Source organism: Haloarcula sp. R1-2 (genome assembly GCF_011627385.1).
In the GTDB taxonomy this organism is placed as follows: Archaea; Halobacteriota; Halobacteria; order Halobacteriales; family Haloarculaceae; genus Haloarcula; species Haloarcula marismortui.
Window position 1 is genome coordinate 1 of the sequence record NZ_JAANTG010000003.1, and the last position, 432232, is coordinate 432232.

General features: G+C 59.6%; 377 protein-coding genes, 1 rRNA gene and 1 pseudogene. 183 read left to right on the forward strand and 196 right to left on the reverse strand.

Annotated elements, in window-relative coordinates; all coding sequences use genetic code 11:
• From G9C82_RS14185 to G9C82_RS14230, 10 genes are all read right to left on the reverse strand, one after another.
• Window positions 1-792, reverse strand: a 792-nt coding sequence (locus G9C82_RS14185) for an ABC transporter substrate-binding protein (protein WP_127014450.1), incomplete at its 3' end; no start/stop codon positions are given.
• Window positions 793-917: 125 nt separating this feature from the next.
• Complete coding sequence (locus G9C82_RS14190; RefSeq protein ID WP_007190604.1) at window positions 918-1850, reverse strand: ABC transporter ATP-binding protein; 933 nt, start codon at window positions 1848-1850, stop codon at window positions 918-920.
• Entirely contained in the window at window positions 1850-2965 is a 1116-nt protein-coding gene (locus tag G9C82_RS14195) for an iron ABC transporter permease (protein ID WP_127014451.1), read from the reverse strand. Before G9C82_RS14195 ends, G9C82_RS14190 begins: the two co-directional genes overlap by 1 nt.
• Window positions 2965-3945, reverse strand: a complete 981-nt coding sequence (locus G9C82_RS14200; protein WP_127014452.1) for an NAD(P)/FAD-dependent oxidoreductase — start codon at window positions 3943-3945, stop codon at window positions 2965-2967. Before G9C82_RS14200 ends, G9C82_RS14195 begins: the two co-directional genes overlap by 1 nt.
• 236 nt (window positions 3946-4181) lie before the next feature.
• Window positions 4182-5642, reverse strand: coding sequence for a carotenoid oxygenase family protein (locus tag G9C82_RS14205; protein ID WP_127014453.1), 1461 nt, complete (start codon window positions 5640-5642; stop codon window positions 4182-4184).
• Window positions 5643-5695: 53 nt separating this feature from the next.
• On the reverse strand, window positions 5696-6685 hold the full coding sequence (locus tag G9C82_RS14210) for a DMT family transporter (RefSeq protein ID WP_007190607.1): 990 nt from the start codon (window positions 6683-6685) through the stop codon (window positions 5696-5698).
• Between the two features lie 306 nt (window positions 6686-6991).
• Entirely contained in the window at window positions 6992-7261 is a 270-nt protein-coding gene (locus G9C82_RS14215; RefSeq protein ID WP_004965433.1) for a hypothetical protein, read from the reverse strand.
• Window positions 7262-7386: 125 nt separating this feature from the next.
• On the reverse strand, window positions 7387-8004 hold the full coding sequence (locus tag G9C82_RS14220; protein WP_127014454.1) for a class I SAM-dependent methyltransferase: 618 nt from the start codon (window positions 8002-8004) through the stop codon (window positions 7387-7389).
• Between the two features lie 146 nt (window positions 8005-8150).
• Window positions 8151-8363 (reverse strand): SHOCT domain-containing protein, encoded by a 213-nt coding sequence (locus G9C82_RS14225; protein WP_007190608.1) that lies wholly within the window; start codon window positions 8361-8363, stop codon window positions 8151-8153.
• Window positions 8364-8583: 220 nt separating this feature from the next.
• Window positions 8584-9018 carry a pyridoxamine 5'-phosphate oxidase family protein gene (locus tag G9C82_RS14230; RefSeq protein ID WP_127014661.1) on the reverse strand — a complete coding sequence of 145 codons (435 nt, stop codon included), beginning with the start codon at window positions 9016-9018 and terminating at the stop codon, window positions 8584-8586.
• A 102-nt stretch (window positions 9019-9120) separates the two neighbouring features.
• Here G9C82_RS14230 and G9C82_RS14235 point away from each other — a divergent pair, with 102 nt between their 5' ends.
• The gene (locus G9C82_RS14235) at window positions 9121-10956 is read left to right on the forward strand and encodes a bacteriohemerythrin (protein ID WP_127014455.1); all 1836 of its coding nucleotides are present in this window, start codon (window positions 9121-9123) and stop codon (window positions 10954-10956) included.
• Between the two features lie 68 nt (window positions 10957-11024).
• On the opposite strand, the gene G9C82_RS14240 is transcribed toward G9C82_RS14235, so the two are convergent.
• Entirely contained in the window at window positions 11025-11498 is a 474-nt protein-coding gene (locus tag G9C82_RS14240) for a hypothetical protein (protein ID WP_004965445.1), read from the reverse strand.
• A gap of 106 nt (window positions 11499-11604) precedes the next feature.
• Here G9C82_RS14240 and G9C82_RS14245 point away from each other — a divergent pair, with 106 nt between their 5' ends.
• Window positions 11605-12375, forward strand: coding sequence for a hypothetical protein (locus G9C82_RS14245; protein WP_007190612.1), 771 nt, complete (start codon window positions 11605-11607; stop codon window positions 12373-12375).
• A 209-nt stretch (window positions 12376-12584) separates the two neighbouring features.
• Here the strand turns inward: G9C82_RS14245 and G9C82_RS14250 are convergent, their stop codons facing one another.
• The 3 genes from G9C82_RS14250 to G9C82_RS14260 form a co-directional block, all read right to left on the reverse strand.
• Window positions 12585-13433, reverse strand: a complete 849-nt coding sequence (locus G9C82_RS14250; protein ID WP_127014456.1) for a hypothetical protein — start codon at window positions 13431-13433, stop codon at window positions 12585-12587.
• Window positions 13434-13520: 87 nt separating this feature from the next.
• Entirely contained in the window at window positions 13521-14447 is a 927-nt protein-coding gene (locus G9C82_RS14255; RefSeq protein ID WP_007190613.1) for a hypothetical protein, read from the reverse strand.
• Between the two features lie 307 nt (window positions 14448-14754).
• Window positions 14755-16053, reverse strand: a complete 1299-nt coding sequence (locus G9C82_RS14260) for an amidohydrolase family protein (RefSeq protein WP_127014457.1) — start codon at window positions 16051-16053, stop codon at window positions 14755-14757.
• Between the two features lie 142 nt (window positions 16054-16195).
• On the opposite strand from G9C82_RS14260, the gene G9C82_RS14265 reads away from it, so the two are divergent.
• From G9C82_RS14265 to G9C82_RS14275, 3 genes are all read left to right on the forward strand, one after another.
• Window positions 16196-17539: a dihydroorotase family protein gene (locus G9C82_RS14265; protein WP_127014458.1), complete on the forward strand. Its 1344-nt coding sequence runs from the start codon at window positions 16196-16198 to the stop codon at window positions 17537-17539.
• 159 nt (window positions 17540-17698) lie between these two features.
• Window positions 17699-18958, forward strand: coding sequence for a threonine synthase (thrC, locus tag G9C82_RS14270; RefSeq protein WP_127014459.1), 1260 nt, complete (start codon window positions 17699-17701; stop codon window positions 18956-18958).
• Between the two features lie 231 nt (window positions 18959-19189).
• Window positions 19190-20596: a uracil-xanthine permease family protein gene (locus G9C82_RS14275; protein ID WP_007190617.1), complete on the forward strand. Its 1407-nt coding sequence runs from the start codon at window positions 19190-19192 to the stop codon at window positions 20594-20596.
• A 109-nt stretch (window positions 20597-20705) separates the two neighbouring features.
• On the opposite strand, the gene G9C82_RS14280 is transcribed toward G9C82_RS14275, so the two are convergent.
• The 4 genes from G9C82_RS14280 to G9C82_RS14295 all read right to left on the reverse strand — a co-directional run bounded on the left by G9C82_RS14280 (window position 20706) and on the right by G9C82_RS14295 (window position 25590).
• Window positions 20706-21740, reverse strand: coding sequence for an LLM class flavin-dependent oxidoreductase (locus G9C82_RS14280; protein ID WP_127014460.1), 1035 nt, complete (start codon window positions 21738-21740; stop codon window positions 20706-20708).
• 99 nt (window positions 21741-21839) lie between these two features.
• Window positions 21840-22832, reverse strand: a complete 993-nt coding sequence (locus G9C82_RS14285; RefSeq protein WP_127014461.1) for an ABC transporter permease — start codon at window positions 22830-22832, stop codon at window positions 21840-21842.
• Window positions 22832-23932, reverse strand: coding sequence for an ABC transporter permease (locus tag G9C82_RS14290; protein WP_127014462.1), 1101 nt, complete (start codon window positions 23930-23932; stop codon window positions 22832-22834). Before G9C82_RS14290 ends, G9C82_RS14285 begins: the two co-directional genes overlap by 1 nt.
• Entirely contained in the window at window positions 23932-25590 is a 1659-nt protein-coding gene (locus G9C82_RS14295) for an ABC transporter ATP-binding protein (protein WP_127014463.1), read from the reverse strand. Before G9C82_RS14295 ends, G9C82_RS14290 begins: the two co-directional genes overlap by 1 nt.
• A 308-nt stretch (window positions 25591-25898) precedes the next feature.
• Between G9C82_RS14295 and G9C82_RS14300 the strand changes: the two genes are divergently transcribed.
• Both G9C82_RS14300 and G9C82_RS14305 read left to right on the forward strand, forming a co-directional pair.
• Window positions 25899-27041: a BMP family ABC transporter substrate-binding protein gene (locus G9C82_RS14300; RefSeq protein WP_004965470.1), complete on the forward strand. Its 1143-nt coding sequence runs from the start codon at window positions 25899-25901 to the stop codon at window positions 27039-27041.
• Between the two features lie 195 nt (window positions 27042-27236).
• A complete protein-coding gene (locus G9C82_RS14305) occupies window positions 27237-28355 on the forward strand; it encodes a BMP family ABC transporter substrate-binding protein (protein WP_127014464.1) in 1119 nt (372 codons plus the stop codon).
• A 108-nt stretch (window positions 28356-28463) separates the two neighbouring features.
• Here G9C82_RS14305 and G9C82_RS14310 read toward each other — a convergent pair whose 3' ends face one another.
• Window positions 28464-30179, reverse strand: coding sequence for an amidohydrolase family protein (locus G9C82_RS14310; RefSeq protein WP_127014465.1), 1716 nt, complete (start codon window positions 30177-30179; stop codon window positions 28464-28466).
• 149 nt (window positions 30180-30328) lie between these two features.
• Between G9C82_RS14310 and G9C82_RS14315 the strand changes: the two genes are divergently transcribed.
• The 9 genes from G9C82_RS14315 to yqeB all read left to right on the forward strand — a co-directional run bounded on the left by G9C82_RS14315 (window position 30329) and on the right by yqeB (window position 40607).
• Window positions 30329-31561 (forward strand): Zn-dependent hydrolase, encoded by a 1233-nt coding sequence (locus tag G9C82_RS14315; RefSeq protein ID WP_127014466.1) that lies wholly within the window; start codon window positions 30329-30331, stop codon window positions 31559-31561.
• Between the two features lie 203 nt (window positions 31562-31764).
• The gene (locus G9C82_RS14320; RefSeq protein ID WP_004965479.1) at window positions 31765-32343 is read left to right on the forward strand and encodes a (2Fe-2S)-binding protein; all 579 of its coding nucleotides are present in this window, start codon (window positions 31765-31767) and stop codon (window positions 32341-32343) included.
• On the forward strand, window positions 32336-34786 hold the full coding sequence (locus tag G9C82_RS14325; protein WP_127014467.1) for a xanthine dehydrogenase family protein molybdopterin-binding subunit: 2451 nt from the start codon (window positions 32336-32338) through the stop codon (window positions 34784-34786). Before G9C82_RS14320 ends, G9C82_RS14325 begins: the two co-directional genes overlap by 8 nt.
• Before the next feature lie 126 nt (window positions 34787-34912).
• Window positions 34913-35482, forward strand: coding sequence for a (2Fe-2S)-binding protein (locus G9C82_RS14330; RefSeq protein WP_127014468.1), 570 nt, complete (start codon window positions 34913-34915; stop codon window positions 35480-35482).
• On the forward strand, window positions 35479-37959 hold the full coding sequence (locus G9C82_RS14335; RefSeq protein ID WP_127014469.1) for a xanthine dehydrogenase family protein molybdopterin-binding subunit: 2481 nt from the start codon (window positions 35479-35481) through the stop codon (window positions 37957-37959). Before G9C82_RS14330 ends, G9C82_RS14335 begins: the two co-directional genes overlap by 4 nt.
• 101 nt (window positions 37960-38060) lie before the next feature.
• Complete coding sequence (locus G9C82_RS14340) at window positions 38061-38432, forward strand: DsrE/DsrF/TusD sulfur relay family protein (RefSeq protein WP_007190628.1); 372 nt, start codon at window positions 38061-38063, stop codon at window positions 38430-38432.
• Entirely contained in the window at window positions 38429-38782 is a 354-nt protein-coding gene (locus tag G9C82_RS14345) for a DsrE family protein (protein WP_127014470.1), read from the forward strand. The genes G9C82_RS14340 and G9C82_RS14345 overlap by 4 nt, the downstream gene beginning before the upstream one ends.
• Before the next feature lie 2 nt (window positions 38783-38784).
• Window positions 38785-39030, forward strand: a complete 246-nt coding sequence (locus tag G9C82_RS14350) for a hypothetical protein (RefSeq protein ID WP_004965490.1) — start codon at window positions 38785-38787, stop codon at window positions 39028-39030.
• Complete coding sequence (yqeB, locus tag G9C82_RS14355) at window positions 39027-40607, forward strand: selenium-dependent molybdenum cofactor biosynthesis protein YqeB (RefSeq protein WP_127014471.1); 1581 nt, start codon at window positions 39027-39029, stop codon at window positions 40605-40607. Before G9C82_RS14350 ends, yqeB begins: the two co-directional genes overlap by 4 nt.
• Before the next feature lie 17 nt (window positions 40608-40624).
• On the opposite strand, the gene selD is transcribed toward yqeB, so the two are convergent.
• Window positions 40625-41665 carry a selenide, water dikinase SelD gene (gene selD, locus G9C82_RS14360; RefSeq protein WP_127014472.1) on the reverse strand — a complete coding sequence of 347 codons (1041 nt, stop codon included), beginning with the start codon at window positions 41663-41665 and terminating at the stop codon, window positions 40625-40627.
• A gap of 2 nt (window positions 41666-41667) precedes the next feature.
• Window positions 41668-41916 carry a sulfurtransferase TusA family protein gene (locus tag G9C82_RS14365; protein WP_011222658.1) on the reverse strand — a complete coding sequence of 83 codons (249 nt, stop codon included), beginning with the start codon at window positions 41914-41916 and terminating at the stop codon, window positions 41668-41670.
• 94 nt (window positions 41917-42010) lie between these two features.
• On the opposite strand from G9C82_RS14365, the gene yqeC reads away from it, so the two are divergent.
• From yqeC to phnE, 6 genes are all read left to right on the forward strand, one after another.
• On the forward strand, window positions 42011-42793 hold the full coding sequence (gene yqeC / locus G9C82_RS14370) for a selenium cofactor biosynthesis protein YqeC (protein WP_127014473.1): 783 nt from the start codon (window positions 42011-42013) through the stop codon (window positions 42791-42793).
• A gap of 46 nt (window positions 42794-42839) precedes the next feature.
• Window positions 42840-43457, forward strand: a complete 618-nt coding sequence (locus G9C82_RS14375; RefSeq protein WP_127014474.1) for a nucleotidyltransferase family protein — start codon at window positions 42840-42842, stop codon at window positions 43455-43457.
• A 32-nt stretch (window positions 43458-43489) separates the two neighbouring features.
• On the forward strand, window positions 43490-43870 hold the full coding sequence (locus tag G9C82_RS14380; protein ID WP_004965502.1) for a Rid family detoxifying hydrolase: 381 nt from the start codon (window positions 43490-43492) through the stop codon (window positions 43868-43870).
• An 89-nt stretch (window positions 43871-43959) separates the two neighbouring features.
• Window positions 43960-44835, forward strand: a complete 876-nt coding sequence (gene phnD / locus G9C82_RS14385) for a phosphate/phosphite/phosphonate ABC transporter substrate-binding protein (RefSeq protein ID WP_127014475.1) — start codon at window positions 43960-43962, stop codon at window positions 44833-44835.
• On the forward strand, window positions 44832-45653 hold the full coding sequence (locus G9C82_RS14390) for a phosphonate ABC transporter ATP-binding protein (protein ID WP_127014476.1): 822 nt from the start codon (window positions 44832-44834) through the stop codon (window positions 45651-45653). Before phnD ends, G9C82_RS14390 begins: the two co-directional genes overlap by 4 nt.
• Entirely contained in the window at window positions 45646-46524 is an 879-nt protein-coding gene (gene phnE, locus G9C82_RS14395) for a phosphonate ABC transporter, permease protein PhnE (RefSeq protein ID WP_127014477.1), read from the forward strand. The genes G9C82_RS14390 and phnE overlap by 8 nt, the downstream gene beginning before the upstream one ends.
• Window positions 46525-46552: 28 nt before the next feature.
• Here phnE and G9C82_RS14400 read toward each other — a convergent pair whose 3' ends face one another.
• The 6 genes from G9C82_RS14400 to rdfA (G9C82_RS14425) all read right to left on the reverse strand — a co-directional run bounded on the left by G9C82_RS14400 (window position 46553) and on the right by rdfA (G9C82_RS14425) (window position 53027).
• On the reverse strand, window positions 46553-47887 hold the full coding sequence (locus tag G9C82_RS14400; RefSeq protein WP_127014478.1) for a 5'-deoxyadenosine deaminase: 1335 nt from the start codon (window positions 47885-47887) through the stop codon (window positions 46553-46555).
• A 119-nt stretch (window positions 47888-48006) separates the two neighbouring features.
• Window positions 48007-48204, reverse strand: a complete 198-nt coding sequence (locus tag G9C82_RS21035) for a 30S ribosomal protein S17e (protein ID WP_004965512.1) — start codon at window positions 48202-48204, stop codon at window positions 48007-48009.
• Window positions 48205-48348: 144 nt separating this feature from the next.
• Complete coding sequence (nadE, locus tag G9C82_RS14410) at window positions 48349-49197, reverse strand: NAD(+) synthase (RefSeq protein ID WP_007190639.1); 849 nt, start codon at window positions 49195-49197, stop codon at window positions 48349-48351.
• A gap of 414 nt (window positions 49198-49611) precedes the next feature.
• Window positions 49612-50436: a hypothetical protein gene (locus tag G9C82_RS14415; protein ID WP_127014479.1), complete on the reverse strand. Its 825-nt coding sequence runs from the start codon at window positions 50434-50436 to the stop codon at window positions 49612-49614.
• Window positions 50437-50592: 156 nt separating this feature from the next.
• Window positions 50593-52383 (reverse strand): archaea-specific SMC-related protein, encoded by a 1791-nt coding sequence (locus G9C82_RS14420; RefSeq protein ID WP_127014480.1) that lies wholly within the window; start codon window positions 52381-52383, stop codon window positions 50593-50595.
• Window positions 52380-53027: a rod-determining factor RdfA gene (gene rdfA, locus G9C82_RS14425; protein WP_007190641.1), complete on the reverse strand. Its 648-nt coding sequence runs from the start codon at window positions 53025-53027 to the stop codon at window positions 52380-52382. Before rdfA (G9C82_RS14425) ends, G9C82_RS14420 begins: the two co-directional genes overlap by 4 nt.
• A 547-nt stretch (window positions 53028-53574) precedes the next feature.
• Here rdfA (G9C82_RS14425) and G9C82_RS14430 point away from each other — a divergent pair.
• The 6 genes from G9C82_RS14430 (at window position 53575) to G9C82_RS14455 (ending at window position 62402) form a co-directional block, all read left to right on the forward strand.
• Window positions 53575-56739 carry a GAF domain-containing protein gene (locus tag G9C82_RS14430; protein WP_127014481.1) on the forward strand — a complete coding sequence of 1055 codons (3165 nt, stop codon included), beginning with the start codon at window positions 53575-53577 and terminating at the stop codon, window positions 56737-56739.
• Between the two features lie 69 nt (window positions 56740-56808).
• Complete coding sequence (locus G9C82_RS14435) at window positions 56809-57072, forward strand: HalOD1 output domain-containing protein (protein ID WP_004965521.1); 264 nt, start codon at window positions 56809-56811, stop codon at window positions 57070-57072.
• Window positions 57073-57843: 771 nt separating this feature from the next.
• Window positions 57844-58386 carry a hypothetical protein gene (locus G9C82_RS14440; protein ID WP_127014482.1) on the forward strand — a complete coding sequence of 181 codons (543 nt, stop codon included), beginning with the start codon at window positions 57844-57846 and terminating at the stop codon, window positions 58384-58386.
• A gap of 1380 nt (window positions 58387-59766) precedes the next feature.
• Complete coding sequence (locus G9C82_RS14445) at window positions 59767-59967, forward strand: hypothetical protein (protein WP_004965526.1); 201 nt, start codon at window positions 59767-59769, stop codon at window positions 59965-59967.
• Window positions 59968-60070: 103 nt separating this feature from the next.
• Window positions 60071-60823 carry a UTP--glucose-1-phosphate uridylyltransferase AglF gene (gene aglF / locus G9C82_RS14450; RefSeq protein ID WP_127014483.1) on the forward strand — a complete coding sequence of 251 codons (753 nt, stop codon included), beginning with the start codon at window positions 60071-60073 and terminating at the stop codon, window positions 60821-60823.
• Window positions 60824-61595: 772 nt separating this feature from the next.
• Window positions 61596-62402, forward strand: coding sequence for a glycosyltransferase family 2 protein (locus G9C82_RS14455; protein ID WP_004965533.1), 807 nt, complete (start codon window positions 61596-61598; stop codon window positions 62400-62402).
• A 99-nt stretch (window positions 62403-62501) separates the two neighbouring features.
• Here the strand turns inward: G9C82_RS14455 and G9C82_RS14460 are convergent, their stop codons facing one another.
• On the reverse strand, window positions 62502-62675 hold the full coding sequence (locus tag G9C82_RS14460) for a hypothetical protein (protein ID WP_007190648.1): 174 nt from the start codon (window positions 62673-62675) through the stop codon (window positions 62502-62504).
• Window positions 62676-63203: 528 nt separating this feature from the next.
• Here G9C82_RS14460 and G9C82_RS14465 point away from each other — a divergent pair.
• The 6 genes from G9C82_RS14465 (at window position 63204) to G9C82_RS14490 (ending at window position 71452) form a co-directional block, all read left to right on the forward strand.
• Window positions 63204-64340, forward strand: a complete 1137-nt coding sequence (locus G9C82_RS14465) for a Gfo/Idh/MocA family protein (RefSeq protein WP_127014484.1) — start codon at window positions 63204-63206, stop codon at window positions 64338-64340.
• Between the two features lie 237 nt (window positions 64341-64577).
• Window positions 64578-66083 carry a lipopolysaccharide biosynthesis protein gene (locus tag G9C82_RS14470; RefSeq protein WP_127014485.1) on the forward strand — a complete coding sequence of 502 codons (1506 nt, stop codon included), beginning with the start codon at window positions 64578-64580 and terminating at the stop codon, window positions 66081-66083.
• A gap of 58 nt (window positions 66084-66141) precedes the next feature.
• A complete protein-coding gene (locus G9C82_RS14475) occupies window positions 66142-66642 on the forward strand; it encodes a hypothetical protein (RefSeq protein ID WP_127014486.1) in 501 nt (166 codons plus the stop codon).
• Window positions 66643-66807: 165 nt separating this feature from the next.
• Complete coding sequence (locus tag G9C82_RS14480; RefSeq protein ID WP_004965544.1) at window positions 66808-67722, forward strand: hypothetical protein; 915 nt, start codon at window positions 66808-66810, stop codon at window positions 67720-67722.
• Between the two features lie 315 nt (window positions 67723-68037).
• Window positions 68038-70188, forward strand: coding sequence for a carbohydrate-binding domain-containing protein (locus G9C82_RS14485; protein WP_127014487.1), 2151 nt, complete (start codon window positions 68038-68040; stop codon window positions 70186-70188).
• A 4-nt stretch (window positions 70189-70192) separates the two neighbouring features.
• Window positions 70193-71452, forward strand: a complete 1260-nt coding sequence (locus tag G9C82_RS14490; RefSeq protein WP_004965548.1) for a hypothetical protein — start codon at window positions 70193-70195, stop codon at window positions 71450-71452.
• Window positions 71453-71478: 26 nt separating this feature from the next.
• On the opposite strand, the gene G9C82_RS14495 is transcribed toward G9C82_RS14490, so the two are convergent.
• The 4 genes from G9C82_RS14495 to G9C82_RS14510 all read right to left on the reverse strand — a co-directional run bounded on the left by G9C82_RS14495 (window position 71479) and on the right by G9C82_RS14510 (window position 76700).
• Window positions 71479-72747 (reverse strand): hypothetical protein, encoded by a 1269-nt coding sequence (locus G9C82_RS14495; RefSeq protein ID WP_127014488.1) that lies wholly within the window; start codon window positions 72745-72747, stop codon window positions 71479-71481.
• A gap of 63 nt (window positions 72748-72810) precedes the next feature.
• Complete coding sequence (locus G9C82_RS14500; protein WP_007190654.1) at window positions 72811-74007, reverse strand: sulfatase-like hydrolase/transferase; 1197 nt, start codon at window positions 74005-74007, stop codon at window positions 72811-72813.
• 136 nt (window positions 74008-74143) lie between these two features.
• A complete protein-coding gene (locus tag G9C82_RS14505; RefSeq protein ID WP_004965554.1) occupies window positions 74144-75100 on the reverse strand; it encodes a glycosyltransferase family 2 protein in 957 nt (318 codons plus the stop codon).
• Between the two features lie 118 nt (window positions 75101-75218).
• Entirely contained in the window at window positions 75219-76700 is a 1482-nt protein-coding gene (locus G9C82_RS14510) for a sulfatase-like hydrolase/transferase (protein WP_127014489.1), read from the reverse strand.
• Window positions 76701-76899: 199 nt separating this feature from the next.
• Between G9C82_RS14510 and G9C82_RS14515 the strand changes: the two genes are divergently transcribed.
• Window positions 76900-78315: a sulfatase gene (locus G9C82_RS14515; RefSeq protein ID WP_127014490.1), complete on the forward strand. Its 1416-nt coding sequence runs from the start codon at window positions 76900-76902 to the stop codon at window positions 78313-78315.
• Between the two features lie 31 nt (window positions 78316-78346).
• Here G9C82_RS14515 and G9C82_RS14520 read toward each other — a convergent pair whose 3' ends face one another.
• The 3 genes from G9C82_RS14520 to G9C82_RS14530 form a co-directional block, all read right to left on the reverse strand.
• Entirely contained in the window at window positions 78347-80155 is a 1809-nt protein-coding gene (locus tag G9C82_RS14520) for a hypothetical protein (protein ID WP_127014491.1), read from the reverse strand.
• A 171-nt stretch (window positions 80156-80326) separates the two neighbouring features.
• Window positions 80327-81568, reverse strand: a complete 1242-nt coding sequence (locus G9C82_RS14525; protein WP_127014492.1) for a glycosyltransferase — start codon at window positions 81566-81568, stop codon at window positions 80327-80329.
• Window positions 81565-82767: a glycosyltransferase family 4 protein gene (locus G9C82_RS14530; protein ID WP_011222632.1), complete on the reverse strand. Its 1203-nt coding sequence runs from the start codon at window positions 82765-82767 to the stop codon at window positions 81565-81567. Before G9C82_RS14530 ends, G9C82_RS14525 begins: the two co-directional genes overlap by 4 nt.
• A 243-nt stretch (window positions 82768-83010) precedes the next feature.
• Between G9C82_RS14530 and G9C82_RS14535 the strand changes: the two genes are divergently transcribed.
• On the forward strand, window positions 83011-84156 hold the full coding sequence (locus G9C82_RS14535) for a glycosyltransferase (RefSeq protein WP_127014493.1): 1146 nt from the start codon (window positions 83011-83013) through the stop codon (window positions 84154-84156).
• Between the two features lie 33 nt (window positions 84157-84189).
• Here the strand turns inward: G9C82_RS14535 and G9C82_RS14540 are convergent, their stop codons facing one another.
• From G9C82_RS14540 to G9C82_RS14555, 4 genes are all read right to left on the reverse strand, one after another.
• A complete protein-coding gene (locus G9C82_RS14540) occupies window positions 84190-85116 on the reverse strand; it encodes a DUF1616 domain-containing protein (RefSeq protein ID WP_127014494.1) in 927 nt (308 codons plus the stop codon).
• 72 nt (window positions 85117-85188) lie between these two features.
• Entirely contained in the window at window positions 85189-86019 is an 831-nt protein-coding gene (locus tag G9C82_RS14545) for a glycosyltransferase family 2 protein (RefSeq protein ID WP_007190662.1), read from the reverse strand.
• 335 nt (window positions 86020-86354) lie between these two features.
• Window positions 86355-88100 (reverse strand): hypothetical protein, encoded by a 1746-nt coding sequence (locus tag G9C82_RS14550; RefSeq protein WP_127014495.1) that lies wholly within the window; start codon window positions 88098-88100, stop codon window positions 86355-86357.
• A 493-nt stretch (window positions 88101-88593) separates the two neighbouring features.
• A complete protein-coding gene (locus tag G9C82_RS14555) occupies window positions 88594-88875 on the reverse strand; it encodes a winged helix-turn-helix domain-containing protein (RefSeq protein WP_004515801.1) in 282 nt (93 codons plus the stop codon).
• 780 nt (window positions 88876-89655) lie between these two features.
• Between G9C82_RS14555 and G9C82_RS14560 the strand changes: the two genes are divergently transcribed.
• Window positions 89656-90291, forward strand: a complete 636-nt coding sequence (locus tag G9C82_RS14560; protein WP_127014496.1) for a hypothetical protein — start codon at window positions 89656-89658, stop codon at window positions 90289-90291.
• Window positions 90292-90350: 59 nt separating this feature from the next.
• Here G9C82_RS14560 and G9C82_RS14565 read toward each other — a convergent pair whose 3' ends face one another.
• Window positions 90351-91496, reverse strand: a complete 1146-nt coding sequence (locus tag G9C82_RS14565; RefSeq protein WP_127014497.1) for an alpha-D-ribose 1-methylphosphonate 5-triphosphate diphosphatase — start codon at window positions 91494-91496, stop codon at window positions 90351-90353.
• Between the two features lie 731 nt (window positions 91497-92227).
• Here G9C82_RS14565 and gfo6 point away from each other — a divergent pair.
• Window positions 92228-93298 carry a D-xylose 1-dehydrogenase Gfo6 gene (gene gfo6, locus G9C82_RS14570; RefSeq protein ID WP_004965580.1) on the forward strand — a complete coding sequence of 357 codons (1071 nt, stop codon included), beginning with the start codon at window positions 92228-92230 and terminating at the stop codon, window positions 93296-93298.
• Between the two features lie 1029 nt (window positions 93299-94327).
• On the forward strand, window positions 94328-95542 hold the full coding sequence (locus tag G9C82_RS14575; protein ID WP_127014498.1) for an ABC transporter substrate-binding protein: 1215 nt from the start codon (window positions 94328-94330) through the stop codon (window positions 95540-95542).
• A 24-nt stretch (window positions 95543-95566) separates the two neighbouring features.
• Here the strand turns inward: G9C82_RS14575 and G9C82_RS14580 are convergent, their stop codons facing one another.
• Window positions 95567-96253 (reverse strand): NADH-quinone oxidoreductase subunit B, encoded by a 687-nt coding sequence (locus G9C82_RS14580; RefSeq protein ID WP_127014499.1) that lies wholly within the window; start codon window positions 96251-96253, stop codon window positions 95567-95569.
• 152 nt (window positions 96254-96405) lie between these two features.
• On the opposite strand from G9C82_RS14580, the gene G9C82_RS14585 reads away from it, so the two are divergent.
• Both G9C82_RS14585 and G9C82_RS14590 read left to right on the forward strand, forming a co-directional pair.
• A complete protein-coding gene (locus G9C82_RS14585; protein ID WP_127014500.1) occupies window positions 96406-96999 on the forward strand; it encodes a helix-turn-helix domain-containing protein in 594 nt (197 codons plus the stop codon).
• Between the two features lie 1106 nt (window positions 97000-98105).
• The gene (locus G9C82_RS14590) at window positions 98106-99350 is read left to right on the forward strand and encodes a Cdc6/Cdc18 family protein (protein ID WP_004965595.1); all 1245 of its coding nucleotides are present in this window, start codon (window positions 98106-98108) and stop codon (window positions 99348-99350) included.
• Window positions 99351-99886: 536 nt separating this feature from the next.
• Here the strand turns inward: G9C82_RS14590 and G9C82_RS14595 are convergent.
• On the reverse strand, window positions 99887-100249 hold the full coding sequence (locus G9C82_RS14595) for a HalOD1 output domain-containing protein (RefSeq protein ID WP_127014501.1): 363 nt from the start codon (window positions 100247-100249) through the stop codon (window positions 99887-99889).
• 548 nt (window positions 100250-100797) lie between these two features.
• On the opposite strand from G9C82_RS14595, the gene G9C82_RS14600 reads away from it, so the two are divergent.
• A complete protein-coding gene (locus G9C82_RS14600) occupies window positions 100798-101214 on the forward strand; it encodes a hypothetical protein (RefSeq protein ID WP_229380486.1) in 417 nt (138 codons plus the stop codon).
• Between the two features lie 28 nt (window positions 101215-101242).
• On the opposite strand, the gene G9C82_RS14605 is transcribed toward G9C82_RS14600, so the two are convergent.
• The gene (locus G9C82_RS14605; protein WP_127014502.1) at window positions 101243-101842 is read right to left on the reverse strand and encodes a TetR/AcrR family transcriptional regulator; all 600 of its coding nucleotides are present in this window, start codon (window positions 101840-101842) and stop codon (window positions 101243-101245) included.
• Window positions 101843-102338: 496 nt separating this feature from the next.
• Between G9C82_RS14605 and G9C82_RS14610 the strand changes: the two genes are divergently transcribed.
• The 3 genes from G9C82_RS14610 to G9C82_RS14620 all read left to right on the forward strand — a co-directional run bounded on the left by G9C82_RS14610 (window position 102339) and on the right by G9C82_RS14620 (window position 107535).
• Complete coding sequence (locus G9C82_RS14610) at window positions 102339-104273, forward strand: COG1361 S-layer family protein (RefSeq protein ID WP_127014503.1); 1935 nt, start codon at window positions 102339-102341, stop codon at window positions 104271-104273.
• A gap of 27 nt (window positions 104274-104300) precedes the next feature.
• Entirely contained in the window at window positions 104301-106793 is a 2493-nt protein-coding gene (locus tag G9C82_RS14615; protein ID WP_127014504.1) for an RND family transporter, read from the forward strand.
• A gap of 145 nt (window positions 106794-106938) precedes the next feature.
• Complete coding sequence (locus G9C82_RS14620; RefSeq protein ID WP_011222618.1) at window positions 106939-107535, forward strand: TetR/AcrR family transcriptional regulator; 597 nt, start codon at window positions 106939-106941, stop codon at window positions 107533-107535.
• 191 nt (window positions 107536-107726) lie between these two features.
• Here G9C82_RS14620 and G9C82_RS14625 read toward each other — a convergent pair whose 3' ends face one another.
• Window positions 107727-108383, reverse strand: a complete 657-nt coding sequence (locus G9C82_RS14625) for a lactate utilization protein (protein ID WP_004965611.1) — start codon at window positions 108381-108383, stop codon at window positions 107727-107729.
• Window positions 108384-108934: 551 nt separating this feature from the next.
• Complete coding sequence (locus G9C82_RS14630; RefSeq protein WP_127014662.1) at window positions 108935-109891, reverse strand: bile acid:sodium symporter family protein; 957 nt, start codon at window positions 109889-109891, stop codon at window positions 108935-108937.
• 526 nt (window positions 109892-110417) lie between these two features.
• Here G9C82_RS14630 and G9C82_RS14635 point away from each other — a divergent pair.
• From G9C82_RS14635 to G9C82_RS14650, 4 genes are all read left to right on the forward strand, one after another.
• Window positions 110418-110855, forward strand: a complete 438-nt coding sequence (locus G9C82_RS14635; protein WP_241244111.1) for a hypothetical protein — start codon at window positions 110418-110420, stop codon at window positions 110853-110855.
• A gap of 1067 nt (window positions 110856-111922) precedes the next feature.
• A complete protein-coding gene (locus tag G9C82_RS14640; RefSeq protein ID WP_127014505.1) occupies window positions 111923-113158 on the forward strand; it encodes a tyrosine-type recombinase/integrase in 1236 nt (411 codons plus the stop codon).
• A 101-nt stretch (window positions 113159-113259) separates the two neighbouring features.
• Window positions 113260-114105 (forward strand): ParA family protein, encoded by an 846-nt coding sequence (locus G9C82_RS14645; RefSeq protein ID WP_004965622.1) that lies wholly within the window; start codon window positions 113260-113262, stop codon window positions 114103-114105.
• The gene (locus G9C82_RS14650; RefSeq protein WP_004965623.1) at window positions 114102-114482 is read left to right on the forward strand and encodes a hypothetical protein; all 381 of its coding nucleotides are present in this window, start codon (window positions 114102-114104) and stop codon (window positions 114480-114482) included. Before G9C82_RS14645 ends, G9C82_RS14650 begins: the two co-directional genes overlap by 4 nt.
• 530 nt (window positions 114483-115012) lie before the next feature.
• Here G9C82_RS14650 and G9C82_RS14655 read toward each other — a convergent pair.
• Both G9C82_RS14655 and G9C82_RS14660 read right to left on the reverse strand, forming a co-directional pair.
• Window positions 115013-116083 carry an NAD(P)/FAD-dependent oxidoreductase gene (locus tag G9C82_RS14655; protein ID WP_127014506.1) on the reverse strand — a complete coding sequence of 357 codons (1071 nt, stop codon included), beginning with the start codon at window positions 116081-116083 and terminating at the stop codon, window positions 115013-115015.
• A 1174-nt stretch (window positions 116084-117257) separates the two neighbouring features.
• On the reverse strand, window positions 117258-118052 hold the full coding sequence (locus tag G9C82_RS14660) for an IclR family transcriptional regulator (RefSeq protein ID WP_174790004.1): 795 nt from the start codon (window positions 118050-118052) through the stop codon (window positions 117258-117260).
• A gap of 369 nt (window positions 118053-118421) precedes the next feature.
• Between G9C82_RS14660 and nhaC the strand changes: the two genes are divergently transcribed.
• The gene (gene nhaC / locus G9C82_RS14665) at window positions 118422-119888 is read left to right on the forward strand and encodes a Na+/H+ antiporter NhaC (protein WP_004965630.1); all 1467 of its coding nucleotides are present in this window, start codon (window positions 118422-118424) and stop codon (window positions 119886-119888) included.
• A gap of 760 nt (window positions 119889-120648) precedes the next feature.
• Here nhaC and G9C82_RS14670 read toward each other — a convergent pair.
• Window positions 120649-121053: a DUF4864 domain-containing protein gene (locus tag G9C82_RS14670; RefSeq protein ID WP_007190236.1), complete on the reverse strand. Its 405-nt coding sequence runs from the start codon at window positions 121051-121053 to the stop codon at window positions 120649-120651.
• Between the two features lie 129 nt (window positions 121054-121182).
• Between G9C82_RS14670 and G9C82_RS14675 the strand changes: the two genes are divergently transcribed.
• On the forward strand, window positions 121183-121743 hold the full coding sequence (locus tag G9C82_RS14675; RefSeq protein ID WP_127014508.1) for a PAS domain-containing protein: 561 nt from the start codon (window positions 121183-121185) through the stop codon (window positions 121741-121743).
• Window positions 121744-121788: 45 nt separating this feature from the next.
• Here G9C82_RS14675 and G9C82_RS14680 read toward each other — a convergent pair whose 3' ends face one another.
• The 5 genes from G9C82_RS14680 to G9C82_RS14700 all read right to left on the reverse strand — a co-directional run bounded on the left by G9C82_RS14680 (window position 121789) and on the right by G9C82_RS14700 (window position 128439).
• Window positions 121789-122781, reverse strand: a complete 993-nt coding sequence (locus tag G9C82_RS14680; protein WP_127014509.1) for a DUF3592 domain-containing protein — start codon at window positions 122779-122781, stop codon at window positions 121789-121791.
• Window positions 122782-122883: 102 nt separating this feature from the next.
• Entirely contained in the window at window positions 122884-124512 is a 1629-nt protein-coding gene (locus G9C82_RS14685; protein ID WP_127014510.1) for a hydantoinase B/oxoprolinase family protein, read from the reverse strand.
• Window positions 124509-126503 carry a hydantoinase/oxoprolinase family protein gene (locus G9C82_RS14690; protein WP_127014511.1) on the reverse strand — a complete coding sequence of 665 codons (1995 nt, stop codon included), beginning with the start codon at window positions 126501-126503 and terminating at the stop codon, window positions 124509-124511. Before G9C82_RS14690 ends, G9C82_RS14685 begins: the two co-directional genes overlap by 4 nt.
• Window positions 126504-127712: an Nramp family divalent metal transporter gene (locus G9C82_RS14695; RefSeq protein ID WP_004965643.1), complete on the reverse strand. Its 1209-nt coding sequence runs from the start codon at window positions 127710-127712 to the stop codon at window positions 126504-126506.
• A gap of 181 nt (window positions 127713-127893) precedes the next feature.
• Entirely contained in the window at window positions 127894-128439 is a 546-nt protein-coding gene (locus tag G9C82_RS14700) for a ribbon-helix-helix protein, CopG family (RefSeq protein ID WP_004965646.1), read from the reverse strand.
• 340 nt (window positions 128440-128779) lie between these two features.
• Between G9C82_RS14700 and G9C82_RS14705 the strand changes: the two genes are divergently transcribed.
• The 3 genes from G9C82_RS14705 (at window position 128780) to gdhB (ending at window position 133214) form a co-directional block, all read left to right on the forward strand.
• The gene (locus tag G9C82_RS14705; RefSeq protein WP_127014512.1) at window positions 128780-131647 is read left to right on the forward strand and encodes a bacterio-opsin activator domain-containing protein; all 2868 of its coding nucleotides are present in this window, start codon (window positions 128780-128782) and stop codon (window positions 131645-131647) included.
• Window positions 131648-131772: 125 nt separating this feature from the next.
• Entirely contained in the window at window positions 131773-131916 is a 144-nt protein-coding gene (locus tag G9C82_RS14710) for a rubrerythrin-like domain-containing protein (protein ID WP_007190230.1), read from the forward strand.
• Window positions 131917-131918: 2 nt separating this feature from the next.
• Window positions 131919-133214: a glutamate dehydrogenase GdhB gene (gene gdhB / locus G9C82_RS14715; RefSeq protein WP_121304356.1), complete on the forward strand. Its 1296-nt coding sequence runs from the start codon at window positions 131919-131921 to the stop codon at window positions 133212-133214.
• A gap of 72 nt (window positions 133215-133286) precedes the next feature.
• Here the strand turns inward: gdhB and G9C82_RS14720 are convergent, their stop codons facing one another.
• Window positions 133287-137186 carry a PAS domain S-box protein gene (locus G9C82_RS14720; protein WP_127014513.1) on the reverse strand — a complete coding sequence of 1300 codons (3900 nt, stop codon included), beginning with the start codon at window positions 137184-137186 and terminating at the stop codon, window positions 133287-133289.
• A gap of 234 nt (window positions 137187-137420) precedes the next feature.
• Here G9C82_RS14720 and G9C82_RS14725 point away from each other — a divergent pair, with 234 nt between their 5' ends.
• Complete coding sequence (locus G9C82_RS14725) at window positions 137421-139367, forward strand: response regulator (RefSeq protein ID WP_127014514.1); 1947 nt, start codon at window positions 137421-137423, stop codon at window positions 139365-139367.
• A 1152-nt stretch (window positions 139368-140519) separates the two neighbouring features.
• The gene (locus tag G9C82_RS14730; RefSeq protein ID WP_127014515.1) at window positions 140520-141629 is read left to right on the forward strand and encodes a guanosine monophosphate reductase; all 1110 of its coding nucleotides are present in this window, start codon (window positions 140520-140522) and stop codon (window positions 141627-141629) included.
• Between the two features lie 60 nt (window positions 141630-141689).
• Here the strand turns inward: G9C82_RS14730 and G9C82_RS14735 are convergent, their stop codons facing one another.
• Complete coding sequence (locus tag G9C82_RS14735; RefSeq protein WP_049919378.1) at window positions 141690-141968, reverse strand: hypothetical protein; 279 nt, start codon at window positions 141966-141968, stop codon at window positions 141690-141692.
• A gap of 332 nt (window positions 141969-142300) precedes the next feature.
• The gene (gene fdhF / locus G9C82_RS14740) at window positions 142301-144370 is read right to left on the reverse strand and encodes a formate dehydrogenase subunit alpha (RefSeq protein WP_127014516.1); all 2070 of its coding nucleotides are present in this window, start codon (window positions 144368-144370) and stop codon (window positions 142301-142303) included.
• Window positions 144371-144575: 205 nt separating this feature from the next.
• On the opposite strand from fdhF (G9C82_RS14740), the gene G9C82_RS14745 reads away from it, so the two are divergent.
• Genes G9C82_RS14745 through G9C82_RS14755 form a run of 3 tightly spaced genes read left to right on the forward strand, consistent with a single transcriptional unit; the run spans window position 144576 to window position 148020 of the window.
• Window positions 144576-146489 carry a NosD domain-containing protein gene (locus tag G9C82_RS14745; RefSeq protein WP_127014517.1) on the forward strand — a complete coding sequence of 638 codons (1914 nt, stop codon included), beginning with the start codon at window positions 144576-144578 and terminating at the stop codon, window positions 146487-146489.
• Window positions 146486-147211: an ABC transporter ATP-binding protein gene (locus G9C82_RS14750; protein WP_004965665.1), complete on the forward strand. Its 726-nt coding sequence runs from the start codon at window positions 146486-146488 to the stop codon at window positions 147209-147211. The genes G9C82_RS14745 and G9C82_RS14750 overlap by 4 nt, the downstream gene beginning before the upstream one ends.
• Window positions 147208-148020 (forward strand): ABC transporter permease, encoded by an 813-nt coding sequence (locus tag G9C82_RS14755; protein ID WP_127014518.1) that lies wholly within the window; start codon window positions 147208-147210, stop codon window positions 148018-148020. Before G9C82_RS14750 ends, G9C82_RS14755 begins: the two co-directional genes overlap by 4 nt.
• A gap of 74 nt (window positions 148021-148094) precedes the next feature.
• On the opposite strand, the gene G9C82_RS14760 is transcribed toward G9C82_RS14755, so the two are convergent.
• The 5 genes from G9C82_RS14760 to G9C82_RS14780 form a co-directional block, all read right to left on the reverse strand.
• On the reverse strand, window positions 148095-148622 hold the full coding sequence (locus tag G9C82_RS14760) for a helix-turn-helix domain-containing protein (protein WP_127014519.1): 528 nt from the start codon (window positions 148620-148622) through the stop codon (window positions 148095-148097).
• Between the two features lie 70 nt (window positions 148623-148692).
• Window positions 148693-149259 carry a nitrous oxide reductase accessory protein NosL gene (locus tag G9C82_RS14765; protein WP_049919381.1) on the reverse strand — a complete coding sequence of 189 codons (567 nt, stop codon included), beginning with the start codon at window positions 149257-149259 and terminating at the stop codon, window positions 148693-148695.
• A 57-nt stretch (window positions 149260-149316) separates the two neighbouring features.
• A complete protein-coding gene (locus G9C82_RS14770; RefSeq protein ID WP_004965673.1) occupies window positions 149317-149637 on the reverse strand; it encodes a hypothetical protein in 321 nt (106 codons plus the stop codon).
• A 138-nt stretch (window positions 149638-149775) separates the two neighbouring features.
• Window positions 149776-150198, reverse strand: a complete 423-nt coding sequence (locus tag G9C82_RS14775) for a universal stress protein (protein WP_007188444.1) — start codon at window positions 150196-150198, stop codon at window positions 149776-149778.
• A gap of 168 nt (window positions 150199-150366) precedes the next feature.
• A complete protein-coding gene (locus G9C82_RS14780) occupies window positions 150367-150846 on the reverse strand; it encodes a pyridoxamine 5'-phosphate oxidase family protein (RefSeq protein ID WP_127014520.1) in 480 nt (159 codons plus the stop codon).
• Between the two features lie 214 nt (window positions 150847-151060).
• On the opposite strand from G9C82_RS14780, the gene G9C82_RS14785 reads away from it, so the two are divergent.
• The 4 genes from G9C82_RS14785 to G9C82_RS14800 all read left to right on the forward strand — a co-directional run bounded on the left by G9C82_RS14785 (window position 151061) and on the right by G9C82_RS14800 (window position 156033).
• On the forward strand, window positions 151061-151510 hold the full coding sequence (locus G9C82_RS14785) for a DUF2267 domain-containing protein (RefSeq protein WP_004965680.1): 450 nt from the start codon (window positions 151061-151063) through the stop codon (window positions 151508-151510).
• A 253-nt stretch (window positions 151511-151763) separates the two neighbouring features.
• Entirely contained in the window at window positions 151764-152666 is a 903-nt protein-coding gene (locus tag G9C82_RS14790; protein WP_007188446.1) for a universal stress protein, read from the forward strand.
• A gap of 125 nt (window positions 152667-152791) precedes the next feature.
• Window positions 152792-153226 carry a pyridoxamine 5'-phosphate oxidase family protein gene (locus G9C82_RS14795; protein ID WP_004965685.1) on the forward strand — a complete coding sequence of 145 codons (435 nt, stop codon included), beginning with the start codon at window positions 152792-152794 and terminating at the stop codon, window positions 153224-153226.
• Window positions 153227-153447: 221 nt separating this feature from the next.
• Window positions 153448-156033, forward strand: a complete 2586-nt coding sequence (locus G9C82_RS14800; protein ID WP_127014521.1) for a calcium-translocating P-type ATPase, PMCA-type — start codon at window positions 153448-153450, stop codon at window positions 156031-156033.
• 15 nt (window positions 156034-156048) lie between these two features.
• Here the strand turns inward: G9C82_RS14800 and G9C82_RS14805 are convergent, their stop codons facing one another.
• The 3 genes from G9C82_RS14805 to G9C82_RS14815 all read right to left on the reverse strand — a co-directional run bounded on the left by G9C82_RS14805 (window position 156049) and on the right by G9C82_RS14815 (window position 158611).
• Window positions 156049-157473: an FAD-dependent oxidoreductase gene (locus G9C82_RS14805; RefSeq protein WP_127014522.1), complete on the reverse strand. Its 1425-nt coding sequence runs from the start codon at window positions 157471-157473 to the stop codon at window positions 156049-156051.
• Window positions 157474-157685: 212 nt separating this feature from the next.
• A complete protein-coding gene (gene trxA / locus G9C82_RS14810) occupies window positions 157686-158045 on the reverse strand; it encodes a thioredoxin (protein WP_004965691.1) in 360 nt (119 codons plus the stop codon).
• Window positions 158046-158206: 161 nt separating this feature from the next.
• On the reverse strand, window positions 158207-158611 hold the full coding sequence (locus G9C82_RS14815) for a helix-turn-helix domain-containing protein (RefSeq protein ID WP_127014523.1): 405 nt from the start codon (window positions 158609-158611) through the stop codon (window positions 158207-158209).
• Between the two features lie 241 nt (window positions 158612-158852).
• Between G9C82_RS14815 and G9C82_RS21040 the strand changes: the two genes are divergently transcribed.
• The 3 genes from G9C82_RS21040 to G9C82_RS14830 all read left to right on the forward strand — a co-directional run bounded on the left by G9C82_RS21040 (window position 158853) and on the right by G9C82_RS14830 (window position 161034).
• Complete coding sequence (locus tag G9C82_RS21040) at window positions 158853-159440, forward strand: hypothetical protein (protein WP_011222591.1); 588 nt, start codon at window positions 158853-158855, stop codon at window positions 159438-159440.
• 593 nt (window positions 159441-160033) lie between these two features.
• Window positions 160034-160474 carry a DUF302 domain-containing protein gene (locus tag G9C82_RS14825; protein ID WP_127014524.1) on the forward strand — a complete coding sequence of 147 codons (441 nt, stop codon included), beginning with the start codon at window positions 160034-160036 and terminating at the stop codon, window positions 160472-160474.
• Window positions 160474-161034, forward strand: coding sequence for a class I SAM-dependent methyltransferase (locus G9C82_RS14830; RefSeq protein ID WP_011222590.1), 561 nt, complete (start codon window positions 160474-160476; stop codon window positions 161032-161034). The genes G9C82_RS14825 and G9C82_RS14830 overlap by 1 nt, the downstream gene beginning before the upstream one ends.
• Window positions 161035-161132: 98 nt before the next feature.
• Here the strand turns inward: G9C82_RS14830 and G9C82_RS14835 are convergent, their stop codons facing one another.
• From G9C82_RS14835 to G9C82_RS14865, 7 genes are read right to left on the reverse strand one after another with little or no spacing between them, the layout of a single operon-like run.
• Window positions 161133-161822, reverse strand: a complete 690-nt coding sequence (locus tag G9C82_RS14835; protein WP_127014525.1) for an urease accessory protein UreF — start codon at window positions 161820-161822, stop codon at window positions 161133-161135.
• Window positions 161819-162400 (reverse strand): urease accessory protein UreE, encoded by a 582-nt coding sequence (locus G9C82_RS14840; protein ID WP_127014526.1) that lies wholly within the window; start codon window positions 162398-162400, stop codon window positions 161819-161821. Before G9C82_RS14840 ends, G9C82_RS14835 begins: the two co-directional genes overlap by 4 nt.
• Complete coding sequence (gene ureD / locus G9C82_RS14845) at window positions 162400-163299, reverse strand: urease accessory protein UreD (RefSeq protein ID WP_127014527.1); 900 nt, start codon at window positions 163297-163299, stop codon at window positions 162400-162402. The genes G9C82_RS14840 and ureD overlap by 1 nt, the downstream gene beginning before the upstream one ends.
• A complete protein-coding gene (ureG, locus tag G9C82_RS14850) occupies window positions 163299-163922 on the reverse strand; it encodes an urease accessory protein UreG (protein WP_004965716.1) in 624 nt (207 codons plus the stop codon). The genes ureD and ureG overlap by 1 nt, the downstream gene beginning before the upstream one ends.
• On the reverse strand, window positions 163919-164305 hold the full coding sequence (locus G9C82_RS14855) for an urease subunit gamma (RefSeq protein WP_127014528.1): 387 nt from the start codon (window positions 164303-164305) through the stop codon (window positions 163919-163921). The genes ureG and G9C82_RS14855 overlap by 4 nt, the downstream gene beginning before the upstream one ends.
• Window positions 164302-166008 (reverse strand): urease subunit alpha, encoded by a 1707-nt coding sequence (ureC, locus tag G9C82_RS14860; RefSeq protein WP_127014529.1) that lies wholly within the window; start codon window positions 166006-166008, stop codon window positions 164302-164304. The genes G9C82_RS14855 and ureC overlap by 4 nt, the downstream gene beginning before the upstream one ends.
• Complete coding sequence (locus G9C82_RS14865; RefSeq protein WP_004965721.1) at window positions 166005-166421, reverse strand: urease subunit beta; 417 nt, start codon at window positions 166419-166421, stop codon at window positions 166005-166007. The genes ureC and G9C82_RS14865 overlap by 4 nt, the downstream gene beginning before the upstream one ends.
• A gap of 632 nt (window positions 166422-167053) precedes the next feature.
• Here G9C82_RS14865 and G9C82_RS14870 point away from each other — a divergent pair.
• The 6 genes from G9C82_RS14870 to G9C82_RS14895 all read left to right on the forward strand — a co-directional run bounded on the left by G9C82_RS14870 (window position 167054) and on the right by G9C82_RS14895 (window position 173554).
• A complete protein-coding gene (locus G9C82_RS14870) occupies window positions 167054-168361 on the forward strand; it encodes an urea ABC transporter substrate-binding protein (RefSeq protein WP_004965723.1) in 1308 nt (435 codons plus the stop codon).
• Window positions 168362-168363: 2 nt separating this feature from the next.
• Entirely contained in the window at window positions 168364-169302 is a 939-nt protein-coding gene (urtB, locus tag G9C82_RS14875; protein WP_127014530.1) for an urea ABC transporter, permease protein UrtB, read from the forward strand.
• Window positions 169303-170457: an urea ABC transporter, permease protein UrtC gene (gene urtC / locus G9C82_RS14880; RefSeq protein WP_127014531.1), complete on the forward strand. Its 1155-nt coding sequence runs from the start codon at window positions 169303-169305 to the stop codon at window positions 170455-170457. It abuts the gene before it with no gap.
• The gene (locus G9C82_RS14885) at window positions 170457-171263 is read left to right on the forward strand and encodes an ABC transporter ATP-binding protein (protein ID WP_004965728.1); all 807 of its coding nucleotides are present in this window, start codon (window positions 170457-170459) and stop codon (window positions 171261-171263) included. Before urtC ends, G9C82_RS14885 begins: the two co-directional genes overlap by 1 nt.
• Window positions 171263-171961, forward strand: coding sequence for an ABC transporter ATP-binding protein (locus G9C82_RS14890; RefSeq protein ID WP_049919390.1), 699 nt, complete (start codon window positions 171263-171265; stop codon window positions 171959-171961). Before G9C82_RS14885 ends, G9C82_RS14890 begins: the two co-directional genes overlap by 1 nt.
• A 177-nt stretch (window positions 171962-172138) precedes the next feature.
• Window positions 172139-173554, forward strand: a complete 1416-nt coding sequence (locus G9C82_RS14895; RefSeq protein WP_127014532.1) for a sodium-dependent transporter — start codon at window positions 172139-172141, stop codon at window positions 173552-173554.
• 214 nt (window positions 173555-173768) lie between these two features.
• On the opposite strand, the gene nth is transcribed toward G9C82_RS14895, so the two are convergent.
• Window positions 173769-174470, reverse strand: coding sequence for an endonuclease III (gene nth, locus G9C82_RS14900; protein ID WP_004965732.1), 702 nt, complete (start codon window positions 174468-174470; stop codon window positions 173769-173771).
• A gap of 308 nt (window positions 174471-174778) precedes the next feature.
• Between nth and G9C82_RS14905 the strand changes: the two genes are divergently transcribed.
• A complete protein-coding gene (locus G9C82_RS14905) occupies window positions 174779-175543 on the forward strand; it encodes a hypothetical protein (RefSeq protein ID WP_127014533.1) in 765 nt (254 codons plus the stop codon).
• A gap of 68 nt (window positions 175544-175611) precedes the next feature.
• On the opposite strand, the gene G9C82_RS14910 is transcribed toward G9C82_RS14905, so the two are convergent.
• Window positions 175612-176301 (reverse strand): hypothetical protein, encoded by a 690-nt coding sequence (locus G9C82_RS14910; protein WP_011222581.1) that lies wholly within the window; start codon window positions 176299-176301, stop codon window positions 175612-175614.
• A gap of 81 nt (window positions 176302-176382) precedes the next feature.
• On the opposite strand from G9C82_RS14910, the gene G9C82_RS14915 reads away from it, so the two are divergent.
• Window positions 176383-176856, forward strand: a complete 474-nt coding sequence (locus G9C82_RS14915; protein WP_127014534.1) for a hypothetical protein — start codon at window positions 176383-176385, stop codon at window positions 176854-176856.
• Between the two features lie 90 nt (window positions 176857-176946).
• On the opposite strand, the gene G9C82_RS14920 is transcribed toward G9C82_RS14915, so the two are convergent.
• The 3 genes from G9C82_RS14920 to G9C82_RS14930 form a co-directional block, all read right to left on the reverse strand.
• On the reverse strand, window positions 176947-177975 hold the full coding sequence (locus tag G9C82_RS14920) for a hypothetical protein (protein ID WP_004965739.1): 1029 nt from the start codon (window positions 177973-177975) through the stop codon (window positions 176947-176949).
• A gap of 166 nt (window positions 177976-178141) precedes the next feature.
• Window positions 178142-179050 carry a hypothetical protein gene (locus tag G9C82_RS14925; RefSeq protein ID WP_004965740.1) on the reverse strand — a complete coding sequence of 303 codons (909 nt, stop codon included), beginning with the start codon at window positions 179048-179050 and terminating at the stop codon, window positions 178142-178144.
• Window positions 179051-179362: 312 nt separating this feature from the next.
• Window positions 179363-179713 (reverse strand): hypothetical protein, encoded by a 351-nt coding sequence (locus G9C82_RS14930; RefSeq protein WP_127014535.1) that lies wholly within the window; start codon window positions 179711-179713, stop codon window positions 179363-179365.
• Window positions 179714-179837: 124 nt separating this feature from the next.
• Between G9C82_RS14930 and G9C82_RS14935 the strand changes: the two genes are divergently transcribed.
• Window positions 179838-180053, forward strand: a complete 216-nt coding sequence (locus tag G9C82_RS14935; RefSeq protein WP_127014536.1) for a hypothetical protein — start codon at window positions 179838-179840, stop codon at window positions 180051-180053.
• Between the two features lie 255 nt (window positions 180054-180308).
• Window positions 180309-180752: a MaoC family dehydratase gene (locus G9C82_RS14940; protein ID WP_007188468.1), complete on the forward strand. Its 444-nt coding sequence runs from the start codon at window positions 180309-180311 to the stop codon at window positions 180750-180752.
• Between the two features lie 98 nt (window positions 180753-180850).
• Here the strand turns inward: G9C82_RS14940 and G9C82_RS14945 are convergent, their stop codons facing one another.
• The 5 genes from G9C82_RS14945 to G9C82_RS14965 form a co-directional block, all read right to left on the reverse strand.
• Window positions 180851-181747 carry a hypothetical protein gene (locus G9C82_RS14945; RefSeq protein ID WP_004965747.1) on the reverse strand — a complete coding sequence of 299 codons (897 nt, stop codon included), beginning with the start codon at window positions 181745-181747 and terminating at the stop codon, window positions 180851-180853.
• The gene (locus G9C82_RS14950) at window positions 181744-182811 is read right to left on the reverse strand and encodes a glycosyltransferase family 4 protein (protein ID WP_127014537.1); all 1068 of its coding nucleotides are present in this window, start codon (window positions 182809-182811) and stop codon (window positions 181744-181746) included. Before G9C82_RS14950 ends, G9C82_RS14945 begins: the two co-directional genes overlap by 4 nt.
• Window positions 182808-183185, reverse strand: coding sequence for a 6-carboxytetrahydropterin synthase (locus tag G9C82_RS14955; RefSeq protein WP_127014538.1), 378 nt, complete (start codon window positions 183183-183185; stop codon window positions 182808-182810). The genes G9C82_RS14950 and G9C82_RS14955 overlap by 4 nt, the downstream gene beginning before the upstream one ends.
• A 30-nt stretch (window positions 183186-183215) precedes the next feature.
• Window positions 183216-184205: an oxidoreductase gene (locus G9C82_RS14960; RefSeq protein WP_127014539.1), complete on the reverse strand. Its 990-nt coding sequence runs from the start codon at window positions 184203-184205 to the stop codon at window positions 183216-183218.
• A 132-nt stretch (window positions 184206-184337) separates the two neighbouring features.
• On the reverse strand, window positions 184338-185207 hold the full coding sequence (locus G9C82_RS14965; RefSeq protein WP_127014663.1) for a hypothetical protein: 870 nt from the start codon (window positions 185205-185207) through the stop codon (window positions 184338-184340).
• 89 nt (window positions 185208-185296) lie between these two features.
• On the opposite strand from G9C82_RS14965, the gene G9C82_RS14970 reads away from it, so the two are divergent.
• The 4 genes from G9C82_RS14970 to G9C82_RS14985 are packed head-to-tail and all read left to right on the forward strand — an operon-like array spanning window position 185297 to window position 189024.
• Window positions 185297-187267 carry an aldo/keto reductase gene (locus G9C82_RS14970; RefSeq protein WP_127014540.1) on the forward strand — a complete coding sequence of 657 codons (1971 nt, stop codon included), beginning with the start codon at window positions 185297-185299 and terminating at the stop codon, window positions 187265-187267.
• Between the two features lie 49 nt (window positions 187268-187316).
• Window positions 187317-187700 carry a hypothetical protein gene (locus G9C82_RS14975; RefSeq protein ID WP_007188475.1) on the forward strand — a complete coding sequence of 128 codons (384 nt, stop codon included), beginning with the start codon at window positions 187317-187319 and terminating at the stop codon, window positions 187698-187700.
• A 45-nt stretch (window positions 187701-187745) separates the two neighbouring features.
• A complete protein-coding gene (locus tag G9C82_RS14980; RefSeq protein ID WP_127014541.1) occupies window positions 187746-188519 on the forward strand; it encodes a CDP-alcohol phosphatidyltransferase family protein in 774 nt (257 codons plus the stop codon).
• Window positions 188520-188544: 25 nt separating this feature from the next.
• Window positions 188545-189024, forward strand: a complete 480-nt coding sequence (locus G9C82_RS14985; protein WP_007188477.1) for a hypothetical protein — start codon at window positions 188545-188547, stop codon at window positions 189022-189024.
• A gap of 191 nt (window positions 189025-189215) precedes the next feature.
• Here the strand turns inward: G9C82_RS14985 and G9C82_RS14990 are convergent, their stop codons facing one another.
• Window positions 189216-189974: a creatininase family protein gene (locus G9C82_RS14990; protein ID WP_049919394.1), complete on the reverse strand. Its 759-nt coding sequence runs from the start codon at window positions 189972-189974 to the stop codon at window positions 189216-189218.
• A gap of 478 nt (window positions 189975-190452) precedes the next feature.
• The gene (locus G9C82_RS14995) at window positions 190453-190905 is read right to left on the reverse strand and encodes a pyridoxamine 5'-phosphate oxidase family protein (RefSeq protein ID WP_007188479.1); all 453 of its coding nucleotides are present in this window, start codon (window positions 190903-190905) and stop codon (window positions 190453-190455) included.
• A 193-nt stretch (window positions 190906-191098) separates the two neighbouring features.
• Between G9C82_RS14995 and G9C82_RS15000 the strand changes: the two genes are divergently transcribed.
• Window positions 191099-191323 (forward strand): hypothetical protein, encoded by a 225-nt coding sequence (locus tag G9C82_RS15000; protein WP_004965767.1) that lies wholly within the window; start codon window positions 191099-191101, stop codon window positions 191321-191323.
• Window positions 191324-191394: 71 nt separating this feature from the next.
• On the opposite strand, the gene G9C82_RS15005 is transcribed toward G9C82_RS15000, so the two are convergent.
• Entirely contained in the window at window positions 191395-191826 is a 432-nt protein-coding gene (locus tag G9C82_RS15005) for a DCC1-like thiol-disulfide oxidoreductase family protein (RefSeq protein WP_004965769.1), read from the reverse strand.
• Window positions 191827-191979: 153 nt separating this feature from the next.
• Here G9C82_RS15005 and G9C82_RS15010 point away from each other — a divergent pair, with 153 nt between their 5' ends.
• On the forward strand, window positions 191980-193278 hold the full coding sequence (locus tag G9C82_RS15010; RefSeq protein WP_127014542.1) for a DUF6498-containing protein: 1299 nt from the start codon (window positions 191980-191982) through the stop codon (window positions 193276-193278).
• A 28-nt stretch (window positions 193279-193306) separates the two neighbouring features.
• Here G9C82_RS15010 and G9C82_RS15015 read toward each other — a convergent pair whose 3' ends face one another.
• Both G9C82_RS15015 and G9C82_RS15020 read right to left on the reverse strand, forming a co-directional pair.
• Window positions 193307-193684, reverse strand: coding sequence for a hypothetical protein (locus G9C82_RS15015; RefSeq protein WP_127014543.1), 378 nt, complete (start codon window positions 193682-193684; stop codon window positions 193307-193309).
• Window positions 193685-193933: 249 nt separating this feature from the next.
• Entirely contained in the window at window positions 193934-195124 is a 1191-nt protein-coding gene (locus tag G9C82_RS15020; RefSeq protein ID WP_127014664.1) for a PQQ-binding-like beta-propeller repeat protein, read from the reverse strand.
• A gap of 228 nt (window positions 195125-195352) precedes the next feature.
• Between G9C82_RS15020 and G9C82_RS15025 the strand changes: the two genes are divergently transcribed.
• Together G9C82_RS15025 and G9C82_RS15030 are read left to right on the forward strand one after the other, a co-directional pair.
• Window positions 195353-195565 carry a hypothetical protein gene (locus G9C82_RS15025; protein ID WP_004965776.1) on the forward strand — a complete coding sequence of 71 codons (213 nt, stop codon included), beginning with the start codon at window positions 195353-195355 and terminating at the stop codon, window positions 195563-195565.
• Between the two features lie 63 nt (window positions 195566-195628).
• Window positions 195629-195892 carry an MTH865 family protein gene (locus G9C82_RS15030; protein WP_127014544.1) on the forward strand — a complete coding sequence of 88 codons (264 nt, stop codon included), beginning with the start codon at window positions 195629-195631 and terminating at the stop codon, window positions 195890-195892.
• 108 nt (window positions 195893-196000) lie between these two features.
• On the opposite strand, the gene G9C82_RS15035 is transcribed toward G9C82_RS15030, so the two are convergent.
• Window positions 196001-196198 carry a heavy-metal-associated domain-containing protein gene (locus G9C82_RS15035; RefSeq protein WP_004965780.1) on the reverse strand — a complete coding sequence of 66 codons (198 nt, stop codon included), beginning with the start codon at window positions 196196-196198 and terminating at the stop codon, window positions 196001-196003.
• Window positions 196199-196899: 701 nt separating this feature from the next.
• On the opposite strand from G9C82_RS15035, the gene G9C82_RS15040 reads away from it, so the two are divergent.
• Window positions 196900-198813 (forward strand): methyl-accepting chemotaxis protein, encoded by a 1914-nt coding sequence (locus G9C82_RS15040; protein WP_127014545.1) that lies wholly within the window; start codon window positions 196900-196902, stop codon window positions 198811-198813.
• Between the two features lie 71 nt (window positions 198814-198884).
• Here G9C82_RS15040 and G9C82_RS15045 read toward each other — a convergent pair whose 3' ends face one another.
• Window positions 198885-199319 carry a universal stress protein gene (locus G9C82_RS15045; RefSeq protein WP_007188487.1) on the reverse strand — a complete coding sequence of 145 codons (435 nt, stop codon included), beginning with the start codon at window positions 199317-199319 and terminating at the stop codon, window positions 198885-198887.
• A gap of 120 nt (window positions 199320-199439) precedes the next feature.
• Window positions 199440-200795, reverse strand: coding sequence for a sulfatase (locus G9C82_RS15050; RefSeq protein ID WP_127014546.1), 1356 nt, complete (start codon window positions 200793-200795; stop codon window positions 199440-199442).
• Window positions 200796-201256: 461 nt separating this feature from the next.
• On the opposite strand from G9C82_RS15050, the gene G9C82_RS15055 reads away from it, so the two are divergent.
• Complete coding sequence (locus tag G9C82_RS15055; RefSeq protein WP_004965786.1) at window positions 201257-201655, forward strand: hypothetical protein; 399 nt, start codon at window positions 201257-201259, stop codon at window positions 201653-201655.
• A 62-nt stretch (window positions 201656-201717) separates the two neighbouring features.
• Here G9C82_RS15055 and G9C82_RS15060 read toward each other — a convergent pair whose 3' ends face one another.
• Window positions 201718-202788: an NAD(P)/FAD-dependent oxidoreductase gene (locus G9C82_RS15060; protein ID WP_127014547.1), complete on the reverse strand. Its 1071-nt coding sequence runs from the start codon at window positions 202786-202788 to the stop codon at window positions 201718-201720.
• A gap of 121 nt (window positions 202789-202909) precedes the next feature.
• Window positions 202910-203584, reverse strand: a complete 675-nt coding sequence (locus G9C82_RS15065) for a ribonuclease HI family protein (RefSeq protein WP_007188489.1) — start codon at window positions 203582-203584, stop codon at window positions 202910-202912.
• A gap of 85 nt (window positions 203585-203669) precedes the next feature.
• On the opposite strand from G9C82_RS15065, the gene G9C82_RS15070 reads away from it, so the two are divergent.
• The 5 genes from G9C82_RS15070 (at window position 203670) to G9C82_RS15090 (ending at window position 207333) form a co-directional block, all read left to right on the forward strand.
• Complete coding sequence (locus G9C82_RS15070) at window positions 203670-204776, forward strand: hypothetical protein (protein WP_127014548.1); 1107 nt, start codon at window positions 203670-203672, stop codon at window positions 204774-204776.
• 117 nt (window positions 204777-204893) lie between these two features.
• Window positions 204894-205229, forward strand: coding sequence for a hypothetical protein (locus G9C82_RS15075; RefSeq protein ID WP_127014549.1), 336 nt, complete (start codon window positions 204894-204896; stop codon window positions 205227-205229).
• 107 nt (window positions 205230-205336) lie between these two features.
• Window positions 205337-205666, forward strand: a complete 330-nt coding sequence (locus G9C82_RS15080) for a hypothetical protein (RefSeq protein ID WP_004965794.1) — start codon at window positions 205337-205339, stop codon at window positions 205664-205666.
• 73 nt (window positions 205667-205739) lie between these two features.
• The gene (locus G9C82_RS15085) at window positions 205740-206948 is read left to right on the forward strand and encodes a PQQ-dependent sugar dehydrogenase (protein WP_127014550.1); all 1209 of its coding nucleotides are present in this window, start codon (window positions 205740-205742) and stop codon (window positions 206946-206948) included.
• A gap of 211 nt (window positions 206949-207159) precedes the next feature.
• Complete coding sequence (locus G9C82_RS15090) at window positions 207160-207333, forward strand: hypothetical protein (RefSeq protein ID WP_004965797.1); 174 nt, start codon at window positions 207160-207162, stop codon at window positions 207331-207333.
• Window positions 207334-207438: 105 nt separating this feature from the next.
• On the opposite strand, the gene G9C82_RS15095 is transcribed toward G9C82_RS15090, so the two are convergent.
• Window positions 207439-208137: an SDR family NAD(P)-dependent oxidoreductase gene (locus tag G9C82_RS15095; RefSeq protein WP_277601737.1), complete on the reverse strand. Its 699-nt coding sequence runs from the start codon at window positions 208135-208137 to the stop codon at window positions 207439-207441.
• Between the two features lie 223 nt (window positions 208138-208360).
• Between G9C82_RS15095 and G9C82_RS15100 the strand changes: the two genes are divergently transcribed.
• Window positions 208361-209290 (forward strand): SDR family NAD(P)-dependent oxidoreductase, encoded by a 930-nt coding sequence (locus tag G9C82_RS15100; RefSeq protein ID WP_011222553.1) that lies wholly within the window; start codon window positions 208361-208363, stop codon window positions 209288-209290.
• Window positions 209291-209374: 84 nt separating this feature from the next.
• Here the strand turns inward: G9C82_RS15100 and G9C82_RS15105 are convergent, their stop codons facing one another.
• The 4 genes from G9C82_RS15105 to G9C82_RS15120 form a co-directional block, all read right to left on the reverse strand.
• Window positions 209375-209782, reverse strand: coding sequence for a hypothetical protein (locus G9C82_RS15105; protein WP_004965802.1), 408 nt, complete (start codon window positions 209780-209782; stop codon window positions 209375-209377).
• 199 nt (window positions 209783-209981) lie between these two features.
• Window positions 209982-210590, reverse strand: coding sequence for a class I SAM-dependent methyltransferase (locus tag G9C82_RS15110; RefSeq protein ID WP_007188495.1), 609 nt, complete (start codon window positions 210588-210590; stop codon window positions 209982-209984).
• A 221-nt stretch (window positions 210591-210811) separates the two neighbouring features.
• Complete coding sequence (locus G9C82_RS15115; RefSeq protein WP_007188496.1) at window positions 210812-211918, reverse strand: agmatinase family protein; 1107 nt, start codon at window positions 211916-211918, stop codon at window positions 210812-210814.
• 187 nt (window positions 211919-212105) lie between these two features.
• Window positions 212106-213122 carry a phosphate uptake regulator PhoU gene (locus G9C82_RS15120; protein ID WP_007188497.1) on the reverse strand — a complete coding sequence of 339 codons (1017 nt, stop codon included), beginning with the start codon at window positions 213120-213122 and terminating at the stop codon, window positions 212106-212108.
• A gap of 420 nt (window positions 213123-213542) precedes the next feature.
• Between G9C82_RS15120 and G9C82_RS15125 the strand changes: the two genes are divergently transcribed.
• Entirely contained in the window at window positions 213543-215105 is a 1563-nt protein-coding gene (locus G9C82_RS15125; RefSeq protein ID WP_049938531.1) for a sodium:solute symporter family protein, read from the forward strand.
• Between the two features lie 79 nt (window positions 215106-215184).
• Here G9C82_RS15125 and G9C82_RS15130 read toward each other — a convergent pair whose 3' ends face one another.
• Window positions 215185-215661, reverse strand: coding sequence for a Mov34/MPN/PAD-1 family protein (locus G9C82_RS15130; RefSeq protein ID WP_127014552.1), 477 nt, complete (start codon window positions 215659-215661; stop codon window positions 215185-215187).
• A 217-nt stretch (window positions 215662-215878) separates the two neighbouring features.
• Between G9C82_RS15130 and G9C82_RS15135 the strand changes: the two genes are divergently transcribed.
• Entirely contained in the window at window positions 215879-217309 is a 1431-nt protein-coding gene (locus G9C82_RS15135) for an APC family permease (protein ID WP_004965814.1), read from the forward strand.
• 2 nt (window positions 217310-217311) lie between these two features.
• Window positions 217312-218046 carry a universal stress protein gene (locus G9C82_RS15140; protein WP_007188501.1) on the forward strand — a complete coding sequence of 245 codons (735 nt, stop codon included), beginning with the start codon at window positions 217312-217314 and terminating at the stop codon, window positions 218044-218046.
• Between the two features lie 55 nt (window positions 218047-218101).
• Here the strand turns inward: G9C82_RS15140 and G9C82_RS15145 are convergent, their stop codons facing one another.
• Window positions 218102-219718, reverse strand: coding sequence for a TCP-1/cpn60 chaperonin family protein (locus G9C82_RS15145; RefSeq protein WP_127014553.1), 1617 nt, complete (start codon window positions 219716-219718; stop codon window positions 218102-218104).
• A gap of 34 nt (window positions 219719-219752) precedes the next feature.
• Window positions 219753-221024, reverse strand: coding sequence for a formamidase (gene fmdA / locus G9C82_RS15150; protein ID WP_127014554.1), 1272 nt, complete (start codon window positions 221022-221024; stop codon window positions 219753-219755).
• A gap of 535 nt (window positions 221025-221559) precedes the next feature.
• Between fmdA and G9C82_RS15155 the strand changes: the two genes are divergently transcribed.
• The 4 genes from G9C82_RS15155 (at window position 221560) to G9C82_RS15170 (ending at window position 224596) form a co-directional block, all read left to right on the forward strand.
• Window positions 221560-222237, forward strand: a complete 678-nt coding sequence (locus G9C82_RS15155) for an SCO family protein (protein ID WP_007188504.1) — start codon at window positions 221560-221562, stop codon at window positions 222235-222237.
• Window positions 222234-222761, forward strand: a complete 528-nt coding sequence (locus tag G9C82_RS15160) for a TlpA disulfide reductase family protein (protein ID WP_004965823.1) — start codon at window positions 222234-222236, stop codon at window positions 222759-222761. The genes G9C82_RS15155 and G9C82_RS15160 overlap by 4 nt, the downstream gene beginning before the upstream one ends.
• A gap of 1 nt (window position 222762) precedes the next feature.
• Window positions 222763-223422 (forward strand): cytochrome c biogenesis protein CcdA, encoded by a 660-nt coding sequence (locus G9C82_RS15165; RefSeq protein ID WP_127014555.1) that lies wholly within the window; start codon window positions 222763-222765, stop codon window positions 223420-223422.
• A gap of 163 nt (window positions 223423-223585) precedes the next feature.
• The gene (locus tag G9C82_RS15170) at window positions 223586-224596 is read left to right on the forward strand and encodes a hypothetical protein (protein ID WP_127014556.1); all 1011 of its coding nucleotides are present in this window, start codon (window positions 223586-223588) and stop codon (window positions 224594-224596) included.
• 51 nt (window positions 224597-224647) lie between these two features.
• On the opposite strand, the gene G9C82_RS15175 is transcribed toward G9C82_RS15170, so the two are convergent.
• From G9C82_RS15175 to G9C82_RS15190, 4 genes are all read right to left on the reverse strand, one after another.
• Window positions 224648-225457 (reverse strand): hypothetical protein, encoded by an 810-nt coding sequence (locus G9C82_RS15175; protein ID WP_007188508.1) that lies wholly within the window; start codon window positions 225455-225457, stop codon window positions 224648-224650.
• Between the two features lie 296 nt (window positions 225458-225753).
• Window positions 225754-225876, reverse strand: a 5S ribosomal RNA gene (gene rrf / locus G9C82_RS15180).
• Window positions 225877-226096: 220 nt separating this feature from the next.
• Window positions 226097-226714: a nitroreductase family protein gene (locus G9C82_RS15185; RefSeq protein ID WP_127014557.1), complete on the reverse strand. Its 618-nt coding sequence runs from the start codon at window positions 226712-226714 to the stop codon at window positions 226097-226099.
• Between the two features lie 241 nt (window positions 226715-226955).
• Window positions 226956-228281 carry a hypothetical protein gene (locus G9C82_RS15190; RefSeq protein WP_127014558.1) on the reverse strand — a complete coding sequence of 442 codons (1326 nt, stop codon included), beginning with the start codon at window positions 228279-228281 and terminating at the stop codon, window positions 226956-226958.
• Window positions 228282-228729: 448 nt separating this feature from the next.
• On the opposite strand from G9C82_RS15190, the gene G9C82_RS15195 reads away from it, so the two are divergent.
• The 4 genes from G9C82_RS15195 to G9C82_RS15210 all read left to right on the forward strand — a co-directional run bounded on the left by G9C82_RS15195 (window position 228730) and on the right by G9C82_RS15210 (window position 232661).
• Window positions 228730-229479: an ABC transporter ATP-binding protein gene (locus G9C82_RS15195; RefSeq protein WP_127014559.1), complete on the forward strand. Its 750-nt coding sequence runs from the start codon at window positions 228730-228732 to the stop codon at window positions 229477-229479.
• On the forward strand, window positions 229472-230905 hold the full coding sequence (locus G9C82_RS15200; RefSeq protein ID WP_127014560.1) for a hypothetical protein: 1434 nt from the start codon (window positions 229472-229474) through the stop codon (window positions 230903-230905). The genes G9C82_RS15195 and G9C82_RS15200 overlap by 8 nt, the downstream gene beginning before the upstream one ends.
• 165 nt (window positions 230906-231070) lie before the next feature.
• A complete protein-coding gene (locus tag G9C82_RS15205; RefSeq protein ID WP_127014561.1) occupies window positions 231071-231970 on the forward strand; it encodes a hypothetical protein in 900 nt (299 codons plus the stop codon).
• 139 nt (window positions 231971-232109) lie between these two features.
• Window positions 232110-232661 carry a hypothetical protein gene (locus G9C82_RS15210; protein ID WP_007188514.1) on the forward strand — a complete coding sequence of 184 codons (552 nt, stop codon included), beginning with the start codon at window positions 232110-232112 and terminating at the stop codon, window positions 232659-232661.
• An 8-nt stretch (window positions 232662-232669) separates the two neighbouring features.
• Here G9C82_RS15210 and G9C82_RS15215 read toward each other — a convergent pair whose 3' ends face one another.
• Window positions 232670-233173 carry a GbsR/MarR family transcriptional regulator gene (locus G9C82_RS15215; protein WP_127014562.1) on the reverse strand — a complete coding sequence of 168 codons (504 nt, stop codon included), beginning with the start codon at window positions 233171-233173 and terminating at the stop codon, window positions 232670-232672.
• 146 nt (window positions 233174-233319) lie between these two features.
• Between G9C82_RS15215 and G9C82_RS15220 the strand changes: the two genes are divergently transcribed.
• On the forward strand, window positions 233320-233673 hold the full coding sequence (locus tag G9C82_RS15220; protein WP_127014563.1) for a transcriptional regulator: 354 nt from the start codon (window positions 233320-233322) through the stop codon (window positions 233671-233673).
• A gap of 120 nt (window positions 233674-233793) precedes the next feature.
• The gene (locus G9C82_RS15225) at window positions 233794-234669 is read left to right on the forward strand and encodes a fructosamine kinase family protein (RefSeq protein WP_127014564.1); all 876 of its coding nucleotides are present in this window, start codon (window positions 233794-233796) and stop codon (window positions 234667-234669) included.
• 44 nt (window positions 234670-234713) lie between these two features.
• Here the strand turns inward: G9C82_RS15225 and G9C82_RS15230 are convergent, their stop codons facing one another.
• The 4 genes from G9C82_RS15230 to G9C82_RS15245 all read right to left on the reverse strand — a co-directional run bounded on the left by G9C82_RS15230 (window position 234714) and on the right by G9C82_RS15245 (window position 239833).
• Entirely contained in the window at window positions 234714-236093 is a 1380-nt protein-coding gene (locus G9C82_RS15230) for a sugar porter family MFS transporter (protein WP_004965853.1), read from the reverse strand.
• Window positions 236094-236202: 109 nt separating this feature from the next.
• On the reverse strand, window positions 236203-237408 hold the full coding sequence (locus tag G9C82_RS15235) for an ABC transporter substrate-binding protein (protein WP_127014565.1): 1206 nt from the start codon (window positions 237406-237408) through the stop codon (window positions 236203-236205).
• A complete protein-coding gene (locus G9C82_RS15240; protein ID WP_127014566.1) occupies window positions 237405-238586 on the reverse strand; it encodes an ABC transporter substrate-binding protein in 1182 nt (393 codons plus the stop codon). Before G9C82_RS15240 ends, G9C82_RS15235 begins: the two co-directional genes overlap by 4 nt.
• Window positions 238583-239833, reverse strand: coding sequence for an ABC transporter substrate-binding protein (locus tag G9C82_RS15245; protein WP_394343585.1), 1251 nt, complete (start codon window positions 239831-239833; stop codon window positions 238583-238585). The genes G9C82_RS15240 and G9C82_RS15245 overlap by 4 nt, the downstream gene beginning before the upstream one ends.
• Window positions 239834-240111: 278 nt before the next feature.
• Here G9C82_RS15245 and G9C82_RS15250 point away from each other — a divergent pair, with 278 nt between their 5' ends.
• The 3 genes from G9C82_RS15250 (at window position 240112) to G9C82_RS15260 (ending at window position 244909) form a co-directional block, all read left to right on the forward strand.
• Window positions 240112-240585, forward strand: coding sequence for an Lrp/AsnC family transcriptional regulator (locus G9C82_RS15250; protein ID WP_127014567.1), 474 nt, complete (start codon window positions 240112-240114; stop codon window positions 240583-240585).
• Between the two features lie 441 nt (window positions 240586-241026).
• Entirely contained in the window at window positions 241027-242514 is a 1488-nt protein-coding gene (locus G9C82_RS15255) for a proton-conducting transporter membrane subunit (protein ID WP_127014568.1), read from the forward strand.
• Entirely contained in the window at window positions 242504-244909 is a 2406-nt protein-coding gene (locus tag G9C82_RS15260) for a DUF2309 domain-containing protein (RefSeq protein WP_127014569.1), read from the forward strand. The genes G9C82_RS15255 and G9C82_RS15260 overlap by 11 nt, the downstream gene beginning before the upstream one ends.
• Before the next feature lie 275 nt (window positions 244910-245184).
• On the opposite strand, the gene G9C82_RS15265 is transcribed toward G9C82_RS15260, so the two are convergent.
• From G9C82_RS15265 to dgoD, 3 genes are all read right to left on the reverse strand, one after another.
• Window positions 245185-246213, reverse strand: coding sequence for an LLM class flavin-dependent oxidoreductase (locus tag G9C82_RS15265; RefSeq protein WP_004965867.1), 1029 nt, complete (start codon window positions 246211-246213; stop codon window positions 245185-245187).
• 430 nt (window positions 246214-246643) lie between these two features.
• A complete protein-coding gene (locus G9C82_RS15270; protein ID WP_127014570.1) occupies window positions 246644-247675 on the reverse strand; it encodes an NAD(P)-dependent alcohol dehydrogenase in 1032 nt (343 codons plus the stop codon).
• 67 nt (window positions 247676-247742) lie between these two features.
• Window positions 247743-248894, reverse strand: coding sequence for a galactonate dehydratase (gene dgoD, locus G9C82_RS15275; RefSeq protein WP_127014571.1), 1152 nt, complete (start codon window positions 248892-248894; stop codon window positions 247743-247745).
• 119 nt (window positions 248895-249013) lie between these two features.
• On the opposite strand from dgoD, the gene G9C82_RS15280 reads away from it, so the two are divergent.
• Window positions 249014-249787, forward strand: coding sequence for an SDR family NAD(P)-dependent oxidoreductase (locus G9C82_RS15280; RefSeq protein WP_049938523.1), 774 nt, complete (start codon window positions 249014-249016; stop codon window positions 249785-249787).
• 5 nt (window positions 249788-249792) lie between these two features.
• On the opposite strand, the gene G9C82_RS15285 is transcribed toward G9C82_RS15280, so the two are convergent.
• From G9C82_RS15285 to G9C82_RS15310, 6 genes are all read right to left on the reverse strand, one after another.
• A complete protein-coding gene (locus G9C82_RS15285; protein ID WP_127014572.1) occupies window positions 249793-251268 on the reverse strand; it encodes a rhamnulokinase family protein in 1476 nt (491 codons plus the stop codon).
• A 26-nt stretch (window positions 251269-251294) separates the two neighbouring features.
• The gene (locus G9C82_RS15290) at window positions 251295-251948 is read right to left on the reverse strand and encodes a class II aldolase/adducin family protein (protein WP_127014573.1); all 654 of its coding nucleotides are present in this window, start codon (window positions 251946-251948) and stop codon (window positions 251295-251297) included.
• Between the two features lie 57 nt (window positions 251949-252005).
• Window positions 252006-253166 carry an ABC transporter ATP-binding protein gene (locus G9C82_RS15295; RefSeq protein WP_127014574.1) on the reverse strand — a complete coding sequence of 387 codons (1161 nt, stop codon included), beginning with the start codon at window positions 253164-253166 and terminating at the stop codon, window positions 252006-252008.
• A 91-nt stretch (window positions 253167-253257) separates the two neighbouring features.
• A complete protein-coding gene (locus G9C82_RS15300) occupies window positions 253258-254136 on the reverse strand; it encodes a carbohydrate ABC transporter permease (RefSeq protein ID WP_127014575.1) in 879 nt (292 codons plus the stop codon).
• Complete coding sequence (locus tag G9C82_RS15305; RefSeq protein ID WP_007190034.1) at window positions 254136-255068, reverse strand: carbohydrate ABC transporter permease; 933 nt, start codon at window positions 255066-255068, stop codon at window positions 254136-254138. Before G9C82_RS15305 ends, G9C82_RS15300 begins: the two co-directional genes overlap by 1 nt.
• Before the next feature lie 36 nt (window positions 255069-255104).
• Window positions 255105-256541 carry an extracellular solute-binding protein gene (locus G9C82_RS15310; RefSeq protein WP_127014576.1) on the reverse strand — a complete coding sequence of 479 codons (1437 nt, stop codon included), beginning with the start codon at window positions 256539-256541 and terminating at the stop codon, window positions 255105-255107.
• A gap of 342 nt (window positions 256542-256883) precedes the next feature.
• Here G9C82_RS15310 and G9C82_RS15315 point away from each other — a divergent pair, with 342 nt between their 5' ends.
• The 3 genes from G9C82_RS15315 to G9C82_RS15330 all read left to right on the forward strand — a co-directional run bounded on the left by G9C82_RS15315 (window position 256884) and on the right by G9C82_RS15330 (window position 259118).
• Window positions 256884-257918, forward strand: a complete 1035-nt coding sequence (locus G9C82_RS15315) for a galactitol-1-phosphate 5-dehydrogenase (protein ID WP_127014577.1) — start codon at window positions 256884-256886, stop codon at window positions 257916-257918.
• Window positions 257915-258139 (forward strand): hypothetical protein, encoded by a 225-nt coding sequence (locus G9C82_RS20610; RefSeq protein ID WP_004965887.1) that lies wholly within the window; start codon window positions 257915-257917, stop codon window positions 258137-258139. Before G9C82_RS15315 ends, G9C82_RS20610 begins: the two co-directional genes overlap by 4 nt.
• 211 nt (window positions 258140-258350) lie before the next feature.
• The gene (locus G9C82_RS15330) at window positions 258351-259118 is read left to right on the forward strand and encodes an IclR family transcriptional regulator (protein WP_127014578.1); all 768 of its coding nucleotides are present in this window, start codon (window positions 258351-258353) and stop codon (window positions 259116-259118) included.
• 603 nt (window positions 259119-259721) lie between these two features.
• Here G9C82_RS15330 and G9C82_RS15335 read toward each other — a convergent pair.
• On the reverse strand, window positions 259722-260726 hold the full coding sequence (locus G9C82_RS15335) for a HEAT repeat domain-containing protein (RefSeq protein ID WP_127014579.1): 1005 nt from the start codon (window positions 260724-260726) through the stop codon (window positions 259722-259724).
• Window positions 260727-261052: 326 nt separating this feature from the next.
• Between G9C82_RS15335 and G9C82_RS15340 the strand changes: the two genes are divergently transcribed.
• Both G9C82_RS15340 and G9C82_RS15345 read left to right on the forward strand, forming a co-directional pair.
• The gene (locus G9C82_RS15340) at window positions 261053-261574 is read left to right on the forward strand and encodes an LUD domain-containing protein (RefSeq protein WP_127014580.1); all 522 of its coding nucleotides are present in this window, start codon (window positions 261053-261055) and stop codon (window positions 261572-261574) included.
• 2 nt (window positions 261575-261576) lie between these two features.
• Entirely contained in the window at window positions 261577-263757 is a 2181-nt protein-coding gene (locus tag G9C82_RS15345; protein WP_127014581.1) for an LUD domain-containing protein, read from the forward strand.
• 224 nt (window positions 263758-263981) lie between these two features.
• Here the strand turns inward: G9C82_RS15345 and G9C82_RS15350 are convergent, their stop codons facing one another.
• The 3 genes from G9C82_RS15350 to G9C82_RS15360 all read right to left on the reverse strand — a co-directional run bounded on the left by G9C82_RS15350 (window position 263982) and on the right by G9C82_RS15360 (window position 268302).
• A complete protein-coding gene (locus tag G9C82_RS15350; protein ID WP_127014582.1) occupies window positions 263982-265331 on the reverse strand; it encodes a DUF362 domain-containing protein in 1350 nt (449 codons plus the stop codon).
• A gap of 126 nt (window positions 265332-265457) precedes the next feature.
• Entirely contained in the window at window positions 265458-266792 is a 1335-nt protein-coding gene (locus tag G9C82_RS15355) for a glycerate kinase (RefSeq protein WP_127014583.1), read from the reverse strand.
• 580 nt (window positions 266793-267372) lie between these two features.
• Window positions 267373-268302, reverse strand: a complete 930-nt coding sequence (locus G9C82_RS15360) for an NAD-dependent epimerase/dehydratase family protein (protein ID WP_127014584.1) — start codon at window positions 268300-268302, stop codon at window positions 267373-267375.
• Between the two features lie 350 nt (window positions 268303-268652).
• On the opposite strand from G9C82_RS15360, the gene G9C82_RS15365 reads away from it, so the two are divergent.
• From G9C82_RS15365 to G9C82_RS15385, 5 genes are all read left to right on the forward strand, one after another.
• Window positions 268653-269972, forward strand: a complete 1320-nt coding sequence (locus G9C82_RS15365) for a glycosyltransferase family 2 protein (protein ID WP_127014585.1) — start codon at window positions 268653-268655, stop codon at window positions 269970-269972.
• Window positions 269973-270189: 217 nt separating this feature from the next.
• A complete protein-coding gene (locus tag G9C82_RS15370; RefSeq protein WP_127014586.1) occupies window positions 270190-271470 on the forward strand; it encodes a nucleotide sugar dehydrogenase in 1281 nt (426 codons plus the stop codon).
• A 152-nt stretch (window positions 271471-271622) separates the two neighbouring features.
• Window positions 271623-272738: a non-hydrolyzing UDP-N-acetylglucosamine 2-epimerase gene (gene wecB / locus G9C82_RS15375; RefSeq protein ID WP_127014587.1), complete on the forward strand. Its 1116-nt coding sequence runs from the start codon at window positions 271623-271625 to the stop codon at window positions 272736-272738.
• A 105-nt stretch (window positions 272739-272843) separates the two neighbouring features.
• Window positions 272844-273818, forward strand: a complete 975-nt coding sequence (locus G9C82_RS15380; protein ID WP_127014588.1) for a DUF1616 domain-containing protein — start codon at window positions 272844-272846, stop codon at window positions 273816-273818.
• Between the two features lie 189 nt (window positions 273819-274007).
• Complete coding sequence (locus tag G9C82_RS15385; RefSeq protein WP_127014589.1) at window positions 274008-274676, forward strand: class I SAM-dependent methyltransferase; 669 nt, start codon at window positions 274008-274010, stop codon at window positions 274674-274676.
• Between the two features lie 50 nt (window positions 274677-274726).
• Here the strand turns inward: G9C82_RS15385 and G9C82_RS15390 are convergent, their stop codons facing one another.
• A complete protein-coding gene (locus G9C82_RS15390) occupies window positions 274727-275002 on the reverse strand; it encodes a hypothetical protein (protein ID WP_241244125.1) in 276 nt (91 codons plus the stop codon).
• A 282-nt stretch (window positions 275003-275284) separates the two neighbouring features.
• Here G9C82_RS15390 and G9C82_RS15395 point away from each other — a divergent pair, with 282 nt between their 5' ends.
• Both G9C82_RS15395 and G9C82_RS15400 read left to right on the forward strand, forming a co-directional pair.
• Window positions 275285-276250 (forward strand): glycosyltransferase family 2 protein, encoded by a 966-nt coding sequence (locus G9C82_RS15395; RefSeq protein ID WP_127014591.1) that lies wholly within the window; start codon window positions 275285-275287, stop codon window positions 276248-276250.
• Between the two features lie 223 nt (window positions 276251-276473).
• Complete coding sequence (locus G9C82_RS15400) at window positions 276474-277694, forward strand: glycosyltransferase (RefSeq protein WP_127014592.1); 1221 nt, start codon at window positions 276474-276476, stop codon at window positions 277692-277694.
• Here G9C82_RS15400 and G9C82_RS15405 read toward each other — a convergent pair.
• On the reverse strand, window positions 277691-278908 hold the full coding sequence (locus tag G9C82_RS15405) for a glycosyltransferase family 4 protein (RefSeq protein ID WP_127014593.1): 1218 nt from the start codon (window positions 278906-278908) through the stop codon (window positions 277691-277693). The genes G9C82_RS15400 and G9C82_RS15405 overlap by 4 nt on opposite strands.
• 221 nt (window positions 278909-279129) lie before the next feature.
• Here G9C82_RS15405 and G9C82_RS15410 point away from each other — a divergent pair, with 221 nt between their 5' ends.
• The 3 genes from G9C82_RS15410 (at window position 279130) to G9C82_RS15420 (ending at window position 285461) form a co-directional block, all read left to right on the forward strand.
• Entirely contained in the window at window positions 279130-280122 is a 993-nt protein-coding gene (locus G9C82_RS15410) for a hypothetical protein (RefSeq protein WP_127014594.1), read from the forward strand.
• A 408-nt stretch (window positions 280123-280530) separates the two neighbouring features.
• On the forward strand, window positions 280531-283398 hold the full coding sequence (locus G9C82_RS15415) for an Ig-like domain-containing protein (RefSeq protein ID WP_127014595.1): 2868 nt from the start codon (window positions 280531-280533) through the stop codon (window positions 283396-283398).
• 257 nt (window positions 283399-283655) lie between these two features.
• Complete coding sequence (locus G9C82_RS15420; protein WP_127014596.1) at window positions 283656-285461, forward strand: hypothetical protein; 1806 nt, start codon at window positions 283656-283658, stop codon at window positions 285459-285461.
• A 209-nt stretch (window positions 285462-285670) separates the two neighbouring features.
• On the opposite strand, the gene G9C82_RS15425 is transcribed toward G9C82_RS15420, so the two are convergent.
• Window positions 285671-287182, reverse strand: coding sequence for a chitin-binding protein (locus tag G9C82_RS15425; protein WP_127014597.1), 1512 nt, complete (start codon window positions 287180-287182; stop codon window positions 285671-285673).
• A 392-nt stretch (window positions 287183-287574) separates the two neighbouring features.
• Window positions 287575-287793 (reverse strand): hypothetical protein, encoded by a 219-nt coding sequence (locus G9C82_RS15430; RefSeq protein ID WP_127014598.1) that lies wholly within the window; start codon window positions 287791-287793, stop codon window positions 287575-287577.
• A 465-nt stretch (window positions 287794-288258) separates the two neighbouring features.
• Between G9C82_RS15430 and G9C82_RS15435 the strand changes: the two genes are divergently transcribed.
• Both G9C82_RS15435 and G9C82_RS15440 read left to right on the forward strand, forming a co-directional pair.
• Window positions 288259-289509 (forward strand): glycosyltransferase family 4 protein, encoded by a 1251-nt coding sequence (locus G9C82_RS15435; protein ID WP_127014599.1) that lies wholly within the window; start codon window positions 288259-288261, stop codon window positions 289507-289509.
• Entirely contained in the window at window positions 289502-291373 is a 1872-nt protein-coding gene (locus G9C82_RS15440) for a heparinase II/III family protein (protein ID WP_127014600.1), read from the forward strand. Before G9C82_RS15435 ends, G9C82_RS15440 begins: the two co-directional genes overlap by 8 nt.
• 98 nt (window positions 291374-291471) lie before the next feature.
• On the opposite strand, the gene G9C82_RS15445 is transcribed toward G9C82_RS15440, so the two are convergent.
• The 5 genes from G9C82_RS15445 to G9C82_RS15465 are packed head-to-tail and all read right to left on the reverse strand — an operon-like array spanning window position 291472 to window position 295501.
• On the reverse strand, window positions 291472-291903 hold the full coding sequence (locus G9C82_RS15445) for a PTS fructose transporter subunit IIB (protein WP_127014601.1): 432 nt from the start codon (window positions 291901-291903) through the stop codon (window positions 291472-291474).
• Window positions 291900-293582, reverse strand: a complete 1683-nt coding sequence (gene ptsP, locus G9C82_RS15450) for a phosphoenolpyruvate--protein phosphotransferase (protein ID WP_127014602.1) — start codon at window positions 293580-293582, stop codon at window positions 291900-291902. Before ptsP ends, G9C82_RS15445 begins: the two co-directional genes overlap by 4 nt.
• Window positions 293575-293862 (reverse strand): HPr family phosphocarrier protein, encoded by a 288-nt coding sequence (locus G9C82_RS15455; RefSeq protein WP_011222763.1) that lies wholly within the window; start codon window positions 293860-293862, stop codon window positions 293575-293577. The genes ptsP and G9C82_RS15455 overlap by 8 nt, the downstream gene beginning before the upstream one ends.
• Window positions 293859-294335, reverse strand: coding sequence for a PTS sugar transporter subunit IIA (locus tag G9C82_RS15460; RefSeq protein ID WP_011222762.1), 477 nt, complete (start codon window positions 294333-294335; stop codon window positions 293859-293861). The genes G9C82_RS15455 and G9C82_RS15460 overlap by 4 nt, the downstream gene beginning before the upstream one ends.
• Before the next feature lie 14 nt (window positions 294336-294349).
• A complete protein-coding gene (locus G9C82_RS15465; RefSeq protein WP_127014603.1) occupies window positions 294350-295501 on the reverse strand; it encodes a PTS fructose transporter subunit IIC in 1152 nt (383 codons plus the stop codon).
• Window positions 295502-295733: 232 nt separating this feature from the next.
• Between G9C82_RS15465 and G9C82_RS15470 the strand changes: the two genes are divergently transcribed.
• A complete protein-coding gene (locus tag G9C82_RS15470) occupies window positions 295734-297692 on the forward strand; it encodes an archaea-specific SMC-related protein (RefSeq protein ID WP_127014604.1) in 1959 nt (652 codons plus the stop codon).
• A gap of 41 nt (window positions 297693-297733) precedes the next feature.
• On the opposite strand, the gene rdfA (G9C82_RS15475) is transcribed toward G9C82_RS15470, so the two are convergent.
• The gene (gene rdfA / locus G9C82_RS15475; RefSeq protein WP_011222760.1) at window positions 297734-298330 is read right to left on the reverse strand and encodes a rod-determining factor RdfA; all 597 of its coding nucleotides are present in this window, start codon (window positions 298328-298330) and stop codon (window positions 297734-297736) included.
• A 298-nt stretch (window positions 298331-298628) separates the two neighbouring features.
• On the opposite strand from rdfA (G9C82_RS15475), the gene G9C82_RS15480 reads away from it, so the two are divergent.
• From G9C82_RS15480 to G9C82_RS15495, 4 genes are all read left to right on the forward strand, one after another.
• Window positions 298629-299327 (forward strand): hypothetical protein, encoded by a 699-nt coding sequence (locus G9C82_RS15480; protein ID WP_241244119.1) that lies wholly within the window; start codon window positions 298629-298631, stop codon window positions 299325-299327.
• Window positions 299324-300634 carry a hypothetical protein gene (locus G9C82_RS15485; RefSeq protein ID WP_174790009.1) on the forward strand — a complete coding sequence of 437 codons (1311 nt, stop codon included), beginning with the start codon at window positions 299324-299326 and terminating at the stop codon, window positions 300632-300634. The genes G9C82_RS15480 and G9C82_RS15485 overlap by 4 nt, the downstream gene beginning before the upstream one ends.
• Window positions 300635-300849: 215 nt before the next feature.
• Entirely contained in the window at window positions 300850-301482 is a 633-nt protein-coding gene (gene folE / locus G9C82_RS15490; RefSeq protein WP_127014605.1) for a GTP cyclohydrolase I FolE, read from the forward strand.
• 304 nt (window positions 301483-301786) lie between these two features.
• A complete protein-coding gene (locus tag G9C82_RS15495; protein WP_004965921.1) occupies window positions 301787-302380 on the forward strand; it encodes a cyclodeaminase/cyclohydrolase family protein in 594 nt (197 codons plus the stop codon).
• A gap of 84 nt (window positions 302381-302464) precedes the next feature.
• Here G9C82_RS15495 and G9C82_RS15500 read toward each other — a convergent pair whose 3' ends face one another.
• Window positions 302465-304210, reverse strand: a complete 1746-nt coding sequence (locus G9C82_RS15500; RefSeq protein ID WP_127014606.1) for a formate--tetrahydrofolate ligase — start codon at window positions 304208-304210, stop codon at window positions 302465-302467.
• Window positions 304211-304526: 316 nt separating this feature from the next.
• On the opposite strand from G9C82_RS15500, the gene folP reads away from it, so the two are divergent.
• Entirely contained in the window at window positions 304527-306926 is a 2400-nt protein-coding gene (folP, locus tag G9C82_RS15505; protein WP_127014607.1) for a dihydropteroate synthase, read from the forward strand.
• Between the two features lie 25 nt (window positions 306927-306951).
• The gene (locus G9C82_RS15510) at window positions 306952-307185 is read left to right on the forward strand and encodes a hypothetical protein (protein ID WP_004965927.1); all 234 of its coding nucleotides are present in this window, start codon (window positions 306952-306954) and stop codon (window positions 307183-307185) included.
• A gap of 110 nt (window positions 307186-307295) precedes the next feature.
• On the opposite strand, the gene G9C82_RS15515 is transcribed toward G9C82_RS15510, so the two are convergent.
• A complete protein-coding gene (locus G9C82_RS15515) occupies window positions 307296-307727 on the reverse strand; it encodes a hypothetical protein (RefSeq protein ID WP_229380491.1) in 432 nt (143 codons plus the stop codon).
• Window positions 307728-307832: 105 nt separating this feature from the next.
• Here G9C82_RS15515 and G9C82_RS15520 point away from each other — a divergent pair, with 105 nt between their 5' ends.
• Window positions 307833-308441, forward strand: a complete 609-nt coding sequence (locus tag G9C82_RS15520) for a hypothetical protein (RefSeq protein ID WP_127014608.1) — start codon at window positions 307833-307835, stop codon at window positions 308439-308441.
• A 79-nt stretch (window positions 308442-308520) separates the two neighbouring features.
• Here G9C82_RS15520 and G9C82_RS15525 read toward each other — a convergent pair whose 3' ends face one another.
• Window positions 308521-310281: a BCCT family transporter gene (locus G9C82_RS15525; RefSeq protein WP_007190528.1), complete on the reverse strand. Its 1761-nt coding sequence runs from the start codon at window positions 310279-310281 to the stop codon at window positions 308521-308523.
• A 415-nt stretch (window positions 310282-310696) separates the two neighbouring features.
• Here G9C82_RS15525 and G9C82_RS15530 point away from each other — a divergent pair, with 415 nt between their 5' ends.
• Complete coding sequence (locus G9C82_RS15530; RefSeq protein WP_160164325.1) at window positions 310697-310858, forward strand: hypothetical protein; 162 nt, start codon at window positions 310697-310699, stop codon at window positions 310856-310858.
• Window positions 310859-310863: 5 nt separating this feature from the next.
• Here G9C82_RS15530 and G9C82_RS15535 read toward each other — a convergent pair whose 3' ends face one another.
• From G9C82_RS15535 to G9C82_RS15560, 6 genes are all read right to left on the reverse strand, one after another.
• A complete protein-coding gene (locus G9C82_RS15535) occupies window positions 310864-311307 on the reverse strand; it encodes a universal stress protein (RefSeq protein WP_004965936.1) in 444 nt (147 codons plus the stop codon).
• Between the two features lie 91 nt (window positions 311308-311398).
• Window positions 311399-312661 (reverse strand): threonine ammonia-lyase, encoded by a 1263-nt coding sequence (gene ilvA, locus G9C82_RS15540; RefSeq protein WP_004965938.1) that lies wholly within the window; start codon window positions 312659-312661, stop codon window positions 311399-311401.
• A gap of 56 nt (window positions 312662-312717) precedes the next feature.
• Window positions 312718-315270, reverse strand: a complete 2553-nt coding sequence (locus tag G9C82_RS15545; RefSeq protein ID WP_127014609.1) for an FAD-dependent oxidoreductase — start codon at window positions 315268-315270, stop codon at window positions 312718-312720.
• A gap of 302 nt (window positions 315271-315572) precedes the next feature.
• A complete protein-coding gene (locus tag G9C82_RS15550) occupies window positions 315573-315944 on the reverse strand; it encodes a hypothetical protein (RefSeq protein WP_127014610.1) in 372 nt (123 codons plus the stop codon).
• Between the two features lie 5 nt (window positions 315945-315949).
• Window positions 315950-317089: an aromatic ring-hydroxylating dioxygenase subunit alpha gene (locus tag G9C82_RS15555; protein WP_127014611.1), complete on the reverse strand. Its 1140-nt coding sequence runs from the start codon at window positions 317087-317089 to the stop codon at window positions 315950-315952.
• 145 nt (window positions 317090-317234) lie between these two features.
• Window positions 317235-319808, reverse strand: a complete 2574-nt coding sequence (locus G9C82_RS15560; protein WP_127014612.1) for an FAD-dependent oxidoreductase — start codon at window positions 319806-319808, stop codon at window positions 317235-317237.
• A gap of 369 nt (window positions 319809-320177) precedes the next feature.
• On the opposite strand from G9C82_RS15560, the gene G9C82_RS15565 reads away from it, so the two are divergent.
• From G9C82_RS15565 to G9C82_RS15575, 3 genes are all read left to right on the forward strand, one after another.
• Window positions 320178-321134 carry a succinylglutamate desuccinylase/aspartoacylase family protein gene (locus tag G9C82_RS15565; RefSeq protein WP_004965947.1) on the forward strand — a complete coding sequence of 319 codons (957 nt, stop codon included), beginning with the start codon at window positions 320178-320180 and terminating at the stop codon, window positions 321132-321134.
• A 141-nt stretch (window positions 321135-321275) separates the two neighbouring features.
• Window positions 321276-322475 (forward strand): hypothetical protein, encoded by a 1200-nt coding sequence (locus G9C82_RS15570; RefSeq protein ID WP_127014613.1) that lies wholly within the window; start codon window positions 321276-321278, stop codon window positions 322473-322475.
• A 78-nt stretch (window positions 322476-322553) separates the two neighbouring features.
• Window positions 322554-323414: a methylenetetrahydrofolate reductase gene (locus G9C82_RS15575; protein ID WP_127014614.1), complete on the forward strand. Its 861-nt coding sequence runs from the start codon at window positions 322554-322556 to the stop codon at window positions 323412-323414.
• Here G9C82_RS15575 and G9C82_RS15580 read toward each other — a convergent pair.
• From G9C82_RS15580 to G9C82_RS15590, 3 genes are all read right to left on the reverse strand, one after another.
• Window positions 323411-323566 carry a twin-arginine translocation signal domain-containing protein gene (locus tag G9C82_RS15580; protein WP_004965951.1) on the reverse strand — a complete coding sequence of 52 codons (156 nt, stop codon included), beginning with the start codon at window positions 323564-323566 and terminating at the stop codon, window positions 323411-323413. The genes G9C82_RS15575 and G9C82_RS15580 overlap by 4 nt on opposite strands.
• Window positions 323567-323773: 207 nt before the next feature.
• A complete protein-coding gene (locus G9C82_RS15585) occupies window positions 323774-325150 on the reverse strand; it encodes an aminomethyl transferase family protein (RefSeq protein ID WP_127014615.1) in 1377 nt (458 codons plus the stop codon).
• A 239-nt stretch (window positions 325151-325389) separates the two neighbouring features.
• Window positions 325390-325887 (reverse strand): dihydrofolate reductase, encoded by a 498-nt coding sequence (locus G9C82_RS15590; protein ID WP_004965955.1) that lies wholly within the window; start codon window positions 325885-325887, stop codon window positions 325390-325392.
• A 128-nt stretch (window positions 325888-326015) separates the two neighbouring features.
• Between G9C82_RS15590 and G9C82_RS21045 the strand changes: the two genes are divergently transcribed.
• Window positions 326016-326291, forward strand: coding sequence for a hypothetical protein (locus G9C82_RS21045; RefSeq protein WP_004965956.1), 276 nt, complete (start codon window positions 326016-326018; stop codon window positions 326289-326291).
• A gap of 173 nt (window positions 326292-326464) precedes the next feature.
• On the opposite strand, the gene G9C82_RS15600 is transcribed toward G9C82_RS21045, so the two are convergent.
• Window positions 326465-327118 carry a helix-turn-helix domain-containing protein gene (locus tag G9C82_RS15600; RefSeq protein ID WP_007190544.1) on the reverse strand — a complete coding sequence of 218 codons (654 nt, stop codon included), beginning with the start codon at window positions 327116-327118 and terminating at the stop codon, window positions 326465-326467.
• A 405-nt stretch (window positions 327119-327523) separates the two neighbouring features.
• Here G9C82_RS15600 and G9C82_RS15605 point away from each other — a divergent pair, with 405 nt between their 5' ends.
• Entirely contained in the window at window positions 327524-327691 is a 168-nt protein-coding gene (locus G9C82_RS15605) for a hypothetical protein (protein ID WP_164734767.1), read from the forward strand.
• A 52-nt stretch (window positions 327692-327743) separates the two neighbouring features.
• Here G9C82_RS15605 and G9C82_RS15610 read toward each other — a convergent pair whose 3' ends face one another.
• From G9C82_RS15610 to G9C82_RS15655, 10 genes are all read right to left on the reverse strand, one after another.
• Complete coding sequence (locus tag G9C82_RS15610; RefSeq protein ID WP_127014616.1) at window positions 327744-328844, reverse strand: carbon-nitrogen hydrolase family protein; 1101 nt, start codon at window positions 328842-328844, stop codon at window positions 327744-327746.
• Between the two features lie 102 nt (window positions 328845-328946).
• Window positions 328947-330185 carry an MFS transporter gene (locus tag G9C82_RS15615; protein ID WP_127014617.1) on the reverse strand — a complete coding sequence of 413 codons (1239 nt, stop codon included), beginning with the start codon at window positions 330183-330185 and terminating at the stop codon, window positions 328947-328949.
• 596 nt (window positions 330186-330781) lie between these two features.
• The gene (locus G9C82_RS15620) at window positions 330782-332293 is read right to left on the reverse strand and encodes an aldehyde dehydrogenase (RefSeq protein ID WP_127014618.1); all 1512 of its coding nucleotides are present in this window, start codon (window positions 332291-332293) and stop codon (window positions 330782-330784) included.
• A gap of 3 nt (window positions 332294-332296) precedes the next feature.
• Window positions 332297-333361 (reverse strand): zinc-dependent alcohol dehydrogenase family protein, encoded by a 1065-nt coding sequence (locus tag G9C82_RS15625; RefSeq protein ID WP_127014619.1) that lies wholly within the window; start codon window positions 333359-333361, stop codon window positions 332297-332299.
• Between the two features lie 195 nt (window positions 333362-333556).
• Entirely contained in the window at window positions 333557-334366 is an 810-nt protein-coding gene (locus tag G9C82_RS15630; RefSeq protein ID WP_011222735.1) for an ABC transporter permease, read from the reverse strand.
• Complete coding sequence (locus tag G9C82_RS15635) at window positions 334356-335276, reverse strand: ABC transporter permease (protein WP_127014620.1); 921 nt, start codon at window positions 335274-335276, stop codon at window positions 334356-334358. The genes G9C82_RS15630 and G9C82_RS15635 overlap by 11 nt, the downstream gene beginning before the upstream one ends.
• Window positions 335273-336406 (reverse strand): ABC transporter ATP-binding protein, encoded by a 1134-nt coding sequence (locus G9C82_RS15640; RefSeq protein ID WP_127014621.1) that lies wholly within the window; start codon window positions 336404-336406, stop codon window positions 335273-335275. Before G9C82_RS15640 ends, G9C82_RS15635 begins: the two co-directional genes overlap by 4 nt.
• Window positions 336407-336470: 64 nt before the next feature.
• Entirely contained in the window at window positions 336471-337664 is a 1194-nt protein-coding gene (locus G9C82_RS15645; RefSeq protein ID WP_127014622.1) for a PotD/PotF family extracellular solute-binding protein, read from the reverse strand.
• A gap of 189 nt (window positions 337665-337853) precedes the next feature.
• On the reverse strand, window positions 337854-338636 hold the full coding sequence (locus tag G9C82_RS15650; protein ID WP_049938604.1) for an IclR family transcriptional regulator: 783 nt from the start codon (window positions 338634-338636) through the stop codon (window positions 337854-337856).
• Window positions 338637-339065: 429 nt separating this feature from the next.
• Complete coding sequence (locus G9C82_RS15655; RefSeq protein ID WP_127014623.1) at window positions 339066-339848, reverse strand: IclR family transcriptional regulator; 783 nt, start codon at window positions 339846-339848, stop codon at window positions 339066-339068.
• 528 nt (window positions 339849-340376) lie between these two features.
• On the opposite strand from G9C82_RS15655, the gene G9C82_RS15660 reads away from it, so the two are divergent.
• The 12 genes from G9C82_RS15660 (at window position 340377) to G9C82_RS15715 (ending at window position 352671) form a co-directional block, all read left to right on the forward strand.
• Entirely contained in the window at window positions 340377-341474 is a 1098-nt protein-coding gene (locus tag G9C82_RS15660) for an ABC transporter ATP-binding protein (RefSeq protein WP_127014624.1), read from the forward strand.
• Between the two features lies 1 nt (window position 341475).
• Entirely contained in the window at window positions 341476-342276 is an 801-nt protein-coding gene (locus tag G9C82_RS15665; protein ID WP_007190555.1) for a creatininase family protein, read from the forward strand.
• Between the two features lie 55 nt (window positions 342277-342331).
• Entirely contained in the window at window positions 342332-343690 is a 1359-nt protein-coding gene (locus G9C82_RS15670; RefSeq protein WP_127014625.1) for a sugar ABC transporter substrate-binding protein, read from the forward strand.
• A gap of 9 nt (window positions 343691-343699) precedes the next feature.
• On the forward strand, window positions 343700-344638 hold the full coding sequence (locus tag G9C82_RS15675) for a carbohydrate ABC transporter permease (protein WP_127014626.1): 939 nt from the start codon (window positions 343700-343702) through the stop codon (window positions 344636-344638).
• On the forward strand, window positions 344635-345480 hold the full coding sequence (locus tag G9C82_RS15680) for a carbohydrate ABC transporter permease (RefSeq protein WP_127014627.1): 846 nt from the start codon (window positions 344635-344637) through the stop codon (window positions 345478-345480). Before G9C82_RS15675 ends, G9C82_RS15680 begins: the two co-directional genes overlap by 4 nt.
• 40 nt (window positions 345481-345520) lie before the next feature.
• The gene (locus G9C82_RS15685; protein WP_127014628.1) at window positions 345521-346669 is read left to right on the forward strand and encodes a hypothetical protein; all 1149 of its coding nucleotides are present in this window, start codon (window positions 345521-345523) and stop codon (window positions 346667-346669) included.
• Between the two features lie 47 nt (window positions 346670-346716).
• Window positions 346717-347886, forward strand: a complete 1170-nt coding sequence (locus G9C82_RS15690; RefSeq protein ID WP_127014629.1) for a mandelate racemase/muconate lactonizing enzyme family protein — start codon at window positions 346717-346719, stop codon at window positions 347884-347886.
• A gap of 49 nt (window positions 347887-347935) precedes the next feature.
• Entirely contained in the window at window positions 347936-348778 is an 843-nt protein-coding gene (locus G9C82_RS15695; protein ID WP_127014630.1) for an SDR family NAD(P)-dependent oxidoreductase, read from the forward strand.
• A 10-nt stretch (window positions 348779-348788) separates the two neighbouring features.
• Window positions 348789-349163, forward strand: a complete 375-nt coding sequence (locus G9C82_RS15700) for a Rid family detoxifying hydrolase (RefSeq protein ID WP_127014631.1) — start codon at window positions 348789-348791, stop codon at window positions 349161-349163.
• Between the two features lies 1 nt (window position 349164).
• Window positions 349165-349803, forward strand: a complete 639-nt coding sequence (locus G9C82_RS15705) for an HAD family phosphatase (RefSeq protein ID WP_127014632.1) — start codon at window positions 349165-349167, stop codon at window positions 349801-349803.
• 327 nt (window positions 349804-350130) lie between these two features.
• Window positions 350131-351063, forward strand: coding sequence for a DMT family transporter (locus G9C82_RS15710; protein ID WP_011222723.1), 933 nt, complete (start codon window positions 350131-350133; stop codon window positions 351061-351063).
• 303 nt (window positions 351064-351366) lie between these two features.
• Window positions 351367-352671: a dicarboxylate/amino acid:cation symporter gene (locus G9C82_RS15715; RefSeq protein ID WP_127014633.1), complete on the forward strand. Its 1305-nt coding sequence runs from the start codon at window positions 351367-351369 to the stop codon at window positions 352669-352671.
• A 204-nt stretch (window positions 352672-352875) separates the two neighbouring features.
• Here the strand turns inward: G9C82_RS15715 and epsC are convergent, their stop codons facing one another.
• Window positions 352876-353739: a serine O-acetyltransferase EpsC gene (gene epsC / locus G9C82_RS15720; protein WP_004965993.1), complete on the reverse strand. Its 864-nt coding sequence runs from the start codon at window positions 353737-353739 to the stop codon at window positions 352876-352878.
• 151 nt (window positions 353740-353890) lie between these two features.
• Here epsC and G9C82_RS15725 point away from each other — a divergent pair, with 151 nt between their 5' ends.
• On the forward strand, window positions 353891-354091 hold the full coding sequence (locus G9C82_RS15725; RefSeq protein WP_004965994.1) for a hypothetical protein: 201 nt from the start codon (window positions 353891-353893) through the stop codon (window positions 354089-354091).
• A gap of 31 nt (window positions 354092-354122) precedes the next feature.
• On the opposite strand, the gene G9C82_RS15730 is transcribed toward G9C82_RS15725, so the two are convergent.
• Window positions 354123-355016, reverse strand: coding sequence for a bifunctional methylenetetrahydrofolate dehydrogenase/methenyltetrahydrofolate cyclohydrolase (locus tag G9C82_RS15730; RefSeq protein WP_004965995.1), 894 nt, complete (start codon window positions 355014-355016; stop codon window positions 354123-354125).
• Window positions 355017-355331: 315 nt separating this feature from the next.
• Between G9C82_RS15730 and G9C82_RS15735 the strand changes: the two genes are divergently transcribed.
• Both G9C82_RS15735 and G9C82_RS15740 read left to right on the forward strand, forming a co-directional pair.
• Window positions 355332-356843 (forward strand): anthranilate synthase component I family protein, encoded by a 1512-nt coding sequence (locus G9C82_RS15735; RefSeq protein ID WP_127014634.1) that lies wholly within the window; start codon window positions 355332-355334, stop codon window positions 356841-356843.
• Entirely contained in the window at window positions 356840-357412 is a 573-nt protein-coding gene (locus G9C82_RS15740; protein WP_007190565.1) for an aminodeoxychorismate/anthranilate synthase component II, read from the forward strand. Before G9C82_RS15735 ends, G9C82_RS15740 begins: the two co-directional genes overlap by 4 nt.
• 20 nt (window positions 357413-357432) lie before the next feature.
• Here G9C82_RS15740 and G9C82_RS15745 read toward each other — a convergent pair whose 3' ends face one another.
• Both G9C82_RS15745 and G9C82_RS15750 read right to left on the reverse strand, forming a co-directional pair.
• Window positions 357433-359289: a BCCT family transporter gene (locus G9C82_RS15745; protein ID WP_127014635.1), complete on the reverse strand. Its 1857-nt coding sequence runs from the start codon at window positions 359287-359289 to the stop codon at window positions 357433-357435.
• Between the two features lie 89 nt (window positions 359290-359378).
• Window positions 359379-360626, reverse strand: a complete 1248-nt coding sequence (locus G9C82_RS15750; RefSeq protein ID WP_127014636.1) for an NAD-binding protein — start codon at window positions 360624-360626, stop codon at window positions 359379-359381.
• A gap of 172 nt (window positions 360627-360798) precedes the next feature.
• On the opposite strand from G9C82_RS15750, the gene G9C82_RS15755 reads away from it, so the two are divergent.
• Both G9C82_RS15755 and G9C82_RS15760 read left to right on the forward strand, forming a co-directional pair.
• On the forward strand, window positions 360799-361209 hold the full coding sequence (locus tag G9C82_RS15755) for an EamA family transporter (RefSeq protein WP_004966000.1): 411 nt from the start codon (window positions 360799-360801) through the stop codon (window positions 361207-361209).
• Window positions 361210-361299: 90 nt separating this feature from the next.
• Window positions 361300-361680: a Rid family detoxifying hydrolase gene (locus tag G9C82_RS15760; RefSeq protein ID WP_127014637.1), complete on the forward strand. Its 381-nt coding sequence runs from the start codon at window positions 361300-361302 to the stop codon at window positions 361678-361680.
• Window positions 361681-361701: 21 nt separating this feature from the next.
• On the opposite strand, the gene G9C82_RS15765 is transcribed toward G9C82_RS15760, so the two are convergent.
• Window positions 361702-361971 (reverse strand): hypothetical protein, encoded by a 270-nt coding sequence (locus G9C82_RS15765; RefSeq protein ID WP_011222717.1) that lies wholly within the window; start codon window positions 361969-361971, stop codon window positions 361702-361704.
• Window positions 361972-362148: 177 nt separating this feature from the next.
• On the opposite strand from G9C82_RS15765, the gene G9C82_RS15770 reads away from it, so the two are divergent.
• Together G9C82_RS15770 and fdhF (G9C82_RS15775) are read left to right on the forward strand one after the other, a co-directional pair.
• Entirely contained in the window at window positions 362149-363672 is a 1524-nt protein-coding gene (locus tag G9C82_RS15770; RefSeq protein WP_127014638.1) for an NADH-ubiquinone oxidoreductase-F iron-sulfur binding region domain-containing protein, read from the forward strand.
• Window positions 363669-366980, forward strand: coding sequence for a formate dehydrogenase subunit alpha (fdhF, locus tag G9C82_RS15775; protein ID WP_127014639.1), 3312 nt, complete (start codon window positions 363669-363671; stop codon window positions 366978-366980). Before G9C82_RS15770 ends, fdhF (G9C82_RS15775) begins: the two co-directional genes overlap by 4 nt.
• Window positions 366981-367222: 242 nt before the next feature.
• On the opposite strand, the gene G9C82_RS15780 is transcribed toward fdhF (G9C82_RS15775), so the two are convergent.
• Window positions 367223-367954 carry a creatininase family protein gene (locus G9C82_RS15780; RefSeq protein ID WP_127014640.1) on the reverse strand — a complete coding sequence of 244 codons (732 nt, stop codon included), beginning with the start codon at window positions 367952-367954 and terminating at the stop codon, window positions 367223-367225.
• A 130-nt stretch (window positions 367955-368084) separates the two neighbouring features.
• Here G9C82_RS15780 and G9C82_RS15785 point away from each other — a divergent pair, with 130 nt between their 5' ends.
• Window positions 368085-369203, forward strand: a complete 1119-nt coding sequence (locus G9C82_RS15785) for a GTP-binding protein (protein WP_206508216.1) — start codon at window positions 368085-368087, stop codon at window positions 369201-369203.
• Window position 369204: 1 nt separating this feature from the next.
• Here the strand turns inward: G9C82_RS15785 and G9C82_RS15790 are convergent, their stop codons facing one another.
• From G9C82_RS15790 to G9C82_RS15800, 3 genes are all read right to left on the reverse strand, one after another.
• Complete coding sequence (locus tag G9C82_RS15790; protein ID WP_004966007.1) at window positions 369205-369366, reverse strand: hypothetical protein; 162 nt, start codon at window positions 369364-369366, stop codon at window positions 369205-369207.
• 63 nt (window positions 369367-369429) lie between these two features.
• Window positions 369430-370587, reverse strand: coding sequence for a glutathione-independent formaldehyde dehydrogenase (locus G9C82_RS15795; RefSeq protein WP_007190574.1), 1158 nt, complete (start codon window positions 370585-370587; stop codon window positions 369430-369432).
• 165 nt (window positions 370588-370752) lie between these two features.
• A complete protein-coding gene (locus tag G9C82_RS15800) occupies window positions 370753-371604 on the reverse strand; it encodes a type II CAAX prenyl endopeptidase Rce1 family protein (RefSeq protein ID WP_127014641.1) in 852 nt (283 codons plus the stop codon).
• A 1428-nt stretch (window positions 371605-373032) separates the two neighbouring features.
• Between G9C82_RS15800 and G9C82_RS21095 the strand changes: the two genes are divergently transcribed.
• Window positions 373033-373455 carry a S8 family serine peptidase gene (locus G9C82_RS21095; RefSeq protein WP_394343586.1) on the forward strand — a complete coding sequence of 141 codons (423 nt, stop codon included), beginning with the start codon at window positions 373033-373035 and terminating at the stop codon, window positions 373453-373455.
• Window positions 373456-373519: 64 nt separating this feature from the next.
• Entirely contained in the window at window positions 373520-374131 is a 612-nt protein-coding gene (locus tag G9C82_RS15810; protein ID WP_127014643.1) for a helix-turn-helix domain-containing protein, read from the forward strand.
• Between the two features lie 194 nt (window positions 374132-374325).
• On the opposite strand, the gene G9C82_RS15815 is transcribed toward G9C82_RS15810, so the two are convergent.
• Window positions 374326-375684 carry a BGTF surface domain-containing protein gene (locus G9C82_RS15815; protein ID WP_004966012.1) on the reverse strand — a complete coding sequence of 453 codons (1359 nt, stop codon included), beginning with the start codon at window positions 375682-375684 and terminating at the stop codon, window positions 374326-374328.
• A gap of 349 nt (window positions 375685-376033) precedes the next feature.
• Between G9C82_RS15815 and G9C82_RS15820 the strand changes: the two genes are divergently transcribed.
• Window positions 376034-376312 carry a PRC-barrel domain-containing protein gene (locus G9C82_RS15820; protein ID WP_004966013.1) on the forward strand — a complete coding sequence of 93 codons (279 nt, stop codon included), beginning with the start codon at window positions 376034-376036 and terminating at the stop codon, window positions 376310-376312.
• A 110-nt stretch (window positions 376313-376422) separates the two neighbouring features.
• Complete coding sequence (locus tag G9C82_RS15825) at window positions 376423-376629, forward strand: hypothetical protein (RefSeq protein ID WP_127014644.1); 207 nt, start codon at window positions 376423-376425, stop codon at window positions 376627-376629.
• Window positions 376630-376714: 85 nt separating this feature from the next.
• Here G9C82_RS15825 and G9C82_RS15830 read toward each other — a convergent pair whose 3' ends face one another.
• On the reverse strand, window positions 376715-377305 hold the full coding sequence (locus tag G9C82_RS15830) for a TetR family transcriptional regulator C-terminal domain-containing protein (RefSeq protein WP_004966015.1): 591 nt from the start codon (window positions 377303-377305) through the stop codon (window positions 376715-376717).
• 178 nt (window positions 377306-377483) lie between these two features.
• On the opposite strand from G9C82_RS15830, the gene G9C82_RS15835 reads away from it, so the two are divergent.
• The 3 genes from G9C82_RS15835 (at window position 377484) to G9C82_RS15845 (ending at window position 380297) form a co-directional block, all read left to right on the forward strand.
• Window positions 377484-378083: a TetR/AcrR family transcriptional regulator gene (locus G9C82_RS15835; protein ID WP_127014645.1), complete on the forward strand. Its 600-nt coding sequence runs from the start codon at window positions 377484-377486 to the stop codon at window positions 378081-378083.
• On the forward strand, window positions 378083-379552 hold the full coding sequence (locus G9C82_RS15840) for an MATE family efflux transporter (RefSeq protein ID WP_127014646.1): 1470 nt from the start codon (window positions 378083-378085) through the stop codon (window positions 379550-379552). The genes G9C82_RS15835 and G9C82_RS15840 overlap by 1 nt, the downstream gene beginning before the upstream one ends.
• Window positions 379553-379628: 76 nt before the next feature.
• Complete coding sequence (locus G9C82_RS15845; protein WP_206508217.1) at window positions 379629-380297, forward strand: class I SAM-dependent methyltransferase; 669 nt, start codon at window positions 379629-379631, stop codon at window positions 380295-380297.
• Between the two features lie 11 nt (window positions 380298-380308).
• On the opposite strand, the gene G9C82_RS15850 is transcribed toward G9C82_RS15845, so the two are convergent.
• The 3 genes from G9C82_RS15850 to G9C82_RS15860 all read right to left on the reverse strand — a co-directional run bounded on the left by G9C82_RS15850 (window position 380309) and on the right by G9C82_RS15860 (window position 384350).
• Window positions 380309-380980 (reverse strand): AIM24 family protein, encoded by a 672-nt coding sequence (locus G9C82_RS15850; protein WP_004966019.1) that lies wholly within the window; start codon window positions 380978-380980, stop codon window positions 380309-380311.
• A 141-nt stretch (window positions 380981-381121) separates the two neighbouring features.
• Window positions 381122-383635 (reverse strand): polyphosphate kinase 1, encoded by a 2514-nt coding sequence (gene ppk1, locus G9C82_RS15855; protein ID WP_127014647.1) that lies wholly within the window; start codon window positions 383633-383635, stop codon window positions 381122-381124.
• Window positions 383636-383639: 4 nt separating this feature from the next.
• Entirely contained in the window at window positions 383640-384350 is a 711-nt protein-coding gene (locus G9C82_RS15860; RefSeq protein WP_007190584.1) for a metallophosphoesterase family protein, read from the reverse strand.
• 192 nt (window positions 384351-384542) lie between these two features.
• Here G9C82_RS15860 and G9C82_RS15865 point away from each other — a divergent pair, with 192 nt between their 5' ends.
• Complete coding sequence (locus G9C82_RS15865) at window positions 384543-385181, forward strand: DUF3267 domain-containing protein (protein WP_127014648.1); 639 nt, start codon at window positions 384543-384545, stop codon at window positions 385179-385181.
• 114 nt (window positions 385182-385295) lie between these two features.
• Here G9C82_RS15865 and G9C82_RS15870 read toward each other — a convergent pair whose 3' ends face one another.
• Window positions 385296-385541, reverse strand: coding sequence for a hypothetical protein (locus tag G9C82_RS15870; RefSeq protein WP_011222700.1), 246 nt, complete (start codon window positions 385539-385541; stop codon window positions 385296-385298).
• A 107-nt stretch (window positions 385542-385648) separates the two neighbouring features.
• On the reverse strand, window positions 385649-386494 hold the full coding sequence (locus tag G9C82_RS15875) for a DUF726 domain-containing protein (RefSeq protein WP_127014649.1): 846 nt from the start codon (window positions 386492-386494) through the stop codon (window positions 385649-385651).
• A 134-nt stretch (window positions 386495-386628) separates the two neighbouring features.
• Here G9C82_RS15875 and G9C82_RS15880 point away from each other — a divergent pair, with 134 nt between their 5' ends.
• Window positions 386629-387231 (forward strand): bifunctional 2-polyprenyl-6-hydroxyphenol methylase/3-demethylubiquinol 3-O-methyltransferase UbiG, encoded by a 603-nt coding sequence (locus G9C82_RS15880; protein WP_049938589.1) that lies wholly within the window; start codon window positions 386629-386631, stop codon window positions 387229-387231.
• Between the two features lie 42 nt (window positions 387232-387273).
• Here G9C82_RS15880 and G9C82_RS15885 read toward each other — a convergent pair whose 3' ends face one another.
• The 5 genes from G9C82_RS15885 to G9C82_RS15905 form a co-directional block, all read right to left on the reverse strand.
• Window positions 387274-388197 carry an LLM class oxidoreductase gene (locus G9C82_RS15885; RefSeq protein ID WP_127014650.1) on the reverse strand — a complete coding sequence of 308 codons (924 nt, stop codon included), beginning with the start codon at window positions 388195-388197 and terminating at the stop codon, window positions 387274-387276.
• Between the two features lie 49 nt (window positions 388198-388246).
• Window positions 388247-388993, reverse strand: a complete 747-nt coding sequence (locus G9C82_RS15890) for an NAD(P)-binding oxidoreductase (RefSeq protein ID WP_127014651.1) — start codon at window positions 388991-388993, stop codon at window positions 388247-388249.
• A 114-nt stretch (window positions 388994-389107) separates the two neighbouring features.
• On the reverse strand, window positions 389108-390103 hold the full coding sequence (locus tag G9C82_RS15895; RefSeq protein WP_004965387.1) for a DMT family transporter: 996 nt from the start codon (window positions 390101-390103) through the stop codon (window positions 389108-389110).
• Between the two features lie 145 nt (window positions 390104-390248).
• Window positions 390249-391040 carry an aldo/keto reductase gene (locus G9C82_RS15900; protein ID WP_127014670.1) on the reverse strand — a complete coding sequence of 264 codons (792 nt, stop codon included), beginning with the start codon at window positions 391038-391040 and terminating at the stop codon, window positions 390249-390251.
• A 156-nt stretch (window positions 391041-391196) separates the two neighbouring features.
• A complete protein-coding gene (locus G9C82_RS15905; RefSeq protein ID WP_174790012.1) occupies window positions 391197-391817 on the reverse strand; it encodes a hypothetical protein in 621 nt (206 codons plus the stop codon).
• Between the two features lie 99 nt (window positions 391818-391916).
• On the opposite strand from G9C82_RS15905, the gene G9C82_RS15910 reads away from it, so the two are divergent.
• From G9C82_RS15910 to G9C82_RS15940, 7 genes are all read left to right on the forward strand, one after another.
• Window positions 391917-392591 (forward strand): class I SAM-dependent methyltransferase, encoded by a 675-nt coding sequence (locus G9C82_RS15910; protein WP_127014652.1) that lies wholly within the window; start codon window positions 391917-391919, stop codon window positions 392589-392591.
• A gap of 83 nt (window positions 392592-392674) precedes the next feature.
• A complete protein-coding gene (locus G9C82_RS15915; RefSeq protein ID WP_127014653.1) occupies window positions 392675-393499 on the forward strand; it encodes a M48 family metallopeptidase in 825 nt (274 codons plus the stop codon).
• A 115-nt stretch (window positions 393500-393614) separates the two neighbouring features.
• Window positions 393615-394619: an alcohol dehydrogenase gene (locus G9C82_RS15920; protein ID WP_004965398.1), complete on the forward strand. Its 1005-nt coding sequence runs from the start codon at window positions 393615-393617 to the stop codon at window positions 394617-394619.
• A gap of 124 nt (window positions 394620-394743) precedes the next feature.
• Window positions 394744-396090 (forward strand): metallophosphoesterase, encoded by a 1347-nt coding sequence (locus G9C82_RS15925; protein WP_127014654.1) that lies wholly within the window; start codon window positions 394744-394746, stop codon window positions 396088-396090.
• 202 nt (window positions 396091-396292) lie between these two features.
• Window positions 396293-396865, forward strand: a complete 573-nt coding sequence (locus G9C82_RS15930) for a helix-turn-helix transcriptional regulator (RefSeq protein WP_004965402.1) — start codon at window positions 396293-396295, stop codon at window positions 396863-396865.
• Window positions 396866-396873: 8 nt separating this feature from the next.
• Window positions 396874-398628 (forward strand): Nramp family divalent metal transporter, encoded by a 1755-nt coding sequence (locus G9C82_RS15935; protein WP_127014655.1) that lies wholly within the window; start codon window positions 396874-396876, stop codon window positions 398626-398628.
• Complete coding sequence (locus G9C82_RS15940; RefSeq protein ID WP_127014656.1) at window positions 398616-399062, forward strand: hypothetical protein; 447 nt, start codon at window positions 398616-398618, stop codon at window positions 399060-399062. Before G9C82_RS15935 ends, G9C82_RS15940 begins: the two co-directional genes overlap by 13 nt.
• 31 nt (window positions 399063-399093) lie before the next feature.
• On the opposite strand, the gene G9C82_RS15945 is transcribed toward G9C82_RS15940, so the two are convergent.
• Both G9C82_RS15945 and G9C82_RS15950 read right to left on the reverse strand, forming a co-directional pair.
• Window positions 399094-402138, reverse strand: a complete 3045-nt coding sequence (locus tag G9C82_RS15945; RefSeq protein ID WP_127014657.1) for an FAD-binding and (Fe-S)-binding domain-containing protein — start codon at window positions 402136-402138, stop codon at window positions 399094-399096.
• A 42-nt stretch (window positions 402139-402180) separates the two neighbouring features.
• A complete protein-coding gene (locus G9C82_RS15950; RefSeq protein ID WP_004965411.1) occupies window positions 402181-403959 on the reverse strand; it encodes an L-lactate permease in 1779 nt (592 codons plus the stop codon).
• Window positions 403960-404632: 673 nt separating this feature from the next.
• Here G9C82_RS15950 and G9C82_RS15955 point away from each other — a divergent pair.
• On the forward strand, window positions 404633-405373 hold the full coding sequence (locus G9C82_RS15955) for a ThuA domain-containing protein (RefSeq protein WP_049944782.1): 741 nt from the start codon (window positions 404633-404635) through the stop codon (window positions 405371-405373).
• A gap of 92 nt (window positions 405374-405465) precedes the next feature.
• Here G9C82_RS15955 and G9C82_RS15960 read toward each other — a convergent pair whose 3' ends face one another.
• A complete protein-coding gene (locus tag G9C82_RS15960; RefSeq protein WP_241244124.1) occupies window positions 405466-406014 on the reverse strand; it encodes a hypothetical protein in 549 nt (182 codons plus the stop codon).
• 225 nt (window positions 406015-406239) lie between these two features.
• Entirely contained in the window at window positions 406240-406818 is a 579-nt protein-coding gene (locus G9C82_RS15965) for an NAD(P)/FAD-dependent oxidoreductase (RefSeq protein WP_049944775.1), read from the reverse strand.
• Between the two features lie 112 nt (window positions 406819-406930).
• Here G9C82_RS15965 and G9C82_RS15970 point away from each other — a divergent pair, with 112 nt between their 5' ends.
• Window positions 406931-407971: a zinc-dependent alcohol dehydrogenase family protein gene (locus G9C82_RS15970; RefSeq protein ID WP_127014658.1), complete on the forward strand. Its 1041-nt coding sequence runs from the start codon at window positions 406931-406933 to the stop codon at window positions 407969-407971.
• 444 nt (window positions 407972-408415) lie between these two features.
• Here the strand turns inward: G9C82_RS15970 and G9C82_RS15975 are convergent, their stop codons facing one another.
• The 10 genes from G9C82_RS15975 to G9C82_RS16020 all read right to left on the reverse strand — a co-directional run bounded on the left by G9C82_RS15975 (window position 408416) and on the right by G9C82_RS16020 (window position 417847).
• Window positions 408416-409621, reverse strand: coding sequence for an ABC transporter substrate-binding protein (locus G9C82_RS15975; RefSeq protein WP_127014659.1), 1206 nt, complete (start codon window positions 409619-409621; stop codon window positions 408416-408418).
• 125 nt (window positions 409622-409746) lie between these two features.
• Entirely contained in the window at window positions 409747-410679 is a 933-nt protein-coding gene (locus G9C82_RS15980; protein WP_007190604.1) for an ABC transporter ATP-binding protein, read from the reverse strand.
• Window positions 410679-411794 (reverse strand): iron ABC transporter permease, encoded by a 1116-nt coding sequence (locus tag G9C82_RS15985; protein ID WP_127014451.1) that lies wholly within the window; start codon window positions 411792-411794, stop codon window positions 410679-410681. Before G9C82_RS15985 ends, G9C82_RS15980 begins: the two co-directional genes overlap by 1 nt.
• Window positions 411794-412774, reverse strand: a complete 981-nt coding sequence (locus G9C82_RS15990) for an NAD(P)/FAD-dependent oxidoreductase (protein WP_127014452.1) — start codon at window positions 412772-412774, stop codon at window positions 411794-411796. The genes G9C82_RS15985 and G9C82_RS15990 overlap by 1 nt, the downstream gene beginning before the upstream one ends.
• Before the next feature lie 236 nt (window positions 412775-413010).
• On the reverse strand, window positions 413011-414471 hold the full coding sequence (locus G9C82_RS15995; RefSeq protein ID WP_127014453.1) for a carotenoid oxygenase family protein: 1461 nt from the start codon (window positions 414469-414471) through the stop codon (window positions 413011-413013).
• A gap of 53 nt (window positions 414472-414524) precedes the next feature.
• A complete protein-coding gene (locus tag G9C82_RS16000) occupies window positions 414525-415514 on the reverse strand; it encodes a DMT family transporter (protein WP_007190607.1) in 990 nt (329 codons plus the stop codon).
• 306 nt (window positions 415515-415820) lie between these two features.
• A complete protein-coding gene (locus tag G9C82_RS16005; protein ID WP_004965433.1) occupies window positions 415821-416090 on the reverse strand; it encodes a hypothetical protein in 270 nt (89 codons plus the stop codon).
• Window positions 416091-416215: 125 nt separating this feature from the next.
• Window positions 416216-416833 carry a class I SAM-dependent methyltransferase gene (locus G9C82_RS16010; protein WP_127014454.1) on the reverse strand — a complete coding sequence of 206 codons (618 nt, stop codon included), beginning with the start codon at window positions 416831-416833 and terminating at the stop codon, window positions 416216-416218.
• A gap of 146 nt (window positions 416834-416979) precedes the next feature.
• A complete protein-coding gene (locus G9C82_RS16015) occupies window positions 416980-417192 on the reverse strand; it encodes an SHOCT domain-containing protein (RefSeq protein ID WP_007190608.1) in 213 nt (70 codons plus the stop codon).
• 220 nt (window positions 417193-417412) lie between these two features.
• Entirely contained in the window at window positions 417413-417847 is a 435-nt protein-coding gene (locus tag G9C82_RS16020) for a pyridoxamine 5'-phosphate oxidase family protein (protein ID WP_127014661.1), read from the reverse strand.
• Between the two features lie 102 nt (window positions 417848-417949).
• Here G9C82_RS16020 and G9C82_RS16025 point away from each other — a divergent pair, with 102 nt between their 5' ends.
• A complete protein-coding gene (locus G9C82_RS16025) occupies window positions 417950-419785 on the forward strand; it encodes a bacteriohemerythrin (RefSeq protein WP_127014455.1) in 1836 nt (611 codons plus the stop codon).
• A 68-nt stretch (window positions 419786-419853) separates the two neighbouring features.
• On the opposite strand, the gene G9C82_RS16030 is transcribed toward G9C82_RS16025, so the two are convergent.
• Entirely contained in the window at window positions 419854-420327 is a 474-nt protein-coding gene (locus G9C82_RS16030) for a hypothetical protein (protein ID WP_004965445.1), read from the reverse strand.
• A 106-nt stretch (window positions 420328-420433) separates the two neighbouring features.
• Between G9C82_RS16030 and G9C82_RS16035 the strand changes: the two genes are divergently transcribed.
• The gene (locus tag G9C82_RS16035) at window positions 420434-421204 is read left to right on the forward strand and encodes a hypothetical protein (protein WP_007190612.1); all 771 of its coding nucleotides are present in this window, start codon (window positions 420434-420436) and stop codon (window positions 421202-421204) included.
• 209 nt (window positions 421205-421413) lie between these two features.
• On the opposite strand, the gene G9C82_RS16040 is transcribed toward G9C82_RS16035, so the two are convergent.
• From G9C82_RS16040 to G9C82_RS16050, 3 genes are all read right to left on the reverse strand, one after another.
• The gene (locus G9C82_RS16040; protein ID WP_127014456.1) at window positions 421414-422262 is read right to left on the reverse strand and encodes a hypothetical protein; all 849 of its coding nucleotides are present in this window, start codon (window positions 422260-422262) and stop codon (window positions 421414-421416) included.
• 87 nt (window positions 422263-422349) lie between these two features.
• The gene (locus tag G9C82_RS16045) at window positions 422350-423276 is read right to left on the reverse strand and encodes a hypothetical protein (RefSeq protein WP_007190613.1); all 927 of its coding nucleotides are present in this window, start codon (window positions 423274-423276) and stop codon (window positions 422350-422352) included.
• A gap of 307 nt (window positions 423277-423583) precedes the next feature.
• Window positions 423584-424882, reverse strand: a complete 1299-nt coding sequence (locus tag G9C82_RS16050; RefSeq protein ID WP_127014457.1) for an amidohydrolase family protein — start codon at window positions 424880-424882, stop codon at window positions 423584-423586.
• A gap of 142 nt (window positions 424883-425024) precedes the next feature.
• Here G9C82_RS16050 and G9C82_RS16055 point away from each other — a divergent pair, with 142 nt between their 5' ends.
• From G9C82_RS16055 to G9C82_RS16065, 3 genes are all read left to right on the forward strand, one after another.
• Window positions 425025-426368 (forward strand): dihydroorotase family protein, encoded by a 1344-nt coding sequence (locus G9C82_RS16055; RefSeq protein ID WP_127014458.1) that lies wholly within the window; start codon window positions 425025-425027, stop codon window positions 426366-426368.
• Between the two features lie 159 nt (window positions 426369-426527).
• A complete protein-coding gene (thrC, locus tag G9C82_RS16060) occupies window positions 426528-427787 on the forward strand; it encodes a threonine synthase (protein ID WP_127014459.1) in 1260 nt (419 codons plus the stop codon).
• 231 nt (window positions 427788-428018) lie between these two features.
• Entirely contained in the window at window positions 428019-429425 is a 1407-nt protein-coding gene (locus tag G9C82_RS16065) for a uracil-xanthine permease family protein (RefSeq protein ID WP_007190617.1), read from the forward strand.
• Window positions 429426-429534: 109 nt separating this feature from the next.
• On the opposite strand, the gene G9C82_RS16070 is transcribed toward G9C82_RS16065, so the two are convergent.
• From G9C82_RS16070 to G9C82_RS16080, 3 genes and pseudogenes are all read right to left on the reverse strand, one after another.
• The gene (locus G9C82_RS16070) at window positions 429535-430569 is read right to left on the reverse strand and encodes an LLM class flavin-dependent oxidoreductase (protein WP_127014460.1); all 1035 of its coding nucleotides are present in this window, start codon (window positions 430567-430569) and stop codon (window positions 429535-429537) included.
• Between the two features lie 99 nt (window positions 430570-430668).
• Complete coding sequence (locus G9C82_RS16075; protein ID WP_127014461.1) at window positions 430669-431661, reverse strand: ABC transporter permease; 993 nt, start codon at window positions 431659-431661, stop codon at window positions 430669-430671.
• A pseudogene (locus G9C82_RS16080) lies at window positions 431661-432232 on the reverse strand (ABC transporter permease); the annotation flags it as partial. The pseudogene G9C82_RS16080 and the gene G9C82_RS16075, both read right to left, overlap by 1 nt.

Here is a 432232-nt window from a genome sequence, read left to right on the forward strand (position 1 = left end):
CCCGGGGTTGTCAAGCGTGTACGCGTATATCTCGTCAAGGTCAGCCGCGGCGAGCATCACTGCCGACGGGCGTTCCGACTCAGGTGGCAAGTTCGCGTCGATGGTCGAGCGCATTTCGTCGTGGATGGCCGCGAGCGCCTCGTAGCGGGCCTGTTCCTGAAACGCCTCAGCCACGAGTTCGAACTGCTCCCAGAGGGTGTAGTACTCGTAGTCCCCCCATCCAGACGGGGGTTCGGCGTGTCGGTCACTCAGCGAGTTGCCGAACCAGGGTGAGATGTTGGTGGCGATCTCCTCGAAATCCTTCTGGTCCCAGTTGTCCTGTTTGGCGATCCAGGCCGGGTCTGCCAGATGGATGTCACTATCCAGTTCGTACAGTTTCTCCTTGCTCGGTTCCCACGAGGAGTACAGCCCGGTCCAGTCGAGCGACACTCCCGGCAGCCGTTCGACGAACTGGTTCCAGAGCCCGCTGTAATAGTCCGGTGCGTGCATTGCCGTGACGGTATCTCCACGCCCCAGCGCGAATGCCATGTCGGCGTGGTGTGTGAGCCGTGTAAAGACGGTCTCCGGTGGCGAGTCGAAGGTCACCGCTCCCGTCGGGGACATCGACACGGAGTACGAGCCGTTCCCAGTGGGTGTGTCCGTCTCCGCCTCTGACTCCGTCCGTGTCGTCCCGACTCCCTGCTCGGCGTCACTGGTGCATCCCGCAAGCAATCCAGCGCTGAGAACCGTTCCCCCGTATTTCACGTACTCTCTCCGCGTCGGTGTCTCGGTGTCTGTGGTGTCGTCAGCCATTGTTTTAGGCTAGCCTAAAAATTATATAGTTGTTCCGGTTCACCGAGCCAGAACAATCCGGTTTCAAACGCGGACTCCAGCGTCCGCGTCAAGAATCCATCGGGCAGGGCCCAATTTCGTGGCTCCTATTCGGCAACGACTTCTTCGGCGCGGTCCGACTCAGCAGTATCGCCACCACCAGTGTGGTCGTCACCATCGTGGCGGGCCCGGATTGGATTCACGCGCGGTCCGCGTGGCGTGGCCGAGACCTCTGCCTCGATTTCGAAAACATCCGCGAGTAGTTGCTCCGTGACCACATCTTCGGGTCGTCCCCGAGCCTGTATCTCGCCGTCTTTGAGTGCGACCATCCGGTCAGCGAGGCGGGCCGCCTGCTCGAGGTCGTGCAGGACGACCACGATGGTGATATCGCTCTCATCGCGGAGCGTTTCGATTATTTCCATCACCTCAAGCTGGTGGTGCAGGTCGAGGAACGTCGTCGGCTCGTCGAGCAACAGCACGTCGGTGTCCTGTGCAAGAACCATCGCGATCCAGGCGAGTTGCTTCTGACCGCCACTGAGGCTACCGACTTCGCGCTCACGGATGTGTCCACAGCCGGCCAGATCAATCGCCCGCTCGACGGCGGCCTCGTCTTCTTCGGTGACACTGTCGAAGAACCCGCGGTGAGGGTAGCGACCGTGATACACCAGATCCTCGACCGAGATGCTGTTTGGCGACGTACTCTCCTGAGAGAGCAGGCCGAGCTTTCGGGCGATCGCTTTAGTCTCCAGCGTCTGGATGTCTTGCCCGTCCAGCAGTACCGATCCCGCGTCCGGTTCGAGCTGGTTGGCGAGGCCTTTCAGCAGCGTGCTCTTGCCCGACCCGTTCGGGCCGACGAGCGCAGTCACGGCCCCGGGTTCGGCGGTGATCGATTCACCGTCGATGACCGGTTCATCCGTCCCCGAGTACGAAAGCACCACATCGTCGCCGACCAGCGGCCGGTCCCGGCGACCGGACTGGGACCCAGCAGCGATGTCGTTGGCCGTGGCGATACCATCCGAGTTAGTGTTGTTCTGTGACATTAGATCTCACCCATCTGTTCCTGTCGCCGCATCAAGTAGAGGAAGTACGGGCCGCCGACGACGCCAGTGACGACGCCGACCGGAACCTGTGCGGGATTCAGGGCCAGCCGTGCACCAACGTCCGCAACGACCATCAACGCCGGCCCGACGAACACGCAGCCGATGAGGAGTCGGCGGTAGTCACTCCCGACGATGAGTCGGACGATGTGTGGAACCACGAGGCCGAAGAACCCGATGATCCCCGCAACGGAGATTGCCGTACTGGCCGCCAGAATGGCGACCGCGGACAGCATGAACCGGACCCGCTCGACACTCATCCCGAGCGAACTCGCGGTCTCCTCGCCGAGCAGGAGGAGGTTCAGTTGCCGTGCGCCGGCCAGCGCAAGTAGCGTCGCGGCCAGCGTCGGGATGACAGCGATACGGAACTCCTCCCAGCCGACGCCCGTGAGCGAACCGGTAATCCAGGCCAGTGCTGACTGGACAACGCCCAGATCGTCAGCGAAGAAGAACAGCCCCCGCTGGAGGGACGTAAACACCATGTTGACGATGACACCGGCCAGAACCAGTCTAACCGGACTCGTTCCGCCCTTCCACGCGATCATGTACACGAGTAAGAACGCGATGGAGCCACCGACCGCAGCAAACAGCGGGAGAAGCGGGGCGAGACTGCTGAACAGAACGAGAGTCAGCAGTACGGTGAGTCCCGCCCCGGAACTCACGCCTAGCACGAACGGACTTGCCAGTTCGTTACGTGTCACGGCCTGGAATATCGCCCCGGAGACGGCGAGGCACATCCCCGCAAGCACGGCGACGATTACCCGCGGCATCCGAATGTTCCAGACGATGAGCGTCCGTTTCGGCAGTTCGGGAAGCTCTGCCCCGAAGAAAAACGACTGCCATGCCTGAACGCTGAACCACACCTTCGGGTCGAACACGGCTTGCCACGCCTGAAGGATCGTCATCGAGTACGCTCCGAAACTCACCTGCAGGAGACCAGCCCCGAAGGCGACGGCAACGCTCGCAACACACAACCCGAACAGGGACCCGTCGAGAGTGTCGAGCCAGGCTCTGGCTTGCGACCATACATCGGTGGCTCCGCGTGTCTCGCTGGCCATTACTCGCTCACCTCCGCGCATCCGTCGCTCGCGCCGAGGTAGTTCCGGATCGTTTTGTCATCCATCGCATCGAGAACAGCGGTCTGGTCGAGCCCCGAAACGACCGCCGCGGGGTCCAGATAGCCTGCCAGTGCTTCTTGCCCTGTTTCTGTGCGATCAGCTATCTCGTCGGATGTTATATACGACGAGCGCCGTTCATCAAGAGCCGCCTCACGGACCCGCTGGAACCGATCCGAATCGGGCTCGACCGGAGCATCCTCGGCGTACCGGTCGTCGAAATATTCGACCCAGGTTGCTCGTTCTGTCCATTCGTCGTCTAGTTCAGCTTCGCGTCGGACCCAGTCCACACCGTCAGCGACAGCCTCCCACCAGCCGTCGTCAAGTCTCGTCTCCGCGATCACCCGACGTGCGACCCGTCCGCCTCGACCGGCCGCAATGATAGCCTGCATATCAGCGGCTTCGGACGGTGATGCAACGTAGAGACCCGGAACCGGTGTTGTTCCGTCCGCGTCAGCATACCCGCGGTCGAAGGTTTCCCGTTCCTCGCCGTCGTGTTCGTACGTCTCAAATATTGCCGCATCGTCGTCCAGACCACGCATATACTCGCCATCGTAGCGGGTCGCCGCAATGACGCGACGGGTCGTGGCCGTCTCTCCGTCCTGCGTCTCGACGACAAACCCCTCCCCATCATCGGTTCTGTCGAGCGAGTCGACCAGATCGGAGACGATGGTACAGCCGGCGGTTTCGGCGTGGTCCTGAATGCGGTCATACAGCGTCTCAATGTCGATACCGGCCGGGAAACCGAGGTAGTTTTCGAGGTAGGCACAGCGCTTGAGCGACGACCGGCCGCGGTCGTAGATGACCGTATCGAGGCCCGCTCTGGCCGTGAACACCCCCGCCGAACAACCGGCTGGACCGCCCCCGACGATGATGACATCGTGGTCGAACGTCGTCTCCGTCAGGGTCCCCGTTGTCGCCATGTTCACGACGCTCCGTCCGGCGTCGGTGGCACTGACAGCCGGTGTGTCGGTTCCGAAGTGTCGATCGATTCGTTCAACATACTGTTTAGGCCAGCCTAAATGGATAAAGCGTTTTCGAAGTTTAGGCAGACCGAACATCATGTAAAAAATCTGCTGTTCCGGTCAGAGCGACACTGTCTGGGTGGGCAAATCTGAGAAGTGATGAAGTCGTATTAAGAAGGGGTCCCCCCGACGACTCAGTCGCCAGCCGCCACCCGGAGCTCGGGGAAGTATCGGCCGTGGAAATCAAACGGGGCTGCGTGGGGGAGCGATGCGCTGGCGCGCTCCTCGAACGTCTGACCGTCGAGGACGAGCAGCCAGGACCGATCGGCGTCTGCATCCAGCGCAACGACTAGCACCACGCCGTCATCCTCGGTGTCGCCGTCGGGTGCAGGGACAAACACCGGCTCGCCGAAGTAGTCCCCTCCGTCGTCGAACGTCTCGACAGCGCCCGTGTCCGTGTCGAGTTTCAGCACGCGCCGGGCCCACTCGGTGACTGGAGTATCCATCCCCATCGCGTACACGTACCGGTGCGGACGACACCAGCGAGCCGGTGAGACGGTCGGCAGCGCACTGCCGTCAGGGTACAACATCTCGCGTGACACCGCCGCGTCGACGTCGCCGTAGCGAGGGGCACCGCTTCCGGTACCGAGGTCCACAGTGAACCGCTCGATGCGGCCGACGATAGCGCCCATCTCGCCTGCACGAAGGTTGTCCAGATATAGCGAGTCGATGGTCGTCGCGTCGGGTACTGTTTCGAGGTCGAACACCAGTTCCCTGCCCCCATCTCGCTCGAACGCGTTGACGTGGTGAAAGCCGAACACGGCGTCGATGACCGGCTCAGCGACGACGGTTCCCGTAGTCCGGTCCATGACGATGATTCGGGTTCCGCGGTCTGGTGCCCACTCGAACTGCTCGATAAACGGTGCCTGCCGGCCGGGCTTGAGAAACCGTCGCGGGTCGAGTCGGAGTGGGAACTCCGTCAGCACAACGTACCGCGGCGTGAGCGCGAAACTGTGCATATATGCCGGCTGGTCGGTGTCGACACTCCCAACGTGTCGCCGGGCCCCATCGGGTGACATGGCAGTGACGTGGTACTGGCTGGTCCGTCCGAACGCCGTGTCGACGTTCACGAGGACGCCGCTCGTCGGGTCGCGTTTGAGGTGGGCACAGGAGAGTTGCCCAGTCGGGACGCCGTCGTCGTGTTCAACGTGACCCATCGTTTCGAGCGTATTCGGGTCGAAGCGCACTTTCCGGGGCGATTCGGTCAAGGCGACGTACTCACCACCGAACCGCTCGGCGATAATGTTCGTGTTGTCGTACGGGTCAGTCAGGAACGTCGCCAGCCGCGAGCGGAGCGTCGTCTCGCCGGTCGCAAAGCCGCCTTCGAACTCGCCGCTCGTCGCCGCCTCGTACGCGTCCGTCCGGAGGAAGCGGTTCCGATAGTGCACGGCGTCACTGTCGGGGTCAAAGGTGAACCGGTACAGCATCGCGAACCCGTCGAACCAGTGGTCGACACTGCTACCGTTTGGGAGGGAGAACGCGCCGGGTCCGTTCCGGATGAGACTGCCACGGAGCCAGTCCGGGAGGTCACCGGTCACGGAGATGGATGCCGCCGTCTCGTCGTGTAGCGAGTGGAACCCAGGGTGGGAAGTCATACCGTTACAATGGGTGACAGCGGCTAAGGCCTGACGCCCATGCTATCAGGGCATCACTCTCGTGTCGTGTACGCGTTCCCGCTGACGACGACACAGTCGTCCTGTGGCCCGTACGGTCGGTACGACGGCGAGTCTGTCCGGCGGCGGCGTAGCGACCGGAGCACGTCGGCTTTCACCCACGCGAAGCCGACCACGATGACAGCGAAGCCGGCGACGGTCACCGGACCGAGTGTTTCACCGAGCAGGAGCCAGCCGCTGATAGCCGTCACTGCTGGCACCACGTACGAAACCAGACTGGTTTCAGCGGCACCAACTGTGCTTATCAGGCGGAAGTAGAGGAGGAACCCGATTGCGCTGGCGACGATACCGAGATACGCGATCGCAGCTAGCTGTTCAAGCCCAACGGTGACGGTTCCGAGTTGCTCCGAGGGCAGCCCTACGCTGACGGCGTGCAGGATGGCAGCACCGAGCAGCGTCATCCAGGCCTGCAGGCTCACGAGCGGGAGCGAACTGGTGTAGCGTTCGGTCAGGACTGCACCGACAGCGAAGGCGACAGCGGAACTGATGAGGAGGGCGACGCCGAGCAGGCGGCCGCCGACCGCTCCCGGTGTGGGGTTCGCAATAATAACCACGCCGATAAACCCACAGACGGTGCCGATGAGTTCGTGCGGTCGAGCCCTGTAGCTCGGAATCAGTGTCGATGCGAACGCCGGCGTCACAACCGGCGTGAGACTGAGCAGGATTGCGCCGAAGGAACTCGGGACGTACTGCTGTCCAAGGAACAGAAGCGCGAAGTGTGCGCCGATGAGGACAGTCCCGCCGATGAGAATCAGCGACCAGTCATCGCGGGTCTGTGGGCGCAGTGACCGGCCTCGCCAGAGGGCATAGCCAAGCAGGACGACTGCAGCGATGTCGTGTCGGACAGCTGCCAGCAGCACCGGCGGGACGCTTTCGAGACCAGTCTTGATCGCCACAAAGGAGAGTCCCCAGATGAGTGCAAGCGCAGCAAACAGCAAGCCGATATATCGTGTCGAGTGTGTCATTCCAGTAGAGACCAATCGTATGTGCTGGAGGAGTATGAAGCTTCTATCGCCACTGTGACGCACACACACGGCCTCTACGGCCCGGACTGCTGTTCAGAAGTTCTCGAAAACAGTGTGTATCCGCAGTGCTTTCGAAGCCAGTTGTACCGAGACGTATTGTTCTACTCTGGTCCGTAACACGGAGTTCTCATTCGGCCACCGAACAGTCTCTCGGTCCACTGTTAGTAATCTCAAAAACGAGGGTGATGCCCACGTCGGCAGTTCCGAGCGGATGCTCCGAGTCAGCATCCAGGTGTATGGCCCGAGTCAGGTCGACACCGTGTCGAAATGCCAGCCCGGGTCGGTCCCGGTTTCGTCAATGTGCTCCGACCGGCACGCCGGACAGCAGTCAGGGACAGCAGTTTCAGACCGGGGAACGTACACCGCGCCGTCACATTCCACACAGGCGTCCGCGACGACTGTCACGCAGTCTGCACAGAGATTGAAGTCGTCGACTGTGAGGTCTCGCAGGGGTTCGAGTTGTTTGTCCAAGAGGTACTCGTCGATAGCCGCCTGACAGTTTTGGCACAGTTGCATAGCGATCCAATTTGATGCATGATACCGTGACACAAATAGTTGCTGCCCGGTTATCGATTGTGAATGTCCCGACGGGTAGCTGTTCGATTATGGAGTCGCCCAGAAGTGACAGATACCAATGCGGGCTACGGCGCACGGAACACGCGAATAGTGTCCCGAGAGGTGGGTTCTCGAATTAGTTGTGCGAACCCGAGCTCTGAGAACACCTGCTTCCAGTTGCGGTGATACAGCGGGAAATCGTCATCGACGTAGCTCACGTCAGTGTCTGCGCGTCCACGTTCGGGGCTGTTGCCTTCGTTTTCGGCGATTACGAGGAGGTCGCCGGCAATACGGGCGATTTCTTCGAACACCCATGCGTCGTCCGGGTGGATGTGCTGGAGCGTCTCAACCGAATAGGCGACATCGAAGGCATCGTCCTCGAACTCAGTAACAATGTCTTCGAGGGCACCGGTGTGGAACGTCCCCGAATCCGCGAGCTGCGGGTAGTGCTCAGCCATCACGTCAAAGGATTCGTCGTTGATGTCGATACCAGTGAGATTCCCGTATCCGCTGGTCTGCAGGTGTGCCAGATGGCGGCCCGAGCCACAGCCCAGTTCGATGATTCGGGCGTCGTCGTGGACGTAGTGGTCGAGCACGTTGACCAGTGTCTCACTCACCTCATTCGGTCCGAGTTCGGCGTAGTACGCCGGCGAGAACTTCCCGGAACGGGAGGCCCAGTCGTCTCGAACGTCGTCCGGGTCCATACCCACCGTACACCGTTGTAGAATAAATGTACCACGAAGTGCGTGTCAGGCAGTCGTGGGCGCAAGCAGGGTGACACAGTTTACGCTGCTACGGGTGACGCTCCTTCCGCCAACTAACAGCGGCTGAAAACTGCCAGTGTCGTGGCCTATGACTCGTGCTGGAGCAAGCGGTCAGCCCGCGTTTCAAGTTCGTTCTCGTCAATCTCACCGGATGCGTACTGCTGTTTAAGCGTTTCCAGTGAATCCGGCTCAACCGTCGCCTCGCGCTGTAGCTGCACGTACAGCAGGCCCCCTATCGCCACAACAGCGATGATGAACGCTGCGAGCACCAGCCACCAACCGACCGGAGTCGTGCCCATACCCATTCCCCCACCGTGGGGCCCCATCGGTCCGTGCTGGAGTAGCGCAGTTGTTGGCGGTAGCATCTGGAACACCTCTGTTTGTATATACGGGCCTCACAACATAATTACGTGCGCTGGTTCCCGAGAAGTGAGAACGCAAGCCGCGACGCGGAGCAGCGAATACAGCGCTCCAGAGGAGTTCGATACCCGCTGCTGTTAGTGGATTGCAACACCGGTTTCACCCGACTCGGAATTCACGTCCATACCAGTCGTCGATTCGAAGTTCGTACGGCGTCGTCGTCGATGTGTCGTCCCAGCTGACTGGGTTCGGGGCGAACTGTGTGTTGCTGGCCAGCGAGGCAAGGGCCGGTTCTACCTCGCCGTACGTCGTCTCTACTAGCTCACCCGTGACCACGACGCTTCGCCAGACCGATTTGGGCTCGGTTTCCTCGTACACCATGAACCCGACGGTGGCGTCCGCGGTCAGATACCGGTGTTTCTGGCTATCGTCGCTCTCTGACAGGTGAAACGCAAGGCTATCCGTCGCCGGTTCGTACCCGAACGCGACCGGGAACGGATACGGGGCCGCCCCCGTCGGGCCGGACAGCGCCAGCACGCCGATTCCGTTGTCAGTGAGGACATCAACGACCGCTTCGTCACGTAATTCTCGCATCCCGGATGCAACGTTATCTGGCAACTACTTGGAGAGCAGACCGCATTTTCATTCGGTGAGAACGTGAGAGTTGCTTTTCAAATAATGGGTAACAGAACAGGTATGGGCACAGATTCGACAGGGGAGTTCGCCGAGTGGGATGACGAACGGTACAGCACGAATATCGAGCGGTTCGATGAACAGCACAAGCGCCTGTTCGGGCTGCTGAACGACCTCCACACGGCGATGAACGAGGGCCATTCCGAGGAGGAGGTCGGTGACATTCTCCGGGAACTCGAACGCTACACGGAGTACCATTTCGGTGACGAGGAAGAGTTCATGCAGAACTGTGGCTACGCCATGGACTGCAGCGACTGTTTCTACAACCACCGTGAAATGCACGAGGAGTTCGCCGACAAAGTGCGAGAACTCCGCGAGAAACACGAAAACGGGGAGTACGTCACGATGGAGGTCCTGACAGTTGCCCGGGACTGGCTCGATGCGCACATCGCCGCCGGCGACGAGGACCAGAACTACGCTGACTACTTCCAGACAGAGGTCAGCGACGACTACGAGTACGAACCCGGGCAGCTCTATCATGACCGGACGGCATCAGAAGACCCCGTCCCAGTTGATCGCCAGAGCGAGGACGCCGGCGTGCGCCTCGACAGCGACATCTACGACAGAGCCTCGCTTTCGGTCCCGGACGGGTCAGTAGCGGCCTGGTTCGAAGACATCGTTTCGGACCACGGGGACCGGACCGCGGCGCTCGTCCGAGATGACGGCGAGTTCGTCGAACGGAGTTTCGAAGAGCTGGCCGAGCGGGCGAAGGCAGTTGCGGGCGGCCTCCTCTCGACGGAACTGCGCCCCGGGGACCGACTGGCAATCAGAGCACAGTCCCAATACGAGTGGTCCGTACTCGACCTGGCCTGTCACTTCGCCGGGCTGGTCCCGGTTGCACTCTACCCGTCCGCGAGCGACGACCGGGCAGCCCAGATTATCGAGCGGACCGGCGCAACCGGACTCGTGGCAGCGGGAGACGTGGCCGACGACCTCGCGATGGCCGTCGAAACCGTGCTCGATTTCGAGGACTTACCGACTGCTGAGGCGAGAGTGCTGCCCGGTCTGCAGACGGACGGTGACGAGGTTGCGACAGTCGCGTTCGACGTGGCTTCCCCCGCAGAGAAGGCCGGCTGTGCGCTGACACATCGAAATCTTCTGGCGGCAGCAGAGAGCCTCCGCGAGGCGCTTCCTACTGGTCCCGGAGCGACCGGGACCTGTTCGCTTCCGCTGGCACACATCTATCAGCGTGTTTCGACATACTACCTCTGGGCGACCGGGAGTGCCGTCGCATACCTCGGGGCCGAGGAGTTTATCGACCAACTCGCGGCTGTTGAGCCGGAGGTGCTCGTCGGTGTCCCAAAGATGTACCAGCAGCTCTACGGGACGATACAGGACCGTCTGGGTGACATGGGCTGGATGAAACGGAAGGTCGGCGGTCGAGTGGCGTCCTACGGGGAGGGTATCGTCGAAGGCCAGGGAACGCCGCTGAAATACAGAGCCGCCAACCGGCTCGTGTACAAGCCGCTGCGGCAAGAAGCGGGGTTATCAAACCTCACCTACGCTCTCTCCGGGACTGGCCGACTCGACGACCATCTGCTGTACTTCTTCCGGGGGCTTGGCGTTCCGGTATGCGAGCTATACGGTTCGGTCGGAACAACCGGTGTCGGCGCACTGAACCCGGCAGAATCCTTCGTCCAGGGGTCGATTGGCGACCCAATGCCGGGCGTTGAAATCGCTGTCTCCGAAAACAGAGAACTACTGATCCGTGGGCCAACCGTCCTCGGTGGGTTCCTCGACGACGGCCAGACTGGCTCACAAACGCTTCGGGACGACTGGTATCACACCGGCGAAGTCGGTGAGGTGGGGCCGGACGGCACGCTGTCGGTCGGCGAGTGAGCGCCGTCAGGCGGGCAGTAAACACCCCGGTTACCGTTCAGCCAAAGAGGATTGCGCTTCAACTCAGGTCAGACGATCCGAGACCCGAGTGCGACGAGTGGCACGAGGACGAGTAGATACGCAGCCGCCGAAATCGCCCAGTCCCGTCGGATGTCCGCCATCCGAGCCGACGGCAGTCGGGAACGTGGGAGCACGACAAAGACAAAGAAGCCAACCATCAGCGAATAGAGGACCGCAGCAGCGACTACTGTCGCGAGTATTGACTGGCCACCGAGAAGGCCTTCGCTGGTGAGAAGCATCCAGACGAACAACGGCCCAGTCAACCAGCCAGCGATGTAATGGACGACGTTCGCAAGCCGACCCGGCGCGTCGGCTGGGACACTGTTTGTTAACACACCGGAGGCAATGAACGGCGGTGTTTCGCCTTCCGGCAGTCTGGCCATTACCAGATCCATCACAACCGTCGCGGCGACAGCGGCAACCACCCCGATAACAAACCGAAATGACACCGTAAGCGCCGTAACAAGAGGTACCGACTCCATGTACCACTGAGAGGGCGGGGCTGTATTCTGTCTGACGGTTCAGGCCGACTGTGATACCGATTTGTTGGGTGCGAAAGCCTGTGAGGGCGTACCCCGTAAGGGCTTCATGCGCACACAGGATGCAGGACACCGAGCGGCAGCAGTCGCTGCTATCGCTGACCGCGATTATCGGCGGGCTGGAGATGAATACACGCGGGCTGGGTGGCGAGTTCTCTCGGACCCGCGAGAAGGCATTGAGCCGTTCGGTGCTGACGAGAAGGGCTGGGTCGGTGACGGGCTTCAGTACCTCGCAACAAGCGCGGTCTGTTACCGTGTCGCCGGAAACGACACACGCGCCACCCGTCGTGGCGTCGAGGGCGTCGCCGTGGCCAAGGATTTGACCAACGGGCTCGAGCATCCGGTTCAGCACGCTTGTCTCGATGAGTTCGTCGCGGATTTCCGAACCGTTGCAGGGCTCGACGGTGTCGAGGCGGCGTACCGCGAGGCGGAATCAGCCTACAAAGACGCTGGAAGTGCTATTGACAACCCGCAGGCGTGGGGGACGACGCCGCTGTTCGAGTCCGCTGCAACGCTCATCCAGCAGGTCGCCCGTGGCCCCGCCAACGGCGAAATCGCTCTTCCCTGGGAAGACCTCCATGGCACAGACCCGGGCGACCCCGGCAGGTTCCTCGCACAGCGAGCTGTCGTCAAACGCCAGCGGTTCCCAAGTCTTATTCAGCAGGTCATTAACGACGGCTTCCTTGCGACCCCTCGGGGGACGACGGAGTACGACACCGACCACCACCGCTGCCCACACTGTGGCTCGACAGATGTGAACTGGGTCGCAGAGAGCGTTGTGTGCCTTCGATGTTCCCGTCCAACAGACGAGACCAGCTAATACGCAGTGTCTGTTTTCAAAGTAGGGCAAGATGTTAGCACTGTGGGACTATATTTCGACAATACGGCTACAAATATGACTTGTAGAAGGCTATCTTGGCTATTTCTCTCTTGTTTTAATATCACTTCGTCTATCTTAGTCGTGTGTGAGCTTACTCAGACTGTGAAGAACTGAAGTCGAAAGATATCTATGCAGACCAATTGCGCTGGTCACGTTGTCGGTTCAGTCGACTCGGGTAGTGACTCCGAGTCGGTACGGGCTTGGATTAGAAGTCGCCGATTAACAATGTGATCGACAACGGTAGTGCTATCGAGAATTTCCGTCTCACTGTCGTGGGTTTCTGGGTCGCCGGTGTACCGTCGTATCTTGAACGAATCCATTGCGTTTCGGTTCTCTGAGACTGGTTCGATAACTTCGAGGTACTCACCGGTGGTGGTGTTGCGATAGGTTTCGCCCGTGGCAAAGCCGACAACGGGGACATCCGCAGGCCACTGCCATGAGAACTGCCGAAGATACTGGTCGAACTGCCAGACGAGATGTGCCGGGTCAAGATCGTCATCAAGCGCTCCCACAGCGGCGGAATCGAGTGTCCGGTCCCAGTAGTCCACGACACACTTCTTGAGGTCGTCTTGCAGACAGTCCTCAACCAGTTTCTGCTCGATCGGATAACCGATTTCGATGGCAACGATAGCGTGTCGGTCAAGATGGGTGAGACAACGCTGGCATTCGATCTCGAACACGGACAGGCCAAGTGGGTTATCCGCAGTCAAGTGCGCCAGTTCGTTTCCGCAATTGGGACACCAGAGAAACAACACCCCGTTGTCTGCACCGGACAGTTCACCGAGCACAGTCAGGTCATCAAACGCAGTGTCAGGTTCGTTCGTCCGAGACTCGGATATCGACTCCGGAGCGGCCTCTGCGGCATCATCCGCGTATTTGGCCAACTTTCGGTCTTTCAGTAGTGACTTGATAACCGAATCGTGCGAGGAGTGCGACTCCGTGTCACGTATCTTCTCTATCTGTTCTTTTGTCCAATCACGTACGCGGATAGTTGCCATTTGCCACACATTCAAACCAAACTGCAAAAACAGTTTCCTTTTATAATGATGGTTAACCTTCGCGCACAATCACCACGTAGAGGGCCGTTAATGACTGGCAGCAGAGATACGCCGCTTGATTTCGGCGTTCGAGACACGTATCTGGTTGGCTGCCAGTCGATGAGTGACGAGGTCGAGGAGGTCCAGTTCTGACAGTAGTCTCCGTGCATGTGTCTGGCTCAGATCGAGACGCTGGGTCACCTCGTCCAGAGAGTTGGACTGGGTAACAGTCTGAGCGAGCTGGGCCACGGTCACGTCCTGAGAGATACCGAGTCCATCCGCAACAAGGTTGTCGTCGCTGTCCTGCGAGTCAGCCTCGGCAAGCAGGTCAGCGACAGATCTGGCACCCAGTCCGTCCGGTTCTTCGGGTTGACTGTTGTCGCTCACCCTGTCGTCAGAAGGGTCTGACCCGGCATCGGGACCTGCATCGGTGTCAGTATCGGACTCTGCCTGCACGTCTGCAAGACTGAGTCCGCCTGCCTGTGGCGTCGTGTCCGTCGGGTCGTGGATATCGTACTCCACCATATACCGGCGCACAGTTTCGGAAGTCACGTCGGCATCAAGCGCCTCGGTCATCTCCGGGAACGTATCGCAGGCATCGTATGCTGCCTGGAGTGCCTCAGGGTCCTTGTACGCTGGCACGGAATCCGACTGCGAGAGGGTTTCCGCCAGTTCGTTGGACGTGTCCCCCTGATCGCCTGATGGGACCGGTATGTTGGTTCCAACAGGGACGGTAACCGTCACGTCAATCTCGATCCGTTTATCAATCACATCAAACTCCTCAGCGTCGACGGAGACGTCATCATGTATCGATACGCCACCGAATACCGGCGTCGCGAGCGTCAGGTCGGCACTGATCTCGTCGTTATCCGCGGTTGTCTGGCCCCTGACTGAAACCGATTTGACCTCAGTGTCAGACGAATCTAGGCATTCGAGTACCTGCGTGAACGTCTCAAAGGCGTCACTAACTACCATATGTCATCCACGCTCACAGTCCCACTATTACATACGGGAAGAGGAGAAATTTGCCACAATAGACGAAAGAGACAGATTTGGTCCCTCAACCACGCTACAGTCAAAATACCGTGTGTACAGAATGTGCACATTGACTGCGATAGCGAAATATTGCCTGTCATTTTACACCCTTAGAGTGTAAATAAAATTGCGTTCATAGACTGTACTTTCCAGAATGTACCAGCAGATTATATTTACACCCTTAGGGTGTATATCAGTAGGACCCCCAGTAACAGCGAATTGAAACCATCTCCGTTTGGTGACCGCCCTACAGTCGTTCCCAGAGTTCGGCACTGGCATCGCCGACAGCAGTCATGTCCGAATCATCGACGCCAGTGACGCCTGATTGCTGGTCGTAGACAGACTCTCCGTCGATTATCGTCCGGGTAACGTCCGCACGGCTTGCAGCGCTGACGACGTAGTAGGGTGCACTCCCGTCCAGCACCGGGTTCGGCCCCAGATCCAGCGTGACAAAATCACCGCGTTTGCCGACCTCGATACTGCCGACAGCGTCATCCATCCCCAGCACCGCCGCACTGCCGATTGTCGCCCATTCGAGGGCGGTGGCCATGTCGAAGCCGCTCGGGTTGCGCTGCTTGAGTTTGTGGATACCGACGGCTGAACGCATGGTCTCGAACATATCCGGATCCCACCCGTCGTCACCGAGCCCGATTGTCATTTCGTGGGCTTGCATCGTTTCGACATCGGCGATACCGACGGCGTTGTTGATATTGGAATAGGGGTTGTGAGCGACGTTAACGTCGTTTTCTGCAAGTACTTCGATTTCGGACTCGGTGGAATGGACGCAGTGGGCAGCGATGACCTCAGCATCGAAAAAGCCCATGTCTTCGAGCGCGAACACCGGTCGTTCCCCGTAGTCGGTGATGGATTCGTGAACGTCGACCAGTCCCTCTTCAAGATGGATCTGGATGGGACGGTTGTCATCGGTAGCCCGGTCGACACACTCCGCGACGATGTCTTCGGTGTTGGTAAACAGCGTGTGGAGGCAGTAGTGGCCGGACACGGTGTCGTACTGGTCCTCCGCTTCGTCGATGAACCGCTGATTCTCCGCGATTCCATCTCTGGCCTGGGCTTCGGAGTTTCGGGCTGTCGTCTCGAACGTAATCATCCCGCGGATCGGTGTCTGTGCGACACCCTCTGCGACGGCGTCGAGACCGCCCGGCAGCGTGTTTGGCCCGGAGTAGTTGTCACAGAAGGTGGTGACGCCGCTCTGGAGCATCTCGACAGAGGAACCCAGTGCGGACAGGCGAGCGTCACGTTCGGTAAACGCCTCGTCGACGTTCCACCAGATGTCGACGAGCGCTTCGTAGAAACTCTCAGGTGACGCAGCGAGCGGCGCGCCGCGAATCGGGAGTGCGTACATGTGGGTATGACAGTTCACCAACCCCGGGATGACGACTTCCTCGGTGGCGTCAACAACCTCGTCGCCCGAGGCGTACCCGTCCTCGATAGCGACGATTTCACCGTCCTCGACAACGACATGTACCTCTGACCGGACCGTGCGCTCATCGTCCATCGTGATGAGCGTCCCTGCGTTCAGTATCACAGGTTGGGGGATATCAGCAACTGACTAAAAGCTACTCCGCCCCAGAACAGCCTTAGCAGCCACTCTCTCACAACCACCGTGTGCGACGGATGTGGCGTCTCACACACCAACTGTTTTCGTCATTCGCCCGGGCTGTTCTATCATGACAGACATTCACATTAAAGACGCACAGGTGGTGAGGGCATCGGGTGTCCAGCACGGTGAAATCACGATGTCCGACGGAACGATAGACGCTGCTGGTCCGGCGTCGGCGGTCCCAACCCCCAGTAATCCGGACACCGTCATCGACGCGGACGGCATGGTCGCGCTCCCGGGCGCTACCGACGTGCACACACACATGCACGACGACGAACTGTTTCCTGATGGTATCGATTTCGCGTCCCAGACCGCGAGTGCGGTTGCCGGTGGAGTGACGACAGTCATCGAGCTACCGACCCAGACACCCGTCACGACGCCGGAGGCAATACAGAGGAAAGCGGAGACGTGTTCGACGCTGGCCCACATCGATTTCGGCCTCGTTGCGGGCAATATTCAGGACCCCGATATCGACGTGTCTGGCATCATGAGCGCCGGAGTAGCGGATTTCAAAACGTTTACCGCTGACCCGTATCTGGCGAGTGACGCGTCCATCGCAGCACTCATGCGGCACGTCGGCGATGCCGGCGGAACAGTTCGCGTCCACTGCGAGACGCAGGGACTCCTTGACGACGCGCGGTCGACTATCGTCAGCGATGACCCTGAGGTGTACATGGATTCACGACCGCTCGAAGCCGAACTTGACGCGATCTCTCGGGCGGGCTATTTCGCGGAATACGCCGACTGCCCGCTGCACGTCGTCCACATCTCAAGCGGGAGCGGCGCGTGCGAGGCCGGTCGTTTCAAATCCCGAGCAAACGTTCCAGTCACGCTCGAAACCTGTCCGCAGTATCTGGCCTTCTCGAAGGAGGACGTTGCCGACAAGGGACCGTTCCTGAAGGTCAATCCAAGCCTCAAGTCCGATGCCGAGCGGGAGCGGCTCTGGGATGCGGTTCAGGACGGGACGATCGACCTCATCGGCACGGACCACTTCCCGACGTACCGCGAGACTCGGGATGTCGGCTGGGATGACATCTGGGAGCCATACGCCGGCCTCCCGGGCGTCGAAACAATGGTCGAGTTCCTCGTCAGTGAGGGCGTCCACAAGAGTCGGCTTTCGTGGCCACGGCTCTGTGAGCTCGTATGCGCGGCTCCGGCCCGAAGTGCTGGCATCTACCCCCGAAAAGGTTCACTGCAGCAGGGCACAGATGCGGACGTGATTCTCATCCGGGACGAGGAGTACGAAGTTACCGCCGACGACCACACGTTCGTCGGTGGCTGGACGCCATACGAGGGACAGCACTGGAGCGCGCGCGTGGACACAGTCATCGCTGGCGGTGAGATTGTCGCAAAGGACCACAGGGTTCGGTCAACGGCGGGCCGCGGCCAGTTCCTGAACCGCCCGTTGTAGCGTTTTGCCGTCCATTGACCTGATAGCCAGTTCACAAATAGATGTGTGGCGTGTGCGACCAGTGTGTGAAGGTGTGTCAGCCACAACAGAGGGGGATCGCCTGACAATCGGGCTGAAGCCACAGTACGGTTTTATACCCAGTTGTACTGAGGAAGTAGTATGGGCATGACGCAAGTCACAACCCTCGAGTGTACACTCTGTGGGGCGGAGTACGACCCGAACCGGATCATCTACACCTGTCCCGAACACGAGGGCGTGAAGGGAATTCTCGAGGTAACGTACGACTACGATGCTATCGATGATGCGTTTGACGGCGACCTCGGCGGGCCGATCGCAAGTCAATGGAAGTACGAGGCGTTTCTGCCAGTCGCAGCGGACGCCGATATCGTGACGCTCAACGAGGGCGGGACGGACCTCTTCGACGCGCCGAATCTCAGCGCTGCGCTTGGCGTCGAGACACTGGTCAAAGACGACGGACGGAACCCGACCGGCTGCTTCAAGGACCGCGCCAGCGCTATCGCGGTCACGAAAGCCAAACACGCCGGGCGCGATATCATCACCTGCGCCTCCACCGGGAACGCCGCCGCGTCACTGTCGGGCTACGCCGCCCGCGGGGGGATGGACTGCCGTATTTTCGTCCCCGGTGACGCCCCGACGGGGAAACTCGCACAGCCGCTCGTCTACGGCGCGGATGTCCTTGCTGTCAACGGCAACTACGACGAAGCCTACGACCTCAGCGTCGAGGTCACCGAGAAGTACGGCTGGTACAACCGCAACGCGGCGATCAATCCGTTCCAGGTCGAGGGCAAGCGCACCGTCGGCCACGAGCTCGCAGACCAGTCTATCGCCCGCGGACACGTCCCGGACTGGGTCGTGTTTTCGATGGGCGACGGCTGTACGATTGCCGGGGCCTGGAAGGGGTTCAAGGAGTTTTACGACCTCGGCTACGTCGACGACCACCCTAAAATGCTAGGGGTTCAGGCTGAAGGGGCGTCGGCGATCCACGACGCCTTCCACAACCACGAGGATATCGACGACATCGCCGAAACGCTGGCCGATTCAATCGCAGTCGGACGGCCGCGGAACACGATTAAGGCTTGCCGCGCGCTGGAACAGAGCGGTGGCACCAGCGTGCTGGTCTCCGATGAAGAGATTCTGAAAGCCGAAACGCTACTTGGCAGCACCGAAGGAATCTACTCCGAGCCGGCGGGAGCAGCGCCTATCGCGGGCGTTCAGACGGCGCTCGACCGGGGAATCATCGAACAGGACGAAACGGTCGTCGTGGTGTCCACCGGCTTCGGCCTGAAGGACACGAAAAGCGCCGAGAAGGCGACCGGCGGGGTGGATCGAATCGACCCCGAAATCGCAGAGGTCGAAGGTCTGTACGGCACGGCCGAAGAAGCCGCGGCCGACGACTGACGACCGGACAGTTGCCCCGACACGGGCCCGCACACTGCCATTTTGCGATCAGTTTCAATACACTTCCGAGTCGATGGAGTTGCAGTTGCAAAGTATAGCAAGTCGCATATCCAACGAGTATCACAAATTAGTGAGACATTCGAATAGGTATCTCGGACAGAGTTAAACACATATATTGATATAAGGATTCTAGTAGGTGGATTGAAAAGATAGGGGGCTGGATGGCGTCCCATGAGCGGTCCAGAGGCAGAACAGCAGTCAGTCGTACTGTACGATATCGAAGACAAACCGCCGCTGGGGAAGGCGATTCCACTCGGCATCCAGCACGTGCTCGCGATGTTTCTGGGCAACGTCGCGCCCCCGCTCATCCTTGCCGGGGCTGTCGGCTCCGTCACAGGGGAGACGACGTTTCTCGTCCAGATGGCACTCATCGTCGCCGGCATTGCGACCATCGTTCAGGCGTACCCGGTCGGCCCCGTCGGCGCGCGGCTCCCGGTCGTCATGGGGACCAGTTTCGCGTTTCTCGGGCCGCTTATCGGCATCGGCAACCAGTTCGGTATCGCCGCCGTCTTCGGCGCGTCACTGCTTGCCGCGCCGGTCGAGGTCATCATGGGCGTCTCGTTCGACCGGTTCCGGCGGTTCTTCCCCCCGCTGGTCACCGGTATCGTCGTAATGCTCATCGGATTGACGCTCATCCCCACGGGCATGAACTACGCCGCGGGGGCCTCGGCCGGCCCATCAGCGGAGGGATACGGCTCCTTCGTGAATCTCGGCCTCGCGGGGCTCGTGCTGATAGTCACGGTCGGGCTGAACCAGTTCTTCGAGGGCTTTCTCCGCGTCATCAGCGTATTCGTGGGCATCATCGTCGGCTACCTCGCCGCGCTTGCGCTAGGTGTGGTTGACCTCTCGGCAGTCGCCGCTGCCGGCTGGGTGACGGTTCCCGTTCCGCTCAAGTACGGCCTCGCCTTCGAGCCAAGCGCCGTCGTCACCGTGGCCTTCCTCTACATCATTACCGGCATGGAGACTATCGGGGACATCTCGGGGACGGTATCCGCAACCGGTCGGAACGCCACGCGCGAGGAAATCCGTGGCGGCCTCGTCGCTGACGGCGTCATGAGCGTTTTCGGTGCGGTGTTCAACGCGCTCCCGAACACGTCGTTCTCGCAGAACGTCGGCCTCGTGAACTTCACCGGCGTCGCCAGCCGGTACGTCGCCGGCATCGGGGGCGTCGTGCTGCTTGCACTCGGATTTGTCCCAAAAGTCGGCGCAGTCGTCTCGGCGATGCCCGACGCCGTGCTGGGCGGCGGCGCGCTCATCCTGTTCGCGATGATATTCTCCTCGGGCGCACGCCTCATCACGCAAAACGTCGAGTTAGACCACCGCAATTCGACCATCCTCGCGATGTCGATGGCGCTCGGCCTCGGCGTCGCGTTCCGCCCTGAAATCCTCCAGAACTTCCCGTCTGAGGTACAGACGCTGTTCGGGTCCGCACTTGTCACCGGTGGGATGGCCGCCCTCATTCTCAATATTGTGTTCCCCGGCGGGAGTGTCGGAACCGGGCCAACTGAGTACACCGCAGGACTGGAACCCGATCCTGTCGAGACGGGAGCGGGCGCGCCGCCGGTCGACGACGACTGATACTGTCGGCAGTACGTCTGCGCCACCACGAGGGAACGAGTATCCCGTCTCAACCACAATTAACAACAGGAAGGGGGGTCTGTGCCGCGTGGCTGCGCGCCGTCCCTGGTTACAGGTAGCCGTCCGCAAACTCGTCGATCATCAGCCGCCGGTCGTCGCCAAGCGGATAGAGAATCGGGCACTGACAGCCCGTCTCTGCGTACTCCCGGACTTTCTCCCGACACTGTTCGGGCGTGCCGCTGGCGGTGAGTTTGTGCACCACGTCGTCCGGAATGAGGTGCATGCCCTCTTTGATGTCGTCCTTGTCGGCCGGCCACCCGCCGATGGTCTCACCCACCTCGTCGATGAGGTCCTGGCTGACGCCGCTGGCTTTCATGATGTGTGGCTGTTGCCCGAGGTACTGCGTGATGAGTTCGCGGGCGTTGTCCAGGGCTTTCTCTTCGTCGTGGTCCATCGAGCAGACGACGAGCTGGGGCCGGTCGATGTCGTCAAGAGAGCGACCACCACGCTCCGCCCCGGTCTCCAGTGCGTCAAGGGCCTTCTCGTTGTACTCCGGGCTGACAAGGTAGTTCAACAGGGCCCCATCGGCGAAGTGGCCGGTGAGTTCCAGCATCTTGAAGCCGGTCCCGCCAACGTAGACGGGGACGGTTCGCGGCCCGTCATCGCCGTGGACCACGTCCAGTTCCACGTCGCGCATCTGGACGAACTCCCCGTCATAGGTGACGTTTTCCATGTCCAGCAGGTCCTGTGTCACCTCGACACATTCGCGCATCGCCCGGAGCGCGCCGCTACGGTCAATACCGACCTTCTCGGCCAGCGGGTCCCACCAGGCCCCGATACCACACATGATGCGGTCCGGGCCGGCGAGTTCCTCGAGCGTGCTCATCGACTGTGCGATCAGCGCCGCGTTGCGCGTCCAGTTGTTGATGACGCCCGTCCCGAGTTTGATGTCATCGGTGACCGCGGCGTACGCGCCGAGCGGGGAGACGGCGTCGCGTGCGAGTCGCGATTCAGCCTGCCATATCTCGTCGATACCCTGCTCTTCCGCGTACTGCACGAGTTCGACGTTCTCTTCTAGCGAGTGTTTGTCCTGCAAGTAGATACCGACACGGTCGCCTCTCTCGAAGACCTGATTGGCGCTCATGAGACATGCTGGATTCTCCGAATACCGATAAATAGATTTGGCCACACACACGGTCTGTGGGAGGTGTGGCCGCCGGTATTGGCCCGCGTCGCGGACCGCTCAGTCCGTCTCGCGACTGTAGGACTGCAACAGCGCCGAGGGGACGGCAAGCTGGTCGCTCTTGGTCCGGATGACGGCGTACGCCAGCACGATAATCGTCGCCAGATACGGGTACGTCCCCATGATCTGTGGCGTCATGAGAAACTCGACGATGGGATTGATGACGCCCGCGAGGGGCGCATCGGGGCCAAGCGTCAACGAGATCGACTGGGAGCGAATGCGGAGCGCGTCGAGCAGCCCGAACAGATACGCCCCCACGAGCATCCGGCGGGGCCGCCACTGCGCGAAGATAACCAGCGCGACAGCGATCCAGCCCCGGCCCGCGGTCATGCCGGGGACCCAGAGCTGTGAGAAGGCCAGCGAGAGGTGAGCGCCGGCCGCGCCAGCGAACCCGCCGCCGATGAGCACCGCGAGGTACCGCAACCTGAACACGGACACCCCCATCGTATCCGCCATCTCTGGGTCCTCACCGACGGCTATCATCTCTAGCCCGAGGTTCGAGTGGTACAGGAAGTACCAGACCACGACCAGCAAACCGAGCGCGAGGTAGTCCGTTGCCGTGCTCCGGAAGAGGGCCTCGCCGATGACCGGGATACCGACAAGGTACTGACCGACGAGCGGGAACGTTATCTGCGGGAAGCCGCTGATCGATTCTTCGACCCAGCCGGAGCCGAAAAAGGTTGTCAGCCCGGTCCCAAGCAGTGTCAGCATGACGCCGCTGATGACCTGGTTCGACTTCAGCGTGATACAGAGGAACGCGTGGACCAGCGCCAGCACCATCCCGAGGAGGATGCCGACGCCGAATCCGAGCCAGTGGCTCCCCGTGAGGACGGTCGTGATGAATCCCCCGAGTGCGCCGACGAGCATCATGCCCTCGACGCCGAGATTGAGGACGCCCGCTCGCTCGCTGATGAGTTCGCCCATCCCAGCGAGGAGAAGCACCGTCGCCGCCTGAACAGTCGCATCGAGCAGGCCGGCGATGAAGCTCACCATCAGTCGTCACCCCGCTGTGGCTGGGCTGGCGTCTCCGCTGGCCCGCGTTTTAGGTCGATACCGACACGGTAGCTCTTGAAAAACTCCGCCGTGATCAGGAAGAGAATGACCAGCGCCTGGATGATCTCGACCAGCGCCGCGGGCACACCGAATGCCACTTCCATGCTTGACCCGCCGACGAACAGCACGGCGAAAAACAGGCCAGCGAGCATCACCTTGAACGCGCTGTTGCGACCGAGCAGCGCGATGGGAATGGCTGTAAAGCCGTATCCGGGTTCGAACCCGGCACGGTATCGACCCTGTGCGCCGGCGATCTCGCTGATGCCGCCCATGGCCGCGAACGCGCCCCCGACGACAAACACGAGCAGATACACGTAGAACTTGCTCATCCCGGCCTGCTGGGCGGCCTCGTCGTTCGAGCCGACGAACGTGATTTCGAACCCGAGTCGCGTTCTCGTCATCAGGACATACGTCACGACGACCATGCAGAGGGCGGCGAGCAGCCCAGCGTGGACACCGCCGAACAGTTCCGGAATCGTCGCGGCCTCGGAAAACCGGTCTGATTGCGGGAAGTTCCCGGTCCCGCCCTGCATCGGTCCCCGGAGCAGGTAGCTCTGGATTTCGAGCGCGACGAACGTCAGCAGTAGCGACGTGATGATCTCGTTGACGTCCCACTTCGCACGCAGGTACGCCGGAATACCAGCCCAGATACCGCCGGCTACGGCTGCAGCGACGAACATCAGCGGAATCAGTGCGAGGCTCGGGAGCGAGACGTTCAGCCCGATCCACGTCCCTGCAAGCGCGCCGGCGACGAGCTGGCCCTCTGCCCCAATGTTGAACAGGCCCGCCTTCAGCGGGAGATACACCGCCAGGCCCGTGAGAATCAGCGGAACCGCCTTTATCAGCGTCTCACTGAGACCGAACTCGGTCACGAGCGTGTCAACGAACATCGTCGTGTACGCCGCGACAGGGTTCACGTCGAGGACGACCAGCGCGATAGCGCTCACCGCCAGTGCAGCCAGCACGGTGAACACGGGCGTCCCGTAGGAGAGCCAGGCCGGAATGTCCTCGCGCGCATCGACGGTTACTGCGACGTTCATCAGCTCTCACTCTCCTGTGTGGCTCCGTGCTGGGGCGGCACAACCGTCTTACCGTCGTCTCCACCACCACCGGTCATCTCCAGACCGATCCGTTCCCGGTCGGCTTCGGCCGGTGTCGTCTCGTAGACGAACTCACCCTCGTACACGACGAGAATCCTGTCGCTCAGGTCGAATATCTCGTCTAAGTCCTCCGAGAGGAGGATGATACCCGTTCCTGCCTTGCGCTGTTCGAGCAGCGTCTCCCTGATGAACTCGATTGCCCCGACGTCGACGCCGCGGGTCGGTTGGTTCGCAATGAGGAGGTCCGGGTCGCGGTAGATTTCCCGCGCCAGAATGAGTTTCTGGAGGTTCCCCCCGGAAAGGTCGCCGGCCTGTGTCTCAGTCACGTCGCTGACGCCGCGGACATCGAACTCATCGACCAGTGTTTCGGCGTAGTCGCGGAGTTCCCCGTAGTCCAGAAACGGCCGGTCGCCGAACCGGCTGTCCCTGAAGTCTTTCATCGTGGCGTTGTGCATCACCGAGAGGTCCTCGGCACAGCCGTACTGGAGCCGGTCCTCGGGGACAAACGAGACGCCGCTGTCGACGAACGTCTTCGGTTTCGCGCCGGTAATGTCTTCACCGTTGACCACTAGCTCGCCGGCCGTTACGTCCCGAATGCCGGCCATGACCTCCGCGAGCTCCTTCTGGCCGTTACCGCTGACGCCCGCAATCCCGACGATTTCGCCCTGCCGAACCGTCAGGTCAATACCCGAGAGCGCTTCGATATCTCGATTGTCGGTGGCTTCGACCCCGCGTGCGCGCAAAACTGGGTCGCCCAAGTCGATCGCTTCCCTGTCTATTTCGAACAGTACTTCGCGACCGACCATCATCTCCGCGAGGTCCGCCCGGGAGACTGACGACACCTCGGCGGTGCCAACGTTTTCTCCTTCCCGGAGCACCGTCACCCGGTCGACGATGGCGTCGACCTCAGTGAGCTTGTGCGTAATGAAGATTATCGAGAGTCCTTCGTCAGTCAGCCGTTCGAGCGAGTCGAAGAGCCGCTCAGCCTCGGTCGGCGTGAGGACTGCCGTGGGTTCGTCGAGAATCAGGAGGTCGACATCCCGGTACAGCGCCTTGAGTATCTCGACGCGCTGTTGCTGGCCGACATCAAGCTCCCAGATCTTCGCGCTCACGTCGATGTCGAACCCGTACTGGTCGGCTAAATCCTGAATCCGTTGCTCGGGCACATCGAGACCTAGCGAAAACTGTCCGGCGAGCGATTGGACGAGACTGTTGTTCCGGACTGCCGCCGGGAGCCAGCTGTCCTCCGCATCGCCGCGGAACGCTGTGGCCGGCTCACGTTCACCGAGCACGACGTTCTCGGCGACTGTGAGGCGTGAAATCAGCATGAAGTGCTGGTGGACCATCCCGATGCCGGCGTCGATGGCGTCCTGTGGGGACCCCAGATCGAGTCGCTCGCCGTCGAGATAGATATCGCCGGCGTCCTGCGAGTAAAGCCCGTACAGAATCTTCATCAGCGTACTCTTTCCCGCGCCGTTTTCGCCGAGGAGGCCGTGGATTTCCCCGCGCTCGACGGAGAGGTTGACGTGGTCGTTGGCGACGACCCCAGGGAACTCCTTCAGAATCCCCTCCATCCTGAGCGTGGTGTGTTCGGACATGCTCTGTGGTCTTGGCCGGGTATCAACAATGTAGTGGCATAATTGTTTCCAAAGGTAGCCATATTCGCCGTCCAGCACGGGAAATGCCGGACATTTGCCAAGTATCAGTTGTTGTGTGCTGGTGTCCATTGTTAACGGTCACTCAGTCTGTCGCGATACCCAGTACGATGAACATATGCTTTATATTGTATTCAATTACCATTTGATAGGGGTACTTTTGTGGCACATATTTGGAAAATAGGAGAGAGAAAGCTGCGTGAACGGAACAATTTAAGTGATTGTTTCCGAAATGGCTATTCGGTTAGTTAATGGTTGACAAGAAACATACCAGATCGAGACGGGAGTTACTGACAGCACTTGGCGCGGCAGGGATAACCGGGTTAGCCGGTTGTAGCGGTGGTGGTGACGGGGGCGATGGCGAAGCAACCACCGACACCGGCGACGGCGGGGCTGGTGACGGTACTGCGACCAGCAGTGACGGCATGGATTCGATTACCGCCGCATGGGTGTACAACTCGGAGGTCGGTGACCTCGGCTGGTCGTGGGCCCACAACGAAGGGCGGAAGGCAGTCGCAGAAGAGTACGACTGGCTAGAGACCGAGTACACCGAGGCTGTCGCCCCAGCCGATTCCGAGCGGGTGTTCGAACAGTACGCACAGGGTGATGCCGATATCATCTTCGGCTGTACGTTCGAGTATCAGGACCCGATGGCGTCCGTGGCGGAGCAGTACTCCGACACGTACTTCGAGCACAACACGGGCTACCTGACGATGGAGAACATGGGGCGGTACATGGGCCGGATCTACCAGCCCCGGTATCTCGCCGGGCAGGCGGCCGGGACCGTGACGGAGACAGACACGCTGGGATACGTGGCGGCGTTCCCGATTCCGGAGGTCATCCGCGGTATCAACGCCTACGCGCTCGGAGCCGCGTCTGTCAACGACAGCGCGACGCTGAAGGTCAGATGGACGAACTCCTGGTTCGACCCCCCGACCGAGAGCGAGGCGGCAAACGCCTTGCTGGACGAGGATGTCGACGTGATGGCCCAGCACCAGGACTCCCCCGCTGCACTCCGTGCAGCCTCCGATGCGGGTATCTGGGCGACCGGCTACGACGCCCCGATGGGCGACATCGCCGGTGAGAACTATCTCACGTCCCCGATCTGGCACTGGGAGGAGTTCTACGGTCCAACCATAGAATCTGTCAGGGACGGCAGCTGGGAATCCGATGCATACTGGGAAGGCATCGAGTCGGGTATCTGTAGTCTAGACGACTGGGGGCCAGAGGTGCCACAGGAAGCGAAAGACACCGTTTCGGAGTCGCGGTCGGCGATACTCGACGGAGAACTGGATGTCTGGGCCGGTTCGGCGTTCGAGGGCGAGAATGACGAGTTCCTCTTCCAGGAGATGAGTAGCTACGTCGACGCCGTCGAGGGCGAGGTCCCGAACTGACCCCGCCACCGGTCTCCGACGACAGTAATCGCCTGGGTGTTGCTGTGGCTCTCGGGCGAATATAACAACGTTCGTAACATTATTCAAGCGTGAATGGGATTTTCGGTCAATTTTTTCCGGATATGTTCGTTCGCTGTACGGTCAAGAATGGTATCGCTTAAGTAGGAGTTTCCGCTACCTCTACCCAGTTCAGTAATGGTGAATACCAACCGAACGATATCGCGGCGGGAGATGCTGGGTGCCCTCGGGGCGACAGGAGTAACCGCACTAGCCGGCTGTAGTGGTGGAAGCGACGACACAGACACGGCTGACGGCACGACGACCAGCGGCGATGGGGACTCCGGGTCGGACTCCGTCACCGCTGCCTGGGTGTACATCTCAGAGGTGGGCGACCTCGGATGGTCCTGGGCTCACGACGAGGGGCGAAAGACGGTCGACGAGGAGTACGACTGGCTAGAAACCGAGTACACGGAAGCTGTCGCGCCAGAGGACTCGGAACGCGTTTTCGAGCAGTACGCGCAGGGTGATGCTGACATCGTCTTCGGGACGACATTTGGCTACCAGGACCCGATGTTCAACATTGCGGAACAGTACCCCGACACGTACTTCGAACACGCGACCGGCTATCGCACCCGGGAGAACATGGGACGGTACATGGGCCGGATCTACCAGCCCCGGTATCTCGCCGGGCAGGCGGCCGGGATGGTAACCGAGAACAACACCATCGGCTACGTCGCCGCGTTCCCGATCCCCGAAGTCATTCGCTCCATCAACGCGATGGCGCTCGGCGCGCGATCGGTGAACCCGGACGCGACATTCAAAATCCGGTGGGTCAACGCGTGGTTCGACCCCCAGACCTCAAAGCAGGCGGCCAACTCGCTTATCGATGAAGGGTGTGACGTCATCTCGCAAGAGCAGGACTCCCCTGCACCGGTCAGGGCCGCAAACGAGGCGGATGTGTGGGCCTCCGGCTACAACGCGCCGATGGGCGAGTTCGGCGGCGACAACTACCTCATCTCACCAGTGTGGAACTGGGAAGAGGTGTACGGCCCGGCCGTCTCCGCAGTCCGGGACGGAACCTGGGAAGCCGATGCCTTCTGGGGCGGCATGGAGACGAACCTGCCCACGCTCGACGAGTGGGGACCGGAGGTCCCCCAAGAGGTCAAAGACACCGTCGCCGAGACGGAAGAACAAATCGTCAACGGCGAACTCGATGTCTGGGCCGGTTCGCCGTTCGAGGGCGAGAGCGACGAGTTCCTGTTCCAGGAGATGAACAGTTTCGTCGACGCTGTCGAAGGCGAAGTACCGGAGTAAGGAAGCCCCGGTTCGACGATTCCGGTTCCCTCAACACCGTCCTGCCGGTAGCAAGCGGTCGGATTGGCAAGTCGCTATACGGTCGGTCAGAGCCGTCAGCCCGATCAATCAGTCATCAGCAGCGCGGTCAAGTTCGGGGCGAGTCGCACCACCCCATTCCTCATAGGAGCGGAGCACGTCGCCGTTTCGCTCGCCGGTCAGTTCGCCGTCCCGGACGGCAATCTCGCCGCCGACGAGGACGTACTCCATCCCGTCGGAGAACTGGAACGGGTTCTCGTAGGTCGCGTTCGCCGACACCGAGTCGAGATCAAAAGCCATGAGGTCCGCGATGTACCCCTCACGGACGTAGCCGCGGTCCCTGAGGCCGAGGATATCAGCCGGGTTGCCTGCGGCTTTGTACGCCAGCAGTTCCGGCGAGAGCACGTTCCGTTCACGGACGTACCGTTCGAGGATGCGGCTGAACGCCCCGATAGCCCGCGGGTGGGGCTTTCCGCCGAAGATGCCGTCCGTGCAGAACGTACCACGGTCGTCCGCGAGAAACCGCTCGATATCAGTTTCGGCCATCACGAAGTCGGCCATCGTCACATCCAACTCCTCCGCGACGAGTAGTTCACACATCGCGTCGACCGGCTCGCGGCCCATCTCGGCGGCGATGTCCGCGATGGTATCACCCTGATAGCGGCCGCTCCCGGTCCGCGTGATGAGGATATTGTCCCACGACCCGGCAGCGTACGCGAGATTCTCCCAGTCACCCGGCTGGGAAATATCAGCGGCGATGCGGTCGCGAACAGCCGCGGAGTTGAGGCGGTGCCGGATGGCCTCTGAATCGCCCTGCCGTGCCCACGGCGGCAACAGCGCGGTAAGCATCGTCGACCCGGCGGTGTACGGATACTGGTCGAAGGTGACCCGCTGACCACGGTCGACGGCGTCGTCGAACAGGTCGAGCACAGCCTCGGAGTCCCCCCAGTTCTGCTGGCCGCCGACCTTGAGATGTGAGACGTGGGCGTGACAGCCGCCGCGGCGACAGATATCGAGATACCGGTCGATAGATTCGACCACACAGTCCGTCTCGTTCCAGACGTGAGAGATCATAAACGAGTCACGCTTGGCGAGGGTATCCGCAAGCGCCACCAGTTCGTCGTCGCGGGCGTACGAACTCGGGGGGTATATCATCCCTTTGGACATGCCGAACGCGCCTTCTTCAAGCGCTACTTCGAGTTCCTGTCGAATCGCATCGAGCTCACCGGGGGCTGTGTCGTGGTCTGACTTCGGTCTGTCCAGCCGTTGACCGGTGACTGGTCCGGCGGCGACGACGTGTTCACCGCTGAGTGGGCGGTCCTCGAATCCGGCCAGCATCGACCTGATGTTGCCATGTGGGGCGTAGTACGCACAGTTGACAGCAGGCTCGACGGATTCGAGCGCTTCGAGATAGCCAGAGACGGTGTGCCAGGGCCACGTTTCGCCGAGCGTGCCGTCGAGTGATTTGACCCGTTCCGCCCACTCGTCGGTGAGGTTCGGCGGCACCGGAGCGACGCTGACCCCGTCCTGTCCGAGGACTTCCGTCGTGATACCCTGCGTCAGTTTCTCCCTGGCACCGGGATTCTCGAAAAGCCGCAGCTCAGAATGTGCGTGCATATCGATGAACCCCGGTGCGAGATACGACCCGTCGAGGTCGACAACGCGGTCGGCCGCAAGCGGGGCTTCGCTGATAGCGTCGATTCGGCCGTCGGCGACACGCACGCTCGCAGTGAACGGAGGGCGACCGCTCCCGTCCAGCACCCGCGCGTCTCTGAACGCGATGGACGCGGCACTCAGCTCGGTCATGTCTGCTGACTCGTGGAACGGTCGTTTGGCTCTTTCGGTGGTCTCAACCGTGTGTGACAGGGGGCGAGCGCGTGCCACACCGTGTCTGTCGATCTGTGTGGGGCCACCCCGACACAATCTTCAAGACGACACCGCGGAACAGCTACCCAATGCCATCCGTCAGTCTCGATAGCGAGCGGTTCAGACGGCGCTTCGATACGTTCAACAAGATCGGCGCGACAGAACGGGGCGGCGTGAACAGACCGAGCCTGTCCGACGAGAACAAGGCGGCCCGCGACACACTGGTCGAGTGGTTCCGGGAGGCCGGGCTGGAGGTCCGTATCGATACGATGGGCAACATCTTCGGTCAGCTAGACGGAACTGACAGCGACGCCGCGCCGGTTCTGTTCGGGTCACACATCGACAGCCAGTACAACGGCGGGCGGTACGACGGCGTTATCGGCGTCCTCGGTGGATTGGAAGTCATCGAGGCGTTCAACGACGCCAGCGTGACGACCGAACGTCCACTGGAGGTCGTTGCCTGGAGCAACGAGGAGGGCGTCCGTTTTCAGCCGGATATGCTCGGCAGCGGTGTCTACTGTGATATCTTCGACCTCGACTACGCGTACGAGCGCGAGGACAAGGAGAGCAGGCGGTTCGGCGATGAACTCGAACGCATTGGTTACAAGGGCGAAACATCCTGTGAAGCGGATGACATCCACTGCTACTTCGAGATGCACGTCGAGCAGGGGCCGTTTCTCGAGCAGCAGGACATCCCAGTCGCCGCTGTCGAAGGCGTGTTCGGCTTTTCCTGGCTGAACGTCACTTTCGAGGGCCAAGCGAACCACGCCGGGCCGACACCGATGGATATGCGCCACGACGCGTTCGTGGCGACGGCGGACGTAACCCGCGCAGTCCGGCGGATCACAGCGACTGAAGGAACGGACCTCGTCGGGACAGTTGGCAGCGTCGACGTGTGGCCAAACGCTATCAACGTCATCCCCGAGACGGTGGAATTCACGCTCGATTTCCGCTCGTACGACGATGCCGTGGTCGACGCGGCCGTCGAACAGATCAGGGAAGAGGTTGCCCACGCGGCCGAGCGCGAAGGCCTTGAATACGAGATAGAGGAAATAATGCGGGTCGACGCGGACCCGTTCGATCAGGGCTGCATTGACACAGTCGTCGAGGCCGCCGAGACGGTCGGCTGTGAGTACACGCGACTGGTCAGCGGCGCAGGCCACGATGCGAACTACCTCAACAAGATAGCTCCGACGAGCATGATTTTCGTTCCAAGCGTCGACGGAATCAGCCATCGCGAGAGCGAATTCACCGAATGGGATGACATCGTCACCGGGACTGAGGTACTGCTGAACGCTGTGCAGACGAAGGCCGCCGAGTGAGCCGTTCCGTTCCAAGCGTGTGAATATCACACATCTGGCACACGTCACACAGCGACTGTCTTGTCTGTCGCAGCTGTGTCAGCCTGTTGTCTGCTGGTGACCCGCGGCTTCGTCTGGCAACACTGCGATCAAACACCTGTGAACCATACATATATGAGATGGTGTTGCACACCTGTTCACTAACAGGCGTGTATCCGTAATGCATGCCGAAAACTGGAGGGTACTCTGTGGATATTGAACTCACAATCAACGGCGAGCGGACGATAGTCGAAGCCGGGTCAGGGGACGACCTGGCGACGGTTTTGAGACAGCGCGGCTACATCGACGTAAAATGTGGCTGCGACGGCGGGACCTGCGGTGCATCGAAGGTATTCGTCGATGGGGACGTGCGAATGGCCTGCGGGATGGAGGCGACAGACGCCGACGGGAGTGAGATACAGACCGTCGCGGCGCTCGGGACACAGGCCGACCTGCACCCGGTCCAGCAGGCGTTCGTCGACAACTTCGCCGTCCAGTGCGGATTCTGTATTCCGGGCATGGTGATCGAGGCGGTCGCGCTGCTGGATTCGAATCCCGACCCAACCGAGCGGGAGGTTCGGGAGGCCTTAGACGACAACGTCTGTCGCTGCACTGGCTATCAGAAACCGGTCGAAGCCGTGCTGGACGCAGCACAGCGAATGCAGGGGGAGCAGTCTGTCGCCGCAGACGGCGGCCACCCGGTCACTGTGGCACAGCATAGAGACGAGTCGACCAGTTGCTGTGGAGGTGGCTGCGATGAGTAACGACGACGAGACAGCCAAGGCCGACGGCGGAACGGCCTCACAGTCAGAGACTGTCAAAGACGAACGGTTTGAGGAGCACCCACTCGAATGGGACGAACCCGAGAACAATGATAAGGCCCCCGGCGAGCGCGACAGCGTCTCCCACCGGACGGAGAAGTACGACGACCGAAAGCTCGTCACTGGACAGGCGAAGTACACCGCCGACTACGAGGAGCGGTATCCCGACCTCGCGTACGCAGCGGTCGTCCGAAGCGAAATTCCACACGGCCGGGTGACTGGCATCGACACGAGTGCGGCCGAGGCGATGGACGGTGTCGAGGCGGTCTTGACACCCGAATCCGACACAGTGCCGGACGCCAAATACACCAGTGCTGGACAGTCCTACCCCGAGCCGAGCCCATGGGACATGGGCGTGCTGAACGAGCACGTCCGTTACATCGGCGACCCGATTGCCGCTGTCGCGGCAGAAGACCGGGCGACCGCGACTGCCGCCGTCGAGGCTATCGAGGTGTCGTACGAGGAGTACGACTACGTCACCGATCCGGAGGACGCCTTCAACGAAGACGCGCCACAGTTGTTCGAGGACGGCGAGGTCGAAAACGAGATCGTCGGCCACGACTACGACCGAAACCGAATGGCTCACATCGGGGGCGAACTGGGCGACGTGGACGGGGCGCTCGACGACGACACCCACGTCCACGAAACCGAGTGGGAGACGATCCGCCAGTCCCACGCGAACGTCGAGAAACACACCTCGTTGGCGTACACAGACGAAGACGACCGCCACGTCCTCATCACCAGTACGCAGGTGCCAAACCACACCCGGAGACAGCTCGCCCACCTATTCGACATCCCGATCCGTGACATCCGGGTGACGAAGCCGCGGGTCGGCGGCGGGTTCGGCGGGAAACAGGCGATGGTCGTCGAACCGATTCCGCTGGCGCTATCGCTCGCCACCGACCGCCCGGTCCTGTACGAGGCCAGTCGCGAGGAGGAGTTCTACGCGATGCGCTCCCGGCACCCAATGAAAGTCAAAGCGAAGACGGCCGTGACCGACGACGGCGATATCGAAGCTATCGACATCTACGCCCTGTCGAACACCGGCGCGTACGGCAGCCACGGGATGACCGTCGCGGGCAACGTCGGAAGCAAGCCGATGCCGCTGTACTCGAAGGTCCCGAACGCCCGGTTCGAGGCCGATATCGTCCACACGAACACGCCACAGACCGGCGCAATGCGTGGCTACGGCGCACCACAGGGCACGCTTGCCTTGGAAGGCCATCTCGACGAGGTTGCTCGCGACCTCGGTCTCGACCCCATCGAATTCCGGCGGCGACACCACATGGAAGTCGGCGACCTCGACGAGATCGCAGGGATGATGGGCGGAGAGGGAGCGAACCGCCGTATCCGCTCGTGTGGCCTCGACGAGTGTATCGAGCGCGGAAAAGACGCTATCGGCTACGACGACCTCGAACAGCCCGACGCGGACCATCTGCATCGCGGCATCGGGATGGCGCTGTCGGCGCAGGGGACCGGCGTCGCCGGCGACGAGCTCGGGGCCGCTCAGATAATGATGAACGAGGACGGGAGCTTCCACCTGCAGGTCGGCGGCGTCGACATCGGGACGGGCGCTGACACAGCGTTCCTCCAGATTGCCGCAGAAGTACTGGGCTGTGACGAGGACAATATTATCGTCAAATCGTCCGATACAGACGTGACGCCGTTCGACTACGGCGCGTACGCCTCCTCGACGACGTACATCAGTGGGATGGCCGTCAAGAAGGCCGCCGAGGACGCAAAAGAAAGGATTCTCGACTGGGGGGCGAAACTGCTTGAGGAGCCAGTCGATGTTCTGGAAACCGGCGACGGAACGGTGTACAGCGAGAGGAGCGGCAATTCGGTCACACTCGAAGACATTGGCTACGAGGCCGCCTACGGCGACGACGAGCGGGAACACATCCTGGGGAAGGGGACCCATTGCACCGAGGAGAGCCCCCCGCCCTTCGCCGCCCAGTTCGCCGACGTGACCGTCGATGAGACAACCGGCGAGTTCGAGGTGCACAAACTGGTCGTCGCGGTCGATTGTGGCGTCGCGATCAACCCCGGCATGGCCGAGGGCCAGATCGAGGGCGCGAACCACATGAGCTACGAGATGGCCGTCAGTGACGGGATCACGCTCGATGACGAGGGACGGGCGGAGATAGCTGACTTCGACGAGTACGGACTGCCGTCGGCGACCGAGACGCCGCCGATCGAATCGATTCTGGTCGAGACCCACGAGCCGACCGGTCCGTTTGGCGCGAAATCGGTTGCGGAGGTCCCGACAAACACAGTCCCGCCGGCGCTGTCCAACGCCGTCCGGGACGCCGTCGGCGTCCGTATCCGGGAAATGCCCATTTCCGCCGAGAAAATCAAGGCAAAACTGGACGAGCGCAAAGCCTAGCTCCGATCGCGGTGACAGTCACGCCAACAGAACCGGTGTGTCGGCGTGGCATATCGCAAATCCGCGATAGCTATTTACCGCTCTGTTCGTCACGTTGCTGACATAGCCAGCGAGCTGATGAGTCATATGGAAATCGAACTAGAAATTAACGGTGTGGAACGGACTGTCGAAGCATCGAAGTCCGATTCGCTTCTCGATGTCCTTCGGCGGAACGGGTACACCGGATCGAAACGGGGGTGTGACACCGGCGCGTGCGGCTTCTGTACGGTCCACGTCGACGGCGAACCGGTGAAATCCTGCGTCGAGCCGGTGACGAAAGTACGGGACACATCCGTCGAGACAATCGAAGGCCTGGGCGAACAGGACGACCTGCATCCGGTGCAACAGGCATTTGTCGACAATACTGCGCTACAGTGTGGCTTCTGTATCCCGGGGATGATCATGCGCTCGACGGCGCTGCTGGAGACGAACCCGAACCCGACCGAACAGGAGGTCCGGGAAGCCCTGTCGGACAACCTCTGTCGGTGTACTGGCTACAAGAAAATCGTCGAAGCGGTGCTAGACGCCGCCGAGCGGATGGACAGCGACACAGCCGTCGCCGCCGATGGTGGGCAGGCAATGGATGGCGACGGCGGGGCCGCCACGGTGACCGAGTGTGCACTCGGCGACTGCGATTGCATGGAGGGCGATCAGTGAGCGATTCAGACCGGGTACGGGAGACGAGCAAGCAACCCGAAGGGACAGAGAGAACGGAATCGGACCCAGCCGAAGCCGACAGGGAGTCAGAGACGGGGGCGGCACGCGAACCCGACCGGAAGCCCGAATCGGAGCGCGACGCCATTACCGTGGACGAGGAGAAAGACGACGCACGGAAAATCGTCACCGGGCAAGCCCGCTACACGGCGGACTACCGCGACCGGTTCCCCGACCTCGCCCACGGCAAGGTCGTTCGCAGCGACATCGCCCACGGCTACGTCGAGTCGGTCGACACGAGCGCCGCCGAGGCGATGGACGGGGTCGACGCCGTCATCACGCCGTTCGACGACGTGGTCCCGGACAAGCTGTACTCCAGTTCGGGCCAGTCATACCCCGAGCCGAGCCCGTGGGACCTGAAAGTGTTGCGCGAGCACGTCCGTTTCGTCGGCGACCCGGTCGCTGCTGTCGCAGCCGATGACCCGGAGACAGCAGACCGAGCCGCCCGGAAAGTCGAAATCGAGTACCGGGAGCTGGATGCCGTGTTCGACCCCGAGGAGGCATTGGATGAAGACGCCCCGCAACTGTTCGAGGCCGACGACGTGGAGAACAAGCAGTCGGGCGCGGACTACAACCGGAACCTCGAATCGTACTTCGAGGGCGAACTCGGTGACGTGAATTCGGCGTTTGAGCGGGCCAGCAACGACGACGAGCGGCACGTCATCGAGACGGAGTGGGAGACACCGTACCAGTCCCACTGCGTCCCGGAACCGCACACGACCATCGCCTACACCGACGAGGACGACCGGCACACGTTCATCACGGCGACGCAGGTCCCCTTTCACACCCGCCGCCAGATAGCGCACCTGTTCGACGTGCCCATCCGTGACGTGCGGGTGAAGAAACCGCGTATCGGCGCAGGGTTCGGGTCGAAACAGGAGATGGCGATAGAACCAATCGCGTTCGCGCTGCATCTCGCGGCGGGCCGACCGGTCAAACTGGAAATGAGTCGTCAGGAGGAGTTCACCGCGCTTCGCTTTCGGCATCCGATGCAGATGCAGATGCAGACCGCAGTGACTGACGACGGCGACATCGAGGCGATGGACCTCTACACGCTGTCGAACTCGGGAGCCTACGGCACCCACGGCATGACCGTCGCGAACAACGTCGGAACGAAGCCACTGCCACTCTATCCCCGGGTCTCGAACGTCCGCTTTTCAGGGGATGTAGTACACACGAACCTCCCCATGGGGGCAGCCATGCGGGGCTACGGCGCGCCGCAGGGACATTTCGCCGTCGAAGCGCACATGGACGAGGTAGCCCGTCGCCTCGACTTCGACCCCATCGAGTTCCGCCTGCAGAACGCGGTCCGGGAGGGCGACCTCGACCGGAGCGTCGCAATTCTGAAAGACGGTGACCGGTTCACCCGGACGATTCGCTCGTGTGGCCTCCGCAAGTGTGTCGAACGCGGGAAGGCGGCTATCGACTACGACGACCTCGAACAACCGGACGAAGACCATCTGCACCGCGGCGTCGGAATGGCACTCATCGCCCAAGGGAGCGGTGTCGCGGGGAAGGAACTCGGCGCAGCGCAGGTACAGATGAACGAGGACGGGAGCTTCCACCTGCAGGTCGGCGGCGTCGACACCGGGACCGGCGCGGACACGATGTTCTCCCAGATTGCCGCCGAGGTGCTGGGTTGCACCCCCGAGGATGTCGTCGTCATCGCCGCCGATACCGACCTGACGCCGTTCGACTATGGCGCGTACGCCTCTTCAACGACATACATCAGCGGCCGCGCGGTAAAGAACGCCGCCGAGGACGCCAAAGAGCGGTTGCTGGAGTGGGGGTCGAAACTGCTCGAGGAGCCGCCGGACGTGCTCGACACCGGCGACGGCGACGTATACAGCGAGCGGACCGGGAAGCGCGTGTCGCTGGAGGAAATCGGCTATGAAGCGACCTACGGCGATGACGAGCGCGAACACATCCTCGGGGACGGGAACCATTCGACCAACGAAAGCCCGCCGCCCTACGGTGCGCAGTTCGTCGACGTGACTGTCGATACGGAAACTGGCGAGTACGAACTCAACAAGCTAGTGTTTGCGGCCGACTGTGGCGTCGCAATAAATCCCGCGCTGGTCGAAGGCCAGATAGAGGGCGGCGAGCACATGAGCCTCGAATACGCCACGAGCGGCGACCTGACCTTCGATGAGGACGGGAATCCAGACGTGCTCGGCTTCCGCCAGTACGGGATGCCGCGAACGACGGACCACCCTGAAATGGAGACGATTCTGGTGGAAACACACGAACCCACGGGTCCGTTCGGCGCGAAGTCTATCGCGGAACTCCCCACGAACGGCGTCCCGCCGGCGCTCTCAAACGCCATCCGCGACGCCGTCGGCGTTCGGCTGACCGAGTTGCCGTTCACTGCGGAGGACCTAATGGCGGCACTGGACGACCAGTCCGGTGCCGGAAAATAAGTTACCGAACGGTCGGTATTTTGCTGAAAAGTGCCACACCCAGAGACCGTGCTCGTGTGTCAGGCAAACTATTAAGACCGGTTCACCGAAATTCCGACAGTATGGCGTACATCGGCTTTCTGCTGACAGGGGGTCCCTTCGACAGCGAGCGGTGGCGCACCGCCTACGAGCTGGGGCGAGCGGCGCTGGATCAGGGCCACGAGGTGAGCTACTTCCACTACCTCGACGGCGCGCTCGTCCCCGTCGCGGACCAGACCCTACCCGGCTGTTCGGACAGCGGACTGTACGACGAAATGCCGACCGAGAAGTTTCAGGAGCTTATCGCGGACGGGGCGGAAGTCATCTGCTGTGGGCTCTGTGTCGACGCACGCGGAATCGACGCACCCGCCGACTACCCCGAGGGCGTCGAAGTCGGGCTGCTTCCGGACTTTGCAGACATCGTCGGCGAGGCCGACCGGGTGGTTTCGCTATGAAACGAGAGGTCGTGGTATTGCTCACCCGTGCACCGTACGGCCGAGTCCACGTCCCGGAGGGGCTGCGCGCCGCCCGTGGCGTCGCGGCTGGCTTCGATATGCACGACGTGACTGTGATATTCACGCAGGACGGCGTGTACGGCGCTCGAGATGCTGTCGACCGCGAGGCGCTCACCATGAGCGGGCACGTCGTCGACCTGGCGGAACAGGACGGGCAGATGGTCGCGGACGGCGCGGCGATGGCCGAGCGCGGTGTCGACGAGAGCGAAATCGCCGACGACGTGGCCGTCTGGTCGGACGACCGCGTCACCGCCCGAATTCGTGACGCCGACCGGACACTGGACTTCTGACAATGCTATATCTCATCGACAAGCCGATGGCAGAAATCGGACTGCGTACTGCCGCCGGGGACCCCGAGGCGCACGTCGTCCTGATTCAGGACGGCGTCTACCTCACACCAGATATCGACGCACCAGTTTCAGCGGTCGCGAGAGACGTGGCCGTGCGTGGTGTCTCGCTGCCGCCGGACATCGACCGGATATCCTACGACGCCGTAGTCGAACGCCTGGTCGAACAGGAGGTCAAGAGCTTCGTATGAGCCTGTTCGAACAGCTTGATGAACTGGCAGCGCAAGGAAAGCCGGCGGCGCTCCTGACTATCGTCCGCAAGGACGGCAGCGCACCGCGGGACGTGGGGGACAAGATGATCGTCACCGCTGACGAAGAGTACGGAACCATCGGTGGCGGCACGGTCGAGCATCTCGCCGTACAGGACGCCCGGTCAGTGCTTTCGGGAGCCGACGACCCTGGTGTCCGGACGTACGAACTCGAACGCGGCGGCAACACGGGCATGGTCTGTGGCGGCGAGATGGACGTGTTCATCGACCATGTTCGCGGACAGGCACAGCTCTACATCGCCGGCGGCGGCCACATCAGCGTCGAACTGGCCCCACTGGCGGAGCGACTGGGCTACGCCGTCACCGTGGTCGACGACCGCGAGGCGTACGCCGACCCGACGCAGTTCCCCGACGAGACGGACGTGATTCACGGCGAATACGGAGAGGCGCTCGGTGACCTGCCGATGGGGACAGAGACAGCCGTGGCCGTCGCGACGCGGAGCGGGACGTTCGATCAGGCTGCCGTCGCCGCAGCGCTGGACGGCGAGGCTGGCTACGTTGGCCTCGTCGCAAGCGAGACAAAGGCCGACCACGTGCTCGATTCGCTCGCCGAGTCCGGGTACGCCCGTCGGGACCTCAGCCGGGTCCAGACACCGGTGGGACTCGACCTCGGCGGGAGCGGGCCAGCCGCCGTCGCGCTCTCGATTCTCGCCGAGGTCACCATGGACCGCCACGACGCCACCGGTGCGCGGGCGACGCGCCTGAATCTCGACGACCTCGTCGTCGTCCGCGGTGGCGGCGACCTCGGCAGCGGCGTCGTCTATCGGCTTCAGCAGGCCGGCTTTCCGGTCATCGTCACCGAAGTCGACCAACCGACAGTCGTCCGGCGGGCGGTCGCCTTCGGCGCGGCGCTGTACGAAGACGAGGTGGAAGTCGAAGGAGTCACTGGCCGTGCAGCAGCGGACATCGACGAGGCACTCGAACTGCTCGCCGACGATGTCGTGCCGGTACTCGTCGACCCCGAGGCGACTGTCGCTGACGACCTCGACGCGGCGGTCCTCGTCGACGCGATTATGGCGAAAGGGGCGTTCGACACCGGTACGCGCCGGGAAGACGCCGATGTGGTGGTCGGGATGGGGCCCGGTTTCGAGGCCGGCGAGGACGTGGACGCGGTCGTCGAGACCGACCGCGGGCACGAACTTGGCCGCGTGTTCTACGAGGGGACAGCGAGTGAGTACGATGGCGAGCCCGGCGAACGGCGCGGCTACACCCACGAACGGGTGCTTCGCGCCCCGACAGACGGTGAGTGGACCCCCACGGTCGCCATCGGCGATAGTGTCACAGCCGGCGACGTGGTCGGCACCGTCGGCGACCGGCCGGTCGAAACCGAGATAGATGGACTGGTTCGCGGCCTAGTTCACGGCGGCCTCGGTGTCAGCGAGGGCACCAAACTCGGCGATGTCGACCCTCGTGGTGAGTCTGTCGACCCAACGAAAATCTCCGACAAAGCGCTGTGTCTCGGCGGTGGCGTGCTAGAGGCAGTGCTCCGGTTGCGGTAGAAGGCTCTTAATCGACGTTAGCGGCTGACTTCTTCGATAGTCGGGTCCGAAAGTGAGACACCGCGTCCGGCCGTAACACGTCCGACAGCACGGTAGAACACGCCGGCGTCGTCGAACGCCGTTTCGACGGCGTCAGTCGCAGTCGGCGGGACGGAGACGAACAGTCCCCCGCTGGTCTCCGCGCTCTCGCCCGCAGTCAACCCGTATCCGAAAAGCGTCGAGAGGGCAGGCGTTCCCGTGATGACCGGGAGATGTGTCAGTTCGATACCAACGTTCGAGCGGGCGGCCACCACGCGGCTCTGCCCGACGAGGCCGAAGCCGGTAATATCAGTCGCGGCTGTCGCGTATTCGCGGCACGCAACTGTTGCGTCCCGGTTCGGTGTGGTCATCCACGCAATAGCCTCCGAAGCAATGGTGTCGAGCGGCCGGTCAGTAGCGTCGGTGACCGTCTCGACGAACTGCTCGTCAGTCACGCGGGTCGCCCCCATAGCTGGCTGTGTCCCGAGCGGTTTGGTCAGGTAGAGCCGGTCGCCGGGACTGGCTCCCTGCGAGGTGAGGAGGGCGTCGGGACGCCCCGTTGCCGAGATGGCCCCGCCGGCGAAGGGCCACGGACACATAATGGTGTGACCGCCGGCGATGACGCCATCCATCGCGTCCAGTGCGTCAGCCATGCCGGCGAGAATTGGCGCTGCGCTCTCGGTTAGTGCTCGTGGGAGTCCGAGGACGACCAAGCAGTCGACATTCTCGACCGCACCCGTAGCGAAGGCATCGCTAGCGGCGTTGCAGGCAGCGATACGGCCGAAGTCGTACGGGTCGTCGACGATAGGTGTGAAGAAATCCACCGTCGAGACCAACGCGAGGTCGTCGGTAAGTTTCCGCGCAGCGGCGTCCTCGCCAATGCCGAACAGCAACGCGTCGCTCTCACCGGTGAGGCCGGCATCGGCGAGCAGCGAATCGAGGTCGCTCTGGCCAACTTTGCAGGAACAGCCGTGGAGTTCCGTGTACTCCGTCAGGCGCGTCGTCTCGTCGTCATCGTCAGTCGCCGCGTCGGGTCCCACACTCAGGCCTCCGATAGCGACGCCATCTCGGTCACCCGAAGTTCGAGTTCGAACTCGTCCGACTCGCCAGCGGTCTCCGCGGTCGTCACGTCGATGCCGTGCGTCGTACACATCCGCCGGAGGTTCTCTTCGGCCGGCGGGTAATCACCTCGAACGACGAGCGTCTCGCCGGTATCGAGGTCCGAAAGCGCCTGCCGGACAATGAGCGCCGGCCGGGGGCAGATTTCACCACGAACGTCTACGCGGGCCATACCGGTACGTGTGCCATTAGATCACAAAAACGCTATCGCCGCCACACGTGGTTGCGCCGGTAAGCTATTTGTGTGTCTTGCGCGGAGCGAGCGTATGGATCTGGCTGCTGCGCTGGGCCTGGGTTCCAGCGCCGCTGTCGCCTTTGTCGGGGCCGGCGGGAAGAAAACCGCGATGGGACAACTGACGACCGAGGGAACTGACGAGGGATACGACGTGGGCTACACGACGACGACAGCGATGCCGCCCCCGCCCGACCTGCCTCTGACGCTCACCGACCCGGACGGGTGGCGTACCGACCTCGAGACGCGCGACCCGCCGATTGCTGTCGCTCGCGAGGAGGTAGCCGATCCGGCGCGAGTCAACCGGAAGGTTCGCGGATTCGAGGCGAGTGTGATAGAGCAGCTATCCGATGCCGGACTCTTCGACTGGCTTCTCGTCAAGGCTGACGGGGCACGCAAGCGGGAGTTCAAAGCGCCTAGCGACGGAGAGCCAGTCGTCCCGAGTACAGCGACCCACGTCGTCCCGGTCGCCTCGGTCGCCGCCGTCGGTGAAGCGCTGACGACGGACGTGGTCCATCGACCGGAGCGGGTCGCGGATATCACCGGCCTTCGTGTGGGCGACACGATTACTGCGGCGGCTGTCGGGACAGTGCTCACACATCCCAACGGTGGCCTCCGAAACGCGCCAGCCGAGGCGTCTGTGATACCGCTAGTCAACAAAGCGGATACCGAACCACAGCGGCGTATCGCTACTGACGTGCTCACCCACGCGCTTTCACAGACAGAGCGGTGTTCTCGGGGCGTCATCACATCGTTCGCGTCGGATATCTGTGAAGTGGTCTCAAGATCGGATGTGCAAGAGGAGAACCAGCGATGACTGACTGCGAGGGCACAGCCGGTAGTGTTGCGAGACGAGGGGTATTATGAGCGGTCAACATCGGACCAGAGTCGGCGGTGTCATCCTCGCTGCTGGGCGGAGTTCTCGATACGAGTCGGGTAACAAACTGCTGGCGACTATCGATGGGAAAGCAGTCGTCCGACAGGTGGCCGAAACCGCCTGCAAGTCATCGCTGTCGGACGCTGTCGCCGTCCTCGGCCACAAAAAAGTGGCCGTCGCTGCTGCGCTGGATGGCCTCTCGCTCTCGGTTCAGCATAACGACGAGTACGCGACCGGCCAGAGTGCGTCGGTTCGACATGGAGTCGAGTTTGCCCGTTCGGCCGGCTGGGACGCCGCCCTGTTCTTGCTGGGCGATATGCCGTTTGTACGCGTCGAAACCATCGAGGAGCTTCTCGAAGCGTACCGTACAGGAACGGCAACCGTTGTTGTTCCCGAGCACGAGGGGAGACGGGGTAATCCGGTGCTTTTCGACAACTGCCATTTCGATGCGCTCGCCTCTGTCTCCGGCGACCGCGGCGGTCGAGATATCATCGAGACCACCGAGAAGACAGCGTTCATCGAGGTTTCGGACCCCGGCGTCCACTGGGATATCGACACCGATGCTGACCTCGCCGAGTTCACCGACCGCCGCGACAGCCTGTAAATTTAAGACACTGATGGTGGAACACTCGGCTGATGAAACGGACTATCAGCACGGCCGATGCACCCGATGCAGTCGGGGCGTACAGTCAGGCAACGACAAACGGTTCGCTCGTGTTCACCGCGGGCCAGATTCCGATGACGCCCGACGGCGACCTGCTGGACGACAAACCGATAGCGACACAGGCGGAACAGGCGCTATCGAACGTCGAAGCGGTGCTGGCATCTGAGGGGCTGGAGATGAGTGACGTATTGAAGGTGACCGTCTATCTTGATGACATCGACGACTTTGAGGACATGAACGACACGTATGCCGGCTTCTTCGACGAAGCGCCGCCGGCCCGGAGCGCAGTTGAGGTCGCAAATCTGCCAAAGGGTGTCGGCGTCGAAATCGAAGCCATCGCAACGAACGACTGAGGCCGACAGACGCGCACTGCTGTCGTGGGCCACACAGCCGGGATGTGGCGCACACAACTTTCAAGCCCGGCGACTCGCATCACAGCGTAATGCGACCCACGAGGCGTGAATTCCTGGGAACAGCGGCAGCGCTCTCACTGTCAGGCTGTCTCGGAGGGACAGCAACGCCGACGCTGACGGTCGGTATCGTGCCCGACGTGGACCCGGATACCGCCATCGAACAGAACACCGAACTCGCGGCGTATCTGGCGACCGAACTTGACGTCGAGACCGAGCTACGCACAGCGGCTGACTATGCCGGGATGGTACAGGCGATGGTCGCGGGCCAGGTCGATATTGCCTATTACGGCGGTGTATCGTACATTCTGGCGCATCATCGAGCAGGTGCAAAGCCAGTCGCCGTCGGGTCACGGAATGGACAGACAGAGTGGCACTCCGTGTTCATCGCCCCGTCAGATAGTGACCTGACAGAAATGGCAGACGTAGTCGAGACTGCAAGCGAGACCGAACTGGTGTTTGGCGACCCGCTCTCGACCAGTGGAACCGTGATGCCGACGTACCACCTTCGGACAGAGTACAGCCTACACACCGACGCGTTCGCACAGGTCACACACGTCGGTGCCCACGACGCAACGGCAGCGACAGTCGGCCGGACGAGCGGTGTCATCGGGGCGCTGAACGCCCGCATCTACGATAGACTACTCGCAGAGGACGCTGTTGATGGGGTACAAGAGCTCTGGCGAACCCCCGGTTTCCCTGATTACCCGTGGGCCGTTGCCCCGTCGCTAGAGGCAACGACAGCGGACGCTGTGCAGACGGCGTTCACGACCCTCGATTCGAAAAGGCGAACGGACATTCTCGACCAGCAGGCTGTCGACCAGTACGTCGGGGTGAGCCACGACGCGTTCACCTCGCTGGAAACGGCCGTCGAGATGGCTGGCATCGAACGGGGAGGCGACGGGTGAGGAGCAAGTGCACAGCGCGGCCAGAGGGCAAACAGTCAGGCCAGGGGCTCGTTTTCGATAGTGTCACCAAGCGATTCGGCGGGAAAGTTGCGGTACGGGATGTCTCGCTCAAACTGGAAGCCGGTGAACGGGTCGCCGTCATCGGCCCGTCGGGAGCCGGCAAAACCACGCTTCTCAGGCTGGCAGCCGGCGCGTTACAGCCTGATGTTGGAACAGTGCGCTTCAACGGGAGCAGCAGTACGGGTTCGACCGCGACGCTTGCGTATCAGGGGGGGACGCTCGTGAACCGGCGGACAGCACTGTCGAACGTCCTCACTGGACGCCTCGGAGCCCTGTCCTGGCTCCGTGGCTTCATCGAGCCACTGCTGCCCCAGCATCCAGAGCCAGCCCTCGAACGACTCGATGCCGTCGGGCTGGCCGACCGGGCCGATGTCCCCGCGAAATCGTTGAGTGCCGGCGAACGCCAGCGGGTCGCCTTCGCACGGGCCCTCATGCAGGATGCCGAGGTCGTGTTGGCCGACGAACCGACAGCGAACCTCGACCCCAGCTCCCGTCGGAACGTTATCGACGTGCTCGACGCCGCCCTCGACGAGGAACTGCTGGTCACCGTCCTTCACGAGGTCGACCTGGCACTGGAGCACTTCGACCGGATTGTCGGCATGGCGGATGGCCGAGTCAGGTTTGATACGCCCGCACGGGCGGTGACCGACGACCAACTGGATGCCCTCTTTGCGGCGGGGGCATCCCCGCCGGGTACCGACGCCGAACGAACGGGAACGGAGAAAGAGAGCGATGTCCCGGTTCCACGGTATGTCTGAGAAATATAGCGGTCCAGATGCCGCCCAGCACGCTGCGACCGGACTCTCGAAACGCCAGCTCACGACACTCCTCGGCGGCTGTGTCATCCTGGCGGCCGCGGCGTGGATTGCCGAAGTGGATCCGATGGCCCTGTTCGCCGCCGGTGCTCGTGAGCAGATGGGCGCGTTCGTTGCCGAGGGCTTCCCACCGGAGACTGGCCGTGAATACCTGCTGGGACGAAGCCTTCGGGATGGCCTGCTGTGGGCTATCGTCGAAACCTTGGCTATCAGCGTTGTCGGAACCACACTCGCTGTCGCGCTCGCCGTTCCACTCGGTCTGACCAGTGCCGCCACTGTCACCCATCGCGGCCCGCTATACAGGAACGCCTCAGCCAGCCGTATCGCCGTCGGCCGCGGCCTCTATCACGCCAGTCGAACCGTACTCAGTTTTCTGCGCTCTGTTCCCGGCATCGTCTGGGGGTTCCTCTTCGTTACCGCTATCGGCCTTGGCCCGTTTGCGGGCGTTCTCGCGCTTGCAGTTCACAACGCCGGTGTCCTGGGAAAACTGTACGCCGATTTCCTTGAAGACACGGACCCGATGACGAACGAGGCAGTTGCCGGAAGTGGCGCAACACGCCTGCAGGCGGTCTGTCACGGGATGGTCCCGCAGGTGACGCCCACAATCGCCTCGTACACGCTGTACCGCTGGGAGTGTACCATCCGGTCGGCCGCCATCCTCGGGTTCGTGGGTGCGGGCGGCGTCGGATACTATCTTGTCATCACCATTCAGCGGTTGCAGTACGGAAAACTCTCGACCGCCATCCTTGCCGTGTTTGCGCTGGTCGTCACGAGCGACTGGCTCGGGTCTCAGTTGCGGACGCGGCTCGGCTGACATTCGGACGAGAGCCAACAGGCCCGCGTCAGGGCTTCTGTTCCTGTGCGGACTTGCGTGCGTCTTCGAGGTCCATCTCAAGGCCCATCGTCGAGGCCTGAGAGCGGACGGCGTCGGCGTCGATAGTGGTTACTTCACCCTGTTCCATGAGGACGTTCCCGTCGACCATCGTGAAGCGGACATCGTCGCCGTGGGCCGCAAACACCAGATGGGAGAGTACGTCGTGCAGCGGCGTTGCCCGCGTGAGGTCCGTATCGAGGCCGACAATGTCAGCGCGCCATCCCTCCCGGATTGCACCGAGTTCCTCGAAGCCGGCGGCTTTCGCACCGTTTCGCGTCGCCATCTCGAAGATTTCGGCTGCCGGTGTCACCGTCGGGTCTAGCTGGTCAACCTTCTGCAGGAGGCTTGCCTGTCGCATCTCGGTAAAGGCGTCGAGGGTGTTGTTACAGGGCGGTCCGTCGTTGCCGATTGCGACGTTGATACCGCGGTCACGGTAGTCCCAGACCGGAGCGATGCCACTGGCGAGTTTCATGTTGGAGGACGGGCAGTGTGTGACATGAGTCCCCGTCTCTGCGAGGACTTCGCGCTCGCTCTCGTCGGTCCAGACACAGTGCGCAAGAACAACGTCCTCCCCCGTGAGTCCCACCTCGTCAAGCCAGTGGATGTTTCGCATCCCAGTGTCTTCTTTCACCGTCTCGATTTCGCTCTGGTTCTCACTGGCGTGGGTGTGGATGCGGACACCGTCGTATTTGTCCACGAGTTCGCGCACCCCACGGAGACAGGCCTCGCTACACGAGACGGCAAAACGGGGTGTGACAGCGTACCGGATCCGGTCGTTATAGGCACCGTGATACTGCTGAATCAGTCGCTCAGATTCGTCCAGTGCGGCCTGTGTGTCCTCTAGCAGGCCGTCGGGCGAGCGCTGGTCCATCAACACCTTCCCGAGCACGCCGCGGATGCCGATCTCACCCGCCGCTTCAAAGGCGCGGTCCGCGTGAGCGACCGACAGGTGGTCAATGCAGGTCGTGGTCCCGCTTTCGATCATCTCCAGATAGCCCAGTTTCGCCGCGACTTCCATCTCCTCGGCCGTGAGGGAGGCTTCCATCGGTAGAATGTAGTCGAACAGCCAATCGAGTAGTTCCGTATCGTCGGCGATGCCGCGGCCGAGACTCTGTACGGAATGGATGTGGCCACCGACGAGCCCCGGCAACAGCACGTCGTATGACTGGTGTTCGTGGTCAGCGTACTGCGATTCGAGTTCGGCCCGGGAACCCACGGCCTCGATACGGTCCCCGGAAACGACGACCGCTCCGTCCTGCAGGACGGTCTCAGAATCCGCAACGACAGTCCCAGTGAGTAACATACGTCCTGCAAGACGGTCTCTACATAAAGAAGGTCCTCATATCGGGATGGCCGCCGAGTGCAGACAATCCGGCCACAGACGTGTGGCGCTCCGTGTGGCGCGTGTGCTTCGTAGTGACCTCAGCTTTGCGAGCCGTTCCGTGTCCGTTTTTTGCGGGTGATGTATCTGGTGAGTCGGGTTTGTGTACGAAACGAATCCACGCTGGCAAGTCGCTGAACGAGACGAGTGTTTGTCTCGTACTGCTCAGTAAACAGTTCAGGATACTCCGACAGTAGCCTGTCGCCGATATCGATTATCTCCTTGGGGTCGGCCTGCATGGATGTGAGAATCGCGGAGTATAGCTGTTAACTGCTTTGCTCACAGAAAGACCACGGTGTGGCTCATACTGTTGGCCGTCCATATTGTGAGAGATTTGCGACCCCTGGGTGGCGAAAGACGCCACAGACAGACAGCCGAGAGTATCAGTTATCCATCGAGGGCTTTGGTGGCGTGTGTCGCTTGTGGCGCGTACTGGCACACCACTGAATCGTTCGCTCGACGACAGATTCGCCAACACCGACTTTGTCGGCCACTGTCGACGCGGAGCAGCCCCTATCAATCGCGAAGTGGAGGATGCTGTCGAGGTCTCGCTGGTCGATGCCCAGCTCCCTCGCATCAGTTGCACCAGTGTGCTCCATTAAACGTGAAGACTGGTCGAGTAGGTTCGATGGAACCGCGAGCGCATCAGCAAGGGCCTCGATCTCAGTTCGATAGAGGTCGCCAAACAGCGACAGGTCCACGCCGTTCTCGCCGTGTTTCGCAACGGAACCCAGCAGTCGGTCAGTCCGGGAGACCGTCCCAACGACGAGTTCGTTTCTGGTGTTTGCGACGTAGTACTTACACGCCATCCGGAAGCGTTCGCCGGCGTTTTGCATCGCCACGAGGTCGTCCGTCGGCTCACCGGTTTCACCGACGACCCGCTGGAACGCCGTCAGTACCGGCTGCAGGTTGAGCCGGTGACAGTCGATATCCAGCAGCGACGCGACGGTTTCAGCCGTCCGGGCAGGCCCTTCATCGCTTAGCTGTACCGGCATCACCAGTCCGGTCACGTAGTCGGCCCCGATACCGTCGACAGCTAGCGCCGCCGCAACCGTCGATTCGATGCTGCCATCAAGCGGCACGACCAGTCCATTGGCCTCCGCCTCCGTGATCTTGTTCTCCAGAAACACCGGAAGGATTCCCTGTATCCGTCTGGTCGCTGCCTTCGAGGTCGCCAATCCGTGTTCCTCACGCGGGAGTTTGAGCGTGTGAGGGTGCGTCGCTTTGCTCACAGGTCACTCCCTCGCTTGCAACTCTGGATATGCACGGAGATGCAACTAGTGAAACGCATGCATCCAACCAGCCTAATCATGCTAGAAAAGAGGTCACTGATGTCGTATAACTGTTGTCGACAAACGTCATGAGTGTCTTCAGTAGCCTCGATACACCTTATATATTACCTCAGGTTATTACATATTATAAGCGGCCCAATAACCAAGACAGAATATTTTTCGCACTTATTGCCGACCGTACAGACTATAATATTCATGATATTGTCCAATCTTTAGATTTAGGACTGCGAAGGAGGGGTACTTCGAGGCGAAAATATACCCCCACTCAGATCAGCATCCAGCAAACCACGGGGCGTTTTGAGAGGAACGCCACATACACCAGCGATAAAATAAAGTACGCGGCACCAAGGTCCCTTACGTCGCCGATTTGGTCGTTTCCACGGACTGCTCAGTGATGACCAGTTCACGGTTGACAACCCAGTCGACAATCGTGCTACTGTCTATCCGATCCGAGAGGACATCGCCGTCTACAGTGTACCGTCTGACTTTGTACGAATCCATCGCGTTCCGGTTCTCGGTGACGGCTTCGACGGCTTCGATTCGCTCGTCAGTCACGGTATTGCGATACGTGACGCCGGGGACAACGCTGACAGCCGGAACGTCAGTCGGCCAGTCCCAGGTAAACTGCTTGTAGTACTGGTCGAACTGCCACACGAGACTGGCGGCGGAGGTGTCTGCTTCGAGCGTCCCGTCAGCCACCGCCTCCAGTGTCCGGTCCCAGTAGTCTATCACGCAGGATTTGAGGTCCGTCTGAAGCTGTCCCTCGATCATCTTCTGTTCGATGGGATACCGCAGTTCAATAGCGACGATGGCGTGACTGTCGAGATGGGTAAGACATCGCTGACACTCCATCTCAAACACGGAGAGGCCAAGCGGTTGCTCGACCGTGAGATGGACGAGTTCGTTCCCGCAGTTCGGACACCACAGGAATAACACGTCGTCGTGGCTCCCGGTTAGTTCCGCCAGCACAGTCAGATCGTCGAACGCCTTGTCGATGTCGGCGTCCTGTGGCTGTCCGGACTCGCTTGTCGCTGTATTGGAGGTGTCGTCGGTGTACTTTGCGAGTTTGCGGTCTTTTAGCAGTGTTTTGATGACCGAATCGTACGACGAGTGTGACTCCGCGTTCCGTATTCGCCTCAATTTATTTTTCGTCCAATCTTTTACCCGAATGGTCGCCATCTGATTGTTGAACAACCCTACCACTAATAGTATTTTTGTATAATTATCCTAAAATTGAAAATACTCTTAGAGAGTATATTCCGTTCTTGAACAACAGGGTATGCAGTCAAGCAAGGCATCAGCGTCGGTGGTGCGGACACTCCGACTTAAGAGAGACTAGTCAGCCGAGGCCTGTTTTTCGTTCGCAACAGTCCACCGGGTCGGGTCGATCTCGCGTCCGTCAAACGCAGTGTATTCCGGGTACGCAGTGAACACCAGATACTCCGTTCCTTGCTGTAGGTACTCAATAAGGGTGTGCAGATTGTCATCGTCAAGACCGCCAAGGCCGTCAACGAGCAAGAGCGGGACAGCGTCGCCAACATCAAACGACTGGCGGCCGGCCAGCGCTGCCACAAAGCCAATAAGTTCGAGTTCCCCCTCGCTGAGGGCATCTAAGCTCGCTTCCTGACCGTCGCGAGCGACCACAATATCGAAGTCAGCGGTGAGTCGAGCCGTTTCGAACCCCGTCCCAAATCGGGAAAGGATGTCCTGCATCGCCGTATCGAACGCTTCCCGTGCCTCACGCTTGAGTCGGTCTTTTCGGCCCCGGAGTTCCGCGAGGTCGTCACGAAGGGATTCGAGGTCGGTTTCGAGCGTGTCGACGCGGGCCGCTCTCGTTTCGAGTTGCGCCAGTTCGTCGGCGGTGTCTTCGAGTTCGGCCTCGCGGTACTTGATCTCACTTTCGACATCCGAAAGTTCCGCCACGGCCGCATCAACGTGATCGGAAAGCCGCTCCACGTCCCCTTGGGCCTTTTCGAGCCTGCTTCTGGCTGCATCGAGGCTTTGTTTCCGGTCGGCCAGCGTCGTCTTCAACTCAGCGATGACTTCTTCTAAATCGGCTTTTCGCTGGCGAGCCTGGCTGATTTCCTCGCGCTGTGTTTCCAGTTCCTCGACAGTATCTCGGTAGGTCTCCTTCTGGGCGCGAAGCGCCGTGAGTTCGCTCCCAAGAGCGTCCAGCCGGTCAGCCAGGTCCGCTCGTGTTGTCTCGCTGCCGCATGTCCAACAGGCAACGGTGTCCTCGTCGATATCACGCTCCACCTCGGTAAGCAGGTCCAGTCGGTCTTCACTGAGTACCATTTCGGTGGCGGAGTAGACGGACTGGAGTACCTCGGCGTCTCGCTCTACTTGTGAGAGGGACTCCCTCGCCTCCGAAAGTTTGTCTGCAACGTCATTGTACTCCGGGATTTCGAGAGCATCAAGATCATCTTGGCGCTCCGAAAGACGCTGTTCCGTCCGCTCGATACTCTGCTCAAGTCGTTCGACGCGGTTTTGCGCCTGATTCTGTTCAGTTCGTGCTTGGCTGAGCTGACGGCGGACCGACTCCGAACTGTCGTCGCTTCCTGCCTCACTGTCGATCGTCTCACGTTTGGCCTGCAAATCTTCAATTTCGTTTTCTAGCCGTGTCACTTTCTCTTGAACACTGGGAATCCGCTTTTTCGCCTCGCGTGCCTGCGTAAGTTCTGTTTCGATCTGTTCGCGCTCTCGCTGTAACGTCTCGATCTGTGCGTCGATATTCTGGAAGTCGAGCGGCCGCAACAGCACGTCCTCAAGATTTTCTCCTGCCCGGACGGCACGGCGGACTTCGTTGCGCTCGTCCAGACACGCGAACAGTTCAGCGCGTGTCACGTCGTACTCGTCGCTGAGGTATGGCTCACCGCGTCGGGCGACGGTACCGTTCTCACGGGTGAGCGCCACGTCATAGACGCCTGTCGGTGTTTCTAGATGTACTGTCCCGCTTTCTGCCCCTTCGGTCAATTCTGTGGAGGTGCCAAGGGCCGTTTTGATTGCTTCGATGAAGCTCGATTTCCCCTGCCAGTTCGAACCACGGACGACGTTTACTCCCGGCGCTATCGTTGCCGACCCATCAAGTATACCTGCGATTCGTTCGATGTCGATGTTCCAAGTCATGAGTTGTGTGCTGACAGATTCGCGCTCCGGTGTTGCTTACAGACGTACCCACGCTCAAGTGCGACAGCGAACGGAACGCGGGTCGGACAGTCTGGACATCCAAGTTGTATCTGGGCCTCAATCTCCGCGGTGTCACCGCCGTCGATGTCGCCTTTCTTCGCGAGCGATGACAGTGCCGTTTCGGCCTTCTGTTCGACAACCGTCTTGGCCGTTGCCACGCTCTCGCGCTCCCAGTTAGTTGTCGCCTTCTGTGGCTCTTTTTCACCGTCCAGACAGTCGTTGAGATGTGTTCGCATCGTCCCCCACGACACCATATCATCATGGAGCGACGCACCAGGGATGCCTGTAGCTTGCAGTCGCTCGATGAGTTCGTCCCGTTGTAAGTCGTCATCGCCACATAACGTCTCGTAGTCGCTGTCTATACGGGTATCAAGGGCTTCACGACCGTGTTCAGTATACACCTGTTTGAGGAGTCGTTTGTTGAACCACGCTGTCAACGACCGATACCCCATTTCGGTCCGGTCATCGGCGCCTGTCCAGCGTGCGAGCAGGCCATCGTCAAGGGACTCGTAGACGGGGTCCGCTGACGCCAGCCCGTACTTATCGATAACCGCATCTACTTTGCAACCGGAGTCAACAGCCATTGTTCAGTCGTTTCGGCCTGTTCAGTAATAGTTTTTGACGCCTGGTGTACGCACAGTGTGCGTGAGTCCTAACTTCGATTGTCTACACACCCTTAGTGTGTACTTTGGTCATAGACGAATGTGAGTGGGGGAGGAAAATTATTCGCAAATGGAATTATTATCACACATATGCTAGTAAATGCGTTACCATTTTCATCTGATATTTCTGCCATATTATTATGCAGTCGATATTTACAGAGCTAAATCTAGGTTTGATTTAATCTCAATACAGACCGTTTCTTACCATATTTGATATCTGTACGATAGCATATCGACGAGAAGATATTCAAAGTGAAACGCTATTAGAATATATAAATTTCTAATAACTCGGGTCGGGAACCATTGGTTCGGAGAGCGTAGTATTTGTATGCTTGTAAGAGTATGAACTACCTGCTGATTTGGGTGGGACCGAGTTTCTCAAGGGAGACAGTGACTAGCAGAGGCAGAACAATGGCTGCGTTGCAACCAAGTCAAACGTTTATACGGGCTGTCGCGTAAGTAGTATAGTATGCGGAAGTTGGCCGGTGAAACCGGACCGGCACCAACGGATAGTGGGACGGAAGCCCCGAAAATCAAGGTGCTGTTAGTCGATGACTACGGGGAGTTCCGGCAGACCACGGCAGAACTGCTGGAACACGAGAACGACCGTATCGAGGTAATTGAGGCCGCAAGCGTCGATGATGCCCTCAGCTACTTCGATTCCGAGTCGATCGACTGTATCGTCAGTGACTACGAGATGCCCGAGGCTGACGGGATTGAATTCGTAGAGACGGTACGACGGTCTAACGGAGACCTCCCGTTCATCCTGTTGACAGGCCAGGGGAGCGAGAAACTCGCCAGCGAAGCGGTTTCGGCCGGCGTCACCGACTATTTCGTCAAAGGTGGTGGGCCGGAACAGTACGCAGTACTCACAAACAGAATCGAGAACGCAGTCGAATCGTACCGATTCCGACGGGAAACAGCGCGGTTATCGCGGATCAATTCCCTCTTCCGAGAGATAAACCGCCAGGTGCTGAGGGCGTCAACAGCCGACGAGATCAAAGCGGCTGTCTGTGACATCCTGACCAGTTCGGATGCCTACCAGTTTGCCTGGATCGGTGAAAAAAACGAGTCAGGCGACGTCGTTCCCACCGCTGGCGGTGGCGACGCACTCGAATACGTCGAAGCGATGCTCTCTCGCTATGACCGCTCAGTGTTCGATGACGGACCGTTCGGCCACGCAATCGAAACCGGCGAACAGCAGGTGGCGTCTGATATCAGGACTGGTTCGTCTGTCCAGCCATGGCAGGAACTCGCATCGGAGTACGGGTTCCGGTCGATGATCGTTCTCCCGATCCAGTACACAGGATCAGTGCAGAGCGTGATTTCGATATACGCAGACACACCCTTCGCGTTTGACGAGGCGGAGCAGACAGTACTGACAGAGCTTGCTGAGATTGTCGCCGATGGGCTCCATTCAACTGCAACACGTGCCGAACTCGAAATGCGGGAGGAAGTCCTGCGGACGATTACCGAAGTGTTCACAGCACGGGACGGGGCGCTACAAGAACAGATAGCGGACCTCATGCAAGTCGGCCGCAGCGTGCTTGGAACCGAGTACGCAACACTTTCTCATATAAATGGAATGGAATACGATTTCGAGGTGCTCCAGACACCAGAGGAAACGATTTTTTCAGGCGGAACGATTCCGTTGTCGGAAACCCCCTGCGCGAAAGCTATCAAAGACGGGGAGACTGTCGTGATGACTGACGTTGCTGCCGGCTGCGGCGACGATAGTCGAGACCACATATGGGATGACGAAGTCGATCGGTATCTCGGCACGCCACTCACTGTGGGTGGGAGTATCTATGGGACGCTCTGTTTCTACGGGTCCGGGACGAGCGGGACCGGGTTTTCGGACTGGGACGTAACGCTCGTGGACCTGCTGAGCAAGTGGATCGGAAACGAATTACAGACACAGCGGGCTGAGATGGGCTTTACACAGCTGTACGAAACCGCAACAGACCTCTTGGGCGTGACTTCAGAGGAGGAAGCCGCGCAAATTGTTGTCTCGCGGACCCGTGATATCATCGGTCTCCCTGAGGTTGTGCTGTACGCGTTCGACAGCGAGACGAACACTTTTCGCCCGCTTTCGACGACGGAGACCGAGGAACACCAGGCTATCCCAGCAGACGGTGATAGCTTCGTAAGTTCGGCCTTCTTTACCGAGGAAACTATAATCTGCGACGAGAACTCGGCCTCGGAATCGGGCGAGAGCACGACGACTGATGGAAAAGCCGTCTTTGTCCCGCTGGGTGACCATGGGGTACTTCGAGCGGGCGACACAATCGGCGGCGAGTTCGATACCCAGACTCGTCGAATTACCGAACTCCTCGGGGCGACTATTCGAACGGCGTTCGACAGGCTGAACTACGAGACGGAACTCGAAGATAGGCAACGCGATCTGGAGCAACAGACGGTGCAGCTTGAGCAGATGAACCGGTTGACAGAGCTGAGTCAGAAAATTCACGAGCGAGTGCTCAGGGCAGACAGTCGCTCAGAGATAGAGCAGGCAGTGTGTGACCAGTTAGTCGCGTCCGACATCTGTTCGTTTGCCTGGATCGGTGAATACGAATCCGATACTGACCGTGTCACGCCACGGACGTGGGCAGGAACCGACCGTGGCTTTCTGGAAGAATCCCGCACACCCTCGAATGAAACACCGCCTCCACCAGCAGTCCAGACAGCCCGGACGAACGAGCAGACGCTGAACAACAACATCGCGGACGGGCTCAGAGGGAAGGGGTGGCAGCGGCGGCTACTGGAACGCGGGTTCCAATCAGTCGTCAGTATTCCACTCAGCTATCAGCAGCTCTCATATGGGATCCTGACTGTGTACGCGAAAGCGCCGAACGTTTTCGATCTGCCGACACAGTCAGTACTCGAGGAAGTGAGTGAGACGGTTGGATACGCCATTAACAGTATTGAGACGAAGCAAGGGCTCGTCGCGGATCGGGCTGTCGAGCTTCAACTGGAAGCAACCGAATCCGATGATATCCTCCATCGGATCGCGGGCGTCGTCGATGCAGAGATATCATTCGAGGGGATCGTCCCACAGGGAGATGCCAGCTGTATCGTGTTTTTCAGCACTGATGCTCCCTCAGAAGATCTACAAGCGTGCTTGGATACCCTCCCTCGGATTGAGCGAATAGAGTGTCTAACCGACACAGAAGATACGAGTTTGTTCGAAGCGACAGTCTCGGGTACACAACTCGCACTGACAGTCGCCGAGCAAGGAGGAGCCCCGCAGTTGATCCAGTCTGATGGGAAGACGCTAAAGATTCAGATTGAGGTTCCACAGACTGTCGATATTCGCCAACTCATTGCTGAGTTACGGCGTTCATGTCCGGACATCGAACTCGTCAGCCGTCACAAGCGGGAACGTAGTGTCCAAACCCGCGAGTCATTCTACTCAGAACTGACAGCACAGCTAACCCCTCGGCAGTTTGAGGTCCTGCTTGCAGCCTTTTATAGCGGATTCTATCAATCTCCCCGGGACAAGACCGGTCAGGAAATCGCTGATACGCTCGATATATCACAGCCGACGTTCAGCCACCACCTTCGGGTAGCTGTCCGGAAACTACTTGAGGAGTTGTTTGGCGAAGAGAGAACGGCACAGCATCTAGATAGATAGCGCCTGTTATCTGAGTTTGCTAGTCTGATAGAGTATATCCTGATACGGGAGTGGTTCATACAAAGGACAATGAGTTTGGAGTGGAACGAGACAGAAACGGTCTTTTGGGCAAACCAGTACGAATCACCGAGTGAAGCGATTGTTACCGCTATAGCAGCTAAAGAATCCGTAACGGAAACTAGTCTCCCGCCGCTGTATAATCAAATCGACCCGGATGCCCTCGACACACTTGTCGCAGGGCAGTCCACCGACGACATTCAGATCAGTTTCACATACAGTGGGTACACCATTCGGATTCGAGACAGCGAGACAATCGAGATCACGCCCACGTAATCGGCTATCAACTTCCTACTAGTTCTTAATTGAGGAAATGATGATGAGCCTCCGGCAAGAGAGCACGCCAGCAAGACGAGCAGGAGAGCAGTACAGTAGCCGCAGAAGAGGATATCCGAATTTGAAAAAGAATATTGAGCAGTCACGCTCTTAGCTCGATAGTCGGCGATATATCCTATTACGGACTGAACTACTCCAGATTTCACAGAGGTTTGGCCAGACTATTCTTGAGATTACTATCACAGGTGCGGCTGTGCTTTCAGACTGGCCTCGCCAAATCCCCACTCGGTGACTTGGTAAATCAACTGACAGAGCCAATATCGTATAACCACGATATATTATTAATAGGACACTACGTAGTTTCCGTCTATCCTCATTAGAATCCGATAGCGTAGTGCTGATGTTTGTACATATACTAGTAGAAGTAGACCCAGAGTTTAGTAGTGTGATACCGCGACTTATATTGGATCGGACAATAACTCACCGTACTGCGCTTTCGCCTGCATATCTATTTTTATTTATTCTCTGCTGTTGTGAGGGATTCGTGTAGTGCTGTCAATACTTCCACATCATAAACACAGGGATTAGATACCGACTGTGACCCGTCGGTGAAAGACAAAAGCCCAGTACGCCATTCAAGTAGCTATTTCTTACTCGGGAATTAGAGGGTAACGGGGGTGTAACAAAACGGTACCCCGGGTTTCGTGTATATATGTCGCTCTCGCGGCCTGAACATAAACCAACGCAGCAACCGAGGTCATGAGTGCACCGATGGTAGAGGAAGAACCAGAGCTCTCACGCGACCAAATGTTCGATATCCTCAGCAGCTCTAGGCGTCGATATACACTGTACTATCTACGCCAGCAAATAGAGCCAGTCCAGCTAACCGATTTAGCTGAGGAGCTGGCTGCGTGGGAAAACGATACAACCGTCGAAGAACTCTCTTCACAGGCGCGAAAGCGGGTGTACGTCTCGCTGTATCAGACTCATGCTCCGAAGCTCCAAGAGGCAGGGCTAATAACCTATGACGCTGATACGGGTGAAATAGCTCTTCGAGAGGATGCTCCAGAAGTTGAACCATTCATCAGCAATGGCGATAACGAGTCAAAATGGTATCAGTACTATGGCGCTGTGGCCCTGTTGAACGCCGTTTTACTCATAGCAGCAATCGTCGGTGTGCCTCCACTCGGTGCGATTAGTCCATTAGTTATCGGACTAGTCGTCATAAGTTCGTTTCTCGTGCTTTCTATTACTCACGGGGTCTCCAGACGGCGAGGGAAAAACAACAAGTCCTTTGATATCGGTGAGCCGTGAGTGGGATTGTATGCTGACTGAGAAACACCCCCCAGGGGTGTGTTATTCTTCGTCGTCGGCCGCACCATCCGGCAGTAACTGGTCGGGCGACCGTTTGTACATCGGAGTGCTCGCGAATTCCGAAATCCGTTCCATTTCGCTGTCGGAGATATGTTCCGGCATACACCGCTACGTCTAACTGTTACAGTTTAGTAATTGAGTTCATATATGAGGTAGTCGGCTTCTTCTGGACACTTGCTAGTTATCCATGTGCTGAGGGATACTGGTGTCGAGCCATCATATATTTGTTATAAACTCCCAGAATTTCGATGATTATAGCTACTCGATAAGCACTCCTATAGCCAACTTCTAGGTGAATATCTGAATGATATCATAATGCCCGTTTCTCGGTCATGACTTCTGGTACAGTGTCTACTGGACATCTAGGCTTTCCCATCACACAATTTAACTCGAGAAGGGTCAGCAGTATCTCAACAGTTAGTCAGGAGAATCAGTGAATCATTAGCAAAGGGTTAGAATCCAGTTGTCATAGTTAAAAAGTCGAGACCGGAATGAGCCGGAAAGAACGGTGTGACCGAAGCCGCTCCGGCTCACTGTCAAAGTGGAGAGAGCGATCCGAGTCGACAGCGACTATACAGGGCACGAGCGTCCCTGAGGGGGGTGGTAAGGATTGGGCCGGTGTTGTGGGTGTCGGGTAACTGCCCTCTCCATCAGTGTCTAAACCGCAGGGGTGTATTGTTATAGTCGTGTTATTCTGGCATGGCGGAGCTTACCGCCCCAGACGGACGTGGAACGGTGGTAGCTGATCATATAGCTCAGATGTCGAGGAGGGCTAAGGTTCGTAATGGCATTTGAGAGGGCTCCATCGGTTTCGAGCTTCGGGCGTAACGATCCAAGAAGTAAGTATAGGATCGTAGACGGGGAGCCGCAGATACAGGATGGTATTGATGCAAATGTGCCTGAAGGTATTTGATTCATCCTGCTCCGATGGTGAATCTGTGGCTTCGCTCAGCGTTCATTTCTCATATACATCGTAAAACAATGTCATTGTCCAGTGAAGTCCTATCGAATATTAAAGTAATTTAACCCTACCATCAGGAATTAGTCTGTTTTCAGAGATTTTGATAGGCACAAATTCATAGAATGAGTTGGTAAGTAAATGAATTGTAAATGGCAAAGAAGTGCTGTGTATAGGGGCGCAATCTTTAATATAGTAATTACTCCTTTCCGAGATATGCTCAATGTCAGCGCAGTAGAGAGGAAGTTTAAACATCGTCTTAATCTGAGATTAGGGCTTTGGGGGCGGGGTCAGAATTCGTGGTTTACATACAGGTGGTTGAGTCTGTCAAGGTCAGGATGTTTGAATGGAGTGGCAGCTGAATGATGACCTCAGAGGAGTGGGAAGAAGTAGCGACGGACCCAGACTGGGAATCAGACCTAGGCTACGAGATGGAGGAACTCACCGTTGTCAAATCCTCGACTGATTCACAGTTGATATTTTTGCCGGAGCATGAGTCGCAACTCGGTGAAGAAGAGTTCATTGTTATTCACTCGGATTCACTTCGAGATCTACGCCGATAGCTGAACAGCGTGACTAGCCGAAAGAATGTGCGGTTCGCCTACCGATGGCAGGTTCCGATTAGTAGCAGTATTACAATGTGGCATCTGGGAAAGCGTGTGAGTGATGAAAGCAGTAGTTCTCGCAGCCGGGAAGGGAACACGACTTCAGCCACTGACTGATGACCTCCCGAAAGCGTTAGTTGAGGTAGACGGAAAGCCGCTTCTGACTCATTGCCTTGACGAACTTGTTTCACTTGATGCAGATGAGTTTGTTATCGTCGTCGGATATCGTCAACAGCAGATTATCGACTATTACGGTAGCTCGTACGATGGTGTCCCGGTAACATACGTCCATCAGGAGGAGCCTGCTGGGCTAGCGCACGCCTTGTTACAGGCCGAGCCGAAAATTGAAAACGATTTTATGTTGATGCTGGGAGACAATGTGTTTCGGGGGAACCTCGACACAGTCGTGCAACGACAACAGGAACAACGCGTCGACTGCGCGTTTCTGGTAGAGGAGGTTCCGAAAAACGAAGCGTCTAGATATGGCGTTTGCGTGACCAATAAATACGGTGAAATAACGGATGTCGTAGAGAAGCCGGACGATCCGCCATCTAATCTGGTCATGACCGGCTTTTACACGTTTTCGCCGGCAATATTCAAAGCTTGTAGCCTTGTTCAGCCCTCTGATCGCGGCGAGTACGAACTCAGCGATGCCATTGATTTACTGATGGACAGCGGAAGAACAATCGACGCCGTTCGTCTCAATGGGTGGCGTGTCGACGTTGGATATCCTGAAGACAGGAATGCTGCAGAGCAGCGTCTTGCAGAAGAAACGGCCACCCTAGCCTCTGGTGGTGGGAACATCTCTCGATAGATCCATCAGTACGGATGATAACTGATGTGGCTATGAAAGTACCTGTCAGCTAGCTACATAGCGCTCTCAACATTGGATACACATTACCTTACCACAGAATGGGTATGTGGAACAATCATATCTGAGTCATCCCCAGGCATAGGTTTCTGCCCCGTTGCCCCCCATCTTCCTTGTTTAGTGGCCGTGAGTCAATGGCGAATCCCAGCGCTATTTGTGCAATTGTTTTCGAAGTACTGCTCCTATCGGTAGCAATCTTCCTGTGGCTCATTGACGGGGCTCCCGGTTGGAACATTGTGTGTCGACAGTTGCCGATACGGTGACTGTCATTGCAAGCACCATTCAGATTATCGTCCGATAGTACGCTCTAGTAGTAGCATAACAAAACAGGAAGACGTGTATTGACTTGGCTATGTGCGCTGGATGGGCCCGACAGTTTGTGGGGGTTTTTGTCGTCTGGCTATTGTTAGCGTTGGGGGGAATGATATTTATCGGTCGTTGGAACCTGTTGTTGTATTACCTGCTCAGCTACGCAGGCTTTCTCTTTGCAGTCGAGCTCAGCAAACCAGATGGCGTCCGACCGAAAAATCACAGGCGACTACGCTGGGTTTCCATGGGTGGGTTTGTGGTGTTCATTTACGCAGTTGTATCGTGGGTGCAGGCAGTCATTGCAGCCATGGCGACGTAGGCCAGACGGGTGAATGCCTTGCCTACTAATGACAGGTGGGATATACTAATATCTTCGAGGCAAGAGCAAGTTGATAGAAGGAATTACATGGTATCGGTCAGCGTTGTCATCGCGACATTGAAGCCGCGAGATGAGATTGAAGCGATACAGTGCCTCGAAGACCAGACGTTCGATGACTTTGAGGTTATCGTATGTGATAAGAGCCCGGTGACCAGAGCCCGTAATGAGGGGATCAGACAATCTTCAAGCGACAAGATAGTGTTTCTCGATGACGATTCTCGACCCCAGCCAGGATATCTTGAAAAAGCCAACGATGTCCTCGAAACAGAGGCGGCGTACGCCGGTCGAACCATCCACCCGGTAGATGATGTGTTTGCCCGCCATTTCACCGCCCATTACGACTGGGGGGCCGACCCTTGCTACGTCGATCACTTCTGGGGGTGTAATATGGGCGTCCATAGAGACGTGTTCAAGACCGTCGGTGGGTGGGACGAAGAAATGGGGTGGGGTCACGAAGAAAAAGAACTCGCCAGGCGAGTCAGAAGCGAGTTTGATATTCGATACGATCCCGAACTCGTTGTCGACCATCCATACGCGTCATCTATTACCGACTACTGGAAGAAACAGTATAAACTCGAAACGAAGAGTCCGTACTACTGGTCAAAGTGTAACGTCTCACGAGCGGATCAGCTCAAGAACATTTTCTGTGAGGCATTTGACCCGCTGAATTACGTCAGAATAACCCCAGTAGCGACCATGATAGAAGCGGGTAGTACTGTTGCAAAGACAGCTGGGCGTCTTCGAGGATTCCTCGATCACACCCACCACGAAGAAGGCAGGGGCGGGGTACCGGATATTGATCGACCTTCACAATCTCCAGAACGATCAGGATAACGTTACTCTGTGTTGCTTCGGTGCTCCGAATTTAGACAAGCTAGCAGCTGCTGGTCACAACTCTTTCGTTAGAGAAAGTTGGCAGAGATTCAGTACTAGTTACTCGCCGAAGCCCTGTTCACCATAGCCATCCTCACCGTACCCACGATACAGCATCTCCCGCTTCATCAGCACTGCAGCACCAAACGAGAGTCCAGTCGCAACGAGGGCCAGAATAGTCCGTCGAGTCGCCTGCTCCGGCTGCATTTCCTTGGTCTTTTCATCTGAAGACATCAGTACAGTGAGATAGTCCTCCTCACGACCGTAGCTACGCTTTGTCGGCGACTATTTTGGTCCATCGTTACCAGGAATCCAATGACGGAGACCGTTTTAGTAAACAGGCCATACCGTCAATCATGCTGCAGCATATCCCACCTATTGAGCTCCTTGTGATTTGGGTACGAACTCACCGACGGTAGATATGAAGACATCCCAAAATTAAATCTCAATTGGTTTTGCCGGGCTTCGTATATTCAGCCAAGCATCGACTGTGGTCAGTCCACGGGTGAATTGGTAGTTAGTTGGACATCCGGTTGTCCTGCTTGGAATTCACCAGAATCGGAGTGGTTAAGAGTCATATAATACACCGTTCGTGTGCTAAAACCAGACGAGATGGCGCTTATACCTTTCTCTGGTAGAATGATACCGAAGTTTCGGATAGATTGTCACGGTAGGATTGAGAGAGCAGGCAGTCGGTGGGGACTGCCTGAGTAAATCAGTACGAGGTTACTACTATTGAGGCTACTATCCCACCTTCCATCGATGACTTACACTGTCGCAGTCATTGGGACCGGTGCAGATCCGGACGACCCGGATACCGACGGGTTCGCAATGGCATACAGACACGCAGGCGCGTACAAACGGCTAGATTCGTGTAAACTCACCGCCTGTGCTGACGTCGTCCCGGAGAATGCAGAGAACTTCGGCGAACGATGGAATCTCCCGGATGGGAACGTCTACACGGACACTGAGAAAATGCTCGATGCTGTCAAGCCCGACATTGTCAGCGTCTGCGTGCCGCCCCACATCCACGCACCTGTCGTGATGACGTGTGCTGAGAGTGGGGTAATGGACGCCATCCATTGCGAAAAGCCGATGGCAACGAGATGGGAGGACTGTCAAAAAATGGCATCGGCCTGTAAGCGGGCTGGTATCCAGCTTACGTTTAATCATCAACGGCGGTTCGGAAAGCCGTTCCGGAAAGCCAAGTCGCTGCTTGAAAACGGAAAAATAGGCTCGTTAGAGCGAATCGAACTCGGTGGAAAAAATCTATTTGATTACGGGTCGCACCTGTTTGACCTCTGTGGGTACTTCACTGACCAAGCGATGTCGAAATGGGTGATGGCTGGGATCGAATACAGCGAGGAAAACGTGCAGTTTGGGGCCCACAACGAGAATCAGGCCATCGCACAATGGCGGTATACGAACGGTGTCAATGGGCTTGCATCGACAGGTGACGGTGGTATTGTCGACTGTCATATGCGGCTGCTGGGCTCAGACGGAATGATAGAAATCGGTGGCGAGGTTCCGCTACGGGTCCGGACTGGCAACAGCTGGACACCACTCGACACTGATGGAGAGGACGTGCATGGTCCCAACGAGACAATATTCGACGCTGCAAAGCAGAAGATCAGCGCTCGCATACCGGGAGCCACTGTAGAAAACGCGAGGCCTGAAAGCTATATTGACCGTGCCATAGCGGACACCGTCGACGCACTTGCCACAGGCCGTGAACCTGAACTCTCAGCTGACAACGCACTGCAGGCAACGGAGCTTATATTCGGGTGCTGGGAGTCCGCCCGGCGGTGCGGACGAGTCGATTTCCCGCTGGAAATTGATGACAACCCGCTGGAATCGATGGTCGAAAGCGGACAGGTACTCACTGCTGACAAACAGTAAATCCCAGTCCACTCAAACAGTTGGACACTGAGAAGAGGTGTCGGGATACACCCTGATAGTTCGGCTGCGTCACGGTTACCCCACCCATAACAAACAGATGGTATCCAAAGTATGTAGCAACGGAGAGCCTATGCAGGCACAGCAATACAGAGTATTGAGTCGGAAGAACGAACTGGTGTCGGTCAATCGGCCTGATGATCTGGCTCATCACATACGTGGCAGAGAGTTTAAGCGACAATGCTAGATAAACTGAAACGACTGATAAAGCGGCTGCTCCCGGCCAGTGATGATGTTATGGAGCAGGCTGTGAAGAGTGGCGTTTGGGTTGGCATAATGAACGTCACTGAACGGGGGCTAGAGTTGCTATTGCTAGTCATCGTTGCTTCACTGTTGTCCCCGCGTGCATTCGGGTTGATGGGGATAGCGCTGTTAACACTCTCCTCACTCAAAAAGTTCTCCGAGTTGGGCATCAAGTCCGCTCTGATACAGGCCGAGGAGGACAACGTCGACGACGAACTCAACACGGCCTGGACAATCGAGACAGCCAGGGGGACAGTAATCGCCGTGATCCTGTTCCTTGGGGCCCCATTTATTGCATCGTTGTTCAACGAACCTGCGGCGACCGATCTGTTTCGAGTCATCGCCCTTTCGCCGTTTATTGTCGGGTTACGAAACCCTGCTGTCGTCTATTTCCAGAAGAGTCTAGATTTCCACAAAGAGTTCGTCTACAGAGTTAGCGGCGCGGTGGCATACTTCGTCGTCACCGTAGGCATAGCTCTGTATGAGCCAACCGTCTATGCACTGGCAATCGGATTCATCGCCGGCGACGCCGCCCGGTTTCTCGTCTCATATATCGCAGACGGGTACCGGCCATGGCCTTCGTTTGACCTTGATGTTGCAAAGAAACGTTACAGTTTCGGCAAATGGGTTACGGCCAACTCGATCCTATATTTCCTGTACAGTAGAGGGGATGATGCGTTTGTCGGCTGGGCGCTCATGGCAAGTGCACTGGGGTTTTACCAACTCGCCTACCGGCTTTCAAACGCGCCAGCGACCGAAATCACACAGACAATCTCAAGTGTGACGTTTTCGGCGTATTCGAAAGTACAGAATGATATCGAGAAGCTGCGGTCCGGATACTTCCAGACGCTTAGAATGACCACATTGGCTTCATTCCCAGCAGCGATGGGTATCGCAGCAGTCGCACCCGCGTTCGTCGAGGCGTTTTTTACCCCTGAATGGCAGCCGATGATACCAGTAATGCAGTTGCTGGCTATCTATGGGCTATTGCGTTCAATGGGTGCAACGATGGGACCGGTCTGGAAGGCGGTCGGGCGACCTGACTATATCGCCAAGCTCTCCGCTGTACGCGTGACCCTTATTGCGATATTCATCTACCCGACCACGATGATGTATGGAATCGAGGGTACCGCAGCCGTCATTACGGGCATCTATATCTTCCCGATGATGCCGATAGACACCTACCTTATTGCCCGGACTGTCGGAACGTCTCCGGTTCGGGTCCTCAGAGAGGTTTCGTATCCACTGGTGGCAAGTCTTGGGATGGCAGCCGCAGTGACCTACGTCTATCAAACGGTGACTCTTAATGCGCCAGTATTGGAGTTTATTCTGTTAATTGTCGTAGGTATCGGAGTCTATGTGGCTCTGGCTCTGGCTCTCATGTTTAGTTTCAATTGGGAAGTCAAGCAGAACCTCGAATCAATATTCGATGCGTTAGCGTGATCAAAATGAGACAGACAATCCAGATCAATCGACCCGGCGAACAGAAGAGGAAAGGGCGATGAAGCGACGAACAGTGCTTGCTGGCGTCCTCCCGTTTTTACAGGGTACGCGTTGGTTAGATCGGTTGCTGCTCGTCAATCAAGGTGAGATAGTTCAAAAGCGGTTCGTCGGCATCGCCGGAGGGGAGACTACTGAGATTGTCGTCGTTGACGATGACGAGACAACTGTTTCGTCCGAGCACAAGGGGCTGCTTGGACAGTCACCGGAGGAGATATCGCCAGCGGATGCAACTTCGCTTCGAGAAACGTACGATGCTATACAATTCCACGTCACAGTCAACCACCACAGCAGCAGTCTCGATCTGTTCAGTCGGACCGGAACGGTGGATTACCGGACATCGAGGGCGCTCTACAGCGGGACCGCGGTGGGTGACCACATTTCGTTTCAGACATCTCTCCTCAACGGTGACACCATCATCTCGCTGTCCTGTCTCGCAAGCGATAGGGAGTCCCTGCAGCGTCGGTGTCGGGTCGGCATCGACGACCCGACCGGGGAATGACAGGAGCGTGCGGCGTCGCCTCCGGGTCGCGGACACTGCACGGCGAGGGCGGGTTGGGGGCGGCCTATCGCATTCGGATTGGTAGTGGGACCGGAATTACGGTAGCAAAGTGAGCCGGTTTTAGACGGTATAACAATACGTCCGACAGCGGTCCCACCAGTAGAGATGTACACGCTGGAGTCGTTGAAACACGGCCTCGATGAACCACACAAGATTTTCCAAGAGGTCAACCGCCTTTACTATCGCCGACTACGGACGTGGCCGTACAACCGTGACGGCATCGACGTCTTTGCCAAGGACTGGGACCACCTCCTCATTTTGGATGCGTGTCGCTACGACATGTTCGAGGAGCAGAGTTCGCTTCCCGGGAAACTCGAGTCGGTGGAATCGAGGGCGTCGGACACGAAGGAGTTCCTCAGAGCGAACTTTCACGGGCGCGAGTTCCTCGATACGGTGTACGTAACGGGAAGCCCGATGTTGCACAGGCATCGAGACAAGGTAGAGACGCGGTTTCACGACGTCGTCGACGTGTGGAGGGAGGACGGATGGGACAAGGAGTACCGGACGGTCCTCCCAGAAACGATGACCGAAGCCGCGATACAGGCGAAAGAGCGGTACCCCAACAAGCGACTGCTGGTCCACTACCTCCAACCGCACTACCCGTTCCTCGGGCCGACCGGACAGGAACACTTCGAATTGGACAGGCTCAATTTCGAGTGGTACAAGCTCCTCAGCGGGGAACTGGACGTCTCCGACGAGATCGTCGAGCGTGCGTTCAAGGAGAATCTCGACGTGGTGTTGCCCGAGGTCGAACGGCTCTTCGATGAGTTCTCGGGAAAGACAGTCGTCACCGCGGACCACGGGCAGGTCATCGGTGAGCGGAGTTTCCCCGTGCCGATACGGGAGTACGGACACCCGGGCGGGGTGTACGCCGACGGACTGGTCACGGTTCCGTGGTTGACATACGAGCGCGGCGAGCGCCCGGAAATCACCGCTGAGAATCCCGCTGGTTCCGACACGACCGACCAGGATAGAGCGACTGCCCGCAAGCGACTCGAGCATCTCGGCTACGTGAACTGACTCGGAATACAGGTCGCGTCGTCGCCGGACCGGAACCACGCGGCTGAGGCCCGGTAAGCAAGTCAGGAACTGGATTTGCCAGCGGGGCACTCTGCCATATCTTACTGTTAATTCCTTCCTACTTCTGCACCTATTCGGCAATATCGGCAGACGTTCGATAGTTTGGCTGTCATTTTCGTTTGTAATTTCCTTCCAGTACTGGTACGCAAGATACATTGAATGGGATGGCAAGATATATTGAATGGGATGGCAAGTAGTTCAAAAGCCACCCAACCCGCAACAACGAATAAAATAGTAAATAGAGATTACCGGAGTGTGACCAACGAAGAACAGAATCGCTCGCACGACAGTGAGGAGGTGTCGCGGGAGGGCAGGAGGCCGACGGACACGACCGTCGTAGACCGACGCACATGCCTGAAATTAGCAGGCATTGCCACCGCGTCCCTGGCGGGATGTACCGGTAAAGGTGGTCCTACCACAGTCAGTTCGACGGCACAGTTCGGCTACGGCGGCGAGCCAGCAGTGACGTCCCAGCTCGCCGCGGTCGATGTTTCGGATGTGGCCGGAGACGCCAGCATGGCGAAGTCGGTCAGCAGCCTCAACGTCGGGTCTCCGCTCTCGAGGACGCTGTCTCCGAGCTCGTCCGACCTCTTCACGTTTCGGCCCGACACCGAGGACGTGACGGTCAAGTTTACACCCGGCCCCGGCACGGGGCCCGCTGCCCTTGGGGTGTTCAACCCCGACGGCGAACTGGTGTCGCAGGCGTACGCGAGTTCGGCGGCCCCCGTGTATCTCCCGGAATCGCTCTCTACCAGTGCGACATATTACCTGCAAGTCATGGACATCGGTCGGAGCGGTGGCGATTACTCGCTGACCCTCTCGACCGGCAACACGACGCAGTCCCAGTCTCCGTACGAGGGAACAGTCCGGTCGATTCCGGGCCGTATCCAGGCCCAGAACTTCGACATCGGCGGCGAAGGCGAGGCGTATCACGACACGTCCGACGGGAACATCTACGGGTCCGCCAACCGGGACACCGACGTGGACATCCGACCGACGGGAGACGAGTCCGGGAAGTACAACGTCGGCTACTTCCAGGCCGGAGAGTGGCTCGAATACACGACCACTGTCTCGCCGGGGACGTACGATATCAGCCTGCGAGTCGCGTCGGCGCTCTCGGACGGCCAACTCGAACTGTTCCTTGGCGACCGGGCCCTCGCGACCATCACCATTCCCAAGACGGGCGACTGGACCTCGTGGGAGACCGTCACAGTAGAGGACATCGAAATAACGACCGAACAGCAATCGACGCTGCGGGTCGAGGCGCTGGATTCCGGCGTGGAGTTCAACTGGGTCGAGTTTGAGAGAGTCGATGGGCAAGACCCCTACAACGGGACGCCCGCCACGATTCCCGGCCGTATCCAGGCCCAGAACTACGACACGGGTGGGGAGGGCATCGCGTACTCCGACACGACGGCCGGCAACGAGTACGATACCGGGTACCGCGACACCGACGTCGACATCCGGGAAACCCAAGACAGCACCGGGGAGTACAACGTCGGCTACTTCGAGGACGGTGAGTGGCTCGAATACTCCGCCGACGTCTCGCCGGGCCAGTACGACATCAAGGTCCGCGTGGCGACGACCCGGGACGACAGAAAGCTCCGGTTCACGCTCGGCGAGCAGACGCTCGGAACACTCGACGTCCCGAACACGGGCGACTGGACGGCGTGGACAACCGCGACCCTGGAGGACGTAAACATCGACGCCGACGGGCAGCAGGTTCTCCGGGTCGAGGCCGTCGGCTCCGGCATCGACTTCAACTGGGCCGAGTTCGTCGTCGCCGGCAACCAGCCGTTCGATGGCGTCCCGGTTCTGCCGGGTCGGGTGCAGGCCCAGAACTACGACCTCGGGGGCGAGGGCGTGGCGTACCACGACACCACCGCCGGGAGCGAGTACGACCTCGACTACCGCGACTCCGACGTTGACATCCGGCAGACGCAGGACGTCTCCGGGGAGTACAACGTCGGCTACTTCGAGGACGGCGAGTGGCTCGAATACACCGTGGAGGTGCCGACCGGAACCTACATCATCGACGTCCGGGTGGCGACGACCCGTGACGACAGGCAACTGCGGGTGTCGATCGACGGCGACCGGGTCGGCACGGTGGCTGTCCCGAACACGGGCGACTGGACTACCTGGGAGACGGCGACGCTTCCGGATGTGACGGTCGATTCCGGTGGCGAACACGTCATCCAGGTCAAGGCGGTCGGTTCCGGTATCGACTTCAACTGGTTCGAGTTCCGGGACGCGGCCAAAACGGAGACCGAAACCGCGACGCCGACGGAGACCGAGACGGCCACACCGACTGAAACGGCGACGCCGACACCGACGGAGACCGAGACCGCGACCGACGACCTCGGCAGCGAAGGCTATGGGATGGGTGGGTACGGGGGTACCCAGTAAAACAATGTCAGAACGATACAACACGCCCGCGGAGGGCACGCTAGATTGGCACGTACCGCTCAACGAGAACTTCAAGAAGCTCGACAACCACGTCGAACACCGGGACGCCGAATCCAACATGGACCAGTATGCGCCCAACGCCGGTGCGAAGTTCCTCGCGACGGATACGGGGACAGTGTATCTCGGAGACGGTGACATGTGGAACCCAATTGGGGACATTACACCCTCGTCTACGGGGTCGAAGACCGCCGACGACGGGACGATAATCGCGTCGCCCGGCGACCTCCAGTCCGCGATCGACGACGCTTCGAACGGAGCCGAATGGGGCAAGCGGCCGACCCAGACCGTCCGGTTGGTTTCGGGTGAGAACTACACCGTTTCGGACACAATTAAAATACGGCGCGGCGTCCGACTGGAGTGCAACGGCGCCAGAATCGTTCCCTCCGGCGACTTCGACGTCATTGAGATGTACCGGGAGAGCCAGCTCATAGAGCCACATATCGACTCCCGGAACCAAGGCTGGAGTTCGACCCAAATCGTCGTCGGTGCCGACGACGCTGCAAAACTCGAGGCCGCGAACCGGGCCTGGGTCCGAGACGCCTACCTCATGGGCGACAAGGGCGCCGGAACGGGCCTCCAGTTCCGCGGCGGAAGCGGTGGCCCCTGCTCGATGCAGTGGGCGACCGGAACTATCAACGGGTTCAAGCGTGCGATAGACCTGTACGCGGCGGGCGGCGACACCAGCGGCCAGGGCGACTGGTCGAACGGCAACCACTTCGAGGGGCTCATCCGAAACTACGAAATCGGGGTCTCGATGCGGTCGGAAGGCGCGGCCGTCACTGGTAACTCCTTCCGTCTGCAGGCGCAGCCGAACCCGCGAGTCAGTAAGTGGCTCTGGTACATGGAAGACGACCCCCGCTCCAGCTCTCAGCGCGGAGACTCCTCCTACGTCAAGAAGGGGAACGCCATGCTGGTGAAATCCTGGGACAACATCAATTACGAAAAGAACCCGTACTACGATAGCAGTGACCGCAAGCCTCCGGTGTGGTACATCGGAAAGGGCAAGCAGTACGCGAATTCGCTGTACGATTTCGGTGGCCTGATGGGCAACCAGTACATCGTCAACAACGCTGACACCCCTGACAGGAACGGTATTCTCACCGGCCACGGTGGGCATGTGACGGGGACTACGGAGTGGAGCCAGCCGCCGAACTACCAGCGCAATGACAGCCGTAACTGGCACCACGAATCACGTAACTCGTAGCGACTGCTGTCCAGAAGGCCCTGGTTTCAGCTGTTCTCGGACTCCGGGTGCCATCTTCGACTATCGTTTCGGTCGTATGCGGGGTTGAACCGGAGCTGTGCCGTTCCAGTGACCTCTCCGCCGTGTGCGGTGAAGATCCCGTTTCGGTCGGGGTTGTCGGAGTTGTTCACGATGAACTCGTTTCCCAGCAGGCCACTGAAATCGTATATGGAGTTCCCGTAGCGGGTCCCTCGCCCGAGATACCATATCGGAGCCCGTCGGTCCGCATCAGAGCTGTAGGGGTTGTTCGCGCTGTAGTTGTTGACGTCCCACGGATACACGAAGAGGGTGTTGCCCTTCATCAGGTAGTTCTCGCTTTCCCGTTCGCTTCGGGGGTCATCCGCCATCCACAGGAGCCATTCGCTCCGCTTGCTGTTTGCCTGTACTTGCGCCCTGACCGTGTTCCCGCTGACCGCTGCACCTTCCGATCGCATGCTAATCGCGACACGGTAGTTCCGAATAGTGCCCTCGAAGTGGTTGCCGTTCGACCAGTCGCCCTGGCCGCTGGTGTCGCCGCCCGCCGCGTAGAACTCCAGTGCGGTGTCGAATCCATTGAGTATACCGCTGGCTGCTTGCATTGAACACGGTCCGTCCTGTCCGCGAAACTGCAAGCCAGTGCCCCGTCCCGGCTCACCGAGCAAATAGGCGTCCTGTACCCAGGCTCGGTTTGACGGTTCTAGCTTGTCGGACTCCTTGGTACCGATGAGGACTTGAATCGACTGCCAGTCCATGTTTCGCGTGTCGATGTGGGGGCGGACTAGCTGTGTCTCACGGTGAAGCTCAAAAACATTGAAATCGCCGGAGGGGACGATTCTAGCGCCGTTGCACTCCAGCCGGACACCGGATTTGAGCGTAATTGTATCGGATATTTCATACGTTCGTCCGGAAACGAGACTGATAGTCTGTGTGGGTTGCTGACCGAAGTTGGAGTTCGTCGCGGTCGCATCGATTGCCGCTTGGAGTTCGCCCGGTGGAGCAATCACTGTTCCGTCGGCCGTCCGGGTGAAACCGTTCCGGACGACGTTGACGGAGGCTCGTCGCTGCCACTCGTTCCCGTCGCCGAGATAGACCTGTCCGGTATCCGTCGCGAGGTACTTCGCACCGGTCTTCGGTGTGTACTGACTGCGGTTCTCCTCCGTATCCCGAATCTCGACGTCGCCGTCTATACGCGAAAAGTTCTCGTTGAGCAGTACGTCCCAATCTTGTGCACCCCGAGGCGGTCGGTTGTACGCGTGGTTCGCTGTGTTATCGGCCACAATATCTGTGTGCAAGACTCCCCCTGTGAAAATTATAATATGGCTACCGAAACGCTGTCCCCGTTATAGATATCCCATCTCTTCGAGATGCTCCGCAGTGGCTGCATCTATGTCGTGTTCGTTGCCGGCGGTCTCGCCTTCGAGAATCAAGTCGATTTTCGACTGGGCCTCGGACTTGTCGAACCCGGGGAGCCCGTACGACGCGTGTCCGGGCGTGAACATCTTGTACGATTCGAGGACGCGGTTCCCGTATCGGACTTGCTTCCCGAACGGCTTCTGTAGCAACAGGACGAGGTAAATGAGCGAGGCAGTGACGTGTGACCCGTCGACGAAAACGTGACCACCGTTCGCATCCCAGAGACTCTGGATGGTCCGCTCGAATCCGCCGGTCATCTGGAGCAGACGTTCGAGCGGGTCGGCAAGGGTCCCGTACCGGATGTGCCGGAGGTGATTGTATCCGGTTTTGCGGTCGGCGCCCTCAATAACCCCGTCTGTTTCTCCGATGTCGACGTCTTGTGCCATCGCGTCGGCGACGGTCGGCACCAAGTCGACGTGGTGGAAGAGACCGTCGACCTGTCCAGGTTCGAGCTCGGGATGGATGAACGTCGTCGGCACGTAGACGACTTCGGGCGTGGCAGCGTGTGTGTGTCCGAAAAACCCGTACTCGCCGAGGAGTTCACCGTGGTCGCTCGTGTAGACCACTAACGTGTCGTCGGCGAGCCCGCGCTCTTTCAGGACACCGAGGACGCGCTGGAATTCCTCGAACGAGCGCTCCACGCCCCGCTCGTAATCGATTCGTGCTTGTTCTGGTTGATTCGAAATCCTGTCGAAATATTCGGCGGCAGTCTCGTCCGCGTACTCGTACTGCTCCCACTCGAACCCATTGTACGGCGCATGTCCACCGGGACGGCGGACAACGTGGACGAATGGCGGCCTCGCTTCCTCGATAGTCGTCCGTGCCGGAGAGCCGAAGATGTCTGCGATGCCGTCGTTCATCCCTCCCTCAGACCCCATCGACGTCTCGTATGTCTCGATATCGAAGACAGACCGCACGTCAGGGGGGACTGTGTGTTTGAAACTGTGGATTCCGCTCCGCGGCGGTAATAGTCCAGTCAGCAGACTCCCAAACGACGTCGGGGTATGAGTCGACGCTGCGATGGTCTTGTGCGTCGGCCCGAAATCAGACAGCGTGTCCGCAATCGCATCGTATCTAACAGCGTCGTCGACGTAAATGAGGACGTTTTCGACATCCAAGTTCATAGTATCTGTCCCCAAGGCTATCGGAATCAAAGTAAGAGAGTTATTAAACAATTGTACAGACGGTGCGCGCGAGGGGGTGAGTTCAAGCCACGATTGCAACTGTAGCGAGCCGACCGGCGGTATTACTAGTCAGTTCCTACTTGTGGATGGTATCCGTTCTGACCCGGTGGAGCAGACTGGCTAGCGTGTGTGCCGCCCCGTAGGTGTACTTCCCGCCATATGCGACCAGAGCGTACACGAGCCGTGATCTATCGAGGGGATGGTATCGGAGCGCTTTGAGGAAGTATTTTTTCGCATCGGCGTAGTATCCGTTTTTCAGTGCCTCCTGTCCAAGTGATTCGGTCGTCGCGGCCATGAACGCCCGCTCACATCGCCACCCGTACTCCGCGGCGAGGTCCCTGTGTTTCTCGATAAACAGTGGGTACGAGATGTCGCGCTTCTCCTCGAAGTTATCGCTGATGCTGTCTTCTCCGGTCTTGCGACGCCGAGTGGTGAGAGCCTCGGGGACGGTTTTGAACTTGCAGTGACAGGACAGTCGCAGGAGCCAGTCGCGGTCCTGCCAACTCGGAAAGTCTGTATCGGGGAGCCCAGCGGCCATAGCGACATCCCGGCGTACCATTAGGGTGGTGAATTCGCCGAGGGAGCGACCGCGGAGCATCTCTTCGGTGACGTCACCTTCCAGCGAGAAGACGACCGTTCGAACGTAATCGTCGTACACGTACTCGGAACCCGTGTAGACGACACCGACCTCCGGGCTGGCCTCGCGGAACACCGCCACTTGCTTTTCAATTTTTGACGGGGCCCAGTCGTCATCATCGTCGAGGAAAGCGATGTACTCGCCCGTCGATTCACGTATTCCGGTGTTTCGGGCCTCGTTTGCGCCCCTGTTTTCCTCGTGTCTGATTATCTCGACGGTCAGTTCGTCGAACGAGAGCGGACTGAGCGTGTCCGCCGCCGGGGTCGGTGAGTGGTCGTCAACGACGACAAGTTCGATGTGACGGTACGTCTGCTCCTGAACGCTCTTGACGGCGTTTCGGAGGATTTCTGGGCGGTCGTACGTCGGGAGGACAACGCTGACGGGTGGCTCGTTCATATCTGTTGTATGTTTTCTGATGTGTCAGGAGACTCGGTCGAGTGTGTCGTCCGCTGCCAGGTCGTAGTCCGGCGTAATTGTGAGTCTTCTATTATGCGGATGATAAATCGGGCGAGTGTCACTGTAGGTACCCCAAGTCTTCGAGGCGCTCTTTTTTATTCGCGCTGATGGTATTGCTGTCCGACGTTCCGCGAGCGAGGCGACCGAGTTCGTCTCGGAGGTCTGTCCCGAGGAGCTCACAGATGTCCGGATGTATCGATGCGACGTCAATCCGTTCGGTAGGGTCGTCATCGCGGTCGTACAGTTCAGTGTCGTCCGGTGCTTCGATGAATTTCCAGTCGGTTGTTTTAATCGCTCGAAGCGGGCGATCGAACCGCGTCGCAGCCTCATCAAACGACTCCACTGCCTCTCGGAGCGAATCCATCGACGGCTGCGGGACGAGATACTCGGCGATTGCTCTGTCCCGTACGGGAACGGTGCCGTCCCGGGGAACCAAACTGTGTGTCGAAACGTCCGTATCGGCCGGCTGCTCAGCGCCCGCGAGGTCTGTAACGGTCGGATACAGATCCCGGAGTTCGACGGGTCCAGAAACCTCCTCTTCGTCAAACAGTTCCGGGTATCGTATGACGAGAGGGACGTGAATCAGTGTCTCGTAGAGGCAGTACTGGTGGTCCATCAGCCCGTGTTCGCCAATGTTCTCCCCGTGGTCTCCGACCAGAATGATGGCGGTCTCGTCGAGAATACACTGTTCAGCAAGTGTATCGTAGAGCCGTTCGAGTTGCGTATCAAGATACGCCAGCTCTGCCTCGTACAGGCCTTTGAATATTTCTACGTCCGCATCGGTCAGCTCCTGGTCGCCGGCGACGTACTGCCAGGGGTCCTGGTTGAGGTCCGAAACGCGTGACGGGTCGGCACCGTCAGGCAGGTACTCGTCGAGAAAGGGCGCGGGCGGTTCGTACGGAAGGTGTGGTTCAACGTAGTTCAGGAAATAGAAGAACGGGTCGTCCTCCGTGCCGTTCTGTTCCAACCATTCGACCGTTCGTGAGGTAGTGTGGTGTGCCCCATCATCGTGACGTTCCGCGAGGAACTTCGCGTAGCCGGTAGTAAGCGTGCCTTTGAGGAGGTCGACCGGGCCCTGCCCCCGAAACACATCCAGAATTGTGTCGCCGGTCGCCGTCGTGTTCCGGTTGCTGATGACGCTCGAAAGCTCGGGGGCATCCCAGAAAAGGTCCCACTTCATCGAGAACTCGTCGAAGCCGGCATCGAAGCCGAACTCCGGACTTATCCAGACGTTTCCAGAGATGCCCGCCGTTCGGTAGCCTGCGTTGGAGATTCGGGATGCGAGCGGCTCGGAGTCCGGGTCAAAGATGTGGTTTCCGGCGTGGACGCCGTGTGATGACGTGTACTTTCCGGTGAACATCCCGGCATGAGAAGGGAGAGTCCACGGTGCAGTGGCCGTCGCATCGGTGAATGTCGTTCCGTCACTCGCAATACGTGACAGCGTCGGCATCAGTCCGGATTCGAGACCCGGGAGCACCGTGCGCGCACGTGCTGTGTCGAGAACTATCAACAGCACGTTTGGCCGTTGCTTCAGTGACATTGGGACCCAATTTTTCACCGACGGGTATAGTTATACAAGTTAAAACTGACCAATCTTCAGCTACTTCGCGTACAGTGTTTTATCGGCCGATAGAGTCTGCAGGCCACCGGCGGAAGAATCGCTGGACTTCGCAGACGTTCGATGAACAGCCGGTGTACGTAGTCATTAACAAACTGCCAACGCCGAATCTAACGCAGTAATGAGCGAGTCAACTGCTCCGTCTAATATCATCTGGATTACTCTAGACAGTATTCGATACGACCGTACCACGTTAGATGGCCACGCGCGAGCGACGACGCCGAACATGGAGCGTATCGCCAATCAGGCGGGCGGAGTCAGTTTCAGTAGTTGCATTGCCGCCGCGAACTGGTCACTGCCGTCGGCAGCATCGATACACACCGGAACCTTTCCCGAACACCACCGGACAGGCTACGGTACGAACAAGCTGCCACAGAGCGTCAACACCGTCGCCGAGCGACTTCAGGAGGTAGGGTATCAGACGGTTGGTGTCTCGGCGAACCATTACTTCAGCGAATCTACCGGCCTTTCCCGTGGGTTCGAAACGTTCAAACACATCAATCCGACCGACCTATTCAGAGAGGTTAGCCCGCGTACACTGCTCCGTTTCCTCAGCAACTTGCGGTCCCATTCAGGCGGCCTCAGTACGGAGAAGACGAAACACCGGCCCGACTTCTTCGTCAACGAAGTCGTAAAGAAGCAGGTCTCGTCCCGAGCCGAAAGGGAGGAACCGTTTTTTCTGTCCGCACACTACCACGGCGCACACCTCCCGTACTATCCGCCGCCGGCATGGCAGGACCGGTTCTCGTCGGACCTCGTCGAATCGCCAAGAGCAGCGAGCGAGCGGGCCTTCAAACACACCGCCGACCTTCACCGAGGAATCGCCAATGTCAGTGAGTTCGGCGAAGCGGACTGGAACGCTTTGAACGTGATGTACGACACGCTCGTAGCGTACTCTGACTCACTGATCGGAGAACTCTTCGACCATCTGAAGGCGCTCGACCTCGAGAACACCGTTTTCGTTGTGACCGCCGACCACGGTGACCTCCTCGGAGAGTGTGGCCTGCTCGGTCACAAATTCGTCCTTCACGATGGTTTGATTCACGTCCCGGCCGTCGTACACGGGCTCGATTCAGTGGCCGATAAACAGGACGAACTCGTCCAGCATATCGACATCGTTCGAACGCTCGTCGAGATTGCTGGCGGCGATACGACCGATTTCGATGGCATAGACCTCCGGAACGAACGACGGACAGCTGCACTCAGCCAGCGTGCCGCTGACATCCAGGGCCCGCTCTCGGCGATACAAGAACATGACCCGTCGTTCGATACCGGGTACTTCGACGATGCGGCGCTTAGTTCGCTCCGGACCCACGACTTCAAATATCAGCAGAGTGCGGAAGGTGACGTGCTGTTCGAACTCCCCGACGAACAGTCAGACGTCTCAATGTCGTACCCCGACCGCAGGGACGAACTCAAGGCGGGCCTCCAGAGGCGGCTAAGCGAAATCGACAGTCAGAAACTCGATGGGGAAGAGGTCGAGTTCAGCGACGACATCAGAGACCAACTTTCCGACCTAGGATATATAGTCGAGTAATACCGCTCCGAAAGCAGAGTGCCGAGCCAGATTATTCCGCGATATCCTCATCCACTTGTGGGGACACTCTCCAGGCCGTGTACCCGCCATTCACGTAGACTTTGTTCGCCGTCGAATCCCGTTCTAACTGATTCAAATGGGACTCGCCATATCGGAAGAGGAACTCTTGCTGTTCCGGCGTGTAGTGGGAGGCAGTGTGTCGTTTGCGGTCGTACGTCTTCGTCACGAGATACGCACTGCCGTACGTATCTGCCGCCCTCACATCTGGTCCGGTGTAACCCAACCCATCCGGAACGTTGTTCTCCGTAGTGATGCCTCTCGGCCATAGGCGGTCGTGGTTGCTCGACAGCACGAACTCCTTCATTTTGTGTGACGTATCCATCGAGTACACGGGCTCTTCAAGGTTATATTTCGTCGACACATACTGCGTCCCGTCGTACTCAGCGTGGGTGAGATGGCGGTTCGGTTCGTATGCTGCCTGGGCACCTAATCCAGCCGCGAGAAGCACTACGAGCGCGGATAAGACTATCAGATATGACCGCTGTCGCTCGAAGATGTGTAGAATGAGCATCCCGATAGCCACTGCGGCAAAGAGGATAGCGTAGCGTGACAGACGGATGTGGCCCTTGACGACGAGGTCACGAAGCAAGAAGAGCACTGCCAGTGTTACACCGGCCATGAAATGGGTCGCGCTGAGGCCCCAGTCGTAGCGGTTGTTTCTGCGGAGGAAGGCGACGAGAATGATTAGGAGAAAGAGGCCCGCGGTCAAGAAGTAAAGGAACACGCTACCGTAGAGGTCGACGAATTTCCAGGCTAGCTGCACCGGAGTGAACGAAACCGATGTGGCTTTCGCCAGTTCCTGAGCCGCCGGGCTCGACCCTTTGTCCGGTCCGAACATATTGTACATAGACACCTCCGTTTGCCGGAAGCCCTGTAACCAGATAAACTGAAGCGGCAGGAAGAGCGCACCCAGACGGAGACTGAGCGTCTTGATTGAGCTATCGAAGATGCCTCGGTACAGGATTGAATACGCCGCCGTCACCGTAATCATCCCGATCATGAACAGCGTCGTCATCGGGTGCATGTAAATGACCGCGAGACCCAGCGTAACGAGAAGTAAGAGGTACGTCTTCTCGTTCGTCTGGCGGTACCGTTCGAGTACGAGCAGAACAACCGGGAGTAGCATAAAGGACAAGATGGCAGGATGTGCCGAAAGGTGGAACGTGGTGTACAGGAGCGGCGCGCCGACCGCTAGTCCGGCTGCAATGCTTTCCCGCCTCTGACTGAACAGACGGACGACGGCACCGATGGCCACGATATGTAGTAGAGTGAACGCGAAATTGATGCCGTATTGGGTGCTCGTCAGCGGAAGGCCGAGCATGTGTAGTTCCGCCATCAGAACGTGTTCGCCGGGATACCAGATGCCGGGGAGTCCCCCGGTTTCGACGATGGCCTGGACGTCCCCGAGATGCCGGAGTTTATCAGCCTCACCGCGTCCATATAGCTTGTACCCTCGGGCAACTGGCAGGAACATGTATATGAGATAGTTCGCCAGCAAGAGGGCCAGTCCGTGTCGCCAGAACGTGGTGCCGGTAGCACCGGCGAAAAACAGCAGTACGATGCTACCGGCTAATATCGTATAAAAGAGGAGCCAGTACGTCGACGGGAGTGACTCGACGATCGAGGTTTCGTATCCCGTTGCCAGTTGGATTCGAAGAAACAGGAAACACTCGGCGAGGAGGAGGCCCGATAGAATGACGGCGAGAGTCGTTTGCAGATGGCTATCAGTAAACCCGACCCAGTTGTCGAGGCGGCGTTCGAGATTATTTACGATACTCATCGCTGATGGAGAAAGATGAAGTTACTACCTGTGACACGGTTCACGTCCGCTTGTTCGGTTTTGTAACAATAAGTAAATGCGGCATAACGGGCCGCCGACGCGAGTCGGACAGGGTTGGCAGTGCCGCGGACGACAGTATCGTGCATATCGGAGTCAGGTATCGTTTTCGTATTATCCGGTGTTATTGTCCCGTCTCTGTCGGCTGTCGAGAGAGCGATACAACCGGGTGTAGCGAGAGACCATCTGTTCGACGGTGAACATGTTTCGAACACGGTCGTATCCCTTCTCCCCGTAGCGCTCCCGGATCGTGTGGTCCGCGAGCGCTCGCATCGCCGCTGCCATCTGTGTGGGCTCCTCGGGTGTAACCAATCGTCCGGTCTCACCGTCAAGGACGACTTCTCTCACGCCGTCAATGTCTGTGGCAACAACTGGGCATTCGGCGGCCATGGCTTCGAGGATAGTCACCGGCAGTCCCTCAAAGGCCGATGCAGAGACGAAGGCATCAGCAGCCGCGTAATACCCGTGAATCTCCGGAACGCGTCCGGTGACCGTCACAGCCTGGGACAAGCCCGCGTTCTGGACCTTCTCTCGGAGCGATGCTTCGAGCGAGCCCCACCCGACGATGAGAAGATGTGCCGACGGCACGCTGTCGACAACTTCTTCCATCGCCTCGATGAGCGTCTCCTGTCGCTTCTGGGGTTCGTATCGGGCCACGTTGAGATAGAGCGGGTCAGAGCCCGAAAGGTTCCACTCCTGGCGGACGACACTTCCGTCAGCCGCGTCCACGGAGCCAGCGAAGGCGTCCGCGTCAATCCCGTTGGGAATCGTGGTCCACTGCCTACCAGCATCGTGGTGAAAGACCTCGCTCTCACCGGTGAAAGCCGTCTGAACGCCCTCTGAGACGGCAATGGTCCGAGAATCGAGCGGTCGGGTGATACGTTCCGCTACCCGCTCTATGGGATGATAGTTCGCCGGGACGTTGTGCTGTGTGCTCACGATTTGGTCGATGTCGGCTACGGAGCCAACGAGTCGTCCGAGCGATTGTGAGTACGGCAAGTGGCAGTGGAGGATGTCGAACGATGCCCGGTGGAAGAAACGGAGCATGCGCGGGAGCGAGCGTGGGTCGAACTGCGGGAACTCCCCGACCGCTCCGAAGTCGACAACGCGCGCGCCTGCGTCCTCAAAATCTTTCTGGAGCGTGTCGTCACCGCCGAAGAAACAGACCGTGAAATCGAACTGTTGGTCTCGCGTTTGCTCGACGAGGTTCAGGACGATAGTCGGTGCGCCATCAGGTGCGAGTTTGTTGATGAGAAAGCAGACGCGTAAGGTCTCGTCCGGAGATTGGCGGGAGGTTCCATCGTAGCTTTCGGTACCCGTCGTGGGAGCTTCGTGTGCCGTGTCTGAGCGGCTCATTGCTCATGCTCCGTGTTCGAGCCGGCGGGTATCACTTGCTCTTCGGCCTGGCCACTGTCGACCTGTTGCTGGGAGGGCGTAGACGTAGAAATAGTACCGAGGGTCTGTGTCGTCTGTTCTACCGTTTCGGACCAGTCGTATTCTCGCATAACGATCTCCCTGCCTGCTTGGCCGAGCTTGCGTAACGCGGCTCTATCGTCGAGCATCGAAGACATGGCATCAGCTAGTGCCGTCGTGTCCCCGACCGGCACCGTCCGGCCAGCCTGCTCGATTACCTGTTCTGTCTGTTCCAGTCGGGTGCTGAGAATGGGTGTGGCACACGCCATCGATTCCATGACGCTTCGTGGGAACCCTTCTGTTCTACTAGCGAGCACGAACAGGTCCGCGGCACGATATACCGCCGGCATCTCCTGATACGGAACCCGTTCAAGGAAACGTATCGACTCGCGCATGTTTTCTCGCTCGACAATCTGTTCTAGCTTGTCCCGGAGCGGCCCGTCACCGCAAAAAAACAGTTTGGCCTCAGGTATATTATTTTGTACCGTCTGAAAGGCTTTCAGAACGTCCCGGGGCCGTTTCCCTTCGACCAGACGACCGACAAAAACGACTGCCGGACCAGTGGCATCGGTTATCCGGTCGTACGTTGCGCCGACTGGCGTGAATCGGTCGACGTCTATCCCGTTGTGGATGACGCGGATATCGGAGGAGACACCGAGGTCCCGAAGTCGCTCGCGTTCGGGCGCAGTGTAAGAGAAGAGCACGTCCGCCGCGTTGTATGTGAACCGTCCGACAGTGTTGAGATGGAACCGAGAAAACCATTCGGGGACTCGTTGAGACATAAGTCCATGACACGTAACGGCAAGCGGGATGTCGGTTACCCGACTGTAAGCCGCCGTGAGGTTGCTCGAAAAGAACAGGTGTGAGTGAGCGTGTACCACGTCGTACTCCCGAGCGTTGCGGAGGTACTTCACCGTCCCGGCGAACAGCGCGTTACCGAACAGTTCGATGCGCGGCGACAGACGGACAAGGGTGTACCCGGCTCTCTGTTCTGTCTGTGGCTTGGATTGGTCGTTCGAGACGGTCAGGACCGTCACATCGTGTCCCATCTCGGCTTGGTCGCGGCTTAGAGCGTGTATGTGATAAGGTGCTCCCCCAACTTTGTCTGGAAAGATATCTTGGGCGACACGTAGGATGCGCATTCTGTGCAGGACGCTTGCTGTCCGATACTTATTGTTAAGCCTGTGCTTTCTAGGGTATCACAGTCCTAACCAGATATCTGCTCCGGAGCGGAATTTGTGCGTTGGCGAGTTTGTCGCCAAATTCTGCCGTAGTCTCCGAGCCAGTTTGCGGACCGTCCCGCGACGTGCGATACGGCAAAAATACGTGATACGCCTCGGGTAGGAAGATAATAAAAAAAGCCTACTGACCGAGACAATGTCGATATGACAGGGCAGAGACCGCTGGCGTTCTACGTTCCGTCCCTAACAGTCGGGGGGGCTGAACGAGTGACAGTGACAATCGCGAACGGGTTGGCCGAGCAGGAGTACAACGTCGACCTCCTCGTCTCGTTTTGTGAAGGCGAGTTCAAGAAAGAAGTGCGAAGCGACGTTCGCCTCATCGATCTGGAGACCCCGTCTATCCCGGGAATCGGTATCGGTGCCGCTGTCCCGGCACTCCGCAGGTATCTCAGGACCGAATCACCGAGCATGATCTTCTCGCAGATGACGTACGCCAACGATGTCTGTCTCTTCGCACACGGATTGGTCGGCTCCGATGCGGTCGCGGTTCCGACGGTCCACAATACCCTCGGAGTGCAGGAATCGCCGAAAGAGAAGTTCGTTGAGTGGCTCGCGGGCCGGCTTTCCGACCGGGCGGATCAGTTCGTTGCCGTTTCCGATGGTGCCGCCGAGAGCATCGTCGAGCACGTAGGAGTCAGTCCGGAGGACGTAACCGTACTGCACAACCCGATTCCCGTCGAAGAGGTCCGCATGCGGTCCCGAGAGCCGGTAGATCACGAATGGGTCGGCGTTCCAGAGTACGAGGTCGTGCTCGGCGTCGGCCGCCTCGAACCACAGAAAAACTTCGGCTCATTCCTCAAAGCGTTCAAACGGGTTCACGAAGCGCGCCCGCAAACGCGAGCAATCATCGTCGGTCGGGGGTCCGAGCGTGGCGAACTCAGGCAGTTGGTACGGGACCTCGGCATCAGTGATAGAGTCTCGTTTCCGGGCTACGTCGACAACCCCTACGGCTACATGGCCGGTGCATCCGTGCTAGCCATGTCGTCAGTACACGAAGGGCTCCCGACAGTTATCATCGAAGCGCTAGCGTGTGGCTGCCCGGTCGTCTCGACGGACTGCCCTAGCGGTCCCTACGAAATTTTAGAAGGTGGAGAGGTCGGACCGCTAGTGCCGGTCGGGGACGAAAGCGCCCTCGCAGGCGGGATACATACCACTCTGGCCGACCCACCGCAGAAAGAGAGATTAATCGGGCGGGCGCGCGATTTCGCCCCGGAGGCCGTGCTTCGAGATTACGAGGCGTTCATTCAAGCACACTTGCCTACCGCAGCCCCTGCTCACAGAACTGCCTGACTCAAGCGGGATTGCGCCTCGCTAGAGCCTTCGCTACGACACGTCAAGCCAGACGTGGAGTTCCCGGTAGCTGTTCTGGGCCGTGGGCTGTTCGGGGATAGTCCCGTCGTAAAGCAGATACGTAAGCCGTAACCGCTCACCGCTCAGCAGGGGTTCAACCGTGTGTTCTTGCCGCCACGTCTCTTCGGCAGCGACTTCGTTTCTGAAAGAATCCAATCGCGCACGCTGGATTGCGTCTCCGTCCTCGTTCGTCGCGACGAGCGTAATCACAACGGTGTACTGTTTGGTTTGCATCTCACGGTTCGTGACCGTGAAATACAGTGTTTCCTGGTCGCCAGCCGATATCTCGGACGGATAGTTGTCAGCGACGAGGGTTCCGTTCTCCGCCTCGGTAAGGAGACCAAACTCCGTATACCGCTCACCGCGGGGCGGGTCCAGTGCGACAACGCCGACGCTGAGTACTACGACGAGGACAGAGACGGCAACGATGACCGAGCTGAGCTGTATCGAGTCGCCTATATTCGGGGTCTTGGCTCGGTCCGATGAGCCACCAAACGTAGTAGGTGAGGTCTCGTTGAGAGGCGACAGTCGGCGATACATCGCGACAGTGGCCGATAGAAGCGCTATTGACGACAGGGCAACCATCACTGGGACTGCGGCGATATCCCAAACCGTGTACTCGAGATTCACCCCGACGATAATCGCCAGGCCAATGCTGGTAGCTATACCCAACAGAAGCGCCTCGGAGCCGAACAACCGCTCGCCGTCGAGTGACGAGCGCCGGTGTGGGAACATGGCCACCACCACCGAGTATCCAGGGGCGAAGAACAGAAACGGTATCGTCACCACGGTTCGCAGCAGTGACTCCGACACGAAAGTTGCCGCGATCGCCAGCATGGTAAGCAGAATGACGGCCACCAAATCGGCCACTCGCAACAGAGATGAGGACCATCCAACCATGCGATACTGTCTCCACTGGTCCGATATAAGTAGGAACTACATAATCGGACGACGTATCATCTGGAGAACTGGTCACAGTCTGAAGAACTTCTTACCGATTCGCCAGAAGAACCGTCGCAGGAGCAGCATAGAGAGCTTCGGGATGAACGAGCCGTATCTGATGCCGCTCGACTCGTCGCCGTAGAGTGCTTCCATCGGTACGTCCTGAACAGTCATCCCATTCGCATCTAAGTGAATTAGCATATCGTTCAGAAATCCGTAGTCGTCAAACAGATCGTTCAGCGAGAGCTGGTCAAGCGCCGTCGCGGAAATCGCGGTGTATCCGTTCTGTGGGTCGCGCATTTGCCAGTGTCCGCTCGCAATCTTGGTCAGCATCGTGAGGAGCGCATTCCCGAACAGCCGCCAGTTGGACATCTGAGTACAGTGGCGTCGCGATATGAGGCGGTTGCCTTTCGCGTAATCCGCATCCCCCTCAACGACTGGGTCGAGTATCTCATCGAGGATGTTCGGGTCCATCTGGCCGTCGCCATCAAGGACTGCAACCGTATCCATGCCGCTCATAAGCGCTAGCTCGTATCCGGTTTGTACGGCAGCCCCGCGACCGCCGTTAGTCTGATGACGGACTGGGACGATCCGCTTATCGAGAAACGTCTGGCTTTCAGATACCGTTGTCCCGGCCCCGTCGGCGACAACTATTTGTTGTGCGGAGTCCCCGGTCACACTTGCGGGTTTCACCTCAGTATCCACGTATTCCTTGATTTCGGTCCATGTGCCATCTGTCGAGCAGTCGTCGATAACGAACACCTGATCGACGTACTCCGGAAGTGAGTCGATGACCTCACCGATGAACCCCTCTTCGTTGTGTGCCGGAACGACGACACCGACGGTAGAGCCTTTATACACTCTATGTCCCCCCTGTTGGTGAGTGGAGTGAGTCCGCTACGGTACGCACAGAGTTACCGAAAAGGGAGCTACTCATCCCGGGTCGGCTTTCATGCCAGACCCACGCGCCAATAGCAACCTCTGGTTTAGTGATAGTCATGGTAGGTTGTGGGGCCACTCACCGGCCACCAGTAGGGCCCCTCTCTGTCACCATGTTGGACAAATCAATCTATTGTTATTCCTTACTTTCCAGGGTTAGCGGTCATATACAGTGAACTGTTAGATCCATAAATATCTCGTTAGAACGATTTCGAAAAGGGCCCATGTACGGCGATTACTCCTGACAGAAAGAGTGGTTATTCGAATTGATCCTGATACGTCGTCCTGATGTCTGCCTGGCGACTAGTAGTTAGATTTTCATACGACGTTCCGTATGTGTCGTTGGCCAGTTCGTCCCATGACTCAATTCGGTCACCGGAATCAGTCTCAAACTGTGCATCAAAGTCTGATTCAACCTTCTGTTGAGTTTCAATATCTAATCCAGTGAAATTAAACTTCTCGCCAGCTGTCACATCGGCATCATACTCTTGCCGGGCGATTTCCTCACGCGTTCGTACCTCTGCGGCCGCAAGGCCGTCTGCGAACGGTTGGCGTTCGTGAATCTCTTCGACCTGGCGCTTCGTTTCACCGCTCACCTCATCATAGTAGCGTCCGTACTTATCTTGAGTTATTTCGTCAAGCGAAGCGCGATCACCCTCAGAGACGCTGGTACTCCCGCTAGAACTGCTTGACCCTCCGTCTTTTGCCCATGACGGCTTGACCGACATCGCTGTTGACGCACGCGCGTCTTCTGAATAGATTCCATGGACGTACGTCTGCAGTCTCAGTGGTTCTACGGGGTACTCTGTCGAGTCAGTTACTGTGTAGTCAATCTCGAACCGAACGCGAGTCGACTCGCCGGGTGCAAGCGTGACGTTTCTGTCGACGCCGTAGGCCTCCGGTCGATCGTCGTCATCGCTGTCGATGCGATGCTGGATCGATTGGGTTCCAGTGATGTTACCGGTGTTCGTTACGTCTGCGGAGAACACAGCCACATCACCGACGTACAGAACATTTGGTCCATCCAGATCCGATACCTCGAAATGACTGTCCTGAACCGTCATCGAGACAGGGTCTGTGTCAGTACTAGTTCCAAGGGAATGGTTGTGTGTCCCGCTGCTCAAATTTGTCGTATTCACTCCAATAGACACCGTTGTCGTTTCGTTGGCAGCAAGTGAAACAGAGCGCGAATAGGTGGTGTTCAGGGAATCACTGCGGATTGTGACATTGTCGGTACCGTCCACATCACCAACGTTCTTGACGACTACAGAGACATTGGCAGTTTCGCCTTTCGTTACGTTGACCGGTGCTGTCGTGTTCTGCACTCGGAACGTCGCCGGTTGCTGGACAGAGAGGGTGCCAGTCGCTGTTGTGTTTTCCGTGGCGATCTTGTATTGGTATCGACCGGGTTCCATATCAGTGGTGTGGGCCGTGGCAGTGCTCACTTGACTCTGGCCGCCCGCAAGCGAGTATACGCTCTCGTCCAGCCTTTCAGCATCGGTGTATTGGCCGTTCTGGTCCTCATCGACAGCGATTCGAACGGTCTGGACGCCGCGATATGCACCGGCATTGGTCAGGTTTGCTCGGATCGAGACGTTCGTTCCACGGACGATAGTAGCGTTTTCAGTGGTATCGTCGAGTACAAACGTAGGCGGAGTGAGGACAGCCACACTCCCAGTTGTCTCCGGGGAGGAAGACTCACCGACAGCAACGGCGTACGTGTACTCTCCAGAACTGAGTTTCTCAGGCTCGACAGTCAGGGTCACGTTCGTCGGTTCAGCTGCCGAAACCTCGACTTGTTTTGTCGCTACCGTTTCGAGAGACTGTTGGTCTCCATCCCCACTCAATTGTAGCGCTACTTGTTTCGTTGTCGTCTCCGACCCTGCGTTTGTAAGTCGAAGTTGCACACGTAACGGCTCGTCCGGCCGAATTTCAGTTGGCGTCTGCACAGCGCGTATCTCCAGTTCGTCCTCGCCCACAGTGGTCTCAGAATCTGCCGGCACATCAGCGAAGCCACCGATTCCAAGCCCTAGCGTAGCGCCGCCAAGGACTAAGAGTCCAGCGACGCATCCAATCAGTAATTTTCCGGAGCCTATTGACAACATGCGTACGCAGGTAGGTTACAAATCATTATTGTTACGACCGCTATACTAGTCAGTAGACACTCTTTGCATTCAATATCCGAAACCGGGTTTCCTTAGACGATGTCTCGGAATGGGTAGCATTCGTTTACCACCAGACGCGTCCGTCAAACGATGAACTGACAGCCACAGTCGTAGTAAGTCGATACCGTTTGTTGGCGTCTCAATTAACCGTAATTGGGCCTGTGGAAAGCGCACCAAATTATGACCTAGTACCGGAGTTGCTGTTACGGAGTCGCGTATACGCGAGATATCCAGGTCTAGACATAGTTCAATTCAAACCGAAGAAAGGCGGAGATAATTCTAAGTCGACGCGCCTGTACGATCATGTCAGTTCGAGGCCGAGACGCGGCAGTTATGCCATATTCTTCCGTTCGATTGTTTCCCAAATATCGACACCCTTCTCAGTAATGTCGTACACACGGCCTTTTTTCCGATCTTCCGAAACTAGTAGATCGACCAGTTCCGACTCACGAAGCTCTTGCAAGGCGCGTGAAACGTGAGCAATACTCATTTCTCTATCGTCCGCGATTAACGACGGTGTCGCAGGGCCTTCTGACAACCGGCGGAGAGTCTCGACTCGATACCGTGAACTGATTACGTAGCTCACTTCGTCCCACTGATCAAAGTCTGCCATCGTATCTATTCGTATGCACGAGTGTACCAACTACTTTTCTTGGACACAAACTCGTGTACAATGATATTCCATGTGCCTGTGGTTAATTGTTTCGCTCGTGTCGCTTGCTCTCGCTTCGTAACCATACACCATTCCGGTTGATTACCCCACATACTGAGTATATGGTGAGTAATATCGCTCTTCCATCTGATTCACAGATCGCGCGTTCCACCTACTTGTTCGGCCACCAGTCAACAACCGATACTGCAGAGCTCGTACGGTTCCAATTCCTGACGACCATCCCAAGGAAAGTTCCATCAGTGGTTTCGTACGTGCAACGTCATTGTACCGGTGCAGGTAGCCCTTCAATTGGGTTCATAGGATTACGTTACTTGTACAGCCAACGGAAACAGACAGTATACGCGATGATTTATCTTGTACAATCATAGAGAGTGCAATTACGTATAAGTACAATATATCTGCGCCTCAGCAAATGAAACGGTCATTCTATGTATTTATCGTGTTCCAACGCACGCCAAAACACCCCCGTACCGTGGATCACCGGATATTGATTCGAAGAGCACTGTTACTCCCAGAATACCGAATCAACTACTTACTATCCTCGGCGGTAATCAAAGAAAAACTATCTAATATATTACATAACAAAGTATTAAGTGGCAAGGTGATGTTAATTTGAAATGCTGGCTGACAGCGTAACGCTCCGTCGATACAGCCGGGGGGCTGTGTGAGCGCGATTCCAGACGGGTGGACGATGTCGCAGCACACAGGAAGTGGGTAAATATGGGAGTCAAAGACACCGCACAAACGAAGGCAGAACCGAATAATGAACTGAGCGATGAATCCGTCCCAGCGCCAAAAGGGAACGAAAGCAGTGCCGACCAAGCAGCGCCGCAGGAGCAGGACGGCCACGGTGCATCTCTGGACGTTATTTTTGAAATACTGAAAAACAGCCGCCGTAGAGAGGTCCTCCATTTTCTTCGAGAACGGGACGAACAGGTCTCTCTCGGAGAACTTGCGGAACACGTCGCGGCCATCGAAAACGAAACCACGACTGATGCGTTGACATCAAGTGAGCGCAAGCGGGTGTACGTCGGACTGTACCAGTGCCATCTACCGAAGATGGACGATATCGGTGTCGTCGATTTCAACCAAGACCGTGGGCATATCACCCTTACCGAGAAGGCCGACGACTTCGAAAAGTACCTCAACCGCTCTGAGGAGGAGGCGGAGAATCGACAGTGGTATCAGTATTATGCAGCTGTCTCGGTGCTGGGCGCAATGGTCCTCGCTGCTTCTGTCGCCTTCTCACTTTCCGGGACCATGGTTTTCGGACTGTTCTCCCTGGTCGTAGGTGTTGCAGGCGCGTGTTCCGTCTATCACTGGTCAGTTGAGCGGGAAGCACCGGACAGCGAGTAGCCGGATAAGAACGGTTTGGTTCCGCATCCAATTTTCACGCAGTAAACGTACTGAGTAGGCTATGCCGAGCAATACACTTGGTCGCCGGCAACATATGTTCGTGCTATAGATGGAGACGGATCTGGATCAACGATGATAATGTCGGCCCTTGCCCCGCACTCCAACCGCCCCCTGTCGTACAGGCCGGCAGCAGCAGCTGGCGCAGTAGAAACACGTAACACCCGGTCTTTGAGCGGCTCATCGTTTTCAATGAACACAGAGCTAAGCAGTGATTGCGGACGAAAGTCGCTACAAAGGATGTCAACAACGCCGTCTTTGATTGCCTGAGACGCATCGGGCCCGTCCCACAGGCTCCCACCACGCACCACATTCGGCGCACCCATTGCAACGGTCAAGTTTAGCTCGGTTGCACGCTGCGCAACACGGTGGGAAAGCGGATACTCACTGATGTCTACCCCGATGGCAGCAGCGTTATCTACACTTGCAACAGTTTCATCGTCGTGTGAGGCGACCGTCATATTTCTATTGCTCGCTAATTCTGTGACCTCTCGTGCGCGCGCGAGCAACTCTGCTTCGGGGACACCACTGCGACGTGTTTTGAGGGATTGAAGCCCTGTTTCTAATTCCCCGTCAGAGCGGTCATAGCGCTGTGCAAGTGTGTTTTCGCCGGTGAATTGACCTGTTCCAGGAACGTGTGTGACAAGAGATACGAGGTCGCCCCCCGATTTGATTTCTTCCGAGACAGCGTCAACTGACGCTTCATTGGTGAGCTCACACCGCATATGGAGTCTGTTGTCGACTCGGGCGCCAGTTTCGTAGTTGAAATTTCGTATCTGCTCGGCGAGGCGACGGGCTAATTCGATACTCCGGTTATCATCTGGAACGTCCTCGAATGAGATAGCGTGATATTTTGTCGTAACTCCCGCACTGGCATTGGCTATGTCGCATCGATCCAGAGCGATAGTTGTGTCGACACGCTCTTCCGCTCTTGGAAAAAGGTGCCGTTCGATGTCATCACCGTGGAGATCTACCAATCCAGGAAGAACGTATTTACCCGTCGCATCAATATCAGGGTTGTCATGAGATTCTGCTTCCACTGAGACGATTTTCCCGTTAGAGAATGCTACTGTCCCCTTCTCTATTTCAGTAGTAGGCGTAACAACAGTTCCTCCTGATATCAATGTCTGGTTTTCATTATTGTTCATGCGCTGTAACTCCCTGTAAGATGTACCAATGTCATAATGTTCCACTTCCTCGAAACATGAATATGCGCTCGCTACGGCTACACCACGGTCGAATATAGAGTTTATATTTATATGAGATAGGCAGCTGTAGCTGAGATTTATCCGGCACGAAATAATCGGAATCGACCTCCTCAACCCAACTATCAATTCAGACCGGCCGAGATAGATCACTAGCAATGTATCAGAGTTTGAATGGAGGCACAACTCACAGAATCCGACACCCACGTAATAGTCCACGTATTAATTTATATGTCAGACTAACATATATTCTGAGCTATATTTAGGTGATGCCTTCACAGAGCGAACAAGATACCGATAATTCTGGTGCATTCATATTTATTAGGTTACACCTACTCATATAATACTGTATTAACTGCTGAACGAGAACGTTCGACCTGTGATTTCTCTCTATTTTTCTCACAGTCAAAAAGATCATAATAGCACCTGAGTAACAACAGGTTGTTTGTAATGCTATCGCAGTATCGAATAATGACTGACTGCGGCGACATCGCCCCACTCACCAGTAGAACAGGCGGGAAAACGACCAGAGCTTATACACCATCAAGCACCGCCGTTGGGAAACACGCGTTCGGTCGAAGCTGTAACGAGAGTCCCCATGTTCCTCCCACCAGCGTGCTGTTTGCGTCCCCAGAATCCGAAGTTTTTACCGCCGGCATTTAAAATGGATTCGTATGAAAGATTGGATTGATGCCTATAACGGACGTGACTGGCAAACCACAACGGACGGAACGGTTCGGTACGCACTGTTGGGCCTCGGTTGGTGGACAATCGACCTGGCACTCCCCGCGATTCAAGACTCTGATCTAGGTGAAGTCACGACGTTTGTCAGTAGTTCCTCGGAGAAAGCCAAACGTCTCGCCGACAAAAACGGTGTAGACCACGGGATAAGTTACGAGGAGTTCCACGACGGGAAGGCGTCCGATGCGTTTGATGCCATCTACATCGGGACACCGAACGCTTTCCACCTAGAGTACGCCAAAACAGCCGCGGAGTTAGACAAAGCGATCCTGTGTGAGAAACCAATGGAGTCAACAGTCGAACGGGCAGAGGAGATGGTTGAGGTCTGTGAGGACGCCGCCGTGCCGCTGATGATCGCCTATCGAATGCAAACTGACCCCGCCGTCAGGCGTGCAAAGGAACTCATCGAAGACGGATTCATCGGTGAGCCAGTATCCGTATACGGCAACAATAGCCAGCCGTTGCTTGAGATGAATCCGAACACAGACCAGTGGCGGCTCGATCCGGACCTGTCAGGATATGGCACCTCAGTGATGGACCTCGGGATTTACTCGATTAACACGACTCGGTTCTTGCTCGAAAGAGAACCGCTGGCGGTGCAGTCACAGATGGATTCTCATGGGGAGGCCTTCGAGGACGTGCCTGATGAACGCTCCGGGGCATTGCTTGCGCTGGAAGACGGTGTCAAAATGGTCACGACCGATAGCCAGAACGCCCACCGTGATACGCAACTGAAAATAACTGGAACGGACGGGCAGATCGAACTCCGTCCAGCGTTCCACGGGAAAGCGAAACTCCATCTGTCTCGGAACGAGACCACAGTAACTGTCGAACACGAGAATTTCGACGCGGAGGATGAAATGCGAGAGGAGTTCGATTACTTCGCTGACCGCGTTTTGACTGATGCTGAGATTGTCCCGGACGGTCGCCATGGCCTCCAAGATATGCGGATCATCCGAGCAATTCACGAGGCTGCGGAGAGCAGCGATGTCGTCGAACTGTAACTGAGTCGTTCGGCTTTTCTAATTCTGTCGCTGATGTATTGTCTTGAAGCTCAGTTATGTGCCAATAGCGGCTGTCGTGTTATTCCAGTCAAGACGGTGCACAGCGCAATCACAGCATCATATTTCGAGGAAGTTTCCGGGTGAGGTTCCACTCCGCTCACCCTCCAAGATTGAAGATCTGTTTTCGGAACCATAGTTAGCTGAAAGCCCCAACGAAGATTTACAATCCATCGTACCAGGTGTCGTTTAAAAAGCTATGGCCCAGAGCTGAAGCCGAAAGGTAATAACATCTGTACAGATGTTATGTAAGAGGTCCCAGCGAACTCAACAGGCCTGTGGCCACTAGTATCGGACACCTGTGTTCGGTATAGCAGCTTACGGACTTGCTGTCGCAGAGATCATATACAGTTGAAGCTAAACCAGGTCTTACCGTCTAAGGCGATCTAGCCACAATATATCACTATTTGGTGAGGCTGGTGTATTCTTGTGACTAGAATGTCGAGTATAAAAACAAAGGCCCCCAATTCCTACCCCATATTTTTGTTTATATATTTGAGTTTTTATTAGTATCTTTGTTATTGTCGTACTTGGCTTGTTATGGCTATATTATAGCGAATTTACCACTAAAAAGTTCATATGTATAGTAAGGACAGAAAATATCGAGGTATTCCGTCACAGAGTGAAGTTGTGCAACATACACTGCAGTAATGGCGTGGTCAGTCACTCGCACTGCAAGCAAAGCACAGAATGGCTTCAGTGAGGCCGATGACCTGTCGTAGACTAACTGGGGCAGACAATGCACGATCTACCGTTCAGGAGTATTCATGAAACGTTCCCGGTGAGAAGTGATGCTATCTGGGTGTTCTGGATCGCCCTGTCAATAATGAGCGTTGTCGTCGGTGGGGTACTAGAATTTCGCCATGTTCGGACTTGATTTCTTCCTCATCGCGAAGATCTTCTAGCATCCCTGCGCCACAGATGGCCAGTTAATCCGAAAGCCATATACACCATATTAGGCCAACCTAAAACATGGACAAGGCAGACGATTCAAATGGTCTCACCCGGCGCGACTACCTCTCCGGCGGTAGTGTGCTGCTTGGCACGTCGATCGTTGCTGGCTGTTCCAGTGACGGTGGCGAATCGCCCAGTACCGCTACATCGCGCGATAGTGGAACGGACACATCGACCCCATCAGATAATGGCCCCTACACTGCCTCACTTTCTCCTGTCGGGGAAGTCGAGTTCGACTCCGTCCCGGAGAACGTCTTCACAATGTACAATCAGTATGCAGATATGTTAGTTGCGCTCAATCACGGTGACGCGGTCAATTCGATGTTCGTGCCAGACATGGCTGGGCCATCGATGAACCACTACTACGAGCGACTTTCTGGCGTCTCTTTTGAGTGGGAAGACCTTCCCAACCCCTACGATAATTTCAGCAAGGAGTTCTTTTATAGCCTCGGTAGCGACGTTCACTTCCTTGACCCCGCATGGGCGATTACCCAGGAGAACTGGGATATGAGCGATATCGAGGAAATTATCGACAACATCGGCCCCTTTTTCGGAAATTTCTACAGCGGAACACACAGTGACCCGCAGGGACCCTACAGTGGGGACTACCAGTATTACACCCTGTGGGAGCTTTTCAGTCGTGTCGCCACCGTATTTCAGGAGCGAAGGCGTTGCGAACAGCTCAGAGCCGTTCACGATGAGCTCATCAATACCATCCAAACGAACCTTCCGCCAGAAGAAGAACGACCGACAGCGATTCGGGTTACACTTGGCGATGACCAGTTTTGGACGTATCATCTGAACCGTCCGGGATTTTGGCTCGCCGACACGCGTCCACTTGGAGCCAACGACGCTTTCGGGGATGAAACGTGGGACGGTCTCTGGGGTTCAGTTGGCTATGAAACGATGCTGGAGGCGGACCCTGACGTAATCCTCCACCTCTGGGGAATGACACCGCGCTACGACATGGATGATATCCGCGGGCGACTCGAGTCACACAGCGTTGGGAAAGAGCTCGCCGCAGTCCAAACCGACCGTGTGTACGCACACGGAATGCGATACCACGGCCCTATCATGAATCTGTTCCAGATCGAGATGACCGCGAAACAACTCTACCCAGATATCTTTGGTGAGTGGCCAACCTACGAAAACGGGGATCACTATCCAGAGATCCCATCGGCTGAACAGCTTTTCAGCCGCGACCGCGTTGCCAATATCATTACGGACGGGTAGCGTAGTCGAGGCGGCTTCCAGAGCCTATGGCGAACTCCAGTCGTACCGCATGACGAGGTCGTCCTCGTCGATTTCGCTGGCGAGTTTGTCTACGAGTTCATCCCGTTCAAGATCGCCGAACTGTTCTAGTTCGTAGGGTTTGACCGTTACCGGTGAGGACTCACCCTCAGCGATGCGCTCTTGCAGTTTGGCGATGCCGTAGATGAGTGCCTCGGGGCGTGGTGGACAGCCCGGGACGTGGATGTCAACCGGAATGACTTGCTCTGCACCTTTGATCACGTTGTATCCTTCCTGAAATGGGCCACCGGAAATGGTACAGGACCCCATCGAGACGACGAACTTCGGTTCGGGCATCTGGTCGTAGACGCGCTTCATCCGCGGCGCGAACTTCGAAACAATTGTGCCTGGAACGATAATCAGATCTGCCTGTCGCGGTGATGCCCGAGGGACTCCGGCAGCAAAGCGGTCGAGGTCGTGTTTCGTCGCGAGAGTACCCATCATCTCAATAGTGCAACAGGCGATGCCGAACTGCAGCACGAACATGGAAGACCCCCGAACCCAGTTCAGGAACGTGTCGAATTTCGTGAGTATGAACGGAGATGACCCAAGCACCTCCCGAAGTGTAGAATTAAATCGGTCGTTTGCTCTTCTGCCGGGGCATATCCGCTCATCTGACTGTGCGTCGTCCACATTCCGCCGATCACTACTCATGGCCAGATGGTGATAGATAGTGGGGCCGGATGCACGAACTGTCGTACACACTAGTGTCTTTATTCGGAAGCCGCCTTCAGAACTCGCCTGTGAGATATCTCCGCTTGGAGATCCAGTATGCACTGGAGTATCAGCGTCCGATGCACCGCCTTATGACCGAAAGCGATGCAATCAAGCGCGAATGGCTCGTCACATGGAAAGTCGGCGTCGAAGACGGAATTGCCTATACGTTGTTCTATGTCGTCGGCGATCGCGAGCCCTACGAATCGGCGCTTTCTGGGGTTGAAACCATGGAAAGCTACGATATTACACCCGTTCGGGACGAGGCGTTCTATGCGTTCATCCGTGGCCAAGAGACTGACCGATCACGACAGTTCTACACGGCGTTCGAACAGCCGACCCTAATGATAGTCCCACCGGTTGCCTACCGGCCGCATGGGATCGTGTTGTTCGACGTCGTCGGGGAGCCTGCCGCGCTCGAACAGGTCCGGAGTGCGCTTCCCGATGGAATTTCGGTAAATGTCCGGAAAATCGGCGAATACGATGCCAGTCCCGGAACATTTGCCACCGGCCTCACTTCACGCCAGCGCGAGGCACTCACCGTGGGACGAGAAGTCGGGTACTACGAAGTCCCACGAAATGGGAGCGTCGAGGACGTTGCCAAAGAACTCGGTTGTGCCCCGAGCACTGCATCGAACCATCTCAGAAAAGCAGAGGCACGGCTTGTTGAACGGACGTTCAGATGACAGCTACCACAAAGATGGTTAGATATCGGTGCACCACTCCCGTGTTTGAATTACTTGAATGAGTGAAGGCAGTAGAACGTCGCGGGTGGATTATTGGTTATCACGATGACTGGCAAGTGGGTTATTGTAAACTATATAGAATGAGCTATTCAATGATATTCTGAGTTCAGCAGCGGTCCCGGCAGATGACCAGGAACGCTGCAGCGTCTAGCGCGACCAATATGACGCCAACATTGACGCTGGAACCGGAAGCTAGAGCCATGGTGGATTCTGTATTTGCTATTGCAATTATGATGACGACACTGTCGAGCGTTCTAGGGTCGACCAATCTGAGAGGAGATTACAGAAAGGGGTCAGAACTGTACGTCTCACGGAGGCCCTTCCCAGATCATCGAGCAAGCAGTGTGTCACAGAGAACACCACGGTGTCTGCAGTAACACCGTATCAGATGGTCTCTATTGCCAGATTACTGCGGACATCGTGGCGTCTGACCGAAAAGAGATAGGCATAATACTAAATCGACACCACGATGTCCGCTGTTCTACTGGGCGTTTGAGAAATCAGGAATCAATTACTGCGGACATCGTGGTGTTATTCCATCGTAGTCACACCACGATGTCCGCTGTTCTTGTGGGCCGGAGAGGAGAACAGCGGACACAGTGGTGTGTACTCAGACAGTAGAAGTGCTATGAATTACTCAGGGAGAGGCTGAAAGCTGCAAACCAGATCAATAATAGGAGATAACACTCCCACCCCACTTTGTCCGCTGTTCTTCAAGCAGGACGGGAAGGGAACGCAGAAACGGCAACATTTGAATTGAAATCTTGTTTGTCTAGACTAGGTATGTTCTCAAGTAATACTATAGTGCTCTCTTTTACAGCTATCAAATTACATTACGGTCTACCTCTCTGCATACCATAATAAACCTTTCCCTAATGTACATGTTCTTTCTCTCACCCCCTCCCACCCTTCTCTAGTTACTGCGGACATAGTGGGGTGGGAGGGTCCCCCCACTCGTTTATAATAAAAAAGAACAGCGGACACTGCGGACACTGCGGACAGGGGTGGTTTTATATAGATTCCTTCCAATACGTCAAGCAACGACTATGGGGATGTTCGAACGTGACACCGAGATCTACTTGGATCGGGATGCCCTCCGAGAGGATTACCAGCCTGAGAATCTTGTCGGGCGTGATACTGAGCTAAACCGGTATCGAGCTGCGCTTCAACCCGTAATCAACGGTGAGCAGCCCAACAATATCTTCTTGTACGGTAAAACGGGGGTCGGGAAGACTGCTGGTACGCGGTATCTAATCGACCATCTCGAAGAAGACGCAGCAAAGTACGAGGATATCGATCTCACGGTGAAGATGTTAAACTGTGACGGCCTCTCCAGTAGCTATCAAATCGCTACCCGACTCGTCAACGAATTCAGGGACGAAACGAGCCAGATCAGTACGACGGGATATCCGCGCGCGACAGTGTATGATATGCTCTGGACCGAACTCGACTCCTGTGGTGGCACTATCTATATCGTTCTTGACGAAGTCGATCACATCGAAGACGACAGTATCCTCTATCAACTTCCACGTGCGCGAGCAAACGACAACCTGAGCTCTGCGAAGATCGGTATCATCGGTATCTCGAACGATTTCTCTTTCCGCGATGACCTCTCCCCGAAGGTCAAGAGCTCACTCTGTGAAGAGGAAATCCAGTTCCCCGCATACGACGCGAAGGAGTTGATACAGATCCTGCAACAACGCGCTGATGTAGCGTTTCACGACGGCGTCCTCGAAGACGGTGTCATCGAACTGTGCGCTGCTTACGGCGCGAAAGACGCCGGTGACGCACGACAGTCACTTGACCTGCTCATGAAAACGGGCGACCTAGCCCGCGACAAAGACACAGACACGATCTCGGAAGACCTTGTTCGAGAGGCACGTGACGTTCTGGAACGGGGTCGCATTCAAGAGGGCATTTCGGGACTCACCCAACACGGTCATCTAGTGGTATACGCTATGGTTACACTTGATCAGGAAGGGAAGACGCCGGCCCGGACACGGGATATCAGACCTCGATACACGAACTTCGCCGAAAAGGCAGGGATTGACCCGCTCGTTCCACGCCGGATGCGTGACCACCTCGGTGAGCTGTCGATGTTAGGTATTATTTCGGCAATCGAACGGAACGAGGGACGGCGTGGTGGGACCTATCGCGAGTACTCTCTCGAGATGGACCCGGAAATGATTCTTGCAGCGCTTGAGAAGACTGTTGACGATGTTGGAATCCACAAATCTGTCACCAACCTTGTCGATGCCGAAGCGACGCTTTCGGACTTCCAGTCCACGTAGGAACGGCGGACATGGTGGTGTCGGAACCGACCGATACGGGATGGTTCTCAGGATATAGAACAGCGGACACAGTGGTGTTGTCGCCGACGATTGAACTCTTCTGTATTTACCTCAGTAGCGCGAAGAACTCCGGACACAGTGGTGTTCAACAGTGACGACTCTTCTGTTGATGGGATAATATTTCCTGTGAAATCTACTGATATTGCTTTTGAGAATCAAATACGTGTGATAGTTGTAATTAACACGATCTTTCAGGCGAGAATGGCTGAATAGTGGTTTTCTACGTCAAATGATTGCTTCCTCGAAAACCAGAGACAATCCGCCTATCACGTGAATCGGACCGCTCATCTAAATCATCGCGTAAAGCCTCTCCTTGCACAGTATCACAGGCCAGACTATTGCAGCCTGTCGACGTACGGTCGCTTGATGGGTGGCAATTTTCCAACCCAATGATGGGAAATTTTGCGATTGATTGTCAGTAAAATATTCACATAAGGACGCTATTGGGCCAGATACCCTGCTCTGTATGCTTGCCACTAGTACCTACCTGACCTGTTGTTGTCGGTATTCGACAACTGGATCACTCTGTCAGCGCGCACTGTCACCAGAAAGTTCCGGTACTGAAATGTGATGGTCTGAGTCGCTGGTCCGGTTGACTGGCCCGGCTGTGTGCCGAACAGCAGTGTCTCAATTGCACCGACATCAATGTAGTCGTGCAATGGCGACTCACGATACGTTCCTGCTTCTGTTCCCGTCTGGTCGGCGATGGCCTGAACAATAACCGCGGCAAGTTCCTGATCGCTAGTTGGGTCATACCGAACTTCAGTGAGGGTGCCACTCGTTGCCGCAAAGAGGCCCGTATCCCCATCAGCCTCATCGCTCCGGCTGTCGTCGGTCATCTATCTGGCAAATAACTGGAACGCACATATAATACATGTATGAATATTCGGGAATGATAATTACCCCCTCCAATCCGACTTGGGCTAATTCACGTCTAATTAGATAAGCTATACCGTATAGCTATTTGGCTTGCGCTGGTTAGTCCATACGCGTACGATCACCCCATTCGTAGCCAGGATGGAACATACATGGTAACAATAACCATAGTCGTCTGTGTAGTGTGTGTCAGCCGAGGATATCCGTCCCCATGCACCAACTACATAGACGGCAGCTACTCGGAGTCGTGTGTTCGGGCTTGACTGTACTCGCCGGTTGTGGTAGCGATCAAAGCGGTAATTCGAGTGAGACTGAGACTGGTGGCGGTGCCGAACCAACGCCGGACTCAGCTGCGGTAACTGCTACGAATAAATCGACGCTCAGCGGTAACGACGACAGATCAACACAGTTCGGTCAGGTTACACGGTTCCCTAAATCGTATGCGATGACAGCCACAGTGCAGTCCGGAGGGCGGACCGTGGAGATGTCTGGCCGTTTCTACCGGGGAGATATGTACTGGTCATTCGACCAGCAGGGACAACAGATGGAGATGTATCACATTGGGAACAGTACGTACACCGTTGTTGGAGGGCAGTGTGTCCGGGGAACGATGCAACAGGGGATGGGTCGTGACGAGGTTGATCCAGGCCGTTTCTCCGATCAGCCAGAGGAAAACCCGGAAGTCACGCCGGTCGGTCGGGATACTATCGATGGTGAGGAGGTGCTGGTGTATGAAATCTCTCAGGCTGAGTCCCAGAAGCCGCTGACATACTACATTCTCGCGGACTCCGGATATCCGCGACGTATTGAAGGCGAGTCAATGCGGTGGGACTTCCACTCGTGGGGTGTGGTTGACCCGATCCAGAAGCCCGAAGGAGACTGTCAGTCAATGCCCGGTGGCGGCACGATGGCTGACGGTGGCAGTTAATCGCTCAGCTAGACGTGACTTGATGGGGCTACTCCGAGAGTAAACAGTTCTCGACGTACCGTCGAAATTCGGCTCTCACGTCGTCGATTGTGTCCTCGTCGCTGCTAATCCGTTCCGCCTGAATCCCGACTAAAACTGTGTGGAACAGTGCGGCTGTCTGCGATGGGTCTTCGACAGTAAATGCGCCGGCGTCAACACCCGCTTGGATGACACGAGCGATCTGCTTTCGAATAAAGTCATCACTCCTGCGAAAGAGACGGTTGTAATCGTCGTCGTGCGCTGCCTGCGCTCGCAACTCAATCACAGCCTGGGAAAATTCGATATCACTGTTGTTGCTTGTCCCAAATATTTCATCGACGATCACGTCAATGTATGCTTCAGGGGATTGGTTGGGAAGCGGAACTTGGTTTTCGACCTGCTCAAGTATGTAATCAAGAAGATCTACCAGCAACTCGTCTTTATTATCGTAATGATGATATATGAGCGATTGACTCTTCCCGAACTCATCACCTATCTTTGAAATAGTTAGATCCGCGTAGCCGTGCTGACGCAGTGCATAGAAGGTTGCCTCGAGGATCTCCTCGCGGGTTCCCTCCGGGTTCTGAAAAAAGGTTATCTCGTTAGTCATCTTTACATTGACCGTTCCGTGCTTGAGCGGTACGGTTCAAATCACTCACGGTTTTGCTGTTCGCTCGCTGTTGACCACGTGGCCAATCTGGGGTCTCGTTTTCATCACTGGATTGAGTAAGGGCAGCTGTTGGTAGATAGCTATATTGTTGACTATCCATTCAATAAACTTAAGCGTATTGTTGGCCCCTGTATCACGGAGTGAATTGGACTGCATTCTAGTTCTTTGTATTCACACACCTATCCTAGTGTATCGCACGTATCTGCCCATTTGGTGTGCTCTCCGACCCTTCTAACGCCAATACTCTGAGGTCCCAAAAATCAAACAGCGCGGGTTTTGATCGATTGGTTGTCCTATCTGACTTCAGAAGAGACGAAAGCACTATATGTGATTGAACGTTTAGTCAACTACAGGAACATGACGACTGGTAACCGAAGAATTTCGAAGCCGTTTATGACTACCAACGAACCGCGGATTGAATGGAAGTCTTACTAATATGGCACCGAAGGCACAGAAGCTGCTACTCCTGGCCGTAGTTGGCATTGTCGTAACTAGCGGAACGGCAACCGCTGCGGTCGTTGGGAGCCCCGATATCGTTGCAACGCTCGAAGACGACACCGTCACCCCTGGTGAACAAAGGACAATCGAAATTTCGCTGGTCAACACTGGCGATCTTGACAGTGGCTCCACCCGGAACCCGGCGTTAAACAGCGAGGTAACCACGGCGAAGGGGCTTACTGTGTCACTTGGCTCCGGTGACGCGCCGATATCGGTCAAGGACTCGAAGCGAAGTCTTGGCACGCTCCAAGCCGGACCGAAGGTGACAGTCCCGTTTGATATCAGCGTGGATGACGACGCTTCCTCTGGAACGTACGACGCACAACTGAAACTAAACTACAAGCACACAAGCTACATCTCCGAAGGAACGGGCGCACGGGACGAAGACAGGACAACCCGAACTGTTGACATCGAAATTGATGTCACCGATGACGCCACATTCAATGTGACTGATATTGCATCGAATGCCCGCGTTGACTCTACGGGCACGGTAGCGGTTAGCGTCGAAAATACCGGAGACAACTCCGCTCGGGATGCTGCGGTAACGCTGGAATCCCGGAATCAGGACCTCGCAGTAAGTGGCGGCGATGCAACTTCACGGTTTGTTGATGAGTGGGAACCGGGCGAAGTCCGGACGTTCAATTATCGTGTGAGTGCCGCTGAAGCCGCCGAGCCGGAGCCGTACGGGTTTGAGCTGTCGGTCGCATTTGACAACGAGGACGGCCTCCGAACGCAATCAGCAGGACAATCCATTGCAGTCGAACCTGATCCTGAACAGCGGTTCTCAGTCGTCAATTCAAGCAGCTCTGTCGCCGTCAGCAACACGGGAACGTACGAGGTTCAGCTCCGCAACACGGGCCCGTTGACTGTTGATGACGCATCTGTTACGTTTGCTTCACGGAACGCCGATATAACGTTCGGCAAGAGTTCCTCGACAACAGCATATGTGGGCAACTGGGAACCCGGTGAAGTTCGGACCGTCCGAGTTGATGCAACAGCCAGCCCCGATGCCGAGGACCGAAGCTACGCGCTGTCGGCCAACGTCCAGTATGATGATCACGAGGGCGACACCAGCACCTATGACGATGTACAGTTGAGCCTCAGTCCGGCACCTGAACAGAACTTTGGCGTGTCCAATATTGACACCTCACTCCAAGCCGGTGAAGACGGCTCACTGAGTGCAACCCTCACAAACACTGGAACGCGTGATGTTGAGAACGTTGTTATCGCTTGGGAAAGCCAGCAGTCGACACTATCGGCAAAAGAGACGCAGTACGCTGTCGGAAATCTCGATGCAGGCGAATCAGCCAACTTCAGCTTTGGTGTTGACGTGTCCAACAGCGCAGAGGCAGGCGCTCGGCAGTTTGACTTCGGAGTGAGCTATCGCGACGACAACGATGACAGGGTTGACGCAGAGACACTTGAACTTCGCTCAACAGTGGATGGCAGTCAGGACGAATTCGACATCGAAATGGAGAATTCGACGCTCGGCGTCGGACAAGACCGCTCAATTACGTTTACGATAACGAATACGAAAGACAAGACGCTGACCAGCATTGAGGGCAAGGCGTTCGTCAATGATCCGCTCAGCAGCAGTGACGATGAAACGTTTATCGCTGAGCTGGGACCCGGAGAGTCAGAAACGGTTTCCGTCCAGCTCTCAGCGGGAAGCAATGCGCTGGACAAGACGTATCCGCTCAATCTTGACTTCCAGTATGAGACGCCAGACGGGGACAAACGGGTTTCAGACACCTACAGTCTGCCAATAGAAGTTACGGACCAGTCCGGAAGCGGCGGGACGCCACTGTGGCTTATTGGTGGTGTTGGACTTCTCGCAGTCGTTGGCGGCGTGGTCTGGTACAGCCGACAGTAACTCTCCGAGGCTAACGTATATGACACAATGTTAGACTACCAGAAATATATCGACATCCTAGACGATTGGATTGTCAACCGTGACAAGACAGTCGTCGCTGTGTTCATCGTCACAACCCTCATTCTGTCGGCGGGGTTCGGCATGACTGCGACCGACTCGGGGACATCACAGTTCACCGACGGCGTTCCTGCACAGGAAGCGTTCGACGAGGTGAACGACAACTTCGAGCGCGAACCGTTCGGTGAGGGGACTGGCTCTACGACGCTAATCCAGAAAGACCAGAACGTCCTGTCGAAGCCGGCCATCCTCAATATGCTGGAAGCCCAGAACCGGTTGACACAGCGCGAATCACAGGACGTTGTCGGAACGACGAGTGTTGCACAGGCCGTCGCACAGACGCTTGACCCGGACGCGGAGACACTGCCCGAACAGATCGATGCTATAGAAGCAGCCTCACAGTCGGAAATCAAATCCGCCACTCGAACGACGCTCGAGCGCCAGCCGGCAGTCGCAGGACTTCTCAGCAACGACCTGAACCGAGAAGAGCCGTCTGCATCGGCAACACTGACGACTGTTACCCACGAGGTGTCAGGTGTCTCAAGCAGTGCCGGGACAGAGGGGTCATCACCACTGACGCCCATTCAGCAGGAAGCGGAGTTTATCGTCAGTTCGGTCGACGGTGATATCTCTGTCTTCGGCAGTGGGCTCATTTCTGCAGAACTGAGCAGTGTTATCTCCGATTCGCTGGGACTCGTTGTCCCGGCTGCTGTGGTCCTGATTCTGTTCTTCCTCATTATCGCGTACCGGGACCCGTTTGATCTGCTCATTGGCCTTGTCTCCCTTGCGATGGCGATTGTCTGGACATTCGGGTTCATGGGCTGGGCCGGTATCCCGTTCACGCAGATGTTGATCACAGTCCCGCCGTTGCTCCTCGCCATTGGAATCGACTTTGGGATTCACGCCGTGAACCGATATCGTGAAGAGCGCGTCGAGGATGTCGAGCCGACGCCCGCAATGCGGACCGCAACAGACCAGTTGCTCCCGGCCTTCTTCATCGTGACAGGCACGACAGTTCTGGGATTCGCGGCCAACGGGACCAGTCAGCTTGGTCCGATCCGCGACCTTGGGTTTGTCGCCAGTGTCGGAATCATATTCACGTTTCTTATTTTCGGTATCTTCCTGCCGTCGCTCAAACACTTCACGGACCGGCAGCGGGTGCGATACGACCTCCCCGAATTCAGTATCGCTCCGATCGGCTCTGAGGACTCCGCAGTCGGCAAATCCCTTACTATCGGTGTCACAATCGCCCGCCGGGCCCCGTACGTATTCTTCGCTCTTGTGCTGGTGTCTACGGCAGCCATGGGGGCGTATGGAACTGGAATCGATACCCGGTTCACCACTGAGGACTTCCTCCCACCGGAGGAGAACCCCGGATACGTCGAGGTTCTGCCGGAAGCTGTGGCTCCGAGCGAGTACACAGTCACGAAACAAATAAACTATCTTGAGGACACCTTCGAGAGTGGTGAGAGTGACACAGTAACAATATACGTCGAAGGATCGTTACAGGATGGAACAGCGTTAGAGGAAATCTACCGGGCGAATCAGGACCCGCCTGACTCATTTGTCACAGCCGGCGGAAGTGCAGATACGACAAGTATCCTGACGGTGATTAACCGCTACGAGCGTGCTTCGCCGGAGTTCCGACAACTCGTTGCCCAGAACGACCAGAACGGGAACGGCGTTCCCGACCAGAACCTTCCGACTATCTACAACGCGCTGTATGACTCACCGTACGGTGACCGCGCGGCATCGTACATGACTGACGACTTCACGCGCACGCGAGTTGTATATTCTGTTGAGTCCGATGCGAGTCAACAGGAAGTGACAGATGACACGAGAGCCGTTGCTGATGAGTTCCGGATGGAGGCGACCGCAACCGGCAGCGTTGTGGTATTAAAAGCCGTCTCGGATGTAATCGCAGAGTCGGCGTATATAAGCCTGGGTCTCGCAATTCTCGCGTCTGCAGCGTTCCTGTTCTTCGCCTACTGGCTACTCGAACGCCGTCCCGGGCTCGGGGCTGCGAACCTCATCCCGATACTGCTTACCATTGCTGCCTTGGCTGCGACAATGCGGTATCTGGACATCCCATTTAATGTCCTCACCGGAACGACGTTATCGATCGGAATTGGGCTCGGTATCGATTACTCTGCCCACCTCGTCCATCGGTTCTCCGAGGAGTACCGGGGCGACGTCGGCTTGCTTGAAGCACTCGACATTAGCGTCCGGGGAACAGGTGGCGCATTGGCGGGCAGTATGGTCACCACAACATCCGGCACCGGAGTACTCGTCCTCGCAGTCGTCCCGATCCTGGGTCAGTTCGGGTTGCTGATCGCCCTCAGCGTCCTCTATTCGTTCGTAGCGTCCATACTGGTCCTTCCGACCTCGATCGTTATCTGGGACCATAGCCGTGGAACGCTTGGGACACTGCTCTCGTCGAGCCAATCACGGAGTGCGAATTAATGCGGTCCACTCACCTCGGTTCCTGCTCACTTGAGACTCATCGTGTCCCAATTGAACGAGTTAGTCAGGATCGCTCAGATACCGCGCTTGAGCAAGCGGCACCGTACTGCCACCCCAGCCGAAGTCAGGAGGGACGACTGTCTGTATGACTGACGAGAGCGATGCCCTGTGTGCAACTGAAAAAGAAATTATGCACGCAACTCACCGGGCGCTTGTTAACAGCGGGTACGCTGAGCTCTCGATATCGCGTATCTCTGATGAGCTTGATAAGGCCAAGTCGACGATATACCACTATTACGACTCAAAAGACGCGCTCCTACTCCGGTTCCTCAGATTCACCGTTGACCGATTCGAGGCGACAATCAACACCAGCATCGGTGACAACCCGAAAGAAGATCTCAACCACATCATCAGCACACTTCTCCCGTGTCAACTACCGGAAGAGAAACGCCAGCTACACAGCGTTTTAGTCACGCTCTCCCCGCAAGCACTCGAGCGGGCGGTGTTTCGCGAGCAGTTCACCGAAATCGATACTCGACTTGCTACAATCATCGAAAAAACTGTTCGTCGAGGCGTTGATGCGGATGTGTTTCGCGATGTCGATCCGACACACGCAGCCGAACATATTCTGGCAACGATTAAAGGAACCATGTATAGCCGCCTCACGACGAACCGTGAAGCCGCGACGGCCGCAGCGAAAGCGTCTCTGTTCTCGTATATCGATTCGCATCTGATTTCGTAGTTCCTGCCAGTCTGCCTCACGGTGCACTCTCTCTGCTACACGGTCCGGAGCAAGTCAATCACAGGCTATCCACCTGCAGAACTACCGAGGGTTGGAAATTACCGAGGATTGCTGTTTTTTGATAGTGTGCTTCTGCCCAGAAAGGCAGGGCAGCGGGGCCGACCACCGCTTAGCTTCTGAGTGTCTTTCAGTTAATAACCGAGGTGTTCGCGGATGAGGACAACGGTAGTGCGACCCTCTTCGAGTTCTTGGCGGAGGATGAGTTGCTTGGCGATCGCAGAGTCGACGCCGTAGGCCTCCTTTGCACGCTCGTTTTCGAGGGGGTACGCGACGGTTTCCAGTCGGTCAAGCGCATCCTCAAGCGTCGGCACGATTTTATTCACACCACTGACGATAACGACGTTACTGGCCGCAAACGGATACGCACCGATGCGGCTTCCCGAACGGTCCGCCGCGACGAGTTCGCCGGTCTGGGAAATGCCGTTGATGCCGCCGAGGAAGTAATCGGCCGTCTGTGACTCTCGCCGAGCAGCTTGGCGCTTTGCGTCGTCGTCGATACTCCAGATTTCCTCGGGAAGGCTCTCCCATCCGTGGTCCCCATCACTCAGGTACTCGTCGAACCCGATCTCTTCGAGTGTCGTCGAGTGGCCGTTCATCACAGACGCTTCTGCCGGGATGAGTGACTGCAGTTCCGCGAGTGCATCGTCGGCCGAGTCAACGACGATGACCTCGAATCCGTTTGCCTCCAAGTTCTCGACGGTCTCCTCAATGGTTTCTTCGGAGGCCAGTTCGTCCAGTGATTCGTCGATATCCGCGTCGTCAGCGTAATCTGATTTCTGTTGAGACATATTTTGTCGGTAGGTGTATCAGCATCAACACGCAGGCGTAGCTAGCCCAAAAGTGCTCGCGGACACCGGTGTCAGGTAGTTACATCGGTGATACTCCACCTTCAGATAGGATGTAATGTGCGGATAGAAACTCTGTGAACATGGTTTCTGGGCTTCAGAATCTCCCACCCTGATGTGGTCGGACTCGCCTCTGTCCGGAAACAGCACGGGGCGGCTGTGATATCAATTGCTGAAAACCGGGGGGTAGCATATATTGCTCTCCATTCATCATGTTACACTATCAATGCAAATGGCACGGAAGGAAACTACAGACACTACTGGAACACCCTCGAAGATGGTCCTGTTCTGTCCGGACTGTGATTTTGAGAGCGGGATGGTCGGAGGAGACTGGGACGTTTCGACCACCGGATATACGACCCGATATCACTGCCCGCGATGCCAGCACTCGTTTGGCGTTTCCAATCGCCGGTAACGCATAAGCAGAGTATGGTGGACGTAGACGGATTGTCCGTCCGGTAATACTGAAAAACCGTACCGCTGGGAATCTAGTATCAGTCGTCGCTTGGCACAGCCTCAACGGATTTCTGCCCGCTGTCCTGCCAGCTAAAGAAGCTTGCCAGCGCCGGCCCTGTGATGTTATGCCAGACGCTGAACAGCGCGGGAATGAGTGCGGCCGCAGGCTCAAACAGGGTCGTTGCCAGCGCAACGGCTAGCCCGCTGTTCTGGAGGCCGACCTCGAACGCACAGGTCCGAACGCGGTCTGTTGACATCCCAGTTGCCCGACCGACACCGTACCCCGAGCCAAGCCCGATAGCGTTGTGAGTAACGACTGCCACCAGCACGAGTAGACCGGCAGTGAGAATATTATCCACGTTTGCGCCAACGACGCCAGCGACGATCGCGACAATGGCGGCAACACTGATAACCGGGAACACATCGGTACCGATTTCAGCAGCTTTCGGTGAATAGCGGTCCAGCAGATACCGGATCGTGAACCCGAGAAACACCGGAATAATGACGATCTGAATGATGCTCTGGAACATCTCTGCGAAGGTGACGTTTATCTGTTCACCGAGGGTAAACACCACCCAGGCCGGCATCACGATCGGTGCTGCAAGGGTCGTAAGGGTCGTGATTGCGACGGAGAGGGCCACGTCGCCCCGACCGAGATACGCCATCACGTTCGATGCGGTCCCACCGGGGGCGGCACCAACCAGAATGAGACCGGTACCGACAGCATCTGGAAGATCGAGCAGGACATACAGCCCGTACGCAGCGGCGGGCATCACCAGCCACTGCGTGACAGCGCCGATACCGATATCCACTGGTTCCTTGATCAGTCGCTGAAAGTCCGCCGGCTGGAGCGTCAACCCCATCCCAAGCATAATTAGCCCGAGTAGTGGGGACACGTAGTCCAAAACTGGGATGAACGGGTCCGGCCTGACGAGAGCGAGCCCTGCCAGAATGACGACCCAGACGACGAAGTATTTGCTCGCAGCGCGACTCACCGCACGAAGCGTCGATACTGAAGTCACATATCTGGATGATGAACAACACAAAAAAAGTTTACTCTGGATCGCCGTATTGTCGAATTACGAACCCGGGGTGAGGGGCGGCCAGTGGTCCGTCGGCAAGATAGTGGATTGCTGGTACCAAGATCGGTGTAGACGTTCGACGAACTGTTTGAGAGAATAGGTACCCTGTCGCTGAACTAGTAAGAAAAGCTGCTACCTATCCATCCGTTTGCTTGACGGCTTCCACCAGCAGGTAGCGACCGGAACTCACAGAACCCACGCAGCAATTTGCGCCAATGTACAACTTCGCCATCGGACCTGATCTAATCGGTTAGTTCAGCTACACTCTACATTAGTACTAGTTGCCTATTAGAGGTCATTCGTGGCCTACTCGTAGGCAACTGGAAACTACGATTAGTAGCACATACCAATCAAGCTGGAACATGATGATTCAACCCTCACTACTGCACTACCGGGGCAGAAATCTGTACAGTACTCCGGCTACGTCGGAGGTTCACTGGTGAACACTCTTGCACGTAACATCAGCTCTTGGCTACTTGTTGCCACCGTGGTCGCCACTAGTGGGACAGTCGGGACAACGGTTGCATTCCAGGATTCTGCACAGGACATCCAGACAGAGAACGAAGCCCTTCGCGCTGAAAACGAGGAATTGCGTGAACAACTGAACGAGACTCGGGAAGATCGACAGGCCGCAAAAGCCCGCGCTGAAGAACTCAACAAACAGTTAGAAACACGTAACGAGGACGTAGACACACTTGTTTCGGAACTAGAAAGGAAAGAAAAGATGCTAAACGCCAGTCAAGCCCGGCTTGCGGAGTCCCGAAAAGATCAAGCGGGCATGCCGCGATCCGAAATGGAAAAACGGCTTGATTACCTCTGTGCACAGCCAGAGAACAGGGATAGATTCGGCTGTCAAGAGTTTGGTCCCCGTGAATAACATCGGTGACCTCTAAGTAAAGTCACCCTTCAGAACTGCTGAATCCGATTCTATGCTGTTGGATATACTACTGCACAGATTCCTATTCCACATGGCAAAATTCTTGATAGACTCACTACGGTCGCAACTGCGGGAGCTACCGCACGTTATCCGGAATACGATGTCACTGTAGATCTGGTTCCTGTTCACCAGTGATCTGGGAAAGGCAATAGAGAGTACTGTTCTCAGCACATGAATGTCGGGAAAGCATTGCTCAACTCCTTACACTACACAGAATTCAGTGCATCTAAGATCTAAACCGCATAAAACGGACTTCCCCGAACTACACAACCTCGGCGGATAGGTTTGATGCGTGCCTTCTATACAATTATCTAAAGTCGTACTAATCTCCAGAACGAAGTTCAAAGCTCTCATCGGCTACGTCTGAAGCCGATACTGTCTAAGTGCGGAGTGAGAACTTACTGATATCGCTACCAGTGTTTAATAAGAACCGCCAGTGTCACAGGCGTCGTTGTACTGCATTTCGATTTCCTCTATCCCGACACCGAGTCCTGCGAGAGATGTATGGGTACAGAAGCAGCGCTCGAAACAGCTCTCAAACTGGTCGCACCGGTCCTGACCGCTGGTGAGTGTGTCGAATTCGTCGCCTCGGTGCTGATCCTGCCCGACTGAGCGTCTAGCACTCGAACGCTTACTGGGGATGAGTGGGAACGCTGTCCAGAGTCGTCAAAATCCGCGCATTTATTGATACACGTTCTGGTGTCGATGTTATCAGGTGTTGGTCTCGGTGACTAACCACACGAATACCCCAATTAGTCGCCAATCTTCTCCGAAACTAACTCATCCTCCGAAACTGTGGTCCGCGTCAATTTGATATAGCAAAATATGATTTATGTGTTGTAGTAATGAATTTGCCAGTGCTTGTCTTGTTGTGGGTTTCTGCATGAGAAAACAATACAAGACAAACTATTAGTAGTACGATTGAAATACGCTACATACGAAATTACGGCGGTTTAGAGTACCAGCAGGGACAGTACGTCGGTTACGCTGTCCACACACTCAGATCAATGACTGAAACCCGCTATTCGACGATGGACTTGGCTGACTGCAAAGCATTTTACCATGAGACTGTTGTGCCGGCGATGAAAGACGACGGCCTCAATCCAACCACTGAAACCCCCACATATGCGTGGCTGAACGGACGGTTTCCGGGACTTGTCAAGCACCTCCAGCGCCGATTCGACCTGTCTCCGGGGCAGTTCTACGACGAGATCGAAGTGCCGGAAGACGAGAAGGCGTCGGAGCCATTCGATTTTCTCTCTGATAACACACAGCGAGCCATCGAGGAGTACCTCGCCGAGCTTTCGACTCGACGTGGGCGTGCTGATGCGACAATCGACACACGTCGGTCGATTTTGCGACGGTACGCAAAAGTATATACCAATATCCACGATACAAAAGATTTGCTCGCACCGCTGGAGAATCCCGATGAACGCGTTGCTGAGATGGATCGGGTTGCAGCGACCTTCGACGCACTTGACCAACTGGACGAAGCCCTGACGACGCTTGTATCACGGCGTAAATACGTTCAGGACACACGGCAGTTCTACAAGCACTTGGTGATGTTTGGCGGTGCCGCGTACAATCCGCTTGCTGACCTCGAAATCCGATTTGGGTGGGATACGACTCCATCCTGGGACAACGAGGCACTCGATAGAGACGCCGTTCAGCGTCTCTATGCAGCGGCGACTGAGCTACGCGACCGATTCATCGTGGTCGCATGTTGCGGGTGGGGGCTTCGACCGAGCGAAGTGGCCTCGCTCCATATCCGGCAGCTCAACCTTGATCCGGATGATAACTCTCATTCGTACATAGAATTCGCCGACGGCGAGCGGAAAAACGGTCCTGGGACCGTAGCTTTGCTGGCCGGTCTGAAGACGGTTACTGAGCGTATTGAAGCACTCTCTGATCCGGATTGGAACGGCTATTTGCTCCCTTCCTCGGCTGCCACCACCGGCCACCTGACCGCTGAAACCGTTCGCCGACGGTTCAAGTCAGTGGCAGAAGTCGCGGATATCACCGTTGATGGTGCCAGGCCGACGCCGAAAACGGGTCGTCGATTCTGGTACACGACGTACGGCGCCGCTGTCCAGCGGGTTGCAGAGCGGTTTGAAGACGTCGCAGCTGAGCAGGGGTCGGCGTCTGCGCAAGTTGTGCTCGACAACTACCTGTCGGAGTCTGAAGCACGGTCGCACCGTCGGGCAGAGATGCGAGAGGCGCTCGCGGGGTTGTTTGATGAGTAGCTGGCCTCGCCGGGCTGGTAGTTAGGTAAAATAAAATGACTATACTGTATAGCTATACCGTCTGACTAATCCTTATATCTGTGCAGTGTATTCGGTAAGGTATGCTGACCTACACCGTGTACAGCGAGGCCGGCGGTGTCGGCAAGACAACGATGGCGGCGAATCTCGCTGTCGCCGACGCCCGTGCTGGTCACGACGTACTCGCAATCGATATGGACCCACAGGAGGGGAGCCTCTCATTCCTGTTTGACGTTGCGGACCACCGAACTGACTCAGAGGCCGATAGCCTAGTTCGGCATCTTGTCGAGCGGCCACGCGGTCCCTTCTCTGACCTCATTGAAACCTCAGAGGGTGTCGATGTCCTTCCCGCACACAATTCTCTGGAAGTGCTCTCGAAACACCTCCGGCGTCGCGAGGAGGAAGCAGCGGACTTCGGCGAGAACTGGAACCCGAACGTCCAGCTCCTACGTGTGCTAAAAGACGCGGGCGTTCCGTCCGAGTATGACACCGTCATCATCGATCCACCGGCGACTGCGGACGTGAAACTGTACAACGCATTGCACGCGACGCGGAACCTCGTCATTCCGTTCGAGCCGAGTGGGAAGGGACAGCAGTCCGTTGCGGGACTTGCAGACCTCGTTACCGGCCTTGAAGACACGTTGGACATTAACGTGGGCGTGTTAGCTGCAGTACCGAACCGATTCAAAGGAACGAACGATCAAGAAGAGATGCTCAAACGACTCCAGGCGGAATCGTACGACATCCCGGTAGTGTTTCGTGAGCGAACGTCCTTGCTCGAAGGGTGTTGGCGCAAGCAGTGTTCGGCGTTCAAATATATCGAAGAACATCGGAGTCGGGAACGTGACTACGAAATCGAAACGCTGGAACAGTTCGAGGAATTGGCGGCACACCTCCGCCAGACCCGCGAACAGGAGGCAACAGCATGAAATCCGGCTCCGGCGACGATCCGTTTGCAGAGACGGACGCAGATCCAGAGCCAGAATCAGACGACCAGCAGGATGAGATGGCTGTCGAAACCGAGTCCACCGACGTAGAAGCTACGACCCAACCCGACATTCCATATAAATTCCGTCGTGACTCGGTCAAACAGGACCGCAAGCAGCGACCGATTTTCATCCGGCCCGAAGTTGCGGAACGCGAGTCCACGTTCCTCCGCAATCTGGAGGATGAAGTTGGAGAGGACGTGTACAAAACCGACGCGCTGGAGGCTGCCCTCGTCGTTGCCATGGACAACCCGGACCTTGTGGCAGAAGAGCTCCGTGAATGGGGGTACGACTGGGAGCAGTCAGCGGCTTCCCGATAAGATCTGCTTTGATTTTTGTTCGTAAGCACAATTGTCGACGAAGCCTTGTCTTTGCGCCTTACTTGTCGCTCCGTTTGATGTGCCCCTAGCCCTGACTCGGTAGGCTATCGAACAAAACTGGAACTGATAGTTGTGTTAGCTGACTATTCCTGTTCGCTGGTCTCCCTGACTACCTGATACAGCTACAATAGCTAGCTATACTATCTAGATATGTTGACTAGCTATTTTGATTAGCTATACTTTATGGCTATAAAAGACAGTCGGGCCTAATGGCTGAAGGCCCTCGTTAGCCTTTGTAGGTGTTGCGGCGAGCTGATACGAATAATCTCTATCCGAGCCACTCAACCACTCAGACGGTTGCCGTCGCCGGGATATGAAGCAGGTTGCGTCAGGTGCGAAACCAAGAGCAGAGCTATCCGCTGGGGGTACTCATCCATAGAGTAACCAATGATGTGACGACCCCAGTATCAACCGCTCCTGACCGACCACCCGTCTCAGGCCAACTGAGTGTCTAACATTGACTTGCGGGGTTAAATGAAGATTCGAACAGCACTCAGAATATCTGTCGGCTGCTGGGGCTCGAAACTCTCCTGATACCCAATATCAGACTTTGCCAGACGAGCTATTCCGTCCAACCCGATGGTGTGATGGACGGGCGAGACCACACCAGTGACAGCTTTCGTCCAGAAGTTCTGGCACAACAACCTGCGTGTATACGACTCCCCCTGCACAAAGGACCTCACCGCAGCTTGGCCGGACTGTGCCGCATGTACCATTCCAAAGCCCGTCAGGCGGTTCGCCAGTCCGATTGCATCGCCCGCGATATGTACTGTACAGTCGTTTAGCTCGTACGAGCAGTCTGAGAGACTTCGTAGGCCGTTTGAAACGTCGGTTCCGCTGTACAGGGTCTCACGTTCCGGGGGCTCAATGTCGACTTCTGCAAGCAACTGTCGCATATCCTCATACAGTTCGGCAGGAGACTTGTCCTCCTGGCAACCAAGCCCGACAGTTGCTTCGTCTGGCGATTGTGGCACGATCCAGAGGAAGTAATTCTCGTACGCAAGTGCTCTTGGTTCTGGATACAGGTGTGAGAAGTCGGCTTCTATCCTCCCGCTCAGCGTCGGACACGCCACGTCATATGACAGGGACGTGAACCGCCTTGAGATCGGGAACTGCCCGGTGGCATCAATTAGCAGATCTGATTCCGCAGACAGCTTCCGAAACTCCGCTTCGTCAACTTCTGCGTCCGCTATAATCTCTGTTTCTTCGAGCGTGCTTGCCCAGTGTTTCTCTAACTCCCCTCTATTCAGTATTACACCATCAGGGACATTTATCGCAGTCTTCCCGTCGGAACCGACAAATATCCCGGTTGTAGCTTCCCTGACGTAGCCCGGAACGTGCCGATCTAGTGGCAATTGTGAGTAGTCCCAGACCATCTCTCCCCAGGCGCCTCTTCGGTCACCGCTGTATGTGCCCTTATCGTAGAGATGTACGTCTGATGTAACCTCTTCTGTCAGTTGCGCTGCTGCTAATCCGGCGAAGCCCCCGCCGACAATAGAAACCCTCATATTGTCCACTTTGGCGGTAGCTATTTCAAACATACCCTATTGCCCGCATGTCTTTCGCGCCGGTTTCCGAACGCCGTGAACGGCTACGCTGTCCGTTGAACGGGGTATTCGCCTGCTATCCTGCTTTGGCGGCACTGTTTGCATCTTAGAACTCCAGAGCCGATGTCTACCAGAATGGCTGCTATGGTGGATGAGGTGGGACCCGATGACCGAGGTCTAACAAACCATGTGACAAGCGTAGTGCCGGATCGTGTTGGCAATTCAGTCACGTCTTCACCTGCAGGATATCGGACCGGAAACTTAGCAGCATCTGCCCGGAAAAACGCATACAGATCGAGTAGCTAACTCATGAATAGGGAAGCTTGGTTATTCACTGACAGTATTATAATTGAAGAGCCAACTGTCTACCTATTTCAGAAATACGATGACCAAATATGCGATATTCGTTAGTAAGACACCACCATATGACCGTAGATGAGAAAATGTAATGTTAAAACTTATATCCGTTGTCTAGAGTGTAGCAGTGGACATTGAAATGCCGCGAGGATATCGAATTGCTATCTTCGCATTCAAATTATACCGTGCGGGAGTATAACGAATGTACCACTGTTATTGTCTTGCGGACGTGCTAATCTGTTGCTTCCGAATACCTAGTTCCCACTAGAGTCACGTTCCTTCGATGTAATCACTGGAACCGACTGAGAGGCCGGAAGCGTGGTTGTTGACGAACGGCACAGAAGCGACTGGTATGGTGTATGAGTGGTATCTGCGCAATCAGGTTGTGACTGGCTGATCCGGTGGATTGGAGACAACCTATCGACGATACTATCGAGCAGGGAACCGATCACACTCTGCTCACTCTTGTATATTGACTATACCGAACAGAATCTCGGTTACTCTGGTTCCTGACGCGCTGGCCGGTGCGTGGCTGAGGCCTACGGACAGAGCGCAGAGGGTATGTTGTTGTCGTCAGGAGTATTCCCCGCGCTAGCAAGCAAGTCCGATTCGGAATTAACGAACATAGCTAAAATTCAAGTCGCTCGAAGGGGTTTCAGGGGGATTCACAGCACTCGCCACGACCGGTTGACTCAGGTAGAGGGCGTCTGAAACGCGACTCCACATCGGTGAGTCGCCGGTGCTGTCTCTGGGACATATACCTGTAACAACGCTCTGCAGAAGTGCCCATAGTATTTGAGATATGTGAATACTACTCACCGCTGGCGGCTGCGGACTCCAAATTGATCTCGATGATGTTTGCTGCCTCCATTACCAATTCTGGAAGGTCATTGTAGAGGTAGTCACCGGAGAGCCGCGTTTTCGGTGCGGTCACACTGATTGCTCCACAGACCGTACCGTCCACGTCTTGAATCGGAGCGCCTACAGACCGCATGCCCCGAATTTCCTCCTCATCGTTTACCGCGTACCCCCGCGCTCGAATTTCTTCGAGTTCTTCCCGTAGCTCGTCGGGGTCAGTGATTGTCTGCTCTGTCTGCTGAACAAGTCCTTCGGTAGCCACTGTTTCAGTGACCCGATCGTCATCGAAATATGCCAGCAGCGCTTTTCCGGTCGCAGTACAGTGGAGGTACTGTGGGGATTCCCTGGTTCGCCGTTGATAATCCACAGCGACAGTTTCGCCCCCATTATGCTCGTACAGCGTCACCTCCCTGCTCCGGTACGCAACTGTGAGATGGACCCATTCGTTTGTCTCTTCGGCTAGGCGATTTACTTCCTCTTTTCCGAGCTGATAGAGGTCGATCCGATTCCGAACGCTTTCACCGAGTGGTATGAACCGCAGCCCCAACCGATATACCCCGTCTGACTTATCGATAAAGCCCTCAGCAACGAGTGTCTGTAGGTGCGTATGTAGTGTACTTTTGGCAACATCTATATTCCCACAGAGATCGGAAAGCGACGCCTCAGACTGTGACTGAAGTTCACGCAGGACCTCACTGGCAGTCTGCATTGACTTGATTCGTCGGGTTGGTGGCTCGCGTTCAGTCATGTGCTGATTCTCGTTTATCATGGTTATATGATTTTGGTATATCGAATGCACAGTCTGTTGCTGTAGCCCTCTTCGTCTAAGATATATGCGCCAGATTGGGATGGTCCGCCTCAGTGGACTGGATCTCGAAGCACAATCCAATCCGAACCGGATATATCGACTGTCAGCAGCACTCCCTACATGAACTTTTATTAATGATGATGTCGATGGAGCAAACGACATGCGCTGTTGCCATAGTCGGTGTAGTCGCCAAACTGGCCGTATAGCGACTGAAAAGCCGATACGGACCTCATCGGCAGGAACAGATTTTGATGCAGATACAGCATTGCGCAACGAGCGGAATGGCGATACGTAACCGAATCAATAAGAATGAGTTCTGAATTCGACATCAAGCTGTACGACGACATTGACCCCGAAGACCGACCCTCTCTGGTAGAGGCGCTGATACCGATTATTGGGATGCTAACCGCACTGGGTATCGGGATTGGAATTTACGGGCTTGACCCGCAGTTCCCCCTCCTCTGGGGGATTGCCTTCACTGGCCTGTTCAGTTACTTCCGATTCGACATCTCCTGGGACGAGATGTACTCCGGGATCACACACACGTTGCTGATGGGCATTCAGGTCGTGTTCATCCTGTTTATTGTCTATGCGCTCATCTCGACCTGGATACAGGCCGGAACGATTCCGACGCTCATGTACTACGGCCTTGACCTGCTGCACCCGATAGTGTTCCTCCCGCTCACAGCGATCATTACTGCGGCGATAACGTTTGCTATCGGGTCATCGTGGACCGCGGCGGGGACGCTCGGCGTTGCCTTCATCGGAATCGGTTCTGGACTTGGACTCCCTGAACCGATGACTGCAGGGGCAATCCTCACCGGCGCATACACGGGTGACAAGCAGTCACCGCTCTCGGACACGACAAACCTCGCTTCGGCGGTGACGAACACTGATCTGTACGATCATATCAATGCGATGCGGGCAGGGACGTTCCTTGCCTTCTCCATCGCTGTCGTCCTATACGCCGGCCTCGGCATCCGCGCATCAGGGGCTATTCCTGTTGACCGGATCGCTGAGATCCAGACGGCGCTTACGGGCTCGTTCACGATCTCACCGCTTGCCTTCTTCCCGCTTCTCGTGACATTCGGACTGGCCATCTACGGCATCTCTGCAATTCCAGCTCTCGGTGCTGGTGTCTTTGCCGGCGCGATAACCTCGGCCGTGCTTCAGGGCAACTCGTTCACGTCGGTCTGGACCGTCGCACAGAGTGGGACAAGCCCGGAAACAGGGATGGAACTCGTAAACGGCCTCCTCGCAAGCGGTGGCATGGTTGGCGGTGCATGGGCCGTAACAATTGCCATCGCCGCACTCGCACTGGGTGGGCTGTTTGAGTGTACTGGAATTATCGCCGTTCTAGCCCATCACCTCGGCCAGCTCAGCAAGAGCGTTGGTAGTCTCACTGGTATTACGGTCCTGTCGTCAGTCTCGATGAACGTCCTTGCGGCAGAACAGTACATAAGTATCGTTGTTCCCGGCGTGACGCTGGGCAGTCTCTACGAGGAGAAGGGGCTCAAGACAGAGAACCTTTCGCGGGCGATTGAGTCCTCCGGGACCGTCACAAGTGCGCTCATTCCATGGAATAGCGGCGCAGTGTTCATGGCTGGCACGCTTGGTGTCAGCACGTTCCAGTATGCGCCGTATTACTTCCTGGGCTTCCTCTCGCCGCTCATCCTCATCCTCATGGGAGTTACCGGCTGGCAGATCACATACACTGAGGCTGAGGCTGACGACCATATGACGAGTAACGTGGCTGCACCGGCAGATAGTGACTGATCACACTATTCGAAGAGTGAGCATGTGAGAACCCAGATCCTATCTGGAATACACAGTGCACCTCCGGTCTCGCAACCTGCTGCCTATTGGGTCGAGTGTAGCAGTGAGTGAAATACAGTAACTGACACAGCCTGACCGAAAAGGTTGGGAAAATTGAAAATATAGGTTTTGGTACTATATCTGATTAATTGGGAAATGCACTAAACACGCCTGCGACGTGTAGAATTAAGCGGCTATTCTTTGAAGATTAAAACCGCAGCATCTCACAATCTAGCGTCCTACTGCCAACTATTACGAGTTTTACGCTCAGTATGCCGATTTAAGCAACTCAATGGTATAATGCCACTAGGTATAGTGGAAAAGTAACGTTGTGAGCAAATCTGTATAAAAAGGGCACGAGGAGCGCTGAACGAACTGAATGACGCAATCTCATTCGGTGCTGATAGACCAGTTGAACTTGAGTTAGTGTCTCGTCGCGTTACGGGAGACGGCACAATGAACGGAACTGTTCTCCAAATAATAACATATCTTACTTATATTGGAATATTACACGACTACAGAATGGAACGTGCTGCTTGAAGGAGGCTGTGTTTTACTCGTGCCACTGCTTTGTGGCTGGCGGGTCGACACCTGTAAAGTGTTCGCCGCGTGAAAACGCCTGAAATAGGTGGCAGTAGCACTTGAATGGGCCGCACCGACAGTAGCTACTGCAACCCAGTTCACAACACGTTACCGGGCACTGGTTCAGTTGCTGCCCCGTTCAGACCACCACAACACGGTCGGTCTGCCAGCAGCCTCGAAACTCACCGACGGACTGCACTGACAGACCGAACTCGTACGTGGTTGTTCGGCCATCCGGCCCTGTCACCGTCACCCGCTGTTCAGCATAGTTCTCATCCCGCTCGACAGGGCCCCGCACAGCCTCCTCAAAGTCGATCATCGGCCGGTACTGTGGTGACTGGACCATGGCTATGAACCGGTCAAGCGGGCCAGTAGAGCGGCGGTTGGCCGGGGAGGCGAAGTTGTACGCCGTCATGATTCCCGCGTTGTCAAACGGGTCGTCATTTGTTTCCAGCGCGTCAAGCTGCAGGGAAATGGCGTCGCCGGGGCTGTACGTCTCACGAGGCGTCGGAAGGTCGGCCACCGGATATTCGCGTTCAGACATTGGTATCGTAGGGACGAGCGCGTACCTGCAACAGGTGCTGTATCAGCATGAATGGCACGCCTGAGCAGCCATAGGCCGGACATCGACGGGAGTTTGTGTTACCGCTAACTACAACAGCCAACTGCGAACATGGCCCCACTCAGGGACGCACTTATCGACTGTATGCTGCTAGATGAGGAGAGATTTCGCCGTCGGCTTCCAGACATTGTCGAAACACACAATCTCCAGAGTGTTGGCCTGGAACTCGCTGACGAGTCACCGACTGACACCCTCCAAGACCTCGATGGGTTCGAGCCCAGCTCTGTGACGGCGTTTGAGCGGGAACGCATCGCCAGAATGGTGCGACTCGGGACGGTCCCGCTGGGTCTGACGCTCACTGGCCCGGCGTATCAGGATAATCCAGTCCGATACGCGACACAGACGTTTCAGGAGATGACCGGGTACTCGCTAGCAGCGCTTCGCGGCGAGAACCTTCGATTGCTGCAGGGGCCAGCAACTGACGCCGATGCAATCGCAACGCTTCAGGAAGGGATCGATATCTGGGAACAGCGGACCGTCGAACTGTGGAACTACCGAGCGGACGGGACACGCTTCAGAAACCGAGTGACGATAGTGCCGCTTACCGGCCCCGATGGTTCCATCACGAACTGGCTCGGGGTGCAGAAAGCTATCGACACGCCGGACACCTGACTGCCGGTGGCACCGCTCAGAACGCGTCTCTGACCGGTTGGCCGGTCAGCTTGCGATGTAGAGGAGATGCACCAGCACAGCTGTCATCCCGGCAGCAATCATCAACGCCCATCCAGTCCGCCGGACACGCTGCCCGTATCCGCTCAAATCGCCGTCTTCGGTTCCAAGTATCGTGATGAGCCGACTCGGATGCCTGAATGGACTCGGCGGCTTCGGGTCTGGGAGTCGCCGCCGGAGTTGCTGGTACTGGGCGACTGACCAGACGCCGTACAGGCACAGTGAGAGGATCATCCCGACCCAGAAGCTGAACCCCGCGAGCATCGGGAGCCCGATCGGCCCCAGAAGTTCTGCCTGAATCTCCTGTGGCGGGCCTCCAAATTCACCGGGGGTGTTGAGAAGGCCGAACACCAGCGCGACCATCGAGAGCCAGAACCCGACGAAACAGACACCGAGTCCCTGTTTCGATAGCCGGTGGAGTGTCTCGCCGTGACTGTCAACCCACGTCTCTCGTGGCGCTGGCTGCCCCTCACTTGCCGGACGGAGCTCTTGCTGACCCGGGTTCTTCGCCCCCAGCCCGGCCAGTACCCCGATGACGGAGAGGAAACCACCGACTGCGATGGCTCGCAGTGGGAACGGCGTCCGCTCTCGAATCAGGAACGCGTCGTCCGGGTCGGCTGGTGAGACGTATGCGCGGGCCGTCGTTCCCGGCTCGTAGGACTCGACCACCGACTCTGCTTTCGACCGGTCGGAGTACGTCCGGATGCCCGTGCTCGGGAACACCTGCTCGCTGGTGTAGGTCTCCCCCTGATATTTGTACGTGTACTGAATTTCCGGTTCGTAATCGATTCCTCGCCCGCCGTCCATTCGATCGACACTGGAATCGGTGATGGTTGCCTGGACGGCAACGGCGTTGTCGACCGCCTGTGACTGCTGGACGTAGTCGTACCCGCCGAACCCGAGCAGACCGGTGGCAAGGAGCAGCAAAAGTGCGCTCTTCTGTGAAAGGTGGAGGGTCGTGATTCCGACCGGGACCTTCATATCAATACACAGTATTGTATCCCACTCGTATGAGCGTAGCGCTCGAAACACGCCACTCCACAGGCCGGTCGCGTTCTATCAGGGAGCAACCGAATCGAGACGCTACCCCTCGTCTGCCTTCCCATCGCGTCGGTCACGCTCTCTCGCTTCCGGGTCCCGCTCTGCTGGGTTGCCGTTTCCGCCGCCGCCGGGCGTTCGGACGGAGACGGTCGTCCCAGCCTCGACATCAATGGAGGCCTTGGCAGGGACTGGCTCGCCGTCGACCAGATTCTCCCCTGTTGTGCCGTCCTCGCCGCCAGCGATTCCAGCAGGGGCCGTCCGCCGGCGCTCCGTCAGCAGTGACACGGTGGCGTCGGTCTCGACGGTGACGGTGCGTTCGAGCCCCAGCCCGCCGCGGTATCGACCGTCGCCGCCGCTTGACGGACGCAACGCGTACCGCTCGACCCGGAGCGGATACTCTGTCTCCATCGCCTCGACGGGCGTATTGAGCGTGTTCGTCATGCCGACCTGCACGCCGTCCATCCCGTCTTTCTCGGGTCGGGCACCGAACCCGCCGCCGATGGTCTCGTAGTAAGTAAACTCACCAGTTCGGTCGCCGATAATGAGGTTGTTCATCGTTCCCTGTCCACCGGCGGGAACTCTGTCGGGGACTGCCCTGGCGAGCGCCGCCAGTGTGACGTCCATGACTCGCTGGCTCGTCTCGACGTTGCCACCGACAACTGCGGCTGGCGCATCCGGGTTGAGCACCGACCCCTCGGGTGCGGACACAGATACCGGCTCGTAACAGCCGTGGTTCGGCGGGATTTTCGGGTCGGTGATGGCTCGGACGACGAAGTAGACCGCGCTCTTTGCGACCGAGAGCGGCGCGTTCAGGTTGCCCGCCACCTGGTCGGCAGTCCCGGTGAAGTCGACAGCTATCGAGGCCCCATCGATGGTGACGGCCACGTCAATCGGGATGTCGGTATCGGTCACACCGTCACCTTCGAGGATATCCTTCGCGCGATACGTTCCGTCCGGGAGAGCATCGAGTTCAGCCTCGACCCGCTCGCGGGAGTACTCGATGACGGCATCGAACGCGTCGAGCAGGGTCGCCCCGTGTTCTTCGAGGAGTTCACCGATGCGTTCCTCGGCTCGTGCGTTGGCGGCGCGCTGGGCCCGGAGGTCCGCCTCGCGCTCGTCCGGCGTCCGGACGTTGGCACGGATGAGGTCGTGGACCGCCTCGTTGGGTTCCCCGCCGTCGACGAGCCGAACTGCCGGCAGTCGGAGTCCCTCCTCGTAAATCTCCTGTGCGCCCGGTGGCATACTCCCCGGCGAACTTCCGCCCACGTCGGCGTGATGAGCCCGCGAGACAGCGTATCCAATCACCTCGTCGTTTGGTGCGATCGTCGAGACGAGCGTGATGTCCGGAAGGTGCGTCCCGCCGGCGAACGGGTCGTTGACGATGAACACGTCGCCCGGTTTCGGGTCTTTTTCGAGGACAATATCCACCGCATCGGGCATCGCGCCGAGGTGGACCGGGATGTGTTCCGCCTGTGCGACCATCCGACCCGACGCGTCGAAGAGCGCCGTCGAACAGTCCTGTCGCTCCTTGATGTTCGGGGAGTACGCCCCGCGGATGAGCACGTGGCCCATCTCGGTTGCGACACTCTCCAGCTGGTTCCTGAGGATTTCCAGCGTTACAGGGTCGATTGTCTCCTGTCCGTCACTCGATGTCGTAGCTTCGTCGTTCATGTGTCGCTCACCGCCGCTGTCAGTGTCCCGTCATCGCCCACCTGGACGTTCCACGCCGGTGGGATGACGATTGTGCTCTCATCGCCCTCGACAATTGCGGGGCCGTCGATGCTATCCTGTGGTTGCAGTTTCGCTCGCTCGTAGACCGGGGCTTCGCGGACCTCGTCGGCGAACACCGCCTCCCGAGGGCCCTTCTGTGGGTCGCCTTCGGCAGTGTACTTGACCGGCGGCGCGCTCCGTTCGACGGTCGTCGTCACGCGACAGTTCACCAGGTCGACCGACTCGTCCGCTCGATAGCCGTAGGCAGACTCGTGGGCTTCGGCGAACCGCTCGCGGGCGTCCGCGGTGTCAAACGGTCGGTCGACATCCACGGTAAGCTCGAAACTCTGGCCGGCGTACCGGAAGTCGGCGGAGTACCGTACTGTCGCCGCCTCGCGGTCACTGACCTCAGCCAGCAGTTCTTCGGACAACTCCTCGTAGACTTTGTCAACATCCTCTGGGTCGACCGCGTCGAGTGACCGCTGATACGTCCGTACTGCGTCGCGCTTCTCGTCGGCCGCGAGCAGACCGTATGCCGACAGCACACCTGAGGCGCGTGGAATCACCACCCGGTCGATATCGAGGCTATCCGCGATGGATACCGCGTGCATCGGCCCGGCACCCCCGAACGCGGCGAGCTCGAACTTCCGCGGGTCGTACCCACGCTCGACGGTCACAGAACGGATGGCCCTGGTCATGTTCGCGTTTGCGACGCGGTAGACGCCACGGGCGGCTTCTACGGGCCCGTCGAAACCCGCCTCGTCGGCGAGATCTGCAAGCGCGTCGTAGGCCGCATCCGAATCGAGCGAGAGTTCGCCACCCAGACTCGTGCTCTCACCAATATAGCCCAGCACGAGATTCGCGTCGGTGACCGTCGGCTCAGTTCCGCCCTTCCCGTAACAGGCTGGACCGGGCGTCGCTCCGGCAGAGCGCGGTCCGATGCGGAGTGCGCCCCCGGCGTCGACCCAGGCGATGGACCCGCCACCTGCACCGACTGTTTCGACGTCGACCATCGGCGTCTTGATCGGCCGCTCGTTGATGACGCCCTCCGTCGTCCGTTCGGCTTCGCCATCGCGGACGAGACTCACGTCGCTGGAGGTCCCGCCCATATCGAACGTAACGAGCCCGTCCTGTTCGTCGGCCGCCATCGACCCTGCCCCAACGACCCCGGCGGCAGGGCCCGAGAGGACGGTCGTCACGGCGTTCCGCCTGACAGTGTCGGCATCGGTGATGCCGCCGTTGGCCTGCATAATTCGAGGCTGTGGGACTCCGAGTTCCCGCGCTCGGTCGGTGAGGCGACTGACGTAGTGGTCAATTGCCGGGCGTACGTATGCGTCGACGGCCGTCGTTGACGTTCGTTCGTACTCGCGGAACTCAGCGAGGACTTCGTGGGAGGCTGAGACGGGAACATCGAGTTCGTCGCGCAGGATTTCTGCCACCTGGCTTTCGTTTTCCGGGTGCGCGTATGCATGCAAGAGCGAGACGGCAACGGACTCGATATCTATTTCGCGCAACTGTTCGGCGATTGACCGCACTTCGTCCTCGTCGACGGGCTGTTCGACGCCGTCGGTGGTCGTCCGCTCGGACACTTCGAAGCGTCGGCGTCTCGGAACCAGCGGTGTTGGCTTTTCGGCGGATAGGTCGTACAGCGACGGACGGTCTTGGCGGCCGATTTCCAGAACATCCCGGAATCCATCGGTTGTGACGAGTGCCGTCTTTGCGCCGTTCTCTTCGAGGAGCGCGTTGACTGAGACGGTCATCGCATGAGAGAACTCGCTCACAGTCTCCGGGTCGATGTCGGCCGCATCACAGGCCTTCTCGATCCCGGCGATAACGCCCTCGCTCTGGTCTTCAGTGCTCGGGACTTTCGCGGTCACGAGTTCGCCGTCGAGCGACAGCGTCACATCGGTGAACGTTCCACCGACGTCGACGCCGATCCGCCGGTCTCCCATCTACAGCACCCCCGCGACGCTGAGCAGCGTCCGAACGCCGAGCCACACGACGATGAGCGTCACAATCGCGCCGAGGGCGTTCGCTATCGACCCGTTCGTGTACTCGCCGAGGAGGTCCCGCTGGTTCATCGCGTATATCAGGAATACCGCGACGATCGGCAATAAAATCCCGTTGACCACCTGTGCAAACACGATGATCTGGACGGGGCTGCCGCCCAGCAACACCGAAAGAACCCCGACACTGAGGATCGTCCCCCAGACCGCACGGAACTGTGTGCTCTGCATATCCGAATCCCAGCCGAGTGCACCTGTGGTCGCCCACGCGCCCGCGAGTGGTGCTGTCGTCGCGCTCGTGAACCCGGCGGCAAAGATGCCGATGCTGAAGAACAGTTCGGCGTACGGACCCGCGATGGGTCGCAGCTGTTCGGCCATCCGGCCGATATCGCTGATCTGGGTTCCTGGCTCGAACGCTGCAGCCGCGGTGACCATAATCGTAATCGTGATGACGCCGCCTGCGACGATCGAGAGCACCGTGTCGATGCGGGAGTGGCCGATATCGTCGGGACCGCTCCACCGCTCCTGGACGTTACTCGCATGCAGGAACAGGTTGTACCCGACGATGGTCGTTCCGATGAGGCCAGTGATGAGGTACAGCGACCCCGAGGGGATACCGGGGACGAACCCCATCGCAATCGCACCGGGATCGGGACCGATGAGGATCGCCGATGCTACGAACGAGAACGCCATCACGGCAACCAGACCAATGAGCGCTCGCTCGATCAGCTTGTAGCGCCCAGTGTAGAGCAGGAGTCCGGCCACGAGTCCCATCACGACCCCCCACACCGTCGAGTCGATACCAGTAATCGTCGCGAGCCCTGCGGCACCGCCGAGGATATTCCCGGCCTCGTAGGCGGCGGTCCCGACGCCGATCGCGCCGACAACGAGGAATATACTCACGTACTCGACGATCTGATTGTCGAACCGCTCTCGAAGTGCTTCGCCGAGCCCCTCCCCCGAGACAAGACCCAGTCGCGCACTCATTTCCTGGAGAACGATCGTTGCAACAATTGAGAAGACCATTGTCCACAGGAGTGCGTAGCCAAACTCCGCCCCGGTAACACTCGCAGTCGTGACCGTGCCTGGGCCGATGAACGCGGCGGCGACCATCGCTCCCGGGCCGACGGCTTTGAGTCGTTTTGTAATGCTCATGATTGTTGGTTTTGATAGCTACTGTCACGGTCCCAGCAGGTAATGAAAAACATTGTTAAGACCTGTGTGTGGCCGGAACATCGGTCGTATGAACCCTGTATCTGTGTCACCAAGTGTGTGAACTAGTAAGAACCCCCACACTCACCGATTTGAGTCTGTTTACGTCCCGTGCCGGGGGTATTCACGGTTCTCGCTCTCTCAGTAGAACTTTCGAAACACTCTCGTCGACTTCAATTTCGAACGGGAGGTCGGCGATGCTACCACGGATGAACCGAATCATCAACCACCGCACCGACTCGGATGGGAACACCACGTGGAAACTCCCTTTTTCGTCCCGCCGAACGGTCAGGAACCCACACAGCGAGAGCCATTCGAGAACATCTTCGAGCGAATCGAACCGCTCAGCGTATTCCTGAGCGTGGTACTGTGCCACCTGATCGATCATTTCGAGAACCTCCTCGTCCTGTTCTGCCGGATCGCTAAACTGACTCAGGAGTGCGTGAAGCAAGTCGACGTCCAGCAAGACGTGCTCGCCCGTCGAGAGCATCTCGTAGTACGTCTGGAGGTGGTCGCTGTCACTTGCGTGTGCCGAGTCGAAGTTTGCCGCGTAGAATGCGATTGCCTCGCGGATCAGCTGGCTCTGGCTTTCCCCAGTTCGGTCGGTCAGCCCCTCTAACGTCGCCTTGGTCTCCTCGTCGAGAGAGACGGTGACGCGGTCGGTTGGCATAGTGCCCCTCCTCACTGGATGGCCTTAATATCGTGTTGTTTGGTGACAGAGTGCTCTCAAGCATGGCAGCGAGACCAGTGTGTCTGCGGGATGTCCGTGATGTGTCTTCGTGAGGCCCAGCCGCCGGCCCATGGCGCTCACCCGAAATCAGCGCAGAAATAAGTAAATATTAAATCATTCACCAACAAATGAGTTCAGAAATCTGGTGTTTATTATTGAACCATTCATCCAGCACGCGGCAACTGAACCATACCTCTCCCGACAGGTGTCGACGTCCCGAACGAGCGGCCACGCTTAGCGCCACCGTTCATAGCGATAGCTTCGCGCCCGGGAGCAGCAGATGAGAGACGCCGGGAGTCCACTCGACACGGCTCAGGTTCTTGTTGTCGGTTCGATGACCTGGAGCGAGCCGTTCTCAGAAGCTCTCACAGCAAGCACCGAGGCCACTATCCGCACTGTTGAGACGACATCGGAAGCCCTCGATACCGTTCGGCAGCGCTCGGTCGATTGTCTCGTCACGGGAGCGTCACTCGATGACGAAAGTGGGATTGGGCTGGTCCGACAGCTCCGAGAGTCGGCTCCGGCCCTCCCAGTCGTTCTCGGGACCACGGATGGAAGCGAAGCCCTAGCGAGTGAGGCAATCGAGGCCGGCGTTTCCGACTACGTTCCCCTCACAGGAACGGACGGCCTGCGGATAGACGAGTTGATTGAGCGAACCGGGAAGGCGCTCCAGTCCGCTCGGCAAGCGATCACGCAGCGCGAACGGGCACGGCAGTTCGACGCCGTCTTTCACGACACACAGACGGCCACGTGGGTCCTCGATCCGGACGGCTCGCTCACCCGTGTGAATCAGACGGGACGAGCAATGCTTGATGCGGACGCAGACACGGTCATCGGTGACCTGTTCTGGACGCTGCCGTGGTGGTCACAGTCCGACGCGACAGAACGCGACATCCGGAACCTCGTCGCGGCCGCACGCGACGGGCAGTTCGGTAACGCAGTCGTTCACCGGCCGGCCACGGCTACGGATCGCGTTATCGAGCTTTCAGTCCGGCCGGTCGAGAACGACTTCGGCGAGGTCACCTCGATCGTGATTGAAGGGATCGACATCACGGAGCAGGTCACCCTCGACCGTGACCTCCGTCAATCTGAGGAACTCCACCGGGTCACGCTCAGCAATATGACCGACACCGTCCTCATGACGAACGAGGCCGGGGACTACACCTACGTCTGCCCGAACGTGCACTTCATTTTCGGCTACACCGACGAAGAGATCCGCCAGCAGGGAACGATCGACACACTCCTTGGTGAGGATCTGTTCGACCGAGCGGAACTCACCGAGAAGGGCGTTCTCAAAAATATCGAGTGTACCGTCACCGACAAAGCGGGTCACGAGCACACGTTGCTGGTCAACGTCCGCGAAGTCTCCATTCAGGACGGCACACTGCTGTATAGCTGTCGGGATATCACGAAACGGAAACGGCGTGAGGAAGCGTTGACGACGCTACAGGAGACCGCACGGGAGTTCCTCTACACGGAAACCAATCAGGAAATCGCCCAGCACATTGTCGATGACGTCCTCAGTGTGTTCGACGTTTCCGCGAGTGCCATCTATCTGCACGACGCCGAGACGAACGAACTCCGCCCGGTCGCACAGTCACAGGCGATGACCGAACACCACGGGCCGCTCCCGGCCGTCCGAACGAATGCCGACACACTTCCAAGCCACAGCTTCGTCAAGGATGAGACACTCGTGTTCGACGATGTCCACACGTCGGACCGACTGGAAAACCGGGCAACCGACCTCCGTAGTGTCATGTTCATTCCGCTCGGCAACCACGGCGTGTTCGTTGCTGGGTCGACGGCCGTCGGGGCGTTCGACGACGTGACACAGGAACTCACCGACCTGCTTGCCGCCACCGCCGAGGCTGCCCTCGACCGGGTCGCCCGGGAATCCCAGCTTCGGAAACAGGACCGCGAACTTCAGCGACAGAACGAGCAGCTGACTGCTCTGAATCAGATCAACAATACGATTCGGGAGATCGACCAGACGATTGTCAGCGCCGAAACGAAGGAAGAGATCACCCACACTGTCTGTGAACGGCTCACTGACACAGACCGATTCAAATTCGCGTGGATCGGGAGCGTCAACCCGGGCGGTACTACCGTCGAACCGCGAGCGTGGGCCGGCACCGAACAGGGGTATCTCGACAGTCAGTCAATCGCGGTCGCGGCCTCCGAAACCGACCCCGCGGGCCAGACGGCTGCGACCGGCGACGTGACGATGATATCCAACGTCGCCGCCGATCTTCGGAACGCGCCGTGGCGGTCGGACGCGCTCACGCGTGATTTCCTTTCTGTCCTGAGTATCCCGCTGGTGTACAACGACCTCAGGCACGGGATTCTCACCATCTATGCGGACACGAAAGACGCGTTCGATGAGACAACGCGCACAGTGTTACACGAACTCGGCGAGACGATCGCCTCGGCACTCAGCGGCATCGAACGGAAACACGCGCTGCTCACGACGTCGGTGGCCCGCGTCGAGTTCGTCATCGATGACGAGCGGTTCCTCCTGTCGCGACTCGCCCAGTCAACGGGATGTACTATTGCCTACGAAGGCGGCATCCAGCACGCACCGGCCGGTAACAGCGTGTTTGTGACGGTCGAAGACGCTGACGTGCAAGCGGTCGCGGCGGCTGCGGCTGACATGACGACGATCGACGACGTGACACAGATAAGTGACGACGACACTGACAGCGGCGTCCTGCGGCTGGAGCTGTCACAGCCGTTCCTCGCGCTGGAACTCGCCGACCACGGCGCTATCTTCCGGGAAGCGACCGCAGACCCGGAGGGAACGACACTCGTCGTCGATGTGCCCCAGAGCGTTGACGTTCGAAACATCGCACAGTTGGTCGACAGCACGTTCTCCGGCGTCAAACTCAAGCGCAAACAAACGCTTGAACGGGGTATCGAGCAGGACCGCAGTTCGGAGTTTCTCACGGACCTCACGGAGCGACAGCTCGAAGTGATTCAGACCGCCTACTACAGCGGCTACTTCGAGTCACCGCGCACAAACTCCGGTGAGGACATCGCATCGATGCTTGCGATTTCGCCACCAGCGTTCTATCAGCACGTGCGGACCGTCCAGCGGAAACTGTTCACAGCACTGTTCGAAGAACGGAGCGTTTCGGGCCGGGAGTCCTAGAGGGGTTCAATAATAAACAACCAACTCTACCCCTGCCCCTTTGTTTAACCTCTGAATATTCCTTTGATGTCCTTCTATTCCTTAATCGAGTACTGGCGGTCGGACACCGCCACTCGTGAATACATATGAGAGATGTAGAGCAAGACCACGGCGAGAAGACACCGTACGAGTGCTTTGCGTGTGGCAAAGTCATCACTGCAGTGAGCCAACCGGAGAACTGTCAGGACTGTGGCGGCGAAATGCGCAACCGACTGACACCACTTGAATAACGATGGGACCAGAACTGAGCTCCGCCTCTTCGTCGGACAATTCGTCGACGCCGTCCGAGCCCGAATCAGCGCTCGAAACAGCCCGTCTGCAGCTCCACCGGGCCGCGGACCACCTCGATATCGACCCGAACATCGTCGAACGACTCAATCATCCGCAAAACGTCCATGAGGTCACTGTCCCGATCGAGCGGGACGATGGCACAGTGGAAGTGTTCACCGGCTATCGAGCCCAGCACGATAGCGTCAGGGGACCGTACAAAGGCGGGCTTCGCTATCACCCCGACGTGACGAGGGACGAATGCGTCGGCCTCGGGATCTGGATGACCTGGAAATGTGCGGTGATGGATCTCCCCTTCGGCGGCGCAAAAGGGGGTATCGCGGTCAATCCGAAAACGCTGAGCCGAGACGAAAAAGAACGGCTCACTCGCCGGTTCGCACAGGAACTCCGTGCGGTCATCGGGCCAAACCGGGACATACCAGCCCCGGATATGGGAACAGACCCACAGACGATGGCCTGGCTGATGGACGCCTACTCCATGCAGGAGGGTGAGACGATACCGGGGGTCGTCACCGGTAAGCCACCGATTGTCGGTGGGAGTGAGGGGCGTGAAGACGCGCCCGGCCGGAGCGTCGCGATTATCACACAGCAGGTCTGTGAGTACTACGACCAGCCGCTGTCTGAGACCACGGTCGCAGTACAGGGCTACGGCAGTGTCGGTGCGAATGCAGCACGGTTGCTCGACGAACAGGGCGCGACTGTCGTCGCGATCAGCGACGTGAACGGGGCAATGTACGACCCCGCCGGTATCGATACGGCGACAGTGCCATCACACGACGAGGAACCGGAGGCGGTCACCGAGTACGCCGACACCGTGATTTCGAACGACGAACTGCTGACGCTGGATGTCGACGTCCTCATTCCGGCAGCGCTCGGGAACGTCATCACCGAGGCAAACGCGGACAACATCGCTGCGGAGTACGTCGTTGAAGGGGCGAACGGCCCGACTACGTCTACCGCTGATTCGATCCTCGCTGACCGGGACGTCGTCGTGATTCCGGACATTCTGGCGAACGCCGGCGGCGTCACGGTGAGCTACTTCGAGTGGCTACAGGACATCAACCGCCGGTCGTGGTCTCTCGAGCGAGTGAACGACGAACTCGACGAAGAGATGCGAGCGGCCTGGGACGCAGTCCGAACGGAGTTCGAAAACCGCGATATCACGTGGCGCGATGCGGCGTACATCGTCGCCCTGTCCCGCATCGCGGAGGCCCACGAAGCACGGGGGCTCTGGCCGTAACACTGGGTCCGCTAATTTCATACGGGGGCCACACCGTCAGTCGGGGGCGAGAAACCGCTACCGGCGCTTCCCTCAGTAGCAAAACTCGAACCGTGCCCCGCCAGCAGCCCCTTCCGTCACACGGACGGTCCAGCCGTGCGCTTTGGCGATGTCCTCTACGATCGAGAGCCCAAAGCCAGTGCCTCCCTTGGTAGACGTAACGCCGTGTTCCAGTACGTCCCCACGCTTTGCCGGGGGGATCCCATCGCCGTCGTCGGCGACGTAGAACCCCTCACCGCCGTCTAGCTGCCCGACGGTTACCGTGACGGCTTCCCCGCCATGCTCGATAGCGTTTCTGAAGAGGTTCTCGAACAGCTGCGTCAGCCGGCCGGCGTCACCAGCCACTGTCGGGACCGTCTCAGCAACCGTCAGCGTTGCTTCGACGGTGTCGACGTATCCCCAGGCCTCCGTCGTCACGGTCGCAAGGTCGATCTGTTTCGTATCCGTAACCGTGGTCTCACCACGCGCCAGCGTCAGGAGGTCGTCGATCAGCCGCTCCATGCGGTCATGTGCCGCCTCGATCCGGTCTACGTGACTGAGGTCGCCCGACTCCTCGATGATGTCGAGAAATCCGATGGCGATGGATAGCGGATTCCGGAGGTCGTGGGCGACGACACTGGCGAACTCATCGAGCCGCTCGTTCTGTCGCTGTAGTTCGGTTTCCCGGCTTGCGCGGGTGAATGCCGCCTCGACGGTCGCGCCCAGTATCTGGAACAGGTCTACGTCTGCTTCAGAGAAGATCTGTTCCTGTGGCGTTCCGACACCAATAAGCCCAAACTCTCCCAGTGGCACGAACAGGCCACTTCTGAGGCTCCTGTCAGCTTCGCCGACCGACGCCACGGACTGGATGTCGTCGTAGCGACGCATTTCTGACGCCGCAAACGCCTCCCAGGCAAGCGACTCATCGGACTGCAACCGTGGCAGTTCACCGAGCAGTTCGCTCGTGGCAGCACTCGCCGTCAGTGGAACAAGCTCGTCTGTCTGGTCGGCGTACTCCCAGATCCCGGTGAGTTCGAATCCGAGCGTCTCGACAGCAGCCTCGATAGCGATGTCGCCGATTTCCGCACTCGACTGTGCGGCACTGAGCCGCTGTGCTGTTTCCTGCAGTGAGCGGAGCTTCGACTCTAATTGCTTCTGTTCAGTGATATCCTCTAGAACAGCTAGTACGTTCGTTATTTCCCCGTCGGGAGCAGCGATCGGGGCAACCGACAGGAGCAGATCTAGTTCCTCACCGGCTTTCGTCTTCCGTCGAACCTCCTTGCCCCGAATCGGCTCGCCGCTCAATACGCGCTCTCGGTGGGATTCAAACTCAGCTTGCTGCTCGTCCGGGACAATCGGATTGAACTCGCCAAGCACCTCCGCCCGTGACCAGCCGAACATATTCTCGGCCCCGTCGTTCCAGCGGGTGACCGTTCCGTCCGTGTCGATTTCCATGACGGTGAGTGGCGTCGCCTCGATGAGTGATTCAAGTCGCTGGTTCGTCGTCTCAAGTTTACGTTCCCGCTCGACCTGTTCAGTTACGTTGCGGGCGATACCGACGATCCGGACGATCTCATCGCCGAGGATAACTGGCGCGAGGCTCGTGTCCCAGAACCGTGCGTCGTCAGCGATATCCAGTTCTTCCCGATACGAGATCGGCGCACGCTCCTCGACACAGCGCGTGTAGTTCGCCACGAGTTCAGCACCACGTTCATCACCGAAGATGTCTCGTGGCGTCCGTCCTCGAACGTCCTCGGTTGTGAGTCCTGTCTGTGACTCGTAGCCGGGGCTGAGTCGAGCAAACTCGAACGCTCGCTCGTCACCCGCCGTATCGACGTCAAGCATGAATATGGCGTCACCGGAACTGTTGAGCAGTGCCTCGTACTCTTCAGCAAGTTCCTGGTGCGCTCGTTCCCGGGCTTTCCGCTCCGTAATATCCTGAAAAACGCCTCGAAGAACGGGCTCATCGTCCTGTGGGTCGTCGACGCGTTCTCCCCACGCCCGAACGTCGCGCACGTCGCCGTCGGTCCGAACGATCCGGAGATCGATGTCATACGGTTCCCGGTCCGCAATCGTCTGTTCCACTGCCTTCGAAATCTTGTCTCTGTCGTCAGGATGATAAAAACCAAGCGCGTCATCAAGTGACGGCTCGTACTCGTCGGCAACACCGTGAATCCGACGGACGCCGTCAGACCAGTCGAGGCTGTCCGTGGCCGGGAAATACTCCCACACACCGATATCCGCGATGTTCTGCACCCGCTCGAACAGGAACTCCTGGCGCTTAAGATCGGTCTGGTCCTGCATCCGGGATATTTCGGCGCTTACAAGCTCTGAGAGTAGCTTCACAAACGTTCGCTCAAGCGCCCCGAAGGGTGCGACTCGTGTTGCCGGACTGGAAAAGTTGACTGTCCCGTACCGGACCCCATCGACGATGAGTGGCACGCCGATATACGATTCCAACTCCAACTCACGATACGCAGGGTGGGTCTCTTTCCCTTCAGTGACAGCGTCTGCGAACGAACAGACCGCATCTGTTCCGACCACCTCCGCGCAGTACGTCGATTCGAGGTCGAACTGGTCCCCGGATTCGATTTCCGCATCTGGGGCGTGTACTGCTCTGACTGTGTAATCGTCGCCCTGAACGTTTGAAACGATTCCGATGTCGAGCCCGAGTGTCTGACAGCCTAGATCGAGCAGTTCTTCGAGGCGCGTCTCGGCCGAGATATCACCCCTTGCCATGACGGTCTGGAGTTCCCGCAGTGCATCCCGCTCCTGCTCTAACTGTCGTTTCGCCCTGCTCTGTTCGGTAATGTCTCGGGCAACGACGAGCACCTGCCGGTCAGCGTTGCCCCGGAACGGTGTGACGCGGACATCTAACGTCCGCTTGCCGCCGTCGGTCGTCACATCGAGTTGCAGGTCCGTGTCGTACAATCCTGTCACGCCACCGTCGGTCTCGATATCATCGACCGTTGATTCGACCGCCGTTGTGAACCGCTCCGTATCGGATTTGGACATCCGGTCTCCAACGACCGCTTCCAGCTGTTGTCCCGTTATTTTGGTGGCTCTGTCTCCGCTAACCAGTCGTCTCGAAGCGGTGTTCGCGAACTCGATTGTCCCTTCGTCATCGAGAACGAACACAACGTCGTGGATATTTTCGAGGATGGCTTCACTGCGCTCTAACTCCAGTTCTCGTTCCCGCTCCGCCGTGGTCTCTTGTGAAAAGACGGTCAGACCGTCATCGTCGGGAAAGGCTCGTATTTCAACCCAGTAATCCAACGGCTCGCCAAGGTACTGTTCGAACGACACCGGGTCGCCGGTCTCCATTGCGGTTCGGTATTTCTCTTCGAGTTCCGTTCCAACTATGGAGGGAAACTCTTCCCAGATGACTGTACCGACGACAGCGTCGGGGTCGCGGTTGACGCGCTTTGCCATCTTCTCGTTTATATATTCGATACGCCATTCGTTGTCGACAGCATAAATCCCGTCAGTTGCCCGCTCAAGCGTTCGCTGGAAGCGGTCTGACAGTCGCTCGGCGGCCGCTTGCTTGCGAGCGGCCTCGGTGAGCGTCTGGATACGGTTCGCGAGCAACTCGAAACTGTTCTGACCTGCGTGGACCGGAACGTAATCGGAGACACCCGCCTGTGTCGCTTCGCTGGCGATTCGCTCGCTCCCCCGGCCAGTAAACAGGATCGTCGGTCGTTCGTCCTGTTCCGCTTGTAACCGGTCCAGAAGATCAATTCCTGTCCCGTCCGGCAACGAGTACGATGTGACCACACAATCGATAGCCGAAGTTGCAAGCAGGTCGAGAGCAGCCTCTATAGTCCCGACTGTTGTGACGTCAAAGTCAGATGAGATATTCCGGAGTTTCGTCTGCGCTAACTCAGCAAAGTCGCCATCGTCGTTTACATACAAAACGTGAATGGTATCGGGAGTCCCGTCACCGGCATAGGCCATTATTACAACTATGAATCGAGATTTTATGAATCAACCGCGCCAGTTTTTATATATGATATTCGGGTGCCCAATATAGCTCTGTACTGCCCGGTTTAGTTGGATATTCGGCGTCCAGCATGCCACCGGCTCATACCGCTACTGAGTCACACTATGACACCATCAAAGTATATAATCTGATACTTGGGTCAGCAAGTTTATCGTTCGAAGTTAGGTACATCCGATATTGTGTCAGAGATGACGAGTATCCTTGTGCTTCATATTGATGATGAACCCGATTTTCTGGACGTGGCATCGGAAATACTTGCACAGCAATCCGATCAACTCAAGATAATAACCGCAGCGAGTGCTGCTGAAGGGCTCGATAAACTTGCTACACGTTCTGTTGACTGTATTATCAGTGACTACCGGATGCCTGAGAAAGATGGTATCGAACTCCTCAGAGCTGTCCGTGCAGAGTACCCTGACCTACCGTTTATCCTCTTCACTGGGGAGGGGAGTGAAGCGGTCGCCAGCGACGCAATTGCCGCCGGTGCAACCGATTATCTCCGAAAAGGGCACGGAACGGAACGATACGCACTCCTCGCAAATCGTATCGAAAACGCCGTCGAACAGTACCGCACCAATCAGCGCGCTGCCGAACTTGAACGGGTTCGCGCGCTCGTCAGCAACATCGACCAGGCTCTCATCCGGGCGAGTTCGCTATCGGAAATCAAAACTCGGGTCTGTGAGATCATTAGCAACTCTGAACCCTACCGTTTCGCATGGATCGGCGAGCGTGACCCTGAGACAGACCGAATCGAGCCACAGGCCTGGGCCGGCGTCGAGGACGCGTATCTCGATACTATTGTTGTCACTGCGGATAACTCTCCGACTGGACAGGGTCCTGCAGGCACGGCCGTCCGCAAACGACGTATTGCGACGTCGCAGAACATTCAAGCTGACCCGGCGTTCGAGGTCTGGCGAGAGGAAGCACTCGACCGCGGCTATCGAAGCAGTGCTGCGGTTCCGCTAGAATACAATGACACGCTGTATGGTCTCCTGTGCGTCTATTCATCCCGTTCGTTTGCCTTTGCCGAGGACGAACAGGCATTACTCAGCGAACTCGGGAATAGCATCTCACACGCCATGCACTCGCTGAAGATCCGAGACGAACTGCGTGCAGAGCGGACATTTATCGATCAGGCGCTCGATTCGCTTGCCGACATATTCTACGTGCTCGATTCCGAAGGCAACGTCCAGCGCTGTAACGAACAATTCGAAAGGCTGGCCGGGTACGCCGACGAGGAGATATCTGATCTCGACGCACTCAGTCTTTTTGGGGAAGAAGAACGAGAGGGAGTCTCCGAGGCGATTGAGGAGGCGCTCACAACGGGGCAATCAACCATCGAAGCGGAGTTCCGTACCGCAGCGGGAAAGCGCGTTCCCCACGAGTTCACTGCTGACCGGCTAACTGATCAGGACGGTGACCTGATAGGGCTCGTCGGCACCGGTCGAGACATCTCCGAACGGACAAGACGTGAACGGGAACTGCAGGATCAAAAAGAACAGCTAGAGCAGTTTGCTGCAACTGTCAGCCACGACCTGCGGAACCCGTTAACGGTCATACAAGGTCGCCTGGCGCTCCTGCAGGCCGAACAGTCAAACGAGCATCTCGCTGTGATCGAGACAGCGACCGATCGGATGGAACGCATTGTCGAGGACCTCCTCTGGCTAGCGCGAGAGCAACAAGAAATCGGGTCACTGGAACCTGTCTCGATCGACACAGCCGCTGAGGCCGCGTGGAAGCTCGTCTCTGACCCTGCAGACGAAGCCGAACTGTACTGTGATTGCGGGGCCGATACCCAGCCACTGGTCAAAGCTGACACCGATCAGTTCCGGCATCTGCTCGAAAATCTGTTCAGGAACACGATTGACCACGCAGGACGGGATGTCACTGTCGTTGTGGGCGGGATTTTCGGTGACGCCACCGGATTCTACATCGAAGACGATGGCCCTGGAATCCCTGCCGAGGACCGCGAAAAGGTGTTCGAGGCTGGCTACTCGACTTCCGAATCAGGGACTGGGCTGGGTCTCAACATCGTCAAACGAGTCGCTGACGCCCATGGCTGGGATATCTGCGCAACTGAGAGTTCGATGGGTGGGACACGATTTGAGATAACGGGCCTCGAACTCGTGGAATAACTCACTATTTAGAACCGCACTGTTTCGAACCGGTCATCGGGCTTCCTGTGCGTTGGTGGATTCACCTCTACTGAGTTACTTACCCCCACCGAGCTGGCTACGATTTCCCACTTCTCTGCCACGTGCTGCTGGATTGAATTGCCCTTCCGTTACACATTCAGGGACTCGGAACTACAGGAACTAGTACAGATCCAACTGTCCGGTCATCGTCCACCTCGATGCCGCAATTGCGGACGCTCAGTGACCGCATAGCTAATAAAATGGCATAAAACGTCACAATCGTTATTTCGTACCAACTGTATGTTACTTAATGCGGTTCTGGTCCCCGCGCCACCTCCCCCCACTGAATCCGATCACGTTCATCAAGCGGTCCGGGTCCAGAACCCGTCGACGCGGATACCGACTCCGAATGGTGCGGTGCACACCACTCCCCCGGCTGCCCACCATTCCTGTGCTATTGCATGGGGTGTACTTCTCACGTTATCAGATGGAAACAACGCCAGTAAAAGTGAGCAGCTTGCAACCAAATCAACAGACGGCGTGGGGATATCATAAATACTTTATATACACTCGTATCCGAGCTAGGTGGGTTCTGTGCCCTGCCCAATCGCACTGGATTCACCCACACGATTGCTTTGGGCTGGAATCCGTCGTCGAAACCGACGACTTCCGATGGGACGTTGCACCCCATCTCTCCCACCCCCACAGCAACGTCCCATCCTTTTACGGGATTGGCGGAGCCGTGCGTTCCGGTGATGACTGCACTGAAATTACCACTATGCTAGGAGTTACCACAAAAAATATGTCGAACGGTGAATTACAATTATACGGGTTCTGGTCCCCGCTTTGGGCCCTTTCCTACTTTGCGCCCACTCGCCCCACCCCATGTCTCGGGTCCAGAACCCATCCGTGCCTCTGACTGCAGTGGGTGGCACACACGGTGCCCATCGCCACCCGTCATCCGCTTTCCTGCAGGAGCGCAACACCTACCTTTTCCAACCATGCTTCTGAGGGAACTGCTGTTACTATGGGTCGGTAGCTTCGCTCGCTCTAGTGAGGATATCCGCGAGTTCCTCGCGGTCGAACAGCTGTTCGCCTTCGGGAATTCTAATCCGAGACCTTTTGTGCTAGGAGGAGTTCCTTTAGCGGGGTATGAACGAGTTACGCACTGGATTGAGTTATGGCGACGTTCTTCTCGTCCCGAAACGATCACCGGTCGACAGTCGGAGCGACATCGACCTCTCAACGCCGCTTACTCCGACCGTCGAACTGGACACGCCGCTCGTCTCCGCGGCGATGGACACCGTTACGGAGGCAGAACTGGCAATCGAGCTTGGACAGTCTGGCGGATTCGGGGTACTACACCGGTTCCTGACGCCCGAGGAACAGGCCGAGCAGGTCGAGCAGGTGACGGAGGCAGGTGAACAGGTCGGCGCAGCCGTCGGCATCAATGAGGATTACGTCGCACGAAGCGCGGCCGTGATTACGGCCGGTGTCGATGCGCTCGTCGTTGATGTGGCTCACGGTCACCTCAACCGCGCGCTCGACGCCGTCGAAACCCTTGCAGACGAATTTCCTGACACCGATATCATCGCCGGCAACGTCGCGACGCCAGCGGGTGTCGAGGACCTCGCTGCCGCCGGGGCCGACTGCGTCAAAGTCGGTATCGGACCCGGGTCCCACTGTACCACCCGGAAGGTCGCGGGTGCTGGCGTCCCCCAGCTGACCGCCGTTGATGACTGTGCCACGGCCGCCGAAGACTTGGATGTCACTATCTGCGCGGATGGCGGGATTCGCACGTCCGGTGATGCGGTGAAGGCCCTCATGGCCGGGGCGGACACCGTAATGCTCGGGAGCCTCTTTGCCGGCACAGAGGAGGCCCCCGGTGTTGTCGTCGAAGTCGATGGGACGCGGTACAAGCGGTCACGCGGGATGGCGACCACCGCGGCGGCCGAGGACCGTGATGACAAGCAGAACAACGTCAGCGCCGACGAAGGCGTTGAGGCACTGACCCCGTACAAAGGCTCGGTCGCTGCTGTGGCCGAGGAGTTCTGTGCTGGCATCCGCTCCGGGCTCTCCTACTGTGGCGGGCATACCATCGCTGCGGCTCGCGACAAGGCGGAGTTCATTCGTGTCGCCCAGAGTGCGAAAGAACGCGAAGGGTTCCACACGGACCACGATTGGGAAGGCGTCAACGTGGAGAGTGAAGCGACACAGGTCCGCGACGCCGGCACCGAGGCGACAGTCGACAGCGACGACTGAACTGCTAGCAGGCTGTTCCAGAAGCGCGCCGACCCACCGCTGTCGGTGTAGCCGCCGTCGTTACTCGCTGTCTCCACCAGTCGCTGCCGGGCCATCGTCCGCTTCCTCAGCGCTCTGTAGCAGGAGATCGGTCCCGGCTGCGGCGACCATCCCGACACCAACCGCGCGCAACTGTCGGCGATACGCTGGCTTCACCGTGAGCTGGGACGCGTTCTCGAAGTTCTTCCCGATCATACGCTTGATAAGCTTGACACTGATCTGTGGGAAGAGCGCAGTTACGACGCCCTGAACGAGTACCACTGCCGCAGTGAGTTTCCGGTTCTTTTGACTGCCCATCATACGTATAACTATAGTTGCAAGTGGGATTACCATTGCGCCTAATCCACTGCCGTGAGAAACGTAGAAATTGTTTTATCCTCCCTTACAGCGAGCCGGTAGCTCTAGTACTCCGCAGGCTGGCTCTCTGTCTACCGACAGCTGTCTAATAGTGACTGCTATCTGTCATTTATGCATCGACCGTACTACGCCGTGCGGTCGTCCCGACACCCAGTTACAGCAATCAGTATGAAACCACACCGCTGGAACTCACCGAGTTGGATGCTACTCTCCAGACCTACGTCTTCGCCCCTCTCAGGCGTCTTCAGAGTTTCTCCAGAGCGTCTCCGGACCCGTTAGTTATCGTCTGTGCTAGCCGATGACTTCTGCACCTGCACCGCCGAATGCTTATATTCTGGAATCTCGGCGACAGGGTCGAGGGCATCACCGGTTAGTGCGTTTGCGAGCGGGTCCAGATAGTGGAACGTACAGAACACAACCCCGGGCCGGATAGCCGCCGTGACAGCCGCTGATACTGTCACGCTGCCGCGGTCGTTCTCAACAATGACAGTATCGCCGTCCTCGATACCCCGAGCGGCAGCGTCGTCCGGGTGGATCTCAAGCACGTCCTCTCCACGCATCCGCATAAGTGTCTCCGACCGGTGGGTGAGCGCGCCGCTGTTGAAGTGCTGGAGCGCGCGCCCCGTCGTGAGGACGAGTTGCTCCCCGGAGACGGCATCGGCTGGCGGCGTCGGCGAGACCGGGCGCAGCGGCGCGGTTTGCTGGCCCGAAGCGAACGTCTCCGTGTGGAGAACGTCGGTGCCGGAATCGGCGTCCGCCGGGAACGGCCACCGCTGGTAGCTGTCGCCGATGCCGTCGTAACTCATGCCGGCGTACAGCGGATTGACCCGCGTTAGCTCTTCGAACACCGCTTCCGGACCGTCGTAGTCGAACGCGTCTGACCGGCCGACCAGCCGCTGGCCGAGGCCGGTGAGGATGTCGAGGTCACGGCGAGCGTTTCCGGGCAGGTCAGCGTTCGGCCGCATCCGCATCACCCGCCGGTCAGTGTTGGTCACCGTCCCTGCCTTCTCCGCCCAACTGCTTCCCGGGAGCACGACATCGGCGTGGTCGACGGTCGCTGTCTCGAAGAGGTCGATGACGACGCAGAAATCGAGGTCGTCGAAACCGGCCCGGACAGAACTGGCGTTCGGTTCCGTGACAGCCGGGTTCTCACCGAAGACGACTGCAGCTTTGACGGAGTCACCGAACTGGTGTGTTGCAGTCGTCTCCGTCAGGCCGGGCTCGCTCGGCGGTTCGACGCCCCACTCGTCGGCGAGACGCTGTCGGGCATCCGCATCAGTAACGGGCTCGTATCCGGGGAGCACGCTGGGAAGCGCGCCGACGTCGCCGGCCCCTTGGACGTTGTTCTGGCCACGGAGCGGGTTCACGCCCGTGCCCGGGCGACCGACGTTGCCGGTCAGCAGCGCGAGGTTCAACAGCGCGTGCACGTTGTCGGTCCCACACGTGTGCTGGCTCATCCCCATTCCGGTGACAATCGCCGCGCTATCGGCCTTGGCGTACGCCCGAGCCGCCTCCCGAACGGTTTCCGGGTCGACGCCGGCCACGTCGGCACCCGACCCGACGTCGACATCATCGAGATGTGCTGTCAGGTCCGCGTAACCGGTCGTCCGTTCCTCGACAAAGGACTCATCGACGAGTCCCTCATCGAGGACGACCTTCGCCATCGAATTGAGCAGTTGGATATCGTATCCGGGGCGAACGTCGAGGTGGATGTCGGCGGCCTCGGTCGTGTCTGTCTCGCGCGGGTCGATATGAATGAGCGTGGCGCCGTTGCGAATCGCCGGCAGGAAGTACGAACGGAAAATGACAGGATGCTGTTCGGCCGGGTTCGCGCCGGTGACGAGCAGGCAGTCGGTTTCGGCGAGGTCATCGAGTGTGTTCGTCATCGCCCCGGCACCGAGGCGCTCGCTCATCGCGGCCACGGTCGACGAATGACAGAGACGAGCGCAGTTGTCGACGTTGTTGGTGCCGAGCATCCGCGCAATCTTCTGAAAGACGTAATTCTCCTCGTTCGTGCAGTTCGATGACGCGAAGAACTCGACGGCGTCTGGCCCGTGCTGGTCGATGATTTCCCCGAGTTGGTCGGTCACGCGAGAGAGGGCGGTCTCCCAGAGTGCGGTGACGAAACGCCCATTCTCCCGGACCAGTGGCTCGGTTAGCCGGTCTTCGTGTTCGACTACGTCGAATGCGGCTCCGCCTTTTGGGCAGATCTCTCCTTTCGTGTTCACTGGCCCCGCTGTGCCGGTCGCCTTCCCGTTGCCCGCGTACTGTATCGTACAGCCAACGCCACAGTACGGACAGACTGTCTGCTCGGCCCGGGGATTTCGGTTCTGGTCGGTGCCCATTTCTACGTAACATAATAGAAGCGCAGCTACAAGTAGTCAGGCGGTAAAACGTAGGCGATTTTATAACCGTGAGGATACCCACACCACTCGAACGCTGTCAGAGCTGGGGTCTGGACTGGTGTGGCTGGCCCTGTGTGCAGGTGCGCCGCCAGTTTCGAGAGCCACACCACATACTGTAATGGGACCTCGCTCGTAGTGCCGGTAGATGCGACCAGCTCTGACGACTGTGCAAGTTTTCGCGCTACTCGCGGTAGCTCTCAGTACACTGGTCTTCGCTGCGTCGTTCGCCGTCGACACCACCAGCGCCCGCCCCGAACCAGTGGCGATCGATAACACTGTGCAACGCGGTGTTACGGCGGCCGACGAACAGATCGCCCGGAATCGGAGTATCAGCGTCCCCCGCGCGCAAGTCTTCTACTCACAGTACCGCTACGTCGTCAGCTACGTCGGTATCGGTCAGGCCGTGACCGCGCTCACGGAACCGGGCCACGAGCAGCAGTTCGGCTATCCACTCGCGGTGTACGTTTCAGACTACAGTGACAGGCCGGTCAGGTGCGGCGACGATGGCTCGCTCCGGACCGCCACACCGCCGGACTGGGTCGAAGCCAATCAGGCCCACTACGTTGTCGATGGCTCGGCGCGAGTCCCGTCCGGGCCGGCAGTTGTGCCCTTCGCTGACCGGGACGATGCCGCGGCGTTCACCGAGACGTGCGGCGGGCAAATAATCGACTGGGAGACGCTCAAGACCTACTCGTTCGACCTCAAACAGGCGGAAGCAGTCCGAAAACAGGTTGGCCCGCGACGAAGCGATGCGGACGCCACTGTACAGGCGGCACGACAGCACCGAAACCGACTTGTCTCGGTCGAAGTTGGAACAGACGCCCCGACGGTTCAGGCCGCCGTCGATGCGGCACCGCCGAATACGACCGTCGTTGTCCCGGCTGGCACCTACAACGAACAGGTGATGATAGACAAGCCACTCACCCTCAGCGGTCCCGGAGCGACGCTTGACGGGGGCGGCAACGGAACTGTCGTGACCGTGACTGCCGACCGCGTCGGCGTCACTGGGTTCGAAATCACTGGCATCGGCAACACGACGGTCGGCGACCCGACACAGAGCAACGACAGCGCCTGGGACGCCACCGTCACGACCGCCTACGGCAACAGCGATGCCGCCGTGACCGGCCGGAACGCGTCCGGGCTCTACGTTGCGAACCTCAGCGTCGAGACACCCGCCAGCGGCGTCGTGCTGCGGCGGACACCCGGCGCGGTCGTCGAGAATGTCACGGTCAACGGGACGGCAGACTGGCAGGACGGGTTCATGGGCGTTATCGGGATGCACGGCCCGATTGTCGTGCAGGATTCGGTCTTCAACGGCGGACGTGACGGCGTCTACCTCCACCGGGCCGACGGGACCGCCGTCCGGAACAACACGTTCCGGGACAACCGCTTTGGCGTCCACCTGATGTACACCTCCCGGTCGCTCGTTGCGGACAACGTCGCTCGGGGACAGGAGTACGCCGGCGTCGTCGTCATGACGAATCCCGTGGCAAACGCCATCGTCGGGAACGACGTGCGCCACTCCGGCAGCGGCGTCATGTTAGCCGGGTCCCGGAGCTATATTGCGCACAACGTGGTAGTCGACACTACGCAGGCGATGTCGACAAACGCCGACCGGTCACTGTACGAGCACAACGTCCTCTACGGGAATGACATCGGGGTGCGGGCCTCAACAGTCGTCCCGTCGAACATCGTCACCGAGAACGATTTCATCGCGAACGACCGTCACGCTATCTCGGGACCGGGGCCGCTGCGCGTGTACACGCACGACGGCAGGGGGAACTACTGGAGCGGCGCGTACGATCTCACTGGCGGGACTGGCCCGGTGTTGGCCCAGTCCTACTCGCCCACCGATTCTGTCGACCGCCGTCTCCACCAGACCGACGCTGCGGTCGTCCTCAGGGCGGCACCGAGTGTCCGGGGGCTCCGGGCGCTCCGCGGCACCACGCCCGGATTCCGCCGGGGCAGCATTGTCGACAGGGCTCCGCTGGCAGACCCTGCGAATCCTGAGACCGTCAGGCGTCTTCGAAACGAGACATCGATGGAGGGGGCAGCATGACTGGCGAGACGTACCTCACGGCAAACGAAATCACAAAAACGTACGGTGATGTGACAGCCGTCTCGGAAGTGTCACTCGACGTGCCGTCCGACGCCGTGACCGGGTTCATCGGCCCGAACGGGTCCGGGAAAACGACGCTTCTGCGCATACTTCTGGGCGTCGAGCGACCCACCAGCGGCACCGTCTCGTACAGCGGACCTGATGCCGAGCGGCAACTGGGTTACCTGCCACAGCGGCCGACCTTCCGGCCCGGGTTTAGCGTCCGGGAGACTGCCGCGTTCTACGCGGACCTCGTCGACGACGACCCGGACCGACTGCTGGAACGCGTCGGCCTCGAAGAAGTGGCCAGCCGCCCCGTGTCCGGGCTGTCCGGGGGCATGACGCGCCTTCTGGGAATCGCACAGGCGCTGGCCGGCGACCCGCCGATTGTGATGCTCGACGAACCGGCAAGCGGGCTCGACCCGGCAATGAGCCGACTGATATTCGACATCATCGAGTCGATTGCCGACGCCGGTCGTGCCGTGGTTCTTTGCTCGCACGAACTGCCGCTCGTCGAGGAGACAGCCGACAGGCTGGTAGTGCTTGAATCCGGCCGTCTCGTGCGGACTGGGTCGGTAGAATCGCTCCGGGAACAGACCGGCGGGCCGCTCCACGAGACGTTCACAGCGCTTCTGGAACAGGACAGAGCCACTATCGCTGCGCCGGAGGGAGAGCAGGCATGACGGAGGGCAACCGGTTCTGGACCGTTTTCGTGCGGGAAGTCCGCAGTGCGGTCAGGACACGCACCTATCTTGCGCTCGGGCTGGTCACGGGGATTGTCCTGTTCGGGCTCGCTCATGCCGGTGGCGGCCCCGCCGGCGGCTACGTTCCGACCGTCGTCGATACGCTCGTCGCTGTCGAAGTACTCGTCCCGACGCTCGCCTTTGCCGTCGGCTATCGCGCCATTGCCGACCCTGCTACCCGGGGTGAGCTAGATATCCTCGACACCTACCCGCTTTCGACGTGGTCGTACGTCGGCGGGGTGTACGCTGGCCGCGCCCTGCTGTTGCTCACCATTGTCGTCGTCCCGTTGCTGGCGCTGGGCATCAACGTAGCGACGACTGCAGGACCGGAGACGACGGTGTTTGCGAGCCACCGCGGTGTCGATTCCCCGTTCCTGTTCATCCGATTCATCGCACTAACAGTCCTGTACGCGCTCTCGTCGCTGACTATCGCGTTCCTGCTGTCAGCGCTCGCCGGCAGCCGGGGCCGAGCACTCGTGCTTGCACTCGCCGGGCTGCTTGTCCTCACTGTCGGAAGTGACCTCGTGGTGTTCGCGGCGCTTGACACCGGCGTCACCACGGGCACGCTCGGCGGCGCGCTCGCCATGACGCCGGCGGGGGCGTACCGCGGCCTCGTGTTCGATCAGGTCCTGTACGTCGCTGTCCCGGGCCGCTCAGCGTTCGTCCCGACGTGGGTCGCCGCCCTCTCGCTCCTGTTCTGGTGGGGACTCACGTTTGTGGGGGCGATGCTTGCGACGGATGCGGCCTGATACTGACGGCTGTAAGCCCGGAAAGAATGACGTCCTCTGAATATCCCGCAGTAGTTACGGCCGAAAGTAGCAGTTCAGTCGTCGTCCGAGGCGGCTGCGAGCCCTTCGTCGACCAGCCGCGTGAACCGGTCGATGAGACGGTCCGTAAGCGATGGTCGGACCACCGCGAGCAGCCGCTGTGTCGCGTCCGGATCGCTCAGAACCACGACAACACGCCCCCGTTCGCCGTACGACTTTTCGAGTATCTCCGCGTCGGCCAGTGCCGAAACGTGCCAGGAGACAGTACTCCGGGCGACGCCCAGTCGGTCGGCCAGTTCGTCTGCCGACAGGGACTCCGCTTCCAGCAGATGTAGAAGAATCGTCCGCGCGGTCTCCCGCCGGGCAAAGGCAAGCACACGTCGCTCCCAGGGGTCGTACTCCCGGCTGTAATAGTGCGTTTTACCTTGAATCTCTTCGGCGACGATATCGCCGGCACGGCGCAGTTTCCGCAGGTGATACTGTGCCTGCCCGGTCGCAATATCGAGGTCGGCCGCAAGTGCGTTGAAATGGACTCCCGGTTTGGAATCGACATGGGAACGCACTTGCTCAGTAACCGTGGACATAGTCTTCAAGATAGCTTTCCACCCACCGAGGCAACAGGGTATCGGGCGTTCTCACCGCGTGGGAACTCGCCTACATCCCGCCAACCAGTTCTCGCGATATGTCTTCTGCGGGGAGGGTCTGACCGCCGTACTCTTCGGCAAATGACTCGGCGTCCGCGCTGTCGCTAAACGGAACGATAGCCGTCCCCATCGCGCCCTCCACGTCGGAGTTCGCAACGACGGTGAGTTGCCCCACCGGCGCGAACGCCTCGGCCTCCAGATGCCGGGAGATAATTGTCTTGCCCCCGTCGGTCCGAATCTCGTAATCGGTTGTGCTGTAGTCGGTCAGGAACGTCTCCGCGGGGGTCCACCCCGATTGCTCTTTGGCGAATCGGTGGCGATACGTGCAGGTCGTACTGCAGAACCGTGCCGGCGGGTCGTGGCCCTCGGGCGTGTTGTCCTGATAGTACGTCTGGCCGACCGGACCCGGGTGCTGGTCGATGACCATCCCACACTGGTCACAGTTCTGGCCGCTTTCGATGCTGACCGGGTCGATTTCTTCACTGTTTCCCAGGCATCCAGAGAGTGACACGACTGCCACAGTCCCAGTCCCGGCCAAGAAGCATCGTCGTGTGAGGCCTGTTGCATGTTCAGACATACTAGATGCTACGCTGAACGACACCAAATGGTTCATGGTGCGACCGTCGAAACGCGGTCAGTCGGGGAGGCTCGGCGGCGCGACTGAATAGATCGCACTCAGTACCAGTAGCGCGATGAGGAAGTCGAACCCGTGTTCAGTGAGGTGGTGTACGACCATTGGGACAGCACCGAGGACGGTCCCGATGCCGACCACGGACCGAAATACCAGCAACCCGATAGCGACGGTCAACAGCACGTACGGCCGCGACCGGCGGCGGTATGTACTGACTGCGGCGATGGAAAACAGCGCCAGCGTTCCGAGCGCAGAGAGGCTCAGCACGGCGATCAACAGCGCCGTTTGACCGGGGCCGATCCAATCAGCCGTGGGTTGGAGCATCTCTCAAGAGTACGTTTCGAGCGGTCGCACTGGAATCGGTTTCGGTCGCAGTCGCTGTCGCGCCTGAATCCCAGTCTAGGATGTATTCTGGACACCGATATCCCAGTGACTACCCGTTCGAACAGGTGTGTGGTCCTCTCAGGTCGCCACCAGAACCGGGCGTCCCGCGTTCTGGACGACCCGGTCGGTCACACTTCCGATCTGGTCGCCTTTGCTGTGGGAATGGCCGTGGTATCCGAGCACTATCAGGTCGGCGTCGACTTCGTCGGCATAGCTGATAATCTCCACGTACGGTTTCCCGTGGCAGCAACGAGTCGTGACCTCAACGTCAACTGCGTCGCCTCTCTCGGCGACTTCTGCGAGTTCATCGTTCCCCCATTCCTCGACCTCGATGGTTTCCAGCTCCATACTGCTCAGGGCCGGCTCCGCGTGTCGGTCCGTGTCGACAACGAAGACGGCGTGAAGCTCGGCACCGTGTTGCTCAGCCTGTTCAAGTGCGTGTGTCGCTGCGCGGTTCGCGTCAGCGCTCCCGTCGGTCGCAACCACAATCGTGTCGTACATACTAGAGTAAGGGGCGCCCTCCTATTTCAATCCGCTGACGAATCTCAAACGATAATAATCTGTTGTCACATACTGCGGCCGTCTACAGATCAGCGGCTAGATTTCGTCGAGATGCTGTCTATCGACCTTTCAAGAGCGCATACGGCCTTTTGTCATGAGCCAGCGCAGTCATGGTTCGATATTTTCCCGAAAGTCGGGCGCCAATCCGGTCTGTCGGATACCGGCAAGCTCCGTTATCTCGAACTCGTAGAGTGCGACCCCGCCGGAGGTGGTAGCCGTCTGGAGCGTGTTGGGCCGCCAGGCGTTCTGTGTCATCGCCGTGATCTCCGACCAGTCGTCCTCTGGCACACTGCTGATATCGCCAGCCAGCATCACGCTCTGCCACTCAAACGCGGTGTCGATGTCATAGACGAGAAACCGGCCGCGGCCGGCCCGCTCAGTCAGTTCCGCTTTCTGACTTGCTTCGCCCAGCAGGTAGGTGAAATACAGGCACGCCCCGTCGTCAAAGCCATACGATAGCGGCAGCAGATACGGAACATCTGCCGTCGGAAGCCCCAGAACTCCGGTTGAGTGTGTCGCGAGAAATGCCTGAATCTCGTCCTCGTCCATCTGTTCGAGTCCGTACTCCGCTAGTTGGTCGATTGTCATAGGTCGCGTCTGATCATCCAGTTACGTATCACGAATGCAACCCCACGCTAAAAAAAGTAGAGCGGGCGATTCAGGGCAGTTTGTCATGTGGCAGAGACTGCTGGACCGACAAAACCACCCGTTACTCGTCGACCGGTAGTACGTATGCCCACTCATTTTCATCCAGTGGGAAGTTTCATGCGCCTCTATAGTGTTGTAATCCCAACATTAGCGCATGGACTACGATGAGTTCACCGGCGAAATACAGCACAGGCTCGAACTACCCGGCACTGGTGAGGCCGTTCGTGCGATTCGCGCGACACTGCTGCCGCTGGGACAGCGCATCCCGGAGGAAAACGCCGAGGACTTTGCCGCCTCGCTCCCGATGGAAATCAATTGGTACATGACCGGTGCTGTCCACGACCACGGCCAGCGGTTTGACTGGACGGAGTTCGTCGAGCGCGTTGCCGACATAGAGGGTGTTGACCCGTCGGACGCAGCGTATCACGCACGCGTCGTTGTTGACCTGACGCACGCTGTGGTTCCAGCCGCTGACTTTCAGGACCTCCGTGACCAACTGCCTGAAAGCGAGGGCGCTGAAAACTGGCGTGAACTCTTCAGAATGGTTGATGCCGGTGGCTGGGGTGAAGCCGAAGAGGCGCAAACTGGCGGTGGCCCGCAATAGTTCGCTGAAGACTATCAGATGGACAACCAGTAGCCCATCTCACGGTATTTTCCAGATGACTATTTTTCTGATACATTCTGCTCTTCTCTGTCCGATTGTTTCGTTCGCTCAAACTCTGGGAGACATACCAACAAAAACTGTTGTGAACGCGTGCGAGACACTCGAGACGCCGCCCTCAACAACTGGATTTCTAATAGCGTGAGAATCGCGACTGCAGTTTATTTACTGACAGCAACAAGGTGTAAACACAGCGATGTTTGATTCAATTCTGGTTCCAACCGACGGCAGCGAACACGCGACCCGGGCCGCTGAACACGGGGCAGCGCTTGCACGTGCGTTCAGCGCGAGCCTGCACGTCATGGCTGTCATCGATACACGAACAGCAGGCGGGCCATTCAGCGGCGGCGATCTCGAAGACGAGACACTCGACCGCATGACGGCTGACGCCGAAGACACAGTCACGGCCATCACAGACGCAGTGGACGCCGCTGGAGCGATACAGACGACTATCCGCACGGGCAATCCCGCCGACGAGATATGTGCATACCGCGACGACCACGATATAGACCTGATTGCAATGGGCACACACGGTCGCACAGGTGTCGGGCGATATCTCGCCGGGAGCGTGACAGAGAGCGTTGTTCGGCACGCCGATGTCCCCGTTTTCACTGTCCGCGCCACCGAACAGAGTCGCAAGACCGACTCCTACGATGATATTCTCGTCCCGACGGACGGAAGCACAGCCGCAACAGCCGCTGTCGAACCGGCCTGCGAGATTGCGGCGCAGTTCGATTCCCGCCTTCATGCTCTGAACGTCGTCAATCTTGGCGATGTTGCGACCGGTTCGGAATACACGTTGCCGACAGACCTGATTGATACGCTGGAAGCACAGGGTGAGAAAGTCACCGAGCGGATTGCAGCGCGAGCCCGCGAATCCGGCGTCGAAACTGTCACACAGGTCGTCGATGGATTCCCGGCGGCGGATATCCTCGATTACGCCGAGGAGAACGACATCGATCTGATCGTGATGGGGACGGCCGGTCGAACTGGGCTCAATCGGTTCATCATGGGAAGCACGACAGAACGGCTCATCAGACACGCCGACATGCCTGTGCTGGCAGTCAACGCCCGAGATCAGCGTGTCGACGAGGCCTGAAACAGGGACACTCGTTTCTGTCTGTCAGCGTCCGACTGCGTACGCTGTCCGCCATGTCCCCAGCGGGCGGCAGGCAGATACGACACGACCATGCACTTATTGTTGTTCCTGTCGTGACAATAACTATGTCCGCGGAAAACCCGGTTACGATGACCGACGAGGAACGGGACGCGCTTCTGGACAACGGGGGGACGGGCGTCCTCTCGCTCGCCGCCGGTGACGCGCCGCCACACTCGGTTCCGGTCTCATATGGGTACGACACGCCGACCACCACCTTCTATTTCCGGTTGGCTGTTGGGACGGAGAAGTCGAAAGGCGAACTCAGCGACCGTCCAGCGACCTTCGTGACCTATCACGAGACGGAGACCGGATGGCAGAGTGTGGTCGCCAGCGGTCGACTTGAAGACATCGAGCGGGAAGGAATCGAGACGGAAACGCTAGCGGGGCTCGAACACGTCGAAATTCCGATTATCGACATCTTCGAACGCCCACTCCGCGAAGTGGACTTCGGATTCTACCGTCTCGTGCCGGATGACCTCACGGGACGGACCGAACCCTAGTGCGAGACGGCCCCCCACGCATCACTCATCACTGGGGCTACATTACACGATTTCAGGACTCACCGTCACATCGGCGTCTCGAAGTTGGTCTTGCTCGCTCATTTTGATGCGGCTGTCACGAACCAAACACGACCGTCCCACCGTCGAAACCAGCGTCTCAACGCAGAACCGCCGTACTGTGGAGGCAAACACATATCAACACAGCGGCAGATCAGAGTTCCATGTCCGAAGCCGCCCACACGCAACCAACTACCGACGTTCTTTCGCGGCTCGACAGCGAGTCTGCTGGGCTCTCGGCATCGGAAGCCCGAACTCGACGCGACAGATACGGCGAGAACGAGATTACACGGGGGAGCGAACGGACACCACTCGACATCGCTGTCGCCCAGTTCGATAGCGCCCTTATTTGGGTTCTCGTTGCGGCCGCGATACTGTCCGTGTGGGCGGGCAACGCAGTCGACGCAGTGTTGATAGCCGTGATTGTGGTCGGGAACGGGCTGTTCGGCTTCGTTCAGGATTACCGTGCAGAGGGCACGCTCGAATCCCTGCGAGAATTGACCGCACCAACAGCGACAGTCCGACGCGACGGCCAGTCCGTTGAGGTCGACGCGACCGAACTCGTCCCGGGCGACGTTATCGAACTGGAGAGCGGCGATGTCGTTCCAGCCGACGCTCGGCTGATTGACTGTCAGTCTCTGGAGGTCGACGAAGCAGCGCTCACTGGTGAGAGTACCCCGGTTTCGAAGGGAACTGACCCAGTAGACGCCGATGCACCGCTTGCGGAGCGCGAATCGATGGTGTACAAGGGCACGAACGTCACACGCGGTTCGGGCGTGGCCGTCCTCACGGCAACCGGGATGGATACCGAGGTCGGGGCCATCGCTCGCCAACTCGCGGGGACGGAGGAAACCGACACACCGCTGCAGACGGAACTCGACACGCTCGGGCGCACGCTCGGCATCGGCGTGATAGTGCTTGCTGCACTTGTGGTTCCACTCTTAGTCTTCCGGGGGACCGAACTGGTTCAGGCGGCACTCACCGCGATATCGCTCGCTGTGGCCGCGGTTCCCGAGGGACTGCCAGCGGTTGTGACGCTAACGCTGGCTCTCGGTGTCCGGAAAATGGCCGACGAGAACGCGCTCGTACGGCGCTTGCCCGCCGTCGAGGCGCTGGGCTCCGTCGATGTCATCTGTACGGACAAGACCGGGACGCTGACCGAGGGGCGAATGTCAGTCAGTCGGATCTGGGTCAACGACGCCGTTGTCGACAGTGACGAAATGTACGGGGACGCCCTGCCGGACCGCGTTGCTACGGTGCTCCGCGCAGGGACACTGTGCAGCGATGCGACGCTCGAAGTAGGCGACCCGACGGAGCAGGCCATCGTCATGGCGGCCGCCGAGTCCGGAATCGATGTCGAACGCCTCCGTGAAGCGAACCCGAGAACGGACGAGATCCCGTTCTCGTCGGAGCGCAAGTGGATGGGCACTGTTCACGATGACACGGTCTACGTCAAAGGCGCGCCTGAAGTCATCCTCTCGAAGTGCGCCCGCGTCCTCACCGATACCGGTCCGGCGGACCTCACCCCTGATAGAGCTGAGCAGATCAGAGAACAGGTCGGTACGTTCGCTGACGACGCGCTCAGGGTGCTCGCAGTGGCGTACACAGAGGATGTCGACGTAGTGGAACGGGATGACACAACTGGCGATGCCGACGATGTCAGTGACGACCTGACCTTCGCTGGGCTGGTCGGTATGATCGACCCGGCCCGCGAGGAAGTCGCCGACGCGATTGCGGCGACCGAGCGTGCAGGCGTTGGGGTGAAGATGGTCACCGGTGACAACGTCAGGACCGCCGCAGCCATCGCCGGCGAACTCGGTCTGGGCCAGCGCGTGATGGAAGGCGGCGATGTTGAGAACTGTTCCGAGGACACGCTTCGCGACCGTGTCGAGTCTGTGGACGTGTTCGCACGCACGTCCCCGGAGCACAAGGTCCGGATTCTGCAGGCGCTGCAGGCAAACGGTCACACTGTGGCAATGACGGGCGACGGGGTCAACGACGCACCCGCGCTGAAAAACGCCGATATCGGTGTCGCGATGGGCGTCCGTGGGACTGACGTGGCTAAACAGGCCAGCGACGTTATCTTGCTGGATGATAACTACGCGACAATCGAGCGGGCAATCGAACGCGGACGGGCCATCTTCGACAACGTCTGGAAGTTCGTCGGCTACCTGTTGAGTGCCAACGTGGCCGAGGTCGCCATCGTGTTTATCGCTTCGCTCTTTGGCTACCTCGTCCTGCCGGCAGTCCAGTTGCTGTGGATTAACCTCCTGACCGACGGTCTGCCAGCACTCGCGCTCGGGGCCGACCCCAAAAGCGGTGACGTGATGCAGCGACCGCCCAGGGACCCGGATCGCGGTATCGTTGACCACGATATGCTCGCCCTCATCGGGGGCACAGGGGTCATCTCGACACTGGTAATGCTCGGCCTGCTACTGGTCACGCTTGCCGGCGCACCCGCAGTCACGCCCTACGCGATGACAATGGTATTCACCGGCTTCGTCTTCCTCGAATTCGAAAAGCTGTACGTGATCCGCTGGCTCCGAGAGACACCGACCCTCTCAAATCGCTGGCTGGCGTCCGCAGTCGGTGGATCGATACTCCTGCAGCTTGCCGTCCTGTACACCCCGCTCAACGTCTACTTCGGGACGGTCCCACTCGGACTCGTCGACTGGGGGCTGATCGGTGGCGTCCTCTTACTCGCCTTACCGCTGTATCTCGCGGTTGCCAGCGGGGTGAAGCGGCTGTAACGGGTCGGGCCGCCCTCACTCCAACTGTCCGTTGAGCACTTTCGCGGCGACTAGCACCGGGTCCCAGACGGGGCTGAACGGTGGGGCGTACGCCAGGTCTAGCCGTTCGAGTTCGTCGATAGTCATGTCTGCCTCGATGGCCGTCGCAAGCGTGTCGATACGTATCGCCGCCCGGTCTTCCCCGACGAGTGCGCCGCCCAGCAGGCGACCACTATTTCGATCGGCGACGAGGGTCACGTCAGTGTCGTCGCCGCCGGGGTAGTACCCTGACCGGGACCTAGCCGTAACCGTCGTCGACACCGGGTCGAAGCCGGCGGCGCTGGCCTGTTCGTGGTCGAGGAGGCCCACGCGGCCACATTCGAGGTCGAACGCCTTCACGACAGCTGTTCCGGCGATGTCGCCGACAAGTGAGGGGTCGCCGGCGACGGTCTGCCCGATTGCGCGACCAGCCCGGTTCGCGGTCAGTCCAAGGGGAACCCAGTCAGGCTCGCCGGTCACGGCGTGGCGGTCTTCGGCGCAGTCCCCGGCGGCGTAGACCCTGTTGACGCTCGTCGCCCCGTACTCGTCGACCGCTACCGCGCCTGAATAGCCAAGGTCGACCGGCGTGTCCGCGAGGAGGGCCGTGTTCGGCCTGATGCCGATACCGACCAGCGCGAGGTCCACATCGGTGGTGCCACCGTCATGGGCAACCGCCGTGACGCGCTCGTCTCTGTTTCCGACAATCTCCTCAACGGCGGTGTCCAGATGCAGTATCACGCCTTGCTCCCGGAGCTGGCGGGCAACGCGCTCGCCGACTGCTTCCCCGAACGGCGGCAGGAGGTGGCCCGACCGCTGGAAGAGATGTGTCTCGATGTTGTGAGCCTGGAACGCCTCGGCCATCTCGACGCCGACGTAGCCGCCGCCGACGATGGCGACTCGCTCCGGTGGTTCCCAGTCGGTGTACTTCTCGACGAGCGCCGTGTCGACGTACTCGATACTCGTATCGACGGCGAATTCCCCCGGCTCGGACAGCGCGGCACGAACCGAAGCAGCCGAATCAAGTCCGTGCATCGTGAGCGCACCATCGAGTTCTGTCCCCGGTATCGGTCCAGTCATCGCGCGTGCCCCTGTCGCGACCAGCAGGTCGCCATATGGCTGGCTAAACGTCTCGCTGTCGTGGGCGACGGCAACCGTCTCGGCGTCGGTGTCGACGCCGACGACTTCGTGGTTCCGGCGGAGGTCGATACCCCGCTCGGCCGCCTGTTCGGGCGACAGCGAGAGGAGGTCCGTCAGCCGCTCGACAGTCCCCTTCACGTAATACGGTGTCCCGCAGTGGGCATAGGACACCCACTTGCCTTTTTCGAAGACAATCACGTCACGGTCCGGTGCCTCGCGGGCGAACTTGCTCGCAGCGCTGAGCCCGGCTGCGTCACCACCGATGACCACGAACGGGTCAGTCATACAGACTCTCGTCTCGCTACGGTACTAATGGTTGAGTGTGGTGTAGGTAACCCGTGATGCCGCTGTGCCCGACACGGATTCAACGCTATTCGTTGGTCTTTCCGCGCCGCAAAAACTGCCTGTCTCCCGTTGTCACGACTGCATGTGGACGAGGTGACCAACTCTCACGCTTCCAGAGCCAACGATGACGAGCCCTGTGTGTCACCGGTTCGTTATTCCGCGTAGGATTCGATAAGCGCCCGGAGGTCATCTTCTCCTTTGACGCCGACGACTTCTTCGACCTGCTCACCGCCGGCAAACAGGATGAGCGTCGGCACGCCCCGGACGCCGTACGACTGAGCGAGTTGCTGGTTGGCGTCAACATCGACTTTGGCGACAGCCGCGTCAGTTTCTGCGGCCAATGTCTCGACGACGGGTTCGAGCATCTGGCACGGGCCACACCAGTCGGCATAGAAGTCCGTGAGGACGAGGTCGTACTTATTAACGACATCATCAAGCTGGTCTGCTCCGTCGATGTGAAGTGGCTCGTTTGTCGTGGTGGTTCCAGCGTCGGATGCAGTATCAGTTGCCATCACCTGAATGTACGCGGCAGCGTCAGATAAGTCTTTGTACATATTGCACAATACTATGAATACTGATGCCCGGCCAGACGAAGTGGGTCAGTTACCGCTTCACAGAGAGAAATCCGCCTGGATCGGGGGCGACAGAGTATGATAGAGAGAAGGACGCGGCGTTAGCTTTCGACGGTCGGGGCTGTGGACTCGGACTGTTCGTACTTGTTCTCGAATTCCTGAATGAGCTGGCCCATCTTCGCGTACCAGTCGTTGAGCATCCGCTGCATCTCGTCTGCTATCTGCGACGGGTCTGTCGGCGAGTAGACGTGGTAGTAGCCGCCTTGGTCGTAGTTGATCTGATCTTTTTCGATGAAGCCCGTCTGGAGAAGCCGCTGGACGGCGCGGTACGCGGTTGAGCGCTCACGATCGACTGCATCGGCGAGTTCGTCGACGGTCAGTGGGTCCTCAGCCTCGACAAGCGCCCGAAAGCACTCCTTGTCGAGTTCCTTGAGTCCGTGGAAACATTCTAATAGGCCCTCACACTGCATATCCCGCCGGAGTTGTTCAGACATCGAATCTGGCATCGTTATCACCTTTTTCTACCCGCTACGCAGTTATAAGACTTGTGTACGGTTCGCACAACTGCACGCAAAAGCTGCCAGCGAACGGTTCGCTGGAAGTCTCGGCCAACTTGTAGAATTAGCGACACAAAGTATTTCTGCGGTAGCTCCCTCCTCACTGACAGAAATAGAAAACGAGGTCCTCGGAAATGATATACGATCACACTGCTTTGGCAGCCACGCGACACATGCGGCCCAGTGAGGTATGAGCAGGTCTGCATCTCGGACACCTTCCCCGGGCGTCACAGGGTTACTCAGGAGTGCGATCCGCACGGGTATCGCTGTATCCTTCGCCGAGGGAATCCGGAGGCGGAGCCCTGGGGCGGTTGTGAATGCTCTCATCGCTTTCGGGGGAGCGTATCTGCCAGACATCTTGGAACGGCGGTGTTCCGTTGAATTTCGGCCGTGGCAGCGGATTTACGTAGAGACAGCGATGCTGACACACGCTGTCGGGATGCTCGGCCCGTACGACGATATCTGGTGGTGGGACAATCTGACCCATATTCACTCGGCGACGGTTCTTGGTGGGCTTATTCACGTACTCTCGCGGCGGTTGGGCGTAGACCCGGAGCAGCGGGTCATTACCGGTGTCGTTACCATGGGCATCCTCTGGGAATTCATGGAGTACATTATTCACGCTTCGTCGCGCCGAGTCGGTCTCGAACCAATACTCGTCTCCTACGGAAAGACTGACACGCTGCTCGATCTCGTCTCCAATCTCGTCGGCGCAATTCTCGTTCTTGTCTTCGGCGACGCTCTTCTCGGGAACCTTGTTCGACGCGAGACTGAATGATTGTCTTCTCTCGTCGATCTCCCTCTGTCCTCTCCATGTTGAACAGTCATCATCCTCATCTGACCGCATCTGGAGATTGCTGACTGTATACCCAGCATTTACGACTCTATTCCTATCAACTCTGGAGTGTTTCTACAGAGCCACGTAACCGTCTCTCTGGTGTTGCTTCCAGACAAGTTATTTTTGTACACTATTTACACTACTAGCCCACATTAAGAGGGTTAGCACGGGGTCCAAGAGTGAAGCGGCTCTGACCGCGGACTCCCGCTATCGGCGTCCCGAGTGTGAGACTCCTCGAACGCTAAATGTGCTGGACAGTCACATGTAAGCCACCGGGGAGGCGTGCGGGGTTCCATGGGCGGGCTCGGCTCAGAGCCCATGGAAGCACTCGCTACCGGCGCAGTTTCCGTGCTACTCTCTACCCGTGTCGGTCCCGAGGAATTGGAGACTAATCCATATTCAGCCTACAGGCTACAGTCGCATCCTCGACGCTTAGCCGCCCTTCTGTTCGATTCCGTATTTGCGAGATCGCGCCACACTACTGAGAGTGTATCCGAAGAGACTTTGCTCTATAGACACAATACAATACACGAATGACGCTCCCAATCGACCCGAGCCAGATCGACCCTGAAGACATCGGCGAACAACAGGCGACGCTCGAAATGAGCCACGAGGACGCGATCGAACACGTCCGGGACGTGTTCACTGACGCCGGATTTGGTGTCCCCGTCGAGTTCTCGCCCTCCGAAATGCTCAACGAGAAGATCGACGCGGACCGTGACCCATACTACGTGCTGGGGGCCTGTAACCCCGAAGTTGCCGACCGTGCCCTCGATGCGACGGATAACAAACTCGGCAGCCTCATGGCCTGTAACGTCGTCATCTGGGAAGAAGAGCCCGGGCAACAGCGTGTCTATCACGTCTCGATTATGCGTATCGCTCGCCTCGTCGGGATGGCACCCGACAACGAGGAGATGGCAGATATCGTCGCCGACACCGGTGAAATCGTTGACGAGGCGTTCCAGAACCTCTAATGGGCTATCACACCTTTGATGCCGGCCGGGCCGACAAGCTCGAAGACGCTCAGGAACGGTACCGTTCCCTCTCCGCTGAAGAGCTCTGCTGGGCGCTGTCGGCCAGTAGTGACGAGACGGTCGCAGACCTCGGGAGCGGGACCGGCTTCTACACCGACGATGTTGCACCGGCCGTCGACCACGTGTACGCCGTGGATATCCAGGAAGCGATGCACGACTACTACCGGAAGAAAGGCGTCCCCGACAACGTCGACCTCGTGACGAGTGCGGTCGACGACCTCCCGTTCGACACCAGCAGTCTCGACGCGGCGTTCTCGACGATGACGTACCACGAGTTCGCTAGCGACGGGGCGCTGCGCGAGGTCGCACGAGTGCTCAAGCCTGGGGGGACGTTTGCTATCGCCGATTGGGCGGCTTCTGGAAGCGGTCGCAACGGCCCGCCCGTCGATGAGCGGTTTTCCGCTGCCGAGGCGACGGATGCGCTCCGCCAGCACGGGTTCACGGTCGAGTTTGAGGCGGTGCGACCGGAAACGTTCCTGCTCGTTGTTAGTGCTGACTAACGGGGCGGCACTGGCCACCGGACACGCCCGATTTTTTCCTCCAAGAGCCGGTTCGGGAACAGGACTGGTCGGACTGTTACGCTCGAACCTGTTGGGCGTTAACTGGCGAACAGCCGGCGCTCTGCCCGCTCATGCTCGGCGGCTAATACGTCTACCAGTGGGGCGAACGGCGTCATCTCATCTATTCCTCGGTCCGCGCTATCATCGACTGCAGCCGTCATCACTGGCTGCAGGTCGTTCAGGATTCGCTGGGCATCCGTGTGGCCGAGTGAGAGGAGACGCTGAGCCGCGCCCAGCAGTCCGGTGACGAACCCGTGACAGCACAGCAAGCAGGCCTCCCGGACAGCCACGTCGGCCAGCCCCGTCGCAACGCCGAGTACGACGGCGTAGTTCCCGGGTGCGTCGTCGGCACCAACGCGCTCCGCGTAGCGGTTCAGGAGCGCCTCGTCACGTAGTTCCGTCTGGAGCGAGAGCAACCGGTCGCCGGACTGTTGGGCGCTCTCGCGGAACTCTGCGGCCAGCGTCACGGCCGACAGGCGCTGGTCGGCATGGCAGATCGCGTCGATATCACCGTCAGTCGCGGCGGCGTGTGCTGCCCGGAGCGCGACGAGTTCGGCGGGGCCGATTTGCCGTCTGAGGTACGTCGACAGGAGCCCTTCGAGGTCTGTCGCGTCTTCGACCCGGTCGTCCTGAATGAACTGTTCCAGCCCGTAGGAGACGGTGTAGGTCCCGACTGGCAGGAACGAATCCGCGAGGCGGAACGATTCAAGCGTTGCGACGTCGCTCATTGGTCCCCTCCGTCAATAGTACGCACGCCGTGGTCATGGGCGTGACTGGTCCCGTCGTGACTGTGACCACTACCCTCGTGGCCTGTCCCGTCACCGTGGGTGTGGTCGACCCCGTCATCGTCGAACGTCGTCGGCGGTACGTGCTCGTACCGCATCGGTACGTCCCCGGGGAGCAGGTCGGCGACTGTGTCTTCCATTCTTTCCTTCGAGTCGGTCACGGGAAATAGGGCCTCCTGCTCGCGGACCGCGAGGTTCCAGTGTTTGTTCCCGACCGCGTGGCCGAGCTCCAGCGCCGCGGCCGGTGAGATATCGCTGTCGGCGAAATCGAGCACGAGGGCCTCGATTTCGGCGAGTTCGACAACGACGAAAGTGCCGCCCTCAGCTTCAAGTACGTCGCCGTCCGCGAGGTCACGGGCAACCACGATACCAAGGTCCCGGCCGGCTGTCGTTTCAGTCCGGACCCGCGAGCGCTGGCGTTCGGTGTCCGAGAGCACGACAGTAGCGTGGGCCGATGCCTCGACGGTTTCAGGGATAGCATCGCCATCGCGATGGCCGAGATAGGTGTCTGCGACCAGCATCAGTACTTCCTCCCAGAGGGCGCAGGGGCGTCCAGTAGCTCAATGCGCGCGTGGTCCCAGGCCGCGTGGAGCGTTGCCTGAACGGTCTCAGCGCGGTCGCCAAGGGCACGGACTGCGACCCCGGCACCGTTCGGCAATGCTGTTGCACCGGCCCGAGCATCACCGTCGGTGACGACCGCGTGGAGCGCATCGCTCAGTTCGGCCTCGTCGTGGTCCGGCGCGAGGACGAACGTCGTCCCGTAGACGGTGAACTCACCGAGGACGCCGGGGGCTGTGGGGTCCTCGTCTCCCGGCGTCAGGTGTGTCGCGTCCTCGAACAGGTGCCCGTCAGGTCCGGTCGCCCGCACGCGCGAAAGGTACCGTTCGAATTCGAAGCGCTCGCCTCTGGCGAGACGGCCCGGGACGACCACGTCGCTGACCACGGCAGTCGCGCCGGGGGCCAGGTCGACCGAAAGCTCCTGCAGGTACCGGGAGTCAGCGTGGAGGATTGTCGGCTCGGGCACGTAATCCAGATGACCGCCAGCGCCGACGCTAAGCGTCGTGTCGGCGGCGGCGTAGTTACACGTCATCGTCTGGACCTTCGTCGAACTCTGGGTCGAGACGTGTGCGACGGCCTCGTCCACGACGGTTATCGACACGTCATGGCGGTCACCCTGCGCGACGCCGCCGGTCGGTGACTGGATGAATACGGTATCGGCCTCGGGGAGTGGGTCGTAGCCCAGCGTTCCTGAGATGTGGAACGGGACCGTCGCGTAATCGTGGACAAGGGTCGTCCCGTCGGCTGTCCGTTCGAAGGTCAGTTCGAGCACGCCGTCTTTCCCGGGGGACCCCACAGCGGCCTGTGGCACGGCCTCGGTCGCATACCCCTCGAACGCCGGATGGGGCGCGTCAGCGGCCATCAGGCGAACAGCACCCCGTCACGGACGTGCGACAGCACCGTGTCGATGTTTGTCTCGTCTTTGCAGTTGGTGAAGACGACGGGTCCGTCCCGAACCTCGTTTGCGTCGTGCTCCATCACGTCGAGGTCAGCGCCGACGTGGGGCGCGAGGTCAGTCTTGTTGACGACGAGTAGGTCACAGTCGACGACCCCCGGGCCGCGTTTTCGGGGGATGTCTTCACCTTCCGCGACCGAAATGACGTACAGAGAGTAATCGGCGAGCTCGGGGTTGAACGTCGCCGCGAGGTTGTCGCCGCCGCTCTCGACCAGCACCAGGTCCAGCTCTGGGTGGTCTGCCAGGAAGGAATCGATTTGCTGGAGGTTCATCGATGGGTCTTCACGGATACCTGTGTGCGGGCACGCGCCTGTCTCGACGCCAGCGACGAGGTCTTCCGGGACGACCCCGGCGAAGCGCTCGCGGAGCACGTCTGCGTCTTCCTGTGTGAGGATGTCGTTGGCGATGACACCCACATCAAGCCCCTGGTCGCGCAGTTCGGGAACGAGCGCGGTCAGTAGCGAGGTTTTGCCGGAGCCGACCGGCCCGCCGATACCGACCGTCGCCACGTCGCGGTGTGTGAGACTCATTCGTCTGTCCCCGCCGAGTCCCCGCCATTGGTCGCCGCCTCTGACTCCGTCGTTTCGTCGTCAGCGGACCCAACACTGTCGGACCGAATCGGGTCGTGAACCGTGACCAGTTTCGTCCCGTCGGGGAACACCGGTTCGACCTGAATCATGTCTATCATCTCCGGCACGCCGTCCATCACGTCCTCGCGGCCGAGCAGTTTCGACGCACCGGACCGGATTTCGGCGACCGACTGGCCGTCACGACCGCGTTCGATGCACCAGTCGCTGATGTAAGCGACGGCTTCGGGGTGGTTCAGCGGGACACCGCGTTCCTTGCGGCGCCGCGCGACCTCTGCGGCGGTAAAGACCGTGAGTCGTTCCTGTTCTTTGGCTGTGAGTTTCATAGCAGGTATCGCTGCGCAAGTGGGAGTTCGGAAGACGGTTCACAGGTGACGTGCTCGCCGTCGACCCGGACCTCGAAGGTCTCCGGGTCGACCTCGATGTCATCCGGACAGTAGCTGTTGTACACCATGTCGTCTTTGCCGGGCGTCCGTGCGCCCTCGATTGGCACGACGCGGGAGTCGAGCCCGTACTCCTCGTCGATGCCGGCCTCGGCGGCCGCCGGAGAGACGAACGACAGCGAAATGGCGTGCTTGGCTTTGCCGACCGCACCGGCGCGTTCGCGCTGGAGAATCGGCTCGCAGGTCATCAGTGACCCGTTGGCTTCGCCCATCTCCGAATGGACCGGGAAGCCGCCCTTGAACGTCATCGCCGGCTTGACGCCGAAGAACGCGGGGTCCCACAGGCAGATGTCGGCAAGCTTGCCGGGTTCGAGTGTCCCGACGTGCTCTTCGATGCCGGCGCTGATAGCAGGATTGACGGTGTACTTGGCGATGTAGCGCTTGATACGGTGGTTGTCCGCGCCCGTCCCTTCGTCTTCGGGCAGCGGGCCACGCTGGGATTTCATCTTCGAGGCTGTCTGCCACGTCCGCGGGATGACCTCGGCCATCCGCCCCATCGCCTGGGAGTCGGAGGTCATCATCGAAATCGCGCCCATGTCGTGGAGCACATCCTCGGCGGCGATGGTCTCCGCGCGAACGCGGGATTCGGCGAAGGCCACGTCTTCCGGCACGTCAGGGTTGAGGTGGTGACACACCATCACCATGTCCAGATGCTCGTCGAACGTGTTGTCGGTGTACGGCATCGATGGATTCGTCGACGACGGCAGCATGTTCGGCTCTCCGACCATCTCCATGATGTCCGGCGCGTGACCACCGCCAGCGCCCTCGATGTGGAACAGGTGCATCGTCCGCCCGTCGACAGCCCCGAAGGTGTTCTCGAGGAAGCCGGCTTCGTTCAGCGTATCGGTGTGCATGCACACCTGCACGTCCTCGTCTTCGGCGACTTCGAGGCAGGTGTTGATGGTTTCCGGGGTCGACCCCCAGTCTTCGTGGAGTTTCAGCCCACAGGCACCGGCCTCGACCTGCTCGCGGAGCGGGCCCGGGTCGGAGGCGTTGCCCTTCCCGTAGAAACCGACGTTGACCGGCCACTCCTCGGCGGCCTGCAGGAAGCGCTTGACATTCTCTGGCCCGGTAGTACAGGTGGTTGCGCCGCCGCCGTACCCCCCGCCGAGCATCGTCGTGATACCGCCTGACAGCGCGTGTTCGTGAAGCTGTGCGGAGTTGAAGTGAATGTGGATATCGAGGCCGCCGGCGGTTGCTATCTTCCCCTCAGCCGGATAGACATCCGTCGACGGGCCGACGACCATGTCGACGCCGTCCATTGTGTCGGGGTTGCCGGCTTTCCCGATGCCGGCGATTTCCCCGTTTCGAATGCCGATATCGGCGGCAACGATACCCAGTATCGGGTCGATAATCGTCGCGTTCGTCAGCACCCAGTCGAGTGCGCCCTCCGCCTGTGTGACGCCGGGAGCCATTCCCAGCCCGTCCCGGAGCGTTTTCCCGCCGCCGAACACTGCCTCGTCGCCGTGGGTGCGTAGGTCCTCTTCGACCTTGGCGAACAGCTCCGTATCGCCCAGCCGGACTTTGTCGCCCGTCGTCGGCCCGTACAGTTCGGCGTAGTTCTCGCGGTCAATGTCGCGTGTCATTGGTCGGACTCCGTGTCGCCGTCGTCCGGTGCCGCCTCGCCTGTGTCTCCAAATCCTGCCGCACGCATGCGTTCGACCGCGTCGCCCGTCTCGCCGTCGACGCTCCCGTTGACAAGTCCGTTCATCCCGTGGGCGCGTCGCTTCCCACCAATTTCGACGAGTTCGACCGTTTGCTCGTCACCAGGTTCGAACCGGACAGCCGTGCCGGCAGGGATGTTCAGCCGCATCCCCATGGCCGCTTCGCGGTCGAACTCCAGCGCCGCGTTGGCCTCGAAAAAGTGGAAGTGCGACCCGACTTGTGAGGGTCTGTCGCCGGTGTTCCCGACAGTCACTTCCGTCGTCTCTCGGCCTTCGTTCAGCGTCACTGTCCCTTCACCCGGGATGACCTCACCGGGCACGAGTCCATCGCTCATCGCGCCACCGCCCCGAGTATTTCTGACTGTTTGTCTATCATCTGCCCTTCTCTTTGAATACACATACTAAAATGATTGCTCTCTGCGCAAGTGACGCCTCTATATCGAGAACCGGATTAAATGCTAAAGTTTCGGCCCTACATAAAGGGGTTCGACTATCGAACTGTCCTACTTCCCGAAGCCAACACGACTCACGTCCAGTCTGCCGATGGTTTCGGTGACCGGCGACACTTACAGCGCGGGCGAGCATACAGCGGGTGATTTCGGGACGCAGAAGCCAGATTTGACTGACAACGGTCGTACAGGTCACTGCACCGGAACAACGCCAGCAGTTTGTTCTTTTGTCCCATTGACCGACAGCGGCACAAAATAGCGGAATAGTTCAAATTTTATCGGCAGCACTACTGCTTTCGCTGACTATTCGTCATATCCTTTGACGACCTTATACTCTCAAGACTATGTGGTGGACAATATAAGATAAGAGTGGTAAACCTTATTTTCTCCCTCCCAGACGGCAACACTGTGAACGAAATCATGGACGAACGTTTGGATATTGTGAGTAAAGAACGAGAGATGGCCAAAGATAATGGACATAATAATCCTAACAAGAACCTAGTATCGGAGGGAGACGCATGAATCGCTCGTCTGTCAGCCGCCGTCAGTTCCTCGGCGCGAGCGGGGCCGCACTCGTTACCGGCCTCGCCGGCTGTTCTGCCGGTGAAGGCGGGACCTCGACGGACACCGCGAGCAGTACCGACACGCTCAAAATCGGGGTGCTGGAGGACCAGTCCGGGAACTTCGCCCTCGTCGGCGACCCGAAGGCAAAGGCGTCGATGCTCGCCATCGAGGAAATCAACGCCAACGGCGGTATCGACGGGAAGCAAATCGAGACGTTCCAGCGCGACCCACAGTCGGACAATCAGCGCTATCAGGAACTCACCCGCACGGCGATCAACGAGGAGAACGTCGACGCCCTGTGGGCCGGCTACTCCTCGGCAACCCGGGAAGCCATCCGCCCGATAATCGACCGCAACGAACAGCTCTACTTCTACACCACCCAGTACGAGGGCGGCGTCTGTGACGAATTCACCTTCGCGGTCGGCCCGACTGCCCGCCAGCAACTCGGCATCGTCCTCCCGTATCTGGTCGAGGAGTTCGGCCCGGACATCTACACCATTGCGGCCGACTACAACTTCGGTCAGCTCTCCGCTGACTGGGTGAAGGTGCTGGCAAACGAAAACGATGCGAACGTCCTCGGTGAGGAGTTTATTCCGCTCAGCGAGTCCTCCTTCGGTTCGACGATCAACCGGATTCAGGAGGCCGACCCGGACTTCGTCATGTCGATGCTTGTCGGGGCGAACCACACGTCGTTCTACGAACAGAAGGCCTCGGCCGGTCTCGACGTGCCAATCGGCACTTCGACGGCAATGGCACAGGGATACGAGCACCGACGGCTCGACGCCCCGGCGATGGCCAACATCTACGCGGGCGTCAACTACATGGAGGAGGTGCCGACCGACAGCAACACCGGCGATGGCGGCTTCGTCGACCGATACTTCGAGATGTACCCTGATGCCCCGTACCTCAACGAGGAGGCCGAGACCAACTACTTCTCGACGTATATGTACAAGAAAGCCGTCGAGCAGGCCGGGACCACCGAACAGCCGGAAGTCATCGACGCTCTGGAGTCGGGCATCGAACTCGGCACCGAGGAGGCACCTGAAGCACCGGAGGGTGAGACAATCCGTCTTGACGGCGCGACCCACCACGTCGACCACCACATGTGGATTATGCGCGCCGACGACGACCACAACGTCGAAGCCGTCGAGAACCGCCAGATACCCGAGACGTTCCTCTCGGAGACGGCCGGCTGCAACCTCCCCGAGAACCCGGAACAGACCCAGTACACCCCGGTGGACTACTACGAGGAGGCCGAGTAGGGATGGTAAACGGGATCAACCTCGCGCTTCAGTTCCTCGATAGCTTCGCGTTCATCGTGCTCGCCGCGGCGGGGTTGGCCATCATCTTCGGGATTATGGGCGTCATCAATCTGGCACACGGGGAGTTCATCCTCATCGGTGCCTACACCGCAACGCTGGCCGTGACGCAACTCGGCCTCCCGCTCGTCGTGGCGATGCTCGTTGGCGGCGTGGTCACTGGTCTCTTCGGGATTCTGACTGAGCGGGTCATCATCTCCGGGGCGTGGCCCAACTGGGTCAGCCAGCGGACCCTGGGCCGCGATATCATCGAACCGCTGTACGACCGGCTGGCCGATTCCATGGTCGCCACGTTTGGGCTCAGTCTGATACTGACTCAGGGAGCTCGAATCAGCTTTGGCAACTCAATCGACCAGATAGCCACGCCGTTCGGCGCGATCTCGTACGGGGCGTTCTCCTACTCAACGTACCGGATCGTCTTGGCCGGCGTTAGCATCGGGCTGCTCTTGGCTACCTACTACCTGTTCACCCGGACCGACTTCGGGATGCGCGCCCGGGCGACGATACAGGACAAGGAAACGGCACAGGCCATGGGCGTCAACACCGACCGGATGTACATGCTGACGTTCGGCATCGGCTCGGCGCTGGCCGGGCTGACCGGTGCGCTGTTCGCCCCAGTCATCTCGATGCAGCCGACGCTTGGCGACCAGTTCCTGGTCGAGGCGTTCGTCGCCGTCGTCGTCGGCGGGCCGAGCGTCGTTCTCGGGACCGCGCTGTCGGGGGGCGTCCTCGGGGCGATTCTGGCCACGTTCTCGAATCTCTACGGGACGTTCATCGGCCGTATCGCGCTACTCGTCGCTGCGCTCATCGCCCTCCGGTTCCTCCCCGACGGCATCACCGGGTTCATCGAACAACTGCGGAAACGGAGACAGGAGAGCGACTAGATGTCGAGAAACAGTGCAAACGGCGAGGCGAACAGGTCGCTCCCGGGTCGGCTTCGCAGTCGGTTCGAGGGGCCAAACACTATCGGGGAATCGCGTGGGTTCTGGGTCGGCTTCGCCGTCGCTGTGGCGGCACTCGTCGTCTACCCGGCCTTCGGTGACGGCTCGCAGTTGTCGCTGTTCATGGTGCTGGCCCTGCTGGGGCTTTCGCTGTCGGTCGTCTGGGGCTACTCGGGCGTACTGAGTTTCGGGCAGGTCGTCTTCTTCGGTATCGGGGCCTACACGTTCGGCGTCGTCTCGATCAACTTTGCGACCCCGGGGGGTATCACGGCCGCTGTCGTCGCCGGTATCGTCGGCGGCGGTGTCAGCGCAGCCATACTGGGCTACTTCATGTTCTACGGTGGCGTGCGGGATGTCTACGTGACCATCATCACGCTCGTCTCGACGATCGTCATGCACACCTTCATGGCCCAGACCGCCGGGTCCGAGTGGGCCATCGGTGAGGCGGCACTGGGCGGGTTCAACGGGATGCCGGACATCCCGCTGCTGACGCTCGGCATCGAAGGTGCCTCCTACCAGTTCATCTACAACCCGTTCCCGATGCGGATTATCGGTATCGGATCCTTTGAAATCAGCCCGTTTTACTATCTCGTCCTCCTCCTGCTGGTCGGGGCGTACCTCGGGTTGCGGGTCCTCGTTAACTCCGACTACGGCCGCGTGATGGTCGCTGTCCGGGAGGATGAGGACCGCACCGAGATGTTCGGTTACAACGTGACCCGCATCAAGTTCGTCGTGTTCACGCTGGGGGGCGCGCTTGCGGGTCTGTCCGGTGTGCTGTACGCCGCACGGAACGTCTACATCGACCCGACCGTGTTTTCGCTGCTGTTCGCGACGCTGCCGGTCATCTGGGTGAGTATCGGCGGCAGAAAGAGCTTGCTCGGGGCCGTTGTCGCCACGCTCGCCATCGAATACCTCCGCATCTCGATGGCGGGTGAGCTGGCGCTAGTCCTGCTTGGCACCCTGTTGCTGGTGACGATTCTGGTCCTTCCGAGCGGCTTCGTTCCGTGGCTCCACGAGCGGATTGTCGAAACTCGACTCGGTCCAGGCGAAGCTGGCGGGGCCGACGCACCCGACGCGCCGAGTGAGGTGAGTGACTAATGAGTGATACTGAAACCGAATCCGACATCGACCCGCTTGGACCGAACGTCCGGCAAACCGCTGCGGAACTGGCAACGGGTGACAGAACGGAGACACTGCTACAGACCGACGGGCTCGTCAAGCAGTTCGGCGGGTTCACCGCCACTGACGACGTGGACTTCTCGGTCGCCGAGGGGGAGCTACGCTGTCTCATCGGCCCAAACGGCGCTGGCAAGTCAACGTTACTGAACCTGATTACCGGGACGTACGAGGCCAGCGACGGCAGTATCTACTACAACGGCCACGACATCACTGACCTCGACCCACATGAGCGGGTTTCTCGCGGTATCAGTATGAAATTCCAGGTCCCGTCCGTGTACGGTGACCTGAGTGTCAGAGAGAACGTCAGGCTCCCCGTCCAGCAGTTCGCCGACGGGGAAGAGCGACGGCGGCTGGTCGCCGAGGCTATCGAGGCTGCGGGCCTTACCGGCTACGAGGACGTTGCTGCGTCGCAACTCTCACACGGCCAACAGCAGCAACTGGAAATCGGGATGGCCGCCGCGCTCGAACCCGACCTGCTCCTGCTGGACGAGCCGGTCGCCGGCCTCGACGTGGCCGAACGCGAAGCTATTGCCGAGCGGATCAGGCGGCTCAACGAGGAGGAAGGGATCGCCTTCATTGTTATCGAACACGACACCGACTTCGTCGCGAGCATCGCCGAAGAAGTGACCGTCCTGCACAACGGTGAGGTGTTCCGCGAGGGACCGATTGAAGAAATCGAATCCGACCCAGAGGTCCAGCGGATATATCTGGGAGGTGAGTCATGATGCTCGAACTCGACGAGGTTTCTGCAGCCTACGACACAACGCCGATACTGCGGGATGTGGACCTCTCCGTCGAGGAGGGAGAAATCGTCGGGGTGATGGGGAAAAACGGCGTCGGCAAGACGACGCTGCTGAAGACGGTGATGGGCTTGCTGGAGCCCAGCGAGGGGACCATCAGCTACGACGGCACGGACGTGACTCACGCGAGTGCCGACGAGCGCGCCCGGGCCGGAATCGGCTACATCCCGCAGGGCCGGGACGTGTTCCCCAAGCTAACCGTCGAGCAGAACATCAAGATGGGCGAGACCATCCGGTCGGAGAGCGACGAAACGCTGTACGACCAGATATACGATTACTTCCCCGTGCTCGAAGAACGGGCCAGTCAGGAAGCCGGAACGCTCTCGGGCGGGCAACAGCAGATGCTCGCCATCGGCCGCGCACTGGTCTCGAATCCTGACCTGCTCTTGCTCGATGAACCGTCCGAGGGCATCCAGCCCTCTATCGTCGACCAGATCAGCCAGGATATGCAGACGATCAACGACGACCTCGGGACGACGATTCTGTTCGTTGAGCAGAACCTCGGGGTCATCCGCGAGATGGCCGACCGCTGTTACGCGATGGAGCGTGGCACGGTCGTTGACGAACTCGGTCCGTCGACTATTGCCGACGAGGACGCGATTGCGGAGTACCTCGCGGTCTGAGACGGACTGCCGTCGCCGTTCCACGCTGCTGGCACCCGCCTTCGGACGGTCGCCTGCGGAATGACGCGTGGCGGTTCGGACGCGGGTGGACTGTCGGCTACCTAATTCCTTCCTGATTACACGCAAGCAACCGAATCAACAGGAACTTGAGTACCCACTGAACAGACCTGTACACGAATGTCCGATCGTGACTCATGGATATCGAACCTCGGTTTCGTGCTTGCTGCCGTCGGCGGTGCGGCAGGTCTGGGGAACATCTGGCGGTTCCCGTGGCTGACCGCCGGAAACGGTGGCAGTGCGTTCCTCATCGTCTACCTGCTCGTTGTCGTCGGCATCGGCGTCCCGGGATTGCTCGCTGAGTTCGTCCTCGGACGCTGTGGCCGACAGACGCCAACCGCGGCGTTGCGCTCGCTCACCGGCTCCCGCTGGGGGTCGTGGCTGGGCGCGTTTAACGTCCTCACAACGCTCGTTATCCTCTCGTTCTACTCTGTCGTCGGCGGGTGGATCCTTCGCTACACGCTCGTCTCACCGGTTGGGACGTACTTCGGGCAGCCCCAGCAGTACTTCGGGGCAATGAGCTTTGGCCTCGAAGCGGTCGCCTTTCACCTGCTGTTCCTCGGTATCGTTGCCGCCATCGTTTTCTTTGGCATAAGCAACGGTATCGAACGCGTCTCGAAGGTGATGCTTCCCGGTGTTGTAATTATCTTGCTCGGCCTCGCTGTGTGGACAGCCACCCAGCCGGGGACGGCCGCCGGCTACGCGTTCTATCTCAGTTTTGACGCCGAATACCTCGCCGCGAACTTCCTGAGCGTTATCGGGCCAGCGGCAGGCCAGGCGCTGTTCACCCTCTCGCTCGGTGCTGGAGTGATGCTAACGTACGCCTCGTATCTGGACGACAACGCATCGCTCCCGCGGGATACACTTGTCATCGCGGTCTCGAACACGTTCATTGGTGTCCTCGCCGGGCTGGTCGTCATTCCGCTGCTGTTTTCCCAGGGCGTCGACCCAGGGCAGGGCGGCCCCGGTGCGCTGTTCGTCGCGCTCGCGACGGCATTCGCGACACTTCCGGGCGGGGAACTCGTCGCAACCGCGTTCTTTGTGACCGTGCTGATGGCTGCGGTGACCAGCGGTATCAGCCTGCTCGAAACGCCGGTGGCAACGCTCGTCGATAGCTTTGGCGTCCCGCGACGCCGGGCCACGGTACTGGTCTCGGTCCTGCTTGCGGCCACTGGGAGCGGGCTGGCACTCACAAGCTCGGTGTTCCAGTTCGTCTCCGGCACGCTCGCAGACCTGATGTTGACCGTCGGGCTGTTCGCATTCACTGTCATCGTCGGCTGGCTGCTGCGCGGGGACGCGCTGGCCGAGTTCCGCGCTGGAACTGACCGTTTCGAATGGCTAGCCAAGCCGTGGCTTCTGACCGTTAGCTGGGTTCTCCCCGTCGTCGTATTGTTCCTGTTGACGAACACGCTCGCGTCGCTCGCCGGGATCTCAGTGGGACTTGGCGGTCGAGTGATTATCGCTGTCATCGGCACTGTTGCTCTGGCTGTCGTCGTTCGAAACGGAAGCCGGACCGACCGGCTGAGTTCGCACTAGTCTAACTGTCCTGACTCAGTCTTTCTCCAGAAGCCGTCTAATCGGTGTCCGTGTCACGCATGACTACGGACCACGACAATCTCAACCATTCAAGCCTGAAACGACGGTAAAATTGCCCACCGAGCACAAGTCGATGACTCTCCCTGTCACCAACTCGCCGTTGAGATCAGCCCTGTTCAGACAATGCCTTTCGACGTTCTGTCGTCGGCTGTCGCTAGCACTCCTCGCAACTGCAGTAGCGCTCGCAGACGGGGTTAGCGCAGTCGGGACTGCGCGCTGAGCAGAACTCCCGGCCGTGGGTAATCAGCAGGACGTGCAGCGGATAGGTCAGTTCGTCGGGAATGATTGCGTCTAGCTCGTCGTGGGCGCGCTTGTTCGTTGCTGATTCGGTTACCAGCCCGAACCGCTTGGAGACCCGCTCGACGTGGGTGTCGACAGCCATTGTCGGCTTCCCGAAGTGGAAGTTCAGGACGACGCTGGCGGTCTTTGGGCCGACGCCCTTGATATCGGTGAGCCAGCCTTTCGCCTCGTCGGTTGGCATGGCGTCAAGGAAGGCAAGAGAGTAGGCCCCACCGGTTTCCTCGCGGATGGCCGCAAGCGCCCGCTGAATGCGGGCGGCCTTCTGGTCGGGGAGCCCTGCGACGCGGATGGTGTCGGCCAGTTCGTCGTGGTCTGCCGATTCAATGGCTGCGAAGTCGCTGTATGCCGTGAACAGCGCCTCGGAGGCTCGGCGTGTGTTCTCGTCGGCTACGTTCTGTGAGAGAATCGTCGTCACCAACTGTCGAACTCCCTCGCCAGGGTCGGCGCTGGCGTCGGCGCCGTGGTCGCTTGTGCGTTCGACCGGGCCGTGCAGCGAGACGAGGTCGTCGTGGAGGTCACGAACACTGGCGGCGTCCCACTCCTCAGTCATCGACATACTTCTGCAAAGGCCCAGACCGCCTTCAAGACACCGCCCTCGTTCGGTTTCGACTCGGGCCGGTCCACGCTGGCTCTATACCTTGCCAGAGACGGCCTTCGACGGTGCCACGCCACTCACTAGACTGTGAGTAGGGAACAGCAAGACCGGTGTCGGGCTGTCTACCAGGGCAAGTCCCCCGTCACTATCAGCAACGGCGTCTAGCGATGGCGCGAGGACAGTCATGGATGGCTTCGCCTGAGCTGACTGAGATATAGGTGTCATTGAGTGTGAATACCTTCTTACCTACACGAAGTGAATGGCCATGTATGGGGATGCGCTGTGAACTCTTTGGACATGAATTTGGAGATTCGAAGATAGAGGAGTCGTACGATGAAGGCGAGCGCGGCACTGTTCTAACCGTTCGGGAATACAGGTCTTGCCAGCGATGTGGACATATCCGCCATATCTCTGAGAATCGAGGCTTGATATCCACCATAGCGGAATCGAAAGCAAATGACGAGCGATCGGACGATGCCGAATACAGAGCCGAAACCGAGCGGCAAGTGGGACGGAGAGAGTATGCAGAGGACGAGACCGAGGCGACGGACACAGGTCAGCCGGCGGAAACGGAATCGACCGATACTCCCAAATCGACTGCAGATGCCTCGGATACGGTCGCAAATCCATCCTCGGATACGGAAATGAGTGATGCGTCATCGGCGGTGACCGCATCGACACCACCGGAGCGGACTGACGATGCCGTGATACTGTCTGAATCAGCGACACAAGAACCAGATGACGACGGCTCCACGCCGCCGAATAGCGACGATGCAGTCATCATTGATGATGCTTCAGACACTGTACACCCGTCGTCTGAAACTTCCGAAGGATCAGGTACTGGGAACGGCCAAGACGAGAGTTTGCACACAGCGGACGACCTAGAGAGTACGACAACCGATTCAGGCCCCACATATCGGTGCCCAAGATGTGAGTTCGAACTCCCAGTGAATGAATCGTCGTTCTTTCGCGGTGATGTCTGTCCACAGTGTCGAGTCGGTTACCTCGAGGACACATCGGACAGCGAGTCCTAAGCCTTCGACGAGACGACCCCCCAGAGAGATGGTCACTATGGAACAGTAGTTTTGCAATGAGCGCCCGCTCAATAGTTCTGGAACAGCAGTTTTCGCACGTCATCTTTCGTCCGTGCGCTCACCGTTGAACCGTCGGGGAGCGTGACTTCGTATGGTTCGTCGGTTTCATCTGACCGAGTCCACTTTTCGTCATGTTCAGTCAGCAAACGGTTCGCGACCGACAGGGTGTCTCCCGGAGCGTTGTTGGGCTCGGCTGCGTCACCGGTTTCGACGGTATCGGGTGCTGGACCAGCCTGTCCCGACGTATCGGTTTGTGTGCTATCGTGTCCGTCGCCGGCCGCATCCGCCGAGTTATCTGGACCAGTTGCCCCTTCTTTATCACCTTCGTCTGCTTTCGTCTCGGACTCGACATCTGCGAGGCGAGTGGCGAGTTCACTTGTCCCAAGCGCCGAGAGCAGCTTCCCTCGCATCTCGTCGGCGTCAATACCACTTCCGGGAACCTCCGACACCTCGGACGCGATGCGTTGGAGTTCCGGATACTCAGCTGAGGCGATTCGCTCGTAGTCGGGACGGCTCAGGCCTTGCTCGCCTTCGAGCTGGTCCGGTGGTGTGTATGTATCGAGGAGGTAGTCCACGACATCTTGCGTACGAATATGACCGTACGTTTCGATGAACGCGTCTTCAAGGTCCTCTTGAATTGCCGTTAAATCCGCCTGTTGTGTGTCCGTAATCTCGATCTCCGGCATTGCCTCAAACATCGGTCGCCCAACTCATAACTCGTTCCCTAGAGGGGGAGAACTGACGGAACCATTGTATAGCAGAGACACGCATACTCTGGTATGCGGTGCCCCCGCTGCGACTCCGACCTCAGCACGTACACGCTTGCGACCGGCAACCAGACAGCGATCGTCTGTGAATCGTGCGGCTTCGCAGACCTCTCTACGTCCCATCACAACGAGGCATCTCCTCCAGAGTCCTGGGAACTCGCTTTTGCCCGGTTCAACCAGCATCCTGATTCTACCCCCGGGAAACCCGAGAATACTGGCCGGACACCCAGCGTCCCGATTCCAGAGAGTGACGAATCCACAGACCGACCAGAGTTCTCGCTTGAACAGGCTGGTGTTGCGGTCGGCATCTCTCTGGGGTCTGATGCTAACACGTTCCGACAGGACGCTGCTGACGAATTGAACCGCGTTATCGACGAGACCGAAAGGGAATCAAGTGGAGACGGTACAGCCAATTTTGATAAGAACGATGCGGACAGTCAAAACGCGGACACTGAAGCTGACGAAAACGGGGACGAGACTGAGTAACGTCAAACGTCGGTCGAATTATCTAGAACGAGCACCAGGCACAGATTCTGGCTGATGTCGGCGAGTATTGTGTCGGTGCGGGAGTACCCGTTACTCAGCGGAGGCGTCTGGTTCCTCGGGCTGCTCGGCTTGCCCTTCGCGCTCCTCTTCCGACCGCGCTGCGACGAGTGCTCCCTGTGCGACGCTATACAGTGGATTCTCGGCCTGGCGGACATCGCTGATCGAGAATGGTATCTCGGAGTCATTGATCCGTTCGGCGAACAACTCTTCGAAGCCATCAGGACTCGATGTCCCGCCAGTCACAACGACCGGGACATCCAATCCCTCCTCGACATCCTCCTCATCAACTTCACTGATGATGTTTTCGATGACATAGTCGAGGAGATTGTCGTAATAGATGCTCAATGCACCTTCAATACCACCGACATCCGTCTCAAAGTTGAGTGCGAAGTCTTCTTCTTTGACCGAAGTAACCTTATCTACGGGCGTGCCGGTCGCCTGTGCAGCTTGCTCGTCGATCCAGTCACCACCGCGTGCGATGGAGAACTTCATTACGGGGACTGCATAGTACGACAGACAAACGTTGGTCATCCCAGCGCCAAAGCTGATGCCGAGGCCAGTGAACTCACGATTTGCAAGCTCCGAGTAGATGACGGCCATCCCCTCATTAATCGGCTCTGGGCTGTATCCCATATCAGTAAGGAGTGACTCAACCGTCTTTTGATGATACAGCGTCGAAACATCGGCGTCGATAGGGTCCGCAGGAACCGAGAAAAACAGACGCTCATTCGGGTACTCCGGTTGTCCCACCACCTGTTCAGTGATGAGCTTAATCATCGGAATTGCTGATTGCTCGTCGCTTGAGAGAATCCCGGCCTGCATCGGTCGGCGCGTCTCCTCGCTGAAGATGTTCGCGAAATTCAGGGCGTCATCGCCAACAATATAGACCCGATCATCCTTGCGGATGTGGAGAACGTCACTTCTCGACAGCATTTGTTCGGCCATATCGCTGTAGTCAATTTCAACGAAGGAGTTCCGTTGCTGCACGAATACTGTTTCGTTACCATCTTGACGTGCAGACAGGAGGTTCATCGTACCGACATCGAGACCTTGGGGCATACAGTTGTATTCCTCCTACCAAGTTGAAAAAACTAGCCTATAATATAGAACAAATTACAACTTACGTACCAACTTTGGAGCGAAAGAAGTGTAAGGATATGCTAACATGATAAAAGCAACCCAACAAAACCGCCACAGTAGAGCGGGTATGGGCCAATCAGACTGTTCACTCGAAAAACAATGACCGAAGGCGGCTCATAAGACCTTTCTGCTCTTCGACACCAGTCTCTACATCATCGTCTTCGGCCTGCTCATTCCGGAACTCGGTAAGAGCGTTGACCTGCTCTTCGGTTCCAGTGCTTCGATCCGTATTTGATTGGCCACCTTGCAGCTGCCTGAGTCCATCTACTGCGTCGTCAACATCGTTGCTGTCGGCCCGTGTCGTGGTCGCCTCGGAGTTCTCGATAGCCGTCTGGTCGAGGTCGGAGTCTGTGTCCGGCATATCTAGATTCAGCCGCTTGGTCTTGGGCTGTTGTTCGACGCCGCCCCAGGATAGTTCCGCCCCCTCCATGGCTTGCTCTATGTCGCTGTCTACGTCTGCTTTGCTGACTGACTCTGACTCACTCTCGGCCGAGTCAACCGGCTCGGCTGACTCAGCTGGCGTTGTTGCTCGCTCGAGGTAATGTGCGACCAGTGCCGCTCCTGTCGACGCTACAAGTGTAACTAGGCCAGTAGCGTAGACGCTGATAGTCCAGACGCTACCGTTGATGCCCTCACTGGTTGTCCACCCGTACGGAAAAACATCAACCAGAATCACAGTTGCAGCGAGACAGAACACTGTGCCAGCGGCACTGACAACTCGGGTTTTGAAGCCCACTGGGAGGAGCACGACGACGCTCAATAGCACGGAGGGCAGTCCAATGAACCCGACGACGAGTGCAATCTCTCGGATCTGCCAGTACAGCGTACTCCCGGATTCTAGGACGTTACTGTACAAAAAAAGGCCGAATCCGACGACGGCAAGCGTGACTCCAGCGAAGAAGAGGCCAAACCCGATATAGATGTCTCGCTCTTTATCCGGTTCGCCGATATAATCGCGATAAATCGACCTGAGCCTGTCGCGATAGCCCGACACAGGATCGGCAGATTCAGGGGACCTGTTCGATGTAGATGCAGGGCTCATTCAATTTGTTATTTTGTTCGGATGGGTGTTAAAGATGAGCTTACCCCTTGTCACTCAAACTTTGTTACGATACTTCGAGGCGAAAGACGCACCATTCACGGCGGAAATAAAGCTGACAGTTGGCGTTTCCACGCCTGTTCGACAAATCTACGGGCAGAGTATGCCTGTGAGAATAGGTCGTCCGCTGAACCCTGCTCTCCGAACGTGGGAATCCCTGCGCTTCAGCGCGGGAGGGTCTCAAGCAGGGCAAGGCGACACGTCGGTTCAGGGACGTGAGGGAGTCACTCCCTCTTCAATAATGATCCCGTCGTTCTGAATGTGGATGAAGATGGTCTGTTCAGGCTCATCAGAGACTGTGACGGCAGCGACTGACTCGTGTTGTCCGTCGAGGACGGCCTTGACCTTATAAACGCCATCCTGTAACAAGCTAACCGAACAACCCGACTGACCTGCCAGAAGGTGATAATGTGCTGTATGACACCGTTCCTTGTCATCGTATATTTTTATCTGGATATCATGCTCGGCGTCGGTGGCATTTCTGATGTGGAGGTCTTCGCGTGCTAAGCGCCACTCTTCACTGGTCGCCGAGAGGAGTGTTCGACTGTTGGAGGGCATGTCGACATCGTGCCTATGTTATAGCTGAAATATATATTTTAAGAATAAATAGCGAAGATACACGTCGGCAGTCTGCAACTCACATATATGCGCACAACCACTACCCGGTGATTGCTACTTATTCATGTCTAACCTAGCGAAGCAGATTCTCAAGATACTGGAAGCACAAGGAAACGAAATGGCATCTGTGATGTTCGTGCTTGACCAGCTAGAGAAAGCGGAGACCCAGTTCTCCATGGCGGAGTTTGATGAGACGGTTGACCAACTTCGTAGAGATGGTGTTATCCGGGTCACGAACAGTTCCGACCCCCGAAATAACTGGCAACTCCAACGGCGGTAGCAGCCCGACAAGAGCAAGATGATGGGTACGCAGTTACTGATGAGGTGTGATAGAAGGCTCCGAGTAAACGTGGGTAGCTCCTCGTTATGGGCTTTGAGTTCTGCAATCTCGTCGTTTAATTGCTCTTATCGTCTGCAGCGCCACTGGCTGCAATGTTGTCCATGTGCCTGATGCCGTCGATACGCCTGCGGCCACTCACCCTGCCAGCGGTCGTACCACGTCGGATTTTTATCTATCCATCACCTTCATAATTATATGCAATTTTACGAGGATATCGTGGTCGGCGACGTCCGACAGTCGGATGGATACACTGTGTCGAAATCCGAAATCACCGAATTCGGCGAAAAGTATGACCCGCAACCGTTTCACACCGACGAGGAGGCAGCGAAAGACTCAGTCTTTGGCGGACTAGTCGCATCTGGGTGGCAGACCGCCGCGATCTGTATGCGTCTCAACGTCGAGACCAGCAAGGACATGGCGACACAGGCTGGCGTCGGCGTCGACAATCTCCGCTGGCATCAGCCACTCCAGCCCGGTGACACGCTACGATTACGAACCGAAATCATCGACAAGCGACCCTCCGACAGTGACCCGAGCCGGGGGTACCTCACCGCCCGCCACGAAGGACTGAATCAGGACGACGAACTCGTCATTTCATACGAGGCGACAGCCATGATCCGCCGCGAGACCGACGAGTGACGACAGGGTCAGGCAGTCTGTGATACCTGTGTGGCGGACCGGTCGTTCCGAGAAATACAATCACTTTAGCCGGGTTTTAGGGCTTAACAGTGCGGGATTCACGAGTCGACACGGCCAAGGAAATCCAGTTGATGCGTATGGTACAGCAGTTCGGCGGCAGCGACCTGCGCACGTCGGCGTGCCAGCCAGCCGTCGAGTTCCTCGAAGTCGCTACCAGTCATCTCGCCGACCGCGTCCTCGATAGTGTCGAGAATGTATCTGAGGAAGTAGGCTTCGTCAGCCGGGTAGCTCCCGTCGACAGGCCGGACGACCCAGTCCGACCCGGCCACCCCTGACAGCGTTATGCTGTCGAGGCGCTGGAGATGGGCAAGCACGTCGCCGCCGGCACGGCTGTCACCGCCCTCTTTCGCGTCCATGTGGTCGTGATAGTGCTGTTCGACTGCCCGGTCGGCTGGATGGCTCGGCTGAAAGCGGGTCGCCCCGTCGAACGTGATCGGGAAGTAGTACAGGCCACCCGGTGCAAGCGGTTCGAGCAACGTCGGCAGTTTCTGACGGTCGAGAATATCGAGCAGGGCGGCCCCGATGAGAAGGTCGTATTTGCCGTCGGCGGCCGCCGCATGGGCCACCGCCTCGGCCTGTACCGTCTCAATTTCGATTCGTCGGTTTTCGGCTTTCAGGACGAGTGGGCTGTCGCCTATCGACATCTGACGGTCGACGGCCCAGTCCCGGATGTGGTCGGGCAAGTGAGCTACGTTCTCCGACTGAATATCGACTGCAGTGTAGTGGACTTCTCCCGCGGGAAGCACGTCCCATTCGAGGAACCGGGTGAGCATTGTGCCGATGCCGGCCCCGATTTCGAGGACACGTAGCGGCCCGTCGCTGTCGGCTGCCCGGGCCGCCAACTGCTCGCGGAGCATCTCGACCAGCCGGCGGTCCAGCGCGCGGTCGTCGACAGTCCGCTTCGCCCGCAGATACCGCTGGAACGATTCCGTCACGCCGGTACCTCCGTGGGCTGAACAATATCAGACAGCAGGCCCCGAACCAGCCCGACCGTCTCTTCCCAATCCGGGTGCGTCTCGTAGTTCCGTCTCGCGGCCCACCCCATCTCAGCCAAGCGGTCCCGGTCGATGGCGAACCGCTCCAGTTCGCGAGCGGCGACTGCCGAGTCGTCCGGGTCGACGAGTACCCCTGTTTCGTCGTCGGTTACGATGTCGGTCGCTCCGCCAGCACGGGTGGCCAGCGCCGGGAGGCCGAAGCTCATCCCCTCCAGATAGACGATGCCGAACCCTTCGTACCGGGACGGTACCGCAAGGACGTGGCTCGACCGGAGGGTTTTCGCCAACTCGCCGTCTGGGAGTCGACCCGCGAACTGCACGCGGTCAGCTAAATCGTGTTCGCGGACGCGCTCCTGTACCGAAGTCACGTGGGCTGCATCGACGTGGCGACCGACGACGGTGAGGTCGATGTCGACAGCAGCCGCAGCCACACCATCGACGAGCGTATCGAGCCCCTTTCGAGGCGAGACATTTCCGACGAAAACAACCTGCAGCGGCTCGGTGGTAGCCCGTCGCTCGATTGTCGCTCGGTCGATATCGGGGTCGAACTGGTCCCCAGCCGGCGGCGCGACGACGGTGTTCTCGGGGTCGACGCCGAGGTTGGTAACGACGTTTCGGGTCGTGGCGCTGTTACAGACCACGGCCTGAACAGTCCCGAGGTAGCGACGCTCGACCGCCCGGTACAGCGGTGCAAGTCGGCGCGGCTCGCTCGCCCGCAAGTGGTGGACGACGCTGACAATCGGGTACGAGAGGGCACGGTTTGTGCGGACGAGCGACGGATGGGCGAGTTCGTCCTGTAACATGACATCGACATCCACATCCAGCCGCTGGCGGAGCTTTCGCGACCCGTTGTCGAGCAGCCCTCTGTGGTAGTCACGCCAGGGGAGCTGGATACACTCGACAGTGTCGCCGGCCGCTCGGAGTCCCTCGACGAGTTTTCTATCGTATCGAAACCCGCCTGACTGCTCGTCGAGGCTCCCGTACAGGGTCAGGCCGACCCTCATACGGCGGCGTTGTAACTCGCAGCGGCTTCCTCGTCCTCCCAGATGGTGACCGACAGTTCGGTGACCGTCTTGTCGGTGACACGCTCGGTGACACGCTCAAAGATAACACGGGCAAACCGCTCCACGCTGGGGTTGTAGCCTTCGAACTCCGGGAGGTCATTGAGCATCGTGTCCCGGTACCGGTCGGCGAGTGACGACAGGGCTGTGTCGGCATTGTCGATGTCGACGATGTAGTCGAACTCGTTGAGTTCGGGGCCGCGGAAACATAGTTCGACCCTGTAGTGGTGTGAGTGCGGGTCACCCTCGGGCCCCGGGTTCGGGACAGTGAGGTAATGCTGTGCCACGAACTCAGTCCGAACCGTCGTCGCGTACATACCCGAACGAACGGCCGGGACCCACCTAAATCACGGGTGTCCGTTGTACGTCAACACTACCTGTACAGCGTCGTCTGGCCGGCTCTCTAGCAGTTGATACGCTTCGGCTGCACGCTCGATATCGATCTCATGTGTCAGTAGCGCCGAGAGGTCAGTGTCGCTCAGCCACGACCGGACGACATCCAGCCGCCGGTCCTTGTCCCAGCGGTCGGCGTGATCCGGATCGATGCGGCTCACCTGACTGCTGCGAAGGCGGATGTGGCTCCGGTGGAAGTGATGTCCGAGGTCAAGCGAGACATCCTTTGAGCCGTACCACGAACCGACGATGACCTGACCGGCATAGCCAGTGGCGTCGATCGCTCTGTCGAGTGCGGTTGGGTTCCCAGAGAGCTCGAACGCGATGTCGGCGTCGTCGTCATCGAGATTCCCGGGAGAGACTGAGCGGTCTGCCCCGAGCGCTTCCGAGAGCCGACGGCGGCCCGCACAGGGATCGACCGTCACGAGCGACGCCAGCGGAAAATCGGCCAGCAGCCCGGTCGTCAACAGGCCCACCGGCCCCTGACCGAAGACGACAACCCGAGCCCCGATACGCGGTCGAGCGTCCATCACGAAGTTGACCGCCGCTTCGACGTTCGGGATGAACACCGCCTGCTCCGGCGGTAACGTCGTGGGAATAAGCGACGACGGCTCGGCGAGGAAGTGGCTTTCGTGTGGGTTGAACGCGAACACACGCTGGTCGAGCCAGTCGTCGTCAACCGCGTCCCCGACGGCCGTGATACAGCCGACAGCGGCGTAGCCGTACTGCAGTGGATACGAGAACGTACCATCAAGGGCGTCGATCGTCTCGTCGGTCGCGAGTTCCGAATCGACCTCCCCACGGTACACCAACAGCTCTGTTCCGGGACTGATTCCTGAGAGTTCGGTTCGAACACGGACCTCCGATGGTCCGGGGTCAGGCACCGCCTCTTCGTCAACCCGAACCGACTTCCCGCCGGTAAAGTACAGCGTTCTGGCGGACATTACACCGTCTCCTGAGGACGTGGGCGGCCGGTGCCGATGTTTCGATGCCAGCTCCTTCGGACGTGGCGACGGCTCCGGGAATGCACGTCTCCTATCCAGGCTTTCTCCGACTAAAAAGTACCTCCTGATTGACTACAAGTATCCCAACGAATCCAGTCGGTCCCTGTCGCTTTCGGCGCCGTAGACGCGCGACACTGGGAGCGGCTCGGGCGGACGCAGGTCGGGCTCGCGTTCCCCGCTGTCGACGCCGTCGGTCTCGGCCCACGGCACCGCCAGCAGCGCCGGGACTGGCGTGTGCATCGGATGGCCGTACAACCCCCACTCCCCGAAGAGATTGCCGTGGTCGGCGGTGACAGCGATGCGGCCGTCGACGTTTTCAGCCAGCGCTTCCACCTCCCGGAGGACATACCGGAGGTTCGCCTCGTAGGCGTTCCAGACGCGGTCCGACGAAACCTCCCCGCGGCGGAGCGCGACCCACGGGTTGGCCGTGTTACTATGACTCCCGGTGCGGGCAAGCCCGCCGTCGCCGTCGAGCGGCTCGGGGACGAACGGGTGATGTGGTTGCATGTAGTGGACGACCAGCCGCTCGGGGTCCAGCCGCCGGGCTAGCGCGATGGCCCGGTCGGTCACGGCTGCAGCCGGGACGGTGTTCAGGTCCTCGTCCCACGCGTACTTCCAGACCTCGTCCAGCGCAGCGAAGGCGTCGGCATCGAGATACCGGTCGGTCCACGTGTTGCCGGTGACCATGACGGTTTGAGCTGTTTCTGGATGACCGGAGAACGTGTTTTCCAGCCACTCCGAGGAGGAACTCCCGACCGAGCGGACCGTCGAAACGGTACCGAACAGCCCGGTGTCGGGGGCGATAGCCCGTAACAAGTCAGCACGACAGGCATCGAGAACAACGAGAACGTCCCACTCGCGCTGGTAGACGTTTGTTCCGTACGGAACCCGCCGGCCCAGCGCCTGCAATGCGCGCAAGTACGCTGTCCCGAGCCGGCTCATTCCCGGTTCTGTCACGTCTGGTGTTCGGCGGCGGCCAATAAAATCCCACTGGCGATATGATATATATGCGAGGCCGCCCCCGTTCGAGTGTGCACTGTCTGTTCGTCGGCGCCGGCAGTATCGCGGCGGAGTACGCGGCCGAGCTGGCAGACAGCCCGCTCTCGCTGGCGGGCGTCTGCGACCTCGAAGAAGACCGGGCGACAGCACTCGCCGCGGCGCACGACTGCCCGGCGTTTACCGACCTCGACACCGCGCTTTCCGCCGTCGACGCGCCGCTGGTTGTGAACCTGACGAACCACGCCGCCCACGCGCCGGTGACCCGAACGGCGCTCGAAGCGGGGCGACACGTCTACTCGCAAAAGCCCCTCGCACTGGACGAGGCGGCGGCCGCGGAGCTCTTGGCGCTGGCCCAGGACCGGAATCTGGCATTGGGCTGTGCCCCGGGGACGCCCGATGCGCCCTCACAGCGTCGCGCCGGGCAAATGCTCGCCGACGGCCGTATGGGACCCGTTCAGCTGGGGTACGCCCACGCCCACGTCGGTCGCGTGACAGATTGGCACGACCGACCCGGCTCGTTTCTCTCTATCGGGCCGCTGTACGACGGGGGCGTCTATCCGCTCGCGCTGCTGGTCTCGTGGTTCGGCCCTGTCAAATCCGTTCAGACCGCAACGACACTCGATAGCTGGCCCGAGCGAGAGCCAGAGCGACCGTCTGCGCCCAGCCACGTCGAGGCGATGCTTTCGTTCGACGGAGGGCTGACGGTCCGGCTGACCGCGAGTTTCTACGCGCCACATCGGAGCCGCGAGTTCTACGGGCTCGAACTCCACGGTGACGACGGGTCGCTATATCTCCGTGGGACCGGCGCGATGGCTGATAGTACGACCGCCGTGCAGTACGGTCGTGTCGGCCGCGAATACATTGATGCTCCCGCACAGCACCCCACGCAACCCTACCGCTATCTCGACCCGGTCGAGTCGCTTGCGGCCAGTGTCACCCGGGGGACCCCATCGCGGATGACGGGTCGCCGCGGTGCCCACATTGTTGCAGTCTGTAACGCGATTGAGACGGCTGCCGAGACGGGCGAGTCTGAGACTGTGTCCGACTACGGCACGGCGGCGGACCCAACGCCACCGCCGACTGTCACCCCAGACAAAGACTGGGACGGGAGCCGGGAGCAAGCGATTCGGCTCCCGGCCATCGGCTTTGGCTGTTCCCGATATCGTGACGGAACGTACATCGACCGTGCGGACTCTATCGCGGCGGCCCTCGACGCCGGCTACCGACTGCTTGACAGCGCTGAACTGTACGGGAACGAACACCGTATCGGCCGCATTCTGGCTGCCCCCGGTGCCCCCGACCGGCGTCGGGTGTTCATACTCGGGAAAGTCTGGCGCACGAACCACCGTCGGGAGCATATGCTGACGGCCTGTCGGAGCAGTCTCGACGAGCTCGGTATCGACGCGTTCGACTGCTATGCCCTGCACTGGCCCGAGGCGTTAGCTCATCGCGAGTCGCTAACGCGACTGGCCGAGAAATCGGTCGCGCGTCAGGAGGCGTTGACCTTCCCCGAAGACGATAGTGGCGACATCGAGACGGACTCGGTCTCACTCCAGCGCGCCTGGGAGAATCTGGAGGCCCTCCACGAACGAGGCTGGACGCGCACGCTCGGGCTCTGTAACGTCTCGCAGACACAACTGGAGACAGTCATCGAAACGGGGACTGTCAGGCCGGCGCTGGTACAGGTCGAGCGCCATCCGTACCAGCCACAGACAGACCTCATTGAATACTGCCACGAACGCGGCATCAGGGTTGTCGCTCACTCCCCGCTGTCAGCCCCCGGACTGCTCGACGAGCCTGTTCTGGCGGCTATCGCGGAGGAGTACGGCCTATCACCAGCCGGCGTGGTACTGGCCTGGAACGTCACACAGGGCGTCGTTCCGATTCCGTCCAGTACGACACCGTCCCACATCGTCGAGAACCTCGCCGCCGCTGGGCAGCGACTCGACGCAGAAGCGTGTGCCCGCATCGAGGCACTTCGACAGCCGGATTTCGAGCGGTAAGCGGTGCAATTGGCAGTATCATTATGTGACTGAACGCCGAACCTAGCCCATGGCCGCGACGGAGACACAGGGACGTTCCCTCGACGTAGCCTCACTGGATAGCCGACACTGGCTTGGTATCATCGCGGCACTCGTCACAGCCGCGATACACCTCCTTCTCGGCGTCAGGCTGGCTCCATCCGGGCTCGGTATCAGCTTCATCCTCGCGGGACTGGGGTTTCTCGGCGCTATCGCGCTGGTCGCCCTGGGTATCCGCCGTCGCCTCGTCTACGCTGTCGGTATCCCGTTCACGCTCGTCCAGATACTGCTGTGGTACTACGTCAACTTCGCCGCCGGGCCGAAATCGTTCCCGGCTGATGTCGGGACTCTCGGCGCAGCCGACAAGCTCGCACAGCTCGTCCTGCTTGCGGTCCTCGTTGCGCTGTTGCGATGAGCGAAGCTAGCACGGCGGCGAACAGCCGGGAACCAGGAGGGTTTGATGGCCGAGCAACACGGTGACAGCCCAGTTCCCGTCGAACTCTCTGTGGTCGGCGGGTTCCTCATAGCCGTCATCGTCGGCATGCTGTTTCCCGCCGATGCGATGACGCGCTGGATGTTCCACCCGGCGGTCGTCGCGGGCTGTTGCTGGGCTGGACAGCTCTGGTACGTCGGCCGAAAGCTCAGCGTCCCGCCGGCTGCCGGTAACCCCTGGCGCTACATCTTCGGGATGGCGAACACCGTGACGTTACTCCGCGGTGGGCTCTATGCTGTCGTTGCGGGCTTTCTCGTGGTGCCGGCGACGACCGACCTCGCCTGGGTCCCGGCGGCGTGTTACGGCGTCGGCGTCGTGCTGGACAAACTCGACGGCACCGTCGCCCGAACAGTCGGCGAACAGACCCAACTGGGCACGCGGCTGGACATGGCCTTCGACACCTTTGGGTTCGTGGTCGCACCACTCGTCGCGGTCCTCTGGGGCCAACTCCCCGTCCTGTACCTCTCGCTGTCGGCGGCCCGGTACGCCTATGTCGGCGGTATCCGCTGGCGGCGATACCGGGACCGACCGGTTTTCGAGCGGCCCGACAGCAACCTCGGGAAGTATCTCGCCGGCGTCCAGATGGTGTTTATTACTGCCGCACTCGTCCCTGCAGTACCGACAGAACTCGTCTTCAGGCTCACGCCGGTCGTCCTCGCACCGTCGCTGGCGGTGTTCCTTCGTGATTTCCTCGTTGCCAGTGGGCGACTCCCCCGCGAGTGGTTCGACCGGCAGCGTTGATACGTCTCTGTACCCATCATTCCATATGCTCTTTCTGACACACCTGCTCGCGGCCGCGATTCTGGGACGTGTGTCACGGCTGTCGCCGCTGTGGCTGGTGGTCGGGACCGCCGTGCCCGATGTGGTCGATAAGCCGCTTGCCATGGTCGGTGTCACCACCCTGTATCACTCTGTCGGTCACTCTGTTTTGCTCGTCATTGTGGCTCTCCCTCTAGCGCTTTCTGGGCGCGCCGGACTGTCGGCAGCACTCGGGTGGGCGCTGCATCTCTCCCTCGATGCGCTTCACGTTGTTCTCAACGGCCGCCCCGGCGACGCGGTCTTTCTGCTCTGGCCTGCTGTCACTCCGACGGACCCACTGGCGCTCCCACCGGGGTCGTTCTTCCTGTACTACCTCTGGAGTCCATCGTTTTTTCTCGAAGTTATGCTCTGGCTGACTGCCGCGGGGCTGCTCATCAGGCACGTCACAAGAAGCGCCCGTGCTGGCCCGCGGGACCGAATCGATTGACCGACTCTGCTCCTGCGTACACTACAGCACGCATTACAGCCCCGAATCGTTGCTGCATGGAGACTACCGACACTGCTGGACTGAATCAGTCTCTGCCAACAGAACAACCAAATCGACAGTCTCTCGGACAGCGGCATCTCTTCTCACCTCAAATCACTGCCCGGAAAGGCTGACACACGCCTATACCTCCATTAGACGGCATTGCGCTCGGCTGTGGCCTGCTTGACGTACGCTTCGACGACATTTTCGATAATCGCTTCGCCGGCCTCGGCGGTTGCCGCCGTCGGATCACCGAGGACGCCGTTTTCAGTAATTGATTTGAATCCGTCACTTAGCAACCGAGCCGGCGAAATATCACCTTCAGGCCCGGGTTCGACATCCTCCATCCTGACGAGTCCCTCGTCGATGGCCAGCACAATCGCTGTCTCGGCGGCCCCGGCGTGAATTACATCTTGCTCGTACTCGATACCGGCCTTGCTGAGTCCCTGATTCAGCAGTTGCATGTGTTCGTCGAGGTCGGCGAGCGGGATTACGGCGGCTTCGAGTTCACGTGCGATATCGGGTGCCACGGTTTTGACCGGTCCGAAGTTCCCACCGTGGGTCGGGACCAGCACGATGTGTTCGAAGCCGTGGGTATCGAGTGACCTGCAGTACGACCGGATGACATCCATCAATGTCTCGGGTGGAACGGTTATTGTCCCGGGGAACTCCATGTGATGCCCCGAACATCCGGGGCGGATTGTGGGGGCGGCAAGCGCATCACCCATCTCGGCCGCTATTCGCCGTGCGAGTTCATCCCCATCCAGCGTATCCATATTCAGCGGCAGGTGTGGGCCGTGCTGTTCGATCGAACCGACAGCTACGACCACTGTCCGTGTTCCGTTTTCGAGGGCAGACTCAATTTCTGGCCATGCCATCTCCTCAAGACACACTGACCTGCGAGAAGACATTAGTGTCAGTTTTCTGTCTTGAAACAAATACCTGCCGAAACCTGCAGACGATCATCTGTCAACTGGCAGTGGATCCACTGTTGCCTCGCTTTTTTGTACTCAGAACTGGCTTTAGTCCTGCTGTGTCAGTAACTCGGTGTTAGCCTTCTACACAGTCAGTGCAGCGGCCAGCGCCGGGTAGCGAGGGCCCACCGCATTCTGTGCACGCATCAAGGCCTGCGCTGGGCTTTTCCTGTGGGACAGGTATTGTATTCAGTGCTTTTCGTAGCCGCTTCTTCATGTAGCATAGTATTGCGGCCAGCTATTTTAGTATTTGGGGTAAACGTGACTTAAACAGTTCAATCAGTGTGCGAAAAGACATATAATCTGCTGTGCGTGGCACAAAATAGTGCATTTGTACACGCACAACTACAACCCCTAGTTCAGTGAGGCCGATAGCAGCGCGGCCGGTCAAAACAGGGTCAAAAGATGCCGACGGTCACTGCTGGCCAACAGCGCGGCCTGACCGTTCCTGCGCTTTCAGTGCCCACACGTTGGGATTCTCCTGCAGTTCGTACTCAGAGAGTAGGTTTGACTGGTATGCGTTATCGGCGAGTGACTCACGTGCGGTGTCCCATTCGTCAATTTCAATACGGCTGAGCGGGCCGGCGACGATCACACTCCGCCATGCACCGTCCGGACCAATATCGAAGGTGGTGAAACTCGCTACGTCAGCTTGCTCCGCATACGTCTCCTTTCGGAGCTCGGTGGTTGCGCCCAGAAACACGAAGTACAGGGTGTCCTCTCCGTCGTATCCGAAGGAGAGCGGCACGCCGTATGGCACTCCTTCAGCGGCCATCGACAGCACACCAACACCCCTCTCAGTTAGTACCTCATCAATGACCGAATCTTCCAACTCCGCGCCCAGTAAGGGCTGGAAATCTGAACTCATAGCTAAGATATGTTCCTGATACTGAATTAAAGCTGGATAAGATTCCCGGGAACTCGGAATCCGACTCCCGATTAACGAACCCGGGACGCACAGGAGCACAGAGCATCAATATAATAGGTAACAGCCGACGCCGGCCCCTGTCACCTGCTATCTGATTGCAAGCGTTTGTTACCTGTCAGCCCGAACGGGAGGTATGGCGATCGACCCACTGACAAACGACGAAGTTCTGGCGGCCCTCGAAGACTGTGAGGCGACGGCGGTCCCGACAGCACATATCTCTGCACGCCTTGCGGCCCCGAAACCGTATGTCACGACACACCTCCAGCAGCTCGCCTTGAAGGGACTCGTCGGATTCAACACACACAGAGGCGTTCGCCGCTGGCGGCTCACGGCTGCTGCAAGGGCAGCAAGTGAGTAAGGTACAGTCGCTCCTTCCTGCTGTCGTCTGGGCACTGCTGCCTTACAGAGCGCCGGGCTATGACCACACGGCTACGCGTCGGCGCGAATATCCCGATCGACGGCGTCCTTCGCAAGCGTGTCGAAGCGGTCCTGTGCGTCGTCTGCCAGCACGTAGCGCTCGTGGACATCATCCGGCTCTCTGCCGCGCCCGCTTGCCAGACCAACGACATGAGCGATTTTCTCGTAGTTATCTCTGACGAGCGAGCCAACGAGATCGGGGAGCCCGGCGCGGCCGGCGAGTTCCTCGGCGGCTGCACGGCCCGCGTACACCTGCTGTGCCGGCCGGTCGACTAAAACCATTGCAAACGGCGGCTCGTCGAACTGGGCCGTCAGAAACGACTGGGCAGACTCATCGTACCACGAGATCGCGCCGATATCGTCGACCTGTTCGAGGGCTTTCGCAGCCACTGAGCAGTACGGACATTCACCGTCGTAGATAAGAACCGAGCTAAAACGGGCCATACATCTACTAGGGGTTCTCGCTGGATATATTGTTGGATTGGGAGGGCTGTAGGTAGTGTCAGCGGCCAGTTCGAACAGTAATTTGCCTGTCTATTTCCTTGGACTGTTTCGTAATCAGTTCGTTCATACGGCACTAGCTATCACCACGGAATAATGCCCTCCACCGGACAGCTCCTCCGGACAGCGGATAGCCGTCGGACAGACCTCCTCGGCACTATCGCCTCGAATTCGCTTCCAATTGTTGGTGTTGCGTTCCTCGACTGGAGTGCGGCTGCATTGCTGTTTCTCTACTGGTTTGAGCTTGGTGTCGACTCAGTCTGGGCACTCGTCCGGGCAGTGTTCGCTGGTCGCCCGCCGGAGATTGAGACCGGCACCTTACTCATAGGACCGTTGGCGGCACGACAATACTCTCTCTCCGTCCCAAGAACCGGCCTGCGAGTCTATCTTACGACGTTGCTCGTGCTCCCAGTTACCATTCTCATCTTGGCGGCCGTCTGGTTGTTTACTGGGGCCCTGCTTGTCGGGCCACTGCCGGAACCCAGCACAGAGACGCTAACTGGTGTGCTACTGGCAACTGTCGGGATTTTCGTTCTGACGGGCGTTACAACGGTACGGAAGTACTTTTACAACGGGGAGTATCGGAACCACAACTCGACGACGGCGTTTCGTGGCCTGTTACCTCGGATATGCACCGTCTTTTTCGGTGGGATACTCACTCTGACACTGCTAACGGCCGCTACGGAGGGGCCTGAAGCGGAACTCGGCAGTCTTGATCCATCTGTCGTTGGACTGCCGCTATTACTTATGGTCGTTTGCTTCAAATTCATGTCTGACCTCTTGGGCGTCTATAGCGACCGCCTTGCCGTCTATTTTAAGTCATACGACCAGGAATACGGCTGGCAAACGGCCCCGCCGAAGGCACGGTCTATCGACGGGACACGCACTGCTGCACCTGAGTGCGCTCGCCCGGTTCGGTTGGGGCGGGTCATCGGCGGCCTCCTCAGACTCCCATACCACCCGGGAAGCGCATCTATCGGCGGTATAGGACTTCTCGTTGCGGCTCTGTTTGCAATTGGGGGTGCGTGGGACACCGTCGCCGTCATTGTTGCTGCAAGCGTTAGCATCCCGATTCTCCTGCTGTGTCTCGATCAGCTACTTCGATACGGGACGATCGAATACCGAATTGACCCTGATGCTGGTGTCCTCGTCGCATATGATCGTCTGTTTGGCACAGCACTCTGGCGCATCGAGTCGTGGGCGGAAAGCGGCCTGCGCGTTGAGAAGACCCCTCTCGATTCGCTGCTCGGAACAGAGACGGTTACTATCAAACACGCCGACGGCGAGTATCTACTGCCACATCTACCTGATGCCGCCGCAGTCGTCGCGGCGTTTGACCGGCAACCCGAGCGGTCAGAACCGATAATCCCCGGTCGGGCTGGTCTACTCGGGTGAGTCGTCTGCGTGGCCCGCGGAAGGGTCGTTATCTATCCTTGGAGACGGTGTCACCGGTCCACAGGTCATAACCGACGACAAGCGCCATGCCACTCGTCGGTATGACCAACAGCAGTCTGCCAACGGGTGAGAAGCCGGCCATCGAGAGACCGATGTACGCAACAGCGAGTACTGGTGGGACAGTGAGGGCGGCACCGAGTCGAGTACTGTCTGCCCGCAGGTAGCCGATGCCCCAGCCGATGAGTCCCAGGAGTATGAGCGGGATCGCAAGAGCCCAGATGAGGAAGGCGGTGAGTTCTCTCCCGATATCGTCCGTGCCGGCCGTGGTGAACAACAGTGTTCCAAGCAAACAGGCCCCAGTCCCAAAGAGAGCGCCGAATGCGAACGCGCGCTGCAAGCGTGACATCGAGGTGCTGTCACGCCCGAGCACTGCACTTAGACCGACTACTAGTAGTGCATTTGCGCCTATGATGAGTCCGGGCCTGAGCGTCTGTTGCACCCAAATTGCGCTAAACGGCGGCGGGTTGAACACATACGAATCTCCCGGTCGCGGTGTCGGCCAGAGTTCAAGCGGCACTGTGGTGACGAGCAGACAGACTGCACTTAGGCCGAGGAGCGAACCGGCGATCTGAGATGAGCGACGCCACATAACAGGTCACTCACCTCCGAGAGCCACAACAGTGCCATCCGGAGAGACGCCCACGACTCCGCCATTGAGTATCGCCAGTGAAACAGCCTGATATTCGACCGGATACTGCCACACTGCCTCGCCGAAACGCGTTGTGAATGCGGTGAGACCATCTTCGCGCTGGAACGTGAACACAGCGTCATCAGCCGCGGCAGTCACCGCTCCACCGAGCTTGATTTCCGAGCACCACCGGGGCTCCGGTGGGCCGTCATCGACCCGGTCAAACGCGAACGTCGCGCTGGATGCCTCACCCGGGCGCTCGATTGCGTACACGCCTTCGGGCGTCACGACCGGAAACTCAAGTGACCGCCTGTTGTCGAGACGCCACTGCTCGCTCCCGTCTGTGAGTGACCGGCCGAGCAGGTCGCCGTACGTGTTGCTCACGTAGACCGTCCCATCGGACACGACAGGATGTCCACCGGGCCGGTCCGAGCGTCGCCACTGGACCACCCCGGTTGCGGCGTCTATCGCAACTATCTCCGTACCGGCCACAACGACAGTGTCGTCTGCCACGGCCAGCCTCGTCCCGTCGGCGTCTGCCGTCCACTGCCGGTTTCCATCGTCGGTATCAAATCTCGCTACTCCGTCAGTCGTGGGAACGAATAGGGCGTCATCAGTCACTGTTGGAACGCCCGCCCCGGCCGTGTCGGTGTTTCGCCACGCAACAGCGCCGTCCGCAACTTCGAGTGCAGCGATACCGTCCGCCGTCGCGAGAAAGACACGACCGTTAGCAATCACTGGTGACGTTGCGCCGTCTCCAATGTCGACTGCTGACGGGACTGTTGCTGGTGTGAATTCGCGCCGCCACTGCTCTGTCCCGTCACGGAGCGACAGCGCGACGACACCGGTTGGAGTCGCTAGCACGACAGTTTCGTCCGCGACGACGACCGCGCTTACACTCGTGTCTTCACCGCCAGTAGCGGATGGAGAAACATCTGCTTGCCAGCTGACCGATGGTGCTGTCGTTTTCATCTGGACTGGTGCATAGCCCGTGTTCGCTGCATCGAACCGCGGTAAGGGCCATGAGCCATCGGGTACCGTCTCGAAGCCGGGGTTCTCGATACCCGATTCAACGGTATGTGATGGGTCTGGCGCGCCCTCATCGGGGCACGTCGACGAACAGCCAGCGACGCTGGCGACTGTTCCGGTGGCGACCATTCCGAGGAATGTCCGCCGCGATGTGGAGGGCATCGACTGTTCGTTTCGATACCTGCACAAAAAATGTTAACAAGATATCCCGACGAGCAGGAATTTCTCTCCTGGGGACACAGACCGTTCAGTCATCTCCAAGCCAATAGTCGGATGAAACCCGTTCTACCATGTATTGGCGGCTCTGCCTGTGATAAATCCAGCAAAGCTTAGTGAACCGTTCGCAATAGCGTTTCCATGGCCGAAACGACACTCGCGACGATGGACGAATTATTGGAAGGCGCTTTAAATGACGTGGACGACCCTGAAGTCCGATATAAACTCAGAAGTGCGCGACAACTTCTGCAAGTCGTTCAACAGCGGCAGGATATCATCGACGAAGCCATTGACACTGCCATTGAGGATGAGGCAGTCCTAGAAAACCTCCGCGATCTTGGCTATACTGAGTAATACGGCACTAGCTGCCTGTTGACACAGAACAAGTCTTTTGTCCCTCTCAACCAACGTTTTGGCATGACAGCAGATACTGCTGAGCAGCTCAGAGCGGAATTAGAGTCGGTGTTCACGAACGCAGAGTACCCCGTCGAAGAACCGATGGAACTGGTGCCAGCCCTGCCGGACGGTCCCGGTACGACATTTGAGGCGGGTGATGTACGCGTCGGGGTGATGGATTTCGGTGCAGAATACGCCGAGTATCAAGAGTACCCGTACGAGACGGCAGAGGCCCTCATTGACGATATGATGACTGGGTTTCGGGAAGAAGGACTGTTTGACTGAGCCGGATTTTCCGTCTCACCTCTCTACGGGGTGACAGCCATCCGCTACCCAGCAGTGGCAACAAAGCCGTATCAACAACAACTACTACACTATTCACCACTGGCTGTCTCAGGTCCCCGCGTCATACCCCGCATCCTCCACAGCGGCGATGAGTTGTTCCGTGCTGACATCGCCGTCGACAGACACCTGCTCGGCGTCTCTGTCGGCTTCAGCGTCTTTGACACCGTCAAGGGCCTCGATGGCCTCCTCGACGGTCTGCTCACAGTGACCGCAACTCATCCCTTCGACGGTCAGTGTCGTGGACATAGTGATTTAAACAAGGACGGCATGGAACTTTTCGATTACGAAGTAACTACCAAAACACTAGCAAATAGTTTCAGGCAAACGATGATTCAGACTTTCAAAAACTTTGTTCAGGAGCGGCAGAATCTGTACGGAACAATTTGTGTTGTAACTGAGAGTCACAAGAGCTTTTTACTTGCTTGGTAACGTTGCACGTGGGTTCTGCTACCCGGCCCTACAGTCAGTGTGTCTCCCCCAGGCTACTGACGTACCGGAGCACAGAACCTGTCGTCGTGGATGGCGACTCCCACGGTGGGTTGCATACCGTTTCTCCCACCCCACCCCCAGCAACCCACCTTTCGTTTGACCCGAACTGCGGTCAGTGTGTCTTCCCTTATTGACAGAGAGACTGTCATGTGCCGACTTTGGTGTTGTTGTGAGTAAACCAAGACCTGCGTTTTCAAGGGTCGCTACCGCAGCACTGTGCTTGCAGTCGCTGCCGTCCAACTCAAGCAACAAAGTGTGATAACTGTCTCCCAGTGAATACACACGGTCGCCTGTCGTAGCTGTTGACCCTTAGCGCATACCTGACCGCATGACAACAGCGCAAATAGTGAACGAATCATATTGAATAATAGTGTATATTCTTGCACTATCCAGCGTGTATTAATCAAATTTGATAATTTCATGAACAGTAATATAATTTCTGAGCGTTTATAAGAGATATGGCAAATGGTAACATGACAGGTGCTGGAAACATTGGAAGTCAGGACACCACCGGCGGCGATGGTGGCTTCCTCTCGACCATCCCGGATGGGAGTTCAATTCCTGACGAGACGTGGCAGCGCCGCCACAAATATTTCATAATCACAGTTCTGTCGCACATTCCGTTTTTACTGGCCCTCGGGCTCGTTGAGACGACGCAGAGCCCAATCATTGGCGCAACCATCCCCTCGATACCAACCGGACGGGTGCTGCTTCAGATTGGTCTTATTGCTGGGTTTGCGTTCGCCGCAGCCCTACCGCAACTCAGCCGTCGAGTGCGAACTGTGCTAGCGGTCACGGGACTCGCGTTCTGTACCGGCACGCTTGTACACTTCAGCGGCGGGTACATCGAGGCACACTTCCACTTCTTCATCGCAATCGGTATCGCCGCCATCTATGAAGATTGGATTCCGTTCGGCATCGGCATTGGATACGTTGTCGCGAGTCACATCATCTTCGGCATCATCGATCCCACGTCAGTCTACAACCACACGGCGGCGCAGCTGAACCCCATCGCTTGGGGCGCCGTCCACGGCGGGTTCGTCGCAATGCTGGCTATCTCACTGACGATCCACCTGAGTTCCATCGAAAAGTCCCGACAAAAGGCACAGACAGAGATTGAACGTGCCCGCGAACGGGCGAATAAGATCGATAACCTGGAAGAAGAGCGAGCCGAAATTGAACAGCAGCGCGAGGAAGCCCAACGGCTTAGAGACGAGGCCGAGCAAGAGCGTGAAGAGGTCGCTGCGCTCAACAGCCATCTCGAACTGAAGGCCCAGACGTACAAAGACGCAATGGAGGACATGGCTGACGGCGACTTCACAACGCGTGTTGATTCGGACAGTATGAACGACTCGATGGCTGAAATCGGCGTTGCGTTCAACGGTATGGCGGACGAACTCGAAGCGACGCTCGGTGAGATTCAGTCGTTCGCTGCTGCCGTCGATAGACAGGTCACGGAGTCGGACTCAGCGTTGCAGGAAGTCGCGACAGCGAGCGACGGTGTGAGCGGCTCTATCCAGCAGATCGCTGCCGGTGCTGATGAACAGCGGGAAATGGTTGAAGAGGCGAGCGCCGAAGTCTCGAATTTCTCAGCGGCGGTCCAAGAGATCGCGGCGTCAGCTGATGAAGTCGCACAGACTTCTGCCGAAACCGCAACAATCGCGACTGATGGGCAGTCACTCGCCGAAGACACGCTAACTGATGCGAAAGATGTCAAGGCGTCTATCGACGAAACGGTGGAGACAGTAACCGAACTTGACGACCAGATGGCAGAGATCGCGACAATTGTTGATTTCATCTCCGATATTGCCGAACAGACGAATATGTTGGCGCTGAACGCGAACATCGAAGCGGCCCGCGCTGGGAACTCCGGGACTGGAGATGCAGGCGACGGCTTCGCTGTTGTGGCTGACGAGGTCAAGACACTGGCCGACGAGACCCAGGAATCTGCGGGGAACATCCGAACCCGAATCGAGAACATTCAGGCCCAGACCGGCACTGTCGTCAGTCAGGTTGAACGGGCGAGTGAGCTAGTGGAAAAAGAGATCGAAGCCGTTGAGCGGTCCGTTACTGCGTTCGAACGGGTTGCTGAGAACGCCGCGGAAACCGATACTGGTGTCCAAGAAATTAGCGACACGACTGATAGCCAGGCAGCGACCAGTGAAGGCGTTGTGTCGATGATCGACGAGGTAGCGGAGATCAGTGTTGAGTCGGCAGACGAAACGGAATCCGTGTCCGCGACAGTCGAAGAACAAACTGCTTCGATCAACGAAGTGAGCAATCGGATGGAGTCGCTGTCCGACCAGGCACAACAGCTCGAAACGCTGGTCGGGTCGTTCAGCGTCAGAACCGATGTCGCTCAGTCACAGTAACTAGGGACCCGAATTTCTAGTTTCCGCCTACATCAACTACCGCAGCCTGCGACGACTGACGAACCGCGCGCTTACTCCGACTCGGAAACGCCAACAGTGAGGACTGGAACGGACGACTTCGTGACGACCTTCTGTGCCGTGCTCCCGAGCATATTCTGTTCATATTTGTCTGCCTGCGTTCCCATCGTAATCAGATCAATATCGGCGTCTTCAACGTACGACACAATGTTGTCTGCCGGTTTGCCCCGCTGGGTCGCTGTCGAGACCTCGATTCCGTCCTGTTCCAGTGTGTCCCGGACTGCCGACGTGGCTTCTTCGCCCTCCGCTCGCAGGTTCTCAAGCACTTCGTCCTGCATCTCGTCATCCATCGACAGGAACGCCCGGTCGTCGATGACATACAGCGCGTGGACGGTGACATCCCGCCCGTCGGCAATATCGATCGTGTGTTCCAGTACCTGCTCCATTGACGCACTCCCATCCGTTGGAACGAGAATATCGCTATACATCGTTCGTACAAATCAAGTTGCGACAAACATCCCTTTCGATTCTGTTCAGGCATCGCAAATACGACAGCTAGAGGACGAGTGTGGCGGACGATGCTCGGTTTCGGCCTGATTAGCACCGTTTTAGAGATAGCCGAGTCGCTCCAGCCGCGACTGGAGATCTATGTCCTCAAAGCCATCGATGTCGTATTCTGCCATTTCATCCTCCCCGGCGGCGAGTTGGGTGATTTCGAGCGTCTCACTGTGCGCTGCGGAGTCAGCGACAACGTCCGATGGCGGGCGGTCAATAGGTGTGTCGTCGCTCGACTCGGACCGCCGGCCCCGCACGACCGCTTCGTACTCATCATCCCCCCACGCTGCGCACTTGTATACGGTGTCGCCGGGCCCATCACGATACACGAGCGACGCAGACTGTCGGAATCGGTCCGGTTCGTCAGTGTACTGTTCGGCGTACTCCGCCGTCTGCCCGGTCGGTGGTGCCTGATATGCAGTTGTTTGCCCATCGGGTGCGACGAACCACCCAGAGTCGTCTGCTTCGCCGTCAAAGGCAGCCAGCACAGCGTCGGGAAACTGTGCCAACGTCGCCAGGGACTCGATTCGCCGTCCCCCGGTCTGCCCCGGTCCGCGGACGACCAGTGGGACGTGAAACAGTTCCTCCTGCGTGCCCATCCCGTGCATGACGGCCGGTGGCTCTGTGGCGGCCTGTGGCGGCTCTCCGAACCCATCACCGTGGTCCGACGTGATGACCACGAGCGTATCGTCTAAAACACCACGTGCCTCCAGAGCACCAATGACCTGCTCCAGAATGGCGTCAGTCTGGCGAATCGCGCCGTCGTACAGCGGCTCAAGCAGTTGTCCGACGCCCGCCGGGAGTTGCTCCCCATAGACACTCCACTCCCACTTGATCGGGAGTTCGTCATGCATTGCCCAGTAAAAGTCCGCCCCCCACTCATCGTAGGCGTCCCGCGTTGCGTACGGCATATGCGCATCCATCAGATTCAGGCACGCAGCCCAGGACTCCGTTTGCTCGTCGATCCACTCTGTCAGCCTGTCAGCGTACCAGAACCCGTCGACACCGTTGCGGGTCTCGGATGGGTCGTCGACGTCCGTCGAATCGGGCCGTTCCGTCACGATGGTCTCGAAGCTGTCACTGAGCCCGGACGGGTGAACCGTGAGATACGGGTTCTCGGTGAACACGCCGGTCTCGTAGCCCTCCCCATCGAGGAAATCAAAGATGGTCTGGCCGGGTTGCAGCCGTTCGGTTATCTGGAGTTTATGACCCTCGGACGGAACACCGGTAAATAGGCTCGTATGGGCCGGCAGCGACCAGCTCGCGGTCGTTCGTGCCTGCGTGTACACCGTCGCCTCACGACCAAACTCTTCGAGGAAGGGTGTGGTCTTGCGCCGATGACCTAACAGCGAAGTGTTCGCCGCGCGTACACAGTCAAGAACGACGAGTAACACGTTTGGCCGACCCATTGTCAGGCTTTAGGAGGTCTTCACGGCAAAAATATGTTCTGTAACCGTTCTCTTTCACGACAGACTGGCTGTCATATCGATACGTCTGGGAATCACATCGAATGCCCGGAGAGCCAGTCGCTTATTCGACGGTTGCCGGCGGAGAACTCTTCTGTCAGTAAGCGCCAGAGTCAACTCTTGCTACCGTTGCACACCGGCTACGATTTTCCCACCATTTCGAGGCAACGGGTCACGTCTGGGACTATGACAGAAACCCGACACACAGGCTCTGTTACAATCTGCAGCAAGTACTAGTTTTGTCTCCCAATCGTCCAGTACTGCGTCGAGACTGCGCCCCTTACTGACCGACTGTTTCTCCCTGTTTTTTATTTGAAAAGTAGGGCTTCAGTAGAGCCAAGACACAGTGTGCCAGACCCCACGGGAGTATATTTTATATGGGTCGACAGTCTGATGAGTAATACGTGGTCAAGTCAACGGTCCGGTTCCCCGAAGCGGTGATGGACTGCGTCGAGGAGATGGTAGAAGAGGGTGTCTTCTCGAACAAGTCCGAGTTTCAGCGGTTCGCCGTTGAGTACGTTCTTTCGGAAATCGAGGACTACGAACCGGAGATGGTTGATTTCGACGAACTCCAGAAAGAGGTCTTTCAACACCAGGCGGTTTCCAGTCGGGCCGAGATGTCGCCGGAGATCAACGAGAACTTCTACGAGAACGCTGCGCGCGTCCGGCAGTTCGCTATTCGCGGTGATATCGAGACGGCAGAGGAGTACATCGACACTGCCTACCCCGTCACTGACCCTCGTTGCTTGCTGCTTGACGACTTGCTTGAATCCTATCGACAGCGCGACACCGACGACGAATAGTTGCTTTCCGGAGTCGATACTCGGTTGCCTTGCCGTATTTGATTGAACTATCCTTCGGAATGTTAGTCGTCGTCAGCGCGGGCCTCTGGCGCTTCCTCCGACCGTGGCCCGGCAGCATGCCCCTCGTGGGTCAGCGCCGTGGCGAACAGTTCCTCCGAGACAGCGGGCACCTCCACATCTTCGACCGCTCCCTCGGACTCGATGTCGTCGACTGAACGCGGGTACTTCCTGAGGTCTTTGTGGATCGCAATACCCGCGTCTGCGCCCTCACCCATGGCGATCGGGATCTGGTTGTGGCCCGGCGTCAGGTCTCCGACAGCGTAGACACCGGAGACACTGGTCTCGCCGTGGTCGTCGACGGCCACCGTCCCGTCGTCGTTTCTATCGAGCCCCAGTTCATCGGCCAGTTCCGCGTGGTAGTCCGACCCCAGCATCGGGAAGCCACCCTTGTACTCCCGAACGCTTCCGTCCTCGAATTCATAGGCGGATAGCCAGCCGTCGTCGTCGGTCTGCTTCCCGGAGAGTTCCGTTTCGACGATCTCGACCGGGTGATTGTCGAGCATCGTCTGCGTCTCGTCGCTCCACTCCGGCGTTTCGCCGCGGGTCAGGATGTCAACGTCGTCGGTGTAGTTCAGCATAATCATCGCGACGTGGGCCGCGGCTTCGCCGGTCCCCATGACGAACACCGGCTCACCGACAAACATGAACGCGTCACAGTGGAGACACCAGTGCAGCCCCTTGCCGGTCCGTGGCAGCGGTGGGTCCGGGCGCTCATCGGCGAACCCGGTCGCCAGGACGACGCGCTTGACCGCCAGTTCGCCGTCGCTTGTCGTCACCGTGAAGCCGTCCTCCTCGTCGGCGAGTGGGTCCACTGACTCGACAAAGCCCCGCTCGTAGGTTCCGCCGTAGTCCTGCACCTGCTCGCGCGCTGTCTTCAGGAATTCGTTCCCTGAGACATCCTCGGTCACGCCGATGACGTTGTGCGTGTCTGTCATCATCGCAGCGCGGCCCCCACCGCGGTTGATAACAATCGTGTCCATCCCCAGCCGGGAGGTGTATAGTGCGCTCGTCAGTCCGGCAGGCCCGCCGCCGACAACGGCCACGTCGTAATCGTACTGCCCGTCAGTATACATTACCGTAGTGTACGTGCTCAAGGAATAAAAACAGCAGAACGGCGGCGACCGACACAGCAATCTGACGCTGGTGAGCCACGCTATGAGTGACGCGAACGACCGGTTCGCTGGCAGTCCTCTCTCACCCCGGGCCAAGGGCTGCGATGTCGGCCCCGACCGTCGCCTGTGCATCAGCCGGATTCGGGTCACTGTCGGCCAGATGCGTCCACTCGTGGGTAGGCAGTGCCGACAGATGGTCCGTGATTGCGGTGCTGTACGGCGTCGCCTTCACGGTGCTCTCACTGTCACCCCAGATATGATTGATAACGGTCATCGAATCGATGCGTATCTCAACCGATTCCGGGTCACACCGTGTCGCCAGCGCCTGCAGTCCAAGGTGGAGGGCAGCGTATTCGGCGACGTTGTTGTTTGTCCGGGAGCCGACCGGTCGTCCGAGTTGGGCAATCGGTGTCTCATCAGCCTGAATCACAGCACCAGCACCAGCTGGGCCGTTACTGTGTGCGCTGCCGTCCACATAGAGGACGACTCGTGACGCGGCGTCGTCGGTCGTTTCTTGCTGTGTCGGGGGTGGGCTGGATTCGAGGAGATCATCGATTGCGGTCCGTATCTCAGCAGCAGACGTGTCCGGGTCGAACAGGCCGCCGTAGCCGGCAACGGCAGCATTGATCGCATCGATAGCGGGGGTGAGCTCGTAGCGATACAGCGCAAGCAGCTCGTCGACCCGTGTTGCCAGCGGCGAGAGCGTCTCGGCTGGCAGACGCTCTCTGTCACCTGCCGGCTGATCGTGACGGTCCATCAGTAGAGTGTAACTGCGGGCGAGTAAAAGACACTTCGCCGCGACAGGCCCAAAACGGCCGAACACATACTACGGCTATTGGGTGATGACTGCGCCAACGCTACTCGTGAGCCAGTCCGGACAGCTCACGCAGGGGCTGTCTGCGATTGTTTCGCCACACAGCGACGGACCGGTTACCACGTTCGTCACCGACCGCCCGGAGGACAACCAGTACTACCTTTCGCCTGCAACTGTCGAAGCCGTCGAACAACGCTGTTCCGACTCCGACGACGGGCCCGCGACTGTGGTTGTTGACGGTGAGATGCACCCGGGACAGAGCGTTGATTTGCAGACGCGGCTTTCGCCGGTCACGGTTCGAGATAAGCGTGCCGCAGTCTGGGAGTGGCTTGGCGAAGCGAACCCTGTTGCAGCGACGTGTCTGGAACTCCAGCAGGCTCGGATTGCCCGCCGCGCGGCCGCCGCCGAGCAACGCGACGCAGCGGAACAGGGCCCATCCGGGACAAGTGGCTCCGTCACAGCGCATGACGAACGGATACAGGAGCTACGGGACACACTCGAAAAGCGACGAACAGCGGCCCGCCAGCGGGTCCAGACCAGCTACTCGTCCGTCGACGGCCGGGTAGTGCTGCTCGGTCGGGTTAGCGCTCCGACGACCCCCATCTGGGCTGCCCTCACTGAAACAACTGCAACCGCTACTGTTGGCCGACCGGCCCAGCCGACGACTGCGACGGCGACAGTCGGGCCGCATACGCTGGCGGTGACCGATACGCCCGGAATCCTCGGCAGCCACGGTGTCCCGGACTGGCTGCAGAACGCCCTCCCCGGCTTGACAGCGGCAATTGAACAGGCAACGTGCGTGCTTGGCGTCGGTGAGGGCTGTGAGACTCTGCTCACCGCGGTTGCTGAGGAGTTCGATGTCCGGTGCCGAACCCTGCTATCCGACACCGAGTCCGCGGCCCGCGACGCGCTCGACACACTGCTCGAAACGTCGGAGTTCGCGGTCAAACTCCCCTACAGTGACACCGCACATGCGCTTGTGTCGGACTTACACGGGGAAGCGACCGTGCACGCAACTGAATACGACGATGCGATTTATGTTCGTGTGGAGGTGTCACAGGCAACAGCACGTGACCTTCACCGCCGCGTCTCGGAAGTCGACGGTGATGTACAGCCGTACAATTCCAGTGAGTGATGCACTAGCTGTGACGCACTTGTCCGGTCGCGTTGGCCTCGCCTCCAGTTATATTAGCGACGACAATCGTACTGTCTGCTCTCCCGCACGAACAGTGTTATTCTCCCGGAGAACCATATGTCCTGCATGGGTCAGACGACGCTCACTGGTGTCGACATTGCGTCGCTTCGGGAGACGTATCTTCGGAAGGTCACTGAAACCCTCCCGGCGCGAGCACGGGCGAGCGGGGACTGGCCAATTCACCGAGACCACTGTTTCAGCCGCGTCGTCTTGGATACCGTGTTTGAAGACGAGTGGTACGACCACGTCAACGGGCGGCCGGCGTACGAGCACCTCTCTGTGGCGGAACTCACGCGAGCTATCGACATCGCCGACCGGATGCTTGCGGAGGGCCGGCCTGCGGTTGTCGAACTGAACAACAATTCGCTTCGGTGGCGTGGAAAACTCGAGTAGCAGATACCGTACAGCTACCCAGCGGTTGCCGCGTTGCTTGCTCCAATGACTGGACGCGGCGGATGGGAGCCCAAATAAGCCGTCGCTGCCTACCGGATAGATATCTGATGACCGTCGACCGAATCGAAGTAAGTCACACCGCTGCAGAGAAAGCCGACCGATATCTCACGCCAGGACAACTCAAGACCGTACTGCGGGACCACACTGGGTACGTGTGCCGGCGCGCGTCACCGAACCACGACGACCTGTACCCGGACAACGAATTTACACTGCGGGGTGAGTTTTACGGACTACCGCTTGACATCGTGTTCGCCATCGAAAGCGACCATGTCGCAGTCATCACGCAGATGTCACAGCACAGCGACAGCCTGCGCGGACAGTTCTACGAGTACGTCGGCGATACCGCCAAGGACGCCGTCGAACACGCCCGGTCCTAAAGCGCATGATTGCAGCGGACTGTCCGCAGTTGGGACCGCAGTTAACAGCACTGAGACCGTAGCTGTGGCCACGATGGACAGACGGACCTTCCTTGCTTCGAGCGGGCTCACGGTCGCAGGGACACTTGCGGGCTGTAGTGCCCCCAGTGACAACCAACAAGGGGACGGCGACACAGCCACGGATTCTAGACAGACCGACGACTCAGCGACCGCTGTGACTGTCGAAACCGTCGCCGATGGGCTCGAATCCCCGTGGAGCATCACGCCGCTGCCTGATGGCTCGCAACTGCTGGTCACGGAGCGCGTCGGCAGCGTGGTGCTGGTCGACTCGGCCGACGGTACAGTCACACCGGTCAGTAACGCACCGTCTGTGTATGCGAGCGGCCAGGGCGGGATGCTTGATGCGGCGTTGCATCCAGACTTTCCGGACCCGGCGTGGGTGTATCTGACATATTCGAAGACCAACGACAGCGGTGAGTCGGCCACACATCTGGGGCGTGGTCGCCTGAACGTGACTGACGCGCAATTCGAGGAATTCGAACACCTACACGTCGCCGAGCCGTTCGTCGACTCTGACGGCCACTTCGGGTCCCGCGTCGTGTTTGGCCCTGACGGGCTGGTGTACATGACTGTCGGCGACAGGCAGTTCAAGAACTTCGGGCCTGACCACGTCGCGCAGGACCGGACAAACGAACTCGGAACGACGCTTCGACTGACGCCTTCGGGCGGAATTCCCGATGCGAACCCGTTCACCGACGACCCGGACGCGGTCGATTCGATATTCAGCTACGGCCACCGTAACGCACAGGGAATGACCGTCCATCCTGACACCGGCGCTATCTGGCAGGCCGAGTTCGGCGAGCAGGACGGCGACGAAATCAACATCGTCGAACGGGGCGCGAACTACGGCTGGCCGGTCGCCGACGAGGGCTGTACCTACGGCAGCGGCGACCCGATCGGTGTCAGCCATGCGGACCGCGACGATGTCGTCGCACCAGTGTATTCGTGGGACTGTGGTTCCGGTGGGTTCCCACCCAGCGGCGCGACTTTCTACACCGGTGACGCATTCACTGAGTGGACTGGTGACTTGCTCGTCGGCGGACTGGCGTCGCAGTACCTTGCCCGGTTTACCGTCGACGGGCGAACGGTCGAAGAGGCGACACCTCTCCTCGCCGACCGCGGATGGCGCATCCGCGATGTCGTGGTTGAACCCGGAAGCGCACATATCCTTGCTGTCGTTGATGCGTCGAATGCACCGATTGTCCGACTCCAGCCCGCCTAAGTCGGGAGACTCGGCGACAACTGTGTGGGGCCGGCGACCTGTGCATAGGGTCTAATTGGTGCGGGAGAGGTGCGGCAACGGTGACTGGATACCGCTCCGGTCGCATCGGTGCCGTTCTAGTCGCAAAACGCCACACAGATTTGCATCGTTTAGTCCCGAACCCCGAGCTCCGGACCGGGTCATTTTTGCTTCTGAACCCGCTAAACCGGCCGTGAATCAGACTGCGATTCTGCACGCCGCGTTCGGAGTACTGATCGTCGCAGGGTTCCTCGTTTCGGCACCACTGAGCTATGGCCTGTACGGGCTGGGAGCTGCGTGCTTCATTGCTGGCATCGTACTTGCCCGCCAGGATAGCGATGAGCCGGAAGCCGCTGATAGCGTCTGATAGCTCAAACATAAACGCTGCTCTCAGGACGAGATAGACGGTTCCGCGGAGCTGTACCGGCCCGTAAAACCACACCTGGCCGCGCACGGACCGCTACCTGACCGGTCACGCTTCTTGCAGTCGACCACCGTCGATGGCCACGTTCTGGCCAGAAATGTACGCAGCCGCGTCACTACAGAAAAACAGAATCGGTGCCGCAACGTCCTCGAACGTGGCTGCCCGCCCACGCGGAAACTCCGAGACATCCACGACAGTGTTCTCGACCGCGAAGGGCGACACAGCGTTGACTGTAATCCCGTCGTCCTGTGTATCATACGCCAACGTTCGCGTGAACTGCAGGACTGCCTTTTTTGCCGCGAAGTACGGGAAGTTCATCGGGACTGCCCTGTCATCACGCGCGTCTGCCACGCCGAAGTTAATAATCCGTCCCCAGCCGGCTGCCCGCATCGACGGGAGCGCTCGCTGCGAGCACAGATACGTCGAGTATAGACACCCCTCAACAGCGGTTTTCCACTCGTCGAGGGACAGCTCATCCCACCGCCCCTGTGGGAGCGGACCAACTGCGTTGACCAAGATATCGACATCCCCCAGTTCCGATTCACAGTCCGAGAACAGCGAATCAACGGCGTCAGGCTCAGTTACGTCACCTTCCACGGTCGTTGCCTCAACGCCGTGATCCTGTGCGTCGGCTGCTGTCTCCGCCGCCGCTTCTTCGCTCGTCCGGTAATGCACGGCGACATCGGCACCGGCAGCCGCCAACTCAAGGAGCATCTCTCGGCCGACTCGCTTCGCAGACCCTGTCACAAGAGCAGTGCGCCCGTCTAGCTCCGGTTGAATTGCTACCACCTCTCAATATACCGCTGTGACAATCAAAAATGCGCGGGTACTCACAACTCTCGATGACTGGCTGCTGTCCGGTCATGACCTCTTCTCGTACTGGCAACCGGCTCGTGAGTTCGATACGTCGCTCGGTCGCAAATAACCGTACTAGCCGTTCCGTTATAGTTGCAGAGACAGTAGTACTACCATGGCGAAACGACCCGCGGAACGGGCCGGTGTCGCGGATATCGATTGCACGGGCATGCAGGTACTTGTCACCGGTTCGACCAGCGGTATCGGGCGCGAGGCGGCGCTGTCTCTGGGTCGCCTCGGGGCGGATGTTATCGTGCATGGTCGGGACGCTGACGCAGGTGCGGCGGTTGTCTCTGAATTGTCGGGGTTGGGCGTCGACGCGGCGTTCGTCCAAGCCGACTTCGCTGCTGTCGACGAGGTTCGGTCTCTCGCAGCCACCGTCCGTGACGAGACAGACGGGCTCGATATCCTCGTGAACAACGCCGGCGGACTGTTCCGTCAGGGCCGGCTTACGGACATCGGTGTTGAATACACGTTCCACGTCAATCACCTCGCGCCGTACCTACTAACCACAGAGCTGCTTGACCATCTCAACGCTGGCGCTCGTGTCGTTACAACCGCCTCAAGCGCGCACAGAGGGACATCACTTGATCTTGACCGGGTCACCACTGTTGACAGCTACACGGGGACGTGGGCATACAGTCATTCGAAGCTCGCGAACGTGTTGTTTGCGACAGAGTTGGCGCGCCGACTCGAGACCACAGGCCGGGATGTCGTTTCGAACTGTCTCCACCCGGGTGCGATCCCCGGGAGCGGGTTCAGCCGGTTCCTTCCCGGCCCGATCCCGCAGTTCGTCAAGCTCTTCGATGCTGTGCCGGGAATCACGTCTGTCGAAGACGGGGCAGCCGAAATCCTGCATCTCGCTGTGTCCAGCCGAATCGGCGATGTTTCTGGCCGGTACTTCGCTGGCCAACGCCCGGCGACACCCTCACACGCTGCTCGGGACCGGGCGGCTGCAAGCCGGCTCTGGCGGCGAAGCGCTGACCTACTGGGAATCGATGTGCCACTCGGCGATGTACAATCGTCCGCTCCAACTGAAAACTGACTGTCGAGTGAGATCACAGGACTGCTGATCGGGGGTCTCGCGTGCCGAGTTCTCCGTGCGCGACAGGGCTACGTTCAGTGTGTCTCAGGCGTCTGATTCGTCAGCGTCGCTGTGTCCGCCATCGCTATCACCGTCGGCATCGCTGTCAGCCTCAGCATCACTGTCAGGGTCGGCCGACGCGTCTTCATGCTCGTTTCCTGCTACGTCTTCCTCTGACCCACTCTCGGTGCCGTCATCCTCGTGTTCCGCGTCTGTCGTCTCAATCGTAATCGGTTCATCGCTGTGCGTCTCGTGGCCGGTCGCTGCGTCCTTTGCTGCAGCGCCAGCGACGTACCCAGTGGTCCCACCGACGAGTCCGCCGAGCATAGCGCCGGGGAGCCCGCCGCGCTTCAGCCCACTCACCGTTCCGACGAACCCGCCGACAAGCGAGAGCGCCGCAGGATTCGGCTCAGTAGCTGGCGTCTCCGTGGCGTCGTGCTGTTCCGATGCCATACTAGGCAGTATGTTCTGTAGATACAAATGCTGTCGCACGGCCAACACCAAGCGAATTAACCATCTACGCGGCCACAGCGAACGCCACTCCAGTAGTTGCCTTCTGCCGGCACCGGGCAGTCCGGACTTTCTGTCCCGGCCGTGCTGATTTCCGCTATGAAGAGCGCGCTTCGCTACTGCCGCGTCGGCCGCCGTCTGTTCACTCTTTTTGCGCGATAACGGCGACAAGCGGGTCGTTTTCCGGTTGCGCTGTAACCGTCTCTGTTACCGTCAACCCACCTGCACGACAGTATGCCTCAACCAGCGTCGTGCGCTCGTCCATGTCGGCAACGCGCCACGCTCGGACTGCTTTCGTGGGGAACATCCGGTTCGTGAAGCTGATGATGACACGGCCCTGCGGTGCCAGAATCCGGTCGAACTCACTGAACACAGCAGCCGGATACTGGAGGTACTGGACCGATAGCGCGCACAATACTGCGTCGAACGCATCGTCATCAAGCGGCAGCGACTGCTCACGATTGAGGTCCTGCACGAACCACTCATCGAGTGCGTCGTTGGCCGCAAGCTCGGCTGCGTTGAGTCCGTGACCGACAGTCCGACCGTAGTCCTCGTCCGGCAGGTGTGAGACCCAACTGCTCATACAATCGAAGATGCGGTCGCCGGGAGACAGCACCGACGCGTAGATGTTTGTCAACTTGTTTATGAAGCCATCGTCGGCGTGTGTCACGAACCGCGGGCTATCGTAGAAATTGTCGTCGTCGCTTTCATCCCGCCGAGATCGCCCCAGTGAGGTAAGGACCGACGCCATATTACCGGTTAGAACTCCATCAAGAAAACCCGAACGACGGTCTAAATGGGCCCATCTCAACACCGAGCGTACTGATGCGTCCATGTATCGCCGATGGCTATCCTGTGACACCATTCCTGCGTCATCCGAGCCAGCGTCCATCGGCCGACACACCACCCCTCAAGTACCGCCCACCAACGGAGTACAACAATAGCGATTGAGGCGTATACCGCGGCGTTATCTCAGTCGTCGGCGGGCGTCTCGGCTTCCTCCGTGGGACCGAGCGGTTCCTTGGGCTTGATCGGGTCGCCAGATTCCAGTCCCTTTTCGGCGAGTGCCATACTCCCCATCACCTCGATGATGAGTCGGTTGGCAAGCCCGCTGGTGACACCACCGTTGTAGGAGCTGCTGTCGCTGGTGTCGTAGGCCGGGGAAACCTCGACCACGTCGAAGCCGAAGTCCTCGGGGTCGAGCGCCTTGACAACCTCACGGACCATGTAGATGGCTTCACGCGGGATGAGGCCGCCGGGTTCGGGTTCGCCAGTGCCGGGCGCGTAAGCTGGCTCCATCACGTCCACGTCGAAGGAGACCCACACAGCGTCAGTGCCGTCGGTAGCCCGCTGGACGGCATCGGTGACGATGTCGTCGAGGTCCATCCCACCGACTTCCATGGAAGTGTACCACTTCATGCCGGCCTCCCGCATCTCCTCGTAGGTGTCCGGACCGGGCCAGAAGCCACGCGGGCCGATCAGGGTGTAGTTCTCGCCGGCCATGAGGTCGTCGTCGAAGACGCGCTTGACCCACGCGCCGTGGTCGTACTCGAAGCCGGTCAGCCCTTCGTCGCCCGTGTCCGCGTGACAGTCGAAGTGGATGAGGCCGATGTCGTCGTAGTCGTTCGCTTCGGCCCAGCCCTTGATGTCGGGGTATGAAATAGAGTGGTCGCCGCCGATGACAATGGGCGTCGCCTGCTCGCTGATCTCGTAGACGGCATCCTCGATGTTCAACTGGCTCTGGCGCGTGTCACCGGGAGAGACAGCAGCGTCACCGGTGTCGGCGACGCTAAACGTGTCGAATGGGTCGATACCGGTCTCGATATTGAAGTGCTCGTAGGGTGGCGAGGGGACCGTTGAGGCAGCCCGGACCGCACGTGGGCCGTAGCGGGTGCCCGGACGAATAGTCGTCGCCGTGTCCAGCGGCGCGCCGAGAATGCCGATGTCGACGTTCTCTTCGTCAAGCGCGTCGCGCTCGACCTCCGGGAGTTTGAGGAAGGTTGGGATGCCGCTGAAGATGGGTTCGTTCGCTTCTTTGTGCTTTTCGCCGTAGATGTCGTCGCCGTTTCGGTCAGTCATGATATAGTTGTTTCCCGGGCTCGAACTGGTCGAACCCAGCGTGTGTATCGACAAAAGTAGATGATTGCGAACTACGGATAAGCGTTCCTTCGGATGTGTAAAACCCACTCCTATGACCACGAGTGGACATGTACCGTTCGAGTTTCCTTAAGGAATTTAATGCTGGCTCGCCCCTCTCGGTCAGCAGTTACTCCCCGGTGACCAGCGAGGGGTCATTCCGGAAGGCCAGATGCGTCGCAACCGAGAGGCTATCGCGAGCGTGTCTAGCGCTGCGTTCAAGCAGGACCACAGCGCGCTGGAGCGCCAGCAGCGGTTCGGGACGCTCTGATTCCAGATGTGCGTTCAGGTCGGCGATCCTGTCGTCGACCAGGTCGAACGCGGCGCGGGCGTCTTCGGTCGCGTCGTAGTCGGGTGTCGTCACCGCCGACCGGGTTGCGCTGGCTGCGTCGTCAAGTGCGTCCCCAAGTTCGGTGAGCTTTGACGCAGTCAACTGATCGGGCGTCGCCGAGTCGGTCGCCAGACTCGCGATCTCGACGGCTGTGTCAGCCATCAGAACCACGTCCTGTGCGACCGAGCGGTATCCGATAAGGGGGAATCCGGTTTCCAGTCCCACGGCCTGGTTCAGTCGTGGGTTCCGGTAGATGGTAAACACCAGACGGAGAAACAGATAAAACAGCTTCTCGACCTGTTCTTGACGGCTTTCTACTGTTTCGATGAGGTCGGTGTCTCCCTCAATGAGCGCGGAGATTGCGTCCCCACGTATCACTGCCTCGGTCCGACTGAGTCGGCCCAGCAGCGTCGGGAGGTCGAAGTCCTCCGGCGCGACTGAGCACCGTACTGTCACTGTCGTTTCGGCCTGTTCAACGATGCCAAGGCCCATTAGCCGGCGCTCGGCGTTCATAACGGCGTTACGGTGTTCGATCCCCAGTGGTGCCGTCGCCTCAACCCGAATGAGTTGTCGGCCCAGAACGTACTGCGTGATGATGGCCCGCTCCAGTGCATCGGGGGTCAGGGCGTCGGCGTCGATGGTCGCCTCCACATCCTCGATGGTTGGCTGTTCAGGGACGACGAGCAGCGACCCGCCGTTCTCGTCGCGCTGGACGATGACCTCGTCACCCTTCGAGATGTCGTGTTGGCGCGCCCAGTCGACGGGCACTGTCACCGCCAGCGTGGAGGAGCCCAACTGCTGGACTTTCCGTTTCATTCGAATCGGGTCGGGCGTCACTGCCTTGTCCTCCTGAGATTTCGAGCTTCGTGCATTTATTTCTCTATTTCGTGTCCGGTCAGGCCGCATTTTCTACTTTGGGTTGGAACAAATACTCCAAGCGGGCGTAGAAGTAGACAGATTTTCACTCAATTTTGGGATGCCGTATTAAAACAGTCTTAGGGAACATATTCAATAAGGTACTGTACATATGTCCATTCACCTACGCCTACAGTCCATGGACGTTGCGGGATAACTCCACTGTGTAAACAATACTGTCACAACGTCTTTATGTGGTCCTCAAAACGGAACTCATGTGACTGAATACTACCCAAACCCAAACTGTATCGGGAAGAAAAGTGCGAGAAGTAGGGTAAAAAACGTTGATACCTGTTCAATCGTCAACAGTGGTGGTTCGCCGTGAGCGTCATCCTCTACGGACTCGCCGCCACCATCGTGACGATGATGGCCATCGGGTTCTATGTTGCCAAGAAAGTCAACGGCGACAGCATCAACTACATCGTCGCCGGTCGGGGACTTATCCTTCCGCTGGCTGCGGCGACGCTGATGGCGCAGTCGCTCGACTCAAACGCAACGCTCGGGAATACCGACCTCGCAGCAGGCTTTGGCTTCTGGGCCGGCGCGGCACTGCCCGTCGGGCTGGCGCTCTGTCTGTTCCTCACCGGGCTGTTCTTTGCGAAGCCGATGAACCGACTCAACCTCACGACGCTGCCGGATTTCTACCGCCGGAAGTACGGTCGGACCGCTGAGATCGTCGCAAGCATCATCATGTCCGTCGCCTACGCGTTCCTGCTTGCGGGGAACCTTGTCGCCGGCGGGTACCTCTTCCAGATTTTCGTCGGGACGAGCTTCCAGCTGGGCGTGTTCATCATCGCCGGGCTCGTGCTCGCGTACACTGTCGCCGGCGGTCTGTTCTCGGTCGCCTACACCGACGTGTTACAGGCAGGCGTCGCGTTCATCGGCTCCATCGCGCTTATTATCTACGTCACGACGAACTACGGCATCACCATTCCCACCGGCATGGGACCGACGAACCTCGGACAGCTCACCGACCCAAGTCAGGGGGCGTACATCAACCTCGCCACCATCGTCGCTCTCGGCCTCGGTGACATCGTCGCCATCGACTTCATGGAGCGGGTGTTTGCGGCTGATAGCCCCGAAACCGCACAGAAGGCCTGCTTCATCGGGGCCGCCGGCACGCTCGTCATCGGCGTCCCGTTCTCCGTCGTTGCGCTGTCGGCGAACCCGATTCTCGCCTCCCTCGGTGTGGAAGCCGGGAATCAGGCTGTGCTGTACACGCTCCTCCAGAACGCTGTGCCACCGTGGCTGGCTGCACTCGTGCTCGCCGGCATCGTCGCCGCCTCGTTCTCGACGAGCGACGGGGCGATTCTGGGAACGTCGGCCGTCATCGCCCGTAACATCGGCAACATCCGCGTCGACGAGGAGAGTTCCAGCAGTCCGGCAGCCGCCGCGGACGGCGGCGTCGATGAAGGCTTCTTTGGCTCGGAGAGTGACAAACTGCTCACCGTCACGCGCCTGATGTCTGTCCCGATTACGCTGCTTGGCGTGTTCCTTGCGATACGCGTCTCTGCGACGGGAATGTTGCTCGTGTTGGCGTTTGATATCATGCTGGCCGGCGCGTTTGTCCCGCTGGTGATGGGGCTATACTGGTCCGATATCGCGACCACGCCGGCAGCACTCGGCTCGATGATCGCCGGCTCCGCCACCCGTCTCGTGCTCTTCGTGCTGGTGCCGACGACCTACGCCTACGAAAACACGCTCCTGTATATCCCGAACGACATCTTCACCGCCGCTTTCGACGGCCTGCCGACGTTCATCGCCGCCGGGGTCGGGCTCGTGTCGTTCCTCGTCATCGCCTACGCGACCAAGGACGACTACCCGATCTACAGCGTCGAGAAACAGAGCAACCCCAACATTGTAGCTGGCGGCGAGGAAGACTAACCGGACGTATTCGACCCCACTTGATAATTGTTTTCGCCCGGCACACAGCAGTCTCGAAGCGATACGCCCCTACAGCCCCTCAAACAAGCCGTGGCAATCTGGCTGGCTCTTCTTGGGATGCTTCTCCCATCACTGGGACCTCTTGCCAATTAAACAACCCCAGTCGGAACAGCCGGTAACTGTAGGGCTCCCCATGTGGGGCAAAGACGACGAGCGCGAACCGGTCACGGATGTTTTGTCGGTCAGTGCCCGTCAACCCTGATGGTGTCGACGCTGCTGTGTGTGAGTGATAGAACACCCGTGGCCCTGCTGGAACGGCACCGGTGTCTGTGGCGACAAACCGACGCCGCGGTCTGGGGGAAACGTTGTCGAGCCGAACGTGGTCGGTCGCGTACAACCGACTGTCCCGTCGCGTACACGCCAGATATCCACCGGCCTCGTGGGGGTGACGCGCCGCGATATGCGCCGCCATTGTGTCCCGGATGTCGTCGGGAATGATGAGCGCCTGAGGATGATGACTGAACCGCACAGTACTACGTAGAGGTGACCTACGCATAGAATTGTTTCGACTGGCTGGGTGTGCTGCTTAACCGAATGACTGGCTTCTGAAGCCACAACTGGGGTCTCACCCGACTGTCGAGAGACTCCGATACGGCCCGATATCCTCATAACGGCCTGTTCACTCCGTCTTACGGACAGTTACCGCTGTTATCCCCGGCGTCTGCTATGTCTCCTGCCGGCGGTTTTATCAGACAGGTGGGATATTCTGTCACATGGCTGAACAGCCTGTCGACGTTGACCCTGCGGGCGAGAACATCGCCGGTGAGGCACCTGCTGAGGAGCCGGAAGCCGTCACCGACGACACAGTCGTCCATGACGACGACGTTGAACTAGAACGGACTATCGGGCTGGTCGGCGGGCTGGCAATCGGGATTGGGACGATGATCGGAGCCGGAATCTTCGTCTTCCCGGGGCTGGCGGCCGCAAACGCTGGGCTCGCAGCTACCCTTTCGTTTGCTATTGGCGGCCTGATAGCGTTGCTCGTGGCGCTTCCGACTTCGGAACTCGCGACAGCGATGCCACGGAGCGGCGGCGGATACTACTTCATCTCGCGGGGGATGGGGACGGCCTATGGCGCAATCGTAGGCCTTGGGCTGTGGCTGGGCCTGATGTTCGCGTCCGCGTTCTATCTGGTTGGGCTCGGCCACTACGCGAGCGCTGTGTTCGCCGAGCTCGGCATCGGGCTCCCGTTCAGCCCGGTCATCGGCATCGGGTTGCTGTTCGGGGTCGCACTGACGGCGTTGAGTATCGGCGGCACGGAAAACACCGCGAAGCTCCAGAACGTCGTAGTCGGGGTTCTCCTCGTGGTGTTGACGGGCTTCCTTTCCTACGGCGTTCTTGATGCTGTTGGTGTGTTCGGCGGCGGCACCGTTCCGGAGCAGTTCTTCTCCAGAGGGTACTTCCGGGTGTTGACGACCGCTGCGCTGGTGTTCACGTCGTATCTGGGATTCGCACAGGTCGCCACTGTTGCAGGTGAAATCAAACAACCGAGTCGGAACCTCCCGCTGGCGATGGTGGGCTCGGTCCTGATCGTGACCGTATTTTACGTTGTCACAATTTTCGTCGCAACCAGCGCGTTTGGCGCTGAACGACTCGGCGAATTCGGGGAGACAGCGATGGTCGAAGTAGCCCGTGACTTCCTTGGGTTGCCCGGTGCGGTCGCGATTCTGGGTGCCGGGCTGCTGGCGACGTTTTCGAGCGCGAACGCGTCGATTCTCAGTGCCTCGCGGGCCGTGTACGCGCTGAGCCGCGACGCGTTGCTTCCCAGAAAGGCGAGCGAAGTCAACCTTCGATACGGCACGCCACACGTCGCGTTGCTTTCCGCTGGCGGCCCGATCCTCGTCCTCGTCGCGACTGGCCGGGTCGAACTCCTTGCGGAAGTCGCCTCGTTTCTCCACCTGATTATGTACGGGCTGATGTGTATCGCCCTGCTCGTGTTGCGCCGTCGGAACCCAGAGTGGTACTCGCCAAGCTATCGAGTACCGGGCTATCCGTTGGTCCCGGTCGTGGGCGCGCTCGCGAGCTTCGGACTGATCGTCTTCATGCAGCCCGCGTCAATCGGTATCGGCGTCGTGGTCATGCTTGCCTCGTACCTCTGGTACCGTTATTACGCTGGGGACGTGACACTCAAGGGAGATATCTGAGTATGACTGACCGTCTATCGATACTCGTCCCGATCCGTGTCCTCGAGGGAGAATCGGTCCCGGAGGGTGTCCCCGAACTGCTCGCCCATGCGCACGTCGTCCTGCTGGGATACCACGTCATCCCGGAACAGACTGCCCCCGGACAGGCACGGATGCAGTTCGAGGACCGGGCAACGGAACGGCTCGACGAGTACCAGGAGATGTTCGAGGACGCCGGAGCCACCGTCGAGCGGCGACTCGTGTTCACTCATAACGGACAGAAGACTATCGACCGTATGATTGCTGAGCACGACTGCATGGCTGTTCTCGTTCCGAACGCCACAGGGCCGGTCGAAGACGTACTGGTCCCAGTCCGTGGGGCCATCGGGGTCGACCGGCTTGCTCGCGTTGTCGCCAGTGTGTTCGGAGAGATGGACGCCGACGTGACGCTATATCACGTCGCGGATGAAGACACAACCGACGACGATATCCAGACACTGCTCGGCGGGCTGGCGGACCGGCTGGCAGAATTCGGTATGGACCCCTCGACTATCGAGACGCGGATCGACCGCGACCAGAACCCCTTTGACGCAATTGTGGACGTTTCTGATGGGTTTGACACGGTCGTGATGGGTGAAACTGACCCGTCGCTGGCGACATTCGTGTTCGGGATGCCGGCTGATCAGGTCGCCAACCGGTTCCTCGGGCCGGTGTTCGTGGCCCAGCGCGAACGCCCTTCAGCGGATGAAGACGAGTAACACAGCCTGATCCAGCAGCCGGTCGGCTGGAGGGCTGTCGGTGTCTGCTCGCTTCTCAGTGCCCCACCGCCCACGGATAGCCACCCGTCGCCGCGTGGGCGTGGTCGTGTTCACCGTCCGCTGTGCGCTCGTTTGTGCTGGTTCGCACAACGTCGTCGACCCGAAGGATCTGTGTCACAACGGCGACTGCTCGTTGCAGCGCACTCCTGAACACCGCGGCTGGTTCCAGAATACCCGCGTCGATCATGTCGCGGGGATGGCCATCGGGGCCGACACCGACCGTCTCTGCGCCGGCGTCGTGTCGCTGTTTTATCCCCGTCAGCGTGGTCAGTGGGTCCGTGCCCGCGTTCGCGGCCAGTGTCCGCGGGAGGGCTTCCAGTGCGGTTCCGAACCCATCGAAGACGAGCTGTGTCCGGTCCGGGATCTCACGGGACAGCGCGGCGAGGTCCATCGCCAGTGCGGTCGGCACCGCACCACCACCCGGCACGAACACGCCGTCGTCAAGTGCGACACGAGTAACGTCGATACAGTCTGCCACGATGCGGCGGACTTCCTCTGCGACGTGTGGCGTGCCGCCACGGAGCAGTAGTGTTGCTCGGTGTTCCTCCGGACAGCCCTGCAGCACGAGCGTCTGTGCAGTCCCGACCGTCCGCTGTGTGACCGACCCAACAGTGCCGGTGTCGTCCGCGGTCAGGTCGTCGACAGACATGACTGGCGTGCTTCCTGTCGCTCGGGCGATAACATCGAACTCGTCTCGCCGGGTCCGTTCGACAGGGAGGACACCCCGCTGGGCGAGCGCGGTCCTGACTGCTTCGTCGATGGATTTCTGACAGAGGAGCACGGTCGCACCGGACTGTACCACCTGCTCTACCAGTTCGGTCCTCCGGTCCTGTTCGTGGGCCTGAAACGCGTTCCGCTGTGTCGCGTCTTGCAGCTCCACCGATTCGACATTGTTCGGTTCTTCGATGCCGATTTCGGCGTCGACCATCGCGATAGCCGGCTCGTCATGGGTCCGGGTGCGCGGGTGACTGAGGGCGTTGAGGGATGTCGATGATGTCTCTAGATCGACCAGCACTCCGTCGAGACAGACGGACTCGCGGAGTTCGCCGCCGGGGTAGGACTTGAGCGTGAGCCGCGACCTGTCGAACCCGATTGCCTGCAGCGCACTGAGAGTCAGTTCGGCGAACCGGTCGGTCGAAGCGTCGTCCCACCGTCCTGTGACGGCAGTCTTCGCAATCTGTGTCAGTCGGTCGTCCTGCCGGCTGTGCAGGCCACGTTCGTACTGCGCAAGTTGGTCAAGAGCGGCCTCGACGGCTCTGCCGTAGCCGTCGATGATTGTCGTTGGATGAAGCCCGGCTGAACGAAGCGTTGCAGCCTCCTCAAGAAGCGCGCCGACCAGCACAACCGCCGTCGTCGTCCCGTCCCCGACGGTATTGTCCTGTGCAGCCGCGGCCTGCTCGACCAGCCGACCGACTGGATGCGTGATATCCATCCACTCGATGATTTTCGACCCGTCGTTGGTGACGATGACCGTCCCGTTCTCGCCGACGACCATTTTATCCAATCCGTTGGGCCCGAGTGTTGTCCGGATTGCGTCGGCGAGTTCGCCTGCGGCGGTCTGTGTGGGGTTCGGCTCGTTATTGCTGTCGTCATCGGTCGTCTCTCCCAACATCAGTGTCGACAGCCCGTATTGTCTCTAGCTCTCATTACAGCGGGTCGTCAGTGACACAGAGGTCACCGCGGTCGGCGCTGTTGTGCTCGATACCTTCGGGGGACGCGTCGAAGTCGAACGCGCCCGTTGGGAGCGCCAGCGTCGAACAGGCGTTTGGCACGTCTACGACGCCGCTCTGTCGTCCCTCGACCGGGACAGTCCCAAGAATGTGCAGCGCCTGCTGGCCGGTGTAGCCGAACTGCTTGAGGTAGTCGATAGCCTGCAGACAGGCCCGCCGATACGCGGTGTGGGAGTCGATGTACTTCTGTTCACCGTCCTCCGTGACGGAGTAGCCACAGAAGGTGACGTAGTCTTCGAAGTTCGGCCCGCGGTGACCTGGCTCGAAGATCGGGTGGTCGACGCCGAACTTCTCCATCCCGTCTTTCACGAGGTCGAATTCGAGATCGACGTAGGCGGCCATCTCGATCGCGCCACAGAAGGAAATCTCGCCGTCCCCTTGCGAGGCGTGGAAATCCCCGATACCGAACTTCGCTCCCTCGACGTAGACTGGGAAGTACACCGTTGAGCCGATGGAGAGGTCCTTGATGTCGTGGTTCCCGCCGTGTTCTCGAGGTGGCACGGTTCGGGCCGCGACTTCTGCTGCCTCCTCGGCCTCGTCGGGGTCCATCTCGCCCATGAGCGCGCCGTCGGGTGTCGGCGGGTTCGCCACGGCTGGCTCCTCTTTCCCGGTCGGATGGTTCGGTATCGACTCGGGGTCCTCGGCGTGCTTGTCGATGAGTTCCTGTTCGCGCTCGTTCCATGCTTCCAGCAGTTCCTCGCTTGGCGCACAGCCTGCGAGACCGGGATGGATCTTCCCCTCGTACTCGACATCGGGGATGTGGCGCGAGGAGACCGTGTAGCCGTCGATGTCCCAGATGGATTTGGCCGCCTTCGAGAAGTGATCGGTCAAAAAGCCGCCGCCGTTTTGCTGGGAGAACGTGCCAGTGAACCCGAACTCCGAGCGGTCGTTGAGCGGCCCCATGTCGTGGAACTCGACTTTCAGCAGGTCACCCGGCTCGGCACCGTTGACGTGAACGGGCCCTGCGAGATAGTGCACCTGCGAGAGGTCCACGTCGCGGACCTCATTGGCGTTGTCGTTATCGGTTATTTGTCCGCCGGTCCAGTCGAGTGCCTCTAATCGCATACTCTCGCCAGGGTCCGCTTCGACGACCGCCGGAATGTCCGGGTGCCACCGATTGAACGGGTTCGCGCCCGGTTGTTCGTCTGGCGCGCTGTCGACATCAACCTCGAACTTCGCTTCTGGCATTACGACTACAGTATCGAATAGATTACACATAAGTGTTAGGACTATTGACGTTTAGAATGTCCACTTCTGATACAATATACGAAATCTTATCTCTGTATTCTTCGAGATATAGCTACATACTCATCTTAATACAGAGGAAATCTGTACAGACACTCTCACCAAAATACGGATATAATATGCAAAAGTCTTGTTTTTGATAGTGTTACATGCCCATTCATGACACGCCAACTATCACGGCGTATCAGTTGAGACACGACTGCTCTCCTAAATCAACGAGACGCTGTCCTCTATGACGTGATTTGAGCGGAACTTGCCAGAGAGTACGCGGTACACAGTGCCCCGGTAACACGTGATGAGAATGTCAATGTGCGGTTCGCCTCAGTTCAACGCCGTCTGTCCGGGTCCGGGAACTGTTTTTTCACTGTGCTGTGGTTTTGCTCACACCCACAGTCCAAAACCACGCGAAAGCAGGCGAACGACGGTTTACGAGAGTCACACCAGATTCTCCAAATATTCGAGGGCACAAGTACTGCGTATGCGCCGACGGACGCTTCTCAAATCGACGGGTGCGGCTGGAACAATTGTTGGAGTCGCCGGCTGTCTCGGTGGTGGTCGGCTCGGCGACTCGAATCCCGACGTCGTCCTCGAAGAGCCCGACCGGGAGTTCGAGAGCAACGACCTTCCGTACCCCGCATGGGGTGAGCAGATTCCGGACGTGCGTGTCGCCACACCGACCGCATCCCGCGAGGTTCGACTGCGGGATATTGAAACGCCGACCCTCCTCACATTCTTTTATAGCCACTGCCAGACGGTGTGTCCAGTTCTCATCTCGACGCAGCGAAACATTCAGAGCCACGCCCAGAACAACGGCTACGCCGCTGGCGTCCGGTTCATCCCGATGACGTTCGACCCCGCTCGTGATACCGCAGAACGACTCGGGGTGTATGCCGACAAAATGAATGTCGACGCCGATAGCGAAAGCTGGCAGTTCCTTCGACCGGCGTCGAAGCAGCGGGCGAAGGCTGTCATACAGGACCAGTTCGGGGTTATGTTCCAGCGAACTGAACCGGAGGACATGGATATGTACATGTTCACGCATACAGCACTGACGCTACTGGTCAACGCCGATGGGTTTGTCGAGCGTGCCTACCGCTCGAAGTCACCGGACGAAGAAACCATTATTGCTGACCTTGAAACGGTGAGAACCGCGTGAACCGCCGGCAGGTTGTTGCGGCCATGACCGGGCTCGGTCTCACCGGGGGAAGCCTGTGGGTTGCCCAGAACGGGCTGTCAGGTATCCGGTCCCAAAACACAGACCAGCTTCCGGTTCGCGTTGAGACGCTCGATGCACGCGGCTCGTCGGCAGGCGAGACGCCCGTACCGACGCCGGGAACCGTCACGGTAGTCGACCTCTTTGCTACGTGGTGTGCACCCTGTGACGACCAGCTCGAGATACTCGATTCGATTCGGCCCGAGTACACCGATGTCTCGTTCATCTCAGTGACGAACGAGCGCCCGAGCGAGACTCTGACGAGGGCTGACATTGGTGAATGGTGGAACCGGAACGGCGGTGCTTGGACTGTCGGCATTGACCCCGGTAGTGAGTTGCTTGCGGCATTTGGGGCGGACGGACTTCCGTACATTGCGATTGTCGACGAGCGCGGGACCGTCCAGTTCGGTCACAGTGGGCTCGCCGGGAAAGAGACGCTCCGAGACGAACTCGACGCACTGGTGTAAGATGGCGGATGTTGCCGTACTCGGGACACTTGCGTTCGCCGCGAGCGCTGGCATCGCGACCTTTTTTGCCCCGTGTGCGTTCCCGCTTCTCCCGGGCTACATTGGGTACTACCTGCGTGAAAGCGGCGGGGATGTGAGTATGCTGCCACCGGCCACCGCCGCTGCTGGCGGAGCGCTTGCTGCGCTCACCCTCGTTGCGCTGCTCGTCCTCGCACTTGGGCAACCGCTCAAGAACGCACTCCCGATGCTCGAACCGGTCATCGGACTCGGTCTGGTCGTGTTCGGCGTCGTGATGCTCCTGAACCGCGAGCCCGAACTCCGCGTCCCGCTGCCAGAGCGACCGGCGTCGGTAGCCGGGTTCGGCGTGTTCGGTGCTGTGTACGCGGTTGCCGCAGCGGGCTGTGTCGTGCCGCTGTTCTTCGGCGTGGTTACCCAGGCGCTCGCATTGCCAGTCCACACAAGTATTCTCGTCCTCACAGCGTACGCACTCGGCGTCGCGGTTCCGCTTGTCGGCGTGACACTCCTCGCGGGCGTCGGCATCGGGCTCTGGCACACTGTCGGCACGTACCTGCAACGGATACACCAGATCGCAGCCGTCGTGATGATACTCGCCGGTGGCGGGCAGATTTACCTCGCCGTGTTCGAACTCGGCGTGTTCTAATTCAGTCGAATGGGGGCTGGCCCCGAAAAATGCGGACTCGTGTGGCATTCCCACGGAGAGATGTGACCCGCCTCGAGGTCAAGCCCCGACGCATTCGGCCTGTTCCGCCCGTAGATTTACACCACAAGCAATTTATCGGTATATTAACTACTTCGGTACAGCAATGCGTTGTTCCCGCCGCCACGCCCTCCGACTCATCGGCGCGTCCGGGGTGATCACCGCGACCGCCGGTTGTCTCAATCCCGGCAGTCTCGACAACTACGCGCTCATCGCCAGTGAACAGGACCTCTCATCAATCGGTCGGCCGTATCTCTGGCCCGACCCGACCGCAATTGATGCGACCACCAGGGTCGACTTTACTGCCGAGACGAAACAGCAGTATACGTCAGAACTGTTCGACACCCGTAGCGTTACCGTCCAACAGTGGCCGCTCGTCGGACGAGACCGGTGGGGCAAAGACACGAGGCCGCGCCCGACGTTCCTCCGGCAGGACGGGATCTTTTATCAGGTCCAGATAAACGAGGCACGGCAGCTCGAACGGGACCGCTGGCACTTTGCGGTCACACGGTCCGAGGAGACGCCGCCGGACGACGCGACGGTCGAGAGACGGCCCTTCGACCGCTCGACACAGGACAAACGCGTCCTTGAGGCTGCGCTCGACGCGGTCTACGCGGGCAACGATGGGTTTCTCGGCGACCCTCAATTCGAAAACCTGCAGGCCGTCGAGTATCACCAGCACCTTGACGCTGAAGCCAGTGAGTTCGTCCCATCGCCGCCGTTCGATTACATCGAGTACGAAGACGAATACTTTCGCCCCGTCACAGAGCAGCGGACGGTAACTGTCCCAGAATGGACGTACACTATCGACGAGATCTCGAACAATCGCGAAGCGTTCCAGGAGTACGCACGAACGGCGGTTCTGGAACTCGATCTGAGCTCACTCGACCTCTCGGAGGCCGCTCGTGGCGTGATCGACGACGCGATCAGCGAGGAGCCTCGCCGCTACGAAGAGGGCGCACCGCCTTCTGACGGACTTGCTGAGGTTTTGGACGCGCTCGGCATCGCTGGCGACCTCCAGCCGATAGACAGCTACGACGACCGAGTCGACTTCCGGGGTGTCGTCGCCGAATACCAAGGCACCGTCTATTGGTTTAGCCTGATCGTGACCCCCTGACTGGTCGTGACCAACCGGAACGCTGCAAAGTCACGAGGACCTTGACGGGCCTCAACGGGCGGAACTCTCGGTCGCGTTCTCAGAAGCGACCGCTCGGGCTGTGTCGACCCAACTGTGGTCCGGGAAGGAAGCGGGACGAACGTCGTACGTGTATCGGTCGGTGCGTCCGTCTCTGCCAAACGTGATATCGAACGCGTAGACGATCCCATCCTCGACTCCGAGCGAGAGCGTGCCGTTGCGAAGCGGTGGGGCGTCGTCGGCGGCGGTCGCTCGTTTGCCCGTGACGCGATACGTGATGACGGAGACGCCGTGGTGCGTCGTCCTGTTGGTGGCCGTCCACGTGTACCCGTCGAGGAGGTCAGGATGTCGGCCGATGTTCGTGGGCGCAATCTGTCCGTAGCGTGGGTCGTACCGGTAATACGCGTCGGTGGCGTCGTGGTAGACGTAGCTGTCGTCCGATTCCAGTTCCTCCCTCTGGCGCTCGTTCGGAATATCGTCGACCGGTTGAACGGCCGCATACGTCGTCCCGTTCCGATAGACCGTGGCGTTGTGCCACCGGTCAGCGAGTATCTCCCCCGTGTTGGAATTGATATAATAATCGCCTTCTATGAGCGGGCGGTCGGGTGGTGCGGTGTAGATGATAGCGTACGAGTCCCAGTATTCACGGGGGGTGTGCGAGACGTTCATATCGTCTTCCTCAAGCGCCGAGAAGTTGATGTGATCCGGACCTGCCCCTGCAGGATACGTCTCGTCCAGCCCAGGTGAGGTCGTTTGCGGGGACCAGGGGGCCGTGAAAGCGGCCAGTCCGATACCGATTGCTACGAGCGCGACGGCGAGACCAATGACGTAGCGACGGTCCATGCCGAATCAAATCACAGCACCACTAAGTAAGTGCTCAAGACTCAAAACAGAACTTGTGCGTTACGCATGACCACAGAGCCCATTCACTCTGTGAGCGATATGGCCGCTGTGCCTGCCCCGCGAGCGACTGACCGTTCGTTGTTTCGCAGCATCGACGGCGACAGACTAACGATGTCGCTGCGAACACTTCGATACGCAACGGCAGAACTGTCTGGTAGTGCTTACCGAATTTAGGAGGATTTCAAGCCGAGCTACAGCAAACCGCGTCGCTCACTGGAACTCAAATCAGGTATGAATGGTGGCGGCGAACCGCGTTTCCCAGAGGCTCGCGCACTCCAGTACTCCCCGGAACGCTGGCGGGCTTATCTTCCGTGTTCGAGATGGGTACGGGAGGCAACCCCGCCGCTGTGGCCGCCTATACGATACCTCTCGTGGCCACAGTTATAAGCGTAGCTACTTGGAGACGAGAACTACCCGAACACAGTTCGACACTCACTAGCACAGCACCGAAGGGCGCACGATACGACTCGGTTCAGCGCTCTGTTTCAGGGTGCCGACTCCCCGTCCATGGTTGGCGGTAACGAAGAGATACCTGGGTTTCGCTACGCTCTCAGCTGGGTGCAGAACGCACCTGCTCGCTCACTCGAACCGGCCGCTGAAGACGATTTCGTCGAGCGGCTTCCGATTGCTCGGCTCTTCACGCTCTTTGAGGTCGTCAGGCAACGTCTCGGGATCGGCGCGTTCACCGACAGCGACCATCGCCTCGGCGTCGAATTCGTCTTCGGGGACGCCCAGAGTGTCGTGAATCCGGTCCCAGTCGAAGCCTGCCATTGGATGAACAGCCAGGTCGCGCCGAGCGCCTTCGAGAGCGAGATTCTGCCACGCAGCGCCGGTATCGAAAGAGCGCGTCACAGCAGCTTCGCCGTTGTGGTCGAGGGTGACCTTCGAGAAGACGGCGATGAGCGCGCCAGCGTCGCGTGCCCACGAGCGGTTGGCCTCGTTCAGCAGGTCGAGAAAGGAGTCCCACTCGTCGTCTTCGCGGGTGGCGTAAACAAACCGCCAGTGCTGGTTATTGAACGCGGACGGGGCCCAGCGTGCGGCTTCGAACAACGAATGGAGGGCATCCTCAGCAAGCGAATCACCAGTCATCGCACGTGGCGACCAGCGATTGACAAAGAGCGGGTCGACGTTGTGGACGGGGTCACGGTATTCAGCAACTTCATCGTCGAGATTGTGACCAGTATTCGTCTGTGACATCGTGTATTTCTGTTCGGTTCACGCGCTTATGTACTAATGGCAACATAAGCACAACCAGGTAACATCGATGCTATCCTCGGGTAATTATCAAAGAGTATGGCATAGAGTAACGCGGGAACGCACTGCCGATCAAATCAGGGCACGACCGTGGTTGCCCACGTTGTCCTGACACGTCTAAACCGGTCTACTCAGAGCCGAACCGAATGGCGTGTTTGCACTGCGGTTGTCGCCAGAGAACTGGTCAACAGCCAGATGAGGGAACGCCAAGCGAGACGCCGGCAAGGAAGAGAGGGAGACCGGCGACAGCAACGGCAGCAGCGCTGGCCGTTGCGATAGGGATGAAAAGCACGCCCAGTCCAAACGGCGCAGGCAGTATCGGGAGGATTGGTAGCATCGACAGCACGAACCCGATGGCGGCGGTCTTCAACGCCAGCCGGCGGTTCCCATGGCCGACTGCGTACCCGGCCGGGAGAAGCACAAACGCAGGTCCAAGAACCAACAGCGCTGACACCGGGAACGTGAACCCGTCCCCGACAACCATCGGCGCCGCCGCTATCGTCACTCCGAGCGCGATGCCTGCGCCGACTACTGCGCCGCCAACGACCGTCCGATAGCTTGTGCGCTCACGGACGCGCCGCTGTGACAGTGCGATGCCACAGATGAACAGCGCGGTGCCACCGCCGAACAGCGGTGCCGCTATGCCACCCAACCGCAAAACGCCCGTCGCTCCAAGAAGCGACAGAACAGTCGCTAGCGCGCCCACGCCGGCGAAGACGATGCCCGCGGAGTCCCGGACGCGTTTCAAGTCCCAATCAAGCCGGGCGACACCCCCGGCGGCAGCGCCGATCAAGAGGGTAAACACCGCTGCGGGGAGCGTGGTGTATGCGAGCGCCTTCACCGCCATCACGGGTCCGAGCAGTGCTCCGACCGCGAGTAGACTCAACAGCGGCCCAACGGCCGTGTCACGGGGAACGAACGTCACGATACGCCCGTCGTTGAGTTCGGTCAGCGTCATCCGCTGTCCGTCGTCTGAGACGGTTGCGCCGTCGATGGCTCGCTCGACTCGCATCCCGTCGGGAGCAACGACGACGAGCCGATCAGCACCGAGGCCATCGAGGTTTCGATAGCCGTAGGCTTCAGTAAACTCGCCAGTCCGGACTGTCCCGCCGACGGACTGCTGAGCGAAGTTGGCCTCGCGGTACCGTAGCGTTATGACGCCATCGCCGGACACGTTCGCGCTCAGGAGTTCGGTGTCCCACATCGCCCTATCGGCGATAGCGGTCCGAAGGCTCTCGTTTGCTCGAAGCCGTGCAACACCTTCTGCGTTAGACAGACGATTGTGGACGACCCACGTTGCGGTTCCGTTGCTGTTGACGGCGACGGTTGCATTGCTGTGTGTGACAGTGACCGACACACCGTGAGACTCGGCCGTCGATTCAAAGGTGTCACCGCAGGCGTCACACAGCGGCCTTGGCGGGGGCGCTGCGCCGACTGGCATGGCGGTACAGAGGAGCGACACACAGACCAGACAGAGGAGGGCGAGGTGGTGGAGTCGATGCGGGGCCATGTAGCATATCTATCCTGTCATGTGTTAAGAGATATCGATTACTCAAAGAATGGTTATACAAACACGGACTACAGGTGACAGTTCGGCCGATACATATCTGCCAAGTATCCCGCTCAATACATATCGCGTCCGCTATGTCGGCCAGATTCAACTTTCGGCGGTGTCAGCGTGGTCGTTGAGCGGAGCAGACGCCGTCGCTGCTTCGTCGAGCATCCCTGACGCCCACTCGACCACATCGGGAGGCGTCCAGTGGAACTGTCGAATCCACTGTTACGTTCGCGGTCAATGGTCAGAAACGTGGTCTCGTCGTCGATGAGGTCGATACTGCAGGGCACAGATTCGTCAATTTAGATGCACGTGTCCCCGAAACCGCTGTCAGACTATCTGGAATGTTCTTATCTAGTATAATAGCTTATACGGACAGAACCACGATGGTCGGCAGAACGCCGTGACAGCAATCGAGATCGAGTCGCTTCGGAAGGCCTACGGCGACATGACCGCGATAGCGGACCTCTCGCTCAGCATCGACGATGGCGAGTTCTTCGGACTGCTCGGGCCGAACGGGGCCGGCAAGACCACCACAATGGAAATACTCACCGGGCAGCTCAGTCCGGATAGTGGACAGGCAGCGGTACTCGGTGTCGACCCGGCAACGCAGCCAACAGCGGTCCGCGAACGAGCGGGGATTCTCCCTGAAAAAGAGTCACCGCCGAGTTTCATGACGCCACGCGAGTACTTCGACTTTGTCGGTGCTATCCGAGATATGCCCGACGACGCGGTAACAGCGCAGACCGAGTCATGGGCCGACCGTCTCGGCTTCACCGCGAAACTCGACACGCTGTCCTCGGACCTTTCGCGGGGCCAACAGCAGAAAGTGATGATCGCCGGCGCGTTTTTCCACGAGCCGGATGTCGTGTTCATCGACGAACCGCTGGCGAATCTCGACCCAATCGTTCAGGAGCGGGTCAAGCGCTTCCTGCGCTCGTACCGGGACGACGGCAACACGATTGTTGTTACGACACACGACGTAGACGTTGCTGCCGAACTCTGCTCGCGGGTCGGCATCATGTATGGCGGCGAACTCGTCGCTGATGTCCGGCCGGCAGAACTCGACGCTGATGTGACGCTCCTCGACGTGTTTCTGGACAACGTTGACGCAACAGTGGACCAGGGACCGAAATCGCTGACACATGAGTGACGGACGAGCGCGAAGGGTGTTTGTCGAGATGCTCCGGGAGGAGTGGCGACTCCACAGTCGGCTCTTCCGCGGCAGTCACTTCTCCCTGTTTCCGGTGCTTATCTGTCTGCTCGCTGGAGCCGCGGCCAAGCTTCTTGCTGTTACCGGGACCGAGCCGAAAACCGTGTTCGCCGTCCTCCACGCACTGGTGTTCGTCTTTGGTCTCCACACGGGGTCCATCGGCTTTGTGGGACGGGATGCTCTCCGGAACCTCCTCGGTGATGTGACGCTGCTGGTCTTTTCGGCTCGCACGCTCCCGCTATCGCAGAACACGCTGCTGGGACTGTTCGTCGTCAAGGACAGTGTCTACTACGCAGTGCTGTTCCTGTTGCCGATTTCCCTCGGAACGGTGCTTGCAGTCAGCGGAGCAGCCGGGCCTCTCCTCGTAGCTGAGACGGTCCCACTTCTGTGGACGACCCTCGCACTGACGTTCGTCCTCGGAATGGGCACGACGATTGCGGCCCTCGGCCTCGCTGGCCGTGGCGTTCCCGGACTGGCGCTACTCGCGGCCCCACTCGTCGCCGTCGGTGCAGCGCTGGCAAGTGGTGTCGATATCGTCTTCTACACCCCCTACGGTCTGTTTCTCGCCCAGACCCCTGTGCGGGCCGGAACTACGGGTGCCAGTATCCTCGTCGTCTTTCTGCTCAGCGCCGGGACCTTCGATGCGACCGCCCCCCGCCCCGCTCGAACGGTCACACCGGCCTTCCGCCGCTGGTGGCGACGGATCGGTGACCCAGTTGCGACCAAGAGCCTGCTTGACATCCACCGGAGCGCTGGCGGGTTCGGGAAAGTCCTCTTTTCGGCGGCGATTCTGTTCGGTGTCACCGCCGCGCTGGTCGATTTCGCTGGACAGATTACGGGTGTGCCGCCGTCCACTGGTATCTCATTCGGTGCGATTCTCGGGCTCTCTGGGTTTACAACCTACAACTGGCTCACACAATCCGATGACGTGAGCCTGTATTTCGCCCATCCACTCTCTGTGAAAGCCGTTTTTGTGGGGAAATTCCGGGCGTTCCTCCTGCTCGGCCCGCTAGTTGGACTCGCGTTCTACGGACTCGCACTCGTCTGGCGTGGCGGGTCGGTCGCCGAGGCGGCTGTCGGAGGCGTCCTGCTCGTCGGCGTTGCCTGCTACATCTTCGGCACCACCGTGTACCTCACTGGCCTTTCTCCGAACGAGTTCCTCTTCGATACGGCCCTGTTCGCTGTTTTCGGCGCGGCAATGGTCCTCCCGCTAGTCCCGATCCTTATCGCTGGGTTCGCCATCTCGCCGCTGTCTGGGACCCTGCTTGCCGCCCTCGGGGGGTCTGGTGGCGTCATGGCTGTTGTCGGCGTCGCCCTCTACCGTCGGTCGTTACCCAAATGGTCGACGCGGTATCAGCAGGCGTGAGTGGCCGCTTGGGTTCGTCCGCTCCGGCCCCAGCACCGACTCGCCATCATCATCGGGTTTGCCGTTGCCTGTGTGCCCTAATCCGGCTGGGATAATCCGAACGGACAGCAGCGGTCTCACTGCGGTTTTCGAATAGCTTTACTTGATCAGCCTTGGCACTGAAATATGGACCGTCGTACCGCGAGGCTACTCAACGGTGCGCTGGCGCTGTGCTGTCTCGCGCTTGTCTTCGCCGCTGTGTATCCGTTTACCACTGTCGATCCGCACTCGAAGCAACCGGTTGATGAGCGGTTTACAGTGCCTGAGGCCGACGAGTACCGGGCGACGGGAGCGATTGTTGCGGACAGTGTGACCGCGCTCGAATTCGAGGGTGTTGTGACTGCTGACGGCGGGCGCTACCTGTCCATTGACGAAGGTGCTGTCCGAACAGAACAGTATCAAGCGTCATCGGACGATCCGGTCTACAGTCGTATCACTGTCGAGGATGACGGCAGTACCGACCGCCGACGAGCACAGATCCAGAGCGATACCGATCGAGAACTCCTCCGGGTGAACCAGACTGAGGGGGCTGTCACGTTTATTGTCAAGCAGGAGTCAGAGAATGTGGCCGACGAGGTCTCGGGAGCGGCGTCAGTAGTCGTCATGAGCCTGTACCCCGTCGGATACGAACGAGATACCGACACCTCTCAGGCGACGGCCGTCTACAACCCGAAAAACGGCTGGTACGAGGGGAGAGAAACGTACCACATCACCGGAGCGACAGGCACAGTGCGAACAACCGGTGACACGACTGCCGTTCGCTCCGCGACGGTTACGTGGGACCAGACGAGGCCCGCGGGGACGTATGCAGAATTTGCTCTGGCCAGACTGACAGGTGATGACCCGAAAACGATCGACATCTCCTTCCAGTTCGAGTCGAGCGAGACGACAGTGACTCGGCCGGCGTGGGTCACCGAGGTCGGAACCGGAGCGGAGGCCGGACAGTCACGGGACGCATCGTACGGAAAGGCTATCTCGTACGGTCTGTGTGGTGCCGTCACGCCCTTGCGAACCGTGCGAGAGTGACGACGAGGCGTTGTCGAGACTGGGGATGCAGGCAGCAGGGTGGCAACCGCGTTTCGGCGTTCTCTCCACGAGCTGAAAGTGCGATTCTGCCGTGTGTATGGTCGGTTTTTATTTTTCTCCCTGTGAACGCCCGGACAGCATGGCATCTTACGACGCGTTTGACCCGGCCGTCGAAATCAACGGGCAAACGGTACTCACGATAGTCGAGGCGGCGATGGGGAAGTTCTCGGATGAGTACCGGGAACGGGCGTTAACGGCGCTCGCTGCCGAGGGAATCACCGAACCAGCGGCTGACGAGTGGTACCCACAGCAGGCTTGGCTGAACGCGTTCGAGACGATTGCCGATGACCTGCAACCGCACGTCCTCGACCGACTCGGCGAACAGATCCCTCACGTCGCGGATTGGCCGGACGACTTTGATACTGTTCCGGCGGGCCTCCGGTCCATAGACGAGGCTTACCAGCGGAATCACCGTGGCGGAGACATCGGGCAGTACCGCTTCGAATCCGTGGGCGACCGGACCGGCGAGGTGACCTGTGAGAACCCGTATCCGTGTCCGTTCAACCGTGGCCTCATCCGTGGGGTTGCCCAGCAGTACGCGCCAGTCGACGCGTTCGTCTTTATCGAGGAGACGGGCGACACGTGTCGCCGGAACGGGGACGATGTGTGTACCTATACGGTCTACTGGTAACGCGGCGACTACTGCTCGTACGCTTCGAGCGCCTCGCGGAGTTCGGCGGCCGAGTAGTCCGACGCGAGCTGTACGATTTCTTCTAGGTCTTCGTACGTCTCGCGGAGGTTCTGGATATGCTCCTGCTCGCGAGCATCTGGGGGGACCTGCTCTTCCGCTCGGCGGATGGTCCGGAGCGTCGTCTGGACTTCTCGCTGGATGTATTGCTGGAACACGTCCTGCAGGATGAACCAGACATCGCGTTCGGCCTCGAACCTGACGCGTCTGCCGCCGCCTGCAGACGACTTGCGGTGGATGAGGCCGACACGCGACAGCGTCCGTGTGACGTTACTCACCGTCGATTTCGCGTAGCCAGTTTCGTCGACCAGTTCTGGGATAGAGAGCGGTTCTGTAGCGAAGTACAGCACGCCATAAATACGCCCAGAACTTCGGCTGAGGCCGTACACCTCGGCTGATTGCTCCATCGATTCGATGACGCGTTCTCGTGCGACCGAACTGTCAGCATCACTCATGCATACGAACTGGCTGCCCTGTTTGCCACGTACCCTGCTGCGTCATACCTCTGCCTATTGCTTCCGTAAGTATTAAATTGTTTGATTGGTTTGTTCGGATTGAGCCGAACAAATAGAAACGACCGTCACTACCCACCCTACAATTCATGGCAAGCGTCTTCCCCCACCACCCGCCGGTTGACTATGCACCCCGAGAGCAGACGAACGTCGTAGTCAACGGTACCGAGCCGACTGATGTCCTCCAGATCCTTTCATCTGAGGCCGCTCAGGAGATACTTGGGGCGGTCAGGGATAACCCGCGGACAGCATCGGATATCGCGGACGCAGTCGACCGCTCGCTCCAGAGCGTTTCCTATCACCTCGACCGCCTCTGTGAAGCTGACCTTATCGAACCCGCAGAAACGTGGTACTCGGAGAAGGGGACGGAGATGACCGTGTACGCTCTCGCCACGGAGCGACTCGTCGTGCAGTTTGGGGCCAACGCTGACCGGTCCGTGTAGTATCCAGCCGTTTCGAGCACTGCCTGTTCTCGGAAGTCTGCAGTCAGGTTCGGACAGCTTTGTTTCCCCTGCCGAGACAGAGACAAACAGACCTATTGGACCGCTTTTCGTACGCTGAATATGGACGACGGGACGGGCGCGAAACGAACGAAGGCGACAGTCCTACAGCGGGTTTCGAGCGTACTGAACGCCGACGCTCACGACGCGACGGCGCTCGACGGCGGAGAAGTCGGGTCGGTCTACCGTGTGTCGTTTCACGACCGTCCTGATGTGGCGGTGAAAGTCGACGGCTCGCCGCTCGGAATCGAGGCGGCAATGCTTCAGTCCCTCGACCGTGACACGCCTCTCCCGGTTCCGGAAGTCCTCCACGTCGAACCGGAACTGCTCGTACTGTCGTTTATCGGCGGTGACGGCCGATTCGACGAGCGGGCCGAACGCGACCTCGCGCGACACGTTGCGGCTCTCCACGACACTTCGGCTGACGCGTTCGGCTTTCCGTTCGATACCCTTTCGGGCCCATTCAGTCAGTCGAACCCGTGGACCGATTCGTGGATCGATTTCTTCCGTGCGCAACGGCTCCTCCCTTTTGCAACGGCCGCACGGAACGAAGGGGCCTTGCCAGCCGGCGAGTTCGACCGAGTGCAGCGACTGGCGGAAACGCTCGACGCTCGCCTCGTCGAACCGGCCACGCCGTCCTTGCTGCACGGCGATATCCATCCTGGAAACGCTGTGGTGGCTGACGGAACCGTTCGGGCCGTCCTCGATCCAGCGATCTATTTCGGTCACGCTGAAGTTGATCTGGCGTACGTCGACCGACTGGATTCGATCGGGGCGGCGTTCTATGATGAATACCGACAACACCGCGACATCTCTGCGGGATACTTCGAAGAGCGACGCGACGTGTATGTCGCCTTTCACGCGCTGGAGAACGTCCGGTTTTTCGGCGAAGACGAACTCCCGAGGCTCGAACGTGCGTTAGACCGTCTCGGTATGTGAAACAGACGCAACCGGTGGCTTCGCCGGCCGTTCCGATGGTCGGCTCAGTCAGCCAGTGAGATGTTCTGCCGGAGGTCGTCTTCGATTGCCTCAAGCGTCCGGCCCTTGGTTTCGGGGACGTAGCGGTAGACAAACACCAGTCCCGCGAGACTGCAGAGGCCGAACAGCCAGAACGTCGCAGAGGTTCCGACGCCGTCAGTCAGGACGGGGAACGTCAGCGACACGAGGAGATTTGCACCCCAGTTGGCGACGGTGACGAGGCCCATCGCCGACCCACGAACGGAAAGCGGGTATATTTCTGAGATCAGGAGCCAGAAGACTGGACCGAGGCCGATCGCGAAAAAGGACACGAACAGCATCAGACTGATCGTGGCGATGATGCCGAGGCCGCCTTCAAGCCCGGGCAGGTAGAACACGGTGCCGAGGACGGCGAGGGTTGCAACCATTCCACCGACACCGACAAGCAGGAGTCGGCGTCGACCGACGCGGTCGACGAGCATGATTGCCACGACCGTCATCACGACGTTAATTGTCCCGATACCGACTGTCGCGAGGATCGAGGCCACATTTCCGAGGCCAGTGGACTCGAGAATTGTCGGGGCGTAGTAGATGACCGCGTTGATACCGGTGATCTGCTGGAAGACGGCGAGTCCGAGTCCGACCACGAGCGCTGGGCGAAGCCATGGAGCTAGCAGGTCCCGAATGCCGGTTTCGGACTGTGTTTCGACGGTCTCTTGGATCTCGTCGAGTTCCTGCTCGACACCGCCGGACCGCGTTCGCTTGAGCACGGCTCTGGCCTCGTCTGTCCGCCCGTGTTCGAAGAGCCAGCGTGGGCTTTCGGGCATTTTCAGAATACCAATAGCGAGCACGACGGCCGGGACCATCCCGGCACCGAGCATCCAGCGCCACGCGCCAGCGTCGGCGAACGCGTAGTTGACAAAATACGAGAGCAGGATTCCGGTGGTAACCATGAGCTGATTGAGCGAGGTGAGTCCGCCACGGATCTCTGGTGGTGCGATTTCGGAGATGTACAGCGGACCGACAATCGACGCGAAGCCGATAGCGACGCCGTCGATAAGCCGACCGGCGACGAGGACGGGGACGGTCGGCGCGACGGCCATCGTGAACGATCCGACGAAGAATACGATGGCCGCAATGAGGATGAGTCGACGGCGACCGAGGCGGTCGGCTAACTGGCCACCCACGGCTGCACCGGCCGCGGCCCCGGCCATCGCGCCACTGACGATGATCCCCTCGACAAGCGGCGACATGACGAACGAGTCCTGGATGAACAGGAACGCGCCCGAGATGATCCCGGTGTCGAACCCGAACAACAGTCCGTTCAATGCGGCTAACGCGGAGACGATGTAGACGAACCGGTCGCCGTCACCGCGGAGGACGTTACGTATGGTCGCTGTGGACATCTATGTAAAATTGAACTTGAATCTGTGTAAAAATCTTTCCAAGTCTATTCGCACGACGGCGGAGCCACTGGGAGACGCCTGTAACGGGCTGTGCTGGAAAATGGTGCCGTCATTCGTCTCTACCGTCGGTGATAATCGTCGCGAGGTGATCTCGGTCGAACAGGTGCGTCTCTGTGAACTCCTCTGGGAAGTAGCGCTTCGCGTACCGTTCGATCATGAATAGGTTATGCAGCGGGCCGGCGTAGATCGGGCCGCCGCGAAACACCATGTCATTCTGGACGGCCCGCAACTGGCTGCCCACTTCGTGGTCTTTCATAGAGGCGAGTACGGAGTTCTCGAATTCCTCCCGGGTCTTCCCTTCGCGATGGTATCGCAGAAGGAGTGAGTCCGGATCTATCTCCAGTAACGTCTCGTAATCGAGCGACTCCGAGCCGGAGTACCCCTCAACTCCGGTATCGGCAAAGGCGTCAGAAATGCCGAGCGTCTGGAAGTGTTCTTTGTTGGCCCCGTTCCCGCTGATCCGATACGGCGTGAACGCCTCCGGCTCCTCGCCGGCGAACATGAGCGCGGCGTTTGGCCGATCCGCTGGCGCCGGGAGCCGAGCCTGCACCGTTTCGACCAGTTCGTCGTGGATTGAACGGATCGCCTCAAAGCGCGTCCGTTCCTGAACCATTTCAGCCACCTTCTCGAACGCCTCGTACAGCGAGTAGTACCGGTAGTCGTGCCAGTCGTCAGTCTGGCGAAAGATGAGATTCCCGAGAAACGGTGCGACGTTCTCCCGAATTTCTGTGAGGTCCGACTGATCCCACGCTCCAAGCCAGTTTGTCAGCCCGTGTGGGTCGATGAGGTGCAGGTCCGAGTTCATCTCGTAGAACGGCTCCTTCGAGATACCGTCGCTCCAGAGCTGTGTGAGCCTGCCAAGGTCGATGGACACCCCATCGAGTTCCTCGTAGTGTAGCGTTTTGTACCGACCGCGGTACCAGATCGACTGTACTGCGTCGCCGTGACCGAGCGCGACTAGCATATCGATGTAGTCCGCTGTGAACGGGGCGATTGTCTCGGGCACCGTTTCGAATTCGACGGTTCCGACTGGCTCCATCGTCACTGAATATGCCCCGTCGGAAGTCGCTGGATCGGTCTCAGTACCGCCCGCTCCGGTAGCTGTGGTCATGTCGCTGCCCTCGGTCACCAAAGACTCCTGACCACTCTCGCCCGAACAACCGGCGAGGAAGCCGCCGAAAGCGAGTGCCCCGCTACTTCTGACTATATCTCTCCGCGTCGGCCATTCGCACGCCGCTCTATCTGGATCAGTCATTCGAAATCACCCGTGACGATATCGGCGATTTGCTGCCGGTCGAACAGTTCGGTATCCGAGGTCACGTCGCCGAAGATATCGGGGTAGAGCTGTTGGGCCGCCCGTTCGGTCAAAAAGAAATTGTGAATCGGCCCCTGTCGGAGGTAGCCACCGCGATACACGCGCTCGTTCTGTACCGCAGTTAATTGACTGCCGACGGTGTGGTTCTGCATGAACTGCAAGATGGTCTCTCGGAATTCAGTCGCTGATTTCCGCTCGTGGCCGCGGATGAGGATAACGTCTGGATCAACCGATAGAAGCGTTTCGTAGTCGTATTCGCCCCGATTAGTCGTACTGAGGTTCTCAATATCGGTTCCGGCAAGCGCATCAGTAACGCCGAGGTCACGCCATTGCTTCTTGCTCGTGCCCTTGTCGTTCAGTCGATAGGGAGAGAACGACTCCGGCTCGTTGGTACCCTCGTAGGTGAGGAGGACGTTCGGACGCTCCTCGGCCGGCGGGAGTTGACTCTGGAGGTCCGCGATGTAGTCGTCGTGTAATTGTTTGAACCCCTCGTACCGTGCCTGTTCCTGAAACACCTCCGCGACCTTCTCGAAGGCCTGATAGAGCGTGTAATACCGGTAGTCGTGCCAGTTATCCGAACGACGGAATATCAGATTCCCGATGAACGGAGCGACGTTCTCAGTGATTTCGTCGATGTCCGACTGCGACCAGTCGAACCAGTTGACGAGCATCTGTGGGTCATAGAGGTGTACGTCGCTGTCGAGTTCGTAAAATTCCTCTTTCGTTCGGACCTCCGGATTCGCGTCAATCGTCTCTTGATCGACGGAAACACCGGGAAGCTCATCGTAGACGTACGTGTAATAGCGATCTCCCCCGCCAATACCTGTGAGGCCATCGGCCTGTCCGAGGGCCACGCCCATATCGGCGTAGGCGCCACCGTAGGGAAGCCATCGCTCGGGAACCGTCTGGAACGTAACGTCGCCAACCGGCTCCATGGAGACGGTATATGATTCCGTCTCGGTCGCCGTGGCTGTCGCTTTATCCTCAGTAGCGGTGGATTCTGAGACTGCATCGCCGGCACACCCGGCGAGTAAACTGCCGCCGACAATCACCCCGGCACCCTTGATATACTCTCTGCGCGTTGGGCGTTCAGACGATGTCCTCTCGGCGTCAGTCACTGTCCCGCACCCGTGATTATGTCAGCGACCCGCTGGCGGTCGAACAGCTGTTCCTCGGCGGGGATTTCGGGGTACGGATCACCGTCGACGTAGCCCGGCCACTCGCCGAACTGGTTGGGGTACAGTTGTTTCGCGGTCATCTCAGTCTGGAACAGGTTCAGAATCGGACCCTGCCGACGGGCACCTTGCGCGTATATCCGCCCCTCTTGGACAGCAGTGATTTCTCTTGTAACCTCGTTGTCCGCCAGTTGTGACCGAATATCGTCGAGATTGTGGGACCCCGCCATTGGCCCGGGGACGAGCAGTACGTCTGGATCAGCTTCGAGAAGTAGTTCGGTGTCGAGTGTAATATTCCGACCGTCGTCGCCGTACCCGTCACCGACAGCATCGGCTAACGCATCGGTCGCACCCAGCGGGCGGGTGTGAGCAGCGTAGTAGCCCGGGTGGTTCATCTTATAGCCCCAGATTTCCTCGCCGGATGTGGAAAACAGGACCAGTGCCGCGCTCGGCCGTTCACTTTCCGACGGCAGGCCCGCGTTGATAGCTTGCAGCATCGAATCACGGACAGATACGAACGCCGCATATCGGTCTCTTTCCCGAAAGACCTCCGCGATCTTTCCGAAGATTTCCCAGAGCGTATAGTAGTCATACGCATCAGCCCAGCCTGATGGCGGTTCCTGCTGCGTGCCGCTGAGTGTGTTCCCAAACCACGGGCCAACGTTCGATTCTATCTCCTGGAGGCTGTTGTTGTCCCATCCCTCGGCCGTCGCAACCTTCGCTGGGTCCGCTATGTGCACATCGCTATCGAGTTCGTACAGTTTCTCTTTCGACGGCGGCCACGAGGAGTACAGCCCGTCCCAGTCGATTGAGACGCCTTCCAGTCGGTGGAGGAACTTCTGATACAGCGACTGGTGGTATTTGGGTGCGTGCATCGCGTTGATCGCGTCGCCTCGCCCAAGCGCGACCAGCATGTCTACGTGGTGGCCCAGTATCGTGAACACACTCTGGGGGACCGTTTCGAACTCGACGGTTCCCATGGGTGACATTGTAACGGAGTACCCGTCATCAGCCGTGGTTGGTTCGGCCATTGAGGTCGACCCGTCGCCTGTGCCTCGCTCGCTCGGAGTTGACTTGGAGTCGGATTGACCTACACAGCCCGCCAACAACCCCCCACTCATCACCGCGCCACCATACTTCATGTAGTCACGTCTGGTCGGGGACTTGTGGTTTGTATCATCTCTCGACATGATTGTTAGGCTCACCTAAAAATATATAACTGCTTCGGAATTTAGGCGCGCCTGAAAACTGGCCGCCGTCACGGACTCGGGTCGGTTGTTCCGGCAGTTCGTGTCACGTCTGCTCGTCGAGAGCGCAACTTCCCCGCTGTTATCCACCCTGAGACATGCTGCATCTATTCACAGGCTGCGGCTGGCGCGTTCGAGACCTCGCTGCTACCGCTGACAGACACAGCAGCGGTCTCGGGGAACGTACAACAGTAAAGTGTCCTTGCTGTGGACACACTAGTATGGCTGACGAGGAAATCGACGCCGTCGACAGAGCAATCCTGTACGCATTACAGGAGGATGCTCGAAACATGTCGTCCGGGGACATCGCAGAGAGAACGGATACGTCCGACAGCACCGTCCGCAAGCGCATTAACCATCTCGAGTCCAGCGAGGTAATCAAAGGCTACAGCGCTGATGTTGACTATCAGCAGGCGGGCTACCCGCTCCGGATGTTGCTCTACTGCACTGCGTCGATTCCCGAGCGAGGCGATTTAATCCCCGAAATCCTCGATATCGACGGTGTGGTATCGGTACAGGAACTGGTCACCGGCGAGGAGAACCTCCTTGTGACGGCTGTCGGCGAATCGGATAGCGATATCACGCCCGTTGCGCAGGCACTTCTCGATATGGGCCTGACGGTGGCCGACGAAGTACTTGTCCGGAGTCACGAGACGACGCCCTTCGGTAAGTTCGATTCCGAGAACGAGAGCTAGCTGCGAGCGGGGCTGCTGCTGTTGCGGAGTTGCTTGTCGGACGACTGCGCCCATGGGACTACACGGCCTGACACGTTATCGAAGTAACTGACGCGCTTCAATCACCGCCTGATTTTCGAGCTGCCCCAACGAACAGTTTGGTAATCTCGCCCCTTTTCGATATCCAATTCGCTCCTGAGAGCCGAACCTGTGTGCACATGAGTAGCGGACCCGCTGTGCAAGAAGATTACCGACACAGGCTGTGAAGTACCTGGCTGCTACCACGGTAGTGCTTATCGCCGGTGCATCAGACGCAAAAACATAATGTTCTATAATCTACTTCTTTTGGAACAAATTGGTAGTATAGAAGGATTTAATAACCAGTACGTTCGCAGTAGGGGTGAAGACAACCAGAATCGGTCGATCACATTCCGTGATTACCGTGATCGGCCACGAACAACGATGTCAGGACGCAACTCACCGAAGACGGTTGGATCACTCCCGGACACGGCGGCTGACTCGCCGCTCGTGCCCGTCGCACTCACATGGCTCGTGTGGTCGATGTTTGCCGCGAGCATTGCTGTGCTTGCCGTCCGAATCCGAACTGGGTTCGCGTGGGAGATACCCGGCGTTGTCGCCGTCGACGGACTGACAGTCCTGATGTGGGTGGTCGTCACCTTCTTCAGCGGTATCGTTCACAGCTATTCGCGCCGCTATCTGGCAGGCAGTCGCCTCAAAACCGGCTTTTTCGCCACCGTGTTCGGCTTCACGGTGGTTGTGATGGGACTGGTCGCGGCTGACCACCTCGCCCTGTTCGGCGTGCTGTGGCTCGCGATGGGGCTGCTGATGGCGAAACTCATCGGTATCGTCAGCGGCTGGGACCAGGCACAGGCGGCTGCGACGGTTGCCCGCAAGTACTTCATCGCCAGCAGCGCGCTTCTCGGCGTTGCGCTGACGGCACTGTGGTGGGCGACTGGCGCGACTACTGTCTCCGGAATTGCGGCGGCTGCCGACACGCTTGCCGGTCCAGTGTGGCTGGTCGCTGCAGGCGTACTCGTGCTCGCCGCAATGATTCAGTCCGCACTTGTTCCGTTCCACGGCTGGCTCCTCTCCTCGATGACCGCACCAACGCCTGCCTCCGCGCTGATGCACGCCGGGTTCGTCAATGCGGGCGGCATTCTGTTGACTCGCTTTGCTCCGGTCATCACCGTCGACCCCGCGCTCATGCTCGGCATCGTTGCTGTCGGCGGTGCTAGCGCCATTGGCGGAAAACTCCTGAAATCAGTTCAATCGGACATCAAGGGTAAGCTCGGCTGTTCGACTGTCGGTCAGATGGGATTCATGATTATGCAGGCCGGCCTCGGCTTCTTTGGGGCTGCTATCACCCATCTCATCCTGCACGGCTTCTACAAGGCCTACCAGTTCCTCAGTGCCGGCGGACAGGTCGAACACACTACCCCGAGCGAGGGGACGCCACACACGATAGGAACGACGGCGAGCATTGTCGGTATCGTCGCCACACTGCTGACTGGCATCGCCGGTGGCGCGGTGTTTACAGTGCTGACAGGGAAGGGAACGCATGTCGACAGCGGGCTCCTGTTGACCTTCTTCGTGGTGTTTACGACCCTCCATGCGGCGCGCAACGCCGTCCAGCACACCTCGCTTCCGACGGCGGCCCGCTACGGGGCCGTCCCAGTGGTCTTCTTCCCGGCCATCGTTATCTATGCTGTTGTCTATACGGGTGTCTCGGGGCTCATGCCTGTCGGCCCCACAACGACCGAACTGACGCTGCTCCACGGCATAATCGCCGTCTTCTTCGTCGGCATCTACATCGGCATCGAGACTGGGATCCATGAGCGCAGCCAGCGTCTCTACGTGGCGCTATTGAACGCCGGCCAGCCATCGGCCGACACCGTGCTGACCACGACGGAGGACTACAATGAGTACTGAATCCACCATCCACGACAGTATCGACACCGCAGCGACCACCGTCGGCTCCCTCTGGCCTATCCACTCGTTCGTGACGGCAAACCCCCTCGCGGGGTTCGAGGACCAGCCGTTCAGCGAGGCGGTCACACAGGCAGCCGACCTGTTGGGCGGCCGTGGCTACCCCAGCACGAGGACGTTCCATGCGGCGCTGCAGCGCGGCCAGATAGACCCGGAAATTCTCGACGCGGAACTCTCCGAGGCCGGGTACGAGAAGGAACCCGAGATATTGCTCGACCGAATGGCCGAAGCGACCGATGCCGCGGGCAGTGACTCTGACATTGCAACCGACCACGTCGATCAGGTCCTGACGAAATGGCTGTCAGCATTCCTCGATGAGGGGAGCGCCCACTGGTCGATGCCGAACCGCGAAGCGGGGTTCTACGCTGCATTCCGTGGGGTTGCCGAGCACGACAGCGAAATCCCGGATGCAGGAATTACCGCTGAGCTGCCTGAATCGCCCATTGAAACCATCGAGACCGTGCTTGCATCCCACCCGGAGAATCAGTGGGTGCCCATCTTCGAGGAGCAACTGGCCGCTCTCCCTGGCTGGACGGGACTCATCAAGCAGCGTGCCGACGACGAGGGCGCGTGGCAGTCGACGTACCCGATTTCACTGGTTGGATACCTCGCGGCGCGTCTGGCCCTGTCAGACGCCGTCGGTGCTGCCATCGCTCCCTCGAACGACAGCATCGACCCGGACCCGGCTGCCGAACTCGCCGGGGCGTTCCTGCGTGCCTGGGAAGCGAGCTACCGCGGCGACCTCGTCGAGACCGTTGCCGCGGAGAGCCAGTCGCTGGCTGACAGCGACCGTTCGGGCCGCCCGGACGCACAGATGGTCTTCTGTATTGACACCCGCTCTGAGATCATCCGCCGCCACATCGAGGCCACGGGCGACTACGAGACCCACGGGTACGCCGGCTTCTTCGGCATTCCAATGGAGTATCAGGGCTACGACACCGATGTGTCGGTCGACGCCTGCCCCCCGATTCTCGATCCACAGCACCACGTCACCGACGTGCCGATCGACGACGACACGCAGGAGAGCCACGACCGCTGGTCGGGCATCCGTGACACCGCCGACGAAATTATCGAGACGCTAGAGGCCAACGCCGCTACGGCCTACGGCTTCGTCGAAACTGCTGGGAGCGGGTACGGCCTCGCGCTCGCGGCCCGCACGCTTGTCCCCGGACGCGTGCACGACCTGTTCGATGCGGCTGACGGCTCGGTGCCCGACGACCACGAGTTCTGTGACCCGCTCGTCCACCACCAGCACACCTACGCCGGTGACCTGCCGGTGGGGCTGACCACCGATGAAAAAGTCGAGTACGCTGCCACTGCGTTCGACCTGCTGGGCTGGGAGACGTTCAGTCGCCTCGTCGTCTTCACCGGGCACGCCAGTGAGACGACGAACAACCCCTACGATTCGAGTCTGGACTGTGGTGCCTGCGCCGGCAACCCCGGCGGCCCGAACGCCCGCGTGCTGGCGACGATTTGCAACGACACCGAAGTCCGGTCTGCGCTTCGTGACCGCGGCTTCGAAATCCCTGAAGATACCGTCTTCATGGCCGGCGAACACAACACGACGACCGACGAAGTAGAGCTGTACGACAGCGAGGTGCCTGAGAGCCACGCCGACGACCTCAAGCAGTTGCGCGCCAACCTCGCCACCGCCCGCGAGAACGCGGCTGCAGAGCGTGCCGAATCAATGGGGAGCGATGCATCGTCGGGGGTCAGCGAAACGCAACGCCGCGCCGCCGACTGGGCAGAGACCCGCCCCGAGTGGGGCCTGGCCGGCAACGCCGGCTTCGTTATCGGCCCCCGCGAACTGACGAGCGATGTCGACCTTGACGGCCGCGCCTTCCTCCACTCCTACGATTGGTCGACCGACCCTGACGGCGAGGCGCTGGAGGCGATACTCACCGGGCCGATGGTCGTCACGCAGTGGATCAACACCCAGTACTACTTCTCGACAGTCGATAACGCCGTCTACGGGAGCGGGTCGAAGGTGACTCACAACCCTGTCGGCAACGTCGGCGTCTACCAGGGCAACGGCGGCGACCTGATGACCGGCCTCCCGCTACAGTCGCTCATGGCGGCCGACGACGACCCGCACCATCAGCCGCTCCGCCTCTCGACGGTTATTCACGCTCCGGTCGACCGTGTCACCGACGTACTCGCTGACCACGCGGAACTGGCGACCCTGCTCGACAACAACTGGCTCTCGCTGACCGTTGTCGACCCCACGCAGGACCACCATGCCTTCGAGTACGAGCGCGATCTGGAGTGGTCGACCGTGTCTGAGGTGTCCGAAGCTGACCCAGCAGAACCGACCGCCACTGCAGTCGCAGACGACTGAGTCGGTCGGAACAGGCTGTATCTGAAACCGTTTGGGGCCAGTCAGTCCTGCGAAAGTGGATTTTATATCTATATAATAAAATTTCGACCTATAACTCGCTTTGAACGGGAATTATACCACCGACTACCCTCAAATTAGGTGCGTATACACTCGAAATCGGTAACTAACGTATAGAAAACCCAAATCGGGCTTTTGAGTGGGATTTTACTGGTACAACGTAGATGTACGGGATGATAACACAGTGACCTGTTCCCGTTCCACTCCAATAGAAGTGGTTAGCGTGGTGTGAGGCCGACACCATCTGCGAGCAACTCGTGGGAGCGGAGTGCGTCAGCGTGGTTGCCGACGACGTGCTGAATCATCACCTCATCGACGCCAACACGGTCAGACAGTTGTTCGAGTATGTCGCTGAGTGTCTCTGGACTGCCGGAAATCGCCCGCGGCCACTCACCGGCATCCAGCGTGGCAGGCGTCGGTTCGGGCACAGCCCCGAGCTCGTCGATTGCTTCCTCGACAGATGGTGTCGTGCCGACAACCCCGCGTTCCATCCGCTTGAATGACGCTTCCGCCACGGCGCGGAGCCGCGCCGCTTCCTCGTCGGTTTCGGCACAGACCGCGTTTACCGCGACCATTCCCTGTGGCTCGTCGACGCCGCCGGCCAACTGCGAGGATTCGAAGTGGGTTCGGTATTCCTCGAAGGAACGGGTGGCTAACCCCGGTCGGATGAACGCGGCGAAACAGTAGCGCAGACCAAGCTCGCCGGCCAGCGCGGCGCTCGACGGACTTGACCCGAGAACCCACGGGACTGGTGTCTCCCCACCTGACCGGGGGATTTCAAGATCACTGTACGCGTGTCCATCCGGGTAGCCGTCGTAGAGGTGCGAAACGACGGCTTCGATTTTTTCGGCGTGGTCTTCGTCGGGGTTCCGGACACGTCGGTTCGTCCCGAGTGCCCGGTCGACGGCCGGAGAGCCGTTGGCCCGCCCAAGCCCCGCGTCGATGCGTCCCGGCGCGAGCGCGTCGAGCGAACCGAACAGTTCTGCGACCTTGAATGGACTGTAGTGATTGAGCAGGACCGCTCCCGATCCGAGGCGGATTGAGTCGGTTTCGGCGGCGAGGCTGCCGAGCAGTACCTCGGGTGTTGTTCCTGCGAGCTTATCACCCATCCCGTGGTGTTCCGCCACCCAGAACCGGGAATAGCCAAGGCGTTCGGCCTGCTGGGCTGCGTCGACGGTGTTCGTATACGCGTCAGTCGCAGTTCCGTCATTTGGGACCGGAGAGAGGTCAACGATTGAGAGGTCCATATCCGCCCACAACGGTGGCGAGGTTTAACCGTTCGGCTACTCACAGTGCCTGGCTATCTCACTCGGACACACCACTGTGATGGAACGTCCCGCCAGGGTATAACTAAAATCTAGGAAATCAACTGTTCTGCGAAAGCCTCTCTCAAATAGAATACCTTACTTCGCTCTACTGGCTATCTCTGGGCAGTGTGAAAGTCGGAGAGTTATCTCTCGGGTACCTTCCGAAACCCTCTGGAATCCCAAATCAGTGGGCTTTTAGCGATATCAAGCCGTCAATTCAGATAATACACCGCCTCAATGATTGTTTCAGAGTTGCGTCGCGGGGTCGTGCGTACAACGAACCTGCTGAAATTCCTTCCAATGCTCAGCAATATCTGTATAGCTATTATATCACGCTTCTTTGGGAACAACCTTCCCAATGCAGTGCCGGTTACGAATCAAGTGATATCATGCCCTTGACCACAGTCGGCTCCATGGATCGGCGGAACGCGTCGTCGATGTCTTCAAGTTCGGATTCGAAGTCGATTATGCCCTCGACGTCGACTTCGCCGTCGGCCAACAGGTCGACAGCCGCGTCGTAGGTGTTCTTGTACCGGAAGGAGCCGTGGACGTCGACCTCGTTGTCGATGAGTTCCAGCACGTCGAATGGGACCTCCGCTTCGCTGGCCAGACCCACCAGAACGACCGTGCCGCCCCGACGGACCACGTCGATTGTCGACTTGATCGACGGCTCCGCACCGGAGGCTTCGACGACCACATCAGCACCGACGCCGTCCGTGTACTCGGCGACTGCCGTATCGAGATCCGTCTCGGTAACGTCGACTGTCAGGTCTGCTCCCCGCTTTTCGGCGAACTCTAGTTTTTCCTCGACAACGTCGGTCAGTATTATGTCCGTCGCGCCTGCGGCGCGCGCGGCCTCAAGCACCATCAGCCCGATAGGTCCCGCTCCGGTTATCAGCACTGTATCTCCGGTTCCGACGCTACCGCGGCGGCAGGCGTGGATTCCGACCGAAAGCGGTTCACACAGTGCCCCTTCAGCTGTAGAGACGGACTCCGGAAGCGTGTAGGCGAAATCGGCCGGCCACGAGACGTACTCTGTGAACGCGCCGTCGTGTGGCGGCGTCGCCATGAACCGAACTGATTCACAGAGGTGGTAGTCGCCGCGCTTGCAGTGGGCACAGCGACGGCACGGAACGCCGGGTTCGAGCGCGACGCGGTCCCCCGGTTCGTGATCAGTAACGTTCTCGCCGACTTCGACGACCTCACCGGCGCTCTCGTGCCCGAGGACGAGCGGGTCTTCCACGACGTAGTCCCCGATACGACCGTGTTCGTAGTAGTGGACGTCGGAGCCACAGATACCCACGTCGCGCACGGCAACGAGTACCTCGTCGGGGCCGGGCGACGGTCTGGGACGGTCCTCCAGCTCGAACTCAGTTGGTTCTACCAGTACAGCAGTTCGCATACCTGGTGGCACGGAACAGAGCCATAAAAATACACAGGGTGGGTCGCCCCATTCGTACCGTGTCCAGTTACCACTCCGCGACGCTTCCGTCCTCGTGGTGCCAGACCGGGTTGTACCAATTGACCTCCGTCTGTGCCAGTTCACGGATGAGAGCCTCGTCGATCTCGATACCGAGTCCGGGGCCGGTCGGCCGTTTGACGTAGCCGTCTTCGAACTGGAACGTCTCCGGGTCCTCTAGGACCTTGAGTCGCTGGCTCGTCGCCGGGTCGTGTAGATCGAGGTCCTGTTCGTGCAACACGACATTCTGGGCGCAAAACCCGACCTGCAGGCTCGCTGCGAACGCGACAGGGCCGAGCGGGCAGTGCGGAACGACGGCCACGTCGAACGCTTCCGCCATCGATGCGACCTTGCGCATCTCGCTGATGCCACCGACGTGGGTCACGTCGGGTTGGAGTATCGACACCCCGTCGTCGACGAGGAGGCGCTTGAAGTCATAGCGGGAATAGAACCGTTCGCCAGTCGCTATCGGAACAGTCGTCCGCTCGGCGATACTGGCAAACGAGTCGTCGTGTTCGGGGAGCAGTGGCTGATCGATGAACATCAGATCGAACTGTTCGAGTCGCTCGACGAGATCTGCGGCCATCGGTTTCGAGACGCGGCCGTGGAAGTCGACGCCGACGAGGGCGTCGTCACCGACGGCGTCACGGATTGCGGCCACCCGTTCAACCGCATGATCGACAGCATTCGGCGTCTCAATCGGCCGAAACTCCCGGGCGAAATTGAACTTGAACGCTCTGTAGCCGCGTTCCCGGTCCTCTCTTGCGGCGACAGCCACGTCCTCGGGGTCGTCGCCACCGAGCCACTGGTACACGAGTAGCTTATCGCGGACGTGCCCGCCGAGTAGTTCGTGCACCGGGGCACCGTAGTGTCGCCCCTTAATGTCCCAGAGCGCGTGGTCAATACCCGCAAGCGCGCTCATGAGTATCGGGCCGCCGCGGAAGTAGCCGCTCTGATAGAGCTTCCGCCAATGATACTCGGTTCGGAGCGGGTCGGCCCCGAGGAGATACGCCTCGATAAGCTCGGTAACAGCGGCACGGACCGTCTCCAACCGGCCTTGAACGATGGGCTCACCCCAGCCGACGATCCCCTCGTCAGTCTCCAGTTTTAGAAGCAACCACCGCGGTGGCACGGCGAACAGTTCGAAGTCGGTGATTTGCATAGCTATGTTATCTGTGAGGGAGTACTTGTAATGACTGGCTGCCGATATCGGCCGCGGAAAGGTGTGGCAGAGATAGCCGTACATTTATGTTGGAGGCTACCAGAGCACCAAGCGTACGCATGAGTGTACTTGACAGTTTCTCCCTCGACGGAGAGACAGCTATCGTCACCGGTGCGGCGCAGGGGCTCGGCAAACAGATGGCGACCGGTCTCACCGATATGGGGGCCGACGTCGCTATCGCGGACGTGAACGTTGAGAAAGCGGAGCGGACGGCCTCGGAACTGGACGGCGAGACGGACGTCATCGCGACGGAGGTCGACGTTACGGACGAAGGCTCGGTCGAGGCGATGGTCGAGGATGTGACCGACCGCTTGGGGCCAATTGACGTCTTGGTCAATAACGCCGGCATCGTCGAGAACTCCCCAGCGGAGGAGACGAGCGTCGAGTCCTGGCGGCGGGTCGTGTCGGTCAACCTCGACGGCGTCTTTCTCTGTGCCAAACACGTCGGTCAACAGATGCTCAACCGCGGTGAGGGACGCATCGTCAACATCTCCTCAATGTCGGGGTTCGACGTGAACGTCCCACAGAAACAGGCCAGTTACAACACGACGAAAGCCGGCGTCAGGATGCTGACCCAGTCGCTGGCGGTCGAGTGGGGCGATCAGGGTGTCCGCGTCAACGCTATTGCGCCCGGGTACATGCGGACCGAACTCGTCGACGAGGTGCTCGAAGAGAACCCGGAGATGGAGGAGACCTGGCTGGAGAACACGCCGATGGGCCGTCTCGGTCGACCAGAGGAGCTGAAAGAGCTCGTCGTCTACCTCGCGTCGGACGCCTCGTCGTACATGACGGGGTCGACCGTCGTGATGGACGGCGGCTACACCTCGCGGTAAAAGCGTCAGGCCCCGGACAACGAATCGTCGGTCAGTGCAGCCAACCGATCTTTGGCGTCGTCCCACTCGCCACCAGCCTGTGGTTCGTAGGTCGTCGTCTCGAACGCCGACTCGACCAACTGCCGCCCGGTTTCGATGTCCGGCACTGTCCCGGCCGCGACAGCCTGTGTGAGGACGTTGCCGACAGCTGTCGCCTCGACTGGGCCAGTCGACACTGGGCGGTCGGTAGCGTCAGCCAGCAACTGACAGAACAGCTCGTTTCTGACACCGCCGCCGCCGAGAACGATACGTGACGGTGGGTCCTCGACGACTGCCGCGAGCGCGTCGAGTTCCAGCGCCGTCTTCGCCGCCAGACTGTCGAGGAGACAGCGGACGATACCGCCCTGCCCCGTCGGCATGGGCTGGCCCGTTCGTCGACAGTAGGCCCGAATCTGGTCAGGCATCGGCTCGTCGATGCCGAAGGTGTCGGCGTCCGTATCGACGAGTGCGGTCCGCGCCGGGGCTTTTTCGGCTGCCGACAGTAACGTATCGTAATCGGCTGGATCGTCCGCATCGCGCCACGCTTTGCGGCATTCTTCGAGCAGAAAGAACCCGTTGATGTTCTTCAGGAGCCGAACGGTCCCGTCGACGCCGAGTTCGTTCGAAACGGCGTGCTCGAAGGCGGCATCTGTCCGTACTGGTTCGTCTCGCTCGACACCGAGAATGAACCACGACCCGGTGTTGAGAAACGCGGCGTCCTCGACTAGCGGGAGACCGGCGACGGCCGCCGCCGTGTCGTGGCTCGCCGGCGTCACGATCTCCGGCGTCGAAGACAGCCCAGAAACGACGGTATCGTCGACGGTCCCGAGACGCTGACCGGGTTCGGACAGGTCCGGGAGTAGGTCCGTCGGAACCGATAGCTCCCCAAGCAGGTCGGTGGCCCACGTTCGCGCCTCAGGATCGACCATCTGTGTGGTCGAGGCTATCGTCACGTCGCCCGCCGGCTGTCCCCCTATCCGTGCCGAAAGGAGCTGTGGCATCATGAGCAAGCCGTCGCTTTCTTCGAGAAGTTCGGGCTCGCGGTCGGCGATAGTGTGGAGTTGCCACAGCGTGTTCGGTGTGTTCCAGTTCGTGATGCCGGTCGCGTCGAACAGCCGCCGCTTCCCGACAGCCTCGAAAACCTGCTCGCGCGTGGCCGTCGACTCGGGGTCGCGGTAAGAGACCGGGTCCCGGAGCAGTTCGCCGTCGGACAGGAGTCCGAAGTCGAGCCCCCAGGTGTCGATACCGACCGTGTCGAGGCCGTCGGCGCGGTCGTCGGCCGCACGGAGCCCGTCGCCGATGTGGTCGACCAGCGCGTCGACGTCCCAGACGTAGCGGCCGTCCCGTTCGACGGGTCGGTTGTCGAACCGGTGGACCTCCTGTACCGCGAACGAGGACTCGGTCACCTCGCCGAGGAACACCGTCCCGCCGCTCGCGCCGATGTCGATTGCGACGTGGTTCATGGGTCAGTTGGGAGCGGCACGCGTGGTCACTGCCCGTAGCTGTCGAGCTTGTCGGCCAGCCGGTTGATCTCCTCGTCCGGGAGGATTTCCGGCTCTCCGATGGCCCGGGCCTGGTGGTGGATGCGCGCGCAATACTCGACCATCAGCGCGACCGTGTAGGCGTCGTCCAGCGTTTCATCGGCCGTCAGTACCCCGTGGTTGCGCAACAGCGTGGCGTTGAACGACTCGCCCAGCGCGTCGACGGCCGCTTCGCCGAGTTCTTCGGTCGCGTGTGTCCGGTATTCGGCGACGGGGACCTCCGTCCCGGTAAACGAGAGGAGGTAATGCGAGGCCGGTATCGGCTCGCCCAGCGAGGCGAAGGTCGTCGCGTACGGCGAGTGGGTGTGGACGACGCCGCCGACCGCCGGTCGCTCGCGGTAGACGGCCAGATGCATCGGCAGCTCCGTCGACGGGTCGACGTCGCCCTCGACGACAGTGCCGTCCGTGTGTACGATCGGAACGTCTTCCGGTTCGATCTCTCCATAGGGGATTCCCGACGGGCTGATCGCGATGTGGTTCTCGTCGAGCCGGGCGCTGAGGTTCCCGCCAGTCCCGGTTGTCAGGTCGTCGTCGAGCAGGCTCCGGCCGTACTCGCAGATAGCGTTACGCGTCTCGTAGTGTGGAATATCTTGAGCTGTCATGTGTCGTGTGTCGATAACTGTCGGTTGCGGCGAGTGAGGCGACGACGGGTATCGCCGTCACTCGGCGGGTTTTATTTGCTCTTCGAGCGCCATCTCCGCGTCGTCACCGAGCTGGCGCTGGTGGATCGTCTCGCCGCTGGCGGCGTCGAACAGGTGTACGTCCCGATCCGGAATCTCGACGTAGACGTGTTGGCCCTCGCTGATCGGGCGCTGGCCGTCCGTCTCGACGATGAACGTCTGGTCGTGGCTCTGTGACCGCGCCCGGAGATAGACGTAGGAGATACTCCCCATCGGTTCGACGACGTCGACGACGGCCTCGAACTCGTGGCCCGAGTTCGCCCGGTCGTGAAGCGTCATGTCTTCCGGCCGGATACCGAGGACGAGTTCGTTTCGACTGCTAACAGCGGACTGCATCCGCTTGGTCAGGTCGAAGTCGAAGCCGTCCGCGCGGAGCGTTCCGCCCTCGACGTTGCCCTCGAAGAAGTTCATCGACGGCGAGCCGAGGAAGCCGGCGACGAACTGGTTGGCCGGACGGTAGAAACATTCCAGCGGCGTCCCGACCTGCTGGAGTTCCCCGTAGTTGAGGACGACAAGCCGGTCGCCCATCGTCATCGCCTCTGTCTGGTCGTGGGTGACGTACAGCGTGGTCACGTCAAGGTCGTTCTGGAGCCGGTTGATCTCGGTCCGCATCTCCGCCCGAAGCTTCGCGTCTAAGTTTGACAGCGGCTCGTCCATCAGGAAGACGTTCGGGTCACGGACGATAGCGCGGCCGAGCGCGACACGCTGTTGTTGTCCCCCGGAGAGTTCGCCGGGCTTGTCGTCCAACAGCATGTCGATGTCCATCATCTCGGCGGCGGACGTGACGGCTTCTTCAACCTCGTCGGCGGACATGTCCGTCGACATCTTCAGCCCGAAGGACATGTTCTCCTCGACGGTCATGTTGGGGTACAGCGCGTAGTTCTGGAACACCATCGCAATGTCTCGGGCGCGCGGGCCGAGCTGATTGACCAGTTCGTCGCCGATGTGAATGTCGCCTTCCGTTTGCGTTTCCAGCCCCGCGACGATGCGCATGAGCGTCGACTTCCCGCTCCCGGACGGACCGACGAAGACGATGAACTCGCCATCGCGGATGTCCAGCGAGACGTCGTCGACGGCGACGATTGACTCATCTCCTTCACCGAATCGCTTCGTAACGTCGTCGATTGTGATCTTTGCCATTATTTTGCCTCCGATGTGCGGCTAGTTGAAGCTACCGCCGCCGCAGGGGCGTCGTTTGCGGGCGATGCCTTTCGTGGTGTGGACGGCGTGGTCATTCTTTGATCACCACACCGAAGCTGAGGCCGGCTGCGAGGTACTTGTTGACCGCGATAAGGAAGATGACGACCGGGACGATCATCGCCGTCGAGGCGGCCGCGAGCATCCCCCACTCGATGGAGCGGGAGCCGATGAACGAGTAGACGAACAGCGTCACTGGCACGGCCTCGAAGCTCGTCAGCACGAGCCCGAACAGCAGCTCAATCCACGCGAAGATGAAGCTGATGATGGCCACCGAGAAGATGCCCGGCTTGGCCGCCGGCAGGACGACCTTCCTGAAGCCCTGGAACTGGGTCGCGCCGTCAACTCGGGCCGCCTCCTCCAAGGTCTCGGGGATGCCGTCGAAGAACGCCTTCATCACCCAGACGACCAGCGAGAGGTTGATGCTGACGTACATCAGCACCATCCCGATGCGCGTGTCGAACAGATTGAGCTCCCGGAAGATAATGAAGAACGGGAGCACGACGGCGATGGGCGGGAGCATCCGCGAGGAGAGTATCCACACGAGCACGTCCCGCTCCATCGGGATGTCGTACCGCGAGAGGACGTACGCGGCGGGCACGCCGATGAGCAAGACGAGGACGACCGACGCCGACACCATCACGAGGCTGTTGGCGAAGGCCGCGACGAACCCCGAGTCCTGAATCAGCTGGATGTAGTTGTACACCGTCGGCAGGAATATCCAGTCAGGCGGCAGCGAGTTCGCTGTGCCCGGCGGCTTCAGCGACATCGAGGCGAGCCAGTACAGCGGGAACAGCACGATGAACGACCACGTCAGCAGAATCGTGTGTCGAACGACCGTGACCAGCGTCTCCCGGGTGTCCTTGTCGAGTCGCTGTGAAGCGGAAGGGGAATCGCCGTCAGTCGTCGCCATCAGTCCCACACCCCCTCGAAGCCGACCTTCGCGATGATGACGTTACACAGCGCGACGACGAGGACGAGGTAGACGATGGCTATCGCCGCGGCCACGTTAATCTGGTTGTTGATAAACATCTGCTCGTAGATGTTGATGCTTACGAGTTGGGTCGCCGTCCCCGGGCCGCCGCCCGTGAGGCCGTACACCACGCCGAAGGTACGGAACAGGTCGATAAGCCGGATAAGCGTCGCGACGAAGACGACGGGCTTCATGTAGGGGATTATGACGTGGACGTAGCGCCGCCACATCGGCGCGCCGTCGACCCGCGAGGCCTCGATGAGCGTCTTCGGCACCGACGAGAGGCCGGCGTAGAAGATGATGAACATGAACGGCGTCCAGTTCCACGCGTCAAGAAGGATCACCGTTAGCAGCGGGACATCAGAGAGGAAGTTCGGTGCTGCGAACGGGGTTCCGGTGTTTATGACGTATGGAATGATGCCGATTTCGCTGTTCAGCATGATCCGGCCGATCGTCGCAAGCGAGACGGGGGCGACGGCCATCGGAATGATGAACAACACCCGATAGAACGACTTCGCCCGGTTGGAGCCGACACCGGCGACGAGCGCGGCGAGGAGGAACCCGAGCGCGGTTTCGAGGAGCAGTGCACAGGTGACGACGGTAATCGTGATGACGAACGAGTGAATCGCGCCGCCGCGGGTAAACGCCGTCTCGAAGTTTCGCAGTCCGACGAACTCGGCCGAAAACACGTCGAGTGCCGGCTCCGCGATGAGGCTGAGATACAGGTCGTAGGCACCGGGGAAGAAGGTGATCATCACCATCACCACGACCATCGGTGCCATGAACCAGTACGGGAGGTAGTCGTTCCACAGGTCCCGTAGCCTGGCGAAGGTCGATTGTGGTGTCGTTTCCGTTTGCGTTGGTGTACTCATTTGTGGGGTTTATTTTGGCGCAGGTGTGGCTTAGAGTTAATTGCTGTAGATGTCTTCCGCGATGGACGCCGCCTGAGTCATCGCTTCCTCAGCGGACTTCTGGCCGGCGATTGCGCGCTGCAGTTCCTCGGAGTAGCGCTGGCCCCACTGCGGGTACTTCCGGTCGAAGGGGTCCGGCGCCGCTTCCTGCAGGGATTCGAGCGTGACCTGCGCGAAGTTCTCGCCCACGCGCGAGCGGAACTCGTCGTTCTCCCAGACGGATTGTCGGACGGAGAACGCGGCGTCGCCCTCGACGTGCATCCAGGTGTTGGTCGGCTGTGAGGACGCCCACACCATGAACAGGAACGCCTGCTCGGAGTTCTGTGCGTTCTTGGACGTGGAGATCTGCCAGTTGAATGCGTTGGGCGAGAACTGGCCGTCAGCCGGGCTGGGAGCCTTCGCGATACCGATGCTGTCAGCGACCGAGGAGTCAGAGCCGGTGAGTCCGGGCCAGAACAGGTTTGCGTCGGCGACGATGTGGCCGGCGCGGCCCTCCTGCATCGTCGAGAGCACGTCCGACCAGGTCTGGGTTGAGGCCCCTTCAGGACCGTAGTCCTGCAGCAGGCTGACGTACCACTCGGCGGCGTCGATGACGCCGTCGGAGTCGAGGCCGGAGTCTGTCGGGAACTCGGTCCACAGCGAGGTGCCGAACTCTCGCAGGAACGTGTTCAGGATGTAGATGTTCATCCCGTAGCCCTTGTCGCCGCGGCCGACGGTGCCGACGACGTCCGACTCGTTTTCGTGGATGGTCTGGGCGTTCTGTCGGAACTGTTCGAGCGTCTCCGCGACCTCCAGGTCGTGCTTGTCGTAGAGGTCTTTGCGGTAGAACTGCGTCTGGACTTCGACGGTAATCGGCATCCCGGTCCACGTGTCGCTGTAGCCGCCACCGTGGGCCTGCCAGCGCGACGCCTCGAAGAGATCGTCGGGCTCGTACCAGTCCTCGTCGAAGAGACTGTCGTCGTCAAAGAACGGGTCGAGCGGCTGTATCCAGCCCTCTTCACGGAACTGGTTGACGACTTGGTCCATGTAGAAGACGTCGAACTGCCCGGCGCCGGTACTAACGTCTGTCTGGCGCTTGGTTCGGAACTGCTGTTCGGGCAGGACGTTCCAGACGACGTCGATTCCGGTCAGTTCTTCGAAGACGGGGACTGCGGGCTTGATGGCCGAAACCCAGGGATGCTGGACGGCTCCGATGTTGATCGAGGACCCCTCGAACTGTCGCCAGTCGATATCGGCGTCCTCGTACTCGCTGAGCGGAATTGCGAGTTCACCGTCGCTGCCGCTGGTGCTGGTTCCGCCATCGCTGCCACCGCTTCCGTCGCTTCCATCGCTCGAACCGTCGCTCCCGTCGCCGCCTCGTGTGCAGCCAGCGAGGCCGCCGAGTAGTCCGACACCTGTCGCTTTCAGGAACTTCCGCCTGTTGGAGTTGGTCATGCCAGTTTGCCTCGTCACTATCGAAATACCGATGCATAATAAAGGTAATCATCTGTAAGGTAGAATACCCATCTCACTGGGCGAGAACAGACGATATACAGTACGGAAGCCCCCATCCACGAACTCATCTGTCTCCGGAGTACGGGGAACCGTGGCAAGATTTTAATACGCGGTCCGAAAATATCGGGAGTACGGATCGTAGCCAAGTCCGCTGTGTGTCCAGCTCAGTTGGACTAGTGACAACGGGCTACGGCCCAGACCACCCATGACCCGACCCACACCAACTCACGAAAGAGGTACTGCTGCAGTGACGACCGCGATCCGACCGTTGGAGGACGACTGATGCGCGCCAGCACGTTGACCGATGTCGGCGAAATTACTGTGGAAGACCGCGACCGACCGGACCCTGCGGATGACGAGGTTCTCGTTCAGGTAGGTGCCTGTAGCGTCTGCATGACCGACTATCACATGTATCACGGCACCTTCGCAGCCGAGACACCCCTGGTCCTTGGCCACGAAGGTGCCGGGACCGTCGCGGAAGTCGGTGCTGACGTCGATCGCTTCGCAGTCGGTGACCGCGTCGCAATCAACCCCACCGTCCCCTGTAACGCCTGTTCGTACTGCAAGAGGGGTGAGACGCACCTCTGTGAGAACAACACGAGCATCGGTGGTGCCGGTGACACCATTCTCGACGGTGCCTTCGCCGACTACGTCCGCGTCCCGGCCATCAACGTCGAAGACATCGGTGATATGTCCTTCGAGCGGGCCGCGCTCGCCGAGCCGCTCGCCTGCTGTGTTCATGGCGTCGAACAGACTGACATCAAACCGGGAGACAGTGTCGGTATTATTGGCGCTGGCCCGATCGGCTTGCTACTCTTGCAAGCGTTCCGCAACGCGGGCGCTGCTCCAATCGTGGTTTCCGAACTCGATGACGAACGGCGAGAGTTGGCCGCCGACCTCGGCGCAGATGCCGTCATCGACCCCAACGAAGAAGATCCCGAGGAAGCAATCCCGGCGGCGGCCGGTGGACCGGTCGACGTCGGCGCTGAGGCCATCGGGCTCGTCCCGACAATCAAGCAGGCTAACGCTGTGACTGCGCCCGGCGGCTCGACGCTCATCTTCGGCGTCCCGGATCAGGAAGCGACGATGGAAGTCAGTCCGTTCGATGTCTTCTTCGACGAGGTCGACTACCGCGGTTCGTTCTCCCTGACGACCGAGGACTTCGAGCGAGCGATAACACTGCTCAGACACGAACGCATCGACGCAGAGACGCTCATCACCGAACGTATCGGGCTTGACGACCTCCCGGCAGCGTTTGAACGGATGGGCAACGCTGAGGGACTGAAGAAAGTAGTCGTTCCAGGGGACTCCGAGTGAGCGAGTACGCCTTCCTTGATACTGCGTCCGGAAACGCGGTCGTCGTGGCGCTTGACCACGGTCTCGGAATGGGCGCAATCGTCGGGTTTGAAGACCTGCGGGCCCGCGGTCTAGTGATGGGACGCAGCGTCTGGCAGACTGCGGACCCAGCTGCTTTTGTGTCCGCGCTCCGCGGAACCGTCCACGACTCTGATGCACCTGGAGTAGCCTGGCCGCCCTGAAGCGAATGTTTCTACGCGTTCGTGAGTTAGCTGCGAGCTGAACACATCTGTTCTGTAGAGCAGAACGAATAAATTTCGGCAGTTAGACATCGTAGCAATCTCGTTTGGGCCAATAAATAATGTAGAATAATTCATGTTACTAGTTCACAAAACCATGACTGTTCTGCTCTAGTGAACAGACTTTTCACAGCATAAGTTGAAATGATACCCAATGACTGACGAACCACAGTATGCGGTCGAAGCAACCCAAACGTCCATTGCTATCCTCGAAGCGCTTGTCAACGCGACGGGACCCATCGGTGTGACAGAGGTTGCCAATACCGTCGGGGTATCCAAGAGCGTCGCTCACAACCATCTCTCGACGTTGCGTGCGGCTGGATACGTTGTCAAGCGCGCAGAGAAGTATGAGGCATCGCTCCGCCCGCTGGCTCTCGGTGAGCGAACGCGTGACGGGCTCAGTTTCTATCAGGCAGCGGAGCAGCAACTGGACAACCTCGCGACGGCGACAGGGGAGACAACGACGCTGTTTGTCCTCGAAGAAACGTCCGGTGTCCCGGTGTCGATCTCCGAACCTGAGGACGGCTGGTCAACCCCGTTCCACGCGGGCGAACGGTTGCCACTCCACGTCAACGCCATGGGAAAGGCATTGCTGGCGTCGCTTCCGAGTGACCGCGTCGAATCGATTCTCGATGAGACGGAACTTATTGCGCCGACCGACGCCACGATCGTAGATCAGGACGAACTCGCCGAGGAACTGCGCCGAATCCGCGACGACGGCATAGCGTTCTGCAGAGGAGAACAGTACGAAGGGATCATCGGTGTTGCCGCCCCGCTCCCTGATGTCAGTGGCAATCGGGTCGCTGCGCTGGGGATCGCTGGCCCTGTTGAACGCCTGAACGGCCGATACCTCAGGGAAGATATCACTGGGCAAGTCCTCAGCACGACAAAATCCATTCAGGTGGCCCTTACATCGAATTAAGAGATTCTGGAATAACGGACGTACCACTGTTATTCTATCGGTGGCCGCCATCGAAGTGGACAAACGACCCCACTGCTACACACCGCTACCGGCGACGCCTGATCTTCATGCGTTGAAAGGATCGTTCGCGGTCACCTCGGCATCAGACGCAATCTCGCCAAGGGATCGTGGCTTACTTTATCCTCCCTTCCACTGACTGTGAGATCAAGCATCACCGTGTGAATGCCACTGCTGTCAATCGCGTGCTGTTCTCTATAGCAGAACACACAGCAGGTTTGAATAGCAAGGTGCTATGTGAGGACAGCCGAACCAGCTACACAGCGGCTATTGGTCCCTAACTTCGCCCTCCCATCAAATATAAACCTATAATGATGTAGACTCAAGACATATGTCCCGAAGTTGAGTATAGAAATGCTAGATATATATTTGTCTTATCCAAGTCGGTATGTCCACTGGCGATGTCCGGTCTCCCACGGAAGTAGATGTATCTGATATGTCCCGCTACGAGACGACGCAGCACCAGAGAACCTACTGCAACCGTGGCCCTGCCAGAGACTGAGACATGCGATTTCTGCGTAAACTGCAGGAAAACCGACCGTATCCTCACAATGGGGTGCCACAGCCCGGGCACAGCGGAGGGGCGGATTCGGGGAGTGAAAGCCCGCAGTGTGGACATCCATCATCTCCTTCTCGTGTCCGGATTTCCGAAACAATCTCGGCTGTCTGCGTGCGGATTGCATCTCTCGTGGCTATGCCTGTGAATCCATTCGCAGATTCCGTCCCGCGATGCCGGGACAGAGCGAATTGCGCTCGTTTTGCAACAAATTCCTCGGCAACGGTGAGATCGTCAAGTTGTGTTTGCGGAAACGATTCTATGCTATCAGTGCCGGCAAGCAACCCCAGCGCTTCGGCCGCTCGCCCACGAACGTATCTGCTTTCGTCTTCGAGACACGAGACGAGTGCTTCCCTGGCGTCTACAAGCCGTTCGGGGCACGCAGACCCGATAACGACGAGAGCTGTGCTTAAGTGATATCGGACAACTTCACTGTCCGATTGAAGATGCTCGGCGAGTGAGTCGACCTGATAACGGAGTCTCTCGGGACTACCCAAGGTAACGTGGGCCAGCGCCTTCGCTAATTTCTCTGTTACTTCTGGTTTGTCGAACTCTAGACCGATACGAAGGTCTGCCACGACCGCAGGCGAGACGACGGCGTCGGGATGGTCGACGGCGACGTAGCCCAGCGCCTCTGCACATCGAGCACGAACGTAGTAGAACTCTGACTCATCCGCCAGTCGCTCGGCAAGCGTTGGGACAACCGGAACCACGCTGTCCGGCGCGCCCTCGCTGATCGTGACGACCAATTTCGCTGTCGTGAGCCGTGTTGGCCGCTCGCTGTCCTGTAAAAAATCGGTGAGCGATGGCAGTACGCCGTCGAACAGTTCCGGCTGCTCGTCGGCAGCCGCTTTGAGTGACCGCAAGCACGCCTGTTGGGTAGCCGGTCCGGCTGTCGAAAGCCGCTCAAGTGCCGCAACTGCGTCAGCTTCGTTCCCTTGTTCAAGTAATGTCGCAATCTCTGTCTCTGGAGGTCCACTGGGTTGGTCGTCCATCGGTCCGTTGTCGGTGCTTCTCAGAGAACCCACAAAACCCCTTGCTTCCCGGTTATTGCCCGATCTGATAACAACCACTCACCGGTGAAGCTGCTATACCGTGATTAAGCCATCATATGGCAGTGGATGCATCATTGCCACATTTACTTATCGAATATATCGATACGGAATACCAAAATTTGGTTATATACTGAGTGTCGTTTCTATGAGCAGCGACCGTGATAGAAGCCAAGTGCACCAACAGTGCAACCAGTTTAGGCCACCTGATGAGTCACCCGTTTCAGACAAAAACTAAATGATGATGTAGGTTTTCAGTTCGCGTATAGATGGAAAGCAAACGCGCGTCGTTCGAGGGTGCTCTCGAAGCACTGGGTGTGACAGTTTCTAGCACTTCTGAGTCTGAACTCGAAGCCGCTGTTACGGAAGCAGTCACGGAGCCTGCAGTCGGAGTCGCGCTCGACGAGACGGTTGGGGACGGGACGTTTTCGCTCGTGGAGACGCCGATAACCGTCGACCCGACGCCGGCCGCGCTCCGCGAGGCGACCACCGGCGTAACGGGGGCCGAACTCGGTGTCGGCGATTACGGCTCACTCGTCCTCTCGATGACTGAACAGGCTAGTGAACTCGTGAGCCTATTTGTCGAGCGCCACGTCGCCATTCTTTACGAGGAAGACATCCAGCCCGATATGGACGCAGCAGTGGCAGAACTGGACGAGCGGTTTACCGAAACTAACGGGAGTGCGATTATTGCAACAGGGCCGAGTGCAACGGCCGACATGGGCGCGCTGGTCAAGGGCGCACACGGTCCCAAAGAGGTCCACGTCGTCGTCGTCGAGGGGGAGGACTGACAATGGCGACTGCCGATGAAATCCGCGAACTGATGCGGACCGAAGGTGCGGCAATCGCGGAGAACACGCAGGGATTTAATACGGGACGCTACGACTCTGTCGGAGATCTAGAGGACTACGAGGACCTCAAGCGAGCGGCCCGGGGTATCAAGGAGGACGCCATCGAGGAGCTACCGGAACTTCTCGACCAGCTAACGGAGACTGTCGAAGCCAACGGCGGGACGGTGTACATCGCCGACGACGCCGCTGACGCGAACGAGTACATCCGCGATGTGGCCCACGAGCGCGCGGCTGACCGGGTCGTCAAGAGTAAGTCGATGACCAGCGAGGAGATCGAGGTCAACGAAGCGCTCGAAGCAGATGGCGTGGACGTAGTGGAAACGGATCTGGGCGAGTGGGTGTTGCAGATCGCCGACGAAGCCCCCTCTCATATCGTCGCCCCGGCCATTCACAAGTCACGCGAGAGCATCGCGGAGCTGTTCAACGAACAATTCGACCCCGACGAGCCTCTAGAGACAGCGGCGGAACTGACCCACTTCGCCCGCGAGAAACTGGGTGAGCAGATCATCGACGCAGAAGTCGGGATCACCGGCGCGAACTTCATCGCGGCCGATACCGGGACGATGGCGCTGGTCACTAGTGAGGGCAACGCTCGCAAAACGGTGGCTGCGACGGACACACACGTCGCCGTCGCTGGCGTCGAAAAAGTCATTCCGACAGTTGCAGACCTCCACCCGTTCATCGAACTCATCGGTCGGTCGGGCACCGGGCAGGACATTACATCGTACGTCTCGTTGCTGACCCCTCCGGTTGACACGCCGGTCGTCGATTTCACCGACAACGAAACACCGCTGTCGGAATTCGATTCCGACCGCGATTTCCATCTTGTATTGATTGACAACGGCCGACTGGAGATGCGAGATGACGAGCAGCTTCGGGAGACGCTGTACTGCATCCGATGTTCCGCCTGTTCGAACTCGTGTGCGAACTTTCAGAGCGTCGGCGGCCACGCCTTCGGCGGGGAGACGTATTCGGGTGGCATTGCGACGGGCTGGGAGGCCGGTATCGAAGGGCTGGACGTGGCCGAGGAGTTCAACGACCTCTGTACTGGGTGTACGCGCTGTGTGAATGCCTGTCCCGTCGGTATCGATATTCCCTGGATCAACACTGTCGTCCGGGACCGCATCAATCGCGACAAAGAGGCTCCTGGAGAGTGGCTCGTCGATGGCCTCACTCCTGACGAAGAGGACGACGGCGCACCACTGCAGAAGCGCTTCTTCGGTAACTTCGAGACCGTGGCGAAACTGGGCAGCGCCACCGCGCCGGTGTCGAACTGGCTGGCGGACACGACACTCGCTCGGCAAACGATGTCCCGAGTTCTGGGCATCGACCCGCGCCGAGACCTTCCAGCGTTCGAACGGGAGACGCTCGTTGACTGGGCTGGCGACCGTGACTCACAGGTCACAAATCCCGAGCGCCGGGCGGTGCTGTATCCGGACCTGTACACCAATCACGTGCAGGTAGAGCGGGGCAAAGCCGCGGTAAGGGTGCTTGAGTCGCTGGGTGTCGACGTGGTAGTGCCGCCGGCTCCGTCCAGCGGCCGCGCGCCGCTATCACAGGGTATGGTTGCGACGGCGACAGACCACGCTGAGCGGGTCACAGAGGCCCTCGAACCACATATCGCAGACGGCCGCGACGTGGTCGTTATCGAGCCGAGCGACCACGCGATGTTCACCCGCGAATACGAGCGACTCCTTGATGAGTCGTCTTTCACTGACATCGCGGCGAACAGCTACGAGGTGTTCGAATACGTCTTCGGATTACTCGACAACGGCGCATCCGTCAATTCACTCTCGACCGTCACCGGCGCGGAAATCGCGTATCACAGCCACTGCCAGCAGCGAACACTCGGTCTTGAAGCTCATACCGTCGCTGTCCTCGAAGAATGTGGCTACGACGTTGTTACATCCGACGTGGAGTGCTGTGGCATGGCCGGGAGCTTCGGGTACAAGTCCGATTACTACGAACTGAGCATGGACGTTGGCGACCGACTCCGGACCCAGTTGGAAGACGACGGCGTACAGGACCGGCCCGTCGTCGCCAGTGGGACCTCCTGTCTGGAGCAGATCGACGCGCTACTGGAGCGGCAGCCGCGCCATCCGATCGAGCTGTTGGCGACGTAAGCGACCGCTGCGGCTTGTTATTTGCGTGCAGGCAGGAAACATTGCACCTAACGCGTGTACGCCCGTTATTTATACCGTGCTTATATCCATCTGTATGTCGGGGGCGTACGTCGGATTGGATCCCGGGATCTGAGGTCGCGCATCCGTGCTCTGACGACCTTTATGTACTATTGCTTGTCCTGTTCATGCTCTGCAGTCCAAGTCCACAGGTCCGCTACCGGCAGCTACTCGCGAAGCGACGGCGCGACGAGCTGTCCGTTATCGAACTCAATCGGTGACGGGTCTTCGACCACACGAAGGTCGTCACGGTCGCGTGCGGCCTCGACCAGCGCCGGCGATGCGTAGAGCTGGTGGAGATGCATCGTGTCGGCTGCACGGAGGACTCGAACGGTGTCGGTGTCGACGACCCCTATCGTCGACAGCGCAGCGACGATGCCGGCGCGGTCGGTTTCGACCACCGGCGGCAGTTTCACGCCACGGATCGTGCTTGCAGTAAGGGCATTGATCAGCGACGTTTCCGCGTCAAGTTCCGCAATAATATCAGCATGGATGATATCAGCTGAGCCGATGCCCATCGCGTTCCCGTGGGTCTTCTCTGTCAGCCCGCGTGTGAAGATGCGTTTGATATCCGGTGTCTCTGGAGCCGGCTCGTTTATCGAGAACGGTCGGCGGCCAATGACGTTTGTATCGAGTCCCTGACCGCTGATTTCTTTCCCCTGACGGTCGAACACCACGAGATCCAGCTCTTCGAACGGGAGCGTCGGCATCAGTTCGTAGGCGGTCTCTAACAGTTCTTCTTCGCGGTCGAGGAAGCCACTCGGCGGCACGCCCTCTATCAGCGTTGTCTCGTCGTGCTGGTCCTCGACGATTGCGACGCCGCCGACGATGGGCAACTCTTCGAGCAGCCGGCCAGTAATCTCTGGAATCATCTGGCGAAACGACCAGTCGACGGCCCACTTGTGGGCAATCTGTGCGCCGCGCTGCTTGCCCATGCCGATGACGAGCATCTTCGAGAGCCCGCTTTCGACGGGGCCGTCGAAGTCCGTGTGCGGTTTGACGCGGTTGATTGGGATGATTGCATCAGCCGCCACAGCGTTGTCATCGGCGACGACAGGCACGTCACGGTCCGGTGTTCGTCCGACCTCGACCACGTCCATACTCGACCGGATTTCACAGCCGATGGTCGACTCGGTCACGCCCAGTTCGTTCAACATTGTTCGTTGCCCCTCGCCGGTCGCACCACCGTGGCTTCCCATCGCCGGGAAGACGAATGGCTCGTAGCCGGCGTCAGAAACTGCGTCGACGACACCAGCGACAATAGTAGGCAGATTCGCGATACCGCGACTGCCGACACCCAGCGCGACTTCACCGCCGTCAGGCACGTCCGCAAAGGACAGGGATTCGGCCGCTCGGGCTGCGTGTGTTGCGACATGGGCTGGCGTTATCGGGTCTGTCTCCCAGTTCTGTTCAATGATACCGAATTCGGGGAGCGGTGGATCGTCACAGGCGTCGACGATCGTCTCTTCCGGGACCGAGAGTGCGTCCGCCGCGATCTGTTGATCTGATGCGTTCATACGCGGCATATCAGTCCGTCTATTGATAAACGTGACCCACGGTCCAAACGGCGGCTGCCACCCCTATCGTCACTCAGCAGTTCGGTAGTCCCACTCGAAAGCAACCACCGTGTACCGGGGCCTCCGTTACTCGCTTGGGCCCGGAATAGCGAGCGCGATCACGTCGTTGACGTTTGTCCCGGTTGGTCCGGTTTCAATTGTCGCCTCGATTTCTGAGAGGTACGAGCCGACATCGTTTGCAAGCAACGCCTCGCGGGCCCGTTCGCGGTCGCTAATGGCGGCCCCATCCGCGATAGCACCAGCCACATCGGAGCTTCCGTCTTCGCCGTCAGTGTCGACGGCCGCGATGACCGCGTCGCCGTCGTGGGCCAGTGCACCGGAGAGAACAAATTCCTGATTCGGACCTCCCTGTCCGCCATCCCCTGTTACGGTGACGGTCGTCTCGCCACCGGCAAGGAGAACAGCCGGCGGTTCGACCGGTGTTCCCGTCGCTGTTGCCTCTTCGGCAATTGCGACGAGCGGTTTCGCCACTTCGCGGGCTTCGCCGCGCAGGCGAGACGTGAGCACGAGTGGTTCGTACCCCGCCTCCCGTGCGACGGCCGCGGCGGCGTCAAGTGCGGTTGCGTTGTCCCCGATGAGATGGTTCGTCACCCGGTCAAAGACTGTGTCACCGGGAAACGGCGTTTCCGATACTCGGCCATCTCGCCCGGATTCGAGATAATTGCAAACGGCCGGCGGTGGTGTGAGGTCGTATCGTTCGAACACGTCACGGGCGTCCTCGTACGTGGTTTCATCCGGAACTGAGGGACCGCTACCGATGGTTGAGAGGTCGTTTCCGACAACGTCGCTGATTAGTAACCCAGCGACAGTGGCGGGAGCCGCGCGCCGTGCTATCTGCCCACCTTTCAGGTCTGAGAGGTGTTTCCGAACCGCGTTGATCTCCGCAATCGGGACGCCGCCACTGAGGAGCCTGTCGGTCGTTGTCTGGAGGTCCTCCAGTGTCAGGTCCCCGGCCGGAGCCGATAGAAGCGCGCTGGCTCCGCCGGTCAGAACAAACAGGATGAGCGTCTCCGCATCGGCCTCGTCAACGGTTTCGAGAATATCGGCCGTCGCCACAACGTTCCGGTCCGACGGTAACGGGTGATCTCCGACAGAACTCCGGACGGTTTCGGTGTCAATAGTCTGCTTGACGACCACGTGGCCACCGCTGAGTGTGTCCCCGAGAATAGATTCAAGCGCCCGTGTCACACCGCCTGCGGCTTTCCCGCCGCCGACGATGACGACCTCGCCGTACTCGTCAAGGTCGTATGTCGTCCCGCCGACCGTCAGCGTCTGGTCTTCGCGGCCGATGGCTGACTTGGTGGCGGCCTCAGGCGCGGCCGCGTCCACGGCAGCCTCGATACAATCGAGTGCGATCTCGTGGACACGATTACTAACGACCTCGGCTCGGTTGCGAATCATACGACTGCTTCCGACCAGACCAGTAAAAGTCTGGCTCAGTCGCGGGTTCCACTGTTTTCCGCACCACACCTGTTGATATCGAACGTTCTACGTCGGGTAGTCGCAGGCAAGACTGTGGATAACAGTGTTCGATGGTTCCAATAAATAGTTAGAATTCATATACAGGTGTGGTCGTGGAACGGATACTAGTTTCCATCCGGTACTTGCGTCTATATTTCATAGATAGACGGCCAAAAACGCGGACAGGCACTCGGCAGCAGGGTTACTGTGATTCGAAATTGGTAGGACGTAGCTTCTCGGATGAGTTTTCCTCTGAAACGAGCCAATATCCGGCTAATCGATTAGGTTTTTCCGGTCTGCAGTGAGTGTGTCCCCTCCGGCCGAAGGAATGGTTTCGATGTGCGAACGTGGTAAAGACCGTCTTATAAGCCGTTAGCTGGATGCTATTCCACCGCTGAGAATCGCCTCCTCGAACAGCTCTCGTAAGTAAACTCCTAACAAGACATTGCACTCGAGGAGGTCGGCGTATGGGGTTTCTCGCAGCGTCCTTGCGATACAGGTGTGATCGTCGAAAAGTGACTCACGTCTGTTCGGCGTCGAGCGTCACTTCGAGGCCCTTCCGGAGGGGCAGGGACGGTTCGTACCCGAGCAGTTCGCGTGCGTCACCGAGGTCTGCTTCGCTCTGTTGAATGTCGTTCGCGCGACCGGGGACGTGCTCGACCGCGATGTCCGTACCGACGACGTCTCGGACCGTTTCGGCGAGTTCGTTTATGCTAATGCTCCGTCCGGTCCCGACGTTGAACGGCCGGCCGATGGCGTCCGTCGTAGCTGCGAGCAGGTTCGCACGCACAACGTCGTCGACGTGGACGAAGTCCCTCATCTGTGTCCCATCGCCCTCGACCGTGAGCGGCTCACCGGCCTGGGCCTGACGGACGAATGTGCCAATGACACCGGCGTACTCTCCGTCAAGCCCGCGTGGACCGTAGACGTTGAAGTACCGTAGCGGAACCGTCGGTAGCCCGTACTCCTCGGTGTAAAACCGCGCGTACTGCTCCCCTAGGTATTTCTCGAAGCCGTATGGACTATTTGGTTCGGTTACCGCGTCTTCCCCAATGGGAACGTCGTCAGGGGCGCCGTACACGGCGGCGCTGGACGCGAACACCACCCGCGTGTCCTGCCGCCGAGCGCAGTCGAACACGTTGACGGTCGCCGTGCCGTTCAGTTCGTGGCAGTCGACCGGTTGCTCGATTGACTCTGGGACGCTGACCATCGCCGCCTCGTGAAACACGACGTCGACGCCCTCTATCGCCGCATCGAGCGTCTCCCTGTCCCGAACGTCACCCTCGATAACGGTCACGTCATCGGGGAGGTTCGCCCGCCGTCCTGTCGAGAAGTCGTCGAGGACTCGCACATGGTTGTCCACAGCCAGTGCCGACGCCAGATGGCTCCCGATGAAGCCACCACCTCCGGTGACCAGTACCCGACGGCCGCTGAAGGTATCTGTAGACATGTCGTTCGGAGACGCGGTTCTCACGGTTTAAGTTATTCGTACGCATACGGTCGTCTTCTGCGACCGGAAAATGTGTCTCACAGGCTGTACACCAGTCTGAGTTGCGCTGTGGCTACCGCAGGGATATGCCGGCTTGCTCTGAGTAGTACTACTGTTTGTTATCTGCTCACTGCGGATGGCGCAGAATAACGCTGCCAGCCGAAAGCTGGGAATAACAATATGTCAACTCGTACACAGCGGAGCACAACGGAGTCCACTACCCGACACAATGATGCCAATACGCGTACCGGAGCTCGTGGACGACCACACTGAGCGACCGCTGCCGAGTGCGGTTCGAGAGTTGGGCTGAAATGTCTGACAGAATCCAGCAACCGCCCGCGAGTGACGGTATTCGCGAGGTTTCGAAGAACTTGCCAGCGGTGGGACTGGTCGCAACCGAGTCAAACGCCGAGTGGATAGCGGCCGAAATCCTCCGCATACACTCACGGGCACATCAGGTAATCGTCACGGCGGCCGTCGACGCTGACCCGCAGGCGCTCACTTTTGCCCGCTGGCTCGATGCGGAGGTGGTCGACCCGTCCGGGAGTCAACCCCAAACTGATACCCCCCGCGAGCGACTGCGGCGGTACGCTAGACAAGCGGGATATCCGGGCCTCGTGTACCACGGCGAGGGGGATGGGTCGGTCAGTCTCCCGGCGAGCCGTGAGGCGCTGAACAGTGCCGAGACGTTCACTATCGATGCCCGCATCGAACCGGTCACCGACCCGGAGCCGACCGTCATGGTCGGAATTCCGGCGTACAACGAAGCGGGGACAATCGGGACCGTGGTTGAATCGGCCAGAGAGTACGCCGACACCGTTCTGGTCGTCGATGACGGGAGCACTGACCAAACCGTCAAAGTCGCAGAGGCAGCCTGCGCAACGGTGTACGAACATGAGCGCAACGTCGGGTACGGAGGTGCGCTCAAGAGCATCTTCGAACAGGCGGACCGGAACGCCACCGACCATCTGGTCGTCCTCGATGCCGACGGTCAACACGACCCGAGCGACATCCCAGAGTTGGTCGAACGGCAGCGGGAATCGGAGGCGGAGATTGTCATCGGGAACCGGTTCGGTGAATCCACCGAGACCGAGATGCCGCTGTATAGGCGGTTCGGGCTGTTCACGGTCAATGTCATGACCAACCTCAGCCTCGGAATCCTCACGCCGACCAATCGAATACGTGATACGCAGAGCGGCTTCCGGGCGTACAGCCAGACGGCGATAAGCTCGCTGGCTTCGGACAGTTCGATCGGCGACCGGATGGACGCGAGCACGAATATCCTGTATCACGCCCACTCGAACGGCTACCAGATAGCGGAGGTGCCGACGACAATAGATTACGACGTGGAGGCGTCCAACAACCTCGGTCCGGTCGAGCACGGACTCACGCTCGTCGGGAACATCATCCGGACAGTCGAGCGAGAACACCCGATTATGTTGCTCGGCGTCCCCGGTGTCTGCTTCGTTCTCGCCGGATTCGTGTTCACGTACCTCACAATGTTCAATTATTTCCAGAGTGGGACCTTCCCACTCGGGCACGCGCTGGCGAGCACTACCTTCACCATCACCGGCATCCTTGCCTCCTTCACTGGAATCATTCTCCACTCTCTGGAACTGTACCGGCAGTAGCCGGCGACGCGACGGCAGGCCGGCTATTACCCTGTGCCTCACTGTCTGTCAGGCAGTGTTTACCCGGTGCCTGTGGCCGCCGACCGTACACAACTTCTGCATAACAAAGAGTACCGTATCTCATTCGTAGGCCAATGGGACACGAACCCAAACCGGACTGTCTGGAACGAGGACAGCGCCGTGAATCATCCGGGGAACCACGGGAGGCCTCGGAAAGGTGACTATCTGCGTCCACGGGCTCGGATACATTGGGCTCGCGACCGCGGCACATTTCGCCAACAACGGTACCGAGGTCATCGGTTTCGACGTCGATGAAGACGTGCTTGAACGTCTCAGCGAGGGCGAACCGACAGTCAGCGAACCGGATTTCGAATCGTACGTGCAGGACGCACTGGAGGGGAACTTGGCGCTGAGCCGCCAGCCGCAACCAGCCGATGTACACGTAATCTGTGTGCCGACGCCGTACGACGAGATGAACGGCGAAGCGGACCTCACCTACGTGAAAGACGCCGGACGGAACGTGGCGAGCGTACTCAGGTCAGGCGACACCGTAATTCTGGAGTCGACGGTCCCGCCGGGAACGACCACCGAAGTCCTGGCCCCGATTCTTTCCCGAGGGGGGCTCGACGTCGGAGACGACGTGGAGTTAGGATACACGCCAGAAACAGTGATGCCGGGGAACACGCTCAGCGAACTCCGCACGAACGACCGCATCGTCGGCGGCGTCGACGAGGCGTCTGTCAGAACGATCAAGGCACTCTACGAGTCGCTCACCAGCGGGGAGATCCATGTCAGCGCTGACCCGACGACCGCCGAGTTCGTGAAACTCGCACAGAACGCGAAGCGGAACGTCAGCATCGCCTACGCGAACACGCTTGCACTACTGGCCGAGAACTACGGCGTCGACGTGCGGTCTGCCATCAGTCTCGCGAACAACCATCCGCGGGTCGACATCCTGAATCCGGGACCCGGCGTCGGCGGACACTGTCTCCCCGTCGACCCGCACTTCCTGAGCGACGGGACAGGTGCGACGGAACTACTCGACGTGGCGAGTCAGGTCAACGACCGGATGCCGGAACACGTCGTCAGAATGGTTGAAGACGCCGTCGGCTCGCTACACGGCAAGACTGTGGCCGTCCTCGGAATCACGTACAAGGGGAACGTCAGCGACACTCGGAACAGCCCCGGCCTAGAGGTCGCGAAACTGCTTGGAGACATCACGACAGAGGCTCGTACGGCCGTTGACGGCGGGTGGGGCGAGAGCTCGGTTACCATCCACGACCCGCGAGCGACGGATTCGAGGCTGCAACTCGTCTCGCTCGAAACGGCAGTCGACGGCGCTCATGCGGTGATATTCGGGGCGTCACACGACGAGTTTGGCGACCTCGACCCGGAAGCTATTGGTTCGAAGATGTCGGGACGGACCGTGATCGACCCGGTCGACGTTATCGACGCGGAGCGGTGGACCGATCATGGATTCGATGTCCGGACAATCTGAGCTAGGCACATCCCTGACAGACGATGCAGTGACGCGCAGAACCGACGGCGTAGGAAGTTTATAACAATTCTGTTGGTTGCTTACGAAACCGGTATGGAACCGACTGGACGCGACTGGTATCGGACGCCTGACCTGCGAAACCGGGGACCACAATGACAGGAAGCAACGTCAGCTTCGTGCTCGGAACGCGTCCGGAGATAATCAAGCTCGCACCGGTAATCCAGGAGTGTCACCGGCGCGGTGTCGACACGCACGTAATCCACACCGGGCAGCACTACTCGGACTCGCTGGACGCGGTCTTCTTTCGACAGCTCGGGCTATCGCCGCCGGATGCGAATCTGGAGGTCGGCTCCGATGATCACGGGGCCCAGACCGGAGCCATGCTCGCCGGCATCGAGGAGGAACTCCACGACATCGAACCGGCAGTCGTGTTCGTTCAGGGGGATACGAACTCGACGCTCGCGGGCGCACTCGTGGGGAGCAAGATGGACGTCGATGTGGCCCACGTTGAGGCCGGGCTTCGGAGCTTCGACGACGATATGCCCGAGGAAACCAATCGGGTCATCATCGACCACATCTCCGACCACCTCTTCCCACCGACTGAGGAGACGGCGGCGCTACTCCGGAACGAGGGCATTCCGGAAGACCGCATCACGGTTACCGGGAACACGGTTGTGGATGCAGTCCAGACCTACGACGATAGAGCCGCGAGCGAAAGTCGGATTCTGAGCGAACTCGGCCTCACTGAGGGGCAGTTCGATCTCCTGACCGCCCACCGTGTAGAGACGGTTGATGACCGTGACGCGTTCGAGCGAATTCTCAGCGGCGTCTCTCGGGCGAGCGCTCAAGCGGACCAGGAGGTCATCTACCCGATACACCCCCGGGCAGAGGACCGCCTCGAAGAGTTCGGTATCGCGGTCCCGGCCCGGATCCGACTCGTCGAGCCGCTGGGGTTCTTTGATTTCCTCCGTTTGGAGAGTACAGCGGACGTGGTGTTTACCGATTCAGGCGGGGTTCAGGAGGAAACAAGTATCCTCGGGACGCCGTGTGTAACGCTCCGCTACGGGACCGAACGGCCCGAGACGGCGTTCGTCGGTGCGAACTGCGTTGCCGGTCGGGAGCCGAGCGCTATCGTTGCGGCGGCGACACAAATGCGTGGAAAGGCTGGGGACTGGAAAACGCCTTTTGGAGATGGGACAGCCGCCGTTCAGATTCTTGATACGATTCCGGAACTCGCCGTCGGCGAGACAGTCACGGCGACGGAGTAAGCGGGGTCTCTGGCCGGGCTTACGAGAGCGGGACGCCCGGTCCCACCGGTTGCCCGTGCCAGTAGTAACTTTCTTATTTTATTACTCCGCCCTCTCCAGCCGGTAATGGCAACTGACGCAGACGCAGGCATCGAGGTGGACGCACTCCCGGTCGACCTGTTACTGGTGGGACTCCTCGGTCTTTGGCACCTCGCCGCGGCCCAGGGGTACGTCGGACAGTTGTCCGTCCAGGCCGTTCTGGGGCTGGCAGCGGTGCTCATCGCGCCGGGATACGCCCTGGTTTCCCTCCTGTTCCCGCGCCGTGCCTCCGAGGCGGGGCTGTTCGAGGACCGAGGAGGCCGAATCTCGCCCGGTGAGCGGCTCGTCCTCTCGGTCGGGGTCAGCATCTGTCTGGTCCCGCTAGTGGGGCTCGGGTTAGTCCTCCTGTCGTACGGCGCGACCACCGGACTGTTCCAGTTCTCTATCGGGGCCACGACCGTACTGCTCACCGTTGCTGGGGCGGCCCGACGGCTGCGAGTCCCACCGGCTGAGCGGTTCAGTCCCCTGCGGTGGGTGACGAGCGCGCGGTTCCGGGCGTCCCTGCGGCCGTCCGGCGGCGTCGGGGCGTTGCACGTCCTGCTCGTACTCGGGCTTCTCGTCTCCGGGACCGGAATCGGGTACGCGGCCATGACGGCCGAGCGGGGCGAGCAGTTCACGGAGTTCGGGCTGATGGCGGAGTCCGACGACGGGGAACTCGTCGCCTCTGAGTACCCGTCACAGGTGCCGCTCGGCAGTTCGGCGACGGTGCAGGTCACTATCGGCAACCACGAGGGACAGGACATGGACTACACGGTGGTCGTCATCGCCCAGCGAATCGAGAACGGCACCGTCCTGAGCACCGCACGGCTCGACCGGTTCGACGCCCGTGTCGCGGCGGGCGAGACGCTCACGCGGCCACACGAGATGACGCCCTCGTTGGTCGGTGAGAACGTCCGAGTGTCGTATCTCCTCTACCGCGGCGAGGCCCCGGCCGGAGCGAATCCGCGCCCCGCGAACGCATATCGGCGCACTCACATCTGGGTCGACGTCACCAACAGCTGAGGGCACAGGATACATCTGATAAAGGCAACGTTATCCGGGTCGAGGTCCCGCCGTTGCCCGTGGTTTTTTCGCGACAGCGGACACGATTCCAAGACCCGAATCGGAGAAAAGCGGCCGTTGAACTGTCCAAATCGTGTCATCTGGTAACGCACACATACTTTTGTTAATTGTAAAACATGTAGGAAGGTCATGGTATCGAAAAGTCGCTGGCAGGAAGCACAGCGAGCGGAGACGAAGTTCCACCAGGAGATATCGCGGGGAGAACTGGAGTTACGCTGGATAGACGAGGAGTTCGACTCCAGCAGGGACATTCTGGACGGACGAGTGTTGGAGGTCGGGTGCGGGACTGGCGGGCTCACGTACTCCGTCGCCGAATCCGTATCGGAGGTACAACTGGTCGGCGGCGTCGACCCAGTGTTGGGAAAGCTATCGAACCCGGCACTCAGAACCGAGCCAGTCGTTCAGGCCGCCGGTGAATCGCTGCCCTTCGAAGATAGCTCGTTCGATGTCGTCGCAAGTCTCAATATCATCGACCACGCTATCCATCCTTCCACGATTCTAGACGAGATTTCGAGGGTGTTGAAGACAGACGGGACGTTTCTATTTAAGATTAACACCTTTTCGCTTCCAAAGTTCGTGAGAAAGCGGATGAAATACGTCGACCGGCCGCATCTACACCACTTTTCACCCGCAGAAGTCCGAGACGAGCTCGCGGACCACGGGTTTCGTATCGCACACGAGTCCGTCAACTCCCGCGAACTGTTCAGCAGGCGTCTCAACGACTGGGACGCGAAGTGGATACTCGCCACGACCGTCTTGCGGCTGAACACCCACTACATGAAGTGCTTCGTCGATTGATTCGGTACACTCACGAACAGAACTGGGTCGAGGACAGTGCTCAAACTCGACTACTGGATGACGCCGGAGACACGCTCGAACAGGACGTACAGAGTGACGAGCCAGCCGGCGAGTTTGACCAGGAGCAGCCAGCGCCACCACTGCTCGTCGGCCACCGGAGGGAACAGTTCGCTGGTCACGAGCAGCGCCAGAAACATCGCAACGAGGTATATTTCCGCGCCGGTGATGCCGACGGCCCAGAGGGCGACCGACGAGACGATACCCAGCGTCACGAAGGAGAGGAGAAACCACCGGAACCGGCTCCGCGTAGGTACTGACACCGACATGGATGAGACCCACTCGTTCATCGACATGGATTGCGTACCACAACCTAGTGCAACCTGACCAATAGTAATGCCCCTGAATACCTGTCGGCGCGGTCGATAATACACCGACTACCACGCGTCGGTTCGCTCGATTGCGTGTTATCTACCCCGTAATCGGGGCGTTCGGCCCGCCGTAGGGATGTCGTCTCAAACCGGCGCGCCACGGCAGCCAAGAGGGACCCCGGCGTCCGGTAGCGATGTTGTACTTAACTGTACTAGCCCACAGAGCGTAAAATAGGACACATGCCGACAGGAGGAAACACCGACGACGAGGCGCCGCTCGTGAGTGTGGTCATACCCACGTACGGTCGGGACGAGGACTTGCCGGACGCGATTGCGAGCGTGTTCGACCAGCAGTACGAGCGGCTCGAACTCCTCGTCGTCGACGACGGCTCGCCGACGCCCGTAGCGACCACGCTGCCCGAGCGGTTCTTGAGCGACGACCGGATGACGGTCATCCGCCACGAGCAAAACAGGGGTGCAAACGTCGCCCGGAACACGGGCATCCGGGCCGCGGACGGCGAGTACGTCGCGTTTCTCGACGACGACGACGAGTGGGACGAGACGAAGGTCCGGAAACAGGTCGAGACCTTCTCGCGGTCCCCGCCGGAGACGGGCGTCGTCTACACGTGGGTCAGACGGGAGCACCCGGCCGGGACGACGGTCTCGACGCCGACCGCGTCGGGAGACGTGGTCACCGACCTGCTGACGGGGTCGAACTTCGGACAGTTCTCCTCCGTACTGGTCGACGCCGAGGCGATTGCCGACGCCGGCCTCCCTGACGAGCGGTTCCCGGCGTGGCAGGACCGCGAGTGGTTCTTCCGGCTCGCCCAGTCCTGCAAGTTCCAGCCGGTCGAGGAGGCGCTTACGTACCGCCAGACCGGGCGAAAGGACAGCATCACCGTGAACTTCCAGCAGAAGCGCGACGTGGCCTATCCGCTGTTCGTCGAGAAACACGGTGACCTCGCGGCGGAGTACGGCCGCTACTACGAGCGGACCTTCCGCGCGTCCATGCGACGGTCGCTCGCCCGGTCGGCGATACGCGCCGGGGAGTACGGCGAAGCGCGGAAGTACTTCTTGCTGGCGTTTTTCGCCAACCCGCTGCACCGCCCCGTCTACCCCCATCTGCTGCCCTCGCTTGGCGGCAAGTGGACCTACGAGTCGATTGCGTCCCTGCGCCGCCGGGTCGCCGAGATGGTCCCCGTGTAGCGGCCGGCGTTACGCCCGTCTACGGAACGCTCGCCCTTCTCGGACTCGGAGCAGTACTACACGAGTTCGCCTTCTCAGCCCGTCGACACGTCGACGCGAAGCGAACGCTCGACTCGACCCACGGGGTGGAGTCGGGCGACCACCCGGGTAGACTGGAGAATCCGCGTCGTCGCCGCGCGAATCCAGTGACTAACAAAGACTATCGGACGGCACTGCGACGGTAATGGACGCGCCGACGCTTTCGGACGACGATGGACTCGCTGCCCCGACGCGGGCGGAACGAAGTAGTTCGGTAGCGACAGACAGGCACCGACCGCTACTAGCGTTCTTCATTCCGGACCTCTCGGTCGGCGGCGCGGAGCAGGTCGCAATCACAATCGTGAACGGGCTGGCGGAGCGGGGGTACGACATCGACCTGCTCCTGTCGCGTGCGAGCGGCGAGCTCCGGTCGGAACTCTCCGAGCGGGTCTCTATCGTCGAACTGCCGCCGTCCAAGACGCCGGCGGTGGGGGTCGCCGCACACCTTCCGGCGCTCGTTTCGTACCTGCACAGGGAGAAGCCGGCGGCGCTATTTCCCCACCTCGAACACCCGAGCATCGTCTGTCTCACCATCAACAGGCTCCTCGACACCGAAACCCCCGTAATCCCGACCCAGCACTCGGCGTTCGGACACGAGGTGGAGGCGACACCGAAAGACCGAATCGTCGAGCAGGTAGTCCCGCGTCTCTATCCCGCCTCGGACCGGATAATCAGCGTCTCGGAGGGCGTCGCCGACAGCCTCGTCGAGCAGACGCCCGTCGACAGGGACGACGTGTCCGTGCTGCACAACCCCGTCGACGTCGAGCGAATCCGCGAGCGCGCAAGCCGGCCGGTCGACCACGAGTGGGTGGAAGACGGCGACCGGGACGTGGTCCTGTTCGTCGGGCGACACGCGGGCCAGAAGAACCTGGACAGCTGGGTCCGTGCGTTCGAGCGAGTCGTCGACAGGAACCCGAACGCACGCGGGATAATTGCCGGCAAGGGACAGTGCCGGGACGACATCGCGGCGCTGGTTGAGCGGCGCGGGCTCTCCGACGTGGTGTCCCTGCCCGGATACGTCGACAACCCGTACCGGTACATGGCCAAGGCCGACACCTTCCTCCTGTCGTCGCGGTACGAGGGGCTCCCGACGGTGCTGATAGAGTGTCTGTCGGTCGGCTGTCCGGTCGTGTCGACGGACTGTCCGAGCGGTCCCCGCGAAATCCTCGCGGACGGGGAGTACGGGCGGCTCGTACCGGTGGGAGACGTGGACGGATTGGCCGACGCGGTCTGTGACACGCTCGCCGACCCGCCCGACCCGGACCGGTTGCGGTCCCGCGCCGACGACTTCTCGCCCGAGCCCGTGTTCGACGAGTACGAGCGGTTCCTCGACGAACACGTCTTTGCAGCCGGGGCCGGGCGCTAGTTCAGTACTTCACTCGCCGGGAGTTGGCCGTCGTCGAGAATCGCTTCGTGGAGAGTTGCCAGTCGTCGGCCGTGTGCGTCCCACGTCCAGCCCTTCGAGACCAGCCGCGCCTTGCCGTTTGCGCCCAGCCGCTCTCGCTTTTCGGGGTCGTCGATGAGACTGTTCAGAGCGGTAGCGAGCGCGTCAGGGTCTTTGGCTGGAATCAGAATGCCGGTCTCGCCGTCTTCGACCTGCTCCGGAATGCCGGACACGGCGGAGGCGACGACCGCGGTCTCGCTGGCCATCGACTCGTAAATCGTGTTCGGCCGGCCCTCGGCGTGGCTCGGGAGCATGAAGATGTCGGCGGCGGCGAACCACCGCCGGAGCCCGAGCGGCGGGACTTCCCAGAGCACCCGGTAGTTGTCGTGGTGGCTGGCTTTGAGCGCGCCGATGAGGTCCGTGCGGAGGTCGCCGTAATGGCCGACGAAAACGAAGGCCACGTCGTCGCTCCGGATGTCGTCCAGGGCCTCGCATATCTCGTTGATACCCTTCCGCTCGGTGTAGCCACCGCAGAACATGACGACAGTAGTATCGCGGTCGATGCCCAGCTCCTCCCGAATCGCCTGCTCGTTGTCCGTCGGGTACCGCGACGGGTCCGCCCCGTTCGGGAGCACGGTCGCTTTCGGCGTGTCGGTGATGTCGTTGGCGATGCGGGCGAGCGACTCGCTGACGCAGAAAATCCCGTCGGCGTACTCGAGGGTCCCCCTGATTTTCCGCCGGCTTATCTGTGAGAGGTCGTAGAAGTTGTTCAGAATCTTCCCGCGGCCCATCACCGTCAGTGGGACGTCGTTGCTCCAGCAGTACGACGCCAGCCCGTAGCCGTCGTAGTGGATGTGGCCGGCGTGACAGATGTCCGGCGTCTCGAAGTGCGTCGAGATGTACTCCGGGAGCATGTCCGCGAACGACCGCGACGAGAGCGTGTACTTGAACAGTTTCTGCGGTAACAGGTAGAGGAACCTGGGATAGTGGACCTCGTGGGAGCCGTAGTCGTGCCGACTCGGGATTTCGCCGAATTCTGAGTAGGGGCCGACCGGCGGCGCTCTCGGGCGGGGGGTCACGACGTCGACCTCGGTTGCTGTCCTACTGAGGGCCCTGATGGAGCGGAAATTGAACAGCCCCATGTAGGGGTTGAACGGGTCCGGATGGTTCATCGCGCTTACGACCGCACGGTACATGGACGATAGCTGGCAGGGTCCGTCATTAAGTATGCATCTGATACCGAGCGGCCTACTCACAACCGGCATCGCCGGGGCCACCCAGTCGGAGGCTACGTTCGCCTGCGCCTCTGACGGACCGGAAGACGCGGTACGCCCCGTGGCCGGCGTTCGGGTGGCGCATTCGGGGGCTTCCGGGTAGAAGATATATAACTATACGATTCTCTCCGGATGTCATTGCCGTGAAGACGAATATACGCGATTGGCTGCGAACTCTGACGGGAGGCCAGGTCAAGGGGGGCGAGACGGGGCTCCGGTATTTTCTAGGTGGCGCTTACAACGGTCTCTATTTCTCGCTGACGACACAGCGCCCGCTCGGCACGAACGTCTACGACAGGGAGTGGGATTTGCTCATCGTACTGGACGCCTGCCGGGTGGACGCGCTGCGGGAAGTCGCGCCCGAGTTCGAGTTCATCGACAGGGTCGACAGCGTCTGGTCCACGGGGAGTTCGTCACACGAGTGGCTGTGTAAGACGTTTACCCAGGAACACGCCGAGGAGATATCCGAGACGGTGTATCTCTCCACGAACCCCCACACACAGCCGACCTTCGAGGACGGCAAGCGGCCGCCGCGGAAGTACATCACGCCGGTCACGTGGGCGGACTGGGACGTGGTCGACGGGAGCCAGTTCAAGCTCCTGAAACAGTTCTCGCGTCACCACCGGTACGAGGACCACTTCGACACCATCCCGCCGAACGTCGTGACAGACCAGGCGATTTCGGCCGGACGGAGCCTCGACTACGAGCGAATGATACTCCACTACTATCAGCCACATCGTCCCCACGTGGCGGCCGCGTACAGGGAACAGCGGGACATCACCGATGCCGAGGACCATCCGTGGGAGGCCATCCAGCGCGGGGAGATATCCAGAGAGGACGCCTGGGAGAACTACCTATATAACCTCCGACTGGTTCTCGGTTCGATACGCCGACTGCTCGACAACGTAGACGCGGAGCGGGTCGCCATCACCGCCGACCACGGCGAACTGTTCGGAGAGATGAAACAGTACGGCCACCCCGAAGGGATACCACACCCCAATCTCAAGAAGGTCCCCTGGGCGCTTACCTCCGCCACGGACAACGAGACGAGCACGCCACGCGCGGACATCACGGAGCAGGCGGAGCCGTCGAAGGAAGAAGTCGAGGACCGCCTGGAGCACCTCGGCTACATATAAACAGTTCCGACTCCCGAGCGTCTGTGAGTGGCTGGCCGGCAGTCGGACATACGAACTGGTACGTATGTCGTGTTCAAGAAACCGTATCGAACAATCAAATATCTACATAAAGTAACAATTTATAATACCGTACTCGGGTCGAAGTCGGTACGGCATGTTAAGACCGAACTACTTTGCGAAGGGAGCTGTTACTGGAGTGAGGAGTCAGGACGGAGCAGAAGGGCGAGAGTCGCGTAAGAACGACTCTCGTGGGCCGATAGCCGCAGTTAGGAACAGATTTACCGCGTGTGGTGGGACAACTTCGGGCACGAGTCTGAGTGTGGCCCTCGAAAGGAACGCGGCCACCTCTGAAGCGTGGAGTGCTCGGTATTCCAACACGTTTGGCGAGGGTCGTCAAGGAGGGTACCAATGACGAGACCAGCCTACGTGCCCGACAGCGCCGAGGACATCACCGACCACGGGATAGGGAGCGACCACAACTCCAGCGACCCGGACCTCCGGTCCGCGCGGGAGGTACTGAACGCGATTCACAGCGCGATGGACGCGGCCGGGCCGAACGGGTCGATATATGTTCCGGCAGGCACCTACTACTTCGGCAGTGAAGACGTCTACAGCCTCATCAAGATGGGCGGCGGCCAGCCGCGGGGCATCTCGGTGTACGGCGATGGACCCGACGCGTCCACGCTCGCGGTGACCGAACACATGGACCCCGCGGCCATCTCGAACCAGACGGCGTTCATCTACGACGGGGACGCCGACCACGGCGAAGTCGAAATCCGTGGGCTCACGCTGGACGTGAACGCCCCGAACCTGGGCAATCTCGACCGGCACAACGGCGGCGCTGACGGGTTCTCCCTCGCCGGCCGGTCCCTGTCGTTTTCGCTGTACAACGTACGGATTACCGACACGTACACGCGCGGCATCAGGTGTCGACAGTACCTCTCGTCCGCCCGGTACTGCACGCTCGAGCGAATCGGCATCGAGTATCACAAGGACAGCGGGTCGAACACCCACCCGTTCGACTCCCTCCAGACGCCGGGGGGCAACACCACAGTCATCGAGAACTGCAAAATAAAGAACTGCCCGGGGAGCGCGATAAACATCCGCTACAACGACGGGACCTACCGGATTCGGAACGTGTACGCCGCCGGTACTGGCAGTCAGTTCCTCAAGCTCTCCGCCGGGGAGTCGGTGACGCTCCGCCGCATCAACCACACGGCGTACACGTCTGAACTGGAATCGCTGCTCCCAGACGAGCCAAACGACGGGTTCCTCGGCCGGCACTTCATCCAGAGCCTGGGTGACCGGGGAGACACCAACGTGACGCTGGACATGGAGGACGTATCGACGAAGAACCACACGTCCTACGCGTTCCAAGTGCGTGACACGGTCGGCGGCCCGTCGGACCTCACCTGGGTCGGCGACCGAATCGCCTTCGCCGGCTCGAACATGTACAAAGACGACGAGGTCATCCGCGACCGCCAGGGGGTCGCGTTCAGGAACGTCGACGTGGGCGAGATGTCGGTCCACGACACCGACGCGAAGGTGTTCGAGACAGAGGACTCGGACGGGTCCATCGCCACGCTCTCGACGGGCAACGTCGGCGGCCTCGGAAACACGGGCGGCATCGACGTGGGTAACCACCTGTCGGGCGGGAGCCCGGTGAACGTGGACGTTCCGGCCGAAAACGAGGTCGGGGCGAAGACGCAGGACACCACCGAGGAAGAGCCGACCCAGACCGCGACGGAGGAGGAATCACAGACCAGCCTCCCGGACTGGACGCCGCGGTGGGACGGCGACCCGTCGAACTGGTCGGTCGTCTCGGGCGATTCAAACACCGGCAACGCCTACGTCGAGTTCAGCGCTAGCTCGGCCGACTCACACGCCATGTCCTGGGACGACGTCGGCGAGCACGCCGACACCGAGGTGCTGGGACTGGTCCGCGTCGGGTCGACGGACACCGGGAGCGACGGCTGGGGCCGCCTCATCGGGCGCGGCGGCGTCGACGCCAGCGGGAACATGGTCGGCTATTCGACCTGGTTCGTGCGCCACGAGGGCGACATCAAACTGCGCGTCGAGAAGGACTTCGGCGGGTCACAGACCACGCTCGGCGAAACCGTAGCCGCTACCACCCCCCTCCAAGAGTGGAGCTATCTCCGGCTCCGCATCGAGGGCACGTCCGTGAAAGCCAAGAGCTGGAGCTACGGCTCCAGAGAGCCCGACTCGTGGGACATCGAGGTAACGGACGGCGACGTCACCGACCCCGGGTGGACCGGCATCGGCTCCTGGTCGGGCGACGTGCAACTGCTCGACTTCTTCAGCGTCGGTACGAACGGCGAACCGGCGCGGCTCGACGACGCCAGACCCGAGATAACGTGGCAACAGCCACTCGGCGAGGAGACGGTCGAGGGGACGGTCACGCTCCAGATTAGTGCGACCGACGCCGAGGATTCCCCCGGCACCCCGAACGTCGAGTACCGCGTCGACGGGGACGCCTGGTCGACCGCGTCGTACAACTCGAACACGGGGTACTACGAGGCCGCCTGGGACACCTCCGCGCTGTCGGACGGCACCCACACGCTCGACGCCAGAGTGACCGACTCGGCCGGGAACACCGATTCGAGCAGCACCACGGTCACTACCGACAACAGCGGGACCGGCCCCGCCGTCGACAATCTCTCCGTGTCCGAGGTCGAGACCGACACCGCGGACGCGGCCTTCGCGGTCGATTGGGGCGTCAGCGACCCGGACGGCGACCTCTCGACCGTCGACGTGGGTCTGTACGACGAAACCGACAACGAGCAGGAGGAGGCGGTCAGCGTCGACGTCTCCGGGAGTTCGGCGACCGGCACGACCGAGCTGACGGCGAGCGGCGACGGCGGCTCCGGCAACGAGTACAACGTCGTGGTGACCACGACCGACGACAGCGGGAACGGCACGTCCGCGACCGCGACGGCATCCGCGGCGGCGGACGGCGCGAAGCCGGAAATCGGTCGCTTCAGCGTCTCCGAGTCCCAGCAGGGCGACGGCAGAGCCGACATCACCGTCGTGTGGGACGTCTACAGCAGCGACAGCGACCTCCAGTCGGTTACCATCGCCGTCGCCGACTCGAACGCCACGGTAGAGAACGTCCAGTGGGACGTCGGCGGAAATACGGCTTCGGACATCGACATGTTCAGCATCAACCAGGTGAGCGCGAGCAGCTACGACGTCGCGCTCACGGTCGTCGACAGTAACGGGGAGTCCGTCTCCGCGACCAAGTCCGTGAGCGTCTGAGCATGCCGTCCTCTGGCGCTCTCGGTATCTGCGAGGTTCCGCGTTCGTCCGGTCCGCGCTATTCTCTCTCGTATTCGCCTGGTCACGTGGGACTCAGTGCCGACAGTCTCTGCAGACACGCAGCGGGTTAGGAGCGCACTAACAATGATATGGACTGGTCAACGGACGTAGTACGAATGACGGTGGCGCTCTCGGCAGGTACCGGACTGGGCTGTACGAACACCGGGCGAGTGAGCAATGTCTGTGGGTGAGCAGCCATGAGCGACGGTCCAGCACGCACCTGGTTCGCTGACTCGCGGTCCTCGGGAGCCATCGCGGCCGTCGGCGTCCTGCTGCTCGTGGCCGCGACGGCGATTGTGCTGACGACGCCGACGGCCACCGAGTACGAGATATCGCTCTACGAATCGTATCCCGCGCCGTTCTGGGGCTGTGTCGTCGGGTCGCTGTTTGCCGGTGCGCTACTGATATTCGGGAGCATCGGGAACCCGGACGAGCGGTCCTGGGTTTTCGGCACCGTGTTGATGCTGGCGACGGACGCGCTGCTGGTGTTGATGCCGCTCATCCGGGGCTACGTCATGTACGGCGACGCAGACCCGCTGACGCACCTGGGGTACGTACAGGACATCGCCAACACCGGTGCCACCGGGGCGAACATCTACCCGCTCGCGCACCTGCTCGTGTTCGCCACCGCCGACGCGACCGGGCTGGAGACGATGACGCTGGCGATGCTGATACCGGCAGTTTTCTCCGCCGTGTACTTCGGGGGGATGATTTACCTGCTGTTTCAGGTGGCCGATTCCCGGCGGGGGTTCCTCCTTGGCCTGCCCTCCGTCTTGCTGCCGATACTGGGCAACAGCCACCTGCTCTTTCGCCCGTTCGACTTCAGCATCCTGCTGATACCGGTCGTCCTGTACCTGTTTTTCAAGAGTCAGCGGTACCCCACCCCCGCAATCAGAGGGGCGCTCGTGCTCACGCTCCTGAGTCTCCTCCTGTATCACCCGCTGACCGCCGTGTTCGTCGCGGGGGTGTTCATGCTGTACTACGTCGTGCAGTACGTCCCGCGGATACGGACGATATACCGGAGTCCGACGAGCAGTTTCGGGCTGTCGCTCGCGATAATCGTGAGCTGGTACTCCAACTTCTCCGGAGTCATACTGCGGTTCGACACTATCTATCGCGTGCTCTTCGGCACGAGCAGCAGCGAGGCCCCGGTCCAGGCGTACACACAGACCGCACAGGAGGCGACGCCGGCGCTGATAGACATCGTTCGGTTCATCACCTTCCGGTTCGGCACCGAGATGGTGCTGTTCGCCCTCGGGGGCGGCCTGTTCGGGGTCGCACTCTTGCGCAGTTTCAGGCGCCGCTACGAACTGGACACCCGGACGACCGTGATGGGCGCGGTCGTGGGCGTGTTCGGGATCGTCGGATTGGCGTTCCTACTGCTGGACCTCATCGTCACGCAGCAGCGGCCCTGGCAGGTGGCCAAAATCGGCGCGGTGCTCCTGCTTGGCCCGCTGTTCCACGTCCTCCGGAACCGCCACAGGCAGCGCAGTCAGTCGCTTGCCCGTAGCGTGCGGTCGGTCGCCACCGTCACGGTGCTGGTACTCGTCGTGCTGTCTACGCTCACGCTGTACCCGTCGCCCCTGTCGGGGATGACCAACGACCAGGTCACGGCGATGGAAGTCGAGGGCAGCCAGTGGCTGACCGAACACGAGACCGGGAACAACGAGCTGTACCACTTCGACATAGAGTACCGTCGGTTCCACCACGCGGAACACGGCGTCAGCGAGGGGCTGCCGTTCTGGGAGCAGTTCCTTCCGGCGCATTTCAACTATACTATGAACCGGTACTTCGGCCAGAACTACGACAGCGGCAAGTACGTGATGATAAACAGGAAGGGGCGCATCTTCTACCAGGAGACGTTCCCGGATTACCCACAGCGGTGGAAGTACACGCCACAGGACTTCCAGCGGTTCAACCGGGACAGGACCGTCGACCGCTCCTACGACAACGGCGACCTCAGGATTTACTTGGCGAACGGCACCAGCGCACAGGGGGCGTAACGGGGACGAACGCCGCCGAGGCGGATTAGAACCGCGTTGGGGTCATGCAGATACATCTTCGCTCGACTGGCACCGTAGAACGGAGCCGGGACTGCGTGGTGACAGCCATGGACACGCGTATGGAGAAGGACAGCCAGCGCGCAATCAGTGAACTGAGAACGGTCGTCGTGCAATCCGCGAACAGAGAATCCGGGACTTCCGGGGCGGAGTCAGTCCTCGCCCGGGACGAGCGGGGCCACACCGACCTCGTCGATAGTGGGGACCGTCGGACGGAACCACTCCTGGCTGAGGGAGCTCACGTTGATGGAGACGTCCCCCGCGTCGCCGATCCCGTCCGTATTGGAGTAACTGAACGTCTCTATGGTGCCCTGGGAGTCATCGAGCATGAACACCTTCGCGTTGGAGTTGTGTACTGACAGCCGGGAGATGTCGATGTCCGAGAACCGCCCGTCGCCGTGGCCTCGGATGACGGCGTCGTCCCGGGCGCGGTTGGTGTTGTAAATCTCTATCATGTCCCCGCGCCATATCACGTTCATCGGCCCGTCGCCGATTTCGCTCTGTGCCTGGAACGCGTAGTCGGCCATGTCCCTGGAGAGGACGTTCTCCATAATCACGGTGGTCGGGGTCGTCCCCCGGTTTCCGAGGTTGTTGATGAAGAACCGCCCGTGGAAGTCGGGGCCGATGTCCCGTTCGTCGACCTTCCGTTCGAGCGAAGGGGTGTTCGCCCTGTGGTAGATGTTCTTCAGTTCGACGAGCTTCCCGGCGGACATCTTGCACAAGCCGGAGCCCGTACCCCGGACGTAGCAGTTGTGCATCCTGGTGACCCCGTCGCCAAAGCGGATGTTGAGTGCGTTCCCGGCACAGTCGAGAAAACAGCTGTTCTCGATGACGAGTTCGTCGCCCGCCTGCGGTCGGACGGAGATGTGATGGGAGTTCGACTGCCCGTCGGTCTCGTTGTGTCGCCCGATGCCGTTGTCCTGGAACGTGCAGTTTCTGACCGACCTGAGGACGGCACGGCCGCGGACGCCCGCCAGGTGCCAGCCCCGTATCCACGCGCGTTCGAGGTGGAAGTCGCCGGCCGTCGACATCTGCAGCCCCCAAGAGCCGCCGCCGTTCTCGGCGAGGCCGGTGACGTGCTCGTAGTTGCCGTCCAGTTTGACGTCCCTGACTTCGACGGAGCCGTGTTCGTACCCGTCGTACCAGATGAACGCGCTCTGGTTCGGCCGGGTGTCCGCAGCGGCGTGGCTGGTAATCGCAAGCGTCGACTTGTCGGCCCCTGCGCCGATGATTGAGACGCCCGGCGGTCCGGTCTTCCCGAACTCCACGTACGGACTGAAGCCCGAGTCCTCGCTGCCGAAGTAGTACTGACCTTCCGGGACGTATATCGTCCCGCCCTTGCCGGCGGCCTCGGCAGCCGCGCGGATAGCGTCGAGGTTTCGCCGTGCCGCGTCCAGGCTGGAGTCGTCCGGGTTCGGCTCCGAGCCGTAGTCGCTGATACTCTCGGCGTTCTGCGGCACGTCGGGCTGTTCAGTGGGTCCCGCGGGCGTCGCGGTCGGTCGGACCGACGCCCCTGCCGAGCCGGCAGTCCCGTTGGAGGGGTCACCACCACCGGTGTCGATACCCGGAAGCCACCCGTATAGCGCGCCCGAGACGGCGGCCGCGGTACCGCCGGCGAGAGCGATGAGTTTCCGACGGCTGAGCACCCCAGAGCCAGCGGTCATGACAGATATGTACAGGTCGTAGTGTCCCGTTGTCCGGATTGAATAGAGTGGTACCGTCGACGGATGGAGGGAATCATGTCTATCGTCTCAAACTGAGATGCTCGGGACATTAGTATAGGCCTCTTACAGCGAACCTCGGCCAGCGTTCCCGAATCCACCCCCGTCGTAGCCCTGCCGAAGCGAGAGAGTCGCGTCCGTCCCAGCGTGTTCGCTCCGGGATTCGGTCCCTGTCGAGCGGCGGCACCAGGAACCAGCGCCGACTGCACCCGGCACAGTTCGCGCTTACGGGTCGATAGTGGGATACAATCCAGTACTACCAGTAATGCGAGCCGAAACGGAACACCCCACCCAGTGCAGACTCGCTCGGCAGACTCGGTTGCCAGTCCTCCCCGCTACACGTACTCGCTGAAATCAGTCATGTGGGTGTTGGTCTCCTGACCGGAGGTGCTTGCACCCAGACTGCCGACACCGACGGCCGCGGTCACCGCTGTCAACCCGAACTGGAAGAAACTCCGCCTGTTAAGGTGTACTTTACCGCTTTCGTTTGCGCGTAGAGTGTCTGAAAGGCCCGATTTATCCTCGTCGTCAGCCGCGTCGTTCTTATCGAACATACACATGCGTTTGAAGTAGGTATATGCTAATTAGCCGTTCTTACGCCGTGTCGACAGGGTAGCTGGTTTTAGCTACGTATGTGAGCGGAGTAGTTACCAAATAACGACTCGTACGTATCTGTTTGCTATGCGTGCGAATCAAATATGATAAAGTAATTATATACTAACTGAACGGAAAGGAGAGCCAAACCGGCCGGACGGGACCGTGTCCAGGTAGATTCCGTAGTCGGTCTGGCCGCTGGAAACGGACGCACGTTCCGGGGCACGCAACTGTCGTGAAGTGGTCTCGGGGGCAAGAGGACGTATAACTGACCCCTCCGTGAGCCGCCGGGGGAGTATCAAATGCATACTAATGTCCCTGTCAGGGATACGGTTGGATAATCCAATGCACAGCGACAGGCCGACCGACGCGTCACCGTCGTGTGAGAATCGTCCGGGAAGGAATGCGGCACGCACGTGGCTCCGATGACGACCGACTGCGTCATCGTCTCCCAGCGGTACCCGCCCGAAAAAGGGGGGAACGCGTCGAGAATCCACGACACGGCCGTCAACCTCGACGACGACATCGACACGACAGTCCTGGCCCCGTCCCCGTGTTATCCGCCGGGGAACTTCGAGCGAACGTGGGAGCGCAAGCGGAGGGAACACGACGACGGGGTGGTGGTCCACCGCCTGTGGACGTGGCAACCGCAGACGGAGAACCCCTCGCTGCTCCGGCGGCTGCCGTACTACCTCTTTTTCGCGCTTCACGCGGCGCTCTGGCTTGTCGTGAATTTCCGGCAGTACGACGTCGTCGTGACCTCGACGCCGCCGATTACCACCGGGATTCCCGGGCTCGTGGCCGTCGCCATCGGGAAGCCGTGGGTCGTCGACGTACGCGACCTGTGGATAGAGAACTCGATTGCGCTGGGGTACATCACGGCGGACAGCCCGCTGGTGAAAGCCGGGCGCGCGTTCCAGTCGCTCGCGTTACACACCGCCGACCGGATTACCGTGACGACGGAGACGCTCGGCGACGCCGTCGCCGACGCGTACGGCGGCGAACTCCGGGACCGGGTCCGTGTCATCCCCAACGGCGTCGACACCGACCGGTTCACGCCGGAGGGCGGGGCTGACGAGGAGGACGACCGAATCGTGTACACGGGGAACATCGGGAGCGCCCAGGCACTCGAACCGTGCATTCGGGCGATGCAACACGTGTCGAGCGACGACGCCGATCTCCGGCTGGTCGGCGACGGGGACGAGGTGTCCCGGCTCGAAACGGTGACGGAGCGCCTCGACCTCGAAGACAGCGTCGAGTTCGTCGGACTGGTCGACCGCGAGCGGGTCCCGGAGATTCTCAACGACGCGACCGTCGGCCTGGCACCGATAAAGGACAGCCCGGAACTCGATTACGCGATGCCCACGAAGCTCTACGAGTACCTCGCGTGCTCGTTGCCGGTCGTAGTCACCGGGCACGGGGAAATCGAGCGCTTCGTCACCGACAGCGAGGCGGGCATACACACGGAGGCCGACCCGGAGCGCATCGCGGCGGCAATCGACACTCTCCTCGAAAACCCCGGGCAGCGCACGTCGATGGGGCGGGACGGATACCGCCTCGTGACAGAGGAGTACGACCGCGGGGCCATCGCGGACCGTCTCGGCGAGGAACTGCGGGCGCTGACGGCGAGCGAACGACAGGCACCACGCGCGGCTCCGAGTCCCGACGATGACTGAGCCGACCCGAATGCTCCCGGCGGCCGCCAGGCTGTACGGGCACACGCTCACGCGGCTGGAGCCGGCACAGGTCCTCGGGATGGCCGAACGGACGGCCCGTAACACCGTACTCGCCAGGCTCTCGGTCGACTTCGACGGGCGGTACGACGATGCGGTGCCCGAGCGGCTCTCGGTCGCGACGGGCCCGCTCGAAGCGGACCTCGACGTGCTTCGAGGGGAACTCTCCGACTCGACCGTCCGGTCGTTCCAGCGGCGGAGTCGACGGGCGGCCGGCGGCGAGGTAACCTTTCTCAACGGGACGGTCCAGTTCGATTCGCCGGCCCACCCGGACTGGTACGACCACGGGGCCGACGGCTATCCGCTGCTCTGGTCGCTGAAACTGTACGCGTTCGAACCGCTCCGGTGGGCGATGCTGGGGTACGAAGACCCACAGGATGCCCCCGATGAGGTCGTCGCGGTGTTCGACCAGTGGGTCCGGGACTGGACCGACAGCGTCGACATCGGCCGGCCCGGCTACCTTCGCAGCGCGTGGACGCCGTGGGCAGTGTCGCTCCGGCTACAGACGCTGGCGCGGTATATGGCGTGGCGAACCGGGGGCTCGCACGACGGCGTCCCCGAGGGCCTTACCGAGGCGCTCGCCGGGGAGATATACCGGAACGCGCTCTTCCTCGCCAACCACGTCGAGGGAGACGTCGGCGGCAACCACCTCGTCGAGAACGGGCTCGCGCTGCTCATCGCCGGGTTGCTGTTCCCGGAGGCCGACGAGCCCTGGTTTGCCACGGGCCGCTCGATTCTTGGTCGCACCGGGGCCAGGCAGTTCCTCCCCGACGGCGGCCATTATGAACGGTCGCCGATGTACCATGCAATCGTTACAACGCGGTTCGTGACGGCCTGCTCGCTACTGGCAGCCAGTGATCGGTCAGCCCCCAACTGGCTGACAGCGATGACGAAACAGGCCGTAGCGTACTTGCGATACCTCTCACCGCCGGATGAGCGGCTCCCGCTGTATAACGACGCCGTGTTCGGGCAGTCGCTCCCGTTGACGGCCTGCCTGGGATACGCCGGGGCCGTCGGGTTCGGGGCCGACGACCGCCCGGTCCCGTCACACAGTCCGATGGGCGGCGAGACGGGGTACTACTGGCTCGACACCGACCACGGGCAGTTACTGGTAGACGGTGGGCCGGTGGGGCCCTCCAACTTGCCGGGTCACTCCCACAACGACATGCTGAGCGTCCTGCTCTGGGTCGACGGACAGCGCGTGCTCACGGATACCGGCGTGTACGATTACGCCGACAACGAGCGGCGGCAGTACGCCAGAAGCGTTGCCGGCCATAACACCGTCCAGGTCGGCGAGACGGAGCCTATCGAAATCGGCGGCAAGTACCTGATGGGCGCGCGGACGGAACCGACGGCCGAATACGAGGGGGCCGACCCAACTTTCTTCAGGGGGCATTATGAGACAGCCGCCGCAGCACCGGCGTCGTACCGGCACGACAGGACGATTCTCGCCAGCGACGACTGGTGGTTGGTTCGGGACGAACTTCGGGGACCCGACACAGAAACCGAACCAAGCGTCTCCCGACTCCACTTCCATCCGGAGGTCGCTGTCACAGTCGAGGACTCGGGAACGGTGCGGGCGACTGGCAGTGACGAGAGCTCGGCCCTACTCAGCGTCTATCCGCTCGGCGTCAGTGACGTTCGGACGACGACGACCGAGTACTTCCCCGAGTTCGGCGTCACTGAGGAGCGACAGACGCTAGAACTGGAGGCCGGCCCGGAGTCTGGGACGACGGCCTTCGGGTACCTCCTCGACCCGTCTGCTGGTGGCCACAGAGCGCCTAGCTGTTTGGATGCGGACAAATAAGCTAGCCGGGACCGCTACCGAGACGGTCAGTTTGGTGACCAGAGACGTGTTCGGTCTGTCAATCGGAGCTGTCACTTCTCGGTGTGAAAACCCGCGCCTCAACTGAACAGACGCTTCAGCCGCGCAACGAGGCTCTTCGAGCGATCGCCGCCGCGCCGGCGCTGCTGGTCCGGCCCCGCTGAGGCTTCGGAACTGCCAACGTCGGTTTCTGTGGCGGGCGTGTCGCCGTCAGCGGCTTCGACAGCGTCAGCAATCATTCCTTCAGCGTCGTTAACAGCGTCTTTGACGGTTCCGTCGATTAGCGGGACACCGCTGAATCGGTCCTGACTGACCGACGTATCGGAGGCGATAATGGCGGCGTCGGCGGCTTCAATGTCGGAATCGGAGAGTTCGTTCTCCGCGCCCATCGCTCCCTGAACTTCCACCTTGATATCGTGACCCTGTTCTTCGGCTGTCTGTTCGAGGTTCTCGGCTGCCATCTGACTGTGTGCGATCCCAGTCGGGCAGGAGGTGACTGCGACGAGTTTCATGTGTCTAGTGTGGTGTGGACTTCGCTGCGCGTTGCGGCGAGTTGGGCGCGGTCCCCGCGCTCGCTCGCGGAACTGTACGAGGTTTCGCTGACGGCCGTCTTGACCTCCGGAATCGTCACGGCACTCATGCTGAGTTCGTCGAGGCCGAGACCGACAAGTAACTCTGTCAAATCTGGGTCACCTGCCATCTCGCCACACATCCCGACCCAGATGTCTTCGGCGTGGGCTGCGGTGACTGTTTGCTGGATGGCGCGGAGGACGCCCGGATGAGTCGGGTCGTGCAGGTCGCCGACGCGCTCGTTCTCGCGGTCGGCGGCCATCACATATTGCGTGAGGTCGTTCGTCCCGATAGAGAGGAAATCGACTCGTGCGGCGAGTTCGTCGGCCATGAAGGCGGCACTCGGTGTTTCTATCATAACGCCGACTTCGGGATCAACGGCGTCGGCGTCGTAGTCGTCAAGACCGGCCGCCGCCTCTAGCGCGTCGAGTGCGGCGTCGAGTTCCTCGATAGTGGCCACCAGTGGGAACATGATGGCGAGGTCCCCCGCCCCATCCGCGGCAGCGCGTAGGAGCGCACGGAGCTGTGTGGCGAACAGGTCCGAATCCGGTGCGAGTGAGCGCCGGATTCCGCGTTCGCCGAGGAATGGGTTCTCCTCGTCTGGCAGGTCGAGATAGGGAATACGCTTGTCGCCACCGATATCCAGCGTCCGGACGACGACGCGCCCATCTGGGAACGTGTCGAGCGCCTGGCGGATTGCCTCGTACTGCTCGTCCTCCGAGGGGGGCGTCTCGCGGTCGAGGAAGAGGAACTCGGTCCGATAGAGGCCAACGCCGTCAGCACCCCGTTTTGCTGCGGGTTCCAGTTCCGCCGGCTGGCCGATATTTGCCGCCACTTCGACGTGTCGTCCGTCAGTTGTTTTGACTGAATCATTGACGACAGCGGCTCCCGACTCGTTCGCTGCGGCCGCTCGTTCGGAGTCGTCAGGACTGACCAGCAGGGTCCCGTTGTCGCCGTCGACCACGACCTCTGCTCCGTCTTCGAGGGTGTCGAGATCTGTCCCGATACCGACGACGGCTGGCAGAGCGAGCGAACGGGCGAAGATAGCTGCGTGGGACGTCCGCCCTCCAGTGACTGTGGCAAAGCCGGCGACGCGTTCTGGGTCGAGTTGTGCCGTGTCGCTGGGAGTCAACCGCTCGGCGAGGACGACACTGCCCGCCGGTAGGTCACCGAAGCCGACCCGCTCGCCGTCCGTCAGCAGACGGAGGAGTCGGTCACGCACGTCACGAAGGTCGTCTGCGCGCTCGGCCATTCGACCGTCCATTCCCTCGAACTGTTCGATGTGTTCGCCGAACACGGCGTCCACGGCGTTGGGTGCTGGGCCCCCATCGGCAATCATCGTCTCGACTGCGTCCTCGATGGTCGGGTCCTCAAGGAACTGGATGTGCGCATCAAACACCGCGGCCTCGTCCTCTCCGACACGTTCGGCAGTCGCCTCACGTTCAGATTCTAGTTCAGCGCGGGCGGTGTCGACCGCGTCGGCGAACCGCCGGCGTTCTGTCTCAGGATCGACTTCCACGTCGTCTGGGTCCGGGAGCGAGATGTCGCGACCGTACCAGACAACTGTCCCGACGCCTGAGCGCGGCGTGGCACCGGTCCCGTGGAGCGTGCGTTCAGCCATCGTCAGTGTCCAGTTCCGCTTCCGGCGTTGTCAGTATTCGTTCCAGCTCATCGAGTACGGATTCTGCATCCGAGCCGTCGGCCACCAGTTTGATATCATCGCCCTGTCCGACGCCGAGGCTGGTGATGGCGATCATACTCGCCGCCTGGACGAGATCATCGTCCGGCCGCCCGGCTGAGACCTCGGCCTCGTGGTCGTTGACGGCCTGGACGAACGCTGACGCCGGCCGGGCGTGCAGACCGGCTTCTGGAACAATCGTCACAGTGCGCTCGACCGTCATGCGATGGCCTCCCGGAGTACGTCCTGAACGGTCGCTTCGTCCGCCGCCGCGTGGAGTCGGTCCCGAACGTCGTCGTGCATCAGGGCTCGAGAGAGGGAGCTGAGGATATTGAGATGCTCCTCGCCGCCGGCTTCCGGGACGAGAATCATGAAGACGAGTGTCGCAGGCTCGCCGTCCATGGAGCCGAAGTCGACGCCCTCTTGCGAGCGGGCGAACGCGAGCGACGGGCGACTCACAGCGTCAGTCTTCGCATGTGGAATCCCGATTCCCATGCCGACACCCGTGGTGGTCTCCGATTCACGCTCAAGCAGTGCTTCGAGTGCGCGGTCGCGGTCCTCGACCCTGCCACTGTCGACCAACAGGTCTAGCAGAGACTCGATACACGCCTCCTTCTCCGCTGGTGGTTCGGACAGCGAGATGTGGTTTGCCGGAATCAGTTCTTCAATATCGTCCGCTGAGATTGCGTCTGTCATTGTACTCACCGTAATTAGTCATCCGTTGGTTGCGTGCTGCTCGCCTCTGCTCCGGTGTCGACGCGGTCCTCGAAGTCCGGCTTGATAACTGTCGCAACAACAGCCGTCACAAGCGAACCCAGCAGGATGCTGCCCAGGAACGCGAGCGGCTGGTTTGACAGGAGGACAACGAAGATACCGCCGTGGGGCGCAGGCATCGTGACGCCGAGGGCCATCGATGTCGCACCGCCGACAGCACTGCCAGCGACAATAGCCGGGATAACGCGGAGCGGGTCCGCGGCCGCGTACGGAATCGCACCCTCTGTAATGAACGACAGACCGAGCACGACGCCGCTTTTTCCGTTCTCGTACATCTCAGCCGCGTACTTGTGCGGGGCGATGAAGTTCGAGAGCGCGAGGCCGATCGGCGGAATCATCCCACCGATCATCACCGCCGCCATCGGCGCGTAGATTTCTTCGGTGATGAGTCCGGTCGCGAACACGTAGGCGACCTTGTTGACCGGGCCACCCATGTCGAAGGCCATCATCCCGCCGAGGATGAGGCCGACGACGATAGCCTGACCGCCCTGCATCGACTGCAGGAAGGACGTCAGCCCCTCGTTAGCGAGTGCGACGGGGACGCCCAGAACGAACAACATGATCGGCGTCAGAACTGCCATCGTTGCGACAGGGATTAGCAACACCGGCATCATCGGCTGGATGAACTCGGGGACATCGAGGTTCTTGAAGAAGCGTGCGACGTACCCAGCCAGCAGCCCAGCGACGATTGCACCGAGGTAGCCGGCACCGGCCTCGCCACCGGAGATACCGATTACTGTTGCCGCTTCGGCGACGACGTTTCCCTGCTGGAGAATGTACGCCAGCAGGAACCCCGGGGCGAGTCCCGGACGGTCGGCGATGGCGTACGCGATGTACCCGCCGAGGATCGGAACCATAATTGTCAGCCCGGCTACGCCGATCTGTGCGAGGAACCAGCCTGCCGAGCCGGTGTTCTCGAACACTGCCTGTGTGTCCCCTATCGCGTACGCGACGGCGAGGAAGATACCCCCGATAGTCACGAAGGGAATCATGAACGATACGCCCGTCATCAGGTCCTCCTTGACGGAGGTTACGTGAGCGCGAAGCGCACTCTCGGCCCGGTTTTGATCTGTCATGGTCAACGACATCGACAGCTACGCCCATTGTGTGATATAAAGATACACGTTTGAGCGTGTTATTTACTGAAACTGTTTGATATCTGTATTTGGGCGATTGTTTCTGCATGGAACTATAGCCATGAATTCGATGGAATAACAGACATATGCTTGTTAGTCGCCGGCAACTATTGGGGTGAAAATCCGAATGGGCGGTGCCACGCGCGTCATAGTACTTATCCCCGTCACTCGCACACACCGAAATATGGGTTCACTCTCGGTATCCGGGGAGGTGGCAACCGTCACCGTCGAGAAGATCGGGGGGATCGACGAGACGACAGTCGAGGTTCCACCAGGGGTGACAGTGCTTCGAGGCCGGAATGCGACCAATCGGACGTCATTTCTTCAGTCGGTGATGGCCGCCCATGGGAGCGAGTGGGCGAGCGTGAAAGGTGACTCAGACCAGGGGCGCGTCGAACTCTCACTGGGAGAGGAAACGTACACCCGAACACTGACCAGAACTGACGACGGGGTTGCCGGGTCTGGCCTCGGCCTTCTCACTGACTCGACAGTTGCGGACCTGTTCGCGTTCCTGCTCGAAGACAACGAGGCCAGGCGAGCCGTCGAACGGGATGTGGACCTCCGGGAGATCATTATGCGGCCAGTCGATGTGGCATCTATCCACCGACAGATACGTGCGGCCGAACAGCGCAAGGAAGAGATCGATGCGGAACTCGACCGTATCGCGTCGCTCAAGCGTGACCTCCCGGATCTCGAGCGGCAACAGGCAGATCTACGCGACGAGATTGCTGAGACCAGAGATGAACTCCAGCGAGTGGAGGACCGAATCGACGAGCGGGACGCAGATTTCCAGACGACTCAAAAAAACAGGGACGAACTCGAGACGGCTCTCGATGAACTCCAGGCGACTCGGTCCGAACTGAAACGCGTTCGAGATGATATTCAGTCGGAGCAAGAGAGTATTGTGGCGTTACGCGACGAGCGGGGTAACCTCGCAGTCGAACGGTCTGGCCTCCCGGAATCGCCGACCGAACGACTCGAAGCGCTCGAATCAGACATCGACCGGCTTCGGGAACGAAAGCGGGAACTCTCAGAGTACACCACCCGACTGCAGAACGTTATCGGGTTCAACGAGGAATTGCTGTCCGGCGAACACCGTGAGATAACCGACGCTATCGATGCAAAGCCCGAGAGCGTGGGTGACATCACTGATCAGTTGTACAAGGGGTCAAAGACGACCTGCTGGACCTGTGGCTCGCAGGTGAAGCCGGAGCGTATCGAGTCGACGCTCCAGAGTATGCGTGACCATCTTCAGGAGAGGGTGTCGGAGATCGGCAGTATCGAAGATGAACTCGATGAACTGACCGGCCAACGTGACAAAATTGCGGAGACACGCACGCGGGCACAAGAACTCACGGCGACAATTGAGGACGTTGACGCAGAAATTGAGCGACGGCAGACGACGGTTACTGACCTCCGAGAGCGACGCAACAACCTCTCGGCTCGCGTCGAGGAACTTGAGGAGCGGGTCACGACGCTCCGGACGGAAGAGTTCGATGAGGTGCTCGACCTCCATACGAAAGCGAACGAACTGGAACTGGAACTGGACCGGCTCGAATCCGAACGAGACGAGGTAAGCGAAGAAATCGCCGACATCGAGTCAGAGATCCGCCGGAACAACGAACTGGCCGCGCAACGGGAAGAGGTGGTTGACGAACTGATCGACCTCCGGTCGCGTATCGACCGTCTCGAAGCCGAAGCGACCGACCAGTTCAACGAGAAGATGGACGACCTGCTCGACATCCTCGGTTATGGTAATATCGAACGGATCTGGCTTGAACGGACCGACACACCAGATGACCCAGTCCATAATAGCGACGACAGCGTCACGGGGTCGACGTTCACCCTCCACGTCGTTAGGAGCACCGACAGCGGAACTGTCTACGAGGACACTGTCGGCCATCTGAGCGAAAGTGAGCGCGAAGTGACCGGGCTGGTGTTTGCACTCGCGGGCTACCTTGTTCACGACGTGTACGAGGAGGTTCCATTCATGTTGCTTGACTCGCTCGAAGCAATCGACTCGGAGCGTATCGCTTCACTCGTTGAGTATTTCGCTGAGTTCCCCTCCTATCTCGTTGTCGCGTTGCTCCCCGAGGACGCACAGGCGCTCTCAGATAGCTACAACCGGATTACCGATATCTGACCCGGTTGTAGCTCTCCTCAAAGACCGGATTTATTGAGCGATTATTCACAGTCACAGCCGCCGCGGTCGAGAAGGTCACTGATACTGTAACGCATTCCACAGTCCTGACAGCGAATATCAATGCTCACGAACACTCGATACTCGCCGACAGCGAGTTTGTCTGCGGTGTTCAGTCGGTCGACCGTGTCCCGAACGATTGTCTCGACGCGGCTGCGGAGGCGGTCGATAGTCCCGCGTTCCTGCTCAACCTGCTCAGTTTCTGATTCGGAGTCATAGCTCACACCGCGAACCTCTGTCAGGTAGTATCGAATCGCCTGATACGTGACGAACTGGTCTTCCAACGTATCGACGTCGATGCCGGCTCGGTCGAGTCGATTCCGCGCCTCGATCCGTTTCCCCGCACTGACATTGTCATCCGTCAGAAGCCGATAGAAGTTCGCCGGTTCGCCGTCGATCACATCCATGCCCGCATCGCGGATTGCAGCCATGAGCAGAGCTTGATTGAACCGATCAGCGAGGTCACGGAGACTCTGTCGTTCCCCGGTGTTCCCGAGCCAGGCGCGTTCCAGCTCCGCGCCCATCGACGCCAGTTCATACGTTTCGATCAGCTGTGCGACTTTGGACTGCGCTGACCCCATTATCGCCAGAATGCGCCGGTCCGGTTTAGCCGTTTTGTTGCGAACGGATTCGTCTGGTCACTGTTCCGTGGTCCTATCTATTTATTATAACCCTTGTCACCCAGATATGCGAATTTGAACCTAAATACGTGATGTATAGACTAATATACCTCGGTATAGTGGTATACTGTCAGTATTTGAAAGTGTATCAGCATCTACTGGTATCGAAATTTGTAGCTGAACTTCCTCTGAATGGTCTGCTGTGATCTGAACAACCACGAGAATTTTATACATGACATTACAAGCGAAACATTACACGATGGTCCCCTCCACCCGACGCACCCTCCTCCACAGCGTCTGCGGGCTAGCGACAGTTCTGGCCGGCTGTAGCGGGGTTTTCGAGAGCAGCGGCGAATCAACACGCACCACTTCCAAAAACAACGATTCGAGTGCCCCCGGAACTGGATCGGTATCTGACCCGGATACAGTTGTCACACGTGTGGACGCCGACCGTCGGCCAGTCTGGCTCGATGATGGAGACGGTCGGCCGACCGAAAGCCCACACACCCGTCGACTGGAGTCCGAGGTTATCGACACGACATCCAAGGCCGACCGGGTCACCGCTGCTGAAGACGTGGACCGGTCGCTAATCAGGACCTTCCTCGACGAGACTGACTTCGACACGGAAACAGTCTACGTCCAGACTGTGATGATCGAGGAGTGCTTTCGACTAACGCTCTGTCAGATCCGGTGGACGGCGGATAACATCACGACCGACTACGGTCGGGTGAGTCGACCCTACGACGAACCCTGCACAGCAGACAAGGAGGTGTACGCGGTCTGGCTCATTCGGATTCCCGATACGGTCAACGCAGACGACATCTCCAGTTATTCCTCCTCCATTGGAGGCAACAGCTGCGAAAGACAGCGAGTCGGTGCAGAGGGGGAAAGTGGAGACGGAAGCGAGGCAGCACCGAGTAGTGACCGACGCACCCAGATCGGTGGTGAGCAGGCATGACAGATGAGGCGTCTGAGACTGGCGGGAAATCCCCTCGGCTGACCCGGCGGGGTGTGCTCGCCTTAGCTGGGACCAGCGCCATCGCTGGCTGTAGCAGTATCGACAGTCTGGGTGGAGGAAGTAAGGCAACTATTAATACCTACAATTTGCCCGACATCTCGCGCGACGAAGAGCGAGAGTCTCCTGTCCCCCCTTCGGTCCCGGTTACTATCACATCTGGCCATTTCGACGCCACACGGGAGCGGGTTCGCTCGCTTCTGGCGACGCTTCCCACGCCACTCGGCCCGGAAGAGATCCCGAACGGTCACATTCGCAAGCATCTGACTGACGCCGCAAGCGATGCAACACAGGGTCTCGGTGATGCACGGACGGCCCGAACCGGCTTGATGGCGCTCCGGTCGTTGCGGCGCGCTCGTGAGAACGCCCGCTATGCCGCTGCGGGGTGGGGCGTCGTCGACCGTGGCCTCACCGCCGCTCCACTCCAGGATGAGTACAACCGGACCGTGTCTGGAGCACGCGAAACCCGGCAGGAGCACGAATACGTCGGGGCAGATCCGGTGCGTGCGGCGCTGGTTCACGCCCGAATTGAAGCGGGACTGGAGCGGGCCACTGACACGGATGTCAGGCCACGGGAGGAGTCAGCGCTGCTGTCTGTCGCCGAATGGGGCGAGACAGCCGAGGCGGCCCAAGTGTATCTTAGTGATGCTCGCCACATCCGGGCGCAGTTCACTGCCTCGCTTCCACCCGATGCGGGGTCAGTCAGGCAACCACTGACCGCCGCAGCAAAAGCATTGCTGGCAGACATCCGCGACCAGCAGTCGACCCTGGCGCCGGAACCGAACACGGACGACCGCACCCCTGGGCGGATGGTTTTCGACGAACTCCGTCGGGAAGCCCAGAGCGGTATCAGCCGTCTTGCGTATGCTATCGGGCCCGCGAGCGCTGTTGTCGATGCGAACAGTCAGCTCGCTCGCCTCCGAGCGCTCGACCGCATTCAGACGCGGCGGGAGGCAGAGGAACTCGCTCGGCCATCGGATGCGAAAACGGTTCGAGACATCAGACAGACCGCGTACGATGCACTCACTGCGGCCCTTGAATCGAGCTCACGGTCAGCACTGGCCCGGACGGTTCTCGTCGACGCCGGCCACAAGGTGATGGCCGCTGACCGTGAATTGACCCATCATCAGGGAGAGATTGCGGCGTCCACTCTCGATAGAAGCGTTGCGGACTACTGGTATGCGACAGCACTCGCCCGTTCAGCGTCAGCAGCCACCCAACAGACCGTACAGGCGCTGGAAGGCGATTGAAACACCGGTTCGAAAACAATATTGCGGCTGACTCGCCGGTCAAAAGAACCGTGTTGACTGCCGTGCAAAAGGACTTATTGAACGTTGTTGCAATACATGAAATTCATAGCCGGTGATACGTTGTGGTACGAAATCACAATGTTACCACTGTTATTCCAGTACTGAACTACTGGGGAACAGAGGCTTTGTACGTTGAGCCCTCCTGTTTGTTTGTAATGGATTCCCGGGAACAGGAGCCTACACAACAGCACGATACTGCAACCCAACCGACAGACGGCTTTGACGAAGAGAAGGCACGACGTGGTGCTCGTCTCCTACTTGAAGCCGCTGGCCGTGACCCCGATTCGGCAGGACTATCGGATACGTGGAGTCGGCGTGTCCCGGACATGTTCGAGACGCTAACAGAATGCGCTCGGTCCGAGTCGAAACCGATAATGCGTACCTTCGACGCGGAAACCGATGGTCTCATCGTCAAAACCGGAATTCCGCTCCACAGTATGTGCGAACATCATATGCTCCCTTTCCGGGGCGTTGCCCATGTGGCGTACAGACCCGGGGATCAGATGGTGGGGCTGTCAAAGCTCATTCGATACGTCCGGTGGCAGTCACGCCAGCTAACGACACAGGAGACACTCACACGGGATATCGCAGCCGGCCTAGCCGACGAACTCGACGCTCACGGAGTCGTCGTTGAACTGACTGCAACGCACATGTGCGAAGTCATGCGAGGCATCGAGACGGAGACTAAAACGACGACCAGAGAGCACGTCGGAACCATCAACGAAGCGGACCGCACGCAGTTCAGGGAGTCGGTTCGACGACACACCGGCGGTCCCAACGGCCGTTGAGTGCTAGCGGAGGGTCAAAACTCATCGTATTAGACTAGTGACTGTCTGAGTGTGCTGCCTGTTTCGTATAGCACCAGAACGTGAGGGTGTGCCCATCGCGGGCCAAGAGACACAACCGGGACTGACCGCGGGACTGTCAGGGTCCCGATAAAGTAGCCACCACAGCCGGGTCTGAGAACGAAAGGTCATGGAGATAGCTGACATCGAGATTCCGCGGACACCGACGGGGAAACAATTAGGTGACACGTCGGGATAGCTGCAGTATGGACAGACAACCGCTACCTGAAACTACTGTGCCCGCCAGATGACGTTCGCGGACCAGCCAATCGGCGAGTTTCTCGACGCGGTTGCGTCGGAGCAGGTGACCCCGAGCGGCGGTGCGGTCGCACCTGTCGGCGGTGCGATGGGCGCGGCGCTCTGTGAGATGGTCTGCATTCACACCGTCGACACAGACGGGTCCGAGACAGCGGCCGATGAGCTCATCGATGTTGGCGGGGCTCTAGCTGACCAGCGGGAACGGCTGCTCGACCTTGCTGACGAGGATGCAGCAGCGGTCGATGCGGTCGGGGCCGCATTCGAGTCTGGGGACGCTGATCGGATTCAGGCGGCCTCGAAACGCTCAACCGAGGTGCCACTGGAGACGGCCGAGGTCTGTCTCGACGTGGTCAAGCAGGCCCGTACGGTGACTGCGAAGGGGGCGCCGGTCGCCGTCCCGGACGCAACTGTTGGGGCGCTGCTTGCCGCGGCAGCACTGCAGGCGTCCGTCTCAACTGTCCGGGCTAATCTCGACATGCTAGACGACGAATCAGTCGTGGCAGCGATGAAGCAGCAGGCAGGCAAGGTAGCGGCCGCCGGCGAAGCGGCGCTTGACGAAGCGGTCGCAAACGCGGAGCGGTGAGCGCCGTCCATTCGTTGACGGCTGAATGGCGTCCACTCAACGTCGAGACGACGAAACGCGAAACCTGGAACGCAGGACCGGGTTTCAGAACAGTCCCGAAATGTTGCCGTCCCCGTCGATATCCATGTCGGCCGCGGCCGGACGGGCCGGTAGGCCGGGCATCGTGAGCGCGTCGGCCGTAAGTGCGACGAGGAAGCCCGCGCCAGCGGATGGGTACACTTCGCTGATTTCGAGTTCCCAGCCCTCCGGCGCACCCTTCTGGCTCGCGTCGTCGCTCAGCGAGTGGAAGGTCTTGGACATGACGACCGGGTAGTCGTCGAAGTCGAGGTCGTTCATCTGCTCGATGTCGTCAAGCGCGCCACCGGTGTATTTCACGTCGTCAGCACCGTAGATCTCGGTCGCGACAGTGTGGATTTTCTCCTTGATGCTGTCATCGTCGTCGTACAGCATCCGGAAGTCCTCCTCGTTGCTCTCCTCGGTCGCCTCGATGACGTTCTCGGCGAGGTCGACGCCGCCCTCGCTGCCGTCGGAGAACACGTTCGACTCAGCCGCTCTGACGCCGAGGTCCTCGCGGCAGTGGTCCAGCACGGCCTGAACCTCCTCGTCAGTATCGTCCGGGAAGCGGTTGACGGAGACGACGACCGGGACGCCGAACTTCTGGAGATTCCGCGCGTGCTTATCGAGGTTTGAGAAGCCCGCTTTGACGGCTTCGACGCCGGCCTCGTCGATCTCGTCGTAGTCGACGGGCCACTGGTCGAGTCCGTGATACTTGAGCGCACGAACCGACGCTACGAGTACGACGGCGTTTGGCGTCATGTCGCCCTTGCGACAGACCACGTCCATGAACTTCTCGGCCCCGAGGTCGGAGCCGAAGCCGGCCTCAGTGACGAGGTAGTCGCCCATGCCGAATGCTGTCTTATCGGCGACCAGCGAGTTCGTCCCGTGAGCGATGTTCGCGAACGGTCCGCCGTGGACCAGTGCCGGCGTCCCCTCGATAGTCTGGACGACGTTCGGTTTGATCGCATCCCGGAGAAGCATGGTTGCTGGGCCGGTCGCCTCGATGTCCTCGACGGTCACCGGGTCGCCGTCTTCGTCGTAGGCGACGATGATTCGACTGACGCGCTCTTTCAGGTCCCCGATATCGCTGGCCAGACAGAGGACCGCCATCAGCTCGGAGGCCGCCGTCAAAATGAAGCTATCCTCTCGCGGGGTCCCGCCGGTCTTCCCGCCGAGGCCGACGACCGTCTCACGGAGTGCGCGGTCGTTCATGTCGATAGCCCGCGGCCAGGAGACGTTGTTGATATCAATATCCAGGTCGTCGCCCTGTGATATCTTCGCATCGAGCATCGCGGCGATAAGGTTGTGTGCTGAGGTGAGTGCGTGGAGGTCGCCGGTGAAGTGGAGGTTAATGTCCTCCATCGGGAGGACCTGCGACCGGCCGCCACCTGCTGCGCCGCCCTTGACCCCGAACACCGGGCCAAGCGACGGTTCTCGGATCGCGATCATCGCCTCCTCGCCGACGTGATTGAGCGTTTGCCCAAGACCGACGGTGGTTACCGTCTTCCCTTCGCCTTTCGGCGTCGGCGTCATCCCGGTTACCAGCACGAGGTTCTGCTCCCTGTTTTCGGCCTGTTCGCGGAGGCGCTCGATGGCGTGTTGTTTGACTTTCGCGGTGTATTCGCCGAAGTACTGGAGGTCGTCGAGGCCGAGTCCCCACGGTTCGACCAGTTCCCAGATCGGCTCCATGTCGGTCGACTGGGCGATGTCGTAGTCCGTCGGAATCGGCTCCTGTGTTTCTTCGGTCGCGGATTGCTCATCCTGTGAAGACATCTCGACTAGCATTTCCCTGCACCGTCGTAATAATGTTAGTGAAGCTGACACTACCGGGATAGGATGTGTTCGAGATGCCGTTGCAGACCCCGAAAGCCACATCATGTATCTCGGCTTACGAGAGTAGTTCTCAGACCCAAGAGCAGGCCGGACAGTAGCGGCCGCGAAGTCGAGATTTGGGAGCATACTTGACCGGTGCCTCAGGCCCAGTATCGGGCGTTTGCGCCGATTCAGCCCGAATTGTCATCGGACCGCACTATCGAAACAGGTCCTCTCTGGGGATAAATTAATCAGGCTGCCGCCGCCCAATTGTGCTATGGAGTACCACGAGTCGGCGGACTACCTGCAGTCGCTACAGCGTCGTCGGCCCAAGTTGGGGACCGATACGACGGCGCGGATGCTCTCACATCTCGGTGACCCGGACGGCAGTTTCGACAGCGTACAGATCGCCGGGTCAAACGGAAAGGGAAGCACCGCCCGGATGACCGAGAGTGTGCTTAGAGCCGCCGGGCTAGATGTCGGCCTATTTACCTCGCCAGGGTTGAACGGCTTTCGGGAGCAAATCACGGTCAACGGCGGTCGGGTACCGAAAGCGCGGGTGACGGAGTTTGTTGAACAGATAGAGCCCTGTATCAACCAACTGGCTGCCGAGGACGACAAGCCGACACATTTCGAGGTACTCACTGCGCTGGCGCTCTATCACTTCGATGTCGAAGACGTCGACGTGGCAGTCTTGGAAGTCGGTATCGGCGGCCGATACGACGCAACAAGCGCGGTCGATCCCGTCGCAAGCGCTGTCACTAGCATCAGTTTAGAGCACACCGACCTGCTCGGCGACACAATCGAGGAGATCGCTCGCGACAAAGGGCAGGTCGCCCCAAGCGACGCCCCGCTCGTGACGGGAACGGCCGGCGCTGCCCTTGATGCAATCCAAGAGATTACCGACACTATCACTGTCGGTAGTGAGGCGGCCGATGTGACCGCCACGGAGAACGGCATGCGCTCGGCTGTCGAGAACCGCATCTCACTCACGGGCTCTAACTGGGCCCTCGAATCGAACCTCAAGCTGCTTGGCCAGCATCAGGCGGAGAACGCCGGCGTTGCTGCGACGCTGGCCCGACAACTCATCGACGTGGACACGGAAACCATCTCCGAGGGACTGCGGGCCGCGACGCTGCCGGGCCGGTTCGAAGTCCGGTCGACCGACCCGATGGTGGTCCTTGACGGCTCTCACAACCCAGGTGCGATGGAGACGCTGACGACACTCATCGGGCGGTATGAGTACGACGACCTCCACGTGGTCTTCGCCGCGATGCAGGACAAGGAGTACGAGCAGATGATTGCGACGCTTCCGGCTGTCGAGACGGCCTTCGCGACGCGACCGGCGGTCGACCGAGCCGCGAGCACCGAATCGCTCGCTGCCGCGTTTGAGGGGCAGGCAGCACAGATACAGCAGGTTGAGTCCGTCCCCGAAGCCACCGAACGAGCAATAGCTACGGCCGGCGAAGACGACTTCGTGCTCGTGGCGGGGTCGCTCTACTCGGTGGCCGAAGCTCGGGACCGCTGGAGTCGGCTGGTCGTTCCCAAGGAGAACCTCCAGCAGGCGTCCACGGGAGAGACTGCTGGAGTCGAAAACGAGCCACAACTCCACCAGCAGATGCTCTCGGTCACATTGCGGCGCGACCAAGCGGGAGTCGTCAAACAAGAGTTCGAAGACTGCGGCGGGACCTGTACCTGTTCGACTGTCGGGATGCCGGAGAAACTCGTCGACACGACGCTTTCGGGGACGCCGCGACAATTTCAACAGCTCACCGACCGGCTGGCTTCGGCGGGCCTGGGGCTCGGTTGCCTCGCCATACAATTCGAAGAGATGCTGTCTGAGCGGTCGTTCCCGCCGCCGTTTGACGGTGAAGAGGCGGCTGTGATGGGTATTCTCAACGTCACGCCAGATAGTTTCTACGACGGTGGCGAGTACAACCGTCGAGACCTTGCTATCAGTCACGCGGAACAGATGATCGAATCCGGGGCCGATATCGTCGATATCGGCGGCGAGAGCACGCGTCCTGGGGCAGAGCCGGTGTCTATTGAAACGGAAATTGATCGCGTAGTACCGGTCATAGAGGCCGTTTCGTCGCTTGACACGACTGTCTCCGTAGATACACGAAAGGCTGCCGTCGCTGACGCGGCGCTGGACGCCGGTGCCGACATCGTCAACGATGTGTCGGGACTGTCGGACCCCGAGATGCGGTTCGTGGTTGCCGACCACGACGCGTCCGTTATCCTGATGCATAGCCTGTCTGCGCCAGTGGACCCAGGTCGGACTGTGACCTATGACGATGTCGTCGATGACGTGCTTCGAGACCTCACGGAGCAGATACTGCTCGCCGAGCAGGCCGGTATCGACCGTGAACAGATTATCATAGACCCCGGCTGCGGGTTCGGGAAAAACGCCGCCGAATCGTTCGAACTTGTCGACCGGCTCCACGAGTTTCAGGCGCTCGGCTGTCCGGTGTTGGTCGGGCACTCCCGGAAGTCGATGTTTGCCGAGATGAGCGACGCAGAAGCGGACAGACTGCCGCCGACGCTGGCAACGACAGCGCTTGCCGCTGAACGCGGGGCTGACGCCGTTAGGGTCCACGATGTCTCCGAGAACAACGCCGTGCTCAAGACCGTTTCAGCGACGGCGGCTCGGCCATCCCGGCTTCGACAACAGTGATACCTGTGCAGCCCCAAGAACGTGTATGGTACAGTTTCCGGTTCAACTCGGCTCGGGTCTGCTCGAGTCCGTCGGGCAGGTGGCAGCAGTCGCTGGAACCGTCGTCCTTCTGTTGATACTCGTCGGTCTGGGTGCCTTCGCGTACAAGAGCCTCGTCGGAGACGGCATCCGCTGGCCTGATGAGCAGGAAGAGATGGACAGTGACAATGACGACGGTGTCGTGCAGGGAAGCCGTGAGGACGACTGGAAGTACTACTGAAGGCGAATCCAACTCGCGTGTGAACGGACAGGGTCCACTCTTGATCCTGTAGCCGTTTCGAAGCACCATACAGTCGGCCACACGACGGCACTCCGGTTAGTGTGTATTGTCTAATCGGTACTGTGGTCGTAGGAGTGTTCAAACTCCCAGTGGTACCGACAGTCCGTACAGGTCGCCCACTCGGGGATGTCGAACCGCTCGGGATGTCGTTTACCGTGTTCCATCCGGCTTCGACAGACCGGGCACGTGAAATATAGGAGGGTCATGTCAGCGAATTCGTCGTGGCCATATTCACCGACACACCGTGGACAGTCGATGCTGTCACGCGCGTTGTGCTGGAAGATTTCCGACTCGCATCGTGGACACTCGACTGTCGCTGGCGGCCGTCTCGCCCACCCGATGTCACCGTCGTATGTCGTTGTTGCCGTGTCCATGCTCGACAGCCTGAACTTGTTCGGCCCGTCATTACGCTGGAGCGGCGCAACGACCCGCTTGCCAACCCAGACAAGCTTCGAGAGCAGAACTGCGGGCCATTTAGACACTGTGACATGGTATGTATTCTGACCGCTTAAATCTCCGGGCGGGCCGGCGCTAACCCAGTGCTGTGCGGTCGGTAGGTTTTCACGGCGACCCACGGTATGTGGAGTATGAGTTTTGACGCAGCTGCCAGCGTCGCGCCGAGCCTCCTGAGGCTGGCGGCAACCATTTGGAACCCCGTTGTGGGACAGCTCGCGCCCGGCGTTAGCACTGAACTGTCCAGACCGCTCCGCGGGCTCGGCTCGTTCGTTCTCGTGCTCGTGGCTGGCGCACTGGTACTCCGCCTGCGGCAGAGCTACGTCGACGAGTCGGTCAACGCGATTTTAGACAGCCCGGCGACGGCTGTCCTTTATGGCATCGCTGGATACATGATCGTCGGTATTGTCGGCCTCTACGGGGCAACGACGCTGGCCCGCCTCAGTGTCGCTGGCGGGGTGTTCGTCCGCATCGCGATTCTTGTCAGTAGCGTGTTCGTCCTGGTCCTCACAAGCTTCGGGTTTCTCGTCGTCGGCACGCTCGTCACCGATACTCTGTCCAATCGACAACCGGTGTTGGGCCTGCTCATCGGCGCATCACTCAGTGCTGTTCTCTGGGTCCTGTTTTCACCTGCTGGCAGTATCGTGTCTAGCCTTGCTATCGCCGCGTTCGGAATCGGCGGTGCTGCCCGGCTCTGGATACACTCTGAACGGACGGTCGAAACAGAACTGGGTGGTCGGTAGTGTGAGCAGTTCCGACCACTGTTAGCGATAGCGCCCAGATCTGACCGGGCGAGACGGAAAACGCCAAAACGCGAGCGCTTCAGTCAGTGCTAGTTGCCGTGTCGTCTCCCGGGTCTGAGATATCCGTCACCATCTCGTCGCCAGCGGTCACGACATCTACGTCATCCCGTTCAGAGAGATCCTGAATTGTCTCTGCGAACTCTTCGGATTCGAGTATCTGGTACTCGTTATCGAGCCCCAGATACACCGTGTAACACATCAGACACAGGATGAGCGCGAACGGGAGCCCCGTGGTGATTGCGGCCGTCTGGAGCGCCGTCAGCCCGCCCCCGATGAGCAGGATCGACGCGACAAGCCCCTCAGTGAGGGCCCAGAAGATCCGCTGTGTCCGTGGAACGTCGTGTTTCCCGCCCGAGGTCAGGTGGTCGATGACCAGAGACCCCGAGTCCGACGACGTGACGAAGAACGTGATGACCAGCAGGGTCGCCAACAGGCCGCTAATCACGCCAAGCGGGAACTGCTCCAGCAGGGCAAACATCGCAACGGTCTGGCCGACTTCGTTGTACGTCGCCAGCGCCTGTCCGTTCCCCATCAGTGAGTTGAACATCGCGCTGCCGCCGAACACCGACAGCCAGAGCGTCGAGAACAGCGACGGAAGGAACAGGACGCCCAGAACGAACTCTCGGACGGACCGGCCCTTCGAAATGCGTGCGATGAACATCCCGACGAACGGCGACCACGCGATCCACCAGCCCCAGTAGAACACGGTCCATGCGGTGGGGGTCCCGTTCGCCGCTTCGTTGAGCGTCCCGGTAAAGAACCCGAGCGCGAGGATGTTCCCGAAGTACGCGCCCAGCCCTTCGGTCCACGTCCCGAAGATGTACACCGTCGGGCCCACGATGACGAGGAACCCGAGCAGTGCGAACATCAGGTAGAGGTTGAGCGTGCTCAGCCGCTTGACACCGCCATCAAGCCCCGCCGCGACCGAGAGGGTCGCGATGAGCGTAATCCCAGCGATGAGGGCGACTTGCGGCCAGGTTCCTGTCGGGATATTTACCGCGCCGAGCATATCACCGCCCACGTAGGAGAGTCCCGTATTGACCTGCGCAACACCGAGTCCCAGCGAGGTTGACAGTCCGAACAGCGTCGCGAACACCGTTACGAGGTCGATGATGTGGCCCGGCCAGCCGTAAATCCGCTCGCCAAGCAGGGGCCAGAATATCGACCGGAACGTAAGTGGGAGCCCGCGGTTAAACGAGAAGAACGCGAGACCGAGTCCCACGAGGCCATACACCGCCCACGGGTGAAAGCCCCAGTGGAAGAACGTCTGTGCCATCGCGGCGGACGCTGCCGCACCGGTTCCAGCTTCGGCCCCAAAGAAACTCGGCGGGTTCTGGAAGTAATACAGCGGTTCTGAGACGCTGAAGAACATGAGGCCAATACCCATGCCGGCGCTGAACAACATCGCCATCCAAGAGAAATCACTGAACTCTTTTTCGGCTTCAACGCCGCCGATTCTGATATTGCCGTACTTGCTGAAGGCGAAGTACAGCAAAGTAATGATGAACACGTTCACCGCCAGCAGGTAGAACCAGCCGAAGGTGTCACCGATGGTGTTGAACAGCCACGTGTACGCGGAGGCTGCTGTGTCGCCCAGCAGTATCGTTATGGCGATAAATAACGCAATAATCGCCAGCGCCACCGGGAAGACCACCGGGTGGATATCGAATCCAGCCGCCTGGATGTTCGTGTCACCGGGCTCGCGGTCGGACTCCGGGTGGAACAGTTCTACCTGGAGCCCGTCCGACATTCCGCCGGTTTGGTCGTCACTATCTGCCATACGTTACCCCTCTCGAACGCGGTAGTGATCTGTGGTGTCTCATTGTCGTCGTTTCGGTCTCGCTCTGTCATGGTCCGTTGCTACCGTCATGCCAGCGACATCCCGGCGTCGGGCGTCTGCAGCATTCGCATCCTGTTTATCTCACTGTACTCGCCTGTGCGGGCACGGCGTGCCCGCGGAGCTATTGTCGACGTGTTTTATGTGCTACACAGTCTCATACATATGCACTGATGCAACTCTAATAAAACTTCACCTTAGACAGCAGTATATCATGGACTGAGGCGCTATACTGCGGTGGTTCGGCAGACACGTACTCAATCTAGTACATTGAGGTTTGCTGGCCGTCGGTGAGTCGTTCGATCATCTCGCGTTCCAGTGGGCGCGTATTTATTTCGGAATCCCACCTACCACCAGTATGGGACGACTTCTGGCAACGGGGGCAGCTGCGGTGGCAGCACTGCTGATGGGCGTCGGCCTCATCGGGATGACAGTTGGGGACTTTCGGCTTGCAGGATTCAGTTTCCTCAGCGCCAGTCTGGTGATCTACATACGCGAGACGCGATTGATAGACGCGTAGTAGAGTTAAATATCGTTGACACTCATCCGCTGGCTGATGACTGGGATGCTCGACGTTCGGACCACCTTGTCCGTCGTTCCGCCGAGCAGGTTCCCGAGTTTTCCGCGGAACGCTGAGCCCAGAACAATCGCGTCCATGCCTTCGCCTTCAGCAAACTCGACGATCTCTTCGCTGGGCGCGCCGGTTTTGAAGTGCGTCTCGTAGTCAACACCGTGTTCTTCGGCGACAGTCCCGAGATTTGCCAGCACCTCCTCCCCGTAGTCTCGGTACTCCTCGCGCATCTCTTCCTCGTCATCTCTGAGCGCAAGCGCACGGGGCGTGCCCGGCAGATCGATTACGTACAATGCATGGACTGTGGCGTCGAGTGCAGCGGCGAGTTCGATGCCGTGTTCTGCCCCTTTCCGGGCCTCATCGCTACCGTCATACGGGACGAGTATGTGGTCGTACATGGTACCTGACTCATGTGTACTTCCATCACACACCTGTTATAGGTTTCCCCGCTCACGGCGTCGGTCCATCAGTCTGAGCGCCGGTTCCGGCTCACAGTGCGCCGCTTTTGGCCTCCCGTGCAACGTTATCGACGGGATAGCCCGCATCACGTATCGCCGTGATAATACTCTGTGCGTGCTCGGCACCGCTCGTTTCGACGTTGAATACGAGATACGCCTCCCCGATTTCGAGATTCTCGACGGACCGTTCGTGCCGAACGTCGTGGATGTTGGCTCCCTGTCTGGCGATGACGCCAGATATCTCCTCCATCACACCCGGCTGGTCATCGATCCGAACCCGGAGCTGGAGGAGCTGCTGGCGCTCCGTGAGTGCATGAATGAGAACTTCTCGCATCTGTGTCATGTCGAGGTTCCCGCCACAGAGCAGCGGCATCACCGTTTCACCCGACACGTCGAGGCTGTCACTCAGTATGGCAGCCACGGAGGCGGCCCCGGCACCTTCCACGACCTGTTTGGCTCGTTCCATCAACAGGAGAATCGCCTGTGCGATATCGGTGTCCGAAACCGTCACGACTTCGTCGACGTTCGCCTCGATGATGTCGAGCGTCGTCTCCGAGATACCGCCCGTAGCGATACCGTCGGCGATGGTATCGACTTCATCAAGCACGACCGGAATCCCTTTGTCAAGGCTTTCATGCACCGTCTCAGCGCCGGTCGCCTGCACACCGATGACGCGCGTCTCGGGCGAGAGGTGCTTGATTGCGGTCGAGACACCGCTGATAAGTCCGCCGCCGCCAATGGGGACGATGACTGTGTCGACATCGGGGCAGTCGTGGTACATTTCCGTTCCGAGGGTCCCCTGTCCAGCAATGATGTCCAGATCGTCATAGGCGTGAACGAACTCGGCGTCGGTCTCCTCGACGACAGCTTTGGCGTGGGACATCGTCTCCTGAAAGTCGTTGCCGACCAGTTCGACGCTTCCGCCGTAGGCCCTCGTGGCGTCGATCTTGGCCTGTGGCGCGTTCTCCGGCATGAAAATCGTTGACTCTGCCCCACATTTCGTCGCGGCGAGAGCGACACCCTGGGCGTGGTTCCCGGCGCTGGCGGCGACGAAGGACTCCACGTCATCGGCAACGTCCTGCGAGATCTTGTTGTACGCGCCTCTGGTTTTGAACGACCCTGTCCACTGGAGGTGCTCCATCTTCAGGTACACCTCGGCGTCGACGAACCCACCAAGGGACGAGCTCCGTTCGACTGGCGTCTTTTTTACAACTGTGTCGTCGTCCAGACGTTCGCGGGCTCGTTCGATGTCTGCGTATGTGACGGGTAGCGTGTCCGATTCGGTATGTGTCATATGTTGATATCGTCTCGGGCCTGCTGTCAAAGTTGTTGGGGCATCGCGGTGTCCTGTTATTTGATGATCCGGTCTCGGGTCGGATCGAACAGCGGCTCGTCGCGTACGGTCGCGTCGTATGTCTCGCCCTCACACTGTATCTGAACCGACGTGCCGGCTTCGGCGTGTTCGGTTGGAACGTATGTGTATGCAATCGACTCGTCGATGCTGTAGCCGTAGTTTCCGGCTTGCACGTAGCCGATTGCGTCGCCGTCTTTTGTCACTGGCCGCCCACTCAGCATGATATCTGTCGAGTCATCGAGCGTGAGTGGCGTGATTTTGCTCTCAATACCCTTCTCACGCGCGGTTTCGAGGGCCTCCTTGCCGATAAACTCCGTATCCATGTCGACGGCGAAGGGCAGACCGGCTTCGAAGGGATTCGAGTCCGTGTCAATGTCCGTCCCCCAGAGCCGGTAGCCTTTCTCTAATCGCATGGAACTGAGCGCGCCGCCACCCATCGGTCGGACACCGAGGTCCTCGCCGGCGTCTTGCAGCGTCTTCCAGAGGCGCTGGCCGTACTCCGTCGGCGCCCACAGCTCCCACCCAAGCTCGCCGACGTAGGAGACCCGTAATGCGATGACCGGCACGTCGCCGACGTACATCTGCTTGGCGCTGAAATAGGGGAAGCCGTTGTTGGTCACATCCGCGTCGGTGCATCGCTGGAGAAGGAGCCGCGCGTTCGGCCCCCAGAGGCCGATTGTGGATTTTGCACCTTCCTCAACATGGACCGACACGGTTGCGGGAGCCTCGTCTTCGAGGTGACCGCCGTGGATGCCGGGTGAGTTCCCGCCGCCGGTCGTCACCATGAACTCCTCGTCGTCGAGTTTGACGACAGTGATATCGGCGAGGATGCCGCCGCCCTCGTTCAACAGCAGCGAGTAGCGGACCTGTCCAGTATCGAGGTCCATATCGTTGCTACAGACCCGCTGGAGGAACGCCTGGCTCCCCTCGCCCTCGACCATGATGGAGCTGAACGTCGTCATGTCGAACATCGACACCTTCTCGCGGGTGTGGAGATGCTCCGCGGCCTCGATTTTCGAGCGATTGATTCCCTGCCAACCGCCCTGGTCGGGAATCCGGTCCTCGTAGGTCTCGACTAAGTCGGCGTTTGACTCGTACCACTGTGGCGTCTCCCAGCCGCCGCTCTGGTAGAACTCCGCCCCGAGTTCCTTCTGATGATGATAGAACGGGCTGGTCCGGAGTGTGCGGTGGTCATCAGGCTGCCACCGGGGCTCGACAATGCTGTAGACCTGCTCGTAGCGCTTGGCCCCGCGGTCAACGAAGTAGTCCTTCTCGCCCGCGTGGGGTTCGAACCGTCGGATGTGAATGCCGCCGGTGTCGACCGGCCCGGACGGCAGGCGCGGAACGCCGTTCTCCATCCACTCAGCGAGGATGCGGCCGTAACCCCCGGAGTGGGTCCACCAGATAGCCAGCCCTGTCCAGAGACCGTCAACCTGTGCCGTCTCCCCGACGGCCGGCATCCCGTCGGGCGTGAAGACGAAGATGCCGTTTTCGGTGGCCTCGTACTCGACGTCCTGTGTCGCCGGCAGTAGTTCGTCGAAGGCCTGCTTCGCGGACTTGTCCCGGCCACGGTGGGTTGGCGTCTCCCAGTGTTCTTTCGTGAACCCTCTAACCGATGCCTGGTGTTCCTCGGAGTTCTTGCCCATCGCCTCAGGGTCAACCGAGAGCGTCTCGTGGTTGTACGACCCCATCCCGAGTGCGTCACCGTGAGTCCGGAAGTACAGCGAGTGGTCCTGATCGCGACCGACGGGCTGGTGTGGCCCTTCGCTCATGTACTCCGCGATAGAGCGGTCCCCCGGAACCTCCAGCCCCGTCGTGTTGTCGCCGACAGAGGACTCGACGCCGGCGAGTTCATCCATCGGCTCGGTGACCACGTACTGATGTTCAACCGGGGCAATCGGAAGGTCGAGCCCAGCCAGCTGGCCGGTCTGGTAGCCCCAGTTGTTCGTCGCAATAACGGCTCGCTCGCAGTCGATGCGGCCCTGTGCGGTCTCGACAGCGTTGATTTCGCCCCCCGAAACATCCAGATCGGTGACCTCAGTGTTCCCGTAGAACGACGCCGTGGAGTGTTCCATGTACCACTGGAGCGCGCCGATGCCGTCGACGCGTCCGTCAGTCGGCGAGTAGTAGCCACCGAGAATTTCGTCCTTGTCAACCAACGGAAGGTGTTCGGTGACCTCCGCAGGCGAGAGCAATTGTGGTTCCGGCAGCCCATAAGAAGTCGCCCACTCGACACGCCGACGGAGGAAGTCCATGCGCTCCTCGCTGCGGGCCACTTCGATGCCGCCGACCTCGTCGTAGACGCCGGCGTCCGAAAGGAGCCGACTGGTGTAGTGGGCCGTCTTCGTCTGTATCTTCGACGGCGAGGTCTGGAACATTATTCCAGGGGCGTGGACCGATGAACCGCCGGTGACCGGGAGCGGTCCCTGGTCGATGACGACAACGTCCTCCGCGCCGAGTTCCGTCAGGTGATACGCGACACTACACCCGACGGCCCCGGCACCGATAACAACAGTATCCGCCCGAGACGGGGGAGTCTCTGTGCTCATGTATCTCGTTTGGGACTGTTTCTGTCACAATGTTAAATACACCGGTGGCGACAATCGCAGTTTGGCTTATTCCTGTCTTTTAGCCATTCTACCTGCGTAATAATCGGCATCTGTAGTTTGGGTCCAGACCACGGCAGGGGTAAACGACGCCGAACCACAGCATACTCCGTCGCTGACAATATCTGGTCTCCCGGCAGCTGCAACAGTCGTTGGCGGTCGCTTGGTCGCAGATATCGCGCGATAGCAGGATTACACAGCGGCTCTAGCCTGCAAAGGTGACTGTTTCGGTGATGGACGGCTCGTCAGACCGGGCGGAGATGGTCAGACCGGGGCTCCCAGAGCGACCCGTCCATGCGTACGTCGTGTACGTCTGCCAGCGTGTCTTTGACTGTCTGTCCCTGTTTGCTCATCGCCGCGGCGAGGATACCCAGCGGGACACCGCTCTGGAAGTAGTCGTCCAGTTCACGGAGGACGTGGACGACGCCGCCCGAGGTGGGGGCCTGTGAGACAGCGCGGTGCTCCGCGGTGACCCACTCGATGTCTGTGTCCATAAGCTGCTGCCGGCGGCGGTAGAACTTAACGACCTCGTTAGCTGTGGTGGTTGCTACCCTGGCATCGGTCCTGACACACTGCGCGACGAACGGGGCATCGGCCCGCTGGCTCTGTCGTGTCATTGAGGTCAGGCCTCGTAGGCTTCCTGAGCGAGCCGATGCAGTCGGTGGACGGTGTGCTCGTTCGGTCCCAGTTGTGCCTGCGCGAGCGCGCCCGACTTGAGCCCCTCGTACTGGCGCTCGACGAGTTCGAAGTCCTCCTCCTGGAGTTGCCGGCTCGTCTGGACGAACTCCTGTTCGGCGTCAGTCATCTCCTCGTCGCTGAAGTAGTAGTCGGCGATGAGTTGGAAGCGACCTTCATCAATCGGGTCGATGATGTACGTGCCGTATCCGTCTGCCGTCCCATACATATTGACGGTAAAGTTCGGCCAGAAGTAGTAGAACTTGGCCTCGTGTTCGTCGTGAATCCGCATTTCGTCCTCAACATCTTCGTCGTGGGTGTAATGCAGAATCCAGTGATAGTCGTTGACTTCGAGTTCCGACTCCGCCAACTCGATGTCAGTTATCCAATCCTGATGGTTCGCGTGGCAGTGGTCACACTCGGAGTAATTGCCAGCGAATGTCTTCCAGTTGCACTCGACCTCGGAGACGTACCGCGCAGCGTGTTCATACTCACCAAGCGGCATGGCCTCGAGTTCTAATTTTAGCGTTCCCGCTTGCTCGGCCAGCGGCATTGGGTCCTGGGCGAAGTTGAGGAAGACGAACGGCCCGATTCGGTCGGTTTCGACTTCGCTGAGGCTGTTCTCACTGGCGTCCATGCCACAGACCTCATCGTCGCTCAGGTCCGGATTGAGCCCTGCTTCTTCGAAGCTCTGTGGCGTACTCTCGAGGTCACCGTCGAGGTCGTACGACCACATGTGGTACGGACAGCGGATTCGCCCCATGTTTTCAGGGTCGGTCATGGGCGTGTCCTCGACCATCTTCGAGCCCCGGTGGGCACAGACGTTGAAGAACGCCCGTATCTCGTCGTCGTGGCCACGGACGATGATGACTTGCCTGTCGCCAATGGTCCGGGTAAAGTACGCACCCGGCTCGGTAATCGCGTTCGCATGCCCGGCGTACACCCAGTAGCGACCGAATATCTTCTCCTTTTCCAGTTCGTGTATCTCCGAGCTTGTAAAGTATTTAGCTGGAAGTGCGTTCGTTTCGTCGGTTATATCGGAACTAACTGCTGCGATATCGTCATTTGACTGGTTCCACCTCGTCATACGTGTGGTTTTGGCCTCGTATACCACATCACCATTGACCACAGATAGTACACCCGTTTAAGCGGGCCTGGAAAGTTCTGACTCCTTTCGGAGACACGCGACACCCTCAGACCGCATCTGTTGAAAAAGTAGCTACCGGTACCACTCAGGAAACCAGCGGTTCCTCGCGGACGGTTGCATCGTACCGCTCGCCCTCGTAGAGGATTTCGACGCTGGTCCCGGGTTCGGCGTACTCGGGTGGCAGATACGTGTACGCGACGCAGGCCCCTTCGGTGTAGCCGTACTCGGCGCTGTGGAGATAGCCGATAGTCTCGTCGCCGTCGAGGACCGGCTTGTTGTCCAGCACGACGGCGTCCTCGTCGTCGAGCGTCAGGCACGCGACCTTGTGGTCGATGTTGTCGCCGTCGGCAGCCGCCGCGACCGCCTCCTTGCCGATGAAGTCGGTTTCGAGGTCGACGGCCCACCCGAGGCCGGCCTCGTACGGGTTGTGCTCCGTGTGGAGGTCCTTCCCCCAGAGGCGGAACCCCTTCTCGATTCGCAGCGAATTCAGCGCGCCGTTGCCGTACGGGCGGATGCCGTACTCCTCGCCGGCCTCCATGATGTGCTCCCAGAGGCGTTCGCCGTACTCCGAGGGCGTGTAGAACTCCCAGCCGAGCTCGCCCGCATAGGAGACGCGGAGCGCAGTCACGGGAATGTTCTTGACGAAGAACTGCTGGCTCGTGAAGAACGGGAAGGCGTCGTCGGAGAGGTCAACGTCGGTGACCTTCGAGAGGACTTTCCGAGCGTTCGGGCCAGTACAGACCATCGCCGCCAGGCTCGACGTGACATCGTTGACGACCACGTCGTCGGGGGACTGCTCGCGCACCCACGCAACGTGGTTGTTCCCGACTTCACGACCGGTGGTCAGCAGGAGGTAGCGGTCTTCGTCGGTTCGCGTGACCGTGATGTCCGCCCGGACCCCACCGCCTTCGTTGCACATCAGCGTGTATTTCACGTCGCCCACGTCGATGTCCATGTCGTTCGTACAGAGGTACTGGACGAACTCCCCGGCGTCGCTCCCGATGACCTCCATCTTGTTGAAAGAGGTCATGTCGTGGAGACCGACGTTGTTGCGAACGTTCAGCGCCTCAGCACCTTCGATTGGTGACCAGTACCTCGCTTCCCAGCCTTCGCGGTCGGGAATCCGGTCGCCGTACTCCGCCAGCAGGTCGGCATTGGAATCGAACCAGTGTGGTTCCTCCCAGCCGGCCTCGGCCCACAGTTCAGCGTCGTACTTCTTGTGGGTGTGGTACATCGGGGTTCGGCGGATGTCCCGCTGTGTCTCGGTCCAGACCCACTTGGGGTGCATGATGTTGTAGACGATGCGGTACTCCTCGCCGCCGATATCCCGGGCGAAGTCCCAGCTCCCCTCGTGCTCGTCAAAGCGGTTCACGTCACAATGGGCGAGGTCGATTGGGCCGGAGGGGAGCCGCGGGACGCCGTGTTCCATCCACTCGGCAAGCGCCTTGCCGGCACCGCCGGCGTGCGTGACCCAGATAGCCGCCGCCGTCCAGAGGCCGTCGTACTCCTGTACGGGACCCATCACGGGGAGTCCGTTCGGGGACTCCGCGAACATCCCGTTGTACTTGTGTTCGAGCTCCTTGCCGGCTGTCGCGGGGAGCAGTTCGTCGCTGGCCTGACGAGGCGCCTTGTCCGGCCGGTCCGGATGGGTCGCGTTGTTCATGTGATAGTCCGTGAACTCGTGGACCGACCCCTGCTCGCCGCCAGGGTCGTTCCCACCGAGGTCCTGCGGGTCGGGCACGATGGGGTCGTGATTGTACGAGCCGATACCGTAGGAATCCCCGTGGTTCCGGTAGTACATCGCGTTGTCTTGGTCACGGAGAATCGGCCGATCCGGACCGACAAGAAGCCGCTTTGCTTTCTCGCCGGAGACGTTCTCGTAGTTCTCGAACAGCGGGTGGTCGGTGATATCGACCGCGCTATCGGCCAGTTCATCGAGGGACTCCGTCATCGTGTACTGGTGTTCGACCGGCGTTACCGGCAGGTGCACATCAAGTTTCTCGCCGAGTTGGCGGGCCCAGATATTGGTCGCCACCACCACCTCGTTGCACTCGATACTGCCGTTCTCCGTGATGACAGCTTGTACCGAACCGTTCTCGGTCTCGACATCCTCGGTGCGCGTGTGTGGAACGAACTTCGCGCCCCTCTCCATCGCTTCTCTGGCAAGCGCGTCGCAGGCGACGACGCCGGAGACCTGCCCGTCTGTTGGGGAGTAGTAGCCGCCCTTGATCTGGTCGGCGTCGACCAGCGGGAGGTGCTCGGTGACCTCTTCGGGTGAGAGTAACTGCGGGTCCTCGAGGCCCCAGGCTTTCGCATACTCGACGCGGCGCTGGAGGAAGTCCATACGCTCCTCGCTGCGTGCGACTTCGATGCCACCTGTTTCGTTGTAGGCTTGGTGCCCGTCGGCCCCTTCGAGGTCCGAGTACAGCCGACGGCTGTAGTCCGCAAACTGGCTGAGAACCTTCGGTTCCGCGGTCTGAAACATGATTCCGGGGGCGTGCGTCGACGATCCACCCGTGGTCGGCATCGGCCCCTGATCGACTACGACAACGTCCTCGCGGCCGAGCTCTGTCAGCTGGTAGGCGACGTTGCAACCGACGATTCCAGCACCGACGATGACGGTGTCGGCTTGATCCGGCAGGCTATCGGTAGGCTCCATAACTCTGGGTAAAACGTGCTATGGCGTGGCAATATAGTTACCGCCTGACCCGCCGCTTTTGCAAATTGACATTGAAGCATCACGTAGTGTTTCAGAATAACAGGAGTACCATTGTTAATAAATTTGGGTCCCCTATGGTGGTTGTCAATTCTGTTCGAAGCCGTCTAATTGCTCTCAACTGCCCTATTGTATCATCAAGTTGTATGTTACCAGTCAGCTCTAATGACTTCCACACGATGCGTTCACACCATCGATGGCCCTGTATCAGGCAGTGCCTCTGTTTCGAAAGAGTATCACAGCACCGCTCCATGCAGCACAGCGGTGCTTCTGCTCCCAGCGTTTTTTATTTGCGCGACGCTAGACATTGATATGGATTACACGGCCGTCACGCACACGACGACTGACCGACGGCTCGGGCGGTTGCCGTCGGGTCGGGACGTGTCTGTGACTGTCCACCGATACGTCGGCGGCCCCGGACCGACGGTGTACATCCAGGCGGCGCAACACGGCATCGAACTCAACGGCCCAGCCGCGTTACGTCGACTGCACGACCGCCTGACTGACGCAGCCATCGCTGGGACGGTGCTTGTCGTCCCGGTGGTGAACCAGCTCGCATTCGACCACCGGTCATACATGACTCCCGGCGAGTACGACGTGATGAACCCGAATCTGAACCGCGTGTGGCCGGGCGACGAGTGTGGGAGCCTCCAGAAACAGTTTGCCGCTCGACTGTGGGAACTTGTCCAAGACGCCGACGCGGCGGTCGACCTCCACACCGGCACAGCAGATATGCTGGAACACGTCAGATGCCGGGCGGGCGACCCGGCCGCTGAGCGCCTCGCTGAAGCGTTCGGTACTTCTTACAGACTCACCGACAGGCCCGAAGACAACGGCGGCGACGGGTCCAGCGGGACGTTCCGTGCTGCGACTGCGGAAGCCGGGATTCCGGTTATCACTGCAGAACTGTCGAACAGTCGTCGGATAGCACAGGACGCGGTTGCGGCTGGTGTCGACGGGATACAGAATCTTCTGCGCGCGCGGGCAGTCCTTCCATCGGAGCCGGAACCACAGGCTGCGCAGACGGTACTCCGAAACGATGCGGAGCCAGTCACCGCATCGGAATCGGGCTTGTTTGAGTGTCGACCGGACATCGCCGTCGGCGACACCGTCGACGCCGGGGAGCGATTAGGGACTGTCTACGAGCCCGCCTCGTTCGAGAAACAACAGGTCGTCTCAGCGACAGAAAGAGGAGTGATATTCTCGCTTGCCAGGGAGTCTGTTGTCGTGAAAGGGGAGCGCCTTGCAGGCATCGCAATACCGCGATAACCAACACGAGTCCGAGGAATCGTTGACGGGCATAAATGCTTTAGGCGTGCGTTGCTGGCCGCAGTATTGTGGATGTTTATAAATGGGTTCGGTATTCCACACCTATCTCTACACCATAACGTGTCATAGTCTCTCAATGACATGGGACTTCACGCCGCTTTCACTGCGCTCGCGGAGGTCATCGATGCGTACGAATCCCGCGGCCGGTCAATCGAGACCGTCGAAGCATCACCGGCCGGCACCGGTGATGCAGTCCTCGATGTGACGGTAGCGATGCCGGTCTCGCTACGTTCCGGCGGCGGCGCTGATGCGGGCCTCACGCCGGAGACGGCGGGGCTGACCGAGAGCGGTGACCTCGAAGTCACGTTCTCACCGTCGGCTACTGAACTCCCGTCGACTGCCGGTGCTTCATTGTCGATAGCCAATGCCTCGGCGACAGTCACCGACGACGGCTTGCTCCTGACGGTACAGCTGACAATCGACGCGACGGCGGCGGGCGAGGCAGCCAGCGTCGACTGTAGACCGAAACAGGCTGACGCCGCCGATACAGCAACCGCCACCGCAGCACATTCGGCCGATACCAGCGAGGGTGACGATGCCTCGCTCGACGGGTCGGCTGTCTCGGATTCGGAGTCTGTCAGTGACGGAGACGACGGTTCACAGGAGGGCCTACAATCAGACGGCGCGTCTACGGCGGATACGCAGTCTGATAGCGAGACCGACTCCGAATCCGACCCATTCGCCGCCGTCCGAGACGACTCCGTGCCACCGTACGAGGACACCGACTACCTGCAAGCACTGTACGACGAGTGCGACAACTTCAGAGCCATCGCTGAGCAGATACAGATGGATGTCTCCTCTGAGACGGTCCGCCGATACATGATAGAAGCGGATATCCACGTCCCGAACACGTACAATACGTCCAGTGATGACGAGGAAGACCCGTCGGTTGAATCAGAGACTTCGGATGAGGACGCGGCCCAGTCTGGGGCTATGGATGAGGACGAGCAGATCAGCGTGACGGAGCCTGTCTCAGCCGAGTCGTCCGGTCCCGCCGGAGAATCGGTCGGAGAACTCCCTGACGAGCAACTGGTCACTGACGGGATTGGACTCCCGACTGATGTTAAACTGCAAGACGTTGCGGATGCAGTCGTCGATTCGGACACAGTGTACGAGGTGCAGCGATACCTGAGTCTCGACCGTGGCCAGACCCGGGACCTGCTGGAACAGCTTAATCTTCTAGATCTCGTCCTCTGCCGGCTCGCAGACGAACCGGACCATGCTGTCTCCTACGGGACTGTTGCCAGTCGAATCCGGCAGTGTGCCCCTCATAGCGCGTGATACAAAGAACTTCTTATAAATGGGTTCGATGCCCCACCCACAGAGAAAAGTACGGGTACGCCCTAGCTCTGCCAACTCATGGCCCTCGGAACACGCACGGTCTCAGACAGTCAGGGTGTCCGGACGCTGCTGACGAGCGCCCGATTCGAACTGATGCCGTTCGAGAGCTTCGACGAGGAGATTTCCCACCTCCCGGACAACGCGACTATCGCAATCACGACTTCGCCACAGCTCGGCATCGAGAAGACAGTCGAGAAGACGGCGGAAGCCGCCGAAATGGGGTACGATGTTGTGCCACACATCGCGGCCCGCTATGTGGAAGACAGAGAACAACTCGAATCGATAGCCGAGCGACTGGAACAGGCAGGTATCACGGACATCTTCGTCCCCGGTGGCGACCGTGAGGAACCGGCTGGTGAGTACGAGTCAGCGCTCGACATGCTTGAAGCGCTCGAAGAGACTGAGTACTCCTTTGAGGAAGTAGGAATTACAGGCTACCCCGAGGGCCACGACTTCATCGACGACGAAACGCTGGCGGAGTCGATGGCACAGAAGGCACCATACGCGACGTACATCGTTACACAACTCTGTTACGACCCGGACGCCGTGTTAGAGTGGGTCGAAGACATCCGTGCTCGCGGTATCGAACTCCCGGTCGAAGTGGGTATCCCGGGCGTCATGAACTACCAGCGACTGATGCAGATATCCCAGAAAGTCGGCGTCGGTGACTCGATAAAATTCCTCAGGAAGACCACGGGCATTCTCGGGTTCGTCAAGCAACTGGTCGGCTCCCGCGGGACCTACGAACCTGACGAACTCATCGACGGCCTCGCACCCTACGTCGAGGATGATGAGTACAACATCCGCGGCGTCCACATCTACACGTTCAATCAGACGCCCGACACCGAAAAGTGGCGGCACAAGCGTCTGGATAGTTAGTCGCCGGCTTCCGTAGCCGTCATCTCTCCGTCACTGCCGCCATCACCGCCGCCTTCATCTGACTGCTGGGCGCAGCCAGCCAGCGACACGACACCGGCTGTGCTTCCGACCCCAAGTCGTTTCAGAAGATCACGTCTGGTCTGTTCAGACATGTGCATTGGTATGTATGACCAATTCTCTTATGAATCTGTGTTGAGATGGAATATTGGCCTCACACTGGGTCGGGCGCACTGGTGATGCTCCGCCCCCGCTGCTAACCGAGGGGGAGTCCACTTCGGAGCCGCCGGATTTCACGAAAAGGAACTATGCGTTTCCTAACAACGTGTGCGAATAAAAAGAGGGACAGGCGGAGTGAGGGGTTAGTCGTCGCTTTCGGCCTCTTTCCGGGCGTTGAGCTTCGCCTGCTCACGAGCGCTCGGGTTGACAGACTCCTTGAACGGCACCTTCGCGGCGGTGGCGAACACCGGTTCGCCGGGTTCGTCGGCGTACTCGTCGGGGAGATGGACCTGGAACTCTAGGTCCAGCTCCTCGTCGTAGATCGCGTCGTTGAGCGGCGTGTCGGTGACTTCCTGAATCTTCTCAGCCGGGACAAAGCCCATGCCGATGTTGGTCTCTAGGTCCGGGTTCCACCACGGAGAAGTGAGGTAGCCGCATTCCTCGCCCGTGTCCGGGTCGGAGATGAGCCAGAAGTCGGGGGCGTAGTCACGGATTGGCTCGCCGGCGATCTTCAGTCCGATGAGCTTGTGCTCGAACGGGTAGTTGCCGTTCTCGATCTGTTCTTTTTGTTCTTCGAGAACCTCTTTGCCGATGTAGTCGGCTTCCTTGTCGTCAGGGACGTGGTAGCCGAGATTGACCTGGAACGGTGACGTCTCATGGTCGAGGTCCTGACCCCAGGACATGATGCCGGCGGCAATCCGGCGGTGGTGACCGGGTGCGATCTGACGACCGCCGTGGTCCTTGACAGACTCCATAACAGGGTCCCAGACGCGCTCGGCGTTTTCCATCGCGTCTTTGACGTAGACTTCGAAGCCCTTCTCGCCGGAGAACCCAGTCTGGCTGATCAGTACGTCGCAACCGTCGATCTCGGCCTCCATCAGACCGTAGTAGGGCACGTCTTTGACCTTGTCGCCGACGACGTCGACCATCACGTCAAGCGCCCTTGGGCCCTGAATCTGCATCGGCGCGACATCAATCTCGTCGATTTCGACATCAAAGTCGTTGTCGACGTTGACGCCCTGAAGCCACTGCATCAGTGTCGAGTCCGAGATAGAGAACCAGAACTCGTCTTCCTCGGGCCGGAGCAACACTGGGTCGTTCAGGACGCCGCCGTCCTCGTTACAGAGGATGACGTACTTCCCGTCCATCGCGTCCATGCCCGTCACGTCGCGAGTGACCACGTAGTTCGTCAGCGCCTCAGCGTCAGGCCCTTTGACACGAATCTGGCGCTCGACGGCGACGTCCCAGAGGGTGACGGTGTTGGTCAGTGCGTCGTACTCCTTCATCACGCCTCCGTCCTCGGGCTCGATAAGACCGCGCGGGTGATAGAGGCGGTTGTAGACGGTAGCCCGCCAGGCGCCCTCCTCGTTGAAGGACTTGTGGAAGAACGGGGACTTTCGAACGCGCGTCGACACCAACATCTCGATGTTGGGGTCACCAGTCTGGCGGAGGTTCCGTGGTACTGTCCGGTCTGGCTGGTCGACACTGGGATAGTTAGGATGTTCCTCGTTACCGGTCATGCCTCTGAAAGAACATGTGAAATGCTAATAAAAGATATTGTTACTTGCTTCTGGGGTTTATATACGGGGTGGATTTTGTGGGCCACAAAACGCTCGGAACCGTTGCCTAACAGCCCGTGAGCATGAATATTCTACCGGGAGCGTGGCTGTATTACTCAGGCGATACCGATGGCTGTAGTAGCCCGAACCGACCGGCACAGAACACGACCGAGCAGCCGCTGTGACTGTTCGGAAATGCGTCATGCTGAGTCACTGCTGGTTCGGGTGTACCTCACAATAGCGAACTCGCTGTGGGTCGTTCGTTCCATCTCTGTCCAGTTCGACCAGTCGACAGTCGGAAAGACAGTATCGCCGTCGAAAGCTGCTGCTAGTTCGGTCAGAATTAGCTCGTCAGCCTGTGGGAGAAACTGCTCGTACACCGTCGCTCCGCCGATGACATACGTCGTAGATGCGTCACTATCGGCTGCTTCGGCTACCGCCGCCGTCGTCGAGGTAACGGCCGTGACGCTGTCAGGAAGTTGGTGCGGCGTCGTGGTCAAAACAATGTTCAGTCGCTCCGGCAGCGGGCCATCAAGATCACGACGAATACTCTCGAAAGTTCGCCGCCCCATAATGACTGGATGACCGACAGTTGTCTCTTTGAAATGTGTCAGATCCTCGGGATACTGCCACGGAATGTCGCCGCCAGCACCGATCACTCCGTTTTCCGCGACGGCGGCGATCAGCGAGAGTTTCATACACATTTCTATGTTGGGCTGCTAGTAATAGTTCTATCCTAGCATGACTTCCTAACGGCAGTGCCACCCCGGACCGTGATAGCGTATCTCGCGCGCGACTTATGATGTTCAGCCATATAAAGTATCGTATGGATACGATTCACCTGTCGCCCGGTCCCGCCGCCGCTCAGGCGTTTCGTCTGGGGATCGTTGCGAGTGCTGTCGGTGGACTCGCCGGGATCGCGACACTGTATTGGCTAGACGTCCTGACTCCGGTCCTTGCTGGATACACACTCGTCCTTCTGTTCCCGGTGTATCTTGTCTTCGCTGCGACGGCGTTGAGCGTCTGGTTAGGCTATAACAAAGACGCGACAGCACTACGGCCAGTCTACCGTCAAAAAGATTCAAACGGACGATCCGAATAGGTCTTCGCAGTTAGGTGGGTCTACTATCTGTCCCGGTACATCTATTTTTGACATCTTTGGACACATACTATAGAATCTGGCCTCAAACATGGTTCGGTAGCACGGGAGCGGATTAAAATGGCCACGCTAATCGGAGCGCCCTCCAAGCACTCACCGATACCGGTTCCGTGAACTCACTCCTCTCTGTCAATTATCGTTGCCGCAATGAGGTTCCGCATCCCACGGCGGAGTCTACCGCTCATTGCTGTCGAGGACAGTCCAATTTCGTCGGCGACTTCGTTCAGAGAGATATCTCTTGGTTCTCCAAAATAGCCGTGTTCGTATGCAGTTATCAGCGCGGTCAGCTGTTCGTCGGTCAACCCGTACGACGATTCACCGCCGGTGTCCGTGTTTCCGTATATTTCGATGATATCGAGAGAAATGCCGTTCTCGTTTGCGTACTCCCAGATCGTATTGAGCGCCTCGCGGTCAGGGAGCAAGAGTCGGACGAGCCACCCGTTGCCCTTCGTCTCTGTATGGACCAGAAATCCGTTGACATCGGTAACGACAGTGCTGATAAGTTTCGTTTTCGGGGTGTGTTCGATGTAATATATTCCGGTCTGGTCGGTCCAGTCGACTAGTTCGTAGCTCTGGACTGTCGGATCGGCATCAAGCATCTCTTCGAGTCGGTCCCTGTCGCGATACTCGATGAGGAACGGAAACACAGTGGACCCCGGATCAGTATTCCCCTGTGTGATGACACGGATGGCTATGTCTTCGAGGTTCTGTAAGGTTGGAACCAGCGCGAGGCGTTCGTGTTCGATATGTATTTTCGTCGTTATTGACATTGTGTGGGAAGCGGACTGCTATCGAGTCGTCACAGATCAATACTGGCTCGACACTTGAACACAATCATCGGTGAGTTGCCGTGTATATGCTGGGACTCCACGTCAATGTTTACATACACAGATGCACACACGAGGGCAAAAATATAAAACTGGCTGTAATCCGAGGACCTGCATAGTGCTCGGAAGGGTTTGTTTTCACCGCTGAAAACAAATCTGGGATCTGCTTTGGAGTCGGAACAAACCTAAAACAATCCAAGGGCCATCTGTCACTCGTTCGGCATATTTGGCGAGAAGCACGCGTTCTGAGGGTAATCTATGCTAACAATCATTAAAATTACCCGTAATAAATACCCGTAATTATCCACCAACGGGCTTAGAATGCTATAGCAAGTATATAATATTGAAATGAGTAAATCACAAAAGAGAGCTACCGAGAACAGCAAGTTCTCGAACGACGATTTCTATCTGCCGGCCGTCGCCCTCCCACCGAACTTCGGTCGTATTGAGTCGGTTGTGTCCGACCTCTTCGATTTCCACGGTGTCGTGTTGATTCCCGACAGTTACAACAAGTAATACTTCGACCATCGTTTTGCAGTCCGTTCAAGAATGGACTAGCTGCGGCCGATTAGCCGACTAATTCGTCGACGACTGCTTCGACAGCCTCGACAGGAACATCGTACTCGTCGGCTATCGCCTGTGCCCGTGCTGCTGAGAGCGAGCCGTTTCCGGCCACGGCATGCTTGCTGGCTTCTTGAGGCTGTGACGGCGCTAGCGCCTCGTCGCTGATGGACAGATTGACGGCGTCCCATCGGGTGTAGTGACCCATCGCATCGAAGTACGCCTTTGTCGCCCGGCGTTCGTCGTCCCTGAACTCGGCAGTCAGGAGCCCTTCCTCGCCAATCAGTGGACCGGCTTTGACAATCCCCGCCGGGTTGACCAACATACTCCCGCCCGCGGCGACGTTGAATCCGAGTTCGTCCTCCGAAAATCCGTCCGGCACAGCCTCGCTCATGTACGCCGAGCACGCAGCGACGAACGACTGGGTTTCGAAGGCGTACTCACGCATCGCGGGATAGACATCACAGGAGTCTACAGCTTCGCTCGTCTCCGCTCGGGTTTTGTCTCCGGGATGACCGTGCTGTTCCCAGAAGCCGGGCCAGACAGCAGCGTGTATCTCCTCACCCATTGTAGTCAGCGCCGCCTTAGAGAGCGTCATGTGGTTCTCATAGCAGATGAGGCCGCCGAGTCGGCCGACATCCGTTTCGTAGGTGGCCAGACTTGACGGGTCGCCACGGCCCCAGATGGCACGCTCCTCGTGGGTTGGCATTAGCTTCCGGTGACGGCCCATCAGCTCCCCGGTATTGTCGAAGTAAAACAGCGAATTGTAGAGCGTCTCGCTCCCCTGCCGATCACTAATTTCGTTCGTCCCCAGCACAAGCGTGAGGTCGGCTTCCGCGACTGCCTCGCCGAGTATTTCGATAGCCTCGTCGTCAACGTGGAGACTGTTCTTCTGGAGGTCCACCATCAGATCAGTCCATCTGGAGATAGAAACACTACCCCGCCAGTATGGGTACCCCGGGAAGTACGTCTCCGGAAAGACGACAATGTCTGCACCGTCCCGACCCGCCTGCTCGATATACCGGCATGTCTTGTCCAGCGTTCCCTCCTTGTCGTGGTAGACGGGCTCTACCTGCGCGGCCGCAAGTGTGAATGATTTGGCTGGCATTCGTTTGCAATACACAGGCTACCGGCAAATCAGTTGAGCCGATCTCTCCGGGATGCGGTCGTAGAACTGTGTCGTGAGAAACGGGGTTGAGCGCGTCTTATCCTACTGGCGTCCAGGCTCCGGGGCCTGCCATGCAACAACGATACCAGCGATAGCGACCGCACCGGCCAGTAAAAACGCCGGTTCGAATCCAGCTCTGTTCACCACGGCGCCGCCGACAATCGGTGCAACAAACGCCCCCGCGAGGCCGATACTAGTCTGGAATGCGACTGCCGTTGCAGCGACGCGCGGGTCGACGAGTTCGCGGACGTACGTAAACGAGAGGCCAAGCGTCAGTTGGACCGCAAACCCGATCAGCAGGAGGACAGCAACAAGTAGTGCCAGCGAGCGAAACTGCGTAAACCCGAGGAGAAGCGGAGCGGCGAGACCGAACGACCACAGCACGACCGGTCGCCGTCTGCCATCAAAGACCCGGTCCGAAATGAGTCCGCCGCTGATTCGAGATACCACCCCAACAGCGGGGAATACAGCAACGACGAGCCCGCTCACGGCCAGAGAGAAGCCCAGACCCTGTGTGAGGTACGACGAGCCCCAGCTATTCACGAACAGGTACAGCGCGTAACCAAGGAAGCCGAGGACACCGACAAGCCAGACACTCGGGCTCCGGAGCACGGCCCCGAATTCTCGCAGGGACGGGGCATCGCCGCGGCTCCCACCGTGCCCGTGGCTCGCTGGCCAGAAGACGGCCAACCCCACGATTGCGGGGACAATGAAGGCCAGAAAGACAGCCGGCCAGCCGAACCGGTGGGCAATGAGCGGCCCCGTTCCCTGTCCGAGTGCAAAGCCGACCGGGCCGCTCGCAGTGAAGATGCCCACTGCTGTCGCGCGGTGAGAGCCATCGACGGCCCGGCTTACCATATCGATACCGGCGTTCCAGACGACGACATACGCGGCTCCCCCCAGTGCACGAGATGCAAGGATTGACTCGTACTGGCCACGCCGGCCGGCTCGCCATCCCCACACCCCGGCGATGACCAATATGCCCACCGCAAGGGCCATCGCGGTTCTTGAATCGGTCCGGTCCAGCACAGCACCGACAGGGAGGCTGACGACGACAGCGGTCCCGAACATGACCCCAACGACGAGACCGGCGGCTGTCGGCCCGACCTGCAGTGATTCCCGAATAAGCGGTGTAACGCTTGCAGGAACGATCTCGTAGGCAGCCAGTCCCATCGAGATGAGGCTTGTACCCGCTACGAGCCACCACGTCGAATTGGCTGTTCGGACAGGTGATTCAGCAGTGGTCTCGGAAATATCGGAATCAGTAGCCTGTGGTGTCATTCTGTCGGGCGAGGGCGTCCTGTCACTGCAGTGGGGTGGCTGGTGTCGAAACTAGAAGTACGAAGCGCAGTCAGTTCAAAAGGCGATCCTTTCGCGAGCGGTTCCCGAACAACATGGAAAGAGTTGCGTTGGCGGGAGCAGTGGCGACGAAGACTCACTATGTACCACTGAGATAACAGGGCGTATTGAAACCCTATGACCTGAAGCGGATGCTACAACAGAATCGTTGCCGAGTTCGCCGTAGTATGAACGTGGAATCCGTGGCATGACACATATATAAACAGGAGCAGAACAGATATATCGGCGCTTCGGCAGGTTTAGAGATTTCCATAGAAATAGGAGCCAATATTTACCAAGTTTGCTTCTATTTTTCGGATTACGCTACCAGCAAGCTCGTATTCGGAATTTGTTTGGTGTATATTCAACGTAGCTATGGCAGATACGCCTATACTCGCAAGAGCTATTACACAATTCGGTGTATTTCATCAAACAAGTCAATCAGAACCCGCCTGCTCCACGCGTGAAGGCGGGTGCCAAAATAACGTGCAAGATACCGTTGGAGGGGTGCTAGCGCCGGTTTTCGTGATTCTTTCACTTCAGATTTCAGGGCTGTCGAGGTTGACGTACACCGTTTTGGGTTGCTGGTACTGCTCTACCGCCGCCCTGCCGAGGTCGTGGCCGATTCCCGACTCTTTGAACCCGCCGTACGGACCTTCGGGTCGGATCGGTCCGTATGCATTGATGTAGACGACGCCTGCATCTATGTCTGCGGCAGCTTGGTGGGCGATATCAGTCGATTCTGTCGCGACCCCTCCAGCAAGGCCGAACTCCGTGTCGTTCGCCAGCGCGATGGCCTCATCATACGTCTCGAATGACTGGACAGTCTGGACGGGGCCAAAGATTTCTTCGCGCGCGATTCGCATATCGGGCTCGACATCTGTGAACACAGCCGGTTCAACGTAATGACCGTCAGCGAGGGCGCGGTCATCCGGTGCAGTGCCACCAGTGGCGAGCGTAGCACCCTCGTTTCGGCCGATGGTGACATAGTCCGACACAGTCTCAAACTGGTCCTCGTTGGTCAACGGCCCCATCGTCGTCTCATCATCGAGTGGGTCACCGAGCGTGTACGATTCAGCCCGGGCCACCAGTCGGTCGACGAACTCGTCGTGGACGTCTTCGTGGACAATTGCTCTGGACAGTGCATCACAGATCTCACCGGTGCTGTAGTAGACGCCTGCTGCGGCAGCGTCGACAGCCGTTTGCATGTTTGCATCGGGAAAGACGACAAGCGGCGACTTCCCGCCCAGTTCGAGCGTCACGGGAGCGATACGGGCGGCGGCAGTCTGCATGACTTCCTGACCGACGCTGCCACTCCCAGTAAACGAGAGCTTCCGGACACCTTCGTGTTCAGTTAGTGTGGCCCCAGTCGTCGACCCACCACCGGTGACAACATTGATCACGCCGTCGGGGAAGATCCCATCTGAGAGCTGTGCCATCCTGACCGTTGTCAACGGGGTGTACGCGGATGGCTTCAGCACAGAACAGTTGCCGGCAGCCAGGGCAGGCCCGAACTTCCATGCGGCCGCCCACGCAGGGAAGTTCCAGGGGGTGATCTGTCCGACAACCCCGTATGGCTCCATTCTCGTGTACATATGGAGGTCCCCCTGTGCCGGTATCTGACTTCCCTGTTGTGTCCTGGCAACTGCCGCATAGTATTCGAGCGTCCTGAGCGCGCCTTCGACTTCGCCGCGCGCTTCAGACAGTGGCTTGCCAGTATCGAGACACTCTAACAGGGCTAGCTCGTCGAGGTGCTCCTCCAGAACGTCAACCCACTCGCTAAGGCGCTGTGATCGGTCCGTGGGTGTTCGGTCACTCCACGTTTCAAAGCCGTCCCAGGCGACTTGCACAGCTTGGTTGACCAGCTCGTCATCACAGACCGGGACTGCCGTTATCGGTTCATCGATGACCGGGTCGCGTGTCGGAATCGGCTCTGAACCTGAGACCGAGGTCCCACCTATCCACGGCTCGATAACGATGTCCGCCAGCGCGTCCTCGTGGGCCTGCAGATGTCGCTCCCGCATAGCGGTTCGCGTCTCGCTGTCAGGCATAGCTCAGGCGAACTCGTTGACAACGGGAATCCCGATTGTCTCGTAGTCGGTCATGGCGGCCAGTTCGTCGCTAACGCCCTCCAGACCGATTTTGTCGGTTATAACGGCACCGGGGTCGAGCTTGCCGTTCTCGACCATCCGGAACATCTCACCGTACTTCGACGGCGGGAGGCCGCTAGAGCCCTGCACCTGAATCTCGTTCATTACGATCGTATCCGTGGGCAGCGAGTTGTACCCTCGCTGTTCTTTCGTCGTCAGGCCGATCTGGACGTGTCGCCCGCGCGTTCTGAGCGATTCGATAGCGTTCTGGCAGGTCTCCTCAATCCCCAGTGCGTCTAGAGAGACGTGCGCGCCGCCGTCCGTGATATCTCGGACCGCCTGTACGACATCGTCCTCTTCAGCTGCGTTGACGGTGTCGATGGCACCCAGCTCTTCAGCCATTTCGAGTTTCTCGTCCATCAGGTCGACACCGATGACGTTTCCACCCAGTGCGTCCGCGATGTGGACCGCTGACAGTCCGATACCACCGAGCCCCTGAACGACGACGTACTCACCGCGACTCACGTCGGCCTGATGGGCCATTCCACGGTACGACGTCATGAAGCGGCACCCCATGCCAGCGACCTCGACGGGGTCCACACCATCAGGGAGCTTCACAGCGTTGATGTCGGCGTTTGGAATCGGGACTTCTTCGGCAAAGGCCCCCGGCGCTCCGGGCTGGAAGCCGAGCCCCAGATGGTTCTCACAGAGGTTTTCATAGCCAACACGGCACTCGTGGCAGTGGCCACAGGCAAAATTGAACGGGATGGCGACCGTGTCCCCTTCTTTGACTGTGTCAACATTCTCGCCGACTTCGACGACCGTCCCCGACGGTTCGTGGCCGAGAATATGGCCCCGCGGTGGCTTGTAATCAAACCAGTCCCAATTGCCGACCCATCCGTGCCAGTCGCTCCGGCAGACTCCGCAGGCGTCAACCTGAGCGACCACGCCATCCGGGTCCGGCTCCGGCCGTTCGACGTCTCTGATAGCTAGCGGCTCCTCGTACTCCTCTAACACAGCTGCTCGCATACGTATTGTGTGACGGTACCACATTATAAAAATATTTTCCCGCTCTGCTCTTCAGATGGAATGATATGTAATTTTTTGAGAGTTGCTTGATAGCGTCCTAGTCATTTAGTCTTGTACCAAAAATATAGTAATCTCAGAAATTCAGCTTCGTCTGTTAGTCCGGCGATTTTACAATCGAAACGGCCCCCTGAAATTTCAGGACAACCGTTTCGCCACGAATTCGATATTTGTGGCGAGAGCAGCGGCGAGGAGCCCGACAACGGAGATGAGGATGAGGAATGTCGAGACGACACTGACGATAGGCGTAAGCGACTGGCGCAGGGAGTTCCAGGCAAGCACTGGAATCGTCTGCGTCTGATAGTTCGACAGGAACAGCGCCATCACGAACTCCTGCAGGCTGATAATGAACGCCAGCAGCGCAGACACAAGTATCCCGCTTTTGACGTTCGGCAGGATGACGTGGATGAACACACGGATCGGATTCGCCCCGAGGTCCATTCCAGCGTCGCGCAGTTGCCAGTCGAACCGCTGGAAGACGGACTGCATCACGAAGAACACGAGCGGTGTGGCCCAGAGACTGTGGGCCAAGATGATGCTGAGATACGACGACCGAAACCCAAGCCTGCTGAAATACACGAGCAGCGTCACCCCAAGGATGACCGGCGGAATGAGCAATGGTAGGATGACGATGGGCGTCAGGATATCACCGAACCGGCCTCTGTGTGCTTCAAGACCGAACGCAGCCGTGATGCCCATAAACGTAGCGACGACCGTCGTTCCGACACCGACGACGAGACTATTATCGAACGCTCGTAGCCACACCACATCGGCAAAGAACGCGCTGTACCATCGTAGGGAGAGCGCTTGCGGCGGGAACTGCAAGTTCCCCGACGCGGAGAAGGACGTTGCAATAACAATACCCAGCGGTAACAGCATGACAACGAATATCGCTATATAACCGATGCGAAACGCTGCCGTTCCAAGCCATTCGAGACTACGTTGCATTGGTCACGTCACCTCCAAAGCGGCCGAAGACAGTGTAGATGACAAGAATGCTCACGAACATCAGGACGAGCATTACCGTCGAGAGGGCAGTGGCTATCGGCCAGTTGAAATTGACTAGCATCTGCTCCTGCACTTCGAGTGCGAACGGGCGGTCGCTCCCTGCACCGAGCAGCGCCGGTGCGGAATACGCGCCGACGCTCCAGGCAAAGGAGATAACAGTCGCGACGGTGATTCCTGGCATAATCTCTGGCAGAACGACCGCAAAGAAAGACCGGATTCGGCTGGCTCCGAGGTCCCTGGCCGCCTCGACAAGCTCCCATTCAACGGTTGTCAGGACGCTGTAAATTGCCAGCATCGCATACGGGAAGACGATATACACTTGTCCGATGACGACGCCAAGCGTGTTCGGGACTATCTGCAGGGGTGCCTGAATGAGGCCGACTGCGAGCAAGAGGCTGTTGGCCGTCCCGTTCGGAGCCAGCAACGGAACCCACACGTACGTCTTGATTACGAGTGTCGTCAACAGCGGCAGCACAACCGAAAATAACAGGGCCGATTTCCGCACCCCGCTCGCGCGCCAAGTGGCATATGCATAGAAAACCGCGAGGACGACTGTGAGTAGCGTCGCAATGATGCCGAGCTTGAACGAATACACGATGATTCCCTGGAGCAACTCAGACTGGAGGACCTGCACGTACGATGCGATGGTGAACGTCCCCTCGGCATACGGGAGGCCCTGTGACTGTTCGCTGAAACTGATGCGAACCAGCAACAGAAACGGAACCACGAACACCAGCAACTCGAACAGGATCAGTGGGCTCATCAGCAACAACGAGCGGCGAGAGCCAGACTGTCCCTCAAATAGCGACCAGAGGCGGTCTAACACAGTCGTTCTGGAGTCGACACTCATTGTCGGTCCCTCACCCTCGTGCCGTCGGGACGGAACAGCAGTATGTCATCGATATCCCAGCTGAGCTCAACCGTATCTCCTTCATCAATTGCTGATTGGTCAGTAACGCTCTGTTCGACGAACAGTTGCTCCCCGCCGATGTCGACGACATGGCGGATGCTGGAGCCGCGATAAATAGTACTCTCTACGGTCCCGGAAACACCACCACCGCCGTTACCGTCGGCACGGGTCTGGTGAGATGCCTGGGTTGATTCATCGGTGAGAGGAGCTATTTGCATGAACTCGGGACGGAGCGAGACAGTAAGGGACGCTTCGGGCTGGATTTTCGAAGTCACCGGTACACGGATCTCCGAGTCGAACTCCGTCACCAGATAGCTGTACTGGCCGTCACTGTCGCTTACAGTACCACTGACGAAGTTTGTATCACCCAGGAATTCCTCGACAAACTTGTTTTTCGGGTCCCGATACACTTCATTCGGCTCTCCGACCTGCACCAGTCGCCCATCGTTCATTATGCCGATACGATCAGCAAGGGTGAACGCTTCGTCCTGATTGTGTGTGACGTGAACGAACGTTTTCTGAAACTCTTCGTGAATATCTTTCAGCTCGATCTCCATCTCCTCACGCAGTCGCTTATCCAAGTTCGAGAGGGGTTCATCAAGCAGTAGCACGTCAGGGTCCACTGCCAGCGACCGTGCCAGCGCGACACGCTGTTTCTGGCCACCCGAGAGGTCGGTCGGACTGTGACTTTCATACCCATCCATGTGAACGCGGTCCAGCATCTCGCTGGCGCGGTCACGCCGCTGCTGTTTTCCCATGCCACGCATCTTGAGACCGAACGCAACGTTCTCAAGTACGGTCTTGTAAGGGAACAGCGCCCAGTTCTGGAACACCATCGAGGTGTCCCTGTCGTAGGCCGGTTCGTCGGTCACGTCCGCATCTCCGATGTAGACTGTCCCGGACGACGGTGTCTCCAGCCCGCTGATCATTCGCATCGTCGTCGACTTGCCACAGCCACTGGGACCGAGTAAGCACAACAGTTCCCCGTCCCGAACGGATAGGGAGACATCTGTCACCGCATCGAGCTCCCCGAACGATTTCGAGAGGTTCTGTAGTTCTATCTCCGACATGAGTTATGCAATTCGTGTTGGCCACTGAGACACTGGTCCCTTGTAAACATCGGTCCCGACATCGCTAGTTCGAACTCGCCTCCATCTCCGAGATCCGCTGGTTGAAGCTGTCAAAGTTCGAGTTGATGTAATCGAACTCCGGCCAGGCGACGAGCGCTGCTTCGTCACTGTTGTTGGGGAGGTCCTCGTTGAGTTTTTCAGTCGCGTATTCCATGTCCGTATTCGTAAACAGCGTCGGACTGTTTTCCGACCACCGTGTCTGGGTCTCGGCGTCCAGCAGGAAATTCAAGAAATCCTCCGCCATCCGCCGTTTGTCAGTGCCACGGACCGGGCACCAGTGGTTGACGAAACCGCTGTTTCTATCCGGTGCGGTGTGGCTCAGGTTAGGATAGTCGTCAATATCGTACGCGGTCTGTTCGTAGTACCACTGCGCGTGGTCGATAATGCCGTTCTCGAACAGTTGCCAGATGTCTTCCCCGGAAGAAGCCCAGCCCTGGATGTTCCACTGCTCCTCCATATAGTCAAACACGTCCATCGAGAGGTCTTCATCGTACACTTCCCCAGCAAGCTCCTTCGCATCCATCGCGACAGCAGCGTCATGCTGTGGGAACCACCAGAACCCTTTGTCGATACCGATTCCATTCCCGTTGGCGGCTTCTGGGGCGGCAAGGTCGGCCCAGGTGGTCGGTTCGAAATCTAGATCGTTTCGATAGATGAGCGTCGTCGGCGCACCGTCGACGGGGACCCCGAACTCCGTGGTTCGGAAATCAGTGTAATAGTCAATGACGCCATCCAGATTCGGCACGTTCTCCTCTCGTACCGGCAAGAACAGGTCATCGTTGCGACCAAGGAGGTAAAAATACCCCTCCGTGATGGTGACATCGAACGGTGGCTGATCCTCCGGTGCTGATCTGATTTTTGCCAGGATCTCGTTCCAGCCGCGGTTGACCTGTAATCGACCACCAGTCCGCTCTTCGTACATCGGTTTTATCGTTTCTTCGAAGCGGTCAGCGTAGTTCCCGCTCCAGACCATTACGCGCAGTGTCTCACCGCTGAAATCCTGGCCACTACTACTGTCGCCCGTGCTGGCACCGCCACTTTCACCACCGGTCCCACCGTCGCCGTCATCGCTGGCCAACGAAGCGCATCCAGCAAACACACCGACGGTTCCAGCTCCGGCGGCGGTCAAGAACCGTCGACGGCTGGTTCCAGACTGTCGGATCGGTTCGCTCTCGGTATGCTCGTTATTGCCACACATTGCTATACGCACATATTCCACGCATATTATAAAAAACTACCTTCGATACCCCACTCTGATGCAACCACAGTCCGCGATTCCAGCAGAAAGCATCGCTTGGGAAGAAATGAAGTGGGATGTTCCAGCCAGAGACGGACTAGTAGTCGGTGGCTAGAAAACAGGGTGTTGTTACGAAACGCGCCGCCAAGATTAGTTCGTCGTTCGGAGACGCTCTTCAAGTTCGTCAACGACATCCCTGAGCGCATTCGGAACTTCCTGTTCGAGAACCATCCCATCGACCCGATAGGTCGGGCCCGAGACACTGAGCGCGCCAATCACGTCCCCCTCCGGCCCGTGAACGGCTTTCCCAATGCTTCGCATCCCGTCAGTGTACCCCTGATCGTCGACAGCGTAGCCGCGTTCTCGAATCTGCTCCAGTTCGGCGTGCAACTCTTCCCGCGACGTGATCGTGTGGTCAGTCCGTGCAGGGAGCCCCCACCGCTCGATAACGTCTTCGACCCGGGACTTGGAATAGGTGGACAACACTGCCAGCCCAGACGCGGTCGCGTGCATGTGATAATATGACCCCGTTCTGGCCCGGTACTCCTTCGATGGTCCGTCAGTGGTCGTCCCCTCGAACTTTGCCCACTTGTGGTACGATTCGGCGATTGTGATAACCCTGCCACGGTCCGGAGCCACGAAGTCACACTCTTCCTCTGTCCGTTCGGTGAGGGCTGCGATTGCTTCCTCGATATGCGGATAGCCGGGCCATCGGCTTCGTGCCTGTTCACCGTAATTCAAGAACCGCAACCCGACCTGATAGATTTCGCCGCGTTTGACCAGAAAGCCGCTGTCGCGGAGCGTGGTGAGGTGCTTATGTGCAGTACTCTTGGCCACGTCTACCTCTTCAACGATATCCCGAAGCCGTGCACCGTCACGGTCGGAGACGATATCAATAATCTCGATCGATAGTTCCGTGGTATTCACAGACATATGTCGGCTGTGTGTCTGATGGGATTTAGTAGTTCGGTAGAACAAAACCAGAATCATGAAGTGTCATTCGCTATTATTTTCTGTGTGAGTGTGTGACACTATTCGCGAGGCTAGTTCGATTGAGCGAAACAATGTCGGCACGGTCTGATTATCACGCAAAAAGAATAACAGAAGTACAGGCGTTATATGATGTAGGAGGTGACCCGAGACTTAGTCGTACAATCAAAATGAAGAAGAGACTCAGATGGCTTTCCCACGGTTTTTCTAGTTCGATCATATGAAACAGTCGAATCGAAACATAGGATATAGGGGTTGAACCGACAGGAGCCAATACCTACACGGTGAAGTTCGGAGACAAAAGCCGTCCTAGACTGACGCTACGTTTCTATTTTGTTTGTGGTGCTGAGCGTTTCACTATCATATTCTTGTCTATCCGTCTATCGTACTGTATTCGTAGTACTGACTTCGAACTTCGATTTCGTTTTTCGTATATCGAAGTATCTCAAGCAGATTTGCCATGTATCTGGAGGTGAATCGATCTCTGGGCCCAGTAATACCAAGAGACACCATGACTTCCTGTTCGTCGTTGAATATCGGAACAGCGACACCTCGAACACCTCTGAGATGCTCCTCGTCGTCTATCGCATAGCCCTGGTCGCAAATTCGTTCAAGCGCCGCTTCGAGAGCAGACCGGGATGACAACGTGTTATCAGTCCCTTTCGGAAGCCCATGGTCGGCAACGATTTCGTTTCGTTTTTCCACCGGAAGATGCGCCAGAATTACTTTGCCCAGCGATGTCCAGTGCATCTCTGTGTGATTCCCAATGGGAATTTCGTCGCCTGCAGCCTTTCCGCCTGAGCTCCTGTAGAGAATGACCCGCTGGCCGTTCTCCTCGATGCCGGCACCAGCAATCTCGCCAGTTTCTCTGCTGAGTTCTTCAACCTTATTGCGAAGCAGTCGGCCGATGTCCAGTCTTTGCCGAACGCTGCCACCGAGCTCAAGAAAGCGGAACGATCGACGATACTGCCCGGCTTCCTTGACAACGTAGTCCCGCTGGACAAGTGTGTTGAGGTGGATAAAGACAGTACTTGTGGGGATATCAAGATGAGACGCAAGCTCGGAAAGACCGACTGGTTCAACTTTTCCGAGAGCGGCGAGAATGTCCAGCGTTGTCTCGACCGCGCTGATCGTTTTGTTGTTTTGTGAGGGCATGGATGCGCTTTTTCTTGCAGGGTAAAATAGATTCCGTCGAGAGACAAAATGTTTCCAATCATATTGGAAACTGTCGGTGTCCCGTTAGAGACGATATTCTAACAAGGGTACGAGTGTTATTTTCTGCACTCTCCTTACTCTCGGGGAGTGGCAACAAACCACATGAACATGTGGGCTGGAGGCTTCAACACCTGATTCAGCAGTTACAGACACTCTGGCGTCGTTTTGTGACATTCGTGTATTCCGTACGAGCGTCCCACGTGACTTTCAATCTCATTGAAAGGGTTTGGAAACGTTCTGGTATCCTGTTTTCTACGCTTTAGTCGGTCTCTGCTCCGTATTCTGCAGCATACTATAGGTCATACTTGCGGGTGTAACGTTTGGCCTCGGTGCAGAACTGCCGGCTACGCAGTTATATCCGACGGTGCTCCACAGGCGGCCCGCGGGTTTCGATGTGATTGGTCTGCCTGACTCTGCCACCACTACCAACATTTATTAATGATGATTGCGATGCTTCTTCTACTCGGTATGAGCGAAGTTACACTATCAAACGTCAGCAAGGTATACGACGACGATGTCCTTGCAGTTGAGGACCTTTCTCTGGCCGTCGAGGACGGTGAGTTTGTCGTCGTTGTCGGCCCATCCGGATGTGGGAAATCGACCACACTTCGGATGATTGCTGGGCTCGAAACAGTCACCGACGGTGAGATTGCTATCGGGGGGAACGTAGTCAACGACGTTCGTCCACAGGACCGGAACATTGCGATGGTGTTCCAGAGCTACGCGCTGTACCCGCATATGACCGTGCGCGATAACATGTCCTTCGGGCTCCGACTGTCAGGCGAGTACGATGATCAAATCGAACAGCGCGTGACTGAGGCCGCCGAACTGCTGGAGATTGCGGACCTCATGGACGACCTGCCGAAGCAACTCTCGGGTGGCCAGCAACAGCGTGTCGCACTTGGGCGGGCTATTGTCCGCGACCCGGACGTGTTTCTGATGGACGAACCGCTGTCGAATCTCGACGCGAAGCTTCGGACACAGATGCGCACGGAGATCCAGCGGATCCAAGAAGAGTTGGACGTGACGACGATTTACGTCACGCACGATCAGACGGAAGCGATGACGATGGCCGACCGGATCGTGATTCTCAATCAGGGTGAACTCCAGCAGGTCGCGCCACCGGAACGCTGCTACGATGAGCCCAACAACAAATTTGTCGCGGGGTTCATCGGGTCACCATCGATGAACTTCTTCGAAGCGAGTGTAACCAATAGCGGCGGGCACGCGACGTTCCACTCGTCAAATATTGAGTTTACGCTCAACGTCGACATTCCGGACGGGGAGTACACGCTGGGCGTCCGCCCGGAAGATTTCGTCGCCGAGGACGCCGGCGAGTACATCAATACAGTTGTCGATGTCGTAGAACCAATGGGGTCTGACAACTTCCTCTATCTGGAGACTGCAGGCGGGTCGAAAGAAGTCGTTGCCCGGGTCAATAGCGAATACCGCCCAGAACGGGGGGATAAAATCGCGCTCGGGTTTCATACAGAGGATATGCATCTGTTCGGTCCAGATGGCGAGCGTGTGGAACTGAATCAGTTGCAGCGGACAGAGTCGGTGTAATATGTTGTACGATACTATCGGTCGGAAAGAGAGCGAGTGGGCTGGGATGACTGCGGGTCAGATCCGAAATGTCGGCGAACAGCCGGGCTCAGTTCTCGTTATTCCCGTCGGAAGCGTCGAACAGCACGGGAACCACCTCCCGGTCGTCACCGACACACTCCTCGTCGAGGCGATGGTCGACACTGCTATCGAGCGCCTAGATGGCGTTCCTGTCGTCGTGACACCGCCGGTCTGGAGTGGGTTCTCGCCACACCATCTGTCGTTCGGTGGGACCCTCTCACTCGAGTTCGCGCACTTGCGAGCGACACTTGAGGATATCGCACACGCTGGCATCCAGAACGGATTCGACGCGGTGCTGTTCGTCAACGGCCACGGCGGGAACAGTTCACTCATCGACGCCGTCGTGAGTACTGTGGGCGTCGACACTGATGCGGAAGTACTCGGGACGACGTACTTCCATCTGGCGTCGGATAGAATCGAGGAGCTCCGGACCACCGAGACAGGGGGGATGGCTCACGGCGGTGAGTTCGAGACGTCCCTCATGCTTGCGCTCCGACCAGACCTCGTGGGTGACCCGGCGGTCCGCGACGGTGAACCGATGGACGAACACTACGGCTGGGGCGGGCAAGACTTGCTTGACGGGGGCAACGTCTCTGTCTACCGCTCGTTCGACGAGTATTCCTCATCCGGAGCTATCGGGACGCCGAAGCAGGCGAGCGCGGAGACAGGCGAACGAATCCGCTCGGTCATCGGCGACGAACTCGCGGCCCTCATGGTTGCGATTCACGAGAACAATGCCTGACCAATGAGCGACACAACACAAAGAATTATGTACATGGAAATAGGTGACATTAACGATGCAGCCCGATAACAACGACAGGTCTGTCGAGGATAGTATCGACCGCCGACGGCTTCTCCAGGCGCTTGGCGCAGGCGGCGCCATCGCCATCGCCGGGTGCAGCGGCGACGGTGGGAGCGGCAGTGACGGGGGTGACGGCGACAGTGAGAGCGGCGGTGGCGGCAGCGACGGCAGTACGCAGAGCGTGCAGTTCCTCACGATGGGCGTCGGGGACAACATCAAGCAGTTCTTCGAGGAGAACAACGCGGCCTTCGAGGACGAACACGGCGTCGACGTAGAGTTCACCAGCGTTACGTGGGACAACGCACGGCAAACCGTGAACAACCGTGTCGACGGCGGCGAAGCGCCCGACGTCAGTCGGTGGCCGGCACGCTGGATCCCCCAGCTGGTGGGCAAAGACGCACTCGAACCGCTTGATGACATGATGGACGGGGAGTTCGGCGAGCAGTTCTACGACGGCGTGGCCGAGGGAACGATGTACAACGGCTCCCACTGCGGCGTGCCGTGGGCCGCCTCGAACAAGTGCCTCTACTACAACAAAGATGTCTTCGAGACGGCGGGGCTCGACCCGGAAGACCCGTCGCTTGAGTCGTGGCAGGATATGCTGGATGCCGCAACGCAGATCCGTGACAGTGATGCGAGCGTCCCAGCACTGGGCCTTGCAGGGGCCGACGCAATCGAAACCGGGTCGCAGTACTACCACTACCACTGGTCACACGGCGCGGACCTCGTCGACGACGAAGGTATGCCAGTCGTGAACTCCAGTGGCGCTGTTGATGCCCTCTCGTTGTACACCGACCTTCATCTCGAACACAATGTCACGCAGTCATCGCCACTCTCCTCAACTCGGCAGGACATCCGACAGCTGTTCGAGAACGGTGACCTCGGGATGGTCATCGGGCACGTGTACACGGGACTCAACATCACCGCCGCGAAGGAAAACGGTGACGTCGACTTCGATTACGGTATCGTGCAGGTACCGCGTGGCCCTGAAGGTCGGTACAGCCTCTTCACTATCGACACGCTCGCCATCCTGAGTCAGAGCGAACACAAGGACCTCGCCCGGGACCTGATTCGGTTCTACTTCGACGAGGAGCGACGGTTCCAGTACTCGAAGCAGAAAGGGTTCCTCCCCGTCGTCGAAGCCGTCGGGGAGCGCTCGTACTTCTCGGAGTCGAAGAACTGGGGACCGTTCGTCGAGGCGGGGCAGTACGCCCGCGCCCGACCGAAGCTCGGTAACTTCAGCGAGTTCAACGACCGGATGGTCCAAGCCATTCAGGAAGCACTGGCGGACCGGAAGTCACCGCAGAAAGCGCTCAACGATGCACAGAGTGATCTCGAAGATGCCATGGAGTGACAGACAGGGATGAGTCTGGCAGAGGAATACACCGAAACGTCCGATGACTCACGTCTCGAACGAGGGCTGGCGTACGTCCAGCGCAATAGCCGAGCGTACCTCCTCATTGCTCCCGCAGCGGTGTTCCTGCTGGCCGTTGTCGGGTACCCGATCATCGAGACGTTTCGGTTGTCACTGTACCAGTCGCCGGCCGACTCGAACATCGAGACGTTCGTGGGACTCCAGCATTACGTCGAAATATTGAACAGCGACATCTTCTACCGACTGCTCTGGCAGACCGGTCGCTGGGTCGTCGCCGGTGTCGCGGGCAAGACACTGCTGGGACTGCTCATCGCCGTTCACCTCAAGGGAGATATCCGCGGTCGGAAGTTCTTCCGCACGGCGTTTCTCATCCCGTGGGGGATTCCCTACGCGATCTCCGCTGTGGTGTTCCGGTGGATAGAGCACCCGCAGTTCGGCTACCTCAACGCGATCTTGCTAAAACTCGGCATCATCGAACAGGGTATCGGTATCCTCGGAAACCCGAGTCTGGCGTGGCTCGGCGTCGTCGTGGCTGATATCTGGATCGGAACGCCGTTCATGGCGATTATCTTCCTCGCGGGCCTGCAGTCGATACCCCAGGAACTGTACGAGGCAGCCGCCATCGACGGTGCCGAGAAGTGGCACCAGTTCCGGTACATCACGCTCCCGCAACTGAAGAGCGTCGTCCTGATTGCCACGCTACTGTCGACGATATGGACGTTCGTCAGTTTCGACGTCATCTGGACGATGACCGGTGGCGGGCCGATTAGCTCAACAGCAACGCTCGTTATCCACATCTATCAGGTGGGCCTCCAGAACGGGAACCTCGGACGCGGGGCCGCCTACAGCGTCATCGGGTTCCTGTTCCTGTTCGTCTTCGCTATCATCTACCTGCGCATCTACACGCGCGGCGGTGACGAGCTATGACGATGGCAGGCCACGACCGGAGCAGTCTCCGCAAAGTCCGGCTCTACGGCGTGCTGATCGGACTACTCGGGCTCATGATGTTGCCGTTCTACGCGATGTTCTCGAGTACGCTCAAGCCGGAGTCGGAGATCTTCGCTGCACCGGCGACTCTGGTCCCCAGCGACCCCAGCCTCCAGGCCTACCTGCAGGTCTGGACACAGACCGACGTGTTGCTCTGGGTCGGCAATAGCTTCATCATCTCGGTGGGGACAGTCGTGTTGACGCTTCTGCTGGCGATACCGGCCGCGTACTCATGTGCCCGGAACGACTTCGTGGGGAAGCGAACCTTCCTGCTCTCCGTGCTGGTCGTCCAGATGTTCGCACCGGTCGTGTTGATCGTCGGCCTCTTCGATGTTATCTCCCAGATGGGACTGTTCAACACCTATCTGGCTGTGATCGTCCCGGCGGCGGCATTCACGCTCCCGTTCAACGTCTGGATGCTGTACGGGTATTTCAAGACGATCCCCGTCGCGCTCGAAGAGTCAGCGCGTATCGACGGCGCGAGCCAACTGCAGATCCTCACGAAGATCGTGCTCCCGCTCACGAAGCCGGCGCTGGTCGCCAGTGTCACCTACACCTTCCTCTACGCGTGGAACCGGCTGCTGTTCGTGCTCACCTTCCTCACTGACAGTGCGAAGTACAATATCCCGCGCGGGGTCTTCTCGATGGTCGGCGCGCTGCAGACCGACTGGCGGATGATGCTCACTGTGTCTGTGATTGGTATTATCCCACTCCTGATTTTGTTCGCCTTCCTGGAGGAGTATATCGTCGCTGGCATGACGGCTGGCGCAGTCAAGGAGTAACCGCCTCTACTTTTATTATCGCCGCGATAGTTGGTCGCGTATGGAATTCGCGATGTGGGCGTACCCGTGGGACCTTCTGGACGAAGGGCCGGCCGAGGTGGAAACACGACTGCGTGGCGTCGGCGTTGACGAACTGAACCTTGCGACGAACTATCACACTGTGCAGGCATTCACGCCACACAATCCGGAGCGGCGGACGCTGTTCGCCCGCGCGAGTTCGTATTTCGAGCCCGGGCCAGAGTACGGGGACCTCGAACCAGTGCCGTATGAACAGATGGACGGGGACTGGGTCGCGGACATCGCCGCCGGCCTGTCAGAGCTTTCACTCAATTCCTGGACAGTCGGCTGCCACAACTCTCGGCTCGGGATGGCCAACCCCGAGTACACGCTGGAATCTGCACACGGTGACGACCTAATCTTTGGCCTGTGCCCGTCCCAACCCGCGGTCCAGACGTATCTCTCGGCACTGGTCTCGGATCTGGCGGCCCGCGATACGTTTGCCCGTATCGAACTGGAAACGTTCGATTACTTCTACGGGACGGGCTTTGGATGGCACCATCAGAAGATTCACGCACGGCTGGGGGTGCTCGGAGAGTTCCTGCTCGGGATGTGTTTCTGTCCACACTGTCAGGAGAATGCGACGGCTGAGGACGTCGATGCTGAACAGGCACGCGAGACGGTAGCCAACGCGCTGGACGATATCGTCGCTGGCGAGCTGTCACATGACCGCTCACCGGAGGCTTGGCTTGCGGAGCACAGTACTGTCGCCGCGTACGTCGATGTCCGCGAACGGACGCTGTCGTCACTGTACGCCACACTGGCTGACGCCGCGGGAACAACACCGCTTGGCTACTACGTCGGCGCGCCGGAACCCGGCCGCGAGTGGATCGTTGGGGCCGACCTACAAGCGCTCTCGAACCACGTCGATTACTACTGTCTGCCGGCCTACGAGTCGTCAAGTGACGCAGTCATAGGTGCGTACAACGCCGTTGAGACGGTGATTGATGACGTGCCACTCCACGTTGGTCTCCTGCCGGGCCATCCGGCCATCGACGACGAGGCGACCGTGGTCGATATCGTGGAGACTCTCGACTCGAAAGGAGTGCCGCGGCTATCCTTCTATAACTACGGACTGCTTCCAGAGCAGTCACTGGAGTGGGTCGAAACCGCCATCGAGACAGTGAGCTGAGAGGGGGAAGCGGTACTTTGATATCGGTTCCCGGACGACAGAATGGCATGGAGATAACTGGCGTGTCAGCGGTAACTGTAGATGTACCGTTGGCCGACTTGGATGAGCATCTCGGAATCGGGCCGTACGTGACCAACCACGGAAAGTTACGTTCGATGGAACGCGTCCTCGTCCGTGTCGACACAGATGAGGGCCTTAGCGGCTGGGGCGAGATGCGTGTCTTCCTGTCACCGGAAGCCACCGAGTCGATTATCGAAGACGGAGTTGGGCCGATGATTGAGGGCCAGTCGCCGTTCGAAATCGAGCGACTCCGCCGGCAGGTGTTCGTCGAGTACACCAACGTCGATATGTTCTTTGCCGCCGTCGAAACGGCCTGCTGGGACATCGTCGGGAAAGCCCTCGATAGACCAGTGTACGAGCTGCTCGGCGGATGGACAGCACCGACACAGGGGACACAACAACACCGGCAAAGCGTCGATGGCGACAGTACTGCTCCTATTGAGGTCCCTGTTGCCTTCTGTCTCGGCATCCTCTCGCCCGAGGAGTCTCGTGTCAAAGCCCGAGAAGCGCACGAAGCGGGCTTCACTGTCCTCAAAACGAAGGCGGGACGGGACTGGCGACAGGACGTGGAGCGAATCAGAGCGATGCACGATGAGGTCGACGGACAGCTCGAATTTCGACTCGACCCGAATCAGGGCTGGACGCTCGACCAGGCGGTTCGGGTCGGCGCGATGCTCGAAGATGCGGGTATCTACCTGCAGTATATGGAACAGCCGATTCGCGTCGATGCACACAGATCGCTAGCCCGACTCCGACAACGACTCCGCCAGCCGATCGCGCCGAACGAGGACACGTATATCTCGCATAATCTGCAATCGCTTGTCGAAGCTGGCGCGATGGATGTCGGCGTTATCGACCTGACCCCAGCCGGCGGCATCAGTGGAATTCGACAGCAGGCCGCCATCCTTGAAGACGCCGGGGTTCCCTTTACCCACCACTGTGCGTTCGACCTGGGGACTCGAACGGCGGCGATCCTCCACGCGTTCACCGGCATCCCGGGCTTTTCCTTGCCCCCAGATTCGACGTACTACGGCTGGGAGGCAGACATCATTGAGCGGCCGTTCGAGGTCAGCAACGGCTGCCTCCCGGCCCCGGACGGTCCTGGTCTCGGAGTTTCTATCGACATGGCTGCCATCGAGGAGTATCGAATCACATGAACGGCCAAGAGCAACTTTCAAGAGGGCAGCTTACGTGGGTGCCAGTGTCATGGTAGAGCTATCATTAGCGGACCGGCCAGCCATTGTGACTGGCGCGTCACGGGGTATCGGGCGCGAGATCGCGGCCCGGTTCGCCGAAGCTGGTGGCGATGTCGTCGTCTGTTCGCGCACCTACGAGGACGTGGAAGCGGTTGCGACGGAACTGACCCAGACACACGATGGCCGCGTTGTTCCGGTCGAATGTGACGTTACAGACCGGGAGGCGGTACGGGACCTTGTCGACACGACCATCCAAGAGTTCGGGGACATCCGCGTGCTTGTGAACAACGCTGGTGGCGCAGTCGAATCCGCCAATCTGTTGCACCGGTGTGACGAGGAGACCTTCGAATCGATGGTCGACCTGAACCTGAAAAGCCAGTTCCTCCTGAGCAAAGAGGTACTGCCAGCGATGGTCGCCGCTGGCGGCGGGTCGATAATCCATATGGGATCAGTCAACGGCCTGTTCGGTATCGGTCTCTCCGGCTACTCCGAGGCGAAAAGCGGACTCCTGGCGCTCTCCCGAAACATCGCCGCCCACTACGGGCAACACGGGGTCCGCTCGAACGTTATTTCGGCGGCGACCATCGAAACAGCGAACAGGCGGGCGGAGATGGAAAACACGGAGGAACGGACCGGTGAAACGAGCGCCCGGGAGCGCTGGCTCGACCAGTATCCGCTCGGGCGGTTCGGCACACCGCGAGAAGTCGCTGATACGACCCTATTCCTTGCCTCCGAAATGTCGAGTTTCTTGACCGGTGAGAATCTGGTGCTTGACGGCGGATTGACGACGAGCCTGCCGACATCGTTCATCAACGAAGTCTACGACGCAGACGACCAGCCGACAACCAATTGACTCACGACCCATGGAAGAACTAACAACTGACGACGCCCCCGATAGTATCGGCCCGTACTCGCAAGGAATCGCTAGCGGTGACCGCATTTACGTTTCCGGTCAGGGACCGGTCGACCCGGATACCGGCGAGGTAATCCAAGGCACGCCCGGTGAACAGACCCGGCGTACACTCCGGAACGTCGCGGCCGTGTTGCAGGCCGGTGGCGCTTCGCTTGACGATGTGGTGAAGGCGACGGTGTTCGTGAAGGATATGCGATACTACGACGAGGTGAACGAAGTGTACGGTGAGCTCATGTCACCACCCTATCCTGCACGCAGTGCTGTTGAAGTCGTTAAATTGCCAGTCGATATCGACGTTGAGATAGAGGTTGTTGCAGAACGGTAGTATGTCGCATCTTGTAGTGTTCGACTTTGATGGGACGCTCACTCGACAGCGCGGCGGGTTCGAGCTGTTGCACACCCTCTACGGAACAACACCGGAAGCCGAGACGCTAATGAACCGGTTCGAGGCCGGAGAAATTACGTTTACAGAGTGGTGTCAGGGAGCGGTCGACGTGTGGCGTGCGAACGATATCACCAGATCAGATATCACTCGTGCGACCCGGGCCCTCAAGCCGAAAGCAGGTGCTGTCGACCTCCTCGCCCACCTCCAGCAAACGGATATCCGATTCGGCATCCTCAGTGCCGGCGTTGCGAACCTTGCAACGCGATTCGAGCCGTACGAACCGGCGTTTGTTCGTGGAAACTGGCTTCGGTTCGAGGATAGACGGGTTTCAGCTATCGATATCGGTGTCGGTCCCAATGAGAAAGGAGAGCTACTGAGAAAAATTCGAAGCAAACAGAATCCCATCTCAATCACCTATGTCGGCGATTCACACACTGATACGGAGGCGTTCATCGAGGCAGATACCGCGGTGTTATTTGACCCCGATGAACGCGTTCCCGAAACAGCAATCGACGCAGCGGACACAATCATTGAAAGTGCGGATATAACAGAGGTACGGAACTGCATTCCAACGGCATAGCCCGCTATTCGCCGGTATAGACTTATATCCAGATAGGGTGTTTTCTTATTATTTCTGCAATATATGTTCTCAAATATGCAATATGCTCACCCATATAGTTCATATTACATCCAAATTCCGGTTCTGAAGCAGGCTTAGCTTTCGGCGTGAGAACTGGACCGCTGTCGACGTTACTCACTACTACACTGGTCCCAACCGTGTATTCCCCGGACAGATGCCGCCCGGTCATCGGCACCGCGTCAGTGGTCGCTGGCGCAGTGGCAACATCTAGCAATTTGCAACAGGCTTCGACGGCCCTTTTACCGTCGGGTGGTGACCGGCAACTGAATGAGTCGCTATCGAACGACCGGTTGCTTTCTCCTCCTGGCTGCAATCTGGGGTACTGCATTCATGGCGACAGATGTCGGCCTTGCCGACCTGCCGCCAGTACCGTTCGCTGCCGTCCGCTTCGACATCGCCTCCGTTCTCCTGTTTGCCGCGCTGGCTGTCACAGGCGCGCTAGAGCGGCCACAGACCCGCGACGACTACGTGTACGTCCTCGCTGGGGGTTCGCTTATGATCGGGGTGCATCACGTATTCCTGTTCACCGGGCAACAGTACGTCACCGGGGCCGTCGCCGCCGTACTGCTCGGTCTCGTTCCCGTCGTAACGCCCGCGCTGACGAAGCTCGCGTCGAGCGATGACACGTTCACCGCGAATACTGGGGTCGGCGTGGTACTCGGCTTCGCCGGCGTTGTCGTCATTGCTGACCCTGACCCAGCGAATCTCCTCAGCAGTACTATCGGAATCGCGCTCGTGTTCGCAGCAGCACTGGCGTTCGCCATCCCGGCCGTCGTCACGCACGACACCAGTCCGTCGATGTCGTTTCTGGCCACACAGGCGTGGTTGATGGCTATCGGAGCCGCTGTCCTCCATCTCACCGTACTCGTACTTCCCGGACAGTCGTTTGCGGACGCATCGTGGACGCCGTCCGCGCTTGCGGCGCTGTTGTATTTGGCTGTCGTCGCCGGTATCGGCGGTTTCCTGCTGTACTTCCGGTTACTTGACCAGCTGGGCCCTATCGAGATGAGTTTCATCGAGTACGTCATCCCCCTGTTCGCCGCGCTCGCCGGCTGGCTCGTGCTCGGTCAGCAGGTCACGCTCGCCACCGTCGGTGGGTTTGGATGTATCCTGCTGGGATTTATCGCGGCGAAGTGGACGGCGCTGCGAGCGGAGCTTCGTCGGGTCGTCGAACCGAAAACCAGTCCACCGGCCGACTGACCACAACCGGGTGAGCAGGCCGTCACTGACTGGACCACTCTCTAGATACGGGAAAATCGACAGCGAAGCGAGAAACGGTAAGAATGACCGTCAGGCAGGAGTGCCAACGGCGTCGCGCTTCTGAAAACAAGCGAATTCCAACCGCTATTTTGCTATCCTTTTCAGATGAACGGCTGTAACACTTGCCATTTGACGACAGACCCGTCTGAAAACGGAACCTTGTAAGAGAAAACCGCATCATAGCCGCTTGCACATACTGGCGGGGCTAACGGGTTTTTATAAGACTGCCCGTTGCTGTGTAATATGATACAACCCATTCGCACGCTATGGATCCGGTATCGATCTATCCCGCTCATCTGGCGCATCTTTGTCGCCTTCGTACTGGGAGCAGGTGCCGGTATCGTGTTCGGGGAGCAGATGGCTGTCGTCAGACCAGTAGGCGACCTCTTCCTCCGACTGCTCAATATGCTGGTCATCCCGATTATCGTCTTCACACTGCTGACCGGGATTCGACAGCTCTCACCCGCAAAACTTGGAAAAATCGGCGGTGCGACAGTCGGTCTCTACGCCCTGACGACGACCCTCGCAGGAATCATTGGTCTCGCGGTTGCAAACGTGCTTCAGCCGGGTCGTGGGCTTGAATTCGGCGGCGGTGAAGCGCAATCGAAAGCGCCGCCGTCGTTGCTTGATGTCGTTCTCGGTATCGTGCCGAACAATCCCGTCGCGGCGCTCGCAGAGGGGAATCTGCTGGCGACGGTTTTCTTCGTCATCGTCTTCGGAATCGCGCTGACATACGTCCGCGCCCGGCAAGACGCGCTCGCAGAGAGTGTCGATTCAGTGTTTGAGGCCTTCGAAGTGGGTGCTGAGGCGATGTTTGTCATCGTCCGTGGCGTCCTCGAATTCGGTGTGCTCGGTGTGTTCGCGTTGATGGCGTCCGGCATCGGCACTGAAGGCATCGGCCTGTTCTCCTCGCTGGGCGAGCTCGTGTTGGCAGTCACTATTGCAATCGGCATTCACATCGGCTTCACCTATCTCGTTCTTTTGATGAGCGTGATTGCCGACGTGTCGCCGATTGCGTTCCTCAGCGGAGCGAAGGACGCGATGGTGACTGCGTTCGCGACTCGGTCGTCGAGCGGAACGCTCCCTGTTACGATGCGCAATGCGGACGAAGACCTGCAGATCGCTGAGCGAGTGTATTCGTTCACGCTCCCGGTCGGTGCCACGGCGAACATGGATGGTGCTGCCATCCGACAGGCGGTCACCGTGATGTTTGCCGCAAACGTCGTCGGACAGCCACTAGTGCTTACTGAGCAAATTTTCGTCTTAATTGTGGCCGTCCTCATCAGCATCGGAACCGCTGGCGTTCCGGGAGCGGGGATCGTCATGCTCACTGTGATTCTCACACAGGTCGGCCTTCCGCTGGAGGTCGTTGGATTCGTCGCCGGGGTCGACCCTATTCTTGGGCGGATTGCAACTATGAACAACGTCACTGGCGACCTCGCAGTTTCGACCGTTGTGGGGAAGTGGAACGACGGACTCGACCGTGGTGAGGGTGTCTGGTCACGAAACCTGAGCGGAGTCGCTGAGTTCGTTCCCGGTGACGACTAAAGCGAACGGCGGGAGCGATTCCAACAGCCCCTAATGCTGGTACAGTTGTTATTCTAATCTATTAGAAGAGGAGTACTTCTCGCGACTGGACAGACAACAACAGTATGAGAGGTCCTCGGGCCGGGTACACCAGTCAGAAGCGTTCGTCCAGCCAATTCGTGGTATCTTTGCAGTCTCAGAAACCGGGCGATATCGGTCCCGATTTTACTTGGTTCGTTTTCGTTCCTGTGTCGGGTGGTCTGTGACGTACACTTTCGTATCGTCCGGAATGTCGTCAGTGACCCAGGAGTTCGCCCCAATGCTGACGTGGTCACCAACGCTGATGGCACCCAGAACTTTCGTGCCCGCGCCGATGACGACGTGGTCGCCGATATCCGGGTGTCGTTTGTAGCCCTTCTTTAATCTGTGTTCGTCGCTCTCGTCGGCCTCGAAGTGGAGCGCGCCAAGCGTCACGTCCTGATAGAGGCGGACCCACTCCCCGACAGTTGTGGTTTCGCCGATGACGACGCCAGTCCCGTGGTCGATGAAAAAGTGGTCGCCGATTTCAGCGCCGGGGTGGATGTCGATGCCGGTCTCAGTCTTGGCGTATTCGGTGAGTTCGCGAGCGTACTCGGAGGCTCCGGCCTCGTAGAGGGTGTGTGCGACCCGTTGTACGAGTATTGCCATGAACCCCGGATAGGACCGGATTATCTCCATATACGTCTTTGCCGCCGGATCACCTTTGAACGCGGCCTCCACGTCCTTTTTGAGTCGTGTGCGAACCGCCGGGAGCTGATCGATGACGGCGTCAACTGTTTCAGCCGGGTCCGACCCAGAGTAGGGTCTAATACCGGCAAAGAAGAGGCCGCCCAGGGTGTCGAGACGGTCCAGAACGGCGAGCTCGTCCCGGACCAGTTCAGCAGCGTTCCAACAGGTCGGGAAGAACAGTCGTTTGAGGATGTCGATTTCCGGTCTTCGGTGTTCCCGCCGCGGGAACTCCATCTGCGTCTGGGTCGGGAACGGCTCTTCATCGGCCCGGTACGCCGCGAAGAGTTTCTCGTGTGTGTCGCCCGTGTAACAGTAGTCCATATCGGATTGTTGGGCTGAAGCATCTTAGTTTTGAAACAATAGTTGTCTTTTCCGCTATATGTTGTGTTCTCGCTGACGCTGTAGAATTGAAAACGAGCAGCATCCCACACTGAGAGGTAGCTATTTGATACTGGCTTGTCATCGATTCTGTATGAACGGCGAGTGTTACTTCTGTCACGGCATCGTTTCAGCACCGGAAGAAGGCCACATCTGGCTGCGTGAGCACGACAGCCACGAGGTGTATATGCACGAACAGTGTGCCAGCGGTCACAACGTCATAGAGGGAGAACAGGACCCAGCAGGTGAACTCCTGATTACATGCCCGGAGTGTGGTGCGGTCGAAACGATATAACAGTCCACGCGGGTAGTCCTGCGAACGGGCCCTACGGAAGCCTAATATCGACGCCGGACTGGAGACTGGCCGCTTTCACAGTGTTATACAGCAGCATCGCGATGGTGAGTGGTCCAACACCGCCGGGAACCGGGGTGATGGCGTCCGCTTTCTCTTTAGCGCTCTCGAAGTCCACGTCCCCGACGAGTTCGTACCCCTTCTCCGTGTCAGCATCAACCCGGTTGATGCCCACATCAATAACTGTCGTACCCGCCGAGAGCATCGACCCGTCTATCATCTCCGGAACCCCGGCGGCGGCAATCACGATGTCCGCGTTGCGAGTCTTGTCCGCAAGGTCATCAGTTCGGGAGTGGCAGACGGTCGTTGTCGCGTTCCCGCCCGGCCCGTACTGGATGAGCAAGTTTGCCATCGGTTTGCCGACGATGTCCGAGCGACCCACGACGACAACGTCTTTCCCCTCCGTCACAACACCAGTTTCGGCCAGCATTTTCTGTATTCCATGGGGGGTGCAGGGCTTGTATCGCGCATTCCCCGCGACGAGTCGGCCGACGTTTTCGGGATGGAACCCGTCGACGTCTTTCATCGGGTCAATGCGCTCCAGTACGTCGCGCTTTGGCACGTGGTCGGGGACCGGCATCTGAACGAGGATTCCGTGGACCGCCGGGTCCGCGTTCAGTTCGTCGATGGTCGAGAACAGCGTCTCAGCTGGCTCATCCGCACTGATTTGATGATGAAACCCCTCAATGCCGATTTCATTACAGGCCCGCTGTTTCATCGAGACGTACGTTTCACTCGCGCCGTCGTCGCTCATCAGCACAGTCGCCAGCCCCGGTGTGACACCCTCGCTGACGAGCGTGTCCGTACACGCCGCGACGCCCTCCGTGATCTGGTCGCCGATTTCGTTCCCGTCGATTACTGTAGTCATTGTTGCTAGGTTTGCTGTCGGCCCCGAAGTCCCCAGTTAGATGTTCAGAGTGAGCAGACTGCTGCACGGTCAACTGCTGGGGTTGGCCAAGCATTCGATGTTTCCCTCAAGCCCCGTCGGAATAGTGAGTGATGCGGAATAGTCCAGCCTTTGAAATGATATCGGCTATTCGTCCAGTGTTTAGCCGTAGTCAGTCGACAGTTCGGCAGTATTTCGGGCAGTAGGAGAGAGTACCGAAGGTTTTTGTCCTGACCCATGCTTGGTCTACACAACCACACCGAGAGGCAGGGCCTCTCGCTTAGGAGCAACTGCACTATGACTGAGATTCGATTCAGCACCGACAAAGAATCGTTCATCGAAACTGCGAGGGCAGCAGCGGACGGCACCCGTGTGCCGGTTGAGGCGCGCGTCACCGTTGCCGACCCGTTCGAAGCGTATCGCCGCGCCCGCGACGAGAACACAGACGGCTTCTATCTCGAAACGACCGGTGGGCAGTCGGGCTGGGGGTACTTCGGCATCGAGCCAATCGAGCGCGTCGAGGTGTCCGCAGGAGCGACACCCGCACAGGATAGCGGAAGTCCGAGTCTCGAAGCTATCGACGACCTACTCGACCGCGAACACCTAGAACGGGGCGACTGTACGGTTCCATACCCGTGTGGCGCGTTCGGGTGGCTTTCCTACGACGTAGCACGGGAACTGGAAGACATCCCAGAGACGACCGTTTCGGATGGCCTCCCACGGCTTCAGTTTGGCGTGTTCGACTGCATCACCGCGTGGGAGGAGCCACACGACGGCGACGTCGAGATACATGTAACGGCCTGTCCCACCGTCGACGGGTCGCCTGAATCGGCATTCGAGCGTGGCCGGACGATGGCCCGAGAGCTAGCACAGGACGCCATCTACGGCGAGAAACACGTCCAGTCCCAGCCAACCGCTGCAAGTCAGGCCACGTTCGAGAGCGAGTGCGGCGAGGCAGCGTTCGCCGACCGCGTCCGACAGATAAAACAGTACGTCAGGGACGGCGACACGTTCCAGACAAACGTCTCACACCGGCTGACCGCCCCGGCGGCCGTCCACCCGGTCGACACCTTCGACGCCGTCCGTCGGGTGAATCCGGCTCCGTACTCAGCCCTGCTTGAGTTCCCCGGCGTCGACCTTGTCAGCGCCAGCCCGGAGCTGTTGCTGGACGTCGATGGCGACCAGTTGCTCACGGAGCCGATTGCCGGAACGCGGCCGCGAGGCGCGACGCCGTCCGAAGACGAGGACCTTGAGGCAGACCTCTGTAGCGACGAGAAGGAGCGGGCTGAACACGCCATGCTGGTCGACCTCGAACGCAATGACCTCGGCAAGGTCAGCGAGTATGGGTCCGTCGACGTCGCCGAGTACCGCCGCGTCGACCGGTATTCCGAGGTGATGCACCTCGTTTCCCTCATCGAAGGGGAATTACGCGACGCGGTGAGCATCGCCGACGCGGTCGCAGCCGTGTTCCCCGGTGGAACCATCACCGGCGCGCCGAAGCCGCGGACGATGGAGATTATCGACGAGGTGGAGCGGACCCGACGAGGGCCCTACACCGGCAGTATCGGGATGTTCGGTTTCGACGACCGTGCGACGCTGAACATCACGATCAGGACGCTGGTTCACTACGACGGCGAGTACCGCCTCCGCGTCGGGAGCGGCATCGTACACGACTCCGTTCCAGAGGCGGAGTACAGGGAGACACTGGACAAGGCCCGGGCGCTCGTTACTGCCGTCGACGAGGCGCTCGGCGAACAGGGGTCGTTCGCCGTCGAATCCGAGACCGAACCGATGGAGGGGATGCGATGATACTCATTATCGACAACTACGATTCCTTCGCCTACAATCTGGTCCAGTACGTCGGCGAGTTCGACGATGTCACGGTCCGCCGGAACGACGCTATCGATGTTGAGGGCATCCATGAACTCGACCCGGACGGCATCGTCGTCTCGCCGGGGCCCGGGACGCCCGCAGAGGCCGGCGTGTCCATCGACGTGTTCGCCGAGACAGAGTACCCGGCGCTTGGCGTCTGTCTGGGCCACCAGGCGCTCTGTGCGGCCCACGGGACTCCTGTCGGCCACGCGCCGAGCGTGGTCCACGGGAAGCCCTCGGAGGTCCGCCACGATGGAACGAGACTATACGACGGCGTCGACGACCCGTTTGAGGTCGGGCGGTATCACTCGTTGGCCGTCAAGGCATCGGAACTCCCAGACACGCTTTCGGAAACGGCCCACACGAACGACGAGCAGGGCATCGTGATGGGCGTCCAGCACGCCGAAAAACCGCACATCGGCGTCCAGTTCCATCCGGAGAGCATCCTCACTGACGCCGGGAAACAGATCGTCGAGAACTTCTGTACCGGAATCGCCAAGGCCTAAAATCACAGCACCCGCGCCGTCTATTTCTTTTCAGGTGGGTCGACGTCGTGGTGTGTCTGAATGTCCGGCAGTTTCCTGACGGCGCGTCGGAAGAGGGAGGTGTGGCCCTGCTCGTCCCGGTACCAGGTCACGGTCAGCCCGCCGACCGCCACAAGTGATATTACGGCGAACGGGCCGCCAGTCAGGACGGCCAGGGCCTGAAGCGTCTCAGCACCACCGAGAAGCAACACCGAAACGGCGACTGAACCCTGAAAAATACCCCAGAAGACGATATGCGTCGCCGACGGTGCCATCCCCCGTCGCGTTGCCAGAACAGAGACGACGAGCGTCGAGGTGTCCGCCGACGTGGCCATGAACACGATGATGAGCGCGAGAAACAGGAACATCAGAAGCTGTCCAAGCGGTAATGACGCGAACAGCGGGAAGCCGGCGACCGCCTCCGAACCGCCACGTTGTGCGATCGCGGCGAGAATATCGGCCTGCCCCGTCTGCTGGATGAACAGCGACGTACCACCGAGCAGTAGGAACCAGACCATCGTCGCCGCCGAGGTCGCAACGACACTCGTGAACACGACAGTTCTGACCCGGCGACCGCGGGAGAGTGCGGCGATGAACAGCCCTGCGAAGGGTGCCCACGAAAACCACCACGACCAGTTCCAGACGGTCCACGCCGCGACCCACTGCCCGCCCGTGTGAAGACTCAACGGAACGAACTCCACCACGTAGGTCCCGAGTGCCTGCGTTCCTCGCTGGAGAATGAACAACCGTGGACCGACGGCGGCGATGAGAAGCGCGAACAGGCCAAACAAGACGATATTGAGGCCGGCGATGCGACGGATGCCACGGTGGATCCCAGTCGCGCTCGAGACAACAAATATCAGGGTCAAGCCGCCGACGAACAGGACCGGCCCGACCTCACCGGCTGCCACGTCCCACTGGTAATTGATCCCGGCGAGGAACTGCTCGCTCACGAGTGCGACCGAGGTGGCGATGCCCCCGATAGTGGCAAAAACGGCCAGCGTATCGACCAGTGTGGCCCAGGCCGAATCGAGCTCATCGACACCGAGCAAGGGGGCCAGCACTGTCGAGACCCGGAGCGGAGCGCCCCGCGTGAACGCGAAGTACGCTATCGGGACGCCGATGACAGCGTAGGCGCTCCAGGCCGAGACGCCCCAGTGAAAGAGGGTGTACACAAGCGCGCCGTTGACGGCGCCCGGCGACCCGGCTGCTGCCCCGATGTGCGGCGGTGGCTGGTCGTAGTGAAACAGGGCCTCAGTGGGGCCCCAGAACACCAGTCCAGCCGCGATGCCGGCGGTGAAAACGAGCGTAAAGTATGTCGGATACGTGTAGCTTGGCTCCGTGTCCGGACCGCCGAGTTTGATTTCGCCCCAGGGCCCAAGCAACAGAAACAGACAGTAACAGACCGAGAGGAAGACCGTGGCGAGAAACAGCGGGCCGCCGCCGCGAAGGACTGTGGCAGCAGCGGCGTCGACGGCACCCGTCGTCCGTGCAGGGAATGCGATCTGAAGCCCGAAGAACGCGGCGAACACGAGCACCGGGAACGCGAGGATGGCTGGCTCGTGCTGTGTGAGGAACTCTTTGATGGCCCGTTTGACCTTTGTCCGCCGGACGCGGAGCAGGACATCGGCCGCGGCCGGCGCAGTGGCGTCTTCGGAGTAGGGAAGGAGCGCGATGTAACAGAGTCCCGAACTGAAAAACACGAGCGCAATAGTCAGCCACGCCGGACCAGTCACGGCTTCGCCGACAAGCGTCGGAAAGAAGAACCCCGCGAGCACGAGCGCCCCGGATGCGGCACACAGTGGCACCAGTAGCCGGCCGACGATCTCCGAAATGCCACTGGCGTCCGAGGTGGCCATGCGTCAATATTCAGTATCGAATACATATATTACTATCCCACAGCGCGATGCAAGCCGGTCGACACCGTCGCTGGCGAGCGTCGGGACCGTTACTCTGTGGTGGCTCCGCTCTCCCCGTCATCCGCAACGATTCCGTCCAGTAGTGGTTCGCTCGACTCACGGCCCAACACCGACTTTCCCAGAAGCCGTCCGCCGATAGAACGGGGGTTGATAACTTCGTCCGCCCCGACCGCGCGGAACTTCTCGACGTGTTTCTCGGCAGTCGCCGCTGCGACTGTGCGGATGTCAGGATTGACGTTCTTCGTCGCGATGACCGCAAGCACGTCGCGGGCATCGTCGTTACTCCCCACCACAACACCGCTTGCGGTCCCGACGCGTGCGTCCCTGAGGACATCCTCATCGGTGGGATCACCGGTGAGCAGATTCACGCCCTCGCCCTGCAGCGACGCGACCGTCTCCTCATCGGGGGTAACAACCACAACCTCCGTCTCGTCGCCCAGTTCCTCAAGCAGCGATGCCGTAACGTCTCCGTACCCAAGAACCACGACGTGGTCCTCGAGGAGTGTGAGTTCTGATGCTGTCATGACTCCAAACGCTGTCGCCATTCTGGATTCGATAGCGGGGCCAATGAGCGCGCCTACGGCAACGGTGAACGCGCCGGTTCCGAACAGGATGATAGAGAGCGAGAACCACCGTGCTTCCGCTGTCACAGGTGTGATATCGCCGTAACCAACCGTCGCGATTGTGACGACGACGTAGTACACGGCGTCGCCCCAACTGTCGAGTTCGAGGAACTGGCCTCGCAGTCCGTAGGCACCCACGGTCCCGTAAAGAACGACGCCAAAAATCGCCGACAGCGATGCGATCTGAATCGGCGAGAGGTCAAGAGACTGGTCGAACCGGTGACGGTTGCGGACCAGCAGCGGGTACGTGACCAGCGTCAGCAACAACAACGGGATGTCAGTTGGCTGAAACGTGGTAAGCGGCAGTACTACCAGACCGAGAAGCACGACGGCCGCCACGCGCCACGCGAGTTGTTTGCGCCGCTGGAGCCCGACCGTCACGATGCCGAGGACGAACGCGAACAACACCCCACCGAACCTGACGAACTGTAGCGGAAGGTCGACGACGGCGGTCAGCGGGCCATTAAGTGCAAGCGACGCCTGACTCAGATTCGAAAGGCCGGTCACGAACGCCAGCAGCGCGACCGTCCCGGTCAGGACGACCGTCGGTTTTGCGCCGGATAGCTCGTCCCACTCCACGAACGGGACTCTGTCAGCCGGATAGAACACGTCCTCCAGCGTCCGGTCCGACGAGTCTTCTGGGACGTTAGCCATTAGCATACTTTTGTCGGAGTCAATATAAAAAACACGCGGCGAGCGGGCACCGAACTCAAGTCAGCGGGCCACATACGACCGAATCAATGCGTCGATTGCACGAGCATGGGTGTCGCCGTTCGCCAAGGACGCTTAGAGAGAGTTGGAGCCGACTCATCTGGAGAGCGGACAGATGAACGCCGCCGTCCTGTTCGGACTGGGAACGATGATAGCTTGGGGGTTCTGGATAGCGTTTGGCAACGTCGCGTCAAGTACAATGGACCCGGAGACCGCGGCGTTCGTGTCCTACGCCGCTGCAACGGTCGTCACCGGGATATACGTCGTTGTCTCAGACGCATCGTTCGTCGTCACGAACCGGGGGATGATGTTTGCCGGCGCGGCGGGCGTCGCGGCGGCCGTCGGCGTGGTCTCGACGTTCGTCGGCGTGACTGTGGGGCCCACGTCGATCGTGTCCACCATCGGCGGGATGTACTTCATCACTGCCGCAGTCATCGGCGTTATCGCGTTCGGGGAGTCCATGACGTTGACGAAAGCCGCCGGCATCGGTCTGGCGCTAATAGCGATTGTCGTCATCAATCAGTGACTGGACACAACTGGTTGGCTTTCGAGAACGTTGTGTGAGTGTCCCCCGTCACAGCAGGGGTTTATGAGATGGGGGCAGGTACGGCCGGATATGAAGCGCGTAGTCAGTACCGACGAAGCACCGGCCGCGGTCGGCGCGTACAGTCAGGCAACGTCGAACGGCGACCTCCTCATCACCGCCGGACAGCTCCCGCTAACGACAGACGGCGAACTCCTCGACGGCGAGCCAGTCGCCGACCAGACGCGGCAGTGTCTTCACAATGTCGCGGCGATTCTGGAGTCAGAAGACCTCTCGCTGGACGACGTACTCAAGACAACCGTCTATCTCGACGACATCGACGACTTCGACTCGTTCAACGAGGCCTACAGCGAGTTTTTCGAATCGGAGCCACCGGCGCGGAGCGCCGTCGGCGTTGGTGCGGTCCCGAAAGGTGCAGCGGTCGAAATCGAAGCTATCGCGACCACCGAGTAGCGAGCGCGGCCGTTCCGTATCTTATCGCAACTCCATCTGTTCTGCTCGCTCTGCGGCGAGCGTCGTCAGTTCGTCGACGCTACTGTCCGAGCGGTCCGCGAGGACGCGAAGCAACATTCCGAGCTGTATCGCCGCTGCCTCGCGGAGTTCGGCCGCCTCCTCGGTGTCGTTACCGAAATAGTACTCGTGGCGGCCGTCCTCGTGGATAATGCCGGTGTACACCGAGCGCAGGTCGGCCTCGGTTATCGCGGCTGACGCCTCCGTCTTGACTTCCTCGAACCGTGGATTCATGATTTCGATTGGGGTAACGTCCCGCTGCCTCATTGTTTCGACGGAACAACCCGGCCAGCGCTGTCCCGTCAATGTATGAACGAGTGATATGTTGTGTGGGTCGATGACGCCACTGCAACCAGTGGTCCCGGGACCGCTCGGCTGGGGTTTTTAATCGTTCAACACGAGGCACAGAGTATGACACGGGAAACCACGGCCCTCGCTCATTCGACCGCCGTCCGGGTGTCGACGGACGGCCGGTCACAGAACGGGGACCGGGTCCTCTCCGCGGCGCGGACGACGGCGGACTCGACACCGGTCGTCAGGACGGGACCGACGGGCATCACAGCAGCCACACCGCTAGTGATAGTCACGCGTAACGGACGGACGGCCTTCTACAGCGACCCGTCACCGGCGACCGTCCGTGACCTCATCGACGAACTGGAAGCGGGGACAGTACCGACAGCCGATGCGGACGCTGTCGTCGAGCACGACCCCGAAACGGCGTCGCTCCCCGCCCCGGAGCGCGGTCCGCTCTCAGTCGGCCGCCGCAACGTACTGGGCCCCTGTGGCTGGGTCGCCCCGCTTTCGCCGGCCGACTGGTCGTTCGTCTCGACCCAACGGACCGCCGACGTTGCAGCGGGAGCCGGGCTGCTGGGCCGCGGTCGCGGGGACGCCACCGCTGACGAACCGGTCGCCGATACGTGGGAAACAGCCAGCGAAACCGACGGTGACCCAGTGGTCGTCTGTAACGCCAACGACGCCAGCGACCTCCCGACGGGCGACGACACGCTCCTGTCCGGCGCACCGATGGCGGTCCTCGACGGGATTGCGGCGGTCGCTGAGTACGTGGACGCTGGCGACGCTGTCGTCTATGTAAACGAGTCGCAGACCGACTTGCAGGCGCACCTCCGCGAGGCAATCGACGCAGCCGCCGACACCCTCCCTGTCGTTCCACAGTTGGTAGCCGGCCCGGACGAATTCCGCGCCGGCGAGCCTACGGCGGCGCTCGAAGCACTGGAAGGGGCCGACCGCATCGAGCCGCGGCTCCAGCCGCCATCACCGGCCAAACGGGGCCTGTACGGCCGCCCAACAGTCATCCACACACCGCGGACGTTTGCGCAAGTCCAGCAGGCCGTCGCCGACCCCGGTAGCGTCGACGCTGACGCGGCGGACCCCGGGACGCGAATCGTAGCGGTCGCCGGCGACGTTGCGGACTCGGCGACAGTCGAACTCAGGTCAAGCGCAAGCCTCGCAGCGGTTCGCGAGGCGGTCGAGATGGACGGGTCGTTCAAAATGGCCTGTGTTGGCGGCGTCCTCGGCGGTGTCACGCGCAGTCTGGATATGGCACCGACCGCACAGTCGCTCCGGGCTGCCGGGCTCGGAACCAATGGCGTCGTCGAACTGTTCGACACCGGTCGATGTACCGTTGAAACGGTTGGGAAGCGGGCGCGGTTCGCATCGATGGAGAACAGCGGCCGGTGTGTGCCCGGCCGTGAGGGAACGAAGCAGCTCGCTGAACTGCTGCGCGACATATACGACGGCTCGTTCGAGAACGACAAGATACGCGAATTGTCCCGGGTGATGCGCCAGTCGAGTAACTGTCAGACCGGCGCGCACGCGCCGCGGCCAGTGACCACAGCTATCGACGAGTTCGAACCCGAGTTCCGCGCTCACACTGACGGACATTGTCCCAGCGGCACCTGTACGGAGAAGCTATGAGCACAGACAAATCGATTCCACGAGTTCCGGACCTACACGACCCACAGCCTGAGACGCCAGTCACTCACGAGTTCGAGACCGGCACCGCCAACGACCCCGACGTGGGGACCGACACAGACGACCCGACGACGCTTACCGTCGACGGCGAGCGGGTCACGGTCGCTCCGGGGTCGACCATCATCGACGCTCTGCAGGACCTCGACGACGATATCGTCAGTGTCGACCCCGGTGCGGAGGGCGTCGAAGACGACGCCGATGTTCCGGCCCTGTGTTACTACGACCGCGACGGGGACTGCAGCGACGAGGTCGGCCCGCGCAGCGAGTGTCGCACCTGCATGGTCGAGACCGAGGAACACGGTCTCGTCCCGTCGTGTTCGTTCCCCGCCGAAGACGGGCTGTCTGTGTCAACGGACACGCCCGACGCCGAGGAAGCCCGCAGCGTCAACCTCGACCTCGTCCTTTCAAACCACAACCTTCGGTGTACCACCTGCAACGGCAATGGGCGCTGTGAACTGCAGGACGCCGCCATCAGCGAGGGTGTCGACCACCCCCGCTACGGCGTTTTCGACGAGCGCGACCAGTACGAACCCATCGACGACACCTCCTCGTTCATCCAAATCGACCGGAATAAGTGTATCCTCTGTAACCGGTGTGTCGACGCCTGCAACGACGTGCAGGTCGAAGGCGTCCTCCGGATCGAGGGTCACGGCGAGGACACTCGCATCGGTTTCCAGTCCGACGCCGAGACGATGCACGACTCCGAATGTGTCTCCTGTGGCCACTGCGCTACCGTCTGCCCCACCGGCTCGCTGACCGAGAAGGGTATCGACGGCGCGGCGACGCTCCCGCTGCCGGGCTTTACACAGCGGAACTCGATCGGGAAGGTCATCGAACACGAGGACGCTGAGACCATCGATGATACTACCGCTCCCAACCGCGGGTTCGAGCCCGGCGACCCGAGAGCGGCGAAGAGCAAGCAAGGTCTCGCCAAATTCGCCTCGCAAGCAAAACGCCGGGCCGGCGACATCGCCAAGGACTACGGCAAGAAGGCGTTTCTCGCCGGCGAACACACCGCCGAGAGCATCGCGGCGAACACGATGCCCGAGGGCCGGCTGTTCGACATCGCCGACATAGTCAGCGACTACCGGCTCTCGAAAATCGACAAAGAGGAGACGACCTGCGGGTTCTGTGCCGTCGGCTGCCGGTTCGAGATGTGGGGCAAAGACGGGGACTCGCTCGGCGTCGTTCCGGTCGACGACCCCGACGACGCGCCCGCGAACAACTTTTCGACTTGCGTAAAAGGGAAGTTCGGCCACGAGTTCGCCAACAGCGAGCAACGGGTCACCGAACCGCTCATCCGCAACGACGACGGCGAACTCGAACCGACGACCTGGGACGAGGCGCTTGAGTATGTCGCCGAGCGCTTCACCGAGATTCAGGACGCCCACGGCATCGACTCGCTTGGCTGTCTCGCCTCTTCGAAGGGCAGTAACGAGGAGGCATACCTCGTCCAGAAGTTCGCCCGACAGGTGCTTGGCACGAAGAACATCGACAACTGCGCGCGGCTGTGTCACTCCTCAACGGTGGCGGCACTCCAGCAAACGCTTGGCTACGGCGCGATGACCAACCGTATCAACGAGGACATCGGCGAGGCCGACGCCTACCTCATCAGCGGCTCCAACACGACGGAGTCCCATCCGGTGCTCGCCACGCGAATCAAGCAGAACGTCCGAGACGGGGCCGACCTCGTCGTGTTCGACCCGCGGAAAGTCGGTATCGCCGAACACGCCGACCAGTACACCCGGACCAACCCCGGCTACGACGTGGCCTGGCTCAACGGCCTGATTCGGTACATCATCGAGCACGACCTCCACGACGAGGCGTTCATCGAGCGCAACACGAAGAACTTCGAGGAGGTCAGGGAGAAGGTTCAGGCGTTCACGCCCGAGAAAGTCAAGGAACTGGCAGGCGTATCGCCTGAAGAACTCGCCTCGGCTGCCGAGACACTCGCCGAGGCCGATAGCGTCGTCTTTGGCTGGGCGATGGGGATGACCCAGCAGAGCCACGGCACGGAAAACCTCATCGCGATGGCCGACCTCGCGCTCGTCCTCGGGCAGGTCGGCAAGCCGGGAGCCGGCCTCTCGCCGTTCCGCGGCCAGAACAACGTGCAGGGCGGCGGTGGCGACATGGGGACGCTTCCGGGGAGCTTGCCGGGCTATCAGAACCCAGCCGACGACGAGGTCGGCGAGAAGTTCGCCGACGCGTGGGGCGAGCGCCCGCCCAAGGAGCCCGGACTCAAAGTACCAGAGATGCTCGCCGAGGCTCACGCGGGGAACCTCCGCGGGATGTACGTCGTCGGCGAGAACCCGGCGCTCTCAGAACCCGACATCCAGCACGCCGCCGAGGCCCTGGAAGACCTAGAGTTCCTCGTCGTGCAAGACATCTTCATGACCGAAACGGCAGACTACGCCGACGTGGTGCTGCCGGCGGCCACCTCGCCGGAGAAACACGGTACGTTCACCAACACGGAGCGACGCATCCAGCGGGTTCGGCCCACGTCTGAGCCGCCGGGCAAGGCCCGCCAGGACTGGGAAATCACGCAAGCGCTGGCCCGTCGGCTGGGCTACGACTGGGACTACGACCACCCGCGGGAGGTCATGGACGAAATCAACTCGCTCGCGCCCATCTACGGCGGCGTCACGTACGACCGGCTCGAATCCGGCGAAGAACATGGCCTGCAGTGGCCTTGCTGGGACGAGGACCACGATGGCACGCCGTACCTCTATGACTACGACGAGGGGAACTTCAACTTCGAGGACGGGAAGGCCCGCTTCGTTCCTGCCGACGGCGGACACCCCGGCGAGATTCCCGACGAGGAGTTCCCGCTGACGCTTACCTCCGGGCGCGTGCTGTATCACTGGCACACAGGACAGATTACCCGCCGTGTCGAGGGGCTGATGAGCCACGTCGGCGAGAGCTTCGTCGAAGTACATCCCGAGACGGCCGAGAAGCTCGGCATCGCCGACGGCGAGTACGTCCGCGTCGAGTCCCGGCGGGGCGATATCGTCGTCAAGGCACAGGTCACCGACCGCGTCGGCCCGGGGACGCTGTTCATCCCGATGCACTTCGCGGCTGGTGCGGTCAACAAACTCACCGGCGAGACGTTCGACCCGACCGCCGGCATTCCTGAGTACAAAGTGTCGAGTGTTCGCGTGGAAGTGCTGGGCCCGGAGACGGACGAGACGGTGCTCCGGACGCCGGACGCCGGCGGAAAACAGATCCGGAAGCGAGGGACAGGCGACGACTGAGTCGGCACATCCGCTTTTGATCAGTATGCGGGATCGTGAATGGTATCGTGACCGCCTCAGACAATCACCGAATATACAGACATATTTGCGGACTATTTACCACTACCCGTTAGCGTTGATAATTATTTCGCCCGCATTTACACAAGCGAATTTTTCTTACTAAGAGAGTAGGTGTGAACTATGTTGAGGAGGAACCAACTAGCGTGGTTTCAATAGCAGCTATCTGCGTTTTTCTTCACCGCTTACTCACGCGGTCCGACCGGCCGATTCGCGATTTCATCGAGGAGGTCGACGAGCGACTCGGTTGCCAGGTCCAGTAGCATCTCCCCACGTTCGGCGCTCCCCTCGCGCGGGTCGCCGACGACGCCGTTCTGGGTAAATTCGTCGGAATCGAACGCGAGGTTGACGCCGCTCTGCCACTCTCCCCAGCCGTCGCTGCCACCGTCTGCGGCCTCATCAAGCCGGTCCTCGTGGACTATCTCTGGGTTCGTATGCTGGAGCAGCGAGGTTTCCAGCGGCCCACCGTGGCCCATATCGGCACTGTGGTCTCCGACCGCGTTGAACCAGGTGAATGGGACAGCAAAGGCCTCGTCGTGGCGGGTTATCGTGCCCGCGACTTCCCGCAACGCGTCGATGTTGCCGCCGTGGCCGTTGACCAGCACCACGTGGTCCCAGCCGTGGCTGGCGAGGCTCCGGACGATGTCGCGGACGTAGGACCGAAACGTCGATTCGGAGGTCCACAGCGTCCCTGAAAAGGCCCGATGCTCCTCGGCGACGCCGACGGGGACTGCCGGTGCGACGACGACGGGGTCGTCGTGGCGCTCAGCACCGTGTTCGGCGACCACTTCGGCGTCGAGTGTATCCGTTCCGAGCGGCGCGTGTGGCCCGTGTTGTTCCGTACTTCCGACGGGGAGCAGCGCAAGGTCCGTCTCGACCTCGGTCATATCAGTCCACGCCTCCGTCTCCAGTTCCATGGTCGCATCTCTGGCCGGGGCGAAATAAAGCCATTCGCTCAGCGGGTGTGACAGTCAAAGTGCTGGCTTGCGTTTCCAGTTGGCACCCGGACACGGCTTTAATACGTGTTGACACGTGTGTTGTGATAGCATGGCTACCGATAGCTCGGACTCGGTTCCAATGACGGTCATCAGTGGGCCACTCGGCGCGGGGAAGACAACACTGGTAAACAGGTTGTTAAGCGAGCCCGGAGGCAGGCGAATCGCCGTCGTCGTCAACGATATGGGGGAAATAAATGTTGACGCCGAGCTTCTTGCGGACGAGGCAGAGTCCGGAGAAGAGGGCGTCGTGGACCTCTCGAACGGGTGTATCTGTTGCCGACTGCAGGACGACCTCGTCACCGAGGTGACGCGACTTGCCGAGGAGCGGACGTTTGACTATCTCATCGTCGAAGCCTCCGGTATCAGCGAACCGATTCCCATCGCCAGAACGCTGACAGTCGGCCCGGACGGGGGCGACCCGCCCGACGGACTGCATCTAGATACAACGGTTTCAGTTGTCGACGCCTACGGATTCTGGAAGGCGTTCGACCCCGAGGAATCGCTTCCGGAGGCCGCCCCCGACCCCGAACGCCCGCTCACCGAGGTCCTGGTCGACCAGATAGAGTTCTGCGACGTACTCCTCCTGAACAAATGTGACATGGTCCCCGCGGACGCGCTGGACGCCGTAGAAGCCGCGGTTAAGGCGCTCCAACCTCGAGCAGCCATCCATCGAACCACGTACAGCGAAGTCGACCCTGGCGACGTACTCGGGACTGGACGCTTTAATTTTGAGGACGCCAAGCGACGACAGGGCTGGAAACAGGCGTTAGCCGGGGCAGAAGACCATGCCGACCACGAACACGACGACGAGATGTCGGCTGCAGCGGCACACGGCGTCGAGTCGCTCATCTATCGGCGAGACACGCCGTTTCACCCTGTTCGGTTCAATGACTGGCTCGACGACTGGGACGGTGCTATCGTCCGCGCGAAGGGGTTTGCGTGGGTCGCCAGCAGGCCCGAGACGGTGCTGGGCGTGAGTCAGGCCGGCCCATCTGTTCAGGCGGGACCCATCGGGGAGTGGGGCAACGACGACCCGTCCACGCGGCTCGTCTTTATTGGACAGGAGATGGACGGAGATACACTCATCGCTGAACTTGACGGCTGTCTGACTACGGACAAAGAGCGAACGGAGACGTTTGCCAGTGACCCGTTCCCGCGGGAAGGGTGAGTCAGGTTGCGCCGTAGCCCACTTCCTCGCGGAGTTCGTCCCACGACTCGTGGAACCCGTAGGTGGACTCGGAGTCGCCGCCCATCGCGGCCTGATAGACATCATCATAGGACAGTAGCTGCGTCCAGCCGTCGTGGAACCGGTAGCTACAGTACTGACACATAGCTGTCCATACCGGGTAGCAGGATGTATAGCTATCGCCGAAAAATGGGCTGGTGTTCTGGTGTCAGGGCTCCAGCAGGACCTTGGTGACACCTTCTTCTCTGTTGTCGAAGGCCTCGTACATCTCGGGAGCCTCTTCAAGCCCGACCCGGTGAGAGACGACCCAGCTTGGGTCGGCGCGACCCTCGACAATCAGGTCACGTAGTTCCCGGTTGTAGGACTTGACGTTACACTGGCCAGTCCCGAGCGCCTGCCCCTTCTCGAAGAGCAGTCCGAAGTCGATACCGAGGCGGCCCTGCGCGGCCATGTCGTCCGGCGCGCCCGGGTCCTCTGGAACGTAGAGCCCTGGAATCCCCAGTTCGCCGGTCGGTTTCACCGTTCGGATGAGGTTGTTGATGACGACGGCCGGGTTCTCTCGCGCCGGGTCGTACGCGTCGTCAGCTTCCTTATCCGGGTCGATGGCCTGATAGCCGACAGCGTCTACGCCCTTGTCGACGCCACCACCGTGTTGCGCTTTGATCTGCTCGACCGGATTGCCGTCCTCGAAGTTGATTGGCGTCGCGTCGCAGTGTTCTTCCGCGAGTTCGAGCCGGCTCGGAACGCGGTCTACGGAGTAAATCTCCGCTGCGCCCTTGATTTTCGCGCTGTAAGCGGCCATCAGCCCGACCGGACCGGCCCCGTAGATGGCGACGGAGTCGCCCGGTTCGAGGTTTGCGAGTTCTGTCCCGTGCCAGCCTGTCGGGAAGATGTCCGCCAGCAGCGAAAAGGCGTCCTCGTGCTCATCCCCATCCGGGAGTTTGAGCGCGTTGAAGTCTGCGTAGGGAATACGGAGCTTCTCGGCCTGCCCGCCCTTGTATGGCCCCATGGCGACGTACCCGTAGGCTCCGCCGGCGAAGCCAGGATTGACGTTCGTACAGAAGCCGGTGTATCCAGCCTCGCAGTTCTCACAGAAGCCACAGGCAACGTTGAACGGCGCAACGACGCGGTCGCCTTCCTCCAACGAGGAGACGGCCTCCCCGACTTCGGTGACGATGCCCATGTTCTCGTGTCCAAACACGATACCGGGTTCCGCTGCCGTCCGCCCCTCGTACATATGGAGGTCGGACCCACAGATGCACGACGTCGTGATGTCGATAAGTACGTCGTTCGGGTGCTCTATTTCTGGTTCATCGACTTCTTCGACAGCCACTTCTTTCGGTCCCTTATACACAACAGCGTTCATTGACATTGTCTAACACAACCATATACCACATAGAATAGCTGTCACTTATAACTAATTAACTATAATGAACAACCTAGAGACAGCTACTGGCAGAGCAGTCTGGGGCTGCTCCGCACCTGCAGACGGGAAGAACGTACGCAGCAAGTCCGGAACTCCCGACACATCCTACTTCTCGGTCGAGGCAGATATCTCCCGCCGTGACCCGGTAAGGGGTGAGCCGTCGTGCCCTGACAGACGGACAGTCAGGTAGACCAGCGAAACCATGACAGTGTATTCGAGCACACTGACCACCAGATGTAGCTCGGACGGGATGCTCACCGATACGATGACCGGCGGATGATTCATTGATGCATGGAACAGGGCGACGAGCCAGAGGTTGCCAGTCAGCGCATAGACGCTCCCGTAAGCGAGCCCCATAAGCGTCAATCCGAAGAGTCTGGCCGCAAGTGCGGAGCTAACGCCGTGCCCTGAAGCGAGAAACCACCGCGGCAGGTGAAAGAGGGCGAACAGGACCGCAACGAGAGCGATGCCAGACAGCACCGCCCGCCGAGTTGTCCCACCGGCCAGCCTCGTGACTTTCTGTTGCAGGTACGTACGGAAGAGAAGTTCTTCCGGGATGGCAGTGAACAGCAGCGAACTGAAAAGTGCCGCGAGATACAACAGCGGGTGGGCAGCGGTTCTCGACAGCGAGACTTCGAACCCGGCGATGCCACCCATGGCGAGGGCGACCGCAACAAGGTTGTACAGTCCCCAGAACGCGGTGACCACCTCAATCACGGGAGCCAGTGTGCGAACAGGCGGGAGTAGCGAGCGCAGTGAGACGGTCTCGATTCTGAGCGCACCAGCCGTGAGTACAACGAGGAAGACACCCCAGATCATTCCCAGGACGGGTGGCGGCGATGCGCCGGGGGAGATGGTCATCAGTCCGGAGAGGACCACAATCACCAGGAGGTACGTTGCAACGGGAACCAGCGGCCCGCCGCTGAATCTCGGCAGGCCAATGTCAGGGCGCAACATCCAGTCGGAATCCGATGGCCGACCCAAAATTATCTTCCATCTCACACTCCGGTGCAACTCTGTTGACGACGAGTGCACAATATGTGGGTTGTGGCCAACCACGCGACCTGACGTTTAAAACTAGTTTTTAGTCTCTGGTAGCTTTACTATGCTCCCGTCCAACGATTCAAATGCCGGTGACCGCCTGTAACAGGTCCCGGCTGCCAGCGCCCTCCCCGTGTGCCGCCGGTTTCCACGAACCGGACTCCATCCCAGCCCGGATGTCCACACGACAACGGGTACAGCCCGCCTTCCCCGTTGTCGACCGCTCAATTCACAGTGCGTTGGCACTACAGTTGGGTCCCACACCACACAGACCGAAAGTAACGATGAAACGACGTGTCCGCCGGCTATGCTGTTGTTATGTCGATGTGCGTGTATCGGTTTTCACAGCCGACGTGCTCTGCAATGTGTCTCACCGAGTAGCCAAGCATCTCGGTACCCAACCAGTGTTCACTGCAAGACCCGCGCCCCCCGGACCGGCGGTATTATCGCGGCAGGTGGTCAGGGGTGCGTGATCGGACTGTATTGCTGCTAGCCGTCATCGCGATCGCGTCACTCACTGGAAGCATCGCGATGCTCGCGGTGGCAGGTCCGACAGATTCCCGCCCGGACAGGGCCGATGACGCGTCAGTATCGGTGTCAGACGGAGCAGCTGGCCGATTCGCACGGCTCCACGCGGCCGGAGTCACAGGTTCGAACGTCACGGTCGGCATTGTCGATCCGACCGGATTCGACACGGAATCGAAAACGATTGCCGGCCAAGTCGTCAAAACACGGAGCTTCGGGGTTGGTTCCGTGCACAATACCCACGAGGCTCACGGGACTGCAACGGCCGCCGTCGTGTCACGGACCGCACCGGATGCTGACCTGTATCTCGCCCGGGTTGACAGCATCGACAGTTATCAACAGGCAGTCGACTGGCTGGTCCGAGAGGATATCGACGTGATCGTCGCACCCGTTTCCTTCTACGGGCAGCCAGGCGATGGAACCGGGCCAGTCGCCCGCAGCGCAACACAGGCGACAGAGCGTGGGTCAGTGTTCATCGCCCCAACTGGTAATCTCGCACAATCCCACTGGTCAGGGCAGTACACCACTGATACCGTCCAGGATCGGACAGTCGCGTTTACCAACGGGAGCAGGCAGAATTACATCAGAGGTGGGACCGAAATCACGGTCTGGCTCTCATGGGAACGAGCATACGCAGACGAGCAGTACACAGTCGAACTGCACTGGACAAATGGAACCGACTCCCGCCTCGTCGCTCGCTCACAGCCCTACCGCGGCGACGACGTGCCAAACGAGCGTATCGTTGCCGACGTCAAGCCAGGCGACTACTATCTCGTGATTCGCGGGCCAGCGTCGCCGACTGGCGCACGGTTACGGCTCGTGTCTCCGACGCACGACCTCCAGCACACGGCGGCTCGAAACAGCATCGTCGCTCCGGGGACGGCCCGTAAAGTGATTACTGTCGGGGCGTACAACAGCCGTGTCGACCAGCTCGAACCGTTCAGTTCGCGTGGGCCGACAGTCGATAACCGGGTCGGCGTCGACATCGTGGCTCCGGACAGGCAGTTCGCCGCCGCCGCACCTGACGGCTTCGTCGGGTCTTCGGCCGCAGTCCCCTACGTCGGTGGCACCGCGGCCCTGCTGCTGGACGCAAACGAGTCGCTGTCCCCCCACGAAACCGAGCACCTGCTGGAACAGACTGCGAGGGACGTGGGACGGCCGGGACTCGACAACGAGACCGGTCACGGGGCGGTCGAACCGGTCCGCGCGGCCCGGGCAGCACAGAACCGTACTGATGGTTAAAACTCGTTTTAAGCCAGCCACAGACCTTTGATGAGTCCCGTATCATATATCCGACAGTGACGCCATGTCGAGCCCGATCGAAACGATACAGGAGCGGACCGGGACAGCAGACGAATCACCGCGGGTACTCGGTGTTGCGGAGAACGAAACCGACGACGTGCTCGATGCGCTCGCCTCAGACACCAGCAGGTCGCTGTTTCGCACGCTGTACGACGAGCCTGGAACGCCGTCGGAGATAGCGGACCGGTGTGACACGTCGGTCCAGAACGTCCACTACCACATCTCGAATCTCAAGGATGCGGAACTCATCGAACCGGTCGAAACGGTGTACTCCTCGAAAGGTAACGAGATGACCGTGTACGGTCCCGCCAGCGACCCGATTGTGCTAGTCGGCGACCGCGACCTGGCACCGCGTATCCAGCAGTCGATGGCGAATGTTGTCACGGGCGTGGGGCTGATCGGTTTTGCGAGCCTCTTCGTCCAGTGGGGGGCGGAGAAGCTGGCGGACTCAGCCGGGAGTAGTGGCGTTCTAGCCCCAGCGAGTCCGCAAGCAGGACCGGTCAGTGGAACCAGTACACTCGCGTGGTTCGTTTTCGAAGTCGTCGAGCCGGGCGTGCTGTTTTTCTGTCTCTGTCTCACCGTTCTCGGTCTCGCTGCGCTACTGACTGGCGAGTGACTGTCCGCGAGACAGTACAAAGAACGACAGTTCAACCGTGACCGGTTTCCGGGCAAAAACGCACGGCTCACCGATCTAGCCCCGAGGCCGCGGTCGTGGGTACACCAGTGAGAGCAGGCCTCTGACAGTGGATGCCATTTTAGAAACTTTCGAGATGGGTTCAAAAACCGTGTTTCGAGACGACTGTCTTGGGATCAGTTCATGACGGACCGAAGGCAGATCCCCACGCCAACGATAGCGAGGATGCCGCCGACAGCGAGAGCACCAGCACTGATCCCCAAGTCACCAGCCTGTGACTGCTGTGGAGCCGATGTTTCGCCGGTAACTGAATCGACGCCGTCGGAAGACGCGTCTGTAGATGTGGTGTTCCCATCTGTGATGAGCAACGTGCCGACCGTGTCGGGCCGGCCATCCATCTCAGTCCCACGGTACAGCGACAAGTCGTAGGTGCCCGCGTCAAGTTGCGAATCGAGGGCGACCTCCGAGCCGGATTCAACCGCCACGGCATCGGCATCCGCAGCGGTTTCGAGGGTCGGTTCGTCGTGGCCGGCCGCCGTGGTGTCAAACAGGAGAGCGACACGGGCATCGCCGTTCCCGTCACGGACGGTCGCATTGATCTCGTAGTTGATTTCCGGGCTCCCGATAGAGATGGTGGCCGCGTCAGCGGTCGCAAGGACGACATGGATTCGAGCAGTCTCTCCTTGCCGCCCTTTGACGACTGGTTCTTCCAGCCCGAAGTCGGCCGATTCTTCGACCTCGAACTGCTCGTTTGCTGTCCCATTAGCTTCGATGATAAGCCGGCCGACAGTCGGTGTCCCGTCAGTCGACTGCCCATCGAACACGCGGTACGGGTACGCGGCGGGGTCAAGGGTCGACGGGAGGTCCGGCTCCGACTCGGTCACGGTCAGCGAGTCACCATCGTCTGCCACGCGAAGCGTCGCCCCCTCAGTGCCGGCAACCGCAGTGTCAAAGAGGACCAGCACCTCGCCGTCGCTGTCGTCGTCACTGACGGTCGCGTTGATCCGGTAGTTGGTCGCCTCGCTTCCAACAGAGAGCGTTTTGGTCCCTCCGTCAGTCATAGAGACCGGTATTTCGGCGGTGTCGCCCTGGGAGACCGTGACAGTGTTTTCGCCGTCGTCAGTCTGCTTCGGGGTCGCTGTCTCCGGTACCGTATCAGTACAGTCGCCGTCACACGGGGCGATGGTCTCAGTACGTTCAAACAGCGTGTCGCCGTCGACATGAGCGGACAGTTCGTAGGATATGTTCGCTGGCATGTGCGACATATCGAACTGGGCGACGAACGTTCCATTGGGTTGCACTCTGACCTGCCTTTGAGAAAGGAACGGGTTCGACGCGTTGGCTGACTTGATTCTGACCGTCATCTCTGTCCCGGGTTCCAGTGTGGTCTCCCCAGTGACCACCTGTTGTTCGTCAGCGTGCAGCGGGAAGCTATCCTCTGAGACCGTGGCCTGCTGCTCCGCGGCAGCAAGCCCCGGACCCGTCGCTGCCGCGGCGATAAGCACCGCGGCTAGCGCCACCGACCGGACGCTCACAGAACCACCTCCCGTGGTGCGAGCGACTGTGCGTGCGTTTGAGAGCGATGCTGCCAACAGTACCGCATCGCAAGTGGAGGGCCATTCGCTGGCATACGGGTAGCGGTTACACCGGGACTGAAAAAGCACCAGCGATAGGTTAAAACCGCGTTGAACTCGGTAATGCTGATCTGATCGGTGAGGCGGCGAATTCGCTGCGATATAAACGGTAATATCTGTGACGATGGTTCAGTGGCGACAGTATTCGTGGCATCCACGTAGGCAATGATCTTGCAGTAAGAGGGAAGAGGGCGCAGAGAGTTGTGAGAAATGCAGTAATTTTATGATAATTTCGGTATGATTAACTAGTATGCGAACGGTCCTCGCAAACCAGCTCTCCAACGTCCGGGTCGTGAGTACCGATGGCCGCGAAGTCGGCACACTACAAAACATTACGATCAATACAACTACGGGAGAACTCCAGACGATTGTCATCAACAGCGACATTCAAGAGATATTTGGCGTTGAACGGGATTCCGACGGCGATATTCGATTGCCGGCGTCCCTCATCGAATCGATGCGGGACCACCTGACCATTCAGCCGCCTGCAGAACAGAGTGTTGCAGGCGGCGATGCTGTGGACTCGTAGGCAACCCGTCGGCTGTTCAAACGGGCCGAAACGGGTGTAACTGCTAGCTGTGCGTTTGCAGCAGCAGAGTTCGGTACCGTCGTGACAATATGTCGTCGTTTTTTGAGAGTATGCAGCTAGACACTGAGATAGTCTCGCTCGCAGTGCTAGCTGCTCCCCTCCAGAACAGCGGCGCAGGTGATATCGTACTGTTCCTGTTCAACCTCTTAATTGCCGGTATCCATATTGCCGGGATGTGGATGGTATTCGGGAAGTTCGTTATTGTTGTACTCACAGGTGTTCCAGTCGTTATCGCGCTGATTGCCCTCTGGTCGTGAGATTATTCGCGGTGTGACCGAGGGTTCCAGCTAACAACAGTCGGGACGCTGTGGGACAGCTACAGGGCGGCTGGCCGGTGGGCTACTACTGTAACATCGCGTCGGCGTACTCACTTGCCGTCTGTCGGGCCGTTTCGAGTTCCTCAGTGTCGTCTAGCATCACGGCTCGAGTCCGGGCACCGTCGATGATCGTCAGCAGCGAACGGGTAACGTGCTCCGCGTCGACGTCAGTAAATACGCCCTCGTCGATCCCATGGTTGATGACTGCCTTGAGCATATACCGAACGTACTCGTCGTTCTGTCGGAACCGGTCGCTGAACGCCTCCTTGTACGGGGCTTGACTCCGCATCTCTAGCAGAGCGACCGAGAGGTCGGGGTTTTCCTGCGGTTTGACAAGCAGTTCGTCAAGCAGGAGGTTCAGCCGTGCTTCAGGGTCCGTTGTCTCGACATCGTGAATCGAATCGACGAACCGCTCCAACAAATAATCGAGAAAGGCCGCAAGAAGGTCGTCTTTCGTGTCGTAGTAGTAGTGCACTGCAGCCGTCGATTTGCCGTACTCGTCCGCGATCCGTTGTATCGTGAGGTCAGCGTACCCGTGCTCGCGCAACGCCCGGTAGGTCGCCTGCATTATCTCCTCGGTCTGGTCCGAGAAGGTGCGGTCCGATGGTCCAGCCATTGCGTAACGGTTTCGACCATGGTTGGATAACGGTTGTGACCCCGGTACTATTGCTCAGTCAGATTATTGGTTAGTTAGTCTTTCGGTGCTTGATTCGGCCTATATATCGTTTATAATTAACTTTGTGGGGTTCAAAGCGTTTTTGACTAACCAGTTAGTAAGTTTTGTCACAGCCGTTATGGATGACGATACAGCTACCGAAATTCTTGCGGCGACGTACCGCGCCCTCTGCCAGCACGGGTACGCCGCACTCACGGTCAAAGACATCGCTGCCGAGGCGGACCGGAGCAAAGCGTCGATTCACTACTATTACGACAGCAAAGAGAACCTCTTTACGCAGTTTCTGGACTTCTTGTACGAACGATACACTGCAAAGATATCGGCGGTCGACGGGAATACGCCGCGAGAAGAACTCACTTCGCTGTTAGACACGGTTCTCATTGACGGGCGAACGATACCCGGTCAAGAGTTCAGAACAGCACTACTCGAAATAAAGGCACAGGCCCCGTACAACGACGCCTTCCGGACACAACTGGCCAAGTTCGATGCCGTGCTCTTTGACCAGTTGCGGGAAATCATCGTAGCCGGCGTCGAAACCGGTGAATTCGATGACACAGTCGAGCCGAGTGTTGCAGCGGAGTTCCTCGTGACGACGATTACAGGTGCTCATACCCGGCACGTCGCCACAGACCGTTCGATAGACCGATTCAACGAGACGATTACGCGATACGCTGAGACACACCTCTTTGCGGACGCACCAGCGGAGGCGACCCGCTGATGGGGATTGGGAGTCGCGTTCGTTCGCTGTTCAAAGGCCCAGAGGAATTCGACCTCACGTCGGGTGGCATCGGGAAGCCGCTGTTTTTCCTCTCGATGCCGATTGTCATCACGAATCTCTTCCAGACTGCGTACAACCTCGCGGACACGTTCTGGCTCGGCCAGTACAGCACGGACGCGCTGGCGGCGATCAGTTTCGCGTTCCCGATGGTGTTCCTCCTTATCTCGCTCGGGATGGGGATATCCGTCGCCGGCAGCGTCCTCGTCGCACAGTTTACTGGCGCAGGCGAGGAGCGCGAAGCCGAGTACGCTGCGTCCCAGACGGTAACGTTCGCCGTCATCGTCTCGTTTGGTCTCGGCATCGTGGGCTATCTCGGCGTCGATACGTTTCTCAGCCTGATGGGCGCGTCCGAAGACGTCCTTCCCATGGCGACCAGCTACATGGAAGTCATTTCGCTGGGTCTGTTGTTCATGTTCGGCTTCTTCGTCTTTGTCGCGCTGATGCGGGGCTACGGTGACACGATAACGCCGATGCTCGTCATGTTCGGCTCGGTCGTCCTCAACATCATCATCGACCCGTTCCTGATCTTCGGCTGGACGGTCGTCGAGAACGCACCGCTCGTCGGGACCATCTCGTTCCCCGAACTCGGCATCGAAGGGGCTGCCATTGCGACCGTCTTTTCGCGGGCGCTGGCGCTGGTCGTCGGGCTGGCAATTATGTTCCGAGGGAACCGCGGCGTCCAGATTCACCTCCGCGATATGGCCCCAGACCTGTCGTATCTCCGCCGTCTCGTTCGCATCGGCCTGCCTGCCTCCATCGAAGGGACGGGCCGTGCGCTGTCGATGAACCTGCTACTGGTCATCGTTGCAATGTTCCCAGATACGGTCGTCGCCGCCTACGGCATCGGGACGCGCGTGTTCTCGGTCGTCTTCCTGCCGGCCATCGCAGTTGCGCGTGGCGTTGAGACGATGACCGGCCAGAACATGGGGGCCGACAAGCCGGACCGGGCAGCGAAAGCGGCCGGCCTCGCGGCGACGGTGCTGTTCGGCGTGCTCTCCCTGGCTGGCGTGCTCGTCTGGTTCACCGCCGCACCGATAGCCGACCTGTTCACGACGGACCCCGAAGTCGTCGAAATCACGACGCAGTTCCTCCGCTACGTCGCGCTTTCCTTCGGATTCATCGGCATCATGCGGGCCTACACCGGGAGCTTCCGTGGTGCCGGAAAGACGCTCACCGCCGCAGCGATATCGGTGTTGATGCTCGGCGTTATCCGCTTCCCGATTGCGTGGTTCGCCGCTGTGCCGTTCGGCGAAACCGGAATCTGGATATCGTTCGCCGTCTCAAATGTCGCGGGAGCGATTATCGCGTACGGCTGGTATCGACGCGGGACGTGGCGAGACAGCGACCTCACCGAAACCAAAGTCGACATTGACGAGGCAGGCATCGAGATGTCGGCAGACGGGGACTGACAGCAATGAGTGACGAGCGCGTGTGACACCCTTCAGGTGACCCAATGCTTTCAGGGGAGCCATCGGTACTACTGACGTGTCCCCTGAACCGAACCCCAGTCAGGAACCTTCAGCACCGTTATTTGCGGCGGTCTACGACCCAGCAACGGCGCTCATCGAGCGGACGCTCTTGCGACCACATCGTGAGTATCTGGTAGCGAATCTGGATGGAACGGTGCTGGATCTCGGCGCTGGAACCGGCGCGATGTTTCCGTATTTCGAGAGCGTTGCGACCGCCTCGACGGAGTTTCACGCTATCGAGCCGGACCCGCATATGCGGCGGCAGGCAGCGGAGCAGGCGAACACGCAGGCCACGCCGATTCATATCGAGTCGTCACCGGCCGAAGCCCTCCCGTACGACGAGGACACCTTCGACGTCGTCATCACGTCGATGGTGTTCTGTACGATTCGGGACATTGAATCCGCGATAAGTGAAATCACCCGCGTCCTCAAACCCGGCGGCGAACTGCGTTTCTTCGAGCACGTCATCGACGACGGCTGGCGCGCCCGGCTACAGTCGGCGCTCGCACCGCTCTGGAAACGACTCGCCGGCGGGTGCCATCTGACCCGACAGACGGGGACACGGCTCGTCGCTGACCAGTCGTTCGATGTCGTCGAAATCGAGCGACTCAATCTGGGCATAACGCCAATCCGGCCGTTCGTTCGGGGACGGCTCCGCAAGCGCTCGGTGTCTTCGACGCGGTAACTCGGCGGCGATTAGCTCTGGCTCTGCGTGACAGACCCTTCCTCGTTTGGCTGGATGACGACAAAGCCGTCGTCACCGGTAAACTCCATCTGGATCGATTCCCCAGAGGTCTGGCCGATTTCGAAGGTCTTGTTCATCTCGATAGACGGCGAGAGGTTCGAACTCCACGCAACGGTCGCGTCCGGGTCGGTGAACACCGGCGGCGTCATCACCAGCGGGTCGCCGTGTGTCGTCAGCGCGACTTCGCCGGGGCCGGTGAGGTAGACGTTCGTCAGGCCGCCGGCAGCCATGCCAGAGAGACTGCCGACAGTGTTGATTTCGTAGTCGATAGTTGATTCGAACGCGAGCACGTCAGTGCCGTTGACCGATATCGATTCTCCGTCATCAAGGGCCAGCACCTGTACCTTCTTGCCGTTCTCGGCCACGTAGAGGTGGCCACTCCCTTCGGCCTCCATGACTGGCGTCCCTTCGCCGCTCACGGCTTCCTTGACGAAGCCCGTGATACCGCCTTCCGCCGAGGATTTGCCAGTGAACGTGACCTCGCCGGTGTACGCGACCATCGACCCGGCTTTGACCATCACAGTCCCATCGAGTGGGATGTCAAGTAGCCTGTTGTTCTCTTTCTGGAACCCATCGCCACCATCTGCGGGGGCGTTGGAGCGGACGAATTCCTGTAAGTCCATAGTTACATCGGAACACTCGATAGGCCATGCTCATAGGCCTCGTGAAGGATTAAAACACATTTTGTGTGAAGGTGTCACACATTGAGGGGACAACGCAGTTACTGAGCCGAAAAGAAACTGAGAAATAGTATAGCCGAATAGCTATTCCGTATCGCTATACAGTTGCTCGAGGAGATCAGTGACGCCAGCTTTGGTTTTGAGGTAGCGCCGCTCTCCATCGGGTGTTCGAACAGCGTAGTTGTACACGACGCTGTCCGGGACGTACCACCGGTCGCTGTATGTGGCCAGTGCTTCCTCAGGGTTTCCACCGTCCGTGACTTCAAAAGGTTCGTCAGTTGTATCGGCATCAGAAGCCGTACACTCACCCTCGGATTCAGTCAGTGGTTTCGACTCGGCACCTGTCTCAGTTGGCTGTTCAGTGCCATCACCTGTGATACAGAGGTCACCGGCTATCGGATAGTCACCGGGGATACCTGTAATGAGGTTCTCAGAGCGACCGGCTTTTAGCGCTTCTCGCATCAGGATGTCCTGTGCGCTGATCACGCGCTCGCCGTCGTCCGGATACCGCTGGTGGTACTCGCCGTCGCTGTCCATCTCCCAGAGCTTGCGGTTGTCCGAGAGGAGGAGGTCGAGGGTGAAACGGAGTTGGCGCTGGATTTTGGGGCTTGTCACGGGTGTGACTGCTTCGACCCGGTAATCAAGGTTGCGGGTCATCCAGTCGGCGCTACCGATGTAGTACTCGGGGTCGCCCCAGTCGTCTTCGGTAGCGGGGTCGCCCCGTGCGCCGTTCTCGAAGTAGAAGATACGGGAATGCTCTAGAAAGCGGCCGACGAGCGAGTACACCGAGATGTTTTCGCTGATGCCTTCCAGTCCGGGTCGGAGGCGGCAGATATCGCGGACGATGAGGTCGATGTCGACGCCTGCCATCGATGCGCGGTACAGTTCGGCGACGATACCGGGGTCTTCGAGTCCGTTGATTTTTGCGACAATACGGGCAGGCCGACCAGCCTGTGCGTGCTGTGCTTCCCGACGGATGCACCGGGTGAACTCCTTGCGCATGGTCACCGGTGCGATGAGGAGTTCGCGGAACTCCTCGTCCAGCGACGGCCCGGTGAAGAAATTGAACACCTTGGTCAGGTCGCGGCCGATGTCACGGTCGGCGGTCAACAGTCCGAGGTCGACGTATCCCTTCGCCGTCTCGGAGTGATAGTTCCCCGTACCGATGTGGGAGTACAGTTCGACGCCGTCGTCTTCCTCCCGAACGACCAGCGCCGTCTTCGTATGGGTCTTCAGCCCCACCGTTCCGTAGGCGACGTGGATACCGTTTTCCTCCAGTTTGCGAACCCATTCGAGGTTGTTCTGCTCGTCGAAGCGGGCCTTCAGTTCGACCATCACCGCCACCTGTTTCCCGTTTTCAGCGGCCGTTATCAGCGACTGGATGATCTGTGAGTCGCTTGCAGTCCGGTAGATAGCCGCTTTCACCGCCAGAACGTCCGGGTCTTCGGCTGCTGCTGAGAGAAACCGCTGGACGGTGTCCGTGAAGTCGTGGTACGGGTGATGCAGCAAGATGTCTCCGTCCTGAATGCGCCGGAAGACACTCGGGTCCGTCGTATCCGGCCTCCCGAACGACTGCTGTCGGTGACCGTTGAGACGGGGGTGTGGCTGTGGCGTCCACTCGTCCAGCGAGAGGTCCGGTCGGTCAAGGTCGGTCAACTCCGCGAAATCCCGGTAATCCAGCGGACCCGGGAGGTCGTATATCTCGCGCTCGTCGAGACCGAGCTGTGTCGCGAGCGTCGAGCGAATACGGGAGTCGGCGTCGGGAGAGAGTTCCATTCTGACGACCGACGCGAATCGCCGCTGTTCGAGGACGTCTTCGACCATGTCAATGAGGTCCTCGGCAATCTCCTGATTACGTCGGACCTCCGCGTTGCGGGTCAGTCGGAACAGGGCCGTGTCGACGATTTCGACGTTCGGTAACAGTAGATCAAGGTTCGCACGGATGACCTCCTCAAGCAGTACGTATCGAGTATCGTCCCCGAGTTGGACCAACCGCGGCCTGTTCGGCGGAATCTTGATTCGGGTGAACGTCGGGTCCTCGGCGTTCGGATGCCGGGTGAGAACAGCGAGCGAGAGCGACCGATTAGAAATAAACGGGAACGGATGTGCCGGGTCGAACGAAAGCGGTGTCAGGGTCGGCAACACAGACTCCTCAAAGTAGGTTCGCAGTTCAGACTGTTCCGCGGCAGCAGCGTCGTCGTAGTCGAGAATCTCGATACCTTCCGCAGCAAGCGCGGGGCGAATCGCGTCGCGGTAACAGCGGGCCTGCGTCGCTAGCATCGGCCGCAGGGTCTCGTGGACCGCCGCCAACTGCTCCTCGGGCGTTCGACCGTCTGGGGCCGTTTCGGTCACGTCGGCTTCTATCTGCTGTTTGAGGCCGCCGATGCGTTTCATCGTGAATTCGTCGAGATTGCGAGTGACGATAGCGAGGAACCGGACCCGTTCCAACAGCGGATTCCGTTCGTCCAGCGCCTCGTGGAGCACGCGCCGCTGGAACGCGAGCGCACTCAATTCACGGTTGAGATACAGCGACGAGTCGGTCAGGTCGACATCCGCTGGCTCGTACGCGGGGATGGCGGGTTCTGAATCGTGGTCCATCGGCTTACGTTGATGTCGGCGGGGCACGCTCCGGGTCGACGATGCTATCGGACGACCGAGCTTCGTGGGTCGTCTCCGGGTCCACCGTGACGAACTCCTGCGTCGAGCACTGGTACGCCGTCAACTGCCCGCCGTAGACGCACCCGGTGTCTAGACCAACCGCAGTAGGTGTCTCGAATGGCTCGGAAAGCACCGTGTGACCGAAGAAGACGCGAGGGTCAGCACGGCGCGTTTCGAACCAGTACGGGCGGTCGTAGCTTCCGTCCGGAACAAGTGAGCGCATGTTCAGCAGTTCAGTCAGTTCGTGCTCCGCGATTGACTTGCGGTGGTCGACGCCACCGTGGACGACCAACGAATCGTCCCACGAGATTGCCACCGGGAGCGACGCCATCCACGAGAGGTCGTCGTCGGTCAACGACGGAATCGATTTGCGGCCGTCGATGAGTTTCTGCTCGTTGTTGCCACGGACGGTGAGGAAGTTCGGCGTGTGCCGGACCATGTCGACGACACCAGCGCTGTCCGGACCTTTTCGGACGAGGTCACCAACGAAGACCACGAGTTCGTCCGGGGTGGGGTCTAACCGGTTCAGGAGGCGTTCGAGGGTCGGACGACACCCGTGGACGTCGCCGACAACGTAGATTTCCTCCCATCTGTGACCGCGGATTCGCTGGTGTGGTGCGCCGAGGTCCGGATGAAACGTCGGTGGTGAAGCCATCTATGTAAGGTCGTTTGTGAAACATCGGTGAATCTGGTATAGGTGCTTTATATGAGTTCTATATAGCTGTATGAGAGCGAATATATGCTCGCCGCCTGCTGTCGAACCAACCGGCGGTGACTGGTTGCTTCTCAGTTACAACAGGGCGGAAGTGACATCCTGATTTTTCAGTCCTCCGGCTGAATCACGGGTATGCCGACAAGCGATTACACTCCCGCCGACACGTTGCGCCCTGCAACGCCGGCGGGCTATCAGTCACCCCGGCCGTTTCGATACCCGCCGCTGGTGATACTCGGTCTCGTGAGTGTGCTGGTACCGGTCGCTGCGGTGGTGTTCGGCGGCATACTCTGGTACGCCCAGGGAACCGCGCTCGACGCCGTTTTTTCGGTCGACGAAACCGCCACAGGCATCACGTTCACGCTCGCGTCTGGGCTGGTCGCGGTCACATGCATCGGCACGATTGTCGCAGCTACTGTGCTTCATGAACTAGTTCACGGGCTCGCCTATCGATGGTTCGGCTACGATGTTTCCTACGGCGTGGCCCCACAGCTCGGCGCGTTTTATGTGGCAGCGTTTCATCAGTTTCAGGAGCGGACTCACAATATTATCGTCGGCATCGCGCCGCTCGTTGTACTCGACGCGTTGCTTCTCCCCGTGTTGTTCGTTCCACTCCCGCTTCTCGCGTTCGCAGCCTTCCTCGCCCTGCTGTTCAATACAGCGGGAGCGGCCGGCGACCTCTACTCAGTTGCAACGCTACTCAGAACGCCCGCGGGGTCACTCACGTATGACAGCGATATCCGCCATTCGTATATTTTCTGTCCTGAAGCGTAACCACGGTTTATTTCGAACAGCAACGCTGTGACAGCGCACTCAAACGCTCGTCATTGGTGGACACTTCCCCCGAAACGCCAGTCCAACAGGCTCAGCGAGTTCGATGATTGTAAGTCACCCCTCGACGGCATCTCTGGTGTGTTCGGCGTCCAGCCCGAACAGCAGTCCGGCGAGAAACAGTAGTTCGTTACCCTGGTAGTACTGTTCGACCACGAAGTTTACCAGACCGATATCCGGCGTGGTGACACCCAACAGCACCAGAACGAGCGCAAGAACGGCAGCAAGTCCAGCGACCCACCGGACAACGATGCCTGAGAGCAGCCCCACCACGAAAACGACAACAGCAGTAAAGAGGCTCATGTTCCACTCCGGCGCGTAGCAGCCGTTGGTCTGACAGTAGTTCCCATAGGTGAGATAACACTTCCGCCGCATATAGTTCTATTAGCAGCAGTGAAGGCAGAGCCACATCACTCGATTTCAGCAACGACACGCGCCAGACAGCCCTCACCCGGTTCGAAGTACGAGTAGTGGTCGGCAACGAGGTCAGTGACATTCACGTCTTGGTAGCCGTCGGGAAGCGGCCCAGCGTCACGCGTTCCAGCGTGGCCGACGGCGTGTGTCCGGTCCGACGCTCGGTACACCCACGAGAGGACCTTGTCATTCTGGCTGTAGAAGTTCGACACCGGAGCGTCAACAGCCTCGATAGCGTCGCCGTAACGGCCACCTTGCACCACGCTATCGTAGGGAATAGCGCCGCCGAGTAGTGACACCGAAGCAAGCACGTCTGTCGCTCCTTGCTCGGCAAGCACGCGAAGCGTCTCGCCGGTCACCCGCGCGCCAAGCGAATGGGCGAGCACGTGGACGGGTCGCCCGTCGGTTTCGGCCCACTCCATCAGCCACTGGGCGAGGAGAGTACGGTTCGCCACAGCGTTGCCCTTGGCCTGCTCCCATTCGACGTCGGAATCCCAACTGTATGCGACAACCGGTGCGGATGTGTACTCTCCGAGCGCTAGCTGCGCTGTGTAGGCATTATCTCGCGCCGTCTCAGCGTCGGTACTGAATCCGTGGACGAACAGGAACACCTCCGACGCGTCGTCGAACGACCACGCGCCCTCGGTCTCAGCAGCCGGTTCCTCGGCTGAGTCGAGAAGTCCGCGCGTAGTGACGACTGGCTGTGAGTTCGGCGCAGTATACTCGCCGGAGTCGCCCTGCAGCGACCAGTACACGTAGGCACCGCCACTCCCAAGCAGACCGAGTCCGCTTCCGAGACCGAGAAGCAGTCGCCGTCTGGTCACACCGGTTTGGTTGTCCATAGCTGGTAGCCTGTGGATAGGTCACAGGTGTGCAGATAAGTCAGTTGAGATTGTCGCGCCCGGAAACGGAACGCAACGCAAGCGCTGTGGCACAGCCCACAGGCTTCATGTCTTGGCGGGTGGTTACCGGAGCCATGACGACCTGGGACGAGCGATACCGAACGGGGACGTACCCGCAACGTCCGGACCCACATCCAGTGTTAGAACGATACCTGCCGACCTTTCCACCGGGTCGGGCGCTTGACATCGCAACTGGGACCGGGCGCAACGCACTGCCGGTCGCAGCGGCCGGGTACCGCGTCGATGCGGTCGACCAGTCGCGTGCGGGGCTTCAGATTGCCCGTGAAAACGCACGCGCGGCAGGCGTCGAAGGCGATATCGAGTGGCTACAGGCAGATCTCGAATCGTTCGCGTACCCGGCGTCGACGTACGATGTCATTACGATTAGCTTCTATCGGCCCGTCGACCGCCTCCCCGATATCATTGAGGCGCTGGCCGACGGCGGCTGTCTGTTCATTCAGCACCACCTCCGGACGACCGACGACGTGGACGGCGGCCCCTCGGGAGACCGATACCGGTTCGCCTCGAACGAACTGCTCAGGGCGGGACTCGGGCTGACCGTGCTACACTACGACGAGCGAACCACGACGACGGACGGGACGACCGCCGCCACCGCTCAATTGGTCGCCAGAAAGACACAGGGCGGTCGACAGTCGTATCCAGATATCTCAGAGTGACCGCGCCGCGAGATCAACATAGACGGCCATCGACGGCTGGAGTCACAGTTCCTCGATGACTTCGCTGGCGAACGTCGTCATCGCCGCCGCTGGCTCCGCAGCACGAAGCCCAACTATAACATGGTCAAGGCCGTAGTCGTCGAGCCGTCGGAAATACTCTCGGAACCACTCGACGCCGGCCCGATAGCCCAGGTGAAGCGGTTCGGGCTCGGCCGTCGGGTCATCGGCGAACGCGACCTGCAGGGCAATCGTGAACGGCTTCTGTGGCGCGTGACCGCGCCACGTGTCGAGATACGACTCAAGCGTCGATTCGGGAAGGTGGTAGAATATCCAGCCGTCGCCGTTCTCGGCGATCCACTCCGTCGATTGTCTGGCGTTCCCGGTCGGAAACAGCGGAAGCGTGTCTGTCGTCGGCTTCGGGAGGACATCCAGTTCGCCGTCAATCTGGCCCCAGGAACCCTCGAGCGTCGGGTACTCCTCTCGCCAGAGTGCACGGAGTGTGTCGACGCTTTCACGCACCAGTTGGCCCCGGTTTTCGGGGTCAACACCGAACGCCGGATACTCCGGGTCGCGGTCGCCCGAGGCAACCCCAAGCACGAGACGGCCGTCGGAGAGCCGGTCGACAGACGCGGCCGACTTTGCCACGTGGAGCGGGTGGCGCAGCGGGAGAACAATGCTCGATGTGCCGAGCGCCACTGACTCGGTGTGAGCGGCGACGTGGGACAGCAGTGACCACGGGTCGAAGGCCCCGCCGGCGTCCCCGAACCGCGGCCAGTACGTCGGCACGTCTCGCGCCCAGAGCGCGTCGAACCCGACTGCTTCGGCGTGGCTTGCCAGCCGGAGTTCTGCGTCGATATCCGGCGTCGACTCCGTTTCGTCTGTGAGCGGAAATCCGAGCCCAAACGAGAGCCCCTCCTGCTCGTACAGTCGCCGATACCCGGCGTTCGCGTGGTCCACAGCAGTCATCAGGGACCTTTCACGCTGGAGCCGTATTTGCACACGGGTGGCTTGCCCGCTACGGGCCGCCGTCTGTGGTATCGACCGTCACGGTTCCCGCATGCCTGCTTCCGGGAAGCTGCCAATCGATATGTAGCGCGCGGTCTGGGAACGACGGCTTCGCAACGACTTCCAGCGTCCGGTCTTCCGCCGCCGGTGTGACAGGCGCAGCAATCATCAGTCGGGCTACGTCGGCCCGCGAAACGCTTCCCCAGAGCTTCGCGCCGGGTTCGGCAACGGAGACGGTGTCAGTTCGGGGCCCGTTCGTGAGGACGCCAGGACGGAGAATTGTGTGTCGAACCGGCGCCTCACGGATTGCGGCCTCGGCCGTTGCTTTGGCGCGCTGTATCGGCTGGATGGCAACATCGAAGGCCGCCGCGAGCGGACTGGCCGGTTCGTCGCCGACGCCGATGGCGGATTCCATGACGAACGCCTCCACGCCGGCGTCGACAGCCGCATCGAGTAGATTGGTCGTTCCCGCACCGTCGACGTACTCATCTTGTGACCAGACATCCGTGATGTCCGACCCGACGGCGCTCAGGACGACATCGACATCCGACAGCGAATCGGTCAGCGCAATCGGATGCAGCAAGTCGTCGACGACAACCTCGTCAGCGCCGGCCGCCTGCAGGTCGTCTGTTTTTGCCGAGGTGCTGGTCAATGCCCGGACCGTCGGCACACGCGAACTGAGCAGTCGGAGCGTCGCTCGCCCAGTCCCACCGCTGGCTCCGGCGACGAACACAGTTTCCACGTCAGAAGGGTCCATACCGTAGCTAGGAGCTGCCGGTACATGATTGGCTTGGCCTGTGTCACCGGCAGGAAACCACTGAGACGGTCACAGAACGTAACGCGTCCGCCGCGGTTGTAGTTACCGAGGCGTTCAGTCGTCACACGGCGGCGTCTGCTTCGGCGACGTGTCTTCGAACCGGCGGTAGAGCCGGCGAAGCTCCATCCGGATCGTCACGCGCTCGATGAGGGCAAAGCCCGCAACGACGACGAGGAAGCCGACAAGCGTCCACAGTGACACCGACGAGCCGAGCAGGACCCAGCCCATGAGCGCGGCGAATATCGGCACGACATAGGCGACCAGGTTCGCACGAACCGGGCCGATGCGATTGATGAGGCCGAAGTAGATGGCGTAGGCGACTGCCGTCGAGGGAATGCCCACAGCCACGATGCTCGCAATCGTCTCCGGGCCGATGCCGATGACGGCCGTGGGTGGCTCCCCGACCAGCAGGCTTGCGACGTGGAGGAGCACCGCGCCGACGGCCATCGCCCACGCAGTCAGCGGAGTACTGTCCATCTGCGGACCGACACGCTGGAGCAGCACGCTTCCCAGCGCAACGGCCGCGGCCGCCCCGAGGACGAGCAGTTGCCCGATAGCGCTCGCGTCGGTGAACGTCGACGGCGACGGCTGTACGATGAGGATAACGCCGCTCAGCGCGACACCGATACCGAGCGCGCCGAGCCACGAGAGTCGGTCGCCCAGCAGCCACCAGGCGAAGACGGGGGCGAGTATCGGGTTCAGACCGTACATCACGGACGCCGCTGCGGGCGTTGTCGCGCCCTGGCCAAGGAACAACAGGCCGTTGTTGAGCGCGATCAGGAACAGCGCCGCCATCCCGATACCCACGAAGTCGCCGCGAGTCCGGGGTAGCCACGTCGACCTGGGCCGGGTAAAGACGATGTAGCCAAGCAACGTCACCGCCGCCAAGTCGAACCGAAGGCCAGCAAACAGCACCGGTGGCAGCTCACGAAGCCCGGTTTTGATTGCGACGAACGAGCCACCAAACAACACGGCGAGCAGGACAAACAGTGCGCTATCGCGGTAGCGAGCCGGGACTGAGGGACGCTCAGTGACCGCGGACCGCAGCATAGGCCAGGTCAGTTGGACCACCCGTCAGAACAAAAATATCTCATTACCAATTCAAGGGGTCGAAATGTGAAGAGGGCTGTGGGAGACGTGGTGTCACGGACCGACAGCCGATTAGCAAACTCGACCGAGAAACTCCGACGCCGACTTAGTCCCACGCGGCCGGCCCGAAATCCGGGTCGACACGTCGGTCGACAGTATCGATATTGTCGATACGGTCGATGTCGGCGTCCGTCAGCGACAGGTCAAGGCTCGCCAGATTGTCCGTAATGTGGGCTTCACTCGTAGCCTTCGGAATCGCCGTCACACCCTTCTCACGGAGCCACGCGAGGCTGACCTGCGCTTCGCTGGCGTCGTGGTCGTCGGCGATGGCTTCGATGACATCGTGACCGAACACTTCACCGCGGGCCAGCGGCGAGTACGCGACCAGTTCGTAGTCCTGTTCGGCCGCGTGCTCACGGAGTTCCGACTGCTGGAGGAACGGGTGCGTCTCGACCTGATTTGCGAACACCGGAGCATCGAGCACGTCCATCGCCGTTTCGACGTGGTGCGGTTCGAAGTTCGAGACGCCGACGTTGTCGATAAGGCCGCGGTCGACGAGTTCGTCGAACGCAGGAAGCGTCTCTTCAGGCTCATACTCGCCCGCCGCCCAGTGAACGTACAGCAGGTCCACCGAATCGACGCCGAGTTTGTCGAGGCTCTCCTCGGTCGTCTTGATCACGTCGTCGTGCGAGAGATTCGATATCCAGACCTTCGTCGCCAGGAAAATATCGTCGCGGTCCACGTCAGCGGCAGCGATACCGTCGCCGACTGCGCTTTCATTGTCGTATGCCTGTGCGGTGTCAATATGTCGGTAGCCGGCCTCCAGCGCCGTCCGAACGCTCTCGGCACACTGTTCTGCGTCTTCATTCTGCCAGGTACCGAGGCCGAGCATCGGCATGCCGCTCGCTCGTGGACCTCCATCTGTCGGGGACTGTTGCTGAGTCATTATTGAGTACTGATGCTTGCGCCATTAATCCGTTTGGAAGGCGGCGGGTAGCACCGACTATCGGACGGTCTGCAAATAAGCCGGCTCTCGCAGGGAACACGGGAACGGTCAGAAGCCGTACGACCCGAAAATCCAGAGCGCGACCACAGGCGCCACAGCGAGGAGCAAGCCGAGAACGCCCGTGCCGAGAACGGTCTCCCAACCAAGGTCCCGGAGCGATTTCCCGTACCGCCACAGTTGAACCGTAACGTAGACACCAGCGGTGACCACGCCCCCGAGCAGCAGAAACGGCGGAACCCCGAGTGACGGAAACGACGGGAAACCGACCGCCGGAAACGGCTCCGACCCACTCGAAGCTGCGAAATCAAGGCCGATGCCGACAGCGCCGACAGCGGTGGCCGCGACGACATACGAGATGCCCGCGACCACGTGTCGGAGGACTCCGGCCAGCGCAAGGGACTCTGCGTCGGTCGGCAGGACCGCCGGCGACGCATAGCTCCCGACGCCAGTGTAGAGGAACGGGACCGTTAGAACACCGACGGCGGCAGCGTACGGAAGGACCGACGAGATTGCGACGATGAGAACCGCCACGGTCAGGGCGTATGTGCGTCCGGTCGCGTCCCCGAGAACCAGCACCGGCACGAACAACACGGCAGCGCCGACCACCGTAAACAGACAGATCGGGACAGAGTAGGGCCGGAACCGTCGGAGAAAGCGGGAAACAGGCATGCCAGTGCCGTTTCGGACCCAGGCGCATAGCTTTTCGGCTCTATAGCGAGCGGGGAGTCGGCATGCTTTTACTCTCCGTTGCAGTGTCATTTCAATAGAGTGTCACTATCATGGGCAAAGCGCACTATCACCGAGTCCTGTCCGGACCGTCTCTACCCGCTGATTGCCGGACTCTATCAGACTGCGTTCCCACCCGACACGACAGAAGGAGCCGCAGCAGCGGCCATTCTGGACCGGAAGGAAGGCGTGCCGGCGTCGCTCCCGGCGGCAGCGCTCGAACACGTGCAAGTTCTCCCCCAACGGACGGATCTCCTCGAACACCTGCCGGCCAGCGGGACCGCCGCCGAGTTCGGTACTGGAGACGGTTCCTTCGCCGAATCAATCAGCAGGGTCACGCGGCCGGAAACGCTCTATCTGGTCGACCAGTGGGACAACGACGAAGAGCGGCAGGCTGTTAAGCAACGATTCAGCGGTCATCAGGGCACTGTACATCTGCGGGACGCTGAGCCGATTACCGTGCTCCGTGAGACCGACACTGACTCGCTCGACTGGGTGTACATCAACAGTTCCCATGAATACGAGGCCACGCTGGCCGAACTCAGAGAGAGCCAGCGAGCAGTCGCAGATGACGGGTACATTACGGGCGACGACTACAAAATCGTGAACGGCGTCATCCCTGCCGTCCACCAGTTCTGTTCAGAGACCGACTGGCGGCTGGCGTCTCTCACGCTTGAAACCCATGGGCGACGGAGTTACGCGCTCCACAAGCCGTAAGCGCTGTATCCACAGCGAAATCCAGTGACGCAAGCGGCGCTATCAGCCAGACGGTTTATGTGGCCGGACGGATTTGACCCTGTATGACAGATTTCGGATTACAGGTGCGGATGCTTGTCGTCGGTGCGGTTCTGTTCGCGTTCTACGTTTTCGCCGGAACGGCACTGTCGGTGCTGTTAGGCCTGCCGCTTGTCCCGGTGCTCCTCGTCGGCATCCTCGTTGTGCCGGCGATCCAGTACAAGCTCGGGAAGTGGCTGGCACTCCGTGGCGCGGAGGAGATGCCGGACGACCAGCGGTTCGGCTACGTCCACCAGATGGTTCGGCGGCTCTGCAGAGATATGAATATCGAGGAGCCGCGACTGATGATGATGGACATGGGCGTGCCCAACGCCTTCGCCGTCGGCCGGAAAGGTGCGGGTGTCGTCGTCGTGTCGAGCGAACTGATGCAACTGCTGGATGATGACGAACTGGAGGGTGTCATCGCGCACGAACTGGCCCACATCAAGAACCGGGACGTCATCACGATGGTCGTCGGGCAGTCCATCGGAATGCTCGTCGGCTACGTCGCTTACTTCGCAGTGCTGTTCGGCGGCGAGCGAAACGTCGGTTCCTGGATCATGGCGATGATCGCCTCCTCGCTCGCGAACGCGCTGGTCATGGTGTTCGTGCTGGCGATTTCGAGGTATCGGGAATACGTCGCCGACGCGGACGCGCGCCGCGCCATCGGCACCGGCGAGCCGCTGGCCCGTGCGCTCGAAAAAATCTCTCGCGGTGCGGAGGGGCGGGAATCAGCCGTCGACGACAGCATGAACGCCCTCTGTATTTTCAACGCCGACAAGGGGCTGTTCGAGAAGCTGTTTTCGACCCACCCGCCGACGGAGAAGCGAATCCAGCGGCTCCGGTCCTGAACGAGGAGCTGCCTCGGCGCGGTCTGGTCGGACATCCCAACAAACGCCCCGTACAGCTCTCTGCTAACTGGCCGCTTATCAGCGTCGAGCCGAAAGTAGCGATATGTCTGATACAATGCAAGCGGCAGTCGTACCCGAGCCAGGGGCTGACTTCGAGGTCGTCGAACGAGACGTACCCGAGCCGGACCCCGGCGAGGTACGGGTCTCGGTCGACGCCTGTGGCATCTGTCACAGCGACGTGTTCGCCAAAGAAGGGACCAACCCGGTCGTCTCCTATCCGCGGGTTCCCGGCCACGAGGTGGCGGGCCACGTAGACGCCGTCGGCGACGCTGTCGACGCCTGGGATGTGGGCGACAGGGTCGGCGTCGGCTGGCACGGCGGCCACTGTTCGACGTGTGACCAGTGTCGGCAGGGGAACTTCCTCCAGTGTGAGAACGGTGAAATCACTGGGCTGAGCTACGACGGCGGGTACGCGGAGTACATGACCGCACCGTCGGAGGCGCTCGCAAAGATTCCGGAATCACTTGATGCGGCGGCCGCGGCACCGCTCCTCTGTGCGGGCGTGACGACATTCAACGCGCTGCGGAACAGCGATGCGAACGTCGGCGACCTCGTCGCCGTGCAGGGCGTCGGCGGCCTCGGTCACCTCGGTATCCAGTATGCACACGCGGCCGGCTTCGAGACGGCCGCGATCTCCCGAACGCCCGAAAAAGAATCGCTGGCGAAAGAGCTTGGAGCCGACCACTTCATTAACGCGGCGGAGACAGACGCCGGGCAGCGACTGCAGGAGCTTGGTGGGGCCGATGTGGTGCTGGCGACGGCACCGTCGAGTGACGCCATCAGTTCCATCGTCAGCGGCATCGGTGTCGACGGCTCCGTCGTGGTTGTGGGCGTCCCCGGCGAACCGGTAGCGGTGAGCGGACAGCAACTCGTCCAGACCCGGGGCGCTGTCGAGGGCTGGGCCTCCGGACACGCACGCGACTCACAGGACACGCTTGAGTTCAGTTCGCTTCGCGACATCGCACCGGAAATAGAGACCTACCCGCTCGAAGAGGTGAATGAGGCTTACGGCCGGATGATCGACAACGAAGCACGATTCCGGGCCGTGCTTGAACTGTAATCGGGCAGGTCGCGACACCGGCGGGAACACGTATTCCAGCGACACACCCAGCCGAAGCGACGACCTGCCGCCGTGATATCCCGGAGAGCAACGCCTTTGTCTGTGGGTCAAGAACCCGTATTCAATGGACGGCACCGCCGACGACCGCGTCTATTACGTCATCAGCGACCTCCACATCGGCGGCGACGAACAACTAGAGGACGTGGAGTTTCTGGACGAACTGCTTGATTTTTTATCGCGGCTGGAGACCACCGACGAGGACGTCAAGCTACTCATTAACGGCGACGCGTTCGGGCTGTGGGAGTTCACCGGGATGTCGGGACTGGAGAAGTTCGATGTCCTCGAAGCGACCTATCCGTCGCTGTTCGAGCAGTTGCAAAAGACCGGCGAGAACATCGAAATAACCCTGATCCCAGGGAATCACGACCACGAACTCGCGGCCTATGACGAGTACGCGGAGCGGTTCGCGGCGTACAACGTCAATCTCGTCCAGTCGAAGTCAATTACCCGTCCGGTCGGGGACCAGGCCATCCACTTCGAACACGGCAATCAGCAGGACCCCAACAACCGCATCGAAGACTGGGGCGACACCAACGTGACGCCGCTTGGCTACTACTACAACACGCTGGTGACGAGTCGGGCCGGCCAGCTCTCGGACCGGGGTCGGTACAACTGGCTCAAGGACGTGCAGGCGGTGACGCCAACGGAACGAGTCCCGGTGTGGATGCTTTCGAAGTACTTCTACCGGGAAATGAACCCGCTGTTGCGGTACGCACTCGTCCCGTTCCTGCTGTTGTTCAACGTTAGTGCTATCCTGGCGATTCTGGCGGCGTTGAACCTGCTCGGAGTCTGGTCGGCACCGGTCGAAACGACAACGTCGTTTCTGGGCCAGTTCGGCACCGTCGGGACCGCCATCTGGGTGCTGCTCGTGGTGAATGCGTCGCTGGCCGGGCTCCTGTTGCTCGTGGGCATCCCGCTGTATCTCCTTCGACGGGATATCAAGAAGACCATCAATCGCTTTGGCGTTTTCGAGACAGACCTCACAGTCGACACTCAGACGACGTACAAGGAAGCCGCCCGCGAAGTGTTCGACGAAAAGGAAGACGTGGTTGTCTTCTGCTACGGTCACACGCACCGACCGAGCGTGCAGTCAGTCGACGGTGGGTTAGTCGTCAACAGCGGGACTTGGCTCAAACGGCTCCACCGTCGGGACGGTGTCATCGGGCTGCTTCCCCCGGTGTTTTACCCCTCGTACCAGCTCTGTGCGGTCCGTATCACGGCCGAGGCGGGGCAGGTAATCGTCGACTACGAGGAAGTACAAAAGCCCAGCCCCAGTCCTGAGGAGCTAACACTCACTGAGCGCCTGCTGACGCTCGGTCGGAAACCTGACATCGAACTACCAGAGCGTGCGGTCGTGGAAACCGAGCAGTCGGTGTCTGCACCGGAGCCGGCTGAGCAAGAATTAGACTGATACAACGGAGCGTGGTCGCTGGCGGAGGGAGACTAATGAAGAGGCTTTTTGACACCCCATTGTTGGTGTATCCACTGAGAGGGTACATTCATGCCTTCGTGTGTGATTGATGTCTATCAAGCGTCAGACGGAGGGAAAGTGTTTGCTCCCGAAACGGAGGTTATGCAGAAAAGTCTATTACATACGACTGTAATGGCTACGTATGAGCAATACCGCGGACGATGGTCGGGCTGACGGGTCGCCACCGTCCACGGCAGAGTTCACACCGGAGCGAGTGCTCTCGGTGTTTCAAGATCGGGCGGACCAGGCGAAACCGTTGACGGCAACCGATGTGATGGACGCACTCGGCTGTTCCCGGAAAACGGCACACAACAAGCTCGACGTACTCGTGGAACGAGGGGATCTGGAAACGCGGAAAGTCGGGGCACGGAGTCGGGTCTGGTGGATCCCGTTCTCCCAGCTTGTCGGCTCGGGCGCGGAACCCCAACAGGAACGAGAGCCCCCGGTCGAGCACAGCATCGCCGACGCGGACCTGCCGGGGACGGGGGATGTACTCGACGACCGGCGTGCGGCGCTACGGGCTGCGTACGACTATCTCCGCGAAAACCCCGACACCGATGCCGGGAAACTCATTACCGAAGTGTTTCAGGAGCATCCGGCGGGGTACAAGACCGCTGACGAGTGGTGGGACGCTATCGGGCCTGCGCTGGAGGACCTCCCACAGGTTGACCTAGCTGTCGACCACGGACACGTCTGGCACTACGTCGGTGGGTGAGTTCACCGATGCCAGACGAAAAGCCGACGGAACAGTCGGACGTAGCGGAAGAGACGGAGTCGGAGACAGCAGAGGTGTACGCCTCCCGTAAAGAGCAGCGCTACCCAATCTCCTCGTACACCCCGGTCGCATACGATAACCTCGAGGCGGCACCGGAGAGCGACGACCATCCAGACACGGGGACCGGCGGGCGGTTCAGAGAACTCTCGTTGCCGAAAGTACCGAAGCTCCGCCATGTCGTCGGTCCAAGCGCGATCATGCTCGGGGCGTCGCTCGGCAGCGGTGAGACGCTGTTCTGGCCACATCTGGTCGCCAGCTACGGGTGGGGGCTGTACTGGCTGTTCCTCGTGGCCGTCTGTCTCCACTTTGTCATCAACACAGAGATACAGCGATGGACCCTTGCGACCGGTGAAAGCGTGTTTCGAGCGTTCGAGAGAGTGCACCCGGTCCTCCCACTAGCCATGCTTATAGGCGGGTTCGTCAGTCTCGGCTGGCCAGGGTGGGCTGCGAGCGCCGCACGAATCGGGGCCGAAGGGCTCGCCCTCGGCACGTACGACTTCGCCGGCGTCGACATCGTTGGCTGGCGACTGTTCGGCATCGGGCTCATGGTGTTCATCTGGGTCACATACCAGGTGACGCCGCTGATGTACAACGTCGTCGAGAGCCTCCAGCTAATCCTGGTGGCCTTGTCGATTGCGTTCACACTGCTGCTGTTCGTTCTCATCGGGTCGCTTGACGTACTGGTCAGCGTCCCGGGGAGCCTGACGGAAGTCGGCGACTACTCACCGGTCGGAACCATCGCTGTGCTGGTCGGGGCGCTGGCCTACGCCGGCGCGGGCGGCTACCTCAATCTCTCACAGAGCCTCTGGATACGGGAGAAAGGCTACGGAATGGGTCGGTATCAGGGCCGAATCAAGAACCCCTTCGCCGGCGACGACCCCGAGACGGTTCACGAGGACGGGTTCACGTTCACCCCGGACACGCAGAACCTCAAACGGTGGCGGGGCTGGTGGCGCGTGACACAGTTAGAACACCTGTTGACCTTCCTGCTGGGCCTCCTGCTGGTCACGACGATGCTGGTCGTCATCGCGGTATCACAGGCACCGGGGGCGACGAGTGACGCAGTCGATATGTGGCTCATCGAGATTGCGCCGTCGGTCGGCGGGTTCACGACGAGCGTCATCTACGTCACACTGTTTCTCGCCCTGTTCACGACCGAATACGCGATTATCGAGTCGTTCGTCCGGAACAGCTCCGATATTATCTACGAGCTGTACGGTCGGGAGGCGGGCTGGAGTCTGCCACGACTGTTCTGGGGACTCCTGACCGTCTTCTGTGGCTGGGGCGTGCTCATCCTCACCCTGCCGATATCGATATCCGACCCCTTCGGATTGCTCGTCGTTGGGGCGTCGATGTCCGGGTTATTGATGTGGCCATACATCGTCATCGTCCAGCTCGTCAATACAGTCCGGCTCCCGGAGCACACAATGCCGGGCTGGGGTCGGATCGCCGCAATGTGGGTCGCAGCCGCGTTTTTCGGCTATTTCAGCGTCCTCCTGATTGGAACTGGGCTGGCGACACGGCTGGGATTACAGATGTTCGCCGTGCAGACGGCCGTACTCGGCAGTGCACCGGGCGGGTACGCCCTCTGGGCGGTCTTCCTACTCGTCCAGGTGTATACGATGTATCGGGTGGGACGTGCGAAGGTTGCCTCAGACGGAACGGTCGCTGACGCGGCCACTGCGAAAGGGTGGTTCTCGTGACCGATGAACTCCGCGTCCACTTGCATTACACGATGCGCGGCTCGTACCCGCTCCGGCTTATCGACGTGTTGTTCTGTACGGATCGAGCCTACTTCGTCGAGTACGACTATCTGACACCCGTCGACCTGTTGTTCGGGTCGCCGGACCAGCGGGCTGCCGCCTTCGCGTCACAGGTGGTCGAGGAGGGCGTCCCCGCGGCCATCGAGACAGCCGAACAGGTCGAAACACAGTCATACGACGCACTCGACAGCGTCGATATCCACACGGGTGGCCGAATCGGTCGGCCGAAAATCACCGCACAGCCCCGGACAGACTCCGCGACGACGGTTCGCGTCCACGGTCAGTTCGACCCCGAACCGTTCACACAGGCGCTTCGGGCAACAGTTGACGGGCACGACGTCACGGTCAGGCAGAAAGACGGGTTTGGGTTCTGATCACTGCCGGGGGTTGTCGCTGCATACCCGGTTACTGGATCGCCGCTGCGACCATCTCGATGGGATGTGGCGGCTCAGTCTCGCCATCGCCGAAATCGTCGATCTGGGACCGGCAGGATGCGCCGGGTGCGACGACTTGCTCAGCAGGGGAGTCGTCTATCTGTCCCAGCAGGAGGTCCGCGATACCCTCGCTCATCGAGTAGTGTTCGGCCTCGTAGCCGAAACTGCCGGCCATGCCACAACAGCCCGAATCAAGCGGGTCGACAGCATATCCGGCCCGGCGCAGAACGCCGACAGCGTGGTGGTCTTTCTTTGTCGCCTTCTGGTGGCAGTGGCCGTGGTACGCCAGCGAGTCGCCCGATTCGTCGAAGGGGATCGTCTCTCCCAGCCGGTACGTATCGAGATACTCGCAGATGCCATACGTGTTCTCCGCGACGGTATCGACATCGTCGCCGGAGAGCAGGTCACAGTAGTCGACCTGATACATGACTGCGTCGGAAGGTTCGATAGTGACCACGTCCCAGCCGCCGCGGATTCGTGGCGCGAGCGCGTCCACGTTCGCCTGTGCCGTCTCGCGGGCGTGGTCCAGCATACTCTTGGAGAACGCGGGACGACCGCTGTCGGTCACACCGTCAGGCACGACCACGTGGACGCCCGCCGCCTCCAGCACTTCTACGGCGGCCTTCCCGACGTCCGGGTGGCTGTAGTTCGTGTAGGGGTCGGCAAGCAAGAGCGCCTTTCGGTCAGCTTTGCTCGCCGCGACCATTGCGCCGCCGCGGTCAGCCCACCAGTCCCGGAACGTGGTCCGGTGGAAGCCGGGTAGCGTCCGCTCTTCCGTGATACCGACCGTTTTCTCCATGAGCAGTCCCGAGCCCGGCAGGTCCATCAGCCAGTTCGACACCGGGGCGAACGTGCTTCCCAGCGAGAGCACTGTCTCGACGTTGGCGAACAGCCGGTCACGAAGCGAAATACCCTCTCGCTGGTGATGTTCGTGGACCACCTCGGCCTTGAGCTTCGCCATGTCAACGCCGCTCGGACAGTCCTTTTTGCAGCCCTTACAGCCGATACAGAGGTCCAGAACCTCGGTGACGAACTCCTCCTCGAAGGGGTCGTCGGGGAGGTCCCCGTCCATCGCCGACCGGAGCATGTTCGCCCGGCCGCGAGTGCTCGTGATTTCCTCCTCTGCGGCGCGGTAGGTCGGACACATGACGCCGCCGGTAGTCTCCTGATGGCCGGTACAGCCCGCACAGCCGTGACAGAGTTCGACCATCCCCTGGAACCCGTTCTCGTTGTCCCAGTCGAGTGCGGGGTCGAAGCCCGCGTCGAACTCGTAGTCGGGGTCGTACCGGAGATTCTCAGCCGGGTCGTGCTCACCACAGATGTTGCCCGGGTTCAGCCGCCAGTCAGGGTCGAACGCCGACTTCAGGTCGCGGAACGTCTCCCAGAGGTCGTCGCCGTAGAGCTTGCGGTTCCACTGGGTTCGGGCTCGACCGTCGCCGTGTTCACCCGACACGGACCCATCGTACTGGACGACAAGGTCAGTGATAGCGTCGGAGATGGCCTCCATCGTCTCGATGCCGTCGCCGGATTTCAGGTTCAATAGCGGCCTGATGTGCAGGACGCCGGGGCCGGCGTGGGCGTAGTAGGAGGCAAATGTGTCGTGCTCGTCGAACAACTCCCGGATGTCGGCGATGTATTCCGGGAGATTCTCGGCCGGAACCGCCGTGTCCTCGACGAACGGCCAGTGCTTGTCGTCACCAGTCCGTGACAGGAGAATCGGCAGCCCGGCCTTGCGCATCTTCCAGAACTTCGCCTGTCGGTCCGCGTCGTATGCCTCCAGCGCATCGACAGCGTGGACTGGGGCATCGGTAACCGAACTCGCCTCCTCGCTCGGGGACTCTCTGGCGTCGTAGCCCGGGAGTCGGTCAGCGAGCAGGTCGGCGACCTTCTGAGCGCCATCATCGGGCGAATCGGCGTAGAACTCGACAAGCAGCGTCGAATCCGTCTCTTCGGGGAGCATACTGACGACGTCGGCGAACTCTGGCGTCTCCGCGGCAAGGTCCAGAAGCACGTCGTCCATCACCTCGACGGCCGATGGGTCATGGTCGAGAATCGGGGCGACGTCTTGCATCGCCGAGATGATGTCGTCGTAGGTCAGCATAGCGATGGCCGTAGCGTCGGGAACGGGTTCGAGCGAGACTGTCGCCTCAGTGACAACAGCCAGTGTCCCTTCGCTCCCGGCGAGCAAGCGGGCAAGGTTGACTTCGCCGCGTTCCCTAGCGCTGTCGACCAGTTCATCCAGATTATATCCCGAGACGTTGCGCTTGAGCTCCGGATATCTGGCGTCTATCTCCGTCGCGTCCTCCGAGAGGATCTTCGCGACTTCGGCGTAAATCCGGGTTTCGAGGTCGGCGTCCGGGCCGGCCTCGGCTGCCCGCGCTTCGATGTCCTCGACGTCCACCCAGCCGAAGGTCGTCCGAGTTCCGTCCGCGAGAACGACCTCACACTCCTCGATATAGGCGTCTGTCTTGCCGTATTTCAGCGAGTGTGCGCCGGTCGTGTTGTTTCCGATTGCACCGCCGAGGACGCTCTTATCACCCCACGCCGGGTCCGGCGCGAACTTCAGCCCGTGGGGTTCGAGCCGGTCGTTAAGCCGGGCGATAGTGATGCCGACCTGCGCACGGGCCCGCTGTGCATCCGGGTCGACCGACAGCGGCTCATCCATGTACCGCTTGAAATCGAGGACGACCGCCTCATTGACGGCCTGCCCGGCGAGACTGGTCCCGCCGCCCCGTGGAAGCACCGGAATATCTTCCGCGGCGCAGTACTCCATCACCGCGACCACGTCCTCGGTCGAGACCGGCGAGACGACGCCGATGGGGAGCTGTTCGTACGCGCTCGCGTCGGTTGCGAACAGCTCACGAGTGTACGTGTCGAAGCGTACGTCGCCGTCCACGCGCTGCTCCAGCGCCGAAACAAGGTCCGGTCGGTTGACGCTGTCGCCCTGATAGTCGTAGTTCGCGCTCGGGTCTGTCGCCGGGTCACGTTGCTCGGGGAGTCGGGAATCGTATGCCATGAGTAGGGAGTAGGTGGAGGGTAGGTGGGTAGGTGAGTCGGGTTAGAACGCGCCCGGAGCCACGACGTAGGCGAGAATGAGCGTCAGTATGCCCGTGAACACGCCGTAGTACAGCACCGGAATCAGTTCGAGGCGGATGACACGCCCCTCCTCGCCGATGAGGCCGACCACCGTGAGGGCGGCGACCACGTTGTGAATCGCGATGAGATTGCCGATTGCGCCGCCGACCGCCTGTGCGGCAACGACGATCTGGGTCGGCGCGCCGATCTGCTGTGCGGCCTGGAACTGGAACAGCCCGAACAGGATGTCGCTGACAGTGTTCGAACCGGCGATGAACGCGCCGAACGCGCCGATGAAGCCCGAGAAGAACGGGAACATCTGGCCGGTCCCACTTGCCGTGATTTCGGACAGCAGACCGAGCATCCCGGAGTTGATCGGCGCGGTCTCCAGCACGATTGCACTACCGGTCCGCTGCATGATCATGACCGTTGCGACCGCGAACCACAGCGCGACGACAGCCGGTGCAATGTTCCGAAGCGCCTCACTCCACGAGGCCTTGATTTCGTCGGTGGACATCCCGTGGAGCGCGTAGGTAATCACGGCAACCAGCACGAAGAGGCTCCCCGGGAGGTAGAACATCTCGACGCCCTCCGAGAACGGCGTGCCAAGGATGTTGTTCCACATGAGAACGCCGTTTGTCGCCAGGAACTCCTGAACCGGACCGACGACGCGGGTCACGACGAGCAACGCGGCGACGAGGAGGTACGGCAGCCAGGCCATACCCAGCGACATATCCTGCGAGTGCGAGTCTTCAAACGTTGCCGTGCCACCGTCGGCTGCAACAGTTCCCTCTCGGCTCCCGCCCGACGTGGTGCCGACACCCTCTCCGGGTTCGATGCTGCCGATCCAGTGGTCCGGCCACTGGGCCTGCGGGCCGAAGTCCCATTCCTCATCGGGGAGGAAGTAGCCAGCTCGCAGCGTCGTCGTGACCACGAGCAGCCCGACCATCGCACCCAGCAGCGCCGGGAACGTCGGGCCGAGGAAGTACGCGGTAGCGACGTACGGAATGGCAAAGGAAGCCCACGCGAATAGGCACAGCGGCAGGACTTCGAGCGCAGGCTTGATCGACCGCTCCTCGCCGAAGAACCGGGTCATCATCGCCACGCCGATGAACGGGATGGCGATGCCAACGATAGCGTGGATGAGCGCCGCCCACACGCCAATCTGGGCGACGTAGGCACCGACGCTCGCGAAGCCACCCTGCTGAAGCACCTGCTGTGAGGCGCCCGTGCCCTCCGCGAACACCACGTCACGCAGTCCGATGATCAGCGGCGTCCCGACCGCACCGAAGGTGATTGCGAGGATATTCCCCGTGAGCGCAACGACCACTGCGGCCAGTGGCGGGAAGCCCAGACCGACCAGCAGCGGGCCAACAATGGCTGCGGGCGTCCCGAAGCCAGCCGCGCCCTCGATGAACGACCCCATGAGGAAGACGAGCAGGATGACCTGTACGCGCCGGTCGTCGCTAATCGAGGAGAACCCTGCGTTGATGACCTCGAACGCACCGGACTGTTTCAGCGTGTACAGCAGGAGTATCGCCCCAAAGACGATGACAAGAATTCTGGTCGCTGTCAGCGCCCCACGTATTGATGCGGCGGCGATCAGCGTAGGGGACATCTGCCAGCCGACGAAAGCGGCGATGGCCGCCACCGCCCACGCGATGGGCATCGTCCGTGTCGCGGGCTGGTACAGCCCGACCATCAGCACCGCAATCGTCGCCAGTGGTAGCAGTGCCATCAACACCAGTGTGTGTTCAGACATTGGTTCTCACCCCCGGAATCTGTTCGTCCGGACAGGCCGAACTTCCACCAGCCACCCGCTCCGGGAGGCGATGTCGGACTCTCATTTCGGCACCACCTCGCTACGCAAGTCTATCGCTCGAAACCTTCCGATACAGCGGTTTCTGGTAGGGTGCATCAATCACGCCGTCTGGCAGGGAGTATTTATACTTATCTACTGTTTACATCATCATCTATCCAGAATAGCGGTGGAATAGAAGCGAGAAGCCCTGACGGGACAAAATACAGGGTTTATGATGTGTGTCTGGGTAGAATGGAGTACAGTTGTGTGTACCCGGTATAACGGTGCTTTACGCCGCGATTACACTCAACTGTACTCCTACAGCAGCACCATACAGTCGTCTGTATCTGGCCGTTTCAGGGCGTTATTCACAGTCCTGTGGATACGGTTGGAAATCGGGTCGTATCGGGGGCCAACGTTGCGGCTGTTATGGCCACCGTGGCGCGGCGCTGGCGCGCGGTGGGATGACCCGGATGCTCAGGACCAAGATACACAAAACCGTATCTGAGGCAGCTAAATCTCTTCTGGAGGATTCCCGATGAATGCCCAACAGAGGCGAACCCGGATGGCATCCACTAATCGTACGGATTGCCGCTTGGCGAACGCCGTTACGGCGGAAGAGGAAATCACGACTATGACACGCGTCACGGTCTGGAACGAGAACGTCCACGAACAGGAACACGAAGCTGTCGCGGACCTCTACCCAGACGGGATTCACGGCACTATCGCCACAGCACTAGCAGAGCGCGGGTTCGACACGGAAACCGCGACGCTTCAGGAGCCTGAACACGGGCTCACCGAGGATGTACTGGCAGAAACGGATGTTCTGACCTGGTGGGGCCACGCCGCGCACGACGAAGTTGCTGACGAGGTTGTCGCCCGAGTGAAACAGCGGGTCCTCGACGGCATGGGGCTCATCGTCCTCCACTCAGGCCACTATTCCAAGATCTTCCGCGAACTGATGGGAACGACCTGCAGCCTCAAATGGCGCGAAGCCGCCGAAACCGAGCGCCTGTGGGTCGTCGAGCCAGGCCATCCAATCGCCGATGGCATCGACGAGTACATCGAACTCCCAGAAACCGAGATGTACGGCGAGCGCTTCGACATCCCCGCGCCGGACACGCTCGTGTTTAATTCCTGGTTCGAGGGCGGCGAGGTGTTCCGGTCAGGATGTTGCTACCGCCGCGGGGCAGGCCGAATATTCTATTTCCGGCCGGGCCACGAGACCTATCCAATTTACCACAACGACGCGGTCCAGCAGGTCCTCGCCAATGCCTGCGAGTGGGCCGCGGCCGGAGATGGTCCGGAGCCATCATTTGGCAACGCTGACCCGATTGAGGACATTGACGAAAGCGACGAGCGGTCAGTCCACTGATTTCGGCGTAGGCTTAGCGGAATCGTATATCGTCGAGGTGTGTTTACATCCTATTACACTGAATTCATACAGCCGTGGACTCCATGCAGTCACTATGGAAACGCGGGCTGTGTTTTCTCTCGCCATCGTTCAGTGTTTCCCAGATGGTTTACATCGAGTTGCACCCCAGTCGGAAGTGCCGATTCGAGATGGTCGAACAGCAGGTCAAGCGATGTCTCGACTGGCGACAACACCCGCCACCGGTACGCACCCCCGGTGCGTTCCGATTCGAAGACGACACCGTCGCCGATATAATCGGTAACGACAGCAGGCACCGCACAACACCGGTCAATCCGGGCGTGATACGTATATACAGTTCTGGCAGCCGGCTGCCGGTCGAGAACCTGGTATTCTCGCGTCCCAGAGCAGCCGTGTTCGTCGAGACACTCGTTACAGCGTTCGTCGTTGAGAAAGACTTCATCAAACGCGGGGATAGCGTCAGCGGGACCGTCTACATGATCGATGCGCCACATGGCGTTTTCAGTCACGGTACACGTGGCGTTCCGGAGTCGTAGCGTCGGGTACTCGTGAAACAGGTCCATTACCGGATCAGCACCCACAGTGAACCTGAGGGTGAACGCGAACTCCTTCACAGCAACCACATCGCTCTACGCTCCCATAGTGAATCAGTGGATAATACGGCCAGCCGGGTTGGCGGTCTCGAACCGCCTGCAGCGACGTGATACAGTCCCAATGGCGCAGTTTACGGACCTATTTAGTACCGGATTGGACCGGCGTCGAACACGGCCCGGACCCGTCAGTCAATGGCCGATAGAACGGTGCTGGATGGGTAGCAATGAGAGACCCGTCCCGAGCCGTTTCGGGGTCTACTCTTCGGGACCGAACATCGCGTCGGCGTCGGCAGGCGTATCGAAGTCGTGGAAGTGCTCTCCCTCCTCCTTCGTGAGAATGTTCAGCGCCGCCGCCGCGCCGTCGCCAGCGGAGATGACAGCCTGCCACTCCTCCGCTCGGACCATTCCCCCTGTCGCGTAGGCATCATCGACACTCGTTTCCATTGTCACGTCCACGTCAACGACATCTTCAGCGGTCATCTCACAGCCAAGCGACGCAGCGAGGTCACGGTTGGCACCCGTCGCGAGGACGAGGTAGGGTGCTTCGTACGTCTCGTCCTCAGTTGCGACCTCGAATCCGCTGTCAGTTTGGTGCACGTCAGTCACCTCTGTACCCTGCTTTCGGTTGACGCCGAAGCTATCCACCTGTGTCCGGGCGGTTTCCATGAACGCCGACCCGTCCTGAGAACCTACCCCAAGATAGTTGAACAGGTGTGCCTTGTGCATCCAGGTCCCGTCAGTGTCGAAGACTGTCGTTTCCAGGCCGTTTTTCTGTGCAAACAGTGCCGCACTCAGGCCGGCGGGACCACCACCGACAATAAGAACGTCCGTCATGTTTCTGTGTTTATATTCCATCTTTGGTAATTGTTTTCATCCAATAACACGGCCGGGCGGATGCGACAGACGGCATGAGAACGGTTTTCCACAGCCGACCCGAAACGGATCTATGCGCGCAGCCATCTACCGTGGCCCCGGTGATATCACCGTCGAAGAGGTTCCCCGACCCGAAATCGAATCGCCAACTGACGCGGTTATACGCGTGACCCACACCGCCGTCTGTGGCTCCGACCTGTGGTTCTACCGCGGCCAGAGCGACCGTGAAGAGGGCTCCCGCGTCGGCCACGAACCGATGGGTATCGTCGAGGAAGTCGGCGACGACGTGCGCTCAGTCGAACCCGGCGACCGGGTGTTCGCCCCGTTCGTCGTCAGCTGTGGCCGGTGTGAGTTCTGTCGGAAGGGACTGCACACGTCCTGTGTCAACGGCGACTCATGGGGCGGCGACAACGGCGGCGGCCAGGGCGAGTACGTCCGAGCAACGGAAGCCGACGGGACGCTCGTCCGCGTCCCAGACCGCCACGCCGACGACGAGGACACGCTGGAAGCGATTCTGCCGCTGACAGACGTGATGGGAACGGGCCACCACGCGGCGGTAAGCGCCGGTGTCAGTGAAGGCGACACCTGTATCGTCGTCGGCGACGGGGCCGTTGGACTGTGTGGCGTTCTCGCGGCGCGACGCCTCGGTGCGGAACACATCATCGCGATGGGGCACCACGAGGACCGCCTCGAACTCGCTGAGTCGTTCGGTGCGACAGAGACCGTCGCCGCCCGTGGTCAGGACGCCGTCGACGCCGCGGACGACCTGACTAACGGCGGTGCAAATCACGTCCTCGAATGTGTCGGTGCGGCCTCGGCAATGGAGACCGCTATCGATGTCTGTCGTCCTGGCGGGACCGTCGGCTACGTCGGCGTCCCACACGGCCTCGATGATTCCGGATTGGACATGTTCTCGCTGTTCGGCGATAACATCGGGCTCAACGGTGGCATCGCACCGGTTCGTGCCTACGCCGATGAACTGCTGGCCGATGTGCTGCAGGGCACGCTTGACCCGTCACCGATCTTCACGAAAACAGTCGACCTCGACGGCGTTCCAGAAGGGTATCAGGCGATGGACGAGCGCGAGGCGATCAAAGTTCTCGTCAAGCTATAATCAATCCGCACTGGTTTGCAGCCACACAAATCGCTGCATTACTTGACAGACGTTTGTGGCTAATGGTAAAACAATGTCAACGGAGCAGGCCTCTGTGTGGCCAGTGTTATCGTTCTATACGAGTGCAAGGCCCGGAATGGCGCTAGACTAGCTTTCCGCACGACCGACAGCGAGGGCTGTCAGCCGACGGGTCGTAAGCGAGTGCAACGTCGTTGCAGTGACGGCAATATCGGTCGGAGCCAGTGGTGTATGAGTGCGTGTTTCCTTCGTGTACTAACATATGTTAGTAGATGTCACGGTACTATAAAACTTTTCTGGACAAGTAGATGGCTATGCCCTTATATTCCATATATACTGCTAACAATTGTGTCTTTTGCAGTTCATTCATCCAGATAATCTAGCTTCTTCCTCAATACTGTTGTTCAGGAGTTTGGATAGTGACAGTTAGATGTCGCCGTTCACGATGTCCGCGACCCGCTGGCGGTCGAACAGCTGTTCTTCGGGCGGAATCTCGGGATACGGCCCCTCAGTGTAGGTCGGCCACTCGCCGAACTGCTCGGGATACAGTTGTTTTGCGGTCATCTCCAACTGGAAGAGATGCAGTATCGGGCCCTGATATCTCGCCCCCTGGGGGTAGATCCGGTCGGTCTGTACGGCCGTGATTTCCGACCCAACTGGGTCGGATTTGAACGCCTCCCGTCGCTTCGGAAGGTTCGTACTCGGTTCAAATCCGCCGAGGTGCAGAATGATGTCCGGGTCAGCCTCAAGGAGCGTTTCGAAGTCGACCACTGAGTTCGTCTCCACCGAGCCCTCGAAGGCGTCCCGTGCACCGAATGGGCGAGTGTGTGCGGTCAGGAACCCGGGGTTGTCAAGCGTGTACGCGTATATCTCGTCAAGGTCAGCCGCGGCGAGCATCACTGCCGACGGGCGTTCCGACTCAGGTGGCAAGTTCGCGTCGATGGTCGAGCGCATTTCGTCGTGGATGGCCGCGAGCGCCTCGTAGCGGGCCTGTTCCTGAAACGCCTCAGCCACGAGTTCGAACTGCTCCCAGAGGGTGTAGTACTCGTAGTCCCCCCATCCAGACGGGGGTTCGGCGTGTCGGTCACTCAGCGAGTTGCCGAACCAGGGTGAGATGTTGGTGGCGATCTCCTCGAAATCCTTCTGGTCCCAGTTGTCCTGTTTGGCGATCCAGGCCGGGTCTGCCAGATGGATGTCACTATCCAGTTCGTACAGTTTCTCCTTGCTCGGTTCCCACGAGGAGTACAGCCCGGTCCAGTCGAGCGACACTCCCGGCAGCCGTTCGACGAACTGGTTCCAGAGCCCGCTGTAATAGTCCGGTGCGTGCATTGCCGTGACGGTATCTCCACGCCCCAGCGCGAATGCCATGTCGGCGTGGTGTGTGAGCCGTGTAAAGACGGTCTCCGGTGGCGAGTCGAAGGTCACCGCTCCCGTCGGGGACATCGACACGGAGTACGAGCCGTTCCCAGTGGGTGTGTCCGTCTCCGCCTCTGACTCCGTCCGTGTCGTCCCGACTCCCTGCTCGGCGTCACTGGTGCATCCCGCAAGCAATCCAGCGCTGAGAACCGTTCCCCCGTATTTCACGTACTCTCTCCGCGTCGGTGTCTCGGTGTCTGTGGTGTCGTCAGCCATTGTTTTAGGCTAGCCTAAAAATTATATAGTTGTTCCGGTTCACCGAGCCAGAACAATCCGGTTTCAAACGCGGACTCCAGCGTCCGCGTCAAGAATCCATCGGGCAGGGCCCAATTTCGTGGCTCCTATTCGGCAACGACTTCTTCGGCGCGGTCCGACTCAGCAGTATCGCCACCACCAGTGTGGTCGTCACCATCGTGGCGGGCCCGGATTGGATTCACGCGCGGTCCGCGTGGCGTGGCCGAGACCTCTGCCTCGATTTCGAAAACATCCGCGAGTAGTTGCTCCGTGACCACATCTTCGGGTCGTCCCCGAGCCTGTATCTCGCCGTCTTTGAGTGCGACCATCCGGTCAGCGAGGCGGGCCGCCTGCTCGAGGTCGTGCAGGACGACCACGATGGTGATATCGCTCTCATCGCGGAGCGTTTCGATTATTTCCATCACCTCAAGCTGGTGGTGCAGGTCGAGGAACGTCGTCGGCTCGTCGAGCAACAGCACGTCGGTGTCCTGTGCAAGAACCATCGCGATCCAGGCGAGTTGCTTCTGACCGCCACTGAGGCTACCGACTTCGCGCTCACGGATGTGTCCACAGCCGGCCAGATCAATCGCCCGCTCGACGGCGGCCTCGTCTTCTTCGGTGACACTGTCGAAGAACCCGCGGTGAGGGTAGCGACCGTGATACACCAGATCCTCGACCGAGATGCTGTTTGGCGACGTACTCTCCTGAGAGAGCAGGCCGAGCTTTCGGGCGATCGCTTTAGTCTCCAGCGTCTGGATGTCTTGCCCGTCCAGCAGTACCGATCCCGCGTCCGGTTCGAGCTGGTTGGCGAGGCCTTTCAGCAGCGTGCTCTTGCCCGACCCGTTCGGGCCGACGAGCGCAGTCACGGCCCCGGGTTCGGCGGTGATCGATTCACCGTCGATGACCGGTTCATCCGTCCCCGAGTACGAAAGCACCACATCGTCGCCGACCAGCGGCCGGTCCCGGCGACCGGACTGGGACCCAGCAGCGATGTCGTTGGCCGTGGCGATACCATCCGAGTTAGTGTTGTTCTGTGACATTAGATCTCACCCATCTGTTCCTGTCGCCGCATCAAGTAGAGGAAGTACGGGCCGCCGACGACGCCAGTGACGACGCCGACCGGAACCTGTGCGGGATTCAGGGCCAGCCGTGCACCAACGTCCGCAACGACCATCAACGCCGGCCCGACGAACACGCAGCCGATGAGGAGTCGGCGGTAGTCACTCCCGACGATGAGTCGGACGATGTGTGGAACCACGAGGCCGAAGAACCCGATGATCCCCGCAACGGAGATTGCCGTACTGGCCGCCAGAATGGCGACCGCGGACAGCATGAACCGGACCCGCTCGACACTCATCCCGAGCGAACTCGCGGTCTCCTCGCCGAGCAGGAGGAGGTTCAGTTGCCGTGCGCCGGCCAGCGCAAGTAGCGTCGCGGCCAGCGTCGGGATGACAGCGATACGGAACTCCTCCCAGCCGACGCCCGTGAGCGAACCGGTAATCCAGGCCAGTGCTGACTGGACAACGCCCAGATCGTCAGCGAAGAAGAACAGCCCCCGCTGGAGGGACGTAAACACCATGTTGACGATGACACCGGCCAGAACCAGTCTAACCGGACTCGTTCCGCCCTTCCACGCGATCATGTACACGAGTAAGAACGCGATGGAGCCACCGACCGCAGCAAACAGCGGGAGAAGCGGGGCGAGACTGCTGAACAGAACGAGAGTCAGCAGTACGGTGAGTCCCGCCCCGGAACTCACGCCTAGCACGAACGGACTTGCCAGTTCGTTACGTGTCACGGCCTGGAATATCGCCCCGGAGACGGCGAGGCACATCCCCGCAAGCACGGCGACGATTACCCGCGGCATCCGAATGTTCCAGACGATGAGCGTCCGTTTCGGCAGTTCGGGAAGCTCTGCCCCGAAGAAAAACGACTGCCATGCCTGAACGCTGAACCACACCTTCGGGTCGAACACGGCTTGCCACGCCTGAAGGATCGTCATCGAGTACGCTCCGAAACTCACCTGCAGGAGACCAGCCCCGAAGGCGACGGCAACGCTCGCAACACACAACCCGAACAGGGACCCGTCGAGAGTGTCGAGCCAGGCTCTGGCTTGCGACCATACATCGGTGGCTCCGCGTGTCTCGCTGGCCATTACTCGCTCACCTCCGCGCATCCGTCGCTCGCGCCGAGGTAGTTCCGGATCGTTTTGTCATCCATCGCATCGAGAACAGCGGTCTGGTCGAGCCCCGAAACGACCGCCGCGGGGTCCAGATAGCCTGCCAGTGCTTCTTGCCCTGTTTCTGTGCGATCAGCTATCTCGTCGGATGTTATATACGACGAGCGCCGTTCATCAAGAGCCGCCTCACGGACCCGCTGGAACCGATCCGAATCGGGCTCGACCGGAGCATCCTCGGCGTACCGGTCGTCGAAATATTCGACCCAGGTTGCTCGTTCTGTCCATTCGTCGTCTAGTTCAGCTTCGCGTCGGACCCAGTCCACACCGTCAGCGACAGCCTCCCACCAGCCGTCGTCAAGTCTCGTCTCCGCGATCACCCGACGTGCGACCCGTCCGCCTCGACCGGCCGCAATGATAGCCTGCATATCAGCGGCTTCGGACGGTGATGCAACGTAGAGACCCGGAACCGGTGTTGTTCCGTCCGCGTCAGCATACCCGCGGTCGAAGGTTTCCCGTTCCTCGCCGTCGTGTTCGTACGTCTCAAATATTGCCGCATCGTCGTCCAGACCACGCATATACTCGCCATCGTAGCGGGTCGCCGCAATGACGCGACGGGTCGTGGCCGTCTCTCCGTCCTGCGTCTCGACGACAAACCCCTCCCCATCATCGGTTCTGTCGAGCGAGTCGACCAGATCGGAGACGATGGTACAGCCGGCGGTTTCGGCGTGGTCCTGAATGCGGTCATACAGCGTCTCAATGTCGATACCGGCCGGGAAACCGAGGTAGTTTTCGAGGTAGGCACAGCGCTTGAGCGACGACCGGCCGCGGTCGTAGATGACCGTATCGAGGCCCGCTCTGGCCGTGAACACCCCCGCCGAACAACCGGCTGGACCGCCCCCGACGATGATGACATCGTGGTCGAACGTCGTCTCCGTCAGGGTCCCCGTTGTCGCCATGTTCACGACGCTCCGTCCGGCGTCGGTGGCACTGACAGCCGGTGTGTCGGTTCCGAAGTGTCGATCGATTCGTTCAACATACTGTTTAGGCCAGCCTAAATGGATAAAGCGTTTTCGAAGTTTAGGCAGACCGAACATCATGTAAAAAATCTGCTGTTCCGGTCAGAGCGACACTGTCTGGGTGGGCAAATCTGAGAAGTGATGAAGTCGTATTAAGAAGGGGTCCCCCCGACGACTCAGTCGCCAGCCGCCACCCGGAGCTCGGGGAAGTATCGGCCGTGGAAATCAAACGGGGCTGCGTGGGGGAGCGATGCGCTGGCGCGCTCCTCGAACGTCTGACCGTCGAGGACGAGCAGCCAGGACCGATCGGCGTCTGCATCCAGCGCAACGACTAGCACCACGCCGTCATCCTCGGTGTCGCCGTCGGGTGCAGGGACAAACACCGGCTCGCCGAAGTAGTCCCCTCCGTCGTCGAACGTCTCGACAGCGCCCGTGTCCGTGTCGAGTTTCAGCACGCGCCGGGCCCACTCGGTGACTGGAGTATCCATCCCCATCGCGTACACGTACCGGTGCGGACGACACCAGCGAGCCGGTGAGACGGTCGGCAGCGCACTGCCGTCAGGGTACAACATCTCGCGTGACACCGCCGCGTCGACGTCGCCGTAGCGAGGGGCACCGCTTCCGGTACCGAGGTCCACAGTGAACCGCTCGATGCGGCCGACGATAGCGCCCATCTCGCCTGCACGAAGGTTGTCCAGATATAGCGAGTCGATGGTCGTCGCGTCGGGTACTGTTTCGAGGTCGAACACCAGTTCCCTGCCCCCATCTCGCTCGAACGCGTTGACGTGGTGAAAGCCGAACACGGCGTCGATGACCGGCTCAGCGACGACGGTTCCCGTAGTCCGGTCCATGACGATGATTCGGGTTCCGCGGTCTGGTGCCCACTCGAACTGCTCGATAAACGGTGCCTGCCGGCCGGGCTTGAGAAACCGTCGCGGGTCGAGTCGGAGTGGGAACTCCGTCAGCACAACGTACCGCGGCGTGAGCGCGAAACTGTGCATATATGCCGGCTGGTCGGTGTCGACACTCCCAACGTGTCGCCGGGCCCCATCGGGTGACATGGCAGTGACGTGGTACTGGCTGGTCCGTCCGAACGCCGTGTCGACGTTCACGAGGACGCCGCTCGTCGGGTCGCGTTTGAGGTGGGCACAGGAGAGTTGCCCAGTCGGGACGCCGTCGTCGTGTTCAACGTGACCCATCGTTTCGAGCGTATTCGGGTCGAAGCGCACTTTCCGGGGCGATTCGGTCAAGGCGACGTACTCACCACCGAACCGCTCGGCGATAATGTTCGTGTTGTCGTACGGGTCAGTCAGGAACGTCGCCAGCCGCGAGCGGAGCGTCGTCTCGCCGGTCGCAAAGCCGCCTTCGAACTCGCCGCTCGTCGCCGCCTCGTACGCGTCCGTCCGGAGGAAGCGGTTCCGATAGTGCACGGCGTCACTGTCGGGGTCAAAGGTGAACCGGTACAGCATCGCGAACCCGTCGAACCAGTGGTCGACACTGCTACCGTTTGGGAGGGAGAACGCGCCGGGTCCGTTCCGGATGAGACTGCCACGGAGCCAGTCCGGGAGGTCACCGGTCACGGAGATGGATGCCGCCGTCTCGTCGTGTAGCGAGTGGAACCCAGGGTGGGAAGTCATACCGTTACAATGGGTGACAGCGGCTAAGGCCTGACGCCCATGCTATCAGGGCATCACTCTCGTGTCGTGTACGCGTTCCCGCTGACGACGACACAGTCGTCCTGTGGCCCGTACGGTCGGTACGACGGCGAGTCTGTCCGGCGGCGGCGTAGCGACCGGAGCACGTCGGCTTTCACCCACGCGAAGCCGACCACGATGACAGCGAAGCCGGCGACGGTCACCGGACCGAGTGTTTCACCGAGCAGGAGCCAGCCGCTGATAGCCGTCACTGCTGGCACCACGTACGAAACCAGACTGGTTTCAGCGGCACCAACTGTGCTTATCAGGCGGAAGTAGAGGAGGAACCCGATTGCGCTGGCGACGATACCGAGATACGCGATCGCAGCTAGCTGTTCAAGCCCAACGGTGACGGTTCCGAGTTGCTCCGAGGGCAGCCCTACGCTGACGGCGTGCAGGATGGCAGCACCGAGCAGCGTCATCCAGGCCTGCAGGCTCACGAGCGGGAGCGAACTGGTGTAGCGTTCGGTCAGGACTGCACCGACAGCGAAGGCGACAGCGGAACTGATGAGGAGGGCGACGCCGAGCAGGCGGCCGCCGACCGCTCCCGGTGTGGGGTTCGCAATAATAACCACGCCGATAAACCCACAGACGGTGCCGATGAGTTCGTGCGGTCGAGCCCTGTAGCTCGGAATCAGTGTCGATGCGAACGCCGGCGTCACAACCGGCGTGAGACTGAGCAGGATTGCGCCGAAGGAACTCGGGACGTACTGCTGTCCAAGGAACAGAAGCGCGAAGTGTGCGCCGATGAGGACAGTCCCGCCGATGAGAATCAGCGACCAGTCATCGCGGGTCTGTGGGCGCAGTGACCGGCCTCGCCAGAGGGCATAGCCAAGCAGGACGACTGCAGCGATGTCGTGTCGGACAGCTGCCAGCAGCACCGGCGGGACGCTTTCGAGACCAGTCTTGATCGCCACAAAGGAGAGTCCCCAGATGAGTGCAAGCGCAGCAAACAGCAAGCCGATATATCGTGTCGAGTGTGTCATTCCAGTAGAGACCAATCGTATGTGCTGGAGGAGTATGAAGCTTCTATCGCCACTGTGACGCACACACACGGCCTCTACGGCCCGGACTGCTGTTCAGAAGTTCTCGAAAACAGTGTGTATCCGCAGTGCTTTCGAAGCCAGTTGTACCGAGACGTATTGTTCTACTCTGGTCCGTAACACGGAGTTCTCATTCGGCCACCGAACAGTCTCTCGGTCCACTGTTAGTAATCTCAAAAACGAGGGTGATGCCCACGTCGGCAGTTCCGAGCGGATGCTCCGAGTCAGCATCCAGGTGTATGGCCCGAGTCAGGTCGACACCGTGTCGAAATGCCAGCCCGGGTCGGTCCCGGTTTCGTCAATGTGCTCCGACCGGCACGCCGGACAGCAGTCAGGGACAGCAGTTTCAGACCGGGGAACGTACACCGCGCCGTCACATTCCACACAGGCGTCCGCGACGACTGTCACGCAGTCTGCACAGAGATTGAAGTCGTCGACTGTGAGGTCTCGCAGGGGTTCGAGTTGTTTGTCCAAGAGGTACTCGTCGATAGCCGCCTGACAGTTTTGGCACAGTTGCATAGCGATCCAATTTGATGCATGATACCGTGACACAAATAGTTGCTGCCCGGTTATCGATTGTGAATGTCCCGACGGGTAGCTGTTCGATTATGGAGTCGCCCAGAAGTGACAGATACCAATGCGGGCTACGGCGCACGGAACACGCGAATAGTGTCCCGAGAGGTGGGTTCTCGAATTAGTTGTGCGAACCCGAGCTCTGAGAACACCTGCTTCCAGTTGCGGTGATACAGCGGGAAATCGTCATCGACGTAGCTCACGTCAGTGTCTGCGCGTCCACGTTCGGGGCTGTTGCCTTCGTTTTCGGCGATTACGAGGAGGTCGCCGGCAATACGGGCGATTTCTTCGAACACCCATGCGTCGTCCGGGTGGATGTGCTGGAGCGTCTCAACCGAATAGGCGACATCGAAGGCATCGTCCTCGAACTCAGTAACAATGTCTTCGAGGGCACCGGTGTGGAACGTCCCCGAATCCGCGAGCTGCGGGTAGTGCTCAGCCATCACGTCAAAGGATTCGTCGTTGATGTCGATACCAGTGAGATTCCCGTATCCGCTGGTCTGCAGGTGTGCCAGATGGCGGCCCGAGCCACAGCCCAGTTCGATGATTCGGGCGTCGTCGTGGACGTAGTGGTCGAGCACGTTGACCAGTGTCTCACTCACCTCATTCGGTCCGAGTTCGGCGTAGTACGCCGGCGAGAACTTCCCGGAACGGGAGGCCCAGTCGTCTCGAACGTCGTCCGGGTCCATACCCACCGTACACCGTTGTAGAATAAATGTACCACGAAGTGCGTGTCAGGCAGTCGTGGGCGCAAGCAGGGTGACACAGTTTACGCTGCTACGGGTGACGCTCCTTCCGCCAACTAACAGCGGCTGAAAACTGCCAGTGTCGTGGCCTATGACTCGTGCTGGAGCAAGCGGTCAGCCCGCGTTTCAAGTTCGTTCTCGTCAATCTCACCGGATGCGTACTGCTGTTTAAGCGTTTCCAGTGAATCCGGCTCAACCGTCGCCTCGCGCTGTAGCTGCACGTACAGCAGGCCCCCTATCGCCACAACAGCGATGATGAACGCTGCGAGCACCAGCCACCAACCGACCGGAGTCGTGCCCATACCCATTCCCCCACCGTGGGGCCCCATCGGTCCGTGCTGGAGTAGCGCAGTTGTTGGCGGTAGCATCTGGAACACCTCTGTTTGTATATACGGGCCTCACAACATAATTACGTGCGCTGGTTCCCGAGAAGTGAGAACGCAAGCCGCGACGCGGAGCAGCGAATACAGCGCTCCAGAGGAGTTCGATACCCGCTGCTGTTAGTGGATTGCAACACCGGTTTCACCCGACTCGGAATTCACGTCCATACCAGTCGTCGATTCGAAGTTCGTACGGCGTCGTCGTCGATGTGTCGTCCCAGCTGACTGGGTTCGGGGCGAACTGTGTGTTGCTGGCCAGCGAGGCAAGGGCCGGTTCTACCTCGCCGTACGTCGTCTCTACTAGCTCACCCGTGACCACGACGCTTCGCCAGACCGATTTGGGCTCGGTTTCCTCGTACACCATGAACCCGACGGTGGCGTCCGCGGTCAGATACCGGTGTTTCTGGCTATCGTCGCTCTCTGACAGGTGAAACGCAAGGCTATCCGTCGCCGGTTCGTACCCGAACGCGACCGGGAACGGATACGGGGCCGCCCCCGTCGGGCCGGACAGCGCCAGCACGCCGATTCCGTTGTCAGTGAGGACATCAACGACCGCTTCGTCACGTAATTCTCGCATCCCGGATGCAACGTTATCTGGCAACTACTTGGAGAGCAGACCGCATTTTCATTCGGTGAGAACGTGAGAGTTGCTTTTCAAATAATGGGTAACAGAACAGGTATGGGCACAGATTCGACAGGGGAGTTCGCCGAGTGGGATGACGAACGGTACAGCACGAATATCGAGCGGTTCGATGAACAGCACAAGCGCCTGTTCGGGCTGCTGAACGACCTCCACACGGCGATGAACGAGGGCCATTCCGAGGAGGAGGTCGGTGACATTCTCCGGGAACTCGAACGCTACACGGAGTACCATTTCGGTGACGAGGAAGAGTTCATGCAGAACTGTGGCTACGCCATGGACTGCAGCGACTGTTTCTACAACCACCGTGAAATGCACGAGGAGTTCGCCGACAAAGTGCGAGAACTCCGCGAGAAACACGAAAACGGGGAGTACGTCACGATGGAGGTCCTGACAGTTGCCCGGGACTGGCTCGATGCGCACATCGCCGCCGGCGACGAGGACCAGAACTACGCTGACTACTTCCAGACAGAGGTCAGCGACGACTACGAGTACGAACCCGGGCAGCTCTATCATGACCGGACGGCATCAGAAGACCCCGTCCCAGTTGATCGCCAGAGCGAGGACGCCGGCGTGCGCCTCGACAGCGACATCTACGACAGAGCCTCGCTTTCGGTCCCGGACGGGTCAGTAGCGGCCTGGTTCGAAGACATCGTTTCGGACCACGGGGACCGGACCGCGGCGCTCGTCCGAGATGACGGCGAGTTCGTCGAACGGAGTTTCGAAGAGCTGGCCGAGCGGGCGAAGGCAGTTGCGGGCGGCCTCCTCTCGACGGAACTGCGCCCCGGGGACCGACTGGCAATCAGAGCACAGTCCCAATACGAGTGGTCCGTACTCGACCTGGCCTGTCACTTCGCCGGGCTGGTCCCGGTTGCACTCTACCCGTCCGCGAGCGACGACCGGGCAGCCCAGATTATCGAGCGGACCGGCGCAACCGGACTCGTGGCAGCGGGAGACGTGGCCGACGACCTCGCGATGGCCGTCGAAACCGTGCTCGATTTCGAGGACTTACCGACTGCTGAGGCGAGAGTGCTGCCCGGTCTGCAGACGGACGGTGACGAGGTTGCGACAGTCGCGTTCGACGTGGCTTCCCCCGCAGAGAAGGCCGGCTGTGCGCTGACACATCGAAATCTTCTGGCGGCAGCAGAGAGCCTCCGCGAGGCGCTTCCTACTGGTCCCGGAGCGACCGGGACCTGTTCGCTTCCGCTGGCACACATCTATCAGCGTGTTTCGACATACTACCTCTGGGCGACCGGGAGTGCCGTCGCATACCTCGGGGCCGAGGAGTTTATCGACCAACTCGCGGCTGTTGAGCCGGAGGTGCTCGTCGGTGTCCCAAAGATGTACCAGCAGCTCTACGGGACGATACAGGACCGTCTGGGTGACATGGGCTGGATGAAACGGAAGGTCGGCGGTCGAGTGGCGTCCTACGGGGAGGGTATCGTCGAAGGCCAGGGAACGCCGCTGAAATACAGAGCCGCCAACCGGCTCGTGTACAAGCCGCTGCGGCAAGAAGCGGGGTTATCAAACCTCACCTACGCTCTCTCCGGGACTGGCCGACTCGACGACCATCTGCTGTACTTCTTCCGGGGGCTTGGCGTTCCGGTATGCGAGCTATACGGTTCGGTCGGAACAACCGGTGTCGGCGCACTGAACCCGGCAGAATCCTTCGTCCAGGGGTCGATTGGCGACCCAATGCCGGGCGTTGAAATCGCTGTCTCCGAAAACAGAGAACTACTGATCCGTGGGCCAACCGTCCTCGGTGGGTTCCTCGACGACGGCCAGACTGGCTCACAAACGCTTCGGGACGACTGGTATCACACCGGCGAAGTCGGTGAGGTGGGGCCGGACGGCACGCTGTCGGTCGGCGAGTGAGCGCCGTCAGGCGGGCAGTAAACACCCCGGTTACCGTTCAGCCAAAGAGGATTGCGCTTCAACTCAGGTCAGACGATCCGAGACCCGAGTGCGACGAGTGGCACGAGGACGAGTAGATACGCAGCCGCCGAAATCGCCCAGTCCCGTCGGATGTCCGCCATCCGAGCCGACGGCAGTCGGGAACGTGGGAGCACGACAAAGACAAAGAAGCCAACCATCAGCGAATAGAGGACCGCAGCAGCGACTACTGTCGCGAGTATTGACTGGCCACCGAGAAGGCCTTCGCTGGTGAGAAGCATCCAGACGAACAACGGCCCAGTCAACCAGCCAGCGATGTAATGGACGACGTTCGCAAGCCGACCCGGCGCGTCGGCTGGGACACTGTTTGTTAACACACCGGAGGCAATGAACGGCGGTGTTTCGCCTTCCGGCAGTCTGGCCATTACCAGATCCATCACAACCGTCGCGGCGACAGCGGCAACCACCCCGATAACAAACCGAAATGACACCGTAAGCGCCGTAACAAGAGGTACCGACTCCATGTACCACTGAGAGGGCGGGGCTGTATTCTGTCTGACGGTTCAGGCCGACTGTGATACCGATTTGTTGGGTGCGAAAGCCTGTGAGGGCGTACCCCGTAAGGGCTTCATGCGCACACAGGATGCAGGACACCGAGCGGCAGCAGTCGCTGCTATCGCTGACCGCGATTATCGGCGGGCTGGAGATGAATACACGCGGGCTGGGTGGCGAGTTCTCTCGGACCCGCGAGAAGGCATTGAGCCGTTCGGTGCTGACGAGAAGGGCTGGGTCGGTGACGGGCTTCAGTACCTCGCAACAAGCGCGGTCTGTTACCGTGTCGCCGGAAACGACACACGCGCCACCCGTCGTGGCGTCGAGGGCGTCGCCGTGGCCAAGGATTTGACCAACGGGCTCGAGCATCCGGTTCAGCACGCTTGTCTCGATGAGTTCGTCGCGGATTTCCGAACCGTTGCAGGGCTCGACGGTGTCGAGGCGGCGTACCGCGAGGCGGAATCAGCCTACAAAGACGCTGGAAGTGCTATTGACAACCCGCAGGCGTGGGGGACGACGCCGCTGTTCGAGTCCGCTGCAACGCTCATCCAGCAGGTCGCCCGTGGCCCCGCCAACGGCGAAATCGCTCTTCCCTGGGAAGACCTCCATGGCACAGACCCGGGCGACCCCGGCAGGTTCCTCGCACAGCGAGCTGTCGTCAAACGCCAGCGGTTCCCAAGTCTTATTCAGCAGGTCATTAACGACGGCTTCCTTGCGACCCCTCGGGGGACGACGGAGTACGACACCGACCACCACCGCTGCCCACACTGTGGCTCGACAGATGTGAACTGGGTCGCAGAGAGCGTTGTGTGCCTTCGATGTTCCCGTCCAACAGACGAGACCAGCTAATACGCAGTGTCTGTTTTCAAAGTAGGGCAAGATGTTAGCACTGTGGGACTATATTTCGACAATACGGCTACAAATATGACTTGTAGAAGGCTATCTTGGCTATTTCTCTCTTGTTTTAATATCACTTCGTCTATCTTAGTCGTGTGTGAGCTTACTCAGACTGTGAAGAACTGAAGTCGAAAGATATCTATGCAGACCAATTGCGCTGGTCACGTTGTCGGTTCAGTCGACTCGGGTAGTGACTCCGAGTCGGTACGGGCTTGGATTAGAAGTCGCCGATTAACAATGTGATCGACAACGGTAGTGCTATCGAGAATTTCCGTCTCACTGTCGTGGGTTTCTGGGTCGCCGGTGTACCGTCGTATCTTGAACGAATCCATTGCGTTTCGGTTCTCTGAGACTGGTTCGATAACTTCGAGGTACTCACCGGTGGTGGTGTTGCGATAGGTTTCGCCCGTGGCAAAGCCGACAACGGGGACATCCGCAGGCCACTGCCATGAGAACTGCCGAAGATACTGGTCGAACTGCCAGACGAGATGTGCCGGGTCAAGATCGTCATCAAGCGCTCCCACAGCGGCGGAATCGAGTGTCCGGTCCCAGTAGTCCACGACACACTTCTTGAGGTCGTCTTGCAGACAGTCCTCAACCAGTTTCTGCTCGATCGGATAACCGATTTCGATGGCAACGATAGCGTGTCGGTCAAGATGGGTGAGACAACGCTGGCATTCGATCTCGAACACGGACAGGCCAAGTGGGTTATCCGCAGTCAAGTGCGCCAGTTCGTTTCCGCAATTGGGACACCAGAGAAACAACACCCCGTTGTCTGCACCGGACAGTTCACCGAGCACAGTCAGGTCATCAAACGCAGTGTCAGGTTCGTTCGTCCGAGACTCGGATATCGACTCCGGAGCGGCCTCTGCGGCATCATCCGCGTATTTGGCCAACTTTCGGTCTTTCAGTAGTGACTTGATAACCGAATCGTGCGAGGAGTGCGACTCCGTGTCACGTATCTTCTCTATCTGTTCTTTTGTCCAATCACGTACGCGGATAGTTGCCATTTGCCACACATTCAAACCAAACTGCAAAAACAGTTTCCTTTTATAATGATGGTTAACCTTCGCGCACAATCACCACGTAGAGGGCCGTTAATGACTGGCAGCAGAGATACGCCGCTTGATTTCGGCGTTCGAGACACGTATCTGGTTGGCTGCCAGTCGATGAGTGACGAGGTCGAGGAGGTCCAGTTCTGACAGTAGTCTCCGTGCATGTGTCTGGCTCAGATCGAGACGCTGGGTCACCTCGTCCAGAGAGTTGGACTGGGTAACAGTCTGAGCGAGCTGGGCCACGGTCACGTCCTGAGAGATACCGAGTCCATCCGCAACAAGGTTGTCGTCGCTGTCCTGCGAGTCAGCCTCGGCAAGCAGGTCAGCGACAGATCTGGCACCCAGTCCGTCCGGTTCTTCGGGTTGACTGTTGTCGCTCACCCTGTCGTCAGAAGGGTCTGACCCGGCATCGGGACCTGCATCGGTGTCAGTATCGGACTCTGCCTGCACGTCTGCAAGACTGAGTCCGCCTGCCTGTGGCGTCGTGTCCGTCGGGTCGTGGATATCGTACTCCACCATATACCGGCGCACAGTTTCGGAAGTCACGTCGGCATCAAGCGCCTCGGTCATCTCCGGGAACGTATCGCAGGCATCGTATGCTGCCTGGAGTGCCTCAGGGTCCTTGTACGCTGGCACGGAATCCGACTGCGAGAGGGTTTCCGCCAGTTCGTTGGACGTGTCCCCCTGATCGCCTGATGGGACCGGTATGTTGGTTCCAACAGGGACGGTAACCGTCACGTCAATCTCGATCCGTTTATCAATCACATCAAACTCCTCAGCGTCGACGGAGACGTCATCATGTATCGATACGCCACCGAATACCGGCGTCGCGAGCGTCAGGTCGGCACTGATCTCGTCGTTATCCGCGGTTGTCTGGCCCCTGACTGAAACCGATTTGACCTCAGTGTCAGACGAATCTAGGCATTCGAGTACCTGCGTGAACGTCTCAAAGGCGTCACTAACTACCATATGTCATCCACGCTCACAGTCCCACTATTACATACGGGAAGAGGAGAAATTTGCCACAATAGACGAAAGAGACAGATTTGGTCCCTCAACCACGCTACAGTCAAAATACCGTGTGTACAGAATGTGCACATTGACTGCGATAGCGAAATATTGCCTGTCATTTTACACCCTTAGAGTGTAAATAAAATTGCGTTCATAGACTGTACTTTCCAGAATGTACCAGCAGATTATATTTACACCCTTAGGGTGTATATCAGTAGGACCCCCAGTAACAGCGAATTGAAACCATCTCCGTTTGGTGACCGCCCTACAGTCGTTCCCAGAGTTCGGCACTGGCATCGCCGACAGCAGTCATGTCCGAATCATCGACGCCAGTGACGCCTGATTGCTGGTCGTAGACAGACTCTCCGTCGATTATCGTCCGGGTAACGTCCGCACGGCTTGCAGCGCTGACGACGTAGTAGGGTGCACTCCCGTCCAGCACCGGGTTCGGCCCCAGATCCAGCGTGACAAAATCACCGCGTTTGCCGACCTCGATACTGCCGACAGCGTCATCCATCCCCAGCACCGCCGCACTGCCGATTGTCGCCCATTCGAGGGCGGTGGCCATGTCGAAGCCGCTCGGGTTGCGCTGCTTGAGTTTGTGGATACCGACGGCTGAACGCATGGTCTCGAACATATCCGGATCCCACCCGTCGTCACCGAGCCCGATTGTCATTTCGTGGGCTTGCATCGTTTCGACATCGGCGATACCGACGGCGTTGTTGATATTGGAATAGGGGTTGTGAGCGACGTTAACGTCGTTTTCTGCAAGTACTTCGATTTCGGACTCGGTGGAATGGACGCAGTGGGCAGCGATGACCTCAGCATCGAAAAAGCCCATGTCTTCGAGCGCGAACACCGGTCGTTCCCCGTAGTCGGTGATGGATTCGTGAACGTCGACCAGTCCCTCTTCAAGATGGATCTGGATGGGACGGTTGTCATCGGTAGCCCGGTCGACACACTCCGCGACGATGTCTTCGGTGTTGGTAAACAGCGTGTGGAGGCAGTAGTGGCCGGACACGGTGTCGTACTGGTCCTCCGCTTCGTCGATGAACCGCTGATTCTCCGCGATTCCATCTCTGGCCTGGGCTTCGGAGTTTCGGGCTGTCGTCTCGAACGTAATCATCCCGCGGATCGGTGTCTGTGCGACACCCTCTGCGACGGCGTCGAGACCGCCCGGCAGCGTGTTTGGCCCGGAGTAGTTGTCACAGAAGGTGGTGACGCCGCTCTGGAGCATCTCGACAGAGGAACCCAGTGCGGACAGGCGAGCGTCACGTTCGGTAAACGCCTCGTCGACGTTCCACCAGATGTCGACGAGCGCTTCGTAGAAACTCTCAGGTGACGCAGCGAGCGGCGCGCCGCGAATCGGGAGTGCGTACATGTGGGTATGACAGTTCACCAACCCCGGGATGACGACTTCCTCGGTGGCGTCAACAACCTCGTCGCCCGAGGCGTACCCGTCCTCGATAGCGACGATTTCACCGTCCTCGACAACGACATGTACCTCTGACCGGACCGTGCGCTCATCGTCCATCGTGATGAGCGTCCCTGCGTTCAGTATCACAGGTTGGGGGATATCAGCAACTGACTAAAAGCTACTCCGCCCCAGAACAGCCTTAGCAGCCACTCTCTCACAACCACCGTGTGCGACGGATGTGGCGTCTCACACACCAACTGTTTTCGTCATTCGCCCGGGCTGTTCTATCATGACAGACATTCACATTAAAGACGCACAGGTGGTGAGGGCATCGGGTGTCCAGCACGGTGAAATCACGATGTCCGACGGAACGATAGACGCTGCTGGTCCGGCGTCGGCGGTCCCAACCCCCAGTAATCCGGACACCGTCATCGACGCGGACGGCATGGTCGCGCTCCCGGGCGCTACCGACGTGCACACACACATGCACGACGACGAACTGTTTCCTGATGGTATCGATTTCGCGTCCCAGACCGCGAGTGCGGTTGCCGGTGGAGTGACGACAGTCATCGAGCTACCGACCCAGACACCCGTCACGACGCCGGAGGCAATACAGAGGAAAGCGGAGACGTGTTCGACGCTGGCCCACATCGATTTCGGCCTCGTTGCGGGCAATATTCAGGACCCCGATATCGACGTGTCTGGCATCATGAGCGCCGGAGTAGCGGATTTCAAAACGTTTACCGCTGACCCGTATCTGGCGAGTGACGCGTCCATCGCAGCACTCATGCGGCACGTCGGCGATGCCGGCGGAACAGTTCGCGTCCACTGCGAGACGCAGGGACTCCTTGACGACGCGCGGTCGACTATCGTCAGCGATGACCCTGAGGTGTACATGGATTCACGACCGCTCGAAGCCGAACTTGACGCGATCTCTCGGGCGGGCTATTTCGCGGAATACGCCGACTGCCCGCTGCACGTCGTCCACATCTCAAGCGGGAGCGGCGCGTGCGAGGCCGGTCGTTTCAAATCCCGAGCAAACGTTCCAGTCACGCTCGAAACCTGTCCGCAGTATCTGGCCTTCTCGAAGGAGGACGTTGCCGACAAGGGACCGTTCCTGAAGGTCAATCCAAGCCTCAAGTCCGATGCCGAGCGGGAGCGGCTCTGGGATGCGGTTCAGGACGGGACGATCGACCTCATCGGCACGGACCACTTCCCGACGTACCGCGAGACTCGGGATGTCGGCTGGGATGACATCTGGGAGCCATACGCCGGCCTCCCGGGCGTCGAAACAATGGTCGAGTTCCTCGTCAGTGAGGGCGTCCACAAGAGTCGGCTTTCGTGGCCACGGCTCTGTGAGCTCGTATGCGCGGCTCCGGCCCGAAGTGCTGGCATCTACCCCCGAAAAGGTTCACTGCAGCAGGGCACAGATGCGGACGTGATTCTCATCCGGGACGAGGAGTACGAAGTTACCGCCGACGACCACACGTTCGTCGGTGGCTGGACGCCATACGAGGGACAGCACTGGAGCGCGCGCGTGGACACAGTCATCGCTGGCGGTGAGATTGTCGCAAAGGACCACAGGGTTCGGTCAACGGCGGGCCGCGGCCAGTTCCTGAACCGCCCGTTGTAGCGTTTTGCCGTCCATTGACCTGATAGCCAGTTCACAAATAGATGTGTGGCGTGTGCGACCAGTGTGTGAAGGTGTGTCAGCCACAACAGAGGGGGATCGCCTGACAATCGGGCTGAAGCCACAGTACGGTTTTATACCCAGTTGTACTGAGGAAGTAGTATGGGCATGACGCAAGTCACAACCCTCGAGTGTACACTCTGTGGGGCGGAGTACGACCCGAACCGGATCATCTACACCTGTCCCGAACACGAGGGCGTGAAGGGAATTCTCGAGGTAACGTACGACTACGATGCTATCGATGATGCGTTTGACGGCGACCTCGGCGGGCCGATCGCAAGTCAATGGAAGTACGAGGCGTTTCTGCCAGTCGCAGCGGACGCCGATATCGTGACGCTCAACGAGGGCGGGACGGACCTCTTCGACGCGCCGAATCTCAGCGCTGCGCTTGGCGTCGAGACACTGGTCAAAGACGACGGACGGAACCCGACCGGCTGCTTCAAGGACCGCGCCAGCGCTATCGCGGTCACGAAAGCCAAACACGCCGGGCGCGATATCATCACCTGCGCCTCCACCGGGAACGCCGCCGCGTCACTGTCGGGCTACGCCGCCCGCGGGGGGATGGACTGCCGTATTTTCGTCCCCGGTGACGCCCCGACGGGGAAACTCGCACAGCCGCTCGTCTACGGCGCGGATGTCCTTGCTGTCAACGGCAACTACGACGAAGCCTACGACCTCAGCGTCGAGGTCACCGAGAAGTACGGCTGGTACAACCGCAACGCGGCGATCAATCCGTTCCAGGTCGAGGGCAAGCGCACCGTCGGCCACGAGCTCGCAGACCAGTCTATCGCCCGCGGACACGTCCCGGACTGGGTCGTGTTTTCGATGGGCGACGGCTGTACGATTGCCGGGGCCTGGAAGGGGTTCAAGGAGTTTTACGACCTCGGCTACGTCGACGACCACCCTAAAATGCTAGGGGTTCAGGCTGAAGGGGCGTCGGCGATCCACGACGCCTTCCACAACCACGAGGATATCGACGACATCGCCGAAACGCTGGCCGATTCAATCGCAGTCGGACGGCCGCGGAACACGATTAAGGCTTGCCGCGCGCTGGAACAGAGCGGTGGCACCAGCGTGCTGGTCTCCGATGAAGAGATTCTGAAAGCCGAAACGCTACTTGGCAGCACCGAAGGAATCTACTCCGAGCCGGCGGGAGCAGCGCCTATCGCGGGCGTTCAGACGGCGCTCGACCGGGGAATCATCGAACAGGACGAAACGGTCGTCGTGGTGTCCACCGGCTTCGGCCTGAAGGACACGAAAAGCGCCGAGAAGGCGACCGGCGGGGTGGATCGAATCGACCCCGAAATCGCAGAGGTCGAAGGTCTGTACGGCACGGCCGAAGAAGCCGCGGCCGACGACTGACGACCGGACAGTTGCCCCGACACGGGCCCGCACACTGCCATTTTGCGATCAGTTTCAATACACTTCCGAGTCGATGGAGTTGCAGTTGCAAAGTATAGCAAGTCGCATATCCAACGAGTATCACAAATTAGTGAGACATTCGAATAGGTATCTCGGACAGAGTTAAACACATATATTGATATAAGGATTCTAGTAGGTGGATTGAAAAGATAGGGGGCTGGATGGCGTCCCATGAGCGGTCCAGAGGCAGAACAGCAGTCAGTCGTACTGTACGATATCGAAGACAAACCGCCGCTGGGGAAGGCGATTCCACTCGGCATCCAGCACGTGCTCGCGATGTTTCTGGGCAACGTCGCGCCCCCGCTCATCCTTGCCGGGGCTGTCGGCTCCGTCACAGGGGAGACGACGTTTCTCGTCCAGATGGCACTCATCGTCGCCGGCATTGCGACCATCGTTCAGGCGTACCCGGTCGGCCCCGTCGGCGCGCGGCTCCCGGTCGTCATGGGGACCAGTTTCGCGTTTCTCGGGCCGCTTATCGGCATCGGCAACCAGTTCGGTATCGCCGCCGTCTTCGGCGCGTCACTGCTTGCCGCGCCGGTCGAGGTCATCATGGGCGTCTCGTTCGACCGGTTCCGGCGGTTCTTCCCCCCGCTGGTCACCGGTATCGTCGTAATGCTCATCGGATTGACGCTCATCCCCACGGGCATGAACTACGCCGCGGGGGCCTCGGCCGGCCCATCAGCGGAGGGATACGGCTCCTTCGTGAATCTCGGCCTCGCGGGGCTCGTGCTGATAGTCACGGTCGGGCTGAACCAGTTCTTCGAGGGCTTTCTCCGCGTCATCAGCGTATTCGTGGGCATCATCGTCGGCTACCTCGCCGCGCTTGCGCTAGGTGTGGTTGACCTCTCGGCAGTCGCCGCTGCCGGCTGGGTGACGGTTCCCGTTCCGCTCAAGTACGGCCTCGCCTTCGAGCCAAGCGCCGTCGTCACCGTGGCCTTCCTCTACATCATTACCGGCATGGAGACTATCGGGGACATCTCGGGGACGGTATCCGCAACCGGTCGGAACGCCACGCGCGAGGAAATCCGTGGCGGCCTCGTCGCTGACGGCGTCATGAGCGTTTTCGGTGCGGTGTTCAACGCGCTCCCGAACACGTCGTTCTCGCAGAACGTCGGCCTCGTGAACTTCACCGGCGTCGCCAGCCGGTACGTCGCCGGCATCGGGGGCGTCGTGCTGCTTGCACTCGGATTTGTCCCAAAAGTCGGCGCAGTCGTCTCGGCGATGCCCGACGCCGTGCTGGGCGGCGGCGCGCTCATCCTGTTCGCGATGATATTCTCCTCGGGCGCACGCCTCATCACGCAAAACGTCGAGTTAGACCACCGCAATTCGACCATCCTCGCGATGTCGATGGCGCTCGGCCTCGGCGTCGCGTTCCGCCCTGAAATCCTCCAGAACTTCCCGTCTGAGGTACAGACGCTGTTCGGGTCCGCACTTGTCACCGGTGGGATGGCCGCCCTCATTCTCAATATTGTGTTCCCCGGCGGGAGTGTCGGAACCGGGCCAACTGAGTACACCGCAGGACTGGAACCCGATCCTGTCGAGACGGGAGCGGGCGCGCCGCCGGTCGACGACGACTGATACTGTCGGCAGTACGTCTGCGCCACCACGAGGGAACGAGTATCCCGTCTCAACCACAATTAACAACAGGAAGGGGGGTCTGTGCCGCGTGGCTGCGCGCCGTCCCTGGTTACAGGTAGCCGTCCGCAAACTCGTCGATCATCAGCCGCCGGTCGTCGCCAAGCGGATAGAGAATCGGGCACTGACAGCCCGTCTCTGCGTACTCCCGGACTTTCTCCCGACACTGTTCGGGCGTGCCGCTGGCGGTGAGTTTGTGCACCACGTCGTCCGGAATGAGGTGCATGCCCTCTTTGATGTCGTCCTTGTCGGCCGGCCACCCGCCGATGGTCTCACCCACCTCGTCGATGAGGTCCTGGCTGACGCCGCTGGCTTTCATGATGTGTGGCTGTTGCCCGAGGTACTGCGTGATGAGTTCGCGGGCGTTGTCCAGGGCTTTCTCTTCGTCGTGGTCCATCGAGCAGACGACGAGCTGGGGCCGGTCGATGTCGTCAAGAGAGCGACCACCACGCTCCGCCCCGGTCTCCAGTGCGTCAAGGGCCTTCTCGTTGTACTCCGGGCTGACAAGGTAGTTCAACAGGGCCCCATCGGCGAAGTGGCCGGTGAGTTCCAGCATCTTGAAGCCGGTCCCGCCAACGTAGACGGGGACGGTTCGCGGCCCGTCATCGCCGTGGACCACGTCCAGTTCCACGTCGCGCATCTGGACGAACTCCCCGTCATAGGTGACGTTTTCCATGTCCAGCAGGTCCTGTGTCACCTCGACACATTCGCGCATCGCCCGGAGCGCGCCGCTACGGTCAATACCGACCTTCTCGGCCAGCGGGTCCCACCAGGCCCCGATACCACACATGATGCGGTCCGGGCCGGCGAGTTCCTCGAGCGTGCTCATCGACTGTGCGATCAGCGCCGCGTTGCGCGTCCAGTTGTTGATGACGCCCGTCCCGAGTTTGATGTCATCGGTGACCGCGGCGTACGCGCCGAGCGGGGAGACGGCGTCGCGTGCGAGTCGCGATTCAGCCTGCCATATCTCGTCGATACCCTGCTCTTCCGCGTACTGCACGAGTTCGACGTTCTCTTCTAGCGAGTGTTTGTCCTGCAAGTAGATACCGACACGGTCGCCTCTCTCGAAGACCTGATTGGCGCTCATGAGACATGCTGGATTCTCCGAATACCGATAAATAGATTTGGCCACACACACGGTCTGTGGGAGGTGTGGCCGCCGGTATTGGCCCGCGTCGCGGACCGCTCAGTCCGTCTCGCGACTGTAGGACTGCAACAGCGCCGAGGGGACGGCAAGCTGGTCGCTCTTGGTCCGGATGACGGCGTACGCCAGCACGATAATCGTCGCCAGATACGGGTACGTCCCCATGATCTGTGGCGTCATGAGAAACTCGACGATGGGATTGATGACGCCCGCGAGGGGCGCATCGGGGCCAAGCGTCAACGAGATCGACTGGGAGCGAATGCGGAGCGCGTCGAGCAGCCCGAACAGATACGCCCCCACGAGCATCCGGCGGGGCCGCCACTGCGCGAAGATAACCAGCGCGACAGCGATCCAGCCCCGGCCCGCGGTCATGCCGGGGACCCAGAGCTGTGAGAAGGCCAGCGAGAGGTGAGCGCCGGCCGCGCCAGCGAACCCGCCGCCGATGAGCACCGCGAGGTACCGCAACCTGAACACGGACACCCCCATCGTATCCGCCATCTCTGGGTCCTCACCGACGGCTATCATCTCTAGCCCGAGGTTCGAGTGGTACAGGAAGTACCAGACCACGACCAGCAAACCGAGCGCGAGGTAGTCCGTTGCCGTGCTCCGGAAGAGGGCCTCGCCGATGACCGGGATACCGACAAGGTACTGACCGACGAGCGGGAACGTTATCTGCGGGAAGCCGCTGATCGATTCTTCGACCCAGCCGGAGCCGAAAAAGGTTGTCAGCCCGGTCCCAAGCAGTGTCAGCATGACGCCGCTGATGACCTGGTTCGACTTCAGCGTGATACAGAGGAACGCGTGGACCAGCGCCAGCACCATCCCGAGGAGGATGCCGACGCCGAATCCGAGCCAGTGGCTCCCCGTGAGGACGGTCGTGATGAATCCCCCGAGTGCGCCGACGAGCATCATGCCCTCGACGCCGAGATTGAGGACGCCCGCTCGCTCGCTGATGAGTTCGCCCATCCCAGCGAGGAGAAGCACCGTCGCCGCCTGAACAGTCGCATCGAGCAGGCCGGCGATGAAGCTCACCATCAGTCGTCACCCCGCTGTGGCTGGGCTGGCGTCTCCGCTGGCCCGCGTTTTAGGTCGATACCGACACGGTAGCTCTTGAAAAACTCCGCCGTGATCAGGAAGAGAATGACCAGCGCCTGGATGATCTCGACCAGCGCCGCGGGCACACCGAATGCCACTTCCATGCTTGACCCGCCGACGAACAGCACGGCGAAAAACAGGCCAGCGAGCATCACCTTGAACGCGCTGTTGCGACCGAGCAGCGCGATGGGAATGGCTGTAAAGCCGTATCCGGGTTCGAACCCGGCACGGTATCGACCCTGTGCGCCGGCGATCTCGCTGATGCCGCCCATGGCCGCGAACGCGCCCCCGACGACAAACACGAGCAGATACACGTAGAACTTGCTCATCCCGGCCTGCTGGGCGGCCTCGTCGTTCGAGCCGACGAACGTGATTTCGAACCCGAGTCGCGTTCTCGTCATCAGGACATACGTCACGACGACCATGCAGAGGGCGGCGAGCAGCCCAGCGTGGACACCGCCGAACAGTTCCGGAATCGTCGCGGCCTCGGAAAACCGGTCTGATTGCGGGA

Bases quoted from the DNA above. Each gene is read 5' to 3' on its own strand.
- G9C82_RS16030 (WP_004965445.1), bottom strand. From the start codon at position 420,327: ATGGAGTCGGTACCTCTTGTTACGGCGCTTACGGTGTCATTTCGGTTT.
- G9C82_RS15105 (WP_004965802.1), bottom strand. From the start codon at position 209,782: ATGGCATCGGAACAGCACGACGCCACGGAGACGCCAGCTACTGAGCCG.
- G9C82_RS14870 (WP_004965723.1), top strand. From the start codon at position 167,054: ATGAATCGCTCGTCTGTCAGCCGCCGTCAGTTCCTCGGCGCGAGCGGG.
- G9C82_RS14960 (WP_127014539.1), bottom strand. From the start codon at position 184,205: ATGTCCGCCAGAACGCTGTACTTTACCGGCGGGAAGTCGGTTCGGGTT.
- G9C82_RS14415 (WP_127014479.1), bottom strand. From the start codon at position 50,436: ATGGCGACCATTCGGGTAAAAGATTGGACGAAAAATAAATTGAGGCGA.
- G9C82_RS15295 (WP_127014574.1), bottom strand. From the start codon at position 253,166: ATGGCAAAGATCACAATCGACGACGTTACGAAGCGATTCGGTGAAGGA.
- G9C82_RS15440 (WP_127014600.1), top strand. From the start codon at position 289,502: ATGACTGAGCCGACCCGAATGCTCCCGGCGGCCGCCAGGCTGTACGGG.
- G9C82_RS15790 (WP_004966007.1), bottom strand. From the start codon at position 369,366: ATGTGTCAGTACTGTAGCTACCGGTTCCACGACGGCTGGACGCAGCTA.
- G9C82_RS15705 (WP_127014632.1), top strand. From the start codon at position 349,165: ATGTCGCATCTTGTAGTGTTCGACTTTGATGGGACGCTCACTCGACAG.
- G9C82_RS14190 (WP_007190604.1), bottom strand. From the start codon at position 1,850: ATGTCACAGAACAACACTAACTCGGATGGTATCGCCACGGCCAACGAC.
- G9C82_RS15525 (WP_007190528.1), bottom strand. From the start codon at position 310,281: ATGGCAGATAGTGACGACCAAACCGGCGGAATGTCGGACGGGCTCCAG.
- G9C82_RS15920 (WP_004965398.1), top strand. From the start codon at position 393,615: ATGCAAGCGGCAGTCGTACCCGAGCCAGGGGCTGACTTCGAGGTCGTC.
- G9C82_RS14320 (WP_004965479.1), top strand. From the start codon at position 31,765: ATGCCGAAAACTGGAGGGTACTCTGTGGATATTGAACTCACAATCAAC.
- G9C82_RS14400 (WP_127014478.1), bottom strand. From the start codon at position 47,887: ATGTTACTCACTGGGACTGTCGTTGCGGATTCTGAGACCGTCCTGCAG.
- aglF (WP_127014483.1), top strand. From the start codon at position 60,071: ATGAAAGCAGTAGTTCTCGCAGCCGGGAAGGGAACACGACTTCAGCCA.
- G9C82_RS15935 (WP_127014655.1), top strand. From the start codon at position 396,874: ATGCCAGACGAAAAGCCGACGGAACAGTCGGACGTAGCGGAAGAGACG.
- G9C82_RS15045 (WP_007188487.1), bottom strand. From the start codon at position 199,319: ATGTATAGCGATATTCTCGTTCCAACGGATGGGAGTGCGTCAATGGAG.
- G9C82_RS15015 (WP_127014543.1), bottom strand. From the start codon at position 193,684: ATGTCACGCTTGCAGCGCGCGTTCGCATTCGGCGCTCTCTTTGGGACT.
- G9C82_RS15985 (WP_127014451.1), bottom strand. From the start codon at position 411,794: ATGGCCAGCGAGACACGCGGAGCCACCGATGTATGGTCGCAAGCCAGA.
- G9C82_RS15395 (WP_127014591.1), top strand. From the start codon at position 275,285: ATGCCGACAGGAGGAAACACCGACGACGAGGCGCCGCTCGTGAGTGTG.
- trxA (WP_004965691.1), bottom strand. From the start codon at position 158,045: ATGGCAACTGATACTGCATCCGACGCTGGAACCACCACGACAAACGAG.
- G9C82_RS15875 (WP_127014649.1), bottom strand. From the start codon at position 386,494: ATGGACAACCAAACCGGTGTGACCAGACGGCGACTGCTTCTCGGTCTC.
- G9C82_RS15220 (WP_127014563.1), top strand. From the start codon at position 233,320: ATGGCAAGCGTCTTCCCCCACCACCCGCCGGTTGACTATGCACCCCGA.
- G9C82_RS15570 (WP_127014613.1), top strand. From the start codon at position 321,276: ATGGGACTTCACGCCGCTTTCACTGCGCTCGCGGAGGTCATCGATGCG.
- G9C82_RS15135 (WP_004965814.1), top strand. From the start codon at position 215,879: ATGGCTGAACAGCCTGTCGACGTTGACCCTGCGGGCGAGAACATCGCC.
- G9C82_RS15355 (WP_127014583.1), bottom strand. From the start codon at position 266,792: ATGATTCGCAACCGAGCCGAGGTCGTTAGTAATCGTGTCCACGAGATC.
- gdhB (WP_121304356.1), top strand. From the start codon at position 131,919: ATGGGACCAGAACTGAGCTCCGCCTCTTCGTCGGACAATTCGTCGACG.
- G9C82_RS15120 (WP_007188497.1), bottom strand. From the start codon at position 213,122: ATGAAACGGAAAGTCCAGCAGTTGGGCTCCTCCACGCTGGCGGTGACA.
- G9C82_RS15340 (WP_127014580.1), top strand. From the start codon at position 261,053: ATGGAAAGCAAACGCGCGTCGTTCGAGGGTGCTCTCGAAGCACTGGGT.
- G9C82_RS21045 (WP_004965956.1), top strand. From the start codon at position 326,016: ATGGATACGATTCACCTGTCGCCCGGTCCCGCCGCCGCTCAGGCGTTT.
- fmdA (WP_127014554.1), bottom strand. From the start codon at position 221,024: ATGCCAGAAGCGAAGTTCGAGGTTGATGTCGACAGCGCGCCAGACGAA.
- G9C82_RS14325 (WP_127014467.1), top strand. From the start codon at position 32,336: ATGAGTAACGACGACGAGACAGCCAAGGCCGACGGCGGAACGGCCTCA.
- G9C82_RS15285 (WP_127014572.1), bottom strand. From the start codon at position 251,268: ATGAACCACGTCGCAATCGACATCGGCGCGAGCGGCGGGACGGTGTTC.
- G9C82_RS14475 (WP_127014486.1), top strand. From the start codon at position 66,142: ATGAAGCGACGAACAGTGCTTGCTGGCGTCCTCCCGTTTTTACAGGGT.
- G9C82_RS15075 (WP_127014549.1), top strand. From the start codon at position 204,894: ATGTCCTGCATGGGTCAGACGACGCTCACTGGTGTCGACATTGCGTCG.
- ilvA (WP_004965938.1), bottom strand. From the start codon at position 312,661: ATGACACATACCGAATCGGACACGCTACCCGTCACATACGCAGACATC.
- G9C82_RS15510 (WP_004965927.1), top strand. From the start codon at position 306,952: ATGGTACAGTTTCCGGTTCAACTCGGCTCGGGTCTGCTCGAGTCCGTC.
- G9C82_RS14285 (WP_127014461.1), bottom strand. From the start codon at position 22,832: ATGGTGAGCTTCATCGCCGGCCTGCTCGATGCGACTGTTCAGGCGGCG.
- G9C82_RS14280 (WP_127014460.1), bottom strand. From the start codon at position 21,740: ATGAGCGCCAATCAGGTCTTCGAGAGAGGCGACCGTGTCGGTATCTAC.
- G9C82_RS15620 (WP_127014618.1), bottom strand. From the start codon at position 332,293: ATGCCTGACAGCGAGACGCGAACCGCTATGCGGGAGCGACATCTGCAG.
- gfo6 (WP_004965580.1), top strand. From the start codon at position 92,228: ATGAAAGATTGGATTGATGCCTATAACGGACGTGACTGGCAAACCACA.
- G9C82_RS14440 (WP_127014482.1), top strand. From the start codon at position 57,844: ATGGTAGAGGAAGAACCAGAGCTCTCACGCGACCAAATGTTCGATATC.
- G9C82_RS15685 (WP_127014628.1), top strand. From the start codon at position 345,521: ATGGAATTCGCGATGTGGGCGTACCCGTGGGACCTTCTGGACGAAGGG.
- G9C82_RS14275 (WP_007190617.1), top strand. From the start codon at position 19,190: ATGAGCGGTCCAGAGGCAGAACAGCAGTCAGTCGTACTGTACGATATC.
- G9C82_RS14525 (WP_127014492.1), bottom strand. From the start codon at position 81,568: ATGAGCCGCTCAGACACGGCACACGAAGCTCCCACGACGGGTACCGAA.
- G9C82_RS15945 (WP_127014657.1), bottom strand. From the start codon at position 402,138: ATGGCATACGATTCCCGACTCCCCGAGCAACGTGACCCGGCGACAGAC.
- G9C82_RS14730 (WP_127014515.1), top strand. From the start codon at position 140,520: ATGAACGAGTTACGCACTGGATTGAGTTATGGCGACGTTCTTCTCGTC.
- G9C82_RS15770 (WP_127014638.1), top strand. From the start codon at position 362,149: ATGACACGGGAAACCACGGCCCTCGCTCATTCGACCGCCGTCCGGGTG.
- G9C82_RS15335 (WP_127014579.1), bottom strand. From the start codon at position 260,726: ATGGACGACCAACCCAGTGGACCTCCAGAGACAGAGATTGCGACATTA.
- G9C82_RS15130 (WP_127014552.1), bottom strand. From the start codon at position 215,661: ATGCGTAGGTCACCTCTACGTAGTACTGTGCGGTTCAGTCATCATCCT.
- G9C82_RS15255 (WP_127014568.1), top strand. From the start codon at position 241,027: ATGTCAGGACGCAACTCACCGAAGACGGTTGGATCACTCCCGGACACG.
- G9C82_RS15850 (WP_004966019.1), bottom strand. From the start codon at position 380,980: ATGGACTTACAGGAATTCGTCCGCTCCAACGCCCCCGCAGATGGTGGC.
- G9C82_RS14445 (WP_004965526.1), top strand. From the start codon at position 59,767: ATGATGACCTCAGAGGAGTGGGAAGAAGTAGCGACGGACCCAGACTGG.
- G9C82_RS15010 (WP_127014542.1), top strand. From the start codon at position 191,980: ATGCCCTCCACCGGACAGCTCCTCCGGACAGCGGATAGCCGTCGGACA.
- G9C82_RS15970 (WP_127014658.1), top strand. From the start codon at position 406,931: ATGCGCGCAGCCATCTACCGTGGCCCCGGTGATATCACCGTCGAAGAG.
- yqeC (WP_127014473.1), top strand. From the start codon at position 42,011: ATGGATCTGGCTGCTGCGCTGGGCCTGGGTTCCAGCGCCGCTGTCGCC.
- G9C82_RS14705 (WP_127014512.1), top strand. From the start codon at position 128,780: ATGAGAGACGCCGGGAGTCCACTCGACACGGCTCAGGTTCTTGTTGTC.
- G9C82_RS15915 (WP_127014653.1), top strand. From the start codon at position 392,675: ATGACAGATTTCGGATTACAGGTGCGGATGCTTGTCGTCGGTGCGGTT.
- G9C82_RS15825 (WP_127014644.1), top strand. From the start codon at position 376,423: ATGCAGCTAGACACTGAGATAGTCTCGCTCGCAGTGCTAGCTGCTCCC.
- G9C82_RS14800 (WP_127014521.1), top strand. From the start codon at position 153,448: ATGTCCGAAGCCGCCCACACGCAACCAACTACCGACGTTCTTTCGCGG.
- G9C82_RS14780 (WP_127014520.1), bottom strand. From the start codon at position 150,846: ATGACAATCGACCAACTAGCGGAGTACGGACTCGAACAGATGGACGAG.
- G9C82_RS15795 (WP_007190574.1), bottom strand. From the start codon at position 370,587: ATGAACGCTGTTGTGTATAAGGGACCGAAAGAAGTGGCTGTCGAAGAA.
- G9C82_RS15035 (WP_004965780.1), bottom strand. From the start codon at position 196,198: ATGTCCACGACACTGACCGTCGAAGGGATGAGTTGCGGTCACTGTGAG.
- G9C82_RS14215 (WP_004965433.1), bottom strand. From the start codon at position 7,261: ATGCAACTGTGCCAAAACTGTCAGGCGGCTATCGACGAGTACCTCTTG.
- G9C82_RS15710 (WP_011222723.1), top strand. From the start codon at position 350,131: ATGAGTCGCTATCGAACGACCGGTTGCTTTCTCCTCCTGGCTGCAATC.
- nth (WP_004965732.1), bottom strand. From the start codon at position 174,470: ATGTCGATGACTGAGGAGTGGGACGCCGCCAGTGTTCGTGACCTCCAC.
- epsC (WP_004965993.1), bottom strand. From the start codon at position 353,739: ATGGACTACTGTTACACGGGCGACACACACGAGAAACTCTTCGCGGCG.
- G9C82_RS15840 (WP_127014646.1), top strand. From the start codon at position 378,083: ATGGGGATTGGGAGTCGCGTTCGTTCGCTGTTCAAAGGCCCAGAGGAA.
- G9C82_RS15680 (WP_127014627.1), top strand. From the start codon at position 344,635: ATGACGATGGCAGGCCACGACCGGAGCAGTCTCCGCAAAGTCCGGCTC.
- G9C82_RS14210 (WP_007190607.1), bottom strand. From the start codon at position 6,685: ATGACACACTCGACACGATATATCGGCTTGCTGTTTGCTGCGCTTGCA.
- G9C82_RS14300 (WP_004965470.1), top strand. From the start codon at position 25,899: ATGGTTGACAAGAAACATACCAGATCGAGACGGGAGTTACTGACAGCA.
- G9C82_RS21035 (WP_004965512.1), bottom strand. From the start codon at position 48,204: ATGCAGGCCGACCCCAAGGAGATAATCGATATCGGCGACAGGCTACTG.
- G9C82_RS15185 (WP_127014557.1), bottom strand. From the start codon at position 226,714: ATGTCACAGACGAATACTGGTCACAATCTCGACGATGAAGTTGCTGAA.
- G9C82_RS15300 (WP_127014575.1), bottom strand. From the start codon at position 254,136: ATGGCGACGACTGACGGCGATTCCCCTTCCGCTTCACAGCGACTCGAC.
- G9C82_RS15810 (WP_127014643.1), top strand. From the start codon at position 373,520: ATGTCGAGCCCGATCGAAACGATACAGGAGCGGACCGGGACAGCAGAC.
- G9C82_RS16000 (WP_007190607.1), bottom strand. From the start codon at position 415,514: ATGACACACTCGACACGATATATCGGCTTGCTGTTTGCTGCGCTTGCA.
- G9C82_RS15000 (WP_004965767.1), top strand. From the start codon at position 191,099: ATGGCGATCGACCCACTGACAAACGACGAAGTTCTGGCGGCCCTCGAA.
- G9C82_RS14710 (WP_007190230.1), top strand. From the start codon at position 131,773: ATGAGAGATGTAGAGCAAGACCACGGCGAGAAGACACCGTACGAGTGC.
- G9C82_RS14825 (WP_127014524.1), top strand. From the start codon at position 160,034: ATGACGCTCCCAATCGACCCGAGCCAGATCGACCCTGAAGACATCGGC.
- G9C82_RS14565 (WP_127014497.1), bottom strand. From the start codon at position 91,496: ATGAACAATAATGAAAACCAGACATTGATATCAGGAGGAACTGTTGTT.
- G9C82_RS14235 (WP_127014455.1), top strand. From the start codon at position 9,121: ATGGGCACAGATTCGACAGGGGAGTTCGCCGAGTGGGATGACGAACGG.
- G9C82_RS15900 (WP_127014670.1), bottom strand. From the start codon at position 391,040: ATGCCGATGCTCGGCCTCGGTACCTGGCAGAATGAAGACGCAGAACAG.
- G9C82_RS15175 (WP_007188508.1), bottom strand. From the start codon at position 225,457: ATGGACCGTCGCTACGTCATTGGTCTCGCCGTCGCGCTCGTAGCAATC.
- G9C82_RS15990 (WP_127014452.1), bottom strand. From the start codon at position 412,774: ATGGCGACAACGGGGACCCTGACGGAGACGACGTTCGACCACGATGTC.
- G9C82_RS15225 (WP_127014564.1), top strand. From the start codon at position 233,794: ATGGACGACGGGACGGGCGCGAAACGAACGAAGGCGACAGTCCTACAG.
- G9C82_RS14910 (WP_011222581.1), bottom strand. From the start codon at position 176,301: ATGTTTGAGGCAATGCCGGAGATCGAGATTACGGACACACAACAGGCG.
- G9C82_RS14625 (WP_004965611.1), bottom strand. From the start codon at position 108,383: ATGTCTCAACAGAAATCAGATTACGCTGACGACGCGGATATCGACGAA.
- G9C82_RS14200 (WP_127014452.1), bottom strand. From the start codon at position 3,945: ATGGCGACAACGGGGACCCTGACGGAGACGACGTTCGACCACGATGTC.
- G9C82_RS14675 (WP_127014508.1), top strand. From the start codon at position 121,183: ATGGCCCCACTCAGGGACGCACTTATCGACTGTATGCTGCTAGATGAG.
- fdhF (WP_127014516.1), bottom strand. From the start codon at position 144,370: ATGGGCACCGACCAGAACCGAAATCCCCGGGCCGAGCAGACAGTCTGT.
- G9C82_RS15500 (WP_127014606.1), bottom strand. From the start codon at position 304,210: ATGTCTTCACAGGATGAGCAATCCGCGACCGAAGAAACACAGGAGCCG.
- G9C82_RS14830 (WP_011222590.1), top strand. From the start codon at position 160,474: ATGGGCTATCACACCTTTGATGCCGGCCGGGCCGACAAGCTCGAAGAC.
- G9C82_RS14890 (WP_049919390.1), top strand. From the start codon at position 171,263: ATGCTCGAACTCGACGAGGTTTCTGCAGCCTACGACACAACGCCGATA.
- G9C82_RS16075 (WP_127014461.1), bottom strand. From the start codon at position 431,661: ATGGTGAGCTTCATCGCCGGCCTGCTCGATGCGACTGTTCAGGCGGCG.
- G9C82_RS14655 (WP_127014506.1), bottom strand. From the start codon at position 116,083: ATGTTTGAAATAGCTACCGCCAAAGTGGACAATATGAGGGTTTCTATT.
- G9C82_RS15025 (WP_004965776.1), top strand. From the start codon at position 195,353: ATGGCCGAAACGACACTCGCGACGATGGACGAATTATTGGAAGGCGCT.
- G9C82_RS15480 (WP_241244119.1), top strand. From the start codon at position 298,629: ATGGTCCCCTCCACCCGACGCACCCTCCTCCACAGCGTCTGCGGGCTA.
- ppk1 (WP_127014647.1), bottom strand. From the start codon at position 383,635: ATGGACCACGATTCAGAACCCGCCATCCCCGCGTACGAGCCAGCGGAT.
- G9C82_RS15690 (WP_127014629.1), top strand. From the start codon at position 346,717: ATGGAGATAACTGGCGTGTCAGCGGTAACTGTAGATGTACCGTTGGCC.
- G9C82_RS14480 (WP_004965544.1), top strand. From the start codon at position 66,808: ATGTACACGCTGGAGTCGTTGAAACACGGCCTCGATGAACCACACAAG.
- G9C82_RS15215 (WP_127014562.1), bottom strand. From the start codon at position 233,173: ATGAGTGATGCTGACAGTTCGGTCGCACGAGAACGCGTCATCGAATCG.
- G9C82_RS15585 (WP_127014615.1), bottom strand. From the start codon at position 325,150: ATGACCGGTAACGAGGAACATCCTAACTATCCCAGTGTCGACCAGCCA.
- G9C82_RS15115 (WP_007188496.1), bottom strand. From the start codon at position 211,918: ATGACTGACCGAAACGGCGACGACATCTACGGCGAAAAGCACAAAGAA.
- G9C82_RS14310 (WP_127014465.1), bottom strand. From the start codon at position 30,179: ATGACCGAGCTGAGTGCCGCGTCCATCGCGTTCAGAGACGCGCGGGTG.
- G9C82_RS15360 (WP_127014584.1), bottom strand. From the start codon at position 268,302: ATGTCTACAGATACCTTCAGCGGCCGTCGGGTACTGGTCACCGGAGGT.
- ureC (WP_127014529.1), bottom strand. From the start codon at position 166,008: ATGACACGCGACATTGACCGCGAGAACTACGCCGAACTGTACGGGCCG.
- G9C82_RS15545 (WP_127014609.1), bottom strand. From the start codon at position 315,270: ATGAGCACAGAGACTCCCCCGTCTCGGGCGGATACTGTTGTTATCGGT.
- G9C82_RS14375 (WP_127014474.1), top strand. From the start codon at position 42,840: ATGAGCGGTCAACATCGGACCAGAGTCGGCGGTGTCATCCTCGCTGCT.
- yqeB (WP_127014471.1), top strand. From the start codon at position 39,027: ATGAGCCTGTTCGAACAGCTTGATGAACTGGCAGCGCAAGGAAAGCCG.
- G9C82_RS14690 (WP_127014511.1), bottom strand. From the start codon at position 126,503: ATGGGAGACCGGCGGATCGGCGTCGACGTCGGTGGAACGTTCACCGAT.
- G9C82_RS14815 (WP_127014523.1), bottom strand. From the start codon at position 158,611: ATGCCAGATTCGATGTCTGAACAACTCCGGCGGGATATGCAGTGTGAG.
- G9C82_RS14760 (WP_127014519.1), bottom strand. From the start codon at position 148,622: ATGTCCACGGTTACTGAGCAAGTGCGTTCCCATGTCGATTCCAAACCG.
- G9C82_RS15140 (WP_007188501.1), top strand. From the start codon at position 217,312: ATGACTGACCGTCTATCGATACTCGTCCCGATCCGTGTCCTCGAGGGA.
- G9C82_RS14290 (WP_127014462.1), bottom strand. From the start codon at position 23,932: ATGAACGTCGCAGTAACCGTCGATGCGCGCGAGGACATTCCGGCCTGG.
- G9C82_RS14835 (WP_127014525.1), bottom strand. From the start codon at position 161,822: ATGAGCGACGTCGCAACGCTTGAATCGTTCCGCCTCGCGGATTCGTTC.
- G9C82_RS15695 (WP_127014630.1), top strand. From the start codon at position 347,936: ATGGTAGAGCTATCATTAGCGGACCGGCCAGCCATTGTGACTGGCGCG.
- G9C82_RS14920 (WP_004965739.1), bottom strand. From the start codon at position 177,975: ATGCCCCAAGGTCTCGATGTCGGTACGATGAACCTCCTGTCTGCACGT.
- G9C82_RS15085 (WP_127014550.1), top strand. From the start codon at position 205,740: ATGGACAGACGGACCTTCCTTGCTTCGAGCGGGCTCACGGTCGCAGGG.
- G9C82_RS14245 (WP_007190612.1), top strand. From the start codon at position 11,605: ATGCGCACACAGGATGCAGGACACCGAGCGGCAGCAGTCGCTGCTATC.
- G9C82_RS14600 (WP_229380486.1), top strand. From the start codon at position 100,798: ATGTACTGGTCATTCGACCAGCAGGGACAACAGATGGAGATGTATCAC.
- G9C82_RS14975 (WP_007188475.1), top strand. From the start codon at position 187,317: ATGGCCGCGACGGAGACACAGGGACGTTCCCTCGACGTAGCCTCACTG.
- G9C82_RS15995 (WP_127014453.1), bottom strand. From the start codon at position 414,471: ATGACTTCCCACCCTGGGTTCCACTCGCTACACGACGAGACGGCGGCA.
- G9C82_RS14500 (WP_007190654.1), bottom strand. From the start codon at position 74,007: ATGAACTTGGATGTCGAAAACGTCCTCATTTACGTCGACGACGCTGTT.
- G9C82_RS15670 (WP_127014625.1), top strand. From the start codon at position 342,332: ATGCAGCCCGATAACAACGACAGGTCTGTCGAGGATAGTATCGACCGC.
- G9C82_RS15420 (WP_127014596.1), top strand. From the start codon at position 283,656: ATGAGCGACGGTCCAGCACGCACCTGGTTCGCTGACTCGCGGTCCTCG.
- G9C82_RS14650 (WP_004965623.1), top strand. From the start codon at position 114,102: ATGAAATCCGGCTCCGGCGACGATCCGTTTGCAGAGACGGACGCAGAT.
- G9C82_RS14345 (WP_127014470.1), top strand. From the start codon at position 38,429: ATGAAACGAGAGGTCGTGGTATTGCTCACCCGTGCACCGTACGGCCGA.
- G9C82_RS15190 (WP_127014558.1), bottom strand. From the start codon at position 228,281: ATGGCCCCGCATCGACTCCACCACCTCGCCCTCCTCTGTCTGGTCTGT.
- G9C82_RS14530 (WP_011222632.1), bottom strand. From the start codon at position 82,767: ATGCGCATCCTACGTGTCGCCCAAGATATCTTTCCAGACAAAGTTGGG.
- G9C82_RS14620 (WP_011222618.1), top strand. From the start codon at position 106,939: ATGACTGACGAGAGCGATGCCCTGTGTGCAACTGAAAAAGAAATTATG.
- G9C82_RS14680 (WP_127014509.1), bottom strand. From the start codon at position 122,781: ATGAAGGTCCCGGTCGGAATCACGACCCTCCACCTTTCACAGAAGAGC.
- G9C82_RS15950 (WP_004965411.1), bottom strand. From the start codon at position 403,959: ATGTCTGAACACACACTGGTGTTGATGGCACTGCTACCACTGGCGACG.
- G9C82_RS15170 (WP_127014556.1), top strand. From the start codon at position 223,586: ATGCGTTGTTCCCGCCGCCACGCCCTCCGACTCATCGGCGCGTCCGGG.
- G9C82_RS15905 (WP_174790012.1), bottom strand. From the start codon at position 391,817: ATGCCTGTTTCCCGCTTTCTCCGACGGTTCCGGCCCTACTCTGTCCCG.
- G9C82_RS14295 (WP_127014463.1), bottom strand. From the start codon at position 25,590: ATGTCCGAACACACCACGCTCAGGATGGAGGGGATTCTGAAGGAGTTC.
- G9C82_RS14460 (WP_007190648.1), bottom strand. From the start codon at position 62,675: ATGTCTTCAGATGAAAAGACCAAGGAAATGCAGCCGGAGCAGGCGACT.
- G9C82_RS15400 (WP_127014592.1), top strand. From the start codon at position 276,474: ATGGACGCGCCGACGCTTTCGGACGACGATGGACTCGCTGCCCCGACG.
- thrC (WP_127014459.1), top strand. From the start codon at position 426,528: ATGGGCATGACGCAAGTCACAACCCTCGAGTGTACACTCTGTGGGGCG.
- G9C82_RS15895 (WP_004965387.1), bottom strand. From the start codon at position 390,103: ATGCTGCGGTCCGCGGTCACTGAGCGTCCCTCAGTCCCGGCTCGCTAC.
- G9C82_RS15580 (WP_004965951.1), bottom strand. From the start codon at position 323,566: ATGTCTGAACAGACCAGACGTGATCTTCTGAAACGACTTGGGGTCGGA.
- G9C82_RS14840 (WP_127014526.1), bottom strand. From the start codon at position 162,400: ATGCTGGTCGCAGACACCTATCTCGGCCATCGCGATGGCGATGCTATC.
- G9C82_RS16035 (WP_007190612.1), top strand. From the start codon at position 420,434: ATGCGCACACAGGATGCAGGACACCGAGCGGCAGCAGTCGCTGCTATC.
- G9C82_RS15735 (WP_127014634.1), top strand. From the start codon at position 355,332: ATGACTGAGATTCGATTCAGCACCGACAAAGAATCGTTCATCGAAACT.
- G9C82_RS15350 (WP_127014582.1), bottom strand. From the start codon at position 265,331: ATGAACGCATCAGATCAACAGATCGCGGCGGACGCACTCTCGGTCCCG.
- G9C82_RS15835 (WP_127014645.1), top strand. From the start codon at position 377,484: ATGGATGACGATACAGCTACCGAAATTCTTGCGGCGACGTACCGCGCC.
- G9C82_RS14595 (WP_127014501.1), bottom strand. From the start codon at position 100,249: ATGACCGACGACAGCCGGAGCGATGAGGCTGATGGGGATACGGGCCTC.
- G9C82_RS15030 (WP_127014544.1), top strand. From the start codon at position 195,629: ATGACAGCAGATACTGCTGAGCAGCTCAGAGCGGAATTAGAGTCGGTG.
- G9C82_RS14765 (WP_049919381.1), bottom strand. From the start codon at position 149,259: ATGTCTGAACATGCAACAGGCCTCACACGACGATGCTTCTTGGCCGGG.
- G9C82_RS14585 (WP_127014500.1), top strand. From the start codon at position 96,406: ATGACCGAAAGCGATGCAATCAAGCGCGAATGGCTCGTCACATGGAAA.
- G9C82_RS15425 (WP_127014597.1), bottom strand. From the start codon at position 287,182: ATGACCGCTGGCTCTGGGGTGCTCAGCCGTCGGAAACTCATCGCTCTC.
- G9C82_RS15745 (WP_127014635.1), bottom strand. From the start codon at position 359,289: ATGGCCACCTCGGACGCCAGTGGCATTTCGGAGATCGTCGGCCGGCTA.
- G9C82_RS15145 (WP_127014553.1), bottom strand. From the start codon at position 219,718: ATGTTGGGAGAGACGACCGATGACGACAGCAATAACGAGCCGAACCCC.
- ptsP (WP_127014602.1), bottom strand. From the start codon at position 293,582: ATGGCTGAACGCACGCTCCACGGGACCGGTGCCACGCCGCGCTCAGGC.
- G9C82_RS14255 (WP_007190613.1), bottom strand. From the start codon at position 14,447: ATGGTAGTTAGTGACGCCTTTGAGACGTTCACGCAGGTACTCGAATGC.
- G9C82_RS14905 (WP_127014533.1), top strand. From the start codon at position 174,779: ATGGGGATGCGCTGTGAACTCTTTGGACATGAATTTGGAGATTCGAAG.
- G9C82_RS14750 (WP_004965665.1), top strand. From the start codon at position 146,486: ATGACTGGCGAGACGTACCTCACGGCAAACGAAATCACAAAAACGTAC.
- G9C82_RS14790 (WP_007188446.1), top strand. From the start codon at position 151,764: ATGTTTGATTCAATTCTGGTTCCAACCGACGGCAGCGAACACGCGACC.
- G9C82_RS15800 (WP_127014641.1), bottom strand. From the start codon at position 371,604: ATGTTGCGCCCTGACATTGGCCTGCCGAGATTCAGCGGCGGGCCGCTG.
- G9C82_RS15860 (WP_007190584.1), bottom strand. From the start codon at position 384,350: ATGGCTTCACCACCGACGTTTCATCCGGACCTCGGCGCACCACACCAG.
- G9C82_RS14770 (WP_004965673.1), bottom strand. From the start codon at position 149,637: ATGCTCCAACCCACGGCTGATTGGATCGGCCCCGGTCAAACGGCGCTG.
- G9C82_RS14510 (WP_127014489.1), bottom strand. From the start codon at position 76,700: ATGTCACTGAAGCAACGGCCAAACGTGCTGTTGATAGTTCTCGACACA.
- G9C82_RS15110 (WP_007188495.1), bottom strand. From the start codon at position 210,590: ATGGCGTCGGTCCTTACCTCACTGGGGCGATCTCGGCGGGATGAAAGC.
- G9C82_RS15925 (WP_127014654.1), top strand. From the start codon at position 394,744: ATGGACGGCACCGCCGACGACCGCGTCTATTACGTCATCAGCGACCTC.
- G9C82_RS14725 (WP_127014514.1), top strand. From the start codon at position 137,421: ATGACGAGTATCCTTGTGCTTCATATTGATGATGAACCCGATTTTCTG.
- G9C82_RS15890 (WP_127014651.1), bottom strand. From the start codon at position 388,993: ATGGACCCTTCTGACGTGGAAACTGTGTTCGTCGCCGGAGCCAGCGGT.
- G9C82_RS14195 (WP_127014451.1), bottom strand. From the start codon at position 2,965: ATGGCCAGCGAGACACGCGGAGCCACCGATGTATGGTCGCAAGCCAGA.
- G9C82_RS14610 (WP_127014503.1), top strand. From the start codon at position 102,339: ATGGCACCGAAGGCACAGAAGCTGCTACTCCTGGCCGTAGTTGGCATT.
- G9C82_RS15575 (WP_127014614.1), top strand. From the start codon at position 322,554: ATGGCCCTCGGAACACGCACGGTCTCAGACAGTCAGGGTGTCCGGACG.
- G9C82_RS15615 (WP_127014617.1), bottom strand. From the start codon at position 330,185: ATGACACCACAGGCTACTGATTCCGATATTTCCGAGACCACTGCTGAA.
- G9C82_RS14470 (WP_127014485.1), top strand. From the start codon at position 64,578: ATGCTAGATAAACTGAAACGACTGATAAAGCGGCTGCTCCCGGCCAGT.
- G9C82_RS15460 (WP_011222762.1), bottom strand. From the start codon at position 294,335: ATGACAGACGCAATCTCAGCGGACGATATTGAAGAACTGATTCCGGCA.
- G9C82_RS14785 (WP_004965680.1), top strand. From the start codon at position 151,061: ATGGACTACGATGAGTTCACCGGCGAAATACAGCACAGGCTCGAACTA.
- G9C82_RS15665 (WP_007190555.1), top strand. From the start codon at position 341,476: ATGTTGTACGATACTATCGGTCGGAAAGAGAGCGAGTGGGCTGGGATG.
- G9C82_RS15265 (WP_004965867.1), bottom strand. From the start codon at position 246,213: ATGGACCTCTCAATCGTTGACCTCTCTCCGGTCCCAAATGACGGAACT.
- G9C82_RS15210 (WP_007188514.1), top strand. From the start codon at position 232,110: ATGGCATCTTACGACGCGTTTGACCCGGCCGTCGAAATCAACGGGCAA.
- G9C82_RS15005 (WP_004965769.1), bottom strand. From the start codon at position 191,826: ATGGCCCGTTTTAGCTCGGTTCTTATCTACGACGGTGAATGTCCGTAC.
- G9C82_RS15065 (WP_007188489.1), bottom strand. From the start codon at position 203,584: ATGGACCGTCACGATCAGCCGGCAGGTGACAGAGAGCGTCTGCCAGCC.
- G9C82_RS14220 (WP_127014454.1), bottom strand. From the start codon at position 8,004: ATGGACCCGGACGACGTTCGAGACGACTGGGCCTCCCGTTCCGGGAAG.
- G9C82_RS14430 (WP_127014481.1), top strand. From the start codon at position 53,575: ATGCGGAAGTTGGCCGGTGAAACCGGACCGGCACCAACGGATAGTGGG.
- G9C82_RS14645 (WP_004965622.1), top strand. From the start codon at position 113,260: ATGCTGACCTACACCGTGTACAGCGAGGCCGGCGGTGTCGGCAAGACA.
- G9C82_RS14640 (WP_127014505.1), top strand. From the start codon at position 111,923: ATGACTGAAACCCGCTATTCGACGATGGACTTGGCTGACTGCAAAGCA.
- G9C82_RS15270 (WP_127014570.1), bottom strand. From the start codon at position 247,675: ATGCGAACTGCTGTACTGGTAGAACCAACTGAGTTCGAGCTGGAGGAC.
- thrC (WP_127014459.1), top strand. From the start codon at position 17,699: ATGGGCATGACGCAAGTCACAACCCTCGAGTGTACACTCTGTGGGGCG.
- G9C82_RS14365 (WP_011222658.1), bottom strand. From the start codon at position 41,916: ATGGCCCGCGTAGACGTTCGTGGTGAAATCTGCCCCCGGCCGGCGCTC.
- G9C82_RS14465 (WP_127014484.1), top strand. From the start codon at position 63,204: ATGACTTACACTGTCGCAGTCATTGGGACCGGTGCAGATCCGGACGAC.
- G9C82_RS15415 (WP_127014595.1), top strand. From the start codon at position 280,531: ATGACGAGACCAGCCTACGTGCCCGACAGCGCCGAGGACATCACCGAC.
- G9C82_RS15635 (WP_127014620.1), bottom strand. From the start codon at position 335,276: ATGAGTGTCGACTCCAGAACGACTGTGTTAGACCGCCTCTGGTCGCTA.
- G9C82_RS15560 (WP_127014612.1), bottom strand. From the start codon at position 319,808: ATGGAGCCTACCGATAGCCTGCCGGATCAAGCCGACACCGTCATCGTC.
- G9C82_RS15380 (WP_127014588.1), top strand. From the start codon at position 272,844: ATGGCAACTGACGCAGACGCAGGCATCGAGGTGGACGCACTCCCGGTC.
- G9C82_RS15715 (WP_127014633.1), top strand. From the start codon at position 351,367: ATGATACAACCCATTCGCACGCTATGGATCCGGTATCGATCTATCCCG.
- G9C82_RS15760 (WP_127014637.1), top strand. From the start codon at position 361,300: ATGAAGCGCGTAGTCAGTACCGACGAAGCACCGGCCGCGGTCGGCGCG.
- G9C82_RS15250 (WP_127014567.1), top strand. From the start codon at position 240,112: ATGGCTGACGAGGAAATCGACGCCGTCGACAGAGCAATCCTGTACGCA.
- G9C82_RS14685 (WP_127014510.1), bottom strand. From the start codon at position 124,512: ATGAACGACGAAGCTACGACATCGAGTGACGGACAGGAGACAATCGAC.
- G9C82_RS15980 (WP_007190604.1), bottom strand. From the start codon at position 410,679: ATGTCACAGAACAACACTAACTCGGATGGTATCGCCACGGCCAACGAC.
- G9C82_RS16045 (WP_007190613.1), bottom strand. From the start codon at position 423,276: ATGGTAGTTAGTGACGCCTTTGAGACGTTCACGCAGGTACTCGAATGC.
- phnE (WP_127014477.1), top strand. From the start codon at position 45,646: ATGTCTGAGAAATATAGCGGTCCAGATGCCGCCCAGCACGCTGCGACC.
- folE (WP_127014605.1), top strand. From the start codon at position 300,850: ATGGATTCCCGGGAACAGGAGCCTACACAACAGCACGATACTGCAACC.
- G9C82_RS15020 (WP_127014664.1), bottom strand. From the start codon at position 195,124: ATGGTCGCCACCGGAACAGTCGCCAGCGTCGCTGGCTGTTCGTCGACG.
- G9C82_RS14955 (WP_127014538.1), bottom strand. From the start codon at position 183,185: ATGTACGCGACGACGGTTCGGACTGAGTTCGTGGCACAGCATTACCTC.
- G9C82_RS15780 (WP_127014640.1), bottom strand. From the start codon at position 367,954: ATGGAACTGGAGACGGAGGCGTGGACTGATATGACCGAGGTCGAGACG.
- G9C82_RS14865 (WP_004965721.1), bottom strand. From the start codon at position 166,421: ATGAGCGATGGACTCGTGCCCGGTGAGGTCATCCCGGGTGAAGGGACA.
- G9C82_RS14755 (WP_127014518.1), top strand. From the start codon at position 147,208: ATGACGGAGGGCAACCGGTTCTGGACCGTTTTCGTGCGGGAAGTCCGC.
- G9C82_RS14340 (WP_007190628.1), top strand. From the start codon at position 38,061: ATGGCGTACATCGGCTTTCTGCTGACAGGGGGTCCCTTCGACAGCGAG.
- G9C82_RS14980 (WP_127014541.1), top strand. From the start codon at position 187,746: ATGGCCGAGCAACACGGTGACAGCCCAGTTCCCGTCGAACTCTCTGTG.
- G9C82_RS14330 (WP_127014468.1), top strand. From the start codon at position 34,913: ATGGAAATCGAACTAGAAATTAACGGTGTGGAACGGACTGTCGAAGCA.
- G9C82_RS14250 (WP_127014456.1), bottom strand. From the start codon at position 13,433: ATGGCAACTATCCGCGTACGTGATTGGACAAAAGAACAGATAGAGAAG.
- G9C82_RS15165 (WP_127014555.1), top strand. From the start codon at position 222,763: ATGGCGGATGTTGCCGTACTCGGGACACTTGCGTTCGCCGCGAGCGCT.
- G9C82_RS15965 (WP_049944775.1), bottom strand. From the start codon at position 406,818: ATGACGGACGTTCTTATTGTCGGTGGTGGTCCCGCCGGCCTGAGTGCG.
- G9C82_RS15455 (WP_011222763.1), bottom strand. From the start codon at position 293,862: ATGACGGTCGAGCGCACTGTGACGATTGTTCCAGAAGCCGGTCTGCAC.
- G9C82_RS14205 (WP_127014453.1), bottom strand. From the start codon at position 5,642: ATGACTTCCCACCCTGGGTTCCACTCGCTACACGACGAGACGGCGGCA.
- urtB (WP_127014530.1), top strand. From the start codon at position 168,364: ATGGTAAACGGGATCAACCTCGCGCTTCAGTTCCTCGATAGCTTCGCG.
- G9C82_RS15880 (WP_049938589.1), top strand. From the start codon at position 386,629: ATGACGACCTGGGACGAGCGATACCGAACGGGGACGTACCCGCAACGT.
- G9C82_RS16015 (WP_007190608.1), bottom strand. From the start codon at position 417,192: ATGGGCACGACTCCGGTCGGTTGGTGGCTGGTGCTCGCAGCGTTCATC.
- G9C82_RS15755 (WP_004966000.1), top strand. From the start codon at position 360,799: ATGAACGCCGCCGTCCTGTTCGGACTGGGAACGATGATAGCTTGGGGG.
- G9C82_RS14700 (WP_004965646.1), bottom strand. From the start codon at position 128,439: ATGCCAACCGACCGCGTCACCGTCTCTCTCGACGAGGAGACCAAGGCG.
- rdfA (WP_011222760.1), bottom strand. From the start codon at position 298,330: ATGGGGTCAGCGCAGTCCAAAGTCGCACAGCTGATCGAAACGTATGAA.
- G9C82_RS16005 (WP_004965433.1), bottom strand. From the start codon at position 416,090: ATGCAACTGTGCCAAAACTGTCAGGCGGCTATCGACGAGTACCTCTTG.
- G9C82_RS14930 (WP_127014535.1), bottom strand. From the start codon at position 179,713: ATGCCCTCCAACAGTCGAACACTCCTCTCGGCGACCAGTGAAGAGTGG.
- G9C82_RS16020 (WP_127014661.1), bottom strand. From the start codon at position 417,847: ATGCGAGAATTACGTGACGAAGCGGTCGTTGATGTCCTCACTGACAAC.
- G9C82_RS16055 (WP_127014458.1), top strand. From the start codon at position 425,025: ATGACAGACATTCACATTAAAGACGCACAGGTGGTGAGGGCATCGGGT.
- G9C82_RS16070 (WP_127014460.1), bottom strand. From the start codon at position 430,569: ATGAGCGCCAATCAGGTCTTCGAGAGAGGCGACCGTGTCGGTATCTAC.
- G9C82_RS15470 (WP_127014604.1), top strand. From the start codon at position 295,734: ATGGGTTCACTCTCGGTATCCGGGGAGGTGGCAACCGTCACCGTCGAG.
- G9C82_RS15245 (WP_394343585.1), bottom strand. From the start codon at position 239,833: ATGTCGAGAGATGATACAAACCACAAGTCCCCGACCAGACGTGACTAC.
- urtC (WP_127014531.1), top strand. From the start codon at position 169,303: ATGTCGAGAAACAGTGCAAACGGCGAGGCGAACAGGTCGCTCCCGGGT.
- rdfA (WP_007190641.1), bottom strand. From the start codon at position 53,027: ATGGCTGTTGACTCCGGTTGCAAAGTAGATGCGGTTATCGATAAGTAC.
- G9C82_RS15205 (WP_127014561.1), top strand. From the start codon at position 231,071: ATGGACCGTCGTACCGCGAGGCTACTCAACGGTGCGCTGGCGCTGTGC.
- G9C82_RS15445 (WP_127014601.1), bottom strand. From the start codon at position 291,903: ATGAAACTCGTCGCAGTCACCTCCTGCCCGACTGGGATCGCACACAGT.
- G9C82_RS15750 (WP_127014636.1), bottom strand. From the start codon at position 360,626: ATGGCTAACGTCCCAGAAGACTCGTCGGACCGGACGCTGGAGGACGTG.
- G9C82_RS15600 (WP_007190544.1), bottom strand. From the start codon at position 327,118: ATGTCAATAACGACGAAAATACATATCGAACACGAACGCCTCGCGCTG.
- G9C82_RS15820 (WP_004966013.1), top strand. From the start codon at position 376,034: ATGCGAACGGTCCTCGCAAACCAGCTCTCCAACGTCCGGGTCGTGAGT.
- G9C82_RS15260 (WP_127014569.1), top strand. From the start codon at position 242,504: ATGAGTACTGAATCCACCATCCACGACAGTATCGACACCGCAGCGACC.
- G9C82_RS16065 (WP_007190617.1), top strand. From the start codon at position 428,019: ATGAGCGGTCCAGAGGCAGAACAGCAGTCAGTCGTACTGTACGATATC.
- G9C82_RS15290 (WP_127014573.1), bottom strand. From the start codon at position 251,948: ATGACAGCTCAAGATATTCCACACTACGAGACGCGTAACGCTATCTGC.
- G9C82_RS14695 (WP_004965643.1), bottom strand. From the start codon at position 127,712: ATGAGCATTACAAAACGACTCAAAGCCGTCGGCCCGGGAGCGATGGTC.
- G9C82_RS15975 (WP_127014659.1), bottom strand. From the start codon at position 409,621: ATGGCTGACGACACCACAGACACCGAGACACCGACGCGGAGAGAGTAC.
- G9C82_RS15885 (WP_127014650.1), bottom strand. From the start codon at position 388,197: ATGACTGCTGTGGACCACGCGAACGCCGGGTATCGGCGACTGTACGAG.
- G9C82_RS15305 (WP_007190034.1), bottom strand. From the start codon at position 255,068: ATGAGTACACCAACGCAAACGGAAACGACACCACAATCGACCTTCGCC.
- G9C82_RS15955 (WP_049944782.1), top strand. From the start codon at position 404,633: ATGACACGCGTCACGGTCTGGAACGAGAACGTCCACGAACAGGAACAC.
- G9C82_RS15485 (WP_174790009.1), top strand. From the start codon at position 299,324: ATGACAGATGAGGCGTCTGAGACTGGCGGGAAATCCCCTCGGCTGACC.
- G9C82_RS15625 (WP_127014619.1), bottom strand. From the start codon at position 333,361: ATGCGAGCAGCTGTGTTAGAGGAGTACGAGGAGCCGCTAGCTATCAGA.
- G9C82_RS14305 (WP_127014464.1), top strand. From the start codon at position 27,237: ATGGTGAATACCAACCGAACGATATCGCGGCGGGAGATGCTGGGTGCC.
- G9C82_RS15870 (WP_011222700.1), bottom strand. From the start codon at position 385,541: ATGAGCCTCTTTACTGCTGTTGTCGTTTTCGTGGTGGGGCTGCTCTCA.
- G9C82_RS15365 (WP_127014585.1), top strand. From the start codon at position 268,653: ATGTCTGACAGAATCCAGCAACCGCCCGCGAGTGACGGTATTCGCGAG.
- G9C82_RS15930 (WP_004965402.1), top strand. From the start codon at position 396,293: ATGAGCAATACCGCGGACGATGGTCGGGCTGACGGGTCGCCACCGTCC.
- G9C82_RS14490 (WP_004965548.1), top strand. From the start codon at position 70,193: ATGTCAGAACGATACAACACGCCCGCGGAGGGCACGCTAGATTGGCAC.
- G9C82_RS15430 (WP_127014598.1), bottom strand. From the start codon at position 287,793: ATGTTCGATAAGAACGACGCGGCTGACGACGAGGATAAATCGGGCCTT.
- G9C82_RS15495 (WP_004965921.1), top strand. From the start codon at position 301,787: ATGACGTTCGCGGACCAGCCAATCGGCGAGTTTCTCGACGCGGTTGCG.
- G9C82_RS14935 (WP_127014536.1), top strand. From the start codon at position 179,838: ATGTCTAACCTAGCGAAGCAGATTCTCAAGATACTGGAAGCACAAGGA.
- G9C82_RS14720 (WP_127014513.1), bottom strand. From the start codon at position 137,186: ATGGCCTATGCCGGTGACGGGACTCCCGATACCATTCACGTTTTGTAT.
- G9C82_RS15070 (WP_127014548.1), top strand. From the start codon at position 203,670: ATGACTGCGCCAACGCTACTCGTGAGCCAGTCCGGACAGCTCACGCAG.
- G9C82_RS14540 (WP_127014494.1), bottom strand. From the start codon at position 85,116: ATGGTTGGATGGTCCTCATCTCTGTTGCGAGTGGCCGATTTGGTGGCC.
- G9C82_RS14915 (WP_127014534.1), top strand. From the start codon at position 176,383: ATGCGGTGCCCCCGCTGCGACTCCGACCTCAGCACGTACACGCTTGCG.
- G9C82_RS15100 (WP_011222553.1), top strand. From the start codon at position 208,361: ATGGCGAAACGACCCGCGGAACGGGCCGGTGTCGCGGATATCGATTGC.
- G9C82_RS15405 (WP_127014593.1), bottom strand. From the start codon at position 278,908: ATGTACCGTGCGGTCGTAAGCGCGATGAACCATCCGGACCCGTTCAAC.
- G9C82_RS14605 (WP_127014502.1), bottom strand. From the start codon at position 101,842: ATGACTAACGAGATAACCTTTTTTCAGAACCCGGAGGGAACCCGCGAG.
- G9C82_RS14230 (WP_127014661.1), bottom strand. From the start codon at position 9,018: ATGCGAGAATTACGTGACGAAGCGGTCGTTGATGTCCTCACTGACAAC.
- ureD (WP_127014527.1), bottom strand. From the start codon at position 163,299: ATGGCCGCTGACGCGCCCCATCCGGCGTTCGAGGGGTATGCGACCGAG.
- G9C82_RS15050 (WP_127014546.1), bottom strand. From the start codon at position 200,795: ATGGGTCGGCCAAACGTGTTACTCGTCGTTCTTGACTGTGTACGCGCG.
- G9C82_RS15330 (WP_127014578.1), top strand. From the start codon at position 258,351: ATGACTGACGAACCACAGTATGCGGTCGAAGCAACCCAAACGTCCATT.
- G9C82_RS14240 (WP_004965445.1), bottom strand. From the start codon at position 11,498: ATGGAGTCGGTACCTCTTGTTACGGCGCTTACGGTGTCATTTCGGTTT.
- G9C82_RS14995 (WP_007188479.1), bottom strand. From the start codon at position 190,905: ATGAGTTCAGATTTCCAGCCCTTACTGGGCGCGGAGTTGGAAGATTCG.
- G9C82_RS14985 (WP_007188477.1), top strand. From the start codon at position 188,545: ATGCTCTTTCTGACACACCTGCTCGCGGCCGCGATTCTGGGACGTGTG.
- G9C82_RS15435 (WP_127014599.1), top strand. From the start codon at position 288,259: ATGACGACCGACTGCGTCATCGTCTCCCAGCGGTACCCGCCCGAAAAA.
- G9C82_RS15235 (WP_127014565.1), bottom strand. From the start codon at position 237,408: ATGACTGATCCAGATAGAGCGGCGTGCGAATGGCCGACGCGGAGAGAT.
- G9C82_RS14225 (WP_007190608.1), bottom strand. From the start codon at position 8,363: ATGGGCACGACTCCGGTCGGTTGGTGGCTGGTGCTCGCAGCGTTCATC.
- G9C82_RS15155 (WP_007188504.1), top strand. From the start codon at position 221,560: ATGCGCCGACGGACGCTTCTCAAATCGACGGGTGCGGCTGGAACAATT.
- ureG (WP_004965716.1), bottom strand. From the start codon at position 163,922: ATGAGTCTCACACACCGCGACGTGGCGACGGTCGGTATCGGCGGGCCG.
- G9C82_RS14735 (WP_049919378.1), bottom strand. From the start codon at position 141,968: ATGATGGGCAGTCAAAAGAACCGGAAACTCACTGCGGCAGTGGTACTC.
- G9C82_RS14520 (WP_127014491.1), bottom strand. From the start codon at position 80,155: ATGAGTATCGTAAATAATCTCGAACGCCGCCTCGACAACTGGGTCGGG.
- G9C82_RS15610 (WP_127014616.1), bottom strand. From the start codon at position 328,844: ATGCCAGCCAAATCATTCACACTTGCGGCCGCGCAGGTAGAGCCCGTC.
- G9C82_RS14660 (WP_174790004.1), bottom strand. From the start codon at position 118,052: ATGACTGAACGCGAGCCACCAACCCGACGAATCAAGTCAATGCAGACT.
- dgoD (WP_127014571.1), bottom strand. From the start codon at position 248,894: ATGCAAATCACCGACTTCGAACTGTTCGCCGTGCCACCGCGGTGGTTG.
- G9C82_RS15390 (WP_241244125.1), bottom strand. From the start codon at position 275,002: ATGTCGGTGTCAGTACCTACGCGGAGCCGGTTCCGGTGGTTTCTCCTC.
- G9C82_RS14855 (WP_127014528.1), bottom strand. From the start codon at position 164,305: ATGAAACTCACAGCCAAAGAACAGGAACGACTCACGGTCTTTACCGCC.
- G9C82_RS14885 (WP_004965728.1), top strand. From the start codon at position 170,457: ATGAGTGATACTGAAACCGAATCCGACATCGACCCGCTTGGACCGAAC.
- G9C82_RS14555 (WP_004515801.1), bottom strand. From the start codon at position 88,875: ATGGCAGACTTTGATCAGTGGGACGAAGTGAGCTACGTAATCAGTTCA.
- G9C82_RS14615 (WP_127014504.1), top strand. From the start codon at position 104,301: ATGTTAGACTACCAGAAATATATCGACATCCTAGACGATTGGATTGTC.
- G9C82_RS15830 (WP_004966015.1), bottom strand. From the start codon at position 377,305: ATGGCTGGACCATCGGACCGCACCTTCTCGGACCAGACCGAGGAGATA.
- G9C82_RS14560 (WP_127014496.1), top strand. From the start codon at position 89,656: ATGGGAGTCAAAGACACCGCACAAACGAAGGCAGAACCGAATAATGAA.
- G9C82_RS15200 (WP_127014560.1), top strand. From the start codon at position 229,472: ATGAGTGACGGACGAGCGCGAAGGGTGTTTGTCGAGATGCTCCGGGAG.
- G9C82_RS16010 (WP_127014454.1), bottom strand. From the start codon at position 416,833: ATGGACCCGGACGACGTTCGAGACGACTGGGCCTCCCGTTCCGGGAAG.
- G9C82_RS15465 (WP_127014603.1), bottom strand. From the start codon at position 295,501: ATGTCGTTGACCATGACAGATCAAAACCGGGCCGAGAGTGCGCTTCGC.
- G9C82_RS15310 (WP_127014576.1), bottom strand. From the start codon at position 256,541: ATGACCAACTCCAACAGGCGGAAGTTCCTGAAAGCGACAGGTGTCGGA.
- G9C82_RS15660 (WP_127014624.1), top strand. From the start codon at position 340,377: ATGAGCGAAGTTACACTATCAAACGTCAGCAAGGTATACGACGACGAT.
- G9C82_RS14505 (WP_004965554.1), bottom strand. From the start codon at position 75,100: ATGAACGAGCCACCCGTCAGCGTTGTCCTCCCGACGTACGACCGCCCA.
- G9C82_RS14535 (WP_127014493.1), top strand. From the start codon at position 83,011: ATGACAGGGCAGAGACCGCTGGCGTTCTACGTTCCGTCCCTAACAGTC.
- G9C82_RS14380 (WP_004965502.1), top strand. From the start codon at position 43,490: ATGAAACGGACTATCAGCACGGCCGATGCACCCGATGCAGTCGGGGCG.
- G9C82_RS14350 (WP_004965490.1), top strand. From the start codon at position 38,785: ATGCTATATCTCATCGACAAGCCGATGGCAGAAATCGGACTGCGTACT.
- G9C82_RS15565 (WP_004965947.1), top strand. From the start codon at position 320,178: ATGGATTACACGGCCGTCACGCACACGACGACTGACCGACGGCTCGGG.
- G9C82_RS15785 (WP_206508216.1), top strand. From the start codon at position 368,085: ATGGCTACCGATAGCTCGGACTCGGTTCCAATGACGGTCATCAGTGGG.
- phnD (WP_127014475.1), top strand. From the start codon at position 43,960: ATGCGACCCACGAGGCGTGAATTCCTGGGAACAGCGGCAGCGCTCTCA.
- G9C82_RS14965 (WP_127014663.1), bottom strand. From the start codon at position 185,207: ATGAGCCGGCTCGGGACAGCGTACTTGCGCGCATTGCAGGCGCTGGGC.
- G9C82_RS16025 (WP_127014455.1), top strand. From the start codon at position 417,950: ATGGGCACAGATTCGACAGGGGAGTTCGCCGAGTGGGATGACGAACGG.
- G9C82_RS14940 (WP_007188468.1), top strand. From the start codon at position 180,309: ATGCAATTTTACGAGGATATCGTGGTCGGCGACGTCCGACAGTCGGAT.
- G9C82_RS15645 (WP_127014622.1), bottom strand. From the start codon at position 337,664: ATGTGTGGCAATAACGAGCATACCGAGAGCGAACCGATCCGACAGTCT.
- G9C82_RS14515 (WP_127014490.1), top strand. From the start codon at position 76,900: ATGAGCGAGTCAACTGCTCCGTCTAATATCATCTGGATTACTCTAGAC.
- G9C82_RS15060 (WP_127014547.1), bottom strand. From the start codon at position 202,788: ATGTATACTGACGGGCAGTACGATTACGACGTGGCCGTTGTCGGCGGC.
- G9C82_RS14805 (WP_127014522.1), bottom strand. From the start codon at position 157,473: ATGACTGACCCGTTCGTGGTCATCGGTGGTGACGCAGCCGGGCTCAGC.
- G9C82_RS15740 (WP_007190565.1), top strand. From the start codon at position 356,840: ATGATACTCATTATCGACAACTACGATTCCTTCGCCTACAATCTGGTC.
- G9C82_RS15655 (WP_127014623.1), bottom strand. From the start codon at position 339,848: ATGCCCTCACAAAACAACAAAACGATCAGCGCGGTCGAGACAACGCTG.
- G9C82_RS14590 (WP_004965595.1), top strand. From the start codon at position 98,106: ATGGGGATGTTCGAACGTGACACCGAGATCTACTTGGATCGGGATGCC.
- G9C82_RS14575 (WP_127014498.1), top strand. From the start codon at position 94,328: ATGGACAAGGCAGACGATTCAAATGGTCTCACCCGGCGCGACTACCTC.
- folP (WP_127014607.1), top strand. From the start codon at position 304,527: ATGGAGTACCACGAGTCGGCGGACTACCTGCAGTCGCTACAGCGTCGT.
- G9C82_RS15675 (WP_127014626.1), top strand. From the start codon at position 343,700: ATGAGTCTGGCAGAGGAATACACCGAAACGTCCGATGACTCACGTCTC.
- G9C82_RS15280 (WP_049938523.1), top strand. From the start codon at position 249,014: ATGAGTGTACTTGACAGTTTCTCCCTCGACGGAGAGACAGCTATCGTC.
- G9C82_RS14435 (WP_004965521.1), top strand. From the start codon at position 56,809: ATGAGTTTGGAGTGGAACGAGACAGAAACGGTCTTTTGGGCAAACCAG.
- G9C82_RS15520 (WP_127014608.1), top strand. From the start codon at position 307,833: ATGAGTTTTGACGCAGCTGCCAGCGTCGCGCCGAGCCTCCTGAGGCTG.
- G9C82_RS15650 (WP_049938604.1), bottom strand. From the start codon at position 338,636: ATGTCTGTGAATACCACGGAACTATCGATCGAGATTATTGATATCGTC.
- G9C82_RS15555 (WP_127014611.1), bottom strand. From the start codon at position 317,089: ATGACGAGGTGGAACCAGTCAAATGACGATATCGCAGCAGTTAGTTCC.
- G9C82_RS15590 (WP_004965955.1), bottom strand. From the start codon at position 325,887: ATGAAACTCTCGCTGATCGCCGCCGTCGCGGAAAACGGAGTGATCGGT.
- G9C82_RS16040 (WP_127014456.1), bottom strand. From the start codon at position 422,262: ATGGCAACTATCCGCGTACGTGATTGGACAAAAGAACAGATAGAGAAG.
- wecB (WP_127014587.1), top strand. From the start codon at position 271,623: ATGACAGGAAGCAACGTCAGCTTCGTGCTCGGAACGCGTCCGGAGATA.
- G9C82_RS14670 (WP_007190236.1), bottom strand. From the start codon at position 121,053: ATGTCTGAACGCGAATATCCGGTGGCCGACCTTCCGACGCCTCGTGAG.
- G9C82_RS15530 (WP_160164325.1), top strand. From the start codon at position 310,697: ATGGGACGACTTCTGGCAACGGGGGCAGCTGCGGTGGCAGCACTGCTG.
- G9C82_RS15385 (WP_127014589.1), top strand. From the start codon at position 274,008: ATGGTATCGAAAAGTCGCTGGCAGGAAGCACAGCGAGCGGAGACGAAG.
- G9C82_RS15315 (WP_127014577.1), top strand. From the start codon at position 256,884: ATGCGCGCCAGCACGTTGACCGATGTCGGCGAAATTACTGTGGAAGAC.
- G9C82_RS14795 (WP_004965685.1), top strand. From the start codon at position 152,792: ATGTCCGCGGAAAACCCGGTTACGATGACCGACGAGGAACGGGACGCG.
- G9C82_RS14745 (WP_127014517.1), top strand. From the start codon at position 144,576: ATGCGACCAGCTCTGACGACTGTGCAAGTTTTCGCGCTACTCGCGGTA.
- G9C82_RS14580 (WP_127014499.1), bottom strand. From the start codon at position 96,253: ATGAGTAGTGATCGGCGGAATGTGGACGACGCACAGTCAGATGAGCGG.
- G9C82_RS14775 (WP_007188444.1), bottom strand. From the start codon at position 150,198: ATGTACGACACGATTGTGGTTGCGACCGACGGGAGCGCTGACGCGAAC.
- G9C82_RS14420 (WP_127014480.1), bottom strand. From the start codon at position 52,383: ATGACTTGGAACATCGACATCGAACGAATCGCAGGTATACTTGATGGG.
- G9C82_RS15700 (WP_127014631.1), top strand. From the start codon at position 348,789: ATGGAAGAACTAACAACTGACGACGCCCCCGATAGTATCGGCCCGTAC.
- G9C82_RS15765 (WP_011222717.1), bottom strand. From the start codon at position 361,971: ATGAATCCACGGTTCGAGGAAGTCAAGACGGAGGCGTCAGCCGCGATA.
- G9C82_RS15730 (WP_004965995.1), bottom strand. From the start codon at position 355,016: ATGACTACAGTAATCGACGGGAACGAAATCGGCGACCAGATCACGGAG.
- fdhF (WP_127014639.1), top strand. From the start codon at position 363,669: ATGAGCACAGACAAATCGATTCCACGAGTTCCGGACCTACACGACCCA.
- G9C82_RS15865 (WP_127014648.1), top strand. From the start codon at position 384,543: ATGCCGACAAGCGATTACACTCCCGCCGACACGTTGCGCCCTGCAACG.
- G9C82_RS15535 (WP_004965936.1), bottom strand. From the start codon at position 311,307: ATGTACGACCACATACTCGTCCCGTATGACGGTAGCGATGAGGCCCGG.
- G9C82_RS15040 (WP_127014545.1), top strand. From the start codon at position 196,900: ATGGCAAATGGTAACATGACAGGTGCTGGAAACATTGGAAGTCAGGAC.
- G9C82_RS15230 (WP_004965853.1), bottom strand. From the start codon at position 236,093: ATGTCCACAGCGACCATACGTAACGTCCTCCGCGGTGACGGCGACCGG.
- G9C82_RS14950 (WP_127014537.1), bottom strand. From the start codon at position 182,811: ATGAGGGTCGGCCTGACCCTGTACGGGAGCCTCGACGAGCAGTCAGGC.
- G9C82_RS15630 (WP_011222735.1), bottom strand. From the start codon at position 334,366: ATGCAACGTAGTCTCGAATGGCTTGGAACGGCAGCGTTTCGCATCGGT.
- G9C82_RS14990 (WP_049919394.1), bottom strand. From the start codon at position 189,974: ATGTCTTCTCGCAGGTCAGTGTGTCTTGAGGAGATGGCATGGCCAGAA.
- G9C82_RS15640 (WP_127014621.1), bottom strand. From the start codon at position 336,406: ATGTCGGAGATAGAACTACAGAACCTCTCGAAATCGTTCGGGGAGCTC.
- G9C82_RS15550 (WP_127014610.1), bottom strand. From the start codon at position 315,944: ATGACACGACAGAGCCAGCGGGCCGATGCCCCGTTCGTCGCGCAGTGT.
- G9C82_RS15080 (WP_004965794.1), top strand. From the start codon at position 205,337: ATGACCGTCGACCGAATCGAAGTAAGTCACACCGCTGCAGAGAAAGCC.
- G9C82_RS15345 (WP_127014581.1), top strand. From the start codon at position 261,577: ATGGCGACTGCCGATGAAATCCGCGAACTGATGCGGACCGAAGGTGCG.
- nhaC (WP_004965630.1), top strand. From the start codon at position 118,422: ATGAGTTCTGAATTCGACATCAAGCTGTACGACGACATTGACCCCGAA.
- G9C82_RS21040 (WP_011222591.1), top strand. From the start codon at position 158,853: ATGAGCAGGTCTGCATCTCGGACACCTTCCCCGGGCGTCACAGGGTTA.
- G9C82_RS15725 (WP_004965994.1), top strand. From the start codon at position 353,891: ATGAACGGCGAGTGTTACTTCTGTCACGGCATCGTTTCAGCACCGGAA.
- G9C82_RS14265 (WP_127014458.1), top strand. From the start codon at position 16,196: ATGACAGACATTCACATTAAAGACGCACAGGTGGTGAGGGCATCGGGT.
- G9C82_RS14455 (WP_004965533.1), top strand. From the start codon at position 61,596: ATGGTATCGGTCAGCGTTGTCATCGCGACATTGAAGCCGCGAGATGAG.
- G9C82_RS14315 (WP_127014466.1), top strand. From the start codon at position 30,329: ATGCCATCCGTCAGTCTCGATAGCGAGCGGTTCAGACGGCGCTTCGAT.
- G9C82_RS14895 (WP_127014532.1), top strand. From the start codon at position 172,139: ATGTCCGATCGTGACTCATGGATATCGAACCTCGGTTTCGTGCTTGCT.
- G9C82_RS15605 (WP_164734767.1), top strand. From the start codon at position 327,524: ATGAGTAAATCACAAAAGAGAGCTACCGAGAACAGCAAGTTCTCGAAC.